Genomic DNA, 459,248 nt, shown 5'->3' with positions numbered 1-459,248 from the left:
GACCGGCTCGGCACCGGACATCGGCCACGCTCGGGTACGGGACGCCGTCGCCTATATCCACGCCAACCCCGACGCCGACGTCTCGACCGCCGAACTCGCCGCCCGTGCAGGAGTCACCGCCCGGGCGCTGCAACTGGGCTTCCGCGACGCTGTGGGCATGTCACCGAGCGCCTACGTCCGCTCGGTGCGACTCGACCGGGTACGTGCCGAATTGGCCTCCGGCCGAGCCACTTCGGTGAGTGACACGGCGATGAAATGGGGCTTCTTCCACCTCGGCCGCTTCGCGCATCAGTACCGCGAACGGTTCGGCGAACTGCCCTCGGAGACCGCCGGTCGCGCCGGCGGCGATGTCACCTCCGCACCATGAGGCAGCGTCGACCGGCCCGCACGGCTCCCGGCGACAGCCGGGAATCCATCGGTGGTCCGGCCCTCGGCTCGTGGCCCACCAGATCGTGTCGAAGACAGCGGATACAGGAGTCGCGCATGTCCAGTTCATCGAGACAGCGCAGTGTCGCTGAGCTGAACGCCACCATCGCCGAGATCGCCGCGCAGGCGCACGCCGCGATCGATCGCGATCCGGCCGAACATCGAGCCGCCACCGACGAATGGAACCTGGGCGAACTCTGGGACATGGTCACCTCCCACGCCTTGCGCGAAGCGGACGCGGGCGCGCCCTCTCCCACCCGGCTGGCCGCATTGCTCGGTGTGCTCGACCGGATCAGGGCGGCGGAATCCATGCAGGCGCAGATCCGGCTCGCGAACCGGACGCGGCGGCTGAGCAGGGTGCACGCGGCACTCGCCGAGGTGAGTGGCGAGACCACCGTGGACTCGCTGCTGACCCGGGTCCCGGAAGCGGCGTGCGGTCTCGGTTTCGATCGGGCCCTGGTCTCCACCGTCGACGGAGCGTGGCGTCTGCACACGATGTTCGTCGTCCGCGATCCCCGGTGGGCGGCCGACATCGTCGCGGTCGGACGGGAGAACCCACCGATCCTCGACAACGGCTTGGTCGAAAATGACACGGTGGTCGACGCGCGCGCCGTGCTGGTGCACGAGGTGCAGGACAACCCCCGGGTCAACCGCCCGCTGGCGGCGATCACCAAATCCTCCTCCTACGGGATCGCACCCCTCGTGGTCGACGGCGCCGTGGTCGGCCTCGTGCACGGCGATTGCTACCACCAGCAGCGGGCGCTCGACGAGGTCGATCAGCTGCTTCTGTCCGCCTTCGCTCAGGGGTTGAGCCAGCAGCTGGCGAAAGTGTCCGTGCTCGAGGGCGTCTCGGCGATGCGCGCTCAGCTCGACGGGTTGGGCCGCTGGTCCGCGCCGCGACCGGCTGTCACCGCATCGATCGCGGCGAGCCGGTACGACGACGCGATTCTCACCCGCCGTGAAGTGCAGATCGTCCGGCTGCTCGCCGCGGGCGACTCCAACGCGCGCATCGCCCGCAAGCTCACCATCTCCGAGGGCACCGTCAAAACCCACATCACCCGCGTGCTGCGCAAACTCGGCGCCGCCAATCGCGCCGAAGCGGTTTCGATCTGGTTGCGCAACGCGGACCCGACGACGATCCGCGCCTGATCCGACCGGACCGGCCGAAGGTCGTACGAATCTCTCACCCGCGGTGGATGTCCTCGCGCCCGCCGAGCGGAAAAGTGACCTGCGACATAGAGCGGCACCATCGCCGCTGCACACGGGCCCGGAGGCGCGGTATGACACAGAGTGAACGGAAGGCCGACTGGATCGTCGGCATCGACGTCGGTGGCACGTTCACCGACATCATCGGCCTGAATCAAGCCACCGGCGAGGTCCGCGACGGCAAGGTCCTGTCCACCATGCAACAGGAGATCGGCGTCCTCCGGTCGCTGGCGGCGATCGATGTCGCCGTACCCGAGGTCGCCGAGATCGTGCACGGACACACCGTGGGGATCAACGCGCTGCTGAGCCGGACGGGCGCGCACACCGGGCTGATCGCCACCGGCGGCCATCGCGATCTGCTCGACATCGGGCGCATGCACCGGGAATTCTGTGACCGTTTCTACGATCCGACGTGGTTGCGGCCCCACCAGGAACGTCCGATCGTGCGGCGCGAGTCGCGCTTCGGGGTACCCGGCCGGCTGCGCTACGACGGCAGCGAAATACTCGCCCTCGACGAGGACGCCGTGCGCCGCGCTGCCAGAGAACTCGGTGCCCAGGGCGCCCGCTCGGTGGCGGTCTGCCTGATGAATTCCTACATCGACCCCGCCCATGAGCAGCGCACCGCCGAGATCGTCGCCGAGGAACTGCCCGGCGCCTATATCCAGACCTCGGCGTTGTATCCGGTGACGCGCGAGCACGAGCGCACCACCACCGTGGCCCTGGACGCCTATGTGGGTCCGGCCGTCGTCGGTTATCTCCAGCGCTTGATGGCCCGGCTCGCCGAACAGGACTACCGGGGCACCTTGTGGATCATGATGATGAACGGCGGGGTGGCGACCTTCGCCGACGCCGGGCGGGCGCCGGTGTTCCAGCTCGTCTCCGGCCCGGTCGGCGGGGTCAGCGGCAGCGTCAAGCTCGCCGGCGAGAGCGGCGTGCCGAACCTGCTCACCATCGATGTGGGCGGCACCAGCACCGACGTGGCCGCGATCCGCGGCGGCAGGACTCCACTCACCGACACCTGGACCCTGGAGACCGGGCTGACGCTGACCATGCCGCTGGTCGACGTCGAAAGCATCGGTTCCGGCGCGGGCAGCTTGATCCGCCCCAGCGCGCTCGGCACCGTCGCCGTCGGCCCGGCCTCGGCCGGATCGAATCCCGGCCCGGTCTGCTACCAGCGTGGCGGCGTGGAGCCTACACTGACCGACGCCTGCGCCGCGCTCGGCATCCTGGCGCCCGACCTGTTCGCCAACGGCGCCATCCGGCTCGACGTGGACGCCGCGGTCGAGGCGCTGCGCGCAACCGGCAAGCAGTGGGGCATGTCGGCACTCGAACTCGCCTCGGCCGCTTACGAGATCGCCTGCCAGGACATCGCGGCGAAGGTGCGCAGCATCTCGGTGTACCGCGGCCTCGATATCCGTGAGTTCGCTCTGCAACCGTCCGGGTCGGCGGGGCCGATGCTCGCCGACCGGGTCGGTCAGATCCTCGGCGTGGACAAGGTGATCGTGCCGCGCAGTCCCGGCCAGTTCTCCGCTCTCGGTCTGCTGCGCAGCGACCTCATGGTGACGCGCGCGCGATCCATCATGACTCCGCTGGCGCCCGACCACGCCGAGGCGGTGGAAGCCGCGTTCACGGGATTGCAGGACAGCATCAGAACCGATCTGCGGGATCAGGGCATCGACGTGTCGCGCCTTCGCTTCGAACGCGCCGTGTTCGCGATGTACCGCGGCCAGACCTGGGACAACCGGCTGCCGATCGAGGCGGCCGCGCTCACACCCGAGCGGGTCGGCGAGCTGATCCCTCGATTCCACGAGTCCTACCAGGACTCCTACGGTTTCGCGGCCCCCGAGATCCCCGTGGTCGTGTCCACCGTCGAGGTGACCGCGGTGATCCCGCGCGAACTCCGCGCCGCCGACCACACGCCGGACGAGGGCGGGTCGTTCCTGCGTACCACCCGGTTGACCGTGCCGGGCACCACCGAACCCGTCGAGGCGCCGATCCACGTCCGTGAACGTCTCGCACCGCATCGGCCGGTGCCGGGGCCCGCCCTGATCGCCGAGAAGTTCGCGACCACCCTGGTGCTGCCCGGCCGCGCCGCCCACGTGGACGACGACACCAATCTCATCATCGAGCCGCAGGCCTGAGGAGCAACCATGACCAGCACCACCCATACCCCAGGCCCCGCGGTCGACGTCGAGCTCGACATCCTGCGCTACGGCCTCATCGAAGTCGCCCGCGAGATGCTGGATTCCCTGATGCGCAGCGCCTTCTCGCCGGTCTGCCGCGACATCCTCGACTGCACCAGCGCCATCCACATGCGCACCGACGACGGCTGGGAGACGGTCGCGCTGTGGGAGGGCTGCATGCAGCACGCCTTCACCGCGCCGCATATCGCGAATTTCGTGATGGACGACTGGGACATCGACACGATGCAGCCCGGCGACGTCATCTTCGTCAACGACCCGTGGCGTGGCACCATCCACCAGTCCGACGTGAACCTGCTGCGTCCGGTGTTCGTGAACGGCCGGGTGGAGTTCCTGCTGCACTCGACCTCGCACCTGGTCGACCTCGGCGGGGCGATCCCCGGCGGCTTCTCCAACGGCACGCAGACGCACTTCGAGGAACAGCTCAAACTGCCGCCGACATTGTTGTACGCCAACGACGTTCCGGTGCGGCCGACCTTCAACTTCCTCCTGGAGAACAACCGGGTGCCGCAGCTCGTGCTCGGCGATCTGCGCGCACTACACGGCTGCCTGGTCGTCGGCGAACGGCAGTTGCAGGAACTCGTCGCCCGTAGCGGGTTGGACAAGATCCGGGCCGCTGGGCGATACGCCATCGAGTCGACCGAGGCGAGCATGCGCCGCGGTATCGCGAGCATTCCAGACGGCGATTACACCGCCGAGGACTTCCTCGACGAGGACGGCGTGAGCGGTGAAGCGATCCCCGTGCACGTCACGGTGAAGGTCCGCGGGGATTCGATGGAGATCGACTTCTCCGGTTCCGGTCGTCAGCCGCTGGGCAACTGCGGCACCGCCTGGTGCGAGGCCACCCGATGCATCGAGGCGGTCAAGCTGATGGTCGACCCCTCCACGCCGGTCAACAGCGGCACCTTGCGCCCGGTCGAGACGATCCTGCCGTCCGGCAGTGTGGTGCAGGTACTGCCACCGTCGAGCTGCTCCAACCACGCCGATATCGGCGCACGCGGCATCAATGTGGTGACCCAGGCGCTCAGCCGGGCCACCGACGAGGCCTTCGCCTGCGACACCGGCACCGCGGTGGTCGTCAGCCTCGGCGGCATCGACACCCGGGCCGGGCGCGAGGGAACACCGTGGGGCGCGTTCGCGCTCGCGGGCGGGGGCTGGGGCGGCACGTGGAAGGAAGACGGTGTCTCGTTCTGCGTGATCCCGATCGGCAACTGCCGCACCTCCGTGCAGGAGCACCTCGAGATCGAGAGCCCGCTGGTCGTCGTCCAGCACGAGATGGTGGTCGATACCGCAGGTGCCGGTCGGTATCGCGGTGGCGCCGGCTCGGTGTATTCGATCTACGCCGAGTCCGACACGATGGTCACGGTCACCGCCGACCGAATCCGCGTCGGCGCACCGGGCTCCAACGGCGGTGGCGCGGGCGCTCCCGCATTCGGTTGGTACATCGAGGGTTTCGATCTCGCCCGGCACTGCGACCCGCTCGACCTGCGCGGCATCGAGCCGTTGTTCGGCATGTTCGACGCCGACGGCAGGCCCGACCCGAACCACGGTGAATTCGGGCGGGGCGCGCGCTATCGGACAGGCAAGTTCTCCGGTCTGATCCTGAGAGCCGGCGACGCCCTGCGGTTCGTCATCGGTGGTGGCGGCGGCTGGGGTGATCCGCTCGAACGCGAGGTGGACCGGGTCGCGTCCGACGTGCGGTCCGGACTGGTGAGCACCGAATTCGCTACCGCCGGTTACGGCGTCGTGCTCAGCGACGGAGTGGTGGACGAAGCGGCCACGACGGCACAGCGCGCGCGTCTGGCGAGCGAGCGCGCCGAAGGGCGCTGGCAGGTGCCGGTCGCCACTCCCCGCACCTGGACACTCTGAAGACGAGGACCAATTCCATGTCAGTAGATCGACTCCTGTTCCCCCGCCCCGAGACCGAGCGCGTATATGTCGAACGGGTGCCCGTCGACGGCGCGTGCCCGGCCTGCGGTGCGGCGAAGCTGGCACGCTATCCCGTCGCCAACTTCCTCGGCCCGCGCATGGTCGTGAAGTGCCAGCAGTGCTTCCACCACGTGTCGGTGACCCGCCCGGAGCCCGAGGACCATTGGCCCGCCTGGCGCTCTCCCGCCAGGGACTGGCCCGCTTCCCGCGTCGGTTGAGCGCTCTCCCACCATCCGATCTCTACCCGCGAAGGATTCGCGCATGACTACTCCGATCCGTGCGGCGTCCAGCTACATCGACGGTCGCTGGACCGGCGGCGACGGCGACCCGATCGCCACGATCAACCCCGCGACCGGCCTCCAGGTGGCGCTCACTCCCGCCACCGGTCCCGTCCAGGTGGCTGCGGCGCTGTCGGCGGCTCGACGCGCGTTCGACGACGGGGCATGGAGCCGGCTCCGCCCCGCCGAACGCGGTGCTCTGCTGCACCGCCTCGCCGACCTCCTCCAGGCGAACCGGGAAGCGCTGGTCCGGCTCGCCGCCACCGAGATCGGCACCCCGGTCGGCAGCGGCGCCACCCTCCACGTCGACCTGCCCGCCAAATTCTTCCGCTGGTTCGCCGACGCCGCCGTTCGCGGACCACGCGACGGCTACGAACAGCCGATGCCGCTCGACCACGATCCGATCACCACCAGCAGCCTGCTGCTGCGCCAACCCGCGGGCGTGGTCGCGGCGATCGTCGCCTACAACGTGCCGATCATGATGAGCGCCTACAAACTCGGCGCGGCACTCGCCGCAGGCTGTTCGGCGATACTGGTCACCTCGCCCAAGGCCGTGCTGCTCACCGCCGCGTTCGTCGAGCTGGTCGAGGAAGCCGGATTCCCCGCGGGCGCGGTCAATTTCGTGTTCGGCCCGCCCGCGGTCACCGAACAGGTCGTCACCGCAGGCGAAGTCGACATGGTCACCTTCACCGGCTCCCCCGCGGTCGGCAGCAGAATCCTCACTCTGGCCGCGCCGTCGTTGAAGAAGGTGGTCCTCGAACTCGGCGGGAAGTCACCCAACATCCTGCTGCCCGGTACCGATCTGGAACGCGCCGTTCCCGCCTCGGCGTTGCGATTCACTCGCAACAGCGGCCAGGCGTGCGGCGCCACGACGCGAAGCTTGGTGCCGCAGAGAGACTTCGACGAATATGTCGAACGTTCGGGCGCGTTCCTGCGCAGCCTCACCGTCGGTGACCCGCTCGCGCCGGACACCGTCCTGGGGCCACTCATCACCGGCGAACACCGCGCCGACGTCGAAGGATTCATCGCCCGCGCACGCGATGCCGGCGCCGACATACCGGTCGGTGGTGGCCGGCCTGCGGGCCTCGACAACGGATTCTTCCTCGAGGCGACCCTGGTGACCGGTGTGCCCAACGAAGCCGAGATCGCCCAGGAGGAACTGTTCGCACCGGTGGGTGTGATCATGCCCTACACGGACCTCGATGACGCCGTCCGCATCGCCAACGACGTCAAATACGCACTCAACGCCAATGTCTGGGGGCCGATCCCCGAGGCCATAGAGTTCGCCCGGCGACTGCGGTCGGGCACCGTCACCATCAACGGTGGCGGCGGCATGCGGGCCGACGCCCCCTGGGGCGGTCCCGGCCACAGCGGCATCGGCAGAGAAGGCGGCGAAGAAGGGTTCCGCGAGTTCTTCGAAGTCAAGCACCTGCAGTGGCCGCTGTGAACCTGCCGACCGGCGAAGTCGCCGACCTTCACCGAGCATGGGGCGTACGTGTCATCGGCCGGCAGCCAGGACGAACGTGGAAAGGCCGCCGCGCGTCTCGTCGATGACCGGACAACCACCGGCCCGCCGGGATCGATCGATCCCGGCGGGCCGGCGCGCGTCGGTCAGCGAGTAGCTGCCAGCGACAGCGTGCGGCCGTCGGCGACATAGGTGCCGGTGTAGCTGTCCACCGACTCGTCCAGGTGGAGGCCGCCGTCGGGACCGATCCGGAAGCGGTGCAGGATCTCCTCACCACCGCGCAGGGGGTCGGTGCCCAGCGCCCACAGCGTCGTGCCGCTGGGCGAGAGCACCGTGGCCTCGGCGCACGTCCCCGGCTTGCCGGGCGCGAACTCGACATCGGGCAGGGGAATCAGGACCCCGTCGGGCTGTACCGCGAACGAACTGATGTGTCCCGAGCCCATGTTCGGCACGTACAGGAACCGGCCGTCGGAGGTCATGCTGCTGACATGCGGCAGCAGACCCGTGGGGAACGGCGACCCGGCGATCTCGGTGAGGGTACCGTCCTCGGCGCGCGCGTAGCCGGAGACCGAACCACTGATCTCGTTGACCACGTAGACGTGCCTGCCGTCCGGGGACACCCGCGGGAAGATCGGGTTCAGGCCGGTGCCGACCCGCTGCTTCACCGGCGACACGGAACCGTCTGCGCCGATGTCGAACACCAGCACCTGGCGCAACAGCAGGCTGGCGACGTAGAGCTGGCGGCCGTCCGGGGAGACGGTGCCCGAGGCGACGCCGTCGGCGGCGTCACCGAACGGGACGGGCGCACCGTTGGCGACCGGTGTGCCGTCGGCGCCGACTCGCACGGGGACGATCCGCGCGTTGTGCAGGCCGACCAGGACGTAACCGTCCCGGCCGTTCGGGGCGAAGGCGATGTCGACGGGCACGTCCGGCAGCGGCAGCGCCGTCCCCGGTGTGAGCTCACCGTCGGCGCCGATCGCGTACGGGATCAGGCGCGGATCGCTGCCCGGAGCGGCGAACAGGAAGCGACCGTCCTGGGTGGCCGCCTGCGGCCAGTTCAGCGCGCCGGGTGTCGGGCGGCCCGCGATGGGTGTCAGCTGCCCGGAGTCGGTCGCGTTGTAGCCCGCGAGGCCGGCGCTGAGGAAACCGTGAGCGTAGAGGTGATAGCCGGCGGTGTCAGCTGCGGCGGGCGGCGCTGTCGCTGTGAAGCCGGGCAGCACGATCGCGGCGAGCGCGGGAAACAGAACCCGCCTGCGCCACACTCCCCGACCACCTGACGACGTCGAATCAAAGGTCATGTCTGGGAGGCTATGGTCTTCCGCTCTGCGCGGATGTCCAGCAATTTGCACACCGGGCAGGGCTCCGGACAGCCCCCTTCGGCAGCTCGGCAGACAGCACGAACCCCTCCGGCCACGGGCCGGAGGGGTTCGGGTCTCGGCGCGGCGCTCAGGCGTCGGCTTGGGCGGGCATCAGGCCCAGCTGGGTCAGAAAGCTGACGTTGTCCCAGTACACCCGGTGCTCGGCGACCTTGCCGTCGCGCACGGTGAAGGTGTCGATGAGCGGGAAAGTGACCGTGCGGCCCGACGGCGGGACCTCGCCCTCGGCGGTCGCGAGCGGCCCGGTCTGGACACCGGTGAACACGAGTTCGGCGATGGCGGTGTCGCCATCGGTCCAGATGTTGCGACGCTCGATCTTCATCCCGGGGAAAGCGGTGATGAAGGCGCCGATGAGGCCGCGCAGCGCTTCGATGCCGGACATGGGGCCGGACGGGAACTCGGCCGCGACATCGTCGGTGAACGGGCTCGCGGCGCGCTCGAGATCGCCGGCCTCCAGTCCCTCGTAGTGCGTCTCGACGAGGGCGAGCAGGTCGCTCATGGTGAACCTTTCGGATGGTTGTGGGCCCGGCTCCCGGGCGGTACAGCGATGGACCGGCAGAGCCGGGATCAGGGCTGGACGCCCATCTCAGGGCCGATGTACTCCCGCACCCGGGCGGCCTTGCCGTCGCGGACGTCGACGATCTGCAGCAGGTGCAGCTTCATCTCCTGACCGCCGATGGTGACCTCCGTCGTGCACTCGTTGAAGAAGCCGTGCTCGGTGAAGGTGATACCGCCGGGCACGAAGGTCGGCACCGCACCGTCACCGGAGCGCTCGTACACCGCGGCGACGGCTTCGCGGACGGTGACCCACTTGTCGTCGGCGCTGTGCCAGACGAGGCAGTCGTCGTGGCTGATCTCGATGAAGAGATCGATGTCGGTGAGGGCCTTGACCCAGTTCTCGGCGAGATCCCTGGTGGCCTGGTCCGGTGTGCTGCTCATCGGTGAACGTTGCCTTTCTGTCCTGACGTATGCAGGCGTCCTGCGCCACCCATGCTGCGCGGATATCCGCCGGGCGGATGTCCAGATTTCTGGACACCCACCCGAGCCCGCTCAGCGATGGGCGGCCAGCGCATCGGCCAGGGCGATGACGCCCTCCGCGGTCTTGACGTGCGCGAGATCGATGTGCTGGCCCTCGAAGTCGACGGCCGCGCTACCGGCCGCTTCGGCCGTCCGGAAAGCCTCGATCATGCGCCGGTAGAAGTCGACGGTGTCGGGCGACGGGGAGAACACCTCGTTGGCGATCGCCACGTGGGACGGATGGATGGCGACCAGCCCGCGGTAGCCCAGCTGCCGGTTGTCGAGGCAGAACCGGCGGGCGCCGTCGAGATCCTTGATGTCCTGCCACACGCCCGCCAACGGGTGGTGCAATCCGTTGGACCGCGCGGCCAGGACGATCCGGCTGCGCAGATACAGGGTCTCGAGCCCGGCCGGGGTGAACTCGAAGCCGAGTTCACGGCCCACGTCGGCATTCGGCCCGGTGGCGCCCAGCAGCGACGCCACCCGCGGACTCGCCGCGGCGATCTCCTCGCAGTGCGCCATCGAGACCGCCGTCTCGTAGGACACGATCAGCCGGACGGTGCCGACGTCGATGCCCTCGCGTTGCTCGATGTGCCCGAGCACCGCGTCCAGGCGCACGATCTCGGCGGCGGTGAACACCTTGGCCAGGAACAAGCCGGTCAGACCCGGACGCACGATCGCTTCAAGATCGGCGCCGAGCAGTCCGCTGACCTCCGGGTTGGCTCGGACCCACAGATCTGGGCGCACCCCTTCGGCCGTGAGGCGGTCGATGGTGGCGGCGACGATGCCGCGGGCCTCGGCCTTGTCGGCGGCGGGCACCGAGTCCTCGAGGTCGAGGATCAGCGCGTCGGCACCGGAGGCGACACCCTTGTCGGCCCAGGCGGCCTTGTGGCCGGGAATGAAGAGCATCGAACGGTACGGTTTCATCGTGGTTCTCCCTTGGCAGCAGCCCTGTCGGTACGACAAAATATAATATATGAAGTATCAACCCTGCGTAGCGATGCCTGCGGACGGACCGTCCGAGAAGATAAGGCCCGTGTCCACGGGCTCTCCGGCGGAGGTCAACCGTCCGTCGGCTGCCATCGCATAGGCGTGCACGCGAGACGTTCCCGCGACCGTGAGCGCGTCGACGAGGAAGACCCGCTGCGACACCGAGTCCACCAGGACACGGCCGGGCATGGTCCCCATCGGGGCCGGGTAAGGCGAGCCGGGCAGCGGTGTCAGCGCGCCGTCGCCGGCGACCGAGAAGCCCGCGATGCCACCTGCCATGGATTCGGCCAGGTACATGCGCCTGCCGTCCGAGGTGAACATCGCGCCGTGCGGCAGCGGCATCACTCCGGTGCGGAAGGGTGACCCGGGAACCGGATTCAGGTGGCCGTCGGCCCCGATCGCGAAGGCCGAGATGTCGCCCTGGGCCTCATTGCTGGTGTAGAGGAAACGACCGTCCGGGGTGACGCCGGGAATGGTCGACATGAGACCCGCGGCTGCCGAATCCACCAGCGTCAACGCACCGTCCGGGCCGATCGCGAAACTGAACACTGTCGCCTCGAGCCAGCCGACCGCGAACAGGAATCGCCCGTCGGGGGTGATGGCGGGCATGCTCAGGCCGCTCACTCCCGGAATCCGCGCCGGAGCGGCGCCGGTCGGTTCCAGGGCGCCCGATGCGGCGATGCGATAGGAACGGATCTCGTTGGTCACGGTGCCGGTGGTGACGAACAGCGTCCGGCCGTCGGGCGACGGCAGCACTCCGACGCCCGGCCCGCCGAGGTCGAGGTGCGCGCCGGGAACCGGGCTGAGCGTGCCGTTCGCGGCGAGCGCGTATCCCTCGACGGTGCCCGAAACCGTGTTGATCGCATACACTTTCCGCCCGTCGGAGGTGACCGACAGCGACAAACCGCCGGTCCCGGCGGGGAACGGGGACCCGGCCACCCGCGACAGGGCGCCCGCCCGATCGAGACCGAGCACACTGATGTTCGACGAGCCTGCGCCGCCGATCACCAAGAACCTGACACCCGGGTCGGCGGCCGAGACGGGCGTATTCAGCCAGCCCGCCGAGGCGAGGAGAAACGCGGCTGCGAGCCCGGCGGCGGCCCGGCGTGAACGACGTGTGGTCCGGAACATCTGTACTACCTCCAACTGACCGGCGAGCACCGCTGCCCCCGACCGGATAAAACGCGCGCGGTATGCGCAGGAACGGAAATGGGCGTGAATGCCTCAGCGCTATTTCCAGATGTGACGGTAGGCAGCTCTCAGCGCTTTCCCTGTCCAGAAATCTGGACAGCCGAAAAGTCTCGGCTGCACCGTGTTCGCGAGCGGATCCGGACAGCAGAAAAGGCCCTCCCGGCCGGAAATCGGAAGAGCCTTTTCGGAATTCGATCAGTACAGCGTGTACCCGCCGTCGATCGGAATGGTCGTGCCGGTGACGAACGAGGCCGCGTCCGACAGCAGCCACATGGCCGCTTCGGCGTGCTCGACCGGCTCGCTGGCACGGCGCAGGGCGTGTGTGGCCGCGACGGTGTCGGCGTAGGAGGGGTTCTTCTCGAGGTACTCGAGGTACATCGGGGTCTTGGCGGTCGAGGGGCCGATGCCGTTGACCCGAATACCCACCTCGCCGTATTCCGCGGCCGCGGCCTTGGTCAGGCCGGCCAGTGCGTGCTTGGAGGCGCTGTATTCGGCGGCCATCGGAATGTAGATGAACGAGCCGACCGAGGCGGTGTTGACGATCGAACCGCCACCGGTCTCGATCATGGCCGGAATCTCGTGCTTCATGCACAGGAACGCACCGGTGACATTGATCCGGAACACCCGCTCGAATTCCTCGCGGCTGATGTCGACCAGTTTCTTGCCGTTGTTGGGCACCCCGGCGTTGTTGAAGGCGCCGTCGAGCCGGCCGTACGCCGACACCGCGGCATCGACCATCGCCTTCACCTGGTCCTCGTCGGTGATGTCGACGGTCACGAACTGCGCGGCGTAGCCTTCGGCCGTCAGCTTCTCCGCCAGCGCCTCCCCCGCTTCGGTGGCGACGTCGGCGATGGTGACCTTCGCGCCGTTCTCGGCGAAGAGGCGCGCGGCCGCCTCACCGATACCGCTCGCGCCGCCCGTCACAATGATCGAGCGTCCGTCGATTCCAGCCATGGATCTCTCTCCTGTGGTCTTACTCGGTGATGGAAAAGTTCTGTGCGGGAATCAGTTACCGAATCCCGCGGTGTCGCTGGGCGCGCTGTCGAGCACCAGCGTCTTGGTCTCCAGGAACGACCGCAGGCCCTCGGAGCCGCCCTCCCTGCCGATACCCGACATCTTGAAACCGCCGAAGGCGATGGAGAAGTCGGTGCGCGGGCCGTTGTGCCCCACCGTGCCGGTGCGCAGGGACCGGGCCACGCGGTAGGCGCGATCGGCCTCTGTGGTGAAGACCGCGGCGTTGAGCCCGTAGGGGCTGTCGTCGGCCAGGGCCACCGCGTGGTCCTCGTTCTCGGCCGGGACGACGACCAGCACCGGGCCGAAGATCTCCTCTGTCGCGATCACCGAGGAGTTGTCGACGTTCGCGAAGACGGTGGGCTCGACGAAGAAGCCGCGGTCCAGCCCGGCGGGGCGGCCGCCGCCGGTGACGAGCCGGGCGCCGCCCGCGGTTCCGGCGGCGATGTAGTCCTCCACGCGTTCGCGCTGACGGGCCGAGGCGAGTGGGCCCATCTGCACGGTTTCGTCGAACGGGTCGCCGACCTTCACCGCGGACATGGCGGCGCCGAGCGCCTCGGCGAGTTCGTCGTGCCGATGCTCGCTGACGATGACGCGGGTCAGGCTGTGACAGACCTGCCCGGCGAGATAGCTGATCCCGCCCGCGAGGACCTTGGCCGCGGTGCCGATGTCGTAGTCGTCGAGCACCAGCGCGGGCGACTTGCCACCCAGTTCGAGAGTGCAGCGGGCCATCCGGTCGGCGCAGATCGCGCCGATGGTCCGTCCGGCTGCCGTCGAACCGGTGAAGGTCACCTTGTCCACGCCCGGGTTGCGCACCAGCGACTCCGACACCCGGCGATCGGCGGTCACCACATTGAGCACCCCCGGCGGCAACCCGACCGCGTCGCAGATCTCGGCGAACAGGTAGGCCGAGGTGGGTGCCTCCTGCGGGGGCTTGAGCACTACCGTGCACCCGGCGAGCAGGGCGGGCGCGCACTTGTAGGCCATGAGCCCGGCGGGACCGTTCCACGGCACGATCGCCGCGACGACACCCACCGGTTCGCGGATCAGCAGACCCGCCCCGCCGGACATGGGGGTGTGCTCCTCACGGAAGGCGAAGGTCTCGGCCAGATCGGCGTAGGCGTTGAACGCCCCGGACAGGAACAGCGGGAGCCGGGTCTTGGCCAGCGAGTAGACGATGCCCGACTCGATCGACCACAACCGGGCGAAGTCGTCGCCACGACGGGTCAGCTCGGCGGCGATCGCACGCAGGTAGCCCGCGCGTTCGGCGGGCGAGAGCCGCGGCCACGGCCCGTTGTCGAAAGCCCGGCGGGCCGCCGCGACCGCAGCGTCGACGTCGTCGGTGCTCGCGGCGCCGACGGTGGTCACGATCTCTTCGGTACCGCAGTTGAGCACGTCGAAGGTCTGCGGTGACGACACCGGCACCCAGCGGCCGCCGATGTAGGACGCCTCCGGGTGCGCGGGCAGTACCCCGATCTCGACCGACTTCGTCATGGAAAGTTCCTCTCACACTGTGACGCAAGCTACGCCACGACAATGTGTACTATATAAAATATTCTCACGCCAGCTTCGCGAGCCCGCCCGACCCGATGAGTGGGCTGCGACGGCCCGGTTTCTCTCGCCTCAGCCGACCGGGCTCGGCCTGCCACGCCGGGCGGCGACGATGTACTCGAACAGGCATACCAGCACGTCCTTGCACGACTGTCGGTCGCGGGCGTCGCAGAACAGCACCGGCACGTGCGGCGGCAACGACAACGCAGCGCCGATCTCCGCGGGCGCGTACCGGTCGGCCCCGTCGAAGCAGTTCACCGCCACCACGAACGGGATGCGGCGGGACTCGAAATAGTCCACGGCGGCGAAACAGTCGGCCAGCCGCCGCGTGTCGACGAGGACCACCGCGCCCAGCGCACCGCGGGAGAGTTCGGGCCACAGGAACCAGAACCGGTCCTGGCCGGGCGTGCCGAACAGGTACAGGATCACCCGGGGATCGATGGTGATGCGGCCGAAGTCCAGCGCGACCGTGGTGGTGCGCTTGCCCTCGATCCCGCGCAGGTCGTCGACCGAGGTGCTCAGCTCGGTGAGCTGTTCCTCGGTGCGCAGCGGCGTGATCTCGCTGATCGCGCCGACCAGCGTGGTCTTGCCCACCCCGAAACCGCCTGCGACGAGTACCTTCACCGCCAGTTCTTGAGTGTGGGCGACGGCGCCGTTGCCGTCAGAGTCTACGAATGCCATCCAGTACCGCCTGCAGAAGTTCGGGATCGGGGCCGACGTCGGCCTTCGGTGGCGACCGGAAGATCACATATCCGGCCGAGATGAGATCGCCGACGAGCACCTTCACCGTGATCAGCAACAGATTCATATGGGCCGCGATCTCGGCGATCGACAACGGCCGGTTGCGGCACAACCGGAAGATCTCGGCGTACTCGCGGTCGAGGCTGTTCACCTCGCCTTCGTAGCCCACCGAGATGACGAGCGTGAGGATGTCGAGATCGGCCACGTCTCGGCCGGCTCGGCCGCGGGTGAGCGCGAAGGGACGGACCAAGGGGCCGGGATCGTCCTCGTAGCCCCATTCCTCCTCGGGTTCGCCGTTCACAGCAGCGGCGTTCTCGACGTTCGCGGGGCGGCGGACAGCTGGTCGCGGACCTGGCCGACGATCACGTTCATCTCGTAGGCGATCAGTCCCAGATCGGCGTCGATATCGGCAAGCAACGCCAGACAGGCGCCGTGACCGGCCTCGGTGACGAGCAGGTAGCCGAGTTCGAGTTCGATGACGGTCTGGTGCAGGCCGCCCTTGGCGAATCGCGTGCCCACCCCGCGTGCGAGGCTGTGCAGCGCCGACGCCATGGCGGCCAGGTGCTCGACGTCCTCGCGATCGATCCCGTCCGAGCCGGCCAGCGCCAGTCCGTCCGCGGACAGCACCACCGCGCATTCCGCGCCGGAGGTGCTGTTCACCAGGTTGGTGAGCAGCCAGTCGAGGGCCCCCGCGGGCGCGTGGCGAACCATCATGTCGTCGTTCATGTGCGGACCGTTCTTCACTGGTGCGGATGGGTGGAGCGGGCGCGGCGGGTCCCGCGTTGCAGTGCGGACATGGCCGAGCGCACCGCGTCGGGCGCCCGGCCACGGATCGGCGGCGGGGGCGCGACCTGATCGATCGCGGATTCGTCCGCGTCGACGCGTAGTTCGGGTGAGAGGTGACTGAGCCGGTCGCGCCGCGGCAGCGCGGGACGAGTGTCGGCGGCGATCGGATGACCGGCCACCGATACCGGCCGATGGCCGTTGCGACCGGTGTGCACTGCGTGTGGCTCCGCGAGTTCGGCCATTGCCCGGGCGGATTCGATCGGTTCCGGCAGCGCGACCCCGGCGATGCCGTCGGGGCGCGATACCCCGAACACCCCGGGCACTCGCTGGACGGGACGCCGCGCGGCCACGGGTTCCATTGCGGCCGTGATGTTCTCGTCGCCGCGTTCGAGCATCGCCCACGGCAGCAACACGATCGCCCGCACCCCACCGTAAGCCGACTCCTGCAGTGTCACCGTGATCCGGTGCCGGTCGGCCAGCCGACTGACCACGAACAGGCCCAGGTGCCGGTGTCCGGCCAGCGCCATCTCGTGGAACTGCGGCGGCTGCTCGAGCAGGGCGTTGAACCGCGCCCGTTCCTCGAGATCGATGCCGATACCCTGATCGTCGATCTCGACGACCACGCCCTTGCCGACGGCGGCGCCGTGCACCGACACCGTGGAATCCGGCGGGGAGAAGGCGGTGGCGTTGTCGACCAGTTCAGCCAGCAGATGGATGACGTCGGCCACAGCCGTGCCGGTGACGCTCACCGCGGGCAGCCGCACCGCGTTGACCCGGGCATAGCCCTCGGTCTCCGAGACCGCACTGCGCACGATGTCCTCGAGCGCGACCGGATTGCGCCAGCGCCTGCCCGGCCTGCGGCCGCCCAGGATGAGCAGGTTCTCGGCGTTGCGACGCGCGCGGGTGGCCAGGTGGTCGAGCTGGAAGAGCAGTTCGAGATTCTCCGGATCGTCCTGGCGGGCCTCGGCGACATCGAGGATGTCGAGCTGACGACGCACCAGGGCCTGGCTGCGGAAGGCGATGTCGAGGAAGACCTTGTTGAAGCCGTCGCGGGTCCGCGCCTCCTCGGCGGCAGTGGCCATGGCGGTGCGCTGGGCCAACGAGAACGCCTCGGCCAGTTGACCGATCTCGTCGTGACCCCGGTCGGCGACCGCGGTCTCGGCCTCGACGTCGACCTGTTCGCCGTCGTGGATGCGGGCGATGATCGCGGGCAGCCGGTCCCGGGCCAGGACCAGCCCGGCGGAACGCAGGGCCTGCAACCGGCGGACCAGGCGCCGGGCCAGGACCAGCGAGACACTCAGCGCGGCCAGGGTGACGACCAGCATGATCGCGGTGGCGATGCCGAGCCGCCAGAGCATGGTGTCGGCGGCAGCGGCAGTCAGATCGACGGTGACCCGGAACTGATCGCGGACCACAGCCATCATGCGCGTCGCGACCGCCTTCTCCGCGGCGGACCACTCCTCCTCCGGTGTCGACATCTCGCCGCGTTCGGCCATCTCGTTCTCCGCGACTTCGGCCACCCGCCAGTCGGGCCCGGTGGTCATGGCGCGCAGGCTCGCCCGCACTCCCGCCGGGAGCAGCGCATCCACCGCCGTCAACTGGTCACGGTAGACGCCGATCGCCTCTCCGAGAGTGCGCCGCTCGGCCGGCGCTCGCATGCCGCGCGCCAATCCGGCGGACACCAGGCCGACCACGCGGGCATGACTCTCGGCCACCTGCAACAACGCCAGCGAGTTCAGTTCGGCGTCCATCGTGGTCATGTCCGAGGACTTTTTCCGGGCGCCGTCGCGGCCCGCGCCGAGCAACGCGGCGACGAGATCGCTGTAGTAGCGGTCGATGTCGCCGGTGGCGGCGCGGCCGCTGTCCACCGACTCCCGAATCGTGGTGATCCGCCCGATCAGTTCCGCCAGCGCCTGCACAGATTCCGCGCCTGCGTCCGCATCCATGTTCTTGGCGGTGGCGGCGATGCGAGTGGTCTCCTGGATGGCGCGATCGGTGTCGTCGCGTCCGGCGCGCATCCCGGCCGCGCTCGCGGGAGACCGGTCGACGGCGGTCAGGCTGGCCAGGCGCTCGGACTGCACCGCGGTGACGAACCGCAGCAGCGGGTCGATCACCCCGCTGCGATAGTCCGCCCACTCCTTGGCCTCCTGGGCACGGATCGCGACCAGGCTCACCGCGACCACACCGGTGCCGAACAGCACCATGGACGGGATGAGCGCGATGGCCAGCACGCGGGTCCGCACACTGCCACCGAAGCGCGCACGCAGACCACGGGGGCGTTCTGGCCGGTGGTCGTCCGCGCTCGGATCCGGTGTCGCCGTTGGCACTGGCGGTTCTCCTCGGTGCAGGGCGGCTCGCAGAGCCGGTCGGGGTAGATACCCGGTGGCGGGCCCGGCCCGCCCCGGTCGTTGGTTATCGGGGAGTGAGGTAAGCCGACGGGCCGTCGTGGAAGATCACGCCGGTGTCGGCGGAAGGCCTGCCGGAGGCGGTAATGCCGCCGGCGGCGTCGATGTCGTAGGTGTGCACGCGCGCACTGCCTTGCACGGTGAGCGTGTCGATCACGTACAGCTGTCGTTCGCCCGGTCCGAGCACCACGCGGCCGGGCAAGGCGCCTGCCGGAGCGGGGTAGGGCGAGCCGGGCAGCGCACGCAGCGCTCCGTCGGCGCCGATGCCGAAGCCGTCGATCTCTCCCCCACCGGAGGCGGGCAGATACATGCGTCGCGAGTCGGCGGTGATCGCGGTGCCGTGCGGGGTGCCGCCGGTCGGGTACGGCGAACCGGGCGCGGGTGAAAGCCTGCCGTCGCGGGCTATCACATAGCCGGAGACATTGTCGGTGCCTTCGTTGCTGATGTAGAGAAAGCGCCCATCCGGGGTGACGGTGGGCAACGCGGGACGTTCACCGGTGGCCAGCGGGGCACCCAGCGGGGACAGCGAGGCATCGGGCCCGATCGAGAAGGCGGCGACGGTGCCCGCGACGAAACTGCTGACGAACAGCGTGCGCGCGTCGGGAGTCAGGACCGGCAGGCTCAGCGCGCTCATCCCTTCCACCCGGGTGGGCGGCGCGCCCGTGGGTACCAGCAGTCCGTCGGCGGTGATGTCGAAGGAGCGCACCTCGTTGGCGACGCCGCCGATGGTGGCGAACAGCCGCCTGCCGTCGGGCGTGATCGTCACACCGATCACCGGTTCACCGAATGCCCTACGACTGCCCGCGATCTCGCGCAGCGATCCGTCGGCCCCCAGGTCGTAGCCGATGATCGAGCCCGACACCACGTGTCCGGTGTAGACCCGGCGACCGTCGGGGGTGATCTCGAGGGTGAGCGATCCGGTGTCACTGGCGAACGGCGCCCCCGGGACCTGGCTCAGACCACCGTCGGCCGCCACACGCAGAACGCCGATGTTCGATGATCCGGTGCCTGCGACGAGGAGGTACCTCGGCATCTCCGAGGCGGGATCCGCGTGGGCGAGAGTCGGCAGCCAGCTCAGCGCCAGGGCGGCCGAGAGCGCCAGGACGACGCGGCGCGAAGGGGTGACAGTGTCGACGAACATCTTCGGGCAGTACCTCCATGTACTTCGAGCGGACGAACATCGCTCGGCACATGCACAATATAGTATGCGTCACATCGCGGGTAGCTTCCGGACCGAATTGAACCCAGAAGTATAAAAGCCTCTGAACTGCCCCAATTATCGGTGTGGTTCATCATGATCGATCACAGCTCAGAGCATTAGTCATATTTAATATGGGATTCTCCCTCCTGGTGTGCACTCGGCACACCAGAGCTCGACGAGGAGATCCGCCGATGCCCAGGCCGTTCCGCGGGAACCGCGGCGCCATGACAACTCTGCTCACCGTCCTGCTGTGCGCCATAGGCGCAGTGGGACCCGCCGCCCCCGCCTCGGCAGCACCCGCGCGGCCGCGGTTTCTGATCACCGCGGGCACCGCGTCGCTGGGGATCAGCGTGCTGCGGGTCGAGCACGACACCACGCTCACCCCGGTGCCGGGCAGTCCGTTCCCGACCGGTTTCGGCGTGCTGTCGCTGGTCGCCTCGGCCGACGGTCGCACGGTGTACGTACCGCATGCCGGCGATTTCGGTGTCTCGGGCTACCGGCTCGACGACAACGGCGCCCTGACCCCCATTCCGGGCGCGGCGGTCACCGTCGGCGGGCCGCCCACTTCGGCCCGCCTCTCCCCCGACGGCACGGTTCTGTTCGTCGTCGTAGGCGGCGCGCCGGGGCATGTCGAATCGTTCACGGTCGCGCCGTCCGGCGCGCTCACCCCGACCGGCGCGTCGCGGGTCGCCGTCGAGGGACTCAGCGCGGTGGGCATGGCCGGCGTCGACCCCAGCGGCCGATTCCTGCGCGTGGCCACCTACATCGGCGACACCGTGTCCAGCTACGCCGTCGGCGCGGGCGCCACCCTGACCCCACTCGGCACACAGACGGTGCGGTTCGGCCCGGTCGCGCCGGGCTACACCCCCGACGGCCGGTTCCTGTATGTCAGCAACGAATTCGGTTTCGACGTGTCCGGATACGCGATCGCCGACGACGGCCGCCTCACCCCGACCCCTGGCTCCCCGTACCCGACCGGCGGCGTGCCGCACGGCGCCGTGGCGAGCGCGGACGGTAGCCGCATGTACGTGCCCAACGCGGTGGGCTCATCGATCGCCGGTTTCGCCGTCGGCGCCGACGGCGCCTTGACCCCGCTGCCAGGCTCGCCGTACCCGGCGCCCGCGGGCACGATGCCGGGTCAGGTCGCCCTCGATCCCGACGGGCGGCACCTCTACCTGGTGGACGTTCTCACCGCCCAGATCACCACCCGGGTGCACACGTACACGATCGGCCCCGACGGCGCCCTCACCCACACCGGTCGCGACCCGGTCGACACCGGTGTGTTCATGTCGGACGGACCGGTCGCCGTCCTGACCCGCTGACCCGCACCGACGACGAACGGCGGCGCGCACCGGGCCGGTGGGCGCCGCCGCTGCCGCATGCCGTCGGTCTAGGCGGTGTTCTTCTGCTCCTCCGACCACATGCCCTGCCGCTCCAGCATGGCGATGAGTTCGTCCGCGCCGGACATGATGTGGTCGCGCATGAGTGTGGCGGCCGTCTTCACGCGCCGCTTCTGCAGCGCCTCGAGGATGGCCGGATGGAAATGCAGGGTCTCGTTGGCGTGGCCCTCGATATTGCCGTAGAAGCGGTTCGGCAGCTGCTTGACGATCGAGCCGAGCAACATGGCCAGCCTGCGCGAATCGGCGGCCAGATTGATGGTGCGGTGGAATTCGTGGCCCAGCGCGACGATCCGCTCGGGATCGTTGTCCCCGGCCATGACGCGTTGCTGCTCGGCCACGACCTCGGCGAGGTGGTCGAGCTGACGCTGGGTGATGGATTTGGCCGCGCGCCCGGCCAATTCGCCAGCGAGGGTGGCCTGGGCCCAGAACAGATCGCGCACGTCCTGCCTGCTGAACGCCGCGACCATGAATCCGCGCCGGGGCACCAGTTCGACGAATCCCTCACCGCTGAGGAGCAACAACCCTTCGCGAACCGGGGTGTTGGAGACACCCACCGCCTCGGCGATCGGTTCGGTGCGCAGGAATTCGCCGGTGCGGACCCGACCGGAGATGATGAGTTCGCGCACGTAGGTCGCCACGTCCTCGGAAAGCTGCTGACGCTGGGAGTTCATGCGGCGAGGCAGCCCCTGCGCAGTCGATTCCATGGGGATTCGATCCTTTCCGTTCGGCCGATCTATGCATTATGCCTCACGTATTACCGAGCAGATGGCACCGGCGAACCGATGACCACACCGCACCCCGGAAGCGGCGGCGGCCGCAACGAGGCCGTTCCCGGAGCGGCCGGCGCCACCCACGACCGCAAATGATATATTATGCTTGATGTGGCCACGAACAATGGAGTTGGTGGCCCGCCCAATCGCTCTCTCGCCGACCTCGCGAAGGGTTCGCGGACATGAACGTGCTGATCGAGATGACGGCCCTGTGCCTGACCAGACCCGCGCGCGACGCCGGTGCGGAGGCCGCGGCCGCGTGGTACGCGGCCAAGGCCCGTCTGCACGACCATCTCGCCGGATCGGGCGGGCCCGACAGCGCCCTGGAACGGCAGCTCGCCGACTCCGCCCGCCGGCGAGCCCGGCAGCTGGCGGGTACCTGACACCCTGCAGAGCGCCCCAGGAGACGACAGTGCGCGAGTTCCCCCTGATCCTGCCCCCGCCGCTGGCCGAGTCCTGGGCGTGGCAGCGCCACGCCACCTGCCGCGCCTACGATGTCGACGTCTTCTACGACAACGGCAACGAACCACGCAAAGTCCTGCTGGCCAAGCAGATCTGCCAGGGCTGCCCGGTTCTGACCCATTGCCGCGACTACGCGGTCGAAGCCAACGAGCCACACGGCATCTGGGGCGGGATGACCCCACGGGAACGCAACCGCTACCGCTGGCTCAACTATCGGCCCCGCCGACCGGACCTCCCGGTCAGCGCAACGCCCGACGCCTGAACCCGCTACGCGGTCGATCCGCCGGGCCGGATCGCCGAACTGACCCGCACCCCGGGCGCTCGTCCCGTCTTTTCCGCGGGGCACGCTGCGGCGACATCGCGGCCGGGCACGGTGTGCGGACCCGGCCGGTGCATCCTCTGTTGTCGGGATCCACCGGCTCGGATTGCCGTACGGTCGGGCTCATTACGGTGTCGCGATGATCGCGATCCGTTCAGGAGCCGGTGGATATCAGCGCGCCGGTTCCGTCGCTCCGTCTCGCGGCGCGATTCCGGCCTGCCCCGGAGCCGGAACCGCCGGCGCGGCTGTTGCACCGGAATCCCGGGTTCCGGCCTGCGGCACCAGCAGGACGATGACGGCGGCGAGGATCGCCGGGACCGCGAAGGCGTAGTAGTTCCACTGGGTGCTCAACGCCGAACCGAGTATCCAGCCGCCCATCATCGGCCCCAGGATGGATCCGGTGCGCCCGAGCCCCATCGCCGCGCCGACGGCTGAGCCGCGGCATGTGGCCGGGAAGTAGGCGGCGATGTATCCGTAGGTGAGGGAGCTGCTGCCGATGGAGCCGAGGCCCGCACCGGCCACGGCCGCCATGAGCACGGCCGTGTCGGCCTTGCGGCTCAGTACCAGCAGCGAGACCGCTCCGATCAGGAAGAACGGCACCAGGATTCGCTTGGATCCGAAGCGGTCGGCAAGCAGCGAACCACCGAGCATGCCCGCCACCGCGCCGACCTGCAGCACCAGCAGGAACTGCAGCGAGGAGCCCAGCGCGTAGCCTGCCTGTCGCATCAGATGCGGCAGCCAGGTGTTGAGGCCGTAGCCGATGAGCTGGGCGCAGAAGCAGACCAGGACGAACAGCGCGAGAGCGGGCAGGTAGCGGGCGGTGAGCAGTTCCCGGAACCCCGCGGCCGGCCGCTCGGCGGGTCCGGCCGCGCGGGCGCCCAGGTCGGCCCGCGCCGCCCCCAGATCGAGGCCGTAGGCGCCGGCCAGCTCGCGAGCCTCGTCGTCGCGGCCGCGGGCAAGCAGATAGTTGACCGACTCCGGCAGCCAGAAGTACATGACCGGCAGCACGATCACGCACAGCGCGCCGACGCCGTAGAGAACGCGCCAGCCGTGGTCGGGCAGCAGCGCGATGGCGACCAGAGCGGCGACGATGCCGCCGACCGAGTAGCCGGTCAAGGTCAGGCCGTTGTAGATCTGCCTGCGGTCGCGCGGTGCGTACTCCATGGTCAGCGCGACCGCCGAGGGGACGACGCCGCCGAGCCCGATGCCGGTGATGAACCGTGCGGCGCCGAGGAATTCGGGTGAGGTGGCCAGCGCGCAAATCGCACAGCCCAGCGAGAACCACGCCACGCCGATCATCATGATCCGCCGCCGCCCGATTCGGTCGGTGAGCGGACCGGCGACCAGGAAGCCGACCATGAGGCCGAACAGCGTCCAGCTGCCGATCAGGCCGGCGGTCGCGGTCGTCATCCCCCAGCCGGGCTCCTCGAGCAGACTGGGCACGGTCGCGCCGTAGACGATCAGATCGTAGCCGTCGGCCACGATGGTCAGGAAACAGAGCAACACCACGATCAGACCACTGCGTGGGTGCCGGACAGTACGGCTCATGCCGTCCTCCTCGGGGAAATGCGCGACGTGGTTCGGGACCACACCGCAACCGCGCAGCGACCGGAAACTCCTGATACCTCTCAGGCGGTCGTGCGATCCGGCTCACAATAACGCACAATATATGATGCTGAGTACATTCCGGGAGAATTCGCCGCCAGGCCGGGCATGACAGCGACGAAGGTGGCGCTCTCCCCGGGGACGCCAGCCTGCGCGTTATTTGCGCAGGTCAGGGTGTTTGCATCACAACGAGACGCTGAGGAACGAAGAAAACCCCAGGTGAGCAAATCCCCAGTTCGCGTGCGTTCCCATCTTTCGATGTGCTCCGCCGAGGCATCGAACCTGCGTCCATGCGCGCCCGCCACGATTCGGGCGAGTGAGAGGGGCAGACGCAATCATGCCCGCGCGCACAGAGCGATCTCTAACCTACAGTGACCGACAGTGTCGGTTTACCATGCGGCGAGGCGTCCTCTCGGGTGAGGTATCCCCACATTTCGTCGATCATCGGCTGTAGCAACAGCGTTCCGAACTGGCGCACCATCAGTCCGATGATCTGGGTCGATTCCGGGCGGTTCGTCGACGCGAGACCCGACTCGCGCAATTTGACCACCTCGCTGCGGCTCAGCTCGGTGAGCCGCTCGAGCAACCGGCCCGAGCCTCGTGGATCCAGCACCGTCCGCCGGATGTAGTTCACCACCGACGGGTGCGTCTCGAGCATCCGCCGCACCGATTCGTCACGGCGCGCGGCGACCTCGGCAGGTGTACCCACGTCGGGAACTGCCGCGATCGCCAGAGCGTAATAGTCGACAACCAGTTGCTCTACGGCCGCGCGCAGCCCGTCCTTGGTTTTGAAGTGGTGTTGCACCAGCCCCACCGTCGCCCCGGCCGCTGTGGCGACGCCGCGCATCGAGACCCGGTCCTCACCGTGTTCGGCATACAGGTCGAGCGCGGCGTTGCGGATTCGGGCCTTCGCGGTGAGGTCCTCGTCACTGGCGCGGGGGTCGATCACGGTTATCTCCTCCTGTCGCCAGGAAGCATACACTTCACCCAAAAGACTTTACATTCACATCGGATGCCATACAGTCGTATAGCGAGAGAGGAGTTGTGTATGCCACAGCACAAGGCGCTGCACGGGGTGCGTCTGGTGTCCCTCGCCGTCAACCTGCCGGGGCCGATCGCCGCAGCGCGATTGCAGGCCATGGGCGCGACGGTCACCAAGATCGAGCCCCCGGCCGGCGACCCACTACGCACGGTCGCCCCCCGCTGGTACGACGAGCTCAGCGCCGGACAGGAAGTACTGCCGCTCGACCTCAAAGACCCCGAGGACCGAGCGGCGGCGGAGCGCGTCTTCGCGGACTCCGATCTCCTGCTCACCGCGATGCGCCCGTCCGCGCTGGCCACACTCGAACTCGATGACTCGACCGCCAGATACCCCCACCTCTCCCATGTGGAGATCGTCGGTCACATCGGGACCGACGCAGAGCGGCCCGGCCACGACCTGACTTACCAGGCCGCATTCGGCACTCTCCAGCCGCCGGCGATGCCGACCGTTCCCGTTGTCGACCTGCTCGGGGCCGAGCGTGCCGTTTCGGCGGCGTTGATCACGCTGCGACTGGCTGCCGAGTCGGGTGCGGGACACCACGAGCACGTGGTCCTGGAAAGGGCTGCCGCCGATGCGGGCGCGGCGGTGCGACATGGGCTCATGGGCGCGGGCGCGCCGCTCGGCGGGGCACACCCCGGCTACGGGATCTACGCCAGCTCCGACGGACACGTCGCCCTGGCCGCGCTGGAACCGCATTTCTGGTCGCGCGCTCGCGCGGCGTTCGGCGTGGGCGGAACCGAACACGAACTGGCCGAGGTCTTTCTGACCCGCCCCACCCGCGAGTGGGAACAGCTCGCGGCTCACCTCGACATTCCCCTGGCCGGAATCCGCCATCAAGCGCAAGGAGACAGAAATGAGCAGTAGGGAAGCCGTCATCGTCGGCGCGGTACGCACACCGGTCGGCCGCCGCGGCGGCAAGCTCAGCCGGTGGCACCCCGTGGATCTTCTGGGGCACACGCTGCGAGAGTTGGTCGCCAGGTCCGGCGTCGATCCGTCGGCAATCGAGGACGTCATCACCGGCTGCGTTCTTCAACACGACGCACAGTCGGGCAATCTCGGACGGCACGCAGTACTCGCGGCGGGGTTTCCCGAGTCCGTGCCCGCCGTGACGATCGACCGGCAATGCGGTTCTGGACAACAGGCCGTGAGCTTCGCCGCCCAGGCAGTGATGGCGGGTTCGCACGACCTGGTGATCGCATGCGGTGTCGAGTCCATGTCGCGGGTGCCGATGCCCGCATCGTTCCAACCCGGCGCCCCGTTGGGCCCGCAGTACAGCCCGCGGGAACTCGACCGCTACGAGGGCCGCCTGATGGCGCAGGGACCGTCGTCGGAACTGATGAACGAGAAGTTCGATCTCAGCCGTGAAGCGCTGGACGCGTACAGTGCCCGAAGCCACACCCGAGCGCTGGCCGCGACGGCAGCCGGGAAGTTTCGGGACCAGATGATTTCGATCGCTGCCGACCCCACCGACCCGAACGGTCCGACCATCGAGGCGGACGAAGGTATTCGGGCACACGTCGACCTCGACAAGATGGCGGGGTTACCGCCGGTGTTCGGCGCCGACGGACGGACCACCGCCGCGAACTCGTCACAGCTGAGCGATGGAGCCGCAGCCCTGCTGATCGCCGACCGCGAGTACGCCGAGCGCCACGGTCTCACCCCGCGCGCCCGATTCCGCGCGCTCTCGGTGGCCGCGGCAGACCCCGTCCTGCAGTTCAGCGCCGTCCTCGACGCCACCCACCGAGCGCTGCACCGCAGCGGTCTGGCCGTGGCGGACATCGACCTGTTCGAAGTCAACGAGGCCTTCGCCGGTGTGCCACTGATGTTCCAGCGGGAGTTCGGAGTTCCCGACCACAAGCTCAACGTCAACGGCGGCTCGATCGCCATCGGCCACCCGCTGGGTTCGACCGGCGCCCGAATGCTCACCGACTTGCTGACCGAACTCGAACGAACAGGCAAGCAGCTCGGCCTTCAGACGATCTGCGAAGCCACCGGAACCGCGAATACCACCATCATCGAACGCATCTGAGGAAGCCATGACCTACGAGATCGTCAGCGGACTGCCATCCACGCACGGTGACCATTACCAGCTCAACACCACAACCCTCATCCGGCACGCGGCGCGCACCTATCCCGAACAGGAGATCGTGTTCCGTACCTCAGCCGGAGGGTGGGACCGATACAGCTACCTCGACGCGTACCGCCGCATCGGGCAGGCCGCAAACGTCTTGCGCAAGCTCGGTGTCGGGCCCGCGGACGTGGTCGGCATTCTCGATTGGAACAGCAAGCGGCACTTCGAGCTGTACTGGGCAATTCCTGGCCTCGCGGCCGTGATGCTGCAGATGAACCTGCGACTGGGAGCCGACGACCTCGGCTATGTCACCGCGCACAGCAACGCGTCGGTCGTCCTGGTCGACGAGAGCTTGCTCCACGTCGCCGAAGCGATCGCGGAGCACGCATCCGATGTCCGCACCTGGGTGGTGATGTCAGATCGCCCGCTCGACGAGATCTCGACGTCGCTGCCGAATGTCCGCCATTTCGAAAGCTTGATGGCCACCGCGGAATTCGACATCGAGTGGCCGATGGTCGACGAGAACTCGGCCTACAGCGCGTGTTACACGACCGGCACGACGGGTCGTCCCAAAGGGGTGTACTACTCGCATCGCGGGATCTACTTGCACAGCATGGCGATGGCCGCCAGGCTGGCATTGAGCGCCGACGACGCGGCGATGCTGATCACGCCGATGTTTCATGGGCAGTCCTGGGGTCTACCGCAAGGCGCGGTCTATGCCGCTGCCAAGGTCGTGCTCCCCGGCCGGTATGTCGCCGAAGACACCTCAGTCCTCGTCGACGCGATGATCGCTGAGCAGGTCACGGTGGCCAACGGCGCTCCAGCGATCTTCCAGCCCATGCTCGACTACATCAAGACTCTCGACACCAAGCCCGACTTCCGCCGCGCCCGGCTGCTTTCCGGGGCGACCGAGCCTGCGTTGTCGCTGATGCGTGGGTTCCACGATCTCACCGGCGCCGACATCATCCACGCCTACGGCGCTACCGAGACGACCCCGCTTGTTACCGTCAACGCGGGGACCAAACCCACGCTGGGGGACACCCTCACCGACGAGCAGAAGTGGGATCTCAAGCGCTGCCAGGGCTTGCCGGTCACCGGGATCGACGTCAGGATCGTCGACGACGAAGGCAATGACTTGCCGCACGACGGCCACTCGGCGGGCGAGATTCTGTTTCGCGGACCGTGGATCATCGAGCGCTACTTCAAGCTCGACGACGATGCCGATCGGTTCATCGACGGGTGGTGGCGAAGCGGCGACGTCGGCACCATCGACGAACGGGGCTACCTCAAACTCACCGACCGCCTCAAAGATGTCATCAAAAGCGGCGGCGAATGGATCTCCTCCATCGACATGGAAAACGCCCTGCTGGCGCATCCGAAGATCGCCGAAGCTGCCGTCATCGGTGTGCCACACCCGAAGTGGCAAGAACGCCCCGTCGCCCTTGTCGTGACCGCCGACGGGCAGGAGCTCCCCCTCGCCGAGATCCACGACCTGCTCGCGAGCGCGTTCGCGAGGTGGCAACTGCCCGACACAGTCCTCTATCTGGACAGCCTGCCCCGCACCAGCGTCGGAAAACTGGACAAGAAGACCATGCGGGCCGCGCACAGCTCCCTCTACGGAGCGTCGCGATGACCACCGCCCAGGCACCCCTGCGTTCGAGCCGCGACGGTCACGTCGTCGTTCTCGAGATCAACCGGCCCGCTGCCCGCAACAGCCTGAACGAAGCCGTGCTCACCGCGCTGAATTCCGAACTCCATGCGATACGCCACGACGACTCGGTCCGTGCCGTCATCCTCACAGGTGCGCAGGGAACGTTCTGCGCGGGTGCCGACATCACCGCCTTCGACGCCATCAGAAATGATGGCCTGCTCGGGAACCGCGCCGCCACCGGTGGCGCCATCTGGGCCGAGCTCGGCCGGTTCCCGAAACCGGTGATCGCCGCGGTCGAGGGGCTGGCTCTCGGCGGTGGGTGCGAGTTGGCGCTGGCCTGTGATTTCGTCATCGCGGGTGAGTCCGCGAAGTTCGGCGTTCCGGAAGTCAAGCTCGGCGTGATACCCGGAGGTGGCGGCACGCAGCGGCTCATCCACGCCGCGGGCAAGCCCAAGGCGATGGCGATGCTGCTCACGGGCGAGCTCCGCTCCGCCGAGTGGGCATACCACGCGGGCATCATCGCCGAGATCGTTCCCGACGGCGACGCGCTTGCCGTCGCCACAGCGATGGCCACCCGGATCGCAGCGAATTCGCCGCTCGCTGTGGCGCTGGCCAAGGACGCCGCGGTGCAGGCCCTCGAAACCTCGTTGGCGCAAGGTCTCGAACACGAGAAGCGCAACTTCCACGTCGCCATCCATTCCGCTGACAGCCGCGAAGGACAAGCGGCATTTCTCGCCAAGCGCGCACCTGTATTCACCGGAAAGTAGATCCGCCATGAGTGAACTGTTTCCCACGTACCGATCTCCCTGGGAGACCGACGACCAGGCATTGCTGCGAGCACACGCCGCCGAGTTCTTCCGCAAGGAAGCCACACCCAACCAGGAGCGATGGGCAGCGCAACACCAGGTCGACCGCGAGTTCTGGACGAAAGCCGGCGCGGCGGGTCTACTGTGCCTCGACCTGCCCGAAGAGTACGGCGGAGGCGGCGGAAACTTCGGGCACGAAGCGATCGTCCAGCAGGAACTCGTCTACGCGCACGACACCGCGTTCGCGTTCTCCGTGCACTCGACGATCGTCGCGCACTACATCGCGACCTACGCCACCGAAGAACAGAAGCAGCGCTGGCTGCCGAAGTGCGCGAGCGGGGACAATGTCCTCGCCATCGCCATGACCGAGCCCGGCACGGGCTCGGACCTGCAGTCGGTGCGCACCACCGCGGTGCGCGACGGCGACGACTACGTGGTCAACGGGTCGAAGACGTTCATCTCCAACGCCTCGCATTGCGACCTGCTGGTCATCGTCGTCAAGACCGACCCGTCCCAAGGCGCCAAGGGCCTTTCGCTGCTCGTCGCGGAGACACAGGATCTGCCCGGGTTCGAGCGTGGCCGCGTGTTGCACAAGATAGGCCAGCATGGACAGGACACGCGCGAACTGTCTTTCGTCGATATGCGTGTACCCGCGGCCAACCTCCTCGGCGAAGTCGAAGGGCAGGGTTTCGTCCAACTGATGAACCAACTGCAACGCGAACGGCTGATCATCGGCATCGCCGGTGTCGCGATGGCCGAGGCCGCCGTCGCCGAGACGATCCGATACGCCAAGGAACGCCATGCCTTCGGACAGTCGGTCTTCAACTTTCAGAACACGAAATTCCTTCTGGCCGAGTGCAAGACAGAAGTGCTGGCCGGCAAGACACTGATGGACCACTGCATCCAGCGCCACATCGACGGCACACTCGATGCGACCACCGCGTCGATGGCGAAGCTGTGGGGTACCGACAAGCAGTGCGAGATCGTCGACCGCTGCCTGCAAGTCTTCGGCGGCTACGGCTACATCATGGAATACCCGATCGCCCAGATGTATGCCGCTGCGCGCGTCCAGAAGATCTACGGTGGCACCAACGAAATCATGAAAGAACTGATCTCACGGACTCTGTGATCCCATTTGGCGGCTCACCGGCACCTGGCACGCCCGCTACCGCGTGAACCGTCACGGGTAAAGGGCCGGCTTCGGTTTCAGACCAGCGCCGGTCGGCGTGGCAAGTTTTGAGCGTAGTACGCGGCTTCGTACTCGGCCGGGGTCAGGGTAGTCCAGCCAGCTTCAGGATCTCGTCTCGTGATGCACATCGACCAGCGGGCCCAGGACACCGTCGATGAAGTGATAGTCCGATTGGCACAGGCCCGAAGCGACGAACCGGACGTGGACCTCGCCGAAGCCGGGCTCGTCGACCTCCAGCTCGCGCAGCTCGAGCTCGGTGCTTCCCGCATCGATCACTGCTGCCAGCGTTTTCACGCCGTCACCACGTGTTCGGCGGGACCGCGCAGCGAAGTGGCGCTGGTGATCTCCGCACCGCCCGCGCGCAGCTCGGCCCAGTCGGTCGGATCGTGGCTGATCCAGACGGTTGTTCCGGGCTGGGTGGCCAGTAGTTTGATCTTCTGCAAGGAGCTGTGCTTGTTCGGCCGGTCGACATCGAACGGCATGCCGATGGTCAGGTCGACGTTGTCCCACTTGTGCGCCGCGTCGCTGGTGAGCACGAGCGTGCTGTCGTCGGGCATGCGCAGTTTCAGACCGAGCGTGCCGGGGGTGTGCCCGTGCAGCGAGAGCAGGGTGATGCTGCCGTCACCGAAGAGGTCGTGGTCGTAGCCTGCGGGAACCTCGTTCCAGGCAATCTTCTGCGCCGCCGCGATGTCGTCCTCCCGGAAGAAGGCCGCGTCGAGGTTCGAGGGCGTCTTGGCGTAACGCAGTTCACCGGCGCCGATGAAGCCCTGCGCGTGCGGGAAGAGATCGAGTCCGCCGGTGTGGTCGAAGTGCATATGCGACAACACGACCCGGCGGACATCGCGGGTGGTGTAGCCGATGGCTTCGATCTGGCGGTCGAGCCGGTACTCCTCGGGAAAGTCGATCCGGAACGCCGCGGCGAGCTCGCCGTAAGCGACGGCCGGGTCACCGGCGCCCACGGTGGCCAGACCGGCGCGGGCGGCGCTCGGTCGCCGTGGATCTCAAACATCCCGACGGCGTGGACACCATGCTGCGTCTGGTCGAACGGTCAGATGCGCTCCTGGAGGGCAACCGGCCCGGGGTCACCGAGCGCCTCGGCGTCGGACCCGAGGACTGCCTGGCCCGCAACCCTCGCTTGGTCTATGGCCGAGCGACGGGTTGGGGACAGGACGGACCACTGAGCCGAACCGCCGGCCACGATCTGCACTACCTGTCGCTGTCCGGTCTGCTGGCGGCCATGGGTCCGGCGGGCGGCCCCCCGGCGATCCCGCTGAATCTGCTCGGCGACTACGCCGGTGGTGGACTCATGCTGGCGATGGGTTTGCTGTCGGCGCTGTGGGAAGCGCGCGGCAGCGGCCGCGGTCAGGTGGTCGACGCCGCCATGGTGGACGGGATCGCTCTGCTGGGCGGTGTCTTCTACGGACAGCGACAAGTGGGGATGCACGGACTCGAGCGCGGAACCAACATGCTCGACGGTGGCGCCTCGTTCTACACCGTGTACGAGACCGCAGACGGCGGCTGGATGGCAGTCGGCGCGATCGAGGCCGCCTTCTTCGCCGAACTCCTCGATGTGCTCGGGCTCGAACCAGAACTCGCCGACATCCAATGGGACCGCACGCAATGGCCACGGTTGCGTATCAGGCTCGCGGCCGTCTTCGGCACCCGAACCCGCATGGAGTGGGAAGCCGCCTTCGCCGGACGCGAAGCCTGCACCACCCCGGTCCTCGACCTGGACGAAGCCCTGCGACACGAACACGCCAGGGCACGAAACAGTTTCGTCCCGGTGGACGGGGTCCTCCAGCCTGCCCCCGCACCGCGATTCAGCCGGACACCCGGTGCCGTGCAGGGCCCCGCGGTCCCCGCCGGAGCGAATACCTCACGCGCACTCATCGACTGGGGCTTCGACCCACCGGACATCGATGCTCTTCGCGCCACTGGAGCGATCCTCTGACAGACAAGGAACACACCGAATGAGTCACTGCCGCCTCACTCACCGGAGCACCCCATGGCGCTGAGCCTGAACTTCATCACCGACGCGATCGCCGCCCAGATGCCCGCGGTCGACCCCCACCGCCCCGCTGTCGCACTCGGCGGAGAAGCCGCACTGAGCTGGCTCGACCTGCGCGCCACCGAACTACGCTACGCACGGGCCCTGCAGCAGGCGGGAGTGCGCAAGGGCGACCGGGTCGGACTGCTGCTGCGCAACTCCACCGACTACGTCGCGCTCTACCTGGCGATCGGGCGCGTCGGCGCGATCGCGGTACGCCTCAACTGGCGGCTCACCGCACCGGAACTGCAGTTCGCGCTCAACGACTCCGTCCCCGGGGTGCTCGTGCTCGACGCCGAGTTCGCCGCCCTCGTGGCGGCCATCCGCGACGGCGTCACCGTCGGTACCTACGTCGTGCGCGGCGAGCCCGGAGCACTCGACGGAGCCACGCCACTGTCGGTCTTCACCGCCGAGGAATCGGACGCGACCGGCTTTCCCGTCGTCTCCCCCGAAGACCCGGTGTCGCTGATGTATTCGTCGGGGACCACCGGACGCCCCAAGGGCGCCCTGTTCTCGCACGGCAACGCCCTGTGGATCGGCTCGATCCAGGCCCAGCGCTGGCGGATCGACAGCTCCACTGTGTCTCAGACCAGCGGACCGCTGTTCCACGCCGGCGGATTCGAGGTCCTGTTGCTTCCCGCCCTGCTCACCCACGGCACCGCCATCGCCTTCCCGTCGGGCAGTTTCACCCTCGAGAACTTCCTCCGCGTCGGCGACCAGCACAACGCCACCGACATGTTGCTCTACCCGTTCATGCTGTTCGACCTGCTACGCAGCGGCGAAGACATCACCCACCTGGTGCCGCAGACCCTACGGCGCATCGTCACCGGCGGTGACATCGTCATGCCCTGGGTCTACGACGAACTCGACAACCGGCTACCCGGCGTCGAACTCGTCCAGTCCTATAGCCTCACCGAAGGTGGCGCGGTGAGCACCAGCCTGGAATTCGATGTCGCCCGCGGCCACGAGAGCAGCATCGGCACGCCCCAGGCGATGACCGAGATCAAGGTCATCCGCCCCGACGGCTCACCCACCGACCTCGACGAGGTCGGCGAGATCTGCGTCCGCAGCGGCGGGGTGAGCATCGGCTATTGGAACCGCCCCGAGGACAACCGCGCCACCTTCGTCGACGGCTGGTGCCACTCCGGCGACCTCGGCCGCGTCGACGCCGACGGCTTCCTCACCATCGCCGGACGAGCCAAGGACATGTACCGCAGCGGTGGGGAGAACGTCTACCCCGCCGAGATCGAGATGGTGCTCACCGGACATGCCGACATCGCCGACGCCGCGGTCATCGGGGTCGCGGACGAACGCTACGTCGAGGTCGGCGCGGCGCTGATCGTCGCAGCGCAGGGCAGCGCCATCGACGTGGCGGAGCTCCGGTCCTGGCTGGGCGAACACCTGGCCAAATACAAAGTCCCCAAACACTTCTACTTCGTCGACGAGTTGCCCCGCAACGCCAACGGCAAGGTCCTCAAGAACGTTCTGCGCGACACCTACGGACAGACCACAACCACGGAGACGAACCCATGACACGAGCAGCACTGTTCGAACAGGCAGGCGCACCACTACGGCTCGCCGACCTCGACATCGCCGACCCCGGTTCCGGTGAGGTCACCGTCGATGTGAAGGCGACCGGCATCTGTCATTCCGATGTCGGCGTCTTCTCCGGGAAACTCCCCGCGCCGCTACCGTTGGTACTCGGGCACGAGGGCGCGGGCATCGTCACCGCCGTCGGCGCCGGTGTCGAGAACCTCTCGGTCGGCGACCACGTGGTGCTGTCATGGCTGGCGAGCTGCGGCACCTGCTACTACTGCCAGCGTGCCGAACAGCACCTGTGCGGTCGGCCGCGCACCATGCTCGGCGCCCACATCCTGCCCGACGGCAGCACCAGGATGAGCCTCGACGGCACACCGGTGCGCCAGTTCTGTGGACTGGGCACCTTCTCCCAGCGCACCGTCGTCCCCGCCGGGGCGGCCATCCGGATCTCCGACCGGGTACCCATCGCTTCGGCGGCACTGCTCGGCTGCGGTGTGCTCACCGGATTCGGTGCCGCGGTGAAGACCGGCGGCGTCCGGGTGGGCGACGCGGTCGCGGTCATCGGCTGCGGCGGCGTCGGACTCAACGCCGTCCAAGGCGCCCGGATCGCCGGCGCCACCACCATCATCGCCATCGACGTCCACACCGACCGGCTCGCACTGGCCACCGAACTCGGCGCCACCCACACCCTCACCGCAGGACCCGACGTGGTCAAGAAGGTGCAGCAGCTCACCGGGCGCCGCGGCGCCGACGTCGTGATCGAAGTAGCGGGCCGGCAGGAAACCGTCGATCAAGCCGTCGCCATGGCCCGCCGCGGCGGCACCGCCGTCCTCGTCGGCGCCGGACCGGGCGTCGCTGTCAGCGAGGTCTTCAACAACGTCGTCATGTCCGGCAAGACCGTCAAGGGTTGCCTGTACGGCTCGGCGCACGTCAAACGCGACATCCCCCAGCTCGTCGAGCTCTACCAGCGGGGCGCGCTCTTACTGGACCAGTTGGTCACCGAGACCTTCGACTTCGGCGACATCGGCAAAGCGGTCGAATACTGCGCAGGCGAGAACGGCGCCCGGGCAGTCGTCCTGTCCTGAGCGCCGACCGGGCTCGGGGTCCGGGACACCGAGCTCCGAGCCCGAGGACGGAACACGCCCATGACCGCCTGGGCGCCTTCCTCAAAGCGCGCCGCGCGGAACGCATGATCACGTACGGCGAAGCGGCCGTCCCGCCCGGAGCAAACGGGCGGTAAACGCAGGTAAGAAGGCAGAAAGCAGGTCAGACCCGGTCTCCGACCGCACCTGACCTACTACTCTGTGGAGCTACCGGGCCTCGGACCCGCTGCTGTGCCGACCACCGCCGGCCCGCAGCCTGCGCGGCTGCCGGGGACCCTGCACGCCGGACCCGACTCGCCCTCCTGGGTGATCACCACGACGTTGCTGACCGCAGTCGTGGACACGCCGGCCTCCCTGCGTTTCGACCGGCATCTCGTGCTCCGAACGGCGACCGCCGGGCCGTCGGCAGACCAGCGGTGCTGCCGCCCCGGACAAGGCCGCGGGCCCGGTACCGCGTCAGCGATGCCGGGCCCGCGAATCGCGGCTGCGGTCAGAGCTTTTCGGTGAAGAACGGTGTCAGCGCGGCGACCGCCTGGTCGACGTATTCGGGCTTGTCGTAGAGGCCCACGTGGCCAGCGCCATCGACGAGGACCAGCGCGGTGGTCTCCGGCAGTCGCTTGTGCAGGTTCTCGGCCTGCCACAGCGACCCCGCCGCGGTGCCCGCGACCAGCAGGACCGGCCGGTCGAGGAGTTCCTCGGCGCGGTGAAAGGCGTCGAAGGCGAAGATGCGGGGCACGCTGGCGGTGAACAGCATCCGGTTGTCGGAGTTGGGGTGCTGACAGCGTGGCGTGCGGTAGTAGTCGTGCGCCTCGACCAGGTCGGCGGGAGTGGTCTCGTCCACGGTCTCGGGGACGTAGTTGATCTCGGCGACCTTCCCACCGGCGGCCTCGGCGGCCCGCTGCGCGGCCACCGCGTCCAGGGTGGCGATCTGGGTCTCGACCGGCGCGCAGCCGTCCCAGCCGTTGCGGAAGGTCGCGCCGATGTCGACCGGGCTGACGGCGCCGACAGCCTTGATCCGGCGGTCGGTCATGGTCGCGTTGATCGCGTACCCGCCGCCCGCGCACACACCGAACGCGCCGATCCGGTCCGCGTCCACGTAGTGCAGGGTGGACAAGTAGTCGACGGCGGCACGAATGTCGGCCACGCGGGCCGACGGGTCCTCCAGGTGCCGGGGCAGCCCGCCGCTCTCGCCCTGGTGCGAGGCATCGAAGGCCAGGGTGACGAAGCCCTGGGCCGCGAGTTCCTCCGCGTACAGTCCCGCCGTCTGCTCTTTGACACCGCCGCCAGGGTGCACGGCGACGATGGCCGGGTAGGTGCCGTCCTCGGAGAACTCCGCGGGCAGATACAGGGTGCCCGCCAGGGTGACGGTGGCGTTGCGGAACTCGATGTCCTCCATGTGCTGTCCTCTGCTCGCTCGTGTCGTCTCGATGACTCCACTCTGCGACCCGGTGACCGGTACCGACAGGACGAGCCTCTTCCTGGGAAGGATCCTTCCCCCGTTCGCCGCCGCACGGGCGGGCACGGCGGCGAACAGGCCGGTCAGTGCACCGCGGCGAACATCAGCCTGGCGTCGTCGGCCTCGTCGGGGTCGAACTCGGCGACGATGCTGCCCTGTTTGGCGACCAGGATGCGGTCGGACAGCGCCCGGATCTCGGGCAGGTAGGAGGAGATGACCACCACCGCGACGCCGTCGTCGGCCAGCGCGCGGATCATGGCGTGGATCTCGGTGATGGTGCCGAGGTCGACGCCGCGGGTGGGTTCGTCGATGATGGCCACCAGCGGGGTACGGGTCAGGCTCTTGGCCAGTACCACCTTCTGCTGGTTGCCTCCGCTGAGTTCCTCGAGCTTCGCCCGCTCCGGTTGCAGCGTGCGCACGTGGAATCGTTCGACGAATCTGCGCGCCACCGACTTGCGCTCCCCCGGCCGCACCAGCAGCGGCAGGCGCGCCGCGCTGCACAGGTGGCCGAAATAGATGTTGTCGGCGATGGAGAAGTGCCCGAAGAAGCCGGAGGCCTTGCGGTCCTCGGTGACGTAGACGATCCCGGCGCGGCGGGCGTGGCGCGGGGTGCGGAACCGCACCGGGCGCCCGGCCAGCCGGACGGTCCCGCCGCGCAGCCGCCGCCGTTTGGCCACCCCGCCGACGATCATCGCCGTCTCGCTGCGTCCCGCGCCGACGAGACCGTAGATGCCGACGATCTCACCCGGATGCGCGGAGAAGGACATGTTGCGGACGGCGGGCAGCAGGGTGAGGTCGTCGACTTCGAGCACCGGCGCCGGGCCGGGTTCGCGCCCTGGCGGCACGCGCTGGTATTCGACGCTGCGCCCCACCATCATCCGCACCACCTCGGTGCGGTCGAAAGCGGGTTTGTCCAGGGTGCCCTGGACCTGTCCGTCGCGCAGGACGGTGATGCGATCGGCTTCCTCGAAGGCTTCGTCGAGCATGTGGGTGATGAAGACGACGCCGATGCCGCGGCGCTTGAGCCTGCGCATCGAGAGGAACAGTTGGAGCCGTTCCTCGGGGGTGACCGAGGCCGTCGGCTCATCGAGGATGACCAGGGTGGCGTTGCGGTGCACCGCGCGGGCGATCTCGACCATCTGCTTCTGCGCGATCCCCAGCGCGCCCGCGGTCATCTCCGACCGGATGTGGAAGTTGTGGGATTCCAGTAGCTCGCGCGCCACCACATTGAGCTGGGAGAGGTTGTTGAACGGCTTCTCGTCACCGAGGAACAGGTTCTGCGCCACCGTCATGGACTCCACCAGGGAGCCCTCCTGGTAGACCATGGCAACGCCGGCCTGGGCGGACTCCTTGGGTGTGGCGAAGCGGCGTTCCCGGCCGCCGACGGTGAGGGTGCCCGCGTCGTGGCCGATCGCGCCCGAGATCACCTTCACGAGGGTGGACTTGCCCGCGCCGTTCTCGCCGAGCAGCGCGTGGATCTCGCCGGGACGCACGTCGAAGTCGACGTCGCGCAAGGCGTAGGTGCCGCTGTAGTGCTTGCTGACACCGGCCAGCCGGATTACCGGCTCGATGGTCTTCCCGGTCACGGCAGACTCCTCTCGTTCCGCGGCCCGGCGCACAGGACGTTGCCGAAGCCGTTGGCCGCCAGAATGATTCCGTGCGGTCCCCCCGCGACACCGGTGATGCCGTGGCGGTCACCGTCGGCACGCGAGTGCAGGCTCTCGGTGATCCGGCCGCGGGCGTCGAGACGGAAGGCCAGGCCGTAGGACCGAGCCGGCGCCCAGGGTTTCACCACCCCCAGGACGCGCAGCTGCCCCAGTTGCAGCGTGTCGGTGTAGGGGTTGGCACAGCGCAGGCGTGGCACGAACCATTCGTCGGGGCGGATGGTCGCCCGCATCTCGGCGAGCAGCTCGGGTTCGTCGAGCAGCAGTTCGGTGAAACGGTTGCGGGCATAGGGCGCCGCGACCCACCAGCCGTCGCCCGCGGCGCGAATGCGCCCGGGGTAGACCGGCAACCTGCTGCCGACCGGTGCGCCGGGCCGGTTCAGGGCGTCGATGCGCCTCCGTTCGATGCGGTGCTCGAAGCCCAAGGAGATCAGAACCTCCGTGTCCGAGACGATCTCGATGCCGCTGGGGTGAGCGAGACCGTCGGCGGCGATTTCGGCGTGCGCGAGATCCACGCGCACGATCCGGCCGGATCGGTCGCCTGCGACCAGGGCCTGCGCCCAGTCCCGGTGCGCGGGTTCCACCGAGCCGATCGTCGCCAGCAGCGCGCCGTCGGGCAGCCGGGTCAGATCGGTGACACCGGTGGCCACCAGCGGGTCGGTGCACAGGTCGTGGGTGCCGCCGCGGCGGTCGATCCGGACCAGGCCGACGCCGTCGACCGCGACGATCAGATCGTCACCGGTGTCGAGGAGGCTGCCCGCGCGACCACCGACGACGGCGTGCGGCGCGGCCGTACCGCCGTCGAGGGTGAAAACCGTGTTCCCACTGGAGAAGACGATTTGCCCACCGGGGCGCACGAGCACGTCGTCGGGTGCGTGATCCCCCGCGGGCAACAGCAGCTCGGCATCGTCGAGCCGCCGGTTCGGACGCAATCCGGCCTCGAAAGGGGGCACGCTGCGGTGCCGGGCCCAGCCGGGATTGATCCATTCCTTCAGGGTGGTCAAAGCACGATTCATCGGTCCGCCTCCGCCATCGGGCGGCCGGGCACGATCAGGCCGGGGACCTGCGCCGGATCGATGGAGCCGACCTCGCCCGGGTCCAGGGTGAGCCGGCCGATGCGGTTGTTGCTGACACCGCACAGATAGAGCTGCCCGGCGCGTTCCTTCACCGAAGTCACCATCGGGTGCGCCGCCAGCGTGGAATCCCAGAGCACTTGCAGGATCTCGCCCCGGTCACTGAACTTCATCACGCACGAGACATTGAGCTGCGGCACCACCCAGCTGTCGAGAGGCACTTCCTTGGTCATCCTCCTGCGCACCGCCGGGTAGCGGTTGAGCAGGTCCGACATCGGCGTGCGCAGCGAGACGAAGGGCAGCCAGTAGTTGCCGTCGGAGGACCGGTTGAGGTTGTCGGGATTGCCCGGCAGGTTCTCCAGGACCGGTTCCAGCTGTCCCTGTTTCGGGCCTGCGATCCACAGCCGGTCCACCCGGCACAAGCCGGTGGAGGCGATGAGGATCGACTGCCCGTCGTGCGCGGTGCAGACGCCGTTGGGGAACACGCTGTTGGACACCACGACCTCGGCGCTGCCGTCGGGGTCGATCCGCACCACGCGGCCGTTGGGTCGCGATTCGACCAGTTCCACCAGGTATTCGGCGGCATTGGTGCGAGTGGAGAAGTCCGAGACGTAGATCGAGCCGTCCGGGGCGACGTCGAGGTCGTCGACCGCGCGCAACCCGGAGTCGTCGATCAGGGAGAACCGGCTGCGTGGCACCTTGGTGGCGACCGGTTCGGCTTCCCCGTCCGCGTCCAATCGGTAGACGCCCATACCGCCGACCGCGACCAGCAGCCGCCCGTCCCGGTCCCAGGCATGACCGAGCGGGAAACCGCCGGTGCGGGCGAAGATCTCGCCCTCGTCGGGGGCGTCGGCATGGAAACGCCAGACCCAGCCGCGGCGGTCACCGCAGTAGATTTCGCCCTCGGGTCCGACGGCGCAGTCCTCGGCGCCCTCGATCCGGCCGAGACCGATCGGGGTGGCGTCGGTCATCTTGTCGTTGATCGTCCAGACGGTGCCGGGCACGGTCACGTCGACGAGTTCGCCGAGGGCGATCCGGCCCGGGTCGATCTTCAGCTTCTCGGCGGTGCGCTGCCGGTACTTGCCCCACTGCTGATCGAGGACCGCGAAGACCAGCAGCGCCAGCGCAAGAACCACGGTGTACCAAGAACCTTCGAGGTGCATGACGACCGTGGCCTGCTGGATGATCTGCACGACCACGATGCCGACCGTCGCCCGCAGCACCGAACCGCGACCGCCCGCGAGGCTTACCCCGCCGAGTACGACGGCGGTCAGCGCCATCAGCTCCCACCCTTGTCCGACATCGGGATCGGTGCGCCCGACCCGGGCCGAGGTGAGCAGGGCGGCCAGCCCGGCAAGCGCGCCGGACAGCACGTAGACGAAGAAGGTGACCCGGTCGACCGGGATGCCGTTGCGGCGCGCCGATCGCCGGTCGCTGCCGACCGCGGCCACCCACCAGCCCCACCGCGACCGGGTGAGGCCGACGTGCGCCGCCAGCAGCACGCACCCGAAGAAGACCCAGGCCGTGGGAATCAGCGCGATCGAGCCCTCGCCCAGGAAGTCCCAGACGATATCGGGTCTCGGCATGCTCAGCTGGAAGCTGTAGGCGCTTTGCAGCGCCGCGGCCGCGCCACCGAAGGCCACCAGGGTGACCAGGGTGGTGATGAAGGGCCGCATCTTCCGGTAGGCGATGAAGTATCCGTTGACCGCGCCCAGCAGCGCGCCGCACACGACGGCGGCGGGAGCCACGACAACCATCGGCCACTCCCATGCCCGCGCGGCCACCATGGCCCCGATCGCGGTGAATCCGACGATCGATCCGACCGACAGGTCGATGCCGCCCGCGACCAGCACGACGGTCAGGCCGATCGCGAGCAAGCCCTTCTCGGAGATTTCGTCCATGATGGTCGGCGCGTCCGCGAGGCCGACCGGTGTGCTCAGCACGACCAGCACGCTCAGTCCCACGGCGAGGCCCAGCGGCACCGCGCCTTCCATCCAGCGCTTCTCGAACAGGTCCGACAGCGTGCGAGCAGGTGCGAAGCGGTCGCGCCAGGAGCCGCCGGTCTGCCCGAACGCGTCGATGCCGCGTGCCATCACTGCCCCTTGTAGCAGGCGATGGTGGTGGCGTCGACGTTCCCGCGATCCACCACCGTGTGCGGAACGAAGGCCACGGTGTGCGTGCTGCCCGCGGGCGCGCCGGTCTGTACCAGCTGCTGGGCGGCCACCACCGCCGCGGTGCCGACACCCTGGACGTCGTAGGAGGCCGAGGCGGTCACCTTGCCCTGGCGCAGCGCGTCACACCACAGGGTGTCGGCGGCCATGGTGTAGACCCCGAGCGAGTCGGCCGGGATCACCCCGCGCGCGACCGCGCTCTGCACCGCGTCACCTACCGCGATGGAGTTCAGGTCGTAGGTGACCAGGAAGCCGCAGACATTCGTCTTCTGCTGCTGGATGATCGATTCGGCGGCCTGCTGGGCGAGGGAGTTCTGCCACTGGCTGTGCGCGGTGGTCACCACCTCGAACCCGGCCGCGTCGGCGATGTTGTGCACGCCTTTGGACCACAGCAGCGAGGCGGCGTCGTTGCCGGGACCGTCGATGATCGCCAGTCGTTTGGGAGCGCCGCGCTTCTCGCAGTCCGAGACCGCCCGGCTGGTGATGTCCTCGGCGGCGGCGATGTTGTCCACGCCGATGTAGGCGTCGCCGAGCCGGCTCGAGATCATGTTGACCACGACCGTGTAGATGCCGGCCTTCTGGGCGTCGGCGATCTGCTTGGTGAGGACGCCGACGTCGGGGTTGTGCAGGATCAGCACGTCGGCGGCCTTGCGGTCGATGATGTCGCTGATGATGCGGGTCATCTTGTCGGTGTCGAAATTGGGGTCGTAGACCTGGAATTCGGCGCCGAGGTTGCCGAAGGCGCGCTCCATGGAGGCGCCCCAGTTCATCGTCAGGTTGTAACCCTTGTAGAGGATGGGCACGAAGGCGACCTTCTTGCCCCGCATGGACTCGTGCACCTTGGTGCTCGCGTCGAAGAGCTGAACGGTCTCGCCGAAGGTCTGGCCCGCGCCGCCCGCGGCGGGACTGTTCGCCGATCGGGCACCGGTGGAACAGCCGGCAAGGGCGATCGCCGAGGCCGAGGCGAGAGCGAGGGCGAGCATTTTTTTCTTCATCGTCGAAGACTCCTGAGAGAGAGGTGATTCGGGGATGGCTAGAGTTCGCCGCTCTTGGCGGTTTCCTCGTCGCGGGGGTGTAGCCAGGCGTCCAGGGCGACGGCCACGATGAGCACACCGCCACGGATGAGGTCCTGGACCGCGGTGGTGAGTCCGTGCAGGACGAGCAGGTTGTCGAGCACGGCGATGAACACCGAACCCGCGAGCACGCCGAGGATCGAGCCGCGGCCGCCCGCCAGGGAGATGCCGCCGATGACGGTCGCGGTGAGCGCGGTGAACAACAGCGGGTCGAACGAGGTGACGGTGGTCTGCACGCTGCCCTGGATGGAGACCGTCAGGTACCCCGCCAGCAGTGCCAGCAGCGCGGAGATCATGTAGGTGCCGACTTGCAGCGGCCGCACCGGGGCGCCGGTGGCGCGGGCGGTGGCGAAATTGTCACCCATGGCCCGGATGAGCCGTCCGGCCGAGGTATAGGTGACGAACAGCCAGGCCGCGAGGAACACCAGCGCCGCAAGGACGACGGGGCGCGGGACGCCGAACACCGCGCCGTTGCTCAGTTCGGCGATGCGGGAACCGGCGGGCAGCGCGTAGAAGTTGCTGTCGAGCAGGAAGACGTCGACCCCGCCGATCACCAGGAGCCCGGTGGCCAGCGTGACGAACAGCGCCGGCACTTCCACATAGGCGACCAGCACGCCGTTGATCAGGCCGGTGACGAGCGCGATCACCGCCGCGATCGCGATGGCCTGCGGTTCGGGCATGCCGCCGGATATCAGGGCGAGGGTGGCCTGCGCGCAGCCCAGTGCCACACCGGCGATGGACAGATCGATGCCCTTGCCCAGGATGACGATCGCCGCGCCGACGGCGAGGATGCCGAAGGCCGCCGACAGCCGCAGCAGGCTGGCGAAGTTGCCCGCGGTGAGGAACCCCGGAGTGGTCGCCGCGCCCGCCGCGCACAGCAGCACGGTGATGCCGAGGACGAAGTAGGCCTGTTCGGAGCGGCCGAGCCGGGCACGCAGTCCCGGGCGCGGCACCGCGACAGTCCGGTCGATGGTTGTCGTCATGGTCTCGGTCCTCAGAACTCGATGACGGCTTTGCCCGCCGCCTGCTCGTCGAACTCCGCGTAGGCGCGCACGGCGTCGCCGAGCGTCCAGCGGTCGGTGAACAGGCGATCGAGGTCGATGCCGTGATCGGCGACGAACCGGGCACAGTCGGCCTGGCCGGTGAGCGAGAAGGTGTAGGAGCCGAGGACGGTGAGCTGTTTGCGGATGATGTCCGGGCTGACCTCGACGGTCACCTCCCCGCCCTCACCGACGAAGGCGACCCGCCCCCACTGTCCCGCCGCGCGAGCCGTCGCGGCGCGGGCGACGGCGGCGCCGGAGCAGTCGAGGGCGGCGCTCACGCCGAGCCCGGCGGTCAGCTCCCGGATGACCGCCACCGGGTCGTCCGCGCTCGAATCGATGGTGTGGGCGGCGCCGAACTCACGGGCCCGGGCGACCCGGTCGGCCTGCACGTCGACGGCGATCACCCGCGCGCCCATCGCGGCACCCAGCTGCACCGCCGACAGGCCGACCGGTCCGAGACCGAACACCGCCAGGGTGTCGCAGGCGTCGACGCGCAGCCGTCGCAGCGCGCCGAAGGCGGTGCCGGTACCGCACGAAATCGCCGCGCCCGCAGTGAAACTCAGTTCGTCGGGCAGCGGGACCAGGGTGCGGACGGGCACCCTGAGAAAGTCGGCGTGGCCGCCGTGGGCGGTGGCGCCGAAGATGACCGCGCCACGCCTGCACATCTGGGTCCAGCCGGACCGGCAGTTGTCGCAGGCGCCGCAGCCGTCGTAGTGATGGATCATGACCCGGTCGCCGAGCCGCACGGTGCGGGGATCGACGTTCACCCCCAGTGCCACCACCACGCCGCACGGCTCGTGTCCGCCGATGATGCCGCCGTCGTCGCCGGAGAGGCCGAAGGCGGCCAACGCCTGCCCGGCGGGCGCCCGGTAGAACCGCAGATCGCTGCCACACATCCCCGAGGCCTTCATCTGCACCACCGCGTCGTCGGGGCCGGGTGTGGGGTCCGCGAATTCGGCGATCTCGAGGTTGCGATCCCCGTTGAACACAACTCCCCGCATGCCAGCTTCTCTCCTCCAGTCGGGACGGGCAGCAGCAGACTGCGTCGCTCCGTCGATCGGTCGAGGCAATATAAAATATGCAGTGTGGTGAATCACAAGAGGCGGGGCCGGAAGTAGACCGAACGGAGTACCCACTCCGACCTGGGCATGAGGCCCCGGCCGAGCAGGTGGGCCAATTGGAGCGATTCACAACACAGGTAGCGAATATTGAATATTATGCATCAGCGGAGTAGAGGAACGGGAGCTGCGCGGTGATCGAGATGACGACTGCGAGCCGCGACCGGGCGGGCGGGGCGGATCTCGCCGCGCGCCTGGCCGCGCTGACGGCCGCCGCCGCCGAGTTGCTGGACCGGCCCATCGACGCCCCCGACGCCCCTTCCCCCGAAGCGGCCCGTCACCTGCTCGCCCGGCTCTGGGACGACACCCTCGCCCTCGTGACCGAGGCACCCCCCGGCACCGACATCGCCCCCGCGGCCGCCCTGCTGACACGCATCCGCGAGGCCGAGGCCGAGCTCGCCGCGTTGCGCGGCGCCGACAGCGCCCACCACCTGCGGTTGGCCGCGAGAGCCGTGGCGGCGCTGCGTGGCGCTCGCGGCACCGACGAACTCCTGGCGCGCGCGGCGGAGGCGGTGGGCACCATGGGCTTCGACCGCGCCCTGGTCTCGACGACCGAAGGCACGACCTGGCATCTGCACACCATGTTCGTGGCTCGCGATCCGCACTGGGCCGACGAGATACTCGCCGCAGGACGCGAATCCCGCCCCACGCTGGACGGACACCTGGTCGAGACGGACATCGTCAGCAAGGCCGAGCCCGGACTCGTCTTCGATGTCCAGCACAATCCACGAGTCGTGCGGCCGCTGGTGGAGTTCACCCGGTGCAGCTCCTACGGCGTCGCCCCGATCGTGGTCGGGGACAGCGTGGCCGGGCTCGTGCACGGCGACTACTACTTCCAGCGACGCGAAGTGGACGCCACCGCGCGGGCCATGCTGGCGGTGTTCGCCGAAGGGCTGGGTCACGCCTTGGCCGGGGCGGCCTTACTCGACGGTCTCACCGCCGTACGCTCGGGACTGGACCGGCTCACCCGCACCCACACACCCCCGAACTCCGCCACCACCCGGCTGCCCGCACTCTCCGATCGGGAAGCCGAGGTGATGGACCTGCTCGCCGCGGGCCGGGCCAACCGGCAGATCGCCCGCGATCTGTCCATCACCGAGGCGACGGTCAAGACCCACATCACCCATATCCTGCGCAAACTCGGTGTCGCCAACCGGGCCGAGGCGGTGGCTCGCTGGCTGCGCGCGACATCCCTGCCATGACGGCCCGAGTGCGCGAGGCGTCCGACCTTGTCATCGATAATATATAATGCGAAAACCTCCCGGCCCTGTTCTCGGCCGGTGGCCCGTGAGTGCGAGAGGAATCCCCCATGCCCGAAACGATTGCCGAGCAGCTGGCCCGCTTCACCACCGGCGCCGACTACGACACCCTGCCGCCCGAGGCGGTCCAGGAGTCCAAGCGGCTGCTGCTGGACGCGATGGGCTGCGCGCTGGGCGCGGTCGACGAACCCAAGGGCCGCATCGGCATCGAGTACGGCAGGCTCACCGGCGGCACCGCGGGCGACGCCACCATCATCGGCACCGACGACCGCGTCTCGATCTTCGGCGCCTCCTTCGCCAACGGTGAGCTGATCAACGCCCTCGACTTCGACGCCGTCCTGCCACCGGGGCACGTCTCCCCTTACGTGCTGCCCACCACGATGGCCATGGGCGAGAGCCGCGCCAGCTCGGGCCGCGAGGTGCTGGCAGCGGTCGCGCTGTCGCACGAGATGTCCTATCGCTTCTACAAGGCGATGGATTACTTGCGCGATGTGCAGAACGATTCGATGGACCTGTCCCCCGTGATCGGCTACAGCGTCACCGTTTTCGGCGGCGCGGCCGCGGCGGGCAAGCTGGCCGGGCAGTCCGCCGAGACCCTCGCCAACACCCTGGGCATCGCGGCGGCGATCGCGCCGGTGAACTCCATGCGTCCGTGGATCGAGCACGCCCCGAGCGCCACCATCAAGTATCTGCTCGCGGGCACCCTGACCCAGGCCTCGCTCACCGCGGTGCACATGGCCGGCCTCGGCCATCGCGGTGACCTGCGGATTCTCGACGACGCCGAGGTCGGCTTCCGCCGCTTCATCGGCACCCGCCGCTGGGAACCGGACAACATCACCGACGGCCTCGGCACCGAATGGCGCTTCCTGGCCGAGCAGTCCTACAAGCCCTACCCGCACTGCCGCATCCTGCACGCCCCGCTGCACGCGCTCACCGAGATCATCGAGACCAACGATCTGAAGCCGGAGGAGATCGATGCGATCCGCTGCTGGGGGGAGGCGGCGGTCATGCACCCGCTGTGGCAGAGCCGGATCGTGGAGAAGCCGCACGACGCGCAGTTCGACATCGCCCACGGCCTGGCCGTCGGCGCGCACCATGTCGTGCCGGGAAAAGCCTGGCACGCACCCGAACTCGTGTTCAGCGAGTCCGTGCTCGGGTTGATGGACAAGGTCACCTTCGCCCCGCATCCGGACTACTTCGCCGAGTTGTCGGCGCATCCCTCGGCACGGCCGACCAAGGTCGAGGTCGACGCGCGCGGCACGACGTTCACCGCCGAGCGCCGCTTCCCCAAGGGCAGCCCGTCCCCGGACCCGACCACCCGGATGACCGATGACGAACTGATCGCCAAATTCCGGGTCAACGCCCAGGGCGTGCTCTCGGAGTCGCGGATGGACGAGGTGGTGGAGTCGGTGTTCGCGCTCGACTCCGTCGACGACTTCGGCGCGGTCATGCGACTGCTGGCGCCGGATACCGCCCGCTGAGACACTGCCAGCCGACCCGGGCCCGCTCGCCACGAGCGCGAGCGGGCCCGGTGGCGTCTCACGGCCACGACACCGTGCGCCCGCGGTTTTCCCGGCCGGGATTCCCGCCGGCCGGGACCCACCTCACGCGATGCGCAGCGCCCGCATGCGGTTGTACAAGGTCGACCGGCTCACCCCGAGTGCCCGCGCGGCCTGCAGTTTGTTGCCACCCGCCGCCTCGATGGCCGCGACGATGATCTCCCGTTCGGCTTCGAGGAACGGCGAGCCGGGAACCTGAGCCGAGCGGTGCGACGCGGGCAGGTCGGTGGGGATGATGTCCCCGGCCGAGCGCGCCGCCGCGGCGGCCTCGACCACCCGGCGCAGCTCGGTGAAATTGCCCCGCCACGGTTGCCCGGCCAGGATCCGCAGGGTATCGGAGGTGAAGCGGGTCCGGTTGTGGCCGGTGACTTCGGCGAGCATGCGCTGGGCCAGCTGCGGGATCTCGTGCCTGCGCCGCCGCAGGGGCAGCAGGTCGACCCGGTCGGTGCACAAGGCGGACAGCGCGGCGTGCACCTCGTCGAGGTGGTCGCCGGGTGTGGTGGTCAGCGCGACCTGACGCGGCGTCCGGCGCAGGGCACGAGCCAGCAACGCGGTGAGCGGCGCGGACAGCAGCTCGATGCTCTCGACCACCACCGGTGGTCCCGGAATGTCCAGCGCGGCACCGAGTTCCGTCGCCCAGGCCTGCTCGCCGACGAGGACGATCTCGGTCGCGTCCAGCACCGTCGCGGCGGGGCCCGCCACGCCGAGCGCCTCCGTGGTGCGCCCGGTGCCGGATTCGCCCACCACCAGCAGGGGCCAGCGCGCGACCCGTTTCGCGACGCCGCGACGCGCGCGGCGTTCGTCGCAGATGTCGACCAGCACTCCCTGGGTGTCCTCGATGGGAGCGCACGTCAGCACGACCTCCCGGCCCGAGGCCAGGGTGAGCCGGTGGGACTCCTCGGCGCCGGGACGAAGACTCTCCGCGCAGGCCCGCACCGCGGCGTGGTCGGCCGGTGTCAGCAGATCCAGCGCCGAGGGGGTCGCCAGTACCAGCCCCTCACCGACCACCACCACCGAACGGCCGCGGCGGCCCGCGGCCGCCCGGAAGGCGCTCATCAACCGGCTCTGTACCCGAGGCGAGTCCTGCTGCAGGCGGTCCTCGATGTCGCGGACGATGCGGCGGGCCAAAGGCGCCGACAGGCGGTGATCCTCGTCGAACTCGCCACCGATGCCGAGGACGCCTTCGAGCCGGCGGGTCACCGGATGGACGATGGGGTGCCCGTAACAGGTGAAGGCGCGGAAGGCCGACAGAAAATGTTCCTCGCCGCGCACCAGCAGACTGCGCCGCGTCTCGAGCGGGGTGCCCATGGCATTGGTGCCGATCCGGTCCTCGCTCAGCCGCACCCCGGGCACGATGCCCACCGCTTCGATGGAGCGGCTCACGGCGCGCAGCGCGCCGTCGACCTCGAGGATGCAGGCAGCGTGATCGGCCAGCACCAAGGCGACCCGGCTGCCCTCGATCTCGCCCAGTGTGCGGCCGAGCACCGGCCGCGCCGCCCGGAGCAGACCGCTGTCGGTCGCGACCGGCCCGGGCGTCAGACGTGGAGTCGCGTCGCGCCGTAATCCGTTGAGCCGGGACCGGCGCCAGGACGACGCGATGTCCGGATGGACCCGTTCCTCGGAGGCCTGAGGCGAAACTGTGTGCACGCGATACCACCCTGTCTCGACGCCGAGACGTCCTCGTCCGGCGATCCGAGCTGTGACTGAAGCAACATATTTTATACAGTGCGCTGGAGTCGGTGTCGAGAACGCGCAGATCGGCGCTACCGGGAGCCTGGGAAGGTTTTGTCCCAGGCGGCGGCGTCTCGCCGGGCATAGCGTGGTGACATGACGGAGAAGGCACCTCACCTCCGCGAGCTGGGCGGCTTCCTCAAGGCCCGCCGCGGCGAGCTCACCCCCGACGACGTCGGCCTGTCGGTGCACAGCGCCACCCCCCGCCGGGTCAGCGGCCTGCGGCGCGAGGAGGTCGCCGATTTGGTCGCGATCAGCCACGACTACTACACCCGGATCGAGCAGGGCCGGCTCGCCCCGTCCGAGCCCGTGCTCGACGCGCTGGTGCGCGCGCTGCGCCTGAACCCCGACCAGCGTGAGTACGTCGAGAGCCTGGCCCGCCGTTCCGAACGACGTGCGCCCGCCCGGCGGCAGGCCAAGCCGGTGCGCCCGCAGCTACAGCGGCTGCTCGATCAGCTCACCGATACCCCCGCCCTGGTGTTCGGCCGGTATCTCGACATCCTGGCGTGGAACGACCTGGCCGCGGCGCTGATCACCGATTTCGGCGGGATGCCCGCGCGCAAGCGGAACTACGTGCACATGGTCTTCACCGACCCGGCCATGCGCGAGCTCTATGCGGATTGGGAATCGGTCGCGCGGACCTGTGTCGCGATCCTGCGCATGGACGCGGCCGTCAATCCGACCGATCCCCAGCTGACCGCACTGGTGGGCGAGCTGTCGATCGCCGACTCACAGTTCCGGCAGTGGTGGGCGGCACGGCACGTCGCGCGCCAGGAGTTCGGCACCAAGACCCTGCACCATCCCGCCGTCGGCGACCTCACGCTGAACTGGGACACCTTCCGCGACACCGGCGACACCGACCAGCAGCTGGTGCTGTGGTCGGCCGATCCGGGCACCACCTCGCACGAGAAGCTGCGCATCCTGGGTTCCTGGTCGGCGCCGATATCCACGCGCGACACCACCGAACACCGCCCCGCCTGAGGCGCCTGCCGCTGTTTCCTCCCACCCCGCGCCACCGTCCGCTCGTCCCGGAAGCGACCATCGTGCCCGAGCCCCACACCCAAGTCACCGAGATACTCGACTATTTCGGCCGCTGCGCAGCCTGCGACTACCCCGCCTCGGCGCACCTCTACACCCACCACTTCGCCGATGGCTCGATCCATCGCGAGGTCATCGCCACCTGCGGCCTGCCGTGCGGCTGGCGGGGACCGGTGCCGCCACACCGGATGACCGGCCGTAATGGAACATAATATATAATCTCGGGAAATTTCCTATGAAGGAGTGAGCGTTTGACACCGCAGCCAGTCACCAACGAGCCCTCCGCTCTTCCTGCCGCGCGGCAGGCAGGCGCATGAGCGGGCAGCCGCTGGCGGGCCTGCGGGTCGTCGAATTCGCCAGCTTCGTCGCGGGACCCTCGGCGGGCATGACCCTGGCCCAGCTCGGCGCCCAGGTCATCCGGATCGATCCGCTCGGCGGCGGCCCGGACTACCGGCGCTGGCCGGTCGCGCGCGCCACCGGCGAGAGTCTGTACTGGAACTCGCTCAACCGAGGCAAGCAGTCGGTCGCGCTCGATGTGCGCAGTCCCGAGGGCCGCGAACTCGTGCTGGCGCTGGCCACCGCGCCGGGCGCGGACGCGGGACTGGTCGTCGACAACGCGGTGGGCCGCCCGTGGTTCTCCTACGAGGCGCTGGCCGCCCGCCGCGCCGATGTCATCAAGGTGCACATCGGCGGCCAGGCCGACGGGGGCCCGGCAGTGGACTACACGGTGAACACCGAGGTCGGCGTGACCGACCTGACGGGCCCCGCCGATACCCGCACTCCGGTCAATCATGTGCTGCCCGCCTGGGACTTCCTGGCGGGGACGACCGCCACCACCGCGCTGCTGGCCGCGCTGCACCGGCGCGAGCGCACCGGTGCGGGCGCCGATCTGCGGATCGCGTTGGCCGACGTCGCCCTCGCGGGCGTGGCGAACCTGGGCTGGCTCAGCGAGGTTCGCGAACGCGGGGACCGGCCGCGGCACGGCAATTTCGTCTACGGCACCTTCGGTGCGGACTTCGTCACCGCCGACGCCGAACGGGTCATGATCGTGGCGCTCACACCGCGCCAGTGGGCCGCGCTGGGTTCCGCGACCGGGACCACGAAAGTACTTGCCGCGTTGGAGGAGTCCCTCGGTGCGGACTTCACCGACGAGGCCGAGCGCTACACCCACCGGGAGACGATCGCCGCGGTCATGCGACCGTGGTTCGGCGCGCGTTCCGTCGCTGCGGCCGCCGCCGCGCTCACCGAGGCCGGGGTGCTGTGGAGCCGTTACCGGCGGATGAGTGACGTGGTCGCCGATTTCGAGGACGGCACCGGTTCCGAGGTGCTGGCCTCCGTCGACCAGCCCGGTATCGGCCCGATCATCTCCGCGCACAACCCGATTCGCGAGAACGGCGCCTACGGACCCGTGGGCATCGCCTCGGCCCTGGGCGCGGACACCGAGCAAGTGTTCGCCGATGTCCTGGGCCTGGATACCGCCGAGCTGAACCGGCTGCGCCGTGCGGGCGTGCTCGGGGATTGATCACGCAAAACGCGAAAGCGCCGCCCCGGTTCCGGATCCCCGGGCCCGGGGCGGCGCTGTCACTGTGACAGTTGGTGGTCACGCCCGGACACTGAGCAGTGCGGCCGACCGGTCCACCACGGCTCAGTCCTCAATGAACAGGACGCCGCCTGCCACGAGGTCGTCGATCTGATCACCGGAGAGCACTTCCCCTGCCACCGATCGTGTGTCGGCGCCGACGCGCGGCGCCACGCCGGGACGGTCGGGGCGCTCGCCGTCGAACCGCCACGGCGGGCGCAGCAACGCCAGGGCGTCGGCCTGCGGCTCCACCATCCCCAACCAGCGGGTCTGCTCATGACCGACGTAACCGCTCATCGACAGCACCGGAGCGAAAGGCACATCGTGTTCGGTCAGCACCCGTTCCCAGTCGTCGAAGGTGCGACGCTCGAACTCCGCCTCGACGACCTTGACCAGTTCGAAGTAGTGCGCCTCGCGCGGGCGGTATTCGGCGAAGCGCGGATCCTCGGTGAGATCCAGACGGTCCATGGCCCGGCACAACGAGTGCCAGAACTTCTGCGACGACGACAGGTGGATGGCCAGGGATTCCCCCGAAGCGGTGCGGACACAGAAGTTCTGGGCCTGCGGGTGCCTGCTCTCCCGGGTCGGGTCGGCGCCGAGTTCGAAGGACTGGGTGATGCCGTCGGCGGTCAGGACGCTCACCGCCTCCATGATCGAGGTCTCCAGGTGCTGGCCCGCGCCGGTCCGCAATCGGCCGACCAGAGCGGCGAGCACGCCCGCCGTCGTCGTCAGGCCGGTCACCAGGTCGGCGCTCAGGCCACCCGTCAGCTGCGGGTGGCCCTCGTCGCCGAACAGCGAGTACATGCCGCCGAAGGCCATGCCGATGGTGTCGTAGGCGGGCCGGTCGGCCAGCGGGCCACCGGCGCCGAAGCCGGTGACCGACCCGTAGACCAGGTCTTCCCGCAACTCCCGGCAGACCTCTGGGCCGAGACCCAGGGCGGCGAGCTTGCCCGGCCGCATGTTCTCCAGCACCACGTCGAATCGCGGGATCAGCGCCTTGACCAGGGCCACGCCCTCGGGGCGCTTGAGGTCGACGGCGAGGCTGCGCTTGCCCGTGTTGTACTGCCGGAAATAGGGACTGCCGTCGTTCTGATGACGGCGGAAGTCCTCGCCCACGACCGGCCGCTCCACCTTCACGACCTCGGCACCGAGTGCGCACAGCATCGACGTGCCGAAGGGAAGGGAGATGTATCCACCGATCTCGAGGATCCGGATACCATCGAGCGGCTTGTGCTGCATTGCCTGCCTCCTGTGGTCAGCCTGTTCATATTATATATTGTCGCCGCACCCGGAGTTGTCTCCGGTCACCTCGGTGCGACCGATATCGGCACGTGGCAGTAGGCATGCCTAGGGCATCGAGTGGCCCGAGCGCAACGAAATCTTGGTCTCAGCGATTCAATATTATATAGTTTGTATGACCGGGATCACGACGGGCACTCTGCACCGCGGCCCGGAGACACCGGCGGCCGGGGCCGACACCGCACCGGGAACGCCGCGATCGTGAGCGAGGAGCTACCCATGACTGTGCCGACGGACGTCCGGCAGGGGCAGTACGACAAGGTGTTCATCGGCGGCGCGTGGGTGACCCCCGCGACCGAGGACCGGTTCGCTGTGGTCTCGCCGGCCACCGAGGAGGTGCTGGCCCGGGTCGCCGAGGGTTCGGTCGCCGACATCGATGCCGCTGTCGCCGCCGCCAGGACCGCCTTCGACTCCGGTCCGTGGCCGCGCTCGGACCTGAGTGAGCGCATCGCGGTGCTCACCCGGGTGAGCGAGGCACTGGCCGCTCGCCAGGACGAGGTCGCCCGGCTCATCAGCGCCGAAATGGGGTGCCCGATCACTCTGTCCACGCGGATGCAGTCGATGGGCACGCGGATGCTGCTCGACGCCTTCCTCGAGCTCGCCCTGCGGTACTCGTGGAGCGATGTCCGTCGCTCCGTGACCGGCAACGCCTTGGTCACCAGAGAGCCGGTCGGCGTGGTCGCCGCGATCGTTCCGTGGAACGCGCCGCTGCAGATCGCGATCATCAAGCTCGCGCCCGCGCTGCTGGCCGGTTGCACCGCGATCCTCAAGCCGTCGCCGGAGACCGCGCTGTCGGCCTACCTGCTGGCGGAGATCTTCGCCGAGGCCGGTCTGCCCGACGGCGTGCTGAACGTGGTGGTGGCCGGTCGCGAGGTCAGCGAGCACTTGGTCCGGCATCCGGGCGTGGACAAGGTCTCCTTCACCGGGTCCACCGCGGCGGGCCGCCGAATCGCCGCGATCTGCGGGCAGGATCTGCGCCGGGTGACCCTGGAGCTGGGCGGCAAGTCCGCCGCGGTGCTGCTCGATGACGCCGATCTGGACGCCGTGGTGCCGGTCATCCGAGCCCTGTCCCTGCGCAACAGCGGACAGGTGTGCAGCAACAAGACCCGCATCGTGGTCGCCCGCTCGCTGCGCGACGATCTCTACGACCGGCTGCGCGACATGATCGGCTCGATGCCGGTGGGTGATCCGTTCGATCCGGCCACCGAGATCGGCCCGCTGGTCAGCGCCGCGCAGCGCGAACGTGTCGAGTATTTCGTGGCCGCGGCGAAGGCCGAAGGCACCGAGATCCTGGTCGGCGGCGGGCGCCCCGACGGGCTGGAACGCGGCTGGTATGTACAGCCGACCGTGTTCGCCGATGTCGACCCCGACGCCCGCATCGCCCAGGAGGAGGTGTTCGGCCCGGTATTGACCGTGCACACCTTCGACACCGAGGACGAAGCGATCGCCATCGCCAACAACTCGCCCTACGGCCTCAACGGATCGGTGTTCGCCGCCGACCCGGCGCGCGCCCTGTCGGTGGCCCGCCGCATCCAGACCGGAACCGTCGAAATCAACGGCACCCCGGCCGGATTCTTCGCCCCCATCGGCGGTTTCAAGAACAGCGGCATCGGCCGTGAAGCCGGCCTGGAGGGCTTCGACGCCTACGTGGAACCGAAGTCCTACGGCCTGCCCCCGGCGCTGCTGGACACGCTCGGCTGATCCCACGCGAAAGGTTACCCATGTCGACCACTCCCCCGCTCGAGTCCGCCGTCGCCCGGCTGGTCACCGAGCTGGACTACGACTCGATTCCCGCCGCGGCGCTCGACGGAGCCCGGCGGCTGATGCAGGACCAACTGGCGGTGCAGATCGGCTGCGCGGCACTGCCGTGGAGCCGGGCCGCACTCGAGCTGACCCTGGCCTCGCACGCGCCCGGCGCGGCGCACGTCACCGGCTCCGCGCACACGATGAGCGCCGCCGACGCCGCGTTCGTCAATGCCACTTATGGGCACGGCTTCGAATACGACGACGCGCACCGCTCTAGCTCCAGTCATCCCGGCAGCACGGTTGTTTCGGCCGCGCTGGCGGTCGGCGAGGAAATGGGAGCGACCCTGCGCGAGGTGATCACCGGTATCGTGGCCGGTTACGAGGTTTACACGCGCATCGGCATCCTGGCCGCGCCGGAACTTCTGGAGCGCGGTTTCCATCCGCACGGACTGCTGTCGGCGTTCGGCGCCGCGGCGGTCGTGGCCAAGATGCGTGGATTCGACGCCGAGACAACCGTGCACGCCTTGTCGATCGCGATGAGCCACAGCGCGGGCACCACCGAGTACACCTCCTCGGGCGGTTCGGTCAAGCGCCTGCACGCCGGCATCGGCACCCGCAACGGCATCCGCGCCGCGGAGATGGCGGCGGCCGGGATCACCGGTCCCACCACCTTCCTCACCGGCCGGAAGGGCTTCTACCGCAGCTACGTCGGGCGGCCGGTGGCCGAGAACGCCGCGCAGCTGTTCGCGCCGGACGCCCCGTTCGAGATCACCCGGCTCTGGATCAAGCCCTACTGCTGCTGCGGTATCAACCATGCCTACATCGACGGCGCCCGGCAGCTGGCGGCGAAAGCCGGTGCGGTGACCGCCATCCGGCTCGGCATCCAGTCCGGCGGCGATGTGATCATCGGCAACCAGAACGCCAACGCCTACGCCCCGCGGATCATCGAGCACCTGCAATACAGCCTGCCGTTCCAGTTCGCGCTCGCGATCACCGGGCACGGCAACGGTTTCCGCGTCCACCACGACTACCTGTCCGGTGCGCTGGACCTGGGTCCGGACAGCGCGGTGGCCGAGATGGCCCGCCGGGTGCGCATCGAGGTCGACACCGAGCTCGACGCCGCCTATCCCGGCCGCTGGATCGCCGACATCACCGCCACCTACGACGACGGCTCCCGCGAGCACGTCTTCGTCGACAATCCCCTCGGCACCGCCGAGAACCCGATGTCGGCCGACGACCTCGACGCCAAGTTCCGTGATCTGACTTCGGTCGCCATGGGCACCGAGCGCAGCGAGGCCCTGCTGAAGTCGATCACCGCGAGCGACCCGGATCTGCCGGTCGCCGAATTCGCAGCCCTGCTGCGTCCCTAGAACCGGCGCCGTATCCGGGGCCTGCCGTCATCCCGGACATGGCGTCCCGGCCGGGCCGGGACGGAGAACCGGCGATCGAAGTACCCGAGGGGGAGTCGGACTTCGATCGTGTCCGTCCCGGCCCGTTGCTGTGTCCGGATTCCGAAAGCTCTGCCTTACCACGGAGTCGGGCCCCGGCCGACCTGTTCGATCGACCGGGGCCCGGCTCGTCTTACCCGAGTGGGTCTTTCAGGCAGTCTCGAAGGTGGCGGCGAGCCCCTGCCCGCCACCGATGCACATGGTGGCCAGGCCACGGCCGCCGCCACGCCGTTTCAGCTCGTGCAGCAGGGTGGTCACCATGCGGGCGCCCGTGGCGCCGATCGGGTGTCCCAGGGAGATGCCGGAGCCGTTGACGTTGAGCTTGTCGTGCTCACGCCAGCCCCAGCCCTCCAGCACCGCCAGCACTTGGACCGCGAACGCCTCGTTCAGCTCGACCAGGTCCATGGTGTCGAGCAGCGACACGGTGTCGGAGCCCTGCCGCGCGGCCAGTTTCGCCACGGCGGGCACCGGCCCGATGCCCATGCGGGAGGGGTCGCAGCCGGCGGCCGCCCAACCGGTCAGATAGCCGATCGGTTCGAGGCCCAGCACGTCGAGCTGGTCCTCGGCGACCACGAGCATGCCCGCCGCGGCATCGTTCTGCTGGCTGGAGTTGCCTGCGGTCACGGTGCCGCCGGGGGTGATGGTGCGCAGTTTCGCCAGCGACTGCGGGGTCGAATCGGCCCGGATGCCCTCGTCGGTGGCGAAGACGACCGGGTCGCCCTTGCGCTGCGGGACTCGCACCGGCACGACCTCGTCGGTGAAAAAGCCCTCGGCCCAGGCCGCGGCGGCGCGCTGGTGGCTGCGGGCGGCATAGGCGTCGGCTTCCTCGCGCATCAGGTTGTAGTCCTCGGCGAGGTTCTCGGCGGTCTCGATCATCCCGGAGATCCTGCCGAACCGGCCTTCGGGCTGGGACCGCTCACGACCCCGGTCGAGCCGGTCGAACAGCTGGACGGTGCCCGCGCGGGCGCCCCAGCGGGTAGCGGTCGAGTAGTACTCGATGCGGCTCATCGATTCGACACCACCCGCGAGCACGACGTCGGCGGCGCCGGTCTGCACCATCATCGCCGAGGTGACCAGGGCTTGCAGGCCGCCACCACAGCGGCGGTCGAGCTGCATGCCGGGCACGCCGATCGGCAGACCGGCGTGCAGTGCCAGCCACCGGCCGACACAGGGCACCTCCGAGCTGGCGTAGGACTGGGCGAACACCACGTCATCGATGCGTTCGGGGTCGACTCCGGACCGTTCGACGACGGCGTTCACCACGGTAGCGCCCAGATCCTCGACCGGGACGTCACGAAGCGCGCCACCGAAGGTGCCGACCGCGGTGCGGGACGGTGCGACCAGCGCGGCACGGCGGAGACTGGAAGTCATTGTCGGGAACTCCGATTCGGGTCAGATCGCGTTGCGGGCGATCAACTGTGCGGCGATGACATTGCGCTGGATCTCGTTGGTGCCCTCACCGACGATCATCAGCGGCGCGTCCCGGAAGTAACGCTCGACGTCGTACTCCTTGGAGTAGCCGTAGCCGCCGTGCACACGGATGGCGTCCAGAGCGATCTGCATGGCGGTCTCGGAGGCATAGAGCTTGGCCATGCCCGCCTCCATGTCGGCGCGTTCGCCACGGTCGAGCTTCTCGGCGGCATCGAGGGTGAGCAGGCGGGCGGCACGCTGCTTGGTGGCCATGTCGGCCAGCAGGTTGCCGATCGACTGATGTTTCCAGATCGGCTTGCCGAAGGACTGCCGTTCCTGGGCGTAGCGCACGGCGGCTTCCAAGGCGGCCTGCCCGACGCCCAGCGCGCGGGAGGCGACCTGGATGCGGCCGACCTCGAGGCCGCGCATCATGTGCGCCCAGCCCTGGTTCGGCACACCGCCGAGGATCGCGTCGTCACCGACCCGACGCCCTTCGAACACCAGCTCGCACGCTTCGACGCCGCGGTAGCCGAGCTTGGGGAGCTTCTTCGAGACGGTCAATCCCGGTCCTGGTTCCACCAGGATCACACTCATCCCCTTGTGCGCGGGCTTCGCGTCGCGGTCGGTGACGCACAGCAGCCCGATCAGGCCCGAGTGTGCGGCATTGGAGATCCAGGTCTTGGAACCGGTGATCGACCAGGATTCCCCGTCGCGGGTGGCGATGGTGCGCATGGCCTGCAGGTCCGAGCCGCCACCGGGTTCGGTCAGCGCCATGGTGGCGCGGATGGCGCCCTCGGCCATCTTCGGCAGATAGCGGTCCTTCTGCTCCTGGGTGCCGAAGGTCTTGATGAGGTAGGTGATCACCGAGTGGCCGCCGATGGCGCCTGCCAGGCTCATCCAGCCGCGGGCGAGTTCCTCGGTGACGCGGGCGAAACAGGCGGTGCTAACGTCGACACCGCCGTAGTCGGCGGGTGCGAGCAGGCCGAAGAAGCCCAGCTTCTTCATCTCCTCGATGAATTCCTCGGGATAGATGTCGTTCTCGTCGAACTCGCGGACGCGCCCGGACACCCGCTGGTCCACGAATTCGGCGACCAAGTCGACCATCTGCTGTTCATCGGCTGTGAGACTCATCGTCGGTCACCACTTCTTTCGGTTCGGTTCAGTTCGCGCGTCATGGTTGCGCGACGGCGGAAGTGCCCGCGACAGGCGCGAATTCGGCCCGCAGCGCCTCGGTGTGCGCGCCGAGCGCGGGGACGGCGCCGTGCACAGCGGGCCAGTCCCGGGCCAGTCCCGGCGGCAGCAGCGCGGGCACCGGGCCGGACGGGGTTCCGACCTCACGCCAGCGGCCGCGTTCGCGCAGCTGGGGATGATCGGCGAGCTCGCGAACCCCGTTGAGGCGCGCGTTGCCGATCCCGGCGGCGTCGGCGGCGGATTGGATATCGGCGAGCGTGCGCTGGGCGCACCACCGCCCGACGATCGCGTCCAGCTCGTCGCGATGCCGGACCCGGTCGTCGTTGTGCGCGTAGCGCGGATCGGCGGCGAGTTCCGGGGTGTCCATGAGATCGGTGAGGCGCAGCCATTCGCGATCGCTGGTGGTACCGAGCACGGCGGTCTGCCCGTCGGCGGTCGCGTAAGCGCCGTAGGGGGCGATCATCGGCGAGCCCATGCCGACCGGCTCCGGTTCGGTGCCCGCGTGCAGCACCTGGTTGAGCGCGAAGCCCATCATCTCCGAGACCACGTCGAGCATCGCGACCGGCACCACCGAGCCACGGCCGGTGTGCTCGCGGTCGTAGAGCGCGGCCAGGATCGCCGAATACGCGTAGAGGGCGGTTCCGATATCGGCCACCGGAATTCCCGGTTTGGCGGGGCGGCCCGGGGTGCCGGTGATCGAGCACGAGCCCGCTTCGGCCTGGATCAGCAAGTCGTAGGCGCGCTTGTGGTCGAGGGGACCGCCGCGACCGTAACCGGAGATGTCGACCACGATCAGGCGCGGGAAACGTGCGGTCAACTCGTCCACGCCGAGGCCGAGGCGGTCCAGCGCACCTGGACCCAGATTGCTGACCAGCACGTCGGCCACGCCGAGCATGCTCTCCAGCACGGCCAGGTCGGCGGGAGCGCGCAGGTCGAGGGCTGCGGATTCCTTGCCGTGGTTGAGCCAGGTGAAATGCGCCGACAGACCGCCGACGACAGTGTCGTAGTGCCGGGTCGAATCGCCGTAGCCGGGCTGTTCGACCTTGATCACGCGGGCGCCGAGGTCGGCGAGGTGGCGGGTGCACAGCGGGGCGGCGATGGCCTGTTCGAGGCCGATCACCGTGACACCGGCCAGTGGGCCGTGCGCGCGTGGAGTGCTCATGAGAACTTCGGCTCCCGCTTCTCCCGGTGGGAGGTGACGCCCTCGATCACATCGGGGCCGGCGAAGTTGTAGAACTCCAGGCCCAGCGACGCGTCGAAGATCGGCATGGCCTGGCGGTACCAGCCGTTGAGCGCCATCTTGGTGCCCTGCAGACCGGCGCGCGACCCCGCGGCGAGCTTCTGCGCGACCTCGAAAGCCTTGTCCTGCACCTGATCGTCGTCCACACACAGCGAGACCATGCCGATGCGCTCGGCTTCCTCTCCGGTGAGCACTTCGTTGGTGAGCAGGTGGTACTTGGCCTTGGCCATGGAGGTCAGCAGCGGCCAGCAGATGGCAGCGTGATCACCGGCGGCGACACCGAGGCGCACGTGCCCGTCGACGATCTTGGCCTTGCGGCCCGCGATCGAGATGTCGGCCAGCAGCGCGGCCACCAGACCCGCGCCGACCGCGGGGCCGTTGATGGCGGAGATGATCGGCTGGGGCACCTCGATGATGTTGCGCACCAGGTCGCGTGCTTCGCGCATGACGCGGGTGCGGGAGGCGTAGTCGCCGATCATGTCGTCGATCAGGTCGAAGCTGCCGCCCGCGGAGAATGCCCGGTCACCCGCACCGCGGATCAACACCGCGCGCACGGATTCGTCGAGCGCGACGACCGGCCAGATGTCGGCCAGGTGCCGATGTGCTTCGGCGCCCACCGCGTTCAGGTTCGGTCCGTCGAGCACGATGCGCAGCACACCCTCCGCCGGGCGGTCGACCCGGAGCGCCGAGAATTCCTCGTAACCGGTCACTGTTGTCCTCTCATTCTCCGACCGACACGGCGTCGGTGCGAGTGGCGGCGGTCTCCCACCGGGCGTGGATGTCGGCGATGTCATCCGGACCCGCTGGCGGGACAGTGGGCGCGCGGGTCGGCGTCCCGCTGAACCGCGGCGCGGGCGCCGGGTGCAGAACTCCCGAAACCCGGGTGTACACACCACGTTCCACGTTGTGCGGGTCGGCGGCGGCTTCGTCGAAGGTGAGCACCGGTGAGACGCAGGCGTCGGTGCCCCGGTAGATCCGCGCCCACTCGTCGCGGGTGCGCCGGGCCACCGCCTCGGCGATGAGCGCACGCAGCCGCGGCCACTGCGCGCGATCGTCCTGCTCGGGCCAGTCGGCGCTGTCGACACCCAGACGGCTGACGAACTCGGCGTAGAAATCCGGTTCGAGGGCGCCGACGGCCAGGTAACGGCCGTCGGCGCACAGGTAGGTGTCGTAGAACGGCGCTCCGGAGTCCAGGAAGTTGGTGCCCGGTTCGTCGGAGTACAGCCCCGCCGCCCGCAGCCCCTGCAGTTTGGCCGTCAGTACCGCCACACCGTCAACCATCGCCGCGTCGATCACCTGCCCCCGGCCCGTGCGCGTGGCCTCGACCAGCGCGCAGGCGATCCCGAACGCGCCGATCGCCCCACCACCGGCGTAGTCGCCGAGCAGGTTGATCGGCGGCCGCGGTGCGCCACCGGCGGAGGCGAGCGCGTGCAGGGCGCCGGACTGGGCCACATAGTTGATGTCATGTCCGGCGTCCTGGGCGCGCGGCCCGGTCTGGCCGTAGCCGGTGAGCCGGACGTAGACCAGGCGGGAGTTGCGGGCCAGCGCGTCGTCCGGGCCGAGCCCGAGCCGTTCGGTGACACCGGGGCGGTAACCCTCGACGAACACCTCGGCCGAAGAAGCGAGGCGCAGAACGGCTTCGCGTCCCTGTGGATCCTTGAGATCGACGGCCACCGAGCCGACGCCGCGGTTGACGACGTCGGTCTGCTCGGTGAGCCCGTCGGTCTGGCTCAGGGCCCGCGCGGAGCGGTGCGGCGGCCGCACGACGCGCACGACGTCGGCGCCCATGTCGGCCAGGAGCATCGACACATAGGGCACCGGGCCCATGCCCGCCAGCACGACGACCCGCACTCCCGCCAGTGGTCCCGTCATCGGTTCGGCTCCTCTCAGTACGACCGGGGCAGGCCCAGAACCTGCTGGGAGATGTAGTTGCGCACCATCTCCTGGGAGAACGGGGCGTTACGCAGCAGGCGCACCTCCCGCCACAGGCGCTCGATGTGATACTCCTTGGCATAGGCGTACCCGCCCAGGGTGGAGAACGCCCGGTCACAGGCCTCGAACCCGGCCTCGGCGCCCAGGTACTTGGCCGCGGCGGCCTCGGGGCCGCACGGCAGGCCCGCGTCGAAGAGTTTCGCCGCCCGCAACGCCATTCCCTCGGCCGCCTCCAAGCGGATCCAGGAGTCGGCCAGCGGATGCGCCACGGCCTGGTTCCGGCCGATCGGCCGGTCGAACACGACCCGGCTCTTGGCGTATTCGCTGCCGATCTCGAGGGCGGCGCGGCCGAGGCCGATGCCCTCCATGCCGACCACGATGCGCTCGGGGTTCAGCCCGTCGAGCAGGTAGTAGAAGCCCTTGTCGACCTCACCGACGAGGCGGTCGTCGGACACTTCCAGATTGTCGATGAACAGCTCGTTGGTGTCGATGGCGGCGCGCCCGAGCTTGTCGATCTCGCGGACGGTGATCTTGGAGCGGTCCATGTCGGCCAGGAACAGCGACATGCCCCACAGCGGCTTGTCCTCGCGCCGCGGCGAGGTGCGGGCCAGCAGCAAAATCTTCTGCGCGTTCTGGGCGTTGGTGATGAACACTTTCTGCCCGTTGACGATCCAGCCGCCGTCGACCTTGGTCGCCTTGGTCTTGATGCGCGAGGTGTCCACACCGGCGGTGGGTTCGGTGACGCCGAAGGCCATGAGCAGTTCGCCGGAGGCGAGCTTGGGCAGGTATTCCCGCTTCATCTGCTCCGAGCCGTACTTCACGACCGGGGCGGGCGGGAAGACATAGAAGTGAATGGCCGAGCCGCCGCTCATGCCGGCGCCGGAGGCCGAGATCTCGGCCATCATGACCGCGGCTTCCTCGAGGCCGAGGCCGATGCCGCCGTACTCCTCCGGGATCATCGCGCCCAGCCAGCCGCCCGCGGCGAAGGCTTTGACGAAATCCCAGGGGTATTCGTGCTTGCGGTCTTTGTCGAGCCAGTAGTCGTTGTCGAACTTGCGGGCCAGCTCGCGGGTGGCCTGGCGGACGACCTCGACCTTGTCGTCGGTGTCGGGGGTGGTCGTCATGGACTACTCCTGTTCGTCGCCCACGGACACGGGGATCGCGTCGAGGGGGGTGGTGGGGTCGAGGGCGGACATGTCGCCGATGGGCGCCCCGAGGAAGCGCGCGCGGATGGCGCGGCGCATGATCTTGCCGTTCTTGGTCTTCGGCAGCGTGGTGACGACGTGCACCGCCGGGGAGAACGAGCGGCCCGCGTTGGCGGTGGCGGTCTCCTGCAGGTCGGCGGGTGCCTCGCCGGCGGCGCGCAGCACCGCGAAGGCGACCGCGCGCTGGCCGCGCTGCTCGTCGGGCACGCCGATGACGGCGACCTCGGCGATCCGGTTGTCACGCAGCAGCGCCGCCTCGATCTCGGCGGGACCGACCCGGCGTCCGGACAGTTTGAGCGTGTCGTCGGACCGGCCGTGGATGCGCCACATGCCCGCCTCGTCGACGCTCGCGAGATCGCCGTGCACCCAGACGCCGTCCCAGCGATTCCAATAGGTGTCGAGGTAGCGCTCGCGGTCCTGCCAGAAGGCGTGCGTCATGCCAGGGAAGGTGTTGCGCACCACCAGTTCCCCGATCTCGCCGGTCACCGGTGCGCCGTCCTCGCCGAACACCGCGGCGTCCACACCCGGCAGGGCGCCGTTGAACGCGGCCGCCGCGGCGGGCAGGAACGGGTAGCCGATGAGCAGGCCGCCGCCGACTTCGGTGCCACCGCTGTAGTTGACGATCGGCGTCTTTTTCCCGCCGATCTCCTCGAACAGCCACCACCAGGTCGGCTCGTCCCAGGCTTCGCCGGTGGAGACGAAGGCGCGCAACGTTTCCAGCGACTGGGTGACCGGTTCGCCCGCGGCCTTGAGCGCCCGCGCCGCGGTGGGCGCGATGCCTGCGACGGTGACCCCGTTGCGATCGATGATCTCCCACATGCGATTCGGCGTGGGGTGCACCGGAAGGCCCTCGATCATGACGATCGTGGCGCCCAGCTGCAGCGGGCCGGTCATCAGCATGGGCCCGACCAGCCAGCCCAGATCGGTGATCCAGGAGACCACGTCCCCGGCGTGCACGTCGAAGCCGTAGCCGAAGTCCACCGCCGTCTTCACCGCGAAACCGCCGTGCGAATGCACGATGCCCTTCGGGCGGCCGGTGGTGCCGGAGGTGTAGACGACGGTCAGCGGATCGTTCGCCTCGGTGGGCGCGGTCTCCACCGGCGCGGGCGCCGGGTCGAGTTCGTCGTAGTAGACATCGCGTCCGGCCCGCATCGGCACGTCCGAACCCAGATGCCGCACGACCACCACCGAGCGCACCGCAGGCGCGGTAGTCAGGGCCTCATCGAGAGTGACCTTGAGCGGCACGGTCTTTCCGCGCCGGGTGGTGCCGTCGGCGGTCACCACGACCACGGCCTCGGAGTCCTGCAGGCGCGTGGCCAGCGCGTCGGGAGCGTAGCCGCTGAAGGTGGGCACGGAGATCGCGCCGAGCATGGCGATGGCCAGGAACGCCACGGCCGCCTCGGGCACCACCGGCATGAACAGCAGCACCCGGTCGCCGCGGCGCACGCCACGGGCGGCCAGGTTCGCCGCGAACCGGCGCACCTCGGTGTCCAGTTCGCCGAAGGTCAAGGTGCGGCGCGCGCCTTCGTCGCCTTCGTAGACCACCGCGAGCCGGTCCGCGGCGGGCCCGCGCGCGTGCCGGTGCGCGGTCAGCTGCGCGACGTTTACGCGTCCGCCGGGGAACCACCGGGGGAACGGCGTGCCGCCGGATTCGTCGAGCACCCGCTCGAAAGCCATGGTGAACTCGACCTCGAGATCCGCTACCGCCGCCCGCCAGAACCATTCGGGGTCGGCGATGGCACGCCGGTTGAGTTCGGTCACCGCGGTGGCATCGGTGTCCAGCCCCCACGAGCGCATCGCCGCCAGCAGGCGGCTGCGTTCGCGGGCCTCGTCACCGGGCACCCAGGCCGGCTGGTCGTCGGTCATGGTGGACTCCCTCTCAGGCCTGCTCGGCCGGGCGCTTGAGCATCAGACCGACGCGCACGGCGTCGCAGACGATCTCGTCGCGCTGGTTGATGCCAAGGTGGCGGAAGGTCACGATGCCGGAGTCGTCGCGGCTCTTGGACTCCCGGCGGGCCTCGATCTTGGTCTGCACGTGGATGGTGTCGCCGTGGAAGACCGGCTTGGGAAACTTGATCTGCTCGAAGCCCAGGTTGCCCAGGGTGGTGCCCTGGGTGGTCTCCGGGACGGTGATGCCCGAGACCAAGCCCAGGATGAACAGACTGTTCACCAGGCGCTGACCGTAGATCGATTTCTTCGAGTACTCCGCGTCCAGGTGCAGCGGCGCCAGGTTCAGGGTCATGACACTGAACAGGGTGTTGTCGGCCTCGGTGACCGTCCGGCGGGTGGGGTGATCGATGACCAACCCGGGTTCGAGTTCCTCGAAGTACAAGCCCGGCATGTCGTGTCCTTTCGCGATACGTGCGGCCGATCCGCCGTCCAGGTGAGGTGGCGCGCATCCATGCTGAATATATTATGTATTCAATGCGACCGACAGGCGGGTTGTCGGATTCCGCCTCACCACGGGATCGTATGCTATACGATCATATATTATATTGGAAATGACGAAAGGAGTCGCGGGTGCCCGAACTCAGCGCAGAGGATTTCGAACCGATCCTGGCGCACGTGCGCACGTTCATCCGTACCAAGGTGGTGCCGCGGGAAGCCGAGATCATCGAGACCAACGCCATCCCCGACGACATCCGCCGCGCGGCCGCGGAGATGGGACTTTTCGGCTACGCCATCCCCCAGCAGTGGGGCGGCCTCGGCGCGGATCTGACCCAGGACGTCGAGCTGGCGATGGAGTTCGGCTACACCAGCCTGGCGCTGCGCTCGCTGTGGGGCACCAACAACGGGATCGCCGGTCAGGTGCTGGTCAACTTCGGCACCGACGAGCAGCGCAAGCAGTGGCTCGAGCGCATCGCCACCGGCGAGGTGCTGGCCTCCTTCGCGCTCACCGAGCCCGGTGCGGGATCCAACCCGGCCGGCCTGCGCACCCGGGCCCGCCGCGACGGGGACGACTGGGTAATCGACGGCCAGAAACGCTTCATCACCAACGCGCCCCTGGCGAATCTGTTCGTCACCTTCGCGCGCACCCGCGAGGCCACCCCCGGCGACCCGGGCATCGCGGTATTCCTCGTTCCGGCCGACACCGCCGGGGTGATCGTCGGGCCCAAGGACGCCAAGATGGGTCAGGAGGGCGCCTGGACCGCCGACGTCACCTTCGACAACGTCCGCGTTCCGGCCGACGCTCTGGTCGGCGGCGCCGAAGACGTCGGCTACAAGGCCGCCATGGCCTCGCTCTCGCGCGGGCGCGTGCACATCGCCGCGCTGGCCGTCGGCACCGCCCAGCGGGTCCTCGACGAGTCGGTCGCCTATGCCGCCACCGTCACCCAGGGCGGCACGCCCATCGGTGACTTCCAGCTGGTCCAGGCCATGATCGCCGATATCCAGACCGGTGTCATGGCCGGCCGCGCGCTGGTCCGCGACGCCGCGGCCAAATACGTCTCCGGCGAGGACCGCCGGATCGCGCCCTCGGTGGCCAAGCTCTTCTGCACCGAGATGGTCGGCCGCGCCGCCGACAACGGCGTCCAGATCCACGGCGGCAGCGGCTACATGCGCGAGGTCACCGTCGAGCACATCTACCGCGATGTCCGCCTGCTGCGCCTCTACGAGGGCACCAGCGAGATCCAGCGCCTGATCATCGGCGGAGGGCTCGTGCGCGAAGCGAAGAAGCGCGCATGAGCACGGTGAGGACCGGGCCGCGCGACCATACGGCGCCGACCGGCGCTCCGCCGGGACCCGCGACGCTCGATCGCGTCCGATCCGCCTCCACGCTGCTGTTCGTCCCCGCCGATCGTCCCGAGCGCTTCGACAAGGCCGCCGCGGCCGGCGCGGGACTGGTGGTGCTCGATCTGGAGGACGCCGTCGCCCCCGACGCGAAGGACGCCGCGCGCGCCGCCGCCGCCGAGTGGGTCGAGGCGGGCAATGTGTGCGCGGTGCGCATCAATGCCGCCGGAACCGCCTGGCACGCCGCCGACCTCGAAGCCTTGGCACCGCTCGGTTGCGCGGTGATGCTGCCCAAGGCCGACGCCGGCTCGATCGGCTCGGTGGTCGCGGCCCTCGGCGCGGACGCGAGCCGATCGGACCCGAACCGCACCCGCGCCGCGTCAGCGGCCTACGACGGTGCGGTCAGCCGGACTGACGGCACCCCGCTCATCGCCCTCATCGAGACCGCGGCCGGTGTGCTCGACGCCAGACAGATCGCGGCGACACCCGGTGTGCACCGGCTGGCGGTGGGCACCTTCGATCTGGCCGCCGAACTCGTCGTCGACCCCACCGACCGCGAGGCACTGGCCGGAACCAGACAGTTGCTGGTCCTGGCCTCGGCCGCGGCGGGACTGCCGGGCCCGATCGACGGGGTGACCGCCGCCGTCGACGACGCCGACCTGCTCACCGACGACGCCGCCTACGGCCGTCGCCTCGGCTTCGCGGGAAAGCTTTGTATCCATCCCCGGCAGCTACCCCCTGTGACTGCCGCCTTCCGTCCCACCGAGGCCGATATCGCCTGGGCGCGCGCGATTCTGGCGGCGACAACGGACAGCGCGGGCGTGGCCGTCGTCGACGGCGCGATGGTCGACAAGCCCGTCGTCGATCGCGCCCACCGCATCCTCGACCTGCTCGACCGACTCCCCTTCGATACCGAGGACACCAAATGACCGGACCACTCCTGGCGGGCAAGACCGCCGTCGTCACCGGCGCCGCCCAGGGCATCGGCTACGCCATCGCCGAGCGCTTCGTCAGCGAGGGCGCGCGCGTCGTCATCGGTGACATCGACGGCGCGGCCGCCGAAGCCGCGGCGGCGAAGCTCGGCGGCCCCGAGGTGGCGCGGGGCGTGCGCTGCGACGTCACCGTGGCCGAGGACGTGCAGGCGCTGCTCGACGCGGCCGCGGAGTCCTTCTCCCCCGTCGACGTCATGATCAACAACGCAGGCATCACCCGCGACGCCACCATGCGCAAGATGACCGAGGACCAGTTCGACCAGGTCATCAACGTCCATCTCAAGGGCACCTGGAACGGCACCCGCCTCGCCGGTGCGGTCATGCGCGAGCGGGGCAGCGGCGCCATCGTCAACATGTCCTCGCTCTCGGGCAAGATCGGACTGCCGGGCCAGACCAACTACTCCGCGGCGAAAGCGGGCATCGTCGGCCTGTCCAAGGCGGCGGCCAAAGAGCTGGCGCATCTGGGCGTGCGGGTCAACGCGATCCAGCCGGGCCTGATCCGTACCGCGATGACCGAGGCCATGCCGGCGAAGGTGTGGGACCAGAAAATGGCCGAGATCCCGCTGGGCCGCGCAGGCGAGGTGGAGGAGATCGCCTCGGTGGCGCTGTTTCTCGCCTCGGATCTGTCCTCCTACATGACCGGCACCGTGCTCGAGGTGACCGGCGGGCGGTTCATGTGAGCACCTGGCAGCCGCACCTCGAGACCACCGAGGAACTGCTCGACCCCGCGCCCGTCGCGGCACTGGCGGCGCTGTTCGACGACGGACTGCCCGCCCCGGCGCCGGGTGAGCAGTTGCCGCCGCTATGGCACTGGGTGGCGCTTCCGCGCTGGGCCGCGTCCGGGGTCCTCGGCCCCGACGGGCATCCACGCCGTGGATCGTTCCTGCCGCCGGTCGCGCTCCCCCGGCGGATGTTCGCCGGAGGCGAAGTGCGATTCCACGCGCCGCTGACCGTCGGCGAGACCGTGCGCCGCGAAGCCGAAGTGGTGTCGGTGACCGAGAAGAACGGCCGTTCGGGCGCACTCGTCGTGGTGGACGTGGCCATCCGGTTGTTCACCGCCGCAGGCGAACTCGCGGTCGAGGAGCAGCAGAACCTGATCTACCGGGAGGCCGCGCCGCGGCCGGACAAGCCCGCCGCGCTCCCCGACTCACCCGAACCCGGCACTCCGCTGACCCGGATCTCCGGCACCGAATGGGCCCTGCGCACGGATCCCAGTCTGCTGGCCCGGTTCTCGGCCGCGACAGCCAACGCTCACCGCATCCACTACGACTGGCCCTACGCGACGGGCGTCGAAGGCTACCCCGGTCTGGTCGTGCACGGTCCGCTGCAGGCGCTGGCCCTGGCAGAGGTTCACCGGCTCATGGCCGGTGAGCCGGTCCGGGAACTGCGTCATCGTGGCCGCGCGCCGCTGTTCTGCGGAGAACCGGCACGACTGCTGGCCACCACCGTCCCCGACGGCATCGCGCTCGAATTGTTCGGTCCGCGTGAAGAATCCGCAGGACCGAACGCGACCGTCGACATCGTCACCACCGACAGGAGCGACACGTGACCCGGATGTTCACCTCGGTCGAGGACCTGCGCGCGGCGATCGGAGAGCCGATCGGCCCGAGCGCCCCGCTGCTCGTCGACCAGACGCGCATCGATGCTTTCGCCGAGGCGACCGGCGACCGGCAGTGGATCCACGTCGACCCCGACCGCGCCGCACGCGGCCCCTACGGCACCACCGTGGCGCACGGCTACCTGACGCTGTCGCTGATTTCGCACTTCCGGCAGGAGCTGCTGGAATTCGGCTTCGGCACGGCACGAGTCAACTACGGCGTCAACAAGGTTCGCTTCCCGGCCGTGCTGGCGGCCGGCTCGCGGATCCGCGCCACCGCGACCGTCACCGACGTCTCCGAGACGAATGCGGGCACCGCCGTGACCGCACGGTACGTCCTCGATGCCGGAGCGACCAAGCCGGTGTGTGTGGCCGAGACGGTCGTCCTGATCACCGGGTGAGGCGATGACATCCCGGAGCCAGCCACCGCCGCAGCGCCGTCATCAGCAACTGCCCGACCGGGTCGCCGCTCACGTACGCGAGCAGATCATGTCCGGCGCCATGCGGCCGGGCGACTTCCTGCGGATGGAACCCATCGCCGAGGCAGTCGGCGTCAGTGTGACGCCCGTACGCGAGGGTCTCTTGACGCTCAGCAGCGAGGGTTTCGTCACGCTGGTGCCGCGGCGCGGTTTCGTCGTCGCCGCGTTCAGCCGCCAGGACGTGCGGGACCTGTTCTGGGCGCAGAGCAAGTTGGCCGGCGAACTGGCGGCCCGCGCCGCGCAAACGGCGACCCCACACGATCTCGTACTCCTGCGAACCCTGATCGCCGCATCCGTCGCGGCGAGCGACGCGGGCGACACCGCGCGCATCATCGCGCTCGGCCACGAATTCCACCGCGCCGTGAACCTTCTCGCCGGCTCGGATCGCCTGGCACGCCTGCTGGCGGGGATCGTGCACCAGCTGCCCAACAGCTTCTACGCCTCGCTGGAATCCGACGCGGCGACCACAGCATCCGAACACGCCGAGCTGGTAGCCGCGCTGGAGCGACGGGATACCCACAGGGCGCGCGCGCTCGCCGAAACCCATATCGCGGACGGCGCCGATTTCGTCGTGGACACGCTCGATCAACGGGGAATCTGGGCTGAATGACCGTTCCGAATACCGGATCGAGCGCATACATTTCCATTCGGGCCATTCCCAGCCCCGCTGACTCCCGTCTTCTCGGAGATCCTGGAACGACTCCGGACGCCCACGCAAGGAGATCATCGCCCACGACACTGCATGAGCTGCAAAACTCATCCCACTGCAGCGTGATACATCTCCCGATGCTCCGCCCACGGACGCGACCGCTCCTCCGCACTCATCGCCAACAACGCCCGCAACTTCCCCCACGCCACCTCATCGACCGGCGTATACACCTGCATCCACGCATTCGGCACCGACGGCAACGACATACTCGTCAAAAACATCTCCAACTCCCCCACCGCCAAATTCCGCACCGCCTTCGTCCGACTCACCGGCACCGCCACATCATTCAACGCCCACAACGACGCGAAACTCTCACTCTCCCCACACAACTCCGCGATGAACTCCTCCCACTGCGGGTCCCCCAAGTTCTTCGCATACGCGCCCCGCAGATACCCCACCATCCGCCGCAGATCATCCCAATTATGGCGGTAGGCGTTGCAGCACTCCGGGGTCAGGAAGACGCGACGCGCCACATTCCGCTCCCCCGCCAGAAATCCCGGGCACAACGCCTCGTACGAGGAGTTGTGCGCCAACACGTCATACCTGGCACTCAACACCACCCCCGGTAACGGCTCCAAATGATCCAAGATCACCTGCAACTCCTCCGGCAACGCCGACCCCGCATCCACCGAAGGCACCGTCGGCACATCCGCCAACCGATACAAATGCGCCTTCTCCGCCGCATCCAACGACAAAGTCCGCGCCACCGCATTCAACACCTGAACACTCACATTGATCTGGCGGCCTTGTTCCAGCCAGGACAACCACGGAAAGGTGTACCGATGAGACATCGCCACCTGGTTGCACCCAAGCCGTTCGAATAGGCAGGTCAGAGGGGCTTTTGGCGCACGCCACAACCTCACCGGACGTCTAGATGCCTTGACTCTCTTAGGGGCGTCGTCGAACTATGTTCTCGACTGCCCACAGGCGGACGCCCCGCCACCTGCTGGCTCTGCACGTAGGCGCAAAGACGGCGGGAAGCGTCGCGAAGACACAGTCGAGCGCAGTTTGGTCGACAACTTCGGCCAGCGACGGGCTTATACCTTTTAGCGCGAGAGGCATTCATCCAGCCGCAGGGGGAACAGAACGTGCCGACCAGTTCGGCCTACGTGGCCCCGCCGATTCGGAGGCACCGCCACCAGCACAGCCGCTTCACACCCTGCGCCGTCAGCTGACAGCCCGGAATCTGCAACGATCTGTCGGTGCCTCAGCATTTCCGCATCTTTGTCGCCTCGCCATCCGATGTGCGAGATGAGCGCCAAGCGATCTTCGAGATAGTGGCCCGCATACCGTACGACCCGGTACTACGCGGCAAGGTCACCCTCGAGATCGTAGCGTGGGACGGCCCGTACGGCTCGATCCCCTTGCTGGCGACCGTGGACCCCCAGACCGCAGTCTCGGCCGGATTGCCACTGCCGTCGGAATGTGACGTCGTGGTCGTCGTCATCCACAGCCGACTCGGCACACCTTTGCCGTCGGAATACGCCAAAGATGACGGGAACCGTCCGGTCACCGGGACCGAATGGGAGTATGAGGACGCAATTCGCGCCCATCGCGTATCAGGGACTCCCGAGGTCTTGGTATACCGCCGCGAAGGTCCGGTACTTTTCGATCTTGATTCCACGGCGAATGCCTCCGATCTGATGCAGGCACACCGCCAGGTTCAGGCAGTCGAGGAGTTCTTTTCCAGACTGGAAGCTGAACGGCGCGGATTCAACAGCTACAACTCAGTGGCCGATTTTGCCGCGTCTTTCGCTGATCATCTGAAAGCGATCGTGCGGGCACACTTGGATGGCCCTGCGCCCGCGCGCGCGAGGATTCTCGCTGCACTGGCTGGAGAGGATAACGACGTCCACACAATCGAGCTGATCGGTTTCGCGGCGACGGTCCTCGAGGAACCGCACCTTCGAATCATGGCGGTTGACCAGCTCTCGCAGCGAGTCGCATCCGCAGAGCAAGGCGACACCGCGCGACTCAGGGAGTTGGCACAGCAATTCATGGCCACTCGACACGACGAACTCGGCGAAGCAGGTCTCAAACTCGCCAAACGCCTCGTCACCACCGGCAAGGCGCCAATCGCATTCTTGCGAACCGGAGCGACGAATCCCAAGTGGCGGGTCAAGGCCGCAACTGTCGCCATCGTCAGGGGGTTCGACAACAGCGCGGTCATCGACGTGTACGAGGGCATCGGCAAGGCACTGAGCTACTGGAGACCGGTGCAGACGATCACAGATCATCTGTGCGAGATGACCGAGCAGCTGAGCCATACCGACCGAGCACGGGCAATTCATATTCTCGAGACGTTGCTGTCCAACCCTAGACAATCGGAGAATCAGCAGACGCGTCTACGAGAGGCCATCATTCAACTCGGTGGCGGAGCCAGAGGATGATCGCGGCAATGGCGAGTTCGGCCTGGCAGTAGCGGCGTTTGGCGTAGCGGGTGGCCAGGTCGCGGAACTGCTTGAGCCGGTTGAAGCATCGCTCGGCGAGGCTGCGCCGCCGACACGCGTCGGGGTCGAATGTCGGTGGACGGCAAAAGGGGAAAGCCACCAGGGATCGAGACATGATCGGCCTTGCACTACCGGAGATCCGACGCCTCACCATCGCCCTGCTCCCACCCACCATCCGCTGCACCCGACACATGTGGGCATGGTCGAACTGGCGTCGCCGACGACAGCACCAAGCACGCCTGTCCCACTACCGGCGACGAAGACACCCACTCACCTGACTGCCTTGTCCCGGTCGGCGGGCGATGATGCGGCGTGGCGCCCGGTTCGGTTCGCCGTTCGGGTCCAGCAAGCAACGCCGGTTCAACCCGAGCTGGGCCAAGTAACGACCGACGGTCCGCACCGACACAGCGGTGCCCTCGGCAGCCAGTTCCAGCGCGATCCTGCGTGCCGACCACTTCCTGGTCCTGCGCAGCTGCTCGATCCGGTCGACGAGCTCGACCGGGGTCGCCGTGGGCGACCAGTGCGGCACGCAGGATCGATCGAGCAGGCCGAACTCGCCGAAGCGGCGAAACCGGTTCACCCACTTCGATGCACATTGCCGCGAGATGCCCATCTCGGCGGCGACATGAGCGATCGGGCGGGTCCGGCAGCGGTGCACGAGCCGGTGGCGGCCTCGACGGTGAGCGGGGCATTACGGTGAGACACGGCGGTTCTTTCGGTCAATGGCTGATGTGTGAGTGGGCGCTTCACATCCTGCCGCCGAAAGAACCGCCCCTTTCAACTCACCCCACACCCCACGTCACCAGCGTCACGACCCGCAACAACTAGCCCCTCCCCGTCGGGAGGCGGAGCCATAAACATGGAAGGGACTCCGTTGCATATGGAGTCCCTGCAGCGATATAGGCAGTGTAATGATGGAGCGCTACTTCTTGGCCGGCGTGGAGTGTTCGTTGTGGCCACGCCATGCCCGGAAGCTCAGCACGACAACGCAACCGGCTGTGGTCAAACTGTCGTGGTGGCGTTGCCGAGCACCACCAGCGCCAGCACGGTGGCCAGAATCAACGCCAGCGCCAGCAGGTCCATCATGCTGGGGACTGCTGCAAGATCAGGTGACAGTTTCGGTCACGCGGCCTGACTGGCCGGTGGGGTCATGATTGTCTCGTATTCGACCGGCGTCAAACGGCCGAGAGCGGCTTGGCGTCGGCGGCGGTGGCAGGTCCGCTCGATCCACGTGACGATCGCGATTCTCAATTCCTCACGGCTGCACCAGGATCGACGATCGAGGACATTCTTCTGCAACAGCGCGAAGAAACTCTCCATGGCGGCGTTGTCACCGGCCGCGCCGACGCGGCCCATCGATCCGGCCGTGCCGTGACGAGCCAAGGCGTGCACGAACTTTCGGCTGCGAAATTGCGACCCGCGGTCGGAGTGCAGGATGCAGCCGGCCACTTCACCGCGGCGGGCCACCGCGCTGTTGAGCGCGCGAACTGCCAGCGCCGACGCTGGTACACCACTCTGCCGGACGCAACCTTCAAATCCTGTCAGCCCGACATAGAAAAACCCCTTCCGACCAGCCTCGGAAGGGGTTTTCTTGTTCATCAGCATGGGACCGGATTCGACCCGAGCCAGTCAAAATCTCATACTTTCGCCTTCATCGCCGCGGGCCCAGCGTTCCAGGACGTCCCGATTGTCCGGAACGGTCTCCGGGACATCGATGTAGTGCGTCTTGGCCACCGCGCGAGTGTTGCCGAGCTGGCGGGCGGCGCGTTCGGGATCGCCGTAGGCGTGGTCGACCGCGGTGGCCGCGCCTTTGCGGAACCTACGCTGGGTCACCCACGCGAAGTTCTCGCCACGGGCCGCGCGCCAGGTGCGGCCGAAGTTGTTCGGGTTGCGCAGCGACCCGTTTCGGGCCGGAGACAGCAGCCCCAGCGGGTTGGGACGGTCGCCTACTTCCAGGTCCTTGATCGCCTCCCGGACCGCCTCGACGGTGTGGGGGGCAGCAGGATGCGCCGCCACCCGTAATGTTCCATTGCTCGCCTTGGCCGCTGCGTCACTTCGGTGGGACGGGTTCAAAATCCGCCCCCCGCAGAACCCCTACCTGCCGCTCATACGAGACAGAACTTATGAGATGCGCTCGCCCAGGAGTATGCGCGGAGCACAGCGTCTTGAGTCCCTTGGTGCCGAGACGGACTCCGGGACCGTCGAAGCGACACGATCCGGACACGATGCGCGATCGGTGAACCGCGCGTACGCGCGCGAGATCGGTGACGTGCAGAACCGATCGGCTAATGAACAGATAATGCCTCCGCGCTGGCCACCGAAGCCTTGCAAGCATTCACTTCGATTCGATCACTGTTGAAGGCGCTGTATTGCACCACTTCTCGACGTGAGTGACGAACTGACGGGACCCCGTTGGTCGGTCCGGGTGGGGACATGTGGTTATGGGGTCAAGTAGGAACGCACGACATCTGCTGGGTTCGAAGGTCCGCAATACGAGCAGATCACCGCGGCCCTAGTTGGGGCGCGGGTCGTGATCGAGGACCGTGGGGTGGACACGGTCGCGGTGTATCGAGCGGCCATCGTCGGCAGTGAGGACGCCACCGATGCGCAGCCCGGCCGCCACCCGGCGTAGTGCTCTTGCGATCAGGGGCCGCCGATTCGGCACCGATGGACGGGCGGCGGGTGAAGGTCAGTTGAGGCGGAGGATGCCCACGCCGGTATCGGTGAAGCCACAAGCGCCGCGATAGAAACTGTCGAGGTAAGGTTCGTAGTCGACGTGCAGCCACTCGAGGCCAGCAGCACGGAGGTCATCGATCAAGGCGGCAACGATCGTGGTTCCGACGCCCTGACGCTGGTGATCGAGAGCAACCGCCGTGTCCAGAAGGAACGCGTGTCGTCCACCGTCCCAGACCGCGTGCACGAAGCCGACCAGCCGGTCTTCAGCAAAGGCGCCGACCCAGGACTTGCTGTGCCGCTCCAGCCGTGCCCGCCAGGGGTCGACCGAAAAATCTCCGCCGAACGCTTCCGTGTGCAGGCGCGACACCGCCTCGTCGTCGACGAGAAAGCGGATACGAAGCTCGGTCGTCATCTAACACCTTCCGGCTCAACAGATCTCACGCAGCAAACATCACCAGCATGGCACACCACCGTGCGCTGTCGGATCCGGCAGGCCGCCCAACACTTCGGCGATCGCCGAAACTACCCGGGGCGCGGCTCGTCCCGGCGGATACGGATTCGCCGACCGCACCATTTCCTCGTACCCGACCTCGTCCGACAGCACGCTGAGCACCGACTCGACCACTCGCTCCGCCTCGGTGCCGACCAACCTCCCGGATCCCCCGGTCAGAACCTCGGGACGTTCGGTGCTCTCACGCAATACGAATAACGGCTTTCCCAGGCTCGACGCCTCCTCCTGCACGCCCCCGGAGTCGGTGAGGACAGCTTTGGAACGCGCCATGAGGTGCGCGAATTCGACATATCCCATGGGTTCGGTCAGTATCACATTCTTGACTTCGCCCAGCAAAGCGGTCAAGGGGGCACGAACAATCGGGTTGGCATGCAGAGGCAGAACGAATACGTGATCCGGAAGTCTGCTCGCCAACATGCGGACGGCCCCGCCGATCCCGATGATGCCCTCTCCCCAATTCTCCCGCCGGTGGGTGGTTATCGTCACGAGATCAGGCGCGGCACCACAGACTTCTGCTACAGCCGGATCGGAGAACGAGGCCGACTGCTCGAGCGCATCCGAGAGTGCGTCGACGACGGTGTTTCCGACGACCCGAATCTTTTTCTGGGCAACGCCTTCCGCCAGTAGATTGTTCTGCGCCTGGACGGTCGTCGCAAGGTGCAACGAGGCGAGTTGACCGAGCAACCGACGGTTTCCTTCTTCGGGAAACGGTGACGCCATGTCCCCGGTGCGCAGTCCGGCTTCGAGGTGCACCAACGGTATCGCGCAATTGAAGGCGGAGACGCCGCCAGCAGCTGCGCTCGAGGTGTCGCCCTGCACGAGGAGCACGTCCGGGTCCAGTTGTTTCAGCAGCGGATCCAGCCTCGACAGCACCTTCGACATGATCATGTTCGGTGACTGACCGGGCTCGAATACATCCAGATCGTGCGCCGCCACGTCATCGAGCGAGGTCCCCGTGTGTGCGAGCATGCCTCGATGCTGCCCGGTCGAGATCACGAGGCAATCTGTGGACGAACAGCTTCGCAGCGCTCGCACAACCGGGGCCACCTTGATTGCTTCCGGCCGCGTTCCATAGAGCACGGCGATACGTCGAGCCGACATTCCTTTTCCCCCGATGTGTTCTTCCCATAGGTACAGCCCGTGCTCCCGCGCTCGACACGCGACATATGGCTACCGCACGGCTACTGGATATCAGTTGGTAATCCGCTTTCCGAGCGAGCCGCCTGAATCCGCTCATCCAAGCCGTGCAACGTGCGTGCGGAGAGCACCGCGCCGGCGGTGAATTCGATCTCGAAACGTCCCTCCACGAACTCGCTGATCAACTCGGCCCCGTACGCATCGAGCCCCTTTTCGATGAGACTGTCGTTCCGGTGCACCCGGTTGCCGAGCACAGCGGTCACCACATCGCCGAGCTCCACCATCGCCTCGGCGGTGGGGTCGGCCGGGCTCCCCCCTCCGGTATGGCGGCGGAGCAACCCGAGACGGTCGATCTTCCCGCTCGGAAGTCGTGGCCACTCCGCGACGCCGACCACACTATTCGGGACGTGCGCGGGCCCGAGGCGGGCCAGAACCTCCCTGCGGACGAGCTCCGCGTCGATCGGCAGAGCGAACGCGACGAACACCGCGAGGCGTGGACCACGCGGCCCGCGGTCCACGAGAACGACGCAACTCGTTTCCGGATACAGCCCCTCGACCAGATTCGCGACGGCGTCCGTGTCGACCCATACCCCGTTTCTCTTCAGCCGGTTGTCCAAACGCCCAAGGACGGTCAACCCGCCGTTGCGCTCGTCGACCACCCCGAGATCGCTCGTTTCGTAACGCATCGAACGGCTCATAGGCGCAGCCGGATCAGCGCCGGGTGTGCCCACATAGCCGTAGCTGCCGTCCGAGGTGACGATTACGATCCGCCCAGGCGACCCCGGCGGGAGCGCGAAACCCGACTCGTCGACGATCCCGACGGAGGTTCCGGGCAGAGCGTGACCGACCGGCAAAATGCCATTGCCGTCCTCCAGTCCGGTCAGCACATGGCAGAAGCGGGCCAAGGTCGTCTCGGACGGGCCGTAGAGATTGCATACCCGTGCTCCCTCGACGCAGCGTTCCCGCCACGCGGCCGTAACCGATCCGCGTAGGGGCTCACCCGCAAAAATTGTCCACCGGAGCGGCATTCGCGCGCCTCGCCCACCAGCCCGCCGCAGCCACGCTTCGGCAATGGAGGGCACGGCGTGCAGAATCGTCACGTTCTCGGCAATCAGCCAGTCGACGGCGTCTCTGCCCCGTAGGTCGCTCGGCGGCGTCACCAGCGCCGCACCGGACCGCAGCGGCAACAACAGCTCGCGGTAGGCGACGTCGAACGAGCCGCTCGTCACCGCTCCGATCCGGTCCGCCGGACCGACTTCCAGAGTCGATGATTCCCATTCGAGAAAAGCGAGCAGAGACCGGGCGCTACCGAGGATCGCCCGGCTCGTGCTGGTCGAGCCCGAGGTCACGGCGACGTAGCACGCGTCGTCGGGAAGTGTTCCGTGTTCGCGACGGGAGCGCAGCTCCGCGCGGACCGCGCCGATGAGTCGCGATGCGGCAACGTAACTCACCTCGCCGTCCCGGACGGTCGGACAGAGTTCGGCTCCATCCTCGCCTCCCCTGTCGGCAGCCAGTGACGAGGTCAGATGCGCGATACATCCGGCCAACCACGTGCCCAGCAAGTCGGGCAATGCCGCACCCGGACGCTCACCGACCACGATCACGAGGTCGCCCCGGCCCAGACCCGCTTCGAGGAGCCGCACTGCGACGCTCGTCGCCGCGGCGACAATCGCCGCGATGTCCTTATCGCCACTCGACGGATCGTGCAGGCTAGCCGTTTTCGTGCATGTCAGCAGATATCGGGCAAGCAGTCGAGGTGTCATCTCCGTTCGATCGATCGGCTCGATCACCGTGCTTCCCCTTTCTCCCTCGCTCGACGGTCGAGGCTGATCCGACAGGCTTCGGCAAGCAACTCGATGTGGGCCAGATCGCCCGCATCCACGATCTGTAGGTAGATCCGCTCCGCGCCGGTGGACCAGTAGCCGTCGAGAATCTCCGCGCATTTCGAGACGGTGCCGAAACCGCCGAAGTCCGGCAATTCCTCCACCGATTCCGCGGCTTTGGCTATTCGTCGCAGCGCGGCGAGCCGTGTCGTACCCGCGTAGAGCGCGATAGTTGCAGACAGGCGCGGTGTCGCCCTGCCTTTGTCGCTGGCGGCACGCCGAGCTCGATCGAAGGCGGCACATACCTGATCGGGCGTCTGGAAAGGCACGTTGTACTCGTCGGCGTGGGTGGTCGCGATATCGATGGTGCGGACGGGACCGACACCTCCCACGATGACGGGAGGATGGGGGCGTTGCACCGGCACCGGACCGCCCGGCCAGCCGTCCACGCGCCAATGCCGTCCGTCGAACGAGTACGCCACGCCATCCGATGTAGCGGCCCACGCCCCGTGGATCACTCGCAACGCCTCGTCAAGGGCATCCATTCGCTGTCGCACGGGCGGCAGACCGACCCCCAACGCCAGGTGTTCGGCTGCGAACCATCCCGCGCCGACGCCGAGTTCGATCCTGCCGCCTGACATCTGGTCGATCTGTGCCGCCGCGACCGCCAGCCCGACGGGGTTCCGAAATGTTATGGGACTCACCAGCGAACCGAGGCGGATGCGCGGCACCTGCACCGCCAGGGCCGCCAGCAGGAGCCAGACGTCCAGCGGACCCGCGCCAGGATCGCCGTCGCCGACGCGCACGAAATGATCGCTGGTGAACACCCCGCCGAATCCGAGTTTCTCGGCGTGGAATGCGCATCGCAAGATCGCCTCGTAGCCGCTGCCCTGTTGCGGCTCGACCAGTAGATTGACCTCTTTCAGCACGTCGAGATCATTCATCCTGCCCGCACCGCCAGAGCAAGTGGCTGAGTTCCTGCCGGCTCGCGCCGCGCGACGACTTCGCCGCAATCGACCCCTGCCCCAGAAAATATCGGTCGATCCCTTCCTTCAGCGCCCACCTGATCGGCTCGTAGAAGAGGACATTGAAATACTCGAACGGGCCACTCTCCGAATCCGGCCGACGGCCGACAAATCTCGCGTAGAGGCTGTCTCCGAACCGATACATCAACGCACACATCGATAGATTCCCGGCCGGATCGTGACTCAGCAACACATGACCGCTGTTCGCGCAGGCCGCGAGCGAATGTGCTACCACCTTGGTCAGGCCGCCGAGACTTCCGTTGCCACCGTACTTTCGTTCGACCTCGGCGAGCATCGGGGCAAGCGCCGACGCCGACGCCGGATCCGCCGGAACACGCGTTATCCGATATCCGGCGGCATCGAACTCGCGCTGTTCTCGCCGCACCGAACGTGCCCGATTGACCGTGAGCATGGCGAGATAGTCTTCCTCGTCACCGCACGGCAACGAGATCACAGCCTCATCGGCTGCGACCGCTGAACTGTACGGCTCCAGCTCGGCCCATGCTCCCACATGTTCGGCAGGGACATACGGCAAAACGACACCGTCCAGTCCCCATTGCCGTGCGACGCTGTTCGCCTCCGCCAGCAGCCTGCGCCGGACCGCCCCGGCCTCGGCCGCAGCCACCACCGCCACCGAATTCCGAGCGGCCATTCGGGCGCCGGCAAGTGCCCAACGCCCCGGATCGACACCGAGCCCGCCCGCAAGGTGCTCCGGAGTGAAGGCCCGCGTCGGCTCGTACTTCCGATAGCTCAGAGGCATTCCTGCGACCAGGTCGTCGCCGTCGAGCGCGCAGATGTAGGCCCACTTCGTCCCCGGCGTGCGTTCGGCGGCGGCCATCCAAGCGGCCGACATCGAACCGTCTCCGCCGTCGAGCAATCGGTCCCAGCCCTCATTCCCGACCTCGGAAATGCTGCGCAGCACCGTGATCTCCACGCTGATCACTCGGCCTGCGTCGAGCCGATGATCTCGACGCCTCGATCGGCGAGTAGGGTCGCCAGCTCGACTGGGATCGGCGTACCCATCACGTCGTCCGGCGTGCAGTCATCGGTAATTTCGTCTTCGACCAGGGCGCACAACTCGAGCGCACTCAAGGAATCCAACCCCAGATCGTAGAGATTGTCAGTCGGCGACGGCGAGCTACCGAGCGCTCGAGTCGCCGCCGAAAGAATAATGGCCAGTATACGATCGGCCGTCACAGCCGTGTCGTTCTGCTCTGTCATTGTTCTCTTTCCGTGAATCGAGCCTCAGCGCTGCGGAACCAATCCCGAACGGAGTCGGTCCGCGACTTCGGCGCAATAGTCTTCGATGGTGGTGCGGTCGAACTGAGTCGAGCTGAAGTACCAGACGAGCTGTAGTTCGCCGCCGTGGGACGCGATATCTATGCCGTGCACATGCTCGCGGAATCCGGTCGATGTCTCGGATTCACCGGCCGGTTCGGCGGCCGGTTGGAACAGCTGTGGCTCCGGCCCCCGACCGCCACCCCGAATGTTCAGGGTGATGTCGGGTTCACCGAGAGCCGCCAATCGCCCTCTGATCTCAGCGTCACGGCTGAGGTAGCGCAACAGTCCGAATCCCGTGCCGGAGTTGGGGATCTCGTGCAACTGCGCGGCGATAGCGGCGGCGCGGTCGGCGATGCCGTGGCGGTCCGGCAGGAATTCGAAGGTCACCGGGTAGCGCGTCGAGAGCCATCCGACCGTGCGTGTGACTCTCGGCTGGTCAGGCAATCCACTGCGCCCGTGACCTATGAGGTTGGTCCGCAGCGCGTCGCCGCTCGGGCGGATCGTCGGCCCGATCGCCGACAGCAGAACCGCCGTCGGATTCCCTCGATACTTACCGCGTACCAGATCCATGACCGCGCGCGTGGTCTCGGCGCCCAGCGATCGGGTCACGATCTCCGTCGTGGCCATCGTATTCGGTGCGTCGCGATCGAGGCGCACCGGTTCGACCGGGCGACCGATGCGCTCCCACGCGTCGACCTCGGCGCGGATCGCAGGGGTCTCCGCGCATTGTTCCAGCCACGCGGCGAACTCGTGCGCGCCCGGCGCCGGTCGCGCCGAGGGTATCGGTTCGCCGCGTGACAAGGCGATGCACACCTGCTCGAGATCGCCGATCAGAATGCCCAAACCTACGCCGTCGACGAGAAAGTGATGCACAACGATGAGTAGCCGCGCTTCGCCGCGCGCCCAACCGATTCGCGCCAGCCGAATCAGCGGCCCCGCCCGCAGATCCAGGCTTTCCTGGATCCGGTCACACTCCCGCGCGAACACACGGGTGTCGGACTCCCCGGTCAGGTCGACATCTGTGACCTCGAACAGCGAGGCGGGATCGCTGATCCATCCCACGTCCGCGCTACCGGGCTCCAGAAGCACCCGCAGCGCTTCGTGGCGACGGCAGACAACGGCTGCCGCCCGACCCAGCAGGTCGGCACCGATCCAGGTGGGTATCGAACACACCGCAGCCTGGTTCCAATGGTTTTCACCGGGCAGGCCTCTGGTCAAGAATCGGCGCTGCTCCGGCAGCAACGGCACTGACTTTCGATCGATCATCGCCTCACCTTGTTGATTCGATATTCTGCACAGTCGCTATCGCTTCATCCAGCTCATGCTTCGGCCAGACGCGGTCGATTACACGTACGGTTCTCATGCCCAAGGCACCCGCTTCGGCAAGAACGTCGGGATTGTCATCGACGAGGATCGTCGAGCTCAATGGCATTCCGATCATGCGACCCACGGCCTTGAAATACTCCGGTTCGGGCTTGACGAGACCGACCGCCCATGACGAGGCTATCCGGTCGAACAGGGCGAAATGTCCGAAGCGGGCATTCTTGACCATGTCCCACCTGCGCGCCTCGTTGTTCGCGAGTACAAGCGATACAGTGGGATGATCCACCCGGATGGCGGCCAATGCTTCGAAGGCAGGTGCGATCGAGGTGACTTGCTCGCCGTAAGTCTCCTCCAGCCACCGCGCGTCGCCGTCGGTCAGTGATCGACCACCGGCCGCACAGACAATTTTCCGAAGTACATCGATGACATCCTCGGAATCCGTTTCGTAGGCGGCATCGAGGGAATCGAGTGCGACCAAGAGATCCTGCTGTCCCATTTTCCACCGCGCGGCCAGAATCTCGATGAATCTACTTTCTTCGGTGACATTGTTGAAGAGCACACCACCCGCGTCGACGAGCAGCGCTACGGTGCTCCTCGAGGTCACGCTCATATTCCCCTCATCCAATCGATATTGGCCCGCAGGCCGCCGGCCAGATCCCACTTCGGCCGCCACCCCGTCGCCTGACGCAACTTGGACGAATCGCCCACCAGATCGTCGACCTCACCCAGCCGCCGTTCGCCGTGCACGATCCGGCTGTCGGAGTTTGTGAGCGAGACGATTTCTGTGGCCAATTCGAGCACCCCTGTGCCGCGACCAGTGCTGATGTTGTAGACCTCCCCGCTACCCGACAGCCTGGACAGCGAGATGAATGCCGCGACAGTATCGGCGACATACGAGAGATCGCGGGTTTGCAGACCGGTCCCGTTCACGACCAACGGCTCCCCTGCGAGAGCGCGCCGTAGGAATATTGGCACGACATCGTAGACGTGTCGCGGCCCGTAGCAGTTGAAGGGCCGGACGATCGTCAGAGGTAGGCCGTAGGTGAAGTGGTAGGAATAGGCAAGCCGGTCGCAAGCCACCTTCGAGGCAGCGTACGGTGTCGACGGATACAGCGCGTCCTTTTCGGTGATCGGGTCGCCGTGTGATCCATACACTTCGCTGGAGCTCGTGACGAGAAGATGTCGCGGCGCGGCAATACGAGCGGCTTCGAGGACATTCGCAGTCGAGGCGATGTTCGTGGCCACAACGCTGCGAGGTTGACCGAAGGACGCTGGCACATACGCGTCGGCGGCAAGGTGGAACCACACGTCGGCCTCGACCCGAGCCAGGGTATCAATGGCGTCGGGGCCCGCGAGGTCGATGCACAGGAGTTCACCGAGCTCCTCGACCCGCTCGGCCGTGAGATTCGTGAAGCGACGGTCGATCTGAGATCGTGAGGTCCGGCGTACCGTGGCGATGACGTGGTACCCATCATCGATCAATGCGTCGACCAGATGCGATCCGATGAATCCGTCTGCCCCGGTGACCAGTGCACGTGGAGCTGCTGCAAGCTGGGTCATTTCACTACACCTTCATTCTCGACCACCGCTACCGCACCTACGAGTGCGTAAATCAGGTGTTGCAGTTCGCTTTCGGTGACATTCAACGGCGGTGCGACGATCAATCCCTCACCGCCACCATCGGGGCGATAGCCACTGAAGGGGTACACGAGCACGCCGCGGCGTTCGATCTCGGCGATGGTCTCCCAGAGCGTCCCGTCGCGGAGCTCCACCCCGTAGAAGAATCCGGCACCGCGAATGTCTCTGATCATGTCGAACCCTGCTAGAGCCGACGATAATTCGTGGGCGATGAAGTCGCCGCGTGTCTTCGTCTGGAAGACACCGATCGCCTCGAGCTCGTCCAGCACCGCGAGGCAGACAGCTGCCTGCAATGGTGTCGCCGTCATCGTCCCCATCATCGGGAGAGGAGTGGCGCCCGCACCACCCAGGTATTCGGCCTTCTCCGGCGCGACAAGGACCGCACCGGCGCTCACATAACCTGCGCCCAATCCCTTCGACAGAACGCAGATGTCGGGTGCCGCACCGACCCAACGGTCGCTCGCCAACGGAAGCCCCGTCCGCCCGAGCCCGGTGAGCACTTCGTCGTGGATTACCAGCACACCGCGTTCACGGCAGATGTCCGAGAGTCGTCGCAGATACCCCTCCGGCGGAACGAACGCACCGCCGGTCGTGCCATTGATGGGCTCGATCAGCACGGCGGCGACATTTTCCGCGCCGAGCGTGTCGATAGCCGCCGCGACCTCCTCGGCGCACATCGCATCGCAACGACAGCCGCCGTGAGATGGCGGGTACGGGGCAGGAAAGGCGGGAGCGAGCCCGAAGCCGTCCTCGCCGCGGGGTCTGCGCCGACGGTGACCGGACAGCCCCAGTGTCAACGCACTGTTGCCGTGATAGCCGAGATTCGCAGTAAGGATGTGGCTGCGTCGCGGTCCGTTCTGCGCACGCCCGATGTTCCTCGCGATGGCTATTGCCATCTCGACCGCCGATGTGCCGCTCGATGCCAAGGCCACGGCGTCCTCCGGACGCCCGACCAGGCGTGTGAGGCGCTCAACGAGTTCCAGTTGCCGGGCCGGCCATTGAGTCGCGGGCCCCGCGAACGAGACCGTCGCGGCTTGCGCCCGCATCGCCTCGATCACTCGAGGATTGGCGTGCCCGATGTTGACACACACCAAGCCGCTCGATCCATCGAGATATCGGGAACCGTCCTCCTTGTAAATCCAGGCACCCGAGCAGTGCTCGACCGAGATGGGATCTGTCGGTCGCGTGGGGGTTAGCAGCCGGTGCCGTTGTGCCTGTGTCCGCGCCGAAGTCATACCAGTTGATCCCAACGCGGCGCGGCGCCCGCTTCTCCGAACGCGAGCGCCTGAGCGGCGAACATGGTCGCCCAAGTATTCTTGTCCTCGTGTTCGAGACCGGGCATGTACGGCATCCACGCGCCTGTTTCGTCGTTACGCACGGTTCGTTCGAGTTCTTCCAACAGCGGCACGGCGCGGCCATTGTCGATACCGTGCAGCCTGTTCAAGCGCGACACCTGCGCCAAGACATCCCCTTGGCATAGGGTGCGTTCACCCGTGTCGGAAGGATCCACGAAGCCGGGAACGCTGCCATCGGTATCCGACCGATTCGTCAACCACTCGGTGAGGCTGCGGGAAGCGTCGATCGCACGCGAGTCACCACGGCGTTTCCCCCAAACCCACAATCCCTCTGCCCCATAGCAAACCGCATGCATCGATATGGGACCGCCGGGGCTGGTACGGATCGGGACGGCATCGCTCGCACCGAGCGCCTCGAATGCGCCCACGATGATCCGGTCCGCGAGATCACCCGCGCTCGCGCGCCCGTGCACCTCGGCACTCAGCAGCGCCTGGACGACTTTCCACAGGTGGGTCGTGCCGGACAGGGACCACTTCGACCGGGTGGCGACATCCGCCGCCTCTTCGTCGACACAGTGCGGGGCGCGACCCTGCCACGCGCTTTCGATGAGCGCCACCGCATCGAGTCCGACATCGATGTGCCGGGCGGAGTCGTTCGCGGCACCCCATTGCAGCAGACCGTGCGCCGCCATCGCGACGTCGAAGTAGTAGACGGTCGCACCGTCACGCCGCGGGCGCCCCGCGTAGTCACCGCGCGAGAACCTTTCGGCCAGCCAGTCGGCCGCCCGCCGGTGGTTGTCCGTCGTCTGCGCGTCGAACTGGTCGAGCGCCCATGACCAGTACGTCAAGAAATAGCCGGTGATCTCCGGATATGGTTCGGACAGAGTTCCATCCGCGCCGCTCGCCCAGCCACAGTACGCGCCGCCGGGGTCCTGGGTGTGCCCCCCTGCGATCCATTCGTGCAGCGCGGATGCCGCGCCGCGCAGATCATGGCGGGCGTTCCAGGTAGAGACCTCGATCACATGTTCCCCTCTCGTGTCCGCCGCACCACCGCGGCGTATAGGTCGGAATGCCTACTCGCGACGGTGGCGCGGTCGAATCGGCGGACCGCCTCTGCGAGCGCCTCGGCGACGATCGCGCTCTGATCCGTCGTCATGACCAGTTCGATTTTCCGAGCGAGCGCGCTCACATCGCCGGGCGGATACAAATGCCCTGTCTCCCCATCACGAACAACCTCGTCGTGACCCTCGATGTCGGTCGTGATAACCGGACGACCGGCAGCCATCGCCTCGCTCAGTGCAATTCCCCAGCCCTCATGTGACGATGGAAGCACTACCGCGTCCGCAGCCGCGTAAAGTCCGGGCATGTCCTCCCAGCTGAGGCCCTCTACCCAGCTCACGCGGTCGGTGACACCGAGCTTGTCGGCCAGTTCACGCAGGACACGGGCGTACCCCTCGGTGGTCCGGCCGGTCGGCGCGGTCAGAACGAGACGTGCGTTGCCTCGGCGCTCACCGAGGCGTGCTATCCCGACGATCGCGTCTTCGATCCGCTTGCGCGGAACCGGACGCGCGGGAACCAGCACCACGAAATCCTCTGTCCAGCCGTATCGTTCCCGCTCGGCAGTCCGCATCGCCCCTGCCGCCGCAAATCGGCCCAGATCGGTGCCGAACTCGATCATTTCGGTGGGAGCACGGAATCCGCCGTCGCGGGCCCAGTCGACGTACGCCTGAGAGCCGCAGACGATGAGATCCGCATCGATACTGGCGGCCAGACTGCGTTGCAGGCTACGTTCCAGTTCGTAGTCCTGGAAGAGGTCGAACACTCGGACACCGGGAACGTGGGTTTCGAACAACGAAACGACAAGCGGACTCCGCACCAGATCTCGAATGAGCGAAATCGTTATTGCAGGAACGTAATTGAATACGTGCACCAGCTCGTAGCGCTCCGTGCGCAAGATGCGCGAGACGGTCTCCAGGCCGTCTTTCAGAGCAAGGTTCTGGCAAGCGTCGGCCAGACCGTGAACCTCCACAACTCGCACACCATCGGTGCCGTCGCGGTAACCCGCGGCACCGTTCGCCTCGCCCACCGCCTCGGTGACGACTGTGACTTCGTGTCCGAGAGCGGAGAGTCCGACCGCCAGTTGGTGGAGGTGGGTCTCGCCGCCACCGACGATTGGCGGATACTTCTCCGCGATCAGCAACAGCTTCATCGCAGGTCCTCCACCGCACCACGCAGGGCGCTGACGGCGGCGGCGCGGTCCGTTCCAGGCGGGCAACCGATCAGCACACCCCGATCCGCGAGCTCGAAGACGTGTCGGTACGGCTCATGGATCACATGCGGAACGTCATCGAAACACGGCTGCTCAGTGAGCGAGGCCCCGAGGAATCCGCGCCCGTCGACGCCGTGCGCACACAACGCTCGGATGGCTTCGCGAGCCGAGCGTCCTTCCGGCACCAGACAGGCGATACCGAACGGCGAAGAGCCTCGATGCACCGGATCGCCCAGAACCCGCCATCCACTCTCCCGGAGGACGGCAGACAGCAGCCCGGCCAGCGTCCGTCGTTCCTCCTGCAACCGGTCGGCCCGCCGCAGCTGGACGAGCCCGATAGCGGCCTGTATATCGGTGAGTTTGGCGTTGTAGCCAAGGTGCAGATGGACGTACCGTTCCTCCGCGGCGATACGGCGATCACCGACCGGATACCCGAAGCGTTCACCTGCATAGGTGGCGTCCCTGCCGAACGCGCGAATACTCCTGAGCTTGGCGTAGAGCTCCGCATCGTTCGTGCCGATCACCCCGCCCTCCCCCATCGTGAGGTGATGCCCCGCGTAGAAGCTGAAGGTGGCGGCGTCACCGACGTGTCCGATGCGTTCATCGCCATCGGCGGAACCCAATGACTCACAGCAGTCTTCGATCACGGTGACACCCTCGTCGCGAAGCGCCCGCAATCCGTCCGTCGACAACGCCTGGCCCATCGTGTGCGGCAGCAGCGCGCCCCGTGCGCCGTTCTTTCGTACGGCGGCGAGCGCGAGGGCGAGATCAGTATTCACCTCACCCGCCTTCACATCCACGAACACCGGGACGAAGCCGAGTTGAACCACCGGCGACACCGCGCTGATAAATGTGGCCCCGCTGACCACGATCGGTGTGCCCCGCTCGAGACGACCGAGGGCTCCCAGTGCCGCCAATGCGACCAGATTCGCAGCGCTTCCCGAGCTCACAGCGACTGCGTGCGCGAAGCCGAACCGACGCGCGAATGCCTCCTCGAATTCGGCGACGATACGGCCCGTGGCCAGGTCGCCGCTGCGGAGGGCCGCGACCACGGCATCGCATTCCTCCTCCCCGAGAATCGGCCGCCCGAACGGGAGCAGACCTTCCGTCGAAACTTCTATTGCCGAGGCGTTCCGCATTTTCAATCCGACTCTCTGATTCCGAGGTGACTCGCAGCGGTGACGGCGCTGCCCATGTGCGGCTTGTCGATCACCAAGCTCTGGAAGAAAATCCAGGATCGCGTGATCGCAGGGGGCCGAGAAAACATTGGAGAGGGCGCGAACATTCTTTCGAACGAGGCGTCGAGCACGTATCCGGGAACGAACAGATCACGCGATTCCGGATCGAATACCGGCACCGGAATCTCCTCGAGCGGCACCACCGTGATGCTCGGCAGTCTGCTCGCTGTCATCGACGCCTGGTATTCGTGCAGGTCGATTCGCAGAGCCCTCACGAAGGAGAGCCAGCGCGACGGCAGTGCCGCCGGGGCGCCGACTCCTACCTCGGCCTCACCGGCCGGCTCGCCCGCCGTCGGCGCCGACGGCACGGACATGCCGCGGCCACGCAACCCGTCCAGGCAGTCGGAGGCCGATTCCAGCAGCGCACGCCGTGCCAGCCAGTCTTCGCAGATCGGCAGGTTCGCTCGCATCCAATCGAGCAGGAGCCTGCGCTCTTTCTCGATGCCGAGCCGTCCGTGGACTCGGACAGGCGCCGAGTTGACTTCTGTTTCATTCATTTCAGTATTTCCCCGCGAAACGTGCGTGCCGTCGTTGCGGACGATCCGGTCGGTACGGTGACAGGTCCCAATCTCTCGTTCCCGCTATAAGATCGGCAACGAGCTTGCCGGTGAACGGAGCCAGCAACACACCGTTGCGATGGTGCCCGGCGGCAACGATGAATTCGCCACCACCGATTTCTCCGATAGCTGGCAACTCGTCGGTCAGCATCGGTCGGAAACCCGTCCACATTCGTTCTATCGACCACTCGCCGGCCGCAGGGAGCACTCGCCGCAATCGGGTCAGAATCGCTCCGACAACCCCCGCGGTATTGGCCACCGAGGGTGTCACGTACTCCTCACTTGTACCGACGATGTATTGGCCCGGCGCGCGTTCGACGATCGACCCGCACCCACCGGCAGGCATGAACACCACGCTGTTGGTGAGCCGGGCAGGGCCGGATAACTCGACCATCTGCCCCTTGACCGGCGTGTAGTCCGGCAGCTGATGGCCGGCGAGCGCAGCCACCTGGGCGGTCCACGGACCGGCCGCAAGCACGACCTTCGCCGCGGTCACCACCAATCCGTCAGCGGTGCTGACGAGTACATCGTCGCCTCGCTCGCCGAAATCGACGACCGGACTGCTGATGACCCGGCCGCCGTCCGAAACGAACCGTTTCATGACCTCGTCGTGTAGCAACAGCGGGTTGACGACGCCTTGATCGTGGATGCGGATGGCACCGGTATACGCTCCCGGCGAGAGGTTGGGCTCGACCGATATGACATCGTCCCCGTCGAGCCAATCGGACCGGACCTTCCGCGACCGCAGCATATCCAGACGCGGGCGCAGGTCGACACCGGTCTCACGCATTTGCAGGAGCGTGAAAACAGAATCACGATACCCGGTCGCATCGTGGTCCAAGCCGAACCGTTCCAAGAACGGTTTGTAGTATTCCAGGCCCTCGGTAAGCAACTCCCAGAACGCGCTCGGCATCCAGTCATCGAACTCGCAGGCAGGTGTCAGCATCCCTGCGGCGGCATTCGAAGCGCGAAATTCGTGCGCACTGTCCACAATCGCGACCGATAGTCCAGCGGCCTGCAAGTGCAGGGCCGAAGAAGCCCCGATAAGTCCCCCGCCGACAACGGCGATATCAACATGCGCTCGTTGCATATTCTCTTCCATCGTTTTAGTCAAAGTTCGGATTCGACATCTGTGCGCTCACACCGAGATATCCAAGGTTCCATTCTTTCTTGCACGCTCGACCAGACCGTTCATACAGAGGAAGGCAGCGGTCGCCCACCCGGCAGCCACGAGCGCCTCGTACAGGGAGAACTGCAGTACATCGCCGACCGGTGCACTATCGGACACCGACCGCACCGCAGCCAAACCCCACCGTAGCGGCAACAGATCCCCGAGGATTTGCACCGGAGCGGGCCACGTTTCGACCGGAACGTTCACTCCGGTGAAGGCTGCCAGCGCGAAGAACGATGTGCTGGCTATGATCCCACGCGCCTTGACGAACTGGATGCTGATAGAACCCATCACCACGCCGAGGAAGTAACTCGACAGGGAAACCAGCAGAAGGATCGGAATCATTTTTGCCGCATCGGCGACAGACCATTGCGCATCGCCATGCAGAGCGACAAGGAGCAGAAGACTGACAGAAGTGGCGACGCCGGTCACCAGCCAATGGAAACCGCGGGTCAGGAACACAATTCCGACACGACTCTTGGACGCAAGGAGGTACGGTAGCGTTCCGCGCGTTTGTTCCAGGACAGCCGTACTCGTTGCCTGCATGGTCTCGACTACGATGACCGCCACGCAGTTTCCGAGAAGCACATACTCGGCGAAATCACCACCACCAAGCCACTTCGCGGTCATACCGAAGAAGATCGCCATGAAGACAACCCGCAGGATCACCGTGGATATGAAAGCCGGCACGGTATAGATGGTGCGCAGTTCCAGGATCCCCACACGCGCCGACGCACACACCACCGTCACGGACTTCATGACGTACTCACCGAAGCCGTAAGGCGTGCTCGGTAGATCGTGTACCGCACCAGAACGGCTCCGCTGATGAAGGCAACCACCCCGAGGGCGCCGATGATGGCCAGTCGTCCCCTGGCATCCGGCACCGAGCTGCGCAGCGCGGCGTCTCGGAGGAGATCCGCAGCCCAAGACAGATAGAACAGCCGGGCGACGAGCCTGGCGACGTCAGGAAGCTGATCGATCGGGAGGATCGTCCCGCCGAGCACATAGAGCGGATACTCCAGATTTCCCTGGATTATCCGGGTATTGCGAGAGATAACCATCACGGCCGCCAGCAGCGTCGCGGTGCCGACCGTCGCGAGGCAGGTCATCACAAGGGTGATGGAGACCAGTAGCGGATTTCGCAGCTCGAGCTCCGCATTGAACGCGAACTTTCCGACGAGCCAAGCCTCCGGAATAACCAGCGTACCCAGGACGACGATCGGAACGATTCGCCCGCACAGCACGATCGCGTAATTCGACGGTGACACGATCGCCATCTCCAACGTTCCCATGATGCGATCGTTGTGAATTGCTCCGGCGGCGACATTAACCGCGACGAACCAGACACCGATAAGCCCGGTACCCAACACCATCACGGTGGCCAAGTCCATTCGCCCCGCGTACGAGCTCATCGACAGAAAGATCAGCGAGAACCATGGTGCGAGAAACACGATGACGAGATGCTCTGGGGCTCTGATGCTTGTGAGCACCTGCACCCTGCTTGCGGCGAGGAACGCGCGGGTGCTCATAGCCGCAGCCCCCGGGCGCCGATGTAACTCAGGTATGCCTCTTCGAGCGAGGGCGGGCTGGTACTGATCGTCGTCACGCCTCGGTCCAGCAGCCACCGCAGCAGAACGGCCGCATCCTCCTGCCGGGCGACTTCGACCCGGCGGGCGTCCGCACCCAGATCAGAATCGTGGACGCCGCGAACGAAAGGGAGGGTTGTCAGCTCTTCGATCAGACCGGTGTTGCCGGCAGGGATCACCATATCGACCCGGTCCTGAGTGGGCAGGCTACGGCGAAGTTCGCCGGTCGTGCCCTGGCCTATTATCCTGCCACGGTCTATGAGGGCCGCCCGGTTGCACAGCACCTCGGCTTCTTTCATGTCATGGGTCGTCAGCAGGATTGTCTTCGAGTCACTGAACTCCCTGACCAGGCTGCGGAAGTCGTGGGCAGCGGCGGGGTCCATTCCCGATGTCGGCTCGTCCAGGAACAGCACATCCGGGTCTGCGACGAGTCCCCGAGCCAAGTGCAGACGCTGGCGCATTCCCCGCGAATAGCCTTCGACAGCTTCGTCGGCCCGCTCGGCGAGTCCCACCCGTTCCAGAAGATACTGGACTCGGATCGTGAGTTGACGGCGCCGCACACCGGCGAGGGTGCCCCAGAACACCAGGTTCTGGCGTGCCGTGATCCGATCGTAGAGTCCCCGCTCCCCGCCGAACACTATGCCGATACGCTGACGCACCTCTCGCGCTTGATCCACGACATCGAACCCCGCGACCCGAGCGGACCCGCTCGTCGGGACGAGCAAAGTTGTCAGCACTTTCGTGAGGGTCGTCTTGCCCGCGCCGTTCGGTCCGAGAAGCCCGAACGTCTCTCCGGCCCCGACGTGCAACGACAGACCGTTCAATGCACGGCGGGGCTTCCCCCGCCGACCAGCACCGCGGAAATCACGCACCAGGTCTTCGACGACGATCATTTCGATACTCCCAATTCGCGGTCAATGGAAACGTCGTTGCGCGCGCTCACGGCACCGCCGCCGGAGCCGAGATGTATGGCCATTTGCGCGGCCAACGCGAGCGATGTCAACGACGGATTCGCCGCACCGGGTCGGGGGAACAGCGCGGAACCCGACACATAGATTCCCGGGATAGCGCGCAGTTCTCCTTCGGTACTCACCAGATCTCCACCGATCGCGAGCCCGCTGGATTCGTGATCGACGTCTCCTGGCGGCTCGAAGTACGGGAACGCCGCACCGGGATTCCCGAGCGCAAGCTCTTCGGCAGCTCGGTAACCGCCCACTGCGCCACCTGCCAGGTCGATGCCGCAGCGATCCAATGCGGCTCGAAGAGCGTGGATTTGACGTTCGTGTAATTCCGATACCGCGGCAACGGATCGTGCCGGAACGTCGAGCGTCAGGCCACGGTCATGAGACACCGTGAGCAGTGCAGGGCTGTGTATCGGGTATTCCCCCATCGTCCAGCTGTCGTGGACTACGCCGCCGTGCATCGGTCGCTGCTCGAAGAACAGATTCGAATCGGCCTCTGGTACGTACCCCAACCACACCGATCCCTCGGCCGGCACGCGGGGGTCCACGGAGCCGGAGCTCGCGTCCGCCGACCCGGATGTCACATTCGGTTCGAACATCACCGAGCCGGTGGCCACATGATCGAAGACCGGATACTCCGACGGCCGAGACGCATTCACTTCCAACAGCATCGAGTCCACCAGCTTGATGTTCTCGAAGGCGCCGCCCGCGAGAACTACCCTGTCCGCCATGACGACACACGCGTCGAAGTCGATGGAAACCCGAAAACCTCGGGACTCGGGAACTATCGCAGTGACCGGGGCACCAGACCGGACGCATTCGCTGGGTAGCTCACCTACCGCACTGTATGCCGACCACCGGCCGTCCACACCTGTCCGCACAGCACGCGGCGTCGGCACGGCGTGTAAACCGAAATCCTCCAGCTTGTCGAGCATTCTGGATTCACACGTGTTTCTCGGAGCGCTTGTTCCGCCCACACCGACCCACTGATCCAGTTCTGAGATGAGCCGCGCATAGGAACCAGGTTGATTCGGCCCGTCGGCCAGTCTGTTCGAGACCTCCGCGGGCCAGTCGTCCAGCGCTCTGCGCTCGATCGGCAGGACGATTCCCCGCCAGTACAAGCCGCGCCCACCGACACGGCGGCGGTACCCGGCGCTTCCGAGGCCCGCGTGGCTATTGAACGGAAAGTAAGCTCGAAAGTCCGGATCAGTGTCACGGTTCTCGAGATATTCGGTTTCCGCTCGTTCGCCGATGTGCCGGTGGCCTCGGTGCGGACCGGCCTCGATGACCACGACGTCGGCACCTTGCCGCCGAAGTCGCTGCGCCACCTCACAACCCACCAGGCCCGCTCCGATGACCACTACGTCGTACCGTCGGTCACGCGGAGTTCCCTCGGAGATCAGTCGGCGCTGCCCGTGCCTTTGCAAGTTCCCCTCCGTTTGAATCAATAGCCCGAATGGCCAATCAGCGGCCACGCTCGCCCCTCCGCTCACCACGGTCGTCCCCTACCGAGCTGTATTCAATGGCGCATGCAGAACGAGAGTGCGGAGACGCAGGTCACTGCGTGTAAACAACTGTCCGGTCCGGACATCCGGACCGGACGAACCGGGACCGATCCGCGAGTTGAGCTCCGATGATGATCGGTCCGGTCGGCGTCAGCTTGCGAAGCCTGGAACATCCGGCGCACAACTCGTGGAACCACGCGAGCTGTCGCTGCGTCTCTAGTTATGAGGACGGGGAGAATCGACCGCTGCGTCAGCGGCGGTCATGCGCGAACGGGGGTAACCGAATATGGCCAGAACTGCTCCTTCCCGGGCAGGATGCACCGAGATCACACAGACACCGCGCGCGGAGTTCGTGCGTCGGCTCGGTGAGCTGTATGAGGCGGCGGGCAACCCGTCGCTCCGGCAGCTGGCCGCGGCCGCGCAACGGCATGTTGCGTCACCGAGGGGCACGCGGGTTGCCGGACCGGTATCAGCCCAGCGGATCAGTGACTGGAAGGCCGGACGAACGCTGCCGGCTCGCTTCGAGACCTTCACGCCAGTACTTCTCGAACTCGTGAGTGGCACTCGTCGGCGTCGCAGTGCCACCGCAGCGGATCTGCTGGACGTAAAGCTCTGGAAGAGACTCTGGCTGGACGCTCAGCCGCTCAAGGCAGGGCGGGCGGTCACCGTCACCACGTCGCCGTTCCCCGGTTCCGCGCCTTACACCCGAGACAACGCGGCGGTATTCACCGGCAGGCAGAACGCGATCCGCGAACTACTAACCCTCCTGCACACCGCCGCCGACGCTGCTGACCCGAAGCGAGTAGTCGCGCTGGTCGGTGCGGCAGGCGTAGGAAAGACTTCGCTGATCGAAGCGGGATTGGTTCCCGCACTGGAGAACTCACAAACACTCGAGTGGCAAATTCGGACAGTGTCCTTGAACGACATAACCGCGCATGACATGAGCGACGTCATCGCCGATTCGAAACGACTCGACGTAAGACCCGAGTCCACCACCCTGCTGATCATCGACGGGTTCGAGTCCTATTTCTCGCCAACCTTGAAAGAAGCAACCCGCGATTCCATGCGCCGATTTCTGACAGCCGCAACCAAAACTGCCGTGGTGCTGATCTCGCTACGCCCCGATTGGACCTGCATCAGCAAAGCGTGCCCGCTGCTCGCCGATACGCTGACACACCGCAGCTATCTGCTGGAAGCCATGGAGCCCAACGAACTGCGCGCCGCGATCACGGAACCGGCACGGCTGCGCGGCGTAACGATCGAGTCGGGGTTGGAGGAGTTGTTGCTCGCTGCCGTCGTCGGAAGTCCGACCCGCAGGAGCTACCTCAGCTTCCGAGCGAGCAATCTGGCGATCCTGTCGATGTCAATGAGCGCGCTGTGGCCCGAGCGTGAAGGCACGCGGCTGACTGTCGCGGGCTATCAACGAATCGGCGGCATCGAAGGAGTGCTCCACCGAGCCGCGGACACGGTGTGGGATAGCCTGTCGCTCAGCCAGCGTCCGCACGCTATGCGCCTGATTCTCAGCCTGGTGTCGTGCCGGGAGGGCGCGGACGACACCAGACGTCGGGTTGCCCGGGACGAGCTGGATCGGACGCTGACCGGCACGACCGGCGCGATCACCGCGCTCCGCCAACTCATGCGCGCACGAGTGATCACCGCAACGGAGAACGAAGTGTTTCTGAGCCACGATCTCATGCTCACCTGGCCGCGCCTCGTCGCATGGCTGGATGGGCAGCAGTCGAGCCTGTCGATCGCGGGATGAGACCCGATGCAATAGGGCGTTTGTCGCAGGGTGGTGCGAGGGCAAACCACGGCTCGGCGGTTCATTTCCGTGAGGCGGTGTGTCGAACTGGGCTGTGCCCGACGAGCCGCTCGATCCCGTGTCCGCGCATATCCATCAGGTAAGCGAGCCGCTCCCGGGGCGAACTACGCGCCGGGACCGCGGTTGCGTCCGGCAGAGTGGTGTACCAGCGACTTCGGAGCGACCGTGTGAGCGTGTCGTAGCCGGGTAGTGGGCGGTCACTGCGTGATCCTTCTTGAACCGCCAAGCTCAACGAAGGAGAAGTTCACGCGATGACCTCGGTCGAGCCTATCGACCCGTCGAAGTTGTGGTCTGACCAACTCGCCGTCGCCAGCCCCGACCTGCTGCGCACCATGCTCTCGACGTTCATCCAGTCGTTGATGAGTGCCGAAGCCGACGCGGTGTGCGGTGCCAGCTACGGAGAACGAAGCAGCGAGCGGGTCAACTCCCGCAACGGCTACCGGCATCGTGATTTCGACACCAGGGTCGGCACCATGGACGTCGCGATCCCCGAACTGCGATCGGGCAGCTACTTCCCGGACTGGCTGTTGGAGCGACGCAAACGCGCCGAACGCGCACTCACCAGCGTGGTCGCCACCTGCGACCTGCTTGGAGTATCGACACGCAGGATGGAGAAACTGGTCGAATCCCTCGGGATCACAAGCCTGTCCAAATCCCAGGTGTCGATGATGGCCCGAGACCTGGACGCCCGGGTCGAAGCTTTCCGCACCCGCCCGCCGGATCAAGGTCCGTACACGTTCGTCGCCGCCGACGCCATGGTGTTGAAGGTGCGCGAGAACGGACGGGTGGTGAACGTCCACTGCCTGATCGCGACCGGCGTGAACGCCGAGGGCTACCGCGAAATCCTCGGTATCCAGGTCACCTCCGGCGAGGACGGCGCCGGCTGGCTGGCGTTCTTCCGGGACCTGGTCGCCCGCGGCCTGACCGGAGTACGCCTGGTCACCTCCGACGCACATGCTGGATTGGTCGCCGCGATCGGCGCGACACTGCCCGGCGCGAGCTGGCAGCGCTGCCACACCCACTACACCGTGAACCTGATGTCAGTCACACCGAAGACCTCGTGGCCGTGGGTCCGCACCCTGCTGCACTCGGTCTTCGACCAGGCCGACCCGCAATCGGTTGCAGCTCAGTACGATCGGATGCTCGACGCGTTGGCCGAGAAGCTGTCGAAAGTCGCCGACCACCTCGATACCGCCCCCGCCGACCTGCTCGCGTTCACCGCCTTCCCCAAGCAGATCTGGTCCAACAACCCCCAAGAGAGGTTGAACAAGGAAATCCGCCGCCGCACCGACGTCGTCGGCATCTTCCCCGACCGCGCCGCGATCATCCGTCTCGTCGGCGCGGTGCTGGCCGAACAACACGACGAATGGATCGAAGGCCGCCGCTACCTCGGCCTCGACGTCCTGGCCCGATCCCGCGCCACCACCGACACCAACCCAGACCAACAGGAGGAAACCACCAACACAGCCCTCACCGCCTGACCACCAACCAGATCAGCGGTGACCGCCCCACCTACACCACGCCCCCGGACTTGACCTGGGTTCCGAACCGAACGTCGGATCAATACGAACGAGGCTTCTGGTACTTCATGTGCCGCACCGCACTTGTCGGCGGCTGAACCGGGCCGCCAGCGGCGCGGTCCGGAACTCGCAGCGGCCCAGCACGCTGATCAGGTTCTTGCTCCTGAGGCTTTCAGTGTCAGGATTCCGTTCCGACCCGTGCCATTCTGCACGCTGGGAATGAATCGCATGCAATAGATTTCCCTCATGGGGGATGCCCACGCGGAGGCTAGCTCGCACATCTCTGATCCCAGCAACGTGCCACAGCACGGTCGGCCACGGAGGGCTCCCAGAGGCCTCCGAACCGGCAACGATACCGGCGGAGTAACGGCCACATGGGCAGACCGCTCGGTGGCTCACCTCGACTACCAACATCTCAGCCGATCGGAAGCGAGCGCATCGAGCACCGCTTCTACTGCGTGTTCACGCTGGGGTGGTTGACTGCAATGACATTGATAGATGCGCATATCTGAGTATGCACATGATAGATCTGCGGCGCATCGCACTGGCGGCGGTCGTCTACGCCCTGCTGCGAGCAGCCGATTCCGGTAGGTCGACAGAACGCGCACTTAGAATCAGAGCAGATCTTCAGCCTCAGCCCGTGCATGGTCGGCATCTCGATGGCTGCCCGAACAACCCGAAAGGTCGAAAGTGAGCGGCGAATCGAACACACCGATACCTGAGTTCGACCCACTCGCGCCCGGCGCTCCGCACTAGGCGACATACCCGGTGCCCGTCGGTGCGCGCGCAGTGGGCAAGCCAGAACGCTGGTATCTCCAGCAGCTCAGGGCAGGCCGATTCGCGTGCACGGTCCGCCCTTTTCCCGCGGCCCAGGCCTCTCACCAGCAGCTCCCACAGGAGGCCTGACATGGGCGAGAACACCGATCACTCGCGGGAATGGACCGACGAGGAACTCGCCTACATCAACGAGGTCCACCAACGGCTTTCCGGTCCGCTCTCCGAGCGTCAACTCGCCGTGCTGCGCCGATGGTGGCAAGGCGGCTACGCCACAGATCACACCGACGAGCCAGAAACCTAGATTCCGGCGACCGAGCGACAACCCCACCGCACTTGCCCCTGACTCCGTGCACGAAGACGACGGGGGCGCACCTGGGCGCTGTCCTCGGCGAGCATGCATCCGGCGCACCCACGCGCCACAATCATTGTTCACGTCACCGAATCAACCTGGCCCTCACCCCGCCGCAGCGTGGTACATCTCCCGATGCTCCGCCCACGGACGCGACCGCTCCTCCGCACTCATCGCCAACAACGCCCGCAACTTCCCCCACGCCACCTCATCCACCGGCGTATACACCTGCATCCACGCATTCGGCACCGACGGCAACGACATACTCGTCAAAAACATCTCCAACTCCCCCACCGCCAAATTCCGCACCGCCTTCGTCCGACTCACCGGCACCGCCACATCATTCAACGCCCACAACGACGCGAAACTCTCACTCTCCCCACACAACTCCGCGATGAACTCCTCCCACTGCGGGTCCCCCAAGTTCTTCGCATACGCGCCCCGCAGATACCCCACCATCCGCCGCAGATCATCCCAATTATGGCGGTAGGCGTTGCAGCACTCCGGGGTCAGGAAGACGCGACGCGCCACATTCCGCTCCCCCGCCAGAAATCCCGGGCACAACGCCTCGTACGAGGAGTTGTGCGCCAACACGTCATACCTGGCACTCAACACCACCCCCGGCAACGGCTCCAAATGATCCAAGATCACCTGCAACTCCTCCGGCAACGCCGACCCCGAATCCACCAAAGGCACCGTCGGCACATCCGCCAACCGATACAAATGCGCCTTCTCCGCCGCATCCAACGACAAAGTCCGCGCCACCGCATTCAGAACCTGAACACTCACATTGATTTCGCGACCTTGCTCAAGCCACGTATACCAGGTCACGCCGATTCCTGATAATTGGGCGACTTCTTCGCGACGGAGCCCCGGTGTACGTCGACGCGTTCCGGTCGGGATGCCGACATCCTCGGGTGCGATACGCGCTCGCCGGGATTTGAGGAAGGCTCCTAGTTCCGCGCGGCGCGCCCTGCGCACTGCTCGCACATCGACGACTTCGGTCATTCCAGAGATCATCCCGTACCGGGACACAAGTATCCAGGTGCTGCTGGTACCAGTTTCAGCGCGGCGCGGCGCCGGTGATGTTCGGTTCGTCCCGGCTGGGTAGGACTGTGAAGTGGTGCGTTGGCGTGAAGCACTCGAAGGCGTCACCGCGTTCCTGGCCGCCGCGGTGGCCGGGCTGTTGCTGGTCGTGCCGCTCAGCTTCGGCAGGACCTGTCATTGCACGCCCTATCAGGTGAACCGATTGGTGTTGAGCGTGCCGCGGGAGGCAGCGATCGGTGTGCTGGTCGCGGCGGTCACCGCGGTGGTCGCGGTCAGTCTGGCGCGGGCACGTACCGCGTGGTGGATCGCGCTGGCGGCGACATCGCTGCTGTTCGTCACACACACGGTCGAAGCGAACAGTGCCTCGCCCGACGTACTGACGACCACCGCCAACCTCGACGCGATCGGCAGCGGCATCCTGCTCGGCGCGACGGGCGTGGCAGTACTCGGCCGCCGCGTGCCCGCGACGGGCTTGGTACTCGGCGCTGTCGGCTGCTTCGTGGTCATCACGCTCTCGCAGGCGTCGGGGCTGCTGGGCAACCCGCATCGGGCGACCGCCGAGCCACACGTGTGGTCGGTGTTGGAAACGCAACCTCTGTGGTTGCTGGCGGCGGTGGCCGGGCTCATCCTGACGTGCCAGGTGGTCACCCGGCACCGCTTCACGCCGGAACCGATCTATCCGGAACTGCCGCTCAGCCCGGTCATCGCCGCGATCGTGCTCGTGCTGACCGAATTGGCCGTCGCGGAGTGGCGCTTCCGTCACGGCGACGGCAGTCTCGCGCTGATCGTGACGGCACTGTGCACGCTGCTGGCCACGACCCTCGCCGCCTGGCTGCTACCGCGCCGGGACGGGATCGCGATCTACCTCGCGGTCGGGCTCAGCGCCACAGGCAGCGCGGTGGGCAACGGTCCGCGACCGATATGGAGCGTGCCGCTCCTGCTGGGCCTGATCCTGCTCGGGTATGTGGTAGGAACCCGAATCCGACCCTCGAATCCCCGGATAGGCGCCGGTTTGCTCGCGGCCGTCGCGCTGTTCGCCTCCGTTGCCCCACCAGGTGGCACGCGCAACGTGGTCACGGCCGCGCTCGCCGTCGTCGCGGGGTATTGCGCGGTCTGCATCCAGCCACGAACGGCGGGCAGCATTCTGGCGATCGCCATCCTGTGGCGCCCCTCGACCGTGGCGCCCACCCGCACCGAGTCGTTCGACTGGACGATGGTGTCGCCGCACCATCTGCACGATTGGGGCCCGGTCACCGTGGTGTCGGGCTCGGAATGGGCGGCGTTCGCCATCGCGGTCGGCTGCGGGATCGGACTCGCTCTCCGCGCTCTTCCGAGGCGAAGAGCCCGCGTGCCGCGCCGCGCTCCGGCCGACATGGCGGCGATGCGACCCGCGATGTCCAGGGCGTCGACGGCTCGACATGGGCGCATGGAACCGAGTTAGGCGTACCCTCCGCCTTCGTCCGGCCATGCGCGGGTTGAAGACGCACTATACGTCCGACAGCACCCATTGGGCGATACGTAGCGGGCACGACCATGCCCCTGGTCGACGACGTCGCTAACGGCGCGAATATGCGCGCCGCGCCGGAGCGGTGCGGCGACCGGGTCCGACGCGAATCGTGGTGGCCGTGCCCGCTGCTCCGAGTCCACGTGCCAGGAAGTGGGTCGCGCCTTGGACCGAATCGTGTGCGCGACCACGCCCACACCGGGCGTCGCCACCGGCCGCGAGCCGAGCGGCGCAGTCACTACTTCCGAGTACGGATTGCCCACCGGTTCGACGCGCTGATTCACATCGAGGAGACCCGCGCACTGGAGCCGCTCGCCGGCACCTCCCGATGGGAGGTGCCGGGGAACTGCCCGAACCTATCCCTTCGCCGTGTGACCGGTCGCGCCGCCGTGGTGTGGCAGCGAACGACCGTCCTGATGCGGCGCCGATATCCCGCCGTGGTGCGGCACAGGTCGACCGAGCGGCATCTGCGGCACCGGCGGCGCGGGCGGAACGAATCGCAGGATTTCGGAGAAACCCCGGAATCCACCGGGAATGGGAACCTCCAGCGGGAGATCGGGTTCGCCGACGGACGACGGCTCCGCCACGGCGGGGGCGGCGGGAAGCACGGCTGCCGCGGCCGCACATACCGCGGCGATCGTCCGGGCGGCCCACGAACTATGTTGTGCGCGTTGATCAGGTCGAATATCGGCGTCAGACGCCATGATGCGGTCCTCCGATCTGCGTCGGCCGGCCCGGTACGACCCATCCGGTACCACGGGGACGTCACCGAGCCTCGAATTCGTTCGAAACACCACGGTGCTTGCGGTCCACTGGATCCGGAGAGTCATGCTCCCGCACACATTCGAAGAGCTGGCGCGGGACACACGACGAAATGATCACGAAAAGACAACGAACAAGCGGCCGGTCGGTACCGGCCGCTTGTTGGCGTCCGTCAGGCTTTCGCTTGCGCCGACGAGCGAGCCGGATTTGCTTGCCCGGCCGCCTTGGGGTCGAGTTCGTCCTGTTTCGCGCGCACCCCGGCCTCGACCCGGTCGCCGAGATTCTTGTCGACATTGCGCCAGTACTCGAATGCCCGGTCCAGCACCGGCGCGCTGACGCCGTTCAGCAGGTGCCCGACGATGTTGTCCACCAGCCGCTGCCGTGCCGCGTCGTCGAGCACGTCGCGGACCATGGTGCCCGCCTGGCCCCAATCGTCGTCGTCCCGGTGCAGCGTGTAGGCCGAGCGCACGAGTTCTCCGTCGGTGTGCCACGTCGCGGGCGGACCAGCGACGGCGGGATCGGCGTGCGGGCCGCCCTTCGAGTTCGGCACGTACACCGGATCGCCCGGGTTGTGGTGACGCAGCGCGCCGTCCTTGCTGTACGAGCGGACGGTGGTGGCGTGCGGCGTATTGACCGGGAGCTCTTTGTAATTGGCGCCGATGCGGTGCCGGTGCGCGTCGGGGTAGGAGAACCAGCGGGCCATCAGCATCTTGTCCGGGCTCGGCCCGGTGCCGGGTACCGAACTGCTCGGCTCGAACGCCGCCTGCTCGATCTCGGTATGGTAATCCGCCGGATTGCGGTCGAGCGTCATCCTGCCGACGTCGATCAGCGGATAGTCGCCGTGCGGCCAGACCTTGGTCAGGTCGAAGGGGTTGAACCGGTATGACTTCGCCTCGTCGAACGGCATGATCTGCATCTTCAACGTCCAACTCGGGAAATCGCCGCCTTCGATGGATTCCCACAGATCGCGGGTGTGATAGTCGGTGTCCATCGCCGCCATCTGATCGCCTTCGTCCTGGGTGAAGAACTCGATACCTTGATCGGTCTTGAAGTGGTACTTGACCCAGAACCGTTCCCCGGAGGCGTTCACCCACATGTAGGTGTGGCTGGAGTATCCGTTCATGTGCCGCCACGTGCGCGGGATACCGCGGTCACCCATCAACCAGGTCACCTGGTGCGCGGATTCCGGCGACAGCGTCCAGAAGTCCCATTGCATGTCGTGGTCGCGCAGATTGTTGTCGGCGCGGCGCTTCTGGGAACGGATGAAGTCCTGGAACTTCATCGGGTCGCGCACGAAGAAGATCGGCGTGTTGTTGGCGACCATGTCGAAGTTGCCCTGCTCGGTGTAGAACTTCAGCGCGAACCCGCGCGGATCGCGCCAGGTGTCGGGGCTGCCGCGCTCTCCAGCGACGGTGGAGAAGCGGGCCAGCATCTCCGTCTTCTTCCCCGGTTGGAAAACCTCGGCCATGGTGTAGGCACTCACGTCGTGGGTGACCTCGAAGACGCCGAACGCGCCGCCGCCCTTCGCGTGCGGCTGGCGCTCGGGCACCCGTTCCCGATTGAACGCCGCCATCTTCTCGATCAGATACCAGTCCTGCAGCAAGATCGGCCCATCCGGGCCGGCGGTCAGTGAATGCTCGTCGCTGGGGACCGGGATCCCGGCGTCATCGGTGGTGTAGTTCGGGCCAGACATCTCTCTCCTCTCCTACGAGCCGCGGGCAGGAGGCCGGCGACGAGACCGCAGAGACGAGCGGCGCGATCGCTTCACGACCGCGACGGGGTTTGCGGGTAGGCTCCCGCGCTCGACGAACGGCATCGCCGCCGCGGCCAGCCGAAGGCCGATACCCGTCCCGTCGGTCCTGTCGATCGACTTCCCAGGGGACCACTGCTCAAACTAGCGCTGACCAGGCCTTCCGCGACGACGAGCGACCGGGGCCGCGCCACCGGCGGCGCGCGTTCGGTACGCGCACGACCGGCACGGGGGCTCTTTCGCGAGGCGACCGGCGCCCGGCTAGGCTGCGTCGGCTGTCGCATGCCGAATTCCGTCCGACCACAAATTATTTCGATGGGAAACGAAATGAAGCTCGCGCTGTGCGGGGTGCTGGTCGTCTGCGCGTTGTCCGTCTCCGCGGTCGCGGCGGCGTTCATCGTCGCCGAAGCGCGGGCGCACGCGCCGCGCGGTGCCACCAAAGGCTATTTCGCCGATCTACAGCGGCTCGGGGTGCGGACCGCGGGCGACGGCGTGACCGCGGCGCTGCTCGATCTGGGCTACGCGGTGTGCCGGGAATTGGCGGCGGGAACGCCCGAAGCCGACATCGTCGTGCGGGTGAGCGCGCACCAATCGGTGGACGAGGCCGCCGCCGTGGTGGTGGCCGCCGAGCGGAATCTGTGCTGAACCGCCACGATCGGCGAGCGAGGCGACCCGGTCCGCGGACGTCTCCGGCCGCGAAACGGCGTGCGATGCGGGCTGACCGGAAATTCGGCTCTCCTTGGGTAGATTCCCCCGCGATGTCCAGAATCCCTGCTACATCGAGTGCGAACGACGCGGCCGACGCCGCGGTGCCCGCCGCTATGGTCGGGCGCCGGTATCGCAGCGGCGATCACTACGAGGTCGCCCGCGAGAAGATCCGTGAGTACGCCCGCGCGGTGCGCAATCAGCACCCGGCGCACTGGTCGGAGGACGCCGCTGCCGACCTCGGCTACGGCAACCTGGTCGCTCCGCCGACCTTCGGCGCGGTGCCCGGGTATCTCGCCTATGCCGAGGTGTTCGACACGATCCTGCCCGGCTACGACCTGAGCCGGACCATCCAGACCGACCAGATGATCGAATTCCACCGTCCGCTCCTGGCCGGCGACCGGATCTGTTTCGAGATGTCCCTGGACTCGTTCCGGCACGCGTTCGGCGGCGACCTCATCGTCCTGCGCCAGACCATCCTGGACCAGGATGATCGGCCGGTCCTCACGTCTCGGACCAGCTTGGTCGGGCGGGCCGACGAGGCCTTGCCTGACTGGTTGGACGCGGTGGTGATGCACGGAGTACGCCCGGAGGCCCGGCAGCAGCGCCGTGTCCCCGACCCGCGCCGCGTGGGGAACGGCAGCGAGCCCGCCCGCGAGACGCCCGTCACATCGGCGAACCCGCGGGGACGGCGGTTCGAAGCCGTGCGTACGGGAGCGGAACTTCCCCCACGCACACTCACGGTCAGCCAAGGCGATCTGGTCAATTACGCCGGAGTGGCGGGCGACCCGAACCCCATCCATTGGAGCACCGAGGCGGCGGCCAAGATGGGAATGGGAACGGTTGTCGCGCAGGGCATGTTCACCATCGGGCTCAGTGTGGATTTGCTCACTTCGTGGCTGGGCGACCCCGGGGCCCTGCGCTCCTACAACGTCCGGCTGACCAATCCGGTGCACGTCGGCGCGACCGGAGGCCGGATCGAGTTCTCGGGCCGGGTGAAACACCTGGACGCGGACACGCGCACCGCCACCGTCGCGATCACCGCCGAGCACGACGGCCACAAGATCTTCGGTCGCGCGACGGCCGAGGTCGTCCTCGCGTGATCGCGCGACCCGTTCGCGCCGCCGCATCGGTGTGTTTGGTCCGGAGCGACGCGGGCACGTTGGAGGCGGAGCACGCGCCCGCCGGGATCGGTGGACGCGAACTCGGCACTCGATCGAGCGGGCAACCGGCCCGCTCGCACCCGAAAGGACCGGTATCTGTCGTGGTTGTGCTTCTTGCTGTGATCGGCTCGGCTTCCCTTGCCGTCATCGCGGTCCATGCCACGGTCGTCGCACGAAGCTTGGCGGAAGTCCGCTCCCCGCGCCGCGACGGCGCGACCAGGGACGACGAGCGGAGCACCGCACGACTGACGGGCACCATGGTCTGATCTTCCGGCCCCCTTCGCGCCCAGCCTCCGCTTCTGCCCAGGTGAACACCGTCATGTCTCGGTCGGGTAGCGGATCGGATACGATCTTGCCTGCCTCTCGGTCCAGCAAGCGGCCGCTGAGACAGTAGGCGTGCGCTGGTGCCGCCATTGGGGATCGGAGGCCGGGTTGTCGGTGTTCGCCGACGACGGCATCAGTGCTGTCAGTCGTTCCGTCGCAACCGGACCCACGACCGGCGGTGTCCGTGCGGCGTGACGGGACAGACGACGATCCCGAGGTGATGGTCGGCGCGGATTGGCCGTGGCAGCAACCTTCGGTGCTCTTGATCGAGGACGACCCGGGGGATGCGCTGCTGGTGGAGGAACTGGTCGTGGACGGCGCGCCGGGCCTGCGACTGGACTGGGTCCGGTCGCTGGCGGAGGCCGCCGAGCACCTCGCCTCCGCCGAGCCCGACTGTGTGCTGCTGGACCTGCATCTGCCCGATGCAAACGGGCTCGAGGCGGTGGAGCGCATCCGCAGGCACACCGACCAGGTCGCGATCGTGGTGATGACCGGGCTCGATCAGGAGCAGACCGGGTTGGCCGCGGTCGCGGCGGGAGCTCAGGACTATCTGGTCAAAGGCCGGGTCGAGCCGGAGCTGTTCGGGCGCGCCGTGCGGTACGCGATCCAGCGCAAGCAGGCCGAGCGCACCAGCGCGGCCCTGCAGGCGAGCAATATGCGCGCGCAGGAGAACGCGCGGCTGGAGCGCGGCCTGCTGCCCACCCCGCTGTTGCGGGGACAGCGGGTGGTCGACGTCGTGGCGCGCTACCGTCCCGGCCGGGCCCATTCACTGCTCGGCGGCGATTTCTACGACGTCGTGCAGGACGCGGACGGCACGGTGCACGCCGTCATCGGCGACGTGTCGGGCCACGGCCCGGACGAGGCGGCGACCGGCGTGGCACTGCGCCTGGCCTGGCGCACCCTGGTGTTGAGCGGCGTCACCGGCGCCCGGCAACTGCGGCTGCTCGAGCAAGTGTTGCTGGCCGAACGCACCGGCAAGCAGACTTTCGCGACGGTCACGAGCCTGGTGTTGTATCCCGGCGACCGCCGCGCCCAGGTGCTGCGGGCCGGGCACCCGGGGATGCTGCTGCGCTCGGCTTCCGGATTGACCTGGGTCGAGGTCCCCGGCGGGCCCGCCCTCGGCTTTCTGCCCGGTCGCGCCGAGTGGCCCGTCCACGATCTGGAGCTGCCGCTGGGCTCCGGGCTGATGGTGTTCACCGACGGCCTGTTCGAAGGGTACGCCGGGACCGACCGGGAACGACTCGGTGAGCAAGGGCTGATGGAGGTCGCGCGCGCCGTGCGAGCCGCGGATCCCGACTGGTTCGTCGACGAGCTGATCGGTCGCGTGGAGGCGCTGGCGGGTGCGTCCGGCGGATTGGACGACGATGTCGCCATTCTGTATCTGGGATGGAACGGCGACGGGCAAGGACAGGACCGATGACGATGACGACCGGTCGAGCGCCGCTCAGCGCACGATTGACCGCCCAGGCCTGGTTCCAACTGGTACTGGCCGCGATGGTGCTGGTGGTGATCATCGGCACCGTGGCAGGAGCCCAGGTGATCGCGCAGGCCAACCGCGTGACCGATCGGCTCGTCGACAGGACGTTGCCCGCGGCGGCCGAAGCCTACCGGTTACAGAGTGCCCTGGTTAACCAGGAGACCGGTCTGCGCGGCTACCGGATCACCGCCGACCCGCAGTTCCTCCAGCCCTACCGGGACGGCACCCGGGACGAGGCGCAGTCGGCGACCCGCCTGCGCGAGCTGCTGGCCGATCGAGAGCCGCTGCTCGACGAGCTCGACGCCGTGGAGCAGGCCGCACAGCGGTGGCGCGGCGAGTACGCGGAGCCGCTGGTCGCGGGGTTGGCCTCTGGATCACCCCTCGGCACCGACCCCACCACGCCGGTCCGCGGTAAACCGCTGTTCGACGACCTCCGGACACGTTTCGACACCCAGAACAGCAGTCTCGCGGCGACCATCGCGCATGACGAAGACGAGCTGACCCACACTCGCGCGGTCCGGGACGCCGTGCTGGCCGGGATGGTCGTGGCGTTCCTGTTGACCGGTGTCCTGCTGACCGTGCTGATCCGGCGCTTGATCGTCCGTCCCCTCGGGTCCTTGACGGATGCGTCGCTGCGGGTGGCGGGCGGCGACTTCGATCATCACATCGACGCCCACGGCCCCGCAGACCTGGTGACCGTCGCGAACGCGGTGGAGAGCATGCGCCGCCGCATCGTCGCCGAGCTGGATTCCTCCCGCGCCAAGGAAGCGGTGCTCGCGGAGCAGAAGACGGATCTGGACCTGCAGGCCGTGGAACTGCGCCGGTCCAACGCCGAGCTGGAGCAGTTCGCCTATGTCGCCTCGCACGACCTGCAGGAGCCGCTGCGCAAGGTTGCGTCGTTCTGCCAGTTGCTGGAGAAGCGCTACGGCGACAAGCTCGACGAGCGCGGCAAGCAGTACATCGACTTCGCCGTCGACGGCGCCAAGCGGATGCAGGTGCTGATCAACGACCTGCTCACCTTCTCCCGCGTCGGCCGCGTCACCGACCGCACCGAACCCACCGGCCTCGGCCCGGCCTTGGACAAGGCCCTGACCAATCTCTCCGCGGTGATCGACGACACCACCGCGAGCATCCAGCGGCCCGACGAGCTGCCCGAGATCATCGGCGATCCGACCCTGCTGACCATGCTGTGGCAGAACCTGATCGCCAACGCCATCAAGTTCCGCGAGCCCGACCGCGCACCGCGGATCGAGATCACCTGCGAACCGACCGAGAACGGCAGCGGCTGGCTGCTGTCGATCTCGGACAACGGCATCGGTATCGCGCCCGAATTCGCCGAGAAGGTGTTCGTCATCTTCCAGCGGCTGCACAATCGTGAGGAGTACAGCGGAACCGGTATCGGGCTGGCTGTCTGCAAGAAGATCGTGGAGTATCACGGCGGCCGGATCTGGATCGACACCGAGTACACCGCGGGCGCTCGCTTCTACTTCACCCTGCGCACCGCCGAAGCCGACCTCACCGTCCGCACCGCCGACGTACCCGCCCCTGAAGGAGCCACCGCATGACCGATCCCGGCCAGCCCATCGACATCCTGCTCGTGGAAGACGACCCTGGCGACGAGCTGATGACGCGAGAAGCCTTCGAGGACAACAAGATCGGCAACACCTTGCACGTCGCCAGGGACGGCGAGGAGGCGCTCGAATTCCTCTACCGCCAAGGACGGCACGCGGACGCTCCGCGGCCTGATCTGATCCTGCTCGACCTGAACCTGCCCAAGTACGACGGCAGGCAGGTGCTGGAGAAGATCAAAGCCGACCCTGATCTGTCGCACATCCCGGTGGTCGTGCTCACCACCTCCGCGGCCGAGGAGGACATACTGCGCAGTTACCGGCTGCACGCGAACGCGTACGTCACCAAGCCGGTGGACCTCGACCAGTTCGTCGCCGCCATCAAACAGATCGACGAGTTCTTCGTCCAGGTCGTCCGACTGCCGCGCCAAATGCTGTGATGACGTTCGCCGCGGTGCCGGTGCCGGTGGTTCTCACCGACGGGACCGCCTTGCATGAGGAATGATCAACTGGGTATAGCTTCGGGGAGAACGGCACATCCACGGCGAACACGACAGCCGAGCTCGACGGCGGTCCACGTGCTCGGCGTGGCGAGTACAGCGCACCGATCCCCGATAGGGAGGTAACGAGGTGACGGCGCATCGACGCTATCGGCGAGGCACGACGACGGGAAAACCGGGCCGCGACAGACACACTGCGATCCCGGCGGCTGGTACGCGCTCGTGAGCGCGGGCGAGCGGGTTCCCCTACCCAACGCCGTGACGCCGCTGGAGCTGGACTTCCCCGCCGAGGCGGTGCAATTGGCTACCGTCCGGCATACCTTGCAGGATTGGCTCACCCAGTGCGGCATGGCCGCGGCCCCGGCCTACGACGTGCTGCTCGCCGTCGGTGAGGCGTGTACCAACGCCGTCGAGCACGGCCATGAAGGCGACGGCGGCGTGGTCCGCTTGCGCGCGTCGGTCGACGGCGACGAACTCCGGGTGACCATTTCTGACAGCGGCCGATGGAAACAACCTGATCCGCAAGCCGATTCGCTGCGGGGTCGGGGCATGCCACTGATCCGCGCACTCATTCCAGAGGTCACCGTGACCGCCGGCGATACCGGCACGGTGGTCGATCTGCGCACACCCTTTTCGGCATAGTCCCGAACCTACGCGCCACCGGGCGGATGGTTCCGCGCGTCTCGCAGACGGACGTTGTCGGCCTGCAACCGGTCGTTGTCCGCGTGCAGCCGGTCGTTGTCCGCGTGCAGGTCGGCGTTCGCGTCCTCCAAGTCGAGGATGCGGCGGATGCCGGCCAGGTTCGCTCCCGTGGCGACCAAGTCGGTGATTCGCCGCAGCCGGGCCAGATCGTCGCCGCTGTAGCGGCGTGTGCCCCCGTCGCTGCGCGCAGGGGTCAGCAATCCGTGACGCTCGTAGAGCCGGAGCGTCTGCACCCCGATTCCAGCCAGTTCGGCAGCGACCGAAATCCCGTACACCGCTCGGTCGGGATCCGGCAGATGCACCGAGTCGCCCCTCTCCTGCGCCATCCATCCTCACTTCACTTCGGCCGACAGATTTCCTAGTTTAGCGCCTTGCGCTCAACTTTCTCCGGTGGTACAAAAAATCTATGCCAGACAACAGAGGTTATCTGGCCCCTACTATGGAGAATGGAGTGAGTTGGAGGTGGCGACCATGCTGATGCGCACCGATCCGTTCCGCGATCTGGACCGTCTGACGCAGCAGGTGTTCGGCACGAAGGCGCACCCCGCGGTGATGCCGATGGATGCCTGGCGCGCCGGCGAGGAGTTCGTCGTGGAGTTCGACCTGCCCGGTATCGATCCCGAATCCCTGGACCTGGACATCGAGCGCAATGTGGTGACGGTACGCGCGCGTCGTCCCGAACTGGACTCGGGCCGGGAGATGATCGCCGCGGAACGCTCTCGCGGCGTGTTCAGCCGTCAACTGTTCCTGGGCGAGAACCTCGACACCGACAAGATTCGCGCCGACTACACCGACGGCGTTCTCCGCCTCACGATTCCCGTGGCAGAGAAGGCCAAGCCACGCAAGATCGAAATCGGCCGCGGTAACGGGCACAAGGCGATCGACGTCTGAGAAGCCGCGTAAACCGCAAGATTCCCGCACAATCGAAAGCGAGGTGATGTCGCAGCCAGTGATATCGGAGTCAAATCTGTGAAGAGTGTCATTCCCGCTTTTTCGGGCGGGCCCGGAATACCGGGCCCGCCTCTCGCCGAAATATGGAAGATGTTGTCGCACAAGCGTTTTCGTGCGAACGGAGCGTACTCGATGGAGCATCCGATTATGGCAGCCACCGATCCACCCGACCCCATGCTCACCGCGACCGAGACCGACGCCGCGATCGTCTGGCCCGACCCCAGTCCGCTGGACGCTTGGTGGCGGCGGATCATGCATTCCGATCCGGTGCGCCGCAGCGCCGCGTGATCCGGCCTCTATCCTTGACTTTCGTGACCGAACAGCCCTACCGCCCCCGTGCCGCGGCGGAATACTGGCGCCGCGGCACGGTGGTCTGGTTCAACATCGAGAAGGGCTTCGGGTTTCTACAGCCCGAAGACGATCCCACGCCGGTTTTCGTCGAGTACACCAGCATCGAGACCACGGGATACAAAGCGCTGTACGCGGGTCAGCCAGTGGTGTTCACCGCCGCCATGCGCAAGCGCGGCCCCGAGGCCACGGCGGTGCGCCCGGTGCTGCCCGACGCTTGACCACGGCCCTGGGCCCGGCGGCAACGGTCAGATGACCGTGCCGACGTCATCGGCCACCAAGGTGTCCAAAGCGCGCTCGGCAACAGCGGCAATCGTCATCGACGGGTTGCACGCCGCGGTGTTCCCGGGCATGAGAGCACCGTCGAGCACGTACAGGCCCCGCTGGCCGTGCACCCGGCCCTCCAGATCACAGACGGCTCCCATACTCGCACCACCCAAGGGGTGCCAGGTCGACGGGAACAGGAGGTTGGTGTCGGTGAGAATGCCTGCCGGACCGGCGATCCGGTGGGCCGCGGGACCGATGTAGTTGTCCTGGATGTAGCTGTCACCGTCCTGCGGCCACTGCAGAATCGCGTCGTCGCGGGCCGCGTCGTAGACGAAGTGCCCACGACCGTCGCTGATGCCGTACCCGACCATCATGGTGCTGTTGGCATCGGCGCCCATGGGCGGGATGGACGCCTGGATCAGGGTGTGAGCGGAGTGCGGGTCGGACCAGTTCTTGCTGCCGTAGACCACTGGGCCCCCCTGCTCCGCACCGAAACTCGCGGTCGGATCGGTCCACAGGTAGATGCGGTCGGCGTTGGTGCCCCAGCCTTGGCCGAGTCCGTCGGGCATATCGCGGATCAGGCCTTTCGCCGAGGCGCGCACCAGCAGTCTTGTGGTGTTGAGGCTTCCGGCAGCCAGCACCAGCGCACCGGCGGTGATGATCTTGTTCTCCAGTACGGCGCCGCTGGTGTCCAGGCGCTCGACGTGGACGATCCACTTGCCGTCGGCGGCACGCTCGACATCGGTGACCTGGTGCAGCGGCTCGACCGTCACCAGGCCGGTCGCCTCGGCGGCGGCGATGTAGGTGACGTCGACCGAATGCTTGCCGCCGTTGTTCACCCCCATGGCGCCGTCGCCGTTGGTGTAGGAGGGCTTCATCTCGCCCCGCAGTTCGGCCAGGGCGAAGTTCCAGTCGATGGGCATCGGGATCTTCGACAGCGGAAGCCCGGCGCGGCGCACACGGTCGGCGAAGACCCGCGCGGCCGCGTAGTTGGGACTGGCGATCAACTCGTCCGGGGCGACGGCCAAGCCGAGCATGCCTGCCACCCGCGGGTAGTGCACCCTATTCATCGTCGGCCAGTCCAAGGCCTCGGGGAAGTGGGTATCGAACACCTCCCGCGTCGGTTGCAGGGACATCCCTTGATAGACCAGCGATCCCCCGCCCACACCCGCCGCGCACAGCGCGGTCATGTTGGTACCCGGCACCGCCTCGACGAGTCCGGTGTACGGCTCGAAGACCATCGGCTTGCCGAACAATACGGGGCTGGACTTGTACCAGAGCACCCGCTTGTCCAGCGCCGAAGCGCGCGGGAAGGTCTCCGCGTTCGGGCCCGTCCGCCAGCGCAGACCACGTTCGAGCACCAGGACCCGAACTCCGGCCTCGGCCAGGCGCAGGGCGGTGACGCCACCGCCGAACCCCGATCCGATGACGACCACCCGATGCTCCTCGCGGGTGAGCGGAACGCTGTTCACCCGCGCGGCGATCGGACTCGTCGTGTTCGCGTAGCGGGAGGCGACCACGAGACCGCCCGCCGCGGCTGCTCCGGTCAACAGTGACCGGCGCGAAATTGCTGACATCACACACCCTCGAAGATCAGACGCGAGCTCGGATCTCGCGCGGCCCACCATGGCCGCTACGGGACAGTAATATAACCGGACATGCATGTCCGGTCATGGCCGGATCTGTAGCAGAGGTCACAATCGCTTCGGAGGCGGTCGGGTGCCACGAGCACGCGCTGGCCGCAACCCCGGCGGACGAGGTCGGGCGCCTCGCATGCCCGACGACATCGCCGCGGCCACGGCGTTCCTGCTCGGCCCCGATGCCGGTTTCATCACCGGCACCGACCTGCTCGTGGACGGCGGCGTCGTCGCGGCCTTCCGTACCGGGCGCAAGTCGGCTGACCGATCACCGGCTGTGCGCGCCGACCCTGCGTGCACGGCCGCGCCGCAGCCGTGGCGCGTTTCCACGGCCGGTCATCGCGGACCTGACGAAACGCCTGGTCACGCCTTCGACCGGAGCTTCGTCGACGCCCGATCGGTGAAAAATAGGTATACCCGCGGCCGATCGGCCGTCGCGGGGTGTACCGCGTGCACGAGACGCTGGCCTGGTCGGTCACATCAGCACGATCACATCGAGGCTCTCATGTACCAGTTCAACCTGAAGCGCGCCCGGAATGTCGCCGGCGACTCCGCTGGTCGCACGGCTCCGATCCTGATGATCCGGCGCTGCGAATGCTGCGCACGACTGCTGGCACCACTGTTCGACATGTGCTCGTCCTGCCACTCCTCCGATCTCGAATGGGTGCCGTCCTCCGGGGTGGGTTCGATCATGTCCTGGCGGGTGCTGCACCGCGCGGCGAACCCGCGGTCCGAGGTGAAGCGGTCGACGATCGCCATCGTCGAACTCGATGACGGCCCGTGGTTGTATACGACCATCCAAGGCGAGCTGCCACCGTCCTCCGCCGCACCGGTGCGGGTGCGATTCCACGCCCGTCCCGGTGAAGACAGATTCCCGGTGTTCGCGATCAACCTGGAGGCGCGCACCTCGGAACGGGTGGCTCGACCGGCCTAGCCGGGCGGCCGTACCACCCGGTGTCAGCCGATCGGCACCACTCCGCGCGGGAGGGTGAGCGGCAGGTCGTTGTAGGTCACGATGCCGGGGGCCGCCGCGACGACGCCGGGAATGGCGTTGATGACCGGCATGGCCGTCATGATGTGCCCGAGCGTCATGAAATCGGCGATCGTCTCGGCCTGGAAGTCCGGCGGCGGTAGGAAGCTGACGACGTTCTTCACCGTCGGGCGGCCGTCGACCTGGAGGACCCAGCCGTCTTGGTCGATCTTCCAATCGGGCTCGAGGGTCTGCCCTTTGCGCCAGCGTAGGTCGATCTCAACCACGGTCCGGTCTGCGACCCGGCCCTTCCAGCTAGCGTGCACACCGGCGACACATCCCGCCGGAATGGTCCATGATCCGAGGTCGAGATCGGCTGTGGTGCGGGCGTATTCGGCGTCGCAGCGCACCTCGTCGAGTTCGACGCCGAGCGCGTCGCCGATCAGCCGGACGGCTTCGCCGAATACGCCGGTGCCGTGGGCGGTCATCGCGGGCAAGTCCGGATCGTCGATGGGCCTGCCGAATCCCACCGGCTTCTCGGTTTCCGGGGAGTCGTAGAACGTGGTGTCGGCGGCCTCGTTGACGGTCACCTTGTCGACCCGGTCGCAGATGGCGGCGGAGAGGACGGCCAGCAGGTTGATGTAGCCCGGGCTGATGCCGGAACCGAACATGGTGGATCCGCCGCGACGGCATGCCTCGACGATGCGGTCGCGCCCTTCGCCCTGGTTGTGGCCGGTGATGAACGACGCGGTCGCGACGACGTCGATGCCCGCGGACAGGATGCGGACCAGCTCGTCCACGTCGATCCACATGGGGTTGTAGACGACGCAATCCGGCTGCAACGCCAGCAGCGCGTCGACATCGTCGGTGGCCGCGATACCCAAAGGCTCGATACCGCACAACTCACCGACATCGCGCCCCACCTTGTCCGGGGACCACGCAAAGCAGCCGACGAGTTCGAGCGTCGGATTGGTGACGATCGCCCGCACCGAACTCTTCCCGACATTGCCGGTGGTCCACTGGACGACTTTGTACGCAGGCGTCTTTGGCACCTGCCCAGCATAGAGGTCGGCGACCTGATTTCGAAGTGAAATTCTCAATTCCGAGAATATGACTCTCAGCCCGGATCGTGCAGCAAGCCGACCAGGAGTACGTCGAGCAGACCATCGGCGCCGTCGTGCGCAAGGCGGACGGCGAGCGAGGACCCGAGTATCCGTCGCGACTACGCGCCCGATGCGCTAGCTCCGGACTTCGACACCCAGGACCGCAGGCGTCGCCACACCGACGCGGACCTGCACCTTGTCCTGATAGAAGGCGACGTGCCCGCGTAACCGCGCCACTTGCAGGATCGGGTCGTCATAGCTCCAGCACACGGCCTCGCCGCCGTCGCCGTCGAAGCGCCAGTAGCTCGCCTGTCCTTTGAACGGGCATCGACTGGCGCGGGCGTCGTCGCGCCGCAGCACGACCCGCAGGTCCTCGCGCGGGAAATAGAACACCAGGCCGTGGTCCTGTTCGTCGACGAGGAGCGGCCGAGTCGTCTCGGCGAGGAGCCGGTCACCGAGCCGGGCCGTGACGAGGTTGCGGCGGCGGTGGATGTCGACGCGATAATCCGGTCTGGCCGCGAAACCGGACAGCTCGACGTCCGCCCGCTGTTCACCCATTCGAAGATCCCTTCTCGAAGGTCCGCGGTGTTCAGAGCCGTGAATCCGCGGGAATCGCGGCATGCTCCCGACGCAGCGGGCGGATCATCGCCTCCTGCGTGAAGGAGGCGATCAGCCGACCGTCCTCGGTGTGCACCTGACCGCGGACATAGGACATGCCCGCGCCCGCCTGCGTGCTCTCGTGGGAGTAGAGCAGCCAGCCGTCCCACCCGACCGGCTCGTGGAAACTCACCGTCACGGTCATCACCGCGGTGGACATGGAGTGGTGCGCCTGGCTGGTGCCGACACCGGCGTGCGCGCGCATGGTCGCCGACACCGAGAGGTGACCGGTGAAGTGGGCGATCAGCGCTTTGGCGAGATCCTCGCGGACCGGAATCGGTTCGTAGCGCAGCCACGCGAACAACTCGGGCGGGCCGACCTCCGCGGGATCGTTGACGTCGGCGACGTCCACGATGCGCAACTCGCGTCCCGCCATCGGCATGTCGGCCGCGATCGACGCGGCTGGTCCGGCGACGTTCGGACGCGGCGCGTGATGCCGGATGACGTCCGATGTCGGCACGTCGACCAGGACGAAGACCGAAGCGCAGCGACGCCCCTGCTGATTCACCGACACCGCCGCGGTGGCCACCGAACGCCCCTCATGGGTCACGTCGACGACGAACTCCACGGACTCGTCCGGGTCCGCGACCCGGGTGAAGGCGGCGTGCGCCGACCGAATCGATGTGCCGGGCAGCCGTTTCGCGACCGCGACGATGGATTGCGCGAGCAACTGCGTGCCGTCGACAACCTTGCGCGATCCGCCGTCGCTGGTACCGGTGAAGAGGTCCGCGCCGACCGGAACGACGTCGAAGATCTCGAGCATCCGCGTCACGGAGGACTCGGCGGACACGGATGCGGTCTCCGTGGCGCTGGTCGCGCTGTCACTCAGGGGAATTCCGTCGTGCTCGATGCGCGTCATACCGGCCCTCCTTCTCGATGCCGCCGCCGAGCGGCCCCGTCTCGGCCCGGCGGGCCCGCCGCAACCCGGCGCAGCGCCTGCGCGTACTGCGCCGGACCGGGATGAAAGCCCTCCAACCACCAGGTCGCCCCCGCCGCCGCGATGGCCTCGACCGTCGCGCGAGCCTCGCCGGGCCGATCGGCGGGCGTCCGGCCGGTGATGACCACATCGAAAACCCCTGATTGCGTCCGATATTCGCTGATGAGCCCGATCAGCTCGGCGACGTTCTCCGGCGTCGGCCCGAAGGAGCCGTCGGCGCCGACGATCATCGGGGCGACGCCGTCCCAGCGGGCGGCACGCCGCAGCGGCAGGCGATTGGGCCAGTTGCAGCCGATCCAGATGGGCGGGCGGGGGCGCTGCACCGGGGTAGGCAGAAACGTGACGTCGGTGGCGGACAGGTGCGCGCCGCGAAAATCGACCTTCGCGCCGGACCACAGTTCCGTGAGCAGAGCCAGTCCTTCGTCCAGCCGTTCGGCGACCACACGCGGCTCGGTGGGCTCGTCCCACGTGCCGTATTCGGCTTCCAGCCCGAAACCCAGTCCGGCGCCGAGCACCAGGCGGCCGCGAGAGAGCCGGTCCACCGAAGTCGTCTGCCGCGCCAGTGTGCCGGGACGACGCCGCGCGACCGGAGTGACCAGCGGGCCGAGCCGGATTCGCTCCGTCGCGTCGGCGACCAGGGTGAGCAGTACCCAGGGGTCGGCGACTTCGGCAGCGGCGTAGGGGAATACGACGTGATCCCAGACGAAGAAGCCGTCCCAACCCGCTTCCTCGGCACGCCGCGCCAGGTCGGCCACCAGACGTGGTTCAGCGAATTCGCCCAGGCAGGGCACACACAAGCCGTATCGCATACCTTTTTTCACCCCTCGGGCACAGCTGTGCTTTTCGATGACCGATCGGCATGACTCCGCCGCCGTCCGCCGACAACCGAACCACGCTCACCCCGGAGAGCCCGTCCCGAGAGCGCTGCGAGCACCCTCGGGCAACGCTGGCCTACTTGAGCATGCTGCCCGCGTCGATCGGCAGCGCAACACCGGTGACGAAACGGGATTCGTCCGACGCGAGGTAGAGCACCGCATTGCTGATGTCGACCGGCTCCACCCACGGGATCGGCAGGGTGTGGAACATCCGGCAGATCGGCTCCAGATCGGCCGGGCCCGGATTCTCCAGGTCCGGACGGAACAGTTTGTAGGTGCCCTCGTTCATCACCATCGGCGTGTTCACGTGCGTCGGGTGCACCGAGTTGACCCGGATCGAGTGCTGGCCGAGTTCCACGGCGAAGGTCCGCATCAGGCCGACGACGCCGTGCTTGGCGGCGACGTAGTGCCCCACGTTCGGGTACGCCTTGAGCCCGCCCACCGAACTGGTGAGCACGATCGACCCGCCGCGTCCGCCCGCGATCAGATGCGGCGCACCGGCTTTCACCGTTTTCCACACGCCGCCGAGGTTGACGCCGATCATGTCGTCCCACAGGTTCTCCTCGAGGTCGAGCAGTTGCCCGCCCTCGTTGCCGATGCCCGCGTTCGCGACGATGATGTCCAGCCGCCCGAGCTGCTCGACACCGGAGTCGACGGCGCTCTTCAGAGCGGCGTAGTCGCGCACGTCCACTTCGGCGGTGAACACGCGCCTGCCCTCGGCCTTGACCAGATCGGCGGTGGTCGCCAGATCCTCGGGAGTGGACATCGCGAAGGGCACGTTGTCGAGTTGCTTGCAGACGTCGACGGCGATGATGTCGGCGCCTTCCTGCGCCAGCCGCACCGCGTGGCTGCGGCCCTGGCCGCGCGCCGCGCCGGTGATGAACGCGACCTTTCCTTCGACCCGTCCGGTCATGATTACCTCTATTCGTTGTTTCGCCGAAACGGCTGGTTCGTGCAAACGTCGGGGAGCGAGTGCCTTACGGCCGTGGTCAGGGGTTGGGCGTGAAGGTGATGTGCAGATCGGTGAGCCCGCGCAGGATGTAGGTGGGCTCGTAGGTGTAGCGCCGCTCCCCGGCCGGGCCGTGGCGTTCGGCATCGATGGCGATGTCGAGCATCCGGTCCAGGATCCGTTCAATGGACACGCGCCCTTCGACGCGAGCCAGCGGGCCGCCGGGGCAGGAATGCACTCCACGCCCGAATGCCATGTGCTCGCGAAAATTACGCCGGTCCAAACGGAATTCGTGCGGGTTCTCGAACCGGCGCGGATCCCGGTTGGCGGCGCCCGGGCAGACCATCACCGTCGACCCCACCGGAATGTCGACGTCGCCGATCGTCGTCGCACGCTTCGCCAGTCGGAAACCGCTCTTGACCGGCGAATCCAGGCGCAGCGCCTCCTCGATGAACACCGGGATCAGCGTGCGGTCGCCGCGCAGCTGCTCCTGCACCTCGGGATGGTCGCCCAGGATCCGCAGCGACGCGCCCAGCAACTTCGCCGTGGTCTCCTGGCCTGCGCCGAACAGGAATGTCGCGGACCGCACCACATCGATGACCTCGGGTGTGGAGCCGTCGGGATACTTCGCCAGCGCCAGCGACGTCAGTACGTCGTCGCGCGGTTCGCGCCGACGGTCGCTGATGTAGGCGCTGAACTTCTCGTCCAGCCATTCCAGCGGATTGCTCGCCACGATCTCCTTGTCCAGCGCGCCGACCCGCGTGCCGGGACGCTCCGCACCCAAGACGACACGGAATTCCTCGTGGTCCTCCTCCGGCACCCCCAACATGTCGGCCACGACGAGCAGCGAGAACGGCTTGGCGTATTCGGTGAGGAACTCACACCGTCCGCGCTCGAGGAATTCGTCGAGCTGGCGGTCGGCCAACCGCCACATGAAATCCTCGTTCTCCTTCAACCGCGACGGTGTCAGCAGACGGTTCAGCAGCGAGCGCGCGTAGGTGTGCCGCGGCGGATCCATGGTCACCATGTGCTCGAACATCGGCAACCGGCTGCGGTGCTGCTCGATCAGCTCGGTGATGTCCTCACCCTCGACATCGAACGGCAACGGCGGGAACGGACCGCCCACGGCGATCGCCGAGGAGAAGACGTCCGAGTTCTTCAGCACTTCCGTCGACTCTTCGTAGCCGGTGACCGCGTACACCCCGTAGCGAGACTCCTGCGTCACCGGGCACTTGGCCCGCAAGTGATCGAAATACGGGTGCGGATCCGGAACGACGGCCGGATCGGTGAAGTAGTCGACCGAGTCGAAGTCAGTCATGGGAAGCACTCCTGGAGTGATAGCAGCTACCTGAACGGAGGATAACATTATTCTTCAAAGTGCGAATGACATTCTCGCAAATGTGCGCGATACCGCCGAGGCGGAGGGACGGGTGGGTCAGGGCAGGTAGACGCGGCTGGCCAGCCAGCGGCCGTCGACGAGTTCCATGGTCATCGCGACCCTGCTGCGGTCGACCCGTGGATCGGCCGATGCGGTGTTGGTCACCGTCTGATCGATGAACAGCAGGACTTCGACCTTCGTCTCGGTGGCCGACTTGACCGCGGCGTCGAGCACCGTGCCTTTGCCGGTCGCCTTGTTGTCCAGCAGCAGTTGCCGCAACTGGCCGCTGGAGCGGGTGTACATGTCGCGGAACTCACCGGTCGAGCCGTCGAGGACGGCGGCGAAATCGCGGTCGAGCGTGCCCGAGTCCACGCTCGTCAGCGTCACCGCATACGAGCGCGCGGCGGCGAGCGCGGCGTCCGCCGCGGCGTCCACGTCGCGTTCCTTCTTCAGCTGCCAGCCCAGTACGGCCGCCGCCACCAGGGCCGCGACCGCGATCACCGCCGCGACGGGCAGCAGTCCCCGCCGGATCAGCGGGATGACGCGCGACAGCCGGTTCGGCCGCGAAGCCTCGGGGGGCCGTTGATCGGCCACCGAGTCGACGCCGGTCCGCTCGGTGGGGGCATCCGGTGCGGCGGCCGTCTCCTCGACCTCCTCCCGGTCGGTCGATGGCCTCTCTTCCGTCGCTACCGATGTCTGGATCTCGCTGTGACTCATGGCATTCCTTGCGTGTGGTGTTCGACTGCACTTTCGGCCGAGCAGTGCGCCGCGGTCGGTCATCGCCGCGGCGCGGGCGGTGGGGGCGGCAGCGGCGGTCCCGCGAACGTGAGCGGAAGCGACAGCGGCCCGATCGGGGTGGGGGTGGCCTGCTGGTCGGCACGTACGCCGGGCGGCGGGCCGTCCGGAATCTCTTCTCCCGGCGGGCGTGGCGCGTTGCGCGCGCCGCGGATCAGTACCGAGGGATCGTGGTTCGGGCACGACGTGTACAGGTACGGCTCGGGGAAGTCCGGCAAGGATGGCGGGCGGCGCGGCAAGTCGTAGTCGCACGTGTAGCGGGGGTACAGATTCACCAATCCCCATACGCCGCCGTCGTGGAAGGCCACGGCAATCCCGTCCAGCGTCGAGCCGGCGCGTTCGGTCGGGAAGAAGAACTCCTGGAAGGCGGGCACTCGCTTCGACGTGACGTCGGCGACCACCGCCAGGTTGTCCAGTAGGGCGGCGCCCGTGGCCGAGTTCTGCGCGAGCACGGCGTCGAGCGCGCGCAGGGTTCCCGGCGCCGCGCCGAGCAACTCGACGTAACCTCCGGACTTCTGCTCGACACCGCTCAGCAGCGCGTTCGCGTTGCCCGCGAATCTGCCCAGCCCGGGACCGAAGTCACTGATGGTCGCCAGCACCGAACGGCTGTCGCGCAGCAGGCTCACGGTTTGCGGAAGCACCGAATCCAGCGTGGAGATCAGGAACATTCCGCCGTCGATGATGTCGGCCAGCTTGCCCGGCCCGTCCGGGCTCACGCCGAGTTCGTCCACGATGGCCGCCAGTTCGGCCGGGTTCACCTGGGCCAGTGTCGAATCGAGCGCGGTGAGCGTCTTCCACAACGGCGTCGGTGTCGTGGTGCGCTCGACCGCGATCTCGGCGCCGTCGGCGAGATAGGGTCCGCCGTCGCGGGTGGGACGGAAGTCCAGATACTGCTCGCCCGCCATCGACAGGCTCGCCACGTGGACCTCCCCGTCGGCGGGTACGGGGGTGTCCGCGTCGACGGCGGCCACCGCGACCAGGCCGGTGCTGGTCAGCTCGACCGACTCGACCCGTCCGATCGGCACCCCGCGCAACGTGACCTGTCGGCCGGCCAGCAGACCGCCGGAGTCGGCGAGGTGCACCCGCACTGTGATCGTCGAGGCCGTCGGGTCGACGCCGAGCGCGCCGAACACCAGGTAGCCCACGCCCAGCACGAGCGTGAGCACGAGTGCGCCCGCGGCGAGGGCCGAGCGCCTGCTTCGTCCCGCACGCACCGTCGTCAGCAGTACGCGCGCGGCTGCTTCCAGTGCCGTCGCGCCCGCCGCGCGCCATCGGGTGCTCATCGGCCGCCTCCGGTCACCCGTTGCTGAAGCTTCAGCAGCGTGTAGGTGAGGCTGCCCACGAACCCTTCCCAGTCCCGTGTGTCCGGCACACGACTGTTCGGGTCACCGGGGTGGTTCGGGTCGGGAAACACGCCGAGCGCGAGATCGCGCATGTCGGCGTCGACGCTGGCCGAGGTGCTGCTCGTGACGGCGATGACCGGTCCGAGCATGGCGTTCATCGCCGCCACGCTCGCGTTCGGGTCGGTGGCCGCGGCGTCGAGCCCGGCCGCGATCCGGTTGATGTCGGCGACCATGCCGGTGGTGACCGCGCCGTTGAGGCCGGGGAACTTCTCCAGCTGCCTGCTGATCTGATCCACCCGGCGGACCAGGGCCAGCGCTTCCCGCGCGTTGTCCTGGAGGGTGATCAGCGCGGGCCCAGCCGCGGCGACCACCTCGTCGATCGTTCCGCGCTGGGCGTTCAACTGCTGGGCGAGCTGGTCGATCTGGACCAACGTGGTGCGAATGTCCTCCGAACGGGCGGACAGGGCCCGCACCACTCGGGTGGACTGCTCGATCAAGGCTCCCACCCGGTCGCCGCGGTCACCGACTGCTTGCCCGAGACCGTTGACGATGGTGGTGAGATCGCGGATCGCGCCACCGTTCACCAACAGCGCGGCCGTTGTCAGCAGTTCCTCGATGGTGGCGGCGGCCGCGGTGGCATCCCGGGAAATGCTGTCACCGTCGCGCAGGGCGGGGGTCGCCGGTGTGGCGTCCGCCGGTGCGGTGAGCGAGACGAAGACATCGCCCAGCGGGGTGGCGGTACGCAATTCCGCTCGCGTCCCGAGCGGCACGACCACGTCTCGCTCGATGCTCATGGTCACCACCGCGGTGAAGTCGCGCACCGCCATGCCGGTCACCTCGCCGACATCGGCTCCGGCGAGCCGGACCTTCGCCTTGGCGGGCAGATTGAGCGCGTTGGCGAAGTCGGCGTGGATGACGTAGCCCTTACCACCGGCGCCGGGGGCGGGCAGCGGAAGATCCTCCAGGCCGACCGAACACGCTGTGCTCGCCACCAGCGCCACCGCGCCGAGCGCGATGGCGCGAATGCCTCGGTTGCTCATCGCGGCAACCTCGACATCGCGTCGAGCATGTCGGTGATCCCGAAATCCGGGCCGAAATCCTGCAAAGTCCCGGTCGCACAGCCGAGTTGGCGCAAGCCCAGGATGTTGCACACCTCTTTGACGAGCTGGCTGTCGAAGAACACCTTGTCCAGCAGCGCGTGCACGCGCACGCCGCGATACCGGAAGTCGACCGCGTTGTACGCGTTGTTCAGCAACAGCGGGGTCAGGTCGATGAATTCGGCGAGCTCGCGCCGGTAGTCGGCGAGCGCGCGGGTCACCGTGTTCGCGTCGGTCACCGTGGACCGTATGCTCTCCGCGTTGTGCGTGAGCAGGTCGTTCGCCTGCGACAGGATCTGGTTGATCTGCGCGCCCGTATCCCCCGCCCCGATGTTCAAATCGGCAAGCACGTCGCCCAATTGCCCGGTGGCGGAGCCGAAATCGCGGATGACCCCCTCGTTGTCGGCGACAGCGCGCAGCAAGACGGCCAGCTGGTCCACGATCCGGGTGACGTCGTCGCGAACCGCCGCGCCGGCGTCGTCGCCCACCCGCAGCGCGGTGGCGAGTTCGTCCATGGTCTGCCGCAGCTGCGGACCGCTGCCGGTGGTGATCGCCGCGGAGACGCCGAGCAGTGCGGCGATCGACCCCTCGCCGGGCCGCTCACCTTTCAAGTCTCCCGCCATCCGATCGGCGGCGCCCAGCAGGCGGTCGAACTCGACCGGCGTCCTCGTCCGATCGAGGCCGATGCGAGCGCCGTCGGCCAGCGTGGGGCCGCCGCGGTAGGGCGGGGTGAACTCGACGTGCCGGTCGGTGAGCACCGATGTCGACAAGGTGACGGCCTTCGCGTCCGCGGGGATGTCCACGTCGGCGTCGATCCGCATGGTCACTTCGACGTGTGAGCCACTCGGCCGCACCGCGGTGACCTCGCCGACCGGCATGCCGAGCACGGCCACCGCGTTGCCCACGTAGAGCCCCGCCCCGTTGTCGAACGATGCGGTCACCGTCTTGCTCGTCTCTCGCAAGGCCACCGCGTCACCGGCGCATCCGGCCAGCGCGCCGATGAGGAGCACCGCGACGAGCCGGATCACAACGCGCATCGCTCTCATTTGCAGTCCTTGAAGTACGGCGGCAGGTCGAGCTGCTGGGCACGGCTGCTGATAGCGCACATCCAGGAGTCGACCAGCGGTCCGGCGGGAGAGGTGAAGTCGACCTCGTTGGCGGTGCCCGAGGCGTTGGCGAAATTGCGCACCGGGACGGGCAGGATCTCCAAGGTGTTCCGCAGCAATTGGTCGTTGCGGGCGAGACTGCCGAGCAGGCCGTTCAGACCGGTGATCAACTCCTCCAGCTTCGGCCGGTCGTCGACCACGAGCGCGCGGAGCTGGTCGGCCAGACGCCGGGTCCCGTCCATCAGTCGCCCGATCGCGTCGCGGCGGGCGACGATCTCGGTGAGCAGATCGCGACCCTGCGCGGTGATCGCGGCCAGGTCGGCTCGCTGCTCGGTGACCATCGTGGTCAACCGCTGGGCGCCCGCCAGCAACGCACCCAGCTCGCCGCGGCGGTCGCCGATGATCGTCGACAAAGCCCGCATGTTCTCCAGCAGCCCCGGCAGCACCGTGGGCACACGGTGCAACTGTGCGGCCAGACTGTCCAGCGACTTGCTGATCTGCTGGGTGTCGATCTGCTCGAAGGTGACCGTCGCGTTCTCCAGCGCCTGCTGCAGGTCGTAGGGAACCGCCGTGTGCCGCAATGCGATCCGGCGTCCGGGCAGCGATCCCTGCCCGGCCGGCCGCAATTCGACATAACGAGCGCCGAGCAACGTGGTCAGCTTGATGGCGGCGCCGGTTTCCGACCCGAGCGCCACGCTCGCGTCGACCTCCACCGTGACCACCACGTGGTCGCCGGCCAGCCGTTGCGCCTCGACCCGCCCGACCGGCACGCCGGCGATGGTCACCGAGTCACCCGGGCGGATGCCTGCGGCCTGGGCGAACTCGGCCTCATAGGACACCCTGCCGACGCCGAGCGCGTTGACGCCCAGCGCGGCGGCCAGCACGGCCAGCAACGCCGCGAGCGCCACCACGCCCAACGCACCGCGCCGGTGCGACTCGATCGGCTGTCGCACCGTCCGGATACTCTGTCTCACAGTGTTTTTCAGACTCATACTCTCACCCGCAGATCGGTGATTGCTGGGGCTTCCCGGTCGCCGACGCCAGCCCGACGATCGCGGGCACCAACGTCGTCAGGCCGGGAAACAGGTCGACGCCGAAGTTGCACAGATAGGTATTGAGATAGGCGCCTTCCTGGCTCACCCTGGCCAGGCCCTTCATCAGGGCGGGAAGGTTGAACCCGAGGTAGGCGAAGTTCTCCTTGTTCTCCTCGAAGTGCCGGGTGAATCCCGGTTCCCGATAGAGCATTTCGTCGAGTTGGGGCTGCACGTCGGCGACCACGCCCGCCATCCGGTCGGTGACCGTCGCCGCGGTGCTGAGCGTGCCGAGCAACTCGTCGCGGTGCAGCGCGAGACCGTCGATGATCGTGCGCGATCGCGTGATGAGCGAGCCGACCTCACCGCTGTGCGCCGCCAGGTCGCCCACCACCTGGTTCAGATCGGTGATGACCGCGCCCAGCACCTGATCGGGCCCGGCCAGCGATCGAGCCAGCGACGAGACCTGTTCGATCAGCAGTACCACCGAGGTGTTGTCGCCTTGCAGCGCCTTGATCAGAGCGCCGGTCACGTTGTCGACCTGTTTCGGGTCGAGCCCGCCGAACAGCGGCTCGAACCCGTTGAGCAGCGCGGAGATATCGAACGACGGCTCGGTGTGGCCGAGCGGGATCTCCCCGCCCGGACTCAGCTGTGCCGGATCACCGAAATCGGCCGGCGACAGACCGAGATACCGCTGGCCGATGACGTTCTGGTAGGTGATCGACGCCTTGGTGTTGCCGGTCAGCTTCTGCGCGTCCTCGACCCGGAACCGCACCCGGGCCCGCGTGCCGTCCAGTTCGATCTTGTCGACCCGGCCCACCCGGACACCGGCCATTCGTACGTCGTCGCCCGCCCGCAATCCGCTGACGTCGCTGAACACCGCCGAATACGGGTGCGTGCCGCCGTCGATCCCGCGATTCAGGGTCACGAATGTCACCCAGAGCAGCGCGAGAGCGACAGCGACGAACAAGCTCACGCCGATCAGGGATCGCCGGTAGTTCATCGGGCACCTCCCGTGGGGAAGGGACCGTCACCCAGCAACGGCGCGAGGATCGATTCGGCGCCGTTGGCTTCTCCGGTCAGCACGCGGCGGATCAGGTCCTGCAGGTCCGCGGGCAGGATCGGCGGCGGTGGGTAGGTCCGCGGATCCATCGCGGGTGGCAACTCCTCGATGGGTATGTCGGTCGGCGCCGTGCTGCAACTGGGACCGGCCAGTTGGCCGTAGCGGGGGCAATCCGCCCGGGTGTACGGCGTGTGCGGAGTGAACCGGAACTGGAACTTGCCGCGTCCGCGTGGGCTGTCCTCGTTCCAGAACTCGGTGAACCACAGGTCGGAAAGCGTCTTGATCCGGACGACGATGGGCGCGAAAGCCGGTGCGCCCGCGCCGAAGACGTGCAGGACCGGCCCCATCTGATCCGCCACGTTGACGATCTGGTCGGTGCGCCGGTCCAGTGCGTCGCCGACCGTGGACAGGGTCGTGCCTCCGGCCGACAAGAGGCCGACGAGCTGCTGGTTCTGCTCGGCGAAGGTCCGCATGGGCGTGAGCGCGTGGTGCAGTGCGTCGAGCAGGTCGGGTGCGGAGGCGTTCAGCCCGCGCACGGCGTCGGCCAGCAGGGTCAGTGTCGGCGGTCCGCCGTCGGGGGTGAGCAGCGCGTCGAATTCCTTGGTGATGCGCTCCAGCCGGGCTCCGGCCGCGACGAGGTCCGCGCCACGCCGGTCGGTCGCCGTCGCCACCGCGGCGAGCACGCCCACGGTGTTTCTCGCGCCGATTCGCGCCGTGCTCGCGATGATTTCGCGCAGTTTGGTCAATGCGGTCTGCAATTGCACGGTCGAAAGGCTGCGATCCTGGCGGATCTCGGCATGTGGGGGCAAGGCGGGACCGGGTCCGTTGTCCACCAACTGGATCGAGGACACGGCGAAGACGTTGCTCGGGACGACCCGCGCGGTCACCGTCCGCGGGATCCGGTGCGCCGACGCGGGATCGAGCACCAGCCGCACCCGGTTGGGTCCGCCGGTGGCGGGCGCGACCTCTGCCACGGTGCCGACCAGCATCCCGCGGAACTTCACATCCGATCGGGCGGGCAGCCCGTCGCCGAGTTGTTCCAGCAGCGCGGTGACCTGCACCTTGTCGTCGAAGCGGCCGGTGGACTTCATCAGCAGCACCGTCACGACCGCAACCGTGGCCACGACGAGCACCAGTCCGCGCGCGAACAGCGAGAGCGCCGAGGGGCCGCGCCCGTCTTTCTCGAACAGGATCGACATGGTTATCCTCCGAGCCTCGCGCTGGCGCCGATGCCCCAGAGCGCGACGGTGAGCAGCAGATTGACGACGATCATCAGCGAGATCGCCGCGCGCATCGCACGACCGGCGGCGATGCCGACGCCTTGCGGGCCACCGGCGGCGTAGAAACCGTAGTAACACTGGACCGTCGAGGTGAGGACGACGAAGACGACCGCCTTGATCAGCGAGTAGACGATGTCCGGCCCGTTGAGCACCAGCCGGAAGTAGTGCTCGTAGGTGCCGGAGGACAGCCCGCCGGACAGCCCGACCACCACGCGCACCGCCAGGTAGTTCACCGCCAGGCACACCACGTACAGCGGGATCATCGCGAGTACCGAGGCGAGTATCCGAGTGCTGACCAGGTACGGGACCGAGCGGATCCCCATCGATTCCATCGCCTCGATCTCCTCGGCGATCCCCATGGCGCCCAGCTGGGCGGTGAACCGGCAGCCCGCTTGTGCCGCGAATGCCAGCGAGGCCATGATCGGAGCCAGCTCGCGCGTGGAAGCGGTCGAGGCGATCAGTCCGACCGTCGGCTCCATGCCGAGCAGATGCAACGCGTTGTAGCCTTCCAGGCCCACGATCGCCCCGCCCGCGGCGCCCAGCACGATGATGACGCCCGCGGTGCCGCCACCGACGACGATCGAACCGTTGCCCCATGTGACATCGGACAGGATGCGCACGAACTCGGTTCGATAGTGGCGCAACATGACCGGGACGGAGAACGTGGCGCGCAGGAAGAAGGTCATCATGTGCCCGAGGCGCATGACGGCCGTGGCCAGCTGCGTGCAGCCGCGCAGCGCCAGGCGCGTCCCCGGTGGGCGGTAGGGCGCGGCCATCACAATCCCTGCCGCGGCAACAGGATCATCGACAGCTGCGTGACGGCGACATTCACGGTCATCAACAGCAGGATCGACGCCACGACGGTCGAGTTGACCGAGTTGGCCACCCCTGCGGGGCCGCCCTTGGTCGACAACCCCTTCTCGCACGCCACCACGGCCACGATGGCGCCGTACACGACGGCCTTGAACAATGTCAGCACCAGGTCGCTCACCGTCGCGAACGACGCGAAGGTGGTCACGAAGCTACCGGGCGCACCGCTCTGCACGAAGACGTTGAACAGGTATCCGGCCAGGAAGCCGACGAAGCAGACGACCCCGGTCAGCGACACGCCCACCACCACCGCGGCGGCCAGACGCGGCACGACCAGCCGCCGCACCACCGAGACTCCCATGACCTCCATCGCGTCGAGTTCGTCCCTGATCTTGCGGGAGCCGAGGTCCGCGCAGATCGCCGAGCCGACGGCCGCGGCCATGAGCAGCGCGGCCACCATCGGCGCGCCCTGCCGGATGACCGCCAAGCCACTCGCCGCGCCGGCCAGCGAGGTGGCGCCGACCTGCCCGGCCAGCAGGCCGAACTGGATCGACAGCGTCACGCCGATCGGCAGCGACACGAAGATGGTCGGCAGTACGGCCGCCGAGGCCATGAACGCCGCCTGCCGGACGAACTCCGCGAACGCGAACCGCCCGGTGACCACGTCCACGCACAGGTACTGCACCGCGCGTACGCCCAGAACGAATTGGCCGCCAACGGTTTCCAGGGCGGTGATCGGATGCCGGTGCAGATAGCGGCGGAACCACGCGCTGATCTCCCGGGTCGCCCACCGCTGCGACGACGCGCCGCCGTCGGCGGTGACGCGCGTGTTCTCTCGCGCGTCGGCTGCACGGAAAATCATCGTCGATCTCGAAACTCTGCGGGTCCGGCATTCCATCGGGCAGCGCGAAGGAACAATCTGAAACAGTTTTCTTCCACGCGAGGACCGCGTTGCGAAACAAGGAATAGCCGAACGGTGAAACGGTCCAGTGACTGCCACGCTTCCGGAGGATCGGAAACTCCCGAGACGTCGGCCCGCCTGCCCGACTCGAATCTCGCCCCGAGTGCTCGCTCCGGCTACGAAGCGTCACATCGCTATTGTGCGCGCCGCCACATCACGAGTCAATAGCGAAGAAAGGGAATTTCACGCCACTCGAAAAACATCGAGAAAAGAAAGCACAAATGGAGTGGCAGGACATTCCCGCCACTCGGGTCGCCGACGTTACGGCGAGCGACCGATCCGCTCCCGCAATGGGCGTTCTAGTTGTGTGATCAGGCCGCCGCCCGACGAATTGCACGCCCGCTACGGAATGCGGCCGTGGACTGCGCTCAGCATTACCCGCGACCCTTCGCGGACTTCTGACCACCTGTCGTGTATGTCGCGGCATCGATCCGCCGCGACGGTCCCGAGCAGTATCGACACGGCCTGCCGAGCGGGTGCTCAGCAAGATGCTGTGCACATGCATAGCATGCGCCGAGACAACGCGTCAACAGCGGCGGCTACCGGTACTACGATACAAATTGATCCCACGACCAATTTTCCCGAAGGAGGCCGGCGGATGCCATCGCCCCGCAGGATCGGAGCACCCGAAGCCAGGAATCGGGGCGTCCTGATCGACGCCGCCGAACAGCTTCTGCTGGAGGAGGGATGGGCTGCGGTGACCTCTCGCCGGGTGGCCGACCGCGCCGGACTCAAGCCGCAACTTGTGCACTATTACTTCCGATCCATGGACGAACTGCTCCTGGAGATATTCCGGCGCCGCGCGGAGCAAGGGCTCGAACTCCAGGCGGAGATGATGAAAACGGACAAGCCGCTGCGGGCGCTGTGGGAATTCAGCACCGATCCGGCGGCCGTTCGGTTCACCATGGAATTCGTCGGACTGTCCAATCATCGGCCCGCGATACGAGAGGCGGTAGCCGACTACGCGGAGCGTTTCCGCAGTATCCAAATGGACGTCCTGGAACGAATCCTGGACGACTACGAATTCGACACCGCGCGCTTTCCGCCCGCGGCCATGGCGGTGCTGATGACCAGCGTCTCCCGAGTCGTCGTACTGGAACGAGCGCTGGGCATGTCCGGCGGGCACGCCGAAGCGTTCGCCTTGGTCGAGCGGGAGATCGACCGACTCGAAGGCAAGCGCGCCGAGGCCGGATCGGACACCGCCTGACCGGCGGCCACCGGTCAGGCCGGAACCAGGTCGACCCCGCATCGGTAGGTCGACGGCCGCCGTCCGCCGGTCCGGAACACTTCGCTCGCCCCGGCCACCTCGGCGGGCAGGCCCGCCGCGGTGAGGGCGCACGACTTGAACGCCTTTGCCGCCGCACTCATTCGATGACGGGCCGGGCACACCCGGTGATCCAGTTCGGCAGGCAGCTCGGCTCCCCACAGCGCGACCTCGGTGAGCCCGCGGTCGAGGCAGTCGAGCACCCCGCCGCGCACCCGGTCGTCGCAGCGGTAGATCTGCGCGGCTACGGCGACGGCCGTCGGCCAGGTGTCGTGCACCGGCGCGGTCAGCGACTGTTCCAGGTCGAGCACGGTGGCCCCGAGGATCCGAAGCGGGCGCACATCCGTATGGTCGGCGACCAACACCGTTACCTCCCATCCTGCGGCGGTCCGGTCGAACAGCCACCCGCCTGCATGGCGGATCACTTCGACCGCGCTGGGCGCCACGATCGCCAATCGATAGCGCAGCGGATGCCGTCGCGCGTGAGCTCGCCAGCGTGAGACGGATTGGAGTTCCCGAACACCTCGGTCAACGGAATCGGCGGATCGTCTGGCCATGGTTACTCATCCCGTTATCGAACGTGCAGAAAGGGCAGGCCCGAACCCGTTTTCGGCACATGGGCACCTGCCACCCGCCGACACCGGGACCGCCGAGGCCTTCGGCTCGACGGCGGCCGCACGCCGAGCCGAGAGGTCGATCCGGCGAGCCCGCGGTGCGCCAGGACTGGTGACGGAGGACCGCGCCGCTCCGCCGGAAACCTACCGATCACACCGTAAGTTGGTTCTCGCATTCGTGATACCTACCTCACAAATGTAGAGTATGTGATCTACATCACATAGCATTCCACCGTCTCGGCTCACGTCTCGGTAACGCGCCGAATCACTCGGCCCGGTTCAGCACTCGATCGGCGGCCTGCCAGTGCTGCTCGGTCACCCAGAGTCGCGCGAACGCGGCGATGGCCTCCTCCGGGGTCACACCGCCGATCACGCGCTTGATCGCCCCCGCGGGCGCGGACGCCAGTGATCGGGCGACAGCGCGCCAGCCCTTGTCGAATTCGCTGCGCGGCAACACCTTGTCCACCAGTCCGATCCGCTCGGCGGACGCCGCGTCGAGGACCGTCCCCGCACCCGCGAGCAGCAGCGCCCGCCCCGGCCCGACCAGCCGGGCGAGCCGCTCGGCGCCGCCCCACGCGGGCATGATCGCCAGCGACACCTGATTGAACCCGATCTTGATGTCCCCGGCCGCGATCCGGATGTCCGCGGCCACCGCCACTTCGGCTCCACCACCGAGGGCGTGCCCGTTGAGCGCGGCGATCACCGGGCCGGGAAAGGCAGCGAGGCGGTCACAGATGCCGCGCATCCGCCGGGCCATCTCCGCCGCCTGCTCCTCGGTGCGCAGCGCGGCGAGCTCCTTGAGATCGCCACCGGAGACGAAGGCGCGGTCCCCCGCCCCGGTGACGACCAGGGCCCGCGCCCCGGCGGCGGCGTCGATCGCCTTCTCCAGCTCGTCCATCGTGCCGGGCGCGATGGCGTTGCGGGCATGCGGGCGGTTGATGGTCAGGACCGCCAATCCGGCCTCCATCTCCAAGTCGACCATGGCTTGTTCTCCAACTGGAAAATATGATTCTCTTTACAAGAGAACAATATACGCATCCGGCGCGGTGTCCCGCCACGAGATGGGAGTTCGAGAATGCGCAAGATCCCCCTCGACCTGGTTCGTCGCTACCAGGAGGAGGGTTGGTGGACCTCGGAGACCATCGGCGAGTTGCTGGCGGGCGGATTGGCCGCCGCGCCCGACACCGCGTTTCGCGTCCACTCCGCCGTGCGCCCGTGGACGGGCACGGTCGGCGAAGTCGAGCACGTCGCCCGCAGGTTGGCCGCCGGGTTGCGTCGCCGCGGCGTCGGCCCCGGCGACGTGATCGCCTTCCAGCTGCCGAATTGGATGGAGGCGGCCGCGGCGTTCTGGGCATCGGCCTTCCTCGGGGCGACGGTCGTGCCGATCGTGCACTTCTACGGCCGCAAGGAAGTCGGGCACATCCTCACCGAGGTCCGGCCGAAGGTCTTCGTGACCACCGACCGGTTCGGCAACACCGAATTCGCCGCCGGCCTGCGCGATACCGTCCCGATCGTCGGCGTGGTCGGCGGGGATTTCGAGGAGTTGCTCGCCCCGCGGCCCATGCCTGGCACATTGCCGGTCGACCCCGCCGGTCCGGCGCTGATCGCGTTCACCTCCGGCACCACTCGCGCACCGAAGGGCGTGGTGCACAGCCATCAGACGCTCGGTCACGAAACCCGGCAACTGGCCGGCATTTACCCCGCCGACCGCGGCGACCAGCTCACCGGAGCGCCGGTCGGCCACTTCATCGGCATGGTGAACGCCTTCCTGATCCCGGTCCTCGACCGGATGCCGATCAACCTCATCGACGTGTGGGATCCGGGCCGGGTGCTGGATTTGACGCGCACCGAGGGGCTCACCGTTGGCGGCGGCGTGCCGTATTACGTCACCAGCCTGCTCGACCATCCGCACTACACGCCGGAACACCTGCCCCACCTGCGCTATGCCGGGTTGGGCGGCGCGGCGGTGCCCGCGGTGGTCACCACCCGGCTGGCCGAGGCCGGCATCACCGTCTACCGGTCCTACGGCAGTACCGAGCACCCTTCGATCACCGGATCGCACCACACCGCCCCGGAGGCCAAACGACTGTTCACCGACGGCGACGCGCTGCCGGGCGTGGAACTGCGACTGGCCGAGGACGGCGAAATCCTCAGCCGCGGACCTGATCTGTGCCTCGGCTACACCGATCCGGAGCTGACCGCCGCCGCCTTCGACGACGACGGCTGGTACCACACCGGCGATATCGGCGTGCTGGACGCGGACGGCTACCTGACGATCACCGATCGAAAGTCGGACATGATCATCCGCGGCGGCGAGAACATCAGCGCGCTCGAGGTCGAGGAGGTGCTGCTGAGCCTGCCCGGCGTCACCGAGGCGGTGGCGGTCGCCGTGCCCGATGCCCGCCTGGGCGAACGCACCGCCGCGGTGCTGCGGCTGCGGCCGGGCCGATCCGCGCCGAGCCACGACGAGGTGCGCGCGCACTTCCGCGACGCCGGGCTGGCCAAGCAGAAGTGGCCGGAGGAAGTGCACGTCGTCGACGACTTTCCCAGGACAGCGAGCGGCAAGATCCAGAAGTTTCTGGTCCGCGGCGCAGTAGCGGCCGCACGCGCCGAGGGCGTTGCGGTACAACACTGAAGAGAATAACATTCTCACAAATGGACAAGGAGGATTCCATGACCAGAGTCGACCTGCCTTATCAGCTTTTCGACGCCGACAACCACCTGTACGAGACGAAGGAAGCCCTCACCCGGCACCTGCCGAAGCAATACGAGGGGGCGATCCAGTACGTCGAGATCAACGGCCGCACCAAGATCGCGGTGCTCGGCCAGATCAGCGAGTACATCCCCAACCCCACCTTCGAGGTCGTCGCCCGTCCCGGCGCGATGGAGGAGTATTTCAAGAACGGCAACCCCGAGGGCAAGAGCCGGCGGGAGATCTTCGGCAAGTCGATGAAGGCGATCGAGGCCTTCCGCAATCCCGAGGCGCGACTGAAGGTCATGGACGACCTGCAACTGCAGCGCGCGCTCATGTTCCCGACCCTGGCCAGCCTGGTCGAAGAGCGCATGCGTCACCATCCCGAGCTGATCCACGCGGTGATCGAGTCGCTGAACCGGTGGATGCTCGACGACTGGGGTCAGGACGGCAGCTTCGTGCACTCCGGCCGTATCTTCACGGTTCCGGTGATCACGCTGCCGATCGTGGAACGTGCCATCGCCGAACTGAACTGGGCCGTCGTGGAACACGGCGCGAAAGCCATCCTGGTGCGCCCGGCGCCGGTGCCCGGCTTCAAGGGCATGCGCTCGTTCGCGCTGCCGGAATTCGATCCGTTCTGGAAGCGGGTCGTCGAGCTGGACGTCCTGGTCACCATGCACTCCTCCGACAGCGGCTACTCGCGCTTCGACGCCGAGTGGGACGGCAACAGCCTGGAGATGCTGCCGTTCCAGACCAACACCTTCGCGATGACGAACCAGTGGCGGCCGGTCACCGACGCGGTGGCGTCATGGGTCTGCCACGGCGCGCTGAACCGCTTCCCGGAGTTGAAGATCGCCGTCATCGAGAACGGTTCCGCGTGGCTGGAACCGCTGCTGCAGCAGCTGTCCGATGTGTACAAGAAGGCGCCGGAGGGCTTCGGCTTCCGTGACCCGATCGAGGCCATCAAGCAGAGCCTCTACGTCAGCCCGTTCTGGGAGGAGGATCTGCAGCGCTTGTCGGACGTGATGGGCGCCGATCACGTGCTGTTCGGTTCCGACTGGCCGCATCCGGAGGGCCTGGCCGAGCCCGCGCGCTACATCCACGAGATCAAGGACATGCCGCTGGAGAACCAGGCGAAGATCATGGGCGGCAATCTCGCACGGCTGCTGAAGGTATGACCTGGGAGACCATCCCGCAGCTGGTCGCGAGCGCGGCCGACCGCTTCGGCGACGCCGAAGCGGTCGTCGACGGACAGCTGCGGTGGAGCTTCACCGAACTCGCGGACCGGGTGCGCCGGGCCGCGGGGGCGTTCGCCGCGGCGGGGATCGAGCAGGGCGACCGGGCGGCGATCTGGGCGCCGAACTCGGCGGAATGGATCGTCGCCGCGTTCGGCCTGCTCACCGCCGGTGGCGTGCTGGTGCCGGTGAACACCCGCTTCAAGGCCGACGAGGCGGGCGACGTCATCCGCCGCAGTGGAGCCAAGGCGGTGCTCGTGCAGCAAGGCTTTCTCGGCGCGGACTACCGCGGCGCCGCCGAGGTGCCGGTGATCGATCTGAAGTCGGATTTCCTGGACAGCGGCGCGCCGTTCGAACGGAACGTAGCGAGCACCGACATCGCCGATGTCCTCTACACCTCCGGCACCACCGGACGCCCCAAGGGCGTCATGATGAACCACCAGCAGACGCTGCGGCTCTACGCGGAGTGGTGCGATCTCGCGGACCTGCGGGAAGGCGACCGCTATCTGGTCGTCAACCCGTTCTTCCACACCTTCGGATACAAAGCGGGTCTCGTCGCCTCGCTCGTCCGGGGCGCGACGATCCTGCCGATCCCGGTGTTCGACGTCGACCGGGTGCTCGACCTCGTGGCGCGGGAGCGGATCACGATGCTGCCCGGCCCGCCCACGCTCTACCATTCGCTGCTGGAGGCCGCGGGCGAGCACGATCTGTCCTCGCTGCGGACCGCGGTGACCGGGGCGGCCGACATCCCGGTCGAACTCATCCGCCGGGTGCGCGAGGAACTTCCGTTCCAGTCGATCATGACCGGCTACGGTCTGACCGAGGCGGGCACCGCGACCGCGTCCCGGCCGGGCGACACCTTCGAGCAGATCGCGACGACCGTCGGAAAGGCCTGCGACGGCGTCGAAATCCGGATCGCCGATGACGGCGAAGTCCTGGTCCGCGGCTACAGCGTGATGCAGGGTTATCTGGACGATCCGCGGGCGACGGCCGAGGCGATCGATGCCGAGGGCTGGTTGCACACCGGCGATCTGGGCGATCTCGATCCCGAAGGCAGGTTGCGCATCGTCGGCCGCAAGAAAGACATGTTCATCGTCGGCGGGTTCAACGCCTATCCCGCCGAGATCGAGGGATTTCTCTTGGAACATCCCGCGGTCGCGCAGGCCGCCGTCGTCGGTGTGCCGGACGAGCGGCTCGGGCAGGTCGGCCGGGCCTTCGTGGTGACCAAGCGCCAGGTCACCGAAGACGAGCTGATCGCCTGGAGCCGGGACCGGATGGCGGGCTACAAAGTTCCGCGCTCGGTGCGTTTCCTGCGCACCTTGCCGCTCAACGCGACGGGCAAGGTGATGAAGGACCAGCTGCGCTAGGGCGTTTGCGCGCCGCCGGATATCGTGCAGACGCCGACCGCCGAAAGGATGCCGCATGACCCAGTTCCGTGATTTCGACGCCGTGCGCGCCGCGGTGGGCACCGTGCTCGGGCCCGGCGAGTGGCACGAGATCGATCAGCGGCGCATCGACCTGTTCGCCGAGGCGACCGGCGATCACCAGTGGATCCACGTCGACGTCGACCGCGCCGCGGACGGCCCGTACGGCGCCACCATCGCGCACGGGTTCCTCACTCTCGCCCTGCTCGCCCCGATCAGCCAGCAGTTGATGTCGGTGACCTCGGCCCGGATGGCGATCAATTACGGGCTGAACAAGGTGCGCTTCATCAGCCCGGTCCGGGTCGGGAGCCGGGTGCGCGGCACCGTCACGCTCACCGCCGTCACCGATGTGCCCGGCGGGATCCAGGTCGAGCGCGCCGTGACGATCACCGCGGAGGGCGCGGACAAGCCCGCCTGCGTCGCCGACCACGTGGTCCGGTACCTGGCCTGAGCGCACATGCTGATTCGCAACGCCACGCTGTCCGGCAGCCCGCACACCGACGTGCGCTGGCGTGACGGGCGAATCATCGAATGCGGCACCGGATTGCGTCCGGTGTTCGGCGAAGAGGATCTGGACGCACACGGCGGCTGGTTGCTGCCCGGACTGCACGATCACCACATCCATCTGCGGGCGCTCGCCGCGCGAACCGGGTCCGTGCCGGTGGGCCCGCCCCAGGTGCGGGACGCCGCCGAGTTCGCCGCGACACTGCGCCGCGCAGACGCCGAACTACCCGCGGGACAGTGGATTCGCGGCGTCGACTACCACGACAGCGTCGCGGGTGCGCTCGACCGCTCGGTGCTCGACCATCTGATCCCGGAACGGCCGGTGCGGATTCAGCACCGATCCGGCGCACTGTGGGTGCTGAATACCCGCGCCTGTCGGGAGACCCGGGTGCACGACTGCGTATTGCCGGGAGTGGAGCGCGACCCGCTGGGCGACGCGAACGGCCGTCTGTGGCGAATGGACTCCTGGCTCGGCGCACGGGTTCCGTCCACCTCGGCCGATCCGGCGCTGATCAGCGCCCGAGCCGCGGCCGCTGGCATCACCGGATACACCGACGCCACCCCGGGAATGCCGCAGAAGGACGTCGACGCGCTGGCCCGAGCGGTGGCGGACAGGACGATTCGGCAGCGTGTGCATTGCATGGCGCCACCAGGTGTGACCGATCCTGGGCAGCCGCGCTTCGCGCTGGGGCCGACCAAGATCCTGCTCGATGACACAACGCTTCCCTCCCTGCCGGAGTTCGTCGCACAGGTCCGGGCGGCACACGCGGCGGGCAGGCCCGTCGCGGTGCACTGTGTGACCCGGGTACAGCTGATCTTGACCATGACCGCCCTCGACGAAGCGGGGGTACTCGCCGGTGACCGGATCGAGCACGGCGCCATGGTGCCGGAAGATCTCTTGGAATGGCTGCGCCGCAAGCGCGTTCCGGTGGTGACCCAACCCCATTTCCCGGTGGAGCGCGCCGAGCAGTACGCCCGCGAGGTGGCGGCCGATGAGCAAGGCGATCTGTGGCGGCTCGGCTCGTTGCTGGCCGCCGGGGTCCAGGTCGCGGCGGGAACCGACGCCCCGTTCGGCGCCGCCGACCCGTGGAGGGTGGTGCGCGCGGCCATCGAGCGCGAACCCGCGCGGGAGCGGATATCGCTTCCCGCCGCACTCGCCCTGTTCTCCGGACATCCCGACCGCCCCACCGTGCCACGCGCCATCGCCGCAGGGGAACTCGCCGATCTCACCTTGCTCCGCGTACCGCCGCACGACATCGGCGTTCCGGACAGGGATCTGGCGGCGGCCACGGTCGTGGACGGCACACCGGTGCATGTGGCGATCGGTTAGTCCGTTCGGTCGAGCAGCAGCGGGGTCATTTCGCCGATGCCACGGATTTCCGCTGATTCCATTGGGGTGAGCCGGAATACGGCGTGCCCGAGAATGCCATTTCCACTGATCGACAGGCCACCCAGCGGGGCAGTCGTCCATCGTGACGCTCCGGACTGTCGACCTGGTCGGGACGCGGGGTGTATCGTCTAATGCAGATACGAGAGTGGCATTCTCTTCAATGAAGATTTATCGTTTCGAACCGTCGGTACGCAGCCCTGGCGCAGCGCACGAACAGCGAGGAGTCACGTGAACATCGACGACCTGATCCTGGTGAGCATCGACGACCATGTGGTCGAGCCGCTCGATATGTTCGACCGCCATGTTCCGAAGAAGTGGGCCGATTTCGCCCCGAAGGTCGTCGTCGACGAGAACGGCATCGATCGGTGGGTGTACCGGGACCGGCCAACCGGCGTGGCCGGTCTCAACGCCGTCGTCACCTGGCCCGCCGAGGAATGGGGCCGGGACCCGGCCGGATACGCCGAGATGCGGCCCGCGGTCTACAACGTGCACGACCGCGTCCGCGACATGGACGCCAACGGCGTGCTCGCCTCCATGTGCTTCCCCACTTTCACCGGCTTCAGCGCGGGCCATCTCAGCCGCGGCGGCCAGGACGAGATCACCGTCGCGATGATCTCGGCGTACAACGACTGGCACATCGAGGACTGGGCGGGGGCCTACCCTGGCCGGTTCATCCCGATCGGGATCCTGCCGATGTGGGATCCGGCGCTGGCGGTCGCCGAGATCGAGCGGCTGGCGGAAAAGGGCTGCCATTCGGTGACCATGCCGGAATTGCCGCACATCGACGGCCTGCCCAGCTACCACGATCTCGACTATTGGGCGCCGGTGTTCGAGGCCCTGTCGGACAACGAGACCGTGATGAACCTGCACATCGGCCAAGGCTTCGGCGTGCTGCGGCTGGCGCAGGACGCCCCCATCGACAACCTCATGGTGCTGGCGCCGAGCATCTCGCTGATCGCCGCCCAGGATCTGTTGTGGGGGCCCGCGTTCCGCACCTACCCGAAACTGAAGGTAGCGCTGTCCGAAGGCGGAGTCGGCTGGATCCCGTTCTTCCTGGACCGCTCCGACCGGCATTACACCAACCAGCGCTGGCTGCGCCGCGACTTCGGCGGCAAGCTGCCCAGCGAGGTGTTCCGTGAGCACGTGCTCGCCTGCTATGTCACCGACAAGACCGCGCTGAAGTTCCGCCACGACATCGGCATCGAGAACATCGCGTGGGAATGCGACTACCCGCATTCGGACTCGATCTGGCCCAACGCCCCCGAGTTCGTGCTCGGCGAACTGCAGGCCGCCGGCGCCGACGACGCCGACATCCACAAGATCACCTGGGAGAACGCCACCCGCCACTTCGACTGGGATCCGTTCGCGCACATCCCGAAGGAGCAGGCGACCGTGGGCGCGCTGCGAGCGAAAGCGACGGACGTCGACACCTCGACCAGGTCACGCAAGGAATACGCCGCCGCCTACGCCGCCCGTGCGAGCTGAGGCCGGCGTAGTGCGCCTGCTGGTCTCGTAGTGCGCCTGCTGGTCTCTGAGCGGCGACAGCCCCGGTGCCCGACGGCTCGAAACCGTCGGGCACCGGGGCTGTCGGCTGTGCGGCCCGCCTCAGCGCGGCCCTTCCAGAATCGTCACCGCCGACACGGCGGTCGGCCCACCGAGGTTGTGCGCCAAACCGATCCGCGCACCGTCCACCTGGTTGACCGCGGTGCCGCGCAACTGCTCGAACAGCTCGACGCACTGCGCGACGCCGGTCGCGCCGGGCGGATGTCCCTTCGTCTTCAGCCCGCCGCTTGGATTGACCGGCAGCACACCGCCCACGGCCGTGCCGCCCGCCTCCACCAGTTTGTGCGCCTCGAAACGCTCGGCGAAACCGAGATCCTCGTAACTGATCAGCTCGATGCCGGTGAAGAAATCGTGCACCTCGGCGACGTCGACGTCGGCCGGGCCCAGGCCGGCCATCGCGAACGCCGCGCGCGCCGCCCGCACCGTCGCGGGAAAGGTGGTCATGTCCCGCTTGTGCTGGTGCATCACCGAATCCAGGCCCAGCCCGACACCGCGGATCCACACCGGGCTGTCGGTGTAGCGGTCCGCCACGTCCTCGGCGGCCAGCACCAGGGCCGCGGCGCCGTCGCTCTGCGGGACGCAGTCGTACACGCCGAACGGATCGGCGACGATCGGCGCGGCCAACGCCTGTTCCAGGGTGATCTCGAAACGCAGGCGCGCCTTGGGGTTCCGCGCGCCGTGCCGATGGTTCTTCACCGCGACCATCGCCAAGTGTTCCCGCGTCGCGGAGGACTCGTAGAGATAACGGTTGACGTGCAACGCGAAACCGGCGGGGGCGAACAGGCCGAGCTGATAATCCCAGGCGTTGTCCCTGGTCAGCGTCTCCCATTCGCGCAGAAGGTCCTTCTGAGCCGTCTCTCGCAGTTTGTCCGCCCCGATCACGAGCGCGACGTCGACGGCGCCGGAGGCGATGGCGAACAGCGCGTTGCGGACCGCGTCGTTGCCGGTGGCACAGGAGTTGTCGATGTGCGTGACCGGCAGGTCCGGCAGATCCAGCGCGTCGGCCAGCACACCGGCCGGGAAACCACCGGTGGTGCCCATGGCCCCGAACCAGGCGGCTTGCAGGTCGGTCGTGCGCAGTCCCTTGTCGACCGAGGCCGCGCATTCGGCGAACGCCATGAGCAGCAGGTCCTGGATGCCGAGTGCGAAATGTTCGGCGAAGGGCGTCATCCCCGCGCCGACGATGGCCACGTTCCTCATGCCGCCTCCGGTTCCGGTTCGAACGCGTATCCGTAGTCCGGCACGCCGGAGCGCACCGCCACCCGGCGCAGGACCATGCGCCCGCGGGCGCCGATGGACACCGTGCCCGGGTCCGCGCCGGTGACCTTGGCCAGTGCGCGGACACCGACGTCGTCGAGTTCCACGATCACCAGCGAGTACGGGCTCTTCAGGCCGGGCACCGGGATGCGCACGGTCGTCTCGGCGTAGACGCTGCCGGTCCTTGGCAACGGCACCAATGTGTAGTCGGTGCCGAGAGCGCCGTCCGGGCCCACCCGGTAGCGGGGCGGGAAGTCCAGCTCCGCGCTCTCGCCGTGCCTGCCCGCTTCCCAGCGGACCTTGGCCTCGAACGCGCGCTCGTAGGCGGCCAGCGAGATCGGCAGGTCCGCACCGGGCAGCGACACCACCTCCGGAAGCGCCCGCGCGGGCGGTTCGTTGCGCCGCACCCGAATCACTCCGGGCACCACCATGATCCCGGACAGATTGGCCTGCTCCACGCCGACCAGCAGTCCCGCCGCACCCCAGTCGGCCATCGCCGCGAGCGCGAACAGCCCGGCGCTCGCGCCCAGTGTCGGTAGCTGCGGCGGGGCGGCAAGGCACAGCGCCGCCGCCTGCTTGTGATCGACCCCCGCCACCGCGACCGGGGTGTCCAGCCACGCCGCCGACAGCGAGGCGACCAGACCTCGTTCGTGCAGCAGCCGGGGATCGCCGTAGTCGTGCACCGCGCCGACCGCGTTGCGCGTGCGCACCGGCAGGCTGCGCGTCACCCGCGCAGCGGTGCGCACCTGCAGGCCGTCGCGGTCGGACACCCAAGCCGCCGCCGCGCCCGCCGGTTCGAGGTCGACACCGATGACCAGGGTGCGCGGGCGCGCCGAGCTCAGCGCGTCCAGCGCGGCGGGCGCGCCGCCGAGCCGTTCGATGACCTCCAGTTCGGGATCCAGTCCGAGACCGGCCAGCAACACCGCGGCGTTGCTGCTCTCCACCAGCGGCAGATCACGGCTCACCAGCACGACGCGCTCCACCGGCGCGCCCGCGGCGACGGCGGATCGGCCCGCCTCCACCGCCAGGGTGACGGCGTCTTCGTCGTCGCCGGGAACCCGGCTGCGCTGGCTACCCCAGCAGGGCAGATACGTGCCAAGCGATGCGATGTACGGCATCGGTCCCTCTCTCCCCCGCCTAAGCGACCGCGCCCGCGGTCTTCAGCGCGATGATGCGATCCCAATCCAGGCCGAGTTCGAGCAGGATCTCCTCGGTCTGGGCGGCGAATTCGGGCCCGGGCCGCAGTTCCGGTGCGCCGACATCGAACTGCACCGGGCTGGACACCAGCTCCAATTCCCCTGCGGTAAGTAGGTATTCGTTCGCCCTGATCTGCGCATCCTGCGTCACCTGCCACGAGTCCTGCACCGGAGCCCACGGTCCGGCCAGGGTGGCGAAGCGCTCGCTCCACTCGGCCAAGGTGCGTCCCTTGATCACCTCGCGCAGGATCTGCACCGCGTCGGCGGTGTGCGCGGCGATCTGCACGGCGTCGGCGAAGCGCGGATCGTCGGCCAGCTCCGGTCGGTCGATGTGGCGGCAGACGTCCGCCCAGAACTTGGCGGGCTGCAACATCACGAACGACAGGTAGCGGTCGTCGGCGGTGGCGTAGAGCCCCGAAAGCGGATTGGTCGGCGCGCCATGAGCGCCGGGGACGGGCGCTACCAGCGGTTTGTCCTGGCTGGCCGACAACGCGACGGTGTGGCCCATGGCCCACAACCCGCTGCCGAGCAGCGAGACGTCGACCACCGAGGTTTCCCCCGTCCGTTCGCGTTTCAGCAGCGCGGCGGCGATGCCCCCGGCGAGATTGGTGCCGGAGATGGTGTCGCCGAACGCCGGGCCGGGCGGCTGGATCATGCCCTCGATGCCGGGTGGGGTGACGGTGGCCGCGATGCCGCCGCGGCACCAGAACGCCGTCATGTCGTAACCGCCCCGGTCGGATTCGACACCGCGCGGTCCCAGCGCGCTACCGCGGGCGTAGACGATGTCCGGGTTCACCGCGCGGATGTCGTCGACGTCGATGCCGAACTTGGTCCGCGCCTGCGGCAGGAAACTGGTCAGGAACACGTCCGCGCGGCGGGCGAGGTCGTAGATCACCTCGCGGCCCTCCGCCACGGACATGTCGACGCCGATGCTGCGCTTGCCCCGATTCGCATGCTCCACATTGGGATTCGGATCGCCTTCGACCTTGAACACCCCTACCTGCCGCAACCCGCGCTGCGGGTCGCCGGTGACGGCGTGTTCCACCTTGACGACGTCGGCGCCCCAGTCGGCGAGCACGGCGCCCGCCGAAGGCACGAATCCGTACATCGCGACCTCGAGCACCCGGATGCCCTCCAGCGGCTTGCTCATGATCACACCTCGCCCGTGCTCGTCGCCGTCCTGTCGCGGCGCGCGCTCACGCGACCACCTCGGCCAGGGTCTTGCGCTCCAAGAACTCCTCCAGGCCGACGCGGCCCAGCTCCCGGCCGATGCCCGACTGCTTGTAGCCGCCGAACGGCGCGTCGGGGTGGAAGTAGTTGCCGCCGTTGATGCTCAGCGTGCCTGTGCGGACGCGTCGCGCCACCGCTTTCGCCCGCTGCGAGTCGGCGCTGAACACCGCACCGGACAGGCCGTAGATGGAGTTGTTCGCGATGCGCACCGCGTCGTCCTCGTCGGTATACGGGATCAGGGTCAGCACCGGCCCGAACACCTCTTCCTGTGCGATCTCGCTGTCCGGGTCGACATTCGCCAGCAGGGTGGGCTTGTAGAAGTAACCCGGACCCACCTTCTCGCCGCCGGTGACGAGCGTGGCGCCCGCCTCGACGGCGCGCTGCACCAGGCCGTGCACCTTGTCGCGCTGGCGTTCGCTGATCAGCGGGCCCATATAGGTTTTGGGATCGCCCGGGTCGCCCCACTTGACGTGCGCGAAATTGCCGGCGATCAGCTCGGCCACCTTGTCGTGGTCCTGCCGCGGCACCAGCACCCGGGTGGTCAGCGCGCAGCCCTGCCCGGCGTGCGTCACCACGCTGAAGGCCGCGAACACGGCGGCCTGGGTGTAGTCGGCGTCGTCGAGCAGGATCATCGCCGACTTGCCCCCCAGCTCCAGGAAGACCCGCTTCAGCGTGCCGCTGGCGGCGGCCATGATCTGACGGCCCACAGGCGTCGACCCGGTGAAGGTGACGACATCGACATCCGGGTGGGTGGTCATCCGCTTGCCCACCTCGACATCGGACGAGGCCAGGACGTTCACCACACCCGGCGGGATGTCGGTGTGCCGCGCGACGATCTCCCCCAGCGCCAAGGTGGCCAGCGGAGTGTCCGGCGCGCCCTTGAGCACCACGGTGCACCCGGCGGCGAGGGAGGGCGCGAGCTTGGCCAGCGCCAGCTGATGGGGGTAGTTGTAGGCGGCGATCGCCGCCACCACGCCCGCTGCTTCCAGCTCCACCCAGCGCCGGTGCCGCTGACCGCGGATCTCGACCACGCCGAGGTCCTCGCTCCACCCGTAGTCCGCCAGCAGTCCGGCGTAGTAGCGCACGATCTCGAACGGCACCTCGAGCTGGTTGCCGTGGGTGAGCGTGCGCGTGGCGCCGACCTCGGCGATGGTCAGTTCACGCAGCTCCTCCACGTTGTCGCGCAGCGCCTGATAGAGCTGATTCAGGCAGTGCGCCCGGAACTCGTGGTTCGTCGCCCAGTCGGTGGTGTCGAAGGCTCGCCGCGCCGCCGCGACGGCCGCGTCCACCTCGGCCACACCGGCCTCCGGCGCGTAGCCGTACACCGCACCGGTGGCGGGATCGAGCGATGCGAGCGTGCGCCCGGTCTCGACCAGCTGCCCGTCGATCAGCAGCCGCCGCGCCACCGCTATCGCTTGTTCCTGCGTTGACATCCTGTCTCCTCGCCGGATATGGAAATACAATTCTCGATATTGGAGAATTTAACACTCGCGCTACTGGAACGCAGCCACAATCGCCGACCCGCGGCACCCGGAGCGCCGCCGTCGGCACGAACGACGCGGCCGCGGCGCGACTCTTGCGCATCCGCTCTTTACGAGAGTACGGTTCTCACATTCGGAAGGGAGATTCTTGTGGTCGCCACAACACGCAGCCAGGGCGCGGCGGAGCCGTCCGAGCACCGGTCGCAGGTCGGCCCGAGCACCGGAGAGGGGTCGTGCGCGTGAAGACGGCAGTGGTCACCGGAGGGGCGTCCGGTATCGGGCTGGGGATCGCACAGCGGTTGCGCAGCAATGGATTCCACGTCGCGTCCCTGGACCTCAATCCACCCGCCGACGACGACTTCGCCTACCGTGCCGACGTCACCGAACCGGAACAGGTCGCCGACGCGCTCACCGCCGTCCGCGCCAAGCTCGGTCCGGTCACCGTGCTGGTGAACGCTGCGGGCGTCGATGGATTCAAGCGCTTCCAGAACATCTCTTTCGCCGAGTGGCAGCGGGTGATCGACGTCAACCTCAACGGCGTCTTCCACTGCGTCCAGGCGGTGCTGCCGGACATGCTGGCGGCGGGCTGGGGACGCATCGTCAACATCTCCTCCTCGAGCACGCATTCGGGCCAGCCGTTCATGACGCATTACGTCTCGGCCAAGTCGGCGGTCAACGGCCTGACCAAAGCGCTGGCGCTGGAACTGGGCCCGTCCGGCATCACCGTGAACGCGGTGCCGCCCGGGTTCATCGACACCCCGATGCTGCGCAAGAACGAGGAGGCGCGCCGGCTCGGCGGTTCCGTCGAGGACCACATCCAGCGGACGCCGGTCCGCCGGGTCGGCACACCCGAGGACATCGCCGCTGCCTGCGCGTTCCTGATCTCCGAGGAAGCCGGGTACATCACCGGCCAGATCATCGGCGTCAACGGCGGACGCAATACCTGAGAACCGTTGTGCGGCACAGCACGACCGAGCTGGATCGAAAGGAAGGCCCGTGGGACGCGTAGAGGGCAAGGTCGCCTTCGTCACCGGAGCCGCTCGTGGCCAAGGCCGCAGCCATGCGGTACGGCTGGCGCAAGAAGGTGCCGACATCATCGCGGTGGACATCTGCCACGACATCGACACGATCGGATACGCGCTGTCGCGCCGGGAGGACCTGGACGAGACCGCGCGGTTGGTCGAGAAGACCGGCCGCCGCATCGCCGCCGAACAGGCCGACGTGCGCGAGGCCGGGCAGTTGCGCGCCGCACTGGAACGCGGCCTCGACGACTTCGGGCGGCTGGACATCGTCATCGCCCAGGCGGGCATCGCGGGTATGAAGGGCACGCCGCAGTGGCAGGCCTGGTCCGATGTCATCGACACCAACCTGGTCGGCGTTATCAACACCATCCAGGCCGCGCTGCCGCACCTGCGCGCCGGCGCTTCGATCATCGCCACCGGCTCGGTGGCCGCGCTGATGGACGTCGCCAAGGTGGACCAGCCCGGCAAGGATCCCGGCGGCATCGCCTACGTGGTCGCCAAACGCGGTCTCGCGCAGTACGTGCACGCGCTCGCCCTGCACATCGCGCCGCAGAACATCCGCGCCAACGTCATCCACCCCACCAACTGCAACACTCCGATGCTGCAGAGCGAACCGATGTACCGATCCTTCCGCCCGGACCTGGAGCATCCCACCCGCGCGGACGCCGAGCCCGCCTTCCATGTGCAGCAGGCCATGCCGATCCCCTACGTCGAGCCCGAGGACATCAGCGACGCGGTGCTTTTCCTCGCCTCCGACGAGGCGCGCTATATCACCGGCGCGCAATTGCGCGTCGACGCCGGCGGCTACCTGAAGTGGTACGACTACCACATTTGAGAGGAAGAGACACCGTGAAGGTCCGAGTCGATCAGCAGCGCTGCCAAGGGCACACGCTGTGCGCGATGATCGCCCCGCAATCGTTCGAACTCAGCGAGATCGACGGCCATTCCTCCCCGGTCGGCGAGTCCGTCCCCGCCGAACAGCAGGATCAGGTCCGCGAGGCCGTCCACTCCTGCCCGGAACGCGCGATCTCGATCGCCGAGTAGGGGCCGCCACCATGACCGTGGAGAACGTCACCGGCACCGAGCGCAAGCAACCCCGGTTCCATTTCGACCGCTACGCACCGGAATACCGGGAGAACTTCCAATCGATCACCGAGGCGATGCAGAGCGAGTGCCCGCTCGCTTGGACCGACACCTACGACGGTCACTGGGTGGCCGCGGGCAACAAAGAGGTGTTCGAACTCGCGCGCTGCCCGCACCTCTCGAACGATCACGACCCGCAAGGAGTCCGCAAGGGGTACCGGGGAATCTCCATCCCACCGGCTCCCCGCGCCCGCGGCATCCGCGGCGGCATCCTGGAGATGGACGAGCCCGAGCACCGCGAACTGCGTTCGGCGCTCAATCCGTACCTCTCCCCCGCCGCCGTCAAACGCTGGATTCCGTTCGTGGACGAGGTGGTGCGCGCGGCCATCGACGAGAAGATCGAGAGCGGCCGCATCGATTTCGTCGACGACCTGGCCAACGTCGTGCCGGCCGTGCTGACGCTCGGCATGCTCGGCATCCCGTTGCGAAAGTGGACCATCTACAACGAACCGGTGCACGCCGCGGTGTACACGCCACCGGATTCGCCGGATTACCCGCGTGTGGCGGAGATGCACCGCACGATGGGCCTGGACCTGCTGACCAATCTCGCCGAGATCCGAGAGGCCCCTCGTCCCGGGCTCATCCACGCGGTCGCCGTGGCGCGGATCGACGGGCAGCCGTTGCCGGACCTGGAGATCCTGGGCATGCTCAGCCTGCTCATCGGCGGCGGGTTCGACACCACCACCGCGCTCACCGCACATGCGCTCGAATGGCTGTCACAGCATCCAGGTGAGCGCGAAACCCTCAGCCGGGAAAGGGATCTACTGCTGGACTCGGCCACCGAGGAATTCCTGCGCTATTACACTCCCGCCCCTGGCGACGCGCGCACCATCGCGGAGGACTGCGAAGTGGCGGGAGCCTCCTTCAAGGAAGGCGACCGGGTCTGGCTGTCGTGGGCGATGGCCAACCGCGACCCGGCGGTGTTCGAGGATCCGGAAACGCTGATCCTGGACCGGAAAGGCAACCGGCACTATAGTTTCGGGCTCGGCATCCACCGCTGCATCGGCTCCAACGTCGCCCGCACGGTGTTCAAGCGGATGCTGGTCGCGGTGCTGGACCGGATGCCGGACTTCCGGTGCATCCCGGAGGAGACCGTGCACTACGACACGATCGCGGTCATCCAGGGCATGCGCCATCTGCCCACCGAGTTCACTCCCGGTCCCCGGCTCGGCGCGGGTCTCGACGAGACCCTGGAGAAGCTGCAGCGGGTCTGCGACGAGCAGCGGCTCGCCGAGCCGGTCACCGTCCACAAAGGCGCGGCGCAGATCTGACCGGAAACGCTGGGAACGAACGGAACCGAACGACCTCAGCCGCGTGTGGCCGCCGCAGGCCGCACGCGGCTACCGGCTGCGACGACAAGGAGGCGCTGTGGCAGACGCGGAGAAGACCCCGGCGACGGCGGCCGAGCCGTCGGGACGGCCGCTGCCGCTGCTCGGCTTGGACACCGAGTTCTTCTGGACCTCCGGCGCCGACGGCACGCTGCGCATTCAGGAATGCCGATCCTGCACGGCGCTCATCCACCCGCCGCAGCCGGTGTGCCGGTACTGCCGCGGGCACGATCTGGGGGTGCGAGAGGTCTCCGGCGCGGCCACCTTGGCGAGCTTCACGGTGAACCACCGCTTCGCCGTGCCCGGCCTGCGGCCGCCGTACGTGGTGGCGCAGGTGGCGCTGATCGAGGATCCGCGTGTCCGGTTGACCACCAACATCGTCGACGCCGATCCGGACGACCTCACGCTGGGCATGCGCGTGGAGGTGACCTTCCAGCAGGACGCCGACGTCTGGCTGCCGCTGTTCCGGCCCGTCCTCGAGCAACCCGAGCCGGCCCCGCCGCCAGTGGACGAGATCGAGCCGGAGCGTTTCGCCGAACACGTGCGACCGATGCTGCGGCAGGACAAGTTCGAGGAGAAGGTGGCGCTCACCGGGATCGGGATGTCCCGCATCGGGCGCAGGCTCATGGTGCCGCCGCTGGAGCTGACGATCGAGGCGTGCGAGCGCGCGGTCGCCGACGCGGGCCTGACCCTCGACGACATCGACGGCCTCGCCTCCTACCCCGGCGGTGGCAATCTCGGCGGCTTCGGCGAAGGCGGGGTGACCGCGCTGGAAGCGGCACTTGGGCTGCGCCCCAGCTGGCACAACGGCGGTATCGAGACCTTCGGGCCCGGTGGCTCGGTGGTCGCGGCGATGACCGCGGTGGCGGCCGGGCTGGCCCGGCACGTGCTGTGTTTCCGCACCGTGTGGGAATCGACCTTCAACGAACTGGTCAAGGCGGGCCGGATCCCGCCGTCCGGTGGCCGCACCACGAGCTGGATGACGCCCTTCGGCGCGGTCTCCGCCGCCCACACCCTGGCGCAGAACGCGCAGCGGCACTTCCACCGCTACGGCACCACGCGCGAGACGCTGGGCTGGATCGCGCTCAACCAGCGCGCCAACGCCGAACTCGAGCCGACCGCGGTCTACCGCGACCCGATGACCATGGACGACTACCTTTCGGCGCGGCCGATCACCACTCCGTTCGGGCTCTACGACTGCGACGTGCCCTGCGACGGCGCGGTGGCGGTGATCGTCTCGGCGATCGACGCCGCACGCGATCTGCCCGCCCCGCCGGTCCTGGTGGAGGCGGTCGGCACCCAGATCGTCGAGCGCGTCGAGTGGGACCAGAGCACGCTCACCCACGAACCGCAGGTGCTGGGCCCCGCCGCGCACCTGTGGACGCGCACCCCCCTGCGGCCGCAGGACGTCGACGTCGCCGAACTCTACGACGGGTTCACCTTCAACTGCTTGTCCTGGATCGAGGCGCTCGGCTTCTGCGGCATCGGCGAGGCCAAGGACTTCCTCGACGGCGGCAAGAACATCGCCCGCGACGGCGCCATCCCGCTCAACACGCACGGCGGCCAGCTCTCCCACGGCCGCACACACGGCATGGGCCTCCTGCACGAGGCCGTGGTGCAGCTGCGCGGCGCGGGCGGGGATCGGCAGGTCACCGACGCGCGGGTCGCGGTCGTCTCCAGCGGCGGGCTCACACCTGGCGGGGCGATGCTGCTCCGCTCCGATTCCTGACCGCGGCGACATCGACGGGCACCCCATGACACTCACCGAATCCGATCTCACCCCGCTGGACGATGCGGCGCCGCGGCGAGTGGTCGCCCACGTCGACGGCATCCCGGTGTCGGGGCTGCTCGCCGAGGCGCCCGCGCCGCGCGCGGTGCTCGTCGCTCTGCACGGCGGCGCGACCACCTCCGCGTACTTCGACTGCCCCGGGCACCCGGAGCTCTCGCTGCTCCGGATCGCGCAACGCCTGGGTTACACCGTCCTGGCGCTGGACCGGCCCGGTTACGGCGCCTCCGGGCCGTTCGGCGACCAGCTCGCGGCACCGTTACGGCGCGTCGATCTGATGTACGGCGCCGTCGACGCCCACCTCGACGACCGTCCGCGCGGTGCGGGCGTCTTCCTGCTGGCGCACTCGGCCGGATGCGAACTCGCGATGCGCATGGCCGGTGACGAACGGGGCCGCGAACTGCTCGGCGTCGAGTTGGCAGGCACCGGCCGAACCCACCATCCCGAAGCCCAGGAAGTGCTGTGGGGCCCGCGCCCGGAGGGCACCCGGCCCGCCGGACTCGGCGGGCTGCTGTGGCGACCGCGGCGGTTGTATCCACCCGAACTCGTCGGGGGTGCGGCGATCGCCGTGCCGGGTCCGCGGTTGGAGGCCGCCGTCATCACCGACTGGGCCGGGAAGGAATTCCCCGGCATGGCCGCGCGCGTGCGAATCCCCGTGCGGTTCACCGCAGGTGATCACGAAACCGTGTGGCGCAACGACATCGAGGAACTGACGTCCATCGGCGCGCTGTTCCGGTCGGCGCCGCGGGTGGTGCTCAATCTGCAACCCGACACCGGGCACAACGCCAGCCTGGGTTACACGGCGGCGGCATACCACCTGAAGATGCTCGCTTTCGTGGAGGAGTGCATCGTCGCGGCGACCACCGGTGCGTTCACCGGTCCCGCGACGCAATTCGACGGCGGCGCGCCCGCGCGGCCGGGGAGGTGAGGCCATGGAGGTCACCGATGTCGCGCTGCTGCTGTTGCGCCTGGTCGTGGGGGTGACCATGATCGCGCACGGGGTCAATCATTGGGTAGGCGGCGGCAAGATCGCAGGGACCGCACGGTGGTTCAGCGGGCTGGGATTGCGCAACGGAGCGCTGCAGGCGTGGCTGAGCGTGGTCACCGAGATCGGTGCGGGCGCGCTGCTCGTACTCGGCCTGCTCACGCCGTTCGCGGCCGCGGCGGTCGTCTCGGTCATGCTCGTCGCCGGAGCGCTGGCGCACCGGGCGAACGGCTTCTTCGTCTTCAAGGACGGCTACGAGTACGTGCTCGTGCTGGCAGTGGTCGCGCTGGCGTTGGGGCTACTCGGGCCGGGGCGGCTGTCGCTGGATCATGCCGCCGATATCGCGATCACCGGCTGGGCCGGTGGCGGCATCGCGCTGGGGGTGGCCGCGGTGGCGACGGCGGGACTGCTCGCGATCTTCTACCGGCCCGCCCCCGCGCCGGAAACCACCACCGAGGAGGTGCACTGATGCGTGTCGGGTTCATCGGGCTGGGCAGTCAGGGCGCGCCGATGGCGCGCCGCATCGTCGAGGGCGGCTACCCGACCACCTTGTGGGCGCGGCGGCCCGCATCGCTCGAGCCGTTCGCCGACACCCCCGCCGCGACGGCCGAATCGCCCGCCGCCCTGGCCGCCCACAGCGATCTGGTCTGCCTGTGCGTGGTCGGTGACGCCGACGTACGCGAGGTGGTCACCGGGGAGAACGGCGTCTTGACCGGTCTCGCGCCGGGTTCGATCGTCGCCGTGCACTCCACCGTACATCCGGACACCTGCCGGAAACTGGCGGAACTCGCCGCGCCACAACAGGTCACGGTGATCGACGCACCCGTCAGCGGGGGCGGCCCCGCCGCTGCGGAAGGCAGGCTGCTGGTCATGGTCGGCGGCGCCACCGATGCCGTCGAACGCAGCCGCCCGGTGTTCGAAACCTACGCGAACCCGATCGTCCACCTCGGCGGCATCGGCGCCGGACAGGCCACCAAGCTGCTGAACAACCTGTTGTTCACCGCGAATCTCGCCACCGCCGCAGGCACGCTCGCGCTCGGCCAGGGTCTGGGCATCAGCCCGGACCGGCTCGGCGAAGTGATCACGCACGGCACCGCGAACAGTTTCGCGCTGGGCCGGATCGTCTCCGCGGGTGGCACTTTGGACCGGCTGGCCGCGCACGCCGGTGATCTGCTCCGCAAGGACGTCGGCTTGGTGGCCGGATTGGCCGAGGCGGCCGGGATCACGCCGGGGATCGTGCTCGGCGCGGCCGACGCGACACTCGGCTTGATGAACCGGCAGCGCTGAGGGGAGCCACGCGTGCGCATCGGATTCGTGGGCGCCGGGCGGATGGGCCACCCGATGATCCAGCGCTTGGTGCGGGCCGGGCACACCGTACGCGCGGTCGGGCGGTCCGCGCCGTCGTGCGCGGCGGTCGCCGAGACCGGAGCGGAACCCGTCGAAACCGTCACCGCGGCCGCCCGCGCTGCGGAAGCCGTTGTGGTGTGCGTCTTCACCGATGACCAAGTGCGCGATGTATGTGTCGACGGCCCACTGCTACGCGCCATGCCCCGCAAGGCCGTGCTGATCGTGCACACCACCGGGAGTCCCGCGACAGTGGCCGATATCGCGGCCGCGGCTCCCCATGTCACGGTGGTAGACGCGCCAGTGAGCGGCGGACCGCACGACATCGCCGCAGGCGAGCTCACCGTCTTCCTCGGCGGCACCGAGGAGGCGGCCGGTCGCGCGCGAACAGTGTTGCGGGCCTACGCGAATCCTGTCCTGCATGTCGGCCCGCTCGGCGCGGGGCAGCGGGTGAAACTGGTCAACAACGCGCTGTTCGCCGCGCAGATCGGGTTGGTCGCCGACGCGGTCCGGCTCGGGGACCAACTCGGAGTGGACGAGGCCACCTTGCTGGCGGCCCTGCCGCACGCCAGCAGCAGTGGCCGCGCCGTCACCAGTATCGCCGGGAAGGGAGCGGTCGAGGTCTTCCGCGCTTCGGTGGGCGAATTCCTCCGCAAGGATGTGGCGGTGGCTCGTGCGCTGGTCACCGAACTGGGCGGTGATCTGGGGATTCTGGACGCCGCCATCCATGCGGGCGTGCGACAGGCGACCTGAGTTGATCATTCGGCGATCGGCCCGAGTCGACCACTCGATGCGCGTGTGCAACACGCTGCGCGGACCTCGGGGCGGCCGGCGGCGCAGCGTGGTGCAGCGACACGGGGATGGCCGTGTCGATGGTTGCCGACCGCTGCGGCCTCGAGCCCTCTCCCGAGCTGCCCGCGCGGCGCGATGCGCGTCGAATGCGGTCACACGTATCGCTTTCGTCCGCTTGCCCCGGCGGCGAACCGGCGCACCTCGTCGAGGACTGCCCGTGCGCGCGGATCATCCGGAGGGTCGCGCTCGAAGATCGCCGGAGCGGGCTTCGCACCGGCCACGGCGTACCCCGCGATCTCGCGTCGCGCAGCTCGGCGGGCGACACGCTCACTCGACGACGATCGCGCTCTCGGGGCAGGACTGCACCGCTTCCCGCACCTGTGCCTCGAGGTGCCCGGGAACCTCGGCGACGGCGGCCTCGGCGTAGCCGTCGTCGGTCAGCGAGAACACCTCCGGGCACAGGCCGAGACAGACGCCGTGTCCGCGGCAACGATCCGCGTCGACGCCGACCTTCATCGCGTCCCACCTTCCGCGACGTCGAATTCCAAGTGCAGCGAGGTGAGCCCGCGCAGGATGAACGTCGGCAGGTAGCGATAGTCGCGCGCGCCCTCGGGGCCGTGCACGCTCTCGTCTATGCGGAAGTCGGTGGTGCGTTCTAGCAGCCGCTCGATGGCCACCCGTGCTTCGGCACGCGCCAGCGGCGCGCCGGGGCAGGTGTGCACCCCGCGCCCGAAAGCCAAGTGCGAGCGCGCGTTCGAGCGTCCGGCCGCGAAGCTGGTCGGATCCTCGAACCGGCGCGGGTCCCGGTTCGCCGCGCCGTTGACCACCATCAGGATCGTGCCCGCGGGCACTTCGGTCCCGCCGACCGTGGTGGTGACCTTGGCCAGCCGGAAGTCGCCCTTCACCGGGCTCTCCATCCGGAGGCACTCCTCGATGAAGTTCTGGATGCGGCTGCGGTCCTCGCGCAGGTACCGCTGGATGTCCGGTCGCTCGGCCAGGATCTTCAGCGCCGAACTCAGCAGCCGGACGGTGGTCTCCTGGCCCGCCGAGAACAGGTTCGCCGCCACCCGAACCACGTCGAGGACCTCGGGCTCGCGCCCGTCCGGGAAGGTCGCGATGGCCATGCTGGTCAGCACGTCGCCTCGCGGGTTCCTCCTGCGGTCCTCGACGTACTCGGAGAACTTGGTGTAGAGGAATTCGATGGGGTTGTGCGACATGCTCTGCCCCTCGGTGCTGCCGACGCTTGCGCCCTCGCGGTGCGGATCGCGTTGCAGCGCGTGCAGGAACTCCTCTTGATCGTTCTCGGGAACGCCGAGCAGATCGGCGATCACATACAGCGTGAAGGGGCCCGCGAATTCCCGCATGCAGTCGCCCTTACCCTCGGCCAGGTACCGGTCCAGCATCCGGTCGGCGATCGCCCACATCGCCTCCTCGTTCTCCTTGAGGCGTTTCGGGGTGATCAATCGCATCAGCAGCGCGCGGTGATCGGTGTGCACCGGGGGGTCGAGCGTGGGGAGCTGGTCGCTCATCGGCAGCGTGTCCCGATGCTCGGCGATGAGGGCGTCGACATCCGTCGCACCTTCCAGCGGCACCGGGAAGCCGGGGAACGGACCGGTGACGGAGATGCAGGAGGAGAACCGTTCGACGTCGTTGTAGACCTCGAGCGCCTCCTCGTAGCCGGTCACCATCATCACGTCGTGGTGCTTCTCGCGCGTCACCGGGCACTGCTCGCGCAGCGCGTCGAAGTACGGGTACGGATCGGCGACGAGCTCCTGCCCGAGGAAGAAGTCCAGATCCTGGAAGTTGTTCACCACTCGACGGTCCCTTCGACACCTCGGCCGGCACCGCTCAGCAGCGAGTGCGCCGGTTGACTTCCGCGATTGAGAATAAGCCTCTCATCTGTGAGTATGAGATTTCCATATCCAGCGCTGTGCGTCAACCGAAGGACCGGCATCATGACCAACGACCCCACCGCCGATCAGCGGTTTTTCCAGTCGACCACCCGCGATTTCCTGGCGGGCACCGTCCCGGTGACCACCGTGCGCGCGCTCGGCGAATCGGCGACGGGATTCGACCGGACTTGGTGGCGACGCGCGGCGGAACTGGGCTGGACGGCCATGCTGGTTCCCGAAAACCTCGGCGGCGGGACAGTTTCCGGCAGGCCGATGACCGAACTCGCCCTTGTGGCCGAAGAACTGGGTCGCGCCTGCGCGCCCGGTCCGTTCGTCACGACCAATGCCGTCCTGGCCGGGCTCGCCTCGGACGCGGGTCGTCTCGCCGAGGTCGTCACCGCCGTCGCCGCCGGCGAAACGATCGCGACGTGGGCGGTCTACGAACCAGGGGAAGGCTTCACGGCACTCTGCCCCGACGCCGGTGCCACGGGGCACACCCGGGCCGAACCCCATGGCGACGGATTCCGGCTGAACGGGGTGAAGGACCGGGTGGAGGCTGGCGACCAGGCAGACCTGTTCCTGGTGACCGCCGACAGCGCCGACGGCCCGGTTCAGCTGCTGGTGCGCGCCGATGCCCCGGGCGTGACCGTCACGCCCGCGTGGACTCTGGATCTGGTCCGCCGCACCGCGCGCGTGACGTTCGAGGACGTCGCGGTATCGGCGGACGCGGTGGCGCAGGTGGGCACCGCCGCCGTGGCGGCGATTCGAGCGCAGGCGCGAACCGCGGCCGCGCTCACCGCCGCCGAAATGGTCGGCGCCTCCGACACCGCCCTCGCCGCGACCTTGTCCTGGTTGTTCGACCGCTACACCTTCGGCAGGCAGCTGGCCTCCTACCAGGCGCTCAAGCACCGGATGGCCGACAACAAGACCTGGCTGGAGGCGTGCCGAGCCACCGCGACCGCCGCCGCGGCGGCTTGGGACGACGACCCGGCGAGCGCGGGCGAGGCGATCAGCATCGCGAAATCGTATGTGGGAGCGAAAGCGCCGGTGATCGCCCAGGACTGCGTGCAGTTGCACGGCGGCATCGGCGTCACCTGGGAACACGACCTGCATCTGTCTCTGCGCCGGATCACCCTGGGCCGGGCGCTGTACGGCACGCCCGAGGAACACCGCCGCCACATCACCGACCTGCTCGACACGGCAGCCGCGTGAACCGAATCGAACCCTCTGGGAAGGCATCGACACTATGAATACGGATCTGGAGCCCGTCGAGGATTTCCGCGCCCGCGCGCGGACCTGGTTGCGGGACAACCTACCTGCCGCCTCCGCCGCGGACCACAAGTCCGACACCGAGGAGGCATGGGATCGCGCCCGGCACCTGCAACGGATTCTGCACGAGGGCGGCTTCGCCGGGATCTGCTTCCCGGCGGAGTACGGCGGACTCGGTCTCACCCCGGACCACCAGCGCGCGTTCACCGAGGAATCGCTGCCCTACGAGATGCCGCTGCTGCTGAACGTGCCGACGCTGGCCATCTGCGCGGCGAGCCTGCTCGATCTCGGCACCGAGGAGCAGAAGCGCGCACACGTGCCCGCCGTGCTGCGCGGCGAGGAGATCTTGGCGCAGTTCCTGTCCGAGCCGCGCGGCGGGTCGGACCTCGCCGGGCTCACCACTCGCGCCGAGCGCGACGGCGACCGCTGGATCCTCAACGGATCCAAGATCTGGAGCTCCGGCGCCTACGCCGCCGACTACGGCCTGTGCCTGGCCCGCACCAACTGGGAAGTCACCAAGCACCGCGGGCTCACCATGTTCCTGGTGCCGGTGCACGCCGAGGGCGTCACCGTGCGGCGAATCAAACAGGTCACCGGCTCGACCGAGTTCTGCCAGGAGTTCTTCGACGACGTCGCGCTGCCCGAGGAGGCGGTGCTCGGCCAGGTGGACAGCGGCTGGGACGCCGCGTCCCGGCTGCTCTACCACGAACGGGCCGCGCTGGGCGGCACGTCGCCGTACACCAGCGGCGCGCGCCCGCATCTGGGCGGCGAGGCCGACCAACTGCTCGAGCTGGCCCGCGCCACGGGACGCTGGAACGATCCGCGCACGAGGGAGGACATCGGCGAGGCACGGGCCATGAACGTGGTGCGCGACCAACTCATCGCGCACGTCTCGCGCGCGATCGCCTGCGGCGACCTGCCGCCCTCCGCCGGAGCGATCACCCGGCTGTTCACCGCCGAGAACGCTTGGCTGCAAACCGATATGGCGGTACGCATCGCCGGCTCCACCGCGGCCACCCACAGCCCCGGCGACGCGGCGGACACGACCCGGGTCGGTCTCGACTACCTGTTCCGGTCGGCGTGGAGCCTGGCGGGCGGCAGCACCGAGATGGCGCGCAACGTCATCAGCGAACGCGTGCTCGGCATGCCCCGCGAGTTCGCCGCCGATCGCGACGTTCCGTTCAACCAGGTCGAAAACGGCCGATGACGCGCGCGAATCGAGTAGTCGGCTACCCGTGCTCCGATGGCCGACGTCCGCGACCATTCAGCCATGTCAGACAACATCTACGCCGGCGCGTCGGTTCAGGTCTACCCGCAGGACGCCCCACTGAGTCACCCGCACGCCTGCGTCAACGGCTTCCTCGACTACGTCGCGAAGTTCAACACGATCAATTTCCACGCCAAGGACGACGACGTCCGGGAATGGCGTTACGACAAGGAGTACGACAACTGGCAGGATCGCCTCGGCATGGACTCGGTGAAGGTCTTCTATCACTACGCGCACAGCACGACCATGGACGACGGCGTGTTCCTCACCGCGATGGGCCGGACCTGGGACGACACCATCTACGCGTGGTCGGATCGGATGAGTTTCGGTGACCAGCGGTTGCGCTACTTGTTCCTCCACGGATGCGAGTCGTTGCGAATGCACGACGGGCACAGCCCATTTCGCACCTGGCATGCGCCGAACCTGGGCGCGCGGATGCTGTTCGGGTTCGACAGCCTCACCTTCGACACCGATCAGCAGGGAACGCGGTTCTTCAAGGAGTGGAACACCGGCAAGTCGTTCAGCCAGGCCTGGCAGGACGCGGCGCTGTCGATCTTCCACAACGATCACCGGGTGTCCTCGGCGGCATGTGGCGCCACCGACCGGGAGGCACAGGACCGGCTGTGGAACGAGCGTCTCTTCTTCGGCGAGCCGGTGTCGGACAATTGGTACTGGTGGCGATGGGCTGGCCAAGTCCCCATCGAGGTCGACCTCGGCCTTCACGTTCCTCGCCGGCCGCGGGCGCTGCGCTTGTCGCGCCGTCGCGCCGACGCGGATACCGCCGCCGAACTCGCCGAACGGTTCGGTCTGCGGGCCGTGCTCGCCGAGCCTGCGTCACCCACAGCCGAGGAATATTCTGCCCCGGTCGAATTCGAACCGCGACTGGTCATGCATCCGGACGGCGCGTACCACGTGTTCTACGCCGAGCCGGACCGCACTGCCGACAGCATCGCACCACAGGAGGTTCGGGAGATCGCCGATCGCGCGATCCGGCAGCTCGACCTCGGCCACGACCTGGCGTTGGCCGGCATGTCGGCCACCTTCCACGGCGGTGGCAGCCGCGACGGCGACGAGGTAGCGGCATCGGTGGCCGAGTACACCCTGCACTACCGCCAGGTCTACGACGGCGTCGCCGCGGTGGCAGGCGGCGATGGTCAACTGAGCGTGACGCTCGACCCGGCCGGTCGGCTCTGCTCGATATCGGACACGACAGTCCCGATCGCGGGCGCCGACGAGACCCGCCCGCCATCGGGCGACGATTTCGACGCCATGGCGGCTCTGGACGCGGCGACCAGCGCGCGGGCCGAATGCCTGCGCGACGGAGCGCGCTCGAGCGTCGTGCCCGATTCGCTCGAGGTCGGCTACCGCTTCGATCGCGACGCCGCGATCGTGGTCGCCCGGCAGGCGGTCGAGATCACCTCCAGTGACCGCTTCCGGATCCGCGACGTCGTCGAGATCACCGTCTGAGCCGGGCCCGGCGCCCTCTCTCCCGCGCATTCCGGGTCTCAGTCCTGGATGGTTTGTCGACCAGAACGAACCGCGCCCACCCGCACCTACGTCGACAGGCGCGGATTCATTCCGGACCCGGCGGAGTCAGGGCGCGCAGGCAGAAGGCCGTGATGCGCTCGACGTCGCCGGAAGCGGGCTCGCCGCGTCGGCGCAACCGCTCGGCGAGCGTGCCGGTGGTCGCGTGAGCGATCAGCGTCGCGTCGGAATCCGGCGCGGCGCTGCCCAATTCCGCGAGCGTGTCGCGCAGTAGCGCGGCCAGCGCGGTGTCCACCACGCCAGGTCCGGCCGTCAACCCCAGACCCGGCCCAGCGGCGTTCCAGAGCACGGCCAATGTCGCTGCCGCGGTCTGCTCTTCGGCCTGCGCCAGGATCGCCGCGACCCAGCGCCGGACGCGCGCACGTGGGTCGGCTTCCTTGGCCATCTGGTGGGCCACATAGCCGGTCAGCCGCTCCGCTCCGTCCTCAAGCAGGGCGGCCACCAGCGCGTCCTTGGACGGGAAGTGCCGATAGAACGCGTCGTTGGACAGCCCGGCGGCGGCCACGATGTCCGTTACCCGTGGACGTGCGGTGGTACCGGCCGCGCTGATCACCGTCAGCGCGGCGTCCAACAATTTGCGCACCTCCACCGCGTAGTCGGCGCCGCGTTTGGCCAACGTCCGCCGGGCGATCCGGGTGGCCACGTCGTCGGCTGGTTTTTCCGCCACGTTCTCACCTGTCACCGGCTTCTCCTTCCACTTCCGCGGTGCGGGACGTCCCATCGGCACAGGGGCGTTCGAGGCGCATCCCGTCCAAGAATTGCATTCTGCGATGCGAGAAGTCTATTCTCCAAATCGAGAGGAGTTGTCATGGCGTGGGATTTCGAGACCGACCCCGAGTACCAGGCGAAGCTGGATTGGGCCGACGCGTTCGTCCGCGAGGAAGTCGAGCCGCTCGACCTGGTCTGGCCGCACGAGCAGTTCGTCCCGCTGGACGGCGGCAGGCACAAAGCGATCGGACCGCTCAAGGAACAGGTGCGCGCGCAGGGTCTTTGGGCGACCCATTTGAGCCAGGAACTCGGCGGCAAGGGCCACGGGCAGGTGAAACTCGCCTTGCTCAACGAGATCCTCGGCCGCTGTTCATGGGCGCCGATCGTCTTCGGTTGCCAGGCGCCGGACACCGGAAACGCCGAGATCATCGCGCACTACGGGACGGCCGAGCAGAAACAGCGATATCTGCGGCCCCTGCTCGACGGCGAATTGTTCTCCTGCTATTCGATGACCGAACCGCAAGCCGGCGCCGATCCGACCCGGTTCCGCACCCGCGCGGTGCGCGACGGCGGCGACTGGGTCATCGACGGCTGGAAGTTCTTCTCCTCCAACGCGCGGACGGCCGCGTTCCTCATCGTCATGGCGATCACCGACCCGGAGGTCAGCCCGTACCAGGGCATGTCGATGTTCCTGGTGCCCGCCGACACCCCAGGGATCGACATCGTCCGCGATGTTGGCCTGTACGGCGAGCCGGAAGGCGAAGGTCAGCACGCGTTGATCCACTACGACAACGTGCGGGTGCCCGGTTCGGCCTTGCTCGGCGGCGCCGGGCAGGCGTTCGCCATCGCACAGACCCGGCTCGGCGGCGGCCGCATCCATCACGCCATGCGCACCATCGGGCTGGCCCGCAAGGCGCTGGACATGATGTGCGAGCGCGCGCTCAGCCGCGAGACCGCGGGCAGCCGCCTTTCCGACAAGCAGTTCGTGCAGGGCTATATCGCCGACTCCTACGCGCAGTTGCAGCAGTTCCGCCTGTTCGTGCTCTACACCGCGTGGGAGATCGACAAGTACAACGACTACAAGAGGGTCAGGAAGGACATCGCCGCGGTGAAGGCCGTGATGCCGACCGTGCTGCACGACATCGCCTGGCGTGCCATGCAGGTGCACGGCGCGCTCGGCGTGACCAACGAGATGCCGTTCTTCCGAATGGTGCACGGCGCAGCGGTGCTCGGTCTGGCCGACGGCCCCACCGAAGTGCACAAGACCACCGTCGCGAAACAAGTGCTGCGCGATCACCGCCCGGCCGACGACACCTGGCCGACCGAGTGGATTCCGCGTCGCCGGGAATCGGCCCTGGCCAAATACGCCGAATTCCTCGAACACGAAGTGGGGAACCGATGATCGACGACACATCGACCACGGCTGGACAGACCATCGACACCGACCAGCTCGTCGCATGGATGGACGAGAACGGCCTGCCCGGCGCGCGAGAACCTCTGGAGATCGCGCTGCTGTCCGGCGGCACCCAGAACGAGATCTACGAGATCCGCCGCGGCGAGCACCGCAGCGTGCTGCGCATCCCGCCGAAATCCGCACCGGCCGAACGGGACCGGGGCATCCTGCGCGAATGGCGGATCATCGAGGCCCTGAACGGCTCCGAGGTGCCGCACACCCGCGCGATCGCGGTGTGCACCGATCCCGCGGTCCTCGGCCGCACCTTCTATCTCATGGGATTCGTGGACGGCTGGTCGCCGATGCGACACCAGCAAGCGTGGCCCGCGCCGTTCGACACCGACCGCGCCGCCCGCGCCGGGCTCTCCTACCAGCTCGCCGAAGGCATCGCGCTGCTGTCCAAGTTCGACTGGAAAGCCCACGGCCTGCACGACCTCGGGAGACCCGACGGCTTTCACGACCGGCAGGTGGACCGCTGGACCGGCTTCTTCGAGCGCGTCAAGGGCCGCGACCTGGACGGCATGGACGTCGCCACCGCCTGGTTGCGCGAACATCGGCCGCTGGATTTCGTCCCCGGCGTGATGCACGGCGACTACCAGTTCGCCAATGTGATGTACCGCGACGGAGCCCCGGCCCGGTTGGCGGCGATCGTCGATTGGGAAATGGGCACCGTGGGCGACCCGAAGCTCGATCTGGCTTGGATGGTGCAGGATTGGCCCGCCGACACCTCCGCTCCCGAGGCCGCGACCAACGGTTACGTCGACCTGCGATGGATGCCGTCGCGCACCCGGCTGGTCGAGCACTACGCGGAGGTGTCCGGCCGTCAGGTCGACGATCTCGACTACTACCTCGTACTGGCCAAGTGGAAGCTCGCCATCGTGCTCGAACAGGGCTTCCAGCGCGCCGGCGCCGACGCGCGGTTGCGCGCCTTCGGGCCGATCGTCACCGACCTCATGCGAACGGCCGCCGAACTGGCGGAGACGAGCGAGTACCGCGGATGAGCGAGCGTGCGGAGTACCGGATCGAACGGCGCGGCACCGTCTCGATCATCCGGCTGAACCGGCCCGAAGCGCGAAACGCGCTGACCATGAACATGTTGCGCGGCATCGGCGCGGCGGTGCTGGCGGCCGAAGCCGATCCCACCGTTCGTGTCCTGCTGCTCACCGGCTCCGGTGATCGCGCCTTCTGTTCCGGCATGGATCTGCGCGCCTTCGCAGGCGGCGCCGCGTTCGACGCCGACGATCCCGCCACCGCGGCCTATACCCGGCTGGCCCGCGGCGAGATCGCCGTTCCGGTGGTCGGGGCGGCGAACGGTTCCGCGATCGGCGGCGGACTCGAGTTGCTGCTCGGCAGCGATCTGATCATCGCCGCCGAGTCCGCGGAGTTCGCCTTCCCGGAGGTGCGCCGCGGCTTCTTCCCTGGCGGCGGCGGCACTTTCGTCGGCGCTCGCATCCCGATGAACATCGCGCTGGAGCTGACCCTGACCGGCGATTCGATCACCGCCGCCCGGGGGTATGAGATCGGCTTGGTCAACGCGGTGGTCGCCGCGGATCAAGTGCTGCCGACGGCGCTGCGATACGCCGAGCGGATCGCCGTCAACGCGCCGCTGGGCCTGGCCGCCTGCAAGGAATTGGTGCGGCTGTCGGTCACCGACGCCGCTCACGCGGAAGCCCGGCTGAAGCACTGGCAGGAAAGGGTGTTCACCAGCGCCGACGCCAAGGAGGGCGCGCAGGCGTTCCTGGCGAAACGGCCGCCGGTGTGGCGGGGGCGCTGAGGTGCGCGCGGCCGTCTGCCCGGCGTACGGGCCGCCGGAAGTGGTGCGCCTGCAAGAGTTGGCCTCGCCGCGACCTGCGGCGGGGGAGGTGCGGGTCCGGGTCGCCGCCGCCGCGGTCAACTTCCCCGACGTGCTGCTGATCGCCGACAAGTACCAGGTCAGCGTCGCGCCGCCGTTCGTCCCCGGCAGCGAGTTCGCCGGAGTCGTGGCGGAACTCGGCGCGGAGGTGACCGATCTCGCGATCGGCGACCGGGTGACCGGCACCGGGCTGGTCGGCGCGTTCGCCGAGGAGGTGGCGGTCTCCCGCGCCGCACTGACCCGGGTGCCGCACGGGGTGGACCTGGGAACCGCCGCTGCCTTCGGTGTCGCCTACCGCACCGCCTACCACACGCTCCGCTCGATGGCGCGAGTCGGCGCGGGCGATCGGGTGATCGTGCTCGGTGCGGGCGGCGGAGTCGGACTCGCCGCCGTGCATTTGGCGGCGCACCTGGGGGCGCAGGTCACCGCGGTGGCCTCGTCGGCGGAGAAGCTCGCCGCCGCGGCGCGTTACGGCGCGCGGCAGCTGATCGATCACACCGGTGGGCCGCTCCGCGCGGCCCTGCGCGACGCGCTGCCCGACGGCGCCGACGCCGTCATCGACCCGGTCGGCGGTGACCTCGCCGAACCCGCTTTGCGCTCGCTGACGCGCCGCGGGCGTTTCGTCACCGTCGGCTACGCCTCCGGCGTCATCCCCCGCATCCCGCTGAACCTGGTGCTGGTCAAGGGCGTACAGCTGCTCGGCTTCCAGTTCCAGGATCTCCATGCCGCCGAATACCGCCGCAACGAGCGAGAACTCGCGACGTTGCTGGCGGACGGCCACATCCGGCCGCACATCGGAGCGTCCTACCCGCTCGACCAGGCGGCGGCCGCGCTGCGGCACGTCGCCGACGGCCGCGCGATCGGCAAGGTACTCGTGGACCTGTGCGACGGTTGACCGACCGACGCACGCCGTGGTCGGCATGCCTGATCGAAGCCGTTGCGTTGCTGCCGGATTCGCGCCCCAACCCGGATTACACGTAGTCGACGGTCACTGACGTGGTCTGTGGCACGGACTGACAGGTGAGCACGTATCCGTCGGCCACGTCCTCGTCGGTCAAGGCATCGTTCACCCTCATCTCGACACGGCCCTCGACGAGCCTCGCCATGCAGGTGCCGCAATTGCCCTCCTCGCAGGCGAACGGCGGATTGAGCCCGGCTCGCTTCGCGGCCTCCAGCACGGTCTCGCCGAGGCGCACGTCGACGCTGGACTCGGTGCCGTCCAACATAACGGTCGCCACCGCGCAGGTGACCGACTCCGGCGACTCGGACAGTGGGGATACGGCCATGGCGGCACACTCCTGATCGATGGGAATCGCACAGCGGCGACCCGGCGGCGGATCGCCGTTCGACGCGGACTGAGCACCCGCTCAGCATGCTGTGCACATGCTTAGCACGCTTCTTTCGTACCGGTCAACAGGGAACGATTCGGGTCAGCGGCCCGTCCAGCGCGGGCTGCGTTTCTCGGCGAAGGCGCGCGGCCCCTCCTGCGCGTCCTCGCTCGTGTAACAGGGAACCGAGGCGTGCCGGGCCGCTTGCAGCGCGGCCGAGCGGCCCATCTCGGTCGCGAGCATGACCGTCTCCCGCGCGGCCCGCACCGACAGCGGGGCGCCCGCGAGGATCTCGGCGGCCAGCTCGAGCGCCGTGTCCATCAGGTCGGCGGGTTCGGCCAACCGGTTCACCAACCCGATCTCGTAAGCCCGTCGCGCGTCGATCGGCTTGCCGGTCAGCAGCAACTCCATCATGATCCGCTGCGGGATCATGTGAATCAGCGGCGCGGCCCACGGCGAACTGCGACCCACCTTGACCTCGGTGACCGCGAAAGTCGCCGTGGTGCTCGCGACACACAGGTCGCATGCCTGGGCGATCATCCAGCCCCCGGCGAACGCGGTGCCGTTGACCGCCGCGATGGTGGGCTTGGACAGTTCGATGGTGTCGTAGGGCAGCGGGTACATCTCGCGCGGCGGCACCGTCATGCCGGTCGCCACCATCTCCGCTAGATCCCCGCCCGCACAGAACGCCTTCGATCCCGCGCCGGTGAGGATCGCGACGCGCGACGCGGGGTCGCGCTCGAACCGTTCCCACGCATCGAACAGTCCCTCCCGCACGTCCCGCGCCAAGCAGTTGCGCCGCCGGGGCCGGTTGAGGGTGATGATCGCGATCCCGTCGGGACGGGCCTCGAAGACGACTGCGTCGGACATCAGAAACCTCTCCGCTGGACGACGTGCGCCGCCCGCTCCAGTTCTTCGCGGAAATCGGGATGCGCCACGGCGATCAGCCTTCGAGTGCGCTCGGCCAGCGTCCGCCCGGCGAGCTCCGCCGCGCCGAACTCGGTGACGATCACGTCGACGTCGCTGCGCGCCGTGGTGACCGGCCCGGAGAGCGTGGCGGTGATCCGGCTGCGGGTCCCTCCTTTGGCGGTGGACGGCAGCGCGACGATCGCGTGACCGCCCGGCGAGCGCGCGCCGGCCCGGACGAAATCCACCTGACCGCCGGTACCGCCGAGATAGGCCGCACCGCTCTGTTCGGCGTTGACCTGCCCCGTCAGGTCGACCTCGACGGCGGAATTGATGGTGACCAGCCGCTCCAGCCGCGCGAGCACGCCCGCGTCGTGGGTGTAGTCGGTGGTGCACATCCGGATCGCCGGATTACGGTGGGCGAACCGGTACAGCCGCTCGGTGCCGATGAGCGCGCCGGTGACCGAGACCCCGCCATCGATGTGCTTGCGCGCGTTGGTGATCGCACCCGACTCGACCAGATCGACCAACCCGTCGCCGATCATCCCCGAATGCACCCCGAGATCGGTGCGATCGTGCAGCAGACGCAACACGGCGTCGGGAACCGCGCCGACACCGACTTGCAGCACCGCGCCGTCGCCGATATAGGCGGCCGCGTGCGCGGCGATCGCTTCGTCCACCGGACCGATTCGCGCGGGCGGCACCCGCACCGGTGGGCGGGAAACCTCTACGGCGTAGTCGATCTCGGTGCTCGGCAGCCGCTCCCCCAACGTGAACGGCACTTGGTCGTTGATCTCGGCGACGACGACCCGCGCCGTCGCGACGGCCGCGCGCACGTGGTCGCTGACCAGCCCGAAGCTGTGGTCCCCGCGCTCGTCGGCCGGGCTCACCTGCACGAAAGCGACATCGCAGCCGAGGATTCCGGCTTCGATCATCGGCCCGACCCGGCTGACATGGCAGGGGACGATGCCGAGCCGATGCTCCTTGGTCAGCGCGCGCAACGCACCGATCGCACCCATGCTGGACAGGGCGAAGGCTTCGGTCGCGGCCGGGGTGAACAGGCCGGAGAAGCTCGTCGCGATGAACGCGGAGACGCCGCCGATCGCGGCGCCCTGCGCGATGAGCGCTTCGATCAAGGTGGTGGGCTCGCCACAGGCCTGTCCGACCACGATGCGGTCACCCGCCCGCAGGATCGCGCTCAAGTCCAGGTCGGTGGCGGCGAACAGCGTGGTCATCGCGGCACCCGGCCGTTCGGACGGCCGTCGGGGGCGGATCGTAAGCGGCCGAGTACCTCTGCGGTGTCGGCGCCGAGCCTGGGCGCGGGCCCCGCGATGCGGGCGGGGGTACGGGAGAACCAGGTTGGCGGTCCAGGAAAGCGAACCGTTCCATACGGTGAATCCACGGTCTCGAAGAAGTCCGCGTCGGCCAAATGCGGATTGTCGAAGAGTTCGTCCAGGGAGCGGACCGGCGCGGCCGGAATATCGAGGGAGCGAAGCAGATTCAGCCACTCGCGGGTGGTCCGCGTGCGGAACGTCTCGGCCAGACGGGCGTAGACGGTGTCGATCCTGGCCGCGCGCTGCTCCAGGGTGGCGAACTCCGGTCCCGCCCACGGCGGGCGCACCGCCGCGACGAATGCCGTCCACTGCTTGTCGTTGTAGACCAGCGCGGAGAGGTAGCCGTCCGCGGTGCGATAGGGCCTGCGGTGCGGAGTCACCGCGCGCGGGTAGGCCGCGGGCCCCAGCGGGGGATCGAACATCGCCCCGTTGGCGTGCTCCACCAGCATGAACGCGGCCATGGTCTCGAACATGGCGACCTCGACCTCTTGGCCCTCGCCGGTGCGTTCCCGATGGAACAGCGCCATCGTCGTGGCGTACAGCGTGGTCATCCCGGCGATCTTGTCGGCCATGATCGTGCCGACGTACCCGGCGGCGCCGGTCAAACGCTCTTGCACGAAAGGCAATCCGCACTCGGCCTGGATCGTGTCGTCGTAGGCGGTGCGGTCGGCATCCCGGCCGCGACGTCCGTAGCCGTAGCAGTTGGTGTAGACGATCGTGGGATTGAGCGCGGCCACCGCGTCGTAATCGAAGCCGAGGCGGGCGATCGCGGCGGCGCGCATCGAGTGGATGAAGACATCCGCCTCGGTGACGAGCCCGCGCAGCGACCGCTTGCCGCCCTCTGACCGCAGATCCAGCACCACACTGCGCTTGCCCCGGTTCACGTTGACGAAGACGCCGCCCATCCCCCGTTCCGGGCCCACGGAGATGTAGCGGGTGTTGTCCCCGTCCGGCGGCTCGACCTTGATCACCTCCGCGCCCATGTCGGCCATGATCTGTGTGCAGTACGGGCCCATCACCATCGCCGTCAGATCGACGACCCGGATTCCGGACAGCGGACCACTGTGTTCCATCACCGCGCCTCTTTCCCGACCCCTCCGCCGCCGTCGCATCCCACCCGAGCAGCGCCGTGAGCCTATCTGATGAATCTTTGCAAGGATAGTGATATCAAGGACGCTGTGGACGATTTCAACGGCGCCGCCCCATCCGGCCGGCCCACCCTCCGCTCGATCGCCGAGGTGCTGGACGCCGCCCTCGGCTCCCACCCCGGCGCCACGGCAGTGGAAGCCGCTTCCGGCGCGTGGACCTATGCCGAACTCGACGACCACGCCCATCGCGCGGCCGGCGCGCTCTGGTCGCTGGGCGTGCGTCCCGGCGATCGCGTCACGGCCTGCCTGCCCAACGATTTGGACATCGTCGCGGCTTTCCACGGCGCGCAGCGCATCGGCGCGGTGTGGGCGGGCATCGGCGAGGCGCTCACCACGACCGAACAGCAGCACCTGCACGATCTGTGCGAACCGGCCGTCGTGCTCGCCGGACCGCGCTGCCGGTTGGACTCGCCGCGAGCGGTCGATCCCGAGCAGTGGTCGGCACTGCTCGATCGTGCGACGCCCGCGCCGCGCGTCCGGCAGGACATCGACGCACCGGCCGGGATCGCCTTCACCAGTGGCACGTCCGGCCAGCCCAAGGCCGTGGTGCACAGCCAGCGCAACCTGCTACTGCCCGGCGCGGCGCTGACGGCGATCCGGGGCTGGGGGCCCGGCCTGCGCAAAGGCGACAGCTTCCCGCTGACGATCCTCAACCTGATGGTGCTGTCCACCCTGCTCACGGCGCAGGCTCGCGGCTGCTCGGTCGTGATGGACCGCCGCGATGCCGACGGGGTCGCCGAGTGGATCGCCGAGCATCGCGTCACCGTCTGGAACGGCGCACCCGCGCAGTTGTACGACCTCGCCCGGCACACCCGAGCGAATCTCGGTTCGCTGCGCGAAGTCTGGAGCGGCGGCAGCGACACGCCCGACTCGGTGCGCACGGCCTTCGCCGCTGCCCACGGACCGGTGCCCCGCGCCACCTACGGCCTCACCGAGGCGCCCACGGTGGTCTCGATCGACCCGCCCGGCGACGACTGGGTTTCCGGCACCAGCGGCCGGGTCCTGCCGCAATACGACGTCGCCGCCTACGACGACGAGGGCAACCGGCTGCCACCGGGCTCGCTCGGGGAGCTGCGGCTGACGGCGGCCACCACCGGTCCGTGGGCCGGTTCGTGGACGCCGATGCTTGGCTACTGGGAGCGCGGCGGCGTGCGGCCGCCGCAACCGGGCCCGATTCCCACCGGCGATGTCGGCACCGTCGATGCCGAAGGCAGGCTGTCGGTCCTGGACCGGAAGAAGATGGTGATCATCCGGGGCGGCGCGAACGTCTATCCGCTCGAAGTGGAGCGGGTCATCGCGACGCACCCCGATGTCGCCAAGGTCGCCGTCTGTCCGGTGCCCGACGAACGACTCGGCCAGAAAGTGGCGGCGGTGATCGAAAGCGCCGGTCCCACCGTGGATCTCGGCGCCCTGGCGCGATTGTGCCGACGCGAGCTGGCCGGGTACAAGGTGCCGGAGATCTGGACCAGGGTGGATGCGCTTCCGGTGAACGCGATGGGCAAGGTCGAGCGCACGCGACTCACCGAACTGGTGACTTCCGACCCGTCGACGGCGCGGGAGCGGCCGTGACCGCCCGATCCGACCGCGCCACAGCCATGTTCGACCTCGACGGCCGGGTGGCGATCGTGACCGGCGCGTCCTCCGGCCTCGGCGCCGCCGTCGCCGAAGCGCTGGCCTCGCTCCGCGCACGAGTCGCCGTCGTGGCCCGGCGCGCCGATCGGCTGACCGAACTCGCCGGTCGCATCGACGGACTTCCGGTCGTGTGCGACCTGACCGATCCCCGGGGCGTCGGCGCGGCGGTCGCCGCGGCGGCCGACGGGCTGGGTCCTCCGGAGATCCTGGTGAACGCGGCCGGAAACCGGTTCGGCGCCGAGCGCGCCGAGTCGGAGCCGCTCGACGCCGTGCGTCGGACCCTCGAACTCAATCTGGTTGCCCCGTTCCTGCTCGCCCAAGCGGTGTTCCCGCACATGCGAGCGGTAGGCCGCGGCTCGATCGTCAACGTCTCCTCCATCAGCGGACAGGTCGGCGTACCCGGGATTCCGCAGGCGTCGTACGCCGCGAGCAAAGCGGGGCTGTCCGGGCTCACCGCCGAACTCGCCGTGCAGTGGGCGCGGCATTCGATCCGCGTGAACACGGTGGCGCCAGGCTTTTTTCGCAGCGAGATCACCGACAGCCTCTACGACGACGAGCGCGGCGCCGCCTATCTGCGCCGGAACACCCCGCTGCCGATCGAGGCGGACGCCGAGGACATCGTCGGCGCTGTCCTCTGGCTGGCCGGTGACGCCGCTCGATACGTCACCGGGCAGACCATCGTCGTGGACGGCGGCTGGACCGCTCGATGAGCGCGAGCGGTAGCCGGCATTCGCGCGTTGACACCTGAATCCGACGGTGCGAGCATGATCAGTCAAAGAATGTAATTCTCCTATTCGAAAATAATGTTTCGGGATTGGTGCCACCCGTTCTAAGAAGGGAATTCTCCCGCATGTTCTCCGCAGTTCTGATCGAAAAGGGCGAGGCCGGACCGAAGGTCGCGCTGACGGATGTGGACGAAGCGTCGCTGCCCGAAGGGAACGTCGCCGTCGAGGTGGCGTACTCCACCCTCAACTACAAAGACGCCCTCGCCATCACCGGCAAGTCGCCGGTCGTGCGCACGTTCCCGATGGTGCCCGGCATCGACCTCGCCGGTGTCGTCACCGAGAGCGGACACCCGGACTGGTCGGTCGGCGACGATGTGATCCTCAACGGCTGGGGCGTGGGCGAAACGCACTGGGGTGGCCTCGGACAGCGAGCCCGCCTGAACGGGGACTGGCTGATACCCCGGCCCATCGAGTTCACCGCGCGTCAGGCAATGGCGATCGGCACCGCCGGTTACACGGCGAGCCTGTGCGTCGAGTCGCTACTGCGCCACGGCGTTCGCCCGGATCAGGGCGAGATCCTGGTGACCGGCGCGACCGGCGGCGTGGGCAGCATCGCGATCGCGCTGCTGAGCAAGGCCGGATTCACCGTGGCGGCCGCCACCGGCAAGGCCTCCGAAACCGACTACCTGCGACAACTGGGCGCGGGCACCGTGGTGGATCGCGCCGAACTGGCCGAGCGCGGCAAACCGTTGCAGAAGGAGCGCTGGGCGGGCGTGGTCGACACCGTCGGCAGTCACACACTGGTCAACGCGTGCGCCCAGACCCGGTACGGCGGCGCGGTGGCCGCCTGCGGCCTTGCCCAGGGCATGGACTTCCCGGCCACGGTCGCGCCGTTCATCCTGCGCGGGGTCACGTTGTCCGGCATCGACAGCGTGCTGGCGCCCAGGCAGCCGCGACTGGACGCCTGGGCCCGGCTGGCCCGCGACCTCGACCCCGCCGCCCTGGACGACATCGCCCAGGAGATCTCCCTCGGCGAGGCGATCACCGCGGCCGAACGGCTCATCGACGGCGTGGTGCGCGGCCGGATCGTCGTCGACGTGAATCGTTGATCAGGAGTACGCCATGACCAGGAAAACGACGAAATCCGCTGTCGAACTCGATCTGTCCGACGTCGACCACCGGGTCGGCAAGCCGGTGGGCGGCGGCCAGCTGTGGGATCCGTGCGGTTCCTCCGACATCCGCCGATGGGTGATGGCGATGGACTATCCCAACCCGCTGCACTGGGATCAGGAATTCGCCCGCGAATCACGCTACGGCGGCATCGTGGCGCCGCAATCCATCGCGGTCGCCTTGGATTACGGGCACGGCGCGCAGCCCGCGTGTGTCGGCCACATCCCGGGCAGCCACCTGATCTTCGGTGGTGAGGAGTGGTGGTTCTACGGCTGCCCGGTGCGCCCCGGCGACAAACTGTTCCAGGAACGGCGTTTCCACGACTACAAGGTGGTGGAGACGAAGTTCGCCGGACCGACGATGTTCTCCCGCGGCGACACCACCCACCGCAACCAGCACGGCGTGCTCGTCGCACGCGAAAGATCCACCGCCATTCGCTATCTCGCATCCGAAGCGCACAAGCGCGGCATGTACGACAACCAGCTCGGCGCGGTGCGGACCTGGACGGCCGCGGAGCTGACCGAGATCGAGTCGCTGCGGCACGAATGGATCCTGTCCAACCGGGCCGGCGTGTCGCCGCACTTCGACGAGGTGAAGATCGGCGACCACCTGCCGCGCCGGGTGATCGGACCGCACACCATCGCCAGCTTCACCACCGAGTACCGCGCGTTCCTGTTCAACATCTGGGGCACGTTCCACTGGACCGCCCCGGAGGGCATCGAGGATCCCTGGGTCTACCAGGATCCCGGCTGGACCGAGGGATTCGCCTTCGACGAGGAGGGTGCGCGCATCGATCCGCGCAAACGCGACGGGCTGTACGTCGGCCCCTCGCGCGGCCACATCGACGCCGAGAAGGCAGGCGAGGTCGGGATGGCGCGCGCCTACGGCTACGGCGCCACCATGGGAGCCTGGTGCACCGACTACCTCTCGTACTGGGCCGGGCACGACGGCCTGGTGCGCCACACCAAGGCGGACTTCCGCCTGCCCGCCTTCGAGGGCGACGTGACCTACTTCGACGCCGAGATCATCGGCAAGGAGACGGATTCGGCGTGGGGTGTGCCGCTGGTACAAGTGCGGCTGCGACTGACCAATCAGGACTTCGGGGTGCTGGTGGACTGCACCGCCGAAGTGGAACTCCCCTACTGAGGTCCGGCGATGCCCACCGACATCAACGACATCCGCGGCGGAGCCGTGGCGATCGCCGCCGGCCCGCCGCTGTCCGACGAGCCGGGCCTCGGCCCGCTCACCCTGCCCGGCTTCCTGCGCGAGGTCACCGGACGGTACGGCGACCGGGAGGCGCTCGTCGCCGGCACCGGCACCGGCGTCGTCCGCTGGACCTATACCGAGCTGTGGGAACGCGCCGCCGAAGTGGCGCGAGCCCTGCGCGCGTGCGGGGTCGGCAAAGACACCCGGGTCGGCGTGCTGATGACGAACCGGCCGGAATGGCTCTCGGCGGTCTTCGGCGCCTCGCTGGCGGGTGGCGTCGCCGTCGCGCTCAGCACCTTCTCCAGCCCGGCGGAACTCGACCACCTGCTGCGGCTGTCCGGCGTGTCGGTGCTGCTGTTCGAAAGAACCGTGGCGAACCGGGATTTCGCCGCCGTGCTGACCGGACTGGAACCGGCGCTCGGCGTCGCGGCGCCGGGTGCCGTGCGATCGACGGCCTACCCGTTCCTGCGCCACCTGGCGGTGATCGGCGAACCGGCGCCGGGCGCGGCGATCGACTCCTGGCCGGCATTCCTGGCGCGCGGGCACGCCGAACCGCCGGAACTGATCGAGGCGGCGGCCGCCACGGTGCGGCCAAGCGACACCGCCGTGCTCTTCTTCTCCTCGGGGACCACCAGCCGGCCGAAAGGCATCCGCAGCGCGCACCGCGGCGTCACCATCCAGATGTGGCGGTTCCGGCGCATGTTCGGCTTCGGCCCGGACGACGACGTGCGTTGCTGGACCGCCAACGGCTTCTTCTGGTCCGGCAACTTCGGGCAGGCGCTCGGCGCCACCCTGGCCGCGGGCGGCAGCCTGGTGCTGCAATCGACCTTCGACGCCGTCGAGGCGCTGGAGTTGATGCGCGTCGAGCGGGTGAACTTCCCGGTCGCGTGGCCGCACCAGTGGGCGCAACTGGAGGGCGCGCCCAACTGGTCCGCGACCGATCTGAGCAGCCTGCGCTTCGTGGACGTGAAGACTCCCGCGGCGCGTCACCCGCGCGTGTCGACCACCTGGACCGAGCCGGGCCACGCCTACGGCAATACCGAGACCTTCACCATCACCACCTGCTTCCCGTCCGGCACACCGGAGGACGAGATCGCGGGCAGCAGCGGTAAGCCGCTGCCCGGCAACACTGTCAAGATCGTCGACCCGAGCACCGGAGCCGTCCTGGCACGCGGCGAGCGCGGCGAGATCTGCGTCAAAGGACCGACCCTCATGCTCGGCTACCTCGGCACCGCGCTGGACGAGACGCTCGACTCCGACGGCTACTTCCATACCGGTGACGGGGGCTACCTCGATGACGCCGACCGGCTGTACTGGGAGGGGCGGCTGACCGACATCATCAAGACCGGCGGCGCGAACGTCTCCCCGCTGGAGGTCGACGAGGCGTTGCTACGGTTCCCGGGCGTCAAGGTCGCGCGCACCGTCGGCGTGCCGCACGAGACGCTCGGCGAGGCCGTAGTGGCGTGCGTGGTGCCGCAGGCGGGCGCCACGGTGGACGGCGCGCGACTGCGGGCCTTCCTGCGAGAGCGGCTGGCCAGCTATAAGGTGCCGCGTCACGTGCTGCTGTTCACCGAGGAGGACATCGCGCTCACCGGCAGCGCCAAGATCAAGTCCAGCGAGTTGCGGCAGCTGGCCGCGAAGCGGCTGGCCGGCTAGCGCCCCTATCCGATGCGCCGCGACTCGCGTCGGCACCGGACTTCACACCGCCGCTCCGAGCTGCTATACATTAGGGGAGGCTTACCTCGTTAGTCGAGGCTAACCTCAGGAATAGTGTCCCTGGCTGTGAGGCTTCATGTACGTCTGCATCTGTAACGCGGTGTCCGAAGGTGATGTGCACACCTGCGTTTCGGCGGGCGCCGACAGCATCCGCCAGGTGAAGAACGCCTGCGGATGGAAGCCCGGTTGCGGCAGCTGCACGGCGCGATTGGCCGAGGTGATCGGCCGCGCGCGGGCGTCCACCGAAGCGCAGCCCTCGGCCGCCTGAGCCGACACACCAGGCGGTCTGCCTGCTGCTGCGCGCATTTTGTGCCACGATCGCTGCTATGGACGGCGACAAGGACATCGTTGCGCTGCTCAACGAGCAGCTGACGGCCGAACTCACGGCGATCAACCAGTACTTCCTGCATGCCAAGATGCAGGAGAACTGGGGCTTTACCAAGCTGGCCCGGCACACTCGGCACGAGTCCATCGATGAGATGAAACATGCCGAGATCCTCACCGACCGGATCCTCTTCCTGGAGGGCCTGCCGAACTATCAGAAACTCAACCCGCTGCGCATCGGGCAGAGCGTGCCCGAGCAGCTGCGGGCCGACCTGCAGATCGAGATGGAAGCGGTCGAACGGCTCCGCCGTGGCATCGAGTTGATGCGTTCACGCGGCGACGTGACCTCCGCTCGTATCTTCGAGCAGATCCTGGAAGACGAAGAACAGCACGTCGACTACCTGGAAACCGAACTCGATCTGGTGGAGAAACTCGGCGAGCCGCTGTACCTCCAGCGCTTCACCGAGACTCCGGACGACTGATCTGCCCTCCCGGTGCGCCTCGGAGCGGCCGACCGGCGTTACGCTCCGGCGCTCGTCACGCCGAGGCGTATCGCCCGGCCAGCCGTCTCCGGTGCTCGGCGGGCGTACCGAACAGGGACCGATCGAGCGTGGCTCGCTTGAGGTAGGCGTGAATCCCGCTCTCCCACGTGTAGCCCATGCCGCCGTGCAACTGCATGGCCTTCCCCGCCACCCGCACTGCCGTCTCGGTGGTGAACGCTTTGGCCCGCGAAGCCGCGATGCCCGCGTCCGGGGCGGACGAGACCTCCGCTCGCACGGCGGCCGCCACCAACTGCCGGGCCACCGTGACCTGCACCAGCAGGTCCGCGCAGGCGTGCTTGACCGCCTGGAAGGAACCGACCGGGCGGCCGAATTGCTCGCGCACCTTGACATAGCCGACGGTTGCCGCCAGCATGGCCTCGCTCAGCCCGAGGCTGTCGCAGGCCGTCGCGAGGGCGGCTCGGTCGTACAACCGCCGTAGGGCCCGCTCACCGTCGCCGCGGAATCGCCACACCGCCGCGGACGTCACCGCGACGCCCTCGGCGCCGACCCGCCCGAGATCGCGCGTCGCGTCGACCACCGGCCGCGCGGTGACGGTCGTCCCCGGGGCGCCGCGTTCGACCGCCACGATGACGACCTCGCCGACCGGATCACGAGCGGGCGCCAGCAGCCGATCCGCACCGGGCGCGTCGAGCACGAACTCGGCGCTGCCGTGCAGACGCAGACCTTCGGTACCCGCCACGAGCCGGAACGGCGCTTCGACCGGCACCGAATCAGGGTCCGCGCCCGCAGGCGGCTCGGCGCCGACCCGCTCCTCCCCCGGCAGCGCGACCACCGGCACCACCGCACCCGCGACGGTGTCGCGGAACAGTTCGTCGCGTTGCGGACTCGGCTCCAGCAGGCCCAGCGCGCCGACGGCGAGCACCGCGACCGAGGGATAGGCACTGCGGGCGACCGCTCGGCCCACCTCTTGGAGCACCACCGCGACTTCGGCGAAAGTAACCGCCGCCCCGTCGAATTCGGCGGGTGCCTCCAGGCCGAGCCATCCGGAGCGGGCGATCTGCGACCAGTCGACCGCCGACTCGGGATCCGTTCTGTCGAGCAGTTCGCTTGCCAGGGCCCGCAATTCGTCGTGGATCTCGGCGAAGTCGTCGCTCATCATGTTCCCGTCGGTTCCCTGGGCAGGCCGAGACCGCGCTCCGCGATGATGGTGCGCTGGATCTCGCTGGTACCGCCCGGAATGGTCCACTCCCAGGAGCCGACGAAGTCCAGCACCCAGGCGCCCGACTCCCAGCCGCCGGAACTGGGTTTACGCAGCATCGTGTGCGCGGCGACCCCGCCTACCTCCACGCCGAAATCCGTCATCCGTTGCAGCAATTCGCTGTAGTACAGCTTCACGATGGAGGCGTCGGCTGGGCCCGCGACACCCGCGTGGTGCCGTTCCACCAGGTCGCGGCACAACGCGCGCAAGCCGGTGATCTCGATGTCCAGCGCGGCCAGCCGGTCGGCCACCAGCGCGTCGTCCAGGGGACGCCCGCCCGTCGGATCGGGTCGTTCGCACACTTCCACGAGCCACCGGAATCCGGCGTTGCCGAGCCGTTCGGCCAGTTCCAGCATGGTCAGGCCGCGTTCGGCGCCGAGCGTCGACTGCGCCACCTGCCAGCCCGCGTTCTCCGCGCCGATCAGCCCGTCGGCCGGGATCCGCACCTCGTCCAGGAAGATCTCGCAGAAGTGCGATTCGTCGGTGGCCTGGCGGATGGGGCGCACCTCGATGCCCGGACTGCGCATGTCCAGCAGGAAGTAGGAGATGCCGCGCCGCTTGGGAGCGGCCGGGTCGGTGCGCGCGAGCAGCAGGCACCAGTCCGCGTACCGGGCGCCGCTGGCCCAGACCTTCTGCCCGGTCACGACATAGCCGTCACCGTCGCGGCGGGCAGCGGTCCGCAGTGCCGCCAGATCGGATCCGGCGCCGGGCTCGGAGAAACCCTGTACCCAGATCTCGCCGTCCAGGATCGCGGGTAGATGCCGTCGCCGCTGCTCGTCCGTTCCCGCCGCCAACAGCGTGGCGGCCGCGTGATGTACGCCGACGAACGCCAGCACCGAGCGCGGAGCATCGTGCGCGGCGAGTTCCCGATAGAGCACGATCTGTTCCGGGATGGACATGCCACCGCCGTATTCCCGTGGCCAGTGCGGCACCGCGTATCCAGCGCGGCGCAGCTGTTGGAACCATTCTTGCTGGAAGCGAACGAATTCCGCGTCCGTGGGGCCGGTCTGCGCCTGTCGCCAGTCCGCGGGCACGTGCCTGCGGCACCAGTCCCTGACTTCGTCGCGGAACGCGTCCAAGTCGTTCACCGTGCCCGGGCCCGCTGTCGCAACGCCAGCAGCCGGTCCCGGTGCTCAGGTGATCGCATGGTGACCACCTCGGCGGCGAAACCGGCTTGCATCGGACCGCCGAGAGCTTGGGACAGATACATGTTCACCACCCGTTTCGTGCTGTGCAGGGCCTCCGGTGGCAGCGCGGCCAGCCGCCCGGCCAGCTTGCGCGCCTCGTCGAGCAGTTCGTCCGCGGGGACGACTCGGGACGCCAACCCGACCTCGACGGCGGTGACGGCATCTATCCGGTCGCCGGTGTACAGGTACTCCCGCGTCCGCAGGATGGGGGTGAGCAGCGGCCAGAACGCGGCGCCGCCGTCCCCCGCGACCAGCCCGACGGCGACATGTGGATCCGCCAGGTAAGCGCGATCCGACATCAGCACGACATCGCACAGCACCGCCAGGCTGGCGCCCAACCCCATCGCCGCACCGTTCACCGCGGCGATCACCGGCAGCGGGAAACGCAGCATCTCCTCGATGATCTGGGCGCCTTCGCGGATGCTCTCGTCCCGCGCGACGGGGTCGTCCAGGAACGAGGTGATCCAGTCCAGGTCGCCGCCCGCGCTGAACGCCCGGCCGGAGCCGGTCAGGATCACCACTCGGGCCGCACGATCCGCGGCCAGTTGCCGCCACACCTCGGCCAGCGCTCGGTGCAACTCGGCGTTCACCGCGTTGAGCTCGCCGGGGCGGTCGATGACGACGGTGCGGACCGGTCCTTCGCAAGTCACGCTCAGCACATCGGGCACGTCGTAGCGCATGGCGTCACCCTTCCCCCGGCTCGGAGAACAACCCGCTGAGGCCACGGCGACCGGCCAGCCGGGCCAGCAGATCGTCCGTGGCCGCCGGGCCGAGCGGCAGCCTGCGCAACGGCAGGCTGTAGCGCGACAGCCAGGACAGCGGCGACTCGTCGCAGAAACCGAGGGCGCCGTGCAATTGATGGGCGACGCGGAACACGGCCTCGGCCGCCTCCAGCGTCGCGGAACGCAATGCCAGCGCGTCGATCAGCGCATCGCCGCGCTCGGCCTGGACGCTCCACAACGCGTAGCGGGCCAGCACGTCGACGCCGCGCCGCTCCACCTCAGCGTCGGTCAACTGGAACTGCACCGACTGGAACTCCGCCAGCGGCTTGCCGAACTGCTCGCGCACCAGCACGTGGGCGCGGGTCAACTCCACGGCGCGGTCCAGCATGCCGAGCAGGGTCCAGCACGGCAGTACCAGGGCCAGCGCCAGATCGGCGGCGCCGCCGTTGTCGACCGGGCGCACGGTCAGCCGGGCGACGAACGCGGACTCCCGCGCCGATCCTTCGGAGGGTCGCACCTCCACCGCGCCGCGTGTTCCGTCCGGGGTGACCGCAGCCCAGCGCAGATCGAGATCCGCGACCGCGGCGGCCGGTTCGTCACCCGCCGCCACCACCAGCCCGTCGACGTCCATATCGACCGGGCGGGCCAGCCGCTCCGCGACCGGGTAAGGCGTTGCCCAGTAACCGGCACTACGGCACAACGCCGCGGCCGCTTCCAGTTCGACCGGATCCCGCCGTGGTTCCAGTTCCCAGGCGCCGAGTTCGCCCAGCACCGGCGCTATGCGCGCCCGCCGTGCCGGATCGCGCTCGGCCTGCCGTACCAGTTCGTCGCCACCCGCGGCACGCAACGCGCGCACCGCCTGCTTGCCGTATTCGCTTGCCTCGGTAGCGAGTTCGATGGCCATCGCGCGACCGTCAGCCGGGAACGGGGCGGCGGTCATGCCGCCTCCCCCGCCCGCCGCGGCCCGCTCAGCAACGAGCGCGCCAGCAGGATCTTCTGTATCTCGATACTGCCCGAGGCCACCGTGGCGGCGTTCGCGTAACGCCAGTGGTCGTCCACCGCGCGGCGGAATCGCCGCTGCGGCTCCTGCGCCGAACCCGCGAACGCGGCGAGTTCGGCCAGTACGCTCGCACTTTCCTGGTCGAGCCTGGTCACCGCGATGCGGTAGGCCGCGGCGTCGCCGGGCGTCACGCGCCCCGCGCTCTGCATCGCGATCACCTGGTATGCCAGCAGCCGTGCGCGGCGAGCCCGGGTGAGCATGCGCAGCCAGCGAGCGCGCAGCTGCGCCGGAACCGTCTCCCATCGCTGCCCCAGCACGCCGGGCGCGGCCTGCAGGAGCCGCTCGCAGCGCGCATAGCGGGCGATGCCTACGCGTTCGAATGCCAGCACCTCCTGCACCACCGACCAGCCCTCGTCGACCCGGCCGAGCACGTCGGCTCCGGTCACCCGCACTCCGTCGAAGAAGACCTCGTTCAGATGGTGCGGCCCGAGCATGGACCGGATCGGCCTGACCTCGATGCCGGGATCGGACATCGGCACCAGGAACACGGTGAGCCCCTGCTGTTTCCGGCCCCGCGCGGATGTGCGCGCGAGCAGGAAGCACCACTGCGCCATAGTGGCGTAGGAGGTCCAGATCTTCTGACCGGAGACGCGCCAGCCGTCGCCGTCGCGGCGCGCCGCGGTCCGCAGCGAGGCGAGGTCCGAGCCGGAATCCGGCTCGCTGAAGCCCTGGCACCAGATCGCCTCGCCCCGCGCGATCAGCGGCAGGTGCTCGCGCTGCTGTTCCGGCGTGCCGTGCCGCATGATCGTCGGGCCGACCCAGTTCACGCCCATGTATTGCGCGCCTCGCGGTTCGTGGTGGGCCCACATCTCCTCCCGGACCACGGTCTGCTCCCACACCGAGGCGCCACGGCCCCCGAACCGCTCCGGCCAGGCCGCGCAGAGCAGGCCCCGTGCGGCCAGTACCCGGCAGAAGCGCTGGGCGACAGCCAGATCGGCCGGGTCGTCGGTGAACGCGCCGAGGTAGTCGGCGGGGACCTCGTCCGCGATCAGTCGACGCAACTCGCCCCGGAGTCCGGCGGCGGCCCCACCCATAGTGAAGTCCATGCGCCGCACAGTACTTCAATCCTCATAAGGATAGCAATATTTGTACGGTCATCCGCCCGGTGACTACACTGCGGCCATGACGGAAAGGCGACCCGGGTGGACCGACGAGAGGTGGACCGCATGACCGCCGCCAAGCGCGGCCGGGTCCCACAGCGTCGCATTGCGGAGACCGTCGCCGCCGAACTGCGCGTTCGCATCCTGGCCGGCGACGAGAACTATCGACTTCCCACCCAGGATCAGCTGGTCCAGGACTTCGGCGTGAGCTACCCGTCGATCCGGGAGGCGCTGCGCATCCTGGAGACCGAGGGGCTCGTCACCGTCCGCCGGGGCAATGTGGGCGGCGCGGAGGTGCACCGGCCCGACGAAACGTCGGCGGCCTATCACTTGGGGCTCGCACTCCAAGGCGCGCGCGTCACCCTCGGCGACCTCGCCGCCGGCCTGCGCACGCTGGAACCGCTCTGCGCCGCCGCGTGCGCCGAACGTCCCGACCGCGCCGAGACCGTCGTCCCCGCGCTCACCGAGAATGTCGAGAAGTCGGCCGAACTCATCGCCGACGGCGTCGCCTTCACCCACACCGCCCGCGAATTCCACGACCTCATCGTCTCGTTCACGCCGAACCTGACCGTCCGCTACGTCGTGAGCACCCTGGTCACCCTGTGGTCGGCCCAGGAGGAGGCGTGGGCGGAGGCGCTCACCCGGCGCGGAGAGTATCCCTCCGAGGCGGAGGCGACCGAAGCCGTGCGCACGCACCGCCGCATCACCCGGGAGATCGCGGAAGGTCGGGCCGCCGAGGCCGAACGCCTGTATCGCACCCATCTCGCCGCCACCCAGGCCGTCGTGCTGCAACGCTTCGACGACGGGATGGTGAACGCTTCCTCAGCGGGCGCGCGCCTGACCCTCCAGTCCAGCCTCCGCTCGCAGATCTGAGTTCACCGGCTCCGGGACGTCCGCGCACGTCACATGTCCCGATCTGCACTCGAAACGGTCGGCTCTATATTGCTTCCCAGCGTTACCCTCGCGTACGATAATGCCGTTTTCGAATAGCGAAATGATGTTGCGCAAAGCGGCTGCGCGGCACCGCAGAGCCATTTCGGTTCCGGGGGAATTTTAGAGCTCGATCCACTCGGCACCGGCCGAGTGCGAACTGTGCGATCTTACTGAACAGCGTTGTAGCACAGGCAGTTCGACACTGCTTCCATACGCTTCACGGCGACTCTACGAGCCCTCGACACTGCCCCCGCCTTCGCCTTCGCACCTCGGAGTCACCGCGCGACGACCCCGCCCGACGGTAATAACAAGGTAAGTATTGCAATCTTTGTGAGGATTGAAGTAGCGTGGCCCACGACACACAGCCTGCGCCCTTCGGGCCGGTACCCGTCGTCCGGCGCAGACCGGCCGGGTAGTGCCACATCTCCGATATGACTTTCTCATCGCATGGGAGGCCCCGCCTTGACTCGAGGGGCGCGCTACAGCACCACCACACCGATAGCCCTCGCCGAGGGGTGGAGCGTCCAACGTCTCACCCCACCGAGCCGACTGTTCGGCGCCAACGGCCTACGGACGGGAACCGACGGCCGGATCTACGTGGCTCAGGTGGCCGGCAGCCAGATCAGCGCGCTGGACGTCACCACCGGCGACCTGGAGACCGTCAGCGCCAAGGGCAGCGACATCGTCGCCCCCGACGACCTGGCCTTCGATCCCGAAGGCAATCTCATCGCCACCGAGTACATGGACGCACGGGTCAGCGTGCGCGGCACCGACGGCCGCACCCGCGTGATCCGCGGCGATCTGCCCGGCGCCAACGGCATCACGGTGCACAACGGCCGGTTGTTCGTCAACGAATGCCGGATCGGCGGTCGCCTCATGGAACTGCCGCTGGACGGCAGCGCGCCGCGCATCCTGCAGGACAACTTGCCGATGCCCAACGCCATGGAGGTCGGCCCGGACGGTCTCCTCTACTACCCGGTCATGGGCACCAACGACATCTGGCGGATCGACCCCGACGGGGGCGCTCCCGAACGGGTCGCGGGCGATCTCGGCGTGCCCGACTCGGTCAAGTTCGACTCCGCGGGCTTCATCGTCTCCACCCAGGTGCAGACCGGCGAGGTGCTGCGCATCGATCCGCGCACGGGAGACCGTCGGGTGCTGGCGCATCTGGACCCCGGCCTGGACAACTGCACCTTCGTCGGCGACCGCCTGTTCGTGTCCAACTTCTCTGGCGAGATCACCGAGATCCGCACCGACGGCGCGACCCGGTCCATCCTCGAAGGCGGCCTGCTGTGGCCGCTGGACCTGACCGTCGGCCACGACGGCTTGCTCTACGTCGCCGACGGCACCTTCTTCTACGTCTTGCGCGACGGCCAATTGCGCACGGTCGCATCGCTTTTCAGTGCAGGCAATCCCGGCTACGTGCGCGGCGTCAGCGCGGTCGGACCCGGCGAGTTCCTGTGCGCCACCTCCACCGGGCAGGTCTCGTACTACCGGCCGGGTACGGCCGAGGAGCCCGTGGTGGTGGCCGAGGGATTCGACCAGCTCTACGGCGTGGCGGCGACCGCGAACGGAACGATCGTGACCGCGGAACTCGGCGCGGGCCGGGTGCTGTCCATCCGGTCCGGTCAGGTCGAAACGCTGGCCGCCGGGCTGCACGCTCCGATGGGTGTCGCCTTCGGCCCGGACGGAACCGTTCTGGTCTCCGAATCCGGGGCGGGGCGGATCCTTTCGGTGAGCGGCGCCGGGACCGACACGGTGCTGGACGGACTGGAGACGCCGCAGGGAATCCTGGTGCGCGGCAGCCAATTGCTCGTGCTCGACGTCGGCGCCAAGACATTGGTCGCCGTCGATCTCGAGACCAAGGCGCGACAGACGATCGCCGCCGGTCTCCCGGTCGGCGCGCCGCCCGGCGTGGTCGCCAAACCGCTGCGTGGCACCCCGCCGTTCTCCGGACCGATGGGACCGTTCGCGGGCATCGCCGCCGGACCGGACGGCACGCTCTATCTGTCCGCCGACGCCGAGGGCAGTGTGCTGGCACTGCACGAAAAGGCGTGATGCGGTTATGACCGACGACGGCACATCGGACTTCTTCGGCCTGCGGGGACGCGTCGTCATCGTCGCGGGCGCGGGCGGTGGCGGCATCGGCACCGCGGTGACCCGCCTGATCGCCCGTGCGGGCGCCACCGTGATCGGGGTGAGCCGATCACCGGAGAATCTCGGCAAGCATGTCGAACCGCTTGCCGCGAAGGGCCTTTCCGTCGTGTCCGTCGCGGCCGACGTCGGTACCGAGGAAGGCGTCGCGACCGTACTGGAACGCGCCCGCTCCACTCCCGGCGACCTGTACGGGCTGGTCAACGTTGCGGGCGGCGCCGCGGTGCGCACCTGGATGCCCGCTACCCGGGTGACCAGGGCGGACTGGCGCGCGTTATTCGCCCAGAACCTGGAGACGATGTTCTTCATGAGCCAGGCGGTGGCCGCGGAACTGAAGTCGCAGGGCCGTCCCGGTTCGCTGGTGTCGCTCTCCTCGATCAGCGGCATGAACACCGCACCGTTCCACATCGCCTACGGCACCGCCAAGGCGGCGCTGGTGGCGGCGACCAGGACCCTGGCGGTGGAGCTGGCCCAGGACGGCATCCGGGTGAACGCCATCGCGCCCGGCGTCACCGAGACGCCGGCCTCCGGCACCTACGTCGGCGACGACCCCCCGCGCGACCGTCGCGCCATCGCCATGGGCAGGCGCGGACGCCCGGAGGAACAGGCGGGACCGATCCTGTTCCTGCTGTCGGACCTGTCGAGCTACATCACGGGGCAGACGCTGCTCGTGGACGGTGGCCTGAATCTCAAGTGGACCCATCTCGGCGAGGACCACACCTCACTGTTCCTCGAGGACGAGAGTTTCCGCGCATCCATCACCCGCTGACGTACCCGAGTGGAGACCAGGAGCATGTCATGAGCGAAACGACCGACGAGGCAACGGCTTCCGCGACCGCCGAACCGCTGTCGACGCCGATGACGATCGGCGTCGAGGCGTACATCTCCCCGGACTACGCACGCGCCGAGGGGGACAAACTCTGGGCGAAGGTATGGCAGCAGGTCGAACGCGTCGAGGAGATTCCCCGGGTCGGCGACTTCCTCACCTATGAGATCCTCGACGACTCGATCATCGTCGTGCGCACGGCACCCGACACCATCCGGGCCTACCACAACGTGTGCGCCCACCGCGGCCGCAAGCTCGTCGACACCCCACCGGGCGCGCACGACGCCCGCGGTAGCCGCAAACAGTTCGTGTGCGGTTTCCACGGGTGGCGCTACGACCTGGATGGCCGCAACACCTTCGCCGCCGAGCGCGAGGATTGGACCTGCGGGCTCACCGAGCGCAACGACGGGCTGAGCCAGGTGCGGGTCGACACCTGGGGCGGCTGGATCTGGATCACCATGGACCCCGACGCCGAACCGCTGCGCGAGTACCTCGAACCCGCCGCGAGCCTGCTCGAACACTTCGAGCTGGAGAACATGCGTTACCGCTGGCGGCGGTGGCTGACCTTCGACTGCAACTGGAAGGTCGCCTTCGAGGCGTTCATGGAGACCTACCACGTGCCCTACACGCACCCGGAGTTCATGAACTTCGGCACCTTCCTCGGCTGGGCGCGGGCGCAGGGAAAGCACAGCAACATCGGCTACGACGCCCCCAAAGGCATGGAGGAGAACCAGGCCAAGGTGCGCCTCGGCAGCGGTCCCGACGCGCGGGTCTCCACCGCGACGCTGCAGAATTTCACCTGGGAGAACGCCAACACCAACACCACCAGCACGCTGGTCGACGTCGCGAACCGGCTGGTCGACGAACTGCCCGAGGGCACACCGGCCAACGAGGTGCTGCGCTACTGGCTCGACACCGCGCGCTCGGAGGACGAGGCGCGCGGCGTGGTGTGGCCGAAGGTCGACCCCGGCATCGTCGCCCAGGCGGGCACCGCGTGGCAGATCTTCCCGAACTTCCAGATCGGTCATGCGCTGAACAACATGCTGTGCTACCGGTTCCGGCCCTACGGCTACGACCCGGACAAGTGCGTCTTCGAGGCTGCGGTGTTCGAGCTCTTCCCGCCCGGCGAGGAGCCGAAGACCGAGTGGGAGTACACCCCCGTCGGTGATCCCGGCTGGCGAACCGTGCTCCCGCAGGACTTCTCGAACATGGCCGCGGTCCAGCAGGGCATGAAAAGCCGCGGCTTCTCCGGCCCCAAGCCCAATCCCTATCGCGAACGCAGTGTGGTGAATCTGCACCACAACCTCGCCCGGTACATGGGTACCGGCGAACCGCGCGAACTGAGCTGATCCAGGAATCCGAATGCACGAGTGCAAACCCACGGTCACGCCCGATGTCGATCGGGATGCCCTCCGCGCGAGATATCTCGCCGAACGCGACAAACGACTGCGTCCCGAGGGGCAGCGGCAATACCTGCTGACCGAGGGCGAATTCGCGGACTACTACGAAGAAGATCCATATCTGCCGGTCGTGCCGCGCGACCCGATCACCGACGAGATCGAGGTCGTGATCCTGGGCGGCGGCTTCGCGGGTCTCATCACCGCACACCGTCTCCAGCAGGCCGGCATCGACGATTTCCGGATCGTCGAGTTGGGCGGCGACTTCGGCGGAGTCTGGTACTGGAATCGCTACCCGGGCATCCAGGTCGACTCCGACAGCTACTGCTATCTGCCCTTGCTCGAAGAGACCGGCTACCTGCCGAAGGAGAAGTTCTCCTTCGGTGACGAATGCTACGAACACGCCCAGCGCATCGGAAAACACTTCGGCCTGTACGAGAAGGCGATCTTCCACACGCTGATCCGCTCGCTGGAATGGGACGAGCGGATCGACCGGTGGCGTATCGCCACCAACCGCGGCGACGACATCCGCGCCCGGTTCATCGTGATGGCCCAGGGCCCCTACAACCGGCCGAAACTGCCCGGCATACCGGGCATCACCGACTTCGATGGCCACACCTTCCACACCGCGCGCTGGGACTACGCCTACACCGGCGGCACGCTGAAGGGCGGGCTGGACAAGCTCGGCGACAAGAAGGTCGCCATCATCGGCACCGGCGCGAGCGGCATCGGGGCGATCCCGCACCTCGGCGCGAGCTCGGAGCATTTGTACGTGTTCCAGCGGACGCCGTCCTACATCTTCGAGCGCGGCAACACACCGACCGATCCCGAATGGGCGCGGTCGCTGCGGCCGGGCTGGCGGGAGGAGCGGCAGCGCAACTTCCACAACGCCGCCTACGCGTTCTATTCGCCGGGTGAGCCGGATCTGATCTGCGACGGGTGGACCGAGGTCGCGCGCAATGTGGCCGCTCTGCTGGACGCCACCGGCGGCTGGGCCGAGCTGGCGACCAATCCGCTGAAGATCGTGGAACTCAAGGAGGCCGAGGACTACCGGGCGATGGAGCGGGTGCGCCGCCGGGTCGAGCAGATCGTCGAGGACGCGGCGACAGCCGAGCGGCTCAAGCCGTACTACCGGCACCTGTGCAAACGACCGGGCTTCAGCGACAACTACCTGCCCACCTTCAACCGCCCGAACGTCACGCTGATCGACGTCTCCGACACCAAAGGCGTGGAGCGCATCACCGCGAAGGGCATCATCGCGCACGGCGTCGAATACGAGGTCGACTGCATCGTCTTCGCCAGCGGGTTCGAGATCAGCAGTGACATCGACCGCAGGCTCGCCATCCAGCCGTTCACCGGGCGGGGCGGCCGGTCCCTCTACGACCACTGGGACAAGGGATTCCGCACGTTGCACGGCATCCTGTCGCACGGCTTCCCGAACCACTTCGCCACCGGGTTCGTCCAGGGCGGGGTGACCGCGTCCACGACGCGGATGTTCGAACAGCAGGCCGACCACATCGCCTACATCATCAAGGAGACGCTGGCCAGGGGCGCGACCACGGTGGAGCCCAGCGCGGCCGCCGAGGAGGCGTGGATCGCGACCATCCGGGCGAACTCGTTCGACAACAGCAACTTCGTCCGGGAGTGCACCCCGGGTTACTACAACAGCGAAGGCGAGCCGAACGGGCGGTCGTTCCTCGGTGACCCCTTCTGGGGCGGCTTCTACGTGCTCGAGGACCTGCTGCGGAAATGGCGCGACGAGGGCCGGTTGGAGGGTCTCGTCCTCGGCAGTTGACAAGACCGGACACCACGACGCCCTGGAGAGGACCGATCACGTTGCCAGAACTCGGATTCGACGATCGCGTAGCCGTGATCACCGGCGCAGGACGGGGACTGGGCCGCGCCTATGCCTTGCTGCTCGCTTCGAAGGGAGCCAAGGTGGTGGTCAACGACCTGGGCAGCAGCGTGCGCGGCGACGAGGTCGAGGCGAACCCGGCCGCGGAGGTGACCGCCGAGATCGAGGCGGCGGGCGGAACGGCCGTCGCCTGCACGGAGTCGGTGGCCACCGCCGAGGGCGGGCGCGCGATCATCGGCACGGCGCTCGACCACTACGGCCGCCTGGACATCCTCGTGCACAACGCGGGTAACGTCCGTTACGGCTCGCTGCGGGAACTCAGCTACGAGGATTTCGACGCGGTGCTCGACGTGCATCTGCGCGGCGCCTTTCACGTCGTCCGGCCCGCCTTCCCGGTCATGGCCGACGCCGGGTACGGCCGCGTGGTGCTCACCTCGTCGATCGGCGGGTTGTACGGCAACAAGGGCGTCGCGAACTACGCCGTGTCCAAGGCGGGCATGATCGGCCTGTCCAATGTGATCGCCCTGGAGGGCGCCGAGTCGGGCGTGCTCAGCAACGTCATCGTGCCCGCGGCGGTGACCCGGCTGGCCGACGGATCGGACACTTCCGCCTACCCGCCCATGGGGCCGGAACTGGCGGCGCCGACCGTCGGCTGGCTGGTCCACGAGTCCTGCTCGATCACCGGCGAGATGCTGGTGTCCGTTGCGGGGCGGGTGGCGCGCGCCTACATCGCCGAGACGCCCGGGGTCTACCGCCCCGCATGGACGATCGAGCAGATCGCCGAGCGGATCGACGCCATCCGCGACACGACCGGCTCCTGGCTCCTGCCCGCCGTCCCCACGGGGCACAGCGATCACATCAGGAAGAGTTTCGAGTTAGCCACGGAGGCAGCACAGCATGTCCGTTAAGGTCTACGAACGCATTCTTCAGCTCTTCGAAGCCGAGGGCATCGACACGGTGTTCGGCATTCCCGACCCGAATTTCGTGCACATGTTCCACCTGGCCGAGGAACGCGGCTGGAACGTCGTCGCACCCCATCACGAGGAATCCGCGGGTTTCATGGCCGAGGCGGTGTCCCGGATGACCGGCAAGGCCGCGGTGTGCATCGGCACGCTCGGGCCGGGTGTGGCCAATCTCGCGGGCGCGATGATGTGCGCCAAGGTCGAGAACTCGCCGGTGATCTTCCTCGGCGGCCAGCGCGCCAGGATCACCGAACAGCGTGTGCGGCGCGGGCGCATCCAATTCGTCAAGCAGGCCGAGCTGTTCACGCCGTCGGTGAAGTACAGCGCCAGCATCGAATACGCCGACCAGACCGACGAGATCATCCGCGAGGGCCTGCGCAGAGCGCTCACCGGAACCCCCGGCCCGGTCTACATCGAGTGGCCCAAGCACATCATCCAGGAAGAACTCGACGTTCCGGAACCGTTGCCGCCCAGCCGGTATCGCCTCGTCGGGCAGACCGCAGGCCAGGACCGGATCGAAGAAGCGGCGCGGCTGGTCCGTGCGGCGCGGCAGCCGATTCTGCTCGTCGGCCACGGTGTGCACACCGCGCGCGCAGCGGCGTCGGTGCGCGCGCTCGCCGAGGTGGTCGGCGCCCCGGTCATCCAGACATCCGGCGGCACCTCGTATATCGAGGGACTGGAGGACCGCACGTTCGCGTACGGATTCTCGCCGTCGTCCATCGACGCGGTGGTGCGCTCCGATCTGTGCCTCGCCATCGGCACGGAACTCGGCGAACCCGTCCATTACGGCGTCGGCCGGCACTGGGTGGCGAACGAGGCGAACCGGAAATGGGTTCTGGTGGAACAGAATCCGGAAGCCATCGGGGTCAACCGGCCGATCGACGTTCCGCTCGTCGGCGACCTGCGCGCGATCGTCCCGCAGCTGGTCGACGCGCTGAAGGACACGCCGCGCACGCCGTCGCCGGAGCTGGCGGATTGGATCGAGCAGGACGCCGCCCGGCTCGCGGAGCTGGCCGAAACGGCGCCGTCGGGCCGGTCCCCGGTGCATCCCGCGCGGCTGATCGTCGAGGCGACGAAGGTCTTTCCCGCCGACGGCATCATGGTCCGCGACGGCGGCGCGACCACGATCTTCGGCTGGACCTATTCCCAGGCCAAGCCGCACGACGTGATCTGGAACCAGAACTTCGGCCATCTCGGCACCGGCCTGCCCTACGCCGTCGGCGCCTCGGTGGCCGAGGGCCGGAAGCGTCCGGTCATGCTGATCACCGGCGACTCGTCGTTCCTGTTCCACATCGGCGAGCTGGAGACCGCGGCGCGGCTGAACCTGCCGCTGGTGTGCGTGGTGGCCGTCGACTACGCCTGGGGCCTCGAAGTCGGCGTGTACAAGGGCCTTTTCGGGCAGGGGTCGCGAGAGACCGGCACGCATTGGAGCACCGACACCCGGCTGGACAAAATCGCCGAGGGCTTCGGCTGCTACGGCGAATACGTCGACCGCGACGAGGACATCGCCCCCGCCATCAAAAAGGCTTACGCCAGCGGCAAGCCGGGCGTCATCCACGTGGCCGTCGATCCGAAGGCGAACTCGGAGGAAATGCCGAGTTACGACGAGTTCCGCACCTGGTACGCGGAAGGGACACAGTAGTCATGCGCGAGTATTCCGAGTTCTACATCGGCGGCGCCTGGGTGCGCCCGGCCGAGGCGCGGTCCTTCGAGGTCGTGAATCCGGCGACCGAGGAGGTGTGCGGCATCGTCGCCACCGGGTCGGCCGCCGACGTGGACCGGGCGGTCGCGGCCGCCCGCGAAGCATTCCCCGCCTGGTCGGCGACCACGGTACGCGAGCGGGTCGAGTTGTTGCACGCCATCGGCGCGGAGTACGGCAAGCGCGCGGGCGACCTCGCCGCGGCGCTGACCGAGGAGATGGGCGCGCCGAGCGCGCTGGCGGGCGGCTTCCAGGTCGATCTCGGAGCCGGGCACCTGGCCACCGCCATCGAAGTGCTGGAAAACTTCGTCTTCGAACAGCGGCGCGGCGCCACGCTGGTGGTCAAGGAACCCATCGGCGTCTGCGGCCTGATCACACCGTGGAACTGGCCGATGAGCCTGATCGCCGTGAAGGTCTTCCCCGCGCTGGCCACCGGCTGCACCACGGTGCTCAAACCCTCGGAACGCTCGCCGTTCACGGGACAGATCTTCGCCGAGATACTCGACGCCGCAGGCGTTCCCGCCGGCGTGTTCAATCTGGTCCATGGCGACGGTCCCAGCGTCGGAGTGCCGCTGTCGTCGCATCCGGACGTGGATCTGATCTCGTTCACCGGTTCCACCCGCGCGGGCATCGAGATCGCGCGCAACGCCGCGCCCAGCGTCAAGCGGGTCACCCAGGAACTCGGCGGGAAGAGCGCGAACATCGTGCTCGACGACGCGGACTTCGCCGCCAACGTCGCTGCCGCGATCGGTCCGATGATGATGAATTCCGGCCAGACCTGCAGCGCGCTGTCGCGCATGCTGGTCCCCCGCGCCCGCATGGACGAGGCCGTCGACGCCGCCCGCGAGGCCGCCGCCCTGCTCACCGTCGGCGACCCCACCGGGGACGCGGCACTGGGCCCCGTCGTATCCGGTTCGCAGTTCGAGAAGATCCAGTCGCTCATCCAGAAGGGCATCGACGAAGGAGCCACGGTGGTGATCGGCGGAACCGGCCGACCCGACGGCCTCACCAAGGGCTATTACGTGAAACCGACCGTGTTCGCGAACGTCACCAACGATATGACCATAGCCCGCGAGGAGATCTTCGGCCCGGTTCTGGCCATCCTCGGTTACGACAGCATCGATCACGCCGTCGAGATCGCCAACGACACCGAATACGGGCTCGCGGGCAACGTCGCGGGCGCCGATCCGGACCGGGCTCGCGCCGTGGCCCGCCGCATCCGGGCGGGTTGGGTCACCATCAACGACGCCTTCGACTTCCACGCGCCCTTCGGCGGCTATCGCAAGAGCGGAAACGGCCGGGAATGGGGCGAATTCGGTTTCCACGACTACTTGGAGATCAAGGGCATCCTCGGGTACGCGCCGGACGAGACCGGGACGTAGTGAGGGGATGAGGCCGACGACGCCCACAGGGGCGCCGGGCGGGTAGCGACGGGACACGCCCGCCCGATCGGCCGGCGCTCGCCACGGCTCGGTCAGCCTTCGGGCCAGACGTCCTTCAGCAGCAGCGCGGCATCGGCAGACTGGCGCACGCCCGCCGCATACGCGGGAGCAAGCGCCGCCGAGTCGAACACGTCGATTCCGAACGCGGCGACGCCTTCCTCGTCGGGGACAATGGAAACCTCTGTCGCCGAGCCCAACTCGCGATCGCTGGGGATGCGCGGGAACATGTGCGCCAAGGGTTCGAGGATAACCACGACATCCGCGCCCGCGGCCAGGTCCGCGTTGACCGGCGAGCGCAACCCGCCGTCGAAGTAGTGGCGGCCATCGATCGGGACCGGCGGGAAGACACCGGGCACCGCCGTGCTGGACGCCAGCGCTTCGGGCAACGACGCGGCGCCGTCCTTGGTCCATGCCCGCAATTCACCAGTGGTGATGTCGATCGCGGTCACGACGAGATCGCGCGCCGGCCACTGCGCCACACCGGCCAGCCCGCCGATACGCGCGATGTGCTCGTCCGGATCACCGGCCTGCGCGGCCAGCGCCAGCTCCCCCGCCCGGCGGCGCGCCTGGGCCGGATCCTGGCCGGGGGCGCGCAGCACGGCGAATATCTCCGCGATTCGCGCCGGATCCGCCCGCACCGCCGGCGCCGACGTGGACGGCGGCCGCAACAAGCGCGCCGGATCGCCACCGTCGGCCAGGACCGCACCGACCACCGAGCCGGCGGAGGTCCCCACGAACCGGTCGGCCAGCGTCAAGTCGATCCCGTTGTCCCGCAGCCCCGTGGCCAGTCCCGCCAACCACGTCAGACCGACCGGGCCACCCCCGCCCAGCACCAGCGCGACCGAGAAACCCTTGGATGACACCGTGTCCGACATGACGCCAGCCTATCCACACCGGCCCCGGCCGACCGCTTGCTCATTCGGCCGACTCGTCGACCGGGCCCCGCGATCCCTCAACGGTGATAGATCTCCACGACGGCGTTGCCGATCACCCCGAAGAGACCGGGACCCCAGTTCATGCACCCTGTCGTCGTACGCTGCCCGTTCGGCGTGAAGGGATAACTGAGCTGGACATAGGAACCGACCGCGTACAGCGGGAACGGCCCCGAGCTGTAGATGCCTACGCATTCCACGGCAAGATGTATTCGGCTCCCTCGAGCTCGTCGGGTTGGCAGACCGCCGAAGCGCTGAACAGATCCCGCTCGACGACGCAATCCCGCGGCGTCGCCTGAGCCGGGCCCGAACCGGCGACCGCCACGAAGGCCGGCACCGGAATCCCGGCGACCCCGAGCCGCGCGAGTGCGGCGACAGTGCTTTTCATCGAAGCTCCACATCATCTCGCCACGGGGCGGTAGCCGGTCAGCTTTGTTTCCGCTGGCGCTCTCGCAACACGTGGGAACGCAATCGTGAGAATCCCTTGACCCGCACGCTGCGCAGATGGCGCAAGAGGAATTGGTCGTCGTCATCCAGAGCCGCGGCGGCGCCGTCGTCGAGGAGGACGGTCCCAGGGCGGGCCACGCCGGTGAGCCGAGCGGCGACGTTGACCACCGTGCCGTAGAGGTCGCCGAAGCGGGTGAGGACGGGCCCGTACGCCAGGCCCACCCGGATCTGGGGCATTTCCGGAACGGTTTGCGCCGCTCGGGCGACCGCCGCGTGCATCGCCAGGGCGATTCGCGCACCGTCGCGGGCATTCTCGGCGGCGAACATCACCTCGTCGCCCACGTTCTTGATCACCCAGCCGCCGTGGGCGGTGACCGCTTCGGTGGTGGTGGTCTCGAATGTCTCCAGCAGATCCGTCAACTCGTCGAGGTCGAGGTGACGGGAAAGCCGGGTGTAGCCGACCATATCGGCGAAGCCGACGAGCAGTTGGCGTGTGGCGCCATCGGATTCGAGTGAGCGGCTCAGCGCCGCGGCGAGATGTCGTTGCCACGCGTACTGCTGCAGATCGGTGAGCACCGCGATGGTCCGGGCAGTGGCCTGGCGGTTCGATTCGGACATCGACTGCCCGCCTTCGGCGGCGATGCGGCTGCCGATCTCACGGGCGATCAGATCCGCCTGCCACTCGGCCAGTCGCGCCATCGCCTGACCGACACTGCGGGCGGCGGCGATCTGACTCTGCTCGCTCGCCCCCGCGACCGGGTCCATCGCGGTGAAGTGGCGCACCGCGGCGATGTCGGCATCGGTGAACACCACGTCGTCGTCACTCGCCGTGGCGGGGAAGCCGAGCGCCACCCACAGCTTCTTGGCCCGTTCGACAGACACTCCGGAAAGCTCGGCCACCTGGGCGCGCGTGTACCGTCGTGGGCCGCCGAGCAACGACTGCTCGACCACAGCGTCGACCACGTCGGTCACCGCACCGGATTCGATCACCCCGCCAGTACAGCACATGCGGCGGCGACCGGCGCCCGATGATTCATGCCCAGATTCGCGACAGCGCCGAACGGGAGTACGTCTGCTGGGGCGTCACGGTGATCAGGTCGCAAACCTCGACGAGTTCGCCCGGCACCGCATTGCCGAAGTGGTGCAGACCCGGTGCGATCACGGCGTCGACGCCGAAGGTGCGAACGACGTCGACGAGGCGATCCACCGGTGCGTCGGTGCCGGCGCCGAAGGTCACCGTCTTACACAACTCGTAACCCAGGCGTTTTGCCATACTCCGCATCTGCGCTTCGTCCCAATCCTGGGACACACCCGAGACGTCCTTGCGGAGATATCCCAGTGCGGGTGGTTTGGCCCTCATCGGTACTCCCTTGCCGCGTTGCCGAAGTAGTCGAAGCGCCTGCACTCCTGCGGCTCGCGCGGTGTCGGCGCATCGAATTGCAGGCTGAGCAAGTTATTGACATCATATGTTGTCAACAGCAGTCGATGTCAACATGTGAGGCGTTCGACAAAGCGACTTTCCGGCATCGCCCGCACCGAGCGTACCGCCGAAGGGCGAGCTGCGCCGGTTGCGCCGCCTGGCGATGGGATTCGTTGAACCACAACATTTTTCGGTAACAGACCGGACACGGGGTGGTGTCGGGACACAGCCTTCGAACCGGCGGTCCATTCCCATGGACGACGCGGCCGATGCGTCGGCTATTCCAGAATTCCGGTCTGCCTGCCCGCGCCGGGCGCCTGGGTCAGTGGCCGCCGCGCCAAGACCGCACCGAGGGCGATCATGCCCGCGCCGAGCACGAAATGCAGCCAATTGTCGGCCGTATCGAGCGGCACGAAGTTCGCGTCGCTGCCGGGGTTCACGACGAGTCCGTACAGCCACAGCACGAGATAGAGGGCACCGCCGCCGAGGAGGAACGCGCGCGCCGACGGAGCCGTGCGGGCGGCCAGCACTCCGGCGAGGCCGAAAGCCAGATGGACCGCGTTGTGCAGCACCGACACGCTGAACAGACCGAGCAACTGGGCCTGCGAGTGATGTCCCGCCCAATCGAGTTCGCCGTAATCGGTCGTGATCCCCGGAATGAACCCCAGGATCCCGACCAGGAGGAACGCGGCTCCCACCGCCATGGCGGCGACCTGAAGAGGAGACCGCCGATCCGTTGTCGCGCCCGGTGTGGAATTGGACATCGCCGAACCAGCCCTTTCGGTGTGGGTGGACCTCCGTCCCCACCGTGCTACCCGGGCGACAACGAGGCAAACAACGACAGCCCAGCCCGGCGGGACGACATCGCCCCGCAGCGAGCGGCAGAGTCCGAGCACCGCCCATCGCGACGAACGAGCGAGACATGGTCGTGCTGAGACGCCACCCACATACTGTGCGACAGAGGCACTTTCGTGATTAGCATCTCCTCCGTTCGGCGCACCGAAAGCCACGGCGGCGAAAGCATCGGCGTTCGCGCTGGTTATTCCGTTCGCAGCGGGGTCGGTCGCGGCTTTCGGACACGATTGCGGAGGCATCGGCCCCGCGCCGCGGACTCGCGCGCGCCATCCGGTCGGTGAATACTGTTGACGACTCGAAAACAACTGTCCGCCTTGGTAAGCCGACGCAGTCTGTCAACCGGATGGTGATGCCAGGGAGGCAAGGACCGTGTTGGTCTGGTGTGTTGTGACGATGATCGTGGTCGTTCTGCTGGGAGGAGCGGCGTCGGCGATGGCATGGGATCCGCGGGGGCGTCGCCGCTCGGCCGCCGCTACGCCGGTTCCGGTGTCGGTGACCTCGGAGTCCACCGTGCCGAACCAGGGCGAGTGGCCGCGCACACGGTGAACGCGACGTCCGGCCCGCAAGAGGGATACCCGGACGAGTGCACGGGCGCGGTAGCGACGATGCGCCGGCCGCTGTCGCCGGAGGCGCGTTTGCGGCCGCATTGCTCGCTTTAGCACCTTCCGTCATCAGCGGCATACTCGGAATCTCTCGGGCGCATTCTGTTCGCACGAAGGTGCGGTCGTAGCCTTCCCCCGGATCGGGATCGCACCGGCGGCAAGATCGTCCGCACCACCGCCGAACTTTTGCCGGGAAGCATCGTCGTCCCCGCGATTTCCGATCACGCTGATCGAGTCCATTGCTGCCGATTCACGATCCGAGGCACGGTTGTCCAGGGCAGGCAGGCGGTTGGAGGCGTGGTGGCGAACGGATCAGCCCGGACATTCCGGTGTCCGGGGTCATGAGCTACGGGAGAGGCGCACTGCTCGCCGCGGCCGCCGACAGCGAGGCCGGGCAGGACCCCCGCACCCTGCGCAGCGGGCTGGCGATCATGCTGCGCGGGTGCGGGCGGGCACCGGGCGCCGCCGCGGTCGCGATCGGCTCCGGCCTGGTGAACGCGTGCTGCATGGTGCTCGCCGCGAGAGCCGTCGGATGGAGTACGGAGCACGTGGTGGTCGCGAGCTTCGCCGAGGGCCGTTTCCTGGCGGGCGCCGCCGCGACCGGTGCGGCCTTCGTGCTGGCGGTCTCGCTGCTGCGCATCGCGACGATCATCCTGCGCGGTGTGGCGACCGGCACGGTGCAATACCGCAACGAGGCCCAGACCCGCAAAGCCGTGGTCGCGCAATACCTGCGGCTGGGCATCGCCTGGCATCGCCGCAGGCCGGCTGGGCAACTGGTCTCCCGCGCGATCTCCGACGTGGAGACGGCCTGGGATCCCATGCAGCACTTCCCTTTCGCGGTCGGTATGACCGCCATGCTGCTGTTGGTCATGGTCGACATCGCGCTCGCCGACCTCTGGCTCGCTCTGATCGCGCTGGTGCTCATCCCGCTGGTGCTGGCCGCGAATCTGCTCTACCAACGGGTGCTCGCACCGCGGGCCCGGGCGGCTCAGCAGCAGCGAGCACTGGTCAGCGGGCTCGCGCACGAGGCCATCGCCGGACGGCAGGTGGTGCGCACCCTCGGCATCGGCGATCGGGAGATCGATCGTTTCGCGGCGGCCGCCGACGCCTCCCGCGCGGCGAACCGGCACATGGGCAACGCGAGCGCCGTCTTCGACCCCGCGATCGAGCTGATGCCGCCCCTGGCGGCGCTGGCCATCCTGGCCGTCGGCGTGGCACGGGTCGACGCCGGGCTGCTCGGCGTCGGCGCCCTGGTGGAGGTGATCTACCTGCTCATCACCACCGCGATTCCGCTCAACGTCATCGCCCGCTTCCTCGGCGTGCTACCGCTGGGCGTGGCGGGGCAGACCCGAGTCGACCACGTACTCACCGCCGCCGACCGCCCGGCGCACGGGCAGCTCCCACTCGGCGCGCACGATCGCGGCGTCGCCGTGCAGCTCGCCGGAGCCGGTTACGGCTACACCGGCGACACCCGCGCGGTGCGCGACCTGACCGTACGGGTACGTCCCGGCGCCGTACTGGCGGTGGTCGGCGCGACCGGCGCGGGCAAGAGCACGCTGCTGGCGCTGCTGGCGCATCTGCTCGAGGCCGACCGGGGCGCGGTCGCGCTCACCGGGGTCGACACCCGGCGCCTCGCACCGGACGCGGTGCGCCGCCGGACCGCGCTGGTCACCCAGAACGCCTTCTTGTTCGCCGACACCGCTCGCGCCAACATCACCCTCGGCGCCGCGGCCTCGGACGAAGAGATCGAGCGCGCGCTGCGCATCGCCGACGCCGCGGGGTTCGTCGGCCGCCTCCCCGACGGCCTGGACACCTACCTCAGCGAAACCGTGCAACTCTCCGGTGGTCAACGTCAGCGGTTGGCGCTGGCGCGCGCCGTCTTCCGCCGCCCCGGCCTGCTCCTGCTCGACGACGCCACCTCCGCGCTGGATCCCCTGGTGGAGCGGACCGTGGTGGAGGCGCTGCGCGCCGAGTACGCGGGCGACGACCGCCGCACCACGGTGGTGCTGGTCGGGCATCGCGCCGCGACGGTCGGTCTCGCCGACACCGTGGTTTTCCTCGCCGGTGGACGCATCGTCGCGCAGGGACGGCACGAGGACCTTCTCGCTACCGAACCGGCGTATCGCGCGCTGCTCGGCGCATACCACGCGTCCGATCAGACCGACACCATGGAGCCGGCGTGGTGAACACGAGTCCAACCGAGCCGACGGGACCCGACTACCGAACCACCGGTCTACTGCGCCGGGTGCGCCGCGACACCGTGCTGTCCCGCCGCACTCTCGCGGTGATCTTGCTACTGGCCGTCGTCGCGGCCTCCGGCCGGATCGTCATCCCCGTCACCATCCAATACGCCCTCGACCACGCGCTGCTCGGTGCGATCGACCAGGCCACCCGCGCACGCGTCGTGACCGGCGCCGTGTTCGCCGGAGTACTCGCGGTACTGCTGGCGATGCTCGCTTCCGCGTTGATGAACCACCGGGTCATCCGCACCGTCGAGCAGGCACTGCTGGATCTGCGGGTGGCCGCCTTCGCCCGCATCCTGCGCCTTTCCCCCGCCCATCCCCGCGCGGATTCCGCAGGCGCTCTCGTCGCGCGCGTCACCAACGACGTCGACGTGGTCACGCTGTACGCCCAGTCCGGCGGAATCACACTGGTGCAGAACATCTCTCAGATGCTGCTGGCGCTCGTGGTGATGCTGGTCTACTCGTGGCCGCTCGCGCTGCTCGTGCTATTGATCGGCATCGGCGTCCCGGTCGCGGGCCACACGTTGCAGCAGTGGGTGGCGCGCCGCTTCGATGCCGTGCGCCGAAGCATCGGCGAACTCTACGGCGGCCTGCTGGAAGTGCTCGTCGGCATCGACACCATCCGCGGTTACGGCATCGAGGAACGGATGCGCGCCCGCGCCGACACGCAGATCGACGCCGTTCTCGACGCCCAGCGGCGCACCCTGTGGCCGATGGGATTCAACGTCTCCATCGGCGAGGTCGCCAGCGGGCTCATCACCACCTCGGTGGTGGTGGCGGGCACCGCGGCCGGAATGGGCGTGCTGGGACCGGAACTCGGGCTCAGCGCGGGCGACATCGTCGCCTTCCTGTTCCTGGTGACCTTCTTCGTCCGACCCATGCAGTTCGCCGTCAGCAGCCTCGCCGACGCCCGCAATGCCGAGGCCGGCCTGCGGCGCGTGGTCGAAATCCTGGACATCCCCGAGGAATCCACGGCGGCTCGGCGCACAACGCTGCCATCCGGTCCGGCTACCGTGGAACTGCGCGGCGTCGGCTTCCACTACTCCCCCGACCGGCCCGCGTTACGCGGCCTGGACGTGCGTATCGCGCCCGGCGAGCACGTCGCCGTCGTCGGCGAGACCGGCTCCGGCAAGAGCACTTTCGCGAAACTCGTGACCCGGCAGCTGCTGCCGACCAGCGGCACGCTCACCCTGTGGGGTGTCGACCTCACCGAGATCGCCGACGAAGCACTCACCCGGCGGGTCGCGATCGTCCCGCAGGACGCCTTCCTCTTCGATCGCACCGTCGGCGAGAACATCGCGCTCGGTCGCGCGGGCGATTCCCGCGACGCCGTGCTCGACGTACTGGCCCGGCTCGGGTTGCGGGACTGGGTGCGGACTCTGCCGCAGGGACTGGAGACTCCGGTCGGCCAGCGCGGCGAGGCCTTGTCGGCGGGTGAACGCCAGCTCGTGGCCTTGGCCAGGACCGCACTGGTCGATCCGGATCTGCTCGTCCTCGACGAGGCCACCAGCGGCGTCGACGCGGGCACCGACGTGCGGGTGCAACACGCGCTGGCGCGCCTCACCCGCGGCCGCACCACCCTCACGATCGCGCATCGGATGCACACGGCCGAGACCGCCGATCGGGTGCTGCTCTTCCACGAGGGCCGGATCACCGAGGACGGCACCCACACCGAACTGCTCGAACGCGGCGGGCGCTACGCGCGCCTCCACGCGGTGTGGGCACGCGACACCGTGTCGCCCTCACAACGGATTCCCACCGACGTCGGCGGGTGATCCGGGGCGCGGCAGGCGATCACGGAAACGGCCGAGGCGGTCGCACCACACCGACGAAGTTCGTGCGATGGGTGACGCCACGCCTCGGCCGCCATTGCGACGAGCGGCTCAGCTGACGGAGACGCTGCCGCCCTTGGGCAGATACCCGATCTTCTCCACGGGCAGCTCGCCGACCACGGAACCGGTGCAGTCCCTTCCGGAGTACAGCGTGACGGCACGATCGGTGCTGTTGACGACGGTGATCTGGAACGTGGTGTAGAAAAGTCCGTCGGTGTTCAGGCAGCCCACCGGATCCGCGTGCAGTTCGCCGTTGATCCCCAGCGTGCCGACCGCGGCCTGCGCCGTCCCCGCCGACAGCATGGCCGCGGCCCCCGCCAGGGCCAGCGCACCGACAAACCCAGCAGTACGAATCATTCGTGCCTCCAGTTCTTTTCGATGTCGACCAACCCCGAAGCCGACTTCTGGTGAAAATGCGCCTGTGATTCTGTCACGAGTTCCAGCAGGACGGAACCGCGCTGGTCAGGCGCACGCGAACACGGCACCGCCCGGCCGGGCACCGGTGGCGCCCCGCCGAGCGGGCTCGTGATCAGGCGACAGCGCCCTCGGCGCGAAGGGCCTTGACCTCCCGGCGCACCCCGAACGCCACGATGATCTCCATGAGGCCGACGATGATCAGCCACACTCCGGCCAGGACGGCCAGCGTGGCCACCGACCGCACCGGCCAGACGATCAGCACGACACCGGCCGCCGCGGTGACGACCCCGAAGAGGACCTGCCACCAGCGTCCCGGCATCTCCGGTTCGGAGATGCCGGCCACCAGCAGCGCGATCCCGCGAAACAGCCAGCCGATGCCGATCCACAACCCGAGCAGCAGCAACGAGGCCAGTTCGTCGCGGAAGCAGAACACGCCGATCACGATGGACAGCACGCCGATGATGAACGCCAGCACCCGCAGGCCGGTGCTCGCCGGTGCGCCGAAGGCGGCGACCAGCTGCAGGAAGCCGGTGACCACGAGGTAGATGCCGAAGACGATGCCCGCCGCCGCCAGAGTGATGTCGGGCCAGACCAGGATCAGGATGCCGAGGATCACCGCGAAAACGCCGGTCAGCAGGATGGTTTGCCACGCACGGCGGGCAAGAGACTGCAGTGGACCCTCTACCACGCTGTTTGTCGTCATTCACTGATGCTATAGCCGCTCCACATGAGTTCTCTGGACATTTGCTGAGTGGGATTCCTCGCGGTTTTCCGGTAGGCGCGACAACGTTGCGCGGTGTTCACGTTTCGCTGTTCGAACGTCCGGGTAGTTATCCCTTAGTGACTCTTCCTTGGCGCCCCTGGGCTGAACGGGTGGGTCGGGGTTCGGTGAGACTCGGGTGGCTAGGAGAAGAGGGTGGCGGTTCTGCTCGTGTTGCAGGCGCGTGGGCTGGGTGATCTACTCACCGCGGTCCCGGCTCTACGTGCGCTGCGCCGGGCCAAACCGCACGATCGCATCGTTTTGGCGGCACCGCTGCGACTCAAACCGATCGTCGACCTGATCGCCTCGGTCGACGCCTTGATGCCGACCGCCGATCCGAGCGGCTTCCGCTGGGACGCGCCTCCCCCCGAGTTGGCGGTCAACCTGCACGGCTCGAGCGCCGAAAGTATCGTCACGCTGTCCAAGACCCGGGCCGAGCGCATACTCACCTTCCGCAATCCCGCGTTCCCCGAGTTGTCCGGCCCGGAGTGGGAACCGGACATGCACCAGGTGGACCGCTGGTGTCACCTGCTGGAGTACGACGGCATCGGCGCGGATCGCCGCAACCTCGGACTGGTTCCGCCGGTGTCGACGACCAGCCGCCGCGACTGCGTGGTCGTGCACGTCGGCGCGGGCGCACCGGCTCGCCGCTGGCCGGCGGACCGGTTCGCCGCCGTCGTCCGGCACCTGCTCGCCCTCGGGCGAGAGGTGGTTCTCACCGGGGACGAATACGAACGCCAACTCGCGCTGGGCATCGCCGCGCGGGCAGGCCTGCCCGTGGGCCGGGTGCTCGCCGGGCAGCAGAACCTCATCGACCTGGCCGCCACCGTCGCCGAGGCGGCCCTGGTGATCTGCGGAGACACCGGCGTGGCGCATCTGGCCACGGCGTTCGGCACCCGCACCGTCCTGTTGTTCGGCCCGACGCCGCCGCGGTGGGCGGGTCCGCCCGCGCACCTGCTCGGCAGGCACGCCGTGCTGTGGACCGGCCACGTCGGCGATCCGGACGCCGACACCCCCGACCCCGGTCTGTTGCAGATCGGCGTCACCGAGGTGATCAACGCCGTCGACAAGCAGCTGAGCAAGCGCAATTGGCCCGGCACGGGTACCGACCGCCGTAAGACGGCGTATCGACGCGTGGGATGACAGGCGTTCGGTGCGGTCGCACCGCCGCGGTCAAGCGTTCGCCGTCGCGGCGGTTTCGAGGGCCGCGGAATAGGCGGCGATCGCACTCGGCCAGAACTGCTCGAGGTAGTCGCGGGCGTCGGCGAGACCGCGCGGGTCGAGGGAATACAGCCTGCGGTTGCCGTCCGGCCGCATCATCACCAACCGCGCCTCGCGCAGCACACGCAGATGCTGTGAGACCGCCGAGCTGGTCACTCCGAGTTCTCGAGCGAGTTCGCCGACCGAGCGCGCGGCCTGCGGCAGGGCCTCGAAGATCGCGCGGCGGGTCGGGTCCGCCAGCGCCGTGATGGCACGAACTCCATTAGTCGCCACTCACACAGTCTGCGCACCCAGCTTTTCTCCGGTCAACTATCGACACGGCATCGTCTTCCCAGCTCGCATGGGAATCCGGCGCCTTTCGTCACCTTTCTGTGACCGGCGAGCTGGGTTTTTGCCCGGCGGTGACGGTTGCCACAGGATTGCGGATACCCGAGACGGCTGCCGTACGTTCGACGCATGCCCGTGACCTTTCCGTTACCGATCCGTCGCGCCGCGACGCGGTTGCGCCGTGATCGCGCCGCCGCCCGCGTCGTCGCCGCCTCCGCGGTCGTCACCGCCTCCTTCGGCATCCTCGCCGCGGCGCAGCAGGACGAGGACACCGACGCGTCCGCCCGTCTCGTCGCGGGGAAGATCGCCTCGGGCGAGATCCGCCCGGCCGAGGGCATGGCTCGATTCGCCGTCTTCACCCCGCCGACCGGTCCGGCGCCGCAGGCCGCCCCGATGCCCGCGCCCTCGGACGTGAACCGCATCGCGCAGAACTTCGCGCGCCCCATGACCGTCCGGCCCGCAGCGGGCGTGCTCACCTCGAATTTCGGCACGCGCTGGGGCGCGATGCACGCGGGCCTGGATTTCGGTGACCCGCTCGGAGCTCCGATCGCCGCGGTCACCGACGGCGTCGTGATCGAGGCCGGTCCCGCTTCGGGCTTCGGCCTGTGGGTGCGCGTGCAGCAGGACGACGGCACCATCGGCGTCTACGGCCACGTGAACGACATCCTCGCCACCGTCGGACAGCAGGTCCGCGCGGGCGACGTCATCGCGACGGTCGGCAATCGTGGCTACTCCACCGGCCCGCATCTGCACTACGAGGTCCGTCTGCCCGACGGCAGGCCGATCGATCCGCGGCCCTGGCTGGCCGGACGCGGCATCGACGTCGGGTATGCGCAGGAGGACTGATCTCGCGAACGGACCCGGCGACAACGCCGTCGCCCGCGAGGGCCGCGAACGCAACGACGCGTTCGCGGCCCGCTTCTTCTCTCCAGGCGGGCCGGGCACGCCGGGCACGACGGCCCGCGATCTCGCCGCGGGATCACATCGTGTGAGCCGACCGGACGAGCTGTGACAGCGAGCCGGGGCACGAGCTATGCGGCGGCATGTGCGTCTGCGGTACCGACCGATCGTGTCGCCCGATACCCGGGTACTAGGCGCGAATAGCGCCGCGGCGGGACGCCCTCCGGCGTCCGTGATTTCTACGTTCGGTCCATGTCCACAACATATTTCGCCACCGCGCCCGAAGACGGGTCGCGGGCGAGCGCGAAGACGGCGACGCGCGGGCGACTGCATCGGCCACTGCTGGGCACGGTCGCCGCGATGACGGCGCTCGTCCTGTTCTCCCTCGCGGCGATGCCGATCGACGACCGCACGCTGCTCGGCGAATCGGTCTGGCTCAAGCCGATGAAATTCGGCCTGGCGTTCGCGCTCTACAGCCTCACCCTGGCGTGGCTGCTGTCGTTGCCGCACAAGGGCAGCCGGGTCACCTGGTGGCTGGGCTCGGTGTTCGCGGTGACCGGATTCATCGATGTGGGATTCATCGTGCTGCAGGCCGCACGCGGCACGTTCAGCCACTTCAATACCGAGGACGACCCGGTGAACTCGATCGGGCAGATGGTCTTCGCCTCCGGCGTGCCCGGCCTGTTCCTGGCCAACCTGCTCATCGTGCTGATCTTGTCCTGGCAGCGTTTGGTGGACCGCCCGACCGCACGCGCTGTCCACGCCGGACTGGCACTGGCCGTGGCGGGCATGGCGCTGGGCTACCTGATGGGCTTCACCGGCAAGCAACTCGTCCGCGACAGTGACGGACGAATCGTCGAATTGGCCGCCGGGCACACGGTGCTGTCCGGCGCGGGCGATCTCGCCGCGCGCGACGCCACGCGCGGCATGCCGATCACGCACTGGAGCACGGTCGGCGGAGACCTGCGCGTTCCGCACTTCGTTGGGCTGCACGGCATCCAGGTGCTGCTGCTGGTGGCCGTCGCGCTCGCCTGGCTCGCTCCCCGGTACCGCTGGCTGCGCCCCGAACGCGCCCGCGCGGCCGTCGTGGGTGTGCTCGCGGCGGGCTACACCGGCCTGCTGGCGCTGGTCTTCTGGCAGGCGATGCGCGGCCAGTCGCTGGTCCACCCGGACACCGCCACCTGGTCGGCGGGCTGCGGACTCGCCGCGACCGTAGTCGCGCTGCTCGCCGCGGCGTATCTACGCCACCGCGACCGCGCCGCACACCCGAACCCGGCGGACCCGGTCAGCGCAGACGTTCCGCGTCACGGGTGAGCGCGACCAGCGTCTTGCCGAGCACGGCCAGCTCATCGGGCGTCGCCCCCTCCGCGATGGCGGTGGCGACGTCCTCGGCGGCGCAGCGGGCAGCGAACCAGCGATCGGCCAAGTCGGCGGCCTCCTGGGCACTGAGTACCACCGCGTCGTCGGGAATCCCCGTTCCCTTCAGACTGTTGCGGTGTTCGTAGGCGCGTTGGCGACAGGACTGGCGGCAGTACCGGCGACGGCGGCCGGCCTCCGATTCCACGATCTCCCGCCCACACCACTGGCAGGACAAGCGGCGCGACATGACGCAGAACACTAATAGCTCGCCATCCGCGGTCCACTCAGCGACCCCCGGCGAATCACCCGCCATCGGGCGCGACGAGTCCTGTGCGCCGCGGGCACTACAATGGAACGGTTCACCGCGGCCGCGTCGGGAACTATCGGCGCAGGCCCGATCGTTGTACATCAGGTCCGGCGGGTGCCACGCGCACTCGCGCGGACACGGTCGCAGCGCACGAAGACTCGAGCACACAGGGAGAGGCACACCATGGCAGATCGCGTACTCCGAGGCAGTCGGCTCGGAGCGGTGAGCTACGAGACCGATCGCGACCACGACCTGGCTCCGCGTCGGATCGCCCGGTACCGGACCGACAACGGCGAGGAATTCGACGTTCCCTTCGCCGACGACGCCGAGATCCCGCCGACCTGGCTGTGCCGCAACGGCCAGGAGGGCGTGCTGGTCGAAGGCACCAGCCAGGAGACCAAGAAGGTCAAGCCGCCGCGCACGCATTGGGACATGCTGCTGGAACGCCGCAGCAAGGAGGAGCTCGAGGAGTTGCTCAAGGAGCGCTTGGAGCTGCTCAAGACCCGCCGCCGCGCCTGACGGTTCGCGAATACTGAAACGGCCGCCGCATCGTCCGGATGCCGGCGGCCGTTCGCTGTTCGCGTGGTCGTGCGGGTCAGTGACTGGCCACCTTGCGGTAGCGCAGCAGCGCCAGCGGCACGGCCACCACGAGGATCGCCACCGAGCAGGCTGCCGCGTATTCGACGCTGTGGTCGGCGGCCCAGCCGCTGGGCGGGACGAAGGTGGGCGGCGAGTCGTTGTCGAACAGCTTTCGTCCCGCCGCCGACACCGCGGTGATCGGATTCCACTCGGCGATCGTGCGCAGCGGACCCGGCAGCGTCTCGGCCGAGATGAACGCCGAGGAGATGAACGTCAGCGGGAACAGCCAGATCAGTCCGGCGCTCTGTGCCACTTCGACGGTCGGCGACATCAGGCCCGTCAGCGCGCCGACCCAGGACATCGCGAAGGCGAACAGCAGGATCACCGCGAACGCCAGCACGGCGTCGGAGACGCTGCCGTGGATGCGCCAGCCCACGATGTACCCGCACCCGACCATCACCGCCAAACTCAGGATGTTGACCACCAGGTCCGACAGCGTGCGGCCCATCAGCACGGCCAGCCGCGACATCGGCAGCGCGCGCATCCGGTCGATGATGCCCTTCTGCAGGTCCCCGGCCAGGCCGACCGTGGTGAACGCGGCGTTGAACGCCACCGTCTGGGTGAAGATGCCCGCGAGCAGGAATTCGCGGTATTGGCCGCCGCCCAGCGAGGCGCCGAAGATGTAGGCGAACAAGAACACGAACATCAGCGGTTGGATCGTGGCCGTCACCAGCAGCGTCGGCACGCGCAGAATGGTGAGCAGATTGCGGTGCGCGACGATCGCGCTGTCCCGGAACAACCGCAGCCGCGGGGCGGAATTCGGTTGCGTCGCGGCCTTTTTCGGCTCCTGTTCCGCCTTCGCGGCGGCCTCCCCAACGATTGCCGTGCTCACGACATGATCTCCTCTTGTACGTCGTCGGTCTCCGGTTCCGTGACGGTCGCTCCGCTCGGTTTGCCGGTGAGGGAAAGGAATACGTCATCGAGGCTCGGCCGGTGCACGTTGGCGTCGACCACGCAGACGCCCGCGTCGTCGAGCCTGCGCAGCGCCTCCACCATCGTGCGCGAACCGTCGCCGACCACCACCGATACCTCGTCGGTGCCCGCCTCGTGGCCGGGCTCGCCGACGCCGACCTGCGCCAGCACGGCCAGCGCGGGCGCGGCGGCCTGTCCGGCGGCCAAGGTGACGGTGAGCCGGTCGCCGCCGATCGAGGTCTTCAGTTCGTCAGCCGAGCCGCGCGCGATGACCTGCCCGTGATCGATGACGGTGATGCGGTCGGCCAGCAGGTCGGCCTCTTCCAGATACTGCGTGGTGAGCAGCACCGTGGTGCCGTCGTCGACCAGGTCGCCGATCACCCCCCACATGTCCAGTCTGCCGCGCGGGTCCAGACCGGTGGTCGGCTCGTCCAGCACCACCACAGTGGGCCGGGCGACCAGCGCGCCCGCGAGGTCCAGCCGCCGGGCCATGCCGCCGGAGTAGGTTCCCGCTCTGCGGTGCGCGGCGTAGTCGAGCCCCAGGGCGCCGAGCAGTTCGGTGGCCCTGGCAGTCGCCTGCCGCGGCGACATCCCGTACAGCCTGGCCACCATGCGCAGGTTCTCGTAACCGGACAGATTGGCGTCGACGGCGGCGTACTGGCCGGATAGGCCGATCCGTTTGCGCGCCGCCGCGGGATCGCGCAGTACGTCGACGCCCGCCACGCGCACCGACCCGGCGGACGGCTTCAGCAGCGTGGTGACGATCCGCACGGTCGTCGTCTTGCCCGCGCCGTTGGGGCCGAGCAGACCCATCACGGTGCCCGTGGGAATCCGTAGGTCGATCTCGTCCAGCACGCGGACCCGGCCGTAGTTCTTCACCAGGCCGGTCACTTCCACCGCGAAACTCACCTGTGCGTCTCCTTCGTCTCCAGCCACCTCCGCAGCACCGGCCCGATCACCGCCAGTGCCTCCGGGGTGGTCATCGCGGAGTGCGCGCAGCGCAGCTCGTGGTCGTGGACGGCGCCGGTGACGTACGGCTCCCAGGCGTCGGCGCGCCGGTCGGGATCGGCCCGGTTGATCGGGTCGTCGCCCGCGCTGAAGAACAGCAGGTCGCCGTCGAACGGGCGGGGCCGGAAGCTGTGTGCGAGCACGGTGCCGTTGTCGTAGCCCGCGTAGAGCCGCTCCAGATGCTCGACGGTCAGCGCCGCGAACGGTCCGGACCGGGCGCGCAGCAGTTCGGCCGCCTCCCGAAGACTCATGCCGGGATCGATCTCCGCGCCGAGTTCGTCGCTGCCGAACTCCCCGACGATCTCGGCGACGCTCGGCGTCGCCTGGTCGAGCAGTTCGTCGGACAGGCGGTAGCTGTCCATCATCGACAGCAGCGCGACTTCGTCGCCCGCCTCTTGCAACTGCACGGCCATCTCCTGTGCGATCAATCCGCCGAGCGACCAGCCGAGCAGGTGGTAGGGCCCCTCGGGCTGGATCTCCTTGATCGCGGCCACGTAGTGGCTCGCGGCCTCGTCGATCGACGCGTAGCCGTCCTGCCCGGCGGCGTGCGGCGCCTGCAACCCGTACACCGGCCGGTCCCCCGGCAGATGCGCGAGCAATCCCGAGTAGCACCAAGCCAGACCGATCGCCGGATGCACACAGAACAGCGGCGCCCGGCTCGCCGCGGTACCCGGCCGGATCGGCAGCACCGGCGCCAGCATCGCCGCCACCGCGGCGCCCGAGGTCGCGCCCGCGTCGTCCAGCCGCGCCGCGATGGCGGCGGGCGTCGCGTCGCCGAACATCAACTGCACCGGCAGGTCGATGCCCGTCTCCCGCACGCGCGCGACGACTTTCGTGGCCAGCAGCGAGTTGCCGCCGAGTTCGAAGAAACCGTCGTCCGCGCCCACCGACTCCACACCGAGCACCTCGGCGAAAGCCGCGCACAGCGCCTCCTCCGTCGGGGTGGACGGGGCCCGATAGCCCTCACCCGTGGTGAACACCGGTTCCGGCAGCTTCGCCCGATCCAGCTTGCCCACGGGGCTCAGCGGAACCTCGTCGAGCAGCATGATCGATTGCGGCACCATGTAATTCGGTACCAGTCCGGCCACATGCCCGGTCAGCTCGGCCGCGGTGAGCGACACTCCGTCGCGCGCCTTCACGTACGACACCAGCGCTGTCGCGCCTGCCGGGGTGCGATGCCCGATGGTGGTGGAGAACGCCACCCCGCCGTGACGCGCGAGCGCGGCGTCGATCTCGCCGAGTTCGATACGGAAGCCGCGGATCTTGACCTGATGGTCGGTACGGCCGACGTACTGGATCTCCGGCGCGGCGTCCGCCGACGACCCGTGCTCGCGCGACCCGGCCCACCAGCGCACCAGGTCGCCGGTGCGGTACATCCGCTCCCCCGGCTTGCCGAACGGGTTGGCGACGAACCGCTGCGCGGTCAGACCAGGACGGTTCAGGTAACCGCGGGCCAGCGCGTCTCCGGACAGGTGCAGCTCGCCGGTCACCCCCAGCGGAGCCGGATGCAGCCGCGCGTCCAGGACCGCCGCGTTGACGCCGCGAATGGGTCCGCCGATGGTGATCGGCTCGCCGGGCGTCATCGGCTGGGACATCACCGTGACGATGGTGGTCTCGGTCGGGCCGTAGACGTTGTACAGATTGCGGCCCGGCGCCCACTGGGTCACCAGGTCCGGCGGCAGCGCCTCACCGCCGACCAGCACGTGCTGCAACTCCGCGAGGCCATGCGGGTCGACCGTGCCGAGCGCCGAGGTGGTGATGAACGCGTGGGTGATTCCCTCCGCGGCGAAGACCTGCCGCAGTTCGTCGCCGCCGACCACGCCGCTGGGCGTGATCACCAGGGTCGCCGCGCCACCGAGGGACAGCAGCAGATCGAGCATCGCGGCGTCGAAGCTCGGCGTGGCGAAATGCAGCACCCGGCACCCCGGCTGGACGTCGAACCGGTGGGCGGTCTCGGCGGCGAAGTTCGACAATCCACCGTGCGTGACCATCACGCCCTTCGGCGTACCGGTGGAGCCGGACGTGTAGATCACGTACGCGGGATTGTCGATTCGCAGCGGGGCGAGGCGCTCCGCGTCGGCGATCGGCGCGTCCGGCGCGGCGAGCACCAGGCGGCGGAACGCCGGGTCGTCGAGCACGATCCACTCCGCGCCCTCGGGCAGCTCGCCGCGGTAGCCCGCCAGCGTGATGCCCAGTGACGCACCGGAATCCGACAACATGTGCGCGATGCGCTGCCGCGGGTACAGCGGGTCGACCGGCACGAACGCCGCTCCGGCCTTGGCCACCGCGAGCACCGTCGCCACCGACTCGATCGACCGCGGGATGCCGAGGGCCACCAGCGTTTCCGGTCCGACGCCACGGGCGATGAGTACGCGCGCCAGCCGGTTGGTCCAGCGATCCAGGGCGTCGTAGGTCACCTCGGTGCCGTCGGCCACCAGGGCGATGCCGGCCCGGTCGACGCTCGCCGCCAGCTCGAACACTTCGGGGAAGGTGATCGGCCGGTCCGGTTTGGCCCCGCGCACCGGAGCCAGCCCCGACCACTCGGCGGGATCGAGCACCTCCAGATCGCCCACAGCGGTGGTCGGGTTCGCGGCGATCGCGGCCAGCAAGCGGGCCAGGCGCTTGCCCAGCCGCTGCGCGGTCGGCTCGTCGAACAGGTCACTCGCGTAGTTCACCGCCACCGTGATGCCGGCCGGATCACGTTGCGGGGTCTGCGTTTCGGTCAGGGTGAATTGGAGATCGAACTTTGCTATCCCGGTGTCGATGTCGGCCGCCTCGATGCGCAGCCCCGGCAGGTCCAAGCCGCCGACCGGCTCGTTGCGGACCGAGAGCATCACCTGGAACATCGGATGGTGCGCCTGGGACCTGGCCGGGTTGAGCACCTCCACCAGACGTTCGAACGGCAGGTCCGCGTGGGCGAAGGCGTCCAGGTCGGTTTCGCGCACGGCGTGCAGCAGGTCGGTGAACCGGGCGCCCGGGTCGATCCGCGTGCGCAGCACCAGCGTGTTGACGAACATGCCGACCAGCCGGTCCAGCGCGGGATGACCGCGACCCGCGATCGGGGTGCCGACGGTGATGTCGTCGGTGGCGGTCATCCGGTGCAGCAGCACCGCGAGCGCGGCGTGCAGGACCATGAAGAGGCTGACGTTGTTGCTACCGGCGATCATCTGCAACTCGCGGTGCGTGACCGGGTCCACCGCGCACTCCACGGTGCCGCCCCGATAGGACGGGGCGGGCGGACGCGGCCGGTCGGCGGGCACGGTCAGCAACTCCGGGATGCCGTCCAGGGTGTGCCGCCAGTACTCCAGCTGCCTGGTCACCGCCGAGTCCGGGTCGTCCTCGCTGCCGAGCACCTCCTGCTGCCACAGGGTGTAGTCGGCGTATTGGACCTCGGGCTCCGCCCACTCCGCCGCGCCGCCACCGCAGGCGGCGCGGTAGGCGACGGCGACGTCGGCGGCCATCGGTTCGAGCGACCAGCCGTCCATCGCGATGTGATGCACCACGACGACGAGCACGTGCTCCGCGGGCTCGCCGGTCTGCACCGAGATCAACGCCGCGCGGATCGGAACGGTGGTGGCCAGATCGAATCCCGGTGCGGCGAAACGACGCACGGCGGTCTCGACCTCGTCCGGGCGCACCGTCATCCGCGACAGCGAGATGGCCGCCTCGGCCGGGTCGAGCACGACCTGCGCGGGTGCGCCGTCGGTCTCCGGGAACACCGTGCGCAGGGTTTCGTGTCTGGCTTGCACCGCGTGCAGTGCGGAGACCAGCGCGCCGACATCGAGGGCACCGGTCATCCGAAGGACGAGCGGGACGTTGTAGGCGCCCGACGACTGCCCGGCGCCCGACCCGGCGTTGAACCGGTTGAGGAACCACAGCCGCCGCTGAGCGGCCGACAGCGGGATGCGCTCGGGGCGCTCCCGGCGCACCAGCGCCGGGCGGTCCGCATCGGACGCCGCGCCCGTGTCCAGCAGCTCGGCGAGCCCGGCGACCGTCGGCGTGGCGAACACGGTGCGCACGGCGAGCCGTACGTTCGTCGCCGCGGCCAGCCGCGCGACGAGCTGGGTCGCCAGCAAGGAGTTGCCGCCGATGTCGAAGAAGCTGTCCTCGGCACGCACGCCGTCGGCCCCGATCAACTCACCCATCACCGCGGCCACCAAGCGCTCCGTGTCGGTCCGCGGCGCACGGCCGGGCGAATCCCCGAGCAACTGCGGTTCGGGCAGTGCGCTGACGTCCAGCTTGCCGACCGGAGTCAGCGGAATGGCGTCCAGCACGGTGAGCCCGGAGGGCACCATGTGCGTGGGCAGCCTGCCCGCGACGAAGGCGCGCACCTCCTCGGTGTCCACCCCGGCCGCCCGGTCGGCGGGCTGTACGAACGCGACGATCCGGTCGGCGCCGGCGATGCGGCGCACCTCGGTGTGCGCGAACCGCACCGACGGGTGTTCGCCGAGCACGGTGGTGATCTCGCCGAGTTCGACCCGGAACCCGCGCAGCTTCACCTGGTGGTCGCTGCGCCCGAGGTAGACCAGCTCGCCGGCGGCGTTCCAGCGCACCACGTCACCGGTCCGGTACATCCTGGCGCCCGCGGGCCCGCACGGGTCGGCCACGAAACGCGTTGCGGTGAGCCCGAACCGGTCGAAGTACCCGCGCGCGAGGCCGTGCCCCGCGAGGTACAGCTCGCCGGGAACACCGACCGGCACCGGGCGCAGTCGCTCATCGAGCACCAACGCCCTGGCTCCGCGCACCAGGCTGCCGATCGTGATCGGATCGCCGAAGCGGATCGGGCGGGAGATCGTGATGACCACGGTGGTCTCGGTCGGTCCGTACACATCACACAGCACACGTCCCGGCGCCCAGCGCGCCACCAGATCCGGCGCAACCGCCTCGCCGCCGACCATGAGCGCACGCAGGTGCGGCAGCGGCCAGCGTTCGTGGTCGATGGTGGCGAGCGCGGCCGGGGTCATGAAGCCGTGGGAGACGCGCTCGCGCTCCAGCAGCGCGGCCAGCTCGTCACCGCCGTAGATGTCGGCCGGGCAGATCACCATCGCCGCGCCCGCGCCCAGCGCGATGAGCAGATCCAGGATCGCCGCGTCGAAACTCGGCGTCGCGAAGTGCAGTGTGCGGGAATGCTCGTCGACGCCGATGCGGTCGCGGATCTCGTCGGCCAGGTTGGACAGACCGCCGTGGGTCACCGCGACACCCTTGGGCGTTCCGGTCGATCCGGAGGTGTAGACCAGGTAGGCCAGGTCCGCCACCTGGTTGGCGCGCGAGCGTTCGTGGTCGTGGATCGGCGCGTCGTCGTGGCCGTCGAGTTCCGCGGCGAATTCGGGACGATCCAGTAACAACCACTCGATCTCCCGCCCGGCCGGGGCGCCCGCGCGCAGCTGCTCCGCGTGCACGGTGATCGTGACGCCGGTCGCGCAACCGGAGTCGGCGAGCATGTGCCGGATGCGCTCGGCGGGGTACTTGGGGTCGACCGGGACGAACGTCGCGCCTGCCTTCGTCGCCGCCAGCAGCGCCACCACCGAATCGATCGAGCGGATGAGCCCCAGCGCCACCCGCGTTCCCGGGCCGAGTCCGCGCGCGATGAGTGCCCGCGCCAAGCGGTTGGAGCGCCGGTCGAGCTCGGCATAGGTCAGTGAGGTCGTCCCCGCGCACAGCGCCGTGTTGTGCGGGAACCGCTGCGCGGTGGCGGTGAAGTACGCGGCCAGCGTGCACGGCTCGGCCGCCTGCCCGCCCCGCGCCGGGGCGAGTGTGCGGCGCTCGTGGTCGGTACGCGCGTCGACGTCGCGGATCGGCACGCGCGGGTCGGTGGTGACGGCGGAGAGCACGCGCAGGAATCGGTCCGCCAACGTCTCGATCGTCGTCGCGTCGAAAAGTTCTGCGGCGTAGACGAACTCGTAGACGCTGTCGGTCTCGTCCGCGGCGGATCCCGGTGCGCCGGTGTCGTTCGCGACCCGCAGCTCCAAGTCGAACTTCGCCAGCGCGATGTCCAACGGCTCCGCGCGCAACGCGAGGCCGGGCAGTTCCAACGCGGGCACCGGACCGTCCTGCACACTCAGCGCCACCTGGAACAGCGGATGACGGCCCGTGGCGCGGGCATCGGCGCCGAGTTCGTCCACGATGCGCTCGAACGGGATGTCGGCGTGCGCCAGCGCGGCCAGCTCGGTATCCCGGTCGGCGCGCAGCAGATCGGTGAAGCTGCGGTCCGGGTCGACGTCGGAGCGCAGCACCAACGTGTTCACGAACATGCCGACAAGTTCGTCGAGCTTGGTGTCGGTACGCCCCGCCACCGGGGTGCCGATCACGATGTCCCGACCGCCGGTGACACAGCGCAACAGCACCGCGAACGCCGAACGCAGCACCATGAACTTGCTGACACCTCGATCGCGAGCCAGCTCGGCGAGCCCGCGCCGCACCTGCTCCGGCACCGTGAAACGCACCGTTCCCGCCTGCTGCGTCGGCTCCTCCGGCCGCGGCCGGTCATAAGGCAGCGGCAACTGGTCGGGAATGTCGGCCAGCGCGGTGCGCCAGTACTCCAGTTGGGTCGCCGCGACGCTGTCCGGATCGCCTTCCGAGCCGAGGCAGGCACGCTGCCAGAGCCCGAAGTCGGCGTACTGCACCGGAAGCGGCGTCCACGACGGCGCCGCACCCTCGTGCCGCGCCGCGTAGGCGGCGGCCAAGTCCTTGGTCAGCGGACCGAGCGACCAGCCGTCGGCGGCGATATGGTGCAGCACGACGCCGAGCAGGTAACGCTCCGGGGAGGTGCGCAACAGCGACAGACGCAGCGGCGGCTGCCTGGTGAGATCGAAACCGCTGTGCGCCAGAGCTTCCAGCGCGGCCTTCGCGCCGGAGTCATCGATGTCGGTGACCACCACCTCGGGCACCGCCCGCTCGACCGGCAGCACCACCTGCTGCGCGCCGTCGGCGTCCTCGGGGAAGACGGTGCGCAGCACTTCGTGCCGCCCCACCACGTCGGCGATCGCTTCGCGTAGCGCGGGCACGTCCAGATCGCCGGCCACGCGGATCACGAAAGCGATGTTGTACGCACTCGATTCGGGCGCGAATCGGTTGATGAACCACAAACGCTGCTGCGGCAGCGACAATGGAATGCGTCCCGGACGTGGCGTCTGCACCGCCAGCGCCTGCCGCTGCGTCCGGGGCGCTCGGTCCAGTTGCTCGGCGACTCCCGCGACCGTCGGCGCCTCGAAGATCGACCGCACCGGCAGCTCCACACCGAACTCCGCGTGCAGCGCGGCGGCGAGCCGGGTGGCCAGCAGCGAGTTGCCGCCGAGATCGAAGAAGCTGTCCTCGGCTCCGGTCACCGGGCGACCGAGCACCCCGCCGAACACGCCCGCCACGCCCAACTCCAGTGCGGTGCTCGGCGGACGGGACGTCGCCGCGGCCTCGAACACGGGCTGCGGCAACGCCTTTCGGTTCAGCTTGCCCGCGGGCGTCACCGGGATCTCGTCCAGCACCGCCACCGACGCGGGCACCATGTAGCCGGGCAGCCGCTGCCGCGCGGTCTCCAGCACGGCCCGCGCCTCGACCGGCCGATCGGCCGTCACATACGACGCCAGCCGTACCTGGCCCTGCTCGTCGGTGTGCACCACGGTGAGCGCGAACCGGATGCCGGGATGCAGGCGCAGCACGTTGTCGATCTCGCGCAGTTCGATACGGAAGCCGCGGATCTTGATCTGATCGTCGGCGCGCCCGAGGAACCGCAGCTGTCCGGACCGCTCCATGACGACCAAGTCGCCGGTGCGGTACATCCGCTCCCCACGCCTGCCGTGCGGGTTGGGCACGAATCGCTGCGCGGTCAGGCCGAAACGGCCGTGGTAGCCGCGGGCGACGCCGGGACCCGACACGTACAGCTCGCCCGGCGTGCCCGGCGGCACCGGATGCAGGCGACTGTCCAGCACGAACAGACGCATGCCACGCACCGGCGCACCGAGCGGCACGGGCCGGCCCGGCCGCATGGGCCCGCTAGCGGTCGCCGCGACGGTGGCCTCCGACGGACCGTACATGTTGTGCATGCGATGCCCGGCGGTCCAGGTCTCGACGAGCTCCTCCGAGCAGGCGTCACCGCCGACGATGACCGTCTCCAGCTCGTCGAGCCCCTCGCTCGGCACGGTGGCCAGCGCGGCCGGTGTGACGAAGGCGTGGGTGACCCGCTCCTCGCGCAGCAGCGCGGCCAGCTCGGCGCCGCCGTACATGCCCGGCGGGGCGATCACCATTGTCGCGCCCGCGGCGAAGCCGAGCAGCAGCTCCAGCACCGAGGCGTCGAAGCTGGGCGAGGAGAAGTGCAGCGTGCGCGCCGCGTCCGAGATGCCGAACAGGTAGTTCTGCTCGCCGGCGAGGGAGGCGATACCGGCGTGGGTCACGACGACCGCCTTCGGCGTGCCGGTGGACCCGGAGGTGTAGATGAGATAGGCCGGGTGGCTCACCCGCATCGGGTGGTGCCGTTCGTCGTCGGTGATCGGATCCGCCGAGTGGCCCGCCAGCTCGGCGGTCAGTTCACCCGAGCCGAGGACCAGCCAGTCGACCTGGGTCTTGCGGTGCCTGCCCCGCGTCGCGGGCAGGGCGGGCATGGCGTCGAGGCATTCGGGGTCGGTGATGCCGAGCGTCGCCCCGGAGTCACCGATCATGTGCGCGATCCGCTCGCCCGGGTAGCTGGGATCGATCGGCACATAGGCCGCACCGGTTTTGGCGACGGACCACACCGCGGTGATCGCGTCGAGCCCGCGCGGCAGCGCGATCGCGACGACCGTCTCGGGACCGGCCCCGTGCTCGATGAGCACGCGCGCCAGCGTGTTCGATCGCTCGTCGAGTTCGCGGTAGGTGGTGTCGGCGCCGAGATAACGAACCGCCACCGCGTCCGGCAGCCTGCGCGCGGTGCCGGACAGCAAGGTGGCCAGCGTGATCGACGGCTCGGCGGGCGCGCCCCCGATGGGCACCAGATTCTCGGACTCCCTGCGGTCGAGGATCGGCAGGTCGCCGACCGGCAGCTCGGGAGCGGCCACGCCGCCCGCCAGCACGGCGATGAACCTGCGGGCGAACGACTGCACAGTGGAGTGGTCGAAAACGTCCGTCGTATAGCCGAATTCGGCCGACAGCGGTCCGTCGCCGGAGTCGTCGTGGACGACCAACTGCAAGTCGAACTTGGCGACGTCCGAGGCGATCGGCAGCACCGCGGCGCGGACCCCGGGCAGCTCGATCCGCAGATCCGGCGCGTGGTCGTAGGACAGCATCACCTGGAACAACGGATGCCGCGACGGAGAACGCTCCGGGTTGACCACCTCGACCAGCCGCTCGAACGGTACGTCGGCGTTGGCGAAGGCGTTGAGGTCGGTCTCGCGCACCACGTCGAGCATCCGGTCGAACCCGGCCGCCGGGTCGACCGCGGTGCGCAGGACGAGGGTGTTGACGAACATGCCGACCAGGTCGTCGAGCGCCGGATCGGAACGACCCGCGATCGGGGTGCCGATCGCGATGTCACCGCTCGCGCACAGCCGCGACAGCAGGGTCGCCAGCGCCGCGTGCAGCACCATGAACATGCTCACGCCCCGGCCGGCCGCGAGTTCGACCGCCGCGCGGCGGATCTCGGCCGGAATGGTGAACTCGACCCGGCCGCCCACGGTCGACCTGCGCAGTGGGCGCGGGCGGTCCAGCGGCAGATCGAGTTGCTCGGGGAGCCCGGCCAGCGCCGTGCGCCAGTGCGTGAGCTGACGGCTGAGCGCGCTGGCCGGATCGGACTCGTCGCCGAGCAGCTCGCGCTGCCAGAGGGCGAAGTCGGCGTACTGCACCGGCAACTGCGTCCACTGCGGTTCCACGCCGTTCGCGCGCGCGGCCACCGCCGTCATCAGGTCCTTGGCCAGCGGTGCGATGGACCAACCGTCACCGCAGATGTGATGCAGCACGACGAGGAAGACGTGGCGCTGCGGGCCGGTGCGGTAGAGCGCCACCCGGATCGGGGCTTGGCTGCGCAGATCGAAGCCGTACCCGGCATACTCGGTCGCCAGGTCCGCCACGTCGGCCGCTGTGACATCGATCGGGTCGAGCGTCAGCGGGATCGCCACGGCCGAGTGGATCAGTTGGTAGGGCCCCTCCGGCGACTCCGGGAAGGTGGTGCGCAGGCTCTCGTGCCGTTCGATGACGTCCACCAGGCCCGCACGCAACGCGGCCACGTCCAGTGGGCCTTCCACCTCCACCGCGAGCGGCATGTTGTACGCGGCGGCGTGTTCGGAGAACCGGTTCAGGATCCACAGCCGCTGCTGCGCCTGCGACAGCGGGATCCGCTCCGGTCGTTCGGCGGGCGTCAGCCGCGGCGAGGCGACGTCGGTGGTCTGCATGGCGAATCGCCGGGTGAGCGCCTCGATCGTCGCCGACTCGAACAGGTCACGGATGGTCAGCGCGGTGCCGAGGGCGGCGTTGATCCTGGATACCGCCCGCGCGGCGATGAGCGAGTTGCCGCCGAGATCGAAGAAGTTGTCCTCGATGCCGACCTCGGTGTCGAGCACCTCGGCGAAGATGCCCGCGAGCACCCGCTCGACCTCGGTGCGGGGTTCGGCGATCGGCCGGATCGACCGCGTGCCCGGCGTGGGCACGGGCAGCGCCTTCCGATCGATCTTTCCGTTGGCGCTCAGCGGCAGCTCGTCGAGTTCCATCAGCGCGGACGGCACCATGTAGCTGGGCAGCGTGCGCCGCAGCGCGGTCAACAGCGCGGCCGTGTCCAGCGGGGCATCGTCGTCGTCCTGCTTCGCCGCGACCACGTAGGCGACCAACTCGTCGCCCGCGCGTCCGGTGTGCGCCACGCATACCGCGCGAGCCACCTTCGCGTCCTCGAGCAGTGCGGCCTCGACCTCACCGAGCTCGATGCGCAGGCCACGGATCTTGACCTGGAAGTCGCTGCGGCCCAGGTATTCCAGCACGCGCGGCTCGGCACCGGAGCGGCCGATCTGCCAGCGTGCCAGGTCACCGGTGCGGTACATCCGCGCGCCGGGAGTGAAGGGGTCGGCGACGAATCGGTCGGCGGTCAGCCGCGGCTGTCTCAGGTAGCCGCGGGCCAGCTGGACTCCGGCGAGATACAGTTCGCCGACCACGCCGGGCGGAACGGGCTGCAAGCGGTCGTCCAGCACGTAGGTCTGGGTGTTCCACACCGGCGAGCCGATCGGCACGGCGGCGGCATCGGGTGGGCACGCCCAGTAGGTGACGTCCACGGCGGCCTCGGTCGGACCGTAGAGGTTGTGCAGTTCGGCGGCGGGCAGCGCCGCGTAGAACTCCCGCACGGCGGCGGCGGGCAGCGCCTCACCACTGCAGAACACCCGGTGCAGGCAGGCGCAACCGCGTAGATCCGCCTCGGTGACGAACACCGATAGCATGGACGGCACGAAATGCGCTGTGGTGATGCCTTTTTCGGCGATGACCCGGGCGAGGTACGTCGGGTCGCGGTGCCCGTCGGGGGCGGCGATCACCAAGCGCGCGCCGACCTGCAAGGGCCAGAAGAACTCCCACACCGAGACGTCGAAGGTGGCCGGGGTCTTCTGCAGCACCGCGTCGTCGCGGCCGAGCGGATACTCGTGCTGCATCCAGCGCAGCCGGTTGACGATGGCGGCATGGGTCACCCCGACGCCTTTGGGCTTTCCGGTCGATCCGGAGGTGAAGATGACGTAGGCGAGGTGGTCGGGGCGCAGCGCGCCCGTGCGGTCGGCGTCGCTGACCGGCGCGTCGTCGAATCCGGAGAGCCGCGCGGTGTCGATGTCCAGCCGGGTGACCGTCGCGGGCAGCTCCACGTCGTCCCGGCTGGCGGTGAGCACGCACAACGGCTCGGCCTGACGCACGATCTGCGCGATCCGCTCGGCCGGGTGCTCGGTGTCCAGCGGCAGGTACGCCGCGCCCGCTTTCACGATCGCGTACATGCCGACCACCAGGTCGAGGCTGCGGCGCAGGCACAGGGCGACCGTCGTATCGGGCCCGGCGCCGCGCGCGATCAAAAGCCTGGCCAGGCGGTTGGCGCGGCCGTCGAGTTCGGCGTAGGTCAGCGACTCGTCGCCGAACTCGAGTGCGATGGCGTCCGGATCGGACCCGACGCGTTCGGCGAAGAGGCTCGCGAGGGTGCCCTCCTGCCGGGGCGCGGCGGTGGCGTTCCACTCGTGCAGGACCTGCTCGCGCTCGGCGTGGGTGATCGCGCCGAGCGACTCGGCGGGCACCGTGGGATCGGCGGCCAGGAAACGGCCGAGGAAGTCCAGATAGCGTGCGTGGTGCACGCCGACTTCGGCCTCGCCGTAGAGGCGGGGATTGGCTTCGAAGTCGATGTGCAGGCGGCCACCCGCGCCGTTGTAGACGTTGACCGAGAGGTCTTCCACCGGGCCGGTGGCCAGCACGTGCATGGAGCCGAGCAGACTGCCGAAACGCAGCTCGTCGTGGAACAGCATCAGATTGACCATCGGGCCGAAGAATCCGCGCGCGTCGCGGGAGTAGCCGCTGTCGCGCCGAATGTCGTCGTGCCGGTAGCGCTGATGCCGCAAGGCGCCGGTGATCTGCAGCTCGGCCGCCTTCACCAGGTCGCCGATCGTGGTCGCCTCGTCGAAACGCAGCCGGATCGGCACGACGTTGGAGATCACGCCCGCCGAGCGGCGCAGCGACACCGTGGTGCGCGCCGAGACCGGCAGGCTCAGCACCACGTCCGCGTTGCCCGTCACCGAACGCACGTAGGTGGCCAACGCCGCGACGAACACCGCCGAGTCGGTGGTGTTCCACGCGCTGGTCGCCGCGTCGATCGCGGCATGCTGCTCGTCGTCGAGCACGGCGGTGGCCAGCCTGCGGCCCGCGTCGTGGGTGGCGGCGCCGAGCCGGGCGCCCCCGAGGCTCACCGGCTCGCCCACGCCCGACAGCTGCCCGGCCCAGTACTCGCGGTCACTCTGGAAACGGCTGGAATCGTGGTAGCGCGCCTCGTCGGCGTAGATCTCGGCCAGCGGCGTCGCCCGCGACGCGACCGGCTCGGTCCGGCTCTCCAGCGCGGTGTAGATCTCCGCGGTACGGGTGAGCGCGTTCATCGCACCGTAGCCGTCGATGACGATGTGGTGGGCGAACGAGTACCAGATGTAATGGGAGTCCCCGATCCGCAGAACCGCGTTGGAGGTCAGCGGATCGCGTTCCAGATCGATCGGCGAGCTCGTGTGTTCGTGCATCCAGCGCAGCGCCGCGGCGCGCGGGTCGGCCTCGCCGCGCAGATCGAAACGGCGCCAGCCGGGCCGTGTCACCGGGTCGACGATCTGATACGGAGTGCCATCTATTTCCAACAGGCGCACTTGACCCACCTGGGTCTCGGCGCCGAAACGCTCGATCGCGTACAGCAGCCGCCCCTCGTCCAAGTCGCCGTGGATCTCGACGTACTGAGAGATCGTGAGCGGTACGTCGGGGCGAATCCGCTGCGCGTACCAGAGAGCTGTCTGCGCGGGTGACAGAGCAAACGGTTGGGCCGAGAATTCGCCGGATGAACATTGGTCGACGCGATCCGTGGCCAATGAACTCATCAATCACTCCGTTCTGCCGCTGTTGACGCAACTCCCCGAGCACCGCCCCAGCAAGCGCACGCGCGCCAGCCGTAGGACGTAATCCACGCCCTATGATTCGGAGCGTCGCATCAGCCGGATTGCCGACGTTTTGGATTTGTTTCACATCCAACGTCCTTGGCAGAAGGCCACTTTGGTTGGTTACATTTCCGCAAACATTGCGACTCAACTAGGTCGAACCGAAGCAAAACGGGCCCTGACCAGACTGTTCGATGCTACTCCGCAGATCGCTTCAGTTGTCTGGCGAACGGCGCGCAACTTTACTACGCACCTTCGTTTTCGGGGCGGTAGGGGCGAGAACAAACCGAGTGTTCGGTAAAAGCTGGTTCGACAGGATCTATCGGTCGTCGACGGCTCGACGACCGGTTCGCTCGTCCACGCGGGTAACAGATCGCCGCCGGAGGGCCGCGGCCAGCGCGGCGGCAGCCGTCAGGATAACGAAAACTCGCTCCGGCGCGGGCCCGATTCGTGTTGCGAGAGTGGTGTCGTTGCGCAACGGAAGCGCGGAGACCAGAGCCGCGGGCACGAACAACGCCGATTCCTGCCGCACACTGCCGTCGGCGGCGATGATGGCGCTGACACCCGACGTGGCCGCGACGACCAGCGCTCTGCCGTGTTCGACGGCGCGAACGCGGGACATGGCCAGCTGCTGATAGGTCATCTCGCTGTCGCCGAAGGTCGCGTTGTTCGTCGGCACGGTGAGCAGTTGGGCGCCCGCGCGCATCGCGTCCTCGAACGAGCGATCGAAAGCGACCTCGTAGCACGTCGCCACGCCGATGTCTATACCCGCCGCGTGCACAACTCCGTCACCATTTCCCGGTACGAAATACCCCGCCCGATCGGCGTATTCGGAGAAATGCCGGAAGAAACTCCGCATCGGCAGATACTCGCCGAAAGGCTGGATGATCTTCTTGTCGTGCCGGTCTCCCGGACCCGCCGCGCCGTTCCACACCATCACCGAGTTGGTCGTCGTCCGGTCCGGGTTGATCAGCACGGCGCCGACCAGAATGGGTGCGCCGATGCGCTCGGAGGCGGCGGTGATCAGGGCGGCGGCGTCGGCGTTGCGCAAAGGATCGATGTCGGAGGAGTTCTCCGGCCAGATCACCACATCCGGGCGCGGCGCGCGGCCCGCCGCCACCTCGTCGGCCAGTTCTTCGGTGCGCCGGACGTGATTGTCCAGCACGGCCCGCCGCTGTTCGTTGAAGTCCAGTCCGAGGCGGGGCACGCTGCCCTGGATCGCCGCGACCGTGACCGTTCGGTCGCCCGCGTCCGGATCTGGCAGAGCCGACCGGAGCAGCAGACCGCTGAGCGGCATGATAAAGACGGCGAAAGCCACAGCGGCGTATCCCAGTCGGGTCGCCGGGACGGGTCCGCTCACGGCGGTCGACTCGGGCGCACCGTTCTCGGAGACCATGGTTTCGCGCCCGTCATCCGTGGTACGCACCGACCACAACACGGAGCCCAACGCGGCCAGCCCGGTTCCGGTGAGCGCGACGGCGAACCCGACCAGCGGGGCGCCGCCGATCGCCGCCAGTGACAGGAACCAGCCGTCGGCCTGACCGAAGGCCAAACGGCCCCAGGGAAAACCACCGAACGGGAAGCTGGACCTGCCCCACTCCGCCGCGGCCCAGGCCAGTGCCACCCACAGCGGCCAGCCGGGCAACGCGCCGACCAACCGCCCGAGCACGCCGAAGACGCCGAGGTAGACCGCGCAGGCGGTGGACAGCGCCAGCCACGGCAGCGGTCCGACGTAGATGCCGGTCCACGGCAGCAGCGGGACGAAAAACGCCAGCCCGGCCAGAAATCCGTAGCCGAAGCCCGCCCGCAGCCGGCCGTCGCCGCGTACGGTGAGCGTGAGCACCGCCACGCCCAAAGGGGCGAGAAACCACCACGGCCTGGGCGGGAAGCTGCCGAACAGCAACAAGCCCGCGACGACCGCCGCCACCGACCGCGTCGCCACCGGATGATTGCGCGCCACCGCGGACGCCTGCCGCACCGACGCGAGCATTCGCTCTCGCACCATCACTCGGCCACCGTCCGCCATCGCGCAGGCCCTCGCCAGTCGGCGGTCGACAACCGAGCCGTCCAGCGGTCCGAGTCCGTCCTACGCCGCTCGACAAACCTCGACCCAGCAATGGACGTGATGTTTATCACACGGAATATCAAGTCCGCCATGCTTCGAGTGCGCGCACGCGACTCGCCCAACCGATCGACTCGCCCGGGGGTGTATTCACACCACACGGCCGACCGACCGGGAGCGAGGGCCGGAAAACGGCGGATACGCGAGTCATCGGGTATCCATATTTTCATCGCCGGGCCCCACTGAATCGTTAGCCGCCGCGCACGCGATATCGGTTCTCCGCTCACGCTCCGTCGAACAGACCGGAGCGTTCCAGCCGGTGCGTACGAAATCGCGAGCCGCCACGCTCGGTTATGCGGCTGGCTCACGCACCGATCCGCGGTGGCGCCGCGGTACACTGGAGAGCGTCCGGCAAACGGAGAAGATGGAGTACTGGCACGCAGTGCCACATCGGACCGCCGTGGACGAACAGAGTGCACTCGGCAAGGGGTGTTGTACGCCCGGCCCGAGCCGAGCCGCTCACGAGCCGCCCCGCGCACCCGAACGCCGGGCACGAGACGGCCGGGAGCCGTCGCGGACTCCACCATCGCGCGCTCACTTCGCATAGATAGTCACTCCCCGGTGCACGGTGCGCAGGCACGTGGGCAGCGGCGCGCCCGGCTCCAGCGCGGGCAACCCAGGGACGCGCGACCGCGGGTCGGTGGACCAGCGCTGCACCGAGTCGGCAGCCGCGCTGACGACCAGTTCGCCGGCATCCCAGATCGCATAGGAGGCGGGCGCCCCGGGGACCAGTGTGCCCGCCACCCCGTCGCGAACTCCGCCCGCGCGCCACGCGCCGCGCGTTGCCGCGGCGAAGGCGGCCCGCGGGGACAGGGCGTGGCCGGGCGTGCGGTGCCCGGCGGCGGCACGCACCGCCGCCCACGGATCGAGCGCGGTGACCGGGGCGTCGGAACCGATCGCCAGGGCCACGCCCGCGGAGGCCATGGCGGCGAACGGGTTCAGCGCCGCGGCGCGCTCCGCGCCGAGCCGCGCCGCGTACATGCCGTCGGTTCCGCCCCACGCGGCGTCGAATCCCGGCTGCACACTGGCGATCACGCCCCAGCGGGCCAGGCGGGAGATGTGCTCGGCATCGACGAGCTCGGCGTGTTCGACGCGATGCCCCAGCGCCGCTACGGCGGGACCGCCGAGTTCGGCGACCACCCGTTCGACACCGGCGACCACGGCATCCATTGCGGCGTCGCCGATCACGTGGAATCCGGCCTGGATGCCCGCGACGGTGCAGGCGCGGACGTGATTCGCGATCGCCTCGACATCGAGATAGCTTCGGCCGCAGCCGGATTCGTCGGAGTAGGGTGCGCGCAGCCACGCGGTGCGCGATCCGAAGGAGCCGTCGACGAACAGGTCGCCGCCGAGTGCGTGCACGCCGAGTTCGCCGATCAGGGCGCGAGCCTGCTCGGCGCTGCGCACCGCCTCGCCCCAGTAGGCCCGCACCTGGACGCCGTGCTCGAATTCGAGCAGTTCGCGGACGTCGTCACGGCCCGCGATCTCCGGCCCCGCGCATTCGTGGACCGCGACGACACCGCGCGCGGCGGCATGGTCCAGCGCTGCGGCGCGCGCTCGATCCCGTTGTGCCCGAGTCAATCCAGCGAGCGCGGCGGCGCGCACCAAGTGGTGGGCGGCGGCACGCACGGGCTCGCCTCGGGTGAATCCGTCGGTCGCCGCCAGCCCGGGCAGCGCGTTCAGCAGCGCCGAGGACGCCACCGCGGAGTGCGCGTCCACGCGCGAGAGATAGACCTGCCTGCCCGCACCCGCCGCCGCGTCGATCTCCTCGACGGTGGGCGGCCGTCCCTCCGGCCAGGTGGTCTCGTCCCAGCCGTCACCCAGTACCGCGCCGTCGGGGTGCGCCTCGGCGAACTCCCGCAGCAGCCGCAGGCAGTGTTCGAGCGACCGGGCGGCCGACAGGTCGAGCCCGGTCAGCTTCAGGCCCAGCGCGGTGACGTGCACATGCGGATCGACGAACGCGGGCGCGACGAAGGCGCCGTGGAGGTCGACGATCTCGGCATCCGGATGCAGCGCCCGTCCGGGTTGCTCGGCGCCCAGCCAGACGACGGTTCCGTCGCTCACCGCCATCGCCGTGGCGTCGGGTGAACTGGCACTGTAGAAACGGCCGCCGATCAGCAACTGGGTACTCACGAGGCACCAGTCTGCCCCATGCCCGATTCGGCGGTTTCGGTCAGGCGTTCAGCACGGAGTGGCGGTCCAGATCCTCCGGTTGCGCGAGCACCGCCATCACCTCCGCGTATTCCGGCGGCGTACCGCCGGTTCTCCCGGCCGCCGCGGGCAGGCAGCCCGCCTCCACGGCGATCAGCTCCAGCCGCAGCGCCGCGGCCGTGAATCCGGAAATCGACTGTCCCGCAGCGGCGGCCGCCCGTTTCACCGCGGCGGCCAGCTCTTCGCTCACCGTCACGGTGAGTTGCTCGGTGGTCATCGCGTCACGATAGCCCTTCGCGGCGCGACACGGAACCGGGTGCGGCGAGTTCACTCAGGCCGAGGGGATCGCGCGGCGCGCGTTGCCCTGACCGTCGTCGTACCACTGCCCCACGACGACGCCGTCCACCACGTCACCACCGTCGACGACGACCCCACGGTAAGGCCCGGTCGCGACCAGCTTGCCGAAGCGCCGTGCGGCGAAGGCCGCCAGCACTGGACGCGCCGGCAACCGCGTGGGCGGCAGCAGCAGGAGCAGACCGAACAGCGAGGTGACCAGGCCGGGTACGAACATCAGCACACCGCCCGCCGCGACCAGGGCGCCGTCCGCCACGGCGGTCCCTGGCGCCACTTCCCCGCGCGCGGCCCGGCGGAACTGCTCGAACACCCGCCGCCCCTGCGAACCGACCAGCAGCATGCCCGCTCCCGATCCGGCGATCAGCAGCAGAATGGTCGGCAACGCGCCGATCAGCTGACCGACCGTGACCAGCGCGGCGATTTCCACGACGACGTACAGCACGAACAACAAGGCGGGCATGGCGATCCTTTCGGACGATCTACCCCGGTCAACGTCTCGCGCCCAGTTTTTTCTCCCTGATTCGCCTGATAGGTCGCTGAGAGCCCGCGCCGTCATCCGCCCGGCCGCACCAGCCCGGTCTCGTAGGCGAGCACGACTGCCTGAACCCGATCGCGCAGACCGAGTTTGGTCAGCACCCGGCCCACGTGTGTCTTGACCGTGGCCTCCGAGAGGTACAACTGCTCGGCGATCTCCGCGTTGGAGCGGCCTGCCGCGATCTGCTCGAGCACCTCACGTTCGCGGGCGGTGAGCACATCGAGCACGCCCGGGTCGCGGGTGCGCGCCGGGTTCTCCGCGATGAGCCGGTCCAGCAGACGTTTGGTGACCTTCGGCGACACCACGGCGTCACCGGCGGCGACGCTGCGGATGGCCGAGACGAGATCCTCCGGCGGGGTGTCCTTCAACAGGAATCCGCTCGCCCCCGCCCGCAGCGCGCCGAGCGCGTGCTCGTCGAGATCGAAGGTCGTCATGACGAGCACCCGGCTGCCGTGCCCGGCCTCCACGATGCGGGTCGTGGCGACGACCCCGTCCACCACGGGCATCCGCACGTCCATCAGCACCACGTCGGGACGCAGTTCCGCCGCCGTGGTGACCGCGGCCGCGCCGTTGGCCGCCTCGCCGATCACTTCGATGTCCGGGTGCGCGCCGAGCACCATCTTCAATCCCATCCGCATGAGTTCCTGGTCATCGACGACGAGCACGGTGATCGGCACGTTCCCCAATGTAACGTGGCCGCTTCGCCGCGCCGGGCGGCAGCTGCGGCGCCGGTCTCGCCTACCGGTCGACATGGGCCGAATTCCACTGCTGCTCATTACTTTTCACGCAACGAGCGGCCGGGCGGCTCGTTCAGTCCGCCGGGTCGGAACGCAGCGGGATGCTGGCGTGCACCCGCCAGGCTCCGTCCGCGTGGCGGCCCGCGTCCAGGCTGCCGCCGAGCACGGCGACGCGTTCACGCATCCCCACCAAGCCGAGACCGCTGCCCTGGATGCGCGCGCCCGGTTCCGTCGGCGACGCCCCACCGGTGTCCGTGACGTCGATCAGCACGTCGGCATCGGTGCGGCGCACCCGCACCCACGCCTTCGGATGCGGACCGGCATGCCGCAGCGTGTTGGTCAGCGATTCCTGCACGATGCGGTGCACGCCGAGACTGACCTCCGGCGCGATGTCGTCGAGTTCGCCGGTCAATTCCAGCTCGACGGCCAGGCCGGTGCCGCGCATCATCTCCACGACCTTGGCGATGCCCGCGGTGCCGTGCTGGGGCAACTGGTCGGGCGCGTGCTCCGTGCGCAGCAGGGCCACGGTTCTGCGCAGTTCGCGCAGCGCCTCTCGGCCGGTGCTCGCGATGGTGGCGAGCGCCTGCTCGGCCGCGTCCGGGTCGCGGCGCAGCGCGTACTTCGCCCCGTCGGCCTGCACGATGATCACACTCACCGCGTGGGCGACCACGTCGTGCAGTTCCCGCGCGATGCGGGTGCGTTCGGCCGCGACGGCGTCGTGCGCGCGACGTTCCTTGTCGTAGTCGGCGACCGCGAGCCGGGCCGCCACCTCGGCGTCGTAGGCGTGCCGCGCGCCGATGAACTCCGCGAGCGTCCAGCACAAGGCGTAGAACATGGCGGTGAACACGCTGTCGGACCCGGACGGCTTGCCGATCGCGACGATCGAGAGCACGAGATCCACCACCAGGCCGAGCCCGTACCACAGTCCGTCCCGCCTGCCGACGTAAGCGACCAGCGTGTACAGCATGATGCCGTGGGACAGCTGTGCGATGTGGTCCGCGTCGTCCTGGACCAGGAAGCCGACCAGCGTCTCGGTCAGCGACAACGCCAAAGTAGCCGCCGCCATGGCCCGGGGATACACCCGCCGCAGGGCGAGCGGCAGCGGAAGCAGCACCCCGATGGCCAGGTAGGCGAGCTTGTTGTGCGCGTTCCCCACCCCGATGATCTCGAGCAGCACGAAGATCGCCGCCAGCGCCGAGTCGGCCACGACGGGCTTGCCCCGGAGCCACAGACTGAAACGACGCACCGGATCAGAGTAGGTGGCCTCGGCACGCGGGCGACCCGGCCCAGCCGACGACTGCCCGTCCCCGGCACCGGGCAGGGTCCGGATCCGCGGTCTGGTTGTCTGACCGGGTGGAGATCGGAGACTGGGCGGTTTTGTTGACCGCGGCGACGGCGGCGGGCTGGGTGGACGCGGTGGTGGGGGGCGGCGGGCTGATCGTGCTGCCGACGTTGTTCGTGGTGGCCCCATGGATCGCGCCGCAGACCGCGCTGGGCACCAACAAGCTCGCCGCGGTCGCCGGGACCAGCGCCTCGGTGCTGACCTTCGCTCGCAAGGTGCCGATGCGCTGGCGGGTGCTGCTGCCCGCGGCGGTGATCGCCGCGGGGGCGGCGGCACTGGGCGCGGCCGCGGTCTCGCTGATCGACCGGGAACTGTTCATTCCGATCGTCATGGTGGTGCTGGTCGGTGTCGCGGTCGTGGTCACGCTGCGTCCGTCGATCGGCGTCACCCTGGCCACGCATCCACCCACCAGGCGGAAGGTCGTCCTCACGGTGGCGTTGGCGGCCGGGTTGATCGGCTTCTATGACGGCTTGCTCGGGCCCGGCACCGGGACGTTCTTGATCATCACCTTCGCGACCCTGCTCGGGACCGAGTTCGTGCGGGCCGCCGCGATGGCGAAGGTGATCAACTGCGGCTCCAACCTCGGCGCTCTGCTCTTCTTCGGGGCGACCGGGCACATTCTCTTGGCACTCGGCGCGGGGATGGCCGTCGCGAATGTCCTCGGTGCCGTGGTCGGCGCGCGCATGGCGCTGCGGAAGGGCGCCGAGTTCGTCCGCGTCGTGCTGCTGGTGGTGGTGATCGGGATGGTGATCCGCTTGGGCTGGCAGCAGTTCGGCTGATCAGCCCACCGGTTGGGGGTGCTGGGTGGCCAGCCACGGTTGCAGCACCCGCGAGGTGGTCTCGTGGATCTCCCGCTGCAGGCGCTCGCCGTCCTCGGCTCCCGCCACCGGTCGCTGGAACAGCACCGTCAACGCACCCGACACCGCACCGACGACCGCGCCGACCAACGCGGCGGCGCCGACCTCGTCGAGCTCGGCGGGGAACGCCTTGTGCAACTGCCTGGCGATCTCGCGTTGAGTGACCAGCTGGGCGTGCGCGGCGCGGCCGCTCACCGCGGGCACCGTCCGCGACACCTGGGCGCGCAGCGCCCCGATCCGGGCATGGAGGTCGTCGACGAGGTGCTCGCCGGGGTTGTCACCCGCCGCGCGCAGCCCGCGCAGCACGACCTCCACCGGCCGTTCGCCCGGACGTCTGCTGGCGATGGCCGCCACCGCGGCGCGCACCCGCTCGTCGGATTCCGGGAAGAGCAGCTCTTCCTTGCTCGCGAAATAGTTGAAGAACGTGCGTGTGCCGACGTCCGCCGCCGCGGCGATGTCGGCCACCGTGGTCTCCTCGTAGCCGCTCGTCTCGAACAGCTCGGCTGCGGCTTCCAGAATGGCTCGGCGGGTACGTTCGCGTTTACGGTCACGGAGGGCGGATGGCGGCACGCGGGCACAGTACGGCATCCGGCGAGCAACACGCGGTAAAGCCCGAGTGTCGCGCGCGCCGTTCACCCAGCGCCACTACGCATCGCGCGCGAATCGGCACCCGATGCGCTGTCGCACGGCGTGTGATCACCGCGCACGCGCGGCGAGACCGACTAGGTTGGTGCGGGTGAGCATCGCGACTTCCAGAGACGTGGACGCCGAGTTCCTCGGCCTGCCACTGGCCGCGCTCGCCGACGCCGCACTGGCCGCGGCCACGGCGGCCGGTGCCGAGCACGCCGACCTGCGGGTGCACCGCCTGGTGACCCAATCGATCCGGTTGCGCGACGGGCGCGTGGAGGCCGTCACCGACAGCACCGAACTCGGCTTCGCCGTGCGGGTGATCGTGGACGGCACATGGGGTTTCGCGTCGCACGCCGCGCTCACGCCCGGTACCGCCGCCGAAGTGGCGCGCACCGCCGTCACGGTCGCGACCACGCTGCGGGCACTCAACCGCGAACGCGTCGAGCTGGCCGACGAGCCGCGTTACGCCGACGCGCGCTGGGTGTCGGCCTACGATGTCGACCCGTTCGCCGTCCCGACCGGCGAGAAGGTCGCGCTGCTGCAGGACTATTCGGAGCGCCTGTCGCACGCCGACGGAGTGGATCACGTCACCGCGAGCGTGTTGCAGGTCAAGGAGCAGACCTTCTACGCCGACACCGCGGGCTCCTCGATCGTCCAGCAACGGGTGCGGCTGCACCCGAGCCTCGAAGCGATCACCGTGGACGCGTCGGCAGGTGTGTTCGAGACCATGCGCACGCTCGCCGCACCGGTCGGCCGCGGATGGGAGTACGTCACCGGGGCCGACGGCATGTGGGACTGGGACGGCGAACTGGCCCGGATTCCGGAGTGGCTGGCCGAGAAGGTGAAGGCGCCCAGCGTGCAGGCCGGGCCGACCGACCTCGTCATCGATCCGACCAACCTGTGGCTGACCATCCACGAATCCATCGGCCACGCCACCGAGTACGACCGCGCCATCGGCTACGAGTCCGCTTACGCGGGAACCTCGTTCGCCACTCCGGACCAGCTCGGGTCACTGCGCTACGGCACGCCGATCATGCACGTGACCGGTGACCGCACCGAGTCGCACGGGCTGGCCACGGTCGGCTACGACGACGAGGGCGTCGCCGGGCAGCGCTGGGATCTGGTCCGCGACGGCATCCTGGTCGGCTATCAACTGGACCGGGTGTTCGCGCCGCGCCTCGGCCTGGAGCGGTCCAACGGCTGCTCGTACGCGGATTCGGCGCATCACGTGCCGATCCAGCGCATGGCCAACGTGTCACTGCAACCGGATCCCGACCGCGATACCAGCACCGAGGAACTCATCTCCCGGGTGGACGACGGCCTCTACATCGTCGGCGACCGGTCCTGGTCGATCGACATGCAGCGCTACAACTTCCAGTTCACCGGCCAGCGGTTCTTCCGCATCCGCGGCGGCAAGCTCGACGGCCAGGTGCGCGATGTCGCCTACCAGGCCACCACCACCGACTTCTGGGGCGCGATGGAAGCGGTCGGCGGGCCGTCGACCTGGCAGCTCGGTGGCGCGTTCAACTGCGGGAAAGCGCAGCCGGGCCAGGTCGCCGCGGTCAGCCACGGCTGCCCGTCGGTCCTGGTGCGCGGCGTCAACATTCTCAACACCCGGACGGAGGCAGGCCAGTGAGCGACGATCTGTTCCCCGCCGGCGTGACCGTGGAGCGCGCGCTGGCGCTGTCGCGCGCCGACGAGGCCATGGTGATCGTCCGTGACGAGCACGAGGCGTCACTGCGCTGGGCGGGCAACTCCATGACCACCAACGGGTCGTCGGTGTCGCGTAAATGGGCGGTGATCTCGGTGTTCCGCGAGGGGCCCACGCTGGCCCGCGTCGGCACCATCGCCTCGTCCAGCGTCGACCCCGACGACATCGAGGCCGTCGTGCGCGCCAGCGAGGAGGCCGCGCGCGGCGCCGAACCCGCGCGCGACGCGATGCCGCTGCTGGAGCCCGACACCGTCGACCAAGACTGGGCCGCCCCGGCGACCGGCACCGGCATCGAGGTGTTCACCGATCTGGCCGAGGGCCTGTCCGCCGGATTCGACAGCGCCGACCGCCTCTACGGCTTCGCCCATCACCAGATGCACACCACCTGGCTGGGCACCTCGACCGGCATCCGGCGCCGCTTCGTGCAACCCACCGGTTCGGTGGAGATCAACGGCAAACGCGGCGAGGGCGCGGATCTGGCCAGCGCGTGGGTCGGGGTGGGTACCGCGGACTTCACCGACGTCGACGTATCCGGCTTGCTCGCGGACCTTTCCCGCCGCCTGGACTGGGCCAAGCGCAAGGTCGAGCTGCCCGCGGGCCGCTACGAGACGCTGCTGCCGCCCTCCACCGTGGCCGACCTGATGATCTACCTGGCCTGGTCGATGGAGGGCAGGGGCGCGCAGGAAGGCCACACGGCGTTCGCGCGAGCGGGCGGGACCCGGGTCGGCGAGCGACTGAGCGATATCCCGCTCACGCTCTACTCCGATCCGCACGCGCCCGGACTGGAATACCAGCCGTTCGTGGCGGCGACCGCGTCGTCGGAATCGATGTCGGTGTTCGACAACGGCCTGACCGCGGAGCGCGTCGACTGGCTGCGCGACGGCGTGATCTCCGCGCTGATCTATCCGCGCGCCACCGCCGCCGAGTTCGACGCACCCGCCACGGTTCCCGGCGACAACCTGCTGCTCACCGGCGGTTCCGACGCCACGATCGACGACATGATCGCGCGCACCGAGCGCGGCTTGCTGCTGACCACCCTGTGGTACATCCGTGAGGTCGATCCGGCGACGCTGCTGCTCACCGGTCTCACCAGGGACGGGGTGTATCTCGTCGAGAACGGCGAGGTCACCGCCGCGGTGAACAACTTCCGGTTCAACGAGAGCCCGCTGGATGTGCTCCGGCGGGTGAGCGAGGCGGGCGCCACCGAGCTCACGCTGCCGCGGGAATGGAAGGACTGGTTCACCCGGACCGCGATGCCGCCCTTGCGGATTCCGGACTTCCACATGTCATCGGTCAGCCAGGCGACCTGAGCGCGGCGGGTCAGGCCGCGAGGTCGATCTCGATGCCGATGGTTCCGGACTTGCCGCGCCGCAGGTTGCTGCCGAGGATGACGAGGGGACCGGTGAGCCAGTACTTGCGCCGCAGCAGCTTGCGGACCCGCTCCGTGCCCTCGGCATCGAGGATCCGTCCGGTTCCTTCGACCACCGCGCCGTGCGGCTTGCCGGTCGCGCTGCACGGTTGCACGCTGACCGCCGGATTGCGGCGCAAGCGCTTGACCTTCCAGCTGTCGGTCACGGTCCAAACGTACAGTTTGCCGTTCTCGGACACCGCCCACACCGCGGTGCCGACGGGCGATCCGTCCTTGCGGAAGGTGGTCAGCAGCACGTAGTCGGCCTTGGCGACGGCGTCCAGCGAATTCGTCATGCGGGCAGCGTATCCCGCATCCCGGTGCGGTGAGCGACGCGGGAAAGGCGCGGGTTCGTGCCGGACATTCACTCCGGCAGTCGGTACTCCCCCGCTTCCAGACGCGCCAGTACTCCGTCGGTCCACTTCGACAGGTTCTCGAACACGCCACTCCACAGCTCCAGCAGATCGGTCGCGTGCGGCGCTTCGTACCGCCCGGGGAAGTCCGGGATCATGGCGAGCAGGTCGGCGCGCACTTCCTCGCTGCGGCGGCGCTGTTCCCGCAATTTCGCGATGACGTGCGCCCTGGGCAGCGCGTCCATGAAGGCGATGGCAGCGCCCAGTTCCTCCATATCGATGCTGACCAGCGCCTCGTCCATGAGCCCGCGGAACTCGGCCTCTCCCGCCTCGGTCAGCTCGAACAGCGTGCGCCCAGGGCCCTGGTCGCTGGTCTGGGTGCCGAACGCGCTCAGCTTGCCCTCGCGGGTGAGCTGCTTGAGAGCGTGATAGATCGAGCCGGGCTTGACGTTCGTCCAGGTTTCGGCCCGCCAGGACAGCAGCTCCTGACGCACCGCGTAGCCGTGCACGGGCTGACGCAGGCGCATCACCCCCAGCACGAGCAGGCGCACCACCGACATCGCGAACTCCTTCCGCTCCGAGATCGCATGGTAGTCAAGTTTGACTTCCGGCGAAAACCATCGCTACGCTCACCTAGTCAAAATTGACTACCGCAGGTAAATGGGAGTTTTCATGGCCGACACGGCGGTACCGCAACTCTGGACCGGCGACCTGACCGACACGCTCGACTTCTACCGGACGCTGGGCTACACGGTGACCCATGAGCAGACCCGTCCCTACGTCTACGGAGCGGTGGAGGACCACGGTTGCGCCCTGCACTTCGTGCCCGCGCCGAAGGACTCCGACATCCCCGCCGAACGCGCAGGCTGCCTCGTGATGGTCGACGACGTCGCGAGCAGGCATCGAGCCTTCTCCGCGGCGCTGCGCAGCCGCTACGGCAAGATCCCCGCCAAGGGCCTGCCCCGGATCACCCGCTTCCGGCCGGGGCAGTCCCGGTTCACCGTCATCGATCCGGCGGGCAACCAGGTGATCTACATCCAGCGCGACGAACCCCCGAAGGTGGAGTACGGCGGATCGAAGGAGCTGGACGGGCTGTCCAGAGTGCTGGACAACGCCCGCATCCTGCGCGATTTCAAGACCGACGACAAGGCCGCGTTCCGCGTGCTCGAGGTCGGTCTCGGCCGGTTCCGCAGCGAAGCGCCCCGGCTCGACGTGGCGCGGGCACTGGCGGCGCTCGCCGAACTCGCCGTCGCGACCGGCGACCCCGGCGGAGCCGATGGATTCCGGGCGGAGTTGCGCGCGATGGAACTGTCCGCCGAGGAACGCGCGTACATCGCCGACGACTTACGCGCCTCCGACGAGCTGTCTTCCTGGCTGTCGGAGACTTAGACCCTCACGCCGCGGTCAGCACCTGTGGCCCGTCCGGAGTGATCGCGATGGTGTGCTCGGAGTGGGCGGTGCGGGAGCCGTCGGCCGAACGGATGGTCCAGCCATCCGGATCGGTGACGATGCGGTCGGTGGTGCGCGCGAACCACGGTTCGATCGCGATGGTGAGTCCGGGGCGCAACCGATAGCCGCGCCCCGGGCGGCCGTCGTTGGGCACGTGCGGGTCCTCGTGCATGGTGCGGCCGAGGCCGTGACCGCCGAATTCGGTGTTCACCGGATAGCCGTACGCCCGCGCCACCTCGGCGATGGCGGCGGAGATGTCGCCGATCCGGTTGCCCGGCACCGCGACCGTGATCGCCGCGGTCAGCGCCTCCTCGGTCGCCCGCACCAGCCGAACGTCCTCCTCGGCGGCCGAGCCGACCACGACCGTGGTCGCCGCGTCCGCGACCCAGCCTTCGATGCCGACCGCGAGGTCCATGGTCAGCACGTCGCCGTCGCGCAAGGCATAGTCGAACGGAAGTCCGTGCAGCACAGCGTCGTTCACCGACAGGCAGACGGTATTGCGAAACGGTCCTCGCCCGAACGAGGGCGCGTAGTCCCAGTAGCAGGACTGGGCTCCGCGCGCGCGGATGCGTTCTCGGACGTGGGCTTCCAGGTCGAGCAGGTTCACCCCTACCCGCGCCCGGTCGCGCAACTCGGCGAGCACGTCTGCGACGAAGCGCCCCGCCACTCGCATCCGCGCGATCTCCGCGGGACTCTTCAACTCGACCATCATTCCTCCAGTGCGCCGGTATTTTAATACCACCCTAGCTGCGCCGGTATTTTAATACCAATCCGTCTTGCGACCTCGCACTGCCGTCCGTAGCCTGAGCGCATGGTCCGCCTCCCGTTGACCCCCGCGCAGATCGAGTCGGGTCGCCGCTTGGGCGCCGCCCTGCGCGCGGCCCGCGCGAACCGCGAACTCACCGACGTCGCCCACGCCGCCGGGATCTCACCGGAGACGCTGCGCAAGATCGAGACCGGACGGTTGCCCTCGCCGGCTTTCGGCACGGTGGTGGCATTGGCACAGGCGCTCTCGATCCCGCTCGACGATCTCGCGGACATCTGGCGCTCGGCCGGTCTCGCCGAATCCGCTTAGGCAGGATCGACTGTCGCCTTCGGAGCGATCGCGATCCCGACGGACGCGTTCGCGCCGCGCAGCAGCTTGTGCCCGCGAATGGCGAGCTTGCCGATGATCCCGTACTTGTCCGCGACCACATCGCGCACGCGCTGGGTGCCGTCCGCGTCGAGAATGCGCGCGCTGCCCGGCAGGACCTCCGCTGCCGTCGGTCGGCCGCGCCCGTCGCAGACCTGCAGCGTGACGTCCGGATTGCGGCGGATCCGCTTGACCTTCCAGGTCTCGGGATTGGTCCACACGACGATCCGGTCACCATCCGGAGCCACCCACACGGGTGTGCCGACCGGCGTCCCGTCCTTCTTGAAGGTGGTCAGCCGCACGTATTTGCTCTGGCTCATCTCGTTCCACGTCATAGGGCAACGGTAGGCCCGCGCGACGGCGGCGACATCCGACCGCAGGACGGTTCGCGATTACGTGTATGGGCGTAGGTGGCGGCAACCGTGTCCGCCGAGCCGCCGCCGCAATTCGTATGTTGCTCACCGCCAGCCGGTGGCGAATTGCAGCGCGAGGCTGGAGATTCCGAGGATGACGGAGAGGATGCCGCCGAAGAGCAGGGGGCGATGGCCTGCGGTGCGTAGGCGCTGCGGCGTGAGGGTGGTGCCGACGGCGGCCAGGACGGCGGCGATCAGCCAGGCGCTCACATGGCTCAGGGCGGTCGTCCACGAGGGCCGGATCACGCCCGTGGCGGCGAGGGCCGACGCGGCGAGGAACAGCACCACGAACAGCGGAATGGTGCGCCACAGTGGCGTGACGCCGGAATCGCGCCGGGCTCCGAAGTGCAATCCGACGCACAGCGGGATGATCGCCAGACTGCGCACCAGCTTGACGATGACGGCGAAATGCGCGGCGGCGGATCCGAACGCCACGCCGGCGGCGAGCACCGAGGACGTGTCGTTGATGGCGGTGCCCGCCCACAGGCCGAATGCCTGCTCGGACATGCCGAGTAGGCGGCCCAGCGGCGGATAGACCAGCACCGCGACCACATTGAAGACGAAGATGGTGCCGAGTGCGTAGGCGGTCCGCTCGCGGTCGGGCTTGATGACCGCCGTGGCGGCGGCGATGGCGGAGGCCCCGCAGATGGTGGTGCCCACCGCCACCAGGATGGCGGAATCCCGGTCCAGGGCCAGCAGCCTGCCGACGACCAGCGCGGCCAGGGCGCCGACGAGCAATGTGCCGATCAGTACGACTATCGTGCCGCGGCCCACGCCGACCACCGCGCCGACGGGCAACCCGAGACCGAGCAGGACGATGGCGGCGCCGAGCAATCGTTGCTGCGCCGAGGCCAGCCCGGGAGTGAATCGCTCGTCCCCGGTGCGGCGTGCGAAAACACCGAACATCGCGCCACCGGCCAGGGCGAGCACGGGCACGCCGAGGACGGGCCACACCGCGCCCAGGAAAGTCGCGGCGGTGGCGAGCACCGCTGCCACCAGAAGGCCGGGCCCGTGCCGGCGAAGATGCGTCATTTCGACAACGATCGCGGCAAACGATCTGTCCGGGTAGCCGTCGGGACGACAGCACCTCATAAGCCGCGCTGATGGGGCGGGGAATGCCGCGCCATCGCAGCAGGCTCATAATCTGCCCATGACGCTGCCGCCAGGAACACCTGATCTGGAGGTGCTCGACCTGCTGGTCTCCGTCGCGGAGTCGGGCAGCCTCGGCGCGGCCGCGCGCAGGCACGGCATCAGCCAGCCCGCCGCGAGCATGCGGATCAGCGCCCTGGAACGACGGCTACGGCTACGGCTGCTGGATCGCGGGCCCACCGGGTCGGCGCTCACCGACGCGGGGCGCTCGGTTGTGGAGCACGCGCAAGCCGTGCTCGACGCGGCGCGGGCCTTCGGCGCGGGTGTGGCCGCGCTGCATGCCGCTCAGGTGCCACACCTGCGGATCGCCGCGTCGAAGACCATCGCCGACCATCGCATTCCGCAGTGGCTCGACGCTTTCCGCGAGTCCTATCCGGAGGTGGCGGTATCCCTCGAAGTCGACAACACCCGGCATGTCGAGGAACTGGTCCGCAACGCCAGGGCGGACATCGGTTTCGTGGAGGGACCGCACCCGCCGCCCGGACTCGGCAGCCGAGTGCTCGGCGCCGACGATCTGGTTGTCGTGGTCGCGCCCGGCCACCGGTGGGCACACCGCCGACGGCCGGTGACATTGCGCGAACTCGCGACCACTCCCCTGCTGTGGCGCGAGCCCGGATCCGGCACCCGCGACACGGTATGGGAAATCCTGGGCGCGGAGTGCCAGCCTGCCCACCCGGCCGCCGAACTGGGCTCGGCGGCGGCGATCGTCGCGTCGGCGCGGGCCGGAGTCGCACCCGCGGTGCTGAGCCGGTTGATCGCGGCGCCCGATCTGGACAGCGCGGCCCTCGTCGAGGTACCGACGGCCGACTCCGTCGTGCTCACCCGGGAATTCCGCGTCATCTGGCGTCGGCAAGCTCCTCCGTCCGGGCCCGCGGAAGCGCTGGCCCGGTGCGCCGCGGGCGGCGGCGTGGCGCGCAACCGGTGAAGCACTCGGTCCGCGCACACGGGCACCCACCCGGCCGACGGGCAAGGAATGACGATGCGCCGGCGGCCGACCGCGTCCCTCGGCCGGAAATGTCAGGTGGGCGCCACGTCGCGAACAGTCGAGAATGGGTGCCATGACGGCCTGGCATACCGACGGCGCGACAGCGCCCGGCGCGCGACCGGACGTGAGTCGGTCCGAGCCGCCCGTGCGCACGGATCCGGTCTGGTACGCCGCGTACGGCTCGAATATGAGTCTGGCCAGGCTGCGGACCTATCTTCGCGGTGGCAAGCCCGCAGGCGGAACACTCACCCTGCCCGGCTGCCGCGACAACGCCGACCCGATCCGCTCGACGCCCCTCCTGCTCCGGGGCGTGCTGTATTTCGCCACCGAATCGTTGACCTGGACCGGCGGCCGCGCTTTCTACGACCCCGACTGCCCGGGCGAGATGGCCGTGCACGCCCACTTGCTCACCACCGCCCAGTTCTCCGACATCGTGGCGCAAGAGATGTATCGCGTCCCGGGGGCGGACATGGATCTCAGCGAGGTGATCGCGCAGGGGACGATGACTCTCGGCCCGGGACGCTACGAAACGTTGGTCTGCGCGGGAACGCACGCCGGGTACCCGGTGCTCACCTTCACCGCCCCGTGGCGTTGTCGCGACGTTCGGGGCAATCCGCCCGCCGCCGCCTACCTGCGGTATCTGGCCGCGGGCCTGCGCGCGGCACACGGCTGGTCCGCCCGCGCGACCGCGGGTTATCTCGCCACTCGGCCCGGCGCCGACCGGCGCTGGACCCCCGAGACGGTCCATGCCCTGCTCGGCGACGATGAAGTGGTGCGCCGAACCTATGAGGAGACCGCCCCCGCCCACGCACCGACCGGCGATTCGTCCTCGGAGTCCCGGTAGCTGCGGGCGACCAACGCCGCACGCAGGTACCACACCCCGGATGCCTGCGCGGGGTCGAAACCGGTGAGCTGGCCGATGCGCTTGAGCCGGTAGTCCACGGTGTTGGTGTGGATGTGCAGCGATCGCGCCGTGCGCTGGCGATTGAGATTCGTGCCGATATGACGTTTGAGCGTCTCGAGTAGTTCGGGGTGCTCATCGAGTGGGTCGAGCAGTGTGCGCAGGGTCTCCAGTCCGGGTCCGGGCCGGGTGAGCTGATATTCGAGCGCGAGGTCGTCGAAGCGGAACAGTCCGCGGGTCCAGCGCAGCCGTTGCACCATGTCCAGCAGCTCGTGCGCGCGGTCGGCGGCCGTCGGCACTTCGACCGGGGTCGCGGCGATCACCGTCGCGACAATCGGCACCTGCGCGGCGCGGCCGAGACTGTCCACCAGTTCGTCCAGCGACTTGTCCTCCGGCGACGCGGACGGTAACAGGATGGTGCCGCCGTCGACGCTGAGCAGCGACAACACCGATTCACCGCAGCGGGTGGCGAGTTCGGATTGCACTCGGCGCAGCTTCCGCCGCGCGACCACCGCACCGTCGAGATGCGGGTTGCGCTCCTCCGGGTGCGGCGGAATCGCCAGGGCGACAACGGAATACGAGTCGGCGATCTGGATTCCGCATTCGCGGGCCATGGTGAAGGTGGGGTGCCCGCCGAGCAGGGCCGAAGCGAGGGTGTGCGCGGCCGTGTGGTGCTCGCCGACCACGGCCCGCAACTCGGTCACGTAGGCCCGCGAGACGGTCGAGGTGATGGTGTCCAGGATCTCCAGCAGGCGGCGGCTGATCTCCTTGAGACTGTCGAAGTCCGCGGCGGTCGCGTTCGCCACGATCAGGTCGAAGCCGAGCTTGAATCCCTCGTGCACGGCGTGGTGGATGGTGTCGATCGGAATGCCTTCTCGCGCCCAGCCCGCCGCGGCGTTGCGCAGCAGGAGGGTCTTCTCCGGAATGTCACTGCCGTCGAGCATGCTGACGGCCAGTTCCAGGCACAGGCGGGTGATGTTGGTGATGTCGCCGTTGAGCGCCTCACCGGGGAGCGTCCGGCAGTGCGCGACGGTCTCGATGAAATGGCCGACCATCTTGCGCGACAGATTCCGCACGTCTCGCAGTGAAGAACTGGCCGGGCGGCCCGACAGGGTCAGATCCGGGCCTGCCGAATCGGTGATGGACATGTGACTCCTTCCCTCCCCGATCGCGGAAAGTACTCCACGGTAACTTGACCGGGTCGGCGTGCCGAGGTCCAAGCCTCCGGTTGGGGACACCACCCGAACCGGGCGACGCGCGTCTGTGAAGCCTCACAAGTCGTCATCGCGCGGTCGAATTCTTTCGATCCCCGTCGTAACGTCGGTGGCAGCAGGGTCGCCGCGCGGAGGGAGGGCCATGAACATCGGCCCGCACGAAGAAGATCGGGACATCACCGAAGTGTCCGCGAGATTCACTCGTGGCGCCCATCGCGGCGGTCCCGACGCGCTGATCAGAATGGGCTTGGAACTGGCCCTCGTCCTGGTCGACGCGGCCGAGGCGGCGGGCAGTCTCGCGCTGGGCCGGTTCGAGCACGCGGCGACCCGATGCGCCCAGGCGGGCATCCCGATCGAAGCGGTGCACGCCGTCCTGCGCGACAGCGTCGACGCGGGCCTCGCCGCACCCGCCACGGATTCCCCCGGACGGCGCACCGCGCGCGATCGGGTCGAGCCCGGCGTGCTCAGCGAATTCCTCGAGACGCTGAACTCGGTGGTGGCGCGCAGTTACGCCAACTGAGCGCGACCGACGCACCGGCCGCTGCTCACAACGCCGCTACGAGCGCGGCGCTCTCCAGCGCGCATCCGTGGCCGATGGTGATGCCGGAGCCGCCGTGGCCGTAGTTGTGGACGACGGGCGTGCCGGGTAGCACGGCGGTGTCGAGTTCCACGCGGACCTCCCGGCGACCGGGGCGCAGTCCCACCACGGCGTCCAGCACCTCACTGCCGTCGAGCCCTGGGACCAGATCGCGGCAGCGCCGCAGGATAGATCGGGTGAGGTCGGGGTCGGGCGCGGTGTCCCACTCGCCGGTGTCCAGCGAACCGCCCAGGACGCAATCGTTCGCGCGGGGATGGACGTAGGCGCGACCGAGCGGATGGGCTTCGTCGCGGACCGACACCGACAGCCCGGGGTTCGCGACCCGCACGATCTGGCCGCGGATCGGATACGCCTCCGGGTCGCCCACCAACTCGGCGGCCCGCAGACCGGCGCAGTTCACCACGACGTCCGGCGACAGGTCCGCGAGATCATCGAGGCTCCGCACAGCACGCGGTACGCGACGCGCGCCTGCCGCGTCCACCTGCGCGCTCAAGAACGGCAGGTAGGTCGGCATCTCCACCAAAGGAACTTCGAAACGGAATCCGAATCCGTAGCCCGGAGGCAGGTCCACCCGATCGGCCTGCCGGAACGAGCGCACCGACCGCGACCACGCGGGAATCGCGGGCTCGTCGCGATACAGCGCCATGGACGCGCACATCCGCACGCCCGGCGCTTCGGCGGCGGCCAGCGCCGCCAAGTGCTCGAAAGTCGTCTCGCTCCAGGCCAGCACGCGATCGGCGGGACCGGCGGCGGTCGGAAACCAGACCGCCGCGGCCAGGAAGGACGTCGTCGCCGTGATCGGCTCGGCGCTGACGACGATGACCTCGTGCCGGGCTCGGAGCAGTTCGGCCGCGGTGGACAGACCCGAAATGCCCGAGCCGAGGACGACGATCCGCATGGGAGCGAGAGTATCGAGCCCTACCCGCCCAGCGCTGTTCCCGTAGCACCGCCCATGGGAGGCGCGGATAGATCAGTCGGCATCGTCGAGCGATGTGACACCGGTCGTCATGGCCACCACCGGCCACTGCGGCCCGGCACAGGCCGCGGCCACGGTACTGCCCTCCGCGAACCCGCCCCGGCTCTCGCCGGTCCCGGCCATGTCCACCCGGGGACCGGGCCGCCTCGGCCGAGCCGATCAACACACAGTTCCAGTTCTCCGACGGCGGCTGGCTGCCCACCGCGATGGCGCCCTCCTCCTGGCTGTCCGCCGACAACGTCGGTCCCCCGGCGGCCACCCCCGCGCCGGCAGCAGCGACGATCACGACGCAGCCCCCGGTAGCGGCGACACGTGCAGCGATCCGAGACATGCGACAACTCCTGCGGCCCCCCGTCGTTCGCGTTGCCGCCCTCCGGCCGTTCAAACCGCGTCGAAGCCGACCGGCAACTGATAGGCGAACGCGACTCGTTCGGTTGACTAGCCCGTCGGCCCGTGGGTAATGCCAATCCATGGACGATGGGCGGCTGACCATCGGGGTGGAAGAGGAGTTCCTGCTCGTCGACCCGCGCACCGGCGAACCGCTGGCACGCAATGTCGAGGTGGCGCGTACCGCCGAGGAACTCGGCATCGACCTGCAACTCGAACTCACCCGTTGTCAGGTGGAGACCAGCACCGCGGTCCACACCGATATCGGCGCACTGCACCAGCAGTTGCGCGACCTGCGCCGTGGCATCGCCGCCTGCGCCGAGCGCAACGACGCCCGCTTGCTCGCGGTCGGCATCCCGCCCACCGTCCCGCACGAGTTCCCGGTCACCGAGACCCCGCGCTACCAGCGCATCGAAGAGAACTTCGGCATGCTCGCCCACGAGCAGGGGCTGTCGGGCTGTCACGTGCACATCGGCATCCCCGACGTCGAAACCGCGATCCAGGTCAGCAACCACCTGCGGCCGTGGCTGCCGCAACTGCTCGCGATGACCGCGAACTCCGCCATCTACCGCGGCACCGAGACCGGCTTCGCCAGCTGGCGCAGCATCCTGTGGCGGCGCTGGCCCAGCGCTGGACCGCCTCCGTACTTCGAATCCGCGCGGCACTACGAGGCGATGGTCGCGATGATGCTCAACAGCGGCAGCATCCTGGACAAGCAGATGGTCTATTGGGACGTCCGCCCCTCGGTCTCGTTCCCGACCGTCGAGATACGGGTCAGCGATATTCCGGCGACCGTCGAGGAGACCGCGCTCTTGGCCGCGCTGGTGCGCGCCGTCGTCGTGATGGCGGAGAGATCGTTGGCGGCGCGGCAGCTCGCGCCGCAGGTGCCCGCGGAGATGTTGCGGGCGGCGTACTGGAAGGCAGCGCGTTCGGGGCTGGCCGGAGACGGCGTCGACCCTCGTGACGGCACGGTGGCGCCCGTGCGCGACCTGCTGTGCCGGCTGATCGACTACGCCGCGCCCGCGCTGGAGGACGCGGGCGACCGCCGATTCGTCGACGAGGCGTTCGGCCGCCTGCTCGCGCGCGGCAACGGCGCGCACCGACAGATCGCGGCGCTGCGGGCGCGCGGGGAGATCGACGACGTCGTCGAGGAGGTGGCGCGCTCGACCCTCGAAGGCTGCGACCAGCCGGGAAGTTCCCGCGCGACACCGGCGACCGGAGCGCCGCTCAGCTGAGCACCACGGTGGCTATGCGCTGCGTGGTCGGCCGCGCTGGTCCGCGCTCGGACTCGAATCATCGATCGCCCGCAGGATCTTCGACTCGAGGGTGGTTGGCGGATTCACCGCGGCGGTCGCGCTCAGTGCCGCCAACGTGTCCCGGATACGCCGCACCGCGCCGGCGAACGCCGCTGCGGTGCCGGATTCGGCTGTCGCGACGCGGTTTTCGATGCGCCTGCGCTCGATCTCGGCCACCGCGTCCATCGCGTACGGGTACGCCAGATCGAGCAGATTCGCGCGACACGGCTCGGCGCCGGTCATCGCCGGTCACCTTCGACCGACCCGACCGGCAGCCCTGGGTGCGCCGATCGCGGCCTCGCCGCGACCTCGACGCGCGAACGGACCGCCGACTCCGCAGGCGTACGACCATGCGTGGATGGACCCGCACCGCGGTCTGGGCGCACCTGTCTCGTGCCAACCCGCATGCCTTGACTTCGCGGCGCACCGTCTCGCGGATTGGATTCTCGCCATATTCGAACCGAAAACGGGTACGCTCCTGGTCCGCCGAAGTCGTTCCGATGGTTTCGGCCCGGAACGTCGGCGGACGCGCCGGAGGCCGCCGCGCCCGCGCCCGCTTTCCGACGCAGAGGAGATCACCGATGCGCACCGAGCTCCTCGACGATCGTGGCGTCCCGCTCGAACACGTCACCGTGGCGCTCGGCTGGGATCCGGCCACCCGTTCGCGCTTCTTCGGCCGGCGCGAGGAGATCGATCTCAACGTCGCGGCCTTGCTCTTCGCCGCGGACCGGCTCGTCGACGTCGTGTACCACGAGCAGCTCAGCTCGACCGACGGGGCCGTCCGCCTGCACGGCGACAGCATCACCGGAGAAGGCGAGGGCGACGACGAGATCATCAGCGTCGATCTGTCCCGCCTCGCCGCGCAGGTGACGACGGTGTTGTTCCTCATCACCTGCTACACCGGCCAGACCTTCGAGCGGATCGCGAACGCGTACTGCCGAGTGATCGACACCGTGGCGGGCACCCAGCTCGCCCGCCACGAGCTGACCGGCGGCGGCTCGCACACCGGCCTGGTGCTCGGCCGAGTGCGTCGCACCGAGGGCGCCTGGCACTTCCAGGACGTCGGCGCGGGCTTGCGGGCGCGGCACCCGATCGAGGCGATTCCGCAGCTCGGCCCGTACATCGAATGACCTCGTAGCGATTCGGCTTGCGCCGCAACGGCTTCGGTTTCAGCGCGAGCTACGGTCTGGCGCCGGCCGCTTCGCGCGTCGCACACCCCTCCCCCGCCGGACCGGCCGCGGCCTCCGATTGGAATTCGGACGCGCGGGTAGTCGCCGGGCAGGAGGTGTGACATGCCGAAGGAGGTCTCATGACCGGGACGACACAGGTTCGCCCGCCCGCGAACGCACGGTCGGTCAGCGAACTGGTCGAGGACGCCACCACCCAGGTGTCCCGGCTCATCCGCGACGAACTCCAGCTCGCTCGCGTCGAGATGCGGGAGAAGGGCAAACGGTTCGGCTTCGGAGCGGGCCTGGCGGGCGTGGCGGCGCTACTGGCGTTCTACGGCGGGGCGGCGTTGGTCGCGGCGGCGGTGCTCGGCCTCACCGAGGTGCTGCCGGGCTGGGCGTCCGCGCTGATCGTCGCGGGCGCGCTGCTGGTGGTCGCGGCGGCGCTCGGTCTGGCCGGGAAGAAGAGCGTCGAAGAGGCGAATCCGCCGATCCCGCAGGAAGCGGTCGAGGGCATTCGCGAGGACATCGAGGTGATCAAGGACAGGAGGCGGGGATGAGTGACAGCCGACCCGGGGCCGACCGGCCCACCGACGACGTCGCGGCCCTGCGGCGCGACCGCGACCAGGCCAGGGCGGATCTCGGCCGCACCGTCGAAGAGCTGGGCCACAAACTCGATGTGCCCGCGCGCAGCAAGGAGAAGGCGCACGACGTCGTCGAGGCGACTCAGCACGCGGCGTCCGAGGCGGCGCTCACCGTCGCGGACAAGGCCCAGCAGGCCAGGACGGGCGCGGCCGACCTCGTCCACCGAGTGGCGGCGGCCACACCGGAGCCGGTGGCCGAACGCGGCAGGCAGGCCGGTGGCGCACTGCGCGCCCATCCGATTCCCGCGGCCCTCGGCGCGGCGGTGCTCGCGGCCGTGGTCTGGCAGATCGTGCGGAGGCGGCGATGAAGACGCTCTACAAACCACTCGGCCTGCTGATCAGCGTGCTCGGCGGCCTCGCGGCGAACGCCGTGTTCACCAAGGTGTGGAAGCAGATCACCGGTGAGCGGCAGGCCCCGACGTCGACCGCGCGGGATCATTCCTGGCGCGAGGTGCTTTTCGCCGCGGCATTGCAGGGCGCGGTTTTCGGCCTGGTCAAGGCCGCGATCGACCGCGCGGGCGCGACGGGCTACGAATCGCTCACCGGCACTTGGCCGGAATAACGCGGCGCATCGCCGCAGCTCGACATCACTGCCGCCGTGACTCGACGTTCTCGAGTCACGGCGGCAATTCGGTGTGCGGGGGGATCGGCCCCCTACAGGTCGGCTCTTGTGTCACGGCTCCCCCGAGCGACGGACGGGAAGCTGTCGGACCGGCGCAACGAGCTTGTCCGGCCGCACGAGACCGCCTGGTCGGAGGCGCGAGCGGGCGCACAGTGTGATTAGCGCACGACGGGATGGGGTAAGTTGGCCGCGGAGTGGTCGCTCTCTGCGCCGAGAACCCGTGCGCAAGAGACGTGAACCGGAGCGGAGGTCGACGTGGCGTACTGCCGAGGACGCGTCGCCGGCACGGGAGGTGGATTGTGAGTTCCGAAAGCGCGCCCCGGGCGCTGGAGGTCGAGGTGCGGTCGGCGGAGGACACGGTCGTCGTCACCGTGCACGGCGAGATAGACATGGCGTCCGCGCCACGCTTGCAATCGGCTCTCGACGAGGCGCTACGCGACGCACCCGCCGCCGTCGTGGTGGACATGACCAACGTCGGGTTCCTCGGCTCCGCCGGGCTGAGCGTCCTGCTGGCGGCCTCGGAAGCCACCGGCTCCGGTGGCTTGCGCGTCGTCCCCAGCGACGCCGCGCGCAGGCCGATCGAGGTGACCGCGCTGGACCGGTTGCTCACGGTGTTCGACTCGGTCGAGGACGCGCTCGCGGTGAACGAGACCCAGGCGCCGAACTGAGCTTCCCGGCACCGCATCGGTGCCGCTCAGCCCGCGACGCGGTTTCGACCCCGTGTCGCCGGGTATGTGACCGGTCGTCGGCACCGTGTCGACCAGAGCGCACCGGGAGGAGGCCGTATGGCAGAAACCCGCGAACACCGATTGGTGGGAGTGCCCGCGGTGGCGGCGTTGGCGGATCTCGGATTCGCCTCGGTCGCCTCGGGTGTCATCGCCCGGCGCAGGCCGGTGCTGGGCCTGCTGGAACGCACCGGAGCCGATTCCAGGGCGATCGAGCGCGTGCGGCAGTTGCGGCGCGAGTTCGGCGCGGGCCCGGTCGAGCTCGTGGTGCCGGGTCGCCGGATCGTGGTCGTTCTCGATCCGCATGACGTGGGACGGGTGCTGGCCGACGCGCCGACGCCGTTCAGTCCGGCGAATCGGGAGAAGCGCGCCGCGTTGCGCCAGTTCCAGCCGCACGGCGTCCTGCTCTCGGAGGGACCGATCCGTGACCAGCGCCGCGCCGTGAACGAGGCCGCGCTGGACTCGGCCGAGCCGCTGCATCGCCTGGCCGGTCCGTTCGCCGAGGCGATCGCGGAGGAGGCGCGCGAGTTGATCCTGTCCGCCCTGCACCGCGGCCACCTGGACGCGCGGCAGTTCACCACGCGCTGGTGGCGGCTGGTGCGGCGGATCGTGCTCGGCGAGCGAGGACGCGACGACACCGTGCTCACCGACGAACTCTCCCGGCTGCGCTCGGCGGGCAACTGGTCGTTCCTCGCGCCTGCGCATCGCAGGCAGCGCGACCAGTTCACCAACCGGCTGTACCGCCACGTGGAGTCCGCTTCGCCGGACAGTCTCGCCGGAGCGTTGGCCGCGGTGCCCGCGGGCGGCGCCACCGATCCGGTCGGGCAGATACCGCACTGGTTGTTCGCCTTCGACGCGGCGGGCATCGCGCTGAGCCGGGCACTGGCGGTGCTGAGCACTCACCCCGAGCACCAGGCCCGCGCACTCGCCGACGCCGTCGATCCGGAACGCGTCGACCTGCGCGGTTATCTGCGCGCCTGCGTCCTCGAGTCGGTGCGGCTGTGGCCGACCACACCCATGCTGCTGCGCGACATCACCGCCGATACCGAGTGGCGCGACGGCGACGAGCGCTTCACCATCGCTGCGGGCGCCGCGCTGATGATCGCGGTCCCTGCGTTCCACCGGGATGCCGAACTGCTGCCCTTCGCCGACCAGTTCGTCCCGGAGATCTGGCTGGACGGCCGCGCGGAGCAGTATCCCCAACTCGTGCCGTTCAGCGCGGGCCCCGCCGACTGCCCCGGCCGTAACCTGGTGCTGTTCGTCACCAGCACGCTGCTCGCGCACTTGCTGACGTCGGCCGACTTCCGGCTGCGGTCCACGCCGCGCCCCAACCCGGACGCTCCACTGCCGGTGACCTTGAACAATTTCGGGCTCGACTTCACCGTCGAGCCGTGCATGACCCAAGCGGGCTAGACGCTCGGCACGGAGGCACGATCGGCCGCGCCACCGGACGGAGACCGGGAGCGGCCGATCGCACCACTCACGCAGACGCGACTACCGGACCGCGCCCGCGACACCGCCGATGAGGCCGCCGAGCACGCAGCCGGGGAACACGCCGATGATGAGGAAGATCAGACCGACCACGGCGCCGATGGCGCAGCCGATCAGCACGCCGCCCAGGGCACTCCCGGCATCACCGACGAACTGCGGCGCACCCGGCTCCGGAATGGCGGTGCCGACCGGAGTCAGGGTCAAAGTCGTTGCGTCCGCGTTGATTTCCGGAGCAACCGCGACCTGCTGCCCCATCGCGGATCGCAGAGTGGTCGGCACCGTCGCCACCACCTCGCCGTCCGGCGCGAGCACGGTGATCACGTCCGGTGTGACGGCGAACGTGCCGGAGGCGAGCGTCAGCGTCGCGCTCGACCGGTCCGGCGCGACGGCGACGGAGGAGGCCATGACGTCGTCGCCGAGCGCGGGATCGTAGATTTCGGCCTGCCCGTACGCGGTAGCCGCCGTGACGCCGGTGGCGGCAATGGTCAGCAGCGTGGTCGCTACCAATTTCCTGAACTTCATGAGCTTTCCCATCCTCAGCAGAATCGATCTGTCGTTACCTGGGTACAGCCATGGAACATCAGCGATTATAGACGTTACACATCACTGCTTCGGACAGTTGGTATTCCCAAGATGCCCTGCACGACAGCGCATTTCGTGACGAATCCGGAAAATGGGATGGGCGGACCCTACTCCAGCTCCCCTTCGGTCTCCAGGTAGACCTGCCGCAGTCGATCGAGCGTGTCCTGTTCGGGACGTTCCCACAGTTTCCGCTCGGCCGCCTCCAGCAACCGTTCGGTGATCCCGTGCAGCGCCCAGGGATTGGACTGCTCCATGAACTTTCGGTTCGCCTCGTCGAAAACGTAGCTCTCCGTCAGCTTTTCGTACATCCAGTCGGCCACCACGTTGGTCGTGGCGTCGTAGCCGAACAAATAGTCGACGGTCGCGGCCATTTCGAACGCGCCCTTGTAGCCGTGCCTGCGCATGGCTTCGAGCCAACGAGGGTTCACCACCCGGGCCCGGAACACCCGTGCCGTCTCCTCCGACAACGTCCGGGTGCGCACCGCGTCCGGGCGTGTGCTGTCGCCGATGTAGGCCTCCGGGTTCTTGCCGGTCAGCGCACGCACCGTGGCCACCATGCCGCCGTGGAACTGGAAGTAGTCGTCGGAGTCGGCGATGTCGTGCTCGCGGGTGTCGGTGTTCTTGGCCGCCACGGCGATCCGGCGATACGCGCCGCGCATGTCCTCCGCGGCGGGCGCGCCGTCGAGATCGCGCCCATAGGCGTAGCCGCCCCAGGTGGTGTAGACCTCGGCGAGGTCGTCGTCGGTGCGCCAGCTCTTCGCATCGATCAGCTGCAACAGGCCCGCCCCGTAGGTGCCGGGCTTGGAACCGAAAATGCGGGTGGTGGCGCGCCGCTGGTCGCCGTGCTCGGCGAGATCGGCTTGGGCGTGCGCGCGGACGTAGTTGTCCTCGTGGGGCTCGTCCAGATCGGCGACCAGGCGAATCGCGTCGTCCAGCAGGGCGAGCACGTGCGGGAAGGCGTCGCGGAAGAAGCCGCTGATGCGCACCGTGACATCGATGCGTGGGCGGCCGAGTTCCGCGAGCGAGACCACCTCGAGCGTGCGGACGCGGCGGCTGGCCTCGTCCCAGACCGGCCGCACGCCCAGCAGCGCGAGCACTTCGGCGATGTCGTCGCCGGAGGTGCGCATCGCGGAGGTACCCCAGATCGACAGACCCACCGACCGCGGGAATTCACCGTGGTCGGCGTGGTAGCGCTCCAGCAGGGATTCCGCCATGGCCTGCCCGGTCTCCCAGGCCAGCCGGGACGGCACGGCCTTGGGATCGACCGAGTAGAAATTGCGCCCGGTCGGCAGGACGTTGATCAGGCCGCGCAACGGCGACCCGCTCGGGCCTGCCGGGATGAACCCCCCGTCGAGCGCGTGCAGGACGCGGTCGATCTCCACGCCGGTCTGCCGCAGGCGCGGCACCACCTCCGTGGCCGCGAACCGCAGCACCAGGCGCACCTGCGGGTCATCGGCGATACCGTCGACCGCCTCCGGCGACCAGTCCGCCGCCTGCAACGCCGCGACCAGCGTGCGGGCGCGAGCCTCCACGGCATCCACGCGCTCACGCGCCTCGCCTCCCGACTCGTCGAGGCCGAGGGCTTCGCGCAGGCCGGGCACGGTGCGCTCGCCACCCCACAGCTGACGCGCGCGGAGCATGGCCAGCACCAGGTCGAGTTCACTCTCCCCGGCCGGAGCCGAGCCGAGAACGTGCAGGCCGTCGCGGATCTGCACGTCCTTGATCTCACACAGCCAGCCGTCGACGTGCAGCAGCATGTCGTCGAAGGATTCTTCGTCCGGACGCTCGGTGAGGCCGAGGTCGTGGTCCATTTTCGCGGCGCGCATCAGCGTCCAGATCTGCTGACGGATCGCGGGCAGCTTGGCCGGGTCCAGGGCCGAGATGTTGGCGTGCTCGTCGAGCAGCTGCTCCAGTCGCGAGATGTCGCCGTAGGTTTCGGCGCGAGCCATCGGCGGGATCAGATGGTCCACCAGGGTGGCGTGCGCGCGTCGTTTGGCCTGGGTGCCCTCGCCGGGATCGTTCACCAGGAACGGATAGATCAGCGGCAGATCACCGAGAGCGGCATCAGTGCCGCAGGAGGCCGACATACCCAGCGTCTTGCCGGGCAGCCACTCCAGGTTCCCGTGCTTGCCCAGGTGCACCATCGCGTCGGCGCCGAAACCCTCGGGCGCGCTGAGCCACCGGTAGGCCGCCAGATAGTGGTGGCTGGGTGGCAGATCAGGGTCGTGGTAGATGGCGACGGGGTTCTCGCCGAAACCGCGCGGCGGCTGCACCATGAGTACGACGTTGCCGAAACGCAGTGCGGCGATGACGATCTCACCGGCCGGGTCGGCGGAGCGGTCGACGTAGAGTTCGCCCGGCGGCGGGCCCCACGCTTCGACGACGGCCTCGCGCAGGTCGCCGGGCAGGGTGTCGAACCACGCGGTGTAGGTCGCTGCGCCGATGCGGATCGGGTTCCCCTCCAGCTGTTCGGCGGTCAGCCAGTCGGGATCCTGGCCTCCGGCGGCGATCAGGGCGTGGATGAGCGCATCCCCGTCCTGTTCGTCCAGGCCGGGAATCTCGCCGGGTACGCCCAGATCGTAACCGGCGGAGCGCATTTCGGTGATCAGGCGGATCGCGCTGGCCGGGGTGTCCAGACCGACGGCATTGCCGATGCGGGCGTGCTTGGTCGGGTAGGCCGACAGCATGACGGCGATGCGCTTGCGTTCGGCGGGGATGTGACGCAGCCGCGCGTAGCGCGTCGCGATGCCCGCGACACGGGCAGCGCGCTCGGCGTCGGGGACGTAGGTGGACAGGCCGTCGGCGTCGAATTCCTTGAACGAGAACGGGACCGTGATGATCCGCCCGTCGAATTCCGGCACCGCCACCTGGGTGGCGACGTCCAGCGGTGACAGCCCGTCGTCGTTGGCCTCCCACTGGGCGCGGCCCGTGGTCAGGCACAGTCCTTGCAGGATGGGCACATCCAGGTCGGCGAGCGCGCCGACATCCCACACCTCGTCCTCGCCACCCGCGGACGCGATGGCGGGCTTGGTGCCGCCCGCGGCCAGGACCGTCACCACCAGCGCGTCGGCGTGGCGCAACGTTTCGAGCAACGCGGGTTCGGCGGTGCGCAGCGACGCGCAGTACAGCGGCAGCGCCCGCGCGCCCGCCTGTTCGATCGCGGTACAGAGGGCGTCGACGTAGGCGGTGTTGCCCGCCAGATGCTGGGCGCGGTAGTAGATCACCGCCACGGTCGGCCCATCGGGATGCTCAGCGGCGACCCGATCCAATTCGCCCCAACTGGGCAACTGGATCGGCGGCTCGAAGCCGTGGCCGGTCAGCAGCACGGTGTCGGACAGGAAATTGTGCAGCTGGCGCAGATTCTCCGGGCCACCGGCGGCCAGGTAGTTGTGCGCGTCGGCCGCGACGCCGCCCGGGACGGTGGAGCATTCCATCAATTCGGCGTCCGGGGCGATCTCGCCGCCGAGGGCGACGAGCGGGATCCCGCTGGCCCGCAGCGCCTCCAGCCCGTCTTCCCAGGCCCGCTTGCCGCCGAGAATGCGCACGATCACCAGATCGGCGCCGTCGAGCAGGCCGGGCAGGTCGTCGACCAGCAGGCGAGCCGGATTTCCCCACCGATAGTCGGCTCCGCTGGCGCGGGCACTGAGCAGATCGGTGTCGGATGTGGACAACAGCACAATCACGGGTGGCAGCCTTCCTCGGGTGACGCGCCCATCGGGGGTTCGCTGCTCGCCGGGGAGGGTCTGGCTTTCCACAGTGGCGCGACCGCACCGGACTTTCACCGGTTTCCTCGTCGTCCGCCGAGCACGCCGATGCTACCTGCCGTCCGGATCGTCCTCGTCCACGCGCCCCGCTCGATCAGCCGCGACGGTCGCGGTCGCTCGCCCTGGCTGCCAAGAAGTCGTCCACGAGTCGTGCGCAGTCGGCGGTGCCGATCGGTTCGAGCCCGACCAGCCTGGCGAAGACGATCGGGCCGACGAGCTGGGTCAGCGCGAACGTCACGTCCGGATCGCCGAGTTGGGCGCGCACGTCCGGATCGCCGAAGAGCTGGTCGAACGGCTTGCGGTACTGCTCGATGAGCCGCCTGCGCAGCGAGGTGAAGTCCGGACCCGCCCCGGATTCGCCGCGCTCGCCGGTGGCCAGCCACGCCAGCGTGGATATCTGCAACGGGGCCTCGTTGACGACCGCCGCCTGCCTGCTGAGCAATTCGATCAGCCGTTGCCGCAGCGGACCGGCGGGCGGCGCCTCGATCACCGGGGGGAGCAGACGCTCGAGCGTGGCGGCGCGCAACTGCATGGCGTTGTCGAAGTGCCGGTACAGCGTGGTGCGCGCGACCTTCGACATGGTTGTGACGGCTTCGACGGTAACCGCTTCCAGCCCACCGGTTCGCAGCAGCGCGGTGGCGGCGTCGAGCAGTCTGGCGCGGGAGCGCGCCTTGCGCGGGTCGACGTCGTCGTCACGAGGGTCGGCGGCACCGGTCATGGGTCGAACATTCCTCTCTCCGCCGCGCCTATCGCCACCCGGCCCACTTATGATACTGATAGTAGCGTAGCGATACTGACAGTTTTGTTCAGCCCGGGGAGGCGCCGTGGAGTCCACCACGACACGTTTGTCAGCCGCTCAGCGATGGATGTTGACGATCTCCTGCCTCACCGTGGCGTTGGTGATCGCGTCGATGGCGGCGCTGTACACCGCGTTGCCGGAGATCGCCGCCGCGACGGGCGCCAGTCAGCAGCAGCTCACCTGGGTCGTCGACGGGTACACCCTGGCGCTGGCCTGCCTGGTTCTCCCCGCGGGCGCCCTCGGCGACCGCTTCGGGCGGCGCGCCGTGCTGGTCATCGGTCTGTTCGTCTTCGCGGCGGCCTCGGCGGCCCCGGCGCTGCTGCACACGCCCGGCTGGTTGATCGCGGGCCGGACGGCGGCCGGAGTGGGCGCCGCTCTCGTCATGCCCTCGACGCTGTCCCTGATCACCGCCGGATTTCCGGAGTCACGCCGGGGCAATGCCGTCGGGCTGTGGGCGGGTGTCGCCGGTGCTGGCGCGGTGCTCGGCATCCTCGGCTCGGGCCTGCTGCTGGAGCAGTGGTCGTGGGTGTCGATCTTTCTCGCCATGGCCATAGCGGGACTGCTGCTGATGATCGCCGGTTTCACGCTGCCGGAGTCGGTCGACCGGGATCGTCCAGGGCTGGACGTGTGGGGGGCGGTCACCTCGGCCGCGGCCGTCGGATCACTTGTGGTGGCGGCGATCACGGTACCCGAGCGCGGATGGGTGGACCCGGTGGTGATCGGCGCCGCCGTCGTCGCGGTGCTGGCGGCCGTGGCGTTCGGCATGATCGAGAAACGGGTGGCACACCCACTGCTGGATCTACGTCTGTTCGCCGATCGAGGGTTCGGCTCCGGCACCGCGTCGGTGACCTTGCAGTTCTGCGTATGCTTCGGGACCTTCCTGCTGATGGTCCAGTTCCTGCAGCTGATCCTCGGGTACCGGCCGATCGTGTCGGCGCTGGCGATGGCGCCGATGATGGTGCCGATGGTGGCGGTCTCGGCGGTGGCGCCGCGCCTCGCCGAACGGGTCGGGTTGCGGCTCCCGATCGCGGGCGGGCTGGTGATCATCGGGATAGCGCTCGTCGCGCTCTCCCGGGTCGAGGTCGACACCACTTACGTCGACCTGCTCTGGCCGTTCCTGATCATGAGCACCGGCACCGGCCTGTGTACCGCGCCCGCGACGGCCGCGATCATCGCGGGCACCCCGGTGGAGAAACACAGCGTCGCCGCCGCGGTGAACGACGCGGCGCGCGAAGTGGGCGCGGCGGTCGGCATCGCCATCGCCGGCAGCATCCTGGCCGCCGGGTACAGCCACCGCGTCGCACCCGCCCTGCCCCAGCTGCCCGAGCAGATTCGCGAACCGGTCGGCGACTCGCTGGCCGCGGCGCTGCAGGTCACCGAGCGAATCGGCCCGCAAGCCGCGCCCCTGGCCGACTTCGCCGAATCGGCCTTCGTGCACGGCGCTCAGCAGTCCGCGCTGGCGCTGGGCATTGTCACCTTCGTCGCCGCGGCCCTGATCGGGGTGTGGGCGCCGGGACGCTCACGCGCGACGGCGAAACCGGCGCCGACTCGACCGGAGACGCAACCGACGACGACACCGTGACGACCGCGCGCCGGTGACACCCGCACGACCGATCACACGACGACCGTGCAGGATTCGCGCCGGGCCTAGACCAGGTCGGCGTTCCCGTCGATCACCTTGAGGTGGTAGTGGAACCGGTTGACCCGCCACCCCTGCGATGTGCGCTCGACGCCGAGGGAGTAGCTGCCGACGAAGGTACGGGTCTTGCCCTCGGTCGCGGCATTCTTGACGTGCACCGCGATGGCGTCCGCGTGCACGCGCGCCGCGTCGCCGTCCAGATCGATGAGATGGTTGCCCGACTGGTGGTGCACCCCGTCGAGGTCGGCGAGCCCGGTGCGCCAATCCGCGATGATGTCGGCGGTGGCACGCTCCCCGACCGGCCCGCCGAAACCGCCGTCGAAATCGACGGTCGGCGTGAACACCTCCGCCGACAAGTCTTCCCAGCGCTTCTGGTCGGTGTACACGAACATCTTGGTGATCACATCGACGATGGCGAGCCGGTCGGCGAGAGTGGAAATTTCGGACATACGCCGACCTTAGTCGGCGGGCCCGCCCTATGCCTTGCGGACCACCCCGCCGAGCAGCACCAGCCCGGTTTCCGGCAGGTCGTCGCCGAGCCACTGTTGCAGGGGAACCACACCGGGCTCGAGTATCTCGAACCCCTCGAAGAACGACTCGACCATGGCCGCAGACCGATAGACCACCTGGGCCGAGGATTTGGCGGTATCCGACGACGACTGGTCGATGAAGTCCGAATTGCTGTCGTCGGAGCCGTGCGTGAACGCCAGATAGCTTCCCGGAGCCATGATTTCCCGCAGCCGAGCGACGATCTCGGCCGGGCCTTCGTCGTCCATCACGAAATGCAGGACCCCGACGAGCGTGATCGCGACCGGCTCGTCGAAGTCGATCGAACCACCGCTGCGCAGCCGGTCGATGATGTCGTCCGGACGGCGAACGTCACCCAGCATCGCCGTCACCCCGTCCGCTTGCGCCAGCAGGGCATTGCAGTGCGCGTAGACGACCGGGTCGAAATCGACGTACACCACCCGCGCCGAAGGGTCGGTCTTGTGGGCGACCTCGTGCACGTTCGGCGACGTCGGGATACCCGCGCCCAGATCGATGAACTGCCGGATCCCCGCCTCGGCGGCCGACTGGACCGCACGCACCAGGAACTGGCGACTGAACCAGGCCAAGGTTCGGGTATCCGGGGCGATGGACAGCATGCGGTGCGCGACCGCCCGGTCCACCTCGTAATTGTCTTTGCCGCCCAGGAGATAGTCGTATACCCGTGCGGAATTCGGCAGGTTCGGATCGACGCCGCGCGGTGCTCGCTCCATGCCGGACACCGTACCTCCCGATCGCCCCGATCATGATCCTAACAAAACAGTCGCGGGCCGTCGCCTCGGTTCTCGGCCCTGAAAAGGCACTCGCGTATCGAATGACATTGCAGGGAACGTTGTTTCAGGCTCTGTCGAGCACGCGCGCACGGACTCACTCGCCGACCGCCGCTAGCAACTCCGTTCGCGCCATCAGCTCATCCGCCACCGGGCGGGGACGGCGACCCAGACCACACGCGCAAGCGAGGCCGTCGATCGGACGGCCCAGCGCGTTCTCGATGATCCGCAATGTCTCCGTCTGCTGTGCCTCGGTAGGAACGTCGTGCACGAACCCCGCGTAGAAATTCGTACCGGCATCGAGGGCCAATTTCGCCAAAGGCGCATAGAATTCCGCTTTCTCCGATGGAGGTACGTCGCCCGCCGCGAGCGGACCGTGCACGTATTCCAGGACGCGCCCCCGCGGCCAATGACCGACGACGGAATTGGCCAGATCGACCAGCGGCCGGGCATCGCGCAACCGGCCTCGTGCCTTGTTGCGCAAACTGCCGAGGCACAGGTGCACCCCGAAACGGGTACCTTCGGGGGCGGCCGCGGCCAGGGCCGCGATCCCCTCCCCCAGCCTCAGCACCCGATCGGTCAGCCGGTGCAACGGCTGTGACTTCGCCATGAGCACCAGTTCCGCGGTGGCTTCCAGCTGCACGACGACGTCGTCACCGGCGAGCTCGCGAATGGCCGTGATGTCCCGCACGGTGGCGTCGAGGAAGGCGCGTCGATGCCGCCGCACGCCGGCGGCTCCCATCGCGATGAACGTCAGCGTGAAATCGGTCGGCATGCCGATCTGGAGTGCGAGACCGGGCAGGTCGTGCTCGGCGCGCAGTGCGCGAAAGATCGGCAGCGCCTCCTCGGCCTCGCCGAGATAGCCGAGATCCATGGCTTCGCTGGGCAATTCGGCGCCCCGCGCCACGCGGTGGATCGTCCGCTGCCTGCTCGAGCCCCATGTCCCCTGCTTCTTCACCGCCAGGACCCCTTGGTCGACCAGGTCTTCGATGATCGGCTGGATGTAGAACTCGTAGCGCCGGGTCTCCCCCGTCGGCAGGGTACGCAGTCGCGTCCCCGCACTGTCCAGCATGGCCCGCATCGCGACGTCCGTGCTTTCGGCCGGAAAACTTCCGACGAAGTGCACCGTCCGCGTACCCGCCCCTTGTCCCGTCGCACCCACGTTTCCGCGCTCCTTGTCCATCGCGTCGTCTCGGACATCCGCTGTCCCGAAGCGATATCGGGCGCGGCCGAGTACACGCGTGCGGCATCAACTATGCGATAGCCACGGAACATTGTGCGCGGTATCGCCGTTCGCCGGGCAACCAGCGGCACGATCCGCCGGGACTGGCGGCATACGGCCATGGGCAGCACTCGCGATCGACGGCGTTCACGAATATCCGGAGCCCGTTGGCGTCCGAGGCAGCACGTGGGTCGCACACCGAAATCGCCTGCTGGAAAATGTTTTACGGACGCCACGCGTGACCGGATCCGGCGTCCGCGGGTATTGCGCGCGGCGAAGTTCACGCATAGCCTGCGTCGCGTGCGAACCTCGCTACGGTCGATCGCCGTGTCCGCGGCGGCCATACTTCTCTGCCTGACACCGAGCACTGCCCACGCCGAAGACACCGCGCCGGGTCGTTGCACAGCGGTCTCCATCCCCGTTCCGCTCGGAGAGATGGCCGGATCCTTGTGCACCCCCACGGCGCGCGCCACCGACACCGTCATGGTGCTGATCGCGGGTTCCAACTACAACGCCACGTACTGGGATTTCCCCTACGCTCCGGAGACCTACAGCTTCCGGCGGGCGATGAACGCCGCGGGCATCGCGACGCTGGTGGTCGACCGGCTCGGCAACGGTGCGAGCACCCGCCCACCGAGCACGCAGGTGACGGCGACGGTCTCCGCCCGCGCCCTGCACGACATCGTCCGGTCCCTGCGCGCCGGACTTGCGGGCGCGCCCCCGTTCGGCAAGGTCATCACCGGAGGTCATTCCCTCAGTTCGGGCATCGATGTCCTGGAGGCGACCACCTACCAGGACGTCGACGGCGTCCTGCTCACCGGTTACTCCCACGCGCTCAACGTGTCCGAGGTGCTCGGCGTCATCTCCACCTACCACCAGGCCGCCGAGGATCCGCAATTCGCTGGGCGCGGTTACGACGCGGGCTATCTGGCGACGCGGCCCGGTACCCGCGCGGCCGATTTCTTCGCTCCCGAGACTGCCGACCCCGAAGTTCTCGCGGTGGACGAGGCCACCAAGGAGGTCTTCTCGCCGACCGAGTATCCCGACGGCCTGACCTCCACCCTTCCCCCGATGAGCAACTTCATCGATGTCCCGGTTCTCGTCGTCAACGGCAGTCGGGACCGGCTCTCGTGCGGCCCCGCGTACGCCGTCTGCGCGGATGCCGAGACATTGCGCGCCACCGAAGCGCCGTTCTTCGGCCCGGCGGCGCGACTGCGCACCTTCGTGCTGCCCGGCAGCGGGCATTCGGTCAATCTGGCGCGCAACACCGCCGAATACCGGGCCGCCGTCGTCGACTGGGTGCGTTCGATCGGGCAGTGACCGGCCGTTCCGCCCGGCAGCCGCGTCCGTAGGCTGGAGTCCCTATGACACGACGTGCTCCTGATTCCTGCCCGGGCGTACTGCGGCTGCACGAGGCGGCCGACGGGCCGTTGGCCCGGATCCGCGTGCCCGGCGGTCGCCTGGAGCCCGCACAGCTACAGGCACTGGCGGAGGCCGCGCACGACCTGGCGGACGGCCACATCGAGCTCACCTCGCGCGGCAACGTCCAATTGCGCCGGGTGAGCGATGCCGCAGCGTTGACCGACCGGCTCGTGGCCGCGGGTCTCCTGCCGAGCACCACGCACGAACGGGTGCGCAACATCATCGCCTCGCCGCTGTCCGGCCGGATCGGCGGCCTGGCGGACGTGCGCCCGCTGGTTCGCGCGCTGGACACCGGCTTGCTCGCGGCGCCGCGGCTGGCCGACCTGCCCGGCCGGGTGCTGTTCACCCTCGACGACGGACGCGGCGATGTCAGCGGCCTCGGCCCCGACATCGGCGTGCACGCGGTCGGGGCAGACGAGTTCGCGCTGCTGCTGGCGGGCGGCGACAGCGGCCTGCGGCTGTCCGCAGCCGACGCTGTGGACGTCGTACTCGCCGCCGCGCAAGCATTCCTGGATCTGCGCGGCGCGGACCCCGGCCGGTGGCGGCTGCACGAGATCGAACACGGCGCCGAACGCGTCATCGATCGCCTCGGCTCGGCACCGAGCGCCGATGAACTCGAATTCCCCGCCACACCGGACATTCCGATCGGCTGGCTGGAGCAGGACGACGGGTCGGTCGCCCTCGGCATGGGCGTTCGCCTCGGCTCCCTGCCCGCCCGCACCGCCGAATTCCTCGCCGCGGTCGAACGACCGGTCTTCCTCACGCCGTGGCGCAGCCTGGTGGTCACCGACCTGCCGGAGTGGACCGCCGAGCAGGTGGTGCGCGTGCTCGCGCCGATGGGCTTGATCTTCGACGCCGACTCGCCCTGGCTGCTGGTCAGCGCCTGCGCCGGGCAGCCGGGCTGCGCGAAGTCGCACACCGACGTCCGAGCCGACGCGGCGGACGCCGTCGGCGCAGGCCGGGTGCTGCCGGGGCCCGCCGATCCGCTCGACCTCCCGCGGACGATGTCCGCCGCGGATGTCGCGGTGGCCGGCCGCCAGCACTGGTCCGGCTGCGATCGTCGCTGCGGCCGTCCCCAGGGGGAGGTCACCGACATCGTCGCCACGAGCGAGGGTTATCGCGTCGACCGGCCGCCCCGCGTTCCCTGAGATTCCGGCAGGTCACCCGCCATGGATCTCGAGGGTGCAGCATTTGACGGAGCCACCAGCTTTGAGCAGCTCGGACATCTCGATCCCCACCGGATGGTAGCCACGGGCACGCAAGGCTTCACTCAGGTCGGTGGCCGCGCTGCTGAGGAAGACGTTCGCGCCGTCGCAGACCCCGTTCAGCCCGAGCACCGCCGCGTCGGCGTCGGTGGCCACGATCGCGTCGGGGTAGAGCTCCGCCAGCACCGCGCGCGCCGCCGGGCTGAAGGCGGGCGGGTAGTAGGCGATGGTCGCGGCGTCCAGCGGAAGCAGCACCGTGTCCAAGTGGTAGAAGCGCGGATCGACCAGTTCCAGCGACACCACGGGCAGACCGAAGTGGCGCGACACCTCCTCGTGCGCGGCAGGTGAGCTGCGGAATCCCGTTCCGGCCAGGAGCCGGTCGCCGACCAGGAGGAAGTCGCCTTCGCCTTCGTTGCATTCCGCGGCGGCCACCAGGTTCGCCACGCCGGACCGGGCGAACCAGGCGTGGTAGGCCGGGCCTTCCGCGGCACGCTCGGGGTGCGTGAAGCGAGCCGACATGGCGCGGTCGCCGACGATCAACCCGCCGTTGGCGGCGAACACCATGTCGGGCAGGCCCGCGACACCGGGCACCACCTCCACGGTGTGCCCGTGTTCGGCGTAGGTGGCGCGCAATCTCTCCCACTGCGTGATGGCCAGCGAGCGGTCGACGGGCTCGGCGGGATTCATCCAGGGATTGATGGAGTAGGTGACGTCGAAGTGGTCGGGACGGCACATCACGAACCGGCGCGGCGACGAACGGCGGGCGGTGGACTCGAGGGGGAGGGTGGCTACAGACGTCAACGGAACTCCCGGCAGTGAGCGTGGACTTTCAGCTGTCATGACGGTAAGTCGCCTAGCATTGCGCTAGAAATGACGATTCATTGCGTATGGAAGGCAAAAATCAGCGAATTGTTGTGCAAGGCGAGAGAAGGTGTGACGTGGACGACCTCGACCGGCGGATTCTCGAGCAATTGCTGAAGAATGCGCGGGCTTCGTTCCAGGAGATCGGCGGCGTGGTCGGATTGTCCGCGCCCGCGGTGAAACGGCGAGTCGACCGGCTGGTGGCGGGCAAGCAGATCACCGGGTTCACCGCGCTGGTCAATCCCGCCGCGCTGGGCTGGAAGACGGAGGCGTACGTCGAGGTGTACTACCGCGACAACATCTCCCCGGCCGAACTCAAACGCAGTCTCGAACCGATCCCGCAGGTGGTCGGCGTGTGGACGATCGCGGGCGAGGCCGACGCGCTGGTGCACGTGATGGCCACCGACATGGCCGAGATCGAGGTGACCGTGGAACGGATCAGGGAGAACGCGCGCGTGGGGCGTACCCGCAGCGCCATCGTCATGTCCCGGATTCTCAAGCGTCCGCGGACCTGATCCGGCGGCCCCGCCCCTCGGTGTCCGGCCGCCGGGCCCGGGATGCGAAGCGCCCGACCCGGACCGATCTGTCCGGACCCGCACCCATATGGTGGACCGCATGTCCGACGTACGTGCCAGCTATCTGACCGACGGGGCCGAGATCTACCGTCGCTCGTTCGCGACGATCCGCGCCGAGGCCGACCTGAGCGGATTCCCGCCGGACGTGGCGCAGGTGGCAGTGCGGATGATCCATGGCTGCGGTCAGGTGGATCTCGCCGCGGACATCGCCTTCTCCCCCGGCGTCGTCGCCTCGGCGCGGGCAGCGCTGCGCGCGGGCGCGCCGATTCTCTGCGATGCCACCATGGTTGCCTCCGGCGTGACCAGGAAACGACTGCCCGCCGACAACGAGGTGCTGTGCACCCTCGCCGACCCGCGCGTGCCGGAGTTGGCCGCCGCCAGGGGCACGACCCGCTCCGCCGCCGCGCTCGAACTGTGGCGCGACCGTCTCGACGGCGCCGTCGTCGCGATCGGCAACGCGCCCACGGCGCTGTTCCACCTGCTCGACCTGCTCGACGCGGGAGCGCCCCGGCCCGCCGCCGTGCTCGGCATTCCGGTCGGCTTCGTCGGCGCGGCCGAATCGAAGGACGCGCTGATCGAGTTCGGCGGCGTCGAATACCTCACCGTGCGCGGCAGGCGCGGCGGCAGCGCCATCACCGCGTCCGCGCTGAACGCGATTGCGAGCGAACAGGAATGAGCACTCCGGGCAAGCTGTGGGGCGTCGGACTCGGTCCGGGCGATCCGGAACTGGTGACGGTCAAGGCGGCCAACGTGATCGGCGCGGCCGACGTGATCGCGTTCCACAGCGCGCGCCACGGCCGCAGCATCTCCCGCCGTATCGCGGCGCCGTACCTGCGCCCCGGCCAACTGGAAGAGCATCTCGTCTACCCGGTGACCACCGAGACGACCGACCATCCCGGCGGTTATCAGGGTGCGATCGACGAGTTCTACGAACAGGCCGCCGAGCGGCTGGCCGAGCACCTCGCCGCGGGCCGTTCGGTCGCGCTGCTCGCCGCGGGCGACCCGCTGTTCTACAGCTCCTATATGCACATGCACCGGCGCCTGGCCGACCGGTTCGAAGCCGAGATCATCCCCGGCATCACGTCCGTGAGCGCGGCGTCGGCGGCGCTGGGCACACCGCTGGTCGAGGGCGAGCAGGTGCTCACCGTGCTGCCGGGCACCATGCCGGTCGACGAGCTCACCCGGCGGCTGCGCAGCACCGACGCCGCCGCGATCATGAAACTGGGACGCACGTATCCCGGTGTGCGCCAGGCTCTTACGGATTCCGGCCGACTCGCGGGCGCGTACTACGTCGAGCGCGCGAGCACCACCGAACAGCGCGTGCTGCACGCGGGCGCGGTGGACGACGCCGAGGTGCCCTACTTCGCCATCACCCTCGTGCCGGGTCCCGAGCCGACCACGCCGCTGCCCCGCCTCGAAGAGGAGACCGTTCAGCGTGACCGCGATGCCGAGGGGGTCGGTGAGGTCGTGGTGGTGGGCCTGGGTCCCGGCGCGCCCGAGTGGACCACCGACGAGGTGCGCGCGGCATTGGCAGAGGCGACCGACCTGGTCGGCTACACCACCTATTTGAACCGGGTGCCCGAACGCCCGGGCCAGCGTCGTCATCCCAGCGACAACCGGGTCGAGTCCGAGCGCGCGGCCATGGCCTTGGACCTGGCCAAGCGGGGCGCGCGGGTCGCGGTCGTCTCCTCGGGGGATCCCGGCGTCTTCGCGATGGCGGCGGCGGTGCTGGAGGAATCCGCCGACCCGCAGTGGCGCGCGGTGCCGGTGCGGGTGCTGCCCGGGCTCACCGCGGCCAACGCGGTGGCCAGCCGGGTGGGCGCGCCGCTCGGGCACGACTACGCGATGATCTCGCTCTCCGATCGGCTCAAGCCGTGGGAGGTAGTGGCGCAGCGCCTTTCGGCGGTCGCTGCGGCCGACATGGCGATCGCGATCTACAATCCGGCATCCTCGCAACGCACCTGGCAGGTGGGCGCGATGCGGGATCTGCTGCTGGAGCATCGCAAGCCCGACACGCCCGTCGTCATCGGGCGCGACGTCGGCGGGCCCACCGAGTCGGTCCGGGTGGTGCCGCTGGGCGACCTCGACCCCGCGGAAGTGGACATGCGGACGCTGCTGATCGTCGGCGCGTCCACCACCACGGCGCTGGAAACCGGTACGGGCACCCGGGTCTTCACCTCCCGCCGCTACGGCCGCACGCGCGACGCGGCCGCCGGCGACGCGTAGTATCGCCTGACGCACCGAAGCAGATCGGAGGGACCTTGGCCGCGACACTGTCGGAGCTGACGCTGCGCGCCCGAGCCTTGGAGGCCAGGGCCACCGCGAGCGAACAGGCACTCGACGAACAGGGCGAGGTCCTCAACGAACTCGCGGTGCTGACCAGGAAGACGCTCGACGGCATCGGCCGGATCGACCTGCGCGCGGAAACCCTCGGCGAAGCCGTCGGCGAGCTGCGCCAGGACGTCGGAGACCTGCGCGAGAATGTGGGCGAACTCAACCGCAGGGTGACCGTGCTCGAACAAGGACAGGTCCGTCTGGAACAGGGCCAAGCCGCGCTCGCTCGCGGCCAGGCGCAGCTCGAACAAGGACAGGCACGGCTGGAGCAGGGAATGGCGCAGGTGCTCGCCCGGCTCGACAAGCTGACCGGCGACGCCTGACCCACCACGTTCCGGTAACATTCCATTATGGAATGTTGAGAGCGAAGGGAGCAGTCGTTGACCAACACCGCGACCAAGCGCAAACCACTGAACTCGACGGCGGCGTCGTTGCTCGGATTTCTGCACGAAGGCGCGATGTCGGGATGGGATCTGGTGACCGAGGCCCAGGAGCGCATCGGCGACTTCTGGACCATCACCCAGAGCCAGGTCTACCGGGAACTCGCCACCATGGACGCGGCGGGACTCGTCGAGAAGGGCGAGACCGGCGCCAGGGAGCGCACCCCCTACCACATCACCGACGCGGGCCGGGAAGCGTTCCTGGAATGGGTCGTCCGCGATCCCGGCGGGGAAACCATCCGGGTGCCGTTGCTGCTCACGCTCTCCTTCGGCGAGCATCTCGATCGCGATCGGCTCGACGGCATCATCGCCGCCAACCGGGAGATCCATCAGGCGCGGCTCACCCGGTATCTCGCCGAAGACCCGGAGGTTAAGTCCGCATTCGCCCGCGCCACGTTGGATTTCGGGATTCGCTACGAGCGCACGGTGCTGGACTGGTTCGATCATCTGCCGGAAATTCTCGGCGGCTGATCTCTCCGGCTCGTCGCGAGCCGGAACGTCTCAGCCGCGCCGGGCTCGCCGGATGCGCAGCCAATCCAGCGCTTGCGCAGAGGATTCCACGATCCGCGCGCCCTCGGGCAGCGGCGGGCGGTCCACCACGACCACCGGGATGCCCGCGGCGCGGGCGGCGGCGAGCTTGGCCTCCGTCTGCTCCCCGCCGCTGTCCTTCGTGACGAGCGCGTCGATCCGATACTCCGCGAGCAGCCGCGCTTCGTCCTGCACCGCGAACGGCCCACGGGCGAGGAGCAATTCGTGCCGCGGCGGCAGCGCGCCCTCCGGCGGGTCGATGGCACGAATCAGAAACCAGGGCCGGTCGAGTCCCGCGAACGCGTCGACGCCTTGTCTGCCGATGGTCAGGAACACGCGCTCGCCGAACGTGCCGACTGCCGTCGCGGCCGTGGGGAGATCAGGTACACGCATCCAGCGGTCCCCTGCCTGCTCGACCCACCTGGGCCGGCGCAGGTGCAACAGCGGCACACCCGAAGCTCGCGCGGCGACTGCCGCGTTGGCGCTGATGGCCGCCGCGAACGGATGGGTGGCGTCGACCATCGCGGCCACGTCGTTGGCCGCGAGCCAGGCGCGTAGTCCTTCGGCGCCCCCGAAGCCGCCGACGCGGACCTCGCCCTCGGGCAGCAAGGGTGCGCGCACACGACCGGCGAGCGAGGACACGATCTCGAATCCTCGCTCGCCGGAAGCGATGTGGGCCAACTCCCGCGCTTCCCGGGTGCCGCCCAGAATCAGAATTCTCAGGGCTGGCCGCTGAAGTAGGCGATACCCGCGTTCAGCAGCGACGGCCCGCCCGCGACGGCCAGACCGATCAGCGCGCCGAGCACCGCGCCCGGCAGGATGCCGACACCGAAGAACACGATGCCGATGGCGGCGCCGATCAGGCCACCGACCAGAGCGCCGAGCGAGGCGCGCTGCAGTTCGGCGAAGAACCACTCCTGCGCGCCGATGAACTCGGCGGCGACCGGCGCGTTCGCGGTCGGCGCGACCTGCGGCGTCAGCGTGAGCTGCCTGCCCTCGTCGGCGACGGCCGCGGCGATCCGGACCTCCTGCCCCTTGGCCGTCGCGGTGAGCGGAATGCTGGTGACGGTCTCGCCCGCGGAGTTCTTCAGTGTGACCGCCCGGTTGTCGGTGTCGACGCTGAACGCGCCACCGGTCACGCTGGTGACCACCGACTTGCCCGCGTCGGTGAGTTGCAGCGCGTAACCGACGCCCTGATCGCTGCCGGTGACGGTGGGCGCCGCAGCGGCCTGGTCCTGCACCGCGGGCGGCACCGGGGCGGCGTAGGAAGTACCGGCGGCCACTCCGGTAGCGGCGACAGCCAGCAATGCGGTAGCGGCGAACTTCTTGTATCTCATCTATCTCCCCAACAGGAATCGGATTTCCGATCAATGATCGGAACTCGGCCCCGACCCTACCGCGTGACCGGTAACGTGTTCACGCCTCCGCGGGGAAGGATCGCGCGGTCTTCACCACCGACCACTGTGTGACCGGAAGCTGCGGACGCCAGGTGGTGAAGGAGCCCAGTGGTTCTCCGCGATAGATCTGGAACTTCCGCAATATGCCGCCCTGGGCGTTCGACCAGTTGAGTAGCAACGATTCCGATTCCGCTGTGACCGCGTTCGCGACGAGCCTGCCGCCCTGACGCAACTGCGCCCAGCATGTCTCGAGCACGCCATCCTGAGTCAGGCCCCCACCGACGAAAATCGCGTCGGGCGCGGCGATTCCGGTATCGGCGGCGAGTTCGCCACGCACTTCGCCGCGCACCTGGATGTGCGGCACGCCCAGAACCGTGGCATTGTCGGCGATCTGGCGTCGCCTGCGCTCGAGCCGCTCGAACGCGACGGCCCGGTTCCCCGCATGCGCCCGGCACCATTCGATGGCGATGCTGCCCGAACCGCCGCCCACATCCCACAGCAATTCCCCGGGCGCGGGCGCCAGGGCCGCCAGCGTCAGCGCGCGGACCTCGTGCTTGGTGAGCTGGCCGTCGCCGCCGAACAATTCGTCCGGCAGTCCGGGCAGGCGAGTGGCGCGCGGCCGGTCCGGGTCGGCCGAGCAGGTGATCGCCACGACGTTCAGCGGGTCGCCCGGCGGGTGTTCCCACTGCTGCGCGATTCCGGCGCGGCGCCGTTCGGCGGAACCGCCCAGTTGCTCGAGTACCGTCAGCTCCGAACCGCCGAAACCGTGGCCCCCGAGCAGTCGCGCCAGATCCCGCGGTGTGTGCTCGTCGGCGCTGAGCACCAGCAGCCGCCTGCCGTCGGCCAGCTCGGGCAGCACCGTCGCCAACGGACGCCCGACCACGCTGACCACCGGTGTTTCGGCCAGCGGCCAGCCGAGGCGGGCGCAGGCCAGGGAGGCGGAAGACGGTTGCGGCAGCACCCGCAGCGCCTGCGCGCCCAGCAATCGAGCCAAGGTTACGCCGATTCCGTAGAACATCGGATCGCCGCTGGCCAGCACGCACAACCGCGCCCCGCCATGCCGTTCGAGCAGGCCGGGCAGCGCGGGCAGTAGAGGCGACGGCCACGTCACCCGGTGCGCCGCCACGGTGGGCGGCACGAGCGCGAGCTGGCGCACGGAACCGAACAAGACCTCGGCGTCACCGACGGCCTCCCGCGCGGCGCGACCGAGGCCGTCCCAGCCGTCGGCGCCGATGCCGACGACCGTGACCGGTTTTCCTGTCCACGACCCGGGCGCGGCGCTCATCGGGGCATCCGACGCCAGACCGGTTGTGGCAGCAGTCGCATCGCGAAGAACACCGGCCGCAGGATTCCGGGCACCCAGACTCGGCTCGCGCCCCGGCGCAGACCCTTGACCACCGCGTCGGCAACCTGATCCGGCGTGCTGGAGAACGGCGCCGGGGACATCCCCTCGGTCATCCGCCCGATCACGAACCCGGGACGGACCAGCAGCAACCGCACGCCAGTGCCGTGCAGGGCGTCCGCGAGACCGGAGGCGAATCCGTCGAGTCCCGCTTTGGCCGAACCGTAGACGTAGTTCGCGCGCCGGACCCGCACACCGGCGACCGAGCTGAACACGACGATCTGTCCCGCCCCTCGCGCGCGCAAAAGATTCGCCACCGTGGTGAGAACGCCGGCCTGGGCGACGAAGTCGGTATGCAGGATCGCCGCCGCGTGGGCGGGATCCCGCTCGGCGCGCTGCTGATCGCCGAGCACACCGAAGGCGAGCACCGCGATCCCGATCGGCCCGTGCTCGGCGGCGATTTTTTCCAGCAACGCCGGATGACCCGCCATGTCGTCGGCGTCGAATTCGACGGTGTGCACTTCACTCGCGCCCGCCGCGGTGATCTCCGCGCGCTGCTCGTCCAATTCGCCGCTGCGCCGGGCCGCCAGAACCACCGCTCGTCCCGGCGCCAGCCGTCGCGCCACCTCGAGTCCGATCTCGCTCCGCCCGCCCAGCAGCAGCACGGTCCCGTCGGACAAACCACGCGTTCCCATGCGCCTCAGTCTGTCATTGGCACGGGCGGAGCTCGTCATCGCGCACCGGCGCGGTTCGGGCTGGTGCGGCGGGGGCGGGCGCCGACGGCTACGGTCGGAGGATGCCGACGAGTACTGCTGAGCTCTCGCCCGCCGCCCTCGAGTTCGTCGCCGAACGGCACCTCGCCACGCTGACGACCTTGCGTGCGGACGGAACGCCCCATGTGGTGGCGGTGGGATTCACCTGGGACCAAGAGGCCGGGATCGCGCGCGTGATCACCAACGACGGGTCGGTGAAGGTACGCAACGTGCGCCGCTCCGGCTACGCGGCGGTCAGCCAGGTCGACGGCATCCGGTGGCTCACGCTGGAGGGCCCGGCCACTGTGCTCGAGGCACCCGACGAGGTGGCCGAGGCGGTCGAGCGGTACGCGGGTCGTTATCGCGTGCCCCGGGAGAACCCGACCCGCGTGGTGATCGCCATCCAGGTCCGGCGCGTCCTGTCCAGCAGCACGCTGGTCGCACCGGCCGGGGACGGCGCGGGCGCTTAGCGCCTCCGCCGGACGCCTGTCGCGCCGCCGTCAGCCGTCGATCACAGCACCGTCAGGCCGTGCGGCCGCTTGTTCAGGGATTCACCGCCTTCGTCGGTGACGATCACGATGTCCTCGATGCGCGCGCCCCACTCGCCGCGGAAGTAGATGCCGGGCTCCACGCTGAATGCCATGCCGGGCTGCAGGACGAGGTCGTTGCCCGCGACGATGTAGGGCTCCTCGTGCACCGACAGGCCGATGCCGTGCCCGGTACGGTGTACGAATGCGGGCCCGAAACCGGCTTCGGTCAAGGGGTTTCGCGCCGCGTCGTCGACCGCGGCCGCGGTGACGCCCGGGCGGACGGCCGCGACCGCCGCGGCCTGCGCGCGTTCCAGCTCGGCGAAGCGGGCGGCGATCTCCGGATCGGGCTCGCCCAGGACATAGGTCCGGGTGGAATCGGAGTAATAGCCGGGTTCGACCGGGCCGCCGATGTCGACGACCACCACATCGCCTGCCTCGATCCGGCGCTCGGACACGCCGTGATGCGGGTCCGCCCCGTGCGGACCGCTGCCGACGATGACGAACGCCGCCTCGGTGTGCCCCTCGGCCACGATCGCGGCCTCGATATCGCGGCCGACCTCCGCCTCGGTACGCCCCACCTGCAAGAACTCGCCCATCCGCGCGTGCACCCGGTCGATCGCCGCACCCGCCCGGCGCAGCGCGTCCACCTCGGCCGGGTCCTTGATCATGCGCAGTTCGCGCAGGACGGGAGTGGCGGACACCGGCAGGCCGGTGAACGACTCGGCCAGCGGCAGCAGATGCAGTGCGGGCATGACATCGGCCACGGCCACCCGGGAACCCACGTGCAGCGCTGACTTCACCAGCGCGTACGGGTTGGTTCCGTCGACCCAGTCCAGCACTTGCAGACCCAGTTCGCCCGCCGCGGAGCCCTCCAGCGACGCCAGCTCCAATTTCGGGATCACGACCGACGGCGTCGCACCGTCGGCGGGGATCACCAGGCAGGTCAGTCGCTCGAACGACTCGGCCGCCGAGCCGATCAGGTAGCGCAGGTCGGGGCCGGGAGTGATCAGCAGGGCATCGAGGTGGGCGGCCCGCATCAGCTCCACCGCCCGCTCCAGCCGTGCACCGTAGACGTCCGCCGCGAACCTCGAATCCGTATGCGAGCTCATTCGTCCGACGTTACCCGCCGGGCGGGCCCGGCGAACGCCGAACTTCGCCAGGGTGGTGTCGGTGCGACCGAGTAGCCTCAGCCCGTGACCTCTGCTTCCGGTGGGCCCCTGCTGCTGTTGGACGGAGCCAGTCTGTGGTTCCGCGCCTTCCACGCCATCCCCGACAAGATCACCGCACCCGACGGCCGGTCGGTGAACGCGCTGCGTGGTTTCACCGACATGGTGGCGTCGCTGATCACCCGGTTCGACCCGAGCCGACTGGTGGTGTGCCTGGATCTGGACTGGCGCCCGGCGTATCGAGTCGAGCTGGTCCCGTCCTACAAGGCACACCGGCTGGACACGTCGCCCGATGCCGCACCCGGCGCCGAGACCGTTCCCGACAGGCTCACCCCGCAGGTCGAGATGATCCTCGAGGTGCTCGACGCCGCAGGGATCGCGACCGGAGGGGCGGAGGGCTTGGAAGCCGACGACGTGCTGGGCACCCTGGCGACTCGTGAGCGCACCGACGAGGTGGTCGTGGTCAGCGGCGATCGTGACTTGCTGCAGCTCGTCCGGGACGAGCCCGCGCCACCGGTACGGGTGTTCTACGCCGGACGGGGGCTGGCCAAGGCGGAATTGTTCGGCCCGGCCGAGGTGTCGGCGAAGTACGGTGTGCCGCAGCGGAACGCAGGCCCGGCTTATGCCGACATGGCGACGCTGCGCGGCGACGCCTCGGACGGATTGCCCGGAGTGGCAGGCATCGGCGAGAAATCCGCCGCCGCCTTGATCTCCCGTTTCGGCTCCCTGGACGCCCTCGTCGCGGCCGTCGAGGACCCCGGCGCCGACCTGTCGCAAGGCGTGCGTGCCCGGCTGCGCGCCGCCGAGGACTACTTGAAGGCCGCCGCACCGGTCGTGCGGGTGGTCTGCGACGCCGAGGTAGCCCTGTCCCGCGACGACGTCCTCCGCACCGAACCGGCCGACCCGGCCCGCCTACACGCCCTCGCCACCGCCTACAACGCGGAAAGCCCGGTCACCCGCCTGATCACGGCACTCGCCACCCGCACCGCCTGACCCGGAAGCTGGTCGCACCCGTCGCGAAGAGCCATCCGATGCGCAACCGAGCACTCGACGTCCGGACTCGCGGCTCGTGGCTGCCGAACGAGAGCGGCATCCGCTCTGACACCCGCCCCAACCAGCATCGGTGTCCGCTACCGAAGCCATCGGCGGCAGTTGCACGCGACCACTCCTGCTCACCCCCGTCTGCACTACCGTCGCCGAAACCACTCTGAGGTCCGCCACCAATCGGCGGTATGGCTTCCCTCCGCTGGCGAAAGCGAACGCCGAGGTCCGCGCGCGGCCTGACACTCCCAGCTCACCTCTGCCACAGGTTCCGAGCGAAGCGAGACCGAGCATCCGCCGTCCGCGGCCCGGCTCGCGCAAAAACGAGCCATCAGAGGGCCGCGAACACCCAGCGCCGCGGGCGCTGGAGAAACGAACACAGCTCAGCTGGGGCGACCGACCTCGTAGGTGCCGTCGTCCTTGGTGATCTTGATGCTCACCTTCTTGGCCTCGCCGCTGACCTTCACGCTGCATTCGAAGGTGGCGTCGACCTTGACTTCCTGGCCGGAGGGGCAGGAGACGTCGCTGATGTCCTGGATGCCGTAGGAATCCGACAACACCTTCTTCACGCCGTCCTGCACGGCGGCCTGGTCCAACTGGTCCTTGGCGGTCAACACGAGCACGAGCGCGACGATCGCGCCGACCACGGCGACACCGAGCACCGACAGCCCGATGATCAGGCCTTTGTTCTTGCCGCCCTGCTGCGGAGGCTGCTGTCCGGGAGCGCCCCACTGCTGCTGCGGCTGCCCCCACTGCGGCTGCTGCCCCTGCTGACCCCAGTCCTGCTGCTGCGGTTGGCCCCACTGCGGCTGCTGGCCCTGAGCGGGCTGCTGGCCCCACTGCGGTTGCTGCGGCTGCTGCGGTTGCTGGCCCCACTGCTGCTGGGGCTGTCCCCATTGCTGCTGAGGTTGCTGCTCACCCCAGTGCTGGGTCGGCTGCGCCGAGGCCGGGGTCTGCGGCTGACCGCTCCACTGCTGCGTGGGACCGGACCCGCCCGGCGCCTGCTGTCCACCCCACTGCTGGGTGGGATCGTTGCGTCCCTCCCCGGGGTCGTTCGGTCCGTAAGGGCCGCTCATTTGCTTGCCTCCACTCGCATCGTTGTACACACGGTAGCCCCCCGCGTGGGCCTCGTCGCATGACACGACTACTCCGCCACGGTCGGTACGCGAAAGAAATCAAATCACAATCGAATCCGCCGTGTTGATATTGCCGCCCGCCGCGTGCCCGGCACTCACGCCGCTCAGGCGGCGTCCACCGCCACGACGCCTCGCCGGATCGCCCGCACCGCCTTGGCCGCGGTGGCGGCGACCTCGAGATCGTCGGCGGTGCCGTGGATCTGATCGAGCAGATCGATCACCTGCCTGCACCAACGCACGAAGTCACCGGCCGACAGCGGCGCGCCTTGGTCGCCGCTGGCGAGCAACGACTCGGCCAACCCGTCGCCGCGCGCCCATTTGTAAATGCCGTCGACGAAACCGAGATCGGGTTCCCTGGTCGGCGGCAGCTTGTGTCGCGCCTCGTCGGAGCGCAGCTCGGACCAGACGCCGATGGTCGCGCCTACCGCGCGCCGGATCGGAGCCGTCGGTCCGGTCGCGCCGAGATAGCCGCCCTCCTGGCGGGATTCGTACACCAGGATCGAGACCACACCGGCCAGTTCGGCCGGGCCGAGACCGCGCCACAACCCCTTCCTCAGGCATTCGGCTACCAGCAGATCGCTTTCCGCGTAGATGCGCGCCAACCGGCGTCCGTCCCCGGTCACCTCGCTCTCGTGCACGAATCCACGTTCCTCCAGCAGACCGAGGATCCGATCGAACGTGCGCGCCAGCGAATTGGTGGTCGCGGCAACCTTCTGGCGCATCGCCTCAGTTTCGCGCTGCAACCGGTTGTAGCGCTCGCCGATCCGGGCCAGCTGCTCGCGATCGGGCCTGGAGTGCGCCGGATGGGCACGCAGGCTCCGGCGCAAGGTGGCCAGTTCCCGGTCGTCGGCCGCGGCGGACTGCCTGCCGCGACGTGGCCTGCCCGGCACCGAGATTCCCGTGCTGCGCAGCGCGGAGGCCAGGTCGCGGCGGATGCGCGCGGTGCGGTGATCCACCCGGCGCGGCAGCCGCATGTGCCCGAGCGCCTCGGCGGGCACCGGGAAGTCGGCGACCGAAACCCGTCCGGCCCACTTGTCCTCGGTGAGCACCAGCGGCCGCGGATCGCCCGGCGTCGCGTCCGGCTCCAGGATCACCGCGAGCCCGGCGCGGCGGCCGGACGGAATCGCCACCACGTCACCGCGCCGCAGCGCGCCGAGCGCGTCTACGGCGGCGCCGCGCCGGTCGGCACGGCTCTGCTGGGCCAACTGCCGCTCCCGCTGCCTGATCCGCTCGCGCAGCGACAGGTACTCGAGGAACCCGCCTTCGGCACCGCCGAGCTGGTCGCGCAACTTGCGCAGCGCTCCCTCGTTGCGCTCGATGCCGCGCACCAGCCCGACCACCGACCGATCCGCCTGGAACTGGGCGAACGATCGCTCCAGCAGGGCGCGCGACTCGTCGGCACCCATCCGATCGATGAGGTTGATCGACATGTTGTAGCCCGGCCGGAACGAGCTGCGCAGCGGATAGGTACGCGTCGAGGCCAGACCGGCGACCGCGCTGGTGTCCACCTCGGGCTGCCACAACACCACCGCGTGACCTTCGACGTCGATGCCGCGCCGCCCCGCACGCCCGGTCAGCTGGGTGTACTCCCCGGGCGTGAGCTCCGCGTGCGACTCGCCGTTGAACTTGATTAGCCGTTCCAGCACCACCGTGCGGGCGGGCATGTTGATGCCGAGCGCCAGCGTCTCGGTGGCGAAGACGGCACGCACCAGCCCGTTGACGAACAGCTCTTCGACGGTGTGCCGGAACGCGGGCAGCATCCCGGCGTGATGCGCGGCGAGGCCGCGGTGCAGCGCCTCACGCCACTCCCAGTAGCCGAGCACCTCCAGATCGGCCTTGGGCAGATCGCCGGTGTGCTTGTCGATGATCGCGTCGACCTCGTCGCGCTCCTCCGGCCGACTCAGATCCAGCCGCGAGCGCAGGCACTGCGCGAGCGCGCCGTCGCATCCCGCCCGGCTGAAGATGAACGTGATCGCGGGCAGCAAGCCCTCTTCGTCCAGCTTGGCGAGCACCTCCGGCCGCGGCAGCGGGCGGAAATCCCGGCGCGGGCCACCGCGGCCGTTGCGCGGGGCGCCCCAGCTGTTCATCCGGTCGGCCGCCTCACGGTGGCGGATGAACCGCACCAGGTCTTCGTCGACGAGCACCTTCTGCTCGGTGGATTTGGTGTCGAACAGGTCGAACATCCGCCGTCCCACCATGACGTGCTGCCACAGCGGAACCGGCCTGGTCTCGTCGACCACCACCGCGGTGTCGCCGCGCACGGTCTCCATCCAGGCGCCGAACTCCTCGGCGTTGCTCACCGTGGCCGAAAGGCTGACCAGCCGCACGTCCGGGGACAGGTGCAGGATGACCTCCTCCCACACCGCGCCGCGGAACCGGTCGGCGAGGTAGTGCACCTCGTCCATCACGACATAGGAAAGCCCGCGCAGCGCGTCCGAGGAGGCGTAGAGCATGTTGCGCAGCACCTCGGTGGTCATGACGACCACCGGCGCGTCGGGATTGATCGATTGGTCGCCGGTCAGCAGTCCGACCTGGTCGCGGCCGTGACGCTCGGTGAGGTCGGCGAACTTCTGGTTCGACAGCGCCTTGATGGGCGTGGTGTAGAAGCACTTCCCGCCCGCCGCCAGCGCCAGGTGAACGGCGAACTCACCGACGACCGTCTTTCCCGCGCCGGTGGGGGCACAGACGAGTACGCTGTGGCCTTCTTCGAGCGCCGCACAGGCTTCGCGCTGAAACGGATCCAGCCGGAACTTCAGCTCGGCGGAAAATGCGGTCAACTCGCCCGTCTGCGACCGGTCAACTGTCACTCGTCAGAGCGTATCGGAGTAGTCCGACACCGGTCGTGCGGATTTCTCCGCGGGCGTACCGATCGACCCGGCCGGATCGATCGGTGACGGGGCGCCGAGTTCGGAGGCCTCCTCGTCCGACAGCGCACCCCAGCCCTCGCGCTCCTTGCGCGCCCGGCGCAGGTCGTTGACCCGGGAGAACTGGATCGCCACCTCGAACAACACCGTCAACGCCAAGGCCAGCGCCAGCATCGAGAAGGGATCCTGCGGAGTCACGATCGCCGCGAAGACGAACAACCCGAAGGTGATCCCCCGCCGCCACGCCTTCAGGCGCTCGTAGGTCAGCACGCCGACCAGGTTCAACCCGACGATCAGCAACGGCGTCTCGAAACTCACCCCGAAGATGATCAGCAACTGGATGATGAACGAGAAATATTGCGACCCGCTCAACGCCGTGATCTGCACGTTGTCGCCGATGGTCAGCAAGAAGCTCAACGCGTGCGCGATCACCACGTAGGCCAGCACCGCGCCGGCGGCGAACAACACCGTGCCCGAGGAGACGAACCCGACCGCGTACTTGCGCTCCTTCGCGTACAGCCCCGGGGTGATGAACGCCCACAACTGGTACAGCCAGATCGGCGCCGCCAGCACCACGCCTGCGGTCAGGCCGACCTTCAACCGCAGCGTGAACTGCTCGAACGGCGCGGTCGCCAGCAGACGGCACTCGCCGTCCGGGGTCAACGACGCACGGGCCGACGAGGGCAGCGAGCAATACGGCCCGCGCAGGATCTCACCGAGGCTCTCGATCCCGAGGAACCCGTGCCCGTACCACAGGAACCCGAGCACCGTCGTCGCGATCACCGCGGCGATCGACACCAGCAACCGGTAACGCAGCTCCTGCAGATGCTCGACCAACGACATGGTGCCGTCGGGATTGGTCCTGCGCTTACTGCGCCGCGGATCGAACGGGATTCGCATGGTTGGTGATCGCCCCTGGGTTCACGTGCCTCGCACGGCTCGGCAACAGCACTGAGTCCGGAGTGAGTTCTTCCTCACTCCGGCGCGAGCGGCTCCGCTCAGACCGATTTCTGCTCGGTGCGGGGCTCGGTGGCCTGCTGCGTCGGCTGCTGCGCGGCGGGCAACTGCGGTGCGGGCTGCTGAGCCTGCGCGCCGCTGGTTGGCGCGTTGCTCTCGTTCTGCATCTGACTGACCTCGCTCTTGAAGATGCGCAACGATCGGCCCAAACTGCGGGCCGCGTCGGGCATCCGCTTCGCGCCGAAGAACATCACGAAGACCACCGCAATGATCAGCCAGTGCCAGATGCTCAGACTGCCCATGATCTACCTCCCAAGACTGTGATGTTTCGATGCTACCGGAGGGTGACGTGCGCGAACGCCGCCGTCACCGCTCGTTCGCCCTGCGTTCGGGCGGGGCGCCCGCCGCTGCGGCCCGCAGTTGGCCGAGCAGCTCCCGTCCGGTCCACGCGCGCCTGCCGCCCTGCTCGGCCGCGACGATCAATTCGATCAGCCGCTGATTCACCGGCGTCGGCATCCCGACCATCGCGCCCAGTTCGACGATTTCCCCGCACAGCCAGGATATTTCGGTGGTACGGCCCAGCTCCAGGTCGTCCGCCATGGACGAACGCGCCATCGGATCGATGGCCAGCACCTGCCCGGCTACCCGCCGGAAGAGGCCGTCGGGAACGGTCAGCAGCGCGGCCATCACCCGGGGCGGCAGTGGGGTCAGCCGGGCGGGGCGAATTCGCGCCTTGTTCATCACCTCGAGCGCTTCGCGCTGGGTGAGCGCGAGGCAACGGCGGTAGTCCCGGTCGGCGAGTTCTTCCCGCAGCGGGCGCCCCGACAGCGCGTTGACCGGGTTGTTCAAGTTCAGCAGCAGCTTCGCCCACTGCACCGGCCGCAGGTCGGGATACCGGCGCAGGCCGAGCCCCGCTCGCTCGAATTCGTCCAGGAACGGTGCCAGAGCCGGATCGTCCTGTACCGCGAGACCGCCCTCGGTGCCGCGATGGAAACGCCCGCCGGGGTGGTGCACGACGTTGAACATCACCATTCCGGCCAGGACCACGCAGTGCGGCAGGATCTCCCGGATCACCGAGTCGTTGCCGATGCCGTTCTGCAGGCTGAGCACGACGGTGCCCGGCCGGATCTTGCCCGCGAGGTCGCGCACCGCCTCCGCCGTCGCCGCCGATTTCACCGTGACCAGCACCAGGTCCGCCGAGCCGACGTCATCCGGTTCGGTGGCGCGGTGGAATCGATCCGGCGGCAACGCGTCGTCGCCGCCGTCGAGGTCGGTGAGCCGGAGCCCGGACGCGCCGAGTTCGCCGAGCACGCGCCTGCGGCCGACCAGGGTGACCTCCGCGCCCGCTACACCGAGCTTGCCGCCGACGAAGTTGCCGATGCTGCCCGCGCCTACCACCAGCACACGACTGTTCATGCTGGTAGGGCCTCTGCCTTCCTCATCTGGCCTCCAGGTATCCGGCTTCCTCGTAGGCGGCCAGCGCGGCGTTCGACCGCTCACGCACCGCCGCCACCAGCTCCGGCGGGCCGAGGACGGTGACACCCGCCCCGAAACCGAGCAGCAGGCGGGCCATCCAGTCCAGCGTGGCGAACCGCATGGTCGCCTCCAGGCTGCCGTCGGGATGCACCGCCAGCCGATGCATCGGGTACTGATCCAGCACCCAAGCGTAATCGGCGTGAATCCGCAAGCGCGCCAAGGCGACCGCGGGATCGTCCTGGAACAGGTCCAGGCCCGCCGTCGCGTCGGTGGCATGCACGGGCGGCCGGGCGAGTTCGTCCAGCTCGGTCGCGGCCTCGATCCGGTCGAAGCGGAACAGCCGCACCCCCTCGGCCTGCCTGCACCACGCTTGCAGGTAGCTGTTGTCGTCCACGAGGACGATGCGGATCGGGTCGACGATGCGTTCGGACACCACGTCGCGACTGGCGGAGTAGTACACCAACCGCAGCGCACGGCCGAGCGCCAGCGCCGACCGCACGGCGGCCACCGCGGGCGCCTCCGGCGGCGGGGTTCGCGACCGCCCGTTCTCCGCGAGTTCCGCGCCGCCCGCGATCGCCGCTTCTATCTTCGCGATGGCCGCGTGGGCCGCCGTCGGGTCCACCATGCCGGGCATGTCGACGATCGAACGCAGCGCGACCAGCAACGCGGTCGCCTCGGTGGAGGTCAACCGCAACGGACGGTCGATGCCTGCGGAGAAGGTGACTTCGATGCTCTCCTCGGAGAACGACAAGTCGATCAGGTCGCCCGGTCCGTACCCGGGAAGCCCACACATCCACAGCTGATTGAGGTCGCTCATCAACTGTTTGGTGGTCACGCCCAGGTCGGCGGCGGCCTCGGCCGCGCTGATGCCCGGGTGGGCGATGAAGTACGGGATCATGTTGAGCAGCCGGGACAGCCGGACCGAGAGCCGCGAGCTCATGCCCGCACCTCCGTGCGGTCGAACACCGAACGCAGCCGCGCGATGACATCGGCACGCAGCGACTCGGGGGCGAGTACCACGGCGTCCGGGCCCAGGCCGGTGATCAGCCGGGCCAGCCAATCGCGGGATCGCACCGGAAGCTCGACGACGGCGCCCGTACGGCCGCCGACGACGCGCTCACCGGTCACCTGGCCGAGCCTGCGGATCTCCCGCCCGCGCCCTTCGGCCACCCAGACCGTCGCCGAGCCGCTGACCGGCGCGGTGCTGGTGACCTGGTCGACGATGGCGCGCAGGTCGACGCCCTCCGGCTTGTGGACGGCGTTGCGCGGGCCATACGCGGTCACATCGTCGCCGATGCGGGACAGCCGGAAACTGCGCACCGCGTCCCGGTCCCGGTCGTGCCCGACCAGGTACCAGCGGCCGTGATGGGTGACGACGCCCCACGGTTCGACGTCGCGCATGAGATAGGGGGCGTTGATCGCGCCGCGGTGCTCGAACCGCACCGCCTGGCCCGCGTCGATCGCGGCGAGGAGTTTGCCGAGCACGGGTTCGGAGCCCCGAGCGCGGGCCGGAACCGCCGGCACGGACGCCACGGCGGCGTCGGTTTCCACGTGGATGCCCGCCGCGCGCAGTTTGAGCAACGCCCCCTCCGCGGCGGCGGCGAGTTCCGGCGATTCCCACATCTGCACGGCCACCGCGACGGCGGCGGCCTCCTGATCGCTCAGATCGATGTCGGGGAGCTCGTAGGCGTCGCGGTTGATCCGGTAGCCCTCCACCGTCGAGTACCGGCTCACCGGACCGACTTCCAGCGGAATCCCCAGATCACGCAGTTCGTTCTTGTCCCGCTCGAACATCCGGCTGAACGCCTCGTCGCTGGCGGAGTCCTCGTATCCGGCCACGCTCACCCGGATCCGCTCGGCGGTCAGGAACTGCCGGGTCGACAGCAGCGCGATGACCAGATTCATCAGCCGCTCGACCTTGGATATCGCCACCCGATAGAGGGTAATCTGCGCAGCCGGGCTGTGTTGGTTCGGCCGCTACTTCGTAGCGGCGTGTTCGCGGCCCTCTCATCGCTCGCGTTCGCGCGACCGCCGCTTGCTCCTTCGTCGCCTACGCGGCGGCCGCGTGCGCGGACCATCAGTCTTCCGACAAATAGCGCTCGACCTTCTCCACCTTGGCGGTCATCGCATCCGTCACGCCGGGACGGATGTCGGCCTTCAACACCAAGCTGCAGCGTGGAGCGACGGCGAGGATGGCGTCGGTCGCCTGTTTCACGACGGCCATCACCTCGTCCCATTCGCCCTCGACGGTGGTGAACATGGCATCGGTGCGATTGGGCAGTCCGCTGGCGCGCACCACGCGGACCGCTTCGGCGACGGCGCGCCCGACGTCGACGCCGGTCCCGAGCGGTGTGACGGAGAAGGCGATGATCATGCCTCGATCATGCCCGCACGCCAGACTCGTCTTCGCGACGAGGCGATAGACCGTCGCTCGAACGCGAGCCACACGGTCAACCGCTTGCGCCCGATATCCAAGCACACGACCGAACGAACTGCCGTCTGGACAGCAGTGTTCAGATCGAAACTTCATTCACCGAAGCGCCCAGCGCACCTCGACCATAGGTTTCGAGCGAAGCGAGACCGAGCCTGTTCCGTTCGCGAGCCACCAGGGGGCCGCGAACACCCAGCGCCGCAGGCGCTGGAAAACCAACACGGCAAATTACATCGATGCGATCAGACGATCTACGCGCTCGTCGACCGAACGGAACGGGTCCTTGCACAGCACGGTGCGCTGCGCCTGGTCGTTCAGCTTCAGGTGCACCCAGTCGACGGTGAAGTCGCGGCCCGCCTCCTGGGCCGCGGTGATGAAGTCACCGCGCAGCTTGGCCCTGGTGGTCTGCGGCGGGGTGTCGACCGCGGCGTCCACGGCCTCGTCCTCGGTGACCCGCTTGGCCAGGCCCTTGCGCTGCAGCAGGTCGAAGACGCCGCGTCCGCGCTTGATGTCGTGATAGGCCAGATCCAGCTGGGCGATCTTGGGATCGGACAGCTCCATGCCGTACCGGTCCTGGTAGCGCTGGAACAGCTTGCGCTTGATCACCCAGTCGATCTCGGTGTCGACCTTCGCGAAGTCCTGCGCCTCCACCGCGTCCAGGGTGCGGCCCCACAGGTCGACCACCTGATCGATCTGGGGATCGCGGTCCCGATTGCGCAGATGCTCCACGGCGCGGGCGTAGTACTCGCGCTGGATGTCCAGGGCGCTGGCCTGCCGACCGCCTGCCAGGCGCACCGGGCGCCGACCGGTCAGGTCGTGGCTCACCTCGCGGATCGCGCGGATCGGATTGTCCAGCGCGAAGTCGCGGAACGAGACACCCGCCTCGATCATCTCCAGCACCAAGGCGGCCGTGCCGACCTTGAGCATGGTGGTGGTCTCGGACATGTTGGAGTCGCCGACGATCACGTGCAGGCGGCGGTACTTCTCCGCATCGGCGTGCGGCTCGTCGCGGGTGTTGATGATCGGCCGCGAGCGAGTGGTCGCCGAGGAGACGCCCTCCCAGATGTGCTCGGCGCGCTGCGACAGGCAGAAGGTGGCGGCCTTCGGCGTCTGCAGCACCTTGCCCGCGCCGCAGATCAGCTGACGGGTGACCAGGAACGGCAGCAGCACGTCGGAGATCCGGGAGAACTCGCCCGCGCGCACCACCAGGAAGTTCTCGTGGCAGCCGTAGGAGTTGCCCGCCGAGTCGGTGTTGTTCTTGAACAAGTAGATGTCGCCGCCGATGCCTTCTTCGGCCAGACGCTGCTCGGCGTCGATCAGCAACTCTTCGAGGACCCGTTCGCCCGCACGGTCGTGGGTCACCAATTGCGCCAGGTTGTCGCATTCCGCGGTCGCGTACTCCGGATGCGACCCGACATCGAGGTAGAGCCGGGCACCGTTGCGGAGGAACACGTTCGAGCTACGGCCCCAGGACACCACCCGGCGGAACAGATACCGGGCCACCTCGTCGGGGGACAGTCGACGGTGACCGTGGAAGGTGCATGTCACACCGAACTCGGTCTCGATCCCCATAATTCGTCGCTGCACACCATCGACATTACAGCCAAGTCGAGGTCTTGCGTGGGGCACCGAACAACCCGTATGCATACGTCTTCACAACGATTTGGCCCGCTTTGTCGGAATTTGCCCGGGTGAAACGCCGGTTTCGCCGGAGGATGCACAGTTCGGCCCGGCCCCGGACATGCCGATACGGCCCGCGAACCAAGCGTCGTTCGCGGGCCGTCGAGGTCGTCGGCCCGGCGGATCACTCCGCCGACGGAGTCTCCTTCGCCGACGGTTTCTCATCCTTCGGCTCGGAGCCGGTCTCCACCACCGCGGGCTTCTCGACCGCCTCCGCCGGACTCAGCAGACGCTCCAGCGTGGCGTTGGGCACCCGCCGGAACGCCCGGCGCGGACGCGCCTGCTCCAAGGTCGCGACCTCGAGCGAGCTCACGCCCAGCACCCGCTTCTCCTTCTCCGCGCCTTCCGGAACGCCCGCCTGCAACGCGCGCACCGCGACGCCGACCGCGGAGGCCAGGTCCAGACCCGGCTGGTACGACGACTTCAGCGCGGTGACGATCGGCTCCGTGGTGCCGCCCATCACCACGAACTCGCGCTCGTCCACGATCGACCCGTCGAAGGTGATCCGGTACAGCACCGATTGCGCGGCCTGCTCCGGATAACCCACCTCCGCCACACAGATCTCCACCTCGTACGGCTTGAGCTGATCGGTGAAGATCGTGCCGAGCGTCTGCGCGTAGGCATTGGCCAGCGCCCGGCCGGTGACATCGCGGCGGTCGTACTGATACCCGCGAATGTCGGCCTGCAGGATGCCGCCCCTGCGCAGATTCTCGAACTCGTTGTACTTGCCGACCGCGGCGAACCCGATGCGGTCGTAGAGCTCACTCACCTTGTGCAGCGTCGCGGACGGGTTCTCCGCGACGAACAGCACACCCTTGTCATACGTCAAGACCACGACGCTGCGCCCCCGAGCGATGCCCTTGCGCGCGAGCTCGGTCTTGTCGCGCATGATCTGCTCGGCCGACGCGTAGTACGGCAACGTCATGATCAGGCGCTCCCTTCTTCGGCGGCCTCGCGGTCGGCGACGATGCCGCGGGTGATCTCCGCCAGCCGCGACTCGGTCACCTCGACCGCACCCTCCTCATCGATCACGATCGCCGTCGGGAAGATGCCGCGCACCAGATCCGGGCCACCCGTCGCGGTGTCGTCGTCGGCCGCGTCGAACAGCGACTCGACAGCGATGCGCAACGCGCGATCCTGATCGATTCCCTTGGCGTACAACTTCTTCAGCGAGGACTTCGCGAACATCGAGCCGGAACCGACCGCGGCGTACCCGAATCGCTCCTCGCTGCGTCCACCCACCACATCGAACGAAACAATGCGGCCCGCCTTGTCGGCATCGGTGGCGTCCAGGTCGTAGCCGACCAGCATCGGCACCACCGCCAGACCCTGCAGGGCCGCGGGCAGATTCTCGCGCACCATCTTCGACAGCTTGTTGGCCTTGCCGTCGAAGGTCAGCGGCACGCCCTCGAGCTTCTCGTAGTGCTCCAGTTCCACCGCGAAGATCCGCACCATCTCCACCGCCATGCCCGCGGTGCCTGCGATGCCCGCCGCGGAATAGCTGTCGGTGATGTAGACCTTCTCGATATCCCGGCTGGCCAGCAGGTTCCCCTGGGTGGCACGGCGGTCACCGGCGATCAGCACACCGCCGCGATAACTCACCGCCACGATGGTGGTGCCGTGCGGAGCGATCTCCTTCGCGGAAGTGCCGCCGGGGATTCCGGCGGCACCCTGTCCGAACCTGTTGCTGGGCAAAAGATCCGGAGCATGCATGCGGAGATAGTCGGAGAAGGAAGAAAGGGCGTACCCCAGGTGGAGACGCGAGGGGTCACCGACTGTCACTGGCCACCTTTCTGCACGTACGCGCGGACGAAGTCCTCGGCGTTCTCCTCGAGCACGTCATCGATCTCGTCGAGCAGGTCGTCGGTTTCCTCCGCCAGCTTTTCGCGGCGCTCCTGACCGGCGGCGTCTACACCGTCGGGGCCCTCGTCCTCGTCGCCACCCCCGGCGCGCTTGGTCTGCTCTTGTGCCATGGCAGCCGACCTCCTCTGTCCTCACCATGATCGGGACCCATGGTGAGCACGGTCCCGATCATGAGCATTGTCCGTGCTCGTCCCTCAACACTACCTACCAGCACCGACAGTGTGCCTATTTTGTGTGGCGGTGTTGGTCTCGCGCAGGTGGACTATGTCGTCAGCTGCTCCACCAGGTCCGCGGCGGTGGTCACGCCGTCGAGGAGTTTGCCGACGTGGGCCTTGGTGCCGCGGCGGGGTTCCAGGGTGGGGATGCGGACCAGGGAGTCGCCGCCCAGGTCGAAGATCACCGAGTCCCAGCTGGCCGCCGCGATGTCGGCGCCGAAGCGGCGCAGGCATTCGCCGCGGAAGTAGGCGCGGGTGTCGGTGGGCGGGTTGGTCATGGCGTCGAGGACCTGCTGCTCGGTGACCAGCCGCTTCATCGAGCCGCGGGCGACCAGGCGGTTGTAGAGCCCCTTGTCCAGGCGCACGTCGGAGTACTGCAGATCCATAAGGTGCAACTTGGGGGCCGCCCAGCCGAGGCCCTCGCGGCTGCGCATGCCCTCGAGCAGGCGCAGCTTGGCCGGCCAGTCGAGCAGGTTCGCGCACTCCATCGGATCGCGTTCGAGCAGGTCCAGGACCATCGCCCAGTTCTCGATGATGTCCTGGACGCGCTTGTCGTCGTTGCCGGTGCGGTCGACGAACTTGATCACCCGGTCCAGGTAGACGCGCTGCAACGCGAGACCGGTCAGCTCGCGGCCGTCGGCGAGCGCGACCGTCGCCCGCAGCGTGGGGTCGTGACTGATGGTGTGCACCGCGGTGACCGGGCGGGCCAGCTGCAGATCCGACAGGTCCTCGCCCGCTTCGATCAGGTCGAGGACCAAGGCGGTGGTGCCGACCTTGAGGTAGGTGGACATCTCGGCCAGGTTGGCGTCACCGATGATGACGTGCAGCCTGCGGTATTTGTCGGCATCGGCGTGCGGTTCGTCGCGGGTGTTGATGATGCCCCGTTTGAGCGTGGTCTCCAGGCCGACCTCGACCTCGATGTAGTCCGAACGCTGGGACAGCTGGAAGCCCGCGTGGTCGCCGGACTGGCCGATGCCGACCCGGCCGGAGCCGCACACCACCTGGCGGGACACGAAGAACGGCGTGAGCCCGACGATGATCTGGTTGAACGGGGTGTCCCGGCTCATCAGGTAGTTCTCGTGGGTGCCGTACGAGGCGCCCTTGCCGTCGACGTTGTTCTTGTACAGCTGCAGCCGCGGAGCCCCCGGCACGCTCGAGGCGTGCCGCGCGGCGGCCTCCATCACCCGCTCGCCCGCCTTGTCCCAGATCACCGCGTCCAGGGGGTCGGTGACCTCGGGCGCGGAGTATTCCGGGTGGGCATGGTCGACGTAGAGCCGGGCGCCGTTGGTGAGGATCATGTTCGCGGCGCCCACCTCGTCGGCGTCGATCACCGGCGCGGGACCGTTCATCCGGCTCAGGTCGAATCCGCGGGCGTCGCGCAGCGGCGACTCCACCTCGTAGTCCCAGCGCGTGCGCTTGGCGCGCGGCACGCCCTCCGCCGCGGCGTAGGCCAGGACCGCCTGGGTCGAGGTGAGGATCGGGTTGGCCGACGGCTCGGTCGGGGTCGAGATGCCGTATTCGACCTCTATTCCGATGATGCGCTGCATGGCATCGAGCCTAAGTCACGCACCCGGCCCGACCCCCCGCGACCGGCGGAGTCCAATGTCATACCGCAGGTGGTACTTCCGGAGGACCCCTCGCGGCGCAGGTCGGCGCGATAGTCGGGACATGTCCGAATCGATCGCAGCCCGCCGCCTGGAGACCGCCGAGCAGCATCGCCCGTCGCCTCCCCCACCACCCGCGCCCGCCCGGCTCGTCGCATTGGACGTGCTACGCGGGATCGCGATTCTCGGCACCCTCGCCACCAACATCTGGATCATCACCAACCCGGAGGGGCTGGTCGGGTATCTGCACGACATGGGTGGCGAGGCCGGCGGATGGACGTGGACCGAGCGCGTGCTCCAGCAGCTGGCGCAGGGCAAGTTCCTCGGGCTGCTCACCGTCATGTTCGGCATCGGCCTGGCCATCCAGCAACGCTCCGCGACCGAGGCCGGGCGCCGCTGGCCGGGGAAGTACCCGTGGCGGGCGGGCTTGCTGTTCCTGGACGGTCTGGTCAACTTCGTTTTCGTCGCCGAGTTCGACGTCCTCATGGGGTACGCGGTGACCGGACTCGTGGTCGCGTTCGTGCTCGCCACCGGTGCGCGGGCGCGGCGGCGCTGGCTGGTGGGCGCGGCGGCCGTGCACGTGTCGCTGTTGACGCTCATCGGGCTCGCTCTGGCGTTCGCGCCGAGCCAGGACGCGCAGGCGCGTCGTGCGCTGGACCCGAATCCGTATGCGGACGGCTCGTTCTGGGAGCTCGCGGCGTTCCGGCTCGGCAACGCCGGGCTGTTCCGGATGGAGACGATCTTCGTCTTCGCGATGTCGGTCGCGCTGTTCCTGACCGGCGCCCGGCTGTTCCGGGCGGGCGTGTTCGGCCCGGAAGGCGCGCGACTGCGCAAGCGGCTGATGATCCTCGGCTTCGGCGTCGCCGCGCCGATCGACCTGGGCGTCGGCATACTGGGCGGTGGCGACCTCATCCTGTTCACCCGGTACGGCAGCGCGCCGTTCGTCTCTCTGGGCATTCTGGCCGCGGTCGCCGAGTGGTACCTGCGGCGTCCCGGCGCCGGGTTCGCCGGGCGTCGGTTCACCGAGATCGGCCGCACCGCGCTCAGCTGCTACATCCTGCAGAACCTGGTGGCATCGATCCTCTGTTACGGCTGGGGTTTCGGACTCGCGGCGCGCGTCTCGCCCGATGACCGTGTCCCGTTCACCGTCGGTGTCTACGTGCTGGTATCGCTGATCATCGCCTGCGGAGCGCACCTGTGGCTACGACGCTTCGAGCGCGGGCCGGTGGAGTGGTTCTGGAACGTGAGTTTCCGAACGCTGGCGCGGGAACGCTGAAACGCCATGATGCCCGTATCCCAGGGCCGGGGATACGGCGTGCCCATGCCGTCGGCTCCGTTGTGGCGCAGGGCTTGTCGTACCCGCACATGCCGCGAAGGCCGGCGGCCCCGGCGCGCGGCAGCCGCTACCGTCGTGCTGTGACGCTTGCCGACCGCTACCCCTTGCTGCACACACCGGCTCACTGGGCGTGGGGCGACCTGGATGTCCGGTTCTCCACCACACTCCCGTCCGACGAACTGGTCACCAATATCCACGTCGTCTGTTTCGTCGGCGACGAGATCGTGCTCTGTCGCGATGATCGCGACGTCTGGCTGATTCCGGGCGGCACCAGGGAACGCGGCGAGTCGATCGACGCCTGCGTGCGCCGCGAACTGCGGGAGGAGGCGGGCGCACGCCCGGTCGGACCGATCCGATGGTTCGGCGCGCACCATGCGACGAGCAACGGTCCGGCACCGTATCGCGAGTGGCAGCCCCATCCGCACAAGGCGTGGCTGTGGTGCACCGCGGACGTGGTGCTCGAATCCGCCCCGACCAATCCCGACGACGCCGAGCAGATCCTCGAGGTGCGCACCTTTCCCGTAGCCGAAGCGATGCGACGGGCCGGATCCGACGGCGAGCACCTGAGCGAACTGGTGGCATTGGCGGTCGAACTCCACCGGCCGGAGCGTCCCGAGTGATGTAGGCGGCCGGCCGCACATACTCGGCCGCCGCCCACCGGTGGGATCGGTGCAGAATCGAAGGATGGCAACGGCAACTTGGCACGGCCGCGTCCTCGCGACCAGCAATGACACCATCATCGTCGAGGGCAATCACTACTTCCCGCCGGACTCGATCCGACCGGAGTTCTTCCAGCCCTCCGACACGCACAGCTACTGCCCGTGGAAGGGCACCGCCAGCTACTACACCGTAGTGGTCGACGGAGACAGCAACACCGACGCCGCCTGGTTCTACCCGGAGCCGAAGACCAAGGCCGCGCAGATCAAGGACTATGTCGCGTTCTGGCGCGGCGTCGAGGTGACGGAGAGCTGAGCGGCGTCTTTCGCTGCGAGCAATCGAGTGGCGAACTCATGATCGATGCCGGAATCCGGTCGTAGGCGCGGCCGTGCGGTGATCGGCGGGCCGGGGCGGCGGCTCGGACCGCACTGCCCCGGCGAACGGCGGCAATCGGAGGAATCGGGAATACCGCCTGCGCGAAACCGATACGCTCATCCCAGGATTCAGCGCGAGTGTCTCAGCCGGGAGCATCCCATGATGAAGGCTCTGGTCACCAACGGCTTCTCGATGGCGCCTGGCGGCGCGGCGGACGAACCGGCGCGAGCGGGTGTCGCGCTGCTCCGGCCGGGGGTGCTGGCTTTCGCCGGATCGGTCGGTCCGACGGAGTTACACGCGCATCACGCGGTGCAGATCGTCGCCGCGAGCACGCCGATCGTGGTGGTGGACGGTAGCGGCGTCCGCAAGCAGGGCACCCACGTCATCGTGCCGACCGACGCGCCGCACCGGATCGACGTAGGCGCCGCGCACGGCACGGCCGTCTACCTCGACCCCGAGACGGCCGCCGGTGCGGCGGCGGATCGCAGAGCGCACCTCAACGGCTGGGTCGACAGCGCCGACGCCCTCGGCATCACCGCCGGTGGTGGAGACCTGACCGCGCAGGTCACCGCCGTCGTCGACGATCTGCTGCCCCAGGACGGCGCGTCCGGCGCGAGCGAGCGGCACGCGGTGATCACGGCGGCCCTGCAACTGCTGCCCGCACTGGTGCGCACCGGGTCGGTGCGGGGCGCGGATGTCGCACGACAGTTGGGTATTCCCGCGCCCCGACTGTCCCACCTGTTCACCGAGCAGATGGGAATTCCGTTGCGCCGCTATATCCTCTGGCTGCGGCTGCACATAGCGCGGACCCGCGCGCTGGCCGGAGACGACCTCACGACCGCCGCGCACGCGGCCGGTTTCTCCGATGGCGCGGATCTCACCCGCACCTGCCGCCGGACGTTCGGGCTGTCTCCATCGGTGCTCAGCCGCACCAGCGAATCGGTCCCGGACGCATAGCGGCCGGGACGGCTCGCCTTCCGTATCAGTCCGCCGGACGGGACTCGACGTAGTAGTCCGCCGAGATCGTCTTCAGCATCTGCCGCACGCCGAGTGGCGCCCATACCGCGGAGGGGTCGTGCCGCACGACCGGATCGGTCAGCTCGACCACATGGCCGCGGGTTTCCAGGGCGAAACCACCGGCCGCGCAGATGTTCTTGACCCAGTCGACATTCCGGCCATACGTCAGCGCGATCCGGTAAGCGCCGTCCTGCTCGAAGACCATGACCGGGGTGCGGTAGGACCGGCCCGACTTCCTGCCCTTGTGCAGCACGATGCCGAACCCGGGCGCGCGTCCCGCGACCAGGCCCGCGGTCGGATTGGTGACATGCCGGTTGAAATTCGCCAGTGCGTGCGGAAGCACCATGGGCGGCGATCCTCTCTCCCTGTGGCCTGCGGTGTTCACGTTACTCTCGACCCATGTCCGCTCCGCCGCCTCATCGCGAGCCGCCCCACACCGGAGATCCGAGCGCGGAAACGATCGCCATCTACGATGCGGCGGGCAACCCGGTGGGGGCCGCCGAGCGGGCCACGGTCTACCGCGACGGATTGTGGCACGCCAGCGCGGGGGTGCTCCTGCGCTCCGGTGACGGCGAGCGCGTCTACGTGCACCGCCGCACCGACACCAAGCTCGTTTTCGCGAGCATGCACGACTGCCTGGCCGGTGGTGTGGTCGCGCCGGGCGAAGCGCCGCGCGAGACGGCCCTGCGCGAACTGGCCGAAGAACTGGGCGTCACGCCGAACCCCGCCGCCGTCTCGCCCGAACCGCTGGCGACGGTCTCCTGGGACGGCGAATGGGCCGGTCGGCCGATGCGGTGTCATCTGTTCGCGTACGAGTCGCGCTACGACGGGCCGGTTCGCCACCAACCCGACGAGATCGCCGCGGGATGGTGGTGGACCGACGCCGAACTGCTGGCGCGTCTGGCCGATCCGGACTGGCCGTTCGTCCCGGACACCCGCCTGCTGATCACGGATCTGCTGATCGGCGCCCGGTCAGCGGCAGATGACGGGACGAGGCCCTGATCAGCTGGACGAGGCGACGGAGGCGGCCCAGGCGGCGAACGCGCCGGGATTGCGTGTCTGCAACAGCACCCGGCCGGGGCCGGTGAAATCGAAGACGAAACCCTCGCCGGACTTCAACGACTGGATCGATCGACCCGAGACCGCTCGCCGGATGCTGAAATTCATCGCCAGGTCGTAGGCGACCACGTGCCCGGTGTCGATCGTGATCGGCTCGCCCGGTTGCAGATCGATCACATCGATCGCGCCGAACACGCCCACCACGATCTCACCCTCGCCGTGCGCGCGCAGACCGAATCCGCCTTCGCCGCCGAACAGATTGGCGAACCCGCCCCACTTGCTCTCCACCTGCACACCGTGCGAATTGGCGATCCATCCCCCGCGGCTGATGAAGAAAGGCCGATCCGGCGTGATCTGCAAGTTCAACATGTCGCCGGGAAGCGCGGGCGCCACGTCGACCCACCCGCCCTGCGGCGGCGCGGTGAAAGTCGAGACGAAGAACGACTCCCCGGCCAGCACCGACCGCTTCAGTCCGGCCAGGATGCCGCCCTCGGCCTTGGCCTGCAACGTGACTCCCGCCGAATGAGCCACCATGGCGCCGCTCTCGACCCGCATCGGCTCGCCCCCGGCGAGAAAGCACCGCGCGACGGCGGCGGCGGGACTGTGGCGCAGTTGTACTTTCATGTCCGCCGACCCTACCGCCGAATCCCACACGGCGGGAACGGGTGTCAGAGCAGATCGCGCAGTGCGTCGTCGTCTCGGGCCACCACCGCCCCGCCGTCGGCGGTGAGCACGATCGGCCGCTGGATCAGCCCGGGATGTTCGACCAGCGCTTCGATCCAACGGTCCCGGTCCGCGGCGGTCCGCGCCCAGCTCGCCATGCCGAGGTCCTTGGCGATCTGTTCGCCGGTGCGGGTGATGTCCCAGGGTTCGGCGTCCAGCCGCCGCAACACCTCACGCAGCTCGGCGGCCGTCGGCGGCTGATCCAGATACTTGCGCACGGTGTAGTCGACACCGGCGTCGTTCAGGAACGCGGTGGCGTTGCGGCTCTTGCTGCACCGCGGGTTGTGCCAGATCTCGGTCTGCCCGGAAGTCATGTACGCAGGGTACCGAGGACGTGCACCCGGGCCGCCCGGCGCCCACTGGCGGATCTCGGACGTCGCGCCGCCGAGCGCCGCGTGTGCTCCGATACTGGAAGCCATGACTGAGCACGCGTCGCCCGAAAACCCCTACGGCACACCGACCACATCCGGTCCCGAGCGCATCCCTTCGTATCAGGGCGTGATGAATCGGGTCGTCCGCGCGCTGCTGCGTGTACCCGGGCTGTCCGGCGTCGTCGGCAAGCGGCTGATGATCCTGCACGTCGTCGGGCGCAAGTCGGGGAAGGTCTACGACGTGCCGCTGGCCTACACCCGGCACGGCGACACTCTGCTGATCGGCACCGCCCTGCGCCCGTGGGTGAAGAACCTGCGGGCGGGCGATCCGGTGCGGGCTTCCTTCGGCGGCGAGCCGCGCACGTTCGACCCGGTGGTCCACACCTCCGAGGCCGACGTGCTGCGGCTCTACGAGATCGTCGCGCGGGACAACAAGCAGAACGCCAAGTACAACGGCATCGGCTTCACCGCCGACGGCTCACCCTCCAAGGCCGATATCTACCAGACCTGGCAGCAGGGCGGCGTCGTGGTGGAACTGACGCGGCACTGAGCGGCCGGTCAGCTCGCGACGTAGCCGTCGGCCACGTCGAGCACTTCGTCGACGATCTCGAGGCCGGTGCGCAGTTCGTCGGCCGTCGTGGTCAGCGGCGGCGCGATCTGAAGGCGATTGCCCGCGTTGAACGGCCACAGCCCGCGTGCCTTGGCCGCGGCGGTGACCGCGGCCATCGGCTCGGCGTCCGCGCCCGCCGCCGCGAACGGGATCAGCGGCTGTCTGCTGCGCTGGTCCCGGACCAGTTCCAGCGCCCAGAAGAAGCCGAGTCCACGGACCTCGCCGACGCTCGGATGACGACCGGCGAGTTCGCGCAGGCCTTTTCCGAGCACATCGGCGCCCACCGCCCGTACGTGATCGAGGATGCCCTCACGCTCGAAGACCGCGATCGAGGCGACACCCGCCGCGCAGGCCAGCGGATGACCCGCGTAGGTGAGACCGCCCGGATACACCACATGGTCGTAGCGCTGCGCGATCCGCTCGGCCATGAGCACGCCACCGAGCGGGACGTAGCCGGAGTTCACCCCCTTGGCGAAGGTGATGATGTCCGGCTCGACGCCGAACGCCTGTACCGCGAACCATTCGCCCACCCGTCCGAATCCGACCATCACCTCATCGGCGATGTAGACGATGCCGAACTCGTCGCACAGCGCTCGCACGCCGGCCAGATAACCGGGCGGCGGGACGAGCACACCGTTGGTGCCGACCACCGTCTCCAAAATCAACCCCGCGATGTGCTGCGGGCCCTCGAGCTCGATGACCTGCCGCAGGTGCCGCAGCGCGGCGGCCGTCTCTTCCTCGGGAGTCGTCGTGCCCCACGGTGACCGGTAGGGGTAGGGGCCGAAGAACCGCACCGCGTCGACGTTTGTCGGTTCCGCGCCCCAGCGGCGCGGTTCCCCGGTCAGGCCGATCGCGACGCCCGTGCCGCCGTGGTAGGAGCGGTAGGCGGCGAGCATTTTCGTCCGCCCGGTGTAGCTTCGCGCCAAACGCACCGCGTGCTCGACGGCCTCGGCGCCGCCGGTGGTGAACAGGATCCGGTTCAGCTCGCCGGGAGCCCGCTCGACGATCAGCCGGGCCAGTTCGCTGCGGACGTCGTTGCCGACCGTCGGCGAGATGGTCGCCAACCGCTGCGCCTGGGCGACGATCGCCGCGACGATGTCCGGATGCTGGTGGCCGATGTTCACGTTGACCAACTGGGAGGAGAAGTCCAGATAGCGCTTGCCGGTGTCGTCCCAGAAGTAGGAGCCGAACGCCCCGGTGATCGGAGCCGGGTTCAATTCGGCCTGTGCGCTCCAGGGATAGAAGACATGATCGGCCACGCTAGTCGCTCCCTTCGCTCGACTTGGTCGTGGTCACGAGGGAAGCGAGACGAGGCAGCACCGATTCACCGTACGCCGCCAAAGTCGCGTTCTTCGCGTCGTGCTGGAGATAGACGGCGAACTGGTCCACACCGAGCCTTTCCAGCTCCCGCAACCGGGACAGCTGGTCGTCGGGCGTGCCCAGCAGGCAGAAGCGGTCCACGATGGCGTCGGGCACGTACTCGGCATGGACATTGCCCGCGCGTCCGTGCAGGTTGTAGTCGTAGCCGCGCCTGTCTTCGATGTAGTCCGTGAGGGCAGCCGGGATGTCGCCTGCCGTACCGTATCTCGCCACCATCTCCGCAACGTGGTTGCCGACCATCCCGCCGAACCATCGGCACTGTTGCCGCGCGTGCGCCTGCGCCGCGTCCGTCCCGTCGGTGACATAAGCGGGTGCGGCGACGCAGATCCGCACCGCCGCCGGGTCCCGGCCCGCGCGCTCGGCCGCGGCGCGCACCCGGGCGACGGTCCATGCCGTGATGTCGGGGTCGGCCAGTTGCAGAATGAATCCGTCGGCCACGGCACCGGTCAGCTCGAGTGCGCGTGGCCCGTAGCCCGCCACCCACACGTCCAACCGGGAGTCGGCCGCCCACGGCAACCGCACGACCGTGTCGTCCACTCGCGCGCCGCGACCGTTGCCCAGTTCGCGGATCACCTCGATCGATCGGCGCAGCGTGGCCAGCGTGGCGGGCTTGCCGCCCAGCGTGCGCACGGCCGAGTCGCCGCGGCCGATCCCGCATACGGTGCGATTGCCGAACATCTCGTTGAGCGTGGCGAAGGCCGACGCGGTCACCGTCCAGTCCCGAGTGGCCGGGTTCGTCACCATCGGACCGACCATGATCTTGCGGGTGGCGGCCAGGATCTGGCTGTAGATGACATAGGGCTCCTGCCAGAGCAGATGCGAGTCGAAGGTCCAGACGTGGGAGAACCCATATGTCTCCGCGAGCCTGGCCAGTTCGATCACACGCGAGGCCGGGGGCGTGCATTGCAGCACCACACCGATGTCCATGCGGCACTTCTCCGTTCCGAGGATCGAAAGTCAGATCAGGTTCTGCGCGAGTCCACGCGCGACGAACCGGCCGTGCCCCGCGTGCCCGAGGTAGCCGCCGTCGTCCACGACGACCCGGCCCCGGGACAGCACCGTGTCGACGTGACCGTCGATCTCGAATCCCTCGTAGGCCGAGTAGTCCATGTTCATGTGGTGGGTCTTGCCGAGACCGATGCTGGTGTGGCCGTCCGGGTCGTAGATGACGATGTCGGCGTCCGCTCCCGGGCTGATCACCCCTTTGCGCGGGTACATGCCGAACATCCGGGCCGGTGTGGTGCAGCAGACCTCGACCCAGCGTTCCAGCGGGATCCGGCCGGACCGGACGCCCTGGAACATCAGATCCATCCGATGCTCGACGCCGCCGATACCGTTGGGGATCTTGCTGAAGTCGCCGAGCCCCATCTCCTTCTGGCCCTTCATGCAGAACGGACAGTGATCGGTGCCGACGGCCGTGACGTCGCCGGTGCGCAGGTAGCGCCACAGCTTGTCCTGATGCCCTTCGGCCTTCGATCGCAGCGGTGTGGAGCACACCCATTTGGCGCCCTCGAAACCCGGCGCGCCGAGCTGATCCTCGAGCGAGAGATACAGGTACTGCGGGCAGGTCTCGCCGAAGACGTTGCGCCCGGCGTCGCGGGCGGCGGCGATCTGAGCCAGCGCCTGCTCGGCCGACACGTGCACGACGTACAGCGGCACGCCGGTCAATTCGGCCAGCATGATCGCGCGGTGGGTGGCCTCCTCCTCGAGCTGCCACGGTCGGGTCGTGCCGTGGAAGTACGGCGCGTTGTCCCCTCGCGCGAGCGCCTGTTCGACCAGCACATCGATGGCTATCCCGTTCTCCGCGTGCATCATCACCAGCGCGCCGAGTTCCGCCGCTGACTGCATGGCGCGCAGGATCTGGCCGTCGGTGGAGTAGAAGACCCCCGGGTAGGCCATGAAGAGCTTGAAGCTGGTGACGCCCTCGGCCACCAATTCGCTCATGCCCTTCAAGGATTCGTCGTCGACGTCGCCGATGATCTGATGGAAGCCGTAGTCGATCGCGCATTGCCCGGCCGCTTTCGCGTGCCAGGCGGCCAGCGTGTCCTGGACCCGTTCCCCTTGCCGCTGGACGACGAAGTCGATGATGGTGGTGGTGCCGCCCCACGCGGCCGCGCGGGTGCCGGTCTCGAAGGTGTCGGAGGCCTCGGTCCCACCGAAGGGCATCTGCATGTGGGTGTGACCGTCCACGCCGCCGGGGATGACGTATCTGCCGGTCGCGTCGAGCACGCGATCGGCGGACGCGGCGAGATCCGCGCCCAGCGCGACGGAGCCCGGCCGCAGGACGGCGGCGATGGTCTCGCCGTCGACGAGCACGTCGAGCGGCTGCGCTCCGGTGGCGGAGACCACCGTGCCACCGTGGATGAAGGTGCGCGCCATGTCGTTCTCCCCGGTCTCAGGGGGCCACCAGCGGCCCGTAGGCGTCGGGGCGCCGATCGCGGTAGAAGGCCCAGCGGTCGCGCACCACCTTGATCAGGTCCATGTCCAGATCACGGACGACCAGCTCGGGGTCGGTATCGGAGGCGACCTCGCCGACGAACTTGCCTTCGGGGTCGACGAAGTAGCTGGTGCCGTAGAAGTCGTTGTCGCCGTACTCCTCGGCGCCGACCCGATTGATGGCACCGATGTAGTACTCGTTGGCTACCGCGGCCGCCGGTTGTTCCAGTCTCCAGAGGTAACCGGACAAGCCGCGCGACGTGGCCGACGGATTGAACACGAGTTCCGCACCGGCGAGGGCCAGCGCGCGCCACCCCTCCGGGAAGTGCCGGTCGTAGCAGATGTATACGCCGACCTTGCCCACCGCCGTGTCGAACACCGGCCAGCCCAGGTTGCCCGGCCGGAAATAGAACTTCTCCCAGAACCCGTGCACGTGCGGAAGGTGGTGTTTGCGGTACTTGCCGAGATAGCTGCCGTCGGCGTCGATCACCGCCGCCGTGTTGTACAGCAGACCCGGCTGTTCCTGCTCGTACACCGGCAGGATCATCACCAGGCGCAATTCTTTCGCCAGTTCCGCGAATCGTTCCGTCGTCGGCCCCGGGACGGATTCGGCGTAGTCGTAGAACTCCGTGTCCTGCCGCTGGCAGAAATACGGGGCGTAGAACAGTTCTTGGAAGCAGATCACCGCGGCTCCGTGCGCGGCGGCGCGGCGCGCGTAGTTCTCGTGCGCCGCGAGCATCGACTCCTTGTCACCGGTCCAGTTCGTTTGGACCAGCGCCGCTCGAACGATTCCCATGCCTCGTTATACGTCACCGGGAACCTGTTCCGTTGTCCGACGAGTGCCTGGAGGCATTTTGTAGCCAATCCGTGGCAACCGCGGTTACGGCGGCATCCCGACCTGCCCGTGCTTGAGTAATCGAGCCGTACTCCCCCACTTGGTCGGGCGAGATGGAATGATTCGCGCTGCATCGTCCGGTGCGCAACCCCGAGTGAAGGAGATTTTCAGCGGTGAGCAGCGAAGTGCAAGCGCGAGAACTCGTCAACGGCCGGCGCACGGGGCGCCGGGGCGTGCCGTGGCGATCGCTGCGGATCCTCGGGGTCCTCGTCGTCGGCGCGGCGCTGGTCGCGTCCGCGACCGGTGTCGTCTCGGCGACCCCGTCGCCTGCTCGGGAGCAGGGCCCGGCCGGCTGTGGCGTACCGACCGCGGGGCAGCCGAACGGTAAGCAGTGGCCCGCCGAACCCGGCATGACCATCGATCCCAACGCGCAATACACGGCGACGCTGATCACCACTTGCGGCACCGTGACCGTCGCCCTGGACGCCGCCCACGCACCGCGCACCGTCAACTCGTTCGCGTTCCTGGCCGGGGAACGGTACTTCGACCACACGAAGTGCCACCGGATCACCACCGACGGCATCTACGTCCTGCAGTGCGGCGACCCCACCGCGACCGGCATGGGCGGGCCCGGCTATCAATTCCCCGACGAGAACCTGGCGGGCGCGACCTACCCGGCGGGCACGATCGCGATGGCGAACGCGGGCCCCGGCACCAACGGCAGCCAGTTCTTCCTGGTCTACCGGGACGCGCCGCTGCCGCCGAACTACACCCCGTTCGGCCGGGTCACCGCGGGCATGGACGTGCTGAACGCCATCGCCGCCGCCGGAGTCAAGGACGGCTCGTCCGACGGCGCACCGGCCGCCGACGTGGTGCTCGATTCCGTCGCCGTCCGCAACTGAATTCCGGACGACCATGGTGGCGGCGACGATCGGACGCCGCCACCATGGCCGTCAGCGGGGCCGGCTCGAACGAATCGGTCAGGACACCGCGGCGCGCCGACGCAGCAGCAGCGCCATCGCCGGTTCGACGAACCGGCTGACGACCGGCCCGAGCACCGCCATCAACAGCACGTAGGTTGTGGCCAGCGCGGCGAATTCGGCGGGGACCGCGCCAGCGGCCACCGCGAGACCCGCGATGACGATCGAGAACTCGCCGTGAGCGACCAGGGCGGTGCCCGCGCGCGCCCGGCCCAAGCGGCCCGCACCGGCCCGCTTGGCCGCCCACCATCCGGTGGCGATCTTGCTGGCCGTCGTGACCAGTGCCAGCAGGCACGCCCAGCCCAGCACCGGCGGAATGCTCGTCGGGTCGGTGCTCAGGCCGAACAGCACGAAGAACAGTGCGGCGAACAGGTCGCGCAGCGGTTCCAGGAGCTTGGTGGCGTTGTGCGCGGTGGAGTCCGAGATCGCGATGCCGAGCAGGAACGCGCCGACCGCCGCGGACACTTGCACCGCGGAGGCCGCGCCCGCCACCAGCAGCGCGGAACCCAGCAGCTTCAACAGGAAGATCTCGCGGTCGGCGCTGTCGACGATCGCGGAGACGTAGCGGCCGTAGCGCAGCGCGACGATCAGCACGACCGTGACCGCCGCCAGGGCGATGGCCAGCGTCTTCAGTCCGGCGAGGAAACCGACTCCGGCCAGCACCGCGGTCAGCACCGGCAGGTATCCGGCCATCACCAGGTCCTCGAACACCAGGATGGACAGGATCACCGGCGTTTCCCGGTTACCGAGCCTGCCCAGATCGTTGAGCACCTTCGCGACGATGCCGGAGGACGAGATGTAGGTGACCCCGGCCATCGCGATGGCGCCGGTGAACCCCCAGCCGAGCCCGAGCGCGACGAGCACACCCGGCGTCGCGTTGAGCACGATGTCCACCACGCCCGCGGCCCACGATCGGCGCATGCCCGTGACCAGTTCCGGCGCGCTGTATTCCAGGCCTAGCAGCAACAACAGCAGGACGACGCCGATTTCGCTGGCGAGATGGATGAAGTCGTCCACCTGCCGCAACTCGACGAGGCCACCGGTGCCGAACACCAGTCCGCCGATCAGATACAGCGGGATGGGCGACATGCCGATGCGCGCGGCGATCCGCCCGAGCAGGCCGAGGCCGAAGAACACCGCGCCCAGCTGGATCAGCGCGAGCGCGGTCTCGTGTGCGACCATGCGCTCAGCCGTCTAACAGGATCTTGGCGGCGGCCTCGAGGCCCTCCACTGTGCCGACGACGACCAGCACGTCTCCGGCGGTGAAGGTGAAGTCCGGCCCCGGCGAGGGAATCGGCTGACCGCTGCGGACCACGGCGACGATGGACGCCTTCGTCCGGGTGCGCATCTGAGTTTCGCCCAACCTGCGTCCGTCGAAGCGGGAGCGGTCCGGGATGGACAGCTGCCGGGTGGTCAGTCCGGTGAACTCGCGGTGTTCCTCGCGCAGTTGTTCGACCAGCTGCGGCGCGCCGAGCAGGCTGGCCAGCACGGCCGCCTCCTTCCCCGACAGCGGTACCTGTTCGGTCTCGTCGGGGTTGTCCGGCTTGCTCACGATGAGGTCCATCGTGCCGTCGCGATGGTCGATCACCCCTATCCGGCGTCGTGTATTGGTCAGCGGAAAATCCTTGCGCACACCTATACCCGGCAGGGGTGTCACCTCAACATTCACGACCCCACCCTATCGACCCACCCATTACGACCCGTCGACGGGTGACCGAATTGTCCGTATTTCTCGCCGTTTCCGCACGCCACTCCGGCCTTGCGAGTTGGACCACGGTTCACCGCCCGTGGTAAGAGAAATGACGTGTCCCGTTCATGCCTCCGTCGCCGAGCCGTTGGATTCCGTTTCCGCGACGACCGCGCCGCGCGAGTCCGGTGACGGTCGCCCGAGCGGTGAATCGGTTGCTCCGGCCGGGTGCGGTCGCCACCGCGGCGGCCGTGCCGCGGGCGGGCGCCGGCGGGTACCGGCACGATCTGGACGGGCTGCGCGGCGTGGCGATCGCGCTGGTCGTGGCGTTCCACATCTGGTTCGGCCGGGTGTCGGGCGGCGTGGACGTGTTCTTGGCGCTGTCCGGGTTCTTCTTCACCGGCTCGCTGCTGCGCGGCGTGGCGGCCACCGGCACGGTCCGTGTCGCGCACACCGCTCGCCGGCTCGCCCGCCGATTACTGCCCGCCCTGGTCACGCTTCTGGCGGCCGTGGTCGCGGCGACCGTGCTGCTTCGCCCGTTCACCCAGTGGGGCGAGATGGCGGCGCAGACGCTGGCGTCGCTGCTGTACTACCAGAACTGGTATCTGGCGCTGTCCTGGTCGGACTACCTGGCCGCCGATCCGTCGGTGAGCCCGTTGCAGCATCTGTGGTCGATGGCGGTGCAGATGCAGTTCTACCTGCTCGCGCTGATCGTCGTGGCGTCGGTCGCTGGCCTGTGCCTGCGTTTCGCTCGCCCGGGGGCAGTGCGTCCGGCCTTGGCGATCGCGCTCGCCGCGGGCGCGGTGGCCTCGTTCGTCTACGCCGCGCACGGTACCGCGGTGCATCAGGGCTGGAACTACTACGACAGTTTCGCCCGCGCCTGGGAACTCCTCGCCGGGGCGCTGCTGGCGATCGTCGCGCCCTGGCTGTCACCGCCGCGTTCGGTGCGGGTCGCGGCCGCCGTCCTCGGCGCGGTCGCGGTGCTCACGTGCGGTTGGTTGATCGACGGCGCCGATCGGTTCCCCGGTCCCGCCGCGCTGGTGCCAGTCGGGGCCACACTGGCGCTGATCGTCGCGGGCGGCGATCTCGCCGCCGCGGATCAGCCACTACCGAACCGGCTGCTCGGCGCACCGGCCGCGGTGCGCCTCGGCGAACTGTCCTACGCGCTGTATCTGTGGCACTGGCCGATTCTGATCTTCGTCCTGGCGCGGACGGGAGCCGCGACCGCGGGACTCGGCGTGGGTCTGGGCGTCGTCGGGGCGTCGCTGGTACTCGCCTACCTGACCAACCGGTTCATCGAGGAGCCGCTACGAGTGCGGTCCGGTCGTCCGGCCGGAAAGACGCCCGCCCGCGGACGCCGCACCGGCCGGCTGGTCGCCGCGCTCGGCATCGCGGTACTCGCGGCGGCGCTGGGCGAGCAGGTGGTGACCAAGGCGAATCCGCCGCGAGCGGTGGCCGGGCTGGACTCGGCGCGCTATCCCGGCGCGGAAGCACTGGTCAACGGCGTGAGCGCGCCCGAGGCTCCGATGCGGCCGAGCATGTACGAAGCGCCGGCGGACGCGGCCTACCCCTCGCGCGACGGCTGCATCGCGGACTGGGATACCCGCGAGGTCATCACCTGCACCTATGGCGACGCCGCCGCGGAGCGCACCATCGCGGTGGTGGGCAGCTCGCATGCCGAGCATTGGGTGCCCGCGCTCGACCTGCTCGCCCGCGAGCACTCCTTCCGGGTCGAGGTCTACCTGAAGATGGGCTGCCCGCTGACCGTGGCGGCGGAACCGATGTACAAGGGTGAAGCGAATCCGGACTGCCGCGACTGGTCTGTGGAGGTGATCGACCGCCTGGGCGTCGAACGCCCGGAGTGGGTGTTCACGACAGCGACCCGCCCTCGTGACGGCGCGGGTGACGAGACCCCGGCCGACTATCTGGACGTCTGGACCCGCCTGGCCGACCGCGGACTCAACGTGCTCGCCATCCGTGACACGCCGTGGCTGCGCCGCGACGGCGTGCGGTACCGGGCCATCGATTGCCTCGCCCAGCACAGCGACCGGATCAGCTGCGGGATGCCGCGCGCGGAGGCGCTGAACGCGGTCGATCCGGCGCTGGAGTTCGCCGCCTCGTTCCCCAACGTGTTCCCGCTGGACCTGTCCGACGCGCTGTGCGAACGCGACGTATGCGCGGTCACCGAGGGCAACGTCCTGATCTACCACGACGAGCATCACCTCACCGCCAGCTATTCGCGGTCGCTGGCACCGGAACTCGGCAGACAGTTGTCGCCGATCCTCGGCTGGTGGTGAGCCGGAACCGGATCAGTTCAGCCGCAGCATGCCCGGCCAGGCTCGCGACCACGGCACGAGCGGTCGCGCGCAACGCCAGACAGTGACGCCGCGGGTGACCCCCGGGAACCCGAGACGAGCGTCGACCTGCCCGATCGCGGTCACCTCGGCACAGTGCGCGCGCACATCGGCCTCAGTGCCACCCACCCACAGCACCGTCGTCGCCGTGTCCGGCGGGGTGCCGAAGTAGCCGAACCCGCGATTCGGACTGAAGACGGCGGGCAGGCCATGGGTCGCGCGCGCGAGGTCCAAGGCGCTTGCCTGCCAATAGGAATCGGCGATCACCACGGCCGAAGCCCGCTCCGGCTCCGGCAGCGCCGCGTAGGCCGCCGCGGTCCCGGCCGCGAGTTCGGACCAGCCGAACCGACCGTAGACCGCGATCTCCAGCCCCGCCTGGGCTTGGGTGTCGACCGGGTCGATGTCGGATTCCGGGCGCAGGGGCAGCGAGAAAATCACCAGCGCAACGGATATCGCGGCCACCGCAACGGTGAGGGTCACACGCGATCGCCGCCGGTTCTCCATCCACCGCACCGCACCGACCGCGATCAGCGCTCCGTAGCAACCCGCCGCGTAGTACGGTCGTCCACCGGTCGCGATGAAGACCACGATCAGCACCAACGGCAGGACACCGAGAAAACGGTACGGCCGCAAGCTTTCGGCACGGAACAGGGTCCACACCCCGTACACCAGCAGCAATCCACCGATCAATCCGGCGGAGGCGAGCGCGAGCGGCAGCCAGATGTAGCGCCCGCCGATCGTGGCCTGCTCCGCGGCGACCACACCAACCAGACGCAGCTGCGGCCACCCGTGCGCCGCCTGCCACACCAGGCTGGGTACCGAGGTGAGGACGACGATCGCGGCGCCGCACCACAGGGCGGGGCGGCGCAGCAGCTCACGCGGTCCGTAGATCGCCACCCCGATCACCAGTGCGAGCCAGAAGAAGGGAATCAGCCACTTGACCTGCATATCCACCGCGGTGAACAGCGCCGAGGCCAGCAGCAAACCGTCGTGGCGGGTGCGGACCCAGCGGATCACCAGCCAGCTCACCACCACCCACAACGCCGTGTCGAGCGTATTGGTGGCCAGCTGATCACCCTGCACCAGCAGGAACGGCGAGGTGGCATACGCGGCCGCGGCCAGCACCTGCGCCGGGCGACCGCCCCCGAACTCCCTGGCGATCTGGGCGGTCACCACCACCGCGGCCACGGTGACGAGCACGGCCGGAAGACGCAGTGCCACCAGCGAATCCGGGGCGAGCAGATCCGTCATCCGCGCGATCGCGGGTAGCAGCGGCCCCTGATCGGCGTAGCCGACCGCGAGCCTGCGGCCTGCCGCGACGAAATACAGCTCGTCGCCGAAGAATCCGTACCGCCCGATGGAAACCAGCAGCGCCACCGCACCCAGCGCCGCCACCGCGCCGACTCCGCCGAAGGCGAACGAGGGCAACGGTGTCGTGGCATCGTCCCGGCGCCGCGGGGTGTCCAGTACCTCAGTCATCCTTACCCGCTTTCCGGGTCGCCGTGTCGAACAACCGGCACACGTGTGCCGCGTACGCGTCCATCGCGAAGTCCTGTTCCCGGACCGCCCGTCCGGCGGCGCCATCGATGGCGTCGCGGATGGACTTGGCCATCAAGAGCGGATCGAACTCGCCGAACTCGCCGGTGCGCTGCCCTTCGGTGAGGATGTCGACCAGCGGCACGATGATGTCGCGTTCACCGTCGGCGGAGGCGAACTTCGGGTTGCCTTCCGCGTCCCGCAGATTCGTCACCACCTCGACCAGCGCCGCCACATACGTGGTATTCGCATCGATGAAACCGAGGTTCGATTCGAGGTAGGCCAGCAGGCTCGCGCGCGGTCCGGCCGCCGCTCCGACCCGTGGCGCGATGTACTCCGCGGCCGAGACGTAGAGCTGGACCACCAGCTGCGTCATCAGATCGTCCTTGCCCTCGAAGTGGTAGGAGATGACGCCCTTGGAGATGCCCGCGTGCTCGGCGATCCGCGCCAGCGAAGCATTCGCGTACCCGACCTCGGAGATCACCTCCACCGCGGAGGCGATGATCTGCCGCCGTCGCGCCTCTTCGATAAAAGACCGCCGTTGGCCACTCGTACTGTTTTCTGGCCGCATGGTCAAATTTTAGCACGAGCGGACTGTAGGCCTGCTGATGAGCGACGACGCCGAATGGAGCGCCGTCGAGAGTCATCCGGATACGAGTGGTGTGCGGCCGTCGCCGTGCACCGTCACCTGCGCTCTGGACAGTGAAAGGGCCGCGTCTCCGGGGAGACGCGGCCCATCGTGGTCGGCGGAACCTTTACAGGTACTGACCGGTGTTCGACTCGGTGTCGATGGCGCGGCTGGCACTGGCGTTCTTGCCGGTGACCAAGGTGCGGATGTAGACGATCCGCTCGCCCTTCTTACCCGAGATGCGTGCCCAGTCGTCCGGATTCGTGGTGTTGGGCAGGTCCTCGTTCTCGGAGAACTCGTCCACGATCGAATCGTAGAGATGCTGGATGCGCAGACCCGGGTTGCCCGTGTCGAGCACCGCCTTGATGGCGTACTTCTTGGAGCGGTCCACGATGTTCTGGATCATGGCGCCGGAGTTGAAGTCCTTGAAGTACAGGACCTCCTTGTCACCGTTGGCGTAGGTGACCTCCAGGAAGCGGTTGTCCTCGCTCTCGGCGTACATCCGGTCGACGACGCGTTCGATCATGGCGTTGATGCACAAGACCTTGTCGCCGCCGAACTCGGCCAGGTCGTCGTCGTGCAGCGGCAACTCCTGGGTGAGGTACTTCGAGAAGATGTCCTGCGCCGACTCCGCGTCCGGACGCTCGATCTTGATCTTCACGTCCAGGCGGCCCGGCCGCAGGATCGCGGGATCGATCATGTCCTCACGGTTGGAGGCGCCGATCACGATGACGTTCTCCAGGCCCTCGACACCATCGATCTCCGACAGCAACTGCGGCACCACCGTGGTCTCGACATCGGAGGAGACGCCGGAGCCGCGGGTGCGGAAGATGGAATCCATCTCGTCGAAGAACACGATCACCGGCGTGCCTTCGGACGCCTTCTCGCGGGCCCGCTGGAAGATGATCCGGATGTGACGCTCGGTCTCACCCACGAACTTGTTGAGCAGCTCGGGGCCCTTGATGTTCAGGAAGAACGACTTGGCTTCCTTGGCATCCTCACCGCGCGCCTCGGCGATCTTCTTGGCCAGCGAGTTGGCCACCGCCTTGGCGATGAGCGTCTTACCGCAGCCGGGGGGACCGTAGAGCAGCACACCCTTCGGCGGACGCAGCGCGTACTCGCGGAAGAGGTCCTTGTGCAGGAACGGCAGCTCCACCGCGTCGCGGATCTGCTCGATCTGCCTGCCGAGACCGCCGATGTCGCTGTAGTCGACGTCGGGCACCTCTTCCAGCACGAGGTCCTCGACCTCGGCCTTGGGGATGCGCTCGAAGGCGAAACCGGCCTTCGTGTCGACCAGCAGCGAGTCGCCCGGCCGCAGCTTGCGGATGGGGGAATCGGGATCGTCGAGGTCGTCCATCTCGGCGACCTTCGCCAGCGGGCCTGCCAGCCACACCACACGCTCCTCGTCGGCATGGCCGACGACCAGGGCGCGACGACCGTCGTCGAGGATCTCCCGGAGGGTGCCGATCTCGCCGACCGCGTCGTAGTGCCCGGCCTCGACGACCGTGAGCGCCTCGTTGAGGCGGACGGTCTGACCGTATTCGAGCGTCGAGGTCTCGATGTTCGGTGAACACGTCAACCGCATCTTGCGACCCGAAGTGAACACGTCGACCGTCTGATCGTCGTACACACCGATCAGAATGCCGTATCCGCTCGGCGGCTGACCCAGCCGATCGACCTCCTCACGCAGCGCGACCAGCTGCTGGCGCGCTTCCTTGAGGGTGTCCATCAGCTTCGTGTTGCGAATGGTCAGCGAATCGATGCGGGCTTCCAATTCCCGTGTGCGATCCGGCGAATCGGCGAGTTGCCTTCGGAGTGCAGCCGCCTCGGCGCGCACTGCCTCGAGCTCTCTCCAGGCCGCCGAATCCGAATTCTCGATGGGGCTCATGTGCTGCTCCTCCCAGTCCCGGTCTATCAACGCTACCGGGCGCGACCCGTTCTCGCTTTCCGACATGGTTTCGTGGTGATCACATCTGGGCCGCGATCGGCGGCCGGATCACCATGTTAGCCTGCCCTAACCCGACCCTGGCGAGCCTCCTCGCCGCTCGAGCCGAAAGGTTGCCGACCATGCTCCTTCCCGCGAGAACCCTGCGTTTTTCCCTCGTCACCGCCGCGGCGGCGCTGGCCATCTCCGGCGCGGTGGCGGCGTGCGGCTCCGACGACGACTCCACCGGCGCGGCGACCTCGGCCGCCACCAGCACCGCCGCGTCGGGTACCCACGATCACTCCGCCCATGCGACCGGTGCGCCGACCGCCGATACCTTGCAGGCCGTGCTGGTAAAGCTCACCGATCCGACTGTACCCACCCCCGAGAAGGCCAAGCTGATCGTCAACGGTGAAAAGCGCACAGCGAACATCGACCAGATGAACAAGGGCCTGCAGGGCTACGCGCTCACCTTCGCCGTCGCCGACATCACCACCCAGGGCAACACCGCGAACGCGCAGGTGACCATCACCTCCCCGCATGGCGCCGCCCCCGCCGTGCCGCTGAGCTGGGAAAACGTCGACGGCACCTGGAAGCTGACGGACGCGAGCGGCTGTCTGCTGCTCGGCTTCGCGCAGGCGCCCTGCGTCCCGGCCTGAGTCGGCCACCACCTCGCCCGCCCGGCCGCGCTCAGCCCTTCGAGGGCCTGCGCTGCGGCTTGGGCGTGACGGTGCCCTCGGCGAGCCTGCGGGCGCTGACCAGGAAGGCGGTGTGACCCTGCATGCGGTGCTCGGGCCGCACGGCGAGGCCGACCACATGCCACGGTCGCACCAGCGACTCCCAGGAGCGTGGCTCGGTCCAGCACTCCTGCTCGCGCAGCGCTTCGACCACTTTCGACAGCTGGGTGACGGTGGCCACATAGACGATCAGCACGCCGCCCGGCACGAGCGCCTTGGACACCGCCGGTAGCGCATCCCACGGCGCGAGCATGTCCAGTACCGCGCGATCCACCGGCTCTCCGGTGTAGTCGGCCACGTCACCCACGGTCAGCGACCAGTTCGCCGGCCGCTCGCCGAAAAACGTCTCGACGTTGCGGATCGCGTGCTCTGCGTGGTCGGCGCGGATCTCGTAGGACACCACCTGCCCCTGCGGCCCCACCGCCCGCAGCAGCGAGCAGGTCAGCGCACCGGACCCCGCGCCGGCTTCCAGCACACGCGCGCCGGGGAACATGTCGCCCTCGTGCACGATCTGCGCGGCGTCCTTCGGGTAGATCACCGCGGCGCCGCGCGGCATGGACAGCACGTAGTCGATCAGCAGCGGACGCAGTGCGAGATAGGGCGTGCCGTTGGTGGAATGCACCACGCTGCCCTCGTCGGCACCGATCAGGCTGTCGTGCTTGATCCCGCCGCGATGGGTGTGGAATTCCTTGCCCGGCTCCAAGACCACCGTGTACAGGCGTCCTTTGGCATCGGTCAGCTGCACCCGGTCACCGATGGTGAATGGCCCGGTCCGTCTGGCCGTCATGAATCTCCGTTCCACTTGTCGGAATCGTGCTGTGACGCACCGGCGTGTCGGTGCCGCCGGATAGCCTGCCAGGTATGTGCTCGCCCGTGTCCACGCCCCCTGCCGACGACGCGCGGACCGCCCGGCCCGATCCGACGGCCACCCGCGCCCGGCCCGCGCTCTCGCCTTCCCGGGCAATGGATTTCAAGCAGTGTCCGCTGAAATACCGCTTTCGCGCGATCGATCGGATACCGGAGCGGCCTTCGGTGCACGCGGTGCGCGGCACGGTGGTGCACTCGGTGCTGGAGGACCTCTACGGGCTGCCCGCGGCCGAGCGGGTGCCCGAGCGCGCCGAGGCCCTGGTGCCGACGGCGTGGGCGCGGGTGCACGCCCAACAGCCGGAGGTGGCGGAACTGGTCGCCGCGGGGCAACTCGACGCGTTCCTCGAGGAGGTGCGCGCGCTGGTGCGCCGCTACTACCGGCTGGAGGATCCGACCCGGTTCGATCCGGAGTCGCGCGAAGCGCGGGTGGAGGTGGAACTGGCCGACGGCGCGCCGCTGCGTGGGTTCGTCGACCGGATCGACCTCGCGCCCAGCGGCGCCCTGCGCGTCGTGGACTACAAGACCGGCCGTGCGCCGGGGCCGACGCAAGAGACCAAAGCGCTGTTCCAGTTGAAGTTCTACGCGCTGGTCGTACTGCGCACCCGCGGCCTGGTGCCCGCCCAGCTGCGGCTGATCTACCTCGCCGACGAGCAGATCCTCACCTACGCCCCCGAGGAGCAGGAGTTGCTGCGCTTCGAGCGCACGCTCTCGGCACTGTGGGCGGCCATTCTCGAGGCGGGCCGCACCGGGAACTTCCAGCCGAACACCAGCTGGCTGTGCTCGTACTGCGACTACAAGCCTTTGTGCCCGGCATTCGGCGGCACGCCGCCGCCCTACCCTGGCTGGCCGAGCGGCGGCGTCACCGAATCCCCGGACGAGACCCTGGCCGAAGCCGTCTCGGACTGACGAGCTAGTGGCCCAGCGCGGCCACCAGGAAGTCCAATGACGTCCCGCGCTCGCCGAGCAGGAAAACCGCTCCGATCAGGACCACGACCAGTACCGCGTCGCCCGCGATGATGAACAGGTTTCGTATCCGCGTCCACGCCGTGCCGCGCGCGGGGACACCGTCGGCCGCCGGGGTGGTCGCTCGTCGGCCCGGCTCCGCCGCGGCCTTCTCGTCGTTGATCCTGTCCGACACGCCCGACAGTCTTCCCGATGAGGCCGGTGGTTTCGAGCCGACCCGCGTATTCGGCCGGTGAACATTTCCCGAACGGCGGGCCGCCCGGCCCCGATGTCCAGGACCGGGCGACATCGCGTGCCCGAGTTTCGGCTGCGTATCCATAGGGCCGACGCTCAGGCGGTGAAATTGTGGAACAGCAGCACCGAGAGTCCGAGGCCCACCGCGAGATTCACGACCGCCGCGGACCCGAACACCACGACCGGCCGCCAGCCCGCTTCCCGCAGTCCGCGCAGCGAGAACTCCAAGCCGATGGAGACGAACGCGAAGATCAGGAACCAGGTGCGCAGATCGTTGATGATCGCGATGTGCGCCGCACCGGACTTCTTGTCCACCGCCTGCAGGTACAGCGTGCCGATGACCGAGGCGGCGATGAAGCCGAGCACGAACTTCGGGAACCGCTCCCAGAACTGGCGCGGCGAGGGCCGTACCGCACCGGGCGCCCGCTCGACGCGCAGCGTGAAGTACGCGGTCAGCGCGATGGCGACCACACCGATCAGCGCGTTCTGCGTGGTCTTGACGATGGTGGCGATCTGCAGCGCCTTCTCCCCCGCGATCGCGCCGGAGGCCGCGACCGCCGCCGTGGTGTCGATATTGCCGCCGATCCAGGCGCCCGCGACCGCGTCCGACAAGCCGAGCACCTCCGCCAGCCACGGCAGCAGGAAGATCGAGGGCAACGCGAAGACGATTACCAGCGAGGCCGCGTAGGCGATCTGCTCGCGCCGCGCTTGCACCGCGCCCGCCGCGGCGATAGCCGCGCTGACACCGCAGATCGACACCGCCGAGGACAGCAGCGCGCGCAGCTTGTCGTCCAGCCCGAGGCGTCCGCCCAGCCACCAGGTGAAGCCGAACACGGCCGTGATCAGCAGCAGCGCTTGCAGGATCGACGGACCCGCCGCGGTGACCAGGACCTTCAGGTTGATCGAAGCGCCGAGCAGCACCACGCCGGTCTTGATGAAGAATTCGGTGCGGAATCCCGCCGAAAGCCGGTCGCGCAGTGCGAGTTTGCTCAGCACGACATTGCCGAGCAGACCAAGGGCGATGGCGTACACCGGGTATTCGACGGACTTGGCGACACGCTGGAACGGAGTGCCCACTGCCCACTGCGGGACGTGTGTCTCGAAGTAGCGGGTGAGGGCGCCGAGCACGATCACGACCGCGATACCGGCCGCGATGGTCCCGGCGGTCGGCCGGGACGTCGCCTGCACCGCTTCCGTCTCGGATGACGGGATTCCGCCGGGCGCGGCCACGCCGGAATCCTTGTCCGCCAAAGCCTTCGATTCCTTCGCCGATTCGGCGCCGGTCTCGGCCATCACGGCACCAGCCAATCCGGAATCGCGCCGAGCAGGACCAGCGCGATCAGGATCAGCCCGGCGATCGCCGCCAGCCAGTCCTCGTTCCAGGTGAATGTGCTGCCCGACTGCTCCTCGGGTGGTGACTGTGACACGGGGGCTCCTTGCGTTTCCTCATCGAGAGGCCGCACGGTAGCAACCCCCGGTCACAGGGCACACCGATTGCGCTCAGCCTGAACGAATCAGGCGTATCGGACGAATCCGGCGTTCAGAATGCGCGGCAGGAGCGGATGTCCGTGGCCAGGATGGCTTTCGCGCCCAGATCGGCCAGCTTGTCCATCAACTCGTTGCTCTGCTTGCGCGGCACCAGTGCGCGGACCGCGACCCAGCCGGTGTCGGCCAGCGGCGCCACGGTCGGCGATTCCAACCCGGGGGTGATGACGAACGCCTCGTCGAGCAAATTCTTCGGGCAGTCGTAGTCCAGCATGACGTACTGCTGGGCGAAGACCACGCCCTGGATCCGGGCGACGAGCTGATTCCGTGCCCGGTCGCCGCGATCGGCGTCCTTGCGCTCGACCAGCACACCCTCGGAGTCGCACAGCGATTCACCGAACGCGACGAGGTTGTGCTGGCGCAGCGTGCGCCCGGAGCCGACGACGTCGGCGATGGCGTCGGCGACGCCGAGCTGGATGGAGATCTCCACCGCGCCGTCGAGGCGGATCACCTCGGCCTCGATGCCGCGGCCGCGCAGATCGTCGAGCACCAGGTTCGGGTAGGAAGTGGCGATGCGCTTGTCGGCGAGGTCCTCGACCTTCCACTCCCGTCCGGCCGGGGCGGCGTAACGGAAGGTGGAGCGGCCGAAGCCGAGGGCGAGCCGTTCCTGCACCGGTGCGCCGGAATCGAGGGCGAGATCACGACCGGTGATGCCGAGATCCAGCTCCCCGGAACCGACGTAGATCGCGATGTCCTTGGGTCGCAGAAAGAAGAACTCGACCTGGTTGGCCGGGTCGAGCACGGTCAGATCGCGGGAATCCGTGCGCTTGCGGTAGCCCGCCTCGGCGAGGATCGAGACGGCGGATTCGGAGAGGGCGCCTTTGTTGGGGACTGCGACGCGCAGCATGGAGGGAGTCCTTTCGGGAGGAGAAACGGGGTGTCGGACGGCCGTCATCACAGATGTCGGTACACGTCTTCGAGCTTCAGCCCGCGACCCACCATCAGCACCTGCACCCAATACAGCAGCTGGGAGATCTCCTCGGCGAGCGACTCGTCGCTCTCGTGTTCGGCGGCCAGCCACACTTCACCGGCCTCCTCGAGCACCTTCTTACCCTGGGTATGCACGCCTGCGTCCAGCGCGGCAACGGTTCCGGACCCCTCGGGGCGGTTGACCGCACGATCCTGCAGTTCGGCGAACAGGGATTCGAAGTTCTTCACGATGAGCCATTGTTTCAGACCCGGATGCGGGTCTGTTGCTCCGGCCCACGATGGCCGGTAACGGCGACCGCCCGGTTCCTCCACCCCTGACCGGGGGCGGAGGAACCGGGCGGAAAGCGGCTAGTTCCCGGCGAGCAGCGCCTGCAGGTCGGCGACCGCCGTGCGGAGGTGGTCGGCGAACGCGTGCATCTGGTCGGCGACCGGTTTCGGAGTGGCCAGGTAGAGATTCCAGCGGTCCGGCAGCAGGACGTAGGCGATGCCGATGCAGCGGGGACTGGTGGAGCCGAAACCGAAGTAGCGGATGTTGACCGACGGCGCCGAGCTGGTGCTCAGGTAGTCGTCGCGCATGATCGTCCAGCCGGGGCTGTCGTAGAGCGGGATCGGGTCGATGACGCCCAGTTCCGCGCCGCGGCGGCGCTGGATCCACTGCAGCTCCCACAGGTGCTGCTCGGGCGCGTCACCGGCCTGGCACTGCTTGGCCCGCTCCACGTGCGCGGACGCGGCCGTCCGCGCCGCGGCGAGCTTCGCCGCGGCGCTCGCGTCCTGGTCCTGCATCGCGTCCACGAAGGCGATCATCTCCGGGGTGATCACCCGCATGGCCTCGGTGCGGCCGTTGCGGTACTGCCTGGTCGCGATGGACTCGTAGGTCGCGCCGGTGAGCCCCTTGCTGCGCCGATGGGCCAGCTGGTAGCTCAACTGCGCGAACGCGTCCGGCGAGATGCCGAGCTGCTTGGCCCTGGCGGTGCCGAAGTCCGGGAACGACACCGTCTGGGTGGCGTTCGCCGCGGCGTACTGGGCGAAGGCGGCGGCCGCCGCGGCGATATCGCCGCGCTGCGCCTCGTCGAGCACGAACTCGACCGGCTCCACCGCGGGCAGTCCCTGCGCCTGTGCGCCGGAGTGGGCGGCGTGTTCCGGCACCGAGGTTTCCAGCAGGGTGTCCACGAACGACAGGATGGTGGTGCCGTCGAGTCCGCAGTGCTCGACATTGATGCCCGCCTGTCCGTCGGCGAAGACGACGAAGGACACCGATTTGTCGAACCACCGGTTCGCGCTGTCACCGTGCAGCAACTCGTCGCAGGCGTGCAGTTCGTCGCGCGGGGCGAAGTCCTCGAGGCAGACGGCGAACAGCGCGGTCTCGATGGTGTCCAGCGCCGCGGCGTTCGCGGGCTCGGCCAGCAGCCGCTGCCTGCTCTGGGCCCATTCCGCGCGGGCCTTGGTGGTGAGGTGCCCGACGGCGGTGTCGGTGCGGGCCGGGCGGGCGCCCGCCTTCAGCACCGCGCGCAGCCCGTCGGCGAGATCCTCCGGCGAGTACGGCGCTCCGTCCGGGCCGACCACGTCCATCCGGAACGTGCTGCCGTGGAAGAACACCACGATGTGCCGGGCCTGCGAGTGACCCGGCCATTCCGCGCTGTAGGGGACCCGGACCGTGTCCTGCTCCACGCCGGGAATCCTGGTCTCGGAGAACAGGTACTTGTTCTGCCACATGGACAGCTGCTGCCCGCGCTGGGTCACCGGCGGGATGGCCTCCCGGTCGAGGGCCAGCTTGTAGTCGACGGCGGCGGAGATGATGCCCGCCGCCCGGTCCACCTGAGTCGCGGCGGTGGAGGCGGCCAGTGGGGTGTCGTCCCGGAACAGGAAGAAGAAGTTCGCGTTCAGGGCGATCCGGTCCCGCCTGCCCAGGTATCGCGACGGCCAGAACAGGTCGAGCCAGCTGCCGACGCCGGGCGTCGCGTCGTACTCCGCGAGCGCCGCGTGCAGCGTGCGCCCCGGACCGTCGGGTCGCAACAGGTCGTCGACCGCGGCCCGGGTGGCGGCGATCTCGTCGGCGGTCAGCAGCGGCTCGCACCACTGCAGGAACCGGCCACAGCTGTCCTCCAGCGTCGGCAGGGGCACCCGGGGAAGGTGGTCGTCGGCGGCGAAGGTGCGTTCGGTCAATGCGAGTCCTCGGTGTCGGCGTGATGTTTCGGCAGCGGCCTCGACACGTACAGGTTGGCATACAGCCAGCCCTGGTCTTCCCGGCCGGTCGTGTCGATCCCGTTGGCGGACAGGGTGTTCAGCACTTGCGCCTGTTCGGCCGCGGAGGCGAACCTGCGTTGCTCGTACAACCCCGGCGCGTGCTCGGTCCGGTAGCCGAGCGCGGCGAGTTCCGCCTCGATCGGTGCGAAGTCGAACATGCGCAGTACGAAGTGTGCCATCCACGGCCGCCTGCGCGGGTGCGCGGTGGCCACTCGGGTCAAGGTTTTCTCGGTGATGTACCCGACGCAGCCGGTGGAGACGACCAGATCGGCGGTCGCGAGCAGGGCGCGCTGCTCGTCGGTCGGCTCGCCGGACTCGAGGTCGGCGTGCACGACGTCGTGCAGGAGCCCGGCCTCCCGCGCGTACTCCAGGGCTGGGCGGGCGGCGTCCATGCCGAGGAAGCGGACGTCCTCCACCGCGGCCCGCCCCGCCACGCGGTCTCGGTCGCGCCGGATCAGACCGGCCCGATCGGTGTCGGCGGCCGCGTAATGCTCGGCCAGCTCGCCGATCGTGGTGTCGAGGCGCAGCAGCGCGGCGTTCACGCCGTAGGAGCAGCCGAGGTCGAGCACGGTCGGCACGGCGACCCGGGCGGACGCGCGGTATTCCCGAATCTGTTGCTGGAAGAAGGGTTTCGCCAGTTCCGGAATGCGGTAGTCCAATTCGGACATGCGCGCGTAGTAGGCGCGCGGATCGGGGCGGACGTAGATATCGTCGAAAGACGCTTTCCCGGTGGTGTCTAACGGCACTGGCACTGTCGGTCCTCTCGGGTCGAGCTCGGTCAGTCGAGCCGTTCGGCTCAGTCGAGCAGTCGATCGCCCCGGACGGCGTCGGCCGCGGCGGCTAGGTGGTCGGGTAGCACGCGGCCGAACAACTGCCGGGTGCGCTCCACCGTGCCGACCATCCCGGGACGATCGGTGTAGGCGAAAATGGCCGAATGGCGCTGACGCGCACCGTCGACGGGTGAGACGCGGTGCAACGAGAAGCGACCCTGGAACAGCTGCAGGTCGCCTGGACGCAGTTCGAGCCGCTGGACGAAGCGCTCGCCGGTGCCGGTGAGCACGGCGCGGACGTCGTCGAGGTGTTCCGCCTCGGGTGTGCGGATGTTGGGGCAGTACTCGAAGACGCCGCCTTCCTCGGCGGGCTGGGTCAGCATCGAGACGGTGAATTCGTTGGTGTCGAAATGCCAGGGGTGCGACATGCCCGGCGCGACGACGTTCAGGCACAGTCCCGCGAGGGGATCGGCGAATTCGTGCAACTCCGACAGGTCGAAGCAGTCGGCGACGAATCGCTGGAACAGCTCGTCGGTGTAGAGCCGGTGGATCAGCGCGTCGGCGGGGATGCGGTCGCGGGGCACGAAGGCGTTGCCCCGCTCGAGCACGATCCGGCCCGGATGATCCTCCGGCAGGTCTGCGTCCAGCGGAATGTTGTAGGCGTTGACCCGCTCGACCTCGTAGTGCGCGTGCGGGGCCATCAGCTCGCCCTGTGCCCGCAACGTCTCGGTCAGTTCCGGACGGATGAAGCCACGCAGCACGGTGCAGCCGGTGTCGGCCAGTTCGGCACGGGCGCGCCGAACCGCTTCCCGCAGCGCGGGTCCTTCCGGGTCCGCCAGGGGATACCGTCCGGTATCTACGATCTCGTCGAGGACGCCCAACGCTGCCATGGCGTCATTTTGGTGGAGCGGTCGCCGACACGCCCGGGATTCGGCGAGATTGCCGGTGATCACGGTCACACCTATCATCTGCACGCACACCCGTTGCGGCACAGTAACTCTCGGCATGGCCGGTGCGCCGATGTCGCGCAACCCGGCCACCCGGATGGCTCAACCCCGCACGCGCAGAGCGTTTTCGAGTTCCGCGACGGTCAACCCGATCAGCGAATCCCGGAACACCCGCCCTGGCGCGTGCGGCACGGGAATCTCGCACGGGACGACCACCACCGCGCAGCCCGCGGCCTGCGCCGCACGCGTACCGGTCGGCGAATCCTCCACCGCCACACACTGTTCCGGATCGAGCCCGAGCAGCTCGGCAGCGCGCAGGTAGACATCCGGCTCCGGCTTGCCGTGCGCCACCTCGTCGCCGCAGACCGAGACATCGAAGAAGTCCCGGCCCAGCGTGTCGAGACCGAACTCCGTGAGCGACCGCTTGGTATTGGTGACGAGCGCGCTGGCCAGCCCCGCCGCGCGTACCATGGCCAGCGCATCCTTCGCACCAGGCCGCCACGGGATGGGGCCGGTCATCAATTCGGTCACCCGCCGCTCCAGGAACTCCCCCGCCGCACGCAACGAGTCCGGCGTGGGCTCGATACCCAAGCCGGTGAACATGATCCGCAGCGCGTTCGGGCCGGACGCCCCGATCAGCGCGTGCCGGATCGCATCGGTCATCTCGTGACCGTGCTCACGTGCCAGTTCCCGCACCGCGACATCCCAGAGCTTCTCCGAGTCGAGGAGCGTGCCGTCCATGTCCCAGAGCACTCCGGCCAGTCGCGCTGTCACGTTTCGGTCCTTCTCCCAGCTCTCGTCCATGTCGCGGGCACCGTTGCGAACCTTCCGAGATCACCCGGCCGCCGCACGAACCGTACCGCCGGGACGGAGCCGCTCCGCAGCCGAGCCTGCTCACCCTCGGATGGCTGGGCTACTCGATGGCGCAGGCCAAGGCTCGGCCGTGTCCCTAGGTACCCGATGCGGCGATCTGCAACTTGGCACTGTCGCCGACGACCTCGATCCAGCGGCTCTCGGAAGTCGTCGTGCCGTTCTTCAAGGTGTAGGTCAACGCGACGACCGCCCGATTCGCGCCGTTCTGCGTAACCGAGCCCACGCTCACCGAACGAATCGTGCCCCAGAAGTTCACGTATGAGTCGTAGCCGGTCTTGGCCTGGTATCCGGGGGCCAGCTGCGTCCAGGCGCCGGACACGTTGGTGGGCAGCATGCCGTAGTAGCCCTGGATGAACGAGGCGATCCGGTCGGGTGTCGGCGGACCGGACGGGGTCGTCGTCGCGGTGGTGGCCGGGCCCGTGGTGGTCGGGGCAGGGCTCGACGTGGACTGCGGCGTGGTGCTGGGCGGCGGAGTGGTGCTCGGCGCGGGGTTCGTCGTTTGCGCCGGAGGGGTGGTTCCCGGGACAGGCGGGGGCAGCGGGGCACCCGCCGAAGTGGGCGCGGGCCCCGGCACGGGCCCAGAAGTGGGCGCGGGCGCCGAGAAGGCGGATGTTTGCGCTTGGGCTGGAGCGGGAGCTTGTACCGGCGCCTGTCGCGGCTCGGTTCCGGCCGCGTCGGCCGGCGCCTGCGTGTTCTCGGGCGCCACGGCGGCCGGAGGCGCGACCGACGACGTCGGCGCGTCGCCGCCCTCGCCGTCCACGCCGGCCAGCATTGCGATGATGCCGACCAGGATCAGCACCCCGACCACCGCGGCGACTTCCACGGCGATCAGTCGGCGGCGCTGCCGGCCGCTCAGAACACTCCGCAACGTCGTCGCCACCCCGGCCCGCCTCGGCACCGGCCGTGACGTAACTCCTTGCGGCACGGCCGGACCCGGCACAGCGGCGGGTACGACCGCGGTGACACCGGTGTCGTCCGACTGCTCCGGCGATACGGCAGCGGCGGGGTCGGGCAGCACGGTCGTCGTGGCGGCGGGGGCGGCAATCACCTTGGTCACCGATGCGGGCAGCTCCAGATCCCGTCCCGCCGCGACGGCTTCGAGGACCGCTTTCGCCTCCCGCATGGTCGGGCGGTCGGCGACAGCCGGGGCGAGCAGGTACATCAGCACCGGCCCCAGCGCGCCGGCCGCCTCCGGCGGCGGGATTTCGCCCCGCGCCACCGCGTGCAGCAGGGCCAGCGGGTTGTCGCTCTCACCGAACGGTGGAGCGCCCTGCACCGCCGCGTACAACGTCGAACCGAGAGCGAAGACGTCGGAAGCCGGTTCCGGGTCCTCGCCGCGCGCCACCTCGGGCGACAGGTAGGCCGGCGTCCCGGCGAGAAACCCGGTGGCCGTGACCGTCACGTCGCCGACCGCGCGGGAAATGCCGAAGTCGGTGATCTTGACCGTGCCGTCGTCGGCGACCAGCAGATTCGCCGGCTTCACGTCCCGGTGCATGATCCCCGCGTCGTGCGCCGCGGCCAAGGCGCTCGCCGCCTGCGCGCCGATCCGGGCGACCTCCAGCGGCGGCAGCGTCCGGTTGCCCGACAGCTTGGTCGCCAGGCTCGGCGCGTCCAGGTACTCCATGACCAGCCAGGGCTGGCCGTCTTCCTCGGCCACGTCGAACACGGTGATGGCGTTCGGGTGGTGCAGCCGCGCCGCGATCCGCCCCTCCCGCATGGCACGCCGTTTCGCCTCCAGCGCAGCCGATCCGGTGAGTCCGGGACCGAGGAGCACCTGTTTGACCGCGACGGTGCGCTGCAGCCGGACGTCGGTGGCCCGCCACACCACACCCATGGCGCCGGTGCCGATCGGATCCGTGAGCCGGTAACGTCCCGCGATCAATCGATCCGCCGTCATCGTGGTGTGCCTCTTCCTACTTGCGCGCCTAGCCGTCTCGCACTCCACACGCAAGCCCGGAAGAATTCCGAAAGCGTACGCGCCGAGGTGCTTTGCACCACTGAGCAGGGACGCGAACGCATCCGCCGACTGCCCCGGATGCAGTTACAACGCCTTCGACAATGGCACATCCACCCGACACACAGCCACCTCCCGGTGCGGGCACGGACGATCGCCCAGGTAAACCGCGCGCGCCCGCCACTGTGACGCGCCGACGAGCGCCCCGATGCACGCGAGACATGACATCCGGGCAGGTAGCAAAGGCCCTTCACACGAGAGCATCTCGCTATTGCTCACAGTCCACCACTGATCGCCGTCCGGCCGCGACGCCCGCTGCGGACCACGAACGGACGGACAGGCCGAGAAAGGCGCTCACGTCCGCTGCACTCCGCGCGCCTACGCCCGATTCGCGAGACGAAGATGGCGCGCCCCGGGCACTCGGCAGACCGATCGGCCGGTCGAGAGCGTCCGGAAGCAGCGATGCCCGACCTGCGGCAAAGGCGACGTACCGATACGGCTTCCAAAGCCTCGCGCCTGACGATCGGGCAGCCGCGTTCGCGCTGACAGCGCGGCGCCGAGACCCTCGGGCGTCGGCGCCGCGCCGCATCGGCGAACGGCTACGCGTTGAAGTACTTCGCCTCCGGATGCAGCAGGACAAAGGCGTCGGTGGACTGCTCCGGATGCAGCTGCAGCTCCTCGGAGAGCACGACGCCGATGCGATCGGCTTCGAGCAGGTCGACCAGTTTGGCGCGGTCCTCCAGCTCCGGGCAGGCGCCGTAGCCGAACGAGTAGCGGGCGCCGCGATAGCCGAGCTTGAAGTACTCCAGCACGTCGGCCGGGTCGGAGTCGGCGACCGCGTGACCGTCGAGGACGAGCTCCTCGCGGATGCGGCGGTGCCAGTACTCGGCGAGCGCCTCGGTGAGCTGGACGCCGATGCCGTGCACCTCGAGGTAATCGCGGTAGCTGTCACCCGCGAACAGCTCGTTGGCGAAGTCGGCGATCGGCTGCCCCATCGTGACCAGCTGGAACGGAAGCACGTCCACCTGACCGGTCGAGCGGGTGTACTCCCGCGAACGGATGAAGTCGGCGATGCACAGGAACCGGTCGCGCTGCTGCCGCGGGAAGGTGAACCGGTACCGCTCCGGCGCATCGGGTTCCGGTTCGGTGAGCACGATGACGTCGTCGCCTTCGGACACCGCGGGGAAGTAGCCGTACACCACCGCGGCGTGCTGCAACACACCCTCGGTGCTCAATCGGTCCAGCCAGGCGCGCAGACGCGGCCTGCCCTCGGTCTCCACCAGTTCCTCGTAGCCGGGACCGTCGCCACCGCGCTGCCCACGCAGGCCCCACTGCCCCAGGAACAACGCCCGCTCGTCGAGCAGGCCCAAATATTCGTGCAGCGCGAGGCCTTTCACCACCCGTGTGCCCCAGAAGGGCGGCACCGGCACCGGCAGATCGGCCGCGACGTCGGAGCGCTCCGGCACCACGACGGGCGCCTCGTTCGCCCTGCGCTCCGCCGCGATTCGCTTGGAGCGCTCGTGGCGCGCTTTGCGCTCGGCGGCCTTCTCCCGCTCGGCGATGGCTTCCGGGCTGTCCGGGTCGAGGTCGCCACCGCGTTTGCGGGTCATGATGTCGTCCATCAGCCGCAGGCCCTCGAACGCGTCGCGCGCATAGTGCACGTCGCCCTCGTACACCTCGGTCAGGTCGTTCTCCACGTAGGAGCGGGTGAGCGCCGCACCGCCCAGCAGCACCGGGAACTGCTCGGCCACACCCTTGGCGTTGAGCTCCTCGAGGTTCTCCTTCATCACCACGGTCGACTTGACCAGCAGGCCCGACATGCCGATGACGTCTGCCTTCTTGTCCACCGCCGCGTCCAGGATGGTGGCGATCGGCTGCTTGATGCCGAGGTTGACCACCTCGTAGCCGTTGTTCGACAGGATGATGTCGACCAGGTTCTTGCCGATGTCGTGCACGTCGCCCTTCACGGTGGCCAGCACGATGCGGCCCTTGCCACTGTCGTCGGTGGCCTCCATGTGCGGCTCGAGGTACGCGACGGCGGCCTTCATCACCTCGGCGGACTGCAGCACGAACGGCAGCTGCATCTGACCGGACCCGAACAGCTCGCCGACCGTCTTCATCCCGGCCAGCAGGGTCTCGTTGATGATCTGCAGCGGCGGCACCTCGGTCATGGCCGCGTCCAGGTCGGCTTCCATCCCGGCGCGTTCCCCGTCGACGATCCGCCGCTCCAGCCGCTCGAACAACGGAAGCGCGGCCAGTTCCTCCGCCCGCGACGCCTTCGACGAGGAGGTGGACACGCCTTCGAACAGCGCCATCAGCTTCTGCAGCGGGTCGTAGCCCTCCGCACGGCGGTCGTACACCAGATCCAGCGCGACCTCGCGCTGCTCCTCCGGGATACGGCTGATCGGCAGGATCTTGGAGGCGTGCACGATCGCCGAATCCAGACCGGCTTGGACGCATTCGTGCATGAAGACCGAGTTGAGCACCTGCCGGGCGGCCGGATTGAGGCCGAAGGAGATGTTGGACAGACCCAAGGTGGTCTGCACCCGTGGATGCCGGCGCTTGAGCTCGCGAATGGCCTCGATGGTCTCCAGCCCGTCGCGGCGCGACTCCTCCTGGCCGGTGCCCAGGGTGAAGGTGAGCGTGTCGATGATGATGTCGCTCTCCGACAGCCCCCAGTTGCCGGTGATGTCGGCGATCAGCCGCTCGGCGATCTCCACCTTCTTCGCCGCGGTGCGGGCCTGGCCCTCCTCGTCGATGGTCAGCGCGACCACGGCGGCGCCGTGCTCGGCGACCAGGCGCATGGTCTGCTGGAACCGCGAATCGGGACCGGCGCCGTCCTCGTAGTTCACCGAGTTGACCGCGCAACGCCCGCCGAGGTGCTCCAGCCCGGCCCGCAGTACGGGGGCCTCGGTGGAGTCGAGCATGATCGGCAACGTCGAAGCGGTGGCCAGCCTGCTCGCCAGCTCCGACATGTCGCGGGTGCCGTCCCGGCCGACGTAGTCGACGCACAGGTCGAGCATGTGTGCCCCGTCACGGGTCTGGTCCTTGGCGATGTCCAAGCACTTCTGCCAGTCCCCGGCGAGCATGGCCTCACGGAATGCCTTGGAGCCGTTGGCGTTCGTGCGTTCGCCGATCATCAGGACCGAGGCGTCCTGCTCGAACGGCACCGCGGTGTACATGCTGGACACGCTCGGCTCGTGCACCGGCGCGCGCCGCTGCGCGATCGGCGGCAGGGCCGGCTCGACTTCGCGCACCGCGGCGGTGACCTGGCGGATGTGCTCGGGCGTGGTACCGCAGCAGCCGCCGACCAGGGCCAGGCCGAACTCGGTGACGAACCCGCGCAGCGCGACCGCCAGTTCCTCGGGGGTGAGCGGGTAGACCGCCCCGTCCGCGCCGAGCACCGGCAGCCCGGCGTTCGGCATCACCGAGACCGGCACCTGCGCGTGCCGGGACAGGTGGCGCAGGTGCTCGCTCATCTCGTCCGGGCCGGTCGCGCAGTTCAGGCCGATCATGTCGATGCCGAGGGGCTCCAGCGCGGTGAGCGCCGCGCCGATCTCGCTGCCGACCAGCATCGTGCCCGTGGTCTCCACCGTGACGTGCGTGATGATCGGGATCCGGCGGCCCAGCTTCGCCATCGCACGCTTGCTGCCGGTCACCGCCGCCTTGACCTGCAGCAGGTCCTGGCAGGTCTCGATGAGGATGGCGTCGGCGCCCCCGTCCAGCATGCCGAGGGCGGCCTCGGTGTAGGCGTCGCGCAGCGCGGCGAACGGGGCGTGTCCGAGCGTGGGCAGCTTGGTGCCCGGCCCCATCGAGCCGAGCACGTAGCGTGGCGTACCGTCGGGAGACGGTCCCATCTCGTCGGCGACCTCACGGGCCAGCCGGGTTCCCCGCTCGGAGAGGTCGCGGATCCGGTCGGCGATGTCGTAGTCGGCGAGGTTGGGCAGGTTGCAGCCGAAGGTGTTGGTCTCCACTGCGTCGGCGCCCGCTTCGAAATAGGCGCGGTGGATGCCGCGCAGGACCTCGGGGCGGGTGTCGTTGAGGATCTCGTTACAGCCCTCCAACCCGCGGAAATCGTCGAGGGTCAGATCGGCAGCTTGCAGCATGGTGCCCATCGCACCGTCGCCGATGACGACACGGCGGCGCAGCGTGTCGAGTAGCGTGGTGTCGAACTCGGCGGGGACGGACGCAGACATGCGTTCCAGCGTAGTGGGCGGGGCTGACGATCCAGGCCACGGCGTGGAGGCTCGGTGTCCTGGACCACACGCGCGGCCCGGAGCCGCCGCGTCCGCGCGCCGGAACACGCCACCCCGTCCGGCCGTTCTACGACACGCCATATCGCCGCACACCGTAGGCTGACCGAGTGAACGCCAGTGAAACTCCCGATCCGGAACTGCCGACGTTGCGGGATCCGGTACTGGTCGCCGCCTTCGAGGGGTGGAACGACGCCGGTGACGCGGCCAGCGGCGCCGTCGAGCATCTGGAACTGATCTGGGACGCCGAGCCGTTGGCCGAGCTCGACTCCGAGGACTACTACGACTATCAGGTCAACCGGCCGACGGTGCGTCAGGTGGACGGTGTGACCAGGGAAATCCAGTGGCCGTCGACGATGTTGTCGGTGTGCTCGCCGCCCGGCAGCGACCGCGACGTGGTGCTGCTACGCGGTATCGAACCGAATATGCGCTGGCGCAGCTTCTGCGGCGACCTGCTGGAGTTCATCGAGCAACTCGGGGTGCAGACCGTGGTCATTCTCGGCGCACTGCTCGCGGACACTCCGCACACTCGTCCGGTACCGGTGACCGGCTCGGCATACAGCAAGGAAGCGGCCGAGCGGTTCAGCCTGGAGCAGACCCGCTACGAGGGACCGACCGGGATCACCGGCGTGCTGCAGGACCAGTGCGTGAAGGCGGGGGTCCCGGCGGTGTCGTTCTGGGCCGCCGTTCCGCACTATGTCTCCCAGCCGCCGAATCCGAAGGCGACCATCGCGCTGCTGCACCGGGTCGAGGACGTGCTCGACATCGAGGTGCCGCTGGGTGAGTTGCCCAAGCAGGCCGAGGACTGGGAGACCGCGGTGAACGAGATGACCGTGGGCGACGAGGAGATCAGCGAGTACGTGCGCTCGCTGGAGGAACGCGGCGACGCCGCGGTCGACGTGAACGAGGCGATGGCCAAGATCGACGGCGACGCCATCGCGGCCGAATTCGAGAAGTACCTGCGCAGACGGGGTCCGGGCAGCTTCGGTCTCTGATCGGTTGCGCGTCGGCGCGTTCGGTGCGGGCGGCCGGCGTCCGCGGGGTTCACCGGAAGTTCGCCGGGGGGCCACCTTCAGGTCGGGAAACGACCCCCTCCTACACTTTCGCCGGTGACCGTCCATCCGATCGTCGAGCGTCTGCGCACCTTCGACGAGCGGATCGCCGTCCATTGCCCCGACCGTGCGGGCGCGGACGGCGGCGGATCCCCGCCCACCCGGCAGGTGACCTACGCTCGGCTTGCTGCGCTCGTCGAGTCCTTCGCGGCCGAACTCGGCCCGGCCCGTCGCCTCGTCGCGCTCGCCGCGCGCAACGATCTTTCCTCGCTCGTCGCGTACCTCGGAGCGCTCAGCGCCGGATGCGTGGTCTTGCTGACCGAGCAGATCACTGCGGAGTTGCGGGACGCCTACGACCCGGACGTGCTCGTCGAAGACGGGCGCGCCGAGGTGGTCCGGGAACGCTCGGCGCATCGCCTGCATCCGGAGCTCGCGCTGCTGCTGAGCACCTCGGGCTCCACCGGGTCGCCCAAACTGGTCCGGCTCTCGGCGACGAACCTGCGTTCCAACGCGGCGGCCATCGCCGAGTACCTGGCCATCGGTCCTGGCGATTGCGCGGCCACCACCCTGCCGATGTTCTACTGCTACGGGCTGTCGGTGGTGCACAGCCACCTGTGGCGCGGGGCGAGCCTCATGCTCACCGACCAGTCGGTATTGGACACGCAGTTCTGGCACGCGTTCCGGGACTGCCGCGCAACGTCGTTCGCCGCGGTTCCCTACACCATCGAACTGCTGGACCGCATCGGTTTCGCCCGTATGGACCTGCCGCACCTGCGTTATGTCACCCAGGCGGGCGGCAGGCTGGCGCCGGAGCGGGTACGCGAATACGCCGCGCTCGGCCGGGAACACGGCTGGGAGTTCGTGGTCATGTACGGCCAGACCGAGGCCACCGCGCGAATGGCCTATCTGCCCGCGCATCTGGCGAGCGCGCACCCGGACTGCATCGGGATCCCGATTCCGGGCGGCGAATTCACCCTCGAGCCGGTCGAGGAAGCCGACGACAATGGGGACGAACCGCGTGAACTGGTCTATCGCGGGTCCAATGTGATGATGGGGTATGCGAAGTCCGCCGCAGACCTCGCCCTCGGCCGTACGGTCGATGCCCTGCGCACGGGCGACCTGGCACGACGCACACCCGACGGCTTGTACCAGGTGGTCGGCAGGCGTAGCCGGTTCGCCAAGATCTTCGGACTGCGCATCGATCTGGAGCGTCTCGAATCCGGGCTGGCGGAGGCCGGATTCACGGCACGGTGCGCGGACGACGACGCGCACCTCGTCGTGGCCGTAGAGACCCCGCGGTCCGATCTCACCGAGCTCGCCGCGCGACTGTCCGGCCTGCCCGCCGCCGCCGTGCGGGTCCACGTGGTCGAACGGATCCCGCGGTTACCGAACGGCAAACCCGACTACCCCGCTATCCGGCGACTGGCCGGATCCGCGCCGCAGACACGTGATATCCGCTCCCTCTACGCCACGACGCTGGGCATCGATCCCGCGCGGGTCCACCCGGACAGCACGTTCGTCGACCTCGGCGGCAACTCGCTCACCTACGTGACCACCGCGGCACGGCTGGAGCGGGCGATCGGCCGCCTGCCCACCGACTGGCCGAACACGTCCGTGGCGGAACTGGAACGGATACCACGAGGCCGCAGGCGTTTCGGACGGGCACTCGACACCGGAACGCTGCTGCGCGCGGTCGGCATCGTGCTCATCGTCAGCTCGCACGCCGGAGTGTACGTGCTCTGGGGCGCGGCGCACGTGCTGCTCGGCGTGGCCGGCTTCAACTTCGCGCGGTTCGGGGTGACCACGGCCCCAGCCGCCGAGCGACTGCGCCACACGTTGCGCACCGTGGCATACATCGCGGTGCCGACGGCACTCTGGGTCGCGCTGACCATGACTCGCACCGACTACTACGGCTGGCAGAATGTCCTGTTACTGAACAAGATTCTCGGCCCGCACGACAGCGCCACCGCCGGGCACCTTTGGTTCCTCGAGGTGCTCGTGTATTTCATGCTGGCCGCCGCGCTGTTGATCCGGATCCCCGTGGTGGACCGGTGGCAACGGGCCGAGCCGTTCTGGTTCGCGATGGCGCTGGTCGCGCTGAGCCTCGTCTTTCGATACCAAGCGTTCGGTCTGTATTCGGCGAAGGACATCCCGTTCTCTCCGCTGGCGGTGTGGCTCTTCGCGCTCGGCTGGGCGGCGGCGAAGGCGACGTCGATGTGGCAGCGGATGACGGTGAGTGCCGTCGTACTGATCACGGTGCCTGGCTATTTCGGCGTTCCCGAACGGGAACGTTTGATCATGGCGGGCTTGCTCGCACTGGTGTGGTTGTCCGCGGTCCGGGTTCCCGCCGCCGTCGCCGTCTGCGCCGCGGTGCTGGCCGACGGCTCGTTGTTCGTCTATCTGCTGCATTGGCAGGTATACCCGCTGTTCGAACAGCACCGGCTCGCGGGGCTGCTCGCTTCCCTGGCAGCGGGTGTACTCGTCACCGGCGCGGTGACCGGGCTGCGACGCTGGGGTTCGGGGCGGTACCGGGCAGTTCGGTCGCGGCGATCAGCTCTCCACCGTCCACACCCGCGCCGCCGCCTCCTGAGCCAGCTTGGCTATCAAGATGTCGCGCGGAATCGTCTGGCCGGCAAAGTGATCGAGTGAGGGAACCACCACATGGTGCGCGTCCGCGCGCTTGAGTTCCGCCGTGAGCTCGGCGAAAGCCGCCCCGTCACCGCCGGTCGATTCATGGAACGTTGCGGCGAAGCACAGCCCTTCCTCGCGGGCGAGGCTGCTCATCGCGGCCTCGAGCTCCTTGCTATGGCCATCGGCCAGATCGTCACGCAAGTATCCATAGATCAACGCTTCCACCCGAACCTCCGTTGGATTGGGATCGCTGTTCTCTTATGTGGATCCACCCGTTTTACGGGGTATTTGCGCTTCGTGCAAGAGCAGATGTACTTGCAATTGCTCTTACAGGAGGGGCTGGCTAACTTCTAGCGCCATGTTCAGCATGCACAACGCGGCGGCGCGAAAGTAGCTGTCAACACACGGACATCTGCCTGCCCTCTTAAGGCCACCAAACGTTAACTGGTGCGATACTACAGACGTGGCCGCTACCGACGATCGACCCGTCTGGGCAGTCCGAATGCGTTCCGAGCGTGACGCGAGGGGGTGGTCGCAAGCCGACGCTGTTCGCGTGATGCGTGGAAAGTCTTCGCACAACCTGCCGACCGACAGTACTCTCCTACGCAACTGGCGCCGTTGGGAATCGGGCGAATCACGCCCCGACGACTTCTACGCGCCGATCATCGCCGCCACCTTCGACACGGTGACCGCGGCGTTCTTTCCCAAGGCCAGACCGAACCGGGACGACGAATTGCTCTCGGCCACCGGCATGGACACGCTCGAGTTCATCGGACGACTCCGTATGTCCGATGTGTCCTCCGTGACACTGGAGGCCGTCCGCATCACCGCAGAACGCCTGTGCTGCGAATACTCCTACGCCGACCCGCACGACCTGCACGCCGACGGCACCGCGTGGCTGCGCAGAATCACCTCGTTGCTGGACGGTCGCCTGACCCTGGCGCAGCACCGCGAAATCCTCGTTCTCGCCGGATGGGTGGCGTTGCTGGTCGGCTGCGTCGACTACGACCTCGGCAGGCGCACCGCCGCGGAGGCGACCCGCCGCGCCGCCCAGTCGCTGGCGCAGGAGGCGGAGAACATCGAGATCGCGGCATGGGCAGCGGAAATGACCGCGTGGTTCGCGCTGACCCAGGGTAACTACCGCGGCGTCATCGAGACCGTGCAGCCGACGCTGGAAGTAAGCCAGCACCTGCGCGTCGGTGTCCAGCTCGCCGCCCAGCGCGCCAAAGCCTGGGCCAGGCTGGGCAACCCGCGCGAGGTGGAGGCGGCGCTCGACGAAGGCCGAGCTATCTTGGAGCGACTCGATCATCCGGCCAATCTGGACAACCATTTCGTCATCGATGCGAACAAGTTCGACTTCTACGCGATGGACTGCTGCCGGGTCGCGGGCGAGGATCGGCTCGCCGAAACCTACGCGCGGGAAGTGATCCGCAACGCCACCCGCCCGGACGGCAGCGTGCGCAATCCGATGCGGGTCTCCGAGGCGCACCTGACTTTGGCCGTGGTCGCGGTGCGCGACCGTGACCTGGAACTCGCGGTCGCCGAGGGCATGCGCGCGTTCGCGGGCAGCAGGCGGTCGTTGCCCTCGCTGATGTGGATCGCGGGGGAAGTCGCGCGCGAGATCATCGAGCGGTTCCCCGGCGATCCGCGCACCCGCGCTTATCTGGACCAGTTGCGTTCGCTGTCCGTCGAGTGAGCCGACCTGCGCCGCGGCAGCGGCGAACGGTGACGAACCGGACGCGGCCACGCCGAACACCGGAACGTCGTGCGGGTGGCGATCGGCCCGCTACTACCCTGTTCCCGGTGACCGACTCCGATGACGGCTGGGCCGACGCCCACTGGGACGACCGGCTGCGGCTGTTCTCTTTCGCCACCGCCGAGCGGCGCGCCGATTACCTCCGGGTGCTGCGCGCGTTCGACGGCGCGCGGGCAGCATACGTGGTGCTGCTGCACGCGGACGACGTCGCGGAGTGGATCGACCGCAACGGGAACACGCCGCACACGCCCGATCCGGTCACTGCGAACCAACCGGTCACGAATGCCGGCGTGGATCCGGCGCAAGCGCGCACGCGTCCGTCGGATCCACCCGGGGGCGAGCCGGAAACCGGTGCGCCGGACCGGTCCCCGGAGACACCCGGCCGACCCGCGGCCCCCCCGCTGACCGCGGCCGAGATCGGCCCGTTGCTAGACCAGTTGCACCAGTGGGGCATGCTGGAGCGCAGTTACGACGGAACCCGCGCCGCGACGCTGGCCGAATATCGTAATCGGCACTACGTTTACCAGTTCTCCCAGGCTGGGTTCCAGGCCTACCAGGCAGTCGCCGGTGTGCTCAGCGCCCGCCTCGACGAAGCTTCGTTGTCGCGCCTGGTGCTGCCGGAACTGCTGGCCGATCTGCACACCCTGGCCGAGGCCAACCGGGCGGGTGACGCCGAACGCGTCTACCGCACGCTGCGCCGTCTCGACATCGCGTTATCCGACCTGGCCGCCCGCGCCGCGCACTTCTATCTGGGGCTCGGCGACCTGGTTCGCACCACCGAGATCACCCCGGAATCGTTTCTCGCGCACAAGGACGCCCTGCTGGCGCACATGCGGGAGTTCAGCCTCGACCTGGCCCGGTTCACCCCGCGGCTGGCGGCCGCGATCGCCGAGATCGAGGAGACCGGCGTCGACGACCTGACCGGCCGGGCGGCGCGCTGCGACGAGCGGGTGCTGCTGAGTGTCGAGGAACGCCGGTCGGATTGGCAGGCCAGGTGGGACGGACTGCGGACCTGGTTCGTCGCGTCCGGCGGTGAACAGGCGGGGACGACGGAGGCCGAGCGGTTGCGTGAGGCCACCATGAGCGCGATCGCCGCGGTGCTGTCGCTGCTGCGGCGGGTCACCGAGACGCGGCGCGGCGGGGTCAGCCGGGAGTCGGCGCTGCGGCATCTGGCCGGCTGGTTCACCGCGGCGCCGACCGTGGACAGCGCCCATGCGCTGTTCGACGCGGTGTTCGGGCTGGGCAAGCCGCGGCACCTGGCGATGGAGCACCCGGACGCCGACGTGATTCCGGCGATTCGATCTTGGTGGGACGCACCGCCGTTGGAGATCTCGCGCACGCTCGCCGAGACCGGACGCCCGCCCTCCGCGGGTGCGCCCGCCCGTATCCACCGCAACGACGCGGGTATCCGGCGTCTGCGCGAGGCGCAGTTGGACGCGCAGCGGGCCCGCGCGGAGGCCGCCAGGTCGCTGGCGTCCGGCGACGTGCACGAACGAGTGCTGGACGACCGGGAGACCGAGGTGCTGCTGCGGCTGCTGGACGCCGCGTCCACCGCGTGGGTTCCGGTGCGCGGCCGGGTGGCCGGCACCACCGGCTCCGACAGCGGCGTCACCCTGACGGTGTCCGAGCACGACGGTCCGACCGTCGTGCGCACCACCCGGGGACTGCTGCGGTTGAACAACCGGTCACTGAAGATCGAGCAGACCGCCGGAACACGGTCCCGCCCGCGCGGGGAGCACGGCTGATGCACGCACACACCATCGATGCGCTCGCCCTGGACAACTACCAACGCGCCGCCCGAGTCGTCCTGGCCAACCACCTGGTGACCCGCGCCTATCCGGACCGGATCGCACTGCCGCTGATCCGGCGCTGGGCCACCGAGCTGCGCGAGGACCTCGCCGAATTGTTCGGGTACCGCCTGGAAGTCACCGAGACCACCGCGCGGGTCTTCCCGGTCACCGACCGCCTGGACGCGGGCAGGCCCGCGCGTACCGCCGCCGAGCGCGTCTTCGACCGCCGCCGCTACGCCTACCTGGCTCTCGCGCTGGCCGCGCTGGGGCGCGCCGGGGACCAGATCACGCTGTCGGAGCTGGCCGATCAGGTCGCCGCCTACGCGAACCGGGTGGAGGGACTGGAACTGGCCACCGACCGGGCCGCCGACCGCGACGCGTTCGTCGACGCGGTGGGCTGGCTGACCGTGCGCGGCGCGCTGGGCCTGGCCGACGGCGACGCGGGCGGCTGGGCCAGCGATCCGGAGGCCGGTGAGGCGCTCTACGACATCGACCGGCCGGTCGTCTTCGCGCTGTTCCGGCCGCCGCGGGCCCTGCAACATCTGCACGGCGTGCGCGGGTTGCTCACCGAAGAGCCCATGGTCGGCGGTGTTTCCGCGCACGCGACGACCACCGCCGAAATCGCCCGCCGGGTACGCAGGGCGCTGGTGGAGCAGCCGGTGGTGTACGCAGAGGATCTCGCACCCGAAGAGCGTCCTGTTCTCGCCCAGGAGCGGATCGTCGCGGAGGTCGAACTGTTCACCGGGCTGCGCGCCGAACGCCGCGCGGAGGGCGTGGCGCTGATCGACACCTCGGGGCGGCTGTCGGACGTCCGCTTTCCGGGGACCGGGACGCTCGCGCAGGTCGCCTTGCTGCTGGCCGGTGAGATCGCCGACCGCGTGCTGGACATCGATCACCCGCTGCCGCGGCGCCACGCCGGCCCGGACACGGATGCGGCGCTGGCCGACCAGCTCGATGAAGCCATTCCCGAATCCACGCTGTTCGTGCCGCTCGCGGAGCCGCGTTCGCCGGATCCGTCCGCCCCCGAACCGGATTCGGCGACGGATGCAGCGGAGCAGACAGACCGGTCCGTCGCGACAGGCTATCCGCTGATCGACCGGGCCTGGCTGTATGAGACGGTGCAGGCGCTGGCCGATCGCTACGGCACCACGTTCGCCGCGCAATGGCAGGCCGACGTTCCTCGCCTCACCACCGAGGTGGTGGCGCTGCTGGAACGGCTGCGGCTGATCCGGATGGTCGAGGACGGACTGCTCGTGCTGCCCGCACTGGCCCGCTACCGTGGCGCGGTCGTCACGGTCCGCACCAAGCGGGCCGCGGAGCTGTTCGTCACCGCGGCCGACACCTACGGGCCCGGCGGCACCGGGACGGAAGGGAACTGACGAATGTCGCTCATTCACGGCGGAGTGCGGTTCACCCCCACCCGCGCCGGGATCGTCAACCTGTGGGACTACCGCGACCAGGAGTTCTGTTTCGCGGACGGCAGATTGGTCCTGCGCGGGCCGAACGGGTCGGGCAAGACCAAAGCGCTGGAGGTGCTGTTCCCCTTCGTTCTGGACGGACGGATCGAGCCGCGCAGGCTGAACCCGTTCGCGGGCGAGGAACGCACGATGAAGTCGAACCTCCTCTACCGCAAGCAGGACTCGGCCTACTCCTATGTCTGGATGGAGTTCGCGCGCGGTCGCTGGGAAGACCCCGAGGCGGTCACCGTCGGCATCGGCATGCGCGCCACCCGTTCCTCGGACAAGGTGACCCGCTGGTATTTCGTCGCCGACGGCCGGGTCGGGATCGACTTCTCCCTGATCGGCCCCGACGATCGGCCGTTCACCCGCAAGCAGCTGGCCGAGCAGATCGGCACCGACTCGATCGTCGACCGGCCGGTGGACTATCGCAACGCGATCGACGCGCGCATGTTCGGCCTCGGGACGCAGCGCTACGACCAGCTGATCAATCTGATCCTCACGCTGCGCCGCCCGCAGCTGGCCAAGAACCTCGACCCGCGCGGTTTGTCGCAGGCGCTCACCGACGGCCTGCGCCCGCTCGACGAGCAACTGATCCTGGACGCCGCTCGCTCGTTCAGCGATATGGAGGAGGTCGGCAGGACCCTGGAGGGTTTGGTGCACGCCGACACGGCGACCAGGGCTTTCGTCGAGGTGTATCGCAAATACCTTGCGGTTCAAGCGAAGACGGATGTCGACCAGGTGCGGGCGCGGCTCGACGCGGTGACCCACGCGAGCACCGCGCTGTTCGCCGCCACCGCGCTGCGCGAGCGCAGGGAGACCGAGCGTGCCACGGCCGAGGCTCGGGCCGAGGACGCCGACCGCGCCTACGAGCAGGCCATCGCCGACCGGGAGAATCTCCAGCGTTCCAGCGCCTACGAGGGTAAACAGCAGCTCGACGACCTGGCCGACGCGGTGCGTCGCCTGGAGACCTCGGCGGGCGTGCACGCCGACAAGGCGCTCAAGTCCCGCCAGACCCTGGACCAGCGGACCCAGGAGGCCGAGCGCGCACGCACCGCGGTGCGCACCGCCGCCGCCGCGCTCGCCCGCGGCGAGGACGATCTGCGTGCCGCCGCCGAGGAGGCGGGGATCGCATGGACGCCGCTGCCGGAGTCGACGCGGGCCGAGCAGCTCACCGCGGCGGTGCGCGGGCACGCCGAGGAGCGCGACGTCGATGTGCGCGCGGTGCGCAAGGCGGTGGGCGCGGTGGATACCGCTGCCGCCGAACGCACCAGGGCCGAGCGACTGGCCGAGCGCGCGCGGGAACTGCGTGATGCCGCCGCGGCGGAGGTCGCGCACGCCGAAGCGACGGTCGCCTTGACCCGTTCCGAGGCCGCGGCCGCGTTGCGGACCTGGTGGGACGAGCACCGCGCGGTCTACACCCCGGTGCGCTCCGGCCTGTTGGAAGCGCTGAACTCGGCGCTGGCCGAGGCCGGTTCGGATGCGCCCACCGTGGCCGAGGTGCTGGCCGATCGCACGGAACCCCTGCTCGAGGAGATCCGCACCCGCCGCCAAGAGGCACGCGCCCAGGTGGCCTCGGCCACGGCACACGTCGAGGAGCTGACCGCCGAACTCGAGCGGGTCGCGGCCCGGCGCGACGACGCGCCGCCGGTATTCGCGGGCCGCTCCGGCCGGACCGGTGACCGGTCCGGCGCCGCGCTGTGGCGGCTGGTGCGCTTCGCCGACGACGTGCCGCCCGAGACCGCCGCGGGCATCGAGGCCGCGCTGCACGCCGCGAATCTGCTGGACGCCTGGGTGTGCCCGGAAGGCGAGCTGCCGCCGGACTACGAATCCGATCAGTTCCTGCTGCCGCTGCCCGCATCGGACCGCCCGGCCGGTCGCACGCTCGCCGACGTGCTTATCGTGGAAGACGATTCGGACACGCTGACGGTGCCGCGGCAGGTCGTGGCCGATGTGCTCGCTTCCATCGCCCTGCACGAGGACGCGGGCGAGCCGAGCGGCGCGGTGACGATCGGAGCGAACGGCGCGTTCCGGCAAGGCGTGCAGGTCGGCCGCCACCGCAAGACCGACGCGGAATTCATCGGCGCCACCGCGCGAGCCAGACGCCGCGAGCTCCGCTCGGCCGAGTTGACCGCGGCCGTGGCGGCCGCCGAGGCGGACCGGAGCGCCGCCGGACAGCGGGAGGCCGCCGCCACCGCCGAACTCGCGCGAATCTCCGCCGCCGCCAAAGCGCTTCCGCGTCCGACCGCGGTGACCACGGCGCTGCGCGCGGTGTCCGAGGCCGCGGGCGTGCTGCGGTCGCGTGCGGAGGCCGCCGCCCACGCCGAGCGCGAACTCGACCAGGCGGTCGCGGACGTGTCCGCCGCGGAGAAGAAACTGCGCGCCGCCGCCACCGCACACCGCACACCGCGCACGGCGCGCGAGATCGACGCCCTCGCCGCCGCCATCCGGCACTTCGAGAACACCGGCACGGGATTGTTGCGGTTGCGCGGCGACCACGAGCGGGAACGAGAGCGCGAACGCGAAGCCGACGACCGCTTGACCGAAGCCACCGACCTGGCCGAGGCGTTCGCGGAAGAGGCCGAGGCCGCGCGCACCGGATACCAGGAGCAATTGCGCAAACTGGAGACCCTGCGCGATGCCCTCGGCGCAGGCGCGGCCGACATCGACCGCGAATTGGAGCAGGCCCGGCAGCGGATCGAGGCGACCAAGGTCGAGCAGAAGGCCGCGCGCAAGGCCGCCAACCAGGCCATCGAGGCGGTCGGCGACGCCGAAGCCGCCTACCGTACCGCGCACGAGTCGCTGGCCACCGCGCTGACCGAGGTGCTGGCGGAGGTGAAAGCCCTCGCGCCATACGCTCAGCCGGATCTGCTCACGCTGCTCGGCGCCCCCGCCGACGGACGCTGGCCCAGCAGCGACGCCGCGTGGTCGACGCCCGAGCAACTGCTGTACCGGATCGCGACGGCGGGGCCGGAGGCATCACCGAGGGTGCTGCCGGACGAAGTCGCCGCGCTGTTCGACAGCCTCTCGGCGGCCACGGCAGCGGTGCGCGTGAGCGAGGCGACGCGCAAGTCCACCCGCACGGCGGTGACCGGGGCGTTGCAGGAGTTCGACGCGGCGTTGGCCGGCTCGGGCCGCGATTACCGGTTGCAATGGGACGCCGCCGACGGCCTCACCGTCGTCCAGGTGCACGACGAACACGGGGCTTCCGCGCTGGCCGACTTCGCCGCCCGCGTCGACGCCGCCCGGCGGGATCAGGAACTGCTGCTCACCGACGCCGAGCGCCGCATCCTGGAGGATGCCCTGTTGACCGGCCTGGCCCAGCAGATCCACGAACGCACCAGCGACGCGCGCGATCTCATCGCCAGGATGGGCGCGGAGATGAAGCAGCGGCGGATGTCCTCGGGCAACACCATCGGCGTGCACTGGGTGCTGGCCGACAGCCTGTCCGACGCGGCGCGGGCGATGTGCAAGCTGCTCGACCGGGACGCGTCGGCGCTGACGGCGGAGGATCTCGCGGCGATCCGGGCGCACTTCGCCTCCGAGATCAGGGCGGCGCGGGCGGCGCACCCGGAACGCTCCTACCCCGAGATCCTGGCCGCGACCCTGGATTATCGCACCTGGCGGGTGTTCTCGTTCACTTTGATCTCCGCCGACGGCAGCGAGGACAAGCTCACCGTGGCCAGGCACAGCGCGCTGTCCGGCGGCGAGCAGTCGGTGTCGCTGCACCTGCCGCTGTTCGCCGCGGCGCACGTCATGCTCGATTCCGCCGACCCGCAGGCCCCGCGCCTACTGGCCCTGGACGAGGCGTTCGCGGGCGTCGACGACAACGGCCGCAGCGAATTGCTCGGACTGAGTGTGCAATTCGACCTCGATCTGTTCATGACCGGCTACGACCTGTGGATCACCTATCCGCACGTCCCGGCGTGCGCGCACTACGACTTGGCGCACTCGGCGGCCGAGAACACCGTCAGCGCGACACTGCTGGTGTGGGACAGCGGCGACCTGCTCGCCGAACACGACGGAACGGATCTCACCGCCGCGCTCGGCTCCCCCGATCGGCGCAGGCTTCCCACCACGATCGAGGGCGCGCTGGAACTCACGCCGGTGAGCTGATCGCCTCCGGGCCGGGTTGATCGACGGCTCGGTCCGGGAGGTCGTAGCAGGCCGCGTCGAGCAGGGAACGACCACGGGCGGGATCTGCTCATCGACGGCAGTCTGCCCACCGCCGTTCCCGACCCGGCGGTCCAGCGCGCCGCAGCAGCGGCAGTCAGCGTGCGCGGCTGGTTCCCACGCCGGTCAGCTCGCGTACGGGATGGGCGATTCGCAGCGCCGCCAATGGTTTTCGAAGTGGTCGTATTCTGCCGAACCGACCCGATCACCGCACGCTGGCGTCGGGGAGCATGGGCGGGCACGGTGTGCCCGGCGCGGTCTGCAGCTCAAAATGCCAGTACTCGTTCTCGAACGAGCGGCAGAGCCCCCATCGGTAGCCGTTCGCCTCGAGCCACCGCGCGCCCTGTTGCGGACCGACATCGATGGCGTCTCCGGACACGTGGGTGGACTCCTCCGGCGGCAGGACCCAGCGGCGCGCGTTGTCCGGCCCGTAGGTCGCCACACCGTCCTCCCACAGCGCCTGCTGCTCGGCGGGCGTCCGGTACCCGGACGTGATGGACAGCGGCACCCCCTGCGCGTGCGCCTCGCGTTCGGCCAAGGTGTAGGCCAGCGCCAGCTTGGGATCGAGCCCTTCGGTCCCCGTCGCCGAGCCCACCGACTCGCGCTGCTCGATGGCGACTGCCATGTCGGCCTGCGCTTCCCCCGCCGAAAAACCGACCGCGACCAGCGCCGGAAGCACTGCCACCGATAGTCCCGCCGCCACCCGACTCCGCCCAGCTTTCCCGAACACCATGCGCCGATGCTATCGCTTGCGATCACCTATGCCGGATATGCCCTGATCGCAACGCGCTCCCGCGCTACCGGTGCAAGACTTTCGCGGTGACCGGCGCACGGCAGGAGGCAGGTCGCCGCCGCACCGGAGCCGGCTCGGCAGCCCGGGCGGTGCGGGAGCTTCACGCGGATGCGGTGATCGTGTCCTTCGCGAGCTCGCGGTAGTACTCGCTCGACGCCATCAGCTCGTCATGGGTTCCGATCGCTTCCACACGTCCGCCGGCGAGCACCACGACACTGTCCACGTCCCGAATCGTCGAATACCGGTGGGCGGCCACGAGAACGGTGCAACGTCCGCGCAGTTCGCGCAACGTCCGCAAGACAGCCGCCTCGCTGATCGGGTCCAGGTTCGACGTCGGTTCGTCCAGCAGAAGCAGGTCGGGCTCGGTCAGCAACGCGCGCGCGATCGCCAAACGCTGCCGCTCGCCGCCCGATAGGGACTGTCCGTGCTCGCCGACCTGCGCGTCCATGCCGCCGTCGAGCCGGGCGAGGACATCCTCGAAACCAGCGAGCTCGACCGCGCGCTCGACCTGCCGCTGGGTGGCGTGCGGATGAGCGTAGGTGAGGTTCTCCCGCACCGAACCGTGCAGGATCGGAGCGCCTTGCTCCACGAAGGCGATACGACGCCGATAGGGAGGCAGATGGAGGCGAGACACGTCGTGACCATCGAGGAGGATCACGCCACCAGCGGGCTCATAGAAACGCTCGATCAGGGACAACACCGTGCTTTTACCACTGCCGGATCGACCGACCAACGCGACTTGTTCGCCACCCGGCACCGTGAAAGACACTTCGTCGAGCGCTCGGCGTGACGACTCATAGGAAAAGGTGAGCGTACGGAGTTCTACCGTGGCCGGTCTGCGCCGCCCATCGTGCACCACCGCCTGCCCCTTCCCGAGACCGGTCAGCGTGGCGGGACCCTCGGTACCGGTGTCGTCTTCGATGTCGACCCGAAGCGCTTCGGCGACGCGCTGGAACGCACCCATCCCTTTCTGTATCGATCCCAGCAGCGAGATGGCGCCGGCGAGCGGTGTGGCCAGAAATGTGGCGTACAGCAAGAACCCGACCAGTTCACCGACTTCCATCCGATCGCCTGCCACGCGAATACCACCGATCAGCAGCAGAGCGAGGAACGACCCATTGACCGCCGCCGAACTCGCCGGGCGGATGATCGCCTCCATGCGCGCGGCGCGGACACCGCTGTGCAACGCCTCGGCCGCCTTCGCGGTGAGGCGAGCCGCTTCCCGGTCCTCAGCCGAATTCGCGCGCACCGTTCGCAGTGAACTCAGGGCTCGTTCGGTGTCGGCGGCGAGTTCTCCGACACCGGTCTGCGCGCTCTCCGAGGCGGTTCTGATCCCCGCCAGAGCAGCCGCCACCAGCAATCCTGCCGTGGCGATGGTGACCAGGGTCACCACGGTCATGAACGGACTGAGCCAGACCATGGCCGCCAACGCCGTGATCGCCGAGACCACCGATATTCCCAACTGCACCACGCTCGTCACCGCGTGCTCGCGCATCGCCGAGGTATCGGCGCCCAGTCTGGATGTCAGATCCCCGATCCGCATACGGTCCAGTGCCGGCATTCGCACCCGCAGCAAGCGCTCGACGACACGCGCACGCAGATCGAATACCACTCGTTCGCTGGTGCGCGATACGAGAAAGTCGCCGCAGGTCTCGAACAGCGCCTGTGCGACGAACACCACGATGAGCAATGCCACGAGCCCGGCTATCGCGTGCCGACCGGCTACCGCGTCGATGATCCGCATGGTCACCCAAGGCTGCACGAGGCCCGCGCCGGTACCCGCCAACAGCAGCACGGCACCGGCACCGACTTCCCTTGCGTGCCGCCGCAGTAGAGCGACCAGATCGCGATACCGAACTCGGTCTTCGCGCCGCAATTCCGACACTTCACCCCCCTGTGTCCGACCGATGAAGCAGATATCGATCTACTGCCATAGTCGTACGGTTCAGGGTAGGCGAACAAGTTCATTCCGGCTTCGAACGGTGCGTGGGCGGACAAAACGTCCGCTTCCGCCTCGGCGTGTTGTGAGACACAAGATCGACTTCAGCCGGGGCATCCAACTAGCGCACTACTCCACATGCAGCGCACTGCACGTGTGGACAACAGTCAGCGAATTCCACAGAAAACTCCACAACTTGGGATAATGTCCATCTGCTATGTCCGTTATGCGCCCAATTGTCCTCTTGCGGCAAACATTTCGCCCATCCTGGAACGAGTGATGTCCACAATCTGTGGATGTGTTGTGGATCACTACGGCATTCAACCTGCTACCAATCGCGAATTGGCCGCCGATAAGCGACTTTTGGGTGATTTGTGCCCTGTCGTGGACAACCGGAGGGATGAGATCGAGGTTCCGCGAGAAACTTTCGCGAGGCGATGTGTCCCTTTCGGCCGGTATGTCAGGCATACCCGGACCAAGGCATCAGCACGGACATATTCCGCGAATCCCCGCGATCCGGGCGCGGCGAACCATTTCGAGCCTTAGACACACCGCGGGCGGCCGTGGCTCGCGCCGCCAGCCGCCCGTGAATCGGGTGAATCATCCACAGATGTCGGGAATTTCACATTCCCTCCCCAGTCATGTGAAGATCGGCCGCATCAGACGATACGGACCGGCCACACTCCCGGCGGGCCGCCCAGCGCGCTCGGACGCGACGGCGGCGCGGTCATCCGCACACCTGCCCGGCGAATCGACTCCGCCGCTTCCCTGTTGCGCGCGATCCGCTCCAGGATCTCGCCGCCGTGCGCGCGGGCATACGCGAGCGCCAGCCTGATCTTGCTCGCGTGCAGGTCCGATTTGGCGCTGAGCACGGCGATCCGGCGTTCCAGCGGTCCGTCCAATTCGCGCAGGCGCGCAACGACTTCCCAAACCTCCGGACCGGCCGTCAGCGCGGCGCGCCGGTCGTGCAGCGGGCCGCGGAAAACGATTCCGGGGTGGTCGAGCTGGTCGACGCCTTCGTGGATCAGCCGATCGAGCAGTGTGGTACAGCTGGTTCCCTCACGGGCAGCGCGATCGGCCAACCGGGAGGCGGCCGACTCGGTGATACACAACGCCGTCGGTACTGGCCTGGACGTGCTCATAGCTCTCCTCGACCTGCATCTGTGCGGAAATCGACGAAGTTCTTCGCTAAGCGTGCCCGCTGCGACCGCACCACCGCCCCGGTGATCGGGGTGACATCGTCGTGTCCGGGCCTGCCGAGGCAGGCCCGGAGAACGACTCAGACGCGCTCTTTGGAGCGGGTGCGCACGCGCAGCGCGATCGGCTTCTGCGTTTCGGCGAAGAAGTCGTTGCCCTTGTCGTCGACGACGATGAACGCCGGGAAGTCCTCGACCTCGATCTTCCAGACGGCTTCCATGCCCAGTTCGGGGTATTCGAGCACCTCGACCGACTTGATGCAGTCCAGCGCCAGCCGCGCCGCGGGCCCGCCGATCGAACCGAGATAGAAGCCGCCGTGTTCCTTGCACGCCTTGGTGACCTGCGCGGAACGGTTGCCCTTGGCGAGCATGACGAACGAGCCGCCCGCCGCCTGGAACTGGTCGACGTAGGAGTCCATCCGGCCCGCGGTGGTCGGGCCGAACGAGCCGGACGCGTAACCCTCCGGCGTCTTGGCCGGGCCCGCGTAGTAGACGGCCATGTCGCGCAGATAGTCCGGCATCGGCTCGCCCGCGTCGAGCCGCTCCTTGATCTTGGCGTGCGCGATGTCCCGGGCGACGACCAGCGGACCGGTCAGCGAAAGCCTGGTCTTCACCGGATATTTGGACAATTCGGCACGGATCTCGTCCATCGGCCGGTTCAGGTCCACGCGCACCACGTCGCCACCGAGGATCGCGTCGGTCTGCTCGGGCAGGTACTGCGCGGGCTCGCGCTCGAGCTGCTCCAGGAACACACCCTCGGCGGTGATCTTGGCCAGCGCCTGCCGGTCGGCCGAGCAGGACACCGCGATGGCGACCGGGCAGCTGGCGCCGTGCCGGGGCAGGCGCACGACCCGCACGTCGTGGCAGAAGTACTTGCCGCCGAACTGGGCGCCGATACCGAAGGACTGGGTCAGCTTGAAGACCTCTTCCTCCAGTTCCAGATCACGGAAGGCGTGCGCCGACAGCGAGCCCTCGGTGGGCAGGTTGTCGAGGTAGTGCGCGGAGGCGTATTTCGCCGTTTTCAAAGCGAACTCGGCGCTGGTGCCGCCGATCACGACAGCGAGGTGGTACGGCGGGCAAGCCGCGGTGCCGAGCGAGCGGATCTTCTCGTCGAGGAACTCCAGCATCCGCGCGGGGTTCAGGACGGCTTTGGTCTCCTGGTACAGGAACGACTTGTTCGCCGACCCGCCGCCCTTGGCCATGAACAGGAACTTGTAGGCGGGGTTCGCCGGATCGCCCGCGGTGGAGTACAGCTCGATCTGCGCGGGCAGGTTCGAACCGGTGTTCTTCTCCTCCCACATGGTGATCGGCGCCAGCTGCGAGTACCGCAGATTCAACTTGGTGTAGGCGTCGAACACGCCCCTGCTGATCCATTCCGCGTCGTCGGCGCCGGTCAGCACGCCCTCGGACTTCTTGCCCATCACGATCGCGGTGCCGGTGTCCTGGCACATCGGCAGGACGCCGCCCGCGGAGATGTTGACGTTCTTGAGCAGATCCAGCGCGACGAAGCGGTCGTTGCCGCTGGACTCGGGGTCGTCGATGATCTTGCGCAACTGGCCCAGATGCGCCGGACGCAGGAAGTGACTGATGTCGTGCATCGCCGTTTCGGTGAGCAGCCGCAGCGCCTCCGGGGCGACCTGCAAGAAGGTGCGCCCGTTGTGCTCGAACGTGCTGACGCCCTCCGTCGTGAGCAACCGGTAGGGGGTATCGTCCGCGCCGATGGGCAGCAGGTCTGAATAACGGAACTCCGGCGCGGTCACCAGTCGCACTCCTTCGAACGGGCCCGAACACCGCGAACGGCCGGGCTGGTCACGAGCACAGCGAGCCTAGTCACCGCCGCGCACGCCCCTGCTGGTTAGGCAACCCTATCTCGGACAGTTGGCCAGCAAAGGTTGCACGTTCAACCCCGGTGATGCTACCTCTCATCTCTGAGAAAGCGTTCGGGCGGCCGAGTCCGGCCGCGCGCGGACCGTTCCGCGCCGCACATCGCGACACGGAACGATCTTGGGACAAATCGGAGTTTGGAGCGCTGTCGTGACCGATCCCCAATGGCTCGATGACGTCGAGATGCGCGCCTGGCTGGGCTTCGTGCGCACCCGCGACCTCATCGCCGCGGCGGTCGGGCGGGATTCCACCAAGGAGTCCAACCTCACCTACGTCGAATACTCGGTGCTGGCCTATCTGGCCGAGTCGCCGGACCACCGGCTCACCTTCGCCGATCTGGCGGCCAAGCTCGAGTGGTCGCAGAGCAGGCTCTCCCACCAGATCACCCGGATGGAGAAACGGGAGCTGGTCGTCCGTGAGCCGATCCCCGACGACGCCCGCCGCACCGCTGCCAAGCTCACCCCGTTCGGCGCCGATGTGCTCACCGACGCCGCGCCCGCGCACGTGCAGAGCGTGCGCAGGCACATGATCGACATCCTCGATCGCCAGCAGCTCGCCGCCCTGGCCGACATCTACGACACCTTGCTCGCGCACCACCGTCGGGCGGCGGCCGAGAACTGACCGCTCAGGCGGGCGTGGCCGCGTGGTCCGCCGGACTGCTTGCCGCGGAGCGGTTTTCGGGCAGCCCGAGCGCTCGCTCGAACCCGGCGGGCACCACCACGTCCGAGCGGTCCAGATCGCCGACGCTCGTCTTGCGCAGACCCAGCAGCGCGGAATCGATGCCGCCGCGCAGGATGTCCAGCACGTTCTCCACGCCGGCCTGCCCGTTCGCGGCCAGCCCCCAGAGATAGGCGCGACCGATCATGACCGCCCGCGCGCCCAGCGCCACGGCCTTCACCACGTCGCTGCCGCGCCGGATGCCGCCGTCGAGCAGCACCTCGATCTGCGCGCCCACCGCGTCCGCCAGCACCGGCAGCGCGCGGATCGCGGCGGGGGTGCCGTCGAGATTGTTGCCGCCGTGGTTGGACACCGAGATCGCCGCCACACCCGCGTCGACCGCACGCAGCGCGTCGTCCACCCGCATGACGCCCTTGAGCAGCACCGGGCCTTCCCACTGCTCGCAGACCCAGCGCACATCGGCCCAGTCCGGCGCGGGCGTGCCCATCCATTCGCCGTAGGCGCCGAAGAAACCCGGCGCGGGCGCGTCGCCGATGGCCATGTTGGGCGCGGTGAGATCCGGAATGCTGCCCGACCGCGCATAGGTCGCCAGCCACCGGGGACGCGCCAGGGTCTGCGGCGCGAACTTCAGCATCGTGCGCAGGTCCAGCTTCTCCGGGATGACCGGGCTGCCCCAGTCCCGCCCGTGCGAGAACGACCAGTCCAGCGTCAGGATCAACCCGACCGCGCCGGCCCGCTTTGCCCGGTCCATCCGCTGCTGGATCGCGTCCTTGCCGCCACACCAGTACAACTGGAAGAAGGTCGTCGGGTTGGCCGCGATCACTTCTTCGATCGGCTTGCTGGCGAACGAACTCAGGCCCATGGCGATGCCGCGCGCCGCGGCCGCCCTGGCGACGGCGACCTCACCGTCGGGATGCACCGCCTGCACACCGGTCGGCGAGATCAGCACCGGCATCGAAAGCTGTTGCCCCAGTACGGTCGTGGACTGGTCGCGCGCGCCGATCGGCCCGGCCACGTGCGGCGCGAAACCCAGTTCGGTGAACGCCCGCTGATTGTCCTCGATGGTCTGGCCGCGCTCGGAGCCTGCGATCAACGCGCCGTACACCGATTTCGGCAGGCGCTTCTTCGCCCGCCGCTGCGCTTCGGCGACGGTCTCGAACCACGGGTTCATGTTGCGGTCCTTTCCGGGGAGTTCTCCGGCCACCAGTGCCGGGTTCGGTCGAGCAGGTCGGTGCTCAGGTGATCGAGCAGTGCCGCGCCCTCGGCGGCGGTCGCGCCCGCCGGGTCGCCGAGCACGCCGTTGGCGCTGACCGCGCGCACTCCGCCGCTACGCAGCAGCGGCAGCAGTTCGGCCAGCGGGCGGGTGTCCCCGGCCGCGGCGCGGTCGGCGTGCACTCGCTCGGGCGCGAGGGCCAGTTGCAGCGCCGTCTCCGAGCGGCCCGCGTGCGGGTCGCCGTCGAAGCGCGGCAGGTACACGCGCACGTCACGCGATTCGGCGCGCAGCAGATCCTCGGCCCGGCGCAGCGGTTCGATGTTGCCGCCGTGCCAGTTGACCAGCAGGATCCGCTCGAAGGCTTCGGTCGCCGAGCGACACAGCTCGACCACCAGCAGTTCCAGCGCCGCCTGCCCGATCGACAGCGTGCCGGGAAAGCCCGCGTGCTCGCCGCTGGCGCCGTACGGGATCGCCGGTGCGGCGAGCACGTCCGCGCGCGCCGCGGCCAGCCGGGCGCACAATGCCGCGGCGATGTCGGTGTCGGTGGACAGCGGCAGATGCGGGCCGTGTTGCTCGGTCGCGCCGACCGCGACGGCAAGGATCGCACCCGCGGTGGCGCGCACGCCCGCCTCGGGCCAGGTGAGATCCGCCAACATGCGGCGAGATTATCGTCAGTCACTGACAAAATCAAGGGCCGTGGCGGCCGAGCACAATCGAACAATGCTGGAGAACCGGGCCAGGCGCGGCCGCCCACGCGGCACCACCAAACGCGAACTCGAACTGATCGCGATGCGACTGTTCAGCGAACAGGGCTTCGACGAGACCACCGTCGAGCAGATCGCCGTCGCCGCCGGCATCAGCGGACGCACTTTCTTCCGGTACTTCCCCACCAAGGCGGAGGTGCTCTGGTCGCAGTTCGATGATGAGGTCGCCGCACTGCGCGCCGCGTTCGCGACGGTGCCTGACGATGTTCCGATGATGACCGCGGTGCGCCGAGTCGTGGTCGAAGCCAACAAGTATCGCGCCGAGGACGTTCCGGAACTGCGCACCCGGATGCAGTTGGTCGCGAACATCCCCGCGCTGGCCGCCACCGCGGGCGCGCACTACGACGCCTGGGAGCGCGCCGTGAGCGCGTTCGCTGCGAGCCGGCTCGGCGAACCCGAGGACGGGCTCATCCCGCTCGCCGTCGGCCGGACCACGCTGGCGGCGGCGCGCGCCGCGTTCGACGCCTGGCTGACCCGCGCGGACGCGGACCTCACGGTGTATTTGGACGAGGCGCTCGCAGCGCTGGAACGCGGATTCGCTACGGTGCGGTGAGGCACTCCCGCACTCGAACATCAGGCGAACAACCGGCAGGTTTCGTCGGCGACTCGGGTGGGGTATGACTAGGCTCGGAATCGGCACGCGCCGAATGCACACAGATCCCGACTGAACCGTCGAAAGGGGCAGGAGTCCATGTCCGAGGTGTCCATGAGCCTTTCGGCGGATTCCCTGACCGCGGGACCGATCGATCAATTGCTCCCGCAACTCGTCGAGCACCTGCGCCAGAACCGCACCGCGCTGCGTGAAGAGTGGGCCCGCCGCATCGCCGACGCCCAACTGCTCACCGCCATGACCCCGGAGGAGATCTTCTCCGAGGCGACCTCGATCTACGACGGCTACGTCGACGTGCTCGAGACCGGTAGCGTCGAAGCGCTGCAGGCGTACGCGCGGGACCTGTCCGAACGCATCATCCCGAGAGGCGTCGAGACCGACGAGGTCATCGGCATCGTGCTTCTGCTGCGCGACGTGCTCGCACGCAGCCTTTTCGAGAAGTACCAGTCGGACTTCGAACTCCTCAACAAGGTGCTCGACGCCTACGAACCGGCCGCCAACCGAATCGCCAACACCGTGACCGTGTCCTTCGTCCAGGAGCGCGAGCGCGTCATCCGGCAGCAGCAGGAAGCCATTCGCGAGTTGTCCACGCCGGTGCTGCAGGTGCGCGAACAGCTGTTGATCCTGCCCATCATCGGCGTGCTGGACAGTCAGCGCGCCCGCCAGCTCACCGAGCAGTTGCTGCGCGCCATCCGGGCCAACCGCGCGAAGGTCGTCGTCATCGACATCACCGGTGTCCCCCAGATCGACTCCACCGTGGCCAACCATCTGGTGCAGACCGTCGACGCGTCCGGCCTGATGGGCGCGAACGTGATCATCACCGGGTTGTCCTCGGAGATCGCGCTCACCCTGGTCACCATCGGCCTGGATCTGTCGAAGATGAACGCGGTCGGCGACCTGCAGGGCGGTATCGAAGAAGCGGAACGGCTGCTGGGCTACGAGGTTTCCCGCGTGACCGAACGGGTCACCGAACGCGACGGCCGCTGATCGGGCGCGCCACATGCCGGTTCCGATTCTCAAACAAGGGACGTATCTCATCGCGTCGGTGCAGTCGGCGCTGACGGACGCCGATACCGAGCGCCTGCAGGACGACCTGATGAAACAGGTCAGCAAATACCGGGCACACGGCATCATCGTCGATGTCACCGCGATCGACGTGATGGATTCGTTCGCCGCGAGATCGTTGCGTACCATCGCGCACATGACGCAGCTGCGCGGCGCCGAAACGGTGATCGTCGGTCTGCAACCGGAAGTCGCGTTCGCCATGGTGCAGCTCGGTCTCACCTTCGAGGACATGCACACCGCCCTCGATCTGGAAGAGGGACTCGCCTGGTTGGACCGCAAGATCCCAGCCCGTCGCCAGCGAGACGGTCGTGACAGTGGCCGCTGAGAACGTGGTGATCGCGGTCAGGGTGTCCGGAGACATCGTGACCGCACGTCAAGCCGGACGCGAACTGGCAGCGAAACTCGGATTCACCCTCACCGACCGCACGATGATCTCCACGGCGATCTCCGAGATCGCCCGCAACATCACCAGTTACGCGGGCAGCGGCGAGATCCGTCTGCTCGTCGACGACCGGGAGGGCCGTCAGGCCCTGGTGGTGCAGGCCGAGGACCAGGGGCCCGGCATCATCGACATCGCCAGAGCATTGGAGGACGGCTACTCCACCGGACGCGGGCTCGGGCTCGGTCTGCCCGGCGCCCGGCGGTTGATGGACCGGCTGACCGTGGATTCCGCGCCGGGTCGCGGCACGCTGGTGGAGATGTGGAAGTGGGTACCGAACGGTGCATGAGGACGGGTTCATCGGCCGGATCGAGTGGGCGGTGGCCGGACGCGCACTGCCGGGTCAACAGGTCTCCGGTGACCGCGGTGTCGTCCTCGACGCCGGTGGCGGTACCGTCCTCTTCGCGGTCCTCGACGGGCTCGGACACGGCGCCGCCGCGGCGGACGCGGCCGATCGCGCCGCACGGGTGCTGTCGGAGAACCGCGCCGAACCGCTGGACGTGCTGATGGTGTTGTGCCATCGGGCGATGGCCGACACCCGGGGGGCGGCGATCTCGCTGGCCCTGTTCGACGAGGGCGACACGGTGCGCTGGCTCGGCGTCGGCAATGTCGAATCGCAGGTGCTCACCGCGGGTCCGGCGGGCAGCCTGAAGGTGCACGCCACCGTCCTGCTGACCGCGGGCATCGTCGGCTATCGCCTTCCGGCCAACCTCCAGCCGCAGTCGGTCGCGGTCCGTCCCGGTGACCTGCTGTTGATGTCCACCGACGGTATCGTCACCGAATCCGCCTCGGCCATCGACCTTTCCAAGTCCACCGCCGACATCACCGCCGACATGCTCGCCCGGCACGCCAAGGACACCGACGACGCGCTGGTGCTCGCGGCGCGGCACCGCGGTGCGGGGGGGACGGCCAAATGAGCGCCCTGCTGGCCGACTTCCTGGACGACTATGGCGATGCGCTACGGCGGCACATGGATTCGCCGACCCAGGCCGGTCTCGCCGAGGGCTACGAGCTGGGCAGGCGGGCCCTGGTCGAAGGCATCAGCCTGCTCGACCTCACGGAGAACCACTTCCGCGTGGTCCAGGAAGCGGAGGAACAGCGACAGAAGGACGCGGCCACCGAGGGCCGCGAACTCGCGGCACGCCTACCGGAAACCGCGCTGGAATTCCTGTTGCAGACCCTGGTTCCGCTGGACATCGCGACCCGCGGCTATCTGGACGGCACCCGCCGCTACGAGCAGCAGCGCACCCGCGCCGACGATCTGGCCGGACGCGACGCGTTCCGCACGGCGCTGGTGGAATCGCTGCAGGACGGCTTCTTCGTCGCCGACGCGCAGGGCACCATCATCGAGGTCAACACCGCCTTCGGCGCCTTGACCGGCTACGGCGCCGCAGGCATCCCCTATCCGCTGCCGCATCCGTGGTCGAGCCCGGACGGTCCGCGCTATCCCGACCTCGGTACCGAGGCACAGCGCTTCGTCATCCCGATCCGGCACCGCGACGGGCGCAATGTATGGCTCGCGGTGAGCACCAGCGCCCTGATCAAGCCGGAGGACAACGAGCGGATCTTCGTCGGCACGCTCCGCGACATCACCGCCGAACACGACGCGCAGGCGCGCGACCAGGCCGCGTCCCGGCTCGCCACGGCTGTCGGCGCGGCCACCAGTGTGGTCGAAGTGCTCGCCGTCGGGCTCGACGAGCTGCGCCGTACCGTGGGCGCGGAAACCGCGGTGGTGGCGGTGTGGCCCAGCCGCAACGCCGTGCCAGAGGTGTACGTCTCCGGCACGGGCGCCGACCGCACTTCGCACGACGGCGCCGCGTCCCTCGACGACGGGTCGCGCGCCCTGCTGGAGCGGGCCAGACGCAGGCCGCCACGCAGCCTGCTGGCCATTCCGGATGGAGCCGAGAGCTCCGAGGGCATCGTCGCTCCGCTCGGCGAGACCGGCGACGCGGCGGTGTGGTTGCGCTTCGCCGCACCCCGGGCGATCAGTGCCGCGGACTGGACGCTGTTCTCCCTGTTGATCGGTCATCTCAGTCTCGCCGTGCAGCGGGCGCGCAACTTCGACCAGGCCCGCGCCACCTCGCTGACCCTCCAGCGCGCCATGCTCGGCCCGATCGATCTGCCGCCGCGTTTCTCGGTGCACTACGAGCCGGCGCTGCCGCCGCTGGAGATCGGCGGCGACTGGTACGACGTGGTGCCGCTGCGCGACGGCACCATCGGCGTCGTGGTCGGCGACTGCGTCGGTCGTGGCTTGTCCGCCGCGGTCGTGATGGGACAGCTGCGAACCGCCGCCCGTGCGCTGCTGCTGCGCGGCGCGGGACCTGCGCAGCTGCTCGCCGAACTCGACACCGTCGCCGCTCGCATCCCCGGCGCCATGTGCACCACCGTCTGCGCCGCCGTGCTGGACCCGGTGCGCGGTCTGGTCCGCTACAGCAGCGCCGGTCACATGCCACCGATCCTCGCGGACGTCGCCAGGACCGGCAGGCTGCTGGAAGGCGGGCGCTCGGTGCCGCTGGCGACCTTCGATCCGCCGCGCAGGCCGGAGGCCACCACGGCGCTCACACCCGGTTCGACCCTGGTGCTGTTCACCGACGGTTTGGTCGAACAGCGCGGCGTCGACATCGACGAGGGGTTCGCCAAGATCGCCGCGGTCCTCGCCGACACCTCGGGACGGCTGCCGCGCGAAGTGGCCGACGCGGTGCTGTCGCGCCTGCGGCCGTCCGCGGGGTACGACGACGACGTCGCCATGGTGGTCTACCGCCAGCCGCCCGCGCCGCTGCGGCTGGACGTGCCCGCGCGCGCGGACGAGCTCGCGGCCCTGCGGCGCACGCTGAAGGGCTGGCTGGCCGCCGCGGCGGTGCCGCACGACCTGGCCGCCGACCTGGTCGCGGCGGCCAACGAGGCGTGTAGCAACAGCATCGAGCACGCCTACCGCAACGACGACACCGGCCGGGTGCGGATGTCGGCCACCTGCGACATCGACACCGTCGTCATCGTGGTCGCCGACGCGGGCGGCTGGAAGCCACGGGCATCCGATCCGGGGTATCGCGGCCGCGGTATCGACATGATGCGCGCCCTGACCGAGGAACTCGACATCGACCATTCGGAATCGGGGACGACCGTGCGGATGTCGGTGACGCTGCCCGCGATCACCTTCCCGGTGGCCAATCCGTTGCGCGGGACGAACCGGCGCGTTCCCGGCTGAGGACCCGCCTTGCGCTGAGCGCAGCGGCGGGCCGAACTCCGTAGATCCGGTATTGCATGCCCCGATACGGGTTACCGGATTCCGCCCATTCGCTGACGATCATGCAGAACGCGCCGTCGAACCTGCTGTCCGGGTGGACATAACAACCATAGAGGCGCGGCACGATATCGGGACCGCCCGGCGCCCAGAAAGATCCTTTCACCGGGCGGTAGGTCCAGGCTGTGCGCCAGTTGTCGGTGATCCTCCTGGCCACCTTGACGAAGGCACCGTAGGCCCCGGCGTCGAATCCCGACATCACCCAATTCCCTTGGATCCGCCGCAATCCGATCTCGCCCAGTTTCGTGTCGTCGGCCAGGATGCCGAAACGCGGATCGCCGCCCGGATCCCGGCCCCAGCCCCAATCCTGTCCGTTCCAGCCCCATCCTTGCCAGGCCGCCGGGTCGATGAGCGCGGCATGGCTCTCGCGTACTCGCCACAGCAGCATGTTCTTGTTCCTGGCCAGTCCGCCGGTGGAGATGACGTAGACGTAGCCGTCGCCACCGCGTTCCCACGAGATCATCGTGCGTTTACCGCCGTAGGCGCTGGTCGACCACCGCACGGCGGTATCGGTCCAGCTCTCGCCGTTGTCGTCGGAATACCGGATCTCGCACCACCGCTCGTTCGCCAGTCCCTGGGTGACCATCACCCACAGATAGATCCGGCTGCCGATGGTGATGGCGTCGCAGGGCAGAACCGTGGAGTACTGGGGATTGTCGTGCGGGTAGTCCCAGAGTTGCCGGGCATCCCGCGCCGCCGATCGGAATTCGATCGGTGCGGACATGTCGTGGGTGCCGCTGCGCCACAGCATCGGGGAACGCCAATTCGGCCCTCCCACCGCGGGTTCGGCGCCGGAGAACGTGTCACCGAGCAGGTACCCGATCTCACCGCTCGGCATGCGGAAGGGGATGAACAGATCCGACCCTCCGATGTCGGCCATCGGCAGCGGGTTCAGGTTTGCGATCTTGGGCATCGCCGGATCCTGTCGATTCTCGGAGCGTCGCTGATGGATCGGCTCGTAGGGATCACCGCGAGTGTGCACGGGCTGTACACCAGTATCGGCTGCCGATGGCTGCGACGTTGCTGATTCGGGCGGATGAGGGCACGCGAGAATGCGGAAACCGACTGTGCAGCTTGTATTCCGGCAGCTCGATGCGGTGACAGGCCGCGCTTAGCGGTGGCTTAGGCCGCTTTTCGGGTGCCGCTTCGGATGTGCACGGTGTTCGCCGACGGCTGGGAACGCGCGGGATCAGCTGGTGCCGATCGAACGACCCGACGGTGTCGATTCCATCGGGCCGCGGATCCCCGATGACGTGCGGGCGTGCCGTGGCCGCGGTGCGATTCCGCGCCGGTGCGACACCCTCGGCGCGTAGACCGGCCATCACCGCTCCGGACGCCGTGTTTGGGCGGCCGCACAGCGGGTAAATCGCGCACTGCCATACCGGGCCAGCACACCCACGGATCGGACGGAAGGTATGTCCGAAAGAGACACTCCCGACGAAGAACATCCCGCCCCCGATGCCGCGGACAGCGGACACAGCGGCGACATCGCACAACCCCACGGCACCGACGAATCCGGTCCGATCGTCGCCGCCGAGGCCGAAGCCGCCCGTGCGCGCAGTGCGGAGTTCCCCCTGGGCCGACCCGGGCGTCCCTTCGATCGGCGCTCGCCGTTCATGATCGGGATGACCGGAGCCGCCGGTGTCGCGGTGACCTACGCCGCCATTCGCACCGTGCTCGCGGCGGGCCAGACGCTGATCCTGATCGTGGTGGCGTTGTTCCTGGCCGTCGGGATGGAGCCGTTGGTGTCCCGGCTGGTCCGGCCCCGGTTCCCGCGCTGGGCCGCGGTGACGACCGTCTACCTGGTCGGGCTCGGCCTGTTCGCCGGATTCCTCGCCGCGGCGATACCACCGCTGGTCACGCAGGGTGAGGCGCTCGCGCACAACGCGCCCGATTACGTCACTCACCTCGCCGACCGCTATCCCTACATCGGCAGCCTCGACCAGCGATTCCACCTGCAAGACCGGCTGCGGCGAACGCTCGAATCGGACTCCTCCGGCTTGACCACCGGGGTGCTGGATGCCGGGCGCGCGGTGTTCTCGATCGTCAGCAGCACGGTCGTCATCGCGGTGCTGACCGCCTACTTCATGGCGAACTTCACCCGCGTGCGCGCTTCGGTCTACCGGCTCTTCCCCCACTCGCGCCGCTCCCGCGCCATTCTGATCGGCGACGAGATCTTCGCCAAGGTCGGCGGCTACATCCTGGGCAACCTGGTCATCTCGCTGATCACCGCCGTCCTGACCGGCATCTGGCTGCTCATCTTCGACGTGCCGTACCCACTGCTGCTGGCGGTGCTGGTAGCTGTGCTCGACCTGATCCCGATCGTCGGTTCGACGCTCGCCGGGGTGATCGTCGCGCTGGTCGCGTTGACCGTCTCCCTGCCGGTCGCGGTGGCGACCGTCGCGTTCTTCATCGCGTTGCGCCTGTTCGAGGACTACGTTCTGGTGCCACGCATCATCGGCCGCGCGGTGCACGTACCCGCGCTCGTGACCGTGGTGGCGGTGCTGCTCGGCGGCGCGTTGCTCGGGATCATCGGGGCGTTGCTGGCCATCCCCGTCGCCGCGGCCGTCCTGTTGATCATGCGCGAGACCGTCCTGCCCTCACTCGACGAGCGATGAGCGAGACCGGGTGGCGGCCACATTCCCGGTACCTCGGTATCACCGTGTCCGGCGCAGCATGCGGATGACGGCGCTGTCGATGACCGCCCGCTCCGCGTCGGGGGATCCGGCCCGCTTCGCGCGCCGCAGCGCCGCGGCGACAGTCGTACCGTTCTCGAAGGCGGTCACCACCCGTGGATCGACATAGGACGCCTGGGCGACGGCGGGGGTATTGCCGAGTGCGGCTGCGACCTCGTCCATGACCTCCCGGACCGCACGCTTGCGCGCACGGAGGTTCGACGGCCGTTCCATCGAACCGAGCGCGGCCGCGGCCAGGACGGTCGCCTGCCAGGTGCGCAGGTCTTTGACGCTGCACTCGCAGGCGGCGAGTTCTTGGAAGCGCGCGTTGATGTCGTCGGCGCGCAGTTCGCCGTAGCGGTCGCCGTCCCGATACACCAAGAGCCGATCGGATTCCGTCCTGCCGCGCTGCAGTGATCGAACGGCTTTGGCCAGCAATGGGTCTCGGACGCTCACTCGTCGCCGGATACCGCCCTTGGCGCGATAGTCGAAGAGCATCTGCTCCCCCGACACCCGGACCTGCTCGCGCAGCAATGTCGCGACTCCCCTGGTGCCGTGCTCCTCGGCGTACTCCTCGCCCCCGACCCGGAACACTCCGCGATCCACCAGATCGATGGCCACCGCTTCCACCCGCCGCCGGGCCGAGCCGCGCAGGGCGAGATCCTCCCGGACCTGCGCGCGGACCTCCGGCAGGCGCCCCGCCAAGGCCAGGACCCGGTCGAACTTCTCCTCGTCTCGCTCCTTGCGCCACTGCTCGTGGTACAGGTACTGGCGGCGGCCCGCGGCGTCGACGCCGACGGCTTGGATGTGACCGTTCTCGTGCGCGCAGATCCACACCTTTCGCCAGGCCGGCGGAATCGCCAACCCGCGGACGCGCTCCAGTGTCGCGTCGTCCCGCACCGGTTCGCCGTGCACGGTGCGATAGCCGAACCCGCGTCCACGCCGGACGCGTCGCAGTCCGCCGTCGTACGGTCGGCTACGACGCAATCGCATGCTCACATCACATAGCTGCCCTGTCCTGGACAGGCGAAACAGTTCGAGGCGCCAGGACCCGGCAGGACGACCCGGCGCGGCACGTGTTCGGTGATCCAGCCGGAGAGTTACGGGGCCGGCGGGACGAAGGGCTGGTTGACGGTGGTGAAGTACTGCACCAGAGCGGCAACGGCGATCGGCGCGGTGACGAAGAGCTGACCGGCGAGTGTGCCCAGAGCCCCCACGGCCAGGATTCCGCCCAGACAGCCGACGGCGGCGGCCGGGATGAACGGGCCGAACATGCCGACGATCGTCGCGGCCGCGACGGTCGCTCCCGCGATGCCGCCGAGCACGCAGCCGACCAGGCCGCCACCGAGGCCACCGGCGACGGTGCCGATCGCGGCGCCCGTCGCGATGGTGTCCTTCAGCCGGGTGAATGCCGCGACCTCCCGCTCATACGGCGTGCGCCAACGCGCCGAGTCCTCGAACGGCAGGGCGACCGGGCGGTACGCCGCGTGCTCGAGGTCGAACAACGGTGTGAGCGTGGCGGTCCGGCCGCCGATGTCGGCCGCGATCGGGAAAACGAAGTCGTCGACACGGAATTCCAGCGGCGTGCCCGCGAGCACGGTGCCGTCGTTCGCCGCGATCGCGAACACTCCGTTCTCGGCCTGCAGCGAGCCGGAGTCGATCCGGACGACCACGCTCTCGGCGGAAGCGGTCGCGGTGTAGTTCACGGCTTGCCCACCGGCTTCCGGTGGTACGGCGCCTACGTTTCCGGCCGGAACGCAGGCAATCGCGACAGCGAGCGTCGATATCGTGGCGATCTTGCGCACAACCATGTCCGTCAGTCCTGCCGCACCGTGCCCAGCACGGCCCCGCAGTTCGCGTCGACGGCGGCCGCCGCGAGCAGCCCGCGCCGACCGGGAAGTACGCGGCGAATAGCGACTTTCATAGGAAAACCTCCTGCGGGAATAGGGATCTCGAAGACGAAGATCACCTTCGCAAGCGAAGGCTTAAGACAGCCTGAAGTCGCCTGAAAACCGGTTCAGGCAAGCGTTTCTCTGTCATTGTCGGGCCGACGGCGTTAAGGTCGGTGACGGGTCGGGGTTTCCGGGGGTTTTCGCATTCGTTTCCGTCGGTCAGTCCCGACGCTGCCCGCGTCGGCTGTGCCCGCTGCTCAGCTGTCGCCGAGGCGCGAGGGTGGGTGCGCTCGATCCCCTCCGAATGCACCCACCTTCCCCGAGCACATGCTCGCCGCTGCCAGTTGATCGAACCGGTGCACCAACGCCCGGTCACAAAGGTTCATTCGGCGACGAACTCCGCCTCGCGCTCCACCGCCTCGATGGTCCGGCGCGGCACCTGGATCGGACCGGGCGTGTAGGTGACAGCTCGCAGCGCGCCGGTGTAGCGGAAAGTGCCGCGGCGTTCGCGCAGTTCCCACGCCACCGGACCGCGAGCGTCGACGCCGACGGAAATCCCGGTCCACGGTGACATACCGACCAGCTGGACTCGATCCACCAGCCGCGCGACCTGGACGCCATCGAACTCGATGACGAAATCCCACCGCAGCCGGGGCCGCACCGTGGCGCGCACGGTGATGTGCCGCGTTCCTTCCGCGAGGGTACGCGTGGTGACGCTGTCGTAGCGGCCGTAGCTGTTGACACCGAACGTCACCCGGCCGTTCTCGAGGTAGAGCACATAGCCGCCCAGCGGGTCGCCGTGCGCGACGAGAACCCCTTCGTCGCCGGACGCGTACCCGGCGAGTTCCGCCTCGATGACGAAGTCCCGATAGGCGATCAGTCGCTGCGAGCGATACCGCTCCAGGGTCGGGGTGCCCGGCAGCAGCCGGACAGGCGCGGAGAATCGATGCTCCTCCGGCCGCCGCCGTGCCAGATCCTGGCGCGTGAGCAAGGGGAACACGGTATTCGCCCAGGCGGATTCGTCCCATGCGGCGGCCAGTTCCGCGACCTTCTCCGGGAACCGCTCGGAAAGATCGTGCAGCTCCGTCGGATCGGCGCGAACGTCGAACAGCTGCCATCTCGGCTCATCGATATCGGTCCCGGGCTCGTACAGCGACAGCAGTTTCCATCCGTCGCGATAGAAGCCGCGATTGCCGACCATCTCCGAGTACTGCTCGGTGTGCTCGGACACCGCATGGGGGTCACGCAGCGTCCGCACGGCCGAGACGCCGTCGAACTCCTTGGCGGGCAGCCCGTTGCGTACGCCCGGCCGCCGCAATCCGGCCAGTTCCAGCAAGGTCGGCGCGAGATCGGTGACGTAGGTGTACTCGTGCCGGATGCCGTTGTCGCCCGCGCCGCGCGGCAGCCCCTTGGGCCAGGAGATCACGAACGGCACGCGTACGCCGCCCGCGAAGGTCTGGCCCTTGTAGAAGCGGAACGGCGTATTGGACGCCTGGCCCCACCCGCGCGGATAGTGGACACCCAGCTTCGCGGTGCCGATCAGCTCCTCGTCGTGCGGGACGTCGCCGATCCAGTCCGGATCGGTGATGTGGGCGAACTCCGCGAAGTAGGTGCGGGTGCCTTCCGGCCCGCCCTCGGCGGTGCCGCCGTTGTCCGAGGTGAACACCACGATGGTGTTGTCGAGCTCGCCGAGTTGTTCGAGCGTGTCGACGAGGCGCCCCAGGCTCTGGTCGATGCTGTCGACCATGCCCGCGTACACCTCCATGTACCGCGCGAATCGCCGCTGCTGCGCGGGAGTCAGCGAATCCCACTCCGCCGCTTCGTAACCCGGCTCGGTGTTGCGGGGCTTCTGCTGCGTGCCCGCGGGAAAGAGGCCCTGGGCGAGTTGGGCGGCGAACCGGCTCCTGCGCAGATCGTCCCACCCCTTCGCGTAGCGGCCGCGGTATTTGGCCAGGTCCGCGGGCTTGGCCTGCAACGGTCCGTGCATGGCGACGTGCGCGAAGTACAAGAAGAACGGCTTGGTGGCGTCGTGCGCGCGCAGATCCTTGAGGTAGGCGATGGCCTTGTCGGTCAGATCGTCGGTGAGGTAGTACCCCTCCGGGTACTCCTCGATGTCGACGACCGAGGAGTCCGACACCAGCTGGTTCGGGTAGTAGAAGGAGTTGAGGCCCTCGAGCGAGCCGTAGTAGCGGTCGAAGCCGCGCTGGGTCGGCCAGGAATCCCGGTGCGCGGCCGGGTTCATCGTGGCGTCGCGCACCAGGTGCCATTTGCCGACGGCATAGGTGGCGTAACCGTTGCCGCGCAGGATCTCCGGCAGTGTCAGCACGTCGTCCGCCAGTTCCAGGCGCAGCCCCGGATATCCGGGATCGGCGTTGGCGACGAAGCCGAAGCCGGCGCGGTGGGCGTTGATGCCGGTCAGCAGCGACGCGCGCGACGGCGAGCACAGCGGAGTGGTGTGGTAGTTGGTCAGCCGGAGGCCGTCGGCGGCCAGGCGGTCCAGCGTCGGCGTCTCGATCTCGGAGCCGAACGGGCCGATGTCGCTGTACCCCATGTCGTCGATCAGCACCACGACGATGTTGGGAGCGCCCTCGGGAGCGGTGGGCGGATAGCTCCACTCCGGTGTCGAATCTGCCGTGGTGCGGCCGACGGAGCCGCCGAAGTCGTCATAGCCGCGAGCATGGGGTGGAACAGGCATTCGTGCAGTCAAAGCCACCTTCGCCCGGGTCACCACTCTTTCGCGCACCGTGCGCCGAACGGATGACCCGGTGGTCCGCGGTTGCTAACTTCGCTGTCGGCCCTGGGCCGCGTCGAGCGACGGGCGCACCTCACCGCTCCGGTGCAATGCTTGCACCAAGTCTGCGACGTCCGCCGCATCCGGTGCGTAGCCGGGGAAATAGCAGCACACCTCTTCGATCCCGGCGCCGAAGCGGGCCCTGATCTGCGACGCGCACTCTTCCGGTGTGCCTGCCACCCCGATCGTGCGCACCATCTCGTCGGTGACCGCCGCCCGCATCTCGGCGAAATCGCCCGTCTTGGACAGCGCGTTGAGCCTGGGGTGCAGCGCCGCCCATCCCTCGACTTCGAGGACCGGACGATACGCGGGCGTGGACCCGTAGAACGCGATCAGCGAGCCCACGCCGCCCATCGCAGCGGTCAGAGCTTCCTCGGTGCGCCCGAGCGCGACCATGACTTGAGCGATCACCGGGAATCCGTCCGCGGTCCGCCCGGCCCGGCGCAGGCCCTCGGCGACGGCGGGCAGTGTGCGCTCGGTGAAATGGCGCCCGCTGTTGAACGGCATCACCAGCAGTCCGTCGGCGACCTCCGCGGCCTTGCGCGTCATCACCGGTCCGAGCGCGCCCATCAGCACCGGAGGCGGACCGAACGGGTTCGGCCCGGGATCGAAGGTGGGCGGCATCAGCGTGTGCGTGTAGTACTTGCCGCGAAAGTTCAACGGGCCCCGCCCTTCCCACGCGGCGAGGATCGCTTTCACCGCCGCCACGCTCTCCGCGGTGCGCTCCGCGGGCGCGCCCCAACTGCTGCCGTAGCGCTTCTCGATATGGGCGCGGATCTGCGAGCCCAACCCGAGCCGGAACCGTCCCTCGCTGTAGAGCCGCAGATCGTAGGCCGCGTGGGCCAGATGCATCGGGCTACGCGGCCCGGCGATCGCCACGTTCGTCATCAGTTCCAGGGATGTCACTCCGGCTGCGACGACGAGGGGAAAGAACACGTCGTGCGGGCCCTCGAAGGTGAACAGGCCGTCGGCCCCGGTCTCGGCCAGCGCTCGCGCGTCGGCCGCGACGTGCGGTGGCGCTCCGGTGACCTGCACATGAACCTTCACGCCGACCTCCGCCGGTGCCGGTGCGTCACGCTTTCCGCGACACGACGACCCCATCGTATGGACAGTGCTCTGTGCACATGTCCAGTTCGAGCGAACCGCTCTCGGATCGGCTTCACGCGATGTCACCGCCGGACCGCGGAACTCCCGAGGGGTGAGGTCACGTACCGAGCAGCGAGTTCTCGCTCGCGGTGACGACGACCACGATGTCGCCGTAGGGCGCCGCGCCCATGGCCAGTCTGTGGCCCAGACGCGCCAGACCGAGCCATCGTCCGTATTTGGTCTGCATACCGGTCCGCACCTGGTGGAACAGTGGCCCGGTACGAAGCAATTCGGCCGTGCCCTGATGCTGCCGCGACCCGAGAGCCGGCGCACCTCGCCAGTCCGCGGCCTGCACGATGACCCGAGGTTCGCGGGCCAGATGCCGAGCCTCGCTGGAATGCGACGAGATACAGAAGGCCAGACGCCCGTGGTCGACCGGTAACACGAGATGCGGCACGGTGTTCCAACGCCCCGTGGCCTCCGGCCGTGGGTACGTCACGCGCACTGTGCTCGCGTCCCACCACAGCATCCCCGGATGCCATTCGCTGGGACGATTCGGGACGGCGAGAACGCGATGCGCCGCCGGGAGCCGGTTGTACCGCCGCGGGGTGTAGCCGCGGAGTCTGCTGCGGAGCGAGGAGCCGCCGTGCACTGGATAAGTCATCGCGTGGAACCTCCGGGACAGGGGCGAGTTCAGGGGGTACCGATCCGAATCTCCGTACTGCGATCGGCGCTGTGGCGCCGTGAAGAAGTACCACCGGGCGCATCCAGGTGCAACGACCTGTCCGTGTCGCCGCGCAATGGAGAGCGAATCGTCATGCGCCGCGCCCGGCCGAGAAAGTGTTATGGCCGTCCGGCTGGGACCGATGCGCGCGAACCGCGTTCACGGCGGCGAACAGCAATCCGATACCGATCAGAACGCAACCCCGCAACCACACGACCCCGTCGATCCGGGTGAACAGGAACAGACAGGAGGCCAGTCCCAGCCAAGGCACGACGCGCGGCACGCGAAAATGCTCGGCCACGTCGGGCTCCCGCCGCAGGATCAGCGCCGACGCATTGACCGCCGCGAAAACGACCAGCAGCAACAACACCAATGTCTCGGCGAGGGAGGCCACCTCGCCGGTCAGTGCGAGCGACAACGACGCCGCCGCGGTCACGGCGATCGCCACCCACGGCGTCCGGCGGCCCGGCAGAATCCGGCCCAGCGCGCGCGGAAGCAGCTCCTCGCGAGCCATGCCGTAGGCCAGCCGCGAGGACATGATGCCGGTCAGCAGCGCCCCGTTCGCGACGGCCACCAGGGCGACCACGGCGAACAACTCGTCTGGGACGCCACCGGCCAGGCGCACCACCTCCAGCAGCGGACCGCTCGAATTCGCCAGCCGATCGGTGGGCACCGCCGCGCCGGCCACGAAGCCGATCAGCAGGTACACGCCACCGGCGGTAAGCAGCGCCCCGAACAGCGCGCGCGGATAGGACCTGCGCGGCTCGGCGACTTCCTCCGCCAGATTCACCGAGGTCTCGAACCCGACGAAAGAGTAGAAGGCCAGCACCGCGCCCGCCAGGGTCGCGCCGACGACGCCGTGCTGTTCGGTCCCCACCTCGGCGAGCCGGGCCGGTTCGGCGTCTCCCCGAACGATCACCCACGCGCCGAGCCCGATGACCACGACGAGCCCGCCGAGTTCGACCACGGTCGCGGCCACGTTGGCGCCGAGCGACTCCTTGATGCCATAGATGTTGAGTAGCGCCAACGCGCCGATGAACACCACCACGACCAGCGCGGTCGGCAATGTGACCAAGGCGCGGAGGTAGTCCGCGGCGAACGCCCTGCTCAGCGCGGCCACCGACACCACACCGGCCGCGAGCATGCAGAAGCCGACGAGCGATCCCGCGGCCGGCCCGAGCGCACGGCCCGCGTAGTGGGCCGAGCCGCCCGCCTGGGGATACTTCGTCGCCAACTCGGCATAGGAACCGGCAGTGAGGCAGGACATACCGAGGGCCACCAGAAGCGGTAACCAGATCGCACCACCGGACTCCCGCGCGATGTTGCCGACCAGCACGTAGACGCCCGCGCCCAGGATGTCACCGAGAATGAAGAAGTACAGCAGAGGCGTGCTCACCGCCCGTCGCAGAGTATCCACCACAGGGCGGCGGATACCCGCGTCATCGACGCCGAAGCTCGCGCCGTGTCACGCCGGCGTCGCCGCGATCATCCGGGTGGGGGCCGCCTGCACGGCGCCGTGATAGAAGTGCCTGCCCAGACCGACCGTGAACACGAGGATTCCGTACACCGAGTGCTCCACCGACGCGGTGAACAGCGACCGGGTCCGCGAGTACCGCGAGGCGAAGATCCAGCCACCGACGCCGCTGGCGGCGACCGAGAACCAGCTGCCGAAGACGATGTGCACGAAGCCGAACGCGGCCGCGCTCGCGATCACCAACCCCGCGCCTTCCCCGAAGACGGGCGCGTACCGGTGGAACAGGAACGATCGGAAGATCAATTCCTGCGGGTACACGCTCAGCACGGGATACAGCACCATCACCGCGAGCCATATCCCGGGATTCCGCCGGGGCAGATCGAACAGATCCTCCCGCCGCACCACCGCGACCGCCGCGGTGAGCGCCACCGCGCTCGCTGCCGCGCCCGCCGCCATCGACCGCGCCTGGGCGCGCAGTGCCTCGCTGCGCCAGAACGCGGCGCGATCGAAATCGGAGGAACGCCGCAGATAGACCGCCGCGCCCGCGGCCAGCGCGAGCAGTGCGGGAATCGGCGACTTGCCGCGCGACACCGCGTTGTAGACGGTCGCTCCGCCGAAGAACAGTGTCGCGTACTCGGCGCCCAGGTACACCCGACGCCGCAGTCTGATCCGCACGGCCCCAGCATAATTCCGCAGCGACAATCGCGCCGATCACATTCGGACGATTGGGTACCGACATCCTCAGCGGGACAACCACCCTGCGAACCACCGGGACAGCAGCGGCATGATCACCCACACCATCGCGGCCACCGCGACCGGCACGATACAGGCCAGCCGGAGCGGCGACGGCAGATGGTCCACTTCCCGATCCTTGCTTCGCCGCTCGCGCCCCGCGTTCTCTCCGAGCAGACGGAGCAGACCACGCCACTGTGACATTCGCGAATGCCTCGCACAGTGTGCCTGCTGCCGGAGCCACGACGCGCATGGTCGGTCTTCCCGCACCAGGGCACGATGGTCGCGCAGGCGCTTCCACAGCTGTGACGCCCGGCCGCCCGCGGATGCGTCGCGGCGTCGTGAGGCGGTTCACGCCTGCGCGGTACACACGCATACCCATTACGCGGCGGGGAATGCCGGACCAGTGAACGACAATGCGCCATCGGGGGCCGTGCCCACGGTCCCCGTCTCCAAAAGAACGGGAAGTTTCCAATTCTGGTTCGCCGATCAACGCTGGGAGTGGTCGGAGGAGGTCGCGGCCCTGCACGGGTACGCACCGGGTGAGGTGACACCGACGACGGAACTGGTCCTGGCGCACAAGCATCCGGACGACCGAGCGGAGGTCGCCGACACTTTGGCGACGGCGGTGCGGACCGGGCTGCCGTTCAGCGGCCGCCACCGCATCGTCGATACCATGGGAGTGACGCACCACGTGCTGGTCGTCGGCGATCAGATGCGTGACGCCACCGGTGCGGTGGTCGGCACGGCGGGGTACTACATCGATGTCACCGACACCGTCGACGAGGAGCGCCAGGAGATCATCGACGCCACGCTGCCGGAGATGGTCGCCGCCCGCGAAGTGATCGAGCAGGCGAAGGGCGCCTTGATGCTGGTGTATGGGATTTCGGCCGATCAGGCATTCCGTGTGCTCACCTGGCGATCACAAGAGACGAATACGAAACTGCGTGTTCTGGCCGAGGAACTCGTGGCCGCGCTGAGCGATTTCGGCGGTGCGGATGTGCAGACCCGCACGCGCTTCGACCACGTGCTGCTCACCGCGGACGAGCGTCGTGTGCAGGGCTGCCCTTGACCCGATGTCGTCGGGGTCTCGACTCCCCCGTCGTGTCAGTGGTTGTCCGGACGGCCGTGGTCGATCTCGGCCATGTGCGCTTCGGCCCACGCGCGTAGCGCCGCCAGCGGAACTTCCAGCGACAGACCGAGTTCGGTGAGCCGGTAGTACACGCGCGGCGGCACGGTGGGTTCCACGCGCCGTGCGACCAGGCCGTCCCCGGTCAGATTCCGGAGTGTCACGGAGAGCATCTTCTGCGAGACACCGGGCATGCGGCGCTGGAGTTCGGCGAAGCGAATCTCGCCGGGCGCGGCCTCGGCGAGCAGTTTCACCACCATGGAGACCCATTTCGTGCCGATGCGGTCGAGCAGCCGCCGGGTCGGACAGGCGGGATCGAACAGGTCACCGGCGGCTTCGACGTGCTTACGCCGGGGATCGGTAGTCACCTCGGGCTCACCACCTGATTCGAAGGTGCGGTCTTGGCAGCGCCGCTCAGCTTACCTACGGTCACCTGATAACCAATAGTGACCAGGAGTAGGTGATGACCACCTTGTCTTCCGAGATCTCGTTGCGCCGCATCGCGACCAATGGCATCGAGGTGAATGTCGCGATCGCCGGACGTGGGCCCGCGGTCCTGTTGTTGCACGGGTTCCCGCACACCTGGCAGCTGTGGTCCGAGGTGATCGGGCCGCTCGCGCGAGGGCACCGAGTGATCGCACCGGACCTGCGCGGCCTCGGGGCGAGCACGCGCGCGGCCGACGGCTACGACGCGGGGAATCTGGCCGTCGACGCCGCAGGACTGCTGGACGCGCTCGGCGAGCCGACCGCGGCGGTGGTCGGAATCGACGCGGGCACGCCACCCGCCTTTCTGCTGGCCATGCGGCACCAGCACCGGGTGCGGCGACTGGTGCTGATGGAATCGCTGCTGGGCACGCTGCCCGGCGCCGAGGATTTCCTGTCCGCCGGGCCGCCCTGGTGGTTCGGGTTCCATGCGGTGCCGGGCCTCGCGGAGAAGGTCGTCGCCGGAAACGAGGCGGCGTATATCGACTGGTTTCTGGACGCGGGCACTTTGGGCCACGGTGTCCCCGGGCCGATTCGGGACGCCTTCGTCGAGGCCTACGGCAACCCGGAGGCGCTGCGATGCGCGTTCTCCTACTACCGTGCGATGCCGGCCAGCGCCCGGCAGATACACGACGCGGCGGCCACCGTACGGCTCACGGTGCCGACCATGGCCGTCGGCGCACACCCGGTGGGTGACGCGCTGGCCCGGCAATTGGCTCCCATCACCGATGTGCTGATCCACCATGAGATTCCGGGTTGCGGGCACATCATCCCGCTGCACGCACCGACGGAACTGGTGTCGCTGCTCAGCGATTTTCTTGCCGCCGACCGCGGGGCCGCACTACGGCCGGATTGACGGGAAAGCGCGGACAAACCAACCGAGCCCCGAACCGGTATACATCGGTTCGGGGCTCGCTCGGGGGTATTCGCGCCTATCCACCGATCGCTCGGTAGTTTGACAAGACGAATGTACCGGGCTGTACGCGAAATCACCAAACCCGGGTTCCGCGGGGGCGGAATGGTTCAACGAGCAACTTGTTCGGACTCATATGAGGTTCTTCTGCTTGCGGATTCGCCGACGCAGATCGACCATCAGCGCGTGCGATCCGCCGTGCCGCACGAAGCGCGGAATGAAGCGGTTGACAAAGGAAACGAATACGAACAGGTTCTCGAACCTCCGCTGGTCGGCGTCGGTCCACTCGACCCGGAGCTGTTCCCGGAAAATCGGGGCCAGGAATCCGATGGTGAGGAACCGGAGCAGGTTCCGGAAAGGCAGCCGCAGGTACCAGTGGATCATGCGAAGATTCAGCAGGCTCTCGAGGTAGCCCCGGACGTAGTCGTCCAGCACGACTTGCTCGCACGCGGTGTTCCAATATTCGTCGAATTCCGCGCGGGTGGCGGGCCACATGTCCTCCGTGACCTGCAAGGTGGTGCCCAGAGTGGAGGACGAGGTGTAGAACGCCTCGGCCTGCTCGTCGTTCATTCTCCCGTGCAACAACTGGTAGGTGTCCTCGAAACCGATGTAAAGGCAGGCGGCGACCCACAGTTGGAGGTTGCGGTCGAAGGCGTTGTACTTCACGGCGGCGCCCGGGGCCGAATGCACCTGCCGGTGCGCCACATTCACCGCTTCGCGATATGCCGCGCGCTCTTCGTCGGTACCGAGGATGGCGACCGCGAGATATTGCGTGGTCGTACGCGCCCGTTTCCACGGGTGCTTCATCAGCGAGCCGGACTCCACCTTGCTTTCGGCCACGCCGTAGCCGACGCCCGGCCGGGCCATCTGCATGACGACGTTGGCCGCGGCGCCGGCGAAGGACCAGAAGTCCAGAGCGTCGGTGAGTTTGATCGGCCGCTTGGTGTACGGCCGATGCGTGACGCTGATACCGATGCGGGTGCGGTCCTTCGTCAGCGACGCACTGTGTTCGCGATCGGGTTGATGAGCGACTGCGGTCATCGGGATGTCCTTCCATCTGCGTTCATACGTCGCGCGACCAGGCGAACCAGTCGCGCCGACGTCAGCCGAACACCGCCGAACACCAGCCCGGCGACGGAGAGCACGACGAGGAACTCGAACACGGTCAACTCCGCTCCCAGCACCCGACCGACGGTCGACGGTCCGGACCCGACCGTGTCGCGCCACCCCGCGGACTCCGAAGCCGGGGCACGCCCGACTCCGGCGCGTTCCCACTTCGGTCGCTCCTCCACGAGAACATCGGCGGGCATCGGACTCTCCTGCGTTCGATGACCTGGACCGGTCACCCGTGTGCTTATGTTACTGACGATTCTACTCGACTCCGAGTTGCCGATGCAATAAAAATAGTAACCAAGGCGATATTTACTGGGCGCATAGAATCATATGTGGTCCTATGTTCTGAGTCTCGCACCGATCGCCAGGCCGTCGGAATGGCCGTGCCAGGTCGCTCATTTCCGCACGCCGGGCGGTTGGCTCGCCGTATCGAACAAGATGACCCGCATCAAGCGCGCCACGGCATCCTGCGGACAGCCGTGCCTGCCGTCGCCGAGGGCCCTGCCGAGGTCGACGACCAGACCGAACGCGGCGTGCACGAGAATTCGCGCTTGCGCTGCGGAGAGATCGGAGCGCACGGCGACCAGCAGCTTGCCCCACTCGGCCACCGACAGACGCTGAATGTTGCGCAACACGACTCGGTCTTCGGCCGGGACGTGCGAGAACTCCGTGTAGTAGACGAATGTCAGTTCCCGCTCGGCGAAGGAGCCCGCGACGTAGAGTTCGATCAATTCTGTCAGCGCCACGGAGGGAGTGGCCGAAGACGCGATGACGGGACCGATGGCGTCCGCCACCTGGTCGGCGGCGCGACGGAAAGCGGCGGTCAACAGGTCGCTTTTGCTGCGGTAGTAGCGGTAGACCGCGGACGCGGCGGCCAGGTCCGCCGCGGCGGCGATGTCCTCGACGCTGACATTCGGATATCCGCGCTCATGGAACAGTTCCACGGCTTTCGCCAGCAACAACTGATGTTTGAAAGGGGTCGGCGGGTCCGTCGACGGCTGCGCGACGGGGGATTCGGCGAAAGTCGGCAACACCGCGTGCACCGCCGTCCAACAGGCGGAGGCCAGCAGGACCGCGAGGGATTTCGTCGGCAGGGCGGCGTGGTGATCACCGATGCTGCTGACGATGCTGAGTATCGCCACCGCACGGACGAATTCGTCTCGCTTGCTCAACCCTGGGCGCACCGCAGCGATCAGCCGGCGAAGCGCGGTGATCGAGGTCGCGAATTGATCGGTGAGGGTCTTGCCATCTTCGTCATCCAGATAGCGGCCTTCCCAGCGCGCCAGAGTCACGGTCGGGCGATTGGTGACGGCCTGGGCGATCAAGGCATCGATGACGTATCGCAATCGAGCCTCGGCGCTCCAGCTCTCGGCCTCGGCGGGAAGTGTCACCGCGTCGACGGTGATCTGGCCCAAGCGGAGCAACTCTTCGCGGAACAGCGAATACTTGCTGGGGTAGTGGCGATACAGCGCCGCGGAGCTGATCCCGACCTTGGCCGCGATCTCCTCCATGCTGACGCCGTGATAGCCGAGGGCCCCGAACGCGGCGGCGGACGTGGCCGCGATCTGCGCCCGCCGGTTGCGCGGGCGCCTGCGCACCACCCGTTCCGAGCCGGGCTCGGCGGATTCTGTTCTCGCGCTTTTCACGGCACCGGCGTCACGGTTGCGCGGGTAATGTCAACGGCGAGTTGACCTTGTTCACCAGCCACCTGTCCCCGACCTTCTCCAAGCGCATCACCATCGACAATTGCCCCGGCGCGGGCTTGCCCTTGGTGCCGAGACTGGTGATGGTCTGGCCGATGACCACGATCGCTTCGGCGGAGTGTTCGTCACCGGCGCGAATCGCGCACTGCACGTCGCGCGTGGCCGAAGTGACCTGGCCTTCGCCGAGCACCGTACGCAGCTCCGTGCTGGTGGACTCGAACTGTTTCTTCCAGTCGCCGGTGGCGCCGTCGCTGACGGCGGCGAAGTAGGCGTCGAGATTCTTCGAGTCGTAGTTCGCCAGGACGGGCGCGTACCGGCAGGCCGCGGCGCGTGCGTCTTCCTGTGCCGCCAGCAGATTCTTGCTGTTGTGATCCTGGACGTACCAGTAACCGGCCGACGCCACCGACACACCCACGAGGATCGCGGCCGCCGAACGCAGGGCGATCGGACCGGGACGGCGGATCGGCAGACCGCGCAGCCGGCGCCACCGATCACCGGATTTCGCTGTGCCGGTTCCGGCGGGATTCGCGTCCGGCGCAGTCGTGCCCGCGGAGTCGGTGCGCACGGACTCGGCGTCCTTCTCATCCGCTTGCGTTGCGCGCGAGCCGGTTTCGGCGGGCGGATCGACGTCTTCATTCTTCATCGGAAATCTCCTAGTTGCCGGGGACCGGGCGGGACAGTTCGTCGCCACGGACACCGGGCGGCCGGGCGGCCCCGTTGTCCGGAATGCCGGGACGCGGCGCGTTCGCCGAACCACGCACCTGCAGGGCGGGATCGTTGGTGACGCAGTAGTTGTAGAGCCGGACTCGGGTGTCGGTCATCTTGTCCGTGGGCACCACCGGGATGGTGTCGTATTCGCATGTGGGGCGCGGCCAGATGTCGACCAGGGTGTAGAAGGCGTTGTCGTGGGCGGGTATGCCCAGCGCCTCCGAGCCGACCCGCAGCGCGGGGAACAGTGCCGCGATCGCCGGGGCGCGCAGCTTGGCCGCCTTGGTGATCGCGACGAAGTTCGTCACCAGGTTCGTGATGGGATCCTGGGTGCGGGACACGAAGCCGCCGAGCGTGCTGAGCTGGGCGGGCCCTTCGTCCAGGAGGTGACGTACTTCCAGATCCGCCGCGGTCAGCTGCTCGAACAGCACGCCGCCCGTGCGCGTGAGTGTCGCGAGGTCCGGTTGCGCATGCGAGGTCGTCTCCGCGATCACTTCGAGGTTTTCGATCAGCTGACGTGTCTGCGGCAGCAGGTCGGTCAGCCCGGCCATGGCGCGACTGATGCCCGACACCATGTTGCGCAACTGGTCGGGGCCTCCGGCCAGCGCCTTGTCGAGTTCGTCGACGATCACGTTCAACCGGTCCGGGTTCAATCCCCCGATGAAGCCGCTGAGATCGGTCAGCACCGACTGCACGCTCACCGGCACGGTCGTCTGGGAGCGTTCCACCAGCGCGCCGTCGGTGAGGTAGGGGCCGGTGTCGGAATCCGGGCGGAAGTCCAGGTACTGCTCGCCCGCCGCCGACAACCGGCCGACGGCGACCGTGCCGCCCACGGGAATCTCGGCAGCGGAGTCGATCTCGGCCACGGCCGCGACGCCGCTGCCCGCGACTTTCACCTCGCGGACCTTGCCGACCCTGGTGCCGCGGAAGGTGACGTCGTTGCCCGCCGACAAGCCACCGGACGACTGCAACTCCACAGTCACCGTGTAGTCGTCGCGTAGCGGATCGAACCGCAGGACTTCGGCGCCGAGATAGGCCGCGCCGAGGATCAGCACCACGATCAATCCGAAGTTCGCCACCGCGACACGGCGGCGGACCAGCCATCGCCACAAGGGGGGATTCATCGCTCTCCTCCTTGCTGGGGCTGCTGAGGTTGCTGTGGCGGACTGGTGACCCGGCCGATCACCTTCTCGATCACCTGCGCCAAGCTGCCGATGAACGCGGGCACGTCGCCGATCTCGGGCAGCCTGCTGCCGCTGGGATCGGTCAAGGCCCCGACGCTGAGGTAGGACACCGTCGCGGCGACGGCCAGGGCGGGCCCGTCGAGGCTCGCCATCAGCGAGGGATAGATGGTGTGCAGGCCGTTCAACGTTCCGTCCAGGTCGTCGCCCATCTGGGTGAAACCCGCCATCAACCGCTGGATGCTGTCGAACAAGCTGACCGCCTGCGGGCCGGTCGTCTCGGTGAAATCGCCGAGCGCGGTCATCGTGGTCGAGACTTTGTCGAGCAGGTCCACGATGGACTGGTTGTTCTCCGCGAGCAGAGCCAGCAGCCCGGGGAAGGTATCCGCGGCGTCGCCCAACTCGGCCTTCCGCCTGGCCAATTCACCGGTGAGCACGTTGAGGCCGGTCAGGACGCTGTCGATGTCGCCGGTGCGCTGATTCAGCGCGGCGATGACACCGGTCAGTTCGCTGAGCAGGTGCGCGAGTTGTGGCGCGCGGCCCGCGAACATCGAATCCATCTCGGAGGTGATCTTCGCGGCCTGGTTGATGCCGCCGCCGTTGATCAACATCGAGACCGACATCATCAGCTGCTCGACGGACGCGGCCGCCGACGTGTGCTCGGTTCCGATGACGTCACCGGCGCGCAGATTCTCGCCGCCGGATGCGGCCGCGGGCAACGTCATCGCGACGAAGATGTCGCCGAGCGGCGTCGCCTGACGCAACTCCGCGGTGGTACCGCGTGGCAGCTGGATGTCCTCCCTGATCAGCATTTCCACCTCCGCGATGAAGTTGGTCGTGCTGATCGCGGTGACGACGCCGATATCGGTGCCACCGATCTTCACGTGCGCGTGATCGGGCAGATTGAGCGCGTCACGGAAGGCCGCGCGAATGGTGTAGCCGGGGGCTCCGATACCCGGTTTGGGCATCGGCAGATTCGCCACCGTCACGCCGCAGCCGGTCGCGGTGCCCATGACCACGACCAACGCCGCCGCCACCGCGGTGCGTCGAAGCGGGTTCGTTCCGGTCATTTCGAAATCCCCAGTAGTGCCGCGGTGAGGCCGAAGTCGGGCCCGAAGTCCTGGATCTTCCCGGTGCGGCAGCCATCCAGGCGCATCTGGACGCGTTCGCAGAACTGGGACACGACCTCGTTGTCGAGCAGGACCTTGTCGGTCAGCGCGTGCAGGCGCAGCGCTTGGTGCTCCCGGCTGACCGCGTTGGACAAGTTCTCGAACAGCAACGGCCCGACGTCGACGATCTCGGTGAGGCCGCGGGCGTTGGCCCGCATCTGTTCGGTGATGGTCGTGAATCGCTCCAGCGCACCGGCGAGCTGATCGGAGTTCTCGCCGACCAGCGTGGCGGTGTTGGCGACGAACTGGTCCAACTGCCGCAGCACCGCCTGCAGACCGGGCGCCTGGTCGCCCATCAGCTGCACCAGTTCGGTGAGGCGGCCGCTGAAATCACGTACCGTCTGGTCGTTCTGGGCGATGATCTGCGTGATCTCGTTGAGTTTGATGATCGTGTTCGAGATCTGGTCCTTGTTGGCGAAGGTCACCTCGAACGCCGAGGACAGCGCGTCCAGGGTCGCGCGCAGTCTGTCGCCGTTGCCGTCCAAGAGCGGGAACAGGACACGGCTGGCCATCGGACCGTTCCGGTCGTCGCCTTTGAGCGCGGCGCCGAGTTGGTCGAAATTCTGCAGGATGCGGTCGAGTTCGACCGGTGTGCGCGTCCTGGCCAGCGGGATGTGCGTCCCGTCGGTGAGCAGCGGCCCGTCCCCGCTGTACGCGGGGGCGAGTTCGACATGCCGATTGGTGATCAGCTGCGGCGACACCAAGGCGGCGATGGCATCGGCCGGGACCTTGGTTCCCTGTTCCAGGCTCATGGTGACCTGGACGTAGCTGCCCTTGGCCTCCACGGTGTCGACCCGGCCGACCGGAACGCCCAGCACCGCGACCTCGTTGCCCGCGTACAGCCCGGCGACGTTCTCGAAATCGGCGCTGATGCGGATACGCTCGCCGAGGTACTGCCGCGGCAGCGCGGTCAGGCTGTCCGGTACGAGCGCGCAACTCGCGGTGACCAGCGCGGCCACGATCAGCACGCCGAGCTGCGCGAATCGTCGTGTTCTCATCAATTGCACCCCTGTACGGCTCGAGCGAAGCACAGCCAGTTGTCCGGGAAGAACCACGGCGCCCAGACGTCGCCGTACGGACCGTTGCCGACGGCGTTGTTGAACTGCCGCAGAGCGATCGGCATGTTCTCGTAGAGCCGGTCCAGATTGTCGCGGTTCTTGACCAATCCCTCGGACATGGTGTTCAGGTCGTGGATCAGCGGCCCGAGCTGGCCGTTGTTCTCCAGACCCATCTCCTGGAGCAATCTCGACAGGGCCGCGACGTTGTCGAGCAACTGTTTCAACAGCTCCTGTCGCTGCTGAACGGCGTTGCCGATCGCCTCGCCGCGGGTCAGCAGCAACAGCACGCTGTTCTGGTTGTCCGAGACCAGCTGAGACACCTCATCCATGCTCTTCAGCAGCGAGTCCACTTCGTCGCGGCGATCGGTCACGACCTTGGCGAGCGCGCCGATGCTGTCGAGCGCCTGGACCGCCAGCTGCGGGGAATCCCCCATCTGCTGGTCGACCAGGTCGAGCGCCTGGCGTAGCTTCTGCGGGTCGAGGCGTTCGATGCGTTCGAAGGAGTTCTTGTACTTCGGGTCCTGGATGACCTTGCTCAGGTTGTACGGCACCGACGTGTTCTCGATGCGGATGCGATTGCCCGGCAGTCCCTTTCCGTCTCCTGGCACCAGGTCCACGTGCAGGCGGCCGAGAATCGTCGACATCTTGATCGCCGCACGCGCGTCGGGGCCGAGACGGAGATCGCGACGCACTTTGAGATCGACCACGACCTTGGTGCCTTCGAGCCGGACCGCGCGCACCGCACCCACTTCGATTCCCGACACGTCCACCGTCGCGCCGGGACGCAAACCTGCGGCCTGGGCGAATTCGGCGTGAATCGTCTTGTCGCCCAACCGGGCCTGGGTCAGGACACTGGAGCCGATCAACAGAGCGGCCACCGTCGCGGCGGCGACCAGGCCGAGTCGCAGATACCGGTTCCGCAGGAATCCCGGCCACGGAATGCGCTTGCTCATCGGCACACCTCCGAATGCGAGTTGCCGCCCACCTGGGAGAACAGTCCAGGAGGCAACAGCACGCCCCACAACGACACGTCGAGGCTGCACAAATACGCGTTGCCGTAGGCGCCGTTGCTGGTGAAGCGCGCGACGCCGTTGAGTACGGCGGGCAGTTCGACCGCAGCCCGGTCCAAGGAAGCGCCGTTGAGCAGCAGCAACGCCACACCTGTGGTGGCATCGTTCTGCGCCTTCGACAAACCTGGCTTGACCTGCATGATCAGCTGGGTCAGCGAGTCGGTCGTGTGCGCGACGCGGTCCACCGACTGCTTCAGACTCTCGCCTTGCGAGTAGAGCGCCTCGACCAGCGCCCTGGCCTGGGTGAGCAGCGTCTCCAGCTCGCCGCTGCGATTGGCCAGGCCGCCGATCACGGAGCTCAGGTTGCTCAGGACCTCCCCCAGGATCTTGTCCCGCTGCCCGAAAGTGCCCGCCAGATCCGCGGCTTGGGTGATCAGGCTGCTGAGCGACACCTGGTTGCCTTGCAGGGCCTGGATCAGCGTCTCGGACAGGGAATTGACCTGATCGGGTTGCAGCACGCTGAACAACGGCTCGAAGCCGGACAACAACGCGGACACGTCGAACGACGGTTCGGTTCGCTCCAGCGGAATCCGCGCGCCCGCCGCGACGACGGCGCCGGCTTCCTTGCCCGGCGCCAGGGCTATATAGCGCTGACCGATCAGATTCTGGTAGCGCACCAGTGCCTTCGTCGTGGTGGTGAGATGCTGGCGCGCATCGATCCGGAACTCCACCTCGGCGCGGTAGCCGTCGGTGAAGTCGATCTTGTCCACGCGACCGACCCGCACGCCTGCCATGCGTACGTCGTCCCCGACGCGCAGGCCGAGCACGTCGGAGAAGACCGCCGAGTAGCGCTGGGTATCCCCGGTGACCGATCGCTGCAACGTGGACCAGATGGTGACGGTGAGCGCGATCGCCAGCACCGCGAACAAGCTGAATCCCGCCAGCGCCTTGCCTGATCTCATCGGCGCGCCCCTCCCTCGTCGGCGGCGGTCACGGTGACCGATCCGCCCGCCAGCACCGGAGTCAGCAGCAGGTACTGGGCCACGGTCGGCCGCGCTCCCACGATCGCCGCCACGGCGTCGGAACCGCGCAGCGCGATGGGCCGCGCCTCGGGGCCCGGACTCTGCGGGCCGGGCTCGCCGGGTGCCACGGCGCTCGGCGAAAGGCCGGGGACGGACGGCAGACCCGGGATGAACGGGAGACCGGGAATCGCAGGCAGGGCCGGCAGCACCAGCCCCATCGCGCCCAGCGGCGCGGGCGCGACCGGCACGGGTGCGGGCCCCGCCGCGTCGAGCCACTTCGGCATCAGCTGCGGCGGGTAGTTCTGCTCCGGCGCCACCTCGGGCACCGTGGCGCCTCCGCAGCGGGGACCGTACTGGTCGCCGTAGTGCGGGCAGTCCTTCGCCGTGTACTGCTGGAACGGCGTGAACGAGACATCCATCTTCCACACCATCTGTTTGGACGGACCGAAGTGGAACGTGGTCGCCAGCCGTCGCAGGGCCACGTTCAGATTCGCGGCCGTGTACGGGATGGCCTCGGGATCCTTGGCCAACCCGCCGAACAGATCGTCCAGACCGGACACGAGGAACTTGCCCGCGTCGGGGTTGCGGGCGAACAGTGCGTTGACCGAGTCGACCGTCGCGTTACCGGTGGCCAGCAAGTCGATGAGCTTCGACCGTCGTTCGGCCAGCGTGCGGGCGGTGGTCACCGACTCCGACAGCACCCCGACCAGTTCGGGAGCCGACTGGCTCAACGCGATCGATGCCCGCCCGAGATCGCCGAGGAGCGCGTCGATGCCGGGCGTCGCCCGAATTTCGGTCAGCCAGTTGTCCAGGCGCTCCACCGTCGAGCCGGGCGCACGCGCCGCGGGATCCAGGGCGGCCGCGAGAGTGGCCAGCACCCGGCCCAATTTCTCCGGTTGGATGTTCTCGAGCACGTTCCGCAGCACATTCAACGTCGTCTGCAACGCCACCGTCTCGCTGCTGGTGTCCTCCGCGATGGTGGCGCCTGCGCGCAGCGTTTCCGGTTCAGGGCCGTTGTCGACGAATTCGATCGCCGTGACGCCGAACAGGTTGTTCGGGATCACCCTGGCCGTCACGTTCACCGGAATGGTCGAGGCGACACCCGGTTTCAGATCCACGCGCGCCTGCTGCCGGGCGCCGCGGGCTACCACGTCCACCGCGGCCACCCGGCCGACGACCATGCCGCGGAATTTGACGTCCGCCCGCCCGGGCAAGCCGTCGCCGGTGCTGGTGAGCTCCACGGTCACCGGGACCTTGTCCTCGAAGTAGCCGGTGTAGCGCAGCGCGAGCAGGTACAGCAGGACCGCGACCGTCGTCAGCACCGCCAACCCGGCGAGGGTGAGCTGTCTCGCGGTCGGTCCGCGACCACTGGGGTCAAGAATCATCGTCGGCCTTACCCCGAGATCCGGAATCCGGGATCGATGCCCCAGATCGTCAGCGTGAGAAAGAGATTCGCGAACACCATCACGACGATCACCATCTTGATGGCGCGCCCGGCCGCGACCCCGACGCCTTCCGGGCCACCGGTGGCGACGTAGCCGTGGTAACACTGGATGAACGTCGAAAGCAGCACGAACACCACTACTTTGAGCAGCGAGAAGAAGACGTCCGGGCCGATCAGGAACTGGAAGAAGTAGTGATCGTAAGTGCCCGCCGCCGTGCCGCCCAAGAACAGCACCGTGATCTTGGTGGCCAGGTAGGCGGTGGCGAGACCGATGCTGTAGAGCGGGATGATGGTCAGGGTCGCGGCGATCATGCGGGTGCTGATCAGATACGGCAGCGGGCGGATGGCGATGGATTCCAGCGCGTCGATCTCCTCGGAGATGCGCATCGAGCCCAGTTGAGCGGTGAACCGGCATCCCGCCTGGATGGCGAAAGCCAAGGTCGCCAGGATCGGCGCGAGTTCGCGAGTGGTCGCGAATCCGGAGATCGCTCCGGTGAGCGGAGACATCGTCAGCAGATTCAGAGCCGTGAACGACTCCATGCCGACGATGATGCCGCCGAACGCGCACAGGATGACGACCACACCGATCGTGCCGCCGCCCACGATGAGCGAGCCGTTGCCCCAGCCGACATCGGCCGTCAGCCGGGCCACCTCACGGCGATAGTGCTTCAGGACGAACGGGATGGCGATCAGCGCCTGGAAGAACGTGATGGCCTGATGCCCCACGCGCTGATTGGCGTGCACAGGCGCCAGCGCGACTTTCCCGGCGGCATGCAGGGGCCGCAGTGCCGGAGGTGTGTAGCTGCTCGCCATGCTCACACCACCTTCGCCGGGAAGAGCGTGTTGTACAGCTGAGTGAGAATGATGTTGGTTGCGAACAACATCAGCGCCGAGCTGACCACCGCCGAATTCACCGCGTTGGCGACACCGCCAGGGCCGCCGTGCGCGTGCAAGCCGATATCACAGGCGATGACCGCGGTCAGCACCCCGAAGATCGCGGCCTTGACCAAGGCGATGATCAGATCGTTCGCCACCGCGAAGGACGCGAACGAGCTGATGAACGAGCCCGGCGTACCGGATTGGGCGTACACGTTGAACATGTACGCGGTGGCGAATCCGACGAACACGACGAATCCGCAGAGCAGGACGCTCACCAGCACCGCCGCCGCGAGCCGGGGCGCGACCAGGCGGCGTACCGGATCGACGCCCATCACCATCATCGCGTCGATCTCTTCCCGGATGGTTCGCGATCCCAGATCGGCACAGATCGCCGAACCGACCGCACCGGCGACCATCAACGCCGACACCAGCGGAGCGCCCTGGCGGATGATGCCCAATCCGGCGACCGCGCCGATGAATGTCGTTGCGCCGACTTGATTCACGAGCGCGCCGACCTGGATGGATACCACGACGGCGATCGGGATGGCAACGAATACCGTCGGCGCCGCCGACACGTTGGCCATGAAGGCGCACTGCTTGATGAATTCCCGGTACGGGAATCGTGCCCGCACCAGTGAGACGAACAGCTGGACGAAGGCTTCACGGCCCAGAGTGACCTGCCTGCCCAGTGTTTCCAGCGACCGCTGGGGGTGGCGCCGCCACAAACCCGAAGCGCTGTCGATCATCTTCCCGAGCTCGCCCGGTTCCAGTGGCGGTTGCTTGTCGGCTGGCGTTCGCAGCGAGGCAGTCACCGGTAGCCGTTCCTTTCCGATTTCTCGTCCACCGCGCCGGCGGCCGCCCCTTCGATGGCGCGGAGCGGGTGAAGTGTTGCACACCTCACAGACGTCAGACAAGTTACAAGTGATTCACTATTCCAGGCATCGTCATCCGCCGAAGCGCACGGTCCATGTCAAGGACCTCGGCAGATACCGCCCTTTTATCCTGCGCATACGTGCGACCACTGCACATAGATGACCACTTCGGAAAGCGACTCCCGATGGTAAGTAATCCTCTATTCTGCACTCGGACGACCAGAGCCGAGTCGGCGAAGCCGCTAGGCGAGGGCCTCCAGCCAACGTTGCAGCAGCACCACGAGTGCGACGAGCACCGCGCAGCCGGCCAGGAAGAGACCGAGTACGGCCACCCACAGCCCGAAGCGGAGCACGGGATTGACCTTCATCTGCCCACCGAGGATCTTGACCACGATCACGAGAACGTCGATGAGCCACACCATAGCCATCATCAGGTCATGCACACATTCGAGAAGGTCAGCACGGGCCAGCACACGATCGATCCCAGGAACGACATCAGCAGATCGATGCCGTGCATATCGCGCAGATGACCGGTGTGCGTGAGCGTCCAGATCACCCCGGCCAGGCCGTAGGGAACGCCAATGATGATGAGAGTGCCGAGGAACTCGGAGACCTTCATCTCGTAACCGAGTATTCGGTCCAGCTTCTTGAGCATGCGTCGATGCATCCTTTCGATTCGATCCACGCCGCCGCACACGCATCGGACACCACCGGAAGAGGCGTCCGGCCGCACGCGCCAGTCAACGAGATCCGCGCCGTATGTTAGTCGATATTCTTCCATCTACGGAAGGGGTATCGAGAGATGCGGACCGGCAACTTGGATACAAGCAGGTAATAGCTCCATATGAGCAGCCTGTCGCCCGGATCATGTTGATGGACATTCTTCTAGATGTGCAACACTGCGCCCGCACCACATGCGCCACGACACGCACGTCTACGTTGGCGGCGTTCGGTTTCGACACGGCGCACATGTCGTCGATTGCGTCGACCACCGGCGCGAGCGCCTCGCCATCTGCGCCCCGCACCCCGCCACGTAAGGCCGAGGCGAGAACGGACTCCGTCGCACGGGCTTGACCTTGCCCCCGGGGCAAGGTTGGACGGTGGTCGGCATGAACAACAACGCACTGCACACCGCCGAAGCCCGGATTCGCGAGCAGATCGCCGCCTACTGCATGTCCAACGAAGTCCCCGGATTCGTCGCGGGCGTCTACCGTGCGGGCGAGCAGATCGTCGTCGCCCACGGCATCGCGAACGTCGCCACCGGGGCGCCGATGCGCGCGGACACCGGGTTCCTCTTCGGCTCGGTGACCAAGGTGCTGACCACCACGCTGGTCCTCCAACAGGTCGAGCGCGGGCTGCTCGATCTGGACGCGCCGGTGGTGCGGTACCTGCCCGAGTTCGCCCTGACCGCGCCGGGCGCCGCGGAGAAGATCCTGGTTCGCCACCTCATTTCGCATACCAACGGCATCGATGCGGACTTGTTCTTCCCCGATGCGAAAGGGCGCGACTCCCTGAAAACTTATGTCGAGGGTCTCGCGCGCAATTGCGGTGTCCTGTTCGAGCCCGGCGAGCAGCTCAGCTACTCCAACGGCGGCATGATCGTCGCGGGCCGCCTGCTGGAGGTGGTGACCGGTCTGTCCTTCCCCGACCTGCTCGAGCGCGATGTCTACGCACCTGTCGGCATGACCGACTCCAGCACGTCGGCCGAACGGGCGATCCTGCGCAGCACCGCCATCGGGCACTTCCCGGACCCCGAGACCATGGCGGCCGAGCCCACCGGAATGTTCACACTGCCCGACACCTGGGGACCGGCGGGCGGCACGCCGATCGGCACCGTCGCCGACCTGCTCGCCTTCGGACGCACCCATCTCGCGGGCGGTGTGTCCCCCTCCGGAACGCGCGTCCTCTCGGCCGGGTCGACCGCACTGATGCAACAGGTCTCGCACGACATGGCCACCCCGAACGTCCCCCCGATGGGCCTGGGTTGGGTGCGGTATCCGTTCGGCGACACGATCGTCCTCGCGATGTCGGGCGCGTCACCCGGCGGCGTGTCCATCCTGTGCGTCGTGCCCGAGCACGACCTCGTGTTCACCGCCTTCGGCAACACCCCGGGGGCGATCATGCTGCACGACCAGATCCTGCGCTGGCTGCTGAGCGAACACCTCGGCGTTCGGATCCCCACCCTGATCAACGAATCGGCGCAGGACATCGATCTCACACCCTACGTGGGCACCTACCGTTCCGATCAGCTGCGCGTCGAGGTCGGCGTCGTCGACGGCCAACTCGAGGAGCGCGTGACCTACGAACCGGCGGACGCATCGCAGGAGCGGATCTTCACCGAGTTCGCCGGGGGCACGACCGCCGCCCCTCCGCAGCGGTACGTGCCGATCCGGCCCGGCCTTTTCGCGCCCGCCGGATACCCGTTCGAGACGTTCGACGGATACCTGCGACTGCTGCTCGTCTCCTTCCACGACATCCGTGACGGCCGAGCGCGTTTCCGCAACGGCGGCGGCCGACTTACCCGGCGGGCCTGACCGCTGTCGGAGCCATCCGCCACGGCGAGCGAGATCTCCGCCGTCCGAGGTGATGCGTGCGTGAACCGACGCGTTCGCCATTAGGCTGACGCCGTCGAAGGTGACCGAACGGCCGATCGCGGTGTGGCGAGGCCGTCCTCAACGGTCGGGCGCGGAAAAGCGAGGTATGCGCTATGCGGGACAGTCGGTGGCGGCGGGTGGTCGCATCCGTCGTGTGCGGAGTCGGAGTGCTGGCGGGATCGTCGGTCGGCGCGGTGGCGGACCCGGCCGGTGACACCGGTGTCGTGTGGTTGTGCAGGCCGGATCGAGCGGACGACCCCTGCCGAGGCAGCTCGGCGACCACGGTGCGGCACGCGGGGCAACCCGATGTGCGGGAGGACCCTACGCCTGCTGAGGATTCCGGGGTGGACTGCTTCTATGTGTATCCGACGGTGTCGTTGGAGCCCACGCCCAACTCCGACACTGCGGTGACCCGAGAGGTGCGGGCGGTGGCCGAACAGCAGGCCGCCCGATTCTCCCAGGTCTGTCAGGTCTTCGCGCCGGTGTACCGGCAGCGGACCCTCACCGCGCTGGCGCGGGAACGGGCGTACTCCCCCGACGAGCGCGCCGAGATGGCGCGGATCGCGTACGAGGACGTCCTGCGCGCGTGGCGGCAGTTCCTCGCGGAGCGCGAAAGCGGAAGGCCGATCGTCCTTCTCGGGCATTCGCAGGGTGCGCGCATGCTGCGCCAACTGATCCGGGAGGAGATCGACCCGCAGCAGGCGGTGCGCGAGCGGATCCTGTCGGCGATCCTGCTGGGTGGCAATGTGGTGGTGCCGAAGAACGGTGACGTCGGCGGCGACTTCCAGCACCTTCCGCTGTGCCGCGGCGAACAGCAGACACGGTGCGTCCTGGCCTGGCAGACCTTCGGCGCGACCCCGCCCCCGGACAGCCGATTCGGCCGCAACCCGACGACCCCTGAGCCGCTGCCGCGTCCGTACGGCCCGGACTACGAGGTCGCCTGCACCAATCCGACTTCGTTGAGCGGCAACGAGTCCCGCACCGCGGCCACCGTGCTCCGCACCGGTCCCGTGCCCAGCCCACTCGCCGCCGAACTGGCGCTGCGCCACGGGCCGTCCGCCGTCGCCGCGCCGACTCCGTGGCTGGTCCCCGCCGAGAAGTATCGGCTCCAATGCGTCCGGGACGGCGACGCGACGGCGCTACTGGCGACGCCGGAACCCGGCAGCGCCGAGCTGTACGCCGTCCCGGACGCGACCTGGGGCCTGCACCTCGCGGACGTGGAGATCGCACTGGGCGATCTGGTCCGCATCGTCGCCTCCCAGATCAGCGCCGACCGCGCGGCGCACCGCTGAACGCCGGAGTCCGCGAAGCGGCCCATCTCTCCGAACCGGCCCGACCCGGTTCGGCACCCGAGACCGCGCGGCGATGCCCGACCGCGCGGCGAATCGGCCACAGGCGCGGCTATTCGGGGACGGTCGCTATCGCATCGATCTCCACCAGCGCGCCGGGGCGAGCGTGTCCCGCGGTGGAGACGACCGTGATGGCGGTGCGGTGGTCGCCCCACACTTTTCGCGCCGCCGCGTATCCCGCCTGTGCGTCGGCCCCGGCGACAAGGTAGATCGTGAGTTTGACGACGTGTTCGGGACCGGTATTCGCAGACGCCAGCACGGTCAGTACGTTGCGCATGGCCTGGATGGTCTGCGCTTCCAAGCCGTCCAGCAGTTCTCCCGTGCCGTCGGTGCCGAGCTGACCGCCGACATAGACCGTCTGGGCAGCGGGCGCGATCACGCCCTGTGTGAAGGCCGGGTTGTGATGCAGTTCTTCGGGGTCGAGGTGGGTCGTCTTCGTGATCATGGGTTTCCTGACAGCCTCGGAGTGTGTATAGAGGTCGCGGATCAGGCAGACCTCGGACAGGTGGTGGATCAGCTCACGGTGGATGTGCAGCACCAGATCGGCCATGGGCGCCTCGGGGAAAGGCTCGTTCGGGCCGATCGGGACCCGGAGTCCGGCGTCGCCGAGACCACGCACTCCGGTCAGCCAGATGTCGAGCTGGGCTTCGAGCTGGTCGAGCGCCGTGGCCGCGTCGCCCGCGTATTCCCATGTCTCGTACGCGGCCGCCGGCGCGCCGAAATGGGTCGCGTTGCGCGCGGCGAGCACGCCGACGATGACGTGACCGAGCCGCCAGGCGATCGTGGTGAACGGCGCGGGGACCGGATTCGGGAAGGCGTAGTCGATCGTGAAGTCCCCGGCCCCCGCCTGCACGGGCGCCGTCGAACTGCCGCGCGGTCGCACGCTCCAGGCGTCCGGTACCGGAGACCAGAAGTACTCGTCGTCGGTGAGACCGTGGAGCCGGTCGCGTAGCTGATCGTTCCAGTGGGCTTCCCACTGCTCGCGCAGTGTCCTGTTCCAGTCGAGTGCGTCTGCGTTCATGCCGCCCACCCTGGCACCCCTAGCGGACAGAATCGGTCCGCTATTTCTGGCAGGCTGAGCGACATGGAAGCGGCGAGCGGTACCGAGCGGGGCACGACCGAGCGGGTGCTGACCCTGCTCGGACTGCTGCAGCAACGCCAGGTCTGGACCGCGCGCGAGCTCGCGGAGCGGCTGGGCGTCACGCCGCGCACGGTACGGCGCGATGTCGAGCGCCTGCGCACGCTCGGCTATCCGGTGCACGCCTGTCACGGCGTCGGCGGCGGCTATCAGCTCGGCCGGGGACAGGAGCTGCCGCCGCTGCTGCTCGACGACGAGGAAGCGATCGTCACCGCGGTCTCGCTCCTCGGCGGCGCGGGCGCCGCGGTCGCGGGCGCCGGGGATGTCGCGCTCCGGGCGCTGGCGAAACTCGACCGGGTGCTGCCCACCCGTTTGCGGCACGAAGTGCAGGCACTCTCCGGCTCGGTGGAGTCCTTCGGCGGAGGTCACCCGCCGGTCGACCCCGACGTGCTGATGACGCTGGCCAGAGCCTGCCGCGACGAGGTCGAGGCCGGTTTCGACTATCCCGCCGGAGACCGGGTGCGCCGGCGGCGGGTCGAGCCCTACCGCTTGGTCGCCTCCGACCGGCGCTGGTACCTGCTGGCCTTCGACCTCGATCGTGCGGACTGGCGCAGCTTCCGTGTCGACCGGATGACCGAGGTGGCCGCGCGGACGTGGCGCTTCCGACCACGCGCGGCGCCCGAGGCGGCGGCCTACGTACAGGAAGGCGTGGCGAACCGGGTCTACCCACTGCGGGCCCGATTCCTCGTGCACGCCTCCGCCGACACGGTGCGCGCGCAGATTCCGGCGTCGGCGGCCGTCGTACGGCCGTGCGGCAGCGGGCGCTGCGAGGTCCGCAGCGGAGCCGACCACAGCCTGGACTTCGTGCTCATGCATGTGCTGTTGCTGGGGCACGACTTCGAGATACTCGACCCGCCCGAGCTCGCGCACCGCGCCCGCGCGCTGGCCGAGAAACTGCTGTCGGCTGGGGTGACGGCCGCACCGACGCACCGCATCGCGGATTCGTGAGCCCGTCGCGGCCCACGAGCGTCGCGAGCCTCGGATGTAGCGGTTCGCGCCCTCGCGTCCACGGCATGGACACCCGCGCATCGCTCATGTGCGTCCTACTGCCGAGCGACTACAACCGGCTCGGTACCGGAGCCGGTCGGTGTCCCGGCCTGCGCGGTTCCACCGCCCGATTCGCCGCACGTGGGCGACGCCGACCGCGGTCTGTAGGTCAGACAGGCTGCCGATGCTCCGTCCACTGCCAGGAAGACCACTATGCGCGCGGTGTCGAGCAGGCCCGTTTCCCGCGCATGGAGGTAGGCGTGTACCGGCCCCGCGGTGTAGGGATCTCCGATCGAGGCGTCGAAACCGACGACCGACCGCGACGGAATGGCGAGCGCGCCGGCCAAGCGGACGCGGAAGTCGGCGGCCTGGTCGGGCGCCAGCAGCAGCGCGTGTCCTTCGGCGAAGTGGCGGCCGTCGAGCCCTTCGGAGTCCAGACAGGCACGCACCACCTCGGCCGCCGAATCCACCCGGTCCTCCGCACCGGTACGAACGCGGATCGCGCTGCGACCGTCGGCGCCGACATCGTTCAGCGGCACCCAGGCGATGGGGCCGACCGGGCCGGTGGTGTCGCGCGTGTGCAGCCGCCCGAATCCTCCTGTGGCAGGCGAGGTTCCGAGCAACAGGGCGGCGCCGCTGGCGCTGTAGGGGAAATCGGCGACGTGGCGCTCGGTCGAGGGGTGGGTGTCGCCCGCGACGACCAACGCGTACCGAACCGTGCCGGTGGCGAGGAAGGTGTCGGCGGTCGCGATGGCGTGCAGCAGGCCGCAGGCCCCGTGCATCAGGTCGAAGGACAGAACCGGGACGCGCCCGGCCGCATACATGAGCCCGAGGCCGATCCGCTTCTGGATGAGGGCCGACACGGCCGGCTCGGAGATATTGCTGTCCCGGAAGACGCCCCCGTTGATCAGCATCCCGATCTCGTGCAGGCCGACCTCCGAGCGCTCGACGCAGGCCAGTGCCGCGCGAGTGGCCAGTTCGAGGTAGCTGCCGGTGTCGAGGTCGCGGTTCGTCGCGGCCGAGACGATCGTCGTCGCCATGCTCATGCCGCCAAACGCGAGATGGTCGCGGCGAGATACCCGGAGACGATGCCCGATGCCGCGGGGATCATCAGAATCTTGGATCCCTTCGGAACCCTCTGTTGTGCGAGATGCTCGTGCAGGACCAGGAAGTGAGAGGTCGAAGCGGTATTGCCGTAGTCGTGCAGCACGTTGAGGGCCTGCGGCATCGGCGTGCCGAAATGCCGTTCGGTCAGATCCGAGATGTACTCGATGGCCGGCGCGCTGAATTGATGATGGATCCAGTAGTCGTATTTCTCGCTCTCCCAGGTGCGTCCGGTCTCGGCGAGGAAGTCGGCCATACGGTCGATGCCCTGCCGATACCGGGCTTCGTTCTGCATGGCGCGGTTGTCGGTGTACATCGCGATGCCGCCGGTGCGGTCGCTGGGCATTCCGATGCAGTGCTCGGCGCCGTCGGCCGCGGTCATCAGCTCGACATAGTGCAGTTCGTCCTCGTCGTCGCCCCGGTCGTCGAGCACAACCGCGACCGCGGCGTCACCGACCGTCAACGCCGCGAATTGCGGGTCGTAGGGGCGGCTGATCTCGCGCAGCGCCGTCTCGGCGATCGGCGTGATCTGCTCGCCGCTGACCACCAGGCCGTTGCGCACCGCACCGGCCTTGATCATGCGATCGAGCACCATCACTCCGGTGATCATCCCGGCGCAGGCATTGGAGACATCGAAGTGCCGAGCCGCGTTCGCGCCGATCGCATTGCCGAGCATGAGCGCGAAAGAAGGTGCGTAGCAGAAGATTCCCGCGCCGCGAGTACGCGTGATGGAGGCCGAGATGACGACGTCCAATTCGTCGGCCCGATACCCGGAATGCCACAGACAGTCCTCGATCGCGTGCAACGCCAGCTCGAAGGACGATTCGTACCGGTCCGGATCCGAGTCGTAGACACGACGATTCTTGATCCCGGTGATGCGCTCCAGGTCCAGCGACCGCGGCACGGCCAGCTCGGCGATCAGATCCTCGGTGGAGCGGACAGTCGTCGGCGTGTACGCGCCGATCGACTCGAAACGAGTACGGATCATGCTCCCCTGCCTTCCGCTTCAGTCGGCGTCGATTGTCGTGTTGCTCAGCGATAACGGTGTCGCTGGTCGTGTGCGCCTACCCGGTGAGTCCGACCAGAGCGGCGCTGACTTCACACAACTGCTGCCCGAGTGCGTCGTCCTGCGCGAGACGGGACGGAGCCTTGACGCGGTTGTTCTGGAAGTAACAGCCGCTGACCGCGGCGACCTCCGGGTCGGCGGCCAGGTAGGTCAGCGCTCGTCCTCCTTCCGCGGCGGAGATCATGAACAATCGCTTGGCGAGCGCCACGAAAGGTTGCCCGAACCACGGCATCGAATCCCAGATCCCGGTTGCCACCGCACCGGGGTGAAAGGCGTTGACCGTTACGCCGGTTCCCTCCAGACGCCGCGCCAGCGCCCGGGTGTACAGGACGTTCGCCAGCTTGGACCGGCTGTATGCCTTTTCTCCCGAATAACTCTCCCGGAACTCCAGATCGGCGAAATCCATGGTGGCGCCGAATTGCATGACCGACGAGGTGAACACGATGCGCGACGGGGCGCTGCGCACCATCAGATCCGTCAGCAGTTCGGTGAGCAGGAAACCACCGAGATGGTTGACGGCGAAGGTGGCCTCGATGCCGTCCACGGTCTCGCTCCTGGCCTTGTGGTAGCCACCTGCGTTGTTGGCCAGCACATCCAGCCGGTCGTAGGCGGACGAAACCTCCTTCGCCAGCTGACGGACCGAGGACTGCGACGCGAAATCGCACTCCAGCGTGTCGACTCCCGCCGCCCCCGCGCCTCGGACCAGCTTCGCCGCGGCGGAGAGCTTCTCCGGACTCCGCCCCACCAACACGAGCCGATTCCCTTGCGCCGCCAGCTGCTGAGCCGACTCCAGCCCGATACCCGATGTCGCCCCCGTGATCAGGATTGTCTGCACAGCCGACCACCCTGCCACAGAAGTTTCCTCGGAGATTGCTGACACGAGCCATCCGAACCGAGATTTCCGTCGTCGCCGACCTCGGCTTCGAGGAGCATGTCCGACTCACGCCGAAGTCTCAGCTCAGGCTGCGGCTGTGGCGAAGCGGCTCCTGCGGAGAACCAAATGTCCCGCGGTGGCGAGGTGAACGAGCGCGAGCGCGCTGCCGCCCGCCATCATGCCCGGAATTCCCTGCGCGGCGCCGATGGCGACGTCACCGAGCTGTACCGCGCCGGACACGGTGAGCAGCGGTAGGAGTGCCCTCTTGCGGCGGCCGGCCAGGCTGAACAGCAGCGCGGCACCCAGCGGGATCGCCCGGGCCGCGTACGCCTGGGCATACAGATCGATCCCGGGCGAGTCCGCGCCGATCGAGATCGCGGCGGTCGGATCGACCAGTGCCGCGACGCTGAATGCCACGGCGGTGGCCGCGCCGATCGCATTGACAACGACCGCGGTTCGATTGAGCTTCTCGTCCTGCATCTTTCACTCCAAAAATCATTCAGACCGTGACTGATTTAGTTTCAGTATTATGCTCGCCATGAAGAACGTCAAGGCGGAAAAGCTGCCGGAGACCCTCAGCTTCCGGCTCGGACTGCTGGGCGCGTTCCTGACCGACCGCTTCAGCGCCGATGTGTCGGGTCTCGAGCTCAAGCCGAAGCACGCCGGGATGTTGAATGTGTTGGCGGCCAACGGACCGACATCGCAGATGGAGATGGCACAGCTACTGCGCGTCGCGCCGAGTCTGGTCGTCGCGCTGGCCGACCACCTCGAGTCCCTCGGGGCCATCGAACGGTTGCGAGACCCGAAGGATCGCCGCCGTCAGAATCTGAACCTGACCCCGCACGGCCGCGCACTACTGCGCAAATGCCTCGACGCCGCGCGGGCGATCGACGCCGAGACCACCACGGATCTCACCGCCGCCGAGCGTGCCGACCTGCATCGCATCCTCGGCACGATCGCCGATCGGCTGGGGCTGCCCAGCTGATGGCGTGCGAGCGCTGCCACCGTAGCCGTCGCCTCGGCAGGCCGATCGGCGAAACGGGGTATGGTTAGCTCTATGAACACCCAAAGGTTGCGAATCCGCCGCGATTTGTGTGTTGTGAAGTTGTGACCAACACTTCCGGAGACGCGTACCCCCTCGCGGACACGATGACCACCACGGTCGCGGCCCACGACGGCGCCACGGTGCTGACGGTGGCCGGCGAGGTCGATCTCGCGACGGCGCCCGCACTGGAGAATGCGATCGATGCCATTCTCAGCGGCAAGCCCGCGGCCCTGATCATCGACCTCACCGCGGTCAGCTTCCTCGCCTCGGCGGGCATGGCGACGCTCGTCGCGGCCCACCAGCGCGCCGGCTCGACCACCGCGATCGCCGTCGTCGCCGAGGGCCCGGCGACCAGTCGGCAACTGAAGATGACCAGTTTGGATCAGGTCTTCGCGCTGCATTCGACGTTGGACGCCGCGCTGGCGGCGCTCCAGCAGAGATGACGCGTGCCGCTGCCGCCGTCGCACCCGTCGACGGCGGCAGCGCCTTGCTCAGACCAGTTCGCGCAGCTGTTCGATCAGCTTGACGCGCTCGGCGGCGGTGGCCGCCATCGGAACGACGTTCAGGACCGTCACGCCGGCTTCCTTGAAGGCCGCGACCCGCTCCTTGACGTATCCGGCCGAGCCGACCAGGGAGATGTCCCGGACCAGCTGGTCCGGGACCGCCTTCGTCGCGGCCTCCTTCTCCCCCGCCAGATACAGCTCCTGGATGCGGTCGGCCTCGGCGCCGTAGCCGTACTTGGTGGCCAGGGTGTGGTAGAAGTTCTTGCCCTTGGCGCCCATGCCGCCGATGTAGAGCGCCAGATGCGGCTTCACGAACTGCAGCAGCGGTTCGACGTTGTCCCCGATGGCCAGGGCCGGACCCGCGTACACGTCCAGGTCGCCCAAGGCGGGGTCGCGCTTGGCCAGACCCGCGGTGAGCGAGTCCGCCCACACATCCTTCGCCTTCTCCGGCAGGAAGAAGATCGGCTGCCAGCCCTCGGCGATCTCGGCGGCCAGTTCCACGTTCTTCGGTCCGAGCGCGGCCAGCAGCACCGGAATGCGCTCACGCACCGGGTGGTTGATCAGCTTGAGCGGCTTGCCGAGACCGGTGCCCCGTTCGGCGGGCAGCGGGATCTGGTAGTACTTGCCCTGGTATTCCAGGCGCTCGCGCCGCCAGACCTTCCGGCAGATCTCGACCAGTTCCCTGGTCCGGCCGATCGGCGCGTCATAGGGCACGCCGTGGAAGCCCTCGATCACCTGCGGACCCGACGCGCCCAGCCCGAGCACGTACCGTCCGTCGGAGACGAAGTCCAGGCCCGCCGCGGTCATGGCGGTCAGGCTCGGGGTACGCGTGTAGAGCTGCAGGATGCCGGAGGCCAACTGCAGGCGCGTGGTCTTCGCGGCCAGGTAACCGAGCGCGCTCACCGCGTCGAACGAGTACGCCTCGGGCACGAACACGATGTCCAGGCCCGCCCGCTCGAGGTCGGCGACTTCGGCCGCCGCCTCTTTGAAGCCCCCCGAGTAGTTGATGCTCAATCCGATGCGCATGGCACTCAACATAACGGCGGGTACGCTCGGGCCGCGCACCGGCCACAGGGGAAGGCCCGGCAAGGCGTGGTCACGACCGTACGACCGGCGGCACGGGGTAGCGTCTACTCGTAGACCATCCTCGCCGTAAACGAAAGGCAACACCCTCGTGTCGCAGACCAGCTCGTCGTCCACGGAAACTGCGCCGTCCTTCGGCGGGGCCGCCCTGGCGCAGTACCTGAGCGATCTGGCCGCCAAGATTCCCGCACCGGGCGGCGGCGCGGTGGCCGCGCTGCACGCCGCGCAGGCCGCCGCGCTCGTCGCGATGGTCGCGCGATACACCACCCGCGCCAAGGACGCCGAGAACCGGCCGGTGGTCGATCGGATCATCGAGGCCGCCGACGCGGCCCGCGAGCGCGCTCTCGCGCTGGCCGACGCCGACGCCGCCGCGTTCACGGCTGTCGGCGCCGCCTACAAGCTGCCCAAGGACACCCCGGAGGATCTCGCCGCCCGCACCGCGGCGATCAACGACGCGCTGATCGAGGCCGCCCGCGTGCCCGCCGCCGTCGTCGACGAGGCGGACGAGGTGCTGTCGCTGGCGGCGGAGCTGTTCCCGATCGGGAATCCGAACGTCGTCACCGACATCGGCGCGGCCGCCGACGCCTGCCGCGCCGCCGCGACCTCCTCGCAGCTCAACATCGAGATCAACGTGGCGTCGCTGCCCGCCGCCGAGGGCGACCGGTTCGCCGCGGTCCTGGTGCGGATCGACGAGCTCACCGCGCGGGCGGACGCCCTGCACGCCGACGTCGTGCACGCCGTTCGCCGCTGACTCGCTCGCGCGGGCCGCGGCCCGGCCCCGTCAGGCGGGCGGGTTCCAAGCGACCAGCACGATCTTGCCGCGCACCCGTCCGGACTCGCTGAGTTCGTGCGCCTTCGCGGCATCCGCGAGCGGTAGCACCTGGTCGATGGTCGCGCGCAGATGACCGCGCTCGACCATCGTGGTGATCTCGCGCAGCGATACCCCGGACGGTTCGACATAGAACCGCTCGTAACGCGGATCGGCTTCCGCATCCGAACCCTGCGTGTCGATCAATCTGCCGTCGGGCCGGAGCACCGGGACCGAGCGAGAACCGTACGCTCCACCGACCAGGTCGAGCACGACGTCGACGTCGCGCACCGCGGCGCCGAAATCGACCGCGGTGTAGTCGATCACCTCGTCGGCGCCGAGTCCGCGCAGGTATTCGTGGTTGACCGCGCGTGCGGTGCCGATCACGTAGGCGCCCCGATGCCGGGCTATCTGCACCGCCAGATGCCCGACGCCTCCCGCGGCGGCGTGCACCAGCAGGCGTTGCCCCGCTCCGAGCGCGGCCAGCGCCTGCCACGCGGTCAGCGCCGCCGTCGGCAGCGCCGCGGCGTGCACCAGGTCGAGGTTCCTCGGCTTCGGCGCCAGGGCGTGCGCTTGTGCCACAACGTATTCCGCGTTCGCGCCGCCGAAGACCATGCCGTATACCGGATCACCGACCGCGAACCGGTCCACACCGGGTCCGAGTTCGGCCACGACACCCGACACGTCGAGCCCCAGCGTCAGCGGTGGATCGCCGAGCCTCCCGACCAGCCCGGCGCGCACCTTCCAGTCGGCGGCGTTGACGCTGGTCGCGGCGACCCGCACCAGCACCTCCTCCGGACCCGGCCGCGGCCGATCCACCTCGACCACTTGGAGCACTTCCGGGCCACCGAACGCGTATTGCGTGATTGCGAGCATGCACCGATTCTGGCCACTCGTGGTACCTTTCGGAAAGAAGGCACCTTCTTGATACCGAGGTACCCAATGGATACTGCCTGTGACCGGCCCGCGGCCGGCAGCCTGGTCGACAACTACTTGCACCGCTGCCCCGCACGAGAAGTGCTGACCGTGCTCGCCGACAAATGGGTGATGCTCGTGCTCGGCGTGCTGCGCGGCCACGGCGGGCCGATCCGCTTCAACGAGCTGCGCCGCCGCCTGGACGGCATCACCCAGAAGATGCTCACCCGCACGCTGCGCGCCCTGGAGCGCGAGGGGCTGGTGCACCGCGCGGTCTACCCCACGGTGCCGCCCCGCGTGGAGTACTCGCTCACCGAACTCGGCGCGAGCATCGGCGCGATCACGCATGCCATGGGCATCTGGGCCGTCGAGCACCAGGACCGGATCCTCTCCGCCCGAGCGGATTTCGACGCGCGAGCGGCGGCCGCGCCGGAACCGCTGCCCGTCGGCGGCGCGCGCTGACCCTAGCCGGAGCCCTGGTACCGGTACGTGTGCCCGTTTCGACGCGACCGCGCGGGGTAAGCGCTCAGTGGTGGGCGTGTCCCCGGATCACAACTGGACCACGGACCAAGTTCTATCCGTGGCCGAGTTGATCATGGGGGCTTAGACTGTCTCTTGCCTACCACACCAGCTCGAAGGGGTGGACGCCATGAGGAGCGCCATTCGGTACCTGTTCCTCGCGACCGTGATCGTGGCACTGGCCGCGTTCGGGTCGGGCGCGGCGACAGCGACGATGATCGGAAAGCCGTCGACGCCCGCGGTGGCGGCGATCGGACCCTCGAACGGCCAGGTGGTGGGCGTGGCCCAGCCCGTGACCGTTCGTTTCGCCGCACCTGTCGCGAATCGCGCGCAGACGGAACAATCCATCGACATCAGAACGACCCGGCCACTGCCGGGCACATTCGCGTGGACCGACGATCGCGAAGTGACGTGGACGCCCACCGGGTTCCTGCCCGCAGGTTCGAACATACTCGTCTCGGTCGGCGGCGTGCGCACGGAATTCACCACCAACGCAGGCGTTTTCGGCGAAGCGAATATGTCGGCGCACACGTTCACGCTCACCGTCGGCGGCACCGTCGTCCGGACGATGCCCGCGTCGATGGGCAAGCCCGGATACGAAACGCCCACCGGCACATGGCCGGTTCTGGAGAAATTCCGGTCCGTCGTGTTCGACTCCCGCACCATCGGCATTCCGCTGAGTTCGCCGGAAGGCTACATCATCAACGGCGAGTTCGCCGAACGGCTCACGTGGGGCGGTGTTTTCATCCACTCGGCTCCGTGGTCGGTGGACCAGCAAGGTTACTCGAACGTCAGCCACGGCTGCATCAACCTCGCTCCCGACGACGCCGAATGGGTCTATCACACGATCGGCGTCGGCGACCCGGTCGTCACGCATTGGTGAACGGCGCCCTCCTCCGAGTAGCGTTCGGAAGACGTACCCGAGGGAGGGCCACCGTTGCGCGAGTTTCCGATCCCGCCGCCTCGTGACACGAAAGAAGCCGATTTCCAAGATCTTTGGGGCCCGTGGGCATTCGTCACGCCGGGCGATGTCGGCGAGATACTCGGCGACATCGACGCTCCCTGGTGGATCGCGGGAGGCTGGGCGATCGACGCCTGCACCGGCACCCGGCGGCGGCACAGCGACGTGGACGTGGCGATGTTCCGTGCCGATCTGCCCGCCCTGCGCACCGCCGCGCGCGGCCGCCTGCACATCTGGTCGGCGGGCCCCTACGGCATCCGCCCCGTCGACGAGCGCTGCCCTGACGTAGCCGAGAGCGCCGATCAGGTGTGGCTGCGCGCGAACGCTCGATCCCCGTGGCTGATCGACCTTCTGCTGAATCCGGGACAGGACGGGGCATGGGTCAACCGGCGCGATCGCTCCATGGTCGCACCGCTCGACGAGGTGACCTGGATCGCCGACGACGGCATCCGATACCTCAACCCGGAGCTGGTGCTGATCTTCAAGGCCAAGCAGCGCAGGCCGAAAGACCGCGTGGATCTCGAGCGGACCTGGCCGGAGCTGAGCGCCGCACAGCGCGCGGTGGTGCGGACCTACGTGACCGACCACTATCCCGAGCACGAATGGCTGGATCTACTGCGGTAGTACCGCTTCCCGAAATGTCTCTCGGGCAACGGCGCTCGCACTCTCGGCGCCGCGAAACGGCGTCGTGCGACTCGGTGGCGGTCGGCGCGAATCAGCGAGCCGGGCGGGGACGGCGCGGCACACGTGCGCCGGATCGACGTACCGGGCGGTACCCTCCGAGGGGCGGGACGGCTCAATTGTGAACGCGGCAGGGCGTTCCCGGCTCGGGACGATGCGGTTAATCTGACGGGGACCTGATGAAGGGTGGGGCGATGGATCGACCGGAGATGAGCGCACGACCCGGATACGACCGGGGGCATCCCTACAGCGCCGAGCGGCCGGTACAGGCGCCGTCCGGCGAGGACTACCGCGGCGAGTGGGCCGCGTGGGTGGATCGGCCGCCCGTGCCGCCGTCCGAACCCGCGCAGCCGCCGGAACCCGAACCGGAGCTGTACGAGGACCAATTCGCCGGGCTGATCGACCGCTCGCCCGCGCCGCGTTCACGGCGATGGGTGGTGCCACTGCTCGGCATACTCGGTATCGCCGCGCTGGCCCTCGTGGCCTATGTGCTGGTCGCGACCGGCGGCCCCGATCGGCAGGCCGCCGCACCGGTTCCGTCCGCGCAGGCCACCACGCCCGCCGCACCGACCGCGCAGTGCCCCGCCGAGCGGGTGGGCAACCGGATCCAGGGCAACGGCGTCGGCGGATTCGACTCCGGTCCCGCGGTGATCTTCGCTTTTCAGCACGCCTATTACGTGGACCGGTCCGGCGAGCAGGTCCGCGCCACCACCACCGCGGACGCCGCCGTACAAGCAGCCGACGCGATCCAGCGCGGCATCGACAGCATTCCGACGGGCACCACCCACTGTGTCGCGATCAGTCCCGGCGCCTTCGCGGGCCAGTACATCGTGGTGATCACCGAGCACCGCCCAGGACAGCAACCGGTGACCTACAATCCGCAGATCGTCACCACCACCAAGGACGGCGAGCGCACTCTCATCAGCGCCATCGCCCGCGGTTAGGCGTACCTCCGCCTTCGCTCCGGCCATGCGCGAGCTGCGTACCTCCGCCTTCGCTCCGGCCATGCGCGAACTGCGTACCTCCGCCTTCGCTCCGGCCATGCGCGAGCTGCGTACCTCCGCCTTCGCTCCGGCCATGCGCGAACTGCGTACCTCCGCCTTCGCTCCGGCCATGCGCGAACTGCGTACCTCCGCCTTCGCTCCGGCCATGCGCGAGCTGAGGACGGACTACGTCCGACCGCACCCATTAGGCAGCTCTCCGCAGGCGCGAGAGCGCCCGGTCAGTCGGATTCGGCGGCGGTGACCACGTGGCGCATGAGGAGGGCTGTGGTGACCGGGCCCACGCCACCGGGGACGGGACTGAGACCGGCGGCCTTGCCGCGTACCGAGTCCGCGTCGACATCGCCGACGATCTTGCCGTCGGGGGCCTCGTTGGTGCCGACGTCGATGACCACCGCGCCCTCCCGGACGTGCTTGCCGGAGATCAGGCCGATGCGGCCCGCCGCGGCGACGACGATGTCGGCGGCGGCGGTGACGGCGGCGAGGTCGGCGGTGCGGGAATGGCACACCGTGACGGTCGCGTCCTTCGCCAGCAGCAGCTGAGCGAGCGGCTTCCCGACGACGTTCGACCGGCCGACGACCGCGACGTGGCGGCCTGCCAGCGGGATCTGGTGGTGCTCGAGCAGTTCGACCACGGCCTCGGAGGTGGCGGGGACGAAGCCGTCCAGCCCGGCCGCCAGCAGGCCGAGCGACAACGGGCTGACGCCGTCGACGTCCTTGGACGCGACGATCGCGGAACTCACGTCGTCGAGGGTGACGCCCTTCGGGAGGGGGGTCTGCAGCATGATCGCGTCGGTCGCCGGATCCGCACCGCGCGCGGCGAGCTCGGCACGGATCTCCGCCGCACCGGCCGCTGCACCCAGATCGACCGTGTCGCAAGCGATTCCGAGTCGTTCGGCCGCTTTGCGAAGTGAGTTCACATACCAGGCGCTCGCGGGGTCGTCGTTCGCAACGACCAGAGCAAGACGCGGAGCGGCGCCGCCTTCGGTGCGCGCGGCGGCGCGGGCCTTGGTGTCGGCGTTGATGGCGGCGGCGAGTTCCTTGCCGGACAGCGAAACGGTATCCACGTTGACACAGCCTAACGGGCGCGGCCTGACGAATCCCTCCCGCGCCCACGTCGAGTTGAGCTAATGGAAGGCAATCGAACGCCGAACCGCGGGCGGACGCTCGGCGAACCGAACGAAGACCGTTCGACACGCCGGAAGGCACTCGTCCACCCTCGGGCCGCCAGGGGTCGAGCGGAGCGACACGGACGAGCATTGCCATGGCAGCCCGCCTTGCGCCGAACTGAACGTCTTCTTGGTACCGAGCGAAGATCGAAACGTGCCGACTCGGCATCGAAAATCGCCGACAGCGGATTTCGCGACCTGTCGTTCCGCCGAGCACACATAGCCGTGACGACGGCGCATGACCCGTTCGCCAATTGCCGGATCGCCGGGAACTTCGGCCGTATGGTAATTCCTGCTTGCCCCAGCTAACTGCTAGCACGTGCCAACCCGTTCCGCAGCGGAAAGGTGACGACTGTAGTGATGATCTCGAGGCATTGGAAATCTCTCGTCGCGGCGTCGTTCGCCGCGTTCTCGCTCACCGGGCTCGCCGGTGTCCCCGCGCACGCCGCGCCGGAAACGGACGCCCTCTACAACTCCGCCCAGCGGCACTTCGCCAACGGCGACGACAACGCGGGCCGCGCCGACCTGCGCAATCTGATCGGCGCCGACCCCGCCGACGCCGAAGCACTGGCCCTGCAGGCGATCTGGTCGGACTACGCCGGTGACCTGCCCGCGCTGGTGGACGCCATGGCCCGGCTGCACGCGGTCGATCCGGGCTTGGCACAGGGCACCGACAACGTGCTCGGCGCCATCCGCGCCGCGGTGGGCACCCTGCCGAACCCGCTGCCCGCGCTGGCGGGGCCGCAGACCGGCATCGTCGTGCTCGGCTACGGCCTGCTCCCGGACGGGGCGCTGCGTCCCGAACTGGTGAACCGGCTCACCGCGGCCTGGTTGCAGTCGATCGCCGCGCCGTTGTCGCCGATCGTCGTCACCGGCGGCAATCCGCAGAACGGCATCACCGAGGCCGAGGGCATGCGCGACTGGCTGGTCACCCACGGCGTGCCGCCCACGCGCGTCCACGTGGAGAGCCGCGCGGGCTCGACCGTGCAGAACGCCCTGTTCAGCACGAGGCTGCTGCGGGACGTGGGCGCGACGAGCGCGATCGTGGTCACCTCGCCCAATCACATCCGCCGCGCCGTGGCGGATTTCATCGTCGCGGGCACCAGGGTCGTCGGCGCGACGACCTCGCTCGAACAGCTGGTCTCGCAGCTGCCGCCGCCGGGCCGAGCGGGCCAGCGCGGCATCTACCTCGACGCCACCCGCACCTTCCAGCTCGACACGGCACGCTGACTCCGGGCCGATCGGGACCCGCGTCCGAAACGCCGGTCCCGCTCGCCCGGGAAATTTGTTGGCGGCGTCACGCGGGCGCGCGGCAGGATGGCCCGGTGACGTCAGCGGGAAGTACCGACGTGGTGGCTCGGCTCCGGGCGGCAGGCTGCGTGTTCGCCGAGGACGAGGCGCGGTTGCTCACGGCCGCCGCCGCAGAGACCGGTGTGCCCCTCGAATCGCTGGTCGCCCGGCGCGTCACCGGCAGTCCGCTCGAGCACCTGCTCGGCTGGGCGGAGTTCCACGGACTGCGGGTCGCGGTGTCGCCCGGCGTCTTCGTGCCACGGCAGCGCACCGCGTTCCTCGTCGATCTCGCGGTCGAGTTGATCCGCGACCGCACCGGCCATCCGGTGGTGGTCGATCTGTGCTGTGGCTCGGGCGCCCTCGGCCTCGCTGCGGCGCGGGCCGCCGCCGACGCGGGCCGCGCGATCACGCTGGCGGCCGCCGACATCGATCCGGTCGCGGTCGCGTGCGCCCGCCGCAACCTCACCCCGCTCGGCGCCCCGGTCTACGAAGGGGACCTCTTCGAGCCCTTGCCGGAGGAATTGCGCGGCTGCGTCGACGTCCTGCTCTGCAACACCCCCTACGTCCCCTCGGAGATGATCGCGCGGATGCCGCCGGAGGCACGCGATCACGAGCCGCGCACCGCCCTCGACGGCGGCCCGGACGGATTGGATGTCTTCCGCCGGGTCGCGGCCGATGCTGCCGAGTGGCTGGCCCCGGGCGGACACCTGCTCGTGGAGTCCAGCGAGGACCAAGCGCCGATCGCGCTCGACGTGCTGGCCGAGCACGGCCTCGCCGGGCGCGTCGCGGAGTCGGACGAGCACTACGCGACCGTGGTCATCGGCACCCGCCCCCGGTGACGACGGCGCACCGCCCGGCTCCGACCCGGATGCCGCGCTACTTCTTGCGGCCGGTGAACTGGTCCATCGAGTGGTAGACGCCGACCGTGTCGAGGAACAGGTCGCGCAGCTTGATCGGCAGCAGGCCGGAGAGCGCCTTGTTCAAGCGTGAGGTCCACGGCAGTACGAGCAGCGGGGCGCCGTTCTTCATCTCCCGCCACGAGGTGTCGACCACCTTCTGCTGGTCCAGGATCGGCGTGAACAGGAATCCCTTGGCGCCGTCGAACATTCCGGTGTTGATGTAGGTCGGGCAGACCGTGGTGATCTTCACGTGGTCGTGGCCGGCCTGTTCCAGCTCGATCCGCACGGAGTCCGACCAGCCCAGCGCCGCCCACTTGGACGCGGCGTAGACGCTCATGCGCGGGTTGGACACCAGGCCCGCCGAGGAAGCGATGGTCAACACTCGCGCCTCGGTGGATCCGGCGACCATCGCGGGCAGGAATTCGAGCGTGACGTACATCGGTCCGAGCGAGTTGATCGCCATCGTCTTGTCGATGTCGGCGCGGTTGTCGGTTTCCCAGAAGTAGCTGTTGCCGCGCACGATGCCCGCGTTGTTGACCAGGATGTCGATGCCGCCGACCTGCTCGCGCACGCTTGCCGCCGCCTCGGTGATCGACTCGGCCGAGGCCACGTCGACCACGTGATGATGCACGGCGCTGCCGCGGCCGGTCAGCTCGGCGGCGGTCTCCTTCAGCGCGGCCTCGTTGATGTCCCACAGCACCACCGCTGCGGCGCCTTCGCGCACCGCACGCTCGGCGAACAGCTTGCCGAGGCCCATCGCGGCCCCCGTGACCAGGACCCTCTTGCCCGCCACCGTGTCCAGTTTCATCCGTACCGCTTCCTGATCCGTGAGTCCTGCGAGTTACTTCTGCCGAAGCGATTTCATGACGCCGAAGTACAGCGTCATGGTCTTGGCCCAGAGCGCTTCGGACATGCCGGGCAGCGGCGCGATGGGCAGCACCCGCTGCACCGCGATGGTCTGGGTGTCGATGTACTTGAGCAGGCCTTCGGGACCGTGCCTGCGCCCCGTGCCGGAGATGCCGAGCCCACCCGATGGCGCGTCGGCGCTGCCCCACGCGGCGATGAAGCCCTCGTTGACGTTCACCGAGCCCGCGTTGATCCGCGCCGCCACCGCACGGCCGCGGGCGGTGTCCTTGGTCCACACGCTGGCGTTGAGGCCGTAGGCGGTGTCATTGGCCTGCGCAACGGCATCGTCGTCGCTGCTCACACGGTAGATCGAGACCACGGGGCCGAAGGTCTCCTCGCGATGCACCGTCATGCCCGGCCGCACGCCCGCCAGCACCGTGGGCTCGTAGAAGTACGGGCCGAGGTCCGGGCGCGCGCGACCGCCCGCCAGCACCGTGGCGCCCTTGGCCACCGCGTCGTTCACGTGTGCCAGCACCGTGTCCAGCTGACGCTGGAAGGTCAGCGAACCCATGTCGCTGTCGTAGTTCAGCCCGCCGCCGAGTTCGATGGCCTCGACGTGCCCGACGAATTCGGCGACGAAGCGGTCATAGACGCTGTCGTGTACGTAGATCCGTTCCATCGACTCGCACAGCTGCCCGGCCGAGGCGAAGCAGGCGCGGATGGCGATCTTGGCGGCACGGGAGACGTCCGCGTCGGCGAGCACCAGCAGCGGGTTCTTGCCACCCAGTTCGAGGGAGTAGCCGATCAGCCGCTCGCCCGCCTGCTGGGCGATGGTGCGCCCGGTGGCGCTGGAGCCGGTGTAGTCGACGTAGTCGGCGCGGGCGATCACGTCGCCGCCGATCACCGAACCGCGGCCGAGCACCGCCTGCCAGAGCCCACGCGGCAGTCCGGCGCGCACGGCGGCATCGATGGCCCACAACGCGGTCAGCGCGGTCTGGTTGTCCGGGCGCGCCACCACCGCGTTGCCCGCGACGAGGGCGGGCAGCGCGTCGGAGACCGCCAGGGCCAGCGGGTAGTTCCACGGCGAGATCACCGCCACCACGCCCTTGGGCCGGTGCAGCACGTCGATCTGGGTGAGCACGGGAAGCACTCCGCGCGGCTTGCGGGTGGCCAGCAGCCGCCCGGCCACCGAGGCGTAGTACCTGGCATTCACGGCCACGTCGCCGACCTCGTCGAACGCGTGCGCCCGTGCCTTGCCGGTCTCGGTCTGCACGATGTCCAGGATGGTGTCCTGCTCGGCCAGCACGATGTCGTGGAACCGGCGCAGCACCGCGACCCTTTCCCGCACCGGACGCCGTGCCCACTGGCGCTGCGCTTCGCGGGCGGTGGCGAACGCGGTCTCGATATCGGCGGTGGAGGACTGCGGCAGGTCGATGATCTTCGCGCCGGTCGCGGGCGCGAATACTTCGACCGCGGGGGCGCCGCCCGCGACGGCGTGCGCGAGCAACGGCCGCACCAGCGCGGAGGGCAGCGCGTCGGCGGTGACCGGGTGGGAGGCGGTGGTCATGTTCGGCCCTCTCGAGGACGGTGGGCCGCGTGCGCGCCCTATTAAATGAACAGTAGTGTTAGATTAATGTCTATGTCACTGCTCGTGTCAAGCTGTTCGTCGTGGCGCACAGGTATCCCGGAGGCCGCTTTGTGAGGTGGCACCATGCCCGCTGAGTCGACGGCCGCGCGGCGCGGCAGACCGCCGCAGACTCCGGAACAGGCCGAAGAGGTGCGCGCGCGGATCGTGCTGGCCACAGCGGAAGTGTTCACCCGCGGCGGTTCCCGCGGGCTGAGCGTCGCGCAGATCATCGAGCAGGCCGGGTTGGCACGGCCGACCTTCTACCGCTACTTCGCCAACGCGAACGAACCCCTGCTCGCGGTGCTCGACAGTTCCAACGACGGGTTGGTCGGCGGCATCCGCACGGCGCTGACGGGCACCGACGAGCCGGTCGAGCTGGGCATCCGATTGATCGACGCCTACCTGGGCTGGGCGCGCGGGCACGGCCCCATGCTGCGGCCGCTGTTCGCCGAGCTGCACGATCCGGGCTCGCCGGTGTCGGTATACCGGGAGCGCGCGCTCGACGACATCCGCGCGCTGGTACGCGAGACGTTCGCCGGGCTGGGCCGTCCGGTGCCGAGCCCGCTGGACCTGGACGCCGCGCTGCACCTGTGCGAGTACGTCGTCTACCGGATCTCCGCCGGTACCGCACCCGGCGCCGAGCCGGACGCGGACACCGTCGCGGCGGCACGCCTGACCATGATCCGGGTGCTGCTCACGACGCTCGGCACGCGAGCCGATGTGGAATACGCGCTGACGCTGCCCACGATCTTCCCCGCCGAGCCATAGCCCGGCCCGCGCGTCAGCGCGGAACCGGGGTGACGGGGCGGCTGTCGAGGACGCGCTGCTCGACCCGGTGGATCAGGTCGTGCACGCGCGGGTCCCGGGCCAGCCTGCTGTCCAGCACCACGTTGATCGCCCCGCGGAACAACGCGTAGGGCTCCCACTGTGGCGGCGCGATGGTGCGCGCGGCGCGACGGGCGATGCCGTCGGCGATGGATTCCGCCGCGTCGCGCACGGTGATGCGCAGGTTGAGCGGCCACGGCAGCAACGCGCCCAGATCGGCGCCCAGATCGTCTTCATCGAGGGTGCCGTGGGTCATCGCGGTGTCGACGATGCCGAAGTACGCCACGCCCGCGGTCGCGCCGACCGCGGCCAGCTCCACCCGCAGCGCCCGCCCGAACTGCTCGACGGCGGCCTTGCTGACCATGTAGGGCGAACCGGCCATGCCCGGCGCGAACGCCGCGGCGGAGGAGACCACCACCACGTGCCCTTTCGCGGCGACGATGTCGTCCAGCGCCGGATGCACAGTGTTGAACACGCCGGTCACGTTGATGCCGATGACCCGATCGAAGTCGCCGGGATTCATCGTCCGGATGGTCGCGGGCTCGGGCACCACACCCGCGTTGGCCACCACGACATCGATCCGTCCGAACCGCTCGCGCACTCGGGAGATGGCTTCGCGCATCCCGATTCGATCGGAGACGTCCGCGCGCACGACCAGCGCCCGCTCCCCCATCGAGCGCCCGACGGCCGCGGCGGTGGCCTCGTCGATGTCGATCAGCGCCACCGAAGCGCCAGAGGCGTAGAGCTTTTCGGCCAGTGCCCGGCCGATGCCGGTGCCCGCGCCGGTGATCACCACCACCCGGTCGCGGACATCCAGGTGCTCGGCGGGCGGGGAGAGAAGCTGACGCAGCAGGTCGACGACCACGGCGCTCACCCCGCCCGCAGCCGGTAGGACTCGTGATCGAAACGACTTGTGCGCCTGCGATACTCGAAGCTCCAGTTCGGGTACAGCCCCGCGTTGCCGCCGTCGGCGGTCTGGTAGTAGCTGCGGCAACCGCCGGTCAGCCAAGCGGTGTCGCGACTGCGCTCGGTCACCTCGTCGAGGAAGGCACGCTGCACCTCCTCGCGCACATCGATCCGCTGGATGTTCTGCGCACGCATGGTGGTCACGGCATCGACGATATAGCGCACCTGCGCCTCGATCATATAGATGGCGGACTGATTGCCCGCCGCCCCGAACGGACCCAGCGTGCAGAAGAAGTTCGGGAACCCGGCCATGGTCGTGCCGAGGTAACTGCTCGGCCGCTCCCGGTACCGCTCACCGATGGAGCGCCCGCCGATTCCGTGCACCCGATCGAAAACGGCGGGGGGAACACCGAATCCGGTACCCCAGATGATCGTGTCCACAGGGTGCTCCGCGCCGTCGGCGGTGACGATCGACCCGGCGCGGATCTCTCGGATGCCCTCGGTCACCACCTCGACGTTCGGTTGGGTCAGCGCCGGATAGTAGGCGTCGGAGAAGATCGCACGTTTGCATCCGATCACATAGTCAGGGGTGAGTTTGCGCCGCAGCTCGGGATCGCGCACCTGACGCAGCAGCTGGAGTCTGCCGAGCGCCTCGTACGGATGGCGGAATCGCTTGTCCACGAAGCCGACCAGACCGAACCCTTCGATGCCGGTGTAGTACAGGCCGCGCAGCGCGCGGCCGAGCGCGGGCACCCGGCGCAGCAGCGCACGTTCGGCGGGCAGCGTGCGGCGATCCAACCGCGACACGATCCACGGCGCCGAACGCTGGAACACGGTCAACTCGCCCACCAGCGGTTGGATCTCGGGGATGAATTGGACGGCCGACGCGCCCGTGCCGATCACCGCGACGCGCTCGCCGGTGAGATCGTGCTCGTGGTCCCAGTGCAGTGAATGGAATTGCGCCCCTTCGAAGGTCTCCGCGCCCGGCAGCCGCGGGATCCGCGCCTCGCTGAACGGCCCGACGGCGGAGACCAGTACGTCCGCGGTCAGATCGCCGCGATCGGTGCGCAGCCGCCACCGCGTGGCCGCTTCGTCCCAGCGCGCCTCGAGCAGCTCGACGCCGAACCGCATGTGGCGCACCACGTCGTGGCGCGTCGCGACCGAGCGGAGGTAGGCGAGGATCTCCGGCTGCGACCCGTAGGTGCGCGACCAATTCGGATTGGGCGCGAAGGAATACGAATACAGATGCGAGGGCACGTCGCAGGCACAGCCCGGATAGGTGTTCGCCCGCCAGGTGCCACCGAGATCGTCGGCGCGCTCGAGCAGCACGAAATCCTCGATACCCGCCTCGCGCAGCGCGACCGCCAGACCGATTCCGGCTATCCCGGCTCCGATCACCGCGATCGGGACATGCTCCGGATGCGCAGCCACTGCCATGTCCTCCTCCCACCCGCGGGCGTCGTTGCCCGCCGAGCTCACAGATCCAGTTCGAGTTCGCCGCCGTGCGCGCGGGAGACGCAGGTCAGCATCGCCTCCGCGCGCTCGGACTCGAGCAGCGACCGGTCCCGGTGCTCCACCGCGCCCGCGAGCACCCGGGTCTTGCAGGTGCCACAGAAACCCTGCCCGCAGGAGTAGGCCACGCCGGGCAGCACGCGGCGGATCGCGCTGAGCGCGGACTCGTCGGCGGCGACCTCCACGTCGAACCCGCTGCGACGCAACCTGATCCGGAACGGCTCCCCGTCCCGCACGGGCAGCGGCGAGAACCGCTCGGTGTGCAGCGAGGCCGAGGGATCGTGCAGCGCGAGCACCCCGCGCGCGGCCTCGGCCAGCGGCGGCGGCCCGCAGACGTAGACCGCGGCGCCGGGCGGCGTCTGCTCGAAGATCATCCGCGCGTCGGGTACGCCGAACTCGTCGTCCGGCCGCACCACCACGTCACCGCCGGTGTAGCGGGCCAGGTCGTACAGGAACGGCATGCGCGTCCTGGAACGGCCCAGGTACATCAACCGCCACGGCACCCCGGCATGCTCGGCCGCGGCGACCATGGGCAGGATCGGCGTGATCCCGATGCCGCCCGCGACGAACAGATAACACGGCGCGGCGACGAAGGGGAACGCGTTGCGCGGCCCGCGCACGCCCAGGCGGTCACCCACCCGCAGATCCCGATGGATCTCCGCGGAGCCGCCCTCGCCGTCGGCGATGAAACGGACCGCGATGCGGTAGAACCCGCGGTCGGCGGGGTCGTTGGTGAGCGAATACTGCCGCTGGCGACCGGAGGGCAGGAAGACATCCAGATGCGCGCCGGGCGTCCACGCGGGCAGCGGGCCGCCCTCGGGGTGGCGCAGCCACAAGCTCACCACACCGTCGGCCTCCTGGCCGATCCGGTCGACGACCACCTCGAATTCGTAGCCGGTGCGGCGGACCGGATCCGGGCGCGAGAGCAGTCGCGCGGCGTCGCCTTCCACGAACAGCCGCTTGTAGGCGTCGGCCGCCGAGCCGATCAGGCGCAGTGCGGGCCCTGGTTGGAACCGCTCGACGGCGGTCACCCTCGCGCCGCCCGTGCCGCGGGCGACTGCGCGAGGTAACGCAGGGCGTTGTCCATCGGGCCGAGCTGCGACGGGTGGAAGCCCGGCCGCAGGTAACGCGGAATCTCGGTGAAGAAGGTCGTGAAGCTCGGCACCACACCGCGCACCGAGGCGCTGGCCATTTGGAGTGGCCAGAATCGGCCTTTGTGCTTCGACGGGTCCTTGTGGAACAGGTAGCCCCCGGAGATGACGAACAAGACGAGCAAGCCCGCGCTGGCCAGCAGCGCCTGCCGCGCCTTGCGCGCGTATCCGCCGTCGACGTGCATGTACGCGTCGTAGACGACGCTGCGATGCTCGACCTCCTCCGCGCCGTGCCAGCGGATCAGATCCAGCATCGCCGGGTGCATGCCCTTGGCCTCGAGCTTGTCGTTGGTGAGCAGCCACTCCCCGATGACCGCGGTGTAGTGCTCCATGCCCGCGAACAACGCCAGCCGCTCGCACAACCACTCCCGCTTGGCCCGGCCGGACAGCCCGTGGTCGCCGAGTATCCGGTCGACCAGCCAGGTGACCCGGTCGACCATCGGGCCGACCTGCAGGCCGAGCCGCTCCAACTGTTCGCGCGCCTTCTCGTGCGAACTGGCGTGCATGGATTCCTGGCCGATGAAGCCGCGGACTTCCTCGCGTAACCGCTCGTCGTCGATCAGCGGCAGTGCCTCGGCCAGCGCCTGCGCCATCGCGCGCTCGCCTTCGGGCAGCACCAGGTGCATCACGTTGATGATGTGGGTGGCCATCGCCTCGCCGGGGATGTAATGCATCGGCACCGTGGCGAAGTCGAACTCCACGGCCCGCGCGTTGATGGCGTGTGTCTGGTCGGCATATACGGCAGAACCCATCTCGCACCCCTCGTGATCGATCGGTGGTCTTCGCAATGTATTGGTGACATCACATGCTGTCAACATCACATGATGTCAATTCGGCCGCTATGAGAGGATGACGGCCATGGACGAAGCCGACGGGTCGATTCCGGGCATGCGCCGCTGGCGCGGGCAATCCCCCGCCGATCGCGTCGCCGCGCGCCGGGAACAGCTGATCGAGGCGTGCACGGAACTGATGGCCACCGTGGGCGCGGCCGAGACGTCCATGCGAGGTGTCTGCCGTCAGGCCGGACTCACCGAGCGCTACTTCTACGAGAGCTTTCCGAACCTGGACGCGCTGCTGACGACCGTGCTGGACACCGTGGTACTGGGCGCGCGCGACCGGTTGCTGGACGAGCTGCCCAACGCACCCGTCGAGCGCGACGCGATGTTCCGCCACATGGTCGCCGTCTTCACCGACTATCTGCTGGAGGACCGCCGCCGCGGGCGGATCATGTTCGTCGAGTCGCAGGCCACGCCCGTGCTCTTGCCGCGCGCCTATGAACTCATCGGCCTTTTCACCGCGCCGATCGCGTTGGTCATCAGCGCGGGCGACTACACCGAGCCGATGCCCGACGAGCACGATCACGAACTCAACGCCAGCGCCATCTTCGGTGCGCTCGCCTATCTCTATCGCCCGTGGCTCGACGGCGAGATCCCGGTCTCCCGAGAGCGTTTCGACGCGCACACGTCCGACGTGCTCGAACGGATCGCCACAGCGCGCTCCTCGCTGAGCACCGAAGCCTAGCTCCGGACGCCGAGCGCCCGATCGGACCATGCGGCTCGACGGGCGCCACGTGAACGTGGCCGACCGGCCGCTCCGGGCCGGTGATCGATCACACGCGGCCGCCGGTCGAACGCAGCTCGACGCAGCATTCGCCCGCCGCCGGCGCGAGCATCGCCGTCACAGTGTCGGCTTCCAGGCCGTTCAGAAAGCCCCGCAGGTAGGCGTGGTTGATTCCGCACACCAGGTCCGGAGCCTTGGCCGCGAGTGGATGGAACGGGCAGTTCCGCAGGCGCAGACATCCCGCGCTTTCCCGGCCGGGTTCGAAGCCTTGATCGGTGAGCGTCGACTGCAGCAGGGTCAGCGCACGTTCGGCGCCGAGGCGTCCCGGCCGGAGCTGTTGCCGTAACGCCTGTCCGTGTTCGGCGCCGCGATCGCGGGCTATCCGCATCGCGGCCTCCCGCGAGGTCTCGTCGGCCGACTCGGCGAGGACGGCGTCGGCGAGTATCTCCGCGAGCACCTGGTGGCGGCGTTCGGGAATGCTGACCTGGACCTCGGTGTCGGCGGGCTCGTAGACCTTCGGCGTGCGCCCGACCCGCCGGACGCCGCCGACCTGCTCGTAGCGGGCCCGCAACAACCCGGCGTCGACGAGCTTGTCCAGGTGGAACGCGGCCAGCTTGCGGGATATCCCCACCTGCTCGGCGGCCTCGTCCCGGGTCACCGGGCGACGGGCGCGCCGGATGAACCGATACATCCCGCGCCGCAGTTCGTCGTCGAGGGCGGCCACTGCACCGATCGCCGCATCGCTGGTCACAGGATCACGATAGCACTCACCATACTGGTCGAAATATGTTTCGAGGCGATATATGGCTAGCTCTTGACCACATCGGACTATTTAACCAATAATAATTGTCGTAATCAGCCGACCGCATTCGGACCAGCCACGGCGGTGCGCCACGAGGCCGCCCTCGACATGGGGAGCCAGCGTTCATGTCCCATTCCGCGTTACGAGTCGTCCACGACTCCGGCGCCACCGTCGACCTGACCGCCGCCGAGCGTGCGGCCGGCGAGTTCCTCTCCGCGCTCGGCGTCGGCCTCGACGACGAACACCTGAAGGCCACCCCGGGCCGCATGGCACGCGCCTACGCCGAACTGTTCACTCCCCGTCCGTTCGACCTGACCACTTTCCCCAACGACGAGGGCTACGACGAGCTCGTACTGGCCCGCCGCATCCCGTTGCGGTCGGTATGCGAGCACCACCTGCTGCCGTTCGTCGGAGTCGCCCACGTCGGTTACCTACCGGGCGACCGCATCCTCGGACTGTCCAAGCTCGCCCGCATAGTCGAGCACTTTTCCTGCCGCCCCCAGGTACAGGAACGACTGACCAAACAGATAGCCGACTGGCTGGCGACGAATTTGAGCCCCAAAGGGGTCGGGGTCGTCATCGAAGCCGAACACACCTGCATGACCCTGCGCGGCGTGCAGGCGGTCGGCACGACCACGGTCACTTCCACCATGCTCGGCACACTGCGTGACGACGCCCGCTCTCGCCAGGAGTTCTTCTCCCTCACCGGGATCGCGCCCTGACCATCTCCACCGTCGAGCTACAACCCCCGCCGAGCAGCGACCGCCCACACCGCGGCGTCGCTCGGATCGTTCGGTGCGTCCAGTAGCGAGCAAACCTTCTGCGCCACAGCGATGTTCGGCGCGTATCGGAGCACTGGCCGCATCGCTCCGATCCCGCACCGGACGCACGGTTCGCAGTGAAGTCACTCACATCCGACGAGAGAGACGCCTCCCCGAGTACTCGCACATTGCCGCCATTCGGCAATAGCCGATCGGTTGCCATTCCGAAAGCGACGCATTCGCCCACCCGGGGCGCCACGTACTGCCCGCGCCGCGAAACACCGTGACAAGCCGAAACGGCAGCTCACATCGCAATACTGCGAACGCCATAGCCAGCCGATCACCGGTTGGTGATACCTCACGAAACAGATACCATCGGCAGTGATTTCCGTCTCAGACGGAAGGCCCGAAGGTGATATAGCCATTCGTTGTTACTGTCGGGTAGTGTTCACTGCACCGACGATCAGAGTCGATCCGGAACCGTATTTCCCCACGATTTCAGGAGCGCTCGTGTCTCCCCATTCTCGTTTCGAATCCATCGGCGCCTATCTGCCTTCCAGAGTCGTCACCACGGAGGAGCTTCTTTCCGGGCTGAAAGAACCGCCTTCATTCGATCTTGAGAAAATAACCGGCGTACGTGAGCGCCGGGTCCGCGATACCAGGCCGGAAAGTCACGAGGACTCGTTCACACTGGCCATGCAAGCTGTGGAAGACTGTCTGTCCAGGTCACAGTATGCGCCGGAGGAGATCGACGTCATCATCTCCGCCTCGATCACGCGGAGCAAGCACGCGACCAGGGTGTACATGGAGCCGTCGTTCGCCGGTTCGATAAGCCGCCTTATCGGTGCCAAGAACGCGATCACATTCGATATCACAAATGCCTGTGCAGGAATGCTCACCGGCACGTACATCCTGGATCGGATGATCCGGTCCGGCGCCGTTCGCAATGGCCTCGTGGTCAGTGGTGAAGCCATTACCCCGATCGCCGAGACCGCAGTTGCCGAGATTTCCCAGAAATACGATCCGCAATTCGCTTCGCTGTCCGTCGGCGACTCCGGATGCGCGATCGTGCTGGATCGCGCGGTCGATGAAAACGACATGATCCACTACATCGAAATGATGACCGCCGCGGAATACGCGCAGTTGTGTCTGGGCATGCCGAGCGGCAAGACGCAAGGCATCGCGATGTACACCGACAACCGCAGGATGCACAACGAGGATCGCTTCCTGCTCGGCACCAATACCCAGCGGAAATTCCTCGAGGCGCAGGGCAAGACCTTCGCCGACGAGAAGTTCGACTACGTCATCCACCATCAGTTCGGCGCCACCGCCATTCCGTGGATGAACGCGATCGCCGAGCGCGAGTTCGGCAGTCCGATGCCGCCGGACCTGCGGGTCATCGAGAAGTACGGAAATACTTCCACCACTTCGCATTTCATCGTGCTGCACGATCAGCTCAGCGAGCAGAGCATCCCCGCGGGCTCGAAGTTGCTGCTGGTGCCCGCGGCTTCCGGCATCGTTACCGGGTTCCTGTCCACCACCATCTCGTCGCTGAAGGTCTGAGGCCGGTCATGAGTGTGCGTATCAAGTCCAGCGCGATCAGCCGCGGCGGCGACACCAACAGCATCGTGGAGCACAACGGGCGCGCGGCCAAGCGGTGCCTCGAGCGTGCCGGCATTCGTCCCGACCAGGTCGGCCTCCTGATCAACGCGGGTATCTTCCGGGATTCCAACACCGTCGAGCCCGCGGTGTCGGCGCTGATCCAGAAAGCGGCCGGAATCGGCCTGGAGTACGCCAAGGACGACCCGAGGACGTTCTCGTTCGATCTGATGAACGGCGCGATCGGCGTGCTCAACGCGATGCAGGTGGCCACGTCGGTCCTGGAGACCGGCAGCGCCGAGCACGTGCTCGTCGTCTCCGGCGACACCCATCCGTCCCTGCTGCGTTCCGTCGGCGACGACCGGTTCCCGTACGCCACCTGCGGCGCGGCGCTGCTGCTCGAACACACCGACGAGCCGACCGGCTTCGGCAGGGTGCACACCGTCGCGGGCGAGGGCACGCCCGCGGTCGAGGCCTACGTCGACGTGACGACCATGGGCAACACCGGCCGCGGCGCCATGACGGTGGAACGCGAGCCCGGCTTCGAGGACCGTCTGCTGGAGGTGGCCGTCGACGCCGCGCGCCTGGCGCTCGCCGAATCCGACCACGCCTCGCTCGACGAGATCGCGCTGATCGCCTCGACGCCGAGCCCGGAGTTCCCGAAGAAGCTGGCCGCCGCGCTCGGCATCGACGAAAGCTCGGTTCGCACACCGGATCTGCGCGACGGCGACCCGCACACGGCCACGCTCACCGCGGCCTACGACCAAGCGGTAGCGGACGACACCCTCGCCGCTCATCGCCAACTGCTGTTCGTCGCGGCGGGCGCGGGTCCCTCCGCGGCGGCGGTGCTCTACCGGCTGCCCGTCTTCGCCGGGGCGCCTGCGTGACAACGGGAACCTACTGGCAGGCCATCGATCGGTTTCGTGCGGTCGTCCGCACCGACCCCACCCGGGTGGCCGTGCGCTACGCGGACGGGGTCGGCCCCGATGGCCTGCCGGCCTACCGGCACCTGACCTATCGCGAGCTGGACGCGTGGTCGGACACGATCGCCCAGCGGCTCGCCGCGTCGGGTGTCGGCACCGGGACGCGCACCATCGTGCTGGTGCTGCCGAGCCCGGAGCTGTACGCGATCATGTTCGGGCTGCTCAAGATCGGCGCGGTGGCCGTGGTGATCGACCCGGGCATGGGCGTGCGAAAGATGTTGCGCTGCTTGCGCGCCGTGGACGCCGAGGCGTTCATCGGCATCCCGCAGGCGCATGCGCTGCGCGTGTTGTTCCGGCGCGGCTTCCGCACCGTCCACACGGTGGTGACGGTCGGCAGACGCTGGTTCTGGCGCGGCGAGTCGCTGCGGGACTGGGGCCGCACGCCCGCGGGCTCGATGCCCGTGGGCCGCCCGGCCACCGAGGACGATTTGCTGCTCATCGCTTTCACCACCGGCAGCACCGGCCCGGCCAAAGCCGTGCAGCTGACACACGGCAACCTGGCCGCGATGGTGGAGCAGGTGCATGTAGCACGCGGGGAGGTGGCGCCGGAAGCCTCCTTGATCACCCTTCCGCTGGTCGGCGTGCTGGATCTGCTGCTCGGCTCGCGTTGCGTGCTGCCGCCGCTCATCCCGAGCAAGGTGGGCGCGACCGATCCGGCGCATGTGGCCGACGCGATCGAGAAGTTCGGGGTGAGTACCATGTTCGCCTCCCCCGCCGTACTCATCCCGCTACTGGAATACCTGCGTGCCCACCCGACTCCGCTCGCGTCGCTGGAGAGCATCTATTCCGGTGGCGCTCCGGTGCCGGACTGGTGCATCGCCGGACTGCGCGCGGTGCTGGGCGAGGACGCGAAGGTGGTGGCGGGATACGGGTCCACCGAGGCGCTGCCGATGTCCACCATCGAGTCCAGGGAACTGCTGGGCGGTCTGGTCGAACGGGCGCACCGCGGCGCGGGAACCTGTATCGGCAGGCCCTCCTACCAGGTGCAGGCGCGCGTCGTCGCCATCACCGACGACCCCATACCGACGTGGGCGCGGGCCGAAGAACTCGCGGGCGGCCTGGCGGACACTCGTGGCATCGGCGAACTGGTGGTGAGCGGGCCGAACGTCAGCACCAGGTATTACTGGCCGGAACAGGCGAACGCGTTGGGCAAGATCGTCGACGGCGATCGGATCTGGCATCGCACCGGCGATCTCGCGTGGATCGACGAACAAGGGCGGATCTGGTTCTGCGGGCGCAAGAGTCAGCGCGTGGTCACGGCGCAGGGACCGATGTTCACCGTCCAGGTGGAGCAGATCTTCAACACCGTCGCGGGTGTGGCCCGCACGGCGCTGGTCGGGATCGGTCGGCGCGGCGCGCAGCGACCGGTGCTCTGCGTCGAAGTGAAGCCGGGCGCCGACCCGGCCGTCGTCGAGCCGGCGCTGCGGGCCCACGGGGCGCAGTTCGACCTCACCAGGACGATCGCCGACTTCCTTGTCCATCCGTCGTTCCCGGTGGACATCCGGCACAACGCCAAGATCGGGCGCGAAGAGCTCACAGGGTGGGCGGCCGAGCGCCTCGGAACGGACACCTGATCATGAAAACAACCGCACTGCGGGCGGTTCCCGTCCTGGGATGGCTGTATCTGGCGGGCGGCGCGCTCGCCGCGACCACCGGCCGTGCCCCCGACAGCCGGATCCTGCGCACCGTCTGGTGGATCGACGCGTTCCTCAGCGTCGTCGTGCACGCGGCCCAGATCCCGGTGGCCTTGCGCGCCGCCGAGGGATCCGGCAGCGGCCGCCTCCGTACGGCGATATTGACGCAGATCTTCGGCCTGACCTGGTGGCGGACCCAGCCCGGCAAGGAGAAAAGGCAATGAGCAAAGTTCTGGTGACCGGCGCGTCCGGTTTTCTGGGCGGAGCGCTGGTGCGCAGGCTGGTGCGCGACGGCGAGCACCATGTATCCATCCTGGTGCGCCGCACCAGCGATCTGTCCGACCTGAGCGCCGACCTCGACAAGATCCAGCTGGTCTACGGCGACCTGACCGATCCGGCGTCGCTCGAGCGAGCGACCCGCGGCGTCGACATCGTGTTCCACAGCGCGGCACGGGTGGACGAGCGCGGCACCCGGGAGCAGTTCTGGAACGAGAACGTCCGGGCCACCGAGCGGTTGCTGGAGGCGGCCCGGCGCGGCGGGGCCGCGCGGTTCGTGTTCATCTCCAGCCCGAGTGCGCTGATGGACTACTACGGCGGCGACCAGATCGACGTCGACGAGTCGGTGCCGTATCCGCGGCGCTACCTGAACCTGTACTCGGAGACCAAAGCCGCGGCCGAGCGGGCGGTGCTGGCCGCCGACACCGAGGGATTCCGCACCTGCGCGCTGCGCCCGCGCGCGATCTGGGGTGCGGGCGACCGGTCCGGTCCCATCGTGCGGATGCTCGGGCGGGCCGGCGCGGGAACGTTGCCGGATCTGTCGTTCGGCCGCACCGTGTACGCCTCGCTGTGCCACGTCGACAACATCGTCGAGGCCTGTGTTCGAGCAGCCGCCTCGGACACGGTGGGCGGCAAAGCGTATTTCATCGCCGACGCCGAGAAGACCGACGTCTGGGGTTTTCTCGGCCAGGTGGCCGCCCGGCTCGGATACCAGCCGCCGACCAGGAAACCCAACCCCAAGGTGATCGACGCGGCGGTGCGCGTCATCGAGACGATCTGGCGCATCCCCGCCGTCGCGACACGCTGGTCGCCTCCGCTCTCGCGCTACGCCGTCGCTCTGCTAACCCGCAGCGCCACCTACGACACCAGCGCCGCCGCACGCGATTTCGGCTACCGGCCGGTCGTGGACCGCGACAGCGGGCTGACCGCCTTCCTCACCTGGCTGGAAGGCCAGGGCGGAGCGGTCGAACTCACCCGCGATCTGCGCTGAGCACTTCCCCGTTACCGGAGACCAGCATGAGCAACGCCCCCGTCTTCCGCAGGAAGATCACCCCCACCGAACGCCTCTATTTCTCCACGCGACAGGTCACTCCGCCGTTCGTGATGCACATCGCCGTCCACGGCGAGGGCAGCCTTGATCCGGCCGCCGTGCAGGCCGCCGTCGACGTGGCCTCGGCGGCCGCTCCCGGCACCCGCCTCGTCCGCGACGGCCGCGACTGGGTGGACAGCGGTCTGGCCGCCACCGTGCGCGTAGTGCCTGGATGGTCGCTGAACTACGACGCACTGGAGCACGACGCGGTGCTCGACAGCCCGATCGGTCCCACGCCGGACCGCACCACCGAGGTGCTGCTGCTCACGGGTGCGCAAACCACCGTGCTGTTCCGCGCCTTCCACGGCGTGATGGACGGCATGGGCATGCGCATGTGGGTGGACGACGTATTCCGCGCCCTGCGGGGACAGCGTCCGCTCGGCGCTCCCGACCCGGTCGCGGACGCCGAACTCGTCGCGCGGGTCGGCGCTGCGGGCAGACCGACTTTGGTGCTGCCCACATTCCAGGCGCCGTCCGGACGCGGCCGCCAGGATCCGGCGGCCCCGCGCTGGCTGCTGCGCCACCGCACGATCGAGGCGACCGGCAGGGGCATCGTCGCGCGCGTGGCGGCGATCCTGGCCGAAGAGTCGGAGACGAAGTCGCGCTTCATGATTCCGGTCGATCTGCGCAGGCACGATCCCGGCTTGCGGTCCACCGCGAACCTGGCGCTGCCCCTGTTTCTCGACGTGGCGCCAGGCGAAGACTGGGAGACGGTCAGGGAGCGGATGCGGGTCGGTCTGCGGGAGAAACGCGAACTGAACGAATTGGACAACGGCAAGCTGTCGAAGTTCCCGGACGCCGTCATTCGCACGGCGCTGCGCGGGAGCAACTGGCTGGGGGCACGGCTGAACCGGAACATGGTGTCGGCCACCGTCTCCTATATGGGCGCCTGCGATCTCGACGAGATGGCCGTGCCCGGCTGGACACCGACCTCCATGCGGTTGCTGCCGCAGCACAGCGGCGCGATGCCGCTGCTGTTCGCCATGGTCGAATCGCGCGGGAAGCTGGAGCTGACCGTCTCCTGCCGCAACGGCGCGGGCATCGAGCCCCGGCTGGAGGCGCTGCTGGACAAGATCACCGCGCGGCTCGAGGCCGAGCTCGCGCCGCACGATGCGGCCGTGGCATGACCGCCATCGCCCGGGTCGTCCTCGCCCGGCCACGGATGGTGCTCGCCGTCGTGACCGGGGTGATGCTGCTGTCCGGCCTCCTGGGCATCGGAGCGTCGGACAAGGTCACCGCTGCCGGGTTCATCGATCCCGGCAGCGAGTCCGCGCACGTGGATCAACTCGTGAGCGAGCACTTCGGACCGCAGAATCCCGACGTGGTCGTGCGCTACACCGCTCCGGAGGGACAGACGCTCGACGACATCGGCCCCTTGGTGCAGGAGGCGCTGGCGCGGATCGATCCGGCGATGCTGCAACGGCCGATCGAAACCTATTGGAACGCTGGGTTCGCGCGAAAGCAGTTCCTGCGCGCGGCGGACGGACGGCACGCGCTCGCCGTGGTCTATCTCGCCGGTGACGCCAACCAGCGTGTCGCCGTGTATCCCGACATCGAACCGCTGCTTCGCGTTCCGGGTGTTCCGGCCGATCTGTCCGGCTACAGCGCGGTCTCCACGGAGATCAACGCGCAGTCCCAGCACGATCTGGTCCGGGCGGAAGCGCTCTCGCTTCCGCTGACGCTGCTCATCCTGGTGCTGGTGTTCGGCGGTCTGGTCGCCGCGTCCTTCCCGGTCGTGGTCGGCGGCCTGACCGTGCTCGGCGCGCTGGGCGCCATCCGCGTGCTCGCCGAACTCACCGAGGTGAGCACGTTCGCGGTGAACATCGCCTCCCTGCTCGGCCTCGGGATGGCCATCGACTACGGGCTGTTCCTGGTCACCCGATTCCGCGAGGAGGTCGCCGAGGGGCACGACGTGCGCGCCGCGATCACCCGCACCTACTCGACCGCGGGACGCACCATCGCGTTCTCGGCACTGCTGCTGGTTTGCGCGTTCGCGGGTACGTTCGTCTTCCCGCAGGCGGTGCTGCGCTCGCTCGGCATCGGCGCGATCACCGCGGTCGCCCTGGCCGCCGGACTCTCGCTCACCGTGCTGCCCGCCCTGCTCGCCCTGTTCGGCGCGCGCATCGGCACCGCGCGCGCGATCGATCGCACCGACCGGTTCTGGGGCGGCCTGGTCGACCGCGTGCTGCGGCGGCCGGGGCTGGTGACCGTGGTCGTCGGCGCCGTCCTGCTGGTCTTCGCGGCGCCGTTGGCCGGGCTGCGGCTGGGCGACATCGACCACCACGCGTTGCCCCCGGACAACGCCATGCGCGTCACCATCGAAGAGCTCACCGCGCAGTTTCCCGCGGCGGGCAGCGGAGCCACCGCCGTGCTGCACGGCACGAACGGGCCGCCGCAGGCGGCCGCGGTTGATGCCGTCGCGGCGGCACTGGGCAAGGTCGACGGTGTGCGGCAGGTCGTCCAGGTGGGTCGCGCCGAGGATTTCGTCGTCTTCCACGCGTTCCTGCGCGATACCGACCGCACCGAAGCGGCGAGCGCCTCGGTGCGCGGCATCCGTGCCCTGACGCCGCCGGACGGCACCGCACTGTGGGTCGGCGGCGACACCGCGGCCACCGTGGACAGCGTGCGGTCCATCGTCGCCGGGATGCCGTGGATGATCCTCGTAATGGTCGGCGCGACGTTGGTGCTGCTGTCGACCGCGTTCCGCTCGGTCGTCCTGCCGCTCAAAGCCGTCGCCCTCGCCTTCCTGAGCCTCGCCGCGACCTTCGGCGTGCTCACCTGGATCTTTTGCGGCGGGCATCTGTCCGGCGTACTCGGCGTGAGCACCGGCCCGATCACCGCGGGCATGCTCGTGCTGATCATCGCGGTCGTCTTCGGCCTGTCCACCGACTACGAGGTGTTCCTGCTCTCCCGCATGGTCGAAGCGCACGACGCGGGCGCCGACACCGCGGCGTCGGTGCGCGCGGGCACCATCAAGACCGCGCGCGTGATCACCGCCGCGGCAACCTTGCTGGTGATCGTCACCGGGGCGTTCACCCTCTCCCCGCTGACCCCGATGCGCTTCCTCGGTCTGGGCATGATCATCGCACTCGTCGTGGACGCCACCCTCGTCCGCATGCTCTTGGTGCCCGCGCTGGTCCAGCTGATGGGCCCGGCCAACTGGTGGTCACCGCGCCGCCGCATCATCCCGGCCACCGTCGCCCGCATCCGGGAACGCACGTCCGCGGCCTGACGGAATCCAGCGGTGCTAAGCGACCAGTTCGAGCAGGCCGCGTGGATCCCACGGCATCGGCCCGGTCGGGAAACTCATCCGGACCAGTCGGTGCGGGGCGACCGCGTCGAAGTGGGCCACCGCGGGTGGCAGGAACCCGCCGATCACCTTTTCCACCATCGTGTTCAGCCCCGTGAGCCGCGGCCGCAGCCGTACCTGCCAGCTGGTGATGCGACCGGCGGGTACGTCGACGACGGTGCGCTGCTCCACTTTCGCCCCGAGCGGGATGTGCACCGAGAAGGCGAGCCACAGGTCGACGCACTCTTCGGCGCCCTCGGCGAAGTCCAGGCCGCGCAGCAGCGTCAGGCCGCCGGCGAGCGGCATCACGTTGGCCGGAAACGGCGCGATCCCGCCGCCGAACTGAAGATGGGTGGTGCCGACGAAGTTGGCCTCCTCGCGGCTGACGACCGTGGTGCCCGAACGTGTCTCGGCGCGATAGCGCTCGGCCGACAACCGATCTCCGGAGCGCTGGAATCGCTGCTCGATGGTCATCGCAAAATTCGCGGGTCCGAGGCCGACCTCGAGCATCGAGCGGTAACCGTCGCCGTCGTGCGATACCACGCTGATCAGATCGAGCTTCGGCGGCCGATCGGTCACGCTGACGGTGTAGACGGACTTCTCTCCGTCGGGTATCCCCGGGTCACGAAAAGCGGTGCGCACATGTCCTCCTCACACTGTGTCCTCGGCCGCCGCCGCGAACACCGCTTCGAGGGTGGCCACGTAGCGCTCGACGGAACCGTGCGCCACCGGCGTGTCCGGGTAGATGACGCTCAGCGTGGTCTCCGACGCGAGCCGGTTGATCCAGATCAGCACCTGTTCGGACGCGGCGCGATTGGCGTACAACCCGCACGACGCCAGGTCGAACACCTCGTTGCCGAGCAGTTCTCGGGCGTCGACGTAGGAGATCATCGGCGTGGACCAGCCCGGTTCCAGGTCGAGATCGGAGTCGGCGGGCAACAGTTCCACCACGCGCTGGAACGAGGTGGGAGCCAGGCGCAGGCCGTTCTCGTAGGCGTGCTGCGCGATGGCCGCGGCCCGGGCGAAGGTGGTGGTCGGCGCGATCGGAAAGGCCACCGGCAGCAACGTCACATACCAGCCGACCGACGCGCGTTCGGCGGCGGAACCGCGGGTGCTGACCGGTGTCATGCCGAAGTAATAGTCGCTGTCGATGAGCTCGCGCTCGGCCAGCGCCGCCGCGGCGAAGATGCCGCCGACGAATTCCGCGCCGTTGTCACGGCAGACCCGCTCGAACCGTAGCGCGGTGTGCTCGTCGAACAGCGTGACCGTGCGGTGCGCACTGCGGTTGTACACATCGGTCCGCCTGCCCAGATCCAATGGGAAGGAGGGCAGTTCGCCGTCGTTCCCGCGAATGAGCTCCAGCCACTTCTGGACGCCGGGCGAGGCGAGCGTCATCCGGCCGGTGTACTCCCGTTCGGCGGTGCAGTAGTCGAGATAGCTGGCCGCGGGATGCAGCATGCCGACGTCCTCCCACACCTCGCGCAGATACAGCAGCGCGAGGTCTAACCCGGACAGGTACTGGCCGAATCCGTCGGTGTGCAGATGATCGACCGCCAGGTAGACCGTCGTGGAATCCTCGCGTTCGATCGTCCCGAAGGTGAAGCAGTCCCAGTCGAAGGGCCCCGGCGTCGTCTTCTGGACGTGATCGCGGATCGCCCTTGCCTCGTCCACGTGGCCGTAGTCGACCGGCACGAAATCGACGTCCTCCGCGGGCACCAGGTGACGCTCGATCGCACCGGCGGCGTCGACTCGAAACCAGGTTCGGAAGGTGTCGTGGCGCAACAGGAACGCGTTGATCGCCCGCGTCATCGCGGCCAGGTCGAGGCCGCCGGTCGGGATCTCCGCGGTCACCAGGCACAGGCCCGAGTACCGGAAATCCGCGTCGGCGTGCCGATCGGCGAGCCGCAGATACTGCTCCTGCTGGTGCGAGGGCGGAGCCGGGTGCACCGGCGCCCGGCGGGCGCGCGCCACCGACTCCGGCGACGCCGCCCAGCCGACCAGCCGGCCCGGCCCCGGCTCCCATTCATCGATCAGCCCGAAACGGACCACGGGGACACCTCGTTTCGACGGCGGTCGGTCACGGCCTGGCCCCAGCCGTCATCAGCGCCGGAACGCGCTCGGCCGCAGCGTCATTCGAAGCGGTCGGCGCGACCGGATCCGTGACCGGCTGCGCCTGACCGGAATCGGCGGCCAGGATCAGTTCCGCCACCTTCGGTCCGGCCTGCTCCAGGCTGAACGAACGGCCCATCTGCAGTGACATCAGGTCGATACCGAGGGTCTTGGTGACCCGCGCGCCGAGTTCCACCGCCATCAGCGAATCCAGCCCGAGTTCTGGCACCGGAACGGTCATGTCGATGGACTCGACCGGCACGCCCATGACGACGGCGAGTTCCTCGGCCATCTTGCGGGCGACGAAGGCCCCGCGCTTGCCCTCTTCGATCGCGGCCACCTCCGCGCGCAGCCGAGCCAGCTCGGAGGTGTCCTTGGCGGAGGCCTGCGCGAGCGCGGTGGTGCGGCCCGTGCGGGTCAGCTGCGGGAAGGTGCCGGTCAGCTTGGCCCAGTCGGTCGGGATGATCGCCGCGCGGGCCACGCCCAAGCGCAGTGTCTGCTCGAGATAGGCGGTGGCGTCGGCCATGTCGATCGGATCGAAGCCGACCAGATCGAGGTACTTCAGGGCCGTCTCGTCGGCGGCCATGCCGCCCGTCGCGCCCGACAGGTGACCCCAGCCGACGCACAGCGCCCGCTCGCCGGCCCGGGACCATTCCTCGGCCAGCGACTCCACCGCCACATTGGCCGCGCAGTAGTTGTACTGCCCGTAGATGCCGTACATCGAGCCGCCCGAGGAGCACAGCACGAACATGTCCAACCCGATCCCGGCGTCGGCCACGGCTCGATGCAGTACCCGGGCACCGTGCACCTTCGGGCGATATACCTTGTCCAATTCCTCGAATCGCATCGCGTCCAGGCGATTGTCGGCCACCGCGCCCGCCGCGTGGAACACTCCGCGCAGCGGGTGCTCGGCGCCGTGGGACCGCGCGACGATCGCGGCGACCGCCTCCGGGTCGGTGACGTCGGCCCGCTCCTCGATCACCTCGACGCCTACGGTGCGCCACGCCTCGAGCTGGCGGCGTGCCTCCTCCGTACTCGCGCCGCCGCGGCCGAGCAGTACCAGCCGCCGCGCCCCGCGCAACACCAGCCAGCGCCCGATGGCCATCCCGAACCCGCCGAATCCGCCGGTGACCAAATAGGTCGCCGCGCTGCGGATCTCGAGATCCGGTAGGTAAGGCCGCACCGCCGGGGCGGGTGAATCCAGGCGCAGCGCGATCCGGGACAGACCGGTCGAGCGGATGGTCTCCTCGAACGCCCTGGCCACCTCGTCGGTCTCGAACAGCCGGTAGGGCAATGGTTTGTAGGTGCCCGCGAGCACCTTCTCGTAGACCCGCTGCAACAAACGAGCCAGCCGCTGCGCGTCGACGGCGACCAGGCGGTCCAGATCCATCGAGAAGTACGCCAGGTTCTTGTCGAAGTTGGACATCTCCAGCAGGCCGCCGGTGTAGATGTCGGCCTTGCCGACCTCTACGATGCGCCCGAATTCCCCGACGGCGTTGAAGTTCTGGCGCAGGATCTCACCCGGCGCGCTGCTGAGCACCACCTCGACGCCCTTGCCGCCGGTCAGCTCGAGCACGTCGTCGACGAAGTTGAGCGAGCGCGAGTCGATCGCGTGATCGGCACCGAGGGCGAGCACGTGGGCGCGGCGCTGGTCGGTACCGGCGGTGCCGATGATGCGTGCCCCACGATCCTTGGCAACCTGGATCGCGGCCGTGCCGACGCCGCCCGCGGCGCCGTGGATCAGCACCGTCTCCCCCGGTTCCAGCCGGGCCAGATCCAGCAGCGCGTACTCGGCCGTGCCGAAGGCGATGGTGCTGGTGCAGTAGGCGGGATCGGCGTCGGCGGGCAGCGGGATGGTCAGTTGCCGGTCGACGACGACGTAGCGCCGCATCATGCCCTTGGCGGCGACCGCGACCAGATCGCCCACCGCGAGGTCGGTGATCTCCTCGCCGACCCGCACCACCTCGCCGACGCCCTCCATTCCGGGCACGGTGCCGAAATAGGTGGGCGCCAACTCGCGCTCACCGAGCAGGCCGATGACCTTGAGCGGATCCTTGTAGTTCAGGCCGATGATCTTCATCCGCACCTCGACCTGCCCCGGTCCGGGATGGGGCCGCGGGCACTGCCGCCACGCCAACGCCGACAGCAAGCGGGTCCGGGGCAAGTCCAGCGCGAAGTTGGCTTCCGGGTCGGTCATGGGTTCGGCGGTGTCGAGGGCGTCCAGGCGCGCCTGCAGCGGCTTGGTCACCAGCGGGGCCCAGCGCGTGCCCGCGCGCAGCACCACCTCGTCGAGGTTGTCGTTCCAGAACGCGCCGGGCACGGCCATTTCTCCGAGCAGTTCGCCGATCTCGGTGCCGGGTTCCACGTCGATCAGCCGCCAGCGCAGCGCCGATTGCTCGTTGAGCAGCACCCGGCGCGCACCGGCCAGCGCGGCATGATTCGAGTTCGGCGGGATCGGGCTGTCCGGCAGCGCGAACGCGCCCTCGGTCACCAGCGTGGCATGGCACCAGCCGTCACCGAAGACGCTCTGGGGCCCCTGTTCGGTGGCCTCCGGGTGGACGAACTCGTCGAGAGCGACCGCGATCCGCTCCAGTGTCCACAGATCGGCGACATCGTCCTCGACGGCACCCGCGACCACGCAGACGTGCAGCCGGTCGGCGCCTTCCGCCTTGGCGGCGGCCAGGGTCGCGGCCAGATCGGCGGCGAGTTCGCGGCTCGCCACCCCGGCCACGTAGAGCCGGGAGCCCGGGATCGCGGCGGCCAGCTGCCCCGCCCTTCGGCAGTCGCCGCCCAGCGCGACGATCACCGTGGACACCGAATCCCGCGGCAGCGCGGCGGGATCGAGGGCATCGCGCGGTTCGAGCGTCTCGGCGTAGTAGAAGTCGACCATCCGGTGCAGCGGATCCTGGCCCGGCGCGAGCGCACCGATCTGCAGGCCGCTCAACCGCATCACGAGGCTGCCTTCGTCGTCCAGCAGATCCACCTCGGCGCGCAGCCGGGCCCGGGGATCGCGGCGCGCGACCACGGTGATCCGCTCGGGCAGCGGCGCGACCAGCCGCACCGCCGCGACACCGACCGGCACCAGCGTGCCCTCGTCGATCCTGGCGTCGGCGAACAGCAGGGCCGCCGACTGCATCGCGGCGTCGACCACCGCGGGATGGGCGAGATGTCCGGAATCCGCGGCGATGGCGCCGTCGACGGTGGCCACCACCACGTCCGCGCCGACGCGCACGGAGGTGACGCGACGGAAGGCCGGTCCGTACTGCAGTCCTGCCGCGGCCAGACCGCTGTAGAACATCCGCGGGTCGATGTCGAGACCGACGTCCAGGGTGGGCACCGTGACCTTCGTCGGCTTGTGGCTGCCGGTCAGCGTGCGGCCGAACGCGTGCACCGTCCAGGCCGTCCCGGTCGCCGAGCGCGATCGGATCATGAACCGGCCGCTGGCCTCCTCGACGGTGAGCGCCACCAGCGGCACGTCCGGCGCGCCCATGATCAGCGGGGCCACGAACCGAACCTGTTCCAGCGCGACGCGTTCCACGCCCAGACGGGCGGCCGTCGCGCTCAGGGCGGCATCCAGGTACGCCGCGCCCGGCATGATCTTGACGCCGTTCACCACATGATCGGCCAGCCACGGCAGCAACTCGGTGCCGACCTGTAGCAGCCAGTCCGGCCTGCCCTCGACGTCGGGATCACCGAGCATGGCGTAGGCGCCGGGGGTGCCCAACCGGGCCTGCTCGAACAGCGGCAGCGCCGCGTGCAGCCGGGTCCGTTGCCACGGATAGCGCGGCAGCGGCACGTGCGGAGTGGCCTGCGCCGGGAACAGCTCGTCCAGGTCGAGCACGCCCGCGCCGTAGAGGCCGATGAGGGTGCGGCGGATGCTCACCGAATCCGGCTGCTTGCGATCCAGCGTCGGCACGGTCGTGCCGTTGACGTCCGCGCCGAGCAGCGCTTCGCGGATGTTGCCCGAGAGCACCGGGTGCGGGCCGACCTCCAGGAAGACCCGGCTGTCCGCGCCGATCAGCTTCGCGACCGCGTCCGCGAACCGGACGGGCTGCCGCACATTCGCGCACCAGTACTCCGCGTCCCAGTCGGGGCCGACAACTTGTTCGCCGGTGACCGAGGAGTACAGCGGCACGGTCGGCGTCATCGGCGTGAGCCCGGCCAGCGCCGCGCGCAGTTCATCCAGGATGGGGTCCATCAACCGGCTGTGGTACGGCACCTCGACGCGAAGTCTGCGCGCGAAAATGCCGTCTTCGGTGAGCTTTTCGGCGATCTCGTCGAGGCGGTCGACGTCACCGGACAAGGTCAGCGAACTCGCACTGTTGATCGCGGCGACATCCACCCGCTGGTCGTCGCCGACGAGTTCGCGAGCCTGCTCGGGCGACATCCCGACCGCGAGCATGCCACCCGATCCGGCGGTCGTCGCCTGCAACCGGGCCCGGTGGTAGGCCACCAGCACCGCGTCACGCAGCGACAGCATGCCGCTCACGTAGGCCGCCGACACCTCGCCCACGCTGTGCCCGACCACGGCCGCGGGCCGGATGCCGTACTCGGCCAGCTCCCGCGCCAGCGCCACCTGCACGAGGAAGTTGGCCGGCTGCGCCACCTCGGTGCTGGTGACCCTGGACTCCTGCTCGGGCCGCAGCAGCTCCTCGATGATCGACCAGCCCGCGATCGAACGGAACTCGGCGTCGACCGCCTCGGCCGTGTCGGCGAAGACACCTCGGCTGCGGAGCGATTCGCGTGCCATCCCCCACCACTGCGGACCCATGCCGGAGAACACGAACACCGGTTCGGCCGTGCGCGCCACGATCGTCCGCGCGGCGTCGCGGCCCTCGCCCGCGGCGAACGAGCGCAGATCGCGGACGAGGTCGGCGGTGTCGTCGAGGAGCACGCCCGTGCGGTACTGATGGTGCGCCATGCGCGTCCAGGCGGCCTCGGCCAATTGTTCCGGGTCGGCGCCCGCGGCGATCAGATCGCCGAATCGACCGGCCAGCGCCCGCGCCGCGCCGGTGCTGCGCGCCGAGATCGGCAGGACGCCGAAGTGCCGCGGGGGCGAGACAGGTTCAGCGGCCGTCGGCCGGAACTCCTGCAGGATGGTGTGGGCGTTGGTGCCGCCGTAGCCGAAACCGTTGACCGCGACCGTCATCGGCTCGGCGTCGGCGGGCAGCGGCTCCGCCTCGAGTTGGACGTGCAATCCCAACTCGTCGAACGGGATGTCCGGATTGGGTTGGTCCAGCCAGCCCTGCGGCGGGATGGTGCGATGCCGGATCGCCAGCGCCGCCTTGATCACGCTCGCGATACCGGCCGCGGCCTCGGTGTGCCCGAGTGTCGACTTCACGGAGCCGACGCCCAGTGAGCCCGTGCGCCCCGCGGGCGCGCCGAACACTCGGCCGAGCGCGCGCAACTCGACCGGATCGCCGACCAGCGTGCCGGTGCCGTGCGCCTCGACGTAGGTGATCGTCTCCGGCGCGAGGCCAGCGCGGCCGCACACCGAACGCGCCAGTGCCTCTTGGGCTTCGGCGCTGGGCACGGTGATCGCGGTGGTGCGGCCGTCCTGATTCGAACCGGTCGCCTTCACCACCGCGTAGATCCGGTCGCCGTCGCGGACCGCGTCGTCGAGCTTCTTCAGCGCCACCATGCCCGCGCCCTCGCCCCGCCCGTAACCGTCGGCCGAGGCGTCGAAGGACTTGCAGCGGCCGTCCGCGGCCAGGAAACCACCCTTGCACATCAGGACGAAGGTCTCCGGTTGCAGCATCACGTTCACGCCGCCCGCGAGCGCCACCTCGCAGTCGCCGCTCTCCAGCGCCTGGCAGGCGAGATGAAACGCGACCAGCGACGACGAGCACGCGGTATCGACCGTGAGCGCGGGTCCGACCAGATTGAGCGCGTAGGCGATCCGGTTGGACAGCATGGTGTAGGACGCACTGGCCGGGGTGTGCATGTCGGTGTGGAACAGAGCCGGGCCGACCACGCCGATCACCGACTGGTCCACCACGAATCCGCCGACGTAGACGCCGATCGAGCCGCCCGCCGCGCGTCGCGCGATCCCGGCGTCGTCGAGCGCCTCCCAGGTCACCTCGAGCATCAGCCGCTGTTGCGGATCGAGCACGGTCGCCTCGCGAGGGGAGATGCCGAAGAAGTCCGGGTCGAATTCCCACGGGTCGATCGTCATGAACGCCGCGCGCTTGGTGTAGCTGCGCCCCGGCGTACGCGGTTCCGGATCGTAGTAGCGGCGGTAATCCCAGCGATCGGCCGGCATTTCGACCACGCCGTCCCGTTTGTCCAGGACGAATTCCCAAAATGTTTCGGGCGAGTCGATGCCCCCTGCAAACCTGCAGCCGATGCCGACAATTGCAATATCCGACATGCACATCCTCCGGGTCGGATCCAGTTCGATCGCCATTCTTTTTCCGGCGATTCACGAATCAGCCTGTGCACACTTGGCGTCCGGCCCAGCGTAACGGCCGCCACACCGGCCGTCGTGGGCTCAGGGAGACTTCACAATCCGCTTGCGAACCGAGTTGTGGCATCTCGAAATTCCGGATCGACTGCCGGTGAAATGCCTTGGCATTGCTAGGTTTCAACCGTTCCCGGCCTCGCCGAAATACGATGTCACCGGTTAGGAGGCGGCATTGTTCGCCGAGTTCACGCACTGGACCGATACGCTCGTCCGGCGGCGGTTCACCGTCATCGGGTTCGTCGTCGCCGCACTGCTCGCGCTCGGTGCGTACGGCCTCGGGTTGGACGAGCACCTCAGCGTCAGCGGCTGGAACGATCCGACTTCGGAATCCGCGCGGGCGGTCCGGCTCAAAGACGAGGCGTTCGGCCACGACCACATCGCCGATGTGCTCTTGCTGTATCGCGCCCCGGCAGGCAAGACGATCGACGACCCCGCCTTCGCCGCGACGATCGTGGGTCACTTGAACAGCCTGCCGCAACGCTTTCCGGACCGGATCGACAAGATCAACGCCACCTACTGGCCCACCGACACCGGGCTGCACCTACCGGACATCTTCGGCTCCGAAGCCCGCGACTACGCCTTCGCCTCCGTCGCCATTCGCGGCAGCGACGACACGGAGATCATGCGCAACTACCGAAAAGTCGCCGACCAGTTCCGGATACCTGGCATAGACATGGAGGTGGCGGGCGGGCAACCCGTCGCGGCCGCCCTCAACGACACCATGGCCCACGATCAGCGTCGCATGGAGCTGTTCGCCGTTCCCGCCGTGGCGGTGCTGCTGTTCTTCCTGTTCGGCGGCGTCGTGGCGGCCGCGCTGCCGCTCATTGTCGGCGGACTGACCGTGCTGGGGGCGTGGGGGGTCATTCGGGCCATGACCACCGTCGTCGAGGTGAACTCCTTCGTCTCGCCGGTGGTCTCGATGGTCGGCCTCGGCTTGGCCATCGACTACGGTCTGTTCATCGTGAGCCGGTTCCGCGAAGAGCTGGCCGACGGCCGCGAGGTACCCGAGGCCGTGCGGCGCACGGTCGCGACCGCCGGACGCACCGTGGTGTTCTCCGCGACCATCGTGGTCGTCGCCGCGGGCGCCATTCTGCTGTTCCCGCAAGGTTTTCTGCGCTCGTTCGCGCTCGGTGCGATGGTGACGGTGGCGCTGGCGGCGCTGATCTCGATCACGTTGCTGCCCGCCATGCTGGCCGTGCTGGGCCGCCGCGTGGACTGGTTGGGTTTCAACCGGTTCCACGCGCGCCGCGCCGGCGATCGAGAGGCGGACAATCCGTGGGGCCGCGTCGCCGGATGGGTGATGAAACGACCTCTGGCCGTGGCGGTTCCCGTGGTGGCCGTCCTGGTGCTGCTCATCGCCCCGGTGCGCGACGTGGCCTTCGGTGGCATCTCCGAGCGCTTCCTGCCGCCCCGTCATCCGGCCCGCACGGCGCAAGAGCACTTCGATCAAGTCTTTCCGCTGCGGCAGATCAATCCGGTCGATCTGGTACTGATCACCCACAACACCGCCGATATCGACGCGGTGGTCGCGCTGGCCGGACGAGCCCCCGGACTCATCGCGCCGTTCCCGCGTGCGGTGCAGGGACCGGCGCATCCGAGCGTCTTCACCACTTCGACCGTGCTGCGGGACGCGCACGACGCGAACGCGACCATCGACTATCTGCGTTCCATGCCGGTGCCGAAGGGAACGACGGTGCTGGTCGGCGGGCAGCCCGCGGTTCAGCGCGACAGCGTCGACGCGCTGCTGCGCCGGATGCCGCTGATGATCGCGCTCGTCTTCCTGGTCACCACCGTGCTGATGGTGCTGGCCTTCGGCTCCCTGGTGCTGCCGCTCAAGGCCGCGCTGCTGAATCTGCTCGGGCTCGGCTCCACGCTCGGCATCCTGACCTGGATCTTCGTTCAGGGTCACGGCGCGCGGCTGCTGGAGTTCACCCCGCAGCCGATCATGGCGCTGGTACTGGTGCTGATCGTCGCCGTGATCTACGGGCTGTCCACGGACTACGAGGTATTCCTGCTCGCCCGCATCGTGGAGGCGCGGGCCGCGGGCGCGACGACCACCGAGGCGGTGCGCACGGGCATCGCCCGCACCGGCTGGATCGTCACCGCCGCCGCCCTGATCCTGTTGGTGGTGACGGGAGCCTTCGCGCTGTCGGATCTGGTCATGATGCAGTACATCGCCTACGGCATGGTCGCGGCGCTGTTCATCGACGCGACGATCCTGCGGATGCTGCTGGTGCCCGCGACCATGCGCCTGCTCGGCGACGCCTGCTGGTGGGCTCCGTCCTGGCTGCGGCGCGGCGGGCCGCACCGAACGTCTCCGGAACCCGAGGAGCCACACACCGAATCCGTCCACGGCGCCGAACACCCGTAGTTCTCGAACGGCCGGGGCACCCCCAGCGTGGAGCGCGGCCGACACCGGGGGCGAGTCTCGCCGAGTTGTCGCGGTCAGCCCGCGATCGACCAACTGAACGGACTCGTGGCCGCACGCGCGCGGTTCGGCAGCGCCAGCGCCAGTGCGGCCAGGCCGAGAGCCGCGACGGCGATGGCCGAGAGCATGATCATGCTGCCCGGCAGCGTGTGCGCGCGGAAGAACAGCGCGCTGAGCACCGCCAGTCCGACCGAATTGCCGATCTGCTCGATGGTGGGCAGCACGCCCGACGCCTCGCCCATGGCCTGCTCGTCCAATTCCGCCAGCATCAGCGGTTGCAGCGGCACGCCGAAGACCCCGACGCCGAGGCCCGCGAGAAACGTCGGACCCAGCACCAGCGGAAGGTTCACGGCGCCATCCCCTACGTACAGGTATCCCACTCCCACCGCGACGCAGCCGCCGAAAACGGCGATACCGCCGGCCAGCGCTCGAGTCCCCCAGCGGCGCATCAGGATCGGTGACAGCAGCGCACCCGCGCCCGCACCGAGAGCGAACGGCGTCATGGCGATCCCGGTACGCAGCGCGGAGAACCGCAGCACGTCCTGCAACAGGATCGAGACGGTGAACACGAACGCGGTGAACAGGCCGAAGAAGATCGCCACCAGTGCCGATCCGATCGCGAATCCCCGGTCGGCGAAGAGGTCCAGCCGCACCAGCGCGCGGCCGCCTCGGCGGCGCGTCGCGCGCTCGTGTGCCACGAACACCGCGCCGAGCACCACCGCGGCCGCGATGTACACCCCGTGCAGGGCCCGCCAGCCCGCCTGTTGACTGTCCGACAGCGCGAACAGCAGCCCGAACAGCGCCGCGGTGGCCACCACGGCCCCGCGCAGATCCAATGGCTCCCGATCCCTCGCCGGGCCCGATCGCAAGTAGACCGCGGCCAGCGCGATCGCCACCACACCCAAGGGCAGATTCATCAGGAAGATCGCGTGCCAGCCGAGCCCGAACGGATCAAGGGTGATCAGCGCGCCGCCCAGGATCGGGCCGAGCATTCCCGCGAAGCCCGCTGTCGCGCCGTACGCGGCGAAGGCGTACTGATGATGCTCACGGCGGAAACTCGCGGTGATGATGGCGATGGTCTGCGCCGCCATCCCCGCGCCCGCCACGCCTTGGACGATCCGGGCGAGCACCAGTTCCATCGCGGTGGTGGACATCCCGCACCACACCGAGGCCACCGTGAAGGCCACCGCCGACCACAGGAACATCCGGCGGCGGCCGACGATCGCACCGACGCGAGCGGCGGTGAGCAGCACGCAGGCGAACGCCAGCGAGTACCCGGCCACCACCCACAACTGCTCGGACCGCGACGCCCGCAGCTCCGCGGTGACGACCGGGAGGGCGGTGTTGACGATCGTCACATCGATCATCTGCATGAAGACCGAGATCAGGCACGCCCCGAACGATCCGAGCGCCACCGCGGCCTCTTTGCGGGTCATCGGATCGCCGCTTCGATCATCGGCCACGAATTGCGCAGGTCCTGATGCCAGTAACCCCAGGAGTGGGTGCCGTTGGGCCGGAAGTCGAAGGTCGCGGCGACACCCAGCTGACGCAACCGTTCCTGCAACTGGTGCGTGCACAGGTTCGCCACCGCCTCCAACGGTGCCCCGAATACCAGCTGGTAGAGCAGGTGCGCGAGGTCGCCGTGCGCGCCCTCGAAGTCGTCCTTCGGGCCGGGCAGCCCGGTACCGGTGGAAACGTAGATGGCGGTGCCGCGCAGCCGGTCCGCGTGCAGGTACGGATCGTTGGCGCGCCATGCGGGATCGGTCGGCGGCCCCCACATGTTGACGACGGTGCCACGCTGCTGCGTGACCACCGCCTGAACCACCGCCTGCCCCGCGGGGTCGCTGGTGCGCACGCAACCGCTGTAGGAACCGATCGCCTTGTACAAACCCGGTGCGGCCATGGCCAACTGGAACACCGACGTGCCTGCCATCGAGATGCCCGCGATGGCGTTCGTCCCGGTGCCGTTGAAGGTGGCATCGATGAGCGGTGGCAGCTCTTCGGTGAGGAAGGTCGACCAGCGCTGCCTGCCGAGGACCGGGTCGTCGCTGCGCCAGTCGGTGAAGTAGCTTCCCGCACCGCCGAACGGGATCACGACGTTCACCTGCTTGTCGCGAAAGAAGTCGACGAGATCGGTGCCGTCGAGCCAATTCCCCTCCGAACCGCCGTTGGCGCCGTTGAGGAGATAGAAGGTCGGCGCCGGTGTGTCCGGATCGGCCGCGCGCAGCACCCGAATTCGCGTAGCGCTGTTCATCGCCGCCGAGTACACCTCGAGTTCGGATTGCCGGTCGGATTCGACCCGGGTTTCCGCTATTCGCGAGCCGTCCGCCGCGACGGGTCGCGATGGATCGGCGCGGACCACCGGCTGTGCGCCGATCATCACGCAGGTGAAAATGAGGACCGCGGCGAGTACCGCGCCTGTTCGATGCGAATATCCGGGCATGTCTACTCCTGGACCCGGGTAGGAGGGCTCGAATTCGCAGTCAATAACATCGGGCGGCCCCCCGCCGGATTTTCCAGTGATCCTGGGTTTCCTACCAATTCGATTCGTCGACTATTTGCCGCATTTCCCAAACCGGGCGCGCGACCATTGCGATCCCGGTGCGGCGGAACCTAGCGTCGAGCGCATGGCGTTCCCTCGACTGTGCCGCGACTCACGCGGAACAGTCCGGCGCGCAACGCTCTTCGCACTGCTGATGCTGATCTGCTCCGGAAGCTCGGCGGTCGCCGAGCCACCCTCGATGCGACCCGCACACGGGCGAGCTGTCGAGCTGACCGTCTTCTCCCCCGCGATGGGCGCACCGGTATCGGTCATCGTGCTGCCACGCCCGGACCCGTCCCGCCCGGCTCCGGTGCTGTATCTGCTCAACGGCATCGACGGCGGCACCGCGGGCGACGGCTGGACCGACCGGACCGACGTCGACCGATTCTTCGCCGACCGGCAGGTGACCGTGGTGGTCCCGGTCGGCGGCGCGGGCAGCTACTTCACCGACTGGCGCGCCGACGACCCGGTCCTCGGCCGTCCGCGCTGGACCACGTTCCTCACCCGCGAGCTTCCCCCGATCATCGACGCCACCTTCGGCGGCACCGGCGCCAACGCCATCGCCGGAGTCTCGATGACGGGCACCTCGGTGTTCCAGTTGGCCATGGCCGCACCGGGTTTGTACAAGGCGATCGGTTCCTACAGCGGCTGCGTGCGCACCAGCGACCCCGCCGGACAGGCCATGGTGGCCACGATCGTCACCGCGGAAGGCGGCACGGTGGCGAACATGTGGGGACCGCCGGGCGATCCGGCCTGGGCGGCCAACGATCCTTACGTGCACGCGGATCGGCTGGGCGGCACGACGATCTACGTGGCCGCCGGAAACGGGCAGGCGGGCCCGCTGGACCAGCCGCACAGCACGGGAATCGACGGCAACCCCGCGAAGATGGCGGACCAGTTGGCCATCGGCGGCATGCTCGAAGCCATCTCCGACCGCTGCACCAGGTCACTGCGCGACCGCTTCGCAGAACTCGGCGTCCCCGCTACCTTCGATCTGCGGCCCAGCGGCACCCATTCCTGGGGCTACTGGCAGCACGACCTGCACAACAGCTGGCCGTTGTTCGAATCCGTTCTGCGCTAGCGGCTCTGGGGCAATCCGCGATCAGCGCCGTCAGGCGCACCCTTCCAGGGTCGCGTGTGCCAGTTCATCGACCACGTCGCCGATCTCATGACGCTTACGCAGCGCTTCGAGCTGCCGTCGGGCGCCGTTGCCACGCTTGCCGAGGTCGGCGATCGCTTCGGTGACGAAGGTTTGGTCACCGAAGTCCCGCAGCGCGGGCTCGATGTGCGCGACGAGTTCGTCCAGCAAATCTCGGTGTGGAACCACACGCCCTTCGACGGGATCGAGTCCGTCGCCGTCCAAACCCGACTGCGCGGCGTTCCAGTAGGCGGCGCGAAGTACTTCGGCAGGGACGGGCGGGGCGGGTTCACCCTGTTCGATCGCCCGCACCCCCATGGTGACGGTGGCCCTGATCAAGGCGGCGAGCAGCGCGGCTTCCTCCACGGTGGCGGGTACGTCGCTGACCCGCACTTCGACGGTGGGAAACGATTCCGAGGGCCGGATGTCCCAGTACACCATCTTGTTGTCGAGAATGCTGCCACTGGCGAGCATTGTCGCGACGATCGCGTCGTAGTCCTCGACGGAGGCGAAGTACGGTGGCGGTCCCGCACTGGGCCAGCGCCGCCACAGAATGCTGCGCCAACTCGCGTATCCCGTCTCGCTGCCACGGTAGATCGCCGAATTGGCGGTCAACGCGAGGAAGACCGGCAACCATGGACGCACGTGATTGCCGACCAGTATCGCGGTCTCGCGATCGGGCACACCGACATGCACATGGCATCCGGACAGCCCTTGTTCATGGGCGATCATGCCGAAGCTGTCGGCGATCCGCCGATATCGAGGTGTATCGGTGACCGGGAACCCTTCGGGCACGGTCGGGGGCACCGCGACAGCGAGGAGCCGAGCGTCATTGGCGGCCGCGCATTCGGCGACGGTCCTACGCAGTGTGCGCAATTCCGTGAGCAGGTCGCCGATATCGGAATGCACCCCGCTACTGGTTTCCACCTGACAGCTGGTCAGCTCCAACTGCAGATCGATGTCCGCCTTCTTCGCCGCTTCGGCAACTCGGATGTTGGCCGGTGCGGGGGCGCCGGTTTCGGGGTCGGTCAGCAGGAATTCCTCTTCGACACCGACAGTCGGTACATGGTCGTCCATGGTCGTGATCACGCCCTTCGATACTTCGGCCGGTATTCCTCGGTGGTAGCGGCCCGTCTCGCGCCGATGTGATCCGCCCAGGCCACTTGCCTACCTGTGTGTCGGCGGAGCGAGCAAATGTGTTCGGGCCGTACCCCCTTCGCACATGCCCAAACGATCGGGCACCGGCTGGTCAGCCGCCGGAGCCGGTGCGGCGGCTCGCTCGATTGAGATCGCGCCGACGGGGTAGATGCCACGTACCTGCGGTGTATCCACCCGTCTTCCGGTCACCGCGCACGACGGAGGTAGCGACATGGCCGAACATCACGACACGGCACCTGGCAGCGCGCCGGCAAACGTTCTGTCGCGCAGGGACTTCGCCGACAGGGTGTTACGTGCCGCGGCAACTCCGGAACGAATCGCCGACGTCGTCGCGCGGATCGTGGGTGAGCGCATCGAGATCGGGCCGGTGCCGGTAGCTTTGAACGGACTCGTGCGCGCCACCGCGATCGCCGAAGCCGGACCCGTACACGCCGTGCGATGCGATTGCGGACCCTGGGATATGACGATCGCGGTGCCGATCCTGCTGCGTCTGCGCGTCCGCCTGCCCGGTCGAACGCTGCGATACATCGGCGCGGCCCGCGTACTGATCCGGCTCGCGTTGATTCCCCGCGAACCCTGCGGACTCTTCCTCCGGACCGACGAGGTCCACGCCGATGACCTCACCATCAGGATGCGCGCTCGCGACCTCACATCCCGACTCGCCGGAGGGATCGGCCGGGTCGAATCCACGGTGGCCGAGCACATCTTGCGCTACATCGACGAACTGTTCGCCGGCCCCGCGTTCGGCGGCATACGCGACATTGATATCGCCGACATCATCGACCGCGCCTGGGACGCGGGTCTCGTACTCCGCTTCCCGGACCGAGCCGCGAGCTGATCCGCATCAGGGCGTTACATCGACTCGGACCGGCGGGGCGAGGGCGACACATTCCTCGCGGGCCGTCGGCCCCAGGTCCGCAAGGCAGGACCGTCGCAGCGCCGCATCACATCCTGCGTTGCGCCAGCCACGCGTTCGGCCGACATGGGGTGGACGGTGGCGGCTTCGGCTCCGGGTCCCACACGCCGGACACGCCGACGGGAATGGCGCAGAGCCGCGCCTGCGGATGTGCGGCAACCGGCGGGAACTGGCTATCTGCCGGGTTTCTCGACTGGGTACTTGCGCGACACTCAAATCAGTGCTATAAGAAATCTGTGTCCAATGGCACAACTTATCTGATTCGTTCTATGCAGAATAGAGTGAGTTGGAGGTGACGACCATGCTGATGCGCACTGACCCGTTCCGCGATTTGGAACGTTGGACGCAGCAGGTGTTCGGCACAGCGGCCCACCCGGCCGTCCTGCCCATGGACGCCTGGCGTGAGGGCGACCAGTTCGTCGTCGAGATCGACGCGCCCGGCATCGATCGGGATTCTCTCGACCTGAATGTCGAGCGCGACGTCGTGACCGTTCGCGCGCGCAGGCCGGAACTCGACGCCGGTCGCGAGATGGTGGCCACCGAGCGGCCTCGCGGCGAGTTCAGCCGCCAACTGCTCCTCGGCGACGACCTCGACGTCGACCAGGTCCGCGCCGACTACGCCGATGGCGTGCTCCGTCTGACGATCCCGCTGGCAGACCGGCCCGAGCCGCGCAAGATCGAGGTCGCTCGCGGCAACGGGCACAAGGCGATCGACGCCTGAACCCGGGACGGGAGACGTCGTCATGCCCGATTCGGCTGTACATCCGCGGTCACTCGACGAGTGCGACGCCTGGCTGCTGGATCCCGACCTCGAACGATTGTTCGCCGAGGTGGACGCGATCCTGTGCGAGGCAGGGGTCCGGTTACGCGGGCGGGCGCACCCGTCCATTCCGGCACCGGGACTGCGGCGCGCCTCGAGCCCCCGTCCCGGCCGGGACACGCTCGGGACGCACGGGTGGCACCCCGAAGCCGGGGCCTGCCACCGAACGCGGTCCTCCGCACAACCGCCACCGCACAGTGACGGAATTCGGAAGAAGGAGGTGATGCCAGCATTCCACTGAGAAACCGGTTCCGCGGCGAGGCGGTCGCCCCCTGTACCAGGCGCTTGCGAGCACCAGCGAGCATCTGCTCCACGCGCACCGCCACACCATGTGGCACGCAGGGATGACAGCTCGCCGCAGGAACAACCTCTCGTAGTCACGTCACTCTTCTCCTGATCGGGGGAGGGACCGCAGACCCCTCCCCCGACTCCGACCGGCGGTTTGCCGGGACGCGGCCAGGGTAGGCCGGAAGAGATTCATCAGGGTGCCAAGAGGAGGCTGTGATGCGACGCGCGCTTCTGATCGTTCACGATATGCCCGCGGAATTCCGGCGGTGACCGACAACTCTCGTCCCGTGGGTGGCTATGCCGCCACGATGGTTGCGTACGCGACTGTAGTGGCGGCCGTCGCACTGCTCGGAAACGCGACAGGTCGCAAGCTTCCGCGCGATATGACCATCCGTGATCTGGTGGTCACCGCGTTCGCCACGCACAAGCTGTCCCGCTTGGGGACGAAGGCCGCGGTGACGGCTCCGGTACGCGCAGCGTTCACGCGACCGGCCGCAGCTGACGGTGGGCCCGGAGAGGTGGCCGAGGAGCCGAAGGCGACCCACGGTATCCGGCACAGCATCGGCGAGTTGCTCAGCTGCCCGTTCTGTTTCGACGTATGGGCGATCACCGGTTTGACCATCGGACACGTTTTCGCGCCGCGGATGACGCGCGTGCTGACCGACGCCGCGGCCGCCTTGGCAGGCGCCGATTTCCTGCACCTCGCATATGCCACCGCTCAGCAGATCGCCGAGGGCGAACACCCGGCGCTGCTGGGCTGACGAAGCGGTGTCGCACCGATCCGGTTACACGGTGTTGCACCGATCCGGTTACACGGCCCGCCCGCCCGCGCCGTCGAAATCTTCGGTGCGGGCGGCCCCGTTGCAGCCACAAGGTTTGTGGCTATCGCCCCAGCCGCAGCCGCAATCGGCATCGGCGGCTGGATCGATGCGGTCGCGGCAGGTCGTGCGGCGCGGGGGTGGTGTGGGTGCGGGTGTAGGTCAGCACCTGGGTGGCTTCGGGTCCGCGATCGGTGTCGGCGGCCGTGAACACGACCGGTTGCCCAGCGGTGAGTGTCTTGTAGCCGGGGGCGCAGATGGTGGTCATTCGTCACTCCTCCGAGGTGAATTCCGGTTTCGGGAGGTGGGCTCGGAGCCCGCCGAGCTGTGATATCCGCGCAAGTCCCAACCCCCTGCCTCTTCCCCTCTCGTTCGTCGCCCGGTGCTCGACGCCTTCACCGGCTTGATACAGCGCGAAGGGGATACCCCGGCTGAGAGCCGAGCGCGCGTGGCGCAGGCGTGCGGCTGTCGAGACCGAGGGAAAGGGGCCCGCATCGTGTCGAGCACGCTCGTCGCGCTCTACCAGGCGTCGGGCGAAGGGCCGCCCGGCCTGCTGCCCGCACGCCAGCAGATGGCGTTCTCACTGGGCTGGCACATCGTGCTGGCCTGTTTCGGCGTCGCCTTTCCCGCCATGATCTACGTCGTGCATCGCCGTGGCATCGTTCACGACGACCCCGTGGCACTGGGCTTGGCGAAGCGGTGGGCGACGGTGTCGGCGATCTTGTTCGCCATCGGCGCGGTCTCCGGAACGGTGCTCAGTTTCGAAATGGGGCTCTTGTGGCCGGGGCTGATGGGCCGCTTCGGCGACGTGCTGGGCTTGCCGTTCGCCTTCGAAGGGCTTTCGTTCTTCATCGAAGCGATCTTCCTGGGCATCTACCTCTACGGATGGGGGCGCATGCCGCCGCGCCGCCACCTCGCCATGCTCGTGCCGATGGGGGCCGCCGGGGTGGTCGGCACCTTCTGTGTGGTCAGCGTCAACGCGTGGATGAACAACCCGACCGGATTCCGGCTCGCCGACGGTGAGGTGACCGAGGTGAATCCGTGGCGTGCGATGTTCAACGGCGGGGTGTACCTGCAGTTCGCGCACATGTGGGTCGGAGCCTTCATGGTCGTCGGATTCCTCGTGTCCGGCGTCTATGCCGCCGGTCTGCTGCGTGGACGTCGCGACCCTCATCACCGGCTCGGATTCACGGTCCCGTTCGTCTTCGCGACCGTCGCCGCGCTCGCCCAACCACTCCTCGGGCATGTGCTGGGGATGCGGGTGCACGATACGCAACCGTCGAAGCTGGCCGCGTTCGAACTGGCCGCCACCACCGAAGGGCCGGCCCCGCTGCGATTGGGCGGCGTTCTCGTCGATGGAGAGGTGCGGGGAGCGCTCGAGCTCCCCCGGCTGGGTTCCGTCATCGCCCGCAACTCGCTGACCGCCCCGGTACCCGGATTGGACTCGGTGCCGGTGGCGGATCGGCCGCCGGTCAACGTCACCCACCTCGCCTTTCAGACCATGGTCGCCATCGGCACCCTGCTCGCGCTCATGGTGATGGTGTTCTGGCTGCTGCGCTGGCGGCGCCACGACCCGTTGGCCGAACGTTGGTTCCTGGGAGCGGCGGTGGCCGCCGGACCGTTGGCGATCCTGGCGCTGGAATGCGGCTGGATCGCGACCGAAGTGGGCCGTCAGCCGTGGACGGTCTGGCGGGTCCTTCGCACCACCGACGCCGCCAGCACGAGCACCGGCTTGTGGTGGACCTATGTCAGCGTGTTGCTGGTGTATGCCGGGATGACGGTGGGCGCGATCGTCGTCCTGCGTTCCATGGCGCGGCGCTGGCGCACCGGCACCGCGACCATCACCGCCCCCTACGGACCGGGCGCGTCGCCGGTCGACCAGGCGCAGCGCGCCCGCAGCGTCGGAAAGCCGTGACCGATGGATCTCTCGGACGTCGTCGCGACCGCGATGTTCACCGGGGTGGTGCTCTACGCGCTGTTCGGCGGCGCGGATTTCGGCTCCGGATTCTGGGACCTGACCGCGGGCGGACCCCGGCGCGGCAGCCGCTTGCGAGTGCTCATCGACCACAGCATCGGACCGGTCTGGGAAGCCAACCACGTGTGGCTGATCTATATTCTGGTGTTTCTCTGGACCGCCTACCCTGCGGTGTTCGCCGCCGTCATGACCACCCTGTTCATCCCGATGAGCCTGGCGCTGCTCGGAATAGTGCTGCGCGGGGCGAATTTCGCGTTCCGCAAGTACTCCGCGACGCTGCGCCAGGCGCGCTTGTTCGGCGCCTTGTTCGCGGGCGCGTCGCTCATCACGCCGTTCTTCTTCGGCACCGCGGTCGGCGCGATCGCCTCCGGCCGGGTGCCCGCCGACGGGTACGGCGACCGGTTGCGGTCGTGGCTGAATCCGACCTCGATTCTCGGCGGTGTTCTGGCGGTCGGGACGTCCGCATTCCTGGCCGGCGTCTTCCTCACCGCCGACGCCGCGCGCTCGGGCGACGACGCCCTCGCCGGATACCTGCGCCTGCGCACACTGATCGTCGGTGGCGTGACCGGGGCGGTCGCGATCGCGGCGATCGCGCCGATCCGTCACGACGCACCTACCCTCGGTGCCGGACTCCTGGGGCGCGCCCTTCCGCTCATCGCGGTCTCGGCGGCCGCGGGGGTGCTCACCCTGACCTTGGTGTACCGCCGCCGATTCGGGTGGGCGCGCGTTCCCGCGACGGTAGCCGTCGCCGCGATCGTCATCGGGTGGGCCGTCGCGCAGACGCCATGGATCCTCGTCGATCAGATGCTCATCGCGGATGCCGCCGGTGCACGAGCAACCCTGGTGGGGCTGCTCGCCGTCGTCGCCGTCGCTGCCGTCACGGTCCTGCCCGCCCTGGCCTATCTGTTCTGGCTCACCCAGACCGACGCGTGGGTCCGCGACGAGCCCGCGCGTACCGGCGCACCGGAACAGGCGTAGCTACTCCGCCCCAGCGGCACCAGATCCTGGGGTTGCCGGCGGCAGGACCCGCACAGCAGCCGGCCCCTGTTCGAATCGGCGCTGCGGGCTCTGGCGCGATCCGCGATCAGCGCGTTTTCTTCCACGCGGCGTACCGCCCGGGCACGCAGACCGCACAAGGCCGGTAGCCAGCGGAGATCGCGTCGGATTCGGTCGCGAAGAAGACGCGATGCGTGCGGTAGGCGCCCTTGGCGAGCGCACGGAGCGCCGAAGGGCAGTCCAGACGGCCGTAGATGCGGCTGCGACGGTGGCCGCCGTATCGCCCGGGGACGATGCTCCGATACGGTCGGCCGTCGCCGTCGAGCAAGGTGTACACGATGGCTATTCCGCGTCGCGCAGCACGAGACCGAGAGTGTGCCGCACACCGCTGCGCACGCGGCTGACACCGTGGCGGATCGGGGCGCGGGACCAGCCGCGACTGGATGGCGTCGGCCGATCGCGGGTGGTGAAAACCAACGCGTGCCCCTGTTCGAGCACCGACACGGTCGCTTTCGACTGAGCGCGCGGGCGTTGCTCCACGAGCAGGAATTCCCCGCCGGTGTAGTCGATCCCGGATCGGTCCAATCCGATGACGACCTGCAGCGGGAAGACCAGCTCGCCGTACAGGTCGCGATGCAAGGCGTTCCAGTCACCGGCGTGGTAGCGCAGCAGGATCGGGGTCGGCTTTTTCTGCCCTGCGGCATGGCAGGCGTCGAGCCAATCGCCGAACTCCTCCGGCCACGGCGCTGGGTCGCCGAGACGGTCGGCCCAGGATCGGGCGAGCGGCAACAGTTTTCGATAGAAGGCCGACCGCAGGCGCATGATCGGCTCGGGCACCGGATGCGCGAAGTATCGGTAGGTGCCTTCGCCGAATCGATAGCGCGCCATGTCGACGGTGGATCGGAACCGGGTCAGGTCGTCCCACATGGCGGTGAATTCGGCGCACTCCTGCGGAGTGAGGATCGGCCCGGTCGCCGCGCAGCCGTGCGCGTCGACTTCCGCGAGCAGCGTCCGCCAGGGCTGGGCGTCGACGCGATCCGCCAGGGCGGCGGCTTCGGCCCGCCCCGGGACGGGAGCGGGCCCGGCACGATGCTCCGCGCGGTGACCGGCCCCAACGGTTCCGGTGCTCGGCTCGCTCATGCCGCCGCCTCCAGATCCAACAGCGCGTGCTTGGCGACGACGCCGCCGACGTACTGTCCGATGGACCCGTCCCCGCGTACCACCCGGTGGCACGGGATCACCACCGGCAGCGGGTTGCGCGCGCAGGCGGAGCCGACGGCGCGCACCGCGCGCGGGTTCCCGACGGCCGCCGCCACCGCGCCGTAACTCGCGCGCTGTCCGTAGCCGATGGCGGGCAGGTGCTCGATCACCTGGCGGCGGAACCCGGCGGCCAGCCGCAGATCCAGCGGCAGGTCGAAATGCGTCCGGTGGCCCGCGAAGTATTCCTCGATCTGCCGGGCCGCCACGTCCAAGCGGGCGGGCGCGGCGAGGATCCGCGGACTGATCCGCGCGGCCAGTGTGGCGAGTACCGCGTCGTGGTCTTCGGTCGGGTAGGCGACGCGGACCAGTCCAGCGGGCGTCGCGGCCAGCAGCAACGTCCCCACCGGGGTCTCCAGCAGGCGGTAGGCGACATCGAGCAGGCCCGCGGCGTCGGCCTCGGCGGTCAGTCGCGCGTGCAGCGTGGCGAGCAGATCGGCGTCCGGGGTCAGCGCACGCGACAACCCGTCACCGTGATCGAGGGTGGCCATCATGATTCGTCCTTCGGGTAGAGCTTGCGCAGGGTCTTCAGGCCGTCCGCGGCGGCGCGGCGTGCGGCGTCCGGAGAATTGCCGAGCAATTCGGCGATCTCCGCGTGGGGAAGCCCGGCCAGATAGTGGTAGGCGACCGCTTGGCGCTGCTTGGTCGGCAGCGCCCGCAGGGCGGCCCACAGGTCGGGGTCGTAGTCGGCGGGTCCGGGGGCGGTGGCGGGACGTTCCGGCAACGTCTCTGCCGGGACGGGAGCGCGCGTCAGCGCCCGGCCGACGTCGATCGCGCGGCGATGCGCGATGGTGACCAGCCATGCCTCGATGTTCGTGTCCGGGGAAAGGCCGGGAAACGCCCGCAACGCGGAGAGAAACGTTTCCGACCAGGCGTCGGCCGCGTCGGACGGGCCGAGCACCGCCCGGCAGACGCGCAACACCATCGGGCCGTATTCGGCCACTATTTCCTCGAACGGGGGCAGGCTCACACCAGGTAGACGCCGCGGGCGCCGCGAATGTGAGATCCCGTCATCGGGGCCCTTCCCGGCGCGACAGCCCGCTGGCGCGCAGCACCCGCCGCGCGATGCCAGCGCGGATGGACTCCTCGGTACCGATGATCCGGACGTGGCGGCGTGCCCTGGTGATCGCGGTGTACAGCAATTCCCTGGTCAGCAACGTGGATTCGGGCTCGGGCAGGACGACGGAGACGGTGTCGTACTGGCTGCCCTGGCTGCGGTGGATGGTCATGGCGAAGACGGTGACGACCGCGGGGAACTGCGTGGGATGCACCAGGTACGGTTCGCTGCCGCGTTGCAGCGCCGCGCGCAGCGAGCCGTCGGGCATCCGCACGACGACGCCGGTGTCGCCGTTGTAGATCCGCGCCTCGTGATCGTTCGCGGTGACCAGCAGCGGTTGTCCGGGATACCACGGCGCCTGCTGCGAATCAGGGCCCGCCCCCGCGGCGGCGGCCCACTCCGCGCCCATCCGGTCCCAGCGCTCCACGCCGAACGGCCCCTGCCGGTGCGCGCACAGCAGGCGATGCGTTTCCAGCGCGTGCAGCGCGCCCGTCGCGTCGCCGTCCAGGGCGGCGGCGGTGACCGTCGTCGCGGCCCGCACCACGTCGGCGCGGACCGCGGTCAGCTCGTCGGGCGCGCTGAGCGACAACTCGTCGCCGCCCGCGCGCAACAGCTCGAGCGCGGCGTCCGCGTCCCCCGCCCGCACCGCGACGGCCAGGTCGGCGATCCGTCCGCCGAACCTGCGGCCCCGGGTCAGCCGGACGATGCCGCCGCGCAGGCGGGTGCGCTCCAGCGCGGTCAGGGCCTCGGCGTGCTCGCCGGTGGCCTCCGGACCGAGGATCTCGTCGAGCACGGGATTCGGGGTGGCCGCGACGGGTCCGGCGACCAGGTCGGCGAGCACCGCGCCCGCGTCGACCGAGGCGAGCTGGTCGGGGTCGCCCACCAGGACCAGGCGGGTGTCCGGGCGCAGCGCGGCCAGCAGCCTGCTCATCATGGTCAAGGAGACCATCGAGGTCTCGTCGACCACGATCACGTCGTAGGGCAGCCGGTTGAATTCGTGGTACTTGAACCGGGTACCGCGGCCGCGCTGCCAGCCGAGCAGCCGGTGCAAGGTGGCGGCGGTGAGTTCGGGCAATCCGAGCGAAATCGCTTGCTCGCGAACGGCTTCCTGGAGGCGAGCCGCCGCTTTCCCGGTGGGAGCGGCCAGCGCGATGCGCAGCGCGGGCAACTTCGGCTCGGTCTCGCGGTGCGCGGACAGCAAGGCGATGATCCGCGCGATGGTGTGGGTCTTGCCGGTGCCGGGCCCGCCCGCGACCACGGTGGTCCAATGTGTCGCGGCGAGCGCGGCGGCCAGGCGCTGGCGATCCGGCGCCGTGCCCGCCGACGCGTCGAACAACCGGTCCAGTTCGCGGCGCACGATGCCGGGAGCGACCACCGGATGGTGTGCGGAACGCTCGGTGAGCACCCGCCGGATCGTCTGCTCCTGCCGGTAGTACCGATCGAGATAGAGCAGCGGACCGGAATCGCCCGGCCCCTGGGATTCGACGAGTCGCAGCGGCCGCAACGGACCCGCCGGTCCACCGCGCACCAGCGGACTCACCCGCAGCGCGGCGACCACGGCCGGGATGTCCGGCCACGGCAGCGTCGCCGGATCGATGCCCGCGTCCCAGTTCTCGTCGGCGTCGACGCCGATCTCCCGCATCCGGTGCAGTTCCAGGCACACCGAGCCGGAGCGCACCGCCCGCACGGCCAGCGCCGCGGCGAACAGCACCGGCTCCGACGATTCCCGGCCCAGCCGGCCCAACCGCAGCGCTACGTGCACGTCGGCGGCCGAGAGCACACCGGCCTCGTTGAACGTGCGCAGCAGACCGGTTCCGCGCTGCGCCACCTGGATCGAGGTCACCGCCCCGCCTCCCCTGCCAGCAGCGCCGACAGCGCCACTACCAGATCGGCGGGCGGATGCCAGTCGAAGACACCACAGCCCGCAGGCGTCTCCGGTCCGATCATGCCGCGCACGAACAGGTATCGGACTCCGCCGAGATGCCGGGCCGGGTCGTAGCCGGGCAACCGCCAGCGCAGATATCGATGCAACGCGACCGAGTACAGCAGCGCTTGCAGCGGATAGTGGGAACGCAGCATCTCCGCGGCCATGCGGTCGCGGGTGTAGTGCGCGACGGTGAGATCACCCGTGCCGAGCCGGTTGGTCTTGTAGTCGACGACGACGAATCGAGGGTGCGCGTCGCCCGCGACGCGGAGCACGGCGTCGATGCTGCCGGTCAGGTAACCGCGCAGCGGTATGTCTTCGAGCGCCGCCAGCTGTTCGGCGTAGGGGAACAAGTCGTCGTCGACCGAAAGGTGCTCACGCAGCAACTCGGCGACGCGCCGCAGGGTCGCCGCGGTGGCGCCGACGCGGTCCCCGCCCGCCAGTGGCAATTCGAACTCGAGTTCGCTGAGACGGTCGCCAGGGGCGATGCCGGCCAGGCAGCCGCCCTCGAGCGGAGTACGCAGCACGGCCAGCAGCGCCGTCGCGAGCACTTCGGTATCCACTTCGGCCATCAGTTCGCCTACCGCCTCGCGGCACCGATCGCGCACCTCGGCCGCCAGATCCGGACCACCGGTGTCGATCCGCTCCAGGACGCCGTGCACCAAGGTGCCGAACTCCGCGCCGTAGGGCAGCGCGTTCATCAGCGACGCCGCGCCCGACGGTTCCGGCTCCGCCGCGCCGATGAGGGAGGCGCCCGCGGGCTCGTCGCCCGGCCCCGGCGCGCCCTCCGGTTCGCTGTCGGGTTCGGGCGCCGCCGGGCCGTGCGCGGAGGCGGTCAGCGCCGAGTACGAGGTGCGCCGCCACTGCTGGTCCAGCGCCCGGTCGAAGCGGGCCGCGGCCAGTGCGCCGGGCGCGGGCCCGGTGCGCGCTCGCCGGATCGCGACGCCGCCGGTCCCGGCCACCGCCGTCACCGAGATCGCCGCGCCCGCGTCCTGCGCCCACGTCGTAAGCATTTGCGCGGCAACGGTGTCCGCGGGTACCGCGGCTCGGGCGGCGACGGCCGCGCCACGATCGGCGCGACCGAAGACCATGCGGTGCAACGGCGACGCCGCGGTGGTGATCGCGGGCGCCCACCAGGCGACGATCTGGCACATGGCGCGGGTGAGCGCGACGTACAGCAGCCGGAGTTCCTCGCCCGCCTCCTCGGCTTCGCTGCGCGCCTTGCGTTCGGCGTATCCGGGAGCGTCCGCGCCGCCGACATCCAGCACGCGCGCACCGTCGTCGGCGTGGAACAGCAACGTCGCCGGATAGGGATTCTTCGCGCTGTCCCAGGCGAACGGCAGGTACACCACCGGGAATTCGAGTCCCTTGCTCGCGTGCACGGTGGCGATCTGGACGGCGGCGGCGTCCCGGTCGAGCCTGCGGCTGCGGTCGGCGACGGCGCCGGAGGCGGGGTCGCGCACGCGGTCGGCCAGCCACCGGGTCAGCGCGGTCAGCCCGAGTCCCTCGGTGAGCGCGACTTGGTCGAGCAATTGCGCGAGGTGCCGCAGGTCGGTGAGCTGCCGCTCCCCGTTCTCCACCGCGAGCAGCCGCGGCGCCAGGCGGGTTTCGGCGGCGATCTTCTCGAACACGGCCGCGAATCCCGCGCGGGTGAACAGCCGCGCCGCCTCACGCAGCTGAGCGCTCACCCGGCCGACCAGATCGGCTCCCTCGCTGTCGATCTCGGCCGCGGTCACACCGAACAGCGGTGTGCACGCGGCCAGCCGCACCCGGTCGCCGCGATGCGGCTGTTCCAGCGCCCGCAGCACCCACAGCCAGTCGGTGGCGCTGTCGGTTGCGAAGACGCTGATACCGCCCGCGAGCACGGAGGCGACGCCGACGCGGTCCAGCGCCGCACGCACCACATCGATCTGCGAGCGGGTCCGCACCAGTACCGCGATGTCGCCCGGCCCGATCGGCCTGCGCGCCGTGTCGACCGCCGCGATCGAATCGGCTTCGGACAGTATCGTTTCCGCTTTCCCATCCAGCTGCACACCGGATTCGAGCAGGCGCACGATATCGGCGGCGAGATCGTCGGCGACCTTGGCCCGCATGCGCCCGACGGCCGGGAAGCCGGATTTGTTCAGCGGTCCCGCGCCGGTGCGCGGTAGGCACCGGACCCGCAGCGGCGTGGTGAGTTCGGAAGGTCCGGACAACCGGGACCATGGTCTGGTCGGGGCGACCGGATAGACGCGGATCTCCTCGTGCCCCAGGGCCGCCGCGCCGTGCAGGTGATCCAGCGCGGCGAGCAGTCCGGCGTCGCTGCGCCAGTTCGTGGTGAGTTCTTTGCGGACGTCGGCGTGCGCCACCGCGTCCAGGTAGCTGAGCACCTCCGCGCCGCGGAAGGCGTAGATCGCCTGTTTGGGATCACCGACCAGCACCAACGTGGCATGCCCGTGGAACGATCTGCGCAAGATGTCCCATTGCAGCGGGTCGGTGTCCTGGAATTCGTCGACCAGGGCGACGCGGTAGCGCGCCCGGATGCGACGGCACGCGCGCGGGCCGTGCTCCGGGTCGGCGAGCACGTCGTACAGCAGTACCAGCAGGTCGTCGAAGTCGCGCAGCCCGGCCAGCCGCTTGCGGCGCTCGGTCTCCGCGCGTACGGCGCGGGCGAACGCCACCCGCTCGCCGGTCTCGCCGTCGGGCTGGAGCGCCGCATGCCGGTCCCGCACGGCGGCCAGCGCGAGCGTGCGGGCCTCCTTCACCGAGAACGGCGGTTGCCCGCGCGCGTAGCGGTTGAGATACAGATCCTCGACGACGGTGCCGACGAGATCGTCGACGGTCTCCACCAGCCTGGTGCCCGGGTCGTGTTCACCCGCGAGGCCGAGTTCGTCGAGCATGCGCTGGCAGAAGCTGTGCGTGGTGGCGATGGTGCCCGCGTCGAAATCCGACAGGGCGGTCAGCAACCGTCGCCGCCGCGACCGCACCTCGTCTTCGCCGGCCTGCGCGAGGTGCCGGACCAGTTCGTCGGCGTGCGCCCTGGCCGCGACCGGGTCGGTCAATCCCGCGGCGACGGCGACGAATCGGTCGCGGGTGCGTTCCCGCAGCTCCTGGGTCGCCGCGCGGCTGAAGGTCACCAGCAGCAGCTGGGACACCTCGACACCCGCCTCGGCGACATAGCGCACGGCGAGACCGACGATGGCGTGGGTCTTGCCGGTGCCCGCGCTGGCCTCCAGCACGGTCGTGCCGGTTGGCAGCGGTCCGTACGGTTCGAACGCGGCCGCATCGAAAGCGTTTGCCGGGAAGGAGGTTTCCTGCACGGTCATGCGCGCCTCCCTCTTGCGCGGCCGGTGGTCACACACTCGGCGGACGTCGCGCTCGTCCTGGTGACCGGCCACGTCACACGGACCCGAAACGACTGTCCGGGCTGACATTCTGCCGCGCCCCCGGCCGCCCACCGGTGACCGACACGCGCCGCGGCGGCGTATTCCGGTGTCACGTGCCGCGTCGGTTCGCGATCGGTCACGGCTGGCCCTGGCTTTCCGCGGCCAGCAACGGGGCCCACATCCGCCGGGCCAGCGCGCCGAAGCGGGTGCTCTCGCCGGGTTCGCCCGCCGCGGCGGGCGCGGCCATGAGGTCCTCGAGCCGGGGCGCCGGGCCCCAGACGTAGCGAAGGTGGCGGTCGGTGTGATCGCCGAAGGGCCCCGGACCGTTGGGACCGCCGTTGAATTCGCGCTCCGCCGCCGCGATCGCGTCGTCGGTGCTCGCGCCGCGGAAACGACGTTCGGCGTATACCGCGGTGGCGGCGGGCGCGACGGGCAGCGGTTCGGTCAGGCCCTCGTCGCGCAGCGCGACGAGCCTGCGCAGGATCTCCCCGGCCGCGGGCGCGTCGGGTGCGGTGAGCTCGCAGCGCCAGGTCGGACGGCCGAATTGGCCGCGGCCGGTGCTCACCGCCCGCCAGGAACGGTCCTCGGTGACGGTCAGCGCCAGCAGCGAAACCCACGCTCCGATCCGGTGTTTGGGGGCCAGCCGGGAGAAGGTGGTGCGGACCAGGGTGTCGCCGCGCACCTCGGGCACGGTGCCGGTGAGCCGCCGCCCGTTGCCCAGGTCGACCGCGATGTCCACCGCGCGCGCCGGGCCCGCGTAGTCCGCTTGCGCGGCGCGCACCAACCGGTCCACGGTGTGCTCCACCTCGTCGAGCACGGCGGCGCCGAATCCGAACGGCGGCAGCGTGCCGCGCCGCCACTCCGCCGCCCGCAGCCCGGCCGGATCCGCGCCGGTCAGGCGGGCCGCGAGCAGGCGTTCGCCCAGCTCCCACTTGGCCAGGCCGTCCAGCTCGATGGGCAGCCGGTCGGCGATGTCCTCGTCGTGCTCGGGAACCCGCAGACCGAGCCGCTGCCACAGGAAAGCGCGCACCGGGTGCTCCACGAACGAGATCAGATCGGCCAGCGCGACATCCGCCGTTTGCGCGGCGGGCAGCGGCGCGGCCAAGAACTCCGGACGCGGCAGCGCGGGTCCATCAGCCGCGTGCGCGCCGGCCAGGGCCACCGTGTCGAAACTGAACGGCTGCTCGGCCCGGAAATTCCGGCGATCGAAGGATTGCAGCGGATGCCGCGTCACCACCGAGCGCATCGCCGCGGCGCCGACGTGGGCCCGCAGCGCGTCCAGCAGTTCGGCGACCGGAACGGCGGGCGGCCGGTGCGCCCCGCTGACCGGGTCGGCGCCGGTGTGGAACACCAGCAGCGTGTCCCGCGCCGCGAGCACGGCGTCCAGCAGCAGCTGCCGGTCCTCGCTGCGCGGATCGCGTTCGCCCAACAAGGGTTCGCGGGCCAGCACGTCGTCTCCGTCCGCGGCGCTCGCGCGCGGGAACATCTCGTCGTCCAGGCCGAGCAGCGCCACCACCCGGTGCGGCACCGACCGCATGGGCACCATCGTGCAGACGGTCAGTTCGCCGGTGCGGAAGTTGGCCCGCGTGGGGCGCGCCGCCAGCCGCGAACGCAGCAGCACACCGACGTCGGCCAGCCGCAACGACACCTCGCCCGCGTGGTCGGTGGCGGCGGCGAGTTCCTGCCTGGCCTCGGTACGCACCCAGGCCTGCGCGTCCGGCACGTCGGTCAGCAGATCCAGCGCGCGGCCGAGCGCGGCCGCCCATTCGTGCGCGGGACGGGGGCCGCGCAGGTCGCGCAGGCACACCGCGAGCCGGTCGACGAACTCCGCGAAGCGTCCGGCCAGATCGACGTCGTTGCTGTCCACGTCGTCCAAGGGCAGCGCGAGATCGAGCCAATCGTCGGAGGTCTCGCCAGCGGTGACCCCGAGCAGGATCCGGTCCACCGCGCTGTTCAGCGTGTTCTGCGCGAAATCGGCGAGCCCGAACGCTTGGCGCTGACGCTGCCCGATGCCCCACCTCGCCCCGGACTCGGCCGCCCACTCGCGCAATCGCTCGATGTCGTCGTCATCGAACCCGCAACGGCGCCTGACCGTCTCGGCGGCGGCGAGATCGAGCACCTGGGTCACCGTCACGCGGCCGTCGGCCAGCTCGAGCAGCACTGCGATGACCGCGAGCAGCGGATTGGTCACCCCGCGTCCCCGGTCGGCCAGGCGCACCCGCAAGCGGTGCGCCGGATGCTCCGAATCGCTCTGCGTCTCCGGCGATCCCGGCGCGCGCTGCCCGAATGCCGCGCGCACCAGCGGCGCGTACGCCTCCACCTCCGGGCACATGATCAGCACGTCACGCGGCTCCAGCGTCTCGTCGGCCGCGAACAGCCCGAGCAGGCTTTCCCGCAGGACCTCCACCTGCCGTGCGGGGCCGTGACAAGCGTGCACCTGTACGGTGCCGTCGGCGCCGACCTGCCCCGCCGCCGGTGGCCACTGGTCGTCCCGGATACCCCGTTGTAGTGCACGCAGCAATGTCATGGACGAATCATGCTGTGCCGCAACGTCATCGAGTTCGCTGATCGGATGATAGGTGTCGGTTCCGGTGACGGCGGACGCGGCCAACCGCTGCTGCAATTCCCGGACGTCGCGCCCCAGTCCCGCCAGCAGCGGATGGGTGACCGCCGTGGCGCTGCGGTCCTCGGCGCGCGTGCGGGCAGGGGGCAGCTCGCTCAGGGTCGACCAGAGGACCGGACTCGGATGCACGAGCCACAGGTGCACGTCGCGGCCGGCGGCCAGCGCCGACAGCACGGCCAACTGGTCGCCGGCCAACCGGGTCACGCCGAACAGCGACAATCGCGGCGGCAGCGCGACCAGATCCGGACGCGCACGCAACCGGGCACAGGCGGCGTCGAGCCGCTCGGCCGGGCTCGGCGCCCCGATCTCGGCGCGCAGCCCGCGCCAGAGCATCGGCTGCCAGAGCAGGTCGTCGGGTACCGGAGCGCCCGCGCCATCGGTGTCGAGGCCCGCCGCCCACTCGGTGATCAGCGCTGGACGCTGAGCGGCGTAACTGTCGAACAGCGCGGCGACCTGGGCCGCGGTCGCGTAACGCCGTCCGGCGCGGTGCTCGCCGCCCGTGGCGTCTCCTGCGCCGAGATGCCTGGCGGGCACCGCGCACCAGGGCTCGGACAGCGAGGCGTCGATCACCCGCAGCAGCGTCCACACCGCCCGCTCCTGCGCCCACGGATCCTCCGCCTGCGCCACCCCGCTCGCCGCGGCCAGCGCCTCCGCGACCAGCGCGGAAGGCGAGGGGAAGGCGATGTTGGCGCACACACCGTCGGCCGCTCCGCCCGCGCCGAGCACTCCCGAGAGCGTCTGCGTCAGCCAGCGCTCCACGCCTTTCGCCGGCACCGCGACCACCTCGGCCGCGAACGGGTCTTCCTGCGGCGACGCCAGCACCCCGGCGAGCGCACGGGCGAGGACGTCGGCGCGCTCGGCACGGTGGATGTGCAGCGGCATCTGCGCCCTCTCGATCGGTGGTGTCCGGCTGCCCGGCCTCGGACTTCGTGCACGTTTATACGCCCAGCGACCGACGTGCAATCGCACCGCCCCATCCGGAGTCCAGTGAAATAGACCACACCAGAACGGATTACTCCGACGTGTCACGCGGGCGCCGCCGCGGCGATGTGCGACAGTGCTGCACCGGGGAGGAGAGCTTGCACCGGGGCGGAACGAGAGAGCTGCACCGAAAGGCTGGTTCGCGTTCTATGGATGCGATGGTGATTCCCCTGCTTCCGAAAGGCGGATTCACGGTCCGCCGGATCGGTGACCGCTGGGACCTGATCAACTCGCGCCACTACGGTCGCACCGTAGTCCTGCATTCCTGGCCGAGGGACCGGCACACCGAGGCCTTCGAGCACTGCTACCGGCTCAACGGACGCACCGTCGAGGAACTGCGCGCCGCCTTCCGCTGACGTGTCCGGCCGGCGGTGACGATCGAATTCCACTGCGGCGCAAGCAGCCGGAACGGGCGCTAGCACACCCTGGATCCGAGCTCAAGACGTGCGTCCGGACCCGCGATGTGCGATCGTCATCCCTCGTGCGTTATCCGTCCCCCGCCACCCGAACCGTTCCCCGCGTGGCCGCTTCCGCCTGTGTCCTCGCCGCAGCGGCGATCATCGCTCCGAGCCTGCCCGCCGCGCTCCCGACCGCGGGCGCGGTGCCACTCGCGCACACGCAGGGCTGCCTGCCCGGCTTCGACTGCGATCTGAGCAGCCGCATCGCGAAGGCCGACGCCTACCTCAACAACCGTCCCGGTGTCACCGGCTACGTCCTGCGCGACCGGGTGTCCGGCGGGGTCTACGGCAACGCCAACGCCGAGAACGCGGTCTGGACCGCTTCCACGATCAAGCTCGCGATCGCCGCGGACCTGCTCAACCGGGCGCGGGTCGGCGCCATCAACCTGACTCCCGAGGACCGCGGTCTGATGGAGGGCATGCTCGCGACCTCGAACGACGGCGCCGCCGACCTGCTCTGGACCAAGTACTCGGGCATCGACCGGATGGCGTTCAACAACGCCTTCCGCGCCAACGGGATGACTTCGCTGGTTCCCCAGCCGACCAATACCGCGCTGTTCCCGGACTGGTCGTTCCAGAAGTGCACGGCCGCCGACCTCGACCGCCTGATGGACAACGTCCTCAACCGCATGCACCCCGACGACCGCAACTACCTCGTCGACCGGATGCGCGCGGTGGACTCCAACCAGCACTGGGGCGTGTGGGGCGCGGGCGCGAGCATGCGTCCCGGACTGAAGAACGGCTGGTCGGCCGAACAGGGCGGCTGGGTGGTCAACTCGGTCGGCTTCGCGGGACCGGGCGAGCGCTACACCCTGGCCATCATGAGTTCGCTGGGTGACGCGGGCGGCTACACCGAAGGCGCCGAGACCGACACCAAGCTCGCGGAGATCCTGCTCGCGGGCCGCTGACCGCCCGGCCGCTCAGGCGGCCGCGCGCCTGCGCAACGTCATCGGCGCACCGTCCCTGGGGAAGGGAATCGTGGTGAATCCCCAGGGCATGCGGTATTTCTCGGGGATCCGCCACTCGTATGCACGCACCAGGGCGGCGGTCACCGTCTTCACCTCGAACGTGCCGAAGTGCATCCCGATGCACTTGTGCGCGCCCGCTCCGAACGGCATCCACGCGAGGCGGTGCGACTTGTCCTCGCGCCGCTGTTCGCCGAATCGCTCCGGATCGAAGCGTTCGGGGTGGGTCCACAGTTCGGGCAGCAAGTGATTCACCTGGTAGGCGAGGTCCACCGGGGCGCCGGCCGGAATGTAGTGGCCTGCGATCTCGGTGTCACGCACGGCGCGGCGCGACAGTCCAGGAACCGGCGGCATCAGCCGTAGGCTTTCCCGGACCACCAGATCCAGATCGTGCAGCGCCTCCAGGTCCGCGATGGCGGGCGGCCCGTCGCCGAGGCGCGCGTCCATGTCGAGCACCTCGGCGCGCACCCGCTGCTGCCACTCCGGGTGCTTGCCCAGGTAGTACGCGACGGCGGTGGCGGTCGTCGTCGTGGTGTCGTGCGCCGCCATGATCAGGAAGATCATGTGGTTCACCACGTCGGCGTCACCGAAGACGCCGCCGTCCTCGCTGCGCGCGTGGCACAACCCGGAGAAGAAGTCCGCCGTCTCGACGCGGCGCTTCTCCGGCAGCATCGCGGTGAAGTAGTCCTCGAGCACTCTCCTGCCGCGCAGCCCGGCCCGCCAGTTGCCGCCCGGCACCGAATGCCGGATGATCGCCAGCCCCGCGTGCGTGCAGTCGACGAACGCGTTGATGAGCTGGCCGCGCCGCGGGCCGACATCGACTGCCATGAACGTCTCGCCGGCGATCTCGAGGGTCAGCTCCTTGATCGCCGGATACAGCCGCACCGTGCGTTCGGCGTCGCGCCCTACCGGCACCCAGCGTGCGATGTACTCCCGCGCCACCGGCGTCAGCGCCGCCAGGTGCGCTTCCAGCCGGTCCCTGGTGAACGCCTGCTGCATGATCTTGCGGTGGAATTTGTGCTCGTCGAATTCCAGCAGCAGCAAGCCGCGCCGGAAGAACGGGCCGATGAAGTAGTCCCAGCCCTGGCCGAAGTCACGGCGCCGGTGCCCGAGTACTTCGTCGAGTGCGTCCGGTCCCGCGACCAGCACCCGGTCGACACCGAGCGATGTGTTCAGCGAGACGGGTCCGTACCTGCGGTAACGCTCCATCATCTCGGCCGGGCCCCAGCGCATGTAGTGCAACGCCCGGCCCAGGTAGGGCAGCCCGGCATCGCCGCGCACCGCGACGGTGTCGCTGCCCCGCGGCGGGGTGGCCAGCACTTGGCGCCGTTCCGGCAACAATCCCAGCGCCCGATCGATCAGATGGCCGTGCGGTACCTCGATCAGCGCGATGTTCTCCGAATCGGCCCGCACGCTGGGCTTCCGGCCGATCGCACGGTCACCGGCGACCATGGCAATCCTCCCTGAGCGACAGTTACCATCGTAGGCTCTCGACCTCGCCCGCTCGGCCGGTTCGGTCGCGACGATCCTCCCCGCCCCGGCCCGGCGGCAGTGAGATATCGCACCGCAACACGCCAGGAACGGACATCTCGTCGTGACGGTGCCCGACTCGACGGCTACGGTTTAGCTGTCAGGAACCCCCGCCGGGGACGACCCCCAGGTCCATCGAGGAGCAGGACGATGAGCACTCAGACTGTCGAGAACGGCCGGCACCGGGTGGTGGTGATCGGCTCGGGCTTCGGCGGCCTGTTCGGCACCAAGCACCTCAAGCGCGCCGACGTCGACATCACGCTGATCTCGAAGACCTCGACCCACCTGTTCCAGCCGCTGCTCTACCAGGTCGCCACCGGCATCCTCTCGGTCGGCGAGATCGCGCCCGCCACGCGGCTGGTGCTGCGCAAGCAGAAGAACGCGCAGGTGCTGCTCGGCGAGGTCACCGACATCGACCTGACCGCCAAGACGGTCACCTCGCGCCTGCTCGACCAGGACACCGTCACCCCCTTCGACAGCCTGATCGTCGCGACCGGCGCGCAGCAGTCCTACTTCGGCAACGACCGGTTCGCCACCTACGCGCCGGGCATGAAGACGATCGATGACGCGCTCGAGCTACGTGGCCGGATCCTCGGCGCCTTCGAGCAGGCCGAGCTCGCGACCACCCAGGAGGAGCGCGACCGGCTGCTGACCTTCGTCATCGTCGGCGCGGGCCCGACCGGCGTCGAGCTGGCCGGACAGATCGCCGAGCTGTCCGACCGCACGCTGGAGGGCACCTTCCACAACATCGATCCGCGCGACGCGCGGGTGGTGCTGATCGAGGGCGCGGGCGCGGTGCTCGGCCCGATGGGCCCGAAGCTGGGCGGCAAGGCCGAGCGGCGCCTGGAGAAGATGGGCGTGGAGATCCAGCTCAACGCCATGGTGATCGATGTCGACGCGTTCGGCGTCACGGTGAAGGACTCCGACGGCACGATCCGCCGCATCGAGTCGGCGTGCAAGGTGTGGTCGGCGGGCGTGCAGGCCAGCCCGCTGGGCAAGCTGATCGCCGACCAGTCCGACGGCACGGAGGTCGACCGTGCGGGCCGGGTCGTGGTCGAGCCGGACCTCACCGTCAAGGGCCACCCGAACGTCTTCGTGGTCGGCGATCTGATGTCGGTGCCGAACGTGCCGGGGCAGGCGCAGGGCGCGATCCAGGGCGCGACTTACGCCGCCCGGCAGATCACCGCGGGGCTGAAAGGCCAGACGCCGCAGGAGCGCAAGCCGTTCAAGTACTTCAACAAGGGCAGCATGGCCACGATCTCGCGATTCAGCGCCGTCTGCCAGGTGGGGAAGCTGGAGTTCGGCGGGTTCATCGCGTGGCTGGCCTGGCTGGCGCTGCACCTGTACTACCTGGTCGGCTACCGCAGCCGGATCATCACCGTCATCCAGTGGTTCGTCACCTTCCTCGGCCGCAGCCGCGGACAGATGGCGGCCACCGAGCAGTGGGTGTTCGCACGATTGGCCTTGGAGGCGATCAGCAACGGCGACGACGAGGACGCCGAACAACTGGCCGCCGCTCTCGGCGCTTCCACCAACAGCCGGGTCGCGGTGGACAAGGCGCATACCGACGCGAAAGCCGGCTGATCCCGCCGTAATAGCGCGTTCGACCAATCCAGGTCACCGGCAGATCCGAATGTGGGGCGTCGACGTCTCCTTCGGATGAAAGGTGATCTATGGGCACAGGCAAGCACCGAGCACCCAAACCGCACCGGGCGAAGTTGGGTCCTCTCGTCGCCATGGGAACGGTTCCTCTCGTTCTCGCGCTGGTGGGAACCGGCACCGCGAACGCGGCACCCGATCGGCCCGTTCCGGTGACCCGGACGGATCCCACCGATCAGCCGGCCCAGTGGCCCGCGGCCGAGGCGCCGAACGTGCGCCCGTACGAAGGTGTGCGGATTCCGGACGACACGCTGAGTTCGTTGCAGTGGGCGCGTCCGTTGCCGAATCCGAAGTATCTGGCCCCGCTGGAAGGGCTGCACGGCCCCGTTCCCGTCGCGCCGGTGCCGCCGATCGCGCCGCCGCCGCACAAGCTCCGCTTCGGAGACGTGCAGGTCGACGCACCGGATTGGCTCTACCGGGAGCAGGCGATCCAGCTCAACGACGGCGCCGCGATGGCCGAGGCGAATATCGCGACGTACCTCGACTCGATCGGGATGGAACGCACGAGGTCCGATCGGGTGGCGGGCCAGACCGTGGGCGCCGCCGCCATCGGCGCCGCGGCGGGCGCCGCGTTCGCGAGTCCGTTCGCGCTGTTCGGAGCGGCCGTCGGCGGAGGTCTCGCCCTGGCCATCGGTCTGCCGTTCGCGCCGATCGGTCTCGCCGCGGGCCCGATCGGGGCCGCTTACGGCGCGGCCCTGATGGCCGCCCCGTTGGCTGCCATCGGTGCGGGGATCGGCGCGGGACTCGGTGCGGTGCACGCGCTGAGCGCACCTCCCCGGGCGCAGGGCGCGCCGGAGGCGGTCGATCCGGCCCCGGAGAACACCGCCCCGGCTTCGGAAGCCACCGACACAGCTCCGGAGGCCGGAGACACGGCCCCGGAGACGGCCAACGGCTGATCGGATGGGGCTTCCGAGGAGCGAGCCGGAAAGGTGGGAACCCGACGACGCTGTCGGGCTCCCACCCTTTCTATCTCCAGCTCTCAGCCGGATTACACCTGTGTCGAACGAAACGATTGATCAGCGCCGCGGCTCGGCATGCTCCACCCCGGAGACGCCCAACAGCGCCCCGGTGCGGGTGAACAAACTGCCACCCGCCGCCAGCGGCAGCCGAGTCTGCGTCAAACCCGTTGTCGCCGCGACACATTCGCCCGGATAGACGAGTTCGCTCTCCAGGGCGCGAGGCGCGGACAGCGCGTCATCGGCCGCTGTGTCCGCGCCCAGCGCCAGCCGGTGGCGCAGCAGAGGCGTGTCGTCGACATCGGCGATCAGGTCACCGCGCCATATGCCGCCGTCCTCGCCCGCGCGGCCGATCTGGACGCGTTCGCGCATTCGCAGCCGGGCTCCGGAATCCAGCCGGATCGTGGTGACGGTGTGGTGCCGCGCACCGCCCGCGACGATCATCGGTTCGGGATCGAAATCCAATACTCCCCCACTACCGACCTCGAGCTGCCAGCGTCCGCACGATTGCGGCGTCGCCGCGCCCGGCAGTGCCAGTGTCGCCGCGACCGAGCGGACCACCAGTTCGGCACCCGGCGCGACCACGATCACGATGTCGAGTTCGTCGCCGCCCAGCGGCGTGGCGGCGGTGCCGATCAGATGGACCGCACGCGGTCCGGTGCGGCGGGCCGACAACCCGCCGCTGGCATGAATCTCCGGAAGCGTCCCTGGGCGAGCGACGAGGCGTAGCTGCGTGCGCACCGGCGACACTCAGTGCGCGGCGGCGGATTCGCCGGCGCCCGCCCGGTCCTGCTCGGCGACCGCGCGCAATTGCTCGCGTACCCAGGCCAGCACCGGCGTCGCCGCGGGATCCTCGGTGAGCGAGACGAGCACTGTCGGCCGGTCCGCACGCACCCGCGCCGCATCACGCTCCATCACACCGAGGTCCGCGCCGACCAACGGCGCCAGATCGGTCTTGTTGACCACAAGCAGATCCGAGAACGTCACGCCGGGACCGCCTTTGCGCGGCACTTTGTCGCCACCCGCCACGTCCACCACGAAGATCTGCACGTCGATCAGGCCGGAGGAGAACGTCGCGGTCAGATTGTCGCCGCCGGATTCCACCAGGATGAGGTCCAGCGGCGGATTGGCGGCGACCAGATCGTCGATCGCGTCGAGATTGGCGGTGATGTCGTCGCGAATGGCGGTGTGCGGGCAGCCGCCGGTCTGCACGGCGGTGATCCGCTCGTCCGGCAGGACCGCGTGCCTGCGCAGGAAGTCGGCGTCCTCGGTGGTGTAGATGTCGTTGGTCAGTACCGCCAGCGACAGCTCGTCGCGCAACTGCCTGCACAGCGCGGCCACCAGTGCGGTCTTGCCCGAACCGACCGGGCCGCCGATGCCGATGCGCAGCGCCTCCCCGGGCGTGCGGGCCCGTTTCGGCCGCTCGTGCCCGTGGTCGTGCGGCTCACCGTCGATCAGATGCGGGGGCATGGGGCGGTCTCCTTCTTCCGGGGCGTCAACTCGCGAACAGGGGCATGTCCCGCTGCCGATGCCGCTCGGCGAGCACGTCCTGCAGCGGGTCCGACATCGCGGCGAGACCGGTCACGGCCTCGGCGGCGACGCGATCGCACAGGTCGGCCAGCCGGACCGTGCACGCGGCGATCGCGGCGGGGTCCAGAGCCAGCAGACGCTGGGCCGCGGTGGCGGCGCCGGTGAGGGTCGTGTAGACGACCACACCGGCGATCTCCCGGGGCGGCACCGCGGCGGCCGCGCCGACCATTCCGAAGACCGTGGACAGATGCGGTGTCGTGGCGAGCGGCGACCAATCGTGCCGGGGCCACAGCTGTTTCGCCAGGCGCAACAGACCGCGGCCCTGGGCACGGGACGCGGCCCGCGCCGCGGGTGCGGGCGTGCGCGCGTCGGCTTCCGCTTCGGCCCGCGCCGGATCCAGTTCGCCCGCGCAGACCGCCGCGGCCAGCGACGCGGTGACCAGCCCCGAGGTCCGGATGCGGCGGCGCAGATACAGCTCGACCGTCACGACGTCGCGAACCAAGCCGGACGCGACGGCTTCTTCCACACCGCCGGAGTGCACGTGGCCGCCGATCGGCAACCGTGAGTCGGCGAGCGCGAGCACCATCGTGAGACCGGACGCGGCCGGACCGATCGCAGCGGGTTCGCGCATCCGTCGATCCTATGTCCCGGCGTGTCGGATGGATGTCCCGGTCGTTTCGCGGAGGTTCCGGTCCGCGCCGGACATGTCCCGCACGAGCCGCGGCAGGTCTTGGCGGCCGAGGTAGGCGGCGATGCTCAGCTCACCCTCGGCGCGCAGGACCGGGAAATCGCTGTAGAGGTCGAGGGTGGGCGCGTCGCCTAGGGTCATCGTCCAGTATGCCGAGCTGAGCCAGCAGTGCCCGCCGATCGCGATGGTGGACTGGGTGGCCAGCGTCGCGCGCGGTGCGGCGAGTCCGTGCGCCCTGGCGCGAGCGGCGGCGATGAATTCCTCCCTCATGACGCACCGGCTCGTCGTGGGCGTGACCACTCACGAGCGGTATTCGGCTCGTGGGAGGCGCGCCGGTGCGCGACTCGAGCATTTCTACTCACGCACCTGGCGGCGATCATGTGTTCGAATGTTGCGGGCGCACAGAATTCTTCACCAGGGCTACGCCCGGTGCATCTACCGAGGGGGCGAGGTGTCGACGCCGGACACGCGAGTATCTGCCGCACAGTGGATCGCGCGCGCGATCGCGATCGTGGTGCTGGTTCCGATCCGTCTGCTGTGGGAGGGCGTTCTGCTTCTGTGCCGCGCCACGGCGGCGGCGCTCGGGTACATCGCGCGACATCTGCTGGTCCCGGCGGCCGAGCTGATCCGGCACTGGGTGCTGCGGCCCGCGTGGATCGTCGTGAAGGATTTCCTGTGGGGCTGGGTGGTGCAGCATCTGCTGTGGGGCTCGGTGCTCACGCCGCTGCTGTCGCTCCTGCTGGAACACCTGTTGCGACCACTGCGGCGTGCGGTGGAGATCTTCCTGTGGCGCAAAGTGATTCGTCCCGCTGGGGCCTGGTTGCTGCGCTGGGTCGTGTATCCGATCGCGTATGCCATCGCCTGGGTCTGCCACCAGACCGTCAAGTGGCTGATCGTCTGGCCCCTGTCGCAATTGTGGCGTTGGGTGCTGCACCCGCTCTGGAAAGCGGTGCGCGTGACCGCGCGCTACGGGTGGCGTGTGGCCACGCTCATCGTGGGTGTGCTCGTGGTGCTGCCGTGCCGCGCGCTGTACCGCTACGTGCTGCGCCCGGTGTTCGCCGCCTTCGCCGTCGTCTGGCTCGCTGTGGTGGTGCGCCCGGTCCGCTGGGTGCACGGCACGATCGTCCGGCCGATGAACCGCTGGGCGGCCGAGATCATGACTTCCGTCTTCGGCCACTGATCCCGGCCGCACAACTCAGCGCGAACGTGGAGCGGCGAAGCGGGCGATCAGCGCCATCGCCGTGAGCACCGTCGCGCCGACGGCCACCGCGACGTGCATGCCGTCGACGAAGGATCCGCGCGCCGCCTCGATCAGCGCCGCGTTCCCGCCGGCCTGCTGGATGGTCTCGCCGAGCGTCGCCGCGTAGTCGCCCCCGGACCGGAAGATGAGCGCCGCGAGCGAACCGAGCAGCGCGAGACCCAGCGCGTTGCCGAGTTCGAAGCTGGTTTCCGAGATACCTACCGCCGACCCGGCCCGCTCCGGCGGCACCGAGGACACCGAGACCTCCGACACCAGCGTGAAGGCCAGACCGTAGCCGATTCCGGCGATCGTGGAACCGGCGAGGTACCAGCCGAGTCCGTCGTGCGCGCCGACACCGAGCAGCATCAGGTTGCCCGCCGCGGAGGCGAGCAAGGCAAACACGAAGGTCGCGCGGGCGCCGAAGCGATGCCCGACCCGGGCGCCGCCCACCGAGCAGACGAAGACCGCGATCGCCATGGGGATGCCGAGCAGCGCCGCCGCCAGCGGCGTGCGCCCGGTCACCGATTGCAGATAGACGCTGGTCAGATAGCTGAGGCCGGCCAGCGACATCATGCCGGTCAGGCTGGCGCCGATCGCCACCGAGAACTGGGGCCTGGCGAACAGCCGCAGATCGAGCAGGGGCTCACGCAGCTGTCGCTGCCTGCGCACGAAAACGGTCAGGATCACCGCGCCGACCAGCGCGACGACGATCGCGTGCGCATCGATGCCCTTGGTGGCGGCGTGTTTGATCCCGTACACCACCGGCAGGATGCCGCCGATCGACAGGACGACACTCGGCAGATCCAGCGGTCCCCGCACTCCCGCCCGATGCTCCGGCAGCACGAACGGGCCGAACGCGAGCAGGACCAGCAGCACCGGGATGTTGATGAGGAACACCGAACCCCACCAGAACTG

General features: G+C 68.7%; 413 protein-coding genes and 5 pseudogenes (2 of these 418 cut by a window edge). 179 read left to right on the top strand and 239 right to left on the bottom strand.

Features of this window, described 5'->3' with window-relative positions; translation table 11 throughout:
• From ACWESM_RS10200 to ACWESM_RS10175, 6 genes are all read left to right on the top strand, one after another.
• Nucleotides 1-367: the final stretch of an AraC family transcriptional regulator gene (locus ACWESM_RS10200; protein ID WP_228827021.1), read on the top strand. The gene continues 629 nt to the left of window position 1, outside the view; only the last 367 of its 996 coding nucleotides appear in the window; the start codon falls outside the window, past its left edge; the stop codon is at nt 365-367.
• Between the two features lie 116 nt (nt 368-483).
• Nucleotides 484-1,575, top strand: a complete 1,092-nt coding sequence (locus tag ACWESM_RS10195) for a LuxR C-terminal-related transcriptional regulator (protein ID WP_452491393.1) — start codon at nt 484-486, stop codon at nt 1,573-1,575.
• Between the two features lie 131 nt (nt 1,576-1,706).
• Nucleotides 1,707-3,773, top strand: a complete 2,067-nt coding sequence (locus ACWESM_RS10190; protein ID WP_452491391.1) for a hydantoinase/oxoprolinase family protein — start codon at nt 1,707-1,709, stop codon at nt 3,771-3,773.
• A 9-nt stretch (nt 3,774-3,782) separates the two neighbouring features.
• Nucleotides 3,783-5,702, top strand: a complete 1,920-nt coding sequence (locus ACWESM_RS10185) for a hydantoinase B/oxoprolinase family protein (RefSeq protein WP_452491389.1) — start codon at nt 3,783-3,785, stop codon at nt 5,700-5,702.
• 17 nt (nt 5,703-5,719) lie between these two features.
• Nucleotides 5,720-5,980, top strand: a complete 261-nt coding sequence (locus ACWESM_RS10180; protein WP_364436992.1) for a hypothetical protein — start codon at nt 5,720-5,722, stop codon at nt 5,978-5,980.
• A 43-nt stretch (nt 5,981-6,023) separates the two neighbouring features.
• Entirely contained in the window at nt 6,024-7,487 is a 1,464-nt protein-coding gene (locus tag ACWESM_RS10175) for an aldehyde dehydrogenase family protein (RefSeq protein WP_452491387.1), read from the top strand.
• Nucleotides 7,488-7,651: 164 nt separating this feature from the next.
• Here ACWESM_RS10175 and ACWESM_RS10170 read toward each other — a convergent pair whose 3' ends face one another.
• From ACWESM_RS10170 to ACWESM_RS10115, 12 genes are all read right to left on the bottom strand, one after another.
• A complete protein-coding gene (locus ACWESM_RS10170; RefSeq protein WP_452491386.1) occupies nt 7,652-8,803 on the bottom strand; it encodes a lactonase family protein in 1,152 nt (383 codons plus the stop codon).
• Between the two features lie 148 nt (nt 8,804-8,951).
• Nucleotides 8,952-9,380, bottom strand: a complete 429-nt coding sequence (locus tag ACWESM_RS10165; RefSeq protein ID WP_364436983.1) for an ester cyclase — start codon at nt 9,378-9,380, stop codon at nt 8,952-8,954.
• A gap of 68 nt (nt 9,381-9,448) precedes the next feature.
• Complete coding sequence (locus ACWESM_RS10160) at nt 9,449-9,820, bottom strand: nuclear transport factor 2 family protein (protein ID WP_364436980.1); 372 nt, start codon at nt 9,818-9,820, stop codon at nt 9,449-9,451.
• 111 nt (nt 9,821-9,931) lie between these two features.
• Nucleotides 9,932-10,825, bottom strand: coding sequence for an HpcH/HpaI aldolase/citrate lyase family protein (locus ACWESM_RS10155; protein WP_364436977.1), 894 nt, complete (start codon nt 10,823-10,825; stop codon nt 9,932-9,934).
• Nucleotides 10,826-10,882: 57 nt separating this feature from the next.
• A complete protein-coding gene (locus ACWESM_RS10150; protein ID WP_452491384.1) occupies nt 10,883-12,019 on the bottom strand; it encodes a lactonase family protein in 1,137 nt (378 codons plus the stop codon).
• Between the two features lie 255 nt (nt 12,020-12,274).
• Nucleotides 12,275-13,033, bottom strand: a complete 759-nt coding sequence (locus ACWESM_RS10145) for an SDR family NAD(P)-dependent oxidoreductase (RefSeq protein ID WP_364436971.1) — start codon at nt 13,031-13,033, stop codon at nt 12,275-12,277.
• Between the two features lie 51 nt (nt 13,034-13,084).
• Entirely contained in the window at nt 13,085-14,584 is a 1,500-nt protein-coding gene (locus ACWESM_RS10140) for an aldehyde dehydrogenase (protein ID WP_379251627.1), read from the bottom strand.
• Nucleotides 14,585-14,713: 129 nt separating this feature from the next.
• The gene (locus ACWESM_RS10135; protein WP_397281102.1) at nt 14,714-15,322 is read right to left on the bottom strand and encodes a GTP-binding protein; all 609 of its coding nucleotides are present in this window, start codon (nt 15,320-15,322) and stop codon (nt 14,714-14,716) included.
• Entirely contained in the window at nt 15,303-15,683 is a 381-nt protein-coding gene (locus ACWESM_RS10130; RefSeq protein WP_067809767.1) for a DUF742 domain-containing protein, read from the bottom strand. Before ACWESM_RS10130 ends, ACWESM_RS10135 begins: the two co-directional genes overlap by 20 nt.
• Nucleotides 15,680-16,108: a roadblock/LC7 domain-containing protein gene (locus ACWESM_RS10125; protein ID WP_364436961.1), complete on the bottom strand. Its 429-nt coding sequence runs from the start codon at nt 16,106-16,108 to the stop codon at nt 15,680-15,682. Before ACWESM_RS10125 ends, ACWESM_RS10130 begins: the two co-directional genes overlap by 4 nt.
• A 14-nt stretch (nt 16,109-16,122) precedes the next feature.
• A complete protein-coding gene (locus ACWESM_RS10120; RefSeq protein WP_452491381.1) occupies nt 16,123-18,495 on the bottom strand; it encodes a nitrate- and nitrite sensing domain-containing protein in 2,373 nt (790 codons plus the stop codon).
• 85 nt (nt 18,496-18,580) lie between these two features.
• Nucleotides 18,581-19,714: a lactonase family protein gene (locus ACWESM_RS10115; RefSeq protein WP_452491380.1), complete on the bottom strand. Its 1,134-nt coding sequence runs from the start codon at nt 19,712-19,714 to the stop codon at nt 18,581-18,583.
• A 251-nt stretch (nt 19,715-19,965) separates the two neighbouring features.
• On the opposite strand from ACWESM_RS10115, the gene ACWESM_RS10110 reads away from it, so the two are divergent.
• A complete protein-coding gene (locus tag ACWESM_RS10110; RefSeq protein WP_452491378.1) occupies nt 19,966-21,096 on the top strand; it encodes a lactonase family protein in 1,131 nt (376 codons plus the stop codon).
• A gap of 68 nt (nt 21,097-21,164) precedes the next feature.
• On the opposite strand, the gene ACWESM_RS10105 is transcribed toward ACWESM_RS10110, so the two are convergent.
• A complete protein-coding gene (locus ACWESM_RS10105) occupies nt 21,165-21,878 on the bottom strand; it encodes a GntR family transcriptional regulator (RefSeq protein ID WP_067809775.1) in 714 nt (237 codons plus the stop codon).
• 248 nt (nt 21,879-22,126) lie between these two features.
• Here ACWESM_RS10105 and ACWESM_RS10100 point away from each other — a divergent pair, with 248 nt between their 5' ends.
• Nucleotides 22,127-22,327 carry a hypothetical protein gene (locus ACWESM_RS10100; protein ID WP_067809778.1) on the top strand — a complete coding sequence of 67 codons (201 nt, stop codon included), beginning with the start codon at nt 22,127-22,129 and terminating at the stop codon, nt 22,325-22,327.
• 29 nt (nt 22,328-22,356) lie between these two features.
• Nucleotides 22,357-22,668 carry a WhiB family transcriptional regulator gene (locus ACWESM_RS10095; RefSeq protein ID WP_244892134.1) on the top strand — a complete coding sequence of 104 codons (312 nt, stop codon included), beginning with the start codon at nt 22,357-22,359 and terminating at the stop codon, nt 22,666-22,668.
• 228 nt (nt 22,669-22,896) lie between these two features.
• Here ACWESM_RS10095 and ACWESM_RS10090 read toward each other — a convergent pair whose 3' ends face one another.
• Entirely contained in the window at nt 22,897-24,273 is a 1,377-nt protein-coding gene (locus ACWESM_RS10090) for an MFS transporter (RefSeq protein WP_364436947.1), read from the bottom strand.
• A gap of 418 nt (nt 24,274-24,691) precedes the next feature.
• Nucleotides 24,692-25,285 carry a TetR/AcrR family transcriptional regulator gene (locus ACWESM_RS10085; protein WP_452491458.1) on the bottom strand — a complete coding sequence of 198 codons (594 nt, stop codon included), beginning with the start codon at nt 25,283-25,285 and terminating at the stop codon, nt 24,692-24,694.
• 93 nt (nt 25,286-25,378) lie between these two features.
• Here ACWESM_RS10085 and ACWESM_RS10080 point away from each other — a divergent pair, with 93 nt between their 5' ends.
• Genes ACWESM_RS10080 through ACWESM_RS10060 form a run of 5 tightly spaced genes read left to right on the top strand, consistent with a single transcriptional unit; the run spans nt 25,379 to nt 31,029 of the window.
• Nucleotides 25,379-26,236, top strand: a complete 858-nt coding sequence (locus ACWESM_RS10080) for a CoA transferase (RefSeq protein ID WP_452491375.1) — start codon at nt 25,379-25,381, stop codon at nt 26,234-26,236.
• Nucleotides 26,226-27,401, top strand: coding sequence for a thiolase family protein (locus ACWESM_RS10075; RefSeq protein ID WP_452491373.1), 1,176 nt, complete (start codon nt 26,226-26,228; stop codon nt 27,399-27,401). Before ACWESM_RS10080 ends, ACWESM_RS10075 begins: the two co-directional genes overlap by 11 nt.
• A 7-nt stretch (nt 27,402-27,408) precedes the next feature.
• Nucleotides 27,409-29,076, top strand: a complete 1,668-nt coding sequence (locus ACWESM_RS10070; RefSeq protein WP_364436938.1) for a long-chain-fatty-acid--CoA ligase — start codon at nt 27,409-27,411, stop codon at nt 29,074-29,076.
• On the top strand, nt 29,073-29,861 hold the full coding sequence (locus ACWESM_RS10065) for an enoyl-CoA hydratase/isomerase family protein (RefSeq protein ID WP_452491372.1): 789 nt from the start codon (nt 29,073-29,075) through the stop codon (nt 29,859-29,861). Before ACWESM_RS10070 ends, ACWESM_RS10065 begins: the two co-directional genes overlap by 4 nt.
• A gap of 7 nt (nt 29,862-29,868) precedes the next feature.
• Complete coding sequence (locus ACWESM_RS10060; protein ID WP_452491370.1) at nt 29,869-31,029, top strand: acyl-CoA dehydrogenase family protein; 1,161 nt, start codon at nt 29,869-29,871, stop codon at nt 31,027-31,029.
• A gap of 162 nt (nt 31,030-31,191) precedes the next feature.
• Here ACWESM_RS10060 and ACWESM_RS10055 read toward each other — a convergent pair whose 3' ends face one another.
• Nucleotides 31,192-31,383, bottom strand: a complete 192-nt coding sequence (locus tag ACWESM_RS10055) for a hypothetical protein (protein WP_452491369.1) — start codon at nt 31,381-31,383, stop codon at nt 31,192-31,194.
• On the bottom strand, nt 31,380-32,048 hold the full coding sequence (locus ACWESM_RS10050; RefSeq protein ID WP_452491367.1) for an N-acyl homoserine lactonase family protein: 669 nt from the start codon (nt 32,046-32,048) through the stop codon (nt 31,380-31,382). Before ACWESM_RS10050 ends, ACWESM_RS10055 begins: the two co-directional genes overlap by 4 nt.
• Nucleotides 32,049-32,083: 35 nt before the next feature.
• Here ACWESM_RS10050 and ACWESM_RS10045 point away from each other — a divergent pair, with 35 nt between their 5' ends.
• From ACWESM_RS10045 to ACWESM_RS10035, 3 genes are read left to right on the top strand one after another with little or no spacing between them, the layout of a single operon-like run.
• Nucleotides 32,084-33,040, top strand: coding sequence for a CaiB/BaiF CoA transferase family protein (locus tag ACWESM_RS10045; protein ID WP_452491365.1), 957 nt, complete (start codon nt 32,084-32,086; stop codon nt 33,038-33,040).
• Between the two features lie 54 nt (nt 33,041-33,094).
• Complete coding sequence (locus ACWESM_RS10040) at nt 33,095-34,669, top strand: class I adenylate-forming enzyme family protein (protein WP_452491364.1); 1,575 nt, start codon at nt 33,095-33,097, stop codon at nt 34,667-34,669.
• Nucleotides 34,666-35,760 carry a Zn-dependent alcohol dehydrogenase gene (locus ACWESM_RS10035; RefSeq protein ID WP_452491362.1) on the top strand — a complete coding sequence of 365 codons (1,095 nt, stop codon included), beginning with the start codon at nt 34,666-34,668 and terminating at the stop codon, nt 35,758-35,760. Before ACWESM_RS10040 ends, ACWESM_RS10035 begins: the two co-directional genes overlap by 4 nt.
• A gap of 508 nt (nt 35,761-36,268) precedes the next feature.
• On the opposite strand, the gene ACWESM_RS10030 is transcribed toward ACWESM_RS10035, so the two are convergent.
• The 7 genes from ACWESM_RS10030 to ACWESM_RS10000 all read right to left on the bottom strand — a co-directional run bounded on the left by ACWESM_RS10030 (nt 36,269) and on the right by ACWESM_RS10000 (nt 45,259).
• The gene (locus tag ACWESM_RS10030; RefSeq protein WP_452491360.1) at nt 36,269-37,174 is read right to left on the bottom strand and encodes an alpha/beta hydrolase; all 906 of its coding nucleotides are present in this window, start codon (nt 37,172-37,174) and stop codon (nt 36,269-36,271) included.
• Between the two features lie 143 nt (nt 37,175-37,317).
• The gene (locus tag ACWESM_RS10025) at nt 37,318-38,820 is read right to left on the bottom strand and encodes a sugar ABC transporter ATP-binding protein (RefSeq protein WP_452491359.1); all 1,503 of its coding nucleotides are present in this window, start codon (nt 38,818-38,820) and stop codon (nt 37,318-37,320) included.
• Entirely contained in the window at nt 38,817-39,914 is a 1,098-nt protein-coding gene (locus tag ACWESM_RS10020; RefSeq protein ID WP_364428022.1) for an SMP-30/gluconolactonase/LRE family protein, read from the bottom strand. The genes ACWESM_RS10025 and ACWESM_RS10020 overlap by 4 nt, the downstream gene beginning before the upstream one ends.
• On the bottom strand, nt 39,911-42,064 hold the full coding sequence (locus ACWESM_RS10015; protein WP_397281162.1) for an ABC transporter permease: 2,154 nt from the start codon (nt 42,062-42,064) through the stop codon (nt 39,911-39,913). Before ACWESM_RS10015 ends, ACWESM_RS10020 begins: the two co-directional genes overlap by 4 nt.
• Nucleotides 42,064-43,137, bottom strand: a complete 1,074-nt coding sequence (locus ACWESM_RS10010; RefSeq protein WP_452491358.1) for a sugar ABC transporter substrate-binding protein — start codon at nt 43,135-43,137, stop codon at nt 42,064-42,066. The genes ACWESM_RS10015 and ACWESM_RS10010 overlap by 1 nt, the downstream gene beginning before the upstream one ends.
• A gap of 38 nt (nt 43,138-43,175) precedes the next feature.
• Nucleotides 43,176-44,198, bottom strand: coding sequence for an ABC transporter permease (locus ACWESM_RS10005; protein ID WP_449994608.1), 1,023 nt, complete (start codon nt 44,196-44,198; stop codon nt 43,176-43,178).
• An 11-nt stretch (nt 44,199-44,209) separates the two neighbouring features.
• Entirely contained in the window at nt 44,210-45,259 is a 1,050-nt protein-coding gene (locus tag ACWESM_RS10000; RefSeq protein WP_452491356.1) for a zinc-dependent alcohol dehydrogenase family protein, read from the bottom strand.
• Between the two features lie 260 nt (nt 45,260-45,519).
• Here ACWESM_RS10000 and ACWESM_RS09995 point away from each other — a divergent pair, with 260 nt between their 5' ends.
• Together ACWESM_RS09995 and ACWESM_RS09990 are read left to right on the top strand one after the other, a co-directional pair.
• Nucleotides 45,520-46,578 (top strand): helix-turn-helix domain-containing protein, encoded by a 1,059-nt coding sequence (locus tag ACWESM_RS09995; protein WP_452491354.1) that lies wholly within the window; start codon nt 45,520-45,522, stop codon nt 46,576-46,578.
• Between the two features lie 107 nt (nt 46,579-46,685).
• Nucleotides 46,686-48,116 carry an MmgE/PrpD family protein gene (locus tag ACWESM_RS09990; protein WP_452491352.1) on the top strand — a complete coding sequence of 477 codons (1,431 nt, stop codon included), beginning with the start codon at nt 46,686-46,688 and terminating at the stop codon, nt 48,114-48,116.
• A gap of 123 nt (nt 48,117-48,239) precedes the next feature.
• On the opposite strand, the gene ACWESM_RS09985 is transcribed toward ACWESM_RS09990, so the two are convergent.
• Nucleotides 48,240-49,841, bottom strand: coding sequence for a sigma-54-dependent Fis family transcriptional regulator (locus ACWESM_RS09985; protein WP_452491350.1), 1,602 nt, complete (start codon nt 49,839-49,841; stop codon nt 48,240-48,242).
• A 180-nt stretch (nt 49,842-50,021) separates the two neighbouring features.
• Between ACWESM_RS09985 and ACWESM_RS09980 the strand changes: the two genes are divergently transcribed.
• The 3 genes from ACWESM_RS09980 (at nt 50,022) to ACWESM_RS09970 (ending at nt 52,485) form a co-directional block, all read left to right on the top strand.
• Nucleotides 50,022-50,906 carry a helix-turn-helix domain-containing protein gene (locus ACWESM_RS09980; RefSeq protein WP_364428044.1) on the top strand — a complete coding sequence of 295 codons (885 nt, stop codon included), beginning with the start codon at nt 50,022-50,024 and terminating at the stop codon, nt 50,904-50,906.
• Nucleotides 50,907-50,968: 62 nt separating this feature from the next.
• Entirely contained in the window at nt 50,969-51,175 is a 207-nt protein-coding gene (locus ACWESM_RS09975; RefSeq protein ID WP_364428047.1) for a hypothetical protein, read from the top strand.
• A gap of 101 nt (nt 51,176-51,276) precedes the next feature.
• Complete coding sequence (locus tag ACWESM_RS09970) at nt 51,277-52,485, top strand: CoA transferase (RefSeq protein ID WP_364428050.1); 1,209 nt, start codon at nt 51,277-51,279, stop codon at nt 52,483-52,485.
• Between the two features lie 123 nt (nt 52,486-52,608).
• Here the strand turns inward: ACWESM_RS09970 and ACWESM_RS09965 are convergent, their stop codons facing one another.
• Nucleotides 52,609-53,781 carry a CaiB/BaiF CoA transferase family protein gene (locus ACWESM_RS09965; RefSeq protein ID WP_364428053.1) on the bottom strand — a complete coding sequence of 391 codons (1,173 nt, stop codon included), beginning with the start codon at nt 53,779-53,781 and terminating at the stop codon, nt 52,609-52,611.
• 279 nt (nt 53,782-54,060) lie between these two features.
• Here ACWESM_RS09965 and ACWESM_RS09960 point away from each other — a divergent pair, with 279 nt between their 5' ends.
• Both ACWESM_RS09960 and ACWESM_RS09955 read left to right on the top strand, forming a co-directional pair.
• Complete coding sequence (locus ACWESM_RS09960) at nt 54,061-55,542, top strand: aldehyde dehydrogenase (protein WP_452491348.1); 1,482 nt, start codon at nt 54,061-54,063, stop codon at nt 55,540-55,542.
• Nucleotides 55,543-55,562: 20 nt separating this feature from the next.
• Entirely contained in the window at nt 55,563-56,957 is a 1,395-nt protein-coding gene (locus ACWESM_RS09955; protein WP_452491347.1) for an MmgE/PrpD family protein, read from the top strand.
• A gap of 228 nt (nt 56,958-57,185) precedes the next feature.
• Here the strand turns inward: ACWESM_RS09955 and ACWESM_RS09950 are convergent, their stop codons facing one another.
• The 8 genes from ACWESM_RS09950 to ACWESM_RS09915 are packed head-to-tail and all read right to left on the bottom strand — an operon-like array spanning nt 57,186 to nt 66,354.
• A complete protein-coding gene (locus ACWESM_RS09950; RefSeq protein WP_397281179.1) occupies nt 57,186-58,406 on the bottom strand; it encodes an acetyl-CoA C-acetyltransferase in 1,221 nt (406 codons plus the stop codon).
• A gap of 21 nt (nt 58,407-58,427) precedes the next feature.
• A complete protein-coding gene (locus ACWESM_RS09945) occupies nt 58,428-59,576 on the bottom strand; it encodes an acyl-CoA dehydrogenase family protein (protein ID WP_452491346.1) in 1,149 nt (382 codons plus the stop codon).
• A gap of 40 nt (nt 59,577-59,616) precedes the next feature.
• A complete protein-coding gene (locus ACWESM_RS09940; protein ID WP_364428066.1) occupies nt 59,617-60,798 on the bottom strand; it encodes a CaiB/BaiF CoA transferase family protein in 1,182 nt (393 codons plus the stop codon).
• Complete coding sequence (locus tag ACWESM_RS09935; protein WP_067810345.1) at nt 60,795-61,586, bottom strand: enoyl-CoA hydratase/isomerase family protein; 792 nt, start codon at nt 61,584-61,586, stop codon at nt 60,795-60,797. The genes ACWESM_RS09940 and ACWESM_RS09935 overlap by 4 nt, the downstream gene beginning before the upstream one ends.
• Nucleotides 61,587-61,596: 10 nt before the next feature.
• Nucleotides 61,597-62,748 (bottom strand): CaiB/BaiF CoA transferase family protein, encoded by a 1,152-nt coding sequence (locus tag ACWESM_RS09930; protein ID WP_452491345.1) that lies wholly within the window; start codon nt 62,746-62,748, stop codon nt 61,597-61,599.
• Nucleotides 62,749-62,762: 14 nt separating this feature from the next.
• Nucleotides 62,763-63,932, bottom strand: coding sequence for an acyl-CoA dehydrogenase family protein (locus ACWESM_RS09925; RefSeq protein WP_067810348.1), 1,170 nt, complete (start codon nt 63,930-63,932; stop codon nt 62,763-62,765).
• Nucleotides 63,933-63,935: 3 nt separating this feature from the next.
• Nucleotides 63,936-65,879, bottom strand: coding sequence for an AMP-binding protein (locus tag ACWESM_RS09920; RefSeq protein WP_452491343.1), 1,944 nt, complete (start codon nt 65,877-65,879; stop codon nt 63,936-63,938).
• A gap of 13 nt (nt 65,880-65,892) precedes the next feature.
• Nucleotides 65,893-66,354, bottom strand: a complete 462-nt coding sequence (locus ACWESM_RS09915; RefSeq protein WP_067810351.1) for a MaoC family dehydratase — start codon at nt 66,352-66,354, stop codon at nt 65,893-65,895.
• Nucleotides 66,355-66,533: 179 nt separating this feature from the next.
• Here ACWESM_RS09915 and ACWESM_RS09910 point away from each other — a divergent pair, with 179 nt between their 5' ends.
• Genes ACWESM_RS09910 through ACWESM_RS09885 form a run of 6 tightly spaced genes read left to right on the top strand, consistent with a single transcriptional unit; the run spans nt 66,534 to nt 71,420 of the window.
• Nucleotides 66,534-67,697, top strand: a complete 1,164-nt coding sequence (locus tag ACWESM_RS09910) for an acyl-CoA dehydrogenase family protein (protein WP_397281189.1) — start codon at nt 66,534-66,536, stop codon at nt 67,695-67,697.
• On the top strand, nt 67,694-68,671 hold the full coding sequence (locus ACWESM_RS09905; RefSeq protein WP_452491339.1) for an HpcH/HpaI aldolase/citrate lyase family protein: 978 nt from the start codon (nt 67,694-67,696) through the stop codon (nt 68,669-68,671). The genes ACWESM_RS09910 and ACWESM_RS09905 overlap by 4 nt, the downstream gene beginning before the upstream one ends.
• Complete coding sequence (gene fabG / locus ACWESM_RS09900; RefSeq protein ID WP_452491337.1) at nt 68,668-69,414, top strand: 3-oxoacyl-ACP reductase FabG; 747 nt, start codon at nt 68,668-68,670, stop codon at nt 69,412-69,414. Before ACWESM_RS09905 ends, fabG begins: the two co-directional genes overlap by 4 nt.
• A complete protein-coding gene (locus ACWESM_RS09895) occupies nt 69,411-70,283 on the top strand; it encodes an FAS1-like dehydratase domain-containing protein (protein WP_452491335.1) in 873 nt (290 codons plus the stop codon). Before fabG ends, ACWESM_RS09895 begins: the two co-directional genes overlap by 4 nt.
• A gap of 5 nt (nt 70,284-70,288) precedes the next feature.
• The gene (locus ACWESM_RS09890; RefSeq protein WP_364428562.1) at nt 70,289-70,732 is read left to right on the top strand and encodes a MaoC family dehydratase; all 444 of its coding nucleotides are present in this window, start codon (nt 70,289-70,291) and stop codon (nt 70,730-70,732) included.
• A 4-nt stretch (nt 70,733-70,736) separates the two neighbouring features.
• Nucleotides 70,737-71,420: a GntR family transcriptional regulator gene (locus tag ACWESM_RS09885; protein ID WP_195042913.1), complete on the top strand. Its 684-nt coding sequence runs from the start codon at nt 70,737-70,739 to the stop codon at nt 71,418-71,420.
• 146 nt (nt 71,421-71,566) lie between these two features.
• Here the strand turns inward: ACWESM_RS09885 and ACWESM_RS09880 are convergent, their stop codons facing one another.
• The gene (locus ACWESM_RS09880; RefSeq protein WP_452491333.1) at nt 71,567-72,283 is read right to left on the bottom strand and encodes an MmyB family transcriptional regulator; all 717 of its coding nucleotides are present in this window, start codon (nt 72,281-72,283) and stop codon (nt 71,567-71,569) included.
• A 438-nt stretch (nt 72,284-72,721) separates the two neighbouring features.
• On the opposite strand from ACWESM_RS09880, the gene ACWESM_RS09875 reads away from it, so the two are divergent.
• The gene (locus ACWESM_RS09875) at nt 72,722-73,909 is read left to right on the top strand and encodes a DUF4062 domain-containing protein (protein ID WP_452491332.1); all 1,188 of its coding nucleotides are present in this window, start codon (nt 72,722-72,724) and stop codon (nt 73,907-73,909) included.
• Here ACWESM_RS09875 and ACWESM_RS09870 read toward each other — a convergent pair.
• The 23 genes and pseudogenes from ACWESM_RS09870 to ACWESM_RS09760 all read right to left on the bottom strand — a co-directional run bounded on the left by ACWESM_RS09870 (nt 73,878) and on the right by ACWESM_RS09760 (nt 95,936).
• On the bottom strand, nt 73,878-74,084 hold the full coding sequence (locus ACWESM_RS09870; RefSeq protein ID WP_452491331.1) for a hypothetical protein: 207 nt from the start codon (nt 74,082-74,084) through the stop codon (nt 73,878-73,880). The two genes, ACWESM_RS09875 and ACWESM_RS09870, sit on opposite strands and share 32 nt — an antisense overlap.
• 171 nt (nt 74,085-74,255) lie before the next feature.
• Nucleotides 74,256-74,674, bottom strand: a pseudogene (locus ACWESM_RS09865) (leucine zipper domain-containing protein); the annotation flags it as partial.
• Between the two features lie 417 nt (nt 74,675-75,091).
• Nucleotides 75,092-75,469: pseudogene (locus ACWESM_RS09860) on the bottom strand (transposase); the annotation flags it as partial.
• A 129-nt stretch (nt 75,470-75,598) separates the two neighbouring features.
• Nucleotides 75,599-75,985: a hypothetical protein gene (locus ACWESM_RS09855; protein ID WP_452491330.1), complete on the bottom strand. Its 387-nt coding sequence runs from the start codon at nt 75,983-75,985 to the stop codon at nt 75,599-75,601.
• A 673-nt stretch (nt 75,986-76,658) separates the two neighbouring features.
• The gene (locus tag ACWESM_RS09850; protein WP_397278873.1) at nt 76,659-77,057 is read right to left on the bottom strand and encodes a GNAT family N-acetyltransferase; all 399 of its coding nucleotides are present in this window, start codon (nt 77,055-77,057) and stop codon (nt 76,659-76,661) included.
• Nucleotides 77,058-77,096: 39 nt separating this feature from the next.
• Complete coding sequence (gene wecB, locus ACWESM_RS09845) at nt 77,097-78,257, bottom strand: non-hydrolyzing UDP-N-acetylglucosamine 2-epimerase (protein ID WP_397278875.1); 1,161 nt, start codon at nt 78,255-78,257, stop codon at nt 77,097-77,099.
• A gap of 80 nt (nt 78,258-78,337) precedes the next feature.
• A complete protein-coding gene (locus tag ACWESM_RS09840; protein WP_452491329.1) occupies nt 78,338-79,936 on the bottom strand; it encodes an AMP-binding protein in 1,599 nt (532 codons plus the stop codon).
• Between the two features lie 143 nt (nt 79,937-80,079).
• Nucleotides 80,080-81,060, bottom strand: a complete 981-nt coding sequence (locus tag ACWESM_RS09835) for an LLM class flavin-dependent oxidoreductase (protein WP_412808341.1) — start codon at nt 81,058-81,060, stop codon at nt 80,080-80,082.
• The gene (locus ACWESM_RS09830) at nt 81,053-81,979 is read right to left on the bottom strand and encodes a GNAT family N-acetyltransferase (RefSeq protein ID WP_452491328.1); all 927 of its coding nucleotides are present in this window, start codon (nt 81,977-81,979) and stop codon (nt 81,053-81,055) included. The genes ACWESM_RS09835 and ACWESM_RS09830 overlap by 8 nt, the downstream gene beginning before the upstream one ends.
• A gap of 101 nt (nt 81,980-82,080) precedes the next feature.
• A complete protein-coding gene (locus ACWESM_RS09825; protein WP_452491327.1) occupies nt 82,081-82,362 on the bottom strand; it encodes an acyl carrier protein in 282 nt (93 codons plus the stop codon).
• Between the two features lie 24 nt (nt 82,363-82,386).
• Nucleotides 82,387-83,688, bottom strand: a complete 1,302-nt coding sequence (locus tag ACWESM_RS09820) for a condensation domain-containing protein (RefSeq protein ID WP_452491326.1) — start codon at nt 83,686-83,688, stop codon at nt 82,387-82,389.
• 4 nt (nt 83,689-83,692) lie between these two features.
• A complete protein-coding gene (locus tag ACWESM_RS09815) occupies nt 83,693-84,355 on the bottom strand; it encodes an HAD family hydrolase (protein WP_452491325.1) in 663 nt (220 codons plus the stop codon).
• Complete coding sequence (locus ACWESM_RS09810; RefSeq protein WP_397278889.1) at nt 84,352-85,305, bottom strand: NAD-dependent epimerase/dehydratase family protein; 954 nt, start codon at nt 85,303-85,305, stop codon at nt 84,352-84,354. The genes ACWESM_RS09815 and ACWESM_RS09810 overlap by 4 nt, the downstream gene beginning before the upstream one ends.
• Nucleotides 85,302-86,618: a class-III pyridoxal-phosphate-dependent aminotransferase gene (locus ACWESM_RS09805; protein WP_452491324.1), complete on the bottom strand. Its 1,317-nt coding sequence runs from the start codon at nt 86,616-86,618 to the stop codon at nt 85,302-85,304. Before ACWESM_RS09805 ends, ACWESM_RS09810 begins: the two co-directional genes overlap by 4 nt.
• Nucleotides 86,615-87,700, bottom strand: a complete 1,086-nt coding sequence (locus ACWESM_RS09800) for a hypothetical protein (RefSeq protein ID WP_452491323.1) — start codon at nt 87,698-87,700, stop codon at nt 86,615-86,617. The genes ACWESM_RS09805 and ACWESM_RS09800 overlap by 4 nt, the downstream gene beginning before the upstream one ends.
• Nucleotides 87,697-88,887 (bottom strand): glycosyltransferase family 4 protein, encoded by a 1,191-nt coding sequence (locus ACWESM_RS09795; RefSeq protein WP_452491322.1) that lies wholly within the window; start codon nt 88,885-88,887, stop codon nt 87,697-87,699. Before ACWESM_RS09795 ends, ACWESM_RS09800 begins: the two co-directional genes overlap by 4 nt.
• Nucleotides 88,884-90,086, bottom strand: coding sequence for a DegT/DnrJ/EryC1/StrS family aminotransferase (locus ACWESM_RS09790; RefSeq protein ID WP_452491321.1), 1,203 nt, complete (start codon nt 90,084-90,086; stop codon nt 88,884-88,886). Before ACWESM_RS09790 ends, ACWESM_RS09795 begins: the two co-directional genes overlap by 4 nt.
• 2 nt (nt 90,087-90,088) lie before the next feature.
• Nucleotides 90,089-90,682 (bottom strand): hypothetical protein, encoded by a 594-nt coding sequence (locus ACWESM_RS09785; protein ID WP_452491320.1) that lies wholly within the window; start codon nt 90,680-90,682, stop codon nt 90,089-90,091.
• A 1-nt stretch (nt 90,683) separates the two neighbouring features.
• Nucleotides 90,684-91,844: an NAD(P)/FAD-dependent oxidoreductase gene (locus ACWESM_RS09780; RefSeq protein ID WP_452491319.1), complete on the bottom strand. Its 1,161-nt coding sequence runs from the start codon at nt 91,842-91,844 to the stop codon at nt 90,684-90,686.
• Nucleotides 91,845-91,880: 36 nt separating this feature from the next.
• Nucleotides 91,881-92,672: an ABC transporter permease gene (locus ACWESM_RS09775; protein WP_397278905.1), complete on the bottom strand. Its 792-nt coding sequence runs from the start codon at nt 92,670-92,672 to the stop codon at nt 91,881-91,883.
• Nucleotides 92,669-93,442 (bottom strand): ABC transporter permease, encoded by a 774-nt coding sequence (locus tag ACWESM_RS09770; protein ID WP_452491318.1) that lies wholly within the window; start codon nt 93,440-93,442, stop codon nt 92,669-92,671. Before ACWESM_RS09770 ends, ACWESM_RS09775 begins: the two co-directional genes overlap by 4 nt.
• A complete protein-coding gene (locus ACWESM_RS09765; protein WP_397278909.1) occupies nt 93,439-94,392 on the bottom strand; it encodes an ABC transporter ATP-binding protein in 954 nt (317 codons plus the stop codon). The genes ACWESM_RS09770 and ACWESM_RS09765 overlap by 4 nt, the downstream gene beginning before the upstream one ends.
• Nucleotides 94,389-95,936, bottom strand: coding sequence for an FAD-dependent oxidoreductase (locus ACWESM_RS09760; protein WP_452491317.1), 1,548 nt, complete (start codon nt 95,934-95,936; stop codon nt 94,389-94,391). Before ACWESM_RS09760 ends, ACWESM_RS09765 begins: the two co-directional genes overlap by 4 nt.
• A 316-nt stretch (nt 95,937-96,252) precedes the next feature.
• Here ACWESM_RS09760 and ACWESM_RS09755 point away from each other — a divergent pair, with 316 nt between their 5' ends.
• The 3 genes from ACWESM_RS09755 to ACWESM_RS09745 all read left to right on the top strand — a co-directional run bounded on the left by ACWESM_RS09755 (nt 96,253) and on the right by ACWESM_RS09745 (nt 100,386).
• The gene (locus ACWESM_RS09755; protein ID WP_452491316.1) at nt 96,253-97,728 is read left to right on the top strand and encodes an nSTAND1 domain-containing NTPase; all 1,476 of its coding nucleotides are present in this window, start codon (nt 96,253-96,255) and stop codon (nt 97,726-97,728) included.
• A gap of 311 nt (nt 97,729-98,039) precedes the next feature.
• A complete protein-coding gene (locus ACWESM_RS09750) occupies nt 98,040-99,269 on the top strand; it encodes an IS256 family transposase (RefSeq protein WP_452491315.1) in 1,230 nt (409 codons plus the stop codon).
• Nucleotides 99,270-100,215: 946 nt separating this feature from the next.
• The gene (locus ACWESM_RS09745) at nt 100,216-100,386 is read left to right on the top strand and encodes a hypothetical protein (RefSeq protein ID WP_452491314.1); all 171 of its coding nucleotides are present in this window, start codon (nt 100,216-100,218) and stop codon (nt 100,384-100,386) included.
• Nucleotides 100,387-100,539: 153 nt separating this feature from the next.
• On the opposite strand, the gene ACWESM_RS09740 is transcribed toward ACWESM_RS09745, so the two are convergent.
• Nucleotides 100,540-101,442, bottom strand: a complete 903-nt coding sequence (locus tag ACWESM_RS09740) for a helix-turn-helix transcriptional regulator (protein ID WP_452491313.1) — start codon at nt 101,440-101,442, stop codon at nt 100,540-100,542.
• A gap of 115 nt (nt 101,443-101,557) precedes the next feature.
• Between ACWESM_RS09740 and ACWESM_RS09735 the strand changes: the two genes are divergently transcribed.
• Together ACWESM_RS09735 and ACWESM_RS09730 are read left to right on the top strand one after the other, a co-directional pair.
• The gene (locus tag ACWESM_RS09735; RefSeq protein ID WP_397278918.1) at nt 101,558-102,922 is read left to right on the top strand and encodes a hypothetical protein; all 1,365 of its coding nucleotides are present in this window, start codon (nt 101,558-101,560) and stop codon (nt 102,920-102,922) included.
• Between the two features lie 278 nt (nt 102,923-103,200).
• Nucleotides 103,201-103,352, top strand: a pseudogene (locus tag ACWESM_RS09730) (hypothetical protein); the annotation flags it as partial.
• Between the two features lie 567 nt (nt 103,353-103,919).
• Here the strand turns inward: ACWESM_RS09730 and ACWESM_RS09725 are convergent.
• Complete coding sequence (locus tag ACWESM_RS09725) at nt 103,920-105,440, bottom strand: catalase (protein WP_452491312.1); 1,521 nt, start codon at nt 105,438-105,440, stop codon at nt 103,920-103,922.
• Nucleotides 105,441-105,812: 372 nt separating this feature from the next.
• Between ACWESM_RS09725 and ACWESM_RS09720 the strand changes: the two genes are divergently transcribed.
• From ACWESM_RS09720 to ACWESM_RS09690, 7 genes are all read left to right on the top strand, one after another.
• Nucleotides 105,813-106,142, top strand: coding sequence for a DUF732 domain-containing protein (locus ACWESM_RS09720; RefSeq protein ID WP_364428108.1), 330 nt, complete (start codon nt 105,813-105,815; stop codon nt 106,140-106,142).
• A gap of 113 nt (nt 106,143-106,255) precedes the next feature.
• Nucleotides 106,256-107,305, top strand: a complete 1,050-nt coding sequence (locus tag ACWESM_RS09715; RefSeq protein WP_452491311.1) for a fused (3R)-hydroxyacyl-ACP dehydratase subunits HadA/HadB — start codon at nt 106,256-106,258, stop codon at nt 107,303-107,305.
• A 161-nt stretch (nt 107,306-107,466) separates the two neighbouring features.
• A complete protein-coding gene (locus tag ACWESM_RS09710) occupies nt 107,467-107,631 on the top strand; it encodes a hypothetical protein (protein ID WP_355080886.1) in 165 nt (54 codons plus the stop codon).
• A gap of 278 nt (nt 107,632-107,909) precedes the next feature.
• Entirely contained in the window at nt 107,910-109,109 is a 1,200-nt protein-coding gene (locus ACWESM_RS09705) for a PP2C family protein-serine/threonine phosphatase (RefSeq protein WP_364428565.1), read from the top strand.
• Complete coding sequence (locus ACWESM_RS09700; protein WP_364428115.1) at nt 109,106-110,731, top strand: sensor histidine kinase; 1,626 nt, start codon at nt 109,106-109,108, stop codon at nt 110,729-110,731. Before ACWESM_RS09705 ends, ACWESM_RS09700 begins: the two co-directional genes overlap by 4 nt.
• Nucleotides 110,728-111,174, top strand: coding sequence for a response regulator (locus tag ACWESM_RS09695; protein ID WP_355080889.1), 447 nt, complete (start codon nt 110,728-110,730; stop codon nt 111,172-111,174). Before ACWESM_RS09700 ends, ACWESM_RS09695 begins: the two co-directional genes overlap by 4 nt.
• Before the next feature lie 282 nt (nt 111,175-111,456).
• Nucleotides 111,457-111,876 (top strand): ATP-binding protein, encoded by a 420-nt coding sequence (locus ACWESM_RS09690; protein ID WP_356962150.1) that lies wholly within the window; start codon nt 111,457-111,459, stop codon nt 111,874-111,876.
• Nucleotides 111,877-111,884: 8 nt separating this feature from the next.
• Here the strand turns inward: ACWESM_RS09690 and ACWESM_RS09685 are convergent, their stop codons facing one another.
• Nucleotides 111,885-112,262: a MerR family transcriptional regulator gene (locus ACWESM_RS09685; protein WP_355080893.1), complete on the bottom strand. Its 378-nt coding sequence runs from the start codon at nt 112,260-112,262 to the stop codon at nt 111,885-111,887.
• Nucleotides 112,263-112,407: 145 nt separating this feature from the next.
• On the opposite strand from ACWESM_RS09685, the gene ACWESM_RS09680 reads away from it, so the two are divergent.
• From ACWESM_RS09680 to ACWESM_RS09670, 3 genes are all read left to right on the top strand, one after another.
• Nucleotides 112,408-112,827: an Hsp20/alpha crystallin family protein gene (locus tag ACWESM_RS09680; protein WP_355080895.1), complete on the top strand. Its 420-nt coding sequence runs from the start codon at nt 112,408-112,410 to the stop codon at nt 112,825-112,827.
• Nucleotides 112,828-113,034: 207 nt separating this feature from the next.
• Entirely contained in the window at nt 113,035-113,175 is a 141-nt protein-coding gene (locus tag ACWESM_RS09675; protein ID WP_397278924.1) for a hypothetical protein, read from the top strand.
• A gap of 23 nt (nt 113,176-113,198) precedes the next feature.
• On the top strand, nt 113,199-113,456 hold the full coding sequence (locus ACWESM_RS09670) for a cold-shock protein (RefSeq protein WP_356962144.1): 258 nt from the start codon (nt 113,199-113,201) through the stop codon (nt 113,454-113,456).
• A gap of 27 nt (nt 113,457-113,483) precedes the next feature.
• On the opposite strand, the gene ACWESM_RS09665 is transcribed toward ACWESM_RS09670, so the two are convergent.
• A complete protein-coding gene (locus ACWESM_RS09665; protein WP_452491310.1) occupies nt 113,484-115,079 on the bottom strand; it encodes a GMC oxidoreductase in 1,596 nt (531 codons plus the stop codon).
• 199 nt (nt 115,080-115,278) lie between these two features.
• Between ACWESM_RS09665 and ACWESM_RS09660 the strand changes: the two are divergent.
• A pseudogene (locus ACWESM_RS09660) lies at nt 115,279-115,392 on the top strand (SDR family oxidoreductase); the annotation flags it as partial.
• A gap of 252 nt (nt 115,393-115,644) precedes the next feature.
• A complete protein-coding gene (locus ACWESM_RS09655) occupies nt 115,645-116,073 on the top strand; it encodes a Zn-ribbon domain-containing OB-fold protein (protein ID WP_452491455.1) in 429 nt (142 codons plus the stop codon).
• A gap of 23 nt (nt 116,074-116,096) precedes the next feature.
• Here ACWESM_RS09655 and ACWESM_RS09650 read toward each other — a convergent pair whose 3' ends face one another.
• The 15 genes from ACWESM_RS09650 to ACWESM_RS09580 form a co-directional block, all read right to left on the bottom strand.
• Nucleotides 116,097-117,161 (bottom strand): NAD(P)H-dependent amine dehydrogenase family protein, encoded by a 1,065-nt coding sequence (locus tag ACWESM_RS09650; protein ID WP_452491309.1) that lies wholly within the window; start codon nt 117,159-117,161, stop codon nt 116,097-116,099.
• A 186-nt stretch (nt 117,162-117,347) separates the two neighbouring features.
• Nucleotides 117,348-117,770, bottom strand: a complete 423-nt coding sequence (locus tag ACWESM_RS09645) for a DUF427 domain-containing protein (RefSeq protein ID WP_452491308.1) — start codon at nt 117,768-117,770, stop codon at nt 117,348-117,350.
• Nucleotides 117,771-117,801: 31 nt separating this feature from the next.
• Nucleotides 117,802-118,728, bottom strand: coding sequence for an acyl-CoA thioesterase (locus tag ACWESM_RS09640; protein ID WP_452491307.1), 927 nt, complete (start codon nt 118,726-118,728; stop codon nt 117,802-117,804).
• Nucleotides 118,725-119,615 (bottom strand): LLM class flavin-dependent oxidoreductase, encoded by an 891-nt coding sequence (locus tag ACWESM_RS09635; protein ID WP_452491306.1) that lies wholly within the window; start codon nt 119,613-119,615, stop codon nt 118,725-118,727. The genes ACWESM_RS09640 and ACWESM_RS09635 overlap by 4 nt, the downstream gene beginning before the upstream one ends.
• 142 nt (nt 119,616-119,757) lie before the next feature.
• Nucleotides 119,758-120,594, bottom strand: coding sequence for a mycofactocin-coupled SDR family oxidoreductase (locus ACWESM_RS09630; protein ID WP_452491305.1), 837 nt, complete (start codon nt 120,592-120,594; stop codon nt 119,758-119,760).
• 76 nt (nt 120,595-120,670) lie between these two features.
• Nucleotides 120,671-121,948: a cytochrome P450 gene (locus ACWESM_RS09625; RefSeq protein ID WP_452491304.1), complete on the bottom strand. Its 1,278-nt coding sequence runs from the start codon at nt 121,946-121,948 to the stop codon at nt 120,671-120,673.
• Between the two features lie 117 nt (nt 121,949-122,065).
• Nucleotides 122,066-122,725: a hypothetical protein gene (locus ACWESM_RS09620; RefSeq protein WP_452491303.1), complete on the bottom strand. Its 660-nt coding sequence runs from the start codon at nt 122,723-122,725 to the stop codon at nt 122,066-122,068.
• Between the two features lie 59 nt (nt 122,726-122,784).
• The gene (locus tag ACWESM_RS09615; RefSeq protein WP_452491302.1) at nt 122,785-124,086 is read right to left on the bottom strand and encodes an MlaD family protein; all 1,302 of its coding nucleotides are present in this window, start codon (nt 124,084-124,086) and stop codon (nt 122,785-122,787) included.
• A complete protein-coding gene (locus ACWESM_RS09610; protein WP_452491301.1) occupies nt 124,083-125,186 on the bottom strand; it encodes an MlaD family protein in 1,104 nt (367 codons plus the stop codon). The genes ACWESM_RS09615 and ACWESM_RS09610 overlap by 4 nt, the downstream gene beginning before the upstream one ends.
• Nucleotides 125,183-126,280, bottom strand: a complete 1,098-nt coding sequence (locus ACWESM_RS09605; protein ID WP_452491300.1) for an MCE family protein — start codon at nt 126,278-126,280, stop codon at nt 125,183-125,185. The genes ACWESM_RS09610 and ACWESM_RS09605 overlap by 4 nt, the downstream gene beginning before the upstream one ends.
• Before the next feature lie 5 nt (nt 126,281-126,285).
• Nucleotides 126,286-127,302, bottom strand: coding sequence for an MCE family protein (locus ACWESM_RS09600; RefSeq protein ID WP_452491299.1), 1,017 nt, complete (start codon nt 127,300-127,302; stop codon nt 126,286-126,288).
• Between the two features lie 43 nt (nt 127,303-127,345).
• The gene (locus ACWESM_RS09595) at nt 127,346-128,383 is read right to left on the bottom strand and encodes an MlaD family protein (RefSeq protein ID WP_452491298.1); all 1,038 of its coding nucleotides are present in this window, start codon (nt 128,381-128,383) and stop codon (nt 127,346-127,348) included.
• Nucleotides 128,380-129,642, bottom strand: a complete 1,263-nt coding sequence (locus tag ACWESM_RS09590; protein ID WP_452491297.1) for an MlaD family protein — start codon at nt 129,640-129,642, stop codon at nt 128,380-128,382. Before ACWESM_RS09590 ends, ACWESM_RS09595 begins: the two co-directional genes overlap by 4 nt.
• A gap of 2 nt (nt 129,643-129,644) precedes the next feature.
• Nucleotides 129,645-130,499, bottom strand: coding sequence for an ABC transporter permease (locus tag ACWESM_RS09585; RefSeq protein ID WP_452491296.1), 855 nt, complete (start codon nt 130,497-130,499; stop codon nt 129,645-129,647).
• Complete coding sequence (locus tag ACWESM_RS09580; RefSeq protein ID WP_452491295.1) at nt 130,499-131,395, bottom strand: MlaE family ABC transporter permease; 897 nt, start codon at nt 131,393-131,395, stop codon at nt 130,499-130,501. The genes ACWESM_RS09585 and ACWESM_RS09580 overlap by 1 nt, the downstream gene beginning before the upstream one ends.
• 697 nt (nt 131,396-132,092) lie before the next feature.
• Here ACWESM_RS09580 and ACWESM_RS09575 point away from each other — a divergent pair.
• Nucleotides 132,093-132,701 (top strand): TetR/AcrR family transcriptional regulator, encoded by a 609-nt coding sequence (locus ACWESM_RS09575; protein WP_452491294.1) that lies wholly within the window; start codon nt 132,093-132,095, stop codon nt 132,699-132,701.
• Nucleotides 132,702-132,715: 14 nt separating this feature from the next.
• Here ACWESM_RS09575 and ACWESM_RS09570 read toward each other — a convergent pair whose 3' ends face one another.
• The gene (locus tag ACWESM_RS09570; protein WP_452491293.1) at nt 132,716-133,315 is read right to left on the bottom strand and encodes a hypothetical protein; all 600 of its coding nucleotides are present in this window, start codon (nt 133,313-133,315) and stop codon (nt 132,716-132,718) included.
• Between the two features lie 322 nt (nt 133,316-133,637).
• The gene (locus ACWESM_RS09565) at nt 133,638-134,354 is read right to left on the bottom strand and encodes an enoyl-CoA hydratase/isomerase family protein (RefSeq protein WP_452491292.1); all 717 of its coding nucleotides are present in this window, start codon (nt 134,352-134,354) and stop codon (nt 133,638-133,640) included.
• Nucleotides 134,355-134,447: 93 nt separating this feature from the next.
• On the opposite strand from ACWESM_RS09565, the gene ACWESM_RS09560 reads away from it, so the two are divergent.
• The 6 genes from ACWESM_RS09560 (at nt 134,448) to ACWESM_RS09535 (ending at nt 142,102) form a co-directional block, all read left to right on the top strand.
• Entirely contained in the window at nt 134,448-136,007 is a 1,560-nt protein-coding gene (locus tag ACWESM_RS09560; RefSeq protein ID WP_452491291.1) for an AMP-binding protein, read from the top strand.
• A 38-nt stretch (nt 136,008-136,045) separates the two neighbouring features.
• Nucleotides 136,046-137,242, top strand: coding sequence for an amidohydrolase family protein (locus ACWESM_RS09555; RefSeq protein ID WP_452491290.1), 1,197 nt, complete (start codon nt 136,046-136,048; stop codon nt 137,240-137,242).
• Nucleotides 137,239-138,666: a FadD3 family acyl-CoA ligase gene (locus tag ACWESM_RS09550; RefSeq protein WP_452491289.1), complete on the top strand. Its 1,428-nt coding sequence runs from the start codon at nt 137,239-137,241 to the stop codon at nt 138,664-138,666. The genes ACWESM_RS09555 and ACWESM_RS09550 overlap by 4 nt, the downstream gene beginning before the upstream one ends.
• A 55-nt stretch (nt 138,667-138,721) precedes the next feature.
• Nucleotides 138,722-139,174 (top strand): MaoC family dehydratase, encoded by a 453-nt coding sequence (locus ACWESM_RS09545; protein ID WP_452491288.1) that lies wholly within the window; start codon nt 138,722-138,724, stop codon nt 139,172-139,174.
• Nucleotides 139,175-139,180: 6 nt separating this feature from the next.
• Nucleotides 139,181-140,557 (top strand): amidohydrolase family protein, encoded by a 1,377-nt coding sequence (locus tag ACWESM_RS09540; RefSeq protein WP_452491287.1) that lies wholly within the window; start codon nt 139,181-139,183, stop codon nt 140,555-140,557.
• A gap of 288 nt (nt 140,558-140,845) precedes the next feature.
• Entirely contained in the window at nt 140,846-142,102 is a 1,257-nt protein-coding gene (locus ACWESM_RS09535; protein ID WP_452491286.1) for an amidohydrolase family protein, read from the top strand.
• Between the two features lie 120 nt (nt 142,103-142,222).
• On the opposite strand, the gene ACWESM_RS09530 is transcribed toward ACWESM_RS09535, so the two are convergent.
• From ACWESM_RS09530 to ACWESM_RS09515, 4 genes are read right to left on the bottom strand one after another with little or no spacing between them, the layout of a single operon-like run.
• Nucleotides 142,223-143,380: a thiolase C-terminal domain-containing protein gene (locus ACWESM_RS09530; RefSeq protein WP_452491285.1), complete on the bottom strand. Its 1,158-nt coding sequence runs from the start codon at nt 143,378-143,380 to the stop codon at nt 142,223-142,225.
• Nucleotides 143,377-144,555 (bottom strand): OB-fold domain-containing protein, encoded by a 1,179-nt coding sequence (locus ACWESM_RS09525; RefSeq protein ID WP_452491284.1) that lies wholly within the window; start codon nt 144,553-144,555, stop codon nt 143,377-143,379. Before ACWESM_RS09525 ends, ACWESM_RS09530 begins: the two co-directional genes overlap by 4 nt.
• Before the next feature lie 19 nt (nt 144,556-144,574).
• Nucleotides 144,575-145,783: a CaiB/BaiF CoA transferase family protein gene (locus tag ACWESM_RS09520; RefSeq protein WP_452491283.1), complete on the bottom strand. Its 1,209-nt coding sequence runs from the start codon at nt 145,781-145,783 to the stop codon at nt 144,575-144,577.
• 46 nt (nt 145,784-145,829) lie between these two features.
• Nucleotides 145,830-147,296 carry an aldehyde dehydrogenase family protein gene (locus tag ACWESM_RS09515; protein WP_452491282.1) on the bottom strand — a complete coding sequence of 489 codons (1,467 nt, stop codon included), beginning with the start codon at nt 147,294-147,296 and terminating at the stop codon, nt 145,830-145,832.
• A gap of 287 nt (nt 147,297-147,583) precedes the next feature.
• On the opposite strand from ACWESM_RS09515, the gene ACWESM_RS09510 reads away from it, so the two are divergent.
• The 9 genes from ACWESM_RS09510 to ACWESM_RS09470 all read left to right on the top strand — a co-directional run bounded on the left by ACWESM_RS09510 (nt 147,584) and on the right by ACWESM_RS09470 (nt 155,705).
• Nucleotides 147,584-148,291: an SDR family NAD(P)-dependent oxidoreductase gene (locus ACWESM_RS09510; RefSeq protein ID WP_452491281.1), complete on the top strand. Its 708-nt coding sequence runs from the start codon at nt 147,584-147,586 to the stop codon at nt 148,289-148,291.
• A 49-nt stretch (nt 148,292-148,340) separates the two neighbouring features.
• Complete coding sequence (locus tag ACWESM_RS09505) at nt 148,341-149,201, top strand: mycofactocin-coupled SDR family oxidoreductase (RefSeq protein ID WP_452491280.1); 861 nt, start codon at nt 148,341-148,343, stop codon at nt 149,199-149,201.
• A gap of 14 nt (nt 149,202-149,215) precedes the next feature.
• On the top strand, nt 149,216-149,410 hold the full coding sequence (locus tag ACWESM_RS09500; RefSeq protein ID WP_452491279.1) for a ferredoxin: 195 nt from the start codon (nt 149,216-149,218) through the stop codon (nt 149,408-149,410).
• A gap of 11 nt (nt 149,411-149,421) precedes the next feature.
• The gene (locus ACWESM_RS09495; protein WP_452491278.1) at nt 149,422-150,780 is read left to right on the top strand and encodes a cytochrome P450; all 1,359 of its coding nucleotides are present in this window, start codon (nt 149,422-149,424) and stop codon (nt 150,778-150,780) included.
• A 97-nt stretch (nt 150,781-150,877) separates the two neighbouring features.
• Nucleotides 150,878-152,566 carry a thiolase C-terminal domain-containing protein gene (locus ACWESM_RS09490; RefSeq protein ID WP_452491277.1) on the top strand — a complete coding sequence of 563 codons (1,689 nt, stop codon included), beginning with the start codon at nt 150,878-150,880 and terminating at the stop codon, nt 152,564-152,566.
• Between the two features lie 25 nt (nt 152,567-152,591).
• Nucleotides 152,592-153,551, top strand: coding sequence for an alpha/beta fold hydrolase (locus ACWESM_RS09485; RefSeq protein ID WP_452491276.1), 960 nt, complete (start codon nt 152,592-152,594; stop codon nt 153,549-153,551).
• A 4-nt stretch (nt 153,552-153,555) separates the two neighbouring features.
• A complete protein-coding gene (locus ACWESM_RS09480; protein WP_452491275.1) occupies nt 153,556-154,077 on the top strand; it encodes a DoxX family protein in 522 nt (173 codons plus the stop codon).
• Entirely contained in the window at nt 154,077-154,895 is an 819-nt protein-coding gene (locus ACWESM_RS09475) for an NAD(P)-dependent oxidoreductase (RefSeq protein ID WP_452491274.1), read from the top strand. The genes ACWESM_RS09480 and ACWESM_RS09475 overlap by 1 nt, the downstream gene beginning before the upstream one ends.
• Nucleotides 154,896-154,907: 12 nt before the next feature.
• A complete protein-coding gene (locus ACWESM_RS09470; RefSeq protein WP_452491273.1) occupies nt 154,908-155,705 on the top strand; it encodes an NAD(P)-dependent oxidoreductase in 798 nt (265 codons plus the stop codon).
• Nucleotides 155,706-156,071: 366 nt separating this feature from the next.
• Here the strand turns inward: ACWESM_RS09470 and ACWESM_RS09465 are convergent, their stop codons facing one another.
• Together ACWESM_RS09465 and ACWESM_RS09460 are read right to left on the bottom strand one after the other, a co-directional pair.
• The gene (locus ACWESM_RS09465; RefSeq protein WP_452491272.1) at nt 156,072-156,260 is read right to left on the bottom strand and encodes a ferredoxin; all 189 of its coding nucleotides are present in this window, start codon (nt 156,258-156,260) and stop codon (nt 156,072-156,074) included.
• A complete protein-coding gene (locus tag ACWESM_RS09460; RefSeq protein ID WP_452491271.1) occupies nt 156,257-157,558 on the bottom strand; it encodes a cytochrome P450 in 1,302 nt (433 codons plus the stop codon). The genes ACWESM_RS09465 and ACWESM_RS09460 overlap by 4 nt, the downstream gene beginning before the upstream one ends.
• Nucleotides 157,559-157,699: 141 nt before the next feature.
• On the opposite strand from ACWESM_RS09460, the gene ACWESM_RS09455 reads away from it, so the two are divergent.
• From ACWESM_RS09455 to ACWESM_RS09445, 3 genes are all read left to right on the top strand, one after another.
• Complete coding sequence (locus tag ACWESM_RS09455; protein ID WP_452491270.1) at nt 157,700-158,848, top strand: acyl-CoA dehydrogenase family protein; 1,149 nt, start codon at nt 157,700-157,702, stop codon at nt 158,846-158,848.
• Nucleotides 158,849-158,882: 34 nt separating this feature from the next.
• Nucleotides 158,883-160,112, top strand: a complete 1,230-nt coding sequence (locus tag ACWESM_RS09450; protein ID WP_452491269.1) for an acyl-CoA dehydrogenase family protein — start codon at nt 158,883-158,885, stop codon at nt 160,110-160,112.
• Nucleotides 160,113-160,175: 63 nt separating this feature from the next.
• Nucleotides 160,176-161,639: a DUF6345 domain-containing protein gene (locus ACWESM_RS09445; protein ID WP_452491268.1), complete on the top strand. Its 1,464-nt coding sequence runs from the start codon at nt 160,176-160,178 to the stop codon at nt 161,637-161,639.
• Nucleotides 161,640-161,745: 106 nt separating this feature from the next.
• On the opposite strand, the gene ACWESM_RS09440 is transcribed toward ACWESM_RS09445, so the two are convergent.
• Nucleotides 161,746-162,399: a TetR/AcrR family transcriptional regulator gene (locus ACWESM_RS09440; RefSeq protein ID WP_452491267.1), complete on the bottom strand. Its 654-nt coding sequence runs from the start codon at nt 162,397-162,399 to the stop codon at nt 161,746-161,748.
• A 126-nt stretch (nt 162,400-162,525) separates the two neighbouring features.
• Between ACWESM_RS09440 and ACWESM_RS09435 the strand changes: the two genes are divergently transcribed.
• Genes ACWESM_RS09435 through ACWESM_RS09420 form a run of 4 tightly spaced genes read left to right on the top strand, consistent with a single transcriptional unit; the run spans nt 162,526 to nt 166,625 of the window.
• The gene (locus ACWESM_RS09435) at nt 162,526-163,827 is read left to right on the top strand and encodes an acyl-CoA dehydrogenase family protein (RefSeq protein WP_452491266.1); all 1,302 of its coding nucleotides are present in this window, start codon (nt 162,526-162,528) and stop codon (nt 163,825-163,827) included.
• Nucleotides 163,824-164,879, top strand: coding sequence for a phosphotransferase family protein (locus ACWESM_RS09430; protein WP_452491265.1), 1,056 nt, complete (start codon nt 163,824-163,826; stop codon nt 164,877-164,879). Before ACWESM_RS09435 ends, ACWESM_RS09430 begins: the two co-directional genes overlap by 4 nt.
• The gene (locus ACWESM_RS09425) at nt 164,876-165,652 is read left to right on the top strand and encodes an enoyl-CoA hydratase-related protein (protein WP_452491264.1); all 777 of its coding nucleotides are present in this window, start codon (nt 164,876-164,878) and stop codon (nt 165,650-165,652) included. Before ACWESM_RS09430 ends, ACWESM_RS09425 begins: the two co-directional genes overlap by 4 nt.
• 1 nt (nt 165,653) lies before the next feature.
• Nucleotides 165,654-166,625, top strand: coding sequence for an NADPH:quinone oxidoreductase family protein (locus tag ACWESM_RS09420; RefSeq protein WP_452491263.1), 972 nt, complete (start codon nt 165,654-165,656; stop codon nt 166,623-166,625).
• A 76-nt stretch (nt 166,626-166,701) separates the two neighbouring features.
• On the opposite strand, the gene ACWESM_RS09415 is transcribed toward ACWESM_RS09420, so the two are convergent.
• The 4 genes from ACWESM_RS09415 to ACWESM_RS09400 form a co-directional block, all read right to left on the bottom strand.
• On the bottom strand, nt 166,702-167,016 hold the full coding sequence (locus ACWESM_RS09415; protein ID WP_452491262.1) for a 2Fe-2S iron-sulfur cluster-binding protein: 315 nt from the start codon (nt 167,014-167,016) through the stop codon (nt 166,702-166,704).
• A gap of 144 nt (nt 167,017-167,160) precedes the next feature.
• Nucleotides 167,161-167,928 carry an enoyl-CoA hydratase/isomerase family protein gene (locus ACWESM_RS09410; protein ID WP_452491261.1) on the bottom strand — a complete coding sequence of 256 codons (768 nt, stop codon included), beginning with the start codon at nt 167,926-167,928 and terminating at the stop codon, nt 167,161-167,163.
• Nucleotides 167,928-169,199, bottom strand: coding sequence for an acetyl-CoA hydrolase/transferase family protein (locus ACWESM_RS09405; RefSeq protein ID WP_452491260.1), 1,272 nt, complete (start codon nt 169,197-169,199; stop codon nt 167,928-167,930). Before ACWESM_RS09405 ends, ACWESM_RS09410 begins: the two co-directional genes overlap by 1 nt.
• Nucleotides 169,196-170,371: a CaiB/BaiF CoA transferase family protein gene (locus ACWESM_RS09400; protein WP_452491259.1), complete on the bottom strand. Its 1,176-nt coding sequence runs from the start codon at nt 170,369-170,371 to the stop codon at nt 169,196-169,198. The genes ACWESM_RS09405 and ACWESM_RS09400 overlap by 4 nt, the downstream gene beginning before the upstream one ends.
• 105 nt (nt 170,372-170,476) lie before the next feature.
• Between ACWESM_RS09400 and ACWESM_RS09395 the strand changes: the two genes are divergently transcribed.
• The 7 genes from ACWESM_RS09395 to bfr all read left to right on the top strand — a co-directional run bounded on the left by ACWESM_RS09395 (nt 170,477) and on the right by bfr (nt 177,701).
• The gene (locus tag ACWESM_RS09395; protein ID WP_452491258.1) at nt 170,477-172,015 is read left to right on the top strand and encodes a class I adenylate-forming enzyme family protein; all 1,539 of its coding nucleotides are present in this window, start codon (nt 170,477-170,479) and stop codon (nt 172,013-172,015) included.
• Nucleotides 172,016-172,041: 26 nt separating this feature from the next.
• Nucleotides 172,042-172,788, top strand: a complete 747-nt coding sequence (locus ACWESM_RS09390) for an SDR family NAD(P)-dependent oxidoreductase (protein ID WP_452491453.1) — start codon at nt 172,042-172,044, stop codon at nt 172,786-172,788.
• A 140-nt stretch (nt 172,789-172,928) separates the two neighbouring features.
• The gene (gene acuI, locus ACWESM_RS09385; protein ID WP_452491257.1) at nt 172,929-173,912 is read left to right on the top strand and encodes an acrylyl-CoA reductase (NADPH); all 984 of its coding nucleotides are present in this window, start codon (nt 172,929-172,931) and stop codon (nt 173,910-173,912) included.
• 13 nt (nt 173,913-173,925) lie between these two features.
• Nucleotides 173,926-175,119 carry a MaoC family dehydratase gene (locus ACWESM_RS09380; protein ID WP_452491256.1) on the top strand — a complete coding sequence of 398 codons (1,194 nt, stop codon included), beginning with the start codon at nt 173,926-173,928 and terminating at the stop codon, nt 175,117-175,119.
• Between the two features lie 9 nt (nt 175,120-175,128).
• Entirely contained in the window at nt 175,129-176,835 is a 1,707-nt protein-coding gene (locus ACWESM_RS09375) for an AMP-binding protein (RefSeq protein ID WP_452491255.1), read from the top strand.
• 136 nt (nt 176,836-176,971) lie between these two features.
• On the top strand, nt 176,972-177,163 hold the full coding sequence (locus ACWESM_RS09370; protein ID WP_452491254.1) for a (2Fe-2S)-binding protein: 192 nt from the start codon (nt 176,972-176,974) through the stop codon (nt 177,161-177,163).
• Between the two features lie 58 nt (nt 177,164-177,221).
• Nucleotides 177,222-177,701: a bacterioferritin gene (bfr, locus tag ACWESM_RS09365; protein WP_039801806.1), complete on the top strand. Its 480-nt coding sequence runs from the start codon at nt 177,222-177,224 to the stop codon at nt 177,699-177,701.
• A 55-nt stretch (nt 177,702-177,756) separates the two neighbouring features.
• Here the strand turns inward: bfr and ACWESM_RS09360 are convergent, their stop codons facing one another.
• From ACWESM_RS09360 to ACWESM_RS09340, 5 genes are read right to left on the bottom strand one after another with little or no spacing between them, the layout of a single operon-like run.
• Nucleotides 177,757-178,878, bottom strand: coding sequence for an acyl-CoA dehydrogenase family protein (locus ACWESM_RS09360; protein ID WP_452491452.1), 1,122 nt, complete (start codon nt 178,876-178,878; stop codon nt 177,757-177,759).
• Nucleotides 178,878-180,068 carry an acyl-CoA dehydrogenase family protein gene (locus ACWESM_RS09355; protein ID WP_452491253.1) on the bottom strand — a complete coding sequence of 397 codons (1,191 nt, stop codon included), beginning with the start codon at nt 180,066-180,068 and terminating at the stop codon, nt 178,878-178,880. Before ACWESM_RS09355 ends, ACWESM_RS09360 begins: the two co-directional genes overlap by 1 nt.
• Nucleotides 180,065-180,847: an enoyl-CoA hydratase/isomerase family protein gene (locus tag ACWESM_RS09350; protein WP_452491252.1), complete on the bottom strand. Its 783-nt coding sequence runs from the start codon at nt 180,845-180,847 to the stop codon at nt 180,065-180,067. Before ACWESM_RS09350 ends, ACWESM_RS09355 begins: the two co-directional genes overlap by 4 nt.
• 4 nt (nt 180,848-180,851) lie before the next feature.
• Nucleotides 180,852-181,793, bottom strand: a complete 942-nt coding sequence (locus ACWESM_RS09345; RefSeq protein ID WP_452491450.1) for an acyl-CoA dehydrogenase family protein — start codon at nt 181,791-181,793, stop codon at nt 180,852-180,854.
• Nucleotides 181,794-181,825: 32 nt separating this feature from the next.
• Nucleotides 181,826-182,995: an acyl-CoA dehydrogenase family protein gene (locus tag ACWESM_RS09340; protein WP_452491251.1), complete on the bottom strand. Its 1,170-nt coding sequence runs from the start codon at nt 182,993-182,995 to the stop codon at nt 181,826-181,828.
• 120 nt (nt 182,996-183,115) lie between these two features.
• On the opposite strand from ACWESM_RS09340, the gene ACWESM_RS09335 reads away from it, so the two are divergent.
• The 8 genes from ACWESM_RS09335 to ACWESM_RS09300 all read left to right on the top strand — a co-directional run bounded on the left by ACWESM_RS09335 (nt 183,116) and on the right by ACWESM_RS09300 (nt 194,257).
• Nucleotides 183,116-183,922, top strand: coding sequence for a FadR/GntR family transcriptional regulator (locus ACWESM_RS09335; RefSeq protein ID WP_452491250.1), 807 nt, complete (start codon nt 183,116-183,118; stop codon nt 183,920-183,922).
• Between the two features lie 507 nt (nt 183,923-184,429).
• Nucleotides 184,430-186,040, top strand: coding sequence for an SMP-30/gluconolactonase/LRE family protein (locus ACWESM_RS09330; protein ID WP_452491249.1), 1,611 nt, complete (start codon nt 184,430-184,432; stop codon nt 186,038-186,040).
• Between the two features lie 7 nt (nt 186,041-186,047).
• Nucleotides 186,048-186,905: an SDR family NAD(P)-dependent oxidoreductase gene (locus ACWESM_RS09325; RefSeq protein WP_452491248.1), complete on the top strand. Its 858-nt coding sequence runs from the start codon at nt 186,048-186,050 to the stop codon at nt 186,903-186,905.
• A 29-nt stretch (nt 186,906-186,934) separates the two neighbouring features.
• Nucleotides 186,935-188,311 carry an aromatic ring-hydroxylating oxygenase subunit alpha gene (locus ACWESM_RS09320; RefSeq protein ID WP_452491247.1) on the top strand — a complete coding sequence of 459 codons (1,377 nt, stop codon included), beginning with the start codon at nt 186,935-186,937 and terminating at the stop codon, nt 188,309-188,311.
• A gap of 13 nt (nt 188,312-188,324) precedes the next feature.
• Nucleotides 188,325-190,154: a flavin-containing monooxygenase gene (locus ACWESM_RS09315; protein ID WP_452491246.1), complete on the top strand. Its 1,830-nt coding sequence runs from the start codon at nt 188,325-188,327 to the stop codon at nt 190,152-190,154.
• A gap of 41 nt (nt 190,155-190,195) precedes the next feature.
• Nucleotides 190,196-191,122: an SDR family NAD(P)-dependent oxidoreductase gene (locus ACWESM_RS09310; protein ID WP_452491245.1), complete on the top strand. Its 927-nt coding sequence runs from the start codon at nt 190,196-190,198 to the stop codon at nt 191,120-191,122.
• On the top strand, nt 191,112-192,818 hold the full coding sequence (locus ACWESM_RS09305; protein WP_452491244.1) for a thiamine pyrophosphate-binding protein: 1,707 nt from the start codon (nt 191,112-191,114) through the stop codon (nt 192,816-192,818). The genes ACWESM_RS09310 and ACWESM_RS09305 overlap by 11 nt, the downstream gene beginning before the upstream one ends.
• 2 nt (nt 192,819-192,820) lie before the next feature.
• Nucleotides 192,821-194,257 carry an aldehyde dehydrogenase family protein gene (locus tag ACWESM_RS09300; protein WP_452491243.1) on the top strand — a complete coding sequence of 479 codons (1,437 nt, stop codon included), beginning with the start codon at nt 192,821-192,823 and terminating at the stop codon, nt 194,255-194,257.
• A 92-nt stretch (nt 194,258-194,349) separates the two neighbouring features.
• Here the strand turns inward: ACWESM_RS09300 and ACWESM_RS09295 are convergent, their stop codons facing one another.
• The 6 genes from ACWESM_RS09295 to ACWESM_RS09270 form a co-directional block, all read right to left on the bottom strand.
• Nucleotides 194,350-195,192: a patatin-like phospholipase family protein gene (locus ACWESM_RS09295; RefSeq protein WP_452491242.1), complete on the bottom strand. Its 843-nt coding sequence runs from the start codon at nt 195,190-195,192 to the stop codon at nt 194,350-194,352.
• A gap of 77 nt (nt 195,193-195,269) precedes the next feature.
• The gene (locus ACWESM_RS09290) at nt 195,270-195,449 is read right to left on the bottom strand and encodes a hypothetical protein (RefSeq protein WP_452491241.1); all 180 of its coding nucleotides are present in this window, start codon (nt 195,447-195,449) and stop codon (nt 195,270-195,272) included.
• On the bottom strand, nt 195,437-195,637 hold the full coding sequence (locus ACWESM_RS09285) for a hypothetical protein (RefSeq protein WP_364428142.1): 201 nt from the start codon (nt 195,635-195,637) through the stop codon (nt 195,437-195,439). Before ACWESM_RS09285 ends, ACWESM_RS09290 begins: the two co-directional genes overlap by 13 nt.
• A 38-nt stretch (nt 195,638-195,675) precedes the next feature.
• On the bottom strand, nt 195,676-196,704 hold the full coding sequence (locus ACWESM_RS09280; RefSeq protein WP_364428145.1) for an adenylate/guanylate cyclase domain-containing protein: 1,029 nt from the start codon (nt 196,702-196,704) through the stop codon (nt 195,676-195,678).
• Between the two features lie 25 nt (nt 196,705-196,729).
• Nucleotides 196,730-197,056, bottom strand: coding sequence for a hypothetical protein (locus ACWESM_RS09275; protein ID WP_364428148.1), 327 nt, complete (start codon nt 197,054-197,056; stop codon nt 196,730-196,732).
• A gap of 338 nt (nt 197,057-197,394) precedes the next feature.
• On the bottom strand, nt 197,395-197,880 hold the full coding sequence (locus ACWESM_RS09270) for a DUF4383 domain-containing protein (RefSeq protein WP_412805621.1): 486 nt from the start codon (nt 197,878-197,880) through the stop codon (nt 197,395-197,397).
• A 1,034-nt stretch (nt 197,881-198,914) separates the two neighbouring features.
• On the opposite strand from ACWESM_RS09270, the gene ACWESM_RS09265 reads away from it, so the two are divergent.
• Entirely contained in the window at nt 198,915-200,759 is a 1,845-nt protein-coding gene (locus tag ACWESM_RS09265; RefSeq protein ID WP_364428152.1) for an ABC transporter ATP-binding protein, read from the top strand.
• The gene (locus ACWESM_RS09260) at nt 200,756-202,591 is read left to right on the top strand and encodes an ABC transporter ATP-binding protein (RefSeq protein WP_452491240.1); all 1,836 of its coding nucleotides are present in this window, start codon (nt 200,756-200,758) and stop codon (nt 202,589-202,591) included. The genes ACWESM_RS09265 and ACWESM_RS09260 overlap by 4 nt, the downstream gene beginning before the upstream one ends.
• A 108-nt stretch (nt 202,592-202,699) precedes the next feature.
• On the opposite strand, the gene ACWESM_RS09255 is transcribed toward ACWESM_RS09260, so the two are convergent.
• Together ACWESM_RS09255 and ACWESM_RS09250 are read right to left on the bottom strand one after the other, a co-directional pair.
• Nucleotides 202,700-203,005: a hypothetical protein gene (locus ACWESM_RS09255; RefSeq protein WP_355077673.1), complete on the bottom strand. Its 306-nt coding sequence runs from the start codon at nt 203,003-203,005 to the stop codon at nt 202,700-202,702.
• 172 nt (nt 203,006-203,177) lie between these two features.
• Complete coding sequence (locus tag ACWESM_RS09250; RefSeq protein WP_355077672.1) at nt 203,178-203,768, bottom strand: HdeD family acid-resistance protein; 591 nt, start codon at nt 203,766-203,768, stop codon at nt 203,178-203,180.
• 213 nt (nt 203,769-203,981) lie between these two features.
• Here ACWESM_RS09250 and ACWESM_RS09245 point away from each other — a divergent pair, with 213 nt between their 5' ends.
• Nucleotides 203,982-204,968, top strand: coding sequence for a glycosyltransferase family 9 protein (locus ACWESM_RS09245; protein WP_356962128.1), 987 nt, complete (start codon nt 203,982-203,984; stop codon nt 204,966-204,968).
• A 30-nt stretch (nt 204,969-204,998) separates the two neighbouring features.
• On the opposite strand, the gene ACWESM_RS09240 is transcribed toward ACWESM_RS09245, so the two are convergent.
• Nucleotides 204,999-205,319, bottom strand: coding sequence for an ArsR/SmtB family transcription factor (locus tag ACWESM_RS09240; protein ID WP_356962127.1), 321 nt, complete (start codon nt 205,317-205,319; stop codon nt 204,999-205,001).
• Between the two features lie 183 nt (nt 205,320-205,502).
• Between ACWESM_RS09240 and ACWESM_RS09235 the strand changes: the two genes are divergently transcribed.
• The 3 genes from ACWESM_RS09235 to ACWESM_RS09225 all read left to right on the top strand — a co-directional run bounded on the left by ACWESM_RS09235 (nt 205,503) and on the right by ACWESM_RS09225 (nt 207,587).
• On the top strand, nt 205,503-206,219 hold the full coding sequence (locus ACWESM_RS09235) for a M23 family metallopeptidase (protein WP_452491239.1): 717 nt from the start codon (nt 205,503-205,505) through the stop codon (nt 206,217-206,219).
• A complete protein-coding gene (locus ACWESM_RS09230; RefSeq protein ID WP_452491238.1) occupies nt 206,203-206,385 on the top strand; it encodes a hypothetical protein in 183 nt (60 codons plus the stop codon). The genes ACWESM_RS09235 and ACWESM_RS09230 overlap by 17 nt, the downstream gene beginning before the upstream one ends.
• Nucleotides 206,386-206,525: 140 nt before the next feature.
• Entirely contained in the window at nt 206,526-207,587 is a 1,062-nt protein-coding gene (locus tag ACWESM_RS09225) for a hypothetical protein (protein ID WP_452491237.1), read from the top strand.
• On the opposite strand, the gene ACWESM_RS09220 is transcribed toward ACWESM_RS09225, so the two are convergent.
• Nucleotides 207,559-207,879, bottom strand: a complete 321-nt coding sequence (locus ACWESM_RS09220; RefSeq protein WP_355077663.1) for a hypothetical protein — start codon at nt 207,877-207,879, stop codon at nt 207,559-207,561. The genes ACWESM_RS09225 and ACWESM_RS09220 overlap by 29 nt on opposite strands.
• Before the next feature lie 243 nt (nt 207,880-208,122).
• Here ACWESM_RS09220 and ACWESM_RS09215 point away from each other — a divergent pair, with 243 nt between their 5' ends.
• Entirely contained in the window at nt 208,123-208,458 is a 336-nt protein-coding gene (locus tag ACWESM_RS09215) for an RNA polymerase-binding protein RbpA (RefSeq protein ID WP_355077661.1), read from the top strand.
• Between the two features lie 76 nt (nt 208,459-208,534).
• On the opposite strand, the gene ACWESM_RS09210 is transcribed toward ACWESM_RS09215, so the two are convergent.
• From ACWESM_RS09210 to ACWESM_RS09170, 9 genes are all read right to left on the bottom strand, one after another.
• Complete coding sequence (locus tag ACWESM_RS09210; RefSeq protein ID WP_355077700.1) at nt 208,535-209,317, bottom strand: ABC transporter permease; 783 nt, start codon at nt 209,315-209,317, stop codon at nt 208,535-208,537.
• Nucleotides 209,318-209,406: 89 nt separating this feature from the next.
• Nucleotides 209,407-210,399 (bottom strand): ATP-binding cassette domain-containing protein, encoded by a 993-nt coding sequence (locus ACWESM_RS09205; RefSeq protein WP_355077659.1) that lies wholly within the window; start codon nt 210,397-210,399, stop codon nt 209,407-209,409.
• Entirely contained in the window at nt 210,396-224,033 is a 13,638-nt protein-coding gene (locus tag ACWESM_RS09200; protein WP_452491236.1) for an amino acid adenylation domain-containing protein, read from the bottom strand. The genes ACWESM_RS09205 and ACWESM_RS09200 overlap by 4 nt, the downstream gene beginning before the upstream one ends.
• A 376-nt stretch (nt 224,034-224,409) precedes the next feature.
• Entirely contained in the window at nt 224,410-226,080 is a 1,671-nt protein-coding gene (gene lnt, locus ACWESM_RS09195; protein WP_452491448.1) for an apolipoprotein N-acyltransferase, read from the bottom strand.
• A 666-nt stretch (nt 226,081-226,746) separates the two neighbouring features.
• A complete protein-coding gene (locus tag ACWESM_RS09190; protein WP_364428179.1) occupies nt 226,747-228,345 on the bottom strand; it encodes an amidohydrolase in 1,599 nt (532 codons plus the stop codon).
• A gap of 40 nt (nt 228,346-228,385) precedes the next feature.
• Nucleotides 228,386-228,640, bottom strand: a complete 255-nt coding sequence (locus ACWESM_RS09185) for a hypothetical protein (RefSeq protein ID WP_356962121.1) — start codon at nt 228,638-228,640, stop codon at nt 228,386-228,388.
• Nucleotides 228,641-228,694: 54 nt separating this feature from the next.
• Complete coding sequence (locus ACWESM_RS09180) at nt 228,695-229,177, bottom strand: FxsA family protein (protein ID WP_364428185.1); 483 nt, start codon at nt 229,175-229,177, stop codon at nt 228,695-228,697.
• Nucleotides 229,178-229,269: 92 nt separating this feature from the next.
• The gene (locus ACWESM_RS09175; protein WP_039798341.1) at nt 229,270-229,929 is read right to left on the bottom strand and encodes a response regulator; all 660 of its coding nucleotides are present in this window, start codon (nt 229,927-229,929) and stop codon (nt 229,270-229,272) included.
• Nucleotides 229,930-230,062: 133 nt separating this feature from the next.
• Entirely contained in the window at nt 230,063-231,235 is a 1,173-nt protein-coding gene (locus ACWESM_RS09170; RefSeq protein WP_364428189.1) for a sensor histidine kinase, read from the bottom strand.
• A 107-nt stretch (nt 231,236-231,342) separates the two neighbouring features.
• Here ACWESM_RS09170 and ACWESM_RS09165 point away from each other — a divergent pair, with 107 nt between their 5' ends.
• The gene (locus ACWESM_RS09165) at nt 231,343-232,110 is read left to right on the top strand and encodes a TSUP family transporter (RefSeq protein WP_355077647.1); all 768 of its coding nucleotides are present in this window, start codon (nt 231,343-231,345) and stop codon (nt 232,108-232,110) included.
• Here ACWESM_RS09165 and ACWESM_RS09160 read toward each other — a convergent pair whose 3' ends face one another.
• Nucleotides 232,111-232,758 carry a TetR/AcrR family transcriptional regulator gene (locus tag ACWESM_RS09160; RefSeq protein ID WP_452491235.1) on the bottom strand — a complete coding sequence of 216 codons (648 nt, stop codon included), beginning with the start codon at nt 232,756-232,758 and terminating at the stop codon, nt 232,111-232,113. It abuts the gene before it with no gap.
• 166 nt (nt 232,759-232,924) lie between these two features.
• On the opposite strand from ACWESM_RS09160, the gene ACWESM_RS09155 reads away from it, so the two are divergent.
• Complete coding sequence (locus ACWESM_RS09155) at nt 232,925-234,454, top strand: TldD/PmbA family protein (protein WP_397278954.1); 1,530 nt, start codon at nt 232,925-232,927, stop codon at nt 234,452-234,454.
• A 68-nt stretch (nt 234,455-234,522) separates the two neighbouring features.
• Nucleotides 234,523-235,839 (top strand): metallopeptidase TldD-related protein, encoded by a 1,317-nt coding sequence (locus ACWESM_RS09150; protein WP_364428578.1) that lies wholly within the window; start codon nt 234,523-234,525, stop codon nt 235,837-235,839.
• A 10-nt stretch (nt 235,840-235,849) separates the two neighbouring features.
• Here the strand turns inward: ACWESM_RS09150 and ACWESM_RS09145 are convergent, their stop codons facing one another.
• A complete protein-coding gene (locus tag ACWESM_RS09145) occupies nt 235,850-236,233 on the bottom strand; it encodes a PPOX class F420-dependent oxidoreductase (protein ID WP_397077305.1) in 384 nt (127 codons plus the stop codon).
• A 68-nt stretch (nt 236,234-236,301) separates the two neighbouring features.
• Nucleotides 236,302-236,850, bottom strand: coding sequence for a PadR family transcriptional regulator (locus ACWESM_RS09140; RefSeq protein ID WP_355077641.1), 549 nt, complete (start codon nt 236,848-236,850; stop codon nt 236,302-236,304).
• Between the two features lie 112 nt (nt 236,851-236,962).
• Here ACWESM_RS09140 and ACWESM_RS09135 point away from each other — a divergent pair, with 112 nt between their 5' ends.
• A complete protein-coding gene (locus ACWESM_RS09135; protein ID WP_397278958.1) occupies nt 236,963-237,679 on the top strand; it encodes a glyoxalase in 717 nt (238 codons plus the stop codon).
• Nucleotides 237,680-237,683: 4 nt separating this feature from the next.
• Here the strand turns inward: ACWESM_RS09135 and map are convergent, their stop codons facing one another.
• Complete coding sequence (gene map / locus ACWESM_RS09130; protein WP_452491446.1) at nt 237,684-238,448, bottom strand: type I methionyl aminopeptidase; 765 nt, start codon at nt 238,446-238,448, stop codon at nt 237,684-237,686.
• Between the two features lie 102 nt (nt 238,449-238,550).
• Between map and ACWESM_RS09125 the strand changes: the two genes are divergently transcribed.
• Nucleotides 238,551-238,814, top strand: a complete 264-nt coding sequence (locus tag ACWESM_RS09125; protein ID WP_356962109.1) for a helix-turn-helix domain-containing protein — start codon at nt 238,551-238,553, stop codon at nt 238,812-238,814.
• On the opposite strand, the gene ACWESM_RS09120 is transcribed toward ACWESM_RS09125, so the two are convergent.
• Both ACWESM_RS09120 and ACWESM_RS09115 read right to left on the bottom strand, forming a co-directional pair.
• The gene (locus ACWESM_RS09120) at nt 238,811-239,206 is read right to left on the bottom strand and encodes a PPOX class F420-dependent oxidoreductase (RefSeq protein WP_356962108.1); all 396 of its coding nucleotides are present in this window, start codon (nt 239,204-239,206) and stop codon (nt 238,811-238,813) included. The two genes, ACWESM_RS09125 and ACWESM_RS09120, sit on opposite strands and share 4 nt — an antisense overlap.
• 123 nt (nt 239,207-239,329) lie before the next feature.
• Nucleotides 239,330-240,316, bottom strand: coding sequence for a YeiH family protein (locus tag ACWESM_RS09115; protein WP_452491234.1), 987 nt, complete (start codon nt 240,314-240,316; stop codon nt 239,330-239,332).
• Between the two features lie 118 nt (nt 240,317-240,434).
• Here ACWESM_RS09115 and ACWESM_RS09110 point away from each other — a divergent pair, with 118 nt between their 5' ends.
• Both ACWESM_RS09110 and ACWESM_RS09105 read left to right on the top strand, forming a co-directional pair.
• Nucleotides 240,435-241,358, top strand: coding sequence for a LysR substrate-binding domain-containing protein (locus ACWESM_RS09110; RefSeq protein WP_364428209.1), 924 nt, complete (start codon nt 240,435-240,437; stop codon nt 241,356-241,358).
• Nucleotides 241,359-241,491: 133 nt separating this feature from the next.
• The gene (locus ACWESM_RS09105; RefSeq protein WP_452491233.1) at nt 241,492-242,262 is read left to right on the top strand and encodes a histone deacetylase; all 771 of its coding nucleotides are present in this window, start codon (nt 241,492-241,494) and stop codon (nt 242,260-242,262) included.
• Here the strand turns inward: ACWESM_RS09105 and ACWESM_RS09100 are convergent.
• Nucleotides 242,202-243,467 (bottom strand): PucR family transcriptional regulator, encoded by a 1,266-nt coding sequence (locus ACWESM_RS09100; RefSeq protein ID WP_355077629.1) that lies wholly within the window; start codon nt 243,465-243,467, stop codon nt 242,202-242,204. The genes ACWESM_RS09105 and ACWESM_RS09100 overlap by 61 nt on opposite strands.
• A 208-nt stretch (nt 243,468-243,675) precedes the next feature.
• Between ACWESM_RS09100 and ACWESM_RS09095 the strand changes: the two genes are divergently transcribed.
• Nucleotides 243,676-244,053 carry a hypothetical protein gene (locus ACWESM_RS09095; protein WP_355077627.1) on the top strand — a complete coding sequence of 126 codons (378 nt, stop codon included), beginning with the start codon at nt 243,676-243,678 and terminating at the stop codon, nt 244,051-244,053.
• Nucleotides 244,054-244,078: 25 nt separating this feature from the next.
• Here ACWESM_RS09095 and ACWESM_RS09090 read toward each other — a convergent pair whose 3' ends face one another.
• The gene (locus tag ACWESM_RS09090; protein ID WP_397278966.1) at nt 244,079-245,029 is read right to left on the bottom strand and encodes an FAD-dependent oxidoreductase; all 951 of its coding nucleotides are present in this window, start codon (nt 245,027-245,029) and stop codon (nt 244,079-244,081) included.
• A gap of 548 nt (nt 245,030-245,577) precedes the next feature.
• On the opposite strand from ACWESM_RS09090, the gene ACWESM_RS09085 reads away from it, so the two are divergent.
• Nucleotides 245,578-246,729: a carboxylate-amine ligase gene (locus ACWESM_RS09085; protein WP_355077621.1), complete on the top strand. Its 1,152-nt coding sequence runs from the start codon at nt 245,578-245,580 to the stop codon at nt 246,727-246,729.
• A gap of 12 nt (nt 246,730-246,741) precedes the next feature.
• Here ACWESM_RS09085 and ACWESM_RS09080 read toward each other — a convergent pair whose 3' ends face one another.
• A complete protein-coding gene (locus ACWESM_RS09080) occupies nt 246,742-247,032 on the bottom strand; it encodes an RskA family anti-sigma factor (protein WP_364428226.1) in 291 nt (96 codons plus the stop codon).
• Between the two features lie 338 nt (nt 247,033-247,370).
• Here ACWESM_RS09080 and ACWESM_RS09075 point away from each other — a divergent pair, with 338 nt between their 5' ends.
• From ACWESM_RS09075 to ACWESM_RS09050, 6 genes are all read left to right on the top strand, one after another.
• The gene (locus ACWESM_RS09075; protein WP_452491232.1) at nt 247,371-247,919 is read left to right on the top strand and encodes a TerD family protein; all 549 of its coding nucleotides are present in this window, start codon (nt 247,371-247,373) and stop codon (nt 247,917-247,919) included.
• A 179-nt stretch (nt 247,920-248,098) separates the two neighbouring features.
• The gene (locus tag ACWESM_RS09070; protein WP_412805635.1) at nt 248,099-248,515 is read left to right on the top strand and encodes a phage holin family protein; all 417 of its coding nucleotides are present in this window, start codon (nt 248,099-248,101) and stop codon (nt 248,513-248,515) included.
• Nucleotides 248,512-248,907, top strand: a complete 396-nt coding sequence (locus tag ACWESM_RS09065) for a DUF3618 domain-containing protein (RefSeq protein WP_364428235.1) — start codon at nt 248,512-248,514, stop codon at nt 248,905-248,907. Before ACWESM_RS09070 ends, ACWESM_RS09065 begins: the two co-directional genes overlap by 4 nt.
• The gene (locus ACWESM_RS09060) at nt 248,904-249,161 is read left to right on the top strand and encodes a DUF4235 domain-containing protein (RefSeq protein WP_355077613.1); all 258 of its coding nucleotides are present in this window, start codon (nt 248,904-248,906) and stop codon (nt 249,159-249,161) included. Before ACWESM_RS09065 ends, ACWESM_RS09060 begins: the two co-directional genes overlap by 4 nt.
• Nucleotides 249,162-249,520: 359 nt before the next feature.
• Complete coding sequence (locus ACWESM_RS09055) at nt 249,521-249,889, top strand: STAS domain-containing protein (RefSeq protein ID WP_355077611.1); 369 nt, start codon at nt 249,521-249,523, stop codon at nt 249,887-249,889.
• Between the two features lie 117 nt (nt 249,890-250,006).
• Nucleotides 250,007-251,359 (top strand): cytochrome P450, encoded by a 1,353-nt coding sequence (locus tag ACWESM_RS09050; protein ID WP_355077609.1) that lies wholly within the window; start codon nt 250,007-250,009, stop codon nt 251,357-251,359.
• An 81-nt stretch (nt 251,360-251,440) separates the two neighbouring features.
• On the opposite strand, the gene ACWESM_RS09045 is transcribed toward ACWESM_RS09050, so the two are convergent.
• From ACWESM_RS09045 to ACWESM_RS09035, 3 genes are all read right to left on the bottom strand, one after another.
• The gene (locus ACWESM_RS09045; RefSeq protein WP_452491231.1) at nt 251,441-251,959 is read right to left on the bottom strand and encodes a hypothetical protein; all 519 of its coding nucleotides are present in this window, start codon (nt 251,957-251,959) and stop codon (nt 251,441-251,443) included.
• Nucleotides 251,960-252,126: 167 nt separating this feature from the next.
• Nucleotides 252,127-255,702 (bottom strand): cobaltochelatase subunit CobN, encoded by a 3,576-nt coding sequence (cobN, locus tag ACWESM_RS09040; protein ID WP_452491230.1) that lies wholly within the window; start codon nt 255,700-255,702, stop codon nt 252,127-252,129.
• A gap of 175 nt (nt 255,703-255,877) precedes the next feature.
• A complete protein-coding gene (locus ACWESM_RS09035; protein ID WP_452491229.1) occupies nt 255,878-256,501 on the bottom strand; it encodes a TetR/AcrR family transcriptional regulator in 624 nt (207 codons plus the stop codon).
• A 148-nt stretch (nt 256,502-256,649) separates the two neighbouring features.
• Here ACWESM_RS09035 and ACWESM_RS09030 point away from each other — a divergent pair, with 148 nt between their 5' ends.
• On the top strand, nt 256,650-258,164 hold the full coding sequence (locus tag ACWESM_RS09030; RefSeq protein ID WP_452491228.1) for an MFS transporter: 1,515 nt from the start codon (nt 256,650-256,652) through the stop codon (nt 258,162-258,164).
• Nucleotides 258,165-258,229: 65 nt separating this feature from the next.
• On the opposite strand, the gene ACWESM_RS09025 is transcribed toward ACWESM_RS09030, so the two are convergent.
• The 3 genes from ACWESM_RS09025 to ACWESM_RS09015 all read right to left on the bottom strand — a co-directional run bounded on the left by ACWESM_RS09025 (nt 258,230) and on the right by ACWESM_RS09015 (nt 260,699).
• The gene (locus ACWESM_RS09025) at nt 258,230-258,670 is read right to left on the bottom strand and encodes a nuclear transport factor 2 family protein (RefSeq protein WP_355077603.1); all 441 of its coding nucleotides are present in this window, start codon (nt 258,668-258,670) and stop codon (nt 258,230-258,232) included.
• Nucleotides 258,671-258,697: 27 nt separating this feature from the next.
• The gene (locus tag ACWESM_RS09020; protein WP_452491227.1) at nt 258,698-259,480 is read right to left on the bottom strand and encodes an SAM-dependent methyltransferase; all 783 of its coding nucleotides are present in this window, start codon (nt 259,478-259,480) and stop codon (nt 258,698-258,700) included.
• Between the two features lie 154 nt (nt 259,481-259,634).
• Entirely contained in the window at nt 259,635-260,699 is a 1,065-nt protein-coding gene (locus ACWESM_RS09015) for a hypothetical protein (protein ID WP_452491226.1), read from the bottom strand.
• A gap of 495 nt (nt 260,700-261,194) precedes the next feature.
• Here ACWESM_RS09015 and ACWESM_RS09010 point away from each other — a divergent pair, with 495 nt between their 5' ends.
• Nucleotides 261,195-262,079, top strand: a complete 885-nt coding sequence (locus tag ACWESM_RS09010) for an alpha/beta hydrolase (RefSeq protein ID WP_355077598.1) — start codon at nt 261,195-261,197, stop codon at nt 262,077-262,079.
• 44 nt (nt 262,080-262,123) lie between these two features.
• Complete coding sequence (gene cobG / locus ACWESM_RS09005) at nt 262,124-263,329, top strand: precorrin-3B synthase (protein ID WP_397278984.1); 1,206 nt, start codon at nt 262,124-262,126, stop codon at nt 263,327-263,329.
• 12 nt (nt 263,330-263,341) lie between these two features.
• Here the strand turns inward: cobG and ddaH are convergent, their stop codons facing one another.
• Nucleotides 263,342-264,226: a dimethylargininase gene (gene ddaH, locus ACWESM_RS09000; RefSeq protein ID WP_355077594.1), complete on the bottom strand. Its 885-nt coding sequence runs from the start codon at nt 264,224-264,226 to the stop codon at nt 263,342-263,344.
• Between the two features lie 98 nt (nt 264,227-264,324).
• Here ddaH and ACWESM_RS08995 point away from each other — a divergent pair, with 98 nt between their 5' ends.
• The 5 genes from ACWESM_RS08995 to ACWESM_RS08975 all read left to right on the top strand — a co-directional run bounded on the left by ACWESM_RS08995 (nt 264,325) and on the right by ACWESM_RS08975 (nt 268,067).
• Nucleotides 264,325-264,762, top strand: a complete 438-nt coding sequence (locus ACWESM_RS08995) for an Lrp/AsnC family transcriptional regulator (RefSeq protein ID WP_452491225.1) — start codon at nt 264,325-264,327, stop codon at nt 264,760-264,762.
• 100 nt (nt 264,763-264,862) lie between these two features.
• The gene (locus tag ACWESM_RS08990) at nt 264,863-265,498 is read left to right on the top strand and encodes a precorrin-8X methylmutase (RefSeq protein ID WP_355077592.1); all 636 of its coding nucleotides are present in this window, start codon (nt 264,863-264,865) and stop codon (nt 265,496-265,498) included.
• Complete coding sequence (gene cobJ / locus ACWESM_RS08985; RefSeq protein WP_452491224.1) at nt 265,495-267,048, top strand: precorrin-3B C(17)-methyltransferase; 1,554 nt, start codon at nt 265,495-265,497, stop codon at nt 267,046-267,048. The genes ACWESM_RS08990 and cobJ overlap by 4 nt, the downstream gene beginning before the upstream one ends.
• 35 nt (nt 267,049-267,083) lie before the next feature.
• Nucleotides 267,084-267,479, top strand: a complete 396-nt coding sequence (locus ACWESM_RS08980; RefSeq protein WP_355077588.1) for a hypothetical protein — start codon at nt 267,084-267,086, stop codon at nt 267,477-267,479.
• 57 nt (nt 267,480-267,536) lie between these two features.
• The gene (locus ACWESM_RS08975; protein WP_452491223.1) at nt 267,537-268,067 is read left to right on the top strand and encodes a PadR family transcriptional regulator; all 531 of its coding nucleotides are present in this window, start codon (nt 267,537-267,539) and stop codon (nt 268,065-268,067) included.
• Between the two features lie 30 nt (nt 268,068-268,097).
• Here the strand turns inward: ACWESM_RS08975 and ACWESM_RS08970 are convergent, their stop codons facing one another.
• From ACWESM_RS08970 to ACWESM_RS08955, 4 genes are all read right to left on the bottom strand, one after another.
• Nucleotides 268,098-268,841, bottom strand: coding sequence for a cobalt-precorrin-6A reductase (locus tag ACWESM_RS08970; RefSeq protein ID WP_452491444.1), 744 nt, complete (start codon nt 268,839-268,841; stop codon nt 268,098-268,100).
• Nucleotides 268,842-268,843: 2 nt separating this feature from the next.
• Nucleotides 268,844-269,461, bottom strand: a complete 618-nt coding sequence (locus ACWESM_RS08965) for a hypothetical protein (protein WP_355077585.1) — start codon at nt 269,459-269,461, stop codon at nt 268,844-268,846.
• A gap of 79 nt (nt 269,462-269,540) precedes the next feature.
• On the bottom strand, nt 269,541-270,806 hold the full coding sequence (cbiE, locus tag ACWESM_RS08960; protein ID WP_355077584.1) for a precorrin-6y C5,15-methyltransferase (decarboxylating) subunit CbiE: 1,266 nt from the start codon (nt 270,804-270,806) through the stop codon (nt 269,541-269,543).
• Nucleotides 270,803-271,558 carry an SDR family NAD(P)-dependent oxidoreductase gene (locus tag ACWESM_RS08955; protein ID WP_364428277.1) on the bottom strand — a complete coding sequence of 252 codons (756 nt, stop codon included), beginning with the start codon at nt 271,556-271,558 and terminating at the stop codon, nt 270,803-270,805. The genes cbiE and ACWESM_RS08955 overlap by 4 nt, the downstream gene beginning before the upstream one ends.
• A gap of 101 nt (nt 271,559-271,659) precedes the next feature.
• Here ACWESM_RS08955 and ACWESM_RS08950 point away from each other — a divergent pair, with 101 nt between their 5' ends.
• Nucleotides 271,660-272,085 carry a PPOX class F420-dependent oxidoreductase gene (locus ACWESM_RS08950; RefSeq protein WP_452491222.1) on the top strand — a complete coding sequence of 142 codons (426 nt, stop codon included), beginning with the start codon at nt 271,660-271,662 and terminating at the stop codon, nt 272,083-272,085.
• Nucleotides 272,086-272,126: 41 nt separating this feature from the next.
• Here the strand turns inward: ACWESM_RS08950 and ACWESM_RS08945 are convergent, their stop codons facing one another.
• Nucleotides 272,127-273,254, bottom strand: coding sequence for a M24 family metallopeptidase (locus tag ACWESM_RS08945; RefSeq protein ID WP_356962069.1), 1,128 nt, complete (start codon nt 273,252-273,254; stop codon nt 272,127-272,129).
• A gap of 84 nt (nt 273,255-273,338) precedes the next feature.
• On the opposite strand from ACWESM_RS08945, the gene ACWESM_RS08940 reads away from it, so the two are divergent.
• Nucleotides 273,339-274,304 carry a 5'-3' exonuclease gene (locus tag ACWESM_RS08940; RefSeq protein ID WP_452491221.1) on the top strand — a complete coding sequence of 322 codons (966 nt, stop codon included), beginning with the start codon at nt 273,339-273,341 and terminating at the stop codon, nt 274,302-274,304.
• Nucleotides 274,305-274,735: 431 nt separating this feature from the next.
• Here the strand turns inward: ACWESM_RS08940 and ACWESM_RS08935 are convergent, their stop codons facing one another.
• The 13 genes from ACWESM_RS08935 to dop all read right to left on the bottom strand — a co-directional run bounded on the left by ACWESM_RS08935 (nt 274,736) and on the right by dop (nt 288,521).
• Nucleotides 274,736-275,428 (bottom strand): DUF4333 domain-containing protein, encoded by a 693-nt coding sequence (locus ACWESM_RS08935; protein ID WP_379251734.1) that lies wholly within the window; start codon nt 275,426-275,428, stop codon nt 274,736-274,738.
• Nucleotides 275,429-275,592: 164 nt separating this feature from the next.
• Nucleotides 275,593-278,295, bottom strand: coding sequence for a DEAD/DEAH box helicase (locus ACWESM_RS08930; RefSeq protein WP_452491220.1), 2,703 nt, complete (start codon nt 278,293-278,295; stop codon nt 275,593-275,595).
• Between the two features lie 3 nt (nt 278,296-278,298).
• A complete protein-coding gene (tatC, locus tag ACWESM_RS08925) occupies nt 278,299-279,252 on the bottom strand; it encodes a twin-arginine translocase subunit TatC (protein ID WP_355077569.1) in 954 nt (317 codons plus the stop codon).
• A gap of 98 nt (nt 279,253-279,350) precedes the next feature.
• Nucleotides 279,351-279,611 (bottom strand): Sec-independent protein translocase subunit TatA, encoded by a 261-nt coding sequence (gene tatA / locus ACWESM_RS08920; RefSeq protein WP_355077567.1) that lies wholly within the window; start codon nt 279,609-279,611, stop codon nt 279,351-279,353.
• 64 nt (nt 279,612-279,675) lie between these two features.
• Entirely contained in the window at nt 279,676-280,725 is a 1,050-nt protein-coding gene (locus ACWESM_RS08915) for a 2-dehydropantoate 2-reductase (protein WP_452491219.1), read from the bottom strand.
• 22 nt (nt 280,726-280,747) lie between these two features.
• Nucleotides 280,748-281,725 (bottom strand): helix-turn-helix transcriptional regulator, encoded by a 978-nt coding sequence (locus tag ACWESM_RS08910; protein ID WP_355077564.1) that lies wholly within the window; start codon nt 281,723-281,725, stop codon nt 280,748-280,750.
• The gene (locus ACWESM_RS08905; RefSeq protein ID WP_355077562.1) at nt 281,722-282,717 is read right to left on the bottom strand and encodes a helix-turn-helix transcriptional regulator; all 996 of its coding nucleotides are present in this window, start codon (nt 282,715-282,717) and stop codon (nt 281,722-281,724) included. The genes ACWESM_RS08910 and ACWESM_RS08905 overlap by 4 nt, the downstream gene beginning before the upstream one ends.
• Nucleotides 282,718-282,862: 145 nt before the next feature.
• Nucleotides 282,863-283,159, bottom strand: coding sequence for an MTH1187 family thiamine-binding protein (locus ACWESM_RS08900; RefSeq protein WP_356962060.1), 297 nt, complete (start codon nt 283,157-283,159; stop codon nt 282,863-282,865).
• A gap of 285 nt (nt 283,160-283,444) precedes the next feature.
• Complete coding sequence (gene pafA, locus ACWESM_RS08895) at nt 283,445-284,803, bottom strand: Pup--protein ligase (RefSeq protein ID WP_174186519.1); 1,359 nt, start codon at nt 284,801-284,803, stop codon at nt 283,445-283,447.
• A gap of 217 nt (nt 284,804-285,020) precedes the next feature.
• Nucleotides 285,021-285,821, bottom strand: coding sequence for a proteasome subunit alpha (gene prcA / locus ACWESM_RS08890; protein WP_397279002.1), 801 nt, complete (start codon nt 285,819-285,821; stop codon nt 285,021-285,023).
• A gap of 2 nt (nt 285,822-285,823) precedes the next feature.
• A complete protein-coding gene (prcB, locus tag ACWESM_RS08885; protein WP_355077558.1) occupies nt 285,824-286,678 on the bottom strand; it encodes a proteasome subunit beta in 855 nt (284 codons plus the stop codon).
• Nucleotides 286,675-286,869: a ubiquitin-like protein Pup gene (locus tag ACWESM_RS08880; protein WP_014986166.1), complete on the bottom strand. Its 195-nt coding sequence runs from the start codon at nt 286,867-286,869 to the stop codon at nt 286,675-286,677. Before ACWESM_RS08880 ends, prcB begins: the two co-directional genes overlap by 4 nt.
• 152 nt (nt 286,870-287,021) lie before the next feature.
• Nucleotides 287,022-288,521 carry a depupylase/deamidase Dop gene (gene dop / locus ACWESM_RS08875; RefSeq protein WP_039798407.1) on the bottom strand — a complete coding sequence of 500 codons (1,500 nt, stop codon included), beginning with the start codon at nt 288,519-288,521 and terminating at the stop codon, nt 287,022-287,024.
• Between the two features lie 121 nt (nt 288,522-288,642).
• On the opposite strand from dop, the gene ACWESM_RS08870 reads away from it, so the two are divergent.
• The 4 genes from ACWESM_RS08870 (at nt 288,643) to ACWESM_RS08855 (ending at nt 291,903) form a co-directional block, all read left to right on the top strand.
• Entirely contained in the window at nt 288,643-289,854 is a 1,212-nt protein-coding gene (locus ACWESM_RS08870; RefSeq protein WP_452491218.1) for a DUF418 domain-containing protein, read from the top strand.
• A 140-nt stretch (nt 289,855-289,994) separates the two neighbouring features.
• Nucleotides 289,995-290,534: an NUDIX hydrolase gene (locus ACWESM_RS08865; RefSeq protein ID WP_355077553.1), complete on the top strand. Its 540-nt coding sequence runs from the start codon at nt 289,995-289,997 to the stop codon at nt 290,532-290,534.
• 64 nt (nt 290,535-290,598) lie between these two features.
• On the top strand, nt 290,599-290,886 hold the full coding sequence (locus ACWESM_RS08860) for a DUF427 domain-containing protein (RefSeq protein ID WP_355077552.1): 288 nt from the start codon (nt 290,599-290,601) through the stop codon (nt 290,884-290,886).
• Nucleotides 290,887-291,105: 219 nt separating this feature from the next.
• Entirely contained in the window at nt 291,106-291,903 is a 798-nt protein-coding gene (locus tag ACWESM_RS08855) for an AraC family transcriptional regulator (protein ID WP_364428315.1), read from the top strand.
• A 25-nt stretch (nt 291,904-291,928) separates the two neighbouring features.
• Here ACWESM_RS08855 and ACWESM_RS08850 read toward each other — a convergent pair whose 3' ends face one another.
• Nucleotides 291,929-292,309, bottom strand: a complete 381-nt coding sequence (locus ACWESM_RS08850; RefSeq protein WP_355077548.1) for a nitroreductase family deazaflavin-dependent oxidoreductase — start codon at nt 292,307-292,309, stop codon at nt 291,929-291,931.
• Nucleotides 292,310-292,362: 53 nt separating this feature from the next.
• Here ACWESM_RS08850 and ACWESM_RS08845 point away from each other — a divergent pair, with 53 nt between their 5' ends.
• Nucleotides 292,363-292,965, top strand: a complete 603-nt coding sequence (locus tag ACWESM_RS08845; RefSeq protein WP_452491217.1) for an NUDIX hydrolase — start codon at nt 292,363-292,365, stop codon at nt 292,963-292,965.
• Here ACWESM_RS08845 and ACWESM_RS08840 read toward each other — a convergent pair whose 3' ends face one another.
• Together ACWESM_RS08840 and ACWESM_RS08835 are read right to left on the bottom strand one after the other, a co-directional pair.
• Entirely contained in the window at nt 292,966-293,646 is a 681-nt protein-coding gene (locus ACWESM_RS08840; RefSeq protein ID WP_195080044.1) for a TIGR00266 family protein, read from the bottom strand.
• Nucleotides 293,647-293,690: 44 nt separating this feature from the next.
• Nucleotides 293,691-294,059 carry an arsenate reductase family protein gene (locus ACWESM_RS08835; RefSeq protein ID WP_364428320.1) on the bottom strand — a complete coding sequence of 123 codons (369 nt, stop codon included), beginning with the start codon at nt 294,057-294,059 and terminating at the stop codon, nt 293,691-293,693.
• A 103-nt stretch (nt 294,060-294,162) separates the two neighbouring features.
• On the opposite strand from ACWESM_RS08835, the gene ACWESM_RS08830 reads away from it, so the two are divergent.
• Nucleotides 294,163-294,666, top strand: coding sequence for a nitroreductase/quinone reductase family protein (locus ACWESM_RS08830; protein WP_452491216.1), 504 nt, complete (start codon nt 294,163-294,165; stop codon nt 294,664-294,666).
• An 8-nt stretch (nt 294,667-294,674) separates the two neighbouring features.
• Here ACWESM_RS08830 and ACWESM_RS08825 read toward each other — a convergent pair whose 3' ends face one another.
• Genes ACWESM_RS08825 through ACWESM_RS08810 form a run of 4 tightly spaced genes read right to left on the bottom strand, consistent with a single transcriptional unit; the run spans nt 294,675 to nt 299,338 of the window.
• Nucleotides 294,675-295,985, bottom strand: a complete 1,311-nt coding sequence (locus ACWESM_RS08825; protein WP_452491215.1) for an aminotransferase class III-fold pyridoxal phosphate-dependent enzyme — start codon at nt 295,983-295,985, stop codon at nt 294,675-294,677.
• A 1-nt stretch (nt 295,986) separates the two neighbouring features.
• Entirely contained in the window at nt 295,987-297,033 is a 1,047-nt protein-coding gene (locus tag ACWESM_RS08820; RefSeq protein WP_452491214.1) for a TIGR03842 family LLM class F420-dependent oxidoreductase, read from the bottom strand.
• A gap of 30 nt (nt 297,034-297,063) precedes the next feature.
• A complete protein-coding gene (hydA, locus tag ACWESM_RS08815) occupies nt 297,064-298,485 on the bottom strand; it encodes a dihydropyrimidinase (protein ID WP_355077534.1) in 1,422 nt (473 codons plus the stop codon).
• Nucleotides 298,486-298,501: 16 nt separating this feature from the next.
• Entirely contained in the window at nt 298,502-299,338 is an 837-nt protein-coding gene (locus tag ACWESM_RS08810; RefSeq protein ID WP_452491213.1) for a nitrilase-related carbon-nitrogen hydrolase, read from the bottom strand.
• A gap of 212 nt (nt 299,339-299,550) precedes the next feature.
• Here ACWESM_RS08810 and ACWESM_RS08805 point away from each other — a divergent pair, with 212 nt between their 5' ends.
• On the top strand, nt 299,551-300,279 hold the full coding sequence (locus tag ACWESM_RS08805) for a peptidylprolyl isomerase (protein WP_355077530.1): 729 nt from the start codon (nt 299,551-299,553) through the stop codon (nt 300,277-300,279).
• 78 nt (nt 300,280-300,357) lie between these two features.
• On the opposite strand, the gene ACWESM_RS08800 is transcribed toward ACWESM_RS08805, so the two are convergent.
• Nucleotides 300,358-301,539, bottom strand: coding sequence for a cation:proton antiporter (locus ACWESM_RS08800; RefSeq protein ID WP_355077528.1), 1,182 nt, complete (start codon nt 301,537-301,539; stop codon nt 300,358-300,360).
• A gap of 4 nt (nt 301,540-301,543) precedes the next feature.
• A complete protein-coding gene (locus ACWESM_RS08795; RefSeq protein WP_355077526.1) occupies nt 301,544-302,026 on the bottom strand; it encodes a cation:proton antiporter regulatory subunit in 483 nt (160 codons plus the stop codon).
• Between the two features lie 224 nt (nt 302,027-302,250).
• Here ACWESM_RS08795 and ACWESM_RS08790 point away from each other — a divergent pair, with 224 nt between their 5' ends.
• Nucleotides 302,251-304,341 carry an acyltransferase family protein gene (locus ACWESM_RS08790; RefSeq protein WP_452491212.1) on the top strand — a complete coding sequence of 697 codons (2,091 nt, stop codon included), beginning with the start codon at nt 302,251-302,253 and terminating at the stop codon, nt 304,339-304,341.
• 12 nt (nt 304,342-304,353) lie between these two features.
• On the opposite strand, the gene ACWESM_RS08785 is transcribed toward ACWESM_RS08790, so the two are convergent.
• The 3 genes from ACWESM_RS08785 to arc all read right to left on the bottom strand — a co-directional run bounded on the left by ACWESM_RS08785 (nt 304,354) and on the right by arc (nt 308,450).
• Nucleotides 304,354-305,877, bottom strand: a complete 1,524-nt coding sequence (locus ACWESM_RS08785; protein WP_452491211.1) for an ArnT family glycosyltransferase — start codon at nt 305,875-305,877, stop codon at nt 304,354-304,356.
• The gene (locus ACWESM_RS08780) at nt 305,870-306,505 is read right to left on the bottom strand and encodes a TetR/AcrR family transcriptional regulator (RefSeq protein WP_452491210.1); all 636 of its coding nucleotides are present in this window, start codon (nt 306,503-306,505) and stop codon (nt 305,870-305,872) included. Before ACWESM_RS08780 ends, ACWESM_RS08785 begins: the two co-directional genes overlap by 8 nt.
• A 184-nt stretch (nt 306,506-306,689) precedes the next feature.
• A complete protein-coding gene (arc, locus tag ACWESM_RS08775) occupies nt 306,690-308,450 on the bottom strand; it encodes a proteasome ATPase (RefSeq protein WP_364428343.1) in 1,761 nt (586 codons plus the stop codon).
• A 179-nt stretch (nt 308,451-308,629) separates the two neighbouring features.
• Between arc and ACWESM_RS08770 the strand changes: the two genes are divergently transcribed.
• Complete coding sequence (locus ACWESM_RS08770; protein WP_364428346.1) at nt 308,630-309,145, top strand: hypothetical protein; 516 nt, start codon at nt 308,630-308,632, stop codon at nt 309,143-309,145.
• Nucleotides 309,146-309,176: 31 nt separating this feature from the next.
• Here ACWESM_RS08770 and ACWESM_RS08765 read toward each other — a convergent pair whose 3' ends face one another.
• Entirely contained in the window at nt 309,177-310,010 is an 834-nt protein-coding gene (locus ACWESM_RS08765; protein WP_355077516.1) for a tRNA (adenine-N1)-methyltransferase, read from the bottom strand.
• A gap of 74 nt (nt 310,011-310,084) precedes the next feature.
• Here ACWESM_RS08765 and ACWESM_RS08760 point away from each other — a divergent pair, with 74 nt between their 5' ends.
• On the top strand, nt 310,085-310,996 hold the full coding sequence (locus ACWESM_RS08760; RefSeq protein ID WP_452491209.1) for a RecB family exonuclease: 912 nt from the start codon (nt 310,085-310,087) through the stop codon (nt 310,994-310,996).
• A 4-nt stretch (nt 310,997-311,000) separates the two neighbouring features.
• On the opposite strand, the gene ACWESM_RS08755 is transcribed toward ACWESM_RS08760, so the two are convergent.
• The 11 genes from ACWESM_RS08755 to metH all read right to left on the bottom strand — a co-directional run bounded on the left by ACWESM_RS08755 (nt 311,001) and on the right by metH (nt 324,746).
• Nucleotides 311,001-311,228 (bottom strand): hypothetical protein, encoded by a 228-nt coding sequence (locus ACWESM_RS08755; protein WP_355077513.1) that lies wholly within the window; start codon nt 311,226-311,228, stop codon nt 311,001-311,003.
• A 155-nt stretch (nt 311,229-311,383) separates the two neighbouring features.
• Nucleotides 311,384-312,580 (bottom strand): YeiH family protein, encoded by a 1,197-nt coding sequence (locus ACWESM_RS08750; RefSeq protein WP_355077512.1) that lies wholly within the window; start codon nt 312,578-312,580, stop codon nt 311,384-311,386.
• Nucleotides 312,580-312,714, bottom strand: a complete 135-nt coding sequence (locus ACWESM_RS08745; RefSeq protein WP_355077510.1) for a hypothetical protein — start codon at nt 312,712-312,714, stop codon at nt 312,580-312,582. The genes ACWESM_RS08750 and ACWESM_RS08745 overlap by 1 nt, the downstream gene beginning before the upstream one ends.
• A gap of 113 nt (nt 312,715-312,827) precedes the next feature.
• Nucleotides 312,828-313,679 carry an ATP phosphoribosyltransferase gene (gene hisG / locus ACWESM_RS08740; protein WP_356962033.1) on the bottom strand — a complete coding sequence of 284 codons (852 nt, stop codon included), beginning with the start codon at nt 313,677-313,679 and terminating at the stop codon, nt 312,828-312,830.
• Between the two features lie 47 nt (nt 313,680-313,726).
• Nucleotides 313,727-314,008: a phosphoribosyl-ATP diphosphatase gene (locus ACWESM_RS08735; RefSeq protein ID WP_174315390.1), complete on the bottom strand. Its 282-nt coding sequence runs from the start codon at nt 314,006-314,008 to the stop codon at nt 313,727-313,729.
• 102 nt (nt 314,009-314,110) lie between these two features.
• Nucleotides 314,111-315,925: a choline/carnitine O-acyltransferase gene (locus ACWESM_RS08730; protein ID WP_452491208.1), complete on the bottom strand. Its 1,815-nt coding sequence runs from the start codon at nt 315,923-315,925 to the stop codon at nt 314,111-314,113.
• A complete protein-coding gene (locus tag ACWESM_RS08725; RefSeq protein ID WP_364428360.1) occupies nt 315,922-316,758 on the bottom strand; it encodes a class I SAM-dependent methyltransferase in 837 nt (278 codons plus the stop codon). Before ACWESM_RS08725 ends, ACWESM_RS08730 begins: the two co-directional genes overlap by 4 nt.
• Nucleotides 316,759-316,802: 44 nt before the next feature.
• Nucleotides 316,803-317,666, bottom strand: coding sequence for a HalD/BesD family halogenase (locus ACWESM_RS08720; RefSeq protein ID WP_452491207.1), 864 nt, complete (start codon nt 317,664-317,666; stop codon nt 316,803-316,805).
• 159 nt (nt 317,667-317,825) lie between these two features.
• Complete coding sequence (locus ACWESM_RS08715; protein ID WP_364428366.1) at nt 317,826-318,527, bottom strand: HAD family hydrolase; 702 nt, start codon at nt 318,525-318,527, stop codon at nt 317,826-317,828.
• A gap of 145 nt (nt 318,528-318,672) precedes the next feature.
• Nucleotides 318,673-320,493 carry a protein kinase domain-containing protein gene (locus ACWESM_RS08710; protein ID WP_452491206.1) on the bottom strand — a complete coding sequence of 607 codons (1,821 nt, stop codon included), beginning with the start codon at nt 320,491-320,493 and terminating at the stop codon, nt 318,673-318,675.
• 656 nt (nt 320,494-321,149) lie between these two features.
• Nucleotides 321,150-324,746, bottom strand: a complete 3,597-nt coding sequence (gene metH, locus ACWESM_RS08705; protein WP_452491205.1) for a methionine synthase — start codon at nt 324,744-324,746, stop codon at nt 321,150-321,152.
• Nucleotides 324,747-324,913: 167 nt separating this feature from the next.
• Between metH and ACWESM_RS08700 the strand changes: the two genes are divergently transcribed.
• Nucleotides 324,914-325,798 (top strand): PAC2 family protein, encoded by an 885-nt coding sequence (locus ACWESM_RS08700; protein ID WP_063018039.1) that lies wholly within the window; start codon nt 324,914-324,916, stop codon nt 325,796-325,798.
• A 114-nt stretch (nt 325,799-325,912) separates the two neighbouring features.
• Nucleotides 325,913-328,504 (top strand): AMP-binding protein, encoded by a 2,592-nt coding sequence (locus ACWESM_RS08695; RefSeq protein ID WP_452491204.1) that lies wholly within the window; start codon nt 325,913-325,915, stop codon nt 328,502-328,504.
• Here ACWESM_RS08695 and ACWESM_RS08690 read toward each other — a convergent pair.
• The gene (locus ACWESM_RS08690) at nt 328,406-328,711 is read right to left on the bottom strand and encodes a hypothetical protein (RefSeq protein ID WP_350901430.1); all 306 of its coding nucleotides are present in this window, start codon (nt 328,709-328,711) and stop codon (nt 328,406-328,408) included. The genes ACWESM_RS08695 and ACWESM_RS08690 overlap by 99 nt on opposite strands.
• A 331-nt stretch (nt 328,712-329,042) precedes the next feature.
• Here ACWESM_RS08690 and ACWESM_RS08685 point away from each other — a divergent pair, with 331 nt between their 5' ends.
• The 4 genes from ACWESM_RS08685 to ACWESM_RS08670 all read left to right on the top strand — a co-directional run bounded on the left by ACWESM_RS08685 (nt 329,043) and on the right by ACWESM_RS08670 (nt 337,605).
• Complete coding sequence (locus ACWESM_RS08685; protein ID WP_355077686.1) at nt 329,043-330,182, top strand: XRE family transcriptional regulator; 1,140 nt, start codon at nt 329,043-329,045, stop codon at nt 330,180-330,182.
• Nucleotides 330,183-330,289: 107 nt separating this feature from the next.
• Nucleotides 330,290-331,987, top strand: a complete 1,698-nt coding sequence (locus tag ACWESM_RS08680; RefSeq protein ID WP_452491203.1) for a TIGR02677 family protein — start codon at nt 330,290-330,292, stop codon at nt 331,985-331,987.
• The gene (locus ACWESM_RS08675; RefSeq protein WP_364428384.1) at nt 331,987-333,411 is read left to right on the top strand and encodes a TIGR02678 family protein; all 1,425 of its coding nucleotides are present in this window, start codon (nt 331,987-331,989) and stop codon (nt 333,409-333,411) included. Before ACWESM_RS08680 ends, ACWESM_RS08675 begins: the two co-directional genes overlap by 1 nt.
• A 3-nt stretch (nt 333,412-333,414) precedes the next feature.
• Nucleotides 333,415-337,605, top strand: coding sequence for a TIGR02680 family protein (locus ACWESM_RS08670; protein ID WP_452491202.1), 4,191 nt, complete (start codon nt 333,415-333,417; stop codon nt 337,603-337,605).
• 262 nt (nt 337,606-337,867) lie between these two features.
• Here the strand turns inward: ACWESM_RS08670 and ACWESM_RS08665 are convergent, their stop codons facing one another.
• The 4 genes from ACWESM_RS08665 to ACWESM_RS08650 form a co-directional block, all read right to left on the bottom strand.
• A complete protein-coding gene (locus ACWESM_RS08665; RefSeq protein WP_364428587.1) occupies nt 337,868-338,287 on the bottom strand; it encodes a M15 family metallopeptidase in 420 nt (139 codons plus the stop codon).
• A 268-nt stretch (nt 338,288-338,555) separates the two neighbouring features.
• Nucleotides 338,556-340,250, bottom strand: a complete 1,695-nt coding sequence (locus tag ACWESM_RS08660; protein ID WP_452491201.1) for an ABC transporter ATP-binding protein — start codon at nt 340,248-340,250, stop codon at nt 338,556-338,558.
• Nucleotides 340,251-341,053: 803 nt separating this feature from the next.
• Complete coding sequence (locus tag ACWESM_RS08655; RefSeq protein WP_355077488.1) at nt 341,054-341,536, bottom strand: hypothetical protein; 483 nt, start codon at nt 341,534-341,536, stop codon at nt 341,054-341,056.
• A 137-nt stretch (nt 341,537-341,673) separates the two neighbouring features.
• The gene (locus ACWESM_RS08650; protein WP_356962016.1) at nt 341,674-343,350 is read right to left on the bottom strand and encodes a fumarate hydratase; all 1,677 of its coding nucleotides are present in this window, start codon (nt 343,348-343,350) and stop codon (nt 341,674-341,676) included.
• A gap of 274 nt (nt 343,351-343,624) precedes the next feature.
• Between ACWESM_RS08650 and ACWESM_RS08645 the strand changes: the two genes are divergently transcribed.
• A complete protein-coding gene (locus ACWESM_RS08645; protein WP_355077485.1) occupies nt 343,625-344,095 on the top strand; it encodes a MarR family winged helix-turn-helix transcriptional regulator in 471 nt (156 codons plus the stop codon).
• Nucleotides 344,096-344,099: 4 nt separating this feature from the next.
• Here the strand turns inward: ACWESM_RS08645 and mftD are convergent, their stop codons facing one another.
• Entirely contained in the window at nt 344,100-345,323 is a 1,224-nt protein-coding gene (gene mftD, locus ACWESM_RS08640; protein ID WP_452491200.1) for a pre-mycofactocin synthase MftD, read from the bottom strand.
• Nucleotides 345,320-346,021 carry a mycofactocin biosynthesis peptidyl-dipeptidase MftE gene (mftE, locus tag ACWESM_RS08635; protein ID WP_364428402.1) on the bottom strand — a complete coding sequence of 234 codons (702 nt, stop codon included), beginning with the start codon at nt 346,019-346,021 and terminating at the stop codon, nt 345,320-345,322. Before mftE ends, mftD begins: the two co-directional genes overlap by 4 nt.
• A 64-nt stretch (nt 346,022-346,085) precedes the next feature.
• Between mftE and mftR the strand changes: the two genes are divergently transcribed.
• From mftR to ACWESM_RS08605, 6 genes are all read left to right on the top strand, one after another.
• Entirely contained in the window at nt 346,086-346,682 is a 597-nt protein-coding gene (mftR, locus tag ACWESM_RS08630) for a mycofactocin system transcriptional regulator (protein WP_364428405.1), read from the top strand.
• Between the two features lie 138 nt (nt 346,683-346,820).
• Entirely contained in the window at nt 346,821-347,726 is a 906-nt protein-coding gene (locus tag ACWESM_RS08625; protein WP_039798458.1) for an STAS domain-containing protein, read from the top strand.
• Nucleotides 347,727-347,739: 13 nt separating this feature from the next.
• The gene (locus ACWESM_RS08620) at nt 347,740-348,129 is read left to right on the top strand and encodes an STAS domain-containing protein (RefSeq protein WP_039798459.1); all 390 of its coding nucleotides are present in this window, start codon (nt 347,740-347,742) and stop codon (nt 348,127-348,129) included.
• Nucleotides 348,119-348,532: an ATP-binding protein gene (locus ACWESM_RS08615; protein WP_051020806.1), complete on the top strand. Its 414-nt coding sequence runs from the start codon at nt 348,119-348,121 to the stop codon at nt 348,530-348,532. Before ACWESM_RS08620 ends, ACWESM_RS08615 begins: the two co-directional genes overlap by 11 nt.
• Nucleotides 348,525-349,160 carry a SpoIIE family protein phosphatase gene (locus ACWESM_RS08610; RefSeq protein WP_355077479.1) on the top strand — a complete coding sequence of 212 codons (636 nt, stop codon included), beginning with the start codon at nt 348,525-348,527 and terminating at the stop codon, nt 349,158-349,160. The genes ACWESM_RS08615 and ACWESM_RS08610 overlap by 8 nt, the downstream gene beginning before the upstream one ends.
• On the top strand, nt 349,157-351,448 hold the full coding sequence (locus ACWESM_RS08605; RefSeq protein WP_355077478.1) for a SpoIIE family protein phosphatase: 2,292 nt from the start codon (nt 349,157-349,159) through the stop codon (nt 351,446-351,448). Before ACWESM_RS08610 ends, ACWESM_RS08605 begins: the two co-directional genes overlap by 4 nt.
• On the opposite strand, the gene ACWESM_RS08600 is transcribed toward ACWESM_RS08605, so the two are convergent.
• Entirely contained in the window at nt 351,393-352,457 is a 1,065-nt protein-coding gene (locus tag ACWESM_RS08600) for a DUF4185 domain-containing protein (protein ID WP_452491199.1), read from the bottom strand. The two genes, ACWESM_RS08605 and ACWESM_RS08600, sit on opposite strands and share 56 nt — an antisense overlap.
• 502 nt (nt 352,458-352,959) lie before the next feature.
• Here ACWESM_RS08600 and ACWESM_RS08595 point away from each other — a divergent pair.
• Complete coding sequence (locus ACWESM_RS08595; RefSeq protein ID WP_364428413.1) at nt 352,960-354,162, top strand: AI-2E family transporter; 1,203 nt, start codon at nt 352,960-352,962, stop codon at nt 354,160-354,162.
• Between the two features lie 39 nt (nt 354,163-354,201).
• Here the strand turns inward: ACWESM_RS08595 and ACWESM_RS08590 are convergent, their stop codons facing one another.
• From ACWESM_RS08590 to ACWESM_RS08555, 8 genes are all read right to left on the bottom strand, one after another.
• Nucleotides 354,202-355,212, bottom strand: a complete 1,011-nt coding sequence (locus ACWESM_RS08590; RefSeq protein WP_364428416.1) for a DNA topoisomerase IB — start codon at nt 355,210-355,212, stop codon at nt 354,202-354,204.
• Nucleotides 355,213-355,319: 107 nt separating this feature from the next.
• Nucleotides 355,320-356,030, bottom strand: a complete 711-nt coding sequence (locus ACWESM_RS08585; protein ID WP_452491198.1) for a hypothetical protein — start codon at nt 356,028-356,030, stop codon at nt 355,320-355,322.
• Between the two features lie 463 nt (nt 356,031-356,493).
• Nucleotides 356,494-358,806 (bottom strand): arylsulfatase, encoded by a 2,313-nt coding sequence (locus tag ACWESM_RS08580; RefSeq protein WP_452491197.1) that lies wholly within the window; start codon nt 358,804-358,806, stop codon nt 356,494-356,496.
• A gap of 84 nt (nt 358,807-358,890) precedes the next feature.
• Entirely contained in the window at nt 358,891-359,949 is a 1,059-nt protein-coding gene (locus tag ACWESM_RS08575) for a TIGR03617 family F420-dependent LLM class oxidoreductase (protein ID WP_452491196.1), read from the bottom strand.
• A 157-nt stretch (nt 359,950-360,106) separates the two neighbouring features.
• Nucleotides 360,107-360,652 carry a hypothetical protein gene (locus ACWESM_RS08570; protein WP_452491195.1) on the bottom strand — a complete coding sequence of 182 codons (546 nt, stop codon included), beginning with the start codon at nt 360,650-360,652 and terminating at the stop codon, nt 360,107-360,109.
• A 151-nt stretch (nt 360,653-360,803) separates the two neighbouring features.
• Entirely contained in the window at nt 360,804-362,108 is a 1,305-nt protein-coding gene (locus ACWESM_RS08565; protein WP_364428430.1) for an APC family permease, read from the bottom strand.
• 69 nt (nt 362,109-362,177) lie between these two features.
• Nucleotides 362,178-362,861: a CPBP family intramembrane glutamic endopeptidase gene (locus tag ACWESM_RS08560; protein ID WP_397279051.1), complete on the bottom strand. Its 684-nt coding sequence runs from the start codon at nt 362,859-362,861 to the stop codon at nt 362,178-362,180.
• Nucleotides 362,862-362,927: 66 nt separating this feature from the next.
• Nucleotides 362,928-363,122, bottom strand: coding sequence for a hypothetical protein (locus tag ACWESM_RS08555; RefSeq protein ID WP_452491194.1), 195 nt, complete (start codon nt 363,120-363,122; stop codon nt 362,928-362,930).
• A 202-nt stretch (nt 363,123-363,324) separates the two neighbouring features.
• Between ACWESM_RS08555 and ACWESM_RS08550 the strand changes: the two genes are divergently transcribed.
• Nucleotides 363,325-363,990: a PAS and ANTAR domain-containing protein gene (locus ACWESM_RS08550; protein WP_364428439.1), complete on the top strand. Its 666-nt coding sequence runs from the start codon at nt 363,325-363,327 to the stop codon at nt 363,988-363,990.
• A 35-nt stretch (nt 363,991-364,025) separates the two neighbouring features.
• Here ACWESM_RS08550 and ACWESM_RS08545 read toward each other — a convergent pair whose 3' ends face one another.
• Nucleotides 364,026-364,415 carry a winged helix-turn-helix transcriptional regulator gene (locus ACWESM_RS08545; RefSeq protein WP_397279055.1) on the bottom strand — a complete coding sequence of 130 codons (390 nt, stop codon included), beginning with the start codon at nt 364,413-364,415 and terminating at the stop codon, nt 364,026-364,028.
• Nucleotides 364,416-364,510: 95 nt separating this feature from the next.
• Between ACWESM_RS08545 and ACWESM_RS08540 the strand changes: the two genes are divergently transcribed.
• Entirely contained in the window at nt 364,511-365,386 is an 876-nt protein-coding gene (locus tag ACWESM_RS08540; RefSeq protein WP_355077457.1) for an alpha/beta fold hydrolase, read from the top strand.
• Between the two features lie 189 nt (nt 365,387-365,575).
• Here the strand turns inward: ACWESM_RS08540 and ACWESM_RS08535 are convergent, their stop codons facing one another.
• The 14 genes from ACWESM_RS08535 to ACWESM_RS08470 all read right to left on the bottom strand — a co-directional run bounded on the left by ACWESM_RS08535 (nt 365,576) and on the right by ACWESM_RS08470 (nt 378,257).
• The gene (locus ACWESM_RS08535; RefSeq protein WP_364428447.1) at nt 365,576-366,484 is read right to left on the bottom strand and encodes an oxygenase MpaB family protein; all 909 of its coding nucleotides are present in this window, start codon (nt 366,482-366,484) and stop codon (nt 365,576-365,578) included.
• Complete coding sequence (locus ACWESM_RS08530; RefSeq protein ID WP_452491193.1) at nt 366,481-366,753, bottom strand: hypothetical protein; 273 nt, start codon at nt 366,751-366,753, stop codon at nt 366,481-366,483. The genes ACWESM_RS08535 and ACWESM_RS08530 overlap by 4 nt, the downstream gene beginning before the upstream one ends.
• A gap of 198 nt (nt 366,754-366,951) precedes the next feature.
• The gene (locus ACWESM_RS08525) at nt 366,952-368,202 is read right to left on the bottom strand and encodes a TetR/AcrR family transcriptional regulator (protein WP_397279058.1); all 1,251 of its coding nucleotides are present in this window, start codon (nt 368,200-368,202) and stop codon (nt 366,952-366,954) included.
• A 10-nt stretch (nt 368,203-368,212) separates the two neighbouring features.
• The gene (locus tag ACWESM_RS08520; protein WP_397279060.1) at nt 368,213-368,902 is read right to left on the bottom strand and encodes a hypothetical protein; all 690 of its coding nucleotides are present in this window, start codon (nt 368,900-368,902) and stop codon (nt 368,213-368,215) included.
• 10 nt (nt 368,903-368,912) lie between these two features.
• Entirely contained in the window at nt 368,913-370,091 is a 1,179-nt protein-coding gene (locus tag ACWESM_RS08515) for an MlaD family protein (protein WP_364428459.1), read from the bottom strand.
• The gene (locus ACWESM_RS08510) at nt 370,088-371,218 is read right to left on the bottom strand and encodes an MCE family protein (protein WP_397279064.1); all 1,131 of its coding nucleotides are present in this window, start codon (nt 371,216-371,218) and stop codon (nt 370,088-370,090) included. Before ACWESM_RS08510 ends, ACWESM_RS08515 begins: the two co-directional genes overlap by 4 nt.
• Nucleotides 371,215-372,315 carry an MCE family protein gene (locus tag ACWESM_RS08505; protein ID WP_355077443.1) on the bottom strand — a complete coding sequence of 367 codons (1,101 nt, stop codon included), beginning with the start codon at nt 372,313-372,315 and terminating at the stop codon, nt 371,215-371,217. Before ACWESM_RS08505 ends, ACWESM_RS08510 begins: the two co-directional genes overlap by 4 nt.
• On the bottom strand, nt 372,315-373,328 hold the full coding sequence (locus tag ACWESM_RS08500) for an MCE family protein (protein ID WP_364428466.1): 1,014 nt from the start codon (nt 373,326-373,328) through the stop codon (nt 372,315-372,317). Before ACWESM_RS08500 ends, ACWESM_RS08505 begins: the two co-directional genes overlap by 1 nt.
• Nucleotides 373,325-374,347, bottom strand: a complete 1,023-nt coding sequence (locus ACWESM_RS08495) for an MlaD family protein (RefSeq protein ID WP_355077439.1) — start codon at nt 374,345-374,347, stop codon at nt 373,325-373,327. The genes ACWESM_RS08500 and ACWESM_RS08495 overlap by 4 nt, the downstream gene beginning before the upstream one ends.
• On the bottom strand, nt 374,344-375,792 hold the full coding sequence (locus ACWESM_RS08490; protein ID WP_452491192.1) for an MlaD family protein: 1,449 nt from the start codon (nt 375,790-375,792) through the stop codon (nt 374,344-374,346). Before ACWESM_RS08490 ends, ACWESM_RS08495 begins: the two co-directional genes overlap by 4 nt.
• A gap of 8 nt (nt 375,793-375,800) precedes the next feature.
• Complete coding sequence (locus ACWESM_RS08485; RefSeq protein WP_356961971.1) at nt 375,801-376,664, bottom strand: ABC transporter permease; 864 nt, start codon at nt 376,662-376,664, stop codon at nt 375,801-375,803.
• A 2-nt stretch (nt 376,665-376,666) separates the two neighbouring features.
• Nucleotides 376,667-377,476: an MlaE family ABC transporter permease gene (locus tag ACWESM_RS08480; RefSeq protein ID WP_355077680.1), complete on the bottom strand. Its 810-nt coding sequence runs from the start codon at nt 377,474-377,476 to the stop codon at nt 376,667-376,669.
• Between the two features lie 368 nt (nt 377,477-377,844).
• Nucleotides 377,845-378,033, bottom strand: a complete 189-nt coding sequence (locus ACWESM_RS08475) for a hypothetical protein (protein WP_364428475.1) — start codon at nt 378,031-378,033, stop codon at nt 377,845-377,847.
• Nucleotides 378,033-378,257: a hypothetical protein gene (locus ACWESM_RS08470; RefSeq protein WP_195080102.1), complete on the bottom strand. Its 225-nt coding sequence runs from the start codon at nt 378,255-378,257 to the stop codon at nt 378,033-378,035. Before ACWESM_RS08470 ends, ACWESM_RS08475 begins: the two co-directional genes overlap by 1 nt.
• 454 nt (nt 378,258-378,711) lie before the next feature.
• Between ACWESM_RS08470 and ACWESM_RS08465 the strand changes: the two genes are divergently transcribed.
• On the top strand, nt 378,712-380,136 hold the full coding sequence (locus ACWESM_RS08465; RefSeq protein WP_452491191.1) for a serine hydrolase domain-containing protein: 1,425 nt from the start codon (nt 378,712-378,714) through the stop codon (nt 380,134-380,136).
• A 173-nt stretch (nt 380,137-380,309) separates the two neighbouring features.
• A complete protein-coding gene (locus ACWESM_RS08460; RefSeq protein WP_452491190.1) occupies nt 380,310-381,488 on the top strand; it encodes a DUF3089 domain-containing protein in 1,179 nt (392 codons plus the stop codon).
• Between the two features lie 109 nt (nt 381,489-381,597).
• Here the strand turns inward: ACWESM_RS08460 and ACWESM_RS08455 are convergent, their stop codons facing one another.
• Nucleotides 381,598-381,990: a RidA family protein gene (locus ACWESM_RS08455; RefSeq protein WP_452491442.1), complete on the bottom strand. Its 393-nt coding sequence runs from the start codon at nt 381,988-381,990 to the stop codon at nt 381,598-381,600.
• A gap of 12 nt (nt 381,991-382,002) precedes the next feature.
• A pseudogene (locus ACWESM_RS08450) lies at nt 382,003-382,566 on the bottom strand (DinB family protein); the annotation flags it as partial.
• Between the two features lie 63 nt (nt 382,567-382,629).
• Between ACWESM_RS08450 and ACWESM_RS08445 the strand changes: the two are divergent.
• Complete coding sequence (locus ACWESM_RS08445; protein ID WP_364428486.1) at nt 382,630-383,631, top strand: helix-turn-helix transcriptional regulator; 1,002 nt, start codon at nt 382,630-382,632, stop codon at nt 383,629-383,631.
• Between the two features lie 95 nt (nt 383,632-383,726).
• Here the strand turns inward: ACWESM_RS08445 and ACWESM_RS08440 are convergent, their stop codons facing one another.
• The 4 genes from ACWESM_RS08440 to ACWESM_RS08425 all read right to left on the bottom strand — a co-directional run bounded on the left by ACWESM_RS08440 (nt 383,727) and on the right by ACWESM_RS08425 (nt 387,194).
• Nucleotides 383,727-384,716, bottom strand: a complete 990-nt coding sequence (locus tag ACWESM_RS08440) for a hypothetical protein (RefSeq protein WP_452491189.1) — start codon at nt 384,714-384,716, stop codon at nt 383,727-383,729.
• Nucleotides 384,713-385,762, bottom strand: coding sequence for a 3-oxoacyl-ACP synthase III family protein (locus tag ACWESM_RS08435; protein ID WP_364428492.1), 1,050 nt, complete (start codon nt 385,760-385,762; stop codon nt 384,713-384,715). The genes ACWESM_RS08440 and ACWESM_RS08435 overlap by 4 nt, the downstream gene beginning before the upstream one ends.
• Before the next feature lie 76 nt (nt 385,763-385,838).
• Nucleotides 385,839-386,675 (bottom strand): SDR family oxidoreductase, encoded by an 837-nt coding sequence (locus tag ACWESM_RS08430; RefSeq protein WP_356961959.1) that lies wholly within the window; start codon nt 386,673-386,675, stop codon nt 385,839-385,841.
• Between the two features lie 123 nt (nt 386,676-386,798).
• Nucleotides 386,799-387,194, bottom strand: coding sequence for a hypothetical protein (locus tag ACWESM_RS08425; protein ID WP_355077422.1), 396 nt, complete (start codon nt 387,192-387,194; stop codon nt 386,799-386,801).
• Nucleotides 387,195-387,252: 58 nt separating this feature from the next.
• On the opposite strand from ACWESM_RS08425, the gene ACWESM_RS08420 reads away from it, so the two are divergent.
• A complete protein-coding gene (locus ACWESM_RS08420) occupies nt 387,253-387,699 on the top strand; it encodes a MarR family winged helix-turn-helix transcriptional regulator (protein WP_355077420.1) in 447 nt (148 codons plus the stop codon).
• A 164-nt stretch (nt 387,700-387,863) separates the two neighbouring features.
• Nucleotides 387,864-388,202, top strand: a complete 339-nt coding sequence (locus ACWESM_RS08415) for an STAS domain-containing protein (protein WP_364431340.1) — start codon at nt 387,864-387,866, stop codon at nt 388,200-388,202.
• A gap of 48 nt (nt 388,203-388,250) precedes the next feature.
• On the opposite strand, the gene ACWESM_RS08410 is transcribed toward ACWESM_RS08415, so the two are convergent.
• A complete protein-coding gene (locus ACWESM_RS08410) occupies nt 388,251-389,288 on the bottom strand; it encodes an LLM class F420-dependent oxidoreductase (RefSeq protein ID WP_355077418.1) in 1,038 nt (345 codons plus the stop codon).
• Nucleotides 389,289-389,436: 148 nt separating this feature from the next.
• Here ACWESM_RS08410 and ACWESM_RS08405 point away from each other — a divergent pair, with 148 nt between their 5' ends.
• Nucleotides 389,437-390,096: a cyclodeaminase/cyclohydrolase family protein gene (locus ACWESM_RS08405; protein ID WP_355077416.1), complete on the top strand. Its 660-nt coding sequence runs from the start codon at nt 389,437-389,439 to the stop codon at nt 390,094-390,096.
• Nucleotides 390,097-390,126: 30 nt separating this feature from the next.
• On the opposite strand, the gene ACWESM_RS08400 is transcribed toward ACWESM_RS08405, so the two are convergent.
• Nucleotides 390,127-391,029, bottom strand: a complete 903-nt coding sequence (locus tag ACWESM_RS08400; RefSeq protein ID WP_452491188.1) for an NADP-dependent oxidoreductase — start codon at nt 391,027-391,029, stop codon at nt 390,127-390,129.
• Between the two features lie 66 nt (nt 391,030-391,095).
• On the opposite strand from ACWESM_RS08400, the gene ACWESM_RS08395 reads away from it, so the two are divergent.
• From ACWESM_RS08395 to ACWESM_RS08375, 5 genes are all read left to right on the top strand, one after another.
• Nucleotides 391,096-391,530, top strand: a complete 435-nt coding sequence (locus ACWESM_RS08395; RefSeq protein WP_364431016.1) for a winged helix-turn-helix transcriptional regulator — start codon at nt 391,096-391,098, stop codon at nt 391,528-391,530.
• Between the two features lie 187 nt (nt 391,531-391,717).
• The gene (locus tag ACWESM_RS08390; protein ID WP_355077411.1) at nt 391,718-392,470 is read left to right on the top strand and encodes a L,D-transpeptidase; all 753 of its coding nucleotides are present in this window, start codon (nt 391,718-391,720) and stop codon (nt 392,468-392,470) included.
• A 54-nt stretch (nt 392,471-392,524) separates the two neighbouring features.
• Nucleotides 392,525-393,172 (top strand): nucleotidyltransferase domain-containing protein, encoded by a 648-nt coding sequence (locus ACWESM_RS08385; protein WP_452491187.1) that lies wholly within the window; start codon nt 392,525-392,527, stop codon nt 393,170-393,172.
• Nucleotides 393,173-393,438: 266 nt separating this feature from the next.
• Nucleotides 393,439-394,173: a hypothetical protein gene (locus ACWESM_RS08380; protein ID WP_452491186.1), complete on the top strand. Its 735-nt coding sequence runs from the start codon at nt 393,439-393,441 to the stop codon at nt 394,171-394,173.
• A gap of 25 nt (nt 394,174-394,198) precedes the next feature.
• A complete protein-coding gene (locus tag ACWESM_RS08375; protein WP_452491185.1) occupies nt 394,199-394,474 on the top strand; it encodes a hypothetical protein in 276 nt (91 codons plus the stop codon).
• Here ACWESM_RS08375 and ACWESM_RS08370 read toward each other — a convergent pair.
• A complete protein-coding gene (locus ACWESM_RS08370; RefSeq protein ID WP_356961946.1) occupies nt 394,452-395,297 on the bottom strand; it encodes a bifunctional 5,10-methylenetetrahydrofolate dehydrogenase/5,10-methenyltetrahydrofolate cyclohydrolase in 846 nt (281 codons plus the stop codon). The genes ACWESM_RS08375 and ACWESM_RS08370 overlap by 23 nt on opposite strands.
• A gap of 462 nt (nt 395,298-395,759) precedes the next feature.
• On the opposite strand from ACWESM_RS08370, the gene ACWESM_RS08365 reads away from it, so the two are divergent.
• Nucleotides 395,760-396,629 carry an ElyC/SanA/YdcF family protein gene (locus ACWESM_RS08365; RefSeq protein ID WP_452491184.1) on the top strand — a complete coding sequence of 290 codons (870 nt, stop codon included), beginning with the start codon at nt 395,760-395,762 and terminating at the stop codon, nt 396,627-396,629.
• A 95-nt stretch (nt 396,630-396,724) separates the two neighbouring features.
• The gene (locus ACWESM_RS08360) at nt 396,725-397,528 is read left to right on the top strand and encodes a putative protein N(5)-glutamine methyltransferase (RefSeq protein WP_355077403.1); all 804 of its coding nucleotides are present in this window, start codon (nt 396,725-396,727) and stop codon (nt 397,526-397,528) included.
• A 37-nt stretch (nt 397,529-397,565) separates the two neighbouring features.
• Here the strand turns inward: ACWESM_RS08360 and ACWESM_RS08355 are convergent, their stop codons facing one another.
• Both ACWESM_RS08355 and ACWESM_RS08350 read right to left on the bottom strand, forming a co-directional pair.
• A complete protein-coding gene (locus ACWESM_RS08355) occupies nt 397,566-398,396 on the bottom strand; it encodes an SDR family NAD(P)-dependent oxidoreductase (protein WP_364431028.1) in 831 nt (276 codons plus the stop codon).
• A 33-nt stretch (nt 398,397-398,429) separates the two neighbouring features.
• A complete protein-coding gene (locus ACWESM_RS08350; protein WP_452491183.1) occupies nt 398,430-400,001 on the bottom strand; it encodes a succinic semialdehyde dehydrogenase in 1,572 nt (523 codons plus the stop codon).
• 144 nt (nt 400,002-400,145) lie between these two features.
• Between ACWESM_RS08350 and ACWESM_RS08345 the strand changes: the two genes are divergently transcribed.
• The gene (locus tag ACWESM_RS08345; protein ID WP_452491182.1) at nt 400,146-400,829 is read left to right on the top strand and encodes a TetR/AcrR family transcriptional regulator; all 684 of its coding nucleotides are present in this window, start codon (nt 400,146-400,148) and stop codon (nt 400,827-400,829) included.
• A gap of 13 nt (nt 400,830-400,842) precedes the next feature.
• Here ACWESM_RS08345 and ACWESM_RS08340 read toward each other — a convergent pair whose 3' ends face one another.
• The 4 genes from ACWESM_RS08340 to ACWESM_RS08325 are packed head-to-tail and all read right to left on the bottom strand — an operon-like array spanning nt 400,843 to nt 405,207.
• On the bottom strand, nt 400,843-401,751 hold the full coding sequence (locus ACWESM_RS08340; RefSeq protein WP_364431037.1) for a short-chain dehydrogenase/reductase: 909 nt from the start codon (nt 401,749-401,751) through the stop codon (nt 400,843-400,845).
• Between the two features lie 5 nt (nt 401,752-401,756).
• Nucleotides 401,757-403,229 carry a flavin-containing monooxygenase gene (locus ACWESM_RS08335; protein WP_364431040.1) on the bottom strand — a complete coding sequence of 491 codons (1,473 nt, stop codon included), beginning with the start codon at nt 403,227-403,229 and terminating at the stop codon, nt 401,757-401,759.
• Between the two features lie 38 nt (nt 403,230-403,267).
• A complete protein-coding gene (locus ACWESM_RS08330) occupies nt 403,268-404,335 on the bottom strand; it encodes a PDR/VanB family oxidoreductase (RefSeq protein WP_364431043.1) in 1,068 nt (355 codons plus the stop codon).
• Nucleotides 404,332-405,207, bottom strand: coding sequence for a metal-dependent hydrolase (locus tag ACWESM_RS08325; RefSeq protein ID WP_452491181.1), 876 nt, complete (start codon nt 405,205-405,207; stop codon nt 404,332-404,334). The genes ACWESM_RS08330 and ACWESM_RS08325 overlap by 4 nt, the downstream gene beginning before the upstream one ends.
• A gap of 106 nt (nt 405,208-405,313) precedes the next feature.
• Between ACWESM_RS08325 and ACWESM_RS08320 the strand changes: the two genes are divergently transcribed.
• Nucleotides 405,314-405,976, top strand: a complete 663-nt coding sequence (locus tag ACWESM_RS08320; protein WP_364431047.1) for a TetR/AcrR family transcriptional regulator — start codon at nt 405,314-405,316, stop codon at nt 405,974-405,976.
• Nucleotides 405,977-406,064: 88 nt separating this feature from the next.
• Here ACWESM_RS08320 and ACWESM_RS08315 read toward each other — a convergent pair whose 3' ends face one another.
• Nucleotides 406,065-406,766 carry a helix-turn-helix transcriptional regulator gene (locus ACWESM_RS08315; RefSeq protein WP_397281422.1) on the bottom strand — a complete coding sequence of 234 codons (702 nt, stop codon included), beginning with the start codon at nt 406,764-406,766 and terminating at the stop codon, nt 406,065-406,067.
• Nucleotides 406,767-406,942: 176 nt separating this feature from the next.
• Here ACWESM_RS08315 and folE point away from each other — a divergent pair, with 176 nt between their 5' ends.
• The 8 genes from folE to ACWESM_RS08275 all read left to right on the top strand — a co-directional run bounded on the left by folE (nt 406,943) and on the right by ACWESM_RS08275 (nt 416,392).
• The gene (gene folE, locus ACWESM_RS08310; protein WP_364431053.1) at nt 406,943-407,539 is read left to right on the top strand and encodes a GTP cyclohydrolase I FolE; all 597 of its coding nucleotides are present in this window, start codon (nt 406,943-406,945) and stop codon (nt 407,537-407,539) included.
• A gap of 549 nt (nt 407,540-408,088) precedes the next feature.
• A complete protein-coding gene (locus ACWESM_RS08305) occupies nt 408,089-409,141 on the top strand; it encodes a 3-oxoacyl-ACP synthase III family protein (RefSeq protein WP_364431343.1) in 1,053 nt (350 codons plus the stop codon).
• A gap of 8 nt (nt 409,142-409,149) precedes the next feature.
• Nucleotides 409,150-410,064: a hypothetical protein gene (locus ACWESM_RS08300; protein WP_452491180.1), complete on the top strand. Its 915-nt coding sequence runs from the start codon at nt 409,150-409,152 to the stop codon at nt 410,062-410,064.
• Nucleotides 410,061-411,734, top strand: a complete 1,674-nt coding sequence (locus ACWESM_RS08295; RefSeq protein ID WP_364431059.1) for a fatty acid CoA ligase family protein — start codon at nt 410,061-410,063, stop codon at nt 411,732-411,734. The genes ACWESM_RS08300 and ACWESM_RS08295 overlap by 4 nt, the downstream gene beginning before the upstream one ends.
• 2 nt (nt 411,735-411,736) lie before the next feature.
• Nucleotides 411,737-412,018, top strand: a complete 282-nt coding sequence (locus ACWESM_RS08290) for a hypothetical protein (protein ID WP_356961926.1) — start codon at nt 411,737-411,739, stop codon at nt 412,016-412,018.
• Nucleotides 412,015-413,061 carry an NAD-dependent epimerase/dehydratase family protein gene (locus tag ACWESM_RS08285; protein WP_364431062.1) on the top strand — a complete coding sequence of 349 codons (1,047 nt, stop codon included), beginning with the start codon at nt 412,015-412,017 and terminating at the stop codon, nt 413,059-413,061. Before ACWESM_RS08290 ends, ACWESM_RS08285 begins: the two co-directional genes overlap by 4 nt.
• Nucleotides 413,062-413,087: 26 nt before the next feature.
• On the top strand, nt 413,088-414,287 hold the full coding sequence (locus ACWESM_RS08280) for a peptide synthetase (RefSeq protein WP_452491179.1): 1,200 nt from the start codon (nt 413,088-413,090) through the stop codon (nt 414,285-414,287).
• Nucleotides 414,284-416,392, top strand: a complete 2,109-nt coding sequence (locus ACWESM_RS08275; protein WP_355070957.1) for an MMPL family transporter — start codon at nt 414,284-414,286, stop codon at nt 416,390-416,392. The genes ACWESM_RS08280 and ACWESM_RS08275 overlap by 4 nt, the downstream gene beginning before the upstream one ends.
• A gap of 15 nt (nt 416,393-416,407) precedes the next feature.
• On the opposite strand, the gene ACWESM_RS08270 is transcribed toward ACWESM_RS08275, so the two are convergent.
• Genes ACWESM_RS08270 through ACWESM_RS08260 form a run of 3 tightly spaced genes read right to left on the bottom strand, consistent with a single transcriptional unit; the run spans nt 416,408 to nt 424,928 of the window.
• On the bottom strand, nt 416,408-417,091 hold the full coding sequence (locus tag ACWESM_RS08270; protein WP_412805699.1) for a hypothetical protein: 684 nt from the start codon (nt 417,089-417,091) through the stop codon (nt 416,408-416,410).
• Between the two features lie 9 nt (nt 417,092-417,100).
• Nucleotides 417,101-418,498 (bottom strand): condensation domain-containing protein, encoded by a 1,398-nt coding sequence (locus ACWESM_RS08265; RefSeq protein ID WP_452491178.1) that lies wholly within the window; start codon nt 418,496-418,498, stop codon nt 417,101-417,103.
• Nucleotides 418,499-418,526: 28 nt separating this feature from the next.
• Nucleotides 418,527-424,928 carry a type I polyketide synthase gene (locus ACWESM_RS08260; protein WP_452491177.1) on the bottom strand — a complete coding sequence of 2,134 codons (6,402 nt, stop codon included), beginning with the start codon at nt 424,926-424,928 and terminating at the stop codon, nt 418,527-418,529.
• A gap of 265 nt (nt 424,929-425,193) precedes the next feature.
• Between ACWESM_RS08260 and ACWESM_RS08255 the strand changes: the two genes are divergently transcribed.
• The gene (locus ACWESM_RS08255) at nt 425,194-427,392 is read left to right on the top strand and encodes an MMPL family transporter (RefSeq protein WP_452491176.1); all 2,199 of its coding nucleotides are present in this window, start codon (nt 425,194-425,196) and stop codon (nt 427,390-427,392) included.
• A 74-nt stretch (nt 427,393-427,466) separates the two neighbouring features.
• Here ACWESM_RS08255 and ACWESM_RS08250 read toward each other — a convergent pair whose 3' ends face one another.
• Together ACWESM_RS08250 and ACWESM_RS08245 are read right to left on the bottom strand one after the other, a co-directional pair.
• On the bottom strand, nt 427,467-428,912 hold the full coding sequence (locus ACWESM_RS08250; RefSeq protein WP_452491175.1) for an MFS transporter: 1,446 nt from the start codon (nt 428,910-428,912) through the stop codon (nt 427,467-427,469).
• Nucleotides 428,882-429,892, bottom strand: coding sequence for an alpha/beta hydrolase (locus ACWESM_RS08245; protein WP_452491174.1), 1,011 nt, complete (start codon nt 429,890-429,892; stop codon nt 428,882-428,884). Before ACWESM_RS08245 ends, ACWESM_RS08250 begins: the two co-directional genes overlap by 31 nt.
• 184 nt (nt 429,893-430,076) lie before the next feature.
• Here ACWESM_RS08245 and ACWESM_RS08240 point away from each other — a divergent pair, with 184 nt between their 5' ends.
• The gene (locus tag ACWESM_RS08240; protein WP_364431087.1) at nt 430,077-431,072 is read left to right on the top strand and encodes an alpha/beta hydrolase; all 996 of its coding nucleotides are present in this window, start codon (nt 430,077-430,079) and stop codon (nt 431,070-431,072) included.
• A 30-nt stretch (nt 431,073-431,102) separates the two neighbouring features.
• Here the strand turns inward: ACWESM_RS08240 and ACWESM_RS08235 are convergent, their stop codons facing one another.
• On the bottom strand, nt 431,103-432,206 hold the full coding sequence (locus ACWESM_RS08235; RefSeq protein ID WP_356962473.1) for a glutamate--cysteine ligase 2: 1,104 nt from the start codon (nt 432,204-432,206) through the stop codon (nt 431,103-431,105).
• Nucleotides 432,207-432,498: 292 nt separating this feature from the next.
• Here ACWESM_RS08235 and ACWESM_RS08230 point away from each other — a divergent pair, with 292 nt between their 5' ends.
• The 3 genes from ACWESM_RS08230 (at nt 432,499) to ACWESM_RS08220 (ending at nt 435,072) form a co-directional block, all read left to right on the top strand.
• Nucleotides 432,499-433,125, top strand: a complete 627-nt coding sequence (locus ACWESM_RS08230; protein WP_397281442.1) for a hypothetical protein — start codon at nt 432,499-432,501, stop codon at nt 433,123-433,125.
• A gap of 379 nt (nt 433,126-433,504) precedes the next feature.
• Nucleotides 433,505-433,924, top strand: a complete 420-nt coding sequence (locus tag ACWESM_RS08225; protein WP_356961911.1) for an Hsp20/alpha crystallin family protein — start codon at nt 433,505-433,507, stop codon at nt 433,922-433,924.
• 653 nt (nt 433,925-434,577) lie between these two features.
• Nucleotides 434,578-435,072 carry a DUF1360 domain-containing protein gene (locus tag ACWESM_RS08220; RefSeq protein WP_452491173.1) on the top strand — a complete coding sequence of 165 codons (495 nt, stop codon included), beginning with the start codon at nt 434,578-434,580 and terminating at the stop codon, nt 435,070-435,072.
• A 121-nt stretch (nt 435,073-435,193) separates the two neighbouring features.
• Here the strand turns inward: ACWESM_RS08220 and ACWESM_RS08215 are convergent, their stop codons facing one another.
• A complete protein-coding gene (locus ACWESM_RS08215) occupies nt 435,194-435,397 on the bottom strand; it encodes a hypothetical protein (RefSeq protein WP_452491172.1) in 204 nt (67 codons plus the stop codon).
• 228 nt (nt 435,398-435,625) lie between these two features.
• Between ACWESM_RS08215 and ACWESM_RS08210 the strand changes: the two genes are divergently transcribed.
• Nucleotides 435,626-437,044: a cytochrome ubiquinol oxidase subunit I gene (locus tag ACWESM_RS08210; RefSeq protein WP_452491171.1), complete on the top strand. Its 1,419-nt coding sequence runs from the start codon at nt 435,626-435,628 to the stop codon at nt 437,042-437,044.
• Nucleotides 437,045-437,047: 3 nt separating this feature from the next.
• On the top strand, nt 437,048-438,082 hold the full coding sequence (locus ACWESM_RS08205; RefSeq protein ID WP_452491170.1) for a cytochrome d ubiquinol oxidase subunit II: 1,035 nt from the start codon (nt 437,048-437,050) through the stop codon (nt 438,080-438,082).
• 106 nt (nt 438,083-438,188) lie between these two features.
• Here ACWESM_RS08205 and ACWESM_RS08200 read toward each other — a convergent pair whose 3' ends face one another.
• The 7 genes from ACWESM_RS08200 to recC all read right to left on the bottom strand — a co-directional run bounded on the left by ACWESM_RS08200 (nt 438,189) and on the right by recC (nt 449,208).
• Nucleotides 438,189-438,437: an Ada metal-binding domain-containing protein gene (locus ACWESM_RS08200; protein ID WP_364431108.1), complete on the bottom strand. Its 249-nt coding sequence runs from the start codon at nt 438,435-438,437 to the stop codon at nt 438,189-438,191.
• 5 nt (nt 438,438-438,442) lie between these two features.
• A complete protein-coding gene (locus ACWESM_RS08195; protein ID WP_452491169.1) occupies nt 438,443-439,240 on the bottom strand; it encodes a 2OG-Fe(II) oxygenase in 798 nt (265 codons plus the stop codon).
• Nucleotides 439,237-439,848: a methylated-DNA--[protein]-cysteine S-methyltransferase gene (locus ACWESM_RS08190; RefSeq protein ID WP_355071061.1), complete on the bottom strand. Its 612-nt coding sequence runs from the start codon at nt 439,846-439,848 to the stop codon at nt 439,237-439,239. The genes ACWESM_RS08195 and ACWESM_RS08190 overlap by 4 nt, the downstream gene beginning before the upstream one ends.
• Nucleotides 439,848-440,321 carry an RNA polymerase sigma factor gene (locus ACWESM_RS08185; protein WP_364431350.1) on the bottom strand — a complete coding sequence of 158 codons (474 nt, stop codon included), beginning with the start codon at nt 440,319-440,321 and terminating at the stop codon, nt 439,848-439,850. Before ACWESM_RS08185 ends, ACWESM_RS08190 begins: the two co-directional genes overlap by 1 nt.
• A gap of 46 nt (nt 440,322-440,367) precedes the next feature.
• Complete coding sequence (recD, locus tag ACWESM_RS08180) at nt 440,368-442,257, bottom strand: exodeoxyribonuclease V subunit alpha (protein WP_452491168.1); 1,890 nt, start codon at nt 442,255-442,257, stop codon at nt 440,368-440,370.
• The gene (locus tag ACWESM_RS08175; RefSeq protein WP_452491167.1) at nt 442,254-445,643 is read right to left on the bottom strand and encodes a UvrD-helicase domain-containing protein; all 3,390 of its coding nucleotides are present in this window, start codon (nt 445,641-445,643) and stop codon (nt 442,254-442,256) included. Before ACWESM_RS08175 ends, recD begins: the two co-directional genes overlap by 4 nt.
• 196 nt (nt 445,644-445,839) lie before the next feature.
• A complete protein-coding gene (gene recC / locus ACWESM_RS08170; protein WP_452491166.1) occupies nt 445,840-449,208 on the bottom strand; it encodes an exodeoxyribonuclease V subunit gamma in 3,369 nt (1,122 codons plus the stop codon).
• A gap of 257 nt (nt 449,209-449,465) precedes the next feature.
• On the opposite strand from recC, the gene ACWESM_RS08165 reads away from it, so the two are divergent.
• Nucleotides 449,466-449,663, top strand: coding sequence for a hypothetical protein (locus tag ACWESM_RS08165; RefSeq protein ID WP_355070929.1), 198 nt, complete (start codon nt 449,466-449,468; stop codon nt 449,661-449,663).
• Between the two features lie 164 nt (nt 449,664-449,827).
• Complete coding sequence (locus ACWESM_RS08160; protein ID WP_452491165.1) at nt 449,828-450,673, top strand: tat pathway signal sequence; 846 nt, start codon at nt 449,828-449,830, stop codon at nt 450,671-450,673.
• Nucleotides 450,674-450,685: 12 nt separating this feature from the next.
• Here the strand turns inward: ACWESM_RS08160 and ACWESM_RS08155 are convergent, their stop codons facing one another.
• Nucleotides 450,686-452,182: a cytochrome P450 gene (locus ACWESM_RS08155; protein WP_397281456.1), complete on the bottom strand. Its 1,497-nt coding sequence runs from the start codon at nt 452,180-452,182 to the stop codon at nt 450,686-450,688.
• A gap of 228 nt (nt 452,183-452,410) precedes the next feature.
• Between ACWESM_RS08155 and ACWESM_RS08150 the strand changes: the two genes are divergently transcribed.
• Both ACWESM_RS08150 and ACWESM_RS08145 read left to right on the top strand, forming a co-directional pair.
• The gene (locus tag ACWESM_RS08150) at nt 452,411-453,844 is read left to right on the top strand and encodes an NAD(P)/FAD-dependent oxidoreductase (RefSeq protein WP_355070924.1); all 1,434 of its coding nucleotides are present in this window, start codon (nt 452,411-452,413) and stop codon (nt 453,842-453,844) included.
• Nucleotides 453,845-453,996: 152 nt separating this feature from the next.
• Nucleotides 453,997-454,815, top strand: coding sequence for a hypothetical protein (locus ACWESM_RS08145; RefSeq protein ID WP_364431131.1), 819 nt, complete (start codon nt 453,997-453,999; stop codon nt 454,813-454,815).
• 120 nt (nt 454,816-454,935) lie between these two features.
• Here the strand turns inward: ACWESM_RS08145 and ACWESM_RS08140 are convergent, their stop codons facing one another.
• From ACWESM_RS08140 to ACWESM_RS08125, 4 genes are read right to left on the bottom strand one after another with little or no spacing between them, the layout of a single operon-like run.
• Nucleotides 454,936-455,616, bottom strand: coding sequence for an urease accessory protein UreD (locus ACWESM_RS08140; protein WP_397281459.1), 681 nt, complete (start codon nt 455,614-455,616; stop codon nt 454,936-454,938).
• 9 nt (nt 455,617-455,625) lie between these two features.
• A complete protein-coding gene (gene ureG, locus ACWESM_RS08135; RefSeq protein ID WP_364431137.1) occupies nt 455,626-456,345 on the bottom strand; it encodes an urease accessory protein UreG in 720 nt (239 codons plus the stop codon).
• A 25-nt stretch (nt 456,346-456,370) separates the two neighbouring features.
• Entirely contained in the window at nt 456,371-457,036 is a 666-nt protein-coding gene (locus tag ACWESM_RS08130) for an urease accessory protein UreF (RefSeq protein ID WP_364431140.1), read from the bottom strand.
• Nucleotides 457,037-457,045: 9 nt separating this feature from the next.
• A complete protein-coding gene (locus ACWESM_RS08125) occupies nt 457,046-457,363 on the bottom strand; it encodes a hypothetical protein (protein ID WP_452491164.1) in 318 nt (105 codons plus the stop codon).
• 181 nt (nt 457,364-457,544) lie between these two features.
• Here ACWESM_RS08125 and ACWESM_RS08120 point away from each other — a divergent pair, with 181 nt between their 5' ends.
• The gene (locus tag ACWESM_RS08120) at nt 457,545-458,273 is read left to right on the top strand and encodes a hypothetical protein (protein ID WP_452491163.1); all 729 of its coding nucleotides are present in this window, start codon (nt 457,545-457,547) and stop codon (nt 458,271-458,273) included.
• A 15-nt stretch (nt 458,274-458,288) separates the two neighbouring features.
• Here the strand turns inward: ACWESM_RS08120 and ACWESM_RS08115 are convergent, their stop codons facing one another.
• On the bottom strand, nt 458,289-459,248 hold the 3' portion of the coding sequence (locus tag ACWESM_RS08115) for an MFS transporter (protein WP_452491162.1). Its footprint extends 513 nt past the window's final position; the window shows 960 of its 1,473 coding nt (coding positions 514-1,473); its start codon lies beyond the right edge, outside the window; it ends in the stop codon at nt 458,289-458,291.

The organism is Nocardia sp. NPDC003999, from assembly GCF_053604885.1.
The sequence above is the reverse complement of the archived record's forward strand: the minus strand, read 5'-3'. Positions and strand labels throughout refer to the sequence as shown.

What these genes read in the sequence shown, in the direction of transcription:
- ACWESM_RS09135 (WP_397278958.1), top strand. Translation starts at nt 236,963, where the DNA reads ATGGCCGACACGGCGGTACCGCAACTCTGGACCGGCGACCTGACCGAC.
- ACWESM_RS09150 (WP_364428578.1), top strand. Translation starts at nt 234,523, where the DNA reads ATGGTGATCGTCCGTGACGAGCACGAGGCGTCACTGCGCTGGGCGGGC.
- ACWESM_RS09340 (WP_452491251.1), bottom strand. Translation starts at nt 182,995, where the DNA reads ATGGACTTCACTATGGGTGGGGCCGCCGCCGGACTCCGGGGCGAGTTG.
- ACWESM_RS09425 (WP_452491264.1), top strand. Translation starts at nt 164,876, where the DNA reads ATGAGCGAGCGTGCGGAGTACCGGATCGAACGGCGCGGCACCGTCTCG.
- ACWESM_RS08480 (WP_355077680.1), bottom strand. Translation starts at nt 377,476, where the DNA reads ATGATCGACAGCGCTTCGGGTTTGTGGCGGCGCCACCCCCAGCGGTCG.
- ACWESM_RS09680 (WP_355080895.1), top strand. Translation starts at nt 112,408, where the DNA reads ATGCTGATGCGCACCGATCCGTTCCGCGATCTGGACCGTCTGACGCAG.
- ACWESM_RS09120 (WP_356962108.1), bottom strand. Translation starts at nt 239,206, where the DNA reads ATGACGTGGAACGAGATGAGCCAGAGCAAATACGTGCGGCTGACCACC.
- ACWESM_RS09110 (WP_364428209.1), top strand. Translation starts at nt 240,435, where the DNA reads ATGACGCTGCCGCCAGGAACACCTGATCTGGAGGTGCTCGACCTGCTG.
- ACWESM_RS10110 (WP_452491378.1), top strand. Translation starts at nt 19,966, where the DNA reads ATGCCCAGGCCGTTCCGCGGGAACCGCGGCGCCATGACAACTCTGCTC.
- ACWESM_RS09220 (WP_355077663.1), bottom strand. Translation starts at nt 207,879, where the DNA reads ATGTCGCGCCGCTTGTCCTGCCAGTGGTGTGGGCGGGAGATCGTGGAA.
- ACWESM_RS10165 (WP_364436983.1), bottom strand. Translation starts at nt 9,380, where the DNA reads ATGAGCGACCTGCTCGCCCTCGTCGAGACGCACTACGAGGGACTGGAG.
- ACWESM_RS09585 (WP_452491296.1), bottom strand. Translation starts at nt 130,499, where the DNA reads ATGGCCGCGCCCTACCGCCCACCGGGGACGCGCCTGGCGCTGCGCGGC.
- ACWESM_RS08435 (WP_364428492.1), bottom strand. Translation starts at nt 385,762, where the DNA reads ATGATCCGTACTCGTTTCGAGTCGATCGGCGCGTACACGCCGACGACT.
- ACWESM_RS08495 (WP_355077439.1), bottom strand. Translation starts at nt 374,347, where the DNA reads ATGAGATCAGGCAAGGCGCTGGCGGGATTCAGCTTGTTCGCGGTGCTG.
- ACWESM_RS09370 (WP_452491254.1), top strand. Translation starts at nt 176,972, where the DNA reads ATGTACGTCTGCATCTGTAACGCGGTGTCCGAAGGTGATGTGCACACC.
- ACWESM_RS09315 (WP_452491246.1), top strand. Translation starts at nt 188,325, where the DNA reads ATGCACGAGTGCAAACCCACGGTCACGCCCGATGTCGATCGGGATGCC.
- ACWESM_RS09380 (WP_452491256.1), top strand. Translation starts at nt 173,926, where the DNA reads ATGACCAGGAAAACGACGAAATCCGCTGTCGAACTCGATCTGTCCGAC.
- metH (WP_452491205.1), bottom strand. Translation starts at nt 324,746, where the DNA reads ATGTCTGCGTCCGTCCCCGCCGAGTTCGACACCACGCTACTCGACACG.
- ACWESM_RS09545 (WP_452491288.1), top strand. Translation starts at nt 138,722, where the DNA reads ATGACCCAGTTCCGTGATTTCGACGCCGTGCGCGCCGCGGTGGGCACC.
- ACWESM_RS08455 (WP_452491442.1), bottom strand. Translation starts at nt 381,990, where the DNA reads ATGATCACGAAGACGACCCACCTCGACCCCGAAGAACTGCATCACAAC.
- ACWESM_RS08190 (WP_355071061.1), bottom strand. Translation starts at nt 439,848, where the DNA reads ATGGCCACCCTCGATCACGGTGACGGGTTGTCGCGTGCGCTGACCCCG.
- ACWESM_RS08850 (WP_355077548.1), bottom strand. Translation starts at nt 292,309, where the DNA reads ATGGTGCTTCCGCACGCACTGGCGAATTTCAACCGGCATGTCACCAAT.
- ACWESM_RS08125 (WP_452491164.1), bottom strand. Translation starts at nt 457,363, where the DNA reads ATGAGGGAGGAATTCATCGCCGCCGCTCGCGCCAGGGCGCACGGACTC.
- cbiE (WP_355077584.1), bottom strand. Translation starts at nt 270,806, where the DNA reads ATGAGCGCCGCGCCCGGGTCGTGGACAGGAAAACCGGTCACGGTCGTC.
- ACWESM_RS08205 (WP_452491170.1), top strand. Translation starts at nt 437,048, where the DNA reads ATGGATCTCTCGGACGTCGTCGCGACCGCGATGTTCACCGGGGTGGTG.
- ACWESM_RS09790 (WP_452491321.1), bottom strand. Translation starts at nt 90,086, where the DNA reads ATGCGGAACGCCTCGGCAATAGAAGTTTCGACGGAAGGTCTGCTCCCG.
- ACWESM_RS09360 (WP_452491452.1), bottom strand. Translation starts at nt 178,878, where the DNA reads ATGAGCGACGACTTCGCCGAGATCCACGACGAATTGCGGGCCCTGGCA.
- ACWESM_RS08290 (WP_356961926.1), top strand. Translation starts at nt 411,737, where the DNA reads ATGAAAACAACCGCACTGCGGGCGGTTCCCGTCCTGGGATGGCTGTAT.
- ACWESM_RS08965 (WP_355077585.1), bottom strand. Translation starts at nt 269,461, where the DNA reads ATGAGATACAAGAAGTTCGCCGCTACCGCATTGCTGGCTGTCGCCGCT.
- ACWESM_RS09920 (WP_452491343.1), bottom strand. Translation starts at nt 65,879, where the DNA reads ATGACCGACGACCAGCCGGCCTGGGTGCCCGGTGACGAGGCCCGCGAA.
- ACWESM_RS10180 (WP_364436992.1), top strand. Translation starts at nt 5,720, where the DNA reads ATGTCAGTAGATCGACTCCTGTTCCCCCGCCCCGAGACCGAGCGCGTA.
- ACWESM_RS08590 (WP_364428416.1), bottom strand. Translation starts at nt 355,212, where the DNA reads ATGCGATTGCGTCGTAGCCGACCGTACGACGGCGGACTGCGACGCGTC.
- ACWESM_RS08845 (WP_452491217.1), top strand. Translation starts at nt 292,363, where the DNA reads ATGTCCGCTCCGCCGCCTCATCGCGAGCCGCCCCACACCGGAGATCCG.
- ACWESM_RS08485 (WP_356961971.1), bottom strand. Translation starts at nt 376,664, where the DNA reads ATGGCGAGCAGCTACACACCTCCGGCACTGCGGCCCCTGCATGCCGCC.
- ACWESM_RS08765 (WP_355077516.1), bottom strand. Translation starts at nt 310,010, where the DNA reads ATGACGGCCAGACGGACCGGGCCATTCACCATCGGTGACCGGGTGCAG.
- mftE (WP_364428402.1), bottom strand. Translation starts at nt 346,021, where the DNA reads ATGTTGGCGGATCTCACCTGGCCCGAGGCGGGCGTGCGCGCCACCGCG.
- ACWESM_RS09320 (WP_452491247.1), top strand. Translation starts at nt 186,935, where the DNA reads ATGAGCGAAACGACCGACGAGGCAACGGCTTCCGCGACCGCCGAACCG.
- ACWESM_RS08675 (WP_364428384.1), top strand. Translation starts at nt 331,987, where the DNA reads ATGCACGCACACACCATCGATGCGCTCGCCCTGGACAACTACCAACGC.
- ACWESM_RS10070 (WP_364436938.1), top strand. Translation starts at nt 27,409, where the DNA reads ATGACCTACGAGATCGTCAGCGGACTGCCATCCACGCACGGTGACCAT.
- ACWESM_RS08540 (WP_355077457.1), top strand. Translation starts at nt 364,511, where the DNA reads ATGACCACCTTGTCTTCCGAGATCTCGTTGCGCCGCATCGCGACCAAT.
- ACWESM_RS09085 (WP_355077621.1), top strand. Translation starts at nt 245,578, where the DNA reads ATGGACGATGGGCGGCTGACCATCGGGGTGGAAGAGGAGTTCCTGCTC.
- ACWESM_RS09970 (WP_364428050.1), top strand. Translation starts at nt 51,277, where the DNA reads ATGAGCGGGCAGCCGCTGGCGGGCCTGCGGGTCGTCGAATTCGCCAGC.
- ACWESM_RS08715 (WP_364428366.1), bottom strand. Translation starts at nt 318,527, where the DNA reads ATGGACGAGAGCTGGGAGAAGGACCGAAACGTGACAGCGCGACTGGCC.
- ACWESM_RS08950 (WP_452491222.1), top strand. Translation starts at nt 271,660, where the DNA reads ATGCCGACGAGTACTGCTGAGCTCTCGCCCGCCGCCCTCGAGTTCGTC.
- bfr (WP_039801806.1), top strand. Translation starts at nt 177,222, where the DNA reads ATGGACGGCGACAAGGACATCGTTGCGCTGCTCAACGAGCAGCTGACG.
- ACWESM_RS09835 (WP_412808341.1), bottom strand. Translation starts at nt 81,060, where the DNA reads ATGAATGATCTCGACGTGCTGAAAGAGGTCAATCTACTGGTCGAGCCG.
- ACWESM_RS08235 (WP_356962473.1), bottom strand. Translation starts at nt 432,206, where the DNA reads ATGGACGACCATGTACCGACTGTCGGTGTCGAAGAGGAATTCCTGCTG.
- ACWESM_RS08570 (WP_452491195.1), bottom strand. Translation starts at nt 360,652, where the DNA reads ATGACTTATCCAGTGCACGGCGGCTCCTCGCTCCGCAGCAGACTCCGC.
- ACWESM_RS08620 (WP_039798459.1), top strand. Translation starts at nt 347,740, where the DNA reads ATGCCGGTTCCGATTCTCAAACAAGGGACGTATCTCATCGCGTCGGTG.
- ACWESM_RS10190 (WP_452491391.1), top strand. Translation starts at nt 1,707, where the DNA reads ATGACACAGAGTGAACGGAAGGCCGACTGGATCGTCGGCATCGACGTC.
- ACWESM_RS09705 (WP_364428565.1), top strand. Translation starts at nt 107,910, where the DNA reads ATGGTCGGCGCGGATTGGCCGTGGCAGCAACCTTCGGTGCTCTTGATC.
- ACWESM_RS08760 (WP_452491209.1), top strand. Translation starts at nt 310,085, where the DNA reads ATGTGCTCGCCCGTGTCCACGCCCCCTGCCGACGACGCGCGGACCGCC.
- fabG (WP_452491337.1), top strand. Translation starts at nt 68,668, where the DNA reads ATGACCGGACCACTCCTGGCGGGCAAGACCGCCGTCGTCACCGGCGCC.
- ACWESM_RS08460 (WP_452491190.1), top strand. Translation starts at nt 380,310, where the DNA reads ATGCGGGACAGTCGGTGGCGGCGGGTGGTCGCATCCGTCGTGTGCGGA.
- ACWESM_RS09180 (WP_364428185.1), bottom strand. Translation starts at nt 229,177, where the DNA reads ATGCCCGCCTTGTTGTTCGTGCTGTACGTCGTCGTGGAAATCGCCGCG.
- ACWESM_RS10060 (WP_452491370.1), top strand. Translation starts at nt 29,869, where the DNA reads ATGAGTGAACTGTTTCCCACGTACCGATCTCCCTGGGAGACCGACGAC.
- ACWESM_RS09955 (WP_452491347.1), top strand. Translation starts at nt 55,563, where the DNA reads ATGTCGACCACTCCCCCGCTCGAGTCCGCCGTCGCCCGGCTGGTCACC.
- ACWESM_RS08490 (WP_452491192.1), bottom strand. Translation starts at nt 375,792, where the DNA reads ATGATTCTTGACCCCAGTGGTCGCGGACCGACCGCGAGACAGCTCACC.
- ACWESM_RS09925 (WP_067810348.1), bottom strand. Translation starts at nt 63,932, where the DNA reads ATGACGACCACCCCCGACACCGACGACAAGGTCGAGGTCGTCCGCCAG.
- ACWESM_RS08595 (WP_364428413.1), top strand. Translation starts at nt 352,960, where the DNA reads ATGTCCGAAAGAGACACTCCCGACGAAGAACATCCCGCCCCCGATGCC.
- ACWESM_RS09550 (WP_452491289.1), top strand. Translation starts at nt 137,239, where the DNA reads ATGACCTGGGAGACCATCCCGCAGCTGGTCGCGAGCGCGGCCGACCGC.
- ACWESM_RS09275 (WP_364428148.1), bottom strand. Translation starts at nt 197,056, where the DNA reads ATGAGGGCCAAACCACCCGCACTGGGATATCTCCGCAAGGACGTCTCG.
- ACWESM_RS09885 (WP_195042913.1), top strand. Translation starts at nt 70,737, where the DNA reads ATGACATCCCGGAGCCAGCCACCGCCGCAGCGCCGTCATCAGCAACTG.
- ACWESM_RS09540 (WP_452491287.1), top strand. Translation starts at nt 139,181, where the DNA reads ATGCTGATTCGCAACGCCACGCTGTCCGGCAGCCCGCACACCGACGTG.
- ACWESM_RS08400 (WP_452491188.1), bottom strand. Translation starts at nt 391,029, where the DNA reads ATGCTCGCAATCACGCAATACGCGTTCGGTGGCCCGGAAGTGCTCCAA.
- ACWESM_RS10160 (WP_364436980.1), bottom strand. Translation starts at nt 9,820, where the DNA reads ATGAGCAGCACACCGGACCAGGCCACCAGGGATCTCGCCGAGAACTGG.
- ACWESM_RS09980 (WP_364428044.1), top strand. Translation starts at nt 50,022, where the DNA reads ATGACGGAGAAGGCACCTCACCTCCGCGAGCTGGGCGGCTTCCTCAAG.
- ACWESM_RS10015 (WP_397281162.1), bottom strand. Translation starts at nt 42,064, where the DNA reads ATGGCACGCGGCATCGACGCGTTCGGGCAGACCGGCGGCTCCTGGCGC.
- ACWESM_RS08440 (WP_452491189.1), bottom strand. Translation starts at nt 384,716, where the DNA reads ATGAGCATGGCGACGACGATCGTCTCGGCCGCGACGAACCGCGACCTC.
- ACWESM_RS08835 (WP_364428320.1), bottom strand. Translation starts at nt 294,059, where the DNA reads ATGACTTCCGGGCAGACCGAGATCTGGCACAACCCGCGGTGCAGCAAG.
- ACWESM_RS09305 (WP_452491244.1), top strand. Translation starts at nt 191,112, where the DNA reads ATGTCCGTTAAGGTCTACGAACGCATTCTTCAGCTCTTCGAAGCCGAG.
- ACWESM_RS09940 (WP_364428066.1), bottom strand. Translation starts at nt 60,798, where the DNA reads ATGAGCACTCCACGCGCGCACGGCCCACTGGCCGGTGTCACGGTGATC.
- ACWESM_RS09065 (WP_364428235.1), top strand. Translation starts at nt 248,512, where the DNA reads ATGAGTGACAGCCGACCCGGGGCCGACCGGCCCACCGACGACGTCGCG.
- ACWESM_RS08465 (WP_452491191.1), top strand. Translation starts at nt 378,712, where the DNA reads ATGAACAACAACGCACTGCACACCGCCGAAGCCCGGATTCGCGAGCAG.
- ACWESM_RS08225 (WP_356961911.1), top strand. Translation starts at nt 433,505, where the DNA reads ATGCTGATGCGCACTGACCCGTTCCGCGATTTGGAACGTTGGACGCAG.
- ACWESM_RS09745 (WP_452491314.1), top strand. Translation starts at nt 100,216, where the DNA reads ATGGGCGAGAACACCGATCACTCGCGGGAATGGACCGACGAGGAACTC.
- ACWESM_RS08275 (WP_355070957.1), top strand. Translation starts at nt 414,284, where the DNA reads ATGACCGCCATCGCCCGGGTCGTCCTCGCCCGGCCACGGATGGTGCTC.
- ACWESM_RS08515 (WP_364428459.1), bottom strand. Translation starts at nt 370,091, where the DNA reads ATGAATCCCCCCTTGTGGCGATGGCTGGTCCGCCGCCGTGTCGCGGTG.
- ACWESM_RS09610 (WP_452491301.1), bottom strand. Translation starts at nt 125,186, where the DNA reads ATGAGCAACCGAGGCATTCGCGCCATCGCGCTCGGCGCGGTGGCGCTG.
- dop (WP_039798407.1), bottom strand. Translation starts at nt 288,521, where the DNA reads ATGCAGCGCATCATCGGAATAGAGGTCGAATACGGCATCTCGACCCCG.
- ACWESM_RS08355 (WP_364431028.1), bottom strand. Translation starts at nt 398,396, where the DNA reads ATGAAACTGGACACGGTGGCGGGCAAGAGGGTCCTGGTCACGGGGGCC.
- ACWESM_RS09645 (WP_452491308.1), bottom strand. Translation starts at nt 117,770, where the DNA reads ATGGGTGAACAGCGGGCGGACGTCGAGCTGTCCGGTTTCGCGGCCAGA.
- ACWESM_RS08535 (WP_364428447.1), bottom strand. Translation starts at nt 366,484, where the DNA reads ATGACCGCAGTCGCTCATCAACCCGATCGCGAACACAGTGCGTCGCTG.
- ACWESM_RS09995 (WP_452491354.1), top strand. Translation starts at nt 45,520, where the DNA reads ATGACGACTGCGAGCCGCGACCGGGCGGGCGGGGCGGATCTCGCCGCG.
- ACWESM_RS09285 (WP_364428142.1), bottom strand. Translation starts at nt 195,637, where the DNA reads ATGAAAAGCACTGTCGCCGCACTCGCGCGGCTCGGGGTCGCCGGGATT.
- ACWESM_RS08335 (WP_364431040.1), bottom strand. Translation starts at nt 403,229, where the DNA reads ATGGCAGTGGCTGCGCATCCGGAGCATGTCCCGATCGCGGTGATCGGA.
- ACWESM_RS08375 (WP_452491185.1), top strand. Translation starts at nt 394,199, where the DNA reads ATGCGCGAGCTGCGTACCTCCGCCTTCGCTCCGGCCATGCGCGAACTG.
- ACWESM_RS08175 (WP_452491167.1), bottom strand. Translation starts at nt 445,643, where the DNA reads ATGACCGTGCAGGAAACCTCCTTCCCGGCAAACGCTTTCGATGCGGCC.
- ACWESM_RS08155 (WP_397281456.1), bottom strand. Translation starts at nt 452,182, where the DNA reads ATGGTCGCCGGTGACCGTGCGATCGGCCGGAAGCCCAGCGTGCGGGCC.
- ACWESM_RS09400 (WP_452491259.1), bottom strand. Translation starts at nt 170,371, where the DNA reads ATGGAACACAGTGGTCCGCTGTCCGGAATCCGGGTCGTCGATCTGACG.
- ACWESM_RS10155 (WP_364436977.1), bottom strand. Translation starts at nt 10,825, where the DNA reads ATGAAACCGTACCGTTCGATGCTCTTCATTCCCGGCCACAAGGCCGCC.
- ACWESM_RS08585 (WP_452491198.1), bottom strand. Translation starts at nt 356,030, where the DNA reads ATGGTTGTGCGCAAGATCGCCACGATATCGACGCTCGCTGTCGCGATT.
- ACWESM_RS08710 (WP_452491206.1), bottom strand. Translation starts at nt 320,493, where the DNA reads ATGACGGCGGATCGATTGATCGCGGGACGTTACCGGCTCACGGATCCG.
- tatC (WP_355077569.1), bottom strand. Translation starts at nt 279,252, where the DNA reads ATGCGAATCCCGTTCGATCCGCGGCGCAGTAAGCGCAGGACCAATCCC.
- ACWESM_RS09700 (WP_364428115.1), top strand. Translation starts at nt 109,106, where the DNA reads ATGACGATGACGACCGGTCGAGCGCCGCTCAGCGCACGATTGACCGCC.
- ACWESM_RS09930 (WP_452491345.1), bottom strand. Translation starts at nt 62,748, where the DNA reads ATGACGGGACCACTGGCGGGAGTGCGGGTCGTCGTGCTGGCGGGCATG.
- ACWESM_RS09390 (WP_452491453.1), top strand. Translation starts at nt 172,042, where the DNA reads ATGTTCGACCTCGACGGCCGGGTGGCGATCGTGACCGGCGCGTCCTCC.
- ACWESM_RS10175 (WP_452491387.1), top strand. Translation starts at nt 6,024, where the DNA reads ATGACTACTCCGATCCGTGCGGCGTCCAGCTACATCGACGGTCGCTGG.
- ACWESM_RS09025 (WP_355077603.1), bottom strand. Translation starts at nt 258,670, where the DNA reads ATGTCCGAAATTTCCACTCTCGCCGACCGGCTCGCCATCGTCGATGTG.
- ACWESM_RS09455 (WP_452491270.1), top strand. Translation starts at nt 157,700, where the DNA reads ATGACCAACGACCCCACCGCCGATCAGCGGTTTTTCCAGTCGACCACC.
- ACWESM_RS09675 (WP_397278924.1), top strand. Translation starts at nt 113,035, where the DNA reads ATGGCAGCCACCGATCCACCCGACCCCATGCTCACCGCGACCGAGACC.
- ACWESM_RS09030 (WP_452491228.1), top strand. Translation starts at nt 256,650, where the DNA reads ATGTTGACGATCTCCTGCCTCACCGTGGCGTTGGTGATCGCGTCGATG.
- mftR (WP_364428405.1), top strand. Translation starts at nt 346,086, where the DNA reads ATGCTGGAGAACCGGGCCAGGCGCGGCCGCCCACGCGGCACCACCAAA.
- ACWESM_RS10125 (WP_364436961.1), bottom strand. Translation starts at nt 16,108, where the DNA reads ATGAACGACGACATGATGGTTCGCCACGCGCCCGCGGGGGCCCTCGAC.
- ACWESM_RS09075 (WP_452491232.1), top strand. Translation starts at nt 247,371, where the DNA reads ATGCGCACCGAGCTCCTCGACGATCGTGGCGTCCCGCTCGAACACGTC.
- ACWESM_RS09655 (WP_452491455.1), top strand. Translation starts at nt 115,645, where the DNA reads ATGTACCAGTTCAACCTGAAGCGCGCCCGGAATGTCGCCGGCGACTCC.
- ACWESM_RS08605 (WP_355077478.1), top strand. Translation starts at nt 349,157, where the DNA reads ATGAGCGCCCTGCTGGCCGACTTCCTGGACGACTATGGCGATGCGCTA.
- ACWESM_RS09780 (WP_452491319.1), bottom strand. Translation starts at nt 91,844, where the DNA reads ATGGAAGAGAATATGCAACGAGCGCATGTTGATATCGCCGTTGTCGGC.
- ACWESM_RS09335 (WP_452491250.1), top strand. Translation starts at nt 183,116, where the DNA reads ATGACCGCCGCCAAGCGCGGCCGGGTCCCACAGCGTCGCATTGCGGAG.
- ACWESM_RS09605 (WP_452491300.1), bottom strand. Translation starts at nt 126,280, where the DNA reads ATGCGCGTTGTGATCCGGCTCGTCGCGGTGCTCCTCATCGGCGCGCTG.
- ACWESM_RS09665 (WP_452491310.1), bottom strand. Translation starts at nt 115,079, where the DNA reads ATGTCAGCAATTTCGCGCCGGTCACTGTTGACCGGAGCAGCCGCGGCG.
- ACWESM_RS09330 (WP_452491249.1), top strand. Translation starts at nt 184,430, where the DNA reads ATGGGAGGCCCCGCCTTGACTCGAGGGGCGCGCTACAGCACCACCACA.
- ACWESM_RS08840 (WP_195080044.1), bottom strand. Translation starts at nt 293,646, where the DNA reads ATGAAAGTACAACTGCGCCACAGTCCCGCCGCCGCCGTCGCGCGGTGC.
- ACWESM_RS08870 (WP_452491218.1), top strand. Translation starts at nt 288,643, where the DNA reads ATGTCCGAATCGATCGCAGCCCGCCGCCTGGAGACCGCCGAGCAGCAT.
- ACWESM_RS09200 (WP_452491236.1), bottom strand. Translation starts at nt 224,033, where the DNA reads ATGAGTTCATTGGCCACGGATCGCGTCGACCAATGTTCATCCGGCGAA.
- ACWESM_RS08530 (WP_452491193.1), bottom strand. Translation starts at nt 366,753, where the DNA reads ATGCCCGCCGATGTTCTCGTGGAGGAGCGACCGAAGTGGGAACGCGCC.
- ACWESM_RS08500 (WP_364428466.1), bottom strand. Translation starts at nt 373,328, where the DNA reads ATGAGCAAGCGCATTCCGTGGCCGGGATTCCTGCGGAACCGGTATCTG.
- ACWESM_RS09495 (WP_452491278.1), top strand. Translation starts at nt 149,422, where the DNA reads ATGACCGTGGAGAACGTCACCGGCACCGAGCGCAAGCAACCCCGGTTC.
- arc (WP_364428343.1), bottom strand. Translation starts at nt 308,450, where the DNA reads ATGAGCCCCATCGAGAATTCGGATTCGGCGGCCTGGAGAGAGCTCGAG.
- ACWESM_RS09740 (WP_452491313.1), bottom strand. Translation starts at nt 101,442, where the DNA reads ATGACCGAAGTCGTCGATGTGCGAGCAGTGCGCAGGGCGCGCCGCGCG.
- ACWESM_RS09445 (WP_452491268.1), top strand. Translation starts at nt 160,176, where the DNA reads ATGTCAGACAACATCTACGCCGGCGCGTCGGTTCAGGTCTACCCGCAG.
- ACWESM_RS09575 (WP_452491294.1), top strand. Translation starts at nt 132,093, where the DNA reads ATGCCATCGCCCCGCAGGATCGGAGCACCCGAAGCCAGGAATCGGGGC.
- ACWESM_RS09520 (WP_452491283.1), bottom strand. Translation starts at nt 145,783, where the DNA reads ATGAGCAAGCCGCTGGAGGGCATCCGGGTGCTCGAGGTCGCGATGTAC.
- ACWESM_RS08770 (WP_364428346.1), top strand. Translation starts at nt 308,630, where the DNA reads ATGCTCCTTCCCGCGAGAACCCTGCGTTTTTCCCTCGTCACCGCCGCG.
- ACWESM_RS10145 (WP_364436971.1), bottom strand. Translation starts at nt 13,033, where the DNA reads ATGGCTGGAATCGACGGACGCTCGATCATTGTGACGGGCGGCGCGAGC.
- ACWESM_RS09430 (WP_452491265.1), top strand. Translation starts at nt 163,824, where the DNA reads ATGATCGACGACACATCGACCACGGCTGGACAGACCATCGACACCGAC.
- ACWESM_RS10020 (WP_364428022.1), bottom strand. Translation starts at nt 39,914, where the DNA reads ATGAATCGTGCTTTGACCACCCTGAAGGAATGGATCAATCCCGGCTGG.
- ACWESM_RS09060 (WP_355077613.1), top strand. Translation starts at nt 248,904, where the DNA reads ATGAAGACGCTCTACAAACCACTCGGCCTGCTGATCAGCGTGCTCGGC.
- ACWESM_RS09765 (WP_397278909.1), bottom strand. Translation starts at nt 94,392, where the DNA reads ATGATCGTCGTCGAAGACCTGGTGCGTGATTTCCGCGGTGCTGGTCGG.
- ACWESM_RS09295 (WP_452491242.1), bottom strand. Translation starts at nt 195,192, where the DNA reads ATGTCGGACACGGTGTCATCCAAGGGTTTCTCGGTCGCGCTGGTGCTG.
- ACWESM_RS09325 (WP_452491248.1), top strand. Translation starts at nt 186,048, where the DNA reads ATGACCGACGACGGCACATCGGACTTCTTCGGCCTGCGGGGACGCGTC.
- ACWESM_RS10030 (WP_452491360.1), bottom strand. Translation starts at nt 37,174, where the DNA reads ATGGAGGACATCGAGTTCCGCAACGCCACCGTCACCCTGGCGGGCACC.
- hydA (WP_355077534.1), bottom strand. Translation starts at nt 298,485, where the DNA reads ATGGCGCGCACCTTCATCCACGGTGGCACGGTGGTCTCCGCCACCGGA.
- ACWESM_RS09250 (WP_355077672.1), bottom strand. Translation starts at nt 203,768, where the DNA reads ATGACGACAAACAGCGTGGTAGAGGGTCCACTGCAGTCTCTTGCCCGC.
- ACWESM_RS09070 (WP_412805635.1), top strand. Translation starts at nt 248,099, where the DNA reads ATGACCGGGACGACACAGGTTCGCCCGCCCGCGAACGCACGGTCGGTC.
- ACWESM_RS09265 (WP_364428152.1), top strand. Translation starts at nt 198,915, where the DNA reads ATGAGCTACGGGAGAGGCGCACTGCTCGCCGCGGCCGCCGACAGCGAG.
- ACWESM_RS09145 (WP_397077305.1), bottom strand. Translation starts at nt 236,233, where the DNA reads ATGACGAATTCGCTGGACGCCGTCGCCAAGGCCGACTACGTGCTGCTG.
- ACWESM_RS08670 (WP_452491202.1), top strand. Translation starts at nt 333,415, where the DNA reads ATGTCGCTCATTCACGGCGGAGTGCGGTTCACCCCCACCCGCGCCGGG.
- ACWESM_RS08280 (WP_452491179.1), top strand. Translation starts at nt 413,088, where the DNA reads ATGAGCAACGCCCCCGTCTTCCGCAGGAAGATCACCCCCACCGAACGC.
- ACWESM_RS08810 (WP_452491213.1), bottom strand. Translation starts at nt 299,338, where the DNA reads ATGGGAATCGTTCGAGCGGCGCTGGTCCAAACGAACTGGACCGGTGAC.
- ACWESM_RS08915 (WP_452491219.1), bottom strand. Translation starts at nt 280,725, where the DNA reads ATGAACAGTCGTGTGCTGGTGGTAGGCGCGGGCAGCATCGGCAACTTC.
- ACWESM_RS08230 (WP_397281442.1), top strand. Translation starts at nt 432,499, where the DNA reads ATGGCCGAACATCACGACACGGCACCTGGCAGCGCGCCGGCAAACGTT.
- ACWESM_RS10035 (WP_452491362.1), top strand. Translation starts at nt 34,666, where the DNA reads ATGACACGAGCAGCACTGTTCGAACAGGCAGGCGCACCACTACGGCTC.
- ACWESM_RS08910 (WP_355077564.1), bottom strand. Translation starts at nt 281,725, where the DNA reads ATGAGCTCGCGGCTCTCGGTCCGGCTGTCCCGGCTGCTCAACATGATC.
- ACWESM_RS10150 (WP_452491384.1), bottom strand. Translation starts at nt 12,019, where the DNA reads ATGTTCCGGACCACACGTCGTTCACGCCGGGCCGCCGCCGGGCTCGCA.
- ACWESM_RS08325 (WP_452491181.1), bottom strand. Translation starts at nt 405,207, where the DNA reads ATGGGTTCTGCCGTATATGCCGACCAGACACACGCCATCAACGCGCGG.
- ACWESM_RS08900 (WP_356962060.1), bottom strand. Translation starts at nt 283,159, where the DNA reads ATGATCATCGCCTTCTCCGTCACACCGCTCGGGACCGGCGTCGACGTC.
- ACWESM_RS08475 (WP_364428475.1), bottom strand. Translation starts at nt 378,033, where the DNA reads ATGATGGCTATGGTGTGGCTCATCGACGTTCTCGTGATCGTGGTCAAG.
- ACWESM_RS09580 (WP_452491295.1), bottom strand. Translation starts at nt 131,395, where the DNA reads ATGATTTTCCGTGCAGCCGACGCGCGAGAGAACACGCGCGTCACCGCC.
- ACWESM_RS09475 (WP_452491274.1), top strand. Translation starts at nt 154,077, where the DNA reads ATGCGTGTCGGGTTCATCGGGCTGGGCAGTCAGGGCGCGCCGATGGCG.
- folE (WP_364431053.1), top strand. Translation starts at nt 406,943, where the DNA reads ATGTCCCATTCCGCGTTACGAGTCGTCCACGACTCCGGCGCCACCGTC.
- ACWESM_RS09095 (WP_355077627.1), top strand. Translation starts at nt 243,676, where the DNA reads ATGAACATCGGCCCGCACGAAGAAGATCGGGACATCACCGAAGTGTCC.
- ACWESM_RS08145 (WP_364431131.1), top strand. Translation starts at nt 453,997, where the DNA reads ATGGGAACGGTTCCTCTCGTTCTCGCGCTGGTGGGAACCGGCACCGCG.
- ACWESM_RS09990 (WP_452491352.1), top strand. Translation starts at nt 46,686, where the DNA reads ATGCCCGAAACGATTGCCGAGCAGCTGGCCCGCTTCACCACCGGCGCC.
- ACWESM_RS09115 (WP_452491234.1), bottom strand. Translation starts at nt 240,316, where the DNA reads ATGACGCATCTTCGCCGGCACGGGCCCGGCCTTCTGGTGGCAGCGGTG.
- ACWESM_RS08600 (WP_452491199.1), bottom strand. Translation starts at nt 352,457, where the DNA reads ATGCCCAAGATCGCAAACCTGAACCCGCTGCCGATGGCCGACATCGGA.
- ureG (WP_364431137.1), bottom strand. Translation starts at nt 456,345, where the DNA reads ATGCCCCCGCATCTGATCGACGGTGAGCCGCACGACCACGGGCACGAG.
- ACWESM_RS09640 (WP_452491307.1), bottom strand. Translation starts at nt 118,728, where the DNA reads ATGACGCGCATCGAGCACGACGGAATTCCCCTGAGTGACAGCGCGACC.
- tatA (WP_355077567.1), bottom strand. Translation starts at nt 279,611, where the DNA reads ATGGGCAGTCTGAGCATCTGGCACTGGCTGATCATTGCGGTGGTCTTC.
- ACWESM_RS09850 (WP_397278873.1), bottom strand. Translation starts at nt 77,057, where the DNA reads ATGACGACCGAGCTTCGTATCCGCTTTCTCGTCGACGACGAGGCGGTG.
- ACWESM_RS08580 (WP_452491197.1), bottom strand. Translation starts at nt 358,806, where the DNA reads ATGCCTGTTCCACCCCATGCTCGCGGCTATGACGACTTCGGCGGCTCC.
- ACWESM_RS08300 (WP_452491180.1), top strand. Translation starts at nt 409,150, where the DNA reads ATGAGTGTGCGTATCAAGTCCAGCGCGATCAGCCGCGGCGGCGACACC.
- ACWESM_RS09230 (WP_452491238.1), top strand. Translation starts at nt 206,203, where the DNA reads ATGCGCAGGAGGACTGATCTCGCGAACGGACCCGGCGACAACGCCGTC.
- recC (WP_452491166.1), bottom strand. Translation starts at nt 449,208, where the DNA reads ATGCCGCTGCACATCCACCGTGCCGAGCGCGCCGACGTCCTCGCCCGT.
- ACWESM_RS10040 (WP_452491364.1), top strand. Translation starts at nt 33,095, where the DNA reads ATGGCGCTGAGCCTGAACTTCATCACCGACGCGATCGCCGCCCAGATG.
- ACWESM_RS08350 (WP_452491183.1), bottom strand. Translation starts at nt 400,001, where the DNA reads ATGACCACCGCCTCCCACCCGGTCACCGCCGACGCGCTGCCCTCCGCG.
- ACWESM_RS08555 (WP_452491194.1), bottom strand. Translation starts at nt 363,122, where the DNA reads ATGTCACAGTGGCGTGGTCTGCTCCGTCTGCTCGGAGAGAACGCGGGG.
- ACWESM_RS09480 (WP_452491275.1), top strand. Translation starts at nt 153,556, where the DNA reads ATGGAGGTCACCGATGTCGCGCTGCTGCTGTTGCGCCTGGTCGTGGGG.
- ACWESM_RS10135 (WP_397281102.1), bottom strand. Translation starts at nt 15,322, where the DNA reads ATGGCATTCGTAGACTCTGACGGCAACGGCGCCGTCGCCCACACTCAA.
- ACWESM_RS09050 (WP_355077609.1), top strand. Translation starts at nt 250,007, where the DNA reads ATGGCAGAAACCCGCGAACACCGATTGGTGGGAGTGCCCGCGGTGGCG.
- ACWESM_RS08820 (WP_452491214.1), bottom strand. Translation starts at nt 297,033, where the DNA reads ATGGACATCGGTGTGGTGCTGCAATGCACGCCCCCGGCCTCGCGTGTG.
- ACWESM_RS09270 (WP_412805621.1), bottom strand. Translation starts at nt 197,880, where the DNA reads ATGTCCAATTCCACACCGGGCGCGACAACGGATCGGCGGTCTCCTCTT.
- ACWESM_RS09125 (WP_356962109.1), top strand. Translation starts at nt 238,551, where the DNA reads ATGGTCCGCCTCCCGTTGACCCCCGCGCAGATCGAGTCGGGTCGCCGC.
- ACWESM_RS08165 (WP_355070929.1), top strand. Translation starts at nt 449,466, where the DNA reads ATGGTGATTCCCCTGCTTCCGAAAGGCGGATTCACGGTCCGCCGGATC.
- ACWESM_RS08935 (WP_379251734.1), bottom strand. Translation starts at nt 275,428, where the DNA reads ATGAGCGGCCCTTACGGACCGAACGACCCCGGGGAGGGACGCAACGAT.
- ACWESM_RS08445 (WP_364428486.1), top strand. Translation starts at nt 382,630, where the DNA reads ATGGAAGCGGCGAGCGGTACCGAGCGGGGCACGACCGAGCGGGTGCTG.
- ACWESM_RS09485 (WP_452491276.1), top strand. Translation starts at nt 152,592, where the DNA reads ATGACACTCACCGAATCCGATCTCACCCCGCTGGACGATGCGGCGCCG.
- ACWESM_RS08320 (WP_364431047.1), top strand. Translation starts at nt 405,314, where the DNA reads ATGGACGAAGCCGACGGGTCGATTCCGGGCATGCGCCGCTGGCGCGGG.
- ACWESM_RS09010 (WP_355077598.1), top strand. Translation starts at nt 261,195, where the DNA reads ATGGCCGGATCCTTGTGCACCCCCACGGCGCGCGCCACCGACACCGTC.
- ACWESM_RS10065 (WP_452491372.1), top strand. Translation starts at nt 29,073, where the DNA reads ATGACCACCGCCCAGGCACCCCTGCGTTCGAGCCGCGACGGTCACGTC.
- ACWESM_RS10080 (WP_452491375.1), top strand. Translation starts at nt 25,379, where the DNA reads ATGCCACAGCACAAGGCGCTGCACGGGGTGCGTCTGGTGTCCCTCGCC.
- ACWESM_RS08245 (WP_452491174.1), bottom strand. Translation starts at nt 429,892, where the DNA reads ATGCCCGGATATTCGCATCGAACAGGCGCGGTACTCGCCGCGGTCCTC.
- ACWESM_RS09965 (WP_364428053.1), bottom strand. Translation starts at nt 53,781, where the DNA reads ATGCAGCACAAGCCGCTCGATGGTATCCGGATCCTCGAGATCGGTGGA.
- ACWESM_RS09770 (WP_452491318.1), bottom strand. Translation starts at nt 93,442, where the DNA reads ATGAGCACCCGCGCGTTCCTCGCCGCAAGCAGGGTGCAGGTGCTCACA.
- ACWESM_RS09635 (WP_452491306.1), bottom strand. Translation starts at nt 119,615, where the DNA reads ATGCGATACGGCTTGTGTGTGCCCTGCCTGGGCGAATTCGCTGAACCA.
- ACWESM_RS08285 (WP_364431062.1), top strand. Translation starts at nt 412,015, where the DNA reads ATGAGCAAAGTTCTGGTGACCGGCGCGTCCGGTTTTCTGGGCGGAGCG.
- ACWESM_RS09105 (WP_452491233.1), top strand. Translation starts at nt 241,492, where the DNA reads ATGACGGCCTGGCATACCGACGGCGCGACAGCGCCCGGCGCGCGACCG.
- ACWESM_RS08800 (WP_355077528.1), bottom strand. Translation starts at nt 301,539, where the DNA reads ATGGTCGCACACGAGACCGCGCTCGCGCTGATCCAGCTGGGCGCGGTG.
- ACWESM_RS09560 (WP_452491291.1), top strand. Translation starts at nt 134,448, where the DNA reads ATGCGCAAGATCCCCCTCGACCTGGTTCGTCGCTACCAGGAGGAGGGT.
- ACWESM_RS08345 (WP_452491182.1), top strand. Translation starts at nt 400,146, where the DNA reads ATGCCCGCTGAGTCGACGGCCGCGCGGCGCGGCAGACCGCCGCAGACT.
- ACWESM_RS09280 (WP_364428145.1), bottom strand. Translation starts at nt 196,704, where the DNA reads ATGTGCTGTACTGGCGGGGTGATCGAATCCGGTGCGGTGACCGACGTG.
- ACWESM_RS09435 (WP_452491266.1), top strand. Translation starts at nt 162,526, where the DNA reads ATGGCGTGGGATTTCGAGACCGACCCCGAGTACCAGGCGAAGCTGGAT.
- prcA (WP_397279002.1), bottom strand. Translation starts at nt 285,821, where the DNA reads ATGACGTTGCCGTACTACGCGTCGGCCGAGCAGATCATGCGCGACAAG.
- ACWESM_RS10075 (WP_452491373.1), top strand. Translation starts at nt 26,226, where the DNA reads ATGAGCAGTAGGGAAGCCGTCATCGTCGGCGCGGTACGCACACCGGTC.
- ACWESM_RS09555 (WP_452491290.1), top strand. Translation starts at nt 136,046, where the DNA reads ATGACCAGAGTCGACCTGCCTTATCAGCTTTTCGACGCCGACAACCAC.
- ACWESM_RS09235 (WP_452491239.1), top strand. Translation starts at nt 205,503, where the DNA reads ATGCCCGTGACCTTTCCGTTACCGATCCGTCGCGCCGCGACGCGGTTG.
- ACWESM_RS08425 (WP_355077422.1), bottom strand. Translation starts at nt 387,194, where the DNA reads ATGCAGGACGAGAAGCTCAATCGAACCGCGGTCGTTGTCAATGCGATC.
- ACWESM_RS09630 (WP_452491305.1), bottom strand. Translation starts at nt 120,594, where the DNA reads ATGACCGGACGGGTCGAAGGAAAGGTCGCGTTCATCACCGGCGCGGCG.
- ACWESM_RS09530 (WP_452491285.1), bottom strand. Translation starts at nt 143,380, where the DNA reads ATGAGGAACGTGGCCATCGTCGGCGCGGGGATGACGCCCTTCGCCGAA.
- ACWESM_RS10195 (WP_452491393.1), top strand. Translation starts at nt 484, where the DNA reads ATGTCCAGTTCATCGAGACAGCGCAGTGTCGCTGAGCTGAACGCCACC.
- ACWESM_RS08240 (WP_364431087.1), top strand. Translation starts at nt 430,077, where the DNA reads ATGGCGTTCCCTCGACTGTGCCGCGACTCACGCGGAACAGTCCGGCGC.
- ACWESM_RS09450 (WP_452491269.1), top strand. Translation starts at nt 158,883, where the DNA reads ATGAATACGGATCTGGAGCCCGTCGAGGATTTCCGCGCCCGCGCGCGG.
- ACWESM_RS09255 (WP_355077673.1), bottom strand. Translation starts at nt 203,005, where the DNA reads ATGATTCGTACTGCTGGGTTTGTCGGTGCGCTGGCCCTGGCGGGGGCC.
- ACWESM_RS10100 (WP_067809778.1), top strand. Translation starts at nt 22,127, where the DNA reads ATGAACGTGCTGATCGAGATGACGGCCCTGTGCCTGACCAGACCCGCG.
- ACWESM_RS08780 (WP_452491210.1), bottom strand. Translation starts at nt 306,505, where the DNA reads ATGCGGCCAGAAAACAGTACGAGTGGCCAACGGCGGTCTTTTATCGAA.
- ACWESM_RS09785 (WP_452491320.1), bottom strand. Translation starts at nt 90,682, where the DNA reads ATGAATGAAACAGAAGTCAACTCGGCGCCTGTCCGAGTCCACGGACGG.
- ACWESM_RS09615 (WP_452491302.1), bottom strand. Translation starts at nt 124,086, where the DNA reads ATGAGCACCCGATGGCGCGCGGCGGGCGCGACGGCACTGGAAGCAGCC.
- ACWESM_RS08685 (WP_355077686.1), top strand. Translation starts at nt 329,043, where the DNA reads ATGCGTGGAAAGTCTTCGCACAACCTGCCGACCGACAGTACTCTCCTA.
- ACWESM_RS09810 (WP_397278889.1), bottom strand. Translation starts at nt 85,305, where the DNA reads ATGACCCAGCTTGCAGCAGCTCCACGTGCACTGGTCACCGGGGCAGAC.
- ACWESM_RS10115 (WP_452491380.1), bottom strand. Translation starts at nt 19,714, where the DNA reads ATGTTCGTCGACACTGTCACCCCTTCGCGCCGCGTCGTCCTGGCGCTC.
- ACWESM_RS09725 (WP_452491312.1), bottom strand. Translation starts at nt 105,440, where the DNA reads ATGTCTGGCCCGAACTACACCACCGATGACGCCGGGATCCCGGTCCCC.
- ACWESM_RS10000 (WP_452491356.1), bottom strand. Translation starts at nt 45,259, where the DNA reads ATGCGGGGAGTTGTGTTCAACGGGGATCGCAACCTCGAGATCGCCGAA.
- ACWESM_RS08215 (WP_452491172.1), bottom strand. Translation starts at nt 435,397, where the DNA reads ATGACCACCATCTGCGCCCCCGGCTACAAGACACTCACCGCTGGGCAA.
- ACWESM_RS09620 (WP_452491303.1), bottom strand. Translation starts at nt 122,725, where the DNA reads ATGAGTCACAGCGAGATCCAGACATCGGTAGCGACGGAAGAGAGGCCA.
- ACWESM_RS09080 (WP_364428226.1), bottom strand. Translation starts at nt 247,032, where the DNA reads ATGACCGGCGCCGAGCCGTGTCGCGCGAATCTGCTCGATCTGGCGTAC.
- ACWESM_RS09890 (WP_364428562.1), top strand. Translation starts at nt 70,289, where the DNA reads ATGTTCACCTCGGTCGAGGACCTGCGCGCGGCGATCGGAGAGCCGATC.
- ACWESM_RS09715 (WP_452491311.1), top strand. Translation starts at nt 106,256, where the DNA reads ATGTCCAGAATCCCTGCTACATCGAGTGCGAACGACGCGGCCGACGCC.
- ACWESM_RS08395 (WP_364431016.1), top strand. Translation starts at nt 391,096, where the DNA reads ATGGATACTGCCTGTGACCGGCCCGCGGCCGGCAGCCTGGTCGACAAC.
- ACWESM_RS09685 (WP_355080893.1), bottom strand. Translation starts at nt 112,262, where the DNA reads ATGGCGCAGGAGAGGGGCGACTCGGTGCATCTGCCGGATCCCGACCGA.
- ACWESM_RS09375 (WP_452491255.1), top strand. Translation starts at nt 175,129, where the DNA reads ATGCCCACCGACATCAACGACATCCGCGGCGGAGCCGTGGCGATCGCC.
- ACWESM_RS09720 (WP_364428108.1), top strand. Translation starts at nt 105,813, where the DNA reads ATGGGAAACGAAATGAAGCTCGCGCTGTGCGGGGTGCTGGTCGTCTGC.
- ACWESM_RS09830 (WP_452491328.1), bottom strand. Translation starts at nt 81,979, where the DNA reads ATGGCCGCCGCCGAACGCACGCCGGGGACGAAGTGGGCCTACATCTGC.
- ACWESM_RS09595 (WP_452491298.1), bottom strand. Translation starts at nt 128,383, where the DNA reads ATGAACTACCGGCGATCCCTGATCGGCGTGAGCTTGTTCGTCGCTGTC.
- ACWESM_RS10170 (WP_452491386.1), bottom strand. Translation starts at nt 8,803, where the DNA reads ATGACCTTTGATTCGACGTCGTCAGGTGGTCGGGGAGTGTGGCGCAGG.
- ACWESM_RS09625 (WP_452491304.1), bottom strand. Translation starts at nt 121,948, where the DNA reads ATGACTGACTTCGACTCGGTCGACTACTTCACCGATCCGGCCGTCGTT.
- ACWESM_RS08785 (WP_452491211.1), bottom strand. Translation starts at nt 305,877, where the DNA reads ATGACTGAGGTACTGGACACCCCGCGGCGCCGGGACGATGCCACGACA.
- wecB (WP_397278875.1), bottom strand. Translation starts at nt 78,257, where the DNA reads ATGTCGGCTCGACGTATCGCCGTGCTCTATGGAACGCGGCCGGAAGCA.
- ACWESM_RS09950 (WP_397281179.1), bottom strand. Translation starts at nt 58,406, where the DNA reads ATGACTTCCAGTCTCCGCCGTGCCGCGCTGGTCGCACCGTCCCGCACC.
- ACWESM_RS09750 (WP_452491315.1), top strand. Translation starts at nt 98,040, where the DNA reads ATGACCTCGGTCGAGCCTATCGACCCGTCGAAGTTGTGGTCTGACCAA.
- ACWESM_RS09525 (WP_452491284.1), bottom strand. Translation starts at nt 144,555, where the DNA reads ATGCCGTACATCGCATCGCTTGGCACGTATCTGCCCTGCTGGGGTAGC.
- ACWESM_RS08410 (WP_355077418.1), bottom strand. Translation starts at nt 389,288, where the DNA reads ATGCGCATCGGATTGAGCATCAACTACTCGGGGGGCTTCAAAGAGGCG.
- mftD (WP_452491200.1), bottom strand. Translation starts at nt 345,323, where the DNA reads ATGAACCCGTGGTTCGAGACCGTCGCCGAAGCGCAGCGGCGGGCGAAG.
- ACWESM_RS08655 (WP_355077488.1), bottom strand. Translation starts at nt 341,536, where the DNA reads ATGAGCACGTCCAGGCCAGTACCGACGGCGTTGTGTATCACCGAGTCG.
- ACWESM_RS09960 (WP_452491348.1), top strand. Translation starts at nt 54,061, where the DNA reads ATGACTGTGCCGACGGACGTCCGGCAGGGGCAGTACGACAAGGTGTTC.
- ACWESM_RS09100 (WP_355077629.1), bottom strand. Translation starts at nt 243,467, where the DNA reads ATGTCCATCACCGATTCGGCAGGCCCGGATCTGACCCTGTCGGGCCGC.
- ACWESM_RS08260 (WP_452491177.1), bottom strand. Translation starts at nt 424,928, where the DNA reads ATGTCGGATATTGCAATTGTCGGCATCGGCTGCAGGTTTGCAGGGGGC.
- ACWESM_RS08150 (WP_355070924.1), top strand. Translation starts at nt 452,411, where the DNA reads ATGAGCACTCAGACTGTCGAGAACGGCCGGCACCGGGTGGTGGTGATC.
- ACWESM_RS09090 (WP_397278966.1), bottom strand. Translation starts at nt 245,029, where the DNA reads ATGCGGATCGTCGTCCTCGGCTCGGGCATTTCGGGTCTGTCCACCGCG.
- ACWESM_RS09570 (WP_452491293.1), bottom strand. Translation starts at nt 133,315, where the DNA reads ATGGCCAGACGATCCGCCGATTCCGTTGACCGAGGTGTTCGGGAACTC.
- ACWESM_RS08855 (WP_364428315.1), top strand. Translation starts at nt 291,106, where the DNA reads ATGATGAAGGCTCTGGTCACCAACGGCTTCTCGATGGCGCCTGGCGGC.
- ACWESM_RS09805 (WP_452491324.1), bottom strand. Translation starts at nt 86,618, where the DNA reads ATGACTTCGGCGCGGACACAGGCACAACGGCACCGGCTGCTAACCCCC.
- ACWESM_RS09870 (WP_452491331.1), bottom strand. Translation starts at nt 74,084, where the DNA reads ATGTCTCGATCCCTGGTGGCTTTCCCCTTTTGCCGTCCACCGACATTC.
- ACWESM_RS08945 (WP_356962069.1), bottom strand. Translation starts at nt 273,254, where the DNA reads ATGAGCTCGCATACGGATTCGAGGTTCGCGGCGGACGTCTACGGTGCA.
- ACWESM_RS09515 (WP_452491282.1), bottom strand. Translation starts at nt 147,296, where the DNA reads ATGTCAACGCAGGAACAAGCGATAGCGGTGGCGCGGCGGCTGCTGATC.
- ACWESM_RS10005 (WP_449994608.1), bottom strand. Translation starts at nt 44,198, where the DNA reads ATGACGACAACCATCGACCGGACTGTCGCGGTGCCGCGCCCGGGACTG.
- ACWESM_RS09350 (WP_452491252.1), bottom strand. Translation starts at nt 180,847, where the DNA reads ATGCGCTACGACGTGCCCGATGTGCTGAGCGTGACTTGCGAAGGACCG.
- ACWESM_RS08390 (WP_355077411.1), top strand. Translation starts at nt 391,718, where the DNA reads ATGAGGAGCGCCATTCGGTACCTGTTCCTCGCGACCGTGATCGTGGCA.
- ACWESM_RS08860 (WP_355077552.1), top strand. Translation starts at nt 290,599, where the DNA reads ATGGCAACGGCAACTTGGCACGGCCGCGTCCTCGCGACCAGCAATGAC.
- map (WP_452491446.1), bottom strand. Translation starts at nt 238,448, where the DNA reads ATGGTCGAGTTGAAGAGTCCCGCGGAGATCGCGCGGATGCGAGTGGCG.
- ACWESM_RS08380 (WP_452491186.1), top strand. Translation starts at nt 393,439, where the DNA reads ATGAGCGCACGACCCGGATACGACCGGGGGCATCCCTACAGCGCCGAG.
- ACWESM_RS08955 (WP_364428277.1), bottom strand. Translation starts at nt 271,558, where the DNA reads ATGGGAACGCGTGGTTTGTCCGACGGGACCGTGCTGCTGCTGGGCGGG.
- ACWESM_RS09345 (WP_452491450.1), bottom strand. Translation starts at nt 181,793, where the DNA reads ATGGCCATCGAACTCGCTACCGAGGCAAGCGAATACGGCAAGCAGGCG.
- ACWESM_RS09185 (WP_356962121.1), bottom strand. Translation starts at nt 228,640, where the DNA reads ATGACCACCGAGCAACTCACCGTGACGGTGAGCGAAGAGCTGGCCGCC.
- ACWESM_RS09415 (WP_452491262.1), bottom strand. Translation starts at nt 167,016, where the DNA reads ATGGCCGTATCCCCACTGTCCGAGTCGCCGGAGTCGGTCACCTGCGCG.
- ACWESM_RS08510 (WP_397279064.1), bottom strand. Translation starts at nt 371,218, where the DNA reads ATGACCGGAACGAACCCGCTTCGACGCACCGCGGTGGCGGCGGCGTTG.
- ACWESM_RS08990 (WP_355077592.1), top strand. Translation starts at nt 264,863, where the DNA reads ATGTCCGACGTACGTGCCAGCTATCTGACCGACGGGGCCGAGATCTAC.
- ACWESM_RS09140 (WP_355077641.1), bottom strand. Translation starts at nt 236,850, where the DNA reads ATGTCGGTGGTGCGCCTGCTCGTGCTGGGGGTGATGCGCCTGCGTCAG.
- ACWESM_RS08520 (WP_397279060.1), bottom strand. Translation starts at nt 368,902, where the DNA reads ATGAAGAATGAAGACGTCGATCCGCCCGCCGAAACCGGCTCGCGCGCA.
- ACWESM_RS08420 (WP_355077420.1), top strand. Translation starts at nt 387,253, where the DNA reads ATGAAGAACGTCAAGGCGGAAAAGCTGCCGGAGACCCTCAGCTTCCGG.
- ACWESM_RS08880 (WP_014986166.1), bottom strand. Translation starts at nt 286,869, where the DNA reads ATGGCACAAGAGCAGACCAAGCGCGCCGGGGGTGGCGACGAGGACGAG.
- ACWESM_RS09775 (WP_397278905.1), bottom strand. Translation starts at nt 92,672, where the DNA reads ATGAAGTCCGTGACGGTGGTGTGTGCGTCGGCGCGTGTGGGGATCCTG.
- ACWESM_RS09795 (WP_452491322.1), bottom strand. Translation starts at nt 88,887, where the DNA reads ATGAAGCTGTTGCTGATCGCGGAGAAGTATCCGCCAATCGTCGGTGGC.
- ACWESM_RS10010 (WP_452491358.1), bottom strand. Translation starts at nt 43,137, where the DNA reads ATGAAGAAAAAAATGCTCGCCCTCGCTCTCGCCTCGGCCTCGGCGATC.
- ACWESM_RS09565 (WP_452491292.1), bottom strand. Translation starts at nt 134,354, where the DNA reads ATGGTCGACTTGGAGATGGAGGCCGGATTGGCGGTCCTGACCATCAAC.
- ACWESM_RS09405 (WP_452491260.1), bottom strand. Translation starts at nt 169,199, where the DNA reads ATGACCACGCTGTTCGCCGCCACCGACCTGGACTTGAGCGCGATCCTG.
- ACWESM_RS10140 (WP_379251627.1), bottom strand. Translation starts at nt 14,584, where the DNA reads ATGACGAAGTCGGTCGAGATCGGGGTACTGCCCGCGCACCCGGAGGCG.
- cobJ (WP_452491224.1), top strand. Translation starts at nt 265,495, where the DNA reads ATGAGCACTCCGGGCAAGCTGTGGGGCGTCGGACTCGGTCCGGGCGAT.
- hisG (WP_356962033.1), bottom strand. Translation starts at nt 313,679, where the DNA reads ATGCTGCGCGTCGCAGTCCCCAACAAAGGCGCCCTCTCCGAATCCGCC.
- ACWESM_RS08665 (WP_364428587.1), bottom strand. Translation starts at nt 338,287, where the DNA reads ATGGCAGTCGCCATCGAGCAGCGCGAGTCGGTGGGCTCGGCGACGGGG.
- ACWESM_RS09045 (WP_452491231.1), bottom strand. Translation starts at nt 251,959, where the DNA reads ATGAAGTTCAGGAAATTGGTAGCGACCACGCTGCTGACCATTGCCGCC.
- ACWESM_RS08415 (WP_364431340.1), top strand. Translation starts at nt 387,864, where the DNA reads ATGACCACCACGGTCGCGGCCCACGACGGCGCCACGGTGCTGACGGTG.
- ACWESM_RS08195 (WP_452491169.1), bottom strand. Translation starts at nt 439,240, where the DNA reads ATGAGCGAGCCGAGCACCGGAACCGTTGGGGCCGGTCACCGCGCGGAG.
- ACWESM_RS09820 (WP_452491326.1), bottom strand. Translation starts at nt 83,688, where the DNA reads ATGATCGATCGAAAGTCAGTGCCGTTGCTGCCGGAGCAGCGCCGATTC.
- ACWESM_RS09465 (WP_452491272.1), bottom strand. Translation starts at nt 156,260, where the DNA reads ATGAAGGTCGGCGTCGACGCGGATCGTTGCCGCGGACACGGCGTCTGT.
- ACWESM_RS09225 (WP_452491237.1), top strand. Translation starts at nt 206,526, where the DNA reads ATGTCCACAACATATTTCGCCACCGCGCCCGAAGACGGGTCGCGGGCG.
- ACWESM_RS09695 (WP_355080889.1), top strand. Translation starts at nt 110,728, where the DNA reads ATGACCGATCCCGGCCAGCCCATCGACATCCTGCTCGTGGAAGACGAC.
- ACWESM_RS08830 (WP_452491216.1), top strand. Translation starts at nt 294,163, where the DNA reads ATGACTGAGCACGCGTCGCCCGAAAACCCCTACGGCACACCGACCACA.
- lnt (WP_452491448.1), bottom strand. Translation starts at nt 226,080, where the DNA reads ATGCTCGCGTCGGTGCGGCAGGCGTCCGCGGTGGCGCGCAATCATCCG.
- ACWESM_RS08470 (WP_195080102.1), bottom strand. Translation starts at nt 378,257, where the DNA reads ATGCTCAAGAAGCTGGACCGAATACTCGGTTACGAGATGAAGGTCTCC.
- ACWESM_RS10185 (WP_452491389.1), top strand. Translation starts at nt 3,783, where the DNA reads ATGACCAGCACCACCCATACCCCAGGCCCCGCGGTCGACGTCGAGCTC.
- ACWESM_RS09905 (WP_452491339.1), top strand. Translation starts at nt 67,694, where the DNA reads ATGAGCACGGTGAGGACCGGGCCGCGCGACCATACGGCGCCGACCGGC.
- ACWESM_RS09945 (WP_452491346.1), bottom strand. Translation starts at nt 59,576, where the DNA reads ATGAGTCTCACAGCCGATGAACAGCAGATGGTCGACTTGGTCGCCGAA.
- acuI (WP_452491257.1), top strand. Translation starts at nt 172,929, where the DNA reads ATGTTCTCCGCAGTTCTGATCGAAAAGGGCGAGGCCGGACCGAAGGTC.
- ACWESM_RS09815 (WP_452491325.1), bottom strand. Translation starts at nt 84,355, where the DNA reads ATGAGCGTGACCTCGAGGAGCACCGTAGCGCTGCTCGTCGACGCGGGT.
- ACWESM_RS09915 (WP_067810351.1), bottom strand. Translation starts at nt 66,354, where the DNA reads ATGCCGGGCTTGTACTTCGAGGAACTCGAACCCGGGTTGGTCATCGAT.
- ACWESM_RS08365 (WP_452491184.1), top strand. Translation starts at nt 395,760, where the DNA reads ATGATCTCGAGGCATTGGAAATCTCTCGTCGCGGCGTCGTTCGCCGCG.
- ACWESM_RS09300 (WP_452491243.1), top strand. Translation starts at nt 192,821, where the DNA reads ATGCGCGAGTATTCCGAGTTCTACATCGGCGGCGCCTGGGTGCGCCCG.
- ACWESM_RS08720 (WP_452491207.1), bottom strand. Translation starts at nt 317,666, where the DNA reads ATGGCAGCGTTGGGCGTCCTCGACGAGATCGTAGATACCGGACGGTAT.
- ACWESM_RS09215 (WP_355077661.1), top strand. Translation starts at nt 208,123, where the DNA reads ATGGCAGATCGCGTACTCCGAGGCAGTCGGCTCGGAGCGGTGAGCTAC.
- ACWESM_RS09755 (WP_452491316.1), top strand. Translation starts at nt 96,253, where the DNA reads ATGGCCAGAACTGCTCCTTCCCGGGCAGGATGCACCGAGATCACACAG.
- ACWESM_RS09035 (WP_452491229.1), bottom strand. Translation starts at nt 256,501, where the DNA reads ATGACCGGTGCCGCCGACCCTCGTGACGACGACGTCGACCCGCGCAAG.
- ACWESM_RS09020 (WP_452491227.1), bottom strand. Translation starts at nt 259,480, where the DNA reads ATGGAGCGAGCACCGCGCGGCGTCGATCCGAACCTGCCGAATTCCGCA.
- ddaH (WP_355077594.1), bottom strand. Translation starts at nt 264,226, where the DNA reads ATGACAGCTGAAAGTCCACGCTCACTGCCGGGAGTTCCGTTGACGTCT.
- ACWESM_RS10105 (WP_067809775.1), bottom strand. Translation starts at nt 21,878, where the DNA reads ATGGAATCGACTGCGCAGGGGCTGCCTCGCCGCATGAACTCCCAGCGT.
- ACWESM_RS08625 (WP_039798458.1), top strand. Translation starts at nt 346,821, where the DNA reads ATGTCCGAGGTGTCCATGAGCCTTTCGGCGGATTCCCTGACCGCGGGA.
- ACWESM_RS09825 (WP_452491327.1), bottom strand. Translation starts at nt 82,362, where the DNA reads ATGACAGAGCAGAACGACACGGCTGTGACGGCCGATCGTATACTGGCC.
- cobG (WP_397278984.1), top strand. Translation starts at nt 262,124, where the DNA reads ATGACACGACGTGCTCCTGATTCCTGCCCGGGCGTACTGCGGCTGCAC.
- ACWESM_RS08505 (WP_355077443.1), bottom strand. Translation starts at nt 372,315, where the DNA reads ATGAGAACACGACGATTCGCGCAGCTCGGCGTGCTGATCGTGGCCGCG.
- ACWESM_RS10090 (WP_364436947.1), bottom strand. Translation starts at nt 24,273, where the DNA reads ATGAGCCGTACTGTCCGGCACCCACGCAGTGGTCTGATCGTGGTGTTG.
- ACWESM_RS09590 (WP_452491297.1), bottom strand. Translation starts at nt 129,642, where the DNA reads ATGTCGATCCTGTTCGAGAAAGACGGGCGCGGCCCCTCGGCGCTCTCG.
- ACWESM_RS08130 (WP_364431140.1), bottom strand. Translation starts at nt 457,036, where the DNA reads ATGCGCGAACCCGCTGCGATCGGTCCGGCCGCGTCCGGTCTCACGATG.
- ACWESM_RS08750 (WP_355077512.1), bottom strand. Translation starts at nt 312,580, where the DNA reads ATGGCCGAGACCGGCGCCGAATCGGCGAAGGAATCGAAGGCTTTGGCG.
- ACWESM_RS09410 (WP_452491261.1), bottom strand. Translation starts at nt 167,928, where the DNA reads ATGTCCGACGCAGTCGTCTTCGAGGCCCGTCCCGACGGGATCGCGATC.